Raw genomic sequence first — 461,373 nt, 5'->3', positions numbered from 1 at the left:
ACGAACCGCTCTCCAACCTCGACGCCGCGCTTCGCGTGCAGACTCGTCTGGAGCTGTCGCGCCTGCACAAGGAGCTGCAGGCAACCATGATTTACGTGACCCACGATCAGGTTGAGGCGATGACTCTGGCCGACAAGGTCGTGGTGCTCAACGGCGGCAAGGTCGAACAGGTCGGCTCTCCGCTGGACCTGTATCACCACCCGGCCAACTTGTTCGTGGCAGGCTTTCTCGGCACGCCCAAAATGGGCTTCCTCAAGGGCAGGATCAGCCGGATCGACAGCGGCAGTTGCCAGGTCGAGCTGGACGCGGGCACCACGGTCAGCATGCCGGTCAGCCGCGCAGGTCTGGCGGTTGGCGCTCAGGTGACGCTGGGCATTCGCCCCGAACACCTGGACATCGCCCAGAGCGGCGATTGCCAGTTGCAGGTGATTGCCGATGTCAGCGAACGCCTGGGCAGCGACACGTTCTGCCACGTGCGCACCCGCTCGGGAGAGGCGCTGACCATGCGTATTCGTGGCGATCTGGCCAGCCAGTATGGCGAGACGCTGCACTTGCATCTGGACAGTGCCCACTGCCACCTGTTTGACGCTGATGGTCTGGTGATCCCCAAAGCCCTGCAGACCGCTGCCGCCTGAGTCCTGGAGAGTCCTGTCATGAAATTGAACAAACAGAACCTGTCGCGCCTGGGTGCCGACATCGACGTACCGGCCTATTCCGCGACCGACACCCGCCAGGGCATCGCGCACATCGGGGTCGGCGGTTTCCACCGCGCCCATCAGGCTTTTTACACCGATGCGCTGATGAACACCGGCGAAGGTCTGGACTGGAGCATCTGCGGTGTCGGGCTGCGTCCCGATGACCGCGCAGTGCGCGACGCCCTCGCGCAGCAGGATTACCTGTACACGCTCTATGAACTGGGCGACACGCCGGACACCAAGACACGCGTCATCGCCTCGATCAGCGGCATGCTGCTGGCCGAAGACAGTCCGCAGGCGCTCATCGACAAGATGGCCAGCCCGGACATCCGGATCGTGTCGCTGACGATCACCGAAGGCGGCTACTGCATCGACGACAGCAACGGTCAGTTCATGACCCACCTGCCGCAGATTCAGCATGACCTTGCCAATCCCGCCACGCCGAAAACCGTGTTCGGTTTCCTGTGCGCCGCACTCGCCCGCCGCCGCGCCGAGGGCACGCCTGCGTTCACGCTGATGTCCTGCGATAATCTGCCGCACAACGGCGCGGTCACCCGTAAGGCGCTGCTGGCCTTCGCCGCCCAGCGCGACGCCGATCTGCACGACTGGATTGCTGACAACGTCAGTTTTCCCAACGCGATGGTTGACCGCATCACGCCAATGACCAGCGCCGCGCACCGATTGAAGCTGGCCGACGAGAAGCACATCGACGACGCCTGGCCGGTAGTTTGCGAACCGTTCGTGCAATGGGTGCTGGAAGACAAGTTCGTCAACGGCAGGCCAGCCTGGGAAAAGGTCGGCGTGCAGTTCACCGATGACGTGACGCCTTACGAGGAAATGAAGATCAAGCTGCTCAACGGCAGCCATCTGGCCCTGACCTATCTGGGCTTTCTCAAGGGCTATCGTTTCGTACACGAGACCATGAACGATCCGCTGTTCGTGCGTTACATCCGCGCCTACATGGACCTCGACGTCACGCCGCAGCTGGCGTCAGTGCCCGGCATCGATCTGGAGGGCTACAAGGACACGCTGATCGAGCGTTTCTCCAATCAGGCGATTGCCGACCAGTTGGAGCGGGTCTGTTCGGACGGCTCGTCGAAATTCCCGAAGTTCACGATTCCGACCATCAACCGGCTGATCGTCGATCAGGGCAATCTGGAACGGGCTTCGCTCGTGGTCGCCGCCTGGGCCCTGTACCTCAAGGGCAAGGATGAAAACGGCGCGGTTTACAGCATTCCTGACCCACGCGCCGATTTCTGCAAAGGTCTGGTTGCCGACGATGCATTGATCACCGAACGCCTGCTGCAGGTCGAGGAGATCTTCGGCCTGGCCATTGCGCAGTCTGCACCTTTCGTGGCGGCGTTCGAGCAGAACCTGGCCGATCTGCGCACGCTGGGCGTCAGCGGCACCCTGGAAAAACTACTGGCCAAGAGCCTCTGAGGGACACCCATGTTTCTTGGAATCGATTGCGGCACCCAAGGCACCAAAGCCTTGCTGCTCGATACACAGACAGGCCGCGTGCTGGGCGAAGGCTCGGCACCCCACAGCCTGATCAGCGATCATCACGGACGGCGCGAGCAGGACGTCCAGCAATGGCTCACAGCCCTGCAGCACGCGGTCGGCGAAGCGCTCGCTCAGTCCGGTGTTTCAGGACAGGATGTGAACGGCATCGGCATCTCCGGACAGCAGCACGGCTTAGTCCTGCTCGACGCGCAGGGCCAGGTGCTGCGCCCGGCCAAGCTTTGGTGTGACACTGAAAGCGCTCCGGAAAATCAACGTCTGCTGGACCATCTGGGCGGCGAAAAAGGCTCACTGGAGCGCCTGGGACTGGTCATCGCGCCGGGCTACACGGTGTCAAAGCTGTTGTGGACCAAGGAGCAACACCCGGAACTGTTCGAGCAGATCGACAGGATCCTGCTGCCCCACGACTACCTGAACTACTGGCTGACCGGCCGCTGCTGCACCGACTACGGCGATGCCTCGGGCACCGGCTACTTCAATGTGCGCACGCGCGAATGGGATTTGCCGTTGCTGGCCCATATCGACCCGAGCGGACGCCTTGAAAAGGCACTGCCGCAGTTACTGGACGCTGAACAGGCGGTTGGCACATTGAGGCCAGAGATCGCCCAACTGCTGAATCTGAACCCGCAGGCGCTGGTGTCCAGCGGCGGCGGTGACAACATGATGGGGGCGATCGGCACCGGCAATATCCAGCCGGGGTTGATCACCATGAGCCTGGGTTCATCCGGCACGGTGTACGCGTTCGCCGATCAGCCTGCGGTCAGCGAGCACGGCTCGGTTGCGACCTTCTGCTCGTCGTCCGGCGGCTGGCTGCCGCTGATCTGCACCATGAACCTGACCAACGCCACGACGGCCATCCGCGAGTTGTTTGCGCTGGACATCGCGGCGTTCAATACGGCCGTTGCCAGCGCACCGATCGGCGCTGAAGGCGTGCTGATGCTGCCGTTCCTGAACGGCGAACGCGTCCCCGCCCTGCCCGACGCCACCGGCAGCATTCGCGGTCTGGACAGCACCAATCTGAGCCAGGGAAACCTGTGTCGGGCAGTGGTGGAAGGCACGACGTTCGGCCTGCGCTACGGGCTTGATCTGCTGCGCGCCAGCGGCATCAAAAGCGAGAGCATCCGCCTGATCGGCGGCGGCTCGAAAAGTCCGGTATGGCGGCAGATCGTGGCCGACATCATGGATACGCCAGTGGTCTGCACACGCTTGGCAGAGGCCGCTGCGTTGGGCGCGGCGATTCAGGCAGCGTGGTGCTGGTCGACGGCCAAGGGTCAACCCGACAGCCTGCAGGACCTGTGCGAGCGTTGCGTGAGCCTGGACGCTGCCAGCGAGACACGACCGATTGCGCAGAACGTCGTCGCCTATCAACAGGTCTACCAGCACTACCAAGATCAATTACGAGCAGTTTGAACCTGCCTTTTTCATGGAGCACCTATGTTTCTGGTTTGCGGCGAAGCCCTGTTCGATATTTTCACCCGCGCCGACACTGGCAGCGCGCTCAATAAGCTGGGGTTTGACGCCATCGCCGGCGGCTCACCCTTCAACGTTGCCATAGGCCTGCGCAGACTGGGTGTGGAATCTGCCCTGTTTGCCGGCCTGTCGACGGATTACCTGGGTCGTCGCCTGCGCGCTGTGCTCGATGACGAACAGGTCGGTGCCGAGCATCTGATTGAATTCGACGCGCCCACCACGCTGGCCATGGTCGCGGTCGGCGCCGACGGTTCGCCCACCTACAGTTTCAGAGGCGACGGTTGCGCCGATCGCCAGTTGCGCCTGGAACACTTGCCCAGACTCGACGACAAGGTACGGGGTATCCATGTCGGCTCGTTCTCGCTGGTGGTGCAGCCGATTGCCGATACGCTGCTGGCGCTCGTCGCGAGGGAAAGCGGCAAACGCCTGATTTCGCTGGACCCGAACGTACGCCTCAATCCGGCACCGGACATTGAACGCTGGCGCTCCCAGATCGCGGCATTCGCCGAGCATGCGCACATGATCAAGGTCAGCGATGAAGACCTGCACCTGTTGTATCCCGACCGCGACCCCGAAACCATTGCAAAAGGCTGGCTGAACCGGCACACGCACCTGGTGATCGTGACCCGTGGCACGCAGGGCGCAAGCATCTTCACCCGCGAGCACGGCACCTGGTCGATCCCGGCAAAGAACGTCGTGACGGTGGACACGGTGGGCGCAGGCGATACATTCCAGGCAGCACTCCTGACGTTCCTGACTGAACGCCAGCTGGATACGCCAAAGGCGCTGTCGGAGCTTACGAAGGACATGCTGGACCAGATGCTGGATTTTGCAGCGAGTGCAGCGGCGCTGACCTGCACACGGGTGGGGCCGGACCTGCCCTACCGGGATCAGTTGCGCTGAGTGAGGACGACCAAGGTATCAACCGAAACGTCCAGGTGATCAGACCCAATGGGACGCTCCGCGTCCCTGATTGATGATCGTTCCTACGCTCTGCGTGGGAATGCCTCCCAGGACGCTCCGCGTCCGCTCTCGAATGTGGCGCAGATATGTGCCCAAGCTCCAGCGTTATCCACGTCATGCGCTCGGCTCACTGAATCCTCAGTCTGTGCCATTTGTGACGCGGAGCGTCACGGGAGGCATGCCCACGCGGAGCGATGGGCACGATCAGTTTCAGCCACGCCTCTCAGGACGCTCCGCGTCCCGGTTCCACGCGCAACTGCCTGAACGCCCAAAACCCAGACAAAAAAAATCGCGAGTCACCTTGCTCTCACGCGTACGTGAAAGCGAGCCGGCTCGCGAAATCATGGGTGCAACCTATCGGGATGTCAGGCCAACAAACCGGCCTTGATGCCCCGGATGCGCGTATTGATGTCATCCGCAACATCGTTCTGCTTGTCCTTGAGGGCGTCCTGGACTTTCTGGTCGATCGTCAGTTGATCCTCAGGCTTCATCGCGGTGTATTGCTGCTGGGTGATGCCAGTCAGTTTTTCCCGCACTTTCTCTTCGGCCGTCTGCTTCAGGGTGTCCATGAATTTCTGGACCCCCGTCGCAGCGCCATCGGCAGCGCCGACACTGGCAGCATTCGCGCCGGTGACGCCGTTATCGCGATCAGCGGTCTTCTCGGAAAGCGACGTCTCCGCCCCGCTCTTGAGATTGACCATCATCCGTGCAAACGATTCGTTGTAGCCACTGTTGCCCTGCGCGTCATCCGTGGACGCAGCGTTGGCGGTTTGCGAGGTGACCGGGAACGCCCCGTTGCCAAGACCTGCTGCGGCCATCGCGCCGAACGAATCCTGCGAGACCTCGCCCAGCGTCTTGCGCCCTATGGCTCCTACAGCATGGGAAACCAGCTGTTCGAGCCCACTGTTGCCAATAATCATCTTTCACCTCCTGATGACGTGATGCGCCTGTACACCAGCAAGAGCGGTGCCAACTACCGATATCACCCTAAGCCCATGATTTCTATGGCAATGGCGACTAACGGCAGCGGCAGAAAGATGACGTTTACCAGCCAGCCCTTCCAGATCACGTCAAACGCGGCAACGTGTTGCCGTCAATGGGTCGTCTGGCCCTGAGCGATCTGCAACTGTTCCAGCGGCAGCGGGCCTGCGAGGTAGTAGCCTTGCGCCTGACCCGCCCCCATCTCGCGCAGCAGTTCCAGCGTCTGCCGGTCCTCCACGCCTTCGGCGACGACGGTCAGGTCCAGCGACTCGGCCATCCGTACAATCGCCCGCACGATGGCGCGACTGCGGTCACTGGTGGTCAGTTCGAAGATGAACGACTTGTCGATCTTCAAGCCGCTGAAATGGTACTGGTGCACATAGCTGAGAGAAGAAAACCCGGCACCGAAGTCATCCAACACCACTGACATGCCCTGATCGGCCAGTTGCTTCATGGACAGACGCGCCTGTTCGGGATCTGCCACCAGCGCGCCTTCAGTGAGCTCAAGACACAATCTGGCCGGAGACACACCGTATTCTGCGAGCATGGAAAGCACTTCGCCTGCAAACGCAGGCCGGGTAATGCTGTAGCTGGAGCAGTTCACATGGACTGGCGGCAAGTGCGCGTTGGCTGGATCGGCCAGAATCGCGATGACCTGCCTGAGCATGTACAGGTCGAGACGGCCAATCAGCCGCAGGCCCTCCAGCGCGGGCAGGAAGCACTCGGGCGTCAGCACCTGCCCGTCAGGCTGCCGCCAGCGAATCAACGCCTCCAGCGCCAGCAGCCTGCCGGTTTCCAGGCAGGTGATGGGTTGGAAATAGGGAATGAGCTGATCAGTGCGTTTCAGCGCGTTCCGCAACGCGCCTTCCTGATCCATCTGATCCGAGACCTGACGGCGCAGTGCCTGGTTGAAAACTGCACAGCCATCACGTCCGCCGTTCTTCACCGTGTACATTGCCGTGTCGGCATCGCGCAACAGATCAGCAGGCTCCTTGTGGAACTCACCGTCAGCCCCGACGACGCCGATACTGCAGGAGGTGAAGACCGTGTGTTCATCAATCACAAAGGGCGACTCGAACGCCGTGAGGATCCGTTGAGCGATCCCGACCCCCGTGCTCAATCGCGCGCCAATCCCCAACACGGCGAATTCGTCGCCGCCCAGTCGGGCCAGCAGGTCACCCACGCGCATGCAACTGCGTAGACGCTGCGCCGCCTGAATCAGCAACAGATCGCCACAATGGTGCCCGAGACTGTCGTTGACGATCTTGAAGCGATCCAGGTCGATGAACATCACCACCAGTGCGCGACCCCGGCCGCAGAACTCCTCCCAGGCCACCTGCAATCGTTGCTGCAAATGGCTGCGGTTGGGTAAACCGGTCAGTGAGTCATGAGCGTTTTCGTGCTGAAGCCTTGCATTGAGCTGATCCAGCTCACGGGTCCGGTCGAGCACGCGCGCCTCCAGACGCAGGTTGGCGGTATGAATCGCCTCGGCAGCGCTGCGGCGAGAGAGTGCTGTATCGATGTGCCGGGAAACGAAGGTCAACAGCTCCTGATCGCGCAAGGTGTAGCTGACGTGGCGAGAATAGCTCTGGACGGCCAGGACACCCCGCACTTCCTCCGCCTCGAACAGCGGAATACCCAGCCAGGAGGTCGATCGGTTGGTCTGGTTCTGTACTTCAATCTCGCCCGCAGCTTCGAGCCTGAGCGCGTCTTTGCTGTCGATCAGGCATGGACGGCGCTGGCGAATGACATATTCGGTGAACCCGCGTTGACCACGCCGGGGCGCAGGTGACTGCGTCAAACGCTCGTCAATGTAATAGGGAAAGGTGACCTCGCCCGTGGTTTTGTCATAAAGCGCGATGTAGAAGTTGAGCGCCACCAGCAGTTCACCCACGATCATGTGCAGACTCTGGAACAGCTCGTTCATGTCTCCGGGACGGCTGGACAGCTCGGCAATCTGAAACAGCGCACTTTGCAGGTGCTCGGCACGCTCGCGCTCAGCCACTTCCAGACGTAACGCATCGTTGGCAGCAGACAACTGCTGGGTGCGTAACAGCACGGTCTGCTCAAGATGGGCGCGATGCAGCAGCCGGTCCATTGCCATGGCCACATGCCGCGAGACCACTGAAAACAGCGCCCGGTCCTGAACGCTGTAGACACGGGACACATCGTAGACTTGCATGGCGACCATGCCGAACACTTCATCCGACGCGTTTTTCAGCGGCGCGCCCATCCAGAACTCCGGACGACGTCCTCTACACCTGAAACGGCCAGCCGCTTCTGCCTCTTCGATGCCCGCCGCATCAAGAAACATGGACTGCCCCTGGGTCAGCACATAGCCAGTCATGGAAATATTGGCGGGTTCAAGGTATTCGAAGGTTTCCGGGGCCATCGCCTCATCGTCGAAACGGTCGATGTAATAGGGATAGGTGATTTTGCCGGACTGACTGTCGTACAGCGCCAGGTAGAAATTCTCGGCGTCGATCAGCGTCCCAAGCTGCTGGTGAATCCCTTGCAGCAGCGTGCCTCGCTCGTGGGTCGAGCTGGCCAGCAGGCTGATCTCGTACAGCGCGCGCTGGGTGCTCTGCGCCCTGACCAGTGCAGCGCTCTGCAACAGAGAGCCCAGTCTGACGGCGAGATCCGCCAGTGCCGGATTGTGCTGTTCGGCCAGCGGTGCAAGCAGCCAGCCCAGCGCCTCTTCACCCTGGCCTGTCGCCCACCGATGTACCTGACCTTCGTTACAGAACGACTCAAACCGGCCAACGGGAATGTGCTCTGGCCAATCGTAATGAAGCGCGCCCTGCCCCAGCAGACGCTTCTGCTCACCCGCGATATAGAACGCCCAAGGCACGCCGGGGACCTGTTGGCGTGCAACAGCCATTAACTCATCGATGGCCTGATGACTGGACAGCCGGTCACGACGGTCGCGCAGCGTATCGCCGGGAGCGACGCTATCGTTCGTCTGGCGCAGGCAGGAGGCCAAAGGGGGTACAGTCATGTCAACACCAGATCCAGAAACCGACGGCGAATATAATTGACGCTTCCGGCCAGAGTTGGCAGTGCGCTGTCACATTAAAGCAGCAATTGTGATGCAAGGATTGTACCTGCAAGTCGGCATGTTGGTTTACCTGAACATTGCTGTGATCGTGGCACTATTTCATGGTTTTCCCGGTCAGAGAGTGTTCCCGCAGCAGGCAACATCGTCTTTTGCGCACTATGCTGGCCTGCGCTTTCTTCGCCAAACACATACTGGACAGGTGATCGCAATGATCAAGACTTACAGCTATGCAGCCCAGGCTGCCACCGACAAGCTCGCACCTTATCAATTCGAACGACGCGCTCCTGGCGCCGACGATGTTCAGATCGACATCCTGTACTGCGGCGTCTGCCACTCTGACCTGCACACTGCGCGCAACGAATGGCACAACACGCTTTATCCATCGGTACCAGGCCATGAGATCGTCGGCAAGGTGACTGCCGTCGGGGCCAATGTCACCCAATTCAAGGTGGGCGATCTGGCAGGCGTAGGCTGCATGGTCGACAGTTGCCAGGCATGTCAATCCTGCGAAGAGCATGAAGAGCAGTACTGCGAAAAAGGCTTTACCGGCACTTACAACGGACCCGTCTTCGGCGGTGAGAACACCTTCGGCGGCTACTCGGACAAAATCGTCGTCAAAGAAAAGTTTGTCCTGCGCATCGCGCCCGACCAGAATCTGGCAGCCGTTGCACCGCTGCTGTGTGCGGGCATCACCACCTACTCGCCGCTGAATCACTGGAAAGTCGGTCCAGGCAAGAAGGTCGGAATCGTGGGTCTGGGCGGTCTGGGTCACATGGGCGTAAAGATTGCCCACGCCATGGGTGCTCATGTGGTGCTGTTCACCACCTCACCCAAAAAACGCGAAGACGGCCTGCGTCTGGGTGCAGACGAAGTCGTGGTTTCAAAAGACCCGGATGAGATGGCCGCCCACACCAACAGCCTGGATTTCATCCTCAATACCGTTGCAGCGCCTCATGACCTGGACGCCTTCCTTTCCCTGCTCAAGCGCGACGGCACCATGACACTGGTCGGCGCACCCGCCGAGCCCCATCCTTCGCCTGCGGTATTCAACCTGATCTTCAAACGCCGCAGCCTGGCAGGCTCGTTGATTGGTGGCATTCAGGAAACCCAGGAGATGCTGGACTTCTGTGCCAAACACAACATCGTGTCCGATATCGAAGAAATTGCCATGCAGGATATCAACGAAGCCTACGAGCGGATGCTCAAGGGCGACGTGAAGTATCGTTTTGTGATTGATATGGCAACCCTTAAACAGGAAGCTTCTGCAGCCTGACCTTCACGGGCGGTCTGACTGGCGACATGCCAGCCAGACCACTGCATACCATAAAATGCGGTCTTGTCCGCCCCCGTGACAGGCACTCATCGTTATACATAAGTCCTCTTGGATGAACACGATGATGATCGTTCCTACGCTCTGCGCTCATCGTTATACACAAATCGACCTGAAGGAATGCGGTATCTGAAGTGGGAGCGGACTTGTCCGCGAATACTGCGTTTCAGACGCTGGATCTTCGTCGGATGTACCAGCTTTCGCGGACAAACGGAACGCCGCCCGGTCCGCTCCCACGGCCGAAATAGTGCCCGCTCCAGATGCGCGTTTCGACTTGTGTATAACGATGAGCACTCTGCGTGGTAACGCCTCTCAGGACGCTCCGCGTCCGCTTTTGAATGTGGCGCAGATGCGTGGTTCAAGCCCGAGCGTTATCCACGTCATGCGTTCGGCTCACTGAATCCGCAATCTGTGCCATTTGTGACGCGGAGCGTCACGGGAGGCATGCCCAAGCGGAGCGATGGGCACGATCAGTGTGGAGGCGGACTTGTGCATAACGATGAGTGACAGGCAGCCGCCTGACGGCGCAATTTCGTGCACGCCATTCGTGCACGCCATTCGTGCACGCCATTCGTTCACGCATTCTATTTCCAGCACCGTGGAACGAAGACGAACGCCGTCGAACCTTTCGTCTTTTGATCCCGTGCAGTTCGTCTCCAGAGCGTTGACACGCACTTTTTTGGGGCGCGAAATAGTTGCTCGATTGAAACGCGCCAACTCAATGGACGGAGAATGACACATGGCTAATATCAAGATTTTAGCGGGTGATTTTCTTCAAGGTGATGGGGAATACCGTGCTGGCACCATCACTCTCGTAACTCCCCTCTTCCCGTGGCCGGGTATCAGCTTCAAGCACAACGACATCAAGTCAGTGGAAATGGCCAGCCAGGCATCCAGTAAAAAAATCGACGGCGCTATCGGCTACGGTCTCGCGGGCGCGCTGGTGCTCGGGCCTGTAGGCGCGGCAGCAGGCGTCATGCTGGCCGGCGAGGAAAAGGAAATAACGTTTCTGACGACGTTCAAGGACGGCAGAAAAATACTCGCAGCCGCAGACGACAGGACCTATCAAAAGCTGTCGCAGCATATCGCTACACGAGGTCTCGCCAGGCATCACTGAAGCCCTGGGGCCGAGAACTCAATGACTCGAGCGATCGACCCCTCTTCAACTACGCTTAATTCATGGCACTGATTGTGCTTCATTCACATAAATGAACTTTTTATTACAATTTAGTGACTACCACTGACTGCTTGCCGGTCTCAAGTTCATGAAGTCCTTGCAGATATTGATGGTGAGGGACGCTTAAGGTGAACGGATATGAAAGAACGAGCGACAGTCATCTGCAAGCGAGACGGACAGATCCTCTACGTGCGCAAACCGAAATCCAAATGGGCCTTGCCGGGCGGTAAGGTCGAGCCCGGAGAAACCCCTGCACAGGCAGCGGTGCGTGAGCTGAACGAAGAGACAGGCCTGGAAAATCTGGAACTGCGTTATCTGGCCGAGTATGAAAAAGACCGGGTGACCCATCATGTGTTCATCACTCTGGTGCCGGACTCCAGTGAAGCCAAGCCCCAGAACGAGATAGCCGCCTGCAAATGGCTCGCCCCCAAGAACGTCAGCGACCTGAAAGCGAGCCCGGCCACCAAGTCCATCGTCAAATCATTTGCCCGACAAGGGTGAACGCAGCCTTCAATGCGCCCAGCCGCTGGCGCATTGAAGGCAAGCCCTTGCCCATCTCGGAAAACGCGCACAAAAAAGGGCGACCCTTTCGGATCGCCCTTTTCGTTACCGCCCAGCAGAGCGGATTTTGTTTGGTAGGCGCGATTGGACTCGAACCAACGACCCCCACCATGTCAAGGTGGTGCTCTAACCAACTGAGCTACGTGCCTGCTGTGGGTCGGCATTCTACGGATATTCAGATGGGTGTCAATGGCTTTTTTTGCAGTAACTCTCTGAATATGCGGATTATTTGACTGGGCCAATTGCGCTGGGAAACAAAAAAAGGGCGACCCTCTCGGGTCGCCCTTTTCATTACCGCCCAGCAGAGCGGATTTTGTCTGGTAGGCGCGATTGGACTCGAACCAACGACCCCCACCATGTCAAGGTGGTGCTCTAACCAACTGAGCTACGTGCCTGCTGTGGGTGTGCATCCTACCGGCTTTAATCTTCATGTCAATCTGTTTTTACCGCTAACCCTATGAATTAACGATGTTTTTGCCAGGAAAGAAATGAAAGGTCTTTTCACCTGACGCTGGCAGAGCGTTTCCATCTCGGGTAGGATCGGCGCACTCGTCAAGAATATTAAACGGAGCTTCAGGATGGCCAACACGCCTTATCCGCAGTCCTATTACGCCGCGTCGGCCAATCCGGTGCCTGAACGCCCTGCCCTGCAAGGCGAGGTTGAAACCGATGTGTGCATCATCGGTGCTGGTTACACGGGACTCTCCAGCGCGCTGTTTCTGCTGGAGAACGGTTTCAAAGTGACCGTACTTGAGGCGGCGAAGGTCGGGTTCGGCGCGTCGGGTCGCAACGGCGGACAGATCGTCAACAGCTACAGCCGTGACATCGACGTGATCGAACGCACGGTCGGTCCGCGACAGGCTCAGTTGTTGGGGCAGATGGCGTTCGAAGGCGCGGCGATCATTCGTGATCGCGTCTCACGCTACGGCATAAAGTGCGACCTGAAGGATGGCGGTGTGTTTGCCGCGCTGACAGGCAAGCAGATGGCTCACCTTGAAGCGCAGAAACGGCTGTGGGAACGCTACGGCCATTCACAACTGGAGCTGATGGATCAACGCCGCATCAATGAAGTGGTGAATTGCGAGCAATACATTGGCGGCCTGCTGGACATGAGCGGTGGCCACATTCACCCGCTGAACCTGGCGCTGGGCGAAGCGGCTGCGGTGGAAACGCTGGGCGGAACGATCTATGAGCAATCCGCCGCGATTCGCATCGAGCGTGGCGCCAATCCTGTGGTGCATACTGCCCAGGGAAAGGTCCGCGCCAAATTCATCATCGTTGCGGGCAATGCCTATCTGGGTAATCTGGTCCCGGAGCTGGCAGCCAAATCCATGCCGTGCGGCACTCAGGTGATCACTACTGAACCGCTGGACGAAGAACTCGCCAGGACGTTGCTGCCACAGGACTATTGCGTAGAAGACTGCAATTACCTGCTGGACTACTACCGCCTGAGCGCCGACAAGCGCCTGATCTTCGGCGGCGGCGTGGTGTATGGCGCGAGGGATCCGGCCAACATCGAAGCCATTATCCGCCCGAAGATGCTCAAGGCGTTCCCGCAGCTCAAGGACGTGAAGATCGACTACGCGTGGACCGGTAATTTCCTGCTGACCCTGTCCCGCCTGCCTCAGGTCGGACGCCTGGGCGACAACATCTATTATTCACAGGGTTGCAGCGGTCACGGGGTCACTTACACCCACCTGGCGGGCAAAGTGCTGGCCGAGGCGCTGCGCGGTCAGGCCGAACGTTTCGATGCGTTCGCCGACCTGCCGCACTATCCGTTCCCCGGCGGACAGTTGCTGCGCACGCCCATGACTGCGCTGGGTGCGTGGTACTACAGCCTGCGTGATCGACTGGGCTTCTGACGGTTCATGAAAAACGGCGCCTTACAGGGCGCCGTTTTCATTCAGGCTGTCTATTTCATTTAACGGCGCGATTCAGCGTTCGGGTCGCCTCACCTGCCGCCTGTTCCTGCCCGGCCTGCGACAGGTCGGCGGCCGCCTTCAACCAGCGCTGCGCATCGACTTGCGCAGGCAGCTGGCGTGGCGACTGGATCAATACCGCCCAACTGCCGGCGTTTTTCCAGGCCGAGTCGAAACTGCTGAAACTCATGGTGTAGCGCCGGTCCATGCCCGCGCTGAGCAGGACGGTTTCTTTCACCCGGTTGTAGCCCACCAGAACAGCATAGCGTGGCGCTTTCCAGAATGCCGAGCCCTGGGAAAACCGCAGCATCACCGGATAGCCAGCCGACACCTGAGCGAGCAACGCCTGCAGGTCGTGATCCAGCGGGTACACCATGAAACCGTACTCGCGGGCGACCCGGGGCATGTTCTGCTCCAGACGATCTTCGGCGCCCGGCAGTTGCAGAGGCTTGTCCAACAGACCTGGCGTGGTCTGTACCTGCTGATTGGCAAGCATGCTCGCCAGCGCGCCCGGCCCGCTCTGATACGCGTTGCCACGGAAGAACGGCACCGAGTTAAGCTCCACACGATCAGGCAGGCTCTTGATCTGCGGCGTGACCATCGAGGAGCAGCCTGAAAGGCACAGCACCAGTGCAGCCAGCAGCAATGAACCCCTGGAACGGACAGCGCTTGAAAGAATGCGTAACGGCAACATGTTCACTCACTTCAACTGACATCGAGCAATCACCACTCGATCTGAACGCTGATCATAGAGCCCGTGAGAGACCGGGTATAGCCTTTGCGCGCAGTGATGCGACGGCAATAGATCGAAACGGTCATACCAAAACGCCATTGGTCAATTAATCGCAACATGCCCGGTACTAGACTGTCAGTTATCAGGAATGCAACACAAAAGCAGGAAACGTGGAGGCACTTATGAGCCTGGAATTGACAATCGTGATGCTGGTCGCCTCGTGGCTTGCGGTGGCTACGGCCATGTTGTGGGGTGTGATGCGCGTGTCCCGCCGTCATCATCCACACACTGTCACCCAGCCCTCGCCCAAGCGCTTGAAGCTGGAGAGGTCGCCGAAAACCGGTCATGCCGCTGCGCACTGAACCCGGGTTGCAAGTGATTCTGGCAGCCTGAAACGCAAAACGGTCGACCCGATGACTCGGGCCGACCGTTTTTTCATGCGACGTGCGATCAGGCGTTGGAAGCCAGACGTGCAGCCTTTTTGCGCTTGGCCTTGCGGACCATCATGTTCAGGCCTTCAATCGCAGCCGAGAATGTCATGGCGGCGTAGATGTAGCCCTTCGGAACATGAGCACCGAAGCCCTCGGCGATCAGCGTCATACCGATCATGATCAGGAAGCCCAGCGCCAACATGACCACGGTCGGGTTGTCGTTGATGAACTTCGCCAGCGGGTTGGCGGCAACCAGCATCACGACCACGGCACTCACGACAGCGATGATCATGATCGGCAAGTGCTCGGTCATGCCCACAGCGGTGATGATGCTGTCGATGGAGAACACCAGGTCCAGCATCAGGATCTGAACGATCGCACTACCCATGGTCAGCGCCACGGCATTGCTCAAGGTTTTCTCTTCCTCGGTCTTCACGTCCATGCTGTGATGGATTTCCGTGGTCGCTTTCCAGACCAGGAACAGACCACCGGCAATCAGGATCATGTCCTTCCACGAAAAGGCCTGACCAAACATTTCGAACACAGGCTCGGTCAACTGCACGATGTACGCCACGGTGCTCAGCAGGCCCAGGCGCATGACCAGCGCCATGCCGATGCCCAGCTTTCTCGCCTTTTCGCGCTGATGTTCCGGCAGCTTGTTGGTGATGATCGAAATGAAGATCAGGTTATCGATACCCAGTACGACTTCCATCACGACCAGCGTCGCCAGCGCAATCCACGCAGCCGGACTGGTCGCGAGTTCCAATAGGTATTCCATAGATCACTGCCCTGCCTGAGCCAATAGTTGAACGAATGTTAGATTTCTTTACCGGACTTGCTTTCTGATTCAGCCGGGCTTGGTGCCGGTTCCAGTACCGAAAGTTCCCGCTTGGCCTCTTCTACAGCCTTGCTCGCTGCCTGATGAGTGTCATCGATTGCCTTTTTGGCTGAATCGGCCGCCGTATTCAACATCTGCTTGGAGGACGACTCAATCTGATCGCACCCGGCCATTACCAACAGCGAACCGGTCAAAAGTACAGCGTAAAATGATTTTTTCATGTGTCCCTCGATAGGCAAGGCCGGACGTTGCTTTGGGTCCGGCGTTGGAAAGGCATTCTAGGGAAGCTGAAACATCAGGAAAATTCGATTTTATAAGCGATATACTTCGGTTTTAACGAATCGGGAACAGACATGCTCAATTACCGTCAGCTTCATTACTTCTGGGTCGTGGCCAAGACCGGCAGCATTGTCCGTGCCTGCGAACAATTGAACCTCACACCACAAACCGTCAGCGGCCAGATCAGCCTGCTGGAGTCGTCCCTGGGCGTCGATCTTTTCCAGCGCGTGGGTCGGCAGCTGGAAATGACCGAAGCGGGCCGCATGGCCCTACCCTACGCCGAGCAGATGTTTCAACTGGGCAATGAGCTTGAAGCCTTGCTGAGTTCAAACCCTGACGAACAACAACTGCTGTTTCGGATTGGCGTCGCCGACGTGGTGCCCAAATCCATCGTTTATCACCTGCTTGCGCCCACCATGGACCTCGATGGATCGATACGCATCACCTGTCGCGAGGACAAGCTCGAACGCCTGCTGGCCGACCTTGCGGTTCAGCGTCTGGATCTGGTGATTTCCGACAGCCCTATGCCGCCTCATCTGGACATCAAGGGGCATAGTCAGAAACTGGGCGAGTGCGGTGTCAGTTTTTTCGCAACCCAGGAAGTGGCCGAACGCATCGGGAACGACTTTCCGCACTGCATGCACGGCGCTCCACTGCTGATACCGGGTCAGGAAACCGTGGTGCGTGGGCGACTGATGCGCTGGTTCGCCGAATTGAAAATCCAGCCGCGCATTGTGGGCGAGTTCGATGACAGCGCCTTGATGAAGGCTTTCGGGAAATCAGGCAGCGGCGTGTTCGTGGCGCCCAGCGTGATTGCTGACGAGGTGCAGAGTCAGTATGGCGTGGAGATCATCGGCCAGACCGACGCGGTGACCGAATCGTTCTACGCGATTACGGTAGAACGCAAGGTCAGGCACCCCGGCGTGGTTGCCATTGCCGAGGGTGCCCGTAACCAGTTGTTCACTGACAGTCTTTAAGCCGTGACGGGTGTCGGTTTACTTTTCATCAGAACCCAGGCCAGCACTATCGCGAGAAAGATAATGCCGGCTGCGGCGAAGCCCAGCCTGCCGAGCCCAAGATGATCGATCACTCGCCCGCCGATAACCGCTCCGATCCCGATGCCCAGGTTGGCACCGGCGATGTTCAGTGACGCGGCGAAAGCCGGTGCCTGCGGTGCCGCTTTGATCAGACGCACGTGGCTGACCAGGAACAGCGCAGCTTGAGTGATCCCCCATACCGCCAGCGCAAGCGCCAGAGCGAACCAGGAATGGATACTCGGCACCACCGCCACCATGCCCACCACCATGAACGCGCAGAACACCAGACTGGCGATCAGCGGATGGCGATCCACCATGCGTCCGCCCAACGAGTTGCCGAGCAAGCCGACCGCGCCGAAGCCCATCAGGCACCAGCCGACCAGCGTGCCGTCGAAACCGGCCAGACGCTCGAGCATGTCGGCCAGATAGGTGTAGGCCGTGAACATGCCGCTGAAGACCAGTACGGACAGCAACACGTGGCCCTGCATCAACGGACTGCGCAGGATGCCGAACTGGCCGAGAATCGAGACAGGCTCCTTTTTGACGACGCTGGGGAGGTACACCGTCAGTAGCAACGCCTTGGCAAAGGCCAGCACCGACAGGGCTGCAAATGCCGTGCGCCAGCCGAACGCATCGGAAATCAGCGTACCGACAGGAATGCCGAACACCGTGGCACAGACGATCCCGAAACCGATCCGGGCAATCGCCCTACCCGCGAACTGCGGACCGACGATGTCCACCGCCGTTTCACTGGCCAGTGCCCAGAACACCGGCAGCCCCAGCGCCGGGATCAATCGGGCAACGCCCATCACCGCGATGTTCGGTGCCAGGGCGGCCAGCGCATTCGAAAGCCCGAACAGAATCAGGATGCCCACAAACAGGCGCTTGCGGCTGAAGCGCGAGCAGTACGCCGTCAGGAACGGGCCGAAAGCGGCGACGGTAAAGGCAAACAGGGTCACCAGCAGACCGGCCTGCGGCACCGTGACGTGAAGATCACGCGCCATGGCAGGCAAAAGGCCGACGATGACGAACTCTGTGGTCAGCACGGTAAACCCGGCGGCTGACAACAGCAGAATGGGCAGTAACATCAAAACTCCAGAACAACGATGAAGGCCCATCCGCTGGATGGGCCTTCATTTGAGATCATCAAAAACAGAAACGAGGTTGAAGCGAGCGTGGGGTATTCACCTGCGGCATGCGCATGCAACGACCCCACGAAGATCCGGCTTACATCGACAACGTTAGAACTTGCCCATGAAATCGCGCTTGCCGATCTCGACGCCATTGTGGCGAAGCAGGTCATAAGCGGTGGTCACGTGGAAGAAGAACTGCGGCAAGGCATAGCTCAGCAGGTACGCCTGGCCGTTCAGGCGGCGCTCTTTCTCGGTGCCGGGACGCAGCACGATTTCGATGCCTTCGTTGCCGTCAACCTGCTCGGGCTTGATGCTGCCGATGAATTCGAGTGTCTTGGCCAGCAGGGCCTGCAATTCGGCGAAGCTGGTTTCAGTGTCGTCATACTGCGGAATCTCGACACCTGCCAGACGCGCGGAGGCACCCTTGGCAAAGTCCACTGCGATTTGCACCTGACGGGTAAACGGCAGCATGTCCGGGAACAGACGAGCCTGCAGCAGCGCTGGCGGCTGGATTTTCTTCTCGGTTGCGTGGGCTTCAGCCTTGGTCAGAACGTCGCTCAACGCATTGAGCATTTGCTGGAAGACAGGAATCGAAGCGGCATACAGGGAAATAGACATGACATATCCTGATTGAGAAAGGCGCAATTATAGACCTGCCTGACGCGAAAGGCCGTCAGTCTTTTCGGCGCACGTGCGGATGCGCTGGCAAAATGCTGCAACAGCTCATAGTCTGATCCACCGTCATTACTCAGGGAAGCGTCCATGTCCACCGAACCCTCTTCGACCGAAGTCCCCGACACCGCCGAGACCTTGCAGCTCACCAGTACCGAAGTACGCATTCTGGGCTGTCTGATCGAAAAGCAGGCGACCAATCCCGAGACCTACCCGCTGACCCTCAATGCATTGGTGCTGGCCTGCAACCAGAAGACCAGCCGCGACCCGGTCATGAACCTGACTCAGGGCCAGGTTGGACAGAGCCTGCGCGCACTGGAAGGCCAGGGCTTGACGCGGCTGGTGATGGGCAGCCGCGCCGACCGCTGGGAGCACAAGGTAGACAAGGGTCTGGAACTGGTGCCTGCGCAAGTCATCCTGACCGGACTGCTGTTGTTGCGAGGCCCGCAGACCGTCAATGAGCTGCTCACACGCAGTAATCGCATGCATGATTTCGAAGACGCCGAGCAGGTCGTTCATCAACTCGAGCGGCTGATCGCCAGAGGTCTGGCGACCTTGATACCGCGTCAGGCAGGCCAGCGCGAGGACCGTTACATGCACGCGCTGGGTAATCCCGAAGACCTGCAGGCGCTGCTCGCCCAGCGCCAGAACGCACCGGACCGCAGCACAGCCACTGCTGCGTCGAACGAGCGTATCGAAGAACTCGAAGCCCGCGTGGCCGCTCTCGAAGAACGGCTGGCCAGACTCGAACAGCACTGACAGGTCGGCGGATACACCAGTCCGCCTCAACCCTGATCGTGCCCATCGCTCCGCGTAGGAACGATCAGAGTGGTCTCAAGCACGCCGATCATGCCCATGCACCCAAGTCTTGCCGCAACCACGGACTACTGTGGGAGGCGGCTTGCCGGCGATGCGTTTTCTGAAGCGACCTGTCAGTGACTGAACTGACGCCATCGCCGGCAAGCCGCCTCTTATCAAACAACCTGTAAGCCACTGAAGAAACTGGATTTTGTGGGAGCGGACCGGGCGGCGTTCCGTTTGTCCGCGAATGCTGTAATTCAGCCGATGAATATTCGTCGGATGTACAGGCCTTTTCGCGGACAAGTCCGCTCCCACCTAGTTTGCCGCGCGACAGCGCTACGTCGAAGACGTGGTGGCGCCTCCCACAGGGTATGCATTCACTCGGATACTTACGTTTTGGCTCCGTTTCGCGCGTCTTCCAGACTTGTGTATCACGATGAGGGTTCAGCCTCGGGCGAAGGCCGCTGCCTTTTGGTATTGCTCGTCGGTCGGGCGAACGCCGGTGTACAGCACGAACTGCTCCAACGCCTGAATCGCAGCCACCTCGTCTCCGCTGATGACCTTTTTACCGAGACGTCGGGCGGTCTGAATCAACGGGGTGTCCGCAGGCGTGGCGACCACATCGAAAACTGTCTGCGCAGCACTGATAGCCGCCTCATCGAACGCCAGCTCGTCAGACTGCGGGCCGATCATGCCCAGTGGCGTGACGTTGACCAGCAGTGCAGGACGTTCATCGCCCAACCCGGACTGCCATCGAAAGCCGCAGGCTTGAGCCAGGCGTTTCCCGGCTTGCTCGTTGCGCGCCACAATCAAACCGTCGGTAAAACCTGCATCACGCAGCGCGAAGGCAACCGCCTTTGCCATGCCGCCACTGCCGCGCAGGGCAAACGGTGTATGCGGCACTGCGTGGCTTTGCATCAGTTGCGCGACAGCAATGTAATCGGTGTTGAAGGCTTTCAGATGGCCGTCGGTATTGACGATGGTGTTGATCGACTGGATCGCCGCGGCCGACGCATCCAGCTCGTCCACCAGCGCAATGCAGTCTTCCTTGAACGGCATGGAAACGGCGCTGCCACGGATGCCCAGCGCACGAATGCCTGCTACCGCGGCCTTCAAGTCATTGGGCGCGAAGGTCTTGTAGTAATAATTGAGGCCCAACTGTTCATAAAGATGGTTATGGAAACGCACGCCGAAGTTTCCCGGACGCGCCGCCATGGACATGCACAATAACGTGTCCCGGTTGGCAGTAATGGCCATGTTTTTCTCCCGAACGGTATTGGATTAAATCTGTACGCCAGGCGTACACTGCGCCTGGCTGACCCGAATGAAGTTGCCCGGCATTGCGGATCGGAAAACACCTTACATAAAATTTACTCAACGATTTCGCAGTTTTTTACAAATTCGATGTCTTAGAGTTATCCCGTGGCAGTGCTTGAGCTTAATGCAGGCCCGCGACAACGGGTTGAAAGCGAGGAACACTCATGATTCGTCAAATCCCCAAGATTGCCTTGTTTATAGGTGCGTTGGCCCTTGCAGGTCAGGCGAACGCCGATCATCGTGGCTGGGGTGGCCCAGCCGTGGTAGGTGCGCTGGTGGGCGCGGCCGTGGTGGGCGCAGCGGTATCTTCCAGCCGTGACAGAACGGTCTACGTCGAGCGTCAGCCGGTTTACTACCAGCCGCCCGTGCAGCAGGTCTATTACGCGCCGCCACCTCCGCCGCCAGTGGTCTACTACCAACCGGCGTATGAAGTTGTAGAGCGGTATCCGGCTCCGCCGCCACGTTACTACCGTCGTTATGACGGCCCGCCTCCAGGTTATTACCAAGGCTACGGCCCGCACGGTCGCTGGTAACGGCACAAAAAACCCGCCTTCATTGGCGGGTTTTTCATTTCTTGCGCACAGCCCTGCCCGGCACTGCAACGTGTTCAACCCTCGTTCCCGTCAATGACGACTATTGAGAGCGTCGATTTCTGCCTGCCGGGATCAGAACGTACAGTAGCCTCATGAACAGATGGAGGTCGCTATGAACAACGTTCAAATCATGTCGGTGGTAGGCAGCGCAGTCCCGGCTCCGCTCAGAGAGCGCGGTCTGCTGGCGTGCTGGTACCTGATTCAGGACGGTGAACCGGTCAGCGGCCCCTTCGCTTCCCTGCCCGTCGCCCAGGCTTTTTCCGAGGAACTGAAAGGCCGCGTCCTGCACAGCTGACGCCCTGCCCGGTTGTTCACCGTACTTCGTGCGTTGCTCCGCACTCTCCCTTGACCGCATCGTTTGATGCGGTTTTTTTATTGGGAAATATCAGCAATTATGGGGAACACGACATAGCGCTGTTGCGCAGTAGACACCGGACCCACGAAAACTCGCTATTGAGCACGTCATGCGTTAACCGCATGCTCGAACGTCATAATCACGTCCGCTCGGCCATCGCAGCATTCACCTGGCAGCGATGGGTCAGCTTCTGCAGGCGCTTTTCCAGTGCCATGAACACCACACGATCATTGCGACCGCTGTCCAGCTCGTCGATCAGGTCATTGGCTACCTGACGCAGTTCATAGGCCAGCACCACGCGGTCGTCGTTCAGGTCCTGCTTGTGTGACTCGAACAGGCGATGCAGATAATCCTGCAGCGTGAACTTGAGGCTATGGCGGTCACTGGCGCGCAGATGCGCAAGATTCAGGTTGATGCGCCCGTGCAATTCACTCAATTCGCCGCACAGGTACTGCATGCGCCGGGCATAGCCTGTCTCGCGATCACGCAGCTGCTTGTTGGTCACAACCGCTTCCTGCCTGCGCTGAATGGCCGGGACGGCAATCGCGACCATCATGCCAACGATCAGGGCAATGGCCTGCATCCAGCCTGCCCAGTCCGAAGGACGGGTAAAAAAGCCGGCCAGCAGCAACAGCACGGCAACCAGTGATGCGGCGATTACCAGTACAACGTAATCCTTGCCGATAAACCCCTTGAGCATTACGCGACTCCTTGAACCCATGACGTTCGATGGCTGGGAATGCTAATCGGTGCAGGCTTGCAGCACCACGAATATTCAAGACGCAGAGCGTTTTGAACACTTTTCCTACTTAACCGCAACTTAACGAAGCGCTGTTTTCCGATTTTATTGACGAAACGCCCTACGACTCCCATCGACATAAGTGAAAGCCTACTCATAAAATGCCGGGTTCCAGCCTGTTCCTTTCTTTTACGTACCTTATCGAGTGAGCCTTGTTCTTGAAAATTCGTCTGTCTGTTCTGGGCCTATTATGTGTACTTACGGGTTCGGCATTTTCCACTTCCATCCTGGCAAACGAAACCGCCGCTCTCAATCGTGATCCCTCCAACCTGCACCTGGCCTCCGGCAGCGCCATGGTGATCGACCTGCAAACCGACAAGGTCCTGTATTCCAGTAACCCTGACGTGATCGTGCCCATCGCTTCTGTCACCAAATTGATGACCGCGATGGTAGTGCTGGATGCCAAACAATCAATGGACGAAGTCATCCCGGTCAATATTTCCCAGACACCGGAAATGAAGGGCGTGTTCTCCCGCGTCAAGCTGGGCAGCGAAATGAATCGCCGGGACATGCTGCTGATCACCCTGATGTCTTCGGAGAACCGCGCGGCTGCCAGTCTGGCGCACAGCTATCCGGGTGGCTATCCGGCCTTCATTCTGGCCATGAACGCCAAGGCCAAGGCACTGGGCATGAAGCACACCGCCTATGTCGAACCCACCGGCCTGTCGGTCTACAACGTGTCGACCGCCCGTGACCTGACCAAACTGGTCATGGCAGCGCGCAAATACCCGATGCTGAGCGAACTGAGCACCACCGAAACCAAGACAGTAACCTTCCGCAAACCGGCCTACAGCCTGGTGTTCAACAACACCGATCACCTGGTGCGCAAGGAAAACTGGGACATCAAGCTGACCAAGACCGGCTTCACCAATCAGGCCGGTCACTGCCTGGTGCTTTTGACGACCATGGCCAACCGCCCGGTATCGGTGGTCATTCTCGATGCTTTCGGCAAATACACGCACTTTGCCGACGCCAGCCGCCTGCGCAAGTGGATGGAAACCGGCCAGAGTGGTCCGGCACCGGAAGTGGCGTTGCAGTACAAGAAAGAAAAGAATCTGGTCATGAAACAGACCGGGATTCAGGCTCGGGACTGATCGAACCGGGTTAAAAAAACGGCCGCGATGTGCAGACATCGCGGCCGTTTTGCTTACAACGCGGACAATCAGTTGTACTGAGTCACCAGCTTGGTGTTCAAGTACGCCTCGATGGCCTCGGTGCCGCCTTCAGAGCCATAACCGGAATCCTTGATCCCGCCGAACGGGACTTCCGGCAAACCGATGCCCTGATGGTTGATCGACAGCATGCCCGCTTCGATGTAAGTGCTGAGCGCCTGGGCAGTCTTCATCGACGTGGTGAACGCGTAGGACGCCAGACCGAAAGGCACCCGGTTGGACTCGGCGATCGCCTCTTCCACGGTGTCGAACGGCACCAGCAGCGCGACAGGGCCAAATGGCTCTTCGTTCATGATGCGCATGGCCGGAGTCAGACCACTCAACACCGTCGGCTGAAAGAAGTAGCCCGGCCCTTCCACTGCCTTGCCACCCGTTGACAGGGTTGCACCGCTCTTCACGGCGTCTTCGATCAGGTCCACCAGCGCAGGGATGCGGCGGTCATTGGCAACCGGCCCCATGGTGGTGCCGCTCTCCAGACCGTTGCCGACCTTGATTTCCTGCGTCAGGCCGACAAACTTCTCGGTGAACGCCGCCAGCACCTTGCGCTGCACCAGAATGCGCGTTGGCGAGACACAGACCTGACCGGCGTTACGGAACTTGGCGGTGGCCAGCACCCGAGCGGCAAGATCAATATCAGCGTCATCAAAGACCAGCGCAGGCGCGTGGCCGCCCAGTTCCATGGTCGCACGCTTCATGTGCTTGCCTGCCAATGCCGCAAGCTGTTTGCCGACAGGCGTGGAACCGGTGAAGGTCACTTTGCGGATCACGGGGTGCGGGATCAGGTAGCTGGAGATTTCTGCAGGGTCGCCATACACCAGCCCGATCACACCGGCTGGCACGCCAGCGTCCGCGAAGGCGCGGATCAACTCGGCAGGCGAGCCCGGGGTTTCTTCGGGTGCCTTGACGATGATCGAGCAACCGGCAGCCAGCGCCGACGACAGCTTGCGTACCACCTGGTTGATCGGGAAGTTCCAGGGCGTGAACGCCGCCACCGGACCGACCGGCTCCTTGACGACCTTCTGTTCGATGTTCACGCCACGTGACGGCACAATGCGGCCGTAGCTGCGGCGACCCTCTTCAGCCAGCCAGTCGATCATGTCAGCGGCGGACAGGGTCTCCATGCGCGCTTCAGCCAGCGGCTTGCCCTGCTCCTGCGTCATGATGCGAGCGATAGCGTCGGCACGCTCACGGACCAGATTCGCGGCTTTCTGCATGATCTTGTAACGGTCGTAGGCCGAGGTATTACGCCAAGTGGTGAAGCCTTTCTCGGCGGCAACCAGTGCCTCGTCCAGATCGGTAATGCCTGCATGGGCGACGGTACCGAGTGCATCGCCGGTGGCGGGATTGATCACTGAAATCGTGCGGCCATCACGGCTGGCGCGCCATTGGCCGTCTATATAAAGCTGTACATCAGGATACATGGCAACTCTCCATGGGTCGTTGCGAGGAGCGTGAGGTGCGCGCTCGAAAAATACTGAAACGAATTTAGGGGTGTATACCCCTAATGGTCAAGCGACTTCGCGAGGTCGCCGACCATCGTGTTCATTTTTCAGCCTGCCTGACCCAATGGCAATAAAGTGTGAAAGGCTGAAAAAAACCATAAAAAAAGCCCGCGATTCAGGCAGCGTTCATGATGACGCTGCCCTCGCGGGCGATCTGAAAAGCCGTTAAAGAATCGGCTTGCCGCCGGTCACACCGTAGCGTGTGCCCGAGATGTAGCTCGCTTCGTCCGAAGCCAGCAACACGTAGATCGGCGACACTTCCACTGGCTGACCCGGACGGCCCAGTGGCGTCTGGCCGCCAAAGCTCGAAGCTTCTTCTTCGGGCATGGTCGAGACGATCAACGGCGTCCAGATGGGACCCGGCGCTACGCTGTTCACGCGAATGCCTTTCTCGCCCAGCATTTGCGCAAGACCCGCGGTGAAGTTGGCAATCGCTCCCTTGGTCGTAGCGTAAGGCAGCAGCGTCGCCTTGGGCATGTCCGAGTTCACCGAGCTGGTGTTGATGATCGACCCACCACGCCTCATATGCGGCACTGCGGCCTTGCAGATGCGAAACATCGCCGTGATGTTTACATCGAAGGTCATCAGCCACTCTTCATCGCTGATTTCTTCCAGGGTTTCATGGCTCATCTGGAACGCAGCATTGTTGACCAGCACATCGATGCGACCGAACTCTTCGACGGTCTTGCTCACGATGTATTCGCACTGCTCTTTCTTTGCCAGATCGCCCGGCAATAACAGACACTTCCTGCCAGCTTCTTCGACCCAGCGCGCGGTCTCTTTGGCATCTTCGTGCTCGTCGAGATAGGAAATTGCAACCTGTGCGCCTTCACGGGCAAAGGCAATGGCCACAGCGCGACCGATGCCGCTGTCGGCACCGCTGATCAAGGCAATCTTGTCCTGCAGACGACCATGCCCGGTGTAGCTCTTCTCGCCACAATCGGGATACGGCTCCATCCTGCCCTGCTCACCCGGCACTTTCTGAGCCTGCTTGGGAAACGGTGGTTTTGGATAGCTTTCGAAATCTTTCATATTGGTCTCCTTGATTACGAAGCCCACACCGCCGCAGCGACGTGGGGCATCTGGTCAGGTGATGCAATCAGGCAGCGGGCTTGAGCACCACTTTGGTCCAGCCGTTGTCGCGGGCGTCGAAGTGCTGGTAGGCCTCAGGGCCTTCTTCCAGTTTCAGACGGTGGGAAATGATCTGCGACGGCGTGGCGCGTCCGTGGTGGATGAGTTCGGCAAGGCGACGGTTGTAGGCCTTGACGTTGGCCTGACCGGTGCGGATCTGCTGGCCCTTGAACCAGAACGCGCCGAAGTCGAAGGCCATCTTGCCTTCCTTGGCCAGATCATTCTTGGCACCCGGATCCTGAGGGACGAATACGCCCACGACACCGATTCCGCCGGTAGGCTTGGTCGAAGCCACCAGGTTGTTCATCGTCAGGTGGTTGGCCTCATGCCCGTGGCGGTCACAGCACTGATAGCCGACGCACTCACAACCCCGGTCGGTGCCTTTGCCATTCGTCAGGTTGAGAATCTGCTCGACCGCTTCCTGCTCGACCGAGTTGATCGGCGTGGCGCCCATCTTCGCCGCCAGGGCAAGTCGATCCGGATGGTTGTCCACCACGAATACCTGCGACGCGCCCTTGATCATGGCTGAGTGCGCGGCCATCAGGCCGACCGGGCCTGCGCCGTAAATCGCGACGCTTTCACCCGGCAACAGGCCGGCCAGCTCCGTTGCGTGCCAACCGGTAGGAAAGATGTCGGACAGCATGACGTAGTCGTCTTCCTTCTCGACAGCATCTTCCGGCAGCAAAAGGCAGTTGAAGTCTGCGTAAGGGACGCGCAGCAGTTCGGCCTGGCCGCCTGCGTAGTCACCCATGTCGGCAAAACCATAAGCCCCGCCAGCGCTGCCCGGATTAACGGTCAGACAGAAACCAGTCAGGCCTTTTTCACAGTTTTCGCAGAAGCCGCAGCCGATGTTGAACGGCAGGCAGACCCGGTCGCCGACCTTGATGCGGTCGACACCAGCACCGACGGCGATCACTTCGCCCAGGTTTTCGTGACCGAAGATGCGCCCGGTCTCGAACGAGGTGCGGCCCTCATACATATGCAGATCGGAGCCGCAGATATTGGTGGTTGTCACTCTGACAAGAGCGTCGGTTGGCTTCTCGATCTTCGCGTCCGGCACGTTCTTGACACTGACATCGCGCGGCCCGTTATAGACGATGGCTTTCATGCTTGGCTCTCCTGAAGTGAAAAATAGGATGAGCGATTAATAGCTCACCGAATATCTGTCACGACATGAGGGCGCGTGTTCAAAGCGATGGCGCTGGCACCGGACGAATGGTCATTTTCGGGCAACGCACTTTGCCGATTTGCCCGACCCGCCACCAGAAGAAGAAAAACGCTTGCACGAGCAATCTTATGGTATACCATCATACGAAATACAATAGTGCTCGTTCCGGGAGTCCTTCATGAGCTTTGAAATCCGCAAGATCGTCAATTACACCGAAGAAACCTTCATCGAAGGCGGCAAGGCCACCGACAAACCGGTGACCATGGTCGGGCTGGCGGTCGTGATCAAGAACCCGTGGCTGGGCAATGGTTTTGTCGAAGACCTGAAGCCCGAGATCCGCGCCAATTGCTCGGATCTGGGCGAACTGATGGTCAAGCGTCTGACCGATGCCATCGGCGGCGCCGACAAGATCGAAGCCTATGGCAAAGCTGCCGTGGTCGGTGCAGACGGCGAAATCGAACATGCATCGGCGGTGATCCACACCCTGCGCTTCGGCAATCATTACCGCGAAGCGGTCAAGGCCAAGAGCTATCTGAGCTTCACCAACAAGCGTGGCGGACCAGGTACCTCCATCCAGATTCCGATGATGCACAAGGACGACGAAGGTCTGCGCTCGCACTACATCACCCTGGAAATGCACATCGAAGACTCGCCACGTGCCGACGAAATTGTCGTGGTGCTGGGCGCCGCCAACGGCGGACGTCTGCATCCGCGCATCGGCAACCGCTACATCGACCTGGAAGAACTGGCCGCTGAAAAAGCGCAGTGATCCCCTTCATCCAGTCTGCGCAGGAGCGATCCATGAATCAGCTCACCGCTGAATGCACCCCGGCGGGTACCAGTTATCTGGCCACCGGCCAAGGCCACCCCGTGGTGTTGATTCACGGGGTGGGCCTGAACAAGGAAATGTGGGGCGGCCAGATTGTCGGCCTGGCCCCGCATTACCAGGTCATTGCTTATGACATGCTGGGCCATGGTGCCAGCCCGCGGCCTGACCCGGACACCGGCCTGCCCGGTTATGCCGAACAGTTGCGCGAGCTGCTGGAGCATCTGGGCCTGCCGCAGGCGTCGGTCATCGGGTTCTCGATGGGCGGGCTGGTTGCACGGGCCTTCGCACTGCATTTTCCACAACACCTGTCGGCCATGGTCATCCTCAACAGCGTGTTCAACCGCAGTCCGCAGCAGCGTGCGGGGGTCATCGCTCGCACCAGTCAGGCCGCCGAGCACGGCCCGGACGCCAACGCGGCCGAAGCATTATCACGCTGGTTCAGTCGCGAGTATCAGGCAGCCAATCCGGCGCAGATCGCTGCCATTCGCCAGAATCTGGCGAGCAACGATCCGCAGGGTTACCTCACCACGTACAAGCTGTTTGCCACACAGGATATGTACCGCGCCGACGATCTGGGCGATATTCGCGCACCGACACTCATCGCCACCGGCGAGCTGGACCCAGGCTCCACGCCTGAAATGGCGAGGGAACTGGCCATGCGCATCAAGGGCGCGGAGGTCGCGATACTGCCTGACCAACGCCACATGATGCCGGTGGAATCGCCGCGCCTGGTCAATCAGGTGCTGCTGGACTTTCTCGACAAGTCGGCGCGTGTTCACAACTCGATAAAGGGGATCGTTGCATGAGCCTCACCCGTTTTCAGATGTGCATCGACGGCCTCTGGGTCGACGCACTTTCAGGCAAGACCTTCGACAGCCTCAACCCGGCATTGGCGCAGCCCTGGGCGCAGTTGCCCGACGCTGACGAAGCGGACGTGGAGCGCGCCGTGCAGGCCGCACAGAAAGCTTTCGAGAACCCGGCGTGGCGTGGTCTGACCGCGACCGCACGCGGCAAATTGCTGCGCAGGCTGGGCGATCTGATTGCCGAGAACAAGGAGCAACTGGCGCAACTGGAAAGCCGCGACAACGGCAAACTGATCCGTGAAACCCGTGGTCAAGTCAGCTATTTGCCCGAGTTCTTTCATTACACCGCAGGGCTGGCCGACAAGCTCGAAGGCGGTACCCTGCCCCTCGACAAGCCAGACCTGTTCGCCTACACCGTGCATGAACCGATGGGCGTAGTCGCTGGCATCATCCCGTGGAACAGCCCGCTGTACCTGACCGCCATCAAGCTCGCTCCGGCGCTGGCGGCGGGCAACACCATCGTGCTCAAGCCTTCCGAACACGCCTCCGCCACGGTACTGGAGCTGGCCCGTCTGGCGCTGGAAGCGGGGATTCCGCCGGGCGTCGTCAACGTCATCACCGGTTACGGTCCGACCACGGGCGCGGCCCTCACCCGCCATCCGCTGGTGCGCAAGATTGCTTTTACCGGCGGCGCTGCCACGGCGCGTCATGTGGTCCGAAGCAGTGCGGAAAATTTCGCCAAACTGTCGCTGGAACTGGGCGGCAAGTCTCCCAACATCATTTTTGCCGACGCCGATCTGGACAGCGCCATCAACGGCGCCGTTGCGGGCATCTACGCAGCATCGGGCCAGAGCTGCGTGTCCGGCTCGAGACTGCTGGTGCAGGACGAGATCTACGACGAATTTGTCGAGCGGCTGGTCGAACGCGCCCGCCGTATTCGCATCGGTAACCCGCAGGACGAAACGACCGAAATGGGTCCGATGGCCACCGCTCAACAATTGGCGGTGGTCGAAGGTCTGGTCGCTGATGCACTGGCCGAAGGCGCACGCTTGCGTCTGGGCGGCAAGCGGCCGGAACTGGCCAGCGACGGCTGGTTCTACGAGCCGACCCTGTTCGAATGCGACCGCAATTCGATGAAGATCATGCAGGAAGAAGTATTCGGTCCGGTGGCTTCCGTGATCCGTTTCAAGGACGAGGCCGAGGCGCTGGCGATTGCCAACGACTCACAGTTTGGCCTGGCTGCGGGCATCTGGACCCGCGACCTGGGACGCGCCCATCGTCTGGCGCGCGATATCCGCTCCGGGATCATCTGGGTCAACACGTACCGCGCCGTTTCGGCGATGGCCCCCATCGGAGGTTTCAAAAACAGCGGCTATGGTCGCGAGAGCGGGATAGACTCTGTGCTGGCCTACACCGAACTGAAAACGGTGTGGATCAACCTTTCGCAGGCGCCCATGCCTGATCCATTTGTAATGCGTTAACGAGGCCGCTGCGATGATCGAACCCGGTATTTATAAAGAAGTGATGGCGTCGTTTCCGTCAGGCGTCACCATCGTCACTGCGCTGGACCCGGAAGGCAATCTGGTAGGCATCACTGCCAGTGCGTTCAGTGCGTTGTCCATCGACCCGGCACTGGTGCTGTTCTGCCCCAACTACGCATCGGACACCTATCCTGTGCTGCGCGACGGCAAGAAATTCGCGATTCATCTGCTCTCGGCCGATCAACAGGCCGAAGCCTATGCCTTCGCCAGCAAAGGCAAGGAAAAGACCAAGGGCATCGAGTGGCACCTGAGCGATCTGGGCAACCCGCTGCTCAATAACGCTACTGCGATCATCGAGTGTGAGCTGTGGCGTGAATACGATGGCGGCGACCACGCGATCATCGTCGGCGCAGTGAAAAACCTGATCCTGCCGGCCACCCCTGTCACGCCGATGGTTTACCACCGCGGCAAGATGGGCGCCCTGCCCGCGCTGGTCTGACGCAGTCCTGTCGGTTTTGGTGGATGCGGGCAACAGCGTGATAAACTCGGCCGCGACCCGGTTTACAGCTCCGGGCCATGCAGCAGCCCGCTTGAATCGAGGGCTGCCGACATGAACGCGGCCAGTTCCAAAGGCCGTGTTTTTTATCTGACAGCCCCACTCCGAGCACACCCGATGAAACGCCTGCCACTCGACGACAACTTCAAGGTCAACCGCAACCCCGTTACCCTGCGCGAGATCGTGCTGGACAAATTGCGTAGCGCGATCATGAACTTCCAGCTGCTTCCGGGAGATCGTCTGGTCGAGCGTGACTTGTGTGATCGTCTGGGTGTGAGCCGTACCTCGGTACGCGAGGCGCTGCGTCACCTGGAGTCCGAAGGGCTGGTGGAGTTTGCCGATGCCAAGGGGCCGCGCGTTGCCATCATTACACTGGAAGACGCCTGCGACATCTACGAGCTGCGGTGTGTGCTGGAGGGGCTGATCGTCCAGTTGTTCACCCTGCGTGCCAAGCCCAAGGACATCAAGGCGCTGGAAAAAGCCCTTGAAGTGAACCGTAAGTCGCTCAAGGAAGGCGAGCTGCAACAAGTCATCGATTCGGTGCAGGGCTTCTACGACGTGCTGCTGGAAGGTTCGGGCAACCACGTCGCCGCCACCCAGCTGCGTCAGTTGCAGGCCCGTATCAGCTACTTGCGTGCCACTTCGGTCTCCCAGGAAAACCGTCGCGGCGCCAGCAACAAGGAAATGGAACTGATCGTCGAAGCCATCAAGAGCGGCGATCCGCTGGCCGCACATCAGGCCTCGGTGGATCACGTGCGCAACGCCGCCCGCGTCGCGCTCGAGTACCTCAAATCCAAGCAGGACGACGACGCCAAGGTCCGCGAGATCGTGGCGCCAGTGGCCCTGAAAGAACCCCGCATAGGTCGATGAAATGGCCCAACCGCGCTTCTGTCCCCAATGCGGCAGCGCTGATCTCGATCAGCGCATACCTTCAGGCGACACTCATGCGCGGTTGATATGCGGCAATTGTCAGTACATCCATTACGTTAATCCGAAAATCATCGCTGGCTGCATCATCGAGCAGGAAGGCAAGTACCTGCTGTGCCAGCGTGCGATTGCGCCCCGTCCCGGTACCTGGACCCTGCCAGCAGGCTTCATGGAAAGCGGCGAGACCACCGAACAGGCGGCGCTGCGCGAGGTGTGGGAAGAAAGCGGCGTACGCGGCGAAATCATCTCGCCCTACTCGATCTTCAGCGTGCCGCAGATCAGCGAGGTGTACATCATCTTCCGCGCCATCGCGCTGGAAATCACTGGCCAGTTCGGCCCCGAGACGCTGGATTACAAGTTCTTCGCCCCCGAAGAGATTCCGTGGGACAGCATCTACTACCCCGCCATCCGCCAGATCCTGGAGCGTTATATCGAAGAACGCCAGGCCGGGGTGTATGGCCTCTACATCGGCAATGATGATACCGGGAAGGTGCATTTCATTCGGTAAGGGTGGTGAGTCTGACCCAACATCGCTGGACGCGGAGCGTCCGTAGAGGCATTCCCACTAGAGATGCACCAGATCACTGACCACTGCTTACTTCACCGCAACCGCGCCATGGTCAGCGCATCGACCATCATTCCGTCACGTATCGCGTACTGACGCAGCCGCCCTTCTGTCTCGAAGCTGAACTTCTGATACAGGCCAATGGCAGCCTCGTTGTCGGCATAAACCGTCAGCTCGACCCTGCGCAGGTTCATCCAGTTATCGGCGACGTCCAGCACGGCAGCCAGCAGCTTCGACCCAACCCCCTTGCGGTGCCATTCGGGGGTCACGACCATGCCGATGCTACCAATGTGGGTCTGGCGAATACGTGTGTATTGGTCAAGACCTATATGACCGATCACCTCATTGCCGTGCACGGCCACCAGTTTTATCTGCCGCTCATTGCTCGCAGCCAGACGTTTGCGCCAGACCTCGACCGACTGGTACGGCATCTGCAATACCTGGCGGCAAACAGCCGGATCGTTATAAAGCGCGGCAAGGCTTTCAAGGTGTGTTTCAGCCAGGCACTGGATGACGATACTGGAAGCGGGAGCATGCACTGTGTTTAGTCCACTAATACAGGGGCGCTCAGTCTAGATGCCATGACCCGCCTCTGACCAGCCCTCGCCAGCGCCCTACTCCATCCCTTCAACAATCACGATCTCCGCCTTCGATGCGCCCTTTCGATGGCTCATGGCTTCCTGATACTCGGGTGATCTATAGCAGGCAACTGCCTGTTCGTACGACTCGAATTCAATCACCACAGTGCGTTGCGGCGTCGCTCGTCCTTCAAGCGCTTCGGACCGACCTCCGCGAGCCATGAATTTGCCACCAAATAACGCGAAAGCGGCTGGCGCGCGCTGGGTATATTCGCTGTACTGCTGAGGGTCGGTCACGTCAACGTGTGCAATCCAATAAGCCTTCATCGTGATCTCACTGTTTCAATGATAGGGAATCTGTGAAATATTCTGTCTTATGGTATACCACAATAACTCATCCATAACACCGGGATCCGACCATGGCATTCGATCGCATCGAAGACATCATTGAAGACTATCGTCAGGGAAAGATGGTCCTGTTCGTCGATGACGAGGACCGCGAAAATGAAGGCGACCTGTTGCTGGCTGCAGATTGCTGCTCGCCCGAGGCCATCAGTTTCATGGCCCGTGAGGCACGAGGACTGATTTGCCTGACCCTGACCGATGAGCATTGTCAGCGTCTGGGCCTTGAGCAGATGGTGCCCAGTAACGGCAGCGTGTTCTCCACCGCATTCACGGTTTCCATTGAGGCGGCCACGGGCGTGACGACCGGCATCAGCGCTGCAGATCGAGCACGTACCGTTCAGGCCGCCGTCAATCCGCAGGCGGTTCCGGAAGACCTCGTGCAACCGGGCCACATCTTCCCGCTGCGGGCCCGCGAGGGCGGCGTGCTGACCCGCGCCGGGCATACCGAAGCCGGTTGTGACCTGGCACGGCTCGCCGGTTTCACGCCCGCCTCGGTCATTGTCGAAGTCATGAACGATGACGGCACCATGGCCCGGCGTCCCGATCTGGAGCGCTTCGCCGAGAAGCATGGCATCCGTATCGGCACCATCGCCGACCTGATCCATTACCGGCTGAGTACCGAACACACCATCGTCAGAATCGGCGAACGTGAGCTGCCTACCGTGCACGGCACCTTCCGCCTGTTCACTTATGAAGACCGCATCGAAGGCGGCGTGCACATGGCCATGGTCATGGGTGATGTGCGCCGCGACGAACCCACGCTGGTGCGAGTGCATGTGGTCGATCCATTGCGTGATCTGGTCGGCGCCGAATACACCGGGCCTGCCAACTGGACGCTCTGGGCTGCATTACAGAAGGTTGCCGAAGAAGGTCGCGGGATCGTCGTGGTGCTCGCCAATCATGAGTCATCGCAAGCCTTGCTGGAGCGAATTCCACACCTCACCCAGCCGCCACGTCAGTACACCCGCTCACAGTCGCGCATCTATTCGGAAGTCGGCACCGGCGCGCAGATATTGCAGGACCTGGGCGTCGGCAAACTGCGCCACCTCGGCCCGCCACTGAAGTACGCAGGCCTGACTGGCTACGATCTGGAAGTGGTTGAAAGCATTCCATTTCCAGGCTGAACGCTTGATCTGACAACAGGACAATTGCTGATCGGCACTGCCCGAACGGCCTGCAAACGCTGGGTTTCAAGCAGATAAAACGACAGATCGATAGCCACACAGAGGCAAAATACTTGCACAAAGTTTGGAATACCATAATATGACATTCCACAGCCGCAACGATTTGTCAGGCGCCTCCGGCACGGGGACAGCATCAATAAAAAGCTTCTGACAGTGACTGGTTTCAAAGGCCCATTGGACCTACTGCTCCCGATTATGCGGGCATGAAATGCCCGCTCAAAACACAACAAATGAGGGCGTGAAAATGGTGTTGAACAAACGTGCAACGGCGGCTCTGATGGCCGGTGTGTTGGCTTTCTCGAGCGTTGCTGCCATGGCCGCCGACAGCGTCAACTTCGTCAGTTGGGGTGGCTCGACGCAGGACGCCCAGAAGCAGGCGTGGGCGGTTCCCTTCGCCAAGGCCAACGGCATCACCGTCGTACAGGACGGACCGACCGACTACGGCAAACTCAAGGCCATGGTCGAAAGCGGCAACGTGCAGTGGGATGTGGTCGACGTCGAAGCCGACTTCGCCCTGCGTGCCGCCGCCGAGGGCCTGCTGGAACCTCTGGACTTCAACACCATCAAGCGTGATCGCATCGATCCCCGCTTCGCCTCGGACAGTGGCGTCGGCTCGTTCTTCTTCTCGTTCGTGCTGGGCTATAACGAAGACAAGCTGGGCAGCAAAAAACCCGTCGACTGGACCGCCATGTTCGACACCAAGACCTACCCCGGCAAACGCGCGCTGTACAAATGGCCAAGCCCTGGCGTGCTCGAACTCGCCCTGCTGGCTGACGGTGTAGCCGCCGACAAGCTCTATCCGCTGGACCTGGATCGCGCCTTCAAGAAACTCGACACCATCAAGAAAGACATCGTCTGGTGGGGCGGCGGTGCGCAATCCCAGCAATTGCTGGCGTCCGGCGAGGCTTCGATGGGCCAGATGTGGAACGGCCGCGTGTACGCCCTGCAACAGGACGGCGCTCCGGTCGGCGTGAGCTGGAAGCAGAACCTGGTCATGGCCGACTTTCTGGTCGTCCCAAAAGGTGCCAAAAACAAGGACGCAGCGATGAAGTTCATCGCCGAAGCCACCAGCCCCAGAGGCCAGGCCGACTTCTCCAACCTGAGCGCCTACGCCCCGGTGAACCTGGACAGCGTGCCGCGCCTTGACTCGACCCTGGCGAAGAATCTGCCAACGGCTTACGGCGCAGACCAAATCACTCTCGACTTCGCATATTGGGCCAAGAACGGTCCGGACATTGCGACACGGTGGAACGAATGGCTGGTCAAGTAAAAATGACGGCTGTCGTGTCCGGTCAACCCCATCCGGCCGGGGGTGCTTCGCGCACCACCGGTGCGGTTTCAGGCAAGGCGACGAACATGCAGCCAACCCCTTCTCTGGCACAACGCTGGCGCGGCAGTCGTAACCTGATACCCGCGCTGTTGTTTCTGGGACTGTTCTTCTTTGCACCCTTGATCGGCCTGCTGCTGCGTGGCGTGCTCGAACCCGTTCCGGGGCTGGGCAACTATGAGCAACTGTTTGCCAACTCGGCTTATTCGCGGGTACTGATCAATACCTTCTCGGTCGCAGGCCTGGTGACACTGTTCAGCCTGCTGCTCGGCTTCCCACTGGCCTGGGTGATCACGCTGGTGCCACGCGGCTGGGGGCGCTGGATCTTCAACATCGTGCTGCTGTCGATGTGGACCAGCCTGCTGGCCCGCACCTATTCGTGGCTGGTGCTGTTGCAGGCCTCAGGCGTCATCAACAAGGCACTGATGGCCATGGGTATCATCGATCAGCCGCTGGAGATGGTGCACAACCTGACCGGCGTGGTGATCGGCATGAGCTACATCATGATCCCGTTCATTGTCCTGCCGCTGCAGGCAACCATGCAGGCCATCGACCCGATGGTGTTGCAGGCCGGTTCCATTTGCGGCGCCAGTCCATGGACCAACTTCTTCCGGGTATTTCTGCCGCTGTGCCGTCCGGGTCTGTTTTCCGGCGGTCTGATGGTGTTCGTGATGTCGCTGGGTTACTACGTCACCCCGGCCTTGCTGGGCGGCGCGCAAAACATGATGCTGCCTGAGTTCATCGTCCAGCAGGTGCAGTCGTTCCTTAACTGGGGGCTGGCGAGCGCCGCCGCTGCGTTGCTGATTGTGATCACCCTGGTGCTGTTCTACTTCTATCTCAAGCTCCAGCCGGAATCTCCGGTCGGCGCCAGCAACGGGAGGTAAGCCGCCATGCTCCTGACACCCAATGCCATGAGCCTTCGCCTGCGGTCGGGGCTGTACCTGACCACCGGGCTGATTGCGCTGTTCCTGTTGCTGCCGATCCTGTTCATCGTGCTGCTGTCATTCGGCTCGTCCCAGTGGCTGGTGTTCCCGCCGCCGGGCTGGACGTTCAAGTGGTATCAGCAGTTCTTTTCCAATCCGGAATGGATGGATGCAGCGATGTCGAGCTTCAAGGTCGCCATCCTCACAACCATCAGTGCGGTAGCGCTGGGCCTGCCGACGGCGTTTGCGCTGGTGCGCGGCAGGTTTCCCGGCCGCGACCTGCTGTACGGCGTCTTCACCCTGCCGATGATCGTACCGCTGGTGATCATTGCGGTGGCGGTCTATGCACTGTTCCTGAAGCTCGGCTACACCGGCACGCTGTTCTCGTTCGTGGTCAGCCATGTGATCGTCGCGCTGCCGTTCACCATCATTTCCATCATCAACTCGCTGAAGCTGTTCGATCAGTCGATTGAAGACGCGGCAGTGATCTGTGGCGCGTCACGCCTGCAAGCGATCTACAAGGTCACCTTTCCCGGCATTCGTCCCGGCATGATGGCTGGTGCGCTGTTCGCGTTTCTGGTCTCGTGGGACGAAGTGGTGCTGAGCGTGATGATGGCCAGCCCGACCCTGCAAACCCTTCCCGTCAAAATGTGGACCACGCTGCGTCAGGACCTGACCCCGGTCATCGCCGTCGCCTCGACACTGCTGATTGCCCTGTCGGTGTTGGTCATGTTCATCGCCGCGACCCTGCGTCGCCGCAACGAAGCCAGGAGTACCTCATGAGTGCCGTGATCAAAGACACCGCGCAACACGATCAGAAGACCCTGGTCAGCCTGTGCAACCTCAACAAGCATTACGGCGATTTCGCGGCCGTCGACAATATTTCTCTGGATATCCAGAACGGCGAATTCCTGACCTTCCTGGGCTCCAGCGGCTCGGGCAAGAGCACCACGCTGTCGATGCTGGCCGGTTTTGAAACCCCAAGCTCCGGCGAGATTCTGGTGGAGGGCAAGTCGCTGGTTAACGTGCCGCCGCACAAGCGCGACATCGGTATGGTGTTCCAGCGCTACTCGCTGTTTCCGCACCTGAGTGTGCGCGACAACATTGCCTTCCCGCTGGCCATTCGCAAGCTGCCTGCAGCCGAACGGGAACAGCGTGTCGACGCCATGCTCAAGCTGGTGCAACTCGAAGCCTTCGCCCATCGCCGCCCTTCTCAGCTGTCCGGAGGCCAACAACAGCGCGTTGCGATTGCCAGAGCGCTGGTCTACGAACCACGCATCCTGCTGATGGACGAACCGCTCGGCGCACTGGACAAGAAACTGCGAGAAGACCTGCAGGACGAATTGCGTCAACTGCATCGGCGTCTGGGCATCACCATCGTCTACGTGACCCATGATCAGGAAGAAGCCATGCGCCTGTCTCAGCGCATCGCGATTTTCAGCCACGGCAAGATTGTCGGTCTGGGCAGTGGTTACGACCTGTACCAGAACCCGCCGAACGCCTTTGTCGCCTCGTTTCTGGGCAACTCCAACTTCCTCAGGCTCAAGGCTCAGGGTAATGCCGTTGCAACGTTCGAAGGCAGCCCGCTGGCGATCCGCATCACCAACGGTTTGAAGACCGATCAGGACGTGCTGGCGATGATCCGGCCAGAAAAGGCGCAGGCCCTGAGCCTGCAACAGGCGGCGGCCACTGCGCTTGAGCCGGGCTGGAACGAGGTGAATGCCACGGTGACCGAAGTACTGTTTCTGGGTGAAAGCCAGACCTGTTCGGTGGTGACGGCTGGCGGCACCGCCATGACGGTCAAGGCGCTGTCGGCCACCGGCATGCCGATGCAGGCAGACGATGCCGTGAAAGTGCGCTGGGCGGCGGCGGATGCCTGCATCTACACCGAATGGACCGATGGCGACCTGAACAAGGCGGCCGGGGCGCATTGATCTGTTTTGGACTGACCGGTCTTTCTGGATTACGCATCATCTGTTGAAGAACGTAACACCTGGGGAGGCGCCACCACGTCTTCGACATAGCGCTGTCACGCATCAAACACCGAACCGTGGGAGGCGGCTTGCCGGCGATTCGGTTTCCCGGAAGCCACATCAGCGACCGACCTGACGCTATCGCCGGCAAGCCGCCTCCCACAGCCCGAAATCAACATGACGCTGCCAACTACTGCTCACCCACCCCGACCTGACCCTGTGCCAGAAACTCACGCAGGAACTCCACCGTGACCCGCACCTTGGCCGAGCGCATCAGTGGCGAGGTGTACACCGCCCAGATGTCCGCCTCCTGACGATAATCTGCCAGCACCTGAACCAGCCGCCCCTCGGCCAGATCATCGCGCACGTCCCAGAGTGAGCGCAGTAACACGCCTCGCCCATCAAGGCACCATTGCCGGGCGATCTCGCCGTGGTTGGTCGACAGACTGCCGGTGACCTTGACCGTTTCAGCGCCCTGCGGCCCGTTCAAGTGCCAGATACCGAATGGCCGGTCACGCTCCTTGATGACCAGACAGTCATGGTTGGCCAGTTCTGACAGGCTCATGGGGGCGCCGCGCTGGGCAAGATAGGCCGGGCTGGCACATAACACCCGCCAGTTGCTCGCCAGATGACGGGCACGCAGGTGCGGCGCGATTTCGTTGCCGACCCGAATATCCAGATCGACGCCCTCCTCGATCAGATCGATCAACCGGTCCTGAATGTCCAGACGGATGTCCAGCTTCGGGTAGCGCGCCGCCAGTTCCGACAGCGCCGGAGCCACGAATCGGCGACCGAAACCCTGGCTGCTGACCACGCGCAGCAGGCCACTGGGCTCGTCGTGCAGCGCCGCGACCTCATCGCCCATTTGCTGCACCGACTCCAGAATGCCCTTGGCCCATTCATAGACCCGCTCGCCGTCCTCGGTGATCGACACCTGACGCGTCGAGCGGTGCAGCAGCAAAACGCCCATGCTCTGCTCCAACAGACGAATGCGCTTGCTCACGTAAGCCGCAGACATACTCAGTTCGTTCGCCGCGCCGACAAAGCTGGAGCGTCGCGCAACGTGGATGAACACATTCAGGTCATCGAGGCTGGGGTAATTATTCACGAACCGTGTTCCTTGAATGCATTGAGCCGCTGATTATCTTTGTTTCGTGTGCTTATAGCATAAGCAACCTGAGCAACCCATCCACAGAGAGAGCCTCGCCATGAACAATAAGAAACTGCGCATCGCGGCCATCGCCGGAGACGGTATCGGCCAGGAAGTGCTGCCCGAAGGCGTACGGGTCGTCCAGGCCGCTGCCGCTCGCCATGGCATCGAACTGGAGTTCGAATACTTCGAGTGGGCCAGCTGCGACTATTACCTTGAGCACGGCAAGATGATGCCGGACGACTGGTTCGAACAGCTCAAAGGCTTCGATTCGATTTTCTTCGGTGCCGTGGGCTGGCCCGACAAAGTGCCAGACCACATTTCGCTGTGGGGCTCGCTGCTCAAGTTTCGCCGTGAGTTCGACCAGTACGCCAACATCCGCCCGGTACGTTTGTTTCCCGGCGTGCCCTGCCCGCTGGCCAACCGCAAGCCCGGCGATATCGACTTCATCGTGGTGCGGGAAAACACTGAGGGCGAATACTCGTCCCTGGGCGGCATCATGTTTGAAAACACCGAAAACGAATTCGTCCTGCAGGAATCGGTGTTCACCCGCCGCGGCGTCGACCGCATTCTAAAATACGCCTTCGAACTGGCCAGCAAACGTGAACGCAAACACGTGACATCGGCGACCAAATCCAACGGGATGGCGATCAGCATGCCGTATTGGGACAAACGCACCGAAGCGATGGCCAGCCAATACCCGGCCATCAGTTGGGACCGGCAGCACATCGACATCCTGTGTGCACGCTTCGTGCTGCAACCGGAACGCTTCGACGTGGTCGTGGCGTCCAACCTGTTCGGCGATATTCTCAGCGACCTTGGACCGGCCTGTGCAGGCACCATCGGCATCGCACCGTCGGCCAACCTCAACCCGGAACGCAATTTTCCGTCCCTGTTCGAACCGGTCCACGGTTCGGCTCCCGACATCTTCGGCAAGAACATCGCCAACCCGATTGCCATGATCTGGTCGGGCGCACTGATGCTGGAGTTTCTGGGTCAGGGTGACGAGCGATTCACCGCAGCACACGACGAGATTGTCGGTGCCATCGAGCAGGTCATCGCCAGCGGAAATATCACTCCGGATCTGGGCGGCAAATGCTCGACGCAGGACGTGGGTCAAGCGATCGCCGCCAGGCTTTCGAAGGCGTAAACCGGCGAGTCGCTCAAGCCGTCTTGAGCGACTCGCCCTGCGCCTGAACCAGTTCGATAAAGCGCGTCAGACTGCGTGACTCCGTGCCACGGCGCCAGATCAGCCAGGTCTGCAGGTAACGGAAGGCTTCCGACAGCGGCCAGATACTGACCGTGCTGCAACCGGGCATGCTTTCCAGCATGCTGCGCGGCATCAGCGCCAGGCCCGCGCCAGCGCTGACGCAGGCGAGCATGCCGTGGTAGGACTCCATCTCGTGGATCTTGCCCGGCACGGCAGCGTCATCGGTGAACCAGCGCTCGAAATGATGCCGGTACGAACAGTTGGCGCGAAAGGCATAGATACTTTCCCCGCTCACGTCCCGTCCACGGGTCACCGGCGCGTGCTGCAGCGGTGCGATCACCACCATTTCCTCTTCGAATACGGGTATGCCTTCCAGTGACGGGTGCAATACCGGGCCGTCTACGAACGCCGCAACCAGTCGACCTGCAAGCACCCCGTCGATCATGGTGCCGGAGGGGCCAGTGCTCAGGTCCAGCTCGACCTTGGTGTACTGCTGGTTATAAGCCGCCAGCAACGCCGGAATCCGCACCGCCGCCGTGCTTTCCAGCGAGCCGAGTGCAAACGGACCCTGCGGCTCCTCGCCAGACACTGACAACCGCGCCTCCTGAACCAGATCAAGAATACGCCGCGTGTAGTCGAGAAAATTCCAACCGGCAGGCGACAGCCGCAACCGGAGCTTTTCACGAATAAACAGCTCAACGCCCAGGTCCTGTTCCAGTTGCTTGATGCGCGTGGTCAGGTTGGAAGGCACCCGATGGATATGCTGCGCAGCCGCACTGATGCTGCCGTGCTCGGCAACTGCCTTGAAGATCTCCAGCTGGACCAGATCCACACCATTCTCCAAACGTGAAAGATATGCTCAGTATTATTCAGTTTCGCAGAGCGTGTCACGGGCTTATTCTGGTTTCATTCCCCACCTGAACAGGATGGCGCCATGACTGCTATTTCCAGCAAGACCCATGCAATTTCGACCAATCCCGCCACGGGCGAACAGATCGGTCATTACCCGTTTGCCTCCGATGCGGAGCTTGAAAACAGCCTTGCCCACGCTGCGGCGAGCTTTTCGGTCTGGAAGCGCAAAACCATCGACGAGCGTGCACAGCTGATCATTGCGCTAGGCAAGACCTTGCGTGAAGACGCGAATGCCATCGCGCAGATGATCAGCCAGGAGATGGGCAAGCCCATCAAACAGGCGCTGGGCGAAGTCGAGAAATGTGCCCAATTGTGCGACTGGTACGCAGCGCAAGGCCCCGCAATGCTGGCGGCCGAGCCGACTCTGGTTGAAAACGACAAGGCACGCATCGAGTACCGCCCACTCGGCCCGATTCTCGCGGTCATGCCGTGGAACTTCCCGATCTGGCAAGTCCTGCGCGGCGCGGTGCCGACGTTGCTGGCCGGTAATACCTATGTGCTCAAACACGCCCCCAATGTGATGGGCTGCGCTTACTTGATGCTCGACGCGTTCAAGCGCGCCGGTTTTCCCGACGGTGTGTTCGAGGTGATCAACGCGACTCAGGATGGCGTCTCCAGGGCCATTGCCGATCCGCGGATCGCCGCAGTCACGCTGACCGGCAGCGTGCGTGCAGGCCAGGCCATCGGTGCGCAAGCGGGTGCCGCGCTCAAGAAGAGCGTACTGGAACTCGGCGGCTCCGATCCGTTCATCGTGCTCAATGACGCGGATCTGGATCAGGCCGTGAAAGCTGCGGTCATCGGCCGTTTCCAGAATACCGGGCAGGTATGTGCAGCGGCCAAGCGTCTGATCATCGAAGACGGTGTGGTCGAGGAATTCACCCGCCGGTTCGTTGAGGAAACACGCAAGCTAGTGATCGGCGACCCGTTGTCGGCCGAGACCTATATCGGTCCGATGGCGCGCTTCGACCTGCGTGACGAGCTGGACGCACAGGTTCAGGCCACGTTGGCCGAAGGGGCGACACTGCTGTTGGGCGGCGAACGGATTGCAGGTCAGGGCAATTTCTATGCGCCGACAGTGCTCGGTGATGTCACCGACCAGATGACGTCGTTCAAGCAGGAGCTATTCGGCCCGGTCGCCTCGATCATCACCGCCCGCGACGCCCGGCATGCGCTTGAATTGGCCAACGACAGCGACTTCGGCCTGACCGCCACCGTTTACACCCGCAATCTGGAACTGGCCGAACAACTGGCGGACGAGCTGGACACCGGCGGCGTGTTCATCAACGGCTACAGCGCCTCGGACCCGCGCGTGACCTTTGGCGGCGTCAAGAAAAGCGGTTACGGACGTGAACTCTCGCACTTTGGCGTACGCGAATTCACCAATGCCCAGACCGTATGGCGGGATCGTCATTGAAGGGGTTGTTGAACACGTATCTGCGTCGGCGCATATAGCGGACGCGGAGCGTCCCGAGAGGCATTCCCACGCGGAGCATGGGAACGATCATTCAGTATGAGGTTGATGATCGTGCCCATCGCTCCGCGTGGGCATGCATTCCGTGACGCTCTGCGTCACAAATGGCACAGATTGCGGATTCAGTGAGCCGAGCGCATGACGAGGATAACGCTGGAGCCTGGGCGCGCATCTGCGTCACATTCAAGAGCGGACGCGGAGCGTCCTGGGAGGCGTTACCACGCAGAGCGTGGGAACGATCATCATCGTATTCCTCCAAGCGGACTTGTGTATAACGATGAGTGCTCTGCGTGAGCATGCAGTCCGGGACGCTCAGCGTCCCATTTGCAGCAGCAACGCTCAATCCGCTTCTGTCTCCACCACCGCAGCGTCGCCAATGGTGTAGAAATGCCCGCCGGCGACGTAGTGCAGGCTGCGCCATTTCGGGTCGGCTGTTTCAAATTCCCAGTGCCCGTCACGAAACACCCGGGTATCCGCCCAGGCACCGACGACTTCGGCGATGAACAGGTCGTAGGTCTGCTCGTTATGGGGCTCCGGGATGACCTTGCATATCAGCCAGGCGGAACACCCGGCGACCAAAGGCGTGTCGTGCCCTTCAATTCGGAACAGTTCGGCGCCCGCCTTCTCCAGTTTGTCCGGGGTGAAGATCAGGCTCTGGGTGCCCACTTCAAAGGTCAGGTTCAACTGGTCGCGATTGGGCACCTGCAGGGCAAAGTAACCGCTGTTTTCCACCAGGCTGCGGGTTTTGGTCATCTTGTCGATCACCAGCGTCACCTTGGGCGGCGAGAAGTCCAGCGCACAGGCCCAGGCCGCGGCCATGACGTTATGAACGCCATCGTGAGCGGATGACACCAGCACGGTAGGACCGTGATTGAGCAGGCGGTAGGCCTTTTCCATCTCGACTGGGCGGATATGATTGTCCACGTGAAACCCTCGAAAATGTAAATCTTGTCACTGCAAAAAGGCAGCGGAATCAGGCATTGTGCGTGTCTCACGCGTAGATCATCGTGTGTCTGAGTGGATGACGAACCGGCCCTGTTCCCTTCACCTTTTTTCAAAAGGCTTCGGATTGACCAGCATAGACAGCCCAATTCCCCAAGTGTTCGCCCTGCTCCTTGCCGCAGGTCGCAGCCGCCGTTTCGATGGCGACAAGCGTCGCGCCACTCTGCCCTGCGGTCGCACCTTGCTGCGCGCAAGCATCGACAACGCCGTGGACGCCTTCAGCGAGGTCTGGGTGGTTGTGAGAGAAGAGGATGATGCGGACATGCTGGGGGTTCCGCAGCAAGTGAAGGTAGTGCGCAGTCCGCAGGCCGATCTGGGCATGGGACACAGTCTGGCCAGCGGTATCGAGGCACTCATGCCATCCCGCGCCGACGCGGTCGCTGTGCTGTTGGCCGACATGCCATGGATACAACCCGCCACCCTGCAAGCCCTCGCCCGCATGGCCAATCCAGGACGTATCGCCCTGCCAGGCCATGACGGACAACGCGGGCATCCGGTGATCATCGGGCGCGAGTTCTGGCCTTTATTGCTGAACCTGGAAGGCGATCAAGGTGCAAAATCGATCATCAAAAGCCATCCTGAGCTGTGCGACGTGCTGATGTGTGACGATCCCGGCATACTGCGCGACGCCGATACGCAAGCGGCGCTGGCACTTGCCTGCCAGACGTTCGTCAAAGCTGCTGGCGACTGACGCCGTTGGCTACCCGCAGAATATCTGCCATCACCGCAATGGCGATCTCGGCCGGGGTCTTGCTGCCCAGATTGAGGCCGATGGGCGCATGAATCCGCGCCAGGGCCTCGTCATCCAGTCCGCCGATCCGTGCCAACCGCTCCTTGCGCTTGCTGCTGGTGCGCATCGAACCCATGGCACCGATGTAAAACGCCTCGGTACGCACGGCTTCAAGCATGGTCAGATCATCCAGCTTCGGATCGTGAGTCAGGGCCAGCACAGCCGTTGACGCATGACAGCCGCCTTCGGCAATGAACACCGCAGGCAGCACGTCGCGCACTTCGACACCCGGCATCGAGAAGCCGGCCGTGACTTCGGTACGAGGGTCACAAACAATGACTTCATAGCCCATGGCAACGGCAAAACTGGCGCAGAATTCGGCCACCGGCGACAGCCCGGCCAACAGCACGCGGTAGACCGCGCCCATGCGAATGCTGATGTGCTCGCCCTCGACCTGCACCCGCGACTCGCCCAACGCAGCCGGACCGGTGCTGCGCTGGACACCGCCCAGCACGACCTCGCGGCCGATCACCGTGCGTCCGGCAAGGGCCTGTTCTACTGCGGCCAGATGCCGGTCGGCTTCAGGGCTGGGCGTCATGCATTCGATCAATACATCCAGCACACCACCACACGGCAGCGCCAGAGTCGGTGCCAGACCGCCCTCCCCGTAACGCACGATCTGGTTGAGCGGCTCGAATTGACCGGCCGTCAACCGCTCCAGAAAGTCCTCTTCCACGCAGCCGCCGGACAGCGACCCGCGATGTTCGCCACTGCTCAGCGCGACCAGCATCGCCCCCGGTCCGCGCGGAGCGGAACCGAAGGTCGAGAGGACGGTGCAGAGCCACACGGATTTGCCTGTCGCCAGCCAGTCACGCGCCTGCTGAATGACCTGCAAGTCAAGTTGCTTCATCTCTACAGCCCTGCCATCAGCTTTTCTTTGGTGATAGGCAAATTACGCACCCGTTTGCCCGTGGCGTGGTACACGGCATTGGCCACCGCAGCGGCGAGACCGGTCACGCCGATTTCGCCGATGCCACGCGCGCCAAACTCACCAATATTGTGGTCCGGGTAATCCAGCAGAATCACGTCGATTTCGGGCTGGTCCGCATGCACGGGAACCACGTACTCGGCGTAGTTGTTGTTGACCGGCAAACCGGTGCGCGGGTCGTACTCGGCGGCTTCGAACATGGCCATGCCGATGCCCATCACTATCGCGCCCTCCACCTGATTGCGCGCCGCCAGCGGGTTGACCACTTTGCCGACGTCGATGGCGCTGACCACTCGCGAGACCCGCAGGCTTGAAATGCCCGGATCCCAACGCACCTCGACAAAGTGCACGCCAAACGAGCGGAACGAGAACTTGTCGGAAGATTGCATGCCGCTCTGAAAATTGCCTTCGGCACGAGACAGACGCTGACCTTTCAGGACGTCGACAAAACTGACTCGCTTCTCACCGGACACCAGTTGACCGTTTTCGACCATGATCGAATCAACCGGCTGACCTGCAAAGGCCGCATTCTTGCCCACCGAATACTGACGGAGTTTCTGTAGCGCCTCGCGCGTGGCACCGGCAATCGCCGGCATCACACTGGCAGTAACCCAGGAACCGCCGGACACCGGACCTGCCGGAAACGATGAGCTGCCCAGCTCCACTTCAACGCGATCCATCGGGATGCCGGTGAGTTGGCTGACAGTCTGGGCGATGATGGTGTACGTACCGGTGCCGATGTCCTGCAAACCGCACTGCGCCAGGGCTGTGCCGTCGGAGCGCAGGATCACGCGTGCATCGGTCGGCACCTGAAAGGCCTCCCAGTTGCAGGCACCCATGCCGTAACCGATGATCTCATCGCCATCGCGCATCGAGCCAACCTCGGCCTTGCGCGCCTGCCAGCCGAAACGCTCGGCCGCCTGATCAATGGCTTCCGGCAAGTGATTGCTGGACCACGGCAGGCCCTGACTCTGGTCCATCTCCGACAGATTCAGCTTGCGAAAAGCCAGCGGGTCCATGCCGTTGGCCAGCGCCAGCTCGTCGATAGCCGACTCCAGCGCAAACAGGCCCGGTGCAGCGCCAGGCGCACGCATCGAGGTCGGCGTACCGCGATTGACTGCAGCAATGCGGTGGCTGACCAGCACGTTGTCGCAGCCGTACAGGCTCTTGGTCACACCGCCACAGGTTTCGGTGTAGTCGTCGAGCGTCGAAGTGCTGTTGAAGGACTCGTGACGGATCGAGACCAGCTTGCCGTTCGCATCGCTGGCCAGACGCAGTCGCTGCCGCGTTTCCGGACGATGACCGACCGTGGTGAACATTTGCGCGCGGGGCAATACCAACTGGACCGGGCGTTTGGTCACCTTTGACGCTGCACAGGCGGCGACCGAGTGCGGCCATGGCCAGAGCTTGCCACCAAACCCGGAACCAATGAACGGCGCACGCACCTCGACACGGTCCGGCGGCAGATCGAACACGTTTGCCAGCAGATTGCGATGGTTGACGACACCCTGGGTGCTTTCATAGACGTAGAGCTTGCCGTCCTGCCACCACGCGGTGCTTGCGTGCATCTCCATCGGGTTATGCACTTCGACCGGGGTGGTGTAGGTCTGATCGACCTTTCTGCTCGCGGCGAGGAACGCCCCGTCCGGATTGCCACGTGTATGCCCGGCACCGCCGTCGCGGGCGCCATTGTTGCGCAGCGCTTCCTGCAAATCCTTGACCGGCTTGTTCTCCTGATAGTCGACCTTGACCCGATGAGCCGCAGCCCTGGCCTGCTCGAAACTCTCGGCCACGACCAGCGCCACGAACTGGCCTGGGTAATAGACCCGATCATCTTCGAATGGCAGGCGATGCTCGTCGGCCTTACTCGCCGACAACAGCGTCGCAAAACTGAACGCCGTTTCAGGCGTACGGTGCAACTCGGGGAAATGGCCGTGATGGAAGACCTCGACCACGCCGGGCATCTTGCGCGCGTCCTGATCGTTGACCGCGAGTATCCGGCCACTGCCGATGGTGCTGTAGACGCCGTACGCGTACAGCATGTCTTTCATGGGGTGGTCGGCTGCATAACGCGCCTCGCCACTGACTTTCTTGCCGCCGTCGATACGACGCTGCGGGATACCGATAATCTGTTCGCTCATGGAAAATTCCTACGCCGTTAGGTCACGAAGATTGCGGACGATGACCTGCTCACCCAGCGGGATCTTGAAGGCGTTATGTTCGTAGGCTTTGGAGCCTTTCATGGCCAGGGCAGCCACCCTGGCGAAAGTGTCCATGTCGGCACGCTGACCGATCAGTGCACGCTCGGCCTCGACCGCGCGCCACGGTTTGGTGCCGACGCCGCCCAGCGCGATGCGCGCATCGGTGACACGTTTGCCGTCCGTCACCACGATGATCGCGCTGGAGGCCAGGGCGAACTGATACGAGGTGCGGTCACGCAGCTTCAGATAACCGGAACGACTGCCCGACAGCGGCGCGTCGAGGGTCACGTGGGTGACCAGTTCATGAGGCGCCAGCGCATGCTCGCGTTCAGGTGTGGTGCCCGGCAGCAAATGGAAGTCGGCGAAAGGAATGTCCCGGCTGCCATTCGGCCCCTGCACGGTGACCTGCGCGCCCACTGCCGCCATGCCCACGCACATGTCCGAAGGATGGGTCGCGATGCAGTGATCGCTGGTGCCCAGTACGGCGTGCACGCTGCGGTTCATCCCGCCGATGGCGGCGCAGCCTGAGCCCGGCTCACGCTTGTTGCAGGCCGAGATCCCGTCGCGAAAGTACGGGCAACGCACGCGCTGCATGAGGTTGCCCGCCGTGGTGGCCTTGTTGCGCAGTTGCGTGGAAGCACCTGCCAGCAGGGCTTGCGACAGGACCGGGTAGCGCTCCCGGACCAGAGGATGACTGGCCAGCGCCGTATTGCTGACCAACGCGCCAATGCGCAGACGGCCGTCCGGCAGCGATTCGATCTGTTTGAGTGCCAGGTGATTGATATCCACCAGTTGCCCGGGTTGCATGATGTCGAGCTTGACCAGGTCCAGCAGCGTCGTGCCGCCTGCCAGATAGAAACGCTCACCCTCGCCTGAAGCCGTACTGACGGCCTGTGCAGGTGTGGTGGCCTTGGCATAATCGAAGGTTCTCATCAGACCGTTCCCCCTGCCTTCGGCATCTTCGAGCGCGCCGACTGCACCGCCGACAGAATGTTCTTGTAGGCCCCGCAGCGGCAGATGTTGCCGCTCATGGCTTCGCGGACGCTGGCGTCATCGGAGGGGATATTCGGGTCGTTGAGAATCGCCACGGCGCTCATGATCTGGCCCGAGGTGCAATAACCGCACTGATAGGCATCGTGTTCCCAGAAAGCTTCCTGCACCGGATGCAGCGTGCCGTTCTCGGCGAGCCCTTCGATGGTGGTGATGCTGTCGCCATCGTGCTGAATGGCAATCGACAGGCAGGAGTTGATGGCCACCCCGTTGACCAGCAGCGTGCATGCCCCGCACTGGCCGTGGTCACAACCCTTCTTGGTACCGGTCAGTTGCAGGCGGTCACGCAGAACATCAAGGAGGACGGCATTGGCCGGTACGTTCAGTGCGTGATTCTGGCCATTGACCTTCAATTGAATGCGGTGCTCGCCGACGCCGGGGGCGTCAGTGTCTTCCACCACGACCGGCGCGGGCGCAGGCGCGGCCTGCAGCATCCCGTCGGCAGGTATCCAGGTCGACAGGGTCGCGGCGGCGATTCCGGACGCTCCGAACTTCAGAAAATTGCGTCGTGAAGGCTGCACGGCGTCGGCGACAGTTCCTTTGTGCGTCTTGGTATCACTCATCAGAATCACCTTGTCATAGCCGTCACTGCTGTGAAGTGGCGGGCGTTATTTATTGTGCTGGGCGTGGTGGTGTGGCGAGGGCTGGTTCAGGTCCCTTCAACGCATGCAGTCCCGGCAGAAACGTGCCAGGAGCGTCATGGCATTATGGTTGGCATATGTCTTTAACTGACTGACACGCTAAAAGTTCAACGTTTTGCTCGAGGTCCGGATCAGGCAGCTGTTGCGGGATGTTTACGGATCATCGTCTTTGGCGCACGACATTCAGGACGAGCAGCGCCGGGACATGCATTGGCTGAGTAATGACGTTAGCACCCGACTCAATGGAGTATTAGCTGCCGCGCGTTACTTGAAGTCATGAGGAATGCTCATCAATGCTCGGCATTGGGTACGCACGATGCTGGCCGGGCTTGCAGGCGGGGGGTTTGAGCGGAACGAGGGCAAATGACCATGCCGCATTTCGGCCAAAACACGGTCAAGGCCTCAAGGTAACGGCGGGCGTGACGATAAAATCTGGACACGCCTTGTTTCGTTTGGTCGGGCGTAAGGATGTCGGTGTGTAGATAACACCTCGCGTAGACACCTCACAATATGCGAAAATGCCGCGTCTTGCCGATATGGCACCATGGCGTGCCGTCCCGGACGAGCGCAAAAAATACGCCTAAGAGCGTGTCTCCATGACCCCCATGCGGCGTCCAAGACTCCGTGAACAGGCTGATCAGATGCGCATTGCGCAATACGACGGGATTTGTTTCCCGATGTTGCGTTGCATCAATTGGCACATGTCGCTTCATGACGCTGAATCCAACGACGATAAGAAGCCAGCGCAGTAGGACATAAAGTGAGGTCTTGAGCAGTATTGTATTGGCCTTGTATGTCCACCTCTAGCCCCTGAAGGTGCGGGCGTTTGTCGCATGCTTGCGGTGTACGCAGAATCCGGATCCCCCAGGAGCTGTCGGCGGATGGCATTTATCAAATGGATTACAGCATGTTGAAGAAAGTGAACACGGCCCTTCTGGGTCTGGCGATGTCGCTCGGGATGATGCCCGCGCACTCCGCCGAAGCCAAGAAAGTAGATGTACTGATGGTCGGCGGCGGCATCATGAGTGCCACCCTGGCAGTCTGGCTCAACGAGCTCGAGCCGAGCTGGTCCATGGAAATGGTCGAGCGCCTCGATGGCGTGGCCGAAGAAAGCTCCAACGGCTGGAACAACGCCGGTACCGGTCACTCCGCCCTGGCCGAGCTGAACTACACCCCGGAAGACAAGAACGGCAACGTCGACATCTCCAAGGCCATCGAGATCAACGAAGCGTTCCAGATCTCTCGTCAATTCTGGTCCTGGCAGGTCAAGACCGGCGTTCTGAAGAACCCGCGTTCGTTCATCAACTCCACGCCGCACATGAGCTTCGTGTGGGGCGACGACAACATCAAGTTCCTGCGCAAGCGTTACGCAGCACTGCAATCGAGCCCGCTGTTCAGCGGCATGCAGTACTCCGAAGACCACGAGCAGATCAAGAAGTGGGTTCCATTGATGATGGAAGGTCGTGACCCGGCGCAGAAGCTGGCCGTGACCTGGAGCCCGATTGGCACCGACGTGAACTTCGGCGAGATCACCCGTCAGTTCGTCGCCAACCTGCAGACCAAATCCAACTTCGATCTGAAGCTGTCGAGTGAAGTCCAGGACATCACCCGCAATGACGACGGCAGCTGGCGCGTCAAGTACAAGAACCTGAAAGACGGTACCGAAACCGAGACCGATACCAAGTTCCTGTTCATCGGTGCCGGCGGTGCCGCACTGCACCTGCTGCAAGAGTCGGGTATTCCTGAAGCCAAGGAATACGGCGGCTTCCCGGTCGGCGGTTCGTGGCTGGTAACCGAGAACCCTACCCTGGCCATGCAACACATGGGCAAGGCTTACGGTATCGCGTCCACTGGCGCGCCACCCATGTCGGTTCCGCACCTGGACACCCGTGTTCTGGACGGCAAGCGCGTGATCCTGTTTGGCCCATTCGCGACCTTCTCTACGAAGTTCCTGAAAAACGGTTCCTACCTGGACCTGCTGACCAGCACCACCACGCATAACGTGTGGCCAATGACCCGCGTCGGCATCGCTCAGTACCCACTGATCGAATACCTGGCTGGCCAGGTCATGATGTCCGATGACGACCGTTTTGCTGCCCTGCAGCAGTACTTCCCGAACGCCAAGAAAGAAGACTGGCGCCTGATGCAGGCCGGTCAGCGCGTTCAGATCATCAAGCGTGACGAAGAGAAAGGCGGCGTCCTGAAACTGGGTACCGAAATCGTTGCTTCCAAGGACGGCTCCATTGCCGGTCTGCTGGGCGCTTCGCCAGGTGCTTCGACGGCTGCTCCGATCATGCTCGGCGTGCTTGAGAAAGTGTTCAAGGACAAGGTAGCGACTCCGGCCTGGCAGGAAAAACTGCACCAGATCGTTCCAAGCTACGGCACCAAGCTGAACGAAAACCCGGATCGCGTTGCACAGGAATGGGCCTACACCGCCGAAACCCTGCAACTGACTCCACCGCCACCGGTGAACAAGGCAACGGCCGCTGCTGCGCCTGCTGCCCAGCCTGCAGAGAAGCGTGAAAGCAACCCTGCCAGTGACATGGCGCTGTAAGGCCCTCAAGCCTGAAGCAAGGCCCTGCCGGATCTGATCTGGCAGGGCCAATCAATGTCACCTTGAACACCCTGCAAGAGCGCTGCTTTTGCAGGGTGTTTTTGTTTTATCGTCCGATCAGACACTTCATGGCAACGTCCTGTTGCGCAACGTGAATCCGCCTGAAAGGTGCTGTTTTACCCGCCGCTGACAACGCAAGGAATAATTACCGGCTGACAGCCTGAGTGTCGGCGCATTTCTTGCTGCACTGTTTGCAAAAAGACAGGTCGAATATTTCTGACCTGCGCGCCTGCCCGTCCCCGTGGGGAATCATGGGTGGAAAACCCGTCACGCATGTCCGTATCCATCCCCTGTTTGGCCGAATCATACCCCTTGGTGTAATAAGTAATTGATTCAAATGCTATAAGCTCGGCCGGTCATGACTACGTCAGGGTAGGCAATAAACAACCCGCTCCCAGCGCCGGTGCACAGATCGACACCGTCATGCTCCGCCACGATGCGCAAGCACTGCTGTTACTTCTGATACAGGTCTAACCATGGATTTTGAAGCAAGCGGTACGGCTACACAGATCGATTTCGTAACAGATAAAGCACCCGGTCCCGAGGAAGCCATTCGCTTCGGGGCCTTCGTGCTGCTTCCACGCCAACAGGTCCTGTTCAAACACTCCCAACCTGTGCCCTTGGGCAGTCGCGCCATGTCCTTGCTGGTCGCACTTGCCTCACGTCCCGGCGAGCTGCTGGAGAAAGCTGAACTGCTGGCCGTGGCCTGGCCGAAGGCAGTGGTTGAAGAGTGCAACCTTCGCGCGCAGATCGTCGCCCTGCGCAGAGCATTGGGAGACGATGAAGACTTCAGTTGCATCGTGACCGTACCGGGTCGCGGCTATCGGTTCAGCGCACCCGTGACGATCCAGACCGCGCCACAGGTCGTCGCTCCGCCTCCTGAACCTGTGGCAGCGACACAGGACGCCAAACAGCCTGTACTGGGCCGTGATGATCTGATTCGCCGCCTGACCGATCAGCTTCTGACCCAGCGATTACTGACCCTCACCGGCCCCGGTGGTGTCGGCAAAACCACCGTCGCGCTGGCTCTGGCTGACCGCCTTGCCACCCAATCATCGTTGAGCAGCGCATTTCTCGATCTGACGCCCGTCAGTGGCGCACAGTCGGTAAAAGGGATGATCGCCAGTGCGCTTGGCCTTAACGCAGACGATGAGAACCTTCTGCTGGATATTCCGGGGGAGCTGGCAGAGCGCCCGCAGTTGCTGGTACTCGACAACTGCGAACATGTGCTGGAAGAGACCGCCACAGCGGTCGAAGCCTTGCTGGCCAACACCACGCGATGCTGCGTGGTGGTCACCAGCCGTGAGCCGTTAAGGGCAAACGGAGAATGTGTCCACGACCTGGCGTCCCTGCAGGTGCCTGGCGACCATCCGCCATTGACCGCAGCCGAGGCGCTCACGTTTTCCGGTGTGGAATTGTTCATTACCCGAGTCCGGGAGCAAGACCCGGGCTTTGTCTTCCATGATCGCGATACGCAAAGTGTGGCGGCCATCTGTCGCAAGCTGGACGGCAACCCGCTGGCAATCGAGTTGGCCGCCGCCCGCGTCCGGACGTTTGGCATTCATGAACTGGTCGGCCTGCTCGATGGCAGCTTCCGCCTGCAGATGACTGGGCGCCGCACCGCCCTGCCCCGTCAGCGCTCTTTGAGTGCAGCACTGGACTGGACCTACGGCATGCTCACCGGACACGAGCAGGCGCTGTTGCGACAGCTGTCCATTTTCAATGGCTCGTTCGCACTGGACGGGGTCATGGCGACGGTCAATATCGGTCTGCCCGATGTGCGCATGACCCTGCCGATGCTGGAAAGCCTGCTGGACAAATCATTGCTTGGACGGTTCGATCACAGCCACGGCAAACGCTTTCGGCTGCTGGAAACGACCCGTCTGTACGCCCATGAAAAACTGGTGCAGCTCGATGACCTGGATCGCCTGTCGCGCGCTCATGCCAACTGGGCCCTGAGCCTGCTCGACGAGGCCAGGCTGGACCTGGACCGGTTGTCCCATGACGCCTGGACTCGACGTTACGCGGTGGAGATCGATACCGTGCGCGCCGCCCTCGCCTGGGCCTTTTCCCCCGAGGGCGACCGGCAGATTGGCGTCGAGCTCACGTTACGCAGCGCTCCGTTGTGGATGAGGCTATCGCTGGTCCATGAATACCAGGACTGGGTCAACCATGGCCTGCCTCGCCATGTGGAGATGGCGCAGATGGACCGGCACCAGCGCATGCGACTGCTGACGGTGTCGGGCAGCATCCTGATGCTTACGTACGGCGCCGGACAGAAAATGCGCGAGATCTGGCAACAGGTCGGCGAGGATGCCGATGCGCTGAACGACACGGAATACCGCCTGCGCGCGCTGTGGGGACAATGGAACGACCATACCTGCAGCAATCGTCACGTCCAGGGCCGACAGATCGCCCTGCAGTTTCTGGCGCTTGGCAAGGATCACCGGATCGCCGATTGCCAGCTTCTGGGCAAACGCATGCGGGCCACCAGCGCGTTCTATATGGGCGACATGAAAACCGCCGGTCAGGCTGCTCACGAAGCCCTGGGCGCACCTCTTTCAGCGTCTTCCTATGCCGTGGACATGCATTTCGACCAGCGTATCGCCGCCCAGTCGCTGAGGGCGCAAGTGCAGTTGATGGTGGGCAATATCGGGCAGGCCATGGTGGCACTGGACACCAACATCAGACAGGCTGTTGCGCTGGGACACCCCGCCACCATCTGGTACACGCTGGCGTTCAGCGCCATTCCGGCCACCCTGATCGCAGGCACCCTGCACAAGACCCGACAGTTTCTCGAATTGCTCAAACAGAGCAGCGAGCGGCAGCCGCTGCATGTCTGGCGTCAGTTGACCTGCTGCTATGAAAGCATTCTGACTATTCGCGAAGGTGATGCCGCGACAGGTGCCCCACGGCTGGGCGAAGCACTTCAGCAACTGCGTCGCCATGTGGAAACACCGCTGCACTCGATGCTCAATACCGAGTACGTGCTGGGCCTTGCCGCGCTGGGGCTGCAACCGCTGGCGCTGGAGACGCTCGATGAACTGGTGGTCAATGCCGTGAAACGCAATGATCGCTGGTACCTCCCGGAGATGATGCGCATCAAGGCGCAACTGATGCTCGACCAACCCCAAACGCATGCTCTGGAAGACGTTCGCACGGTGCTGGCCCAGGCACTGGAAATATCGCGACAGGACGGCACGCATTTCTGGGCATGGCGCATCAACGCCGACCTCAATCGACTGAAGGTCGTCAACGGCACGCCAGCCACTCGATATCGCCCTGCCATGCATTGATGAGGGACGCACCGGGTCAGATCAACCGGTGTGCCACCAACGCGTCGGCCACCGCCTGAAAGGTGTTTTCCGGTACCGGATCACCGGCCACGCTGCGTTTGGCGATCTGTTCGGCAAGCCCGGCATCCGCCCACACTGCAATGCCCAGCGGTGCAGCCTGCGCCAGCAACTGGACGGACTCTTCAGGCGAACCTCGGCAGACCACCACCGGCACGGGCGTTTCGCCGCGCACATAACGCACGCCGACCACCCAGTTACCGCCGATGCCGATCATCAGCGACGCCCGTCCCAACCCCAGCTTCGTTGCCAGCGCCTGCATCTCGCGCCGCTGGCGCTGACGCTCGCGCTTGATCAATGGATCGCCGTCGACATCCTTGCGTTCGCGTTTCTGTTCACTGCGACTCATCTTCATGTCACGCCCGAACAGCCAGCGCTGCATCAGGACGTCCACCGCACCCACCAGCAGAAACGCCGCCAGCACGGTGAACACCAGCGGTTTGAGCACCAGGTAAAACGTCGATTCGATGCAGCCGGCACCACAGCGTGAAGACTCCATCAATGCCTGTAGCGCCTGGCGGCCGACGATGTAGAACGCCAGCGCCAGCAGCAACACCTTGACCAGCCCCTTGAGAAACTCGATCAGGTTGCGCATGGCGAAAATCCGTTTGAAGCCTTCGCCGGGATGGATGCGCTTGATGTCCGGCTTGACCGGTTCGACCGAAAACACCACGCCGCGCATGGTCACGATATTGGTCAGGATGACCGCCGCGACGGTCACGGCGACCACCGGCAAGGTGATGCCCAGCACGATTTGCTCGGCATGGTCGAGCAGCCTTGGCCAGACGTCGGCAAACGGTTCTATGTAGATGTTCGCTGTCAGGTCGATCAACGCCTCGACCTGAGCGCGGGCCCTGGGCAACAGCACGGCAATGCACAGCGTACACAGCAGAATAACCACGCCGGACACCAGATCCTGACTCTTGGCGACCTGGCCCTTCTTGCGTGCGTCACGCAGCTTTTTGTCTGTGGCCGGCTGGCTTTTCTCCTCGCTGGTATCGGCCATTACGGTGCCTCGCTCGCCAGCGCCTTGAGCACCTCTACCGTCCCTCGAAACTGCGCCAGCTGGTCAATCATCACCGGGATCAGGAAGCTGATGTACACCACCATCAACACCGCAAAAAACAGGTTCTTGACCGGTAGCGACAAGTCGAAAATATGCAGGCTCGGCGCCATTCGCGACAGGTACGCCAGCATCAGGTCGGTGATCAGCATTGCCACCAGTAGCGGCGCCACCATCAATACGCCGATGCGCATGACCTGATCGAGGAGCGCCAGAATCGACATGAGTGCGGCGCTACTGAACAACGGAGTGAACTCAGTCACCGGCCACAACTGGTAACTGTGGTAATAGCCATCGACCATCAGGATGAAGCCGCCTGACATGAAGAACAGCGCAATCAGCATCACCGTGAACAGCGTGGCCATGACACTGGCCTCGCCCTGCCCCAGAGGATCCACCAGTTGCTCCATGGTCGAGCCACGCTGCAGATCGATCAGTTCACCGGCCACTTCCGCAGCCCAGAATGGAATGCCGAACAACAGACCGATGAGCAGCCCGATCAGCAATTCCTTGACCATCAACCCGGCCAGAAAGAACCCGCTGTGTTCGGGCATCGACGTGAACGCAGTGAATACCGGCAGAATCATTGGCACGGATATCGCCACTGCGACGCAGCCACGAATCATCCCGGTCAGCCCGAGGCGATTGAACGCCGGTGTGATGATCACCACGCCCATCGCCCGTGAGGCCGCCAGCGATGCAGAGCTGATCACCGGATAGGCAATCTCGATGAATGCATTGGTCAGTTCGGCATCCATGGTGCGTCAGCGAGTCCACAACGGAAAATTGTCGAGCACCTGATTGCCCAGTTCGGCCACCTGCCCGGCCAGCAACGGCCCGACAAACACAATCACCAGCAACACCCCGACGAGTTTGACCACTTGAGGCAGGGTCTGGTCCTGGATCTGGGTCAGCGCCTGCAGCAGCCCCACACTCAGGCCGACGACGATGGCAACCGCCAGCGCAGGCGCCGAAAGCAGCAGCACCGTCATCAAGGCCTGGTTCATCAGCGAAAGAAACACATCCTGCCCCATGACGTCAGCCTCCGTAGCTCAGGATCAACCCATGCATCAGCCGCGACCAGCCGCTCAATGCCACGAACAGGAAGATCTTCAGGGGTATCGAAATGAGCGTCGGCGAGACCATCGACATGCCCATCGCCATCAGCACGTTGGAGACCAGCAGGTCGACCACCAGAAACGGGATGTACAACAGAAAGCCGATCTCGAATGCACGGGTCAGCTCGGAACTGACGAACGCGGGGATCAGCACCACCAGATCGTCGTCACGCAGATCGGCTCGCGCTTCGGGTGACCAGATGGTTTCGGTCGCCTGAACGAAAAAACCACGCTCGTTCTCGTTGGCGTATTTCGATAAATGCGCCTGCAAGGGAGGTCGAAGTGCGCTGCCGAGTTCTTCGAGTTGCTGCACATTCTGCAGGCTCAGATCACGCCCCTGAACCTGTCGGTACATGTCGCCGATCAAGGGCGTGGTCACGTAGACCGAGAGAATCAGGGCGATGCCGTACAGCACCAGATTCGGTGGCGTCTGCTGCACGCCCAAGGCGTTGCGAATCAGAAACAGCACCACGGATATCTTCATGAAACCGGTCAGTGTCACCACGGCCAGCGGAATCAGGCCGATGGTCGCAACGACCAGAATGATCTCGATGAGGTTCGGCTGATAGCCGTTCATGGCGCATTGAAACCCAGCAGGCGCACGCCCAGGCCATCACCAATGCGCACCAGTTCGCCACGTCCTATGCGTCGTCCATTCACCATCAGGTCCACCTCGTCCTGACCCGACGAGGCCAGCGGCAGCAGCGTCCCGGGGGCCATTGCGCGCAGTTGCTCAAGCGTCAGTTCGACACTGCCCAACTGGCAGACCAGCGTCAGCGGCAGCGCGTCCAGTGAGACATCCAGGTCCGGCGTTACGGTAGGTTCATTCATTGCGTCATTCCTGTTGAGATGGGTTACCGCGCTCAGGTCGGGGTCGGAACCGCGCCATGGTCCGCACCACTCGAGCGAACGCCCCGAGCGTCGTGCGTAAGCCTGAAGGTGCTGACCGATGCGCAGACGAACCTGATCGTCAGGCAGCGTGTCGAGCATCACCACGTCGCCCGGCGCGAGACTGCGCAGCTCGTCCACGCGCAGCGGCGCATGTCCCGCCTCGGCACTCATCACCAGCCTGAGCGCTTGCAGCGCACCCTGATCAGGCATTGCGTGGCGCTCCAACAGAGCTGCGACGTGATCAGCTGCGGCGCTGTTCATCCGAAGTTCCACGCGCGCTGCCGGGAAGTCTGCGGTGTGCACCTCCAGCGAGACACCGAGGCAACGTGCCGTCGGGTCCGCGTCCCAGGGAACCACCTGCAAGGGTTCACCCAGAATGGCTTCAAGGGGTTCGATCCAGCCCAGCCAGGCCTGCTCCAGCAACAACGCCTCGTTCTGGCGGTCAATGGCCGAGCCGGGTTGCCAGGTCATCCAGGACCGCTCAAACAAGGGCTCCGGCACCCTCAACTCGACCAATGTCTGGCCGATCATCAGGGCAACCGACACGCACGGTTGATCGACATCCCTACCGCAGGCCCACTGCACTCGCATCGGCTGACCGCGCAGCACGCCATGCCAGTCGGCCACGCGGCGATGCAGGCGGTTGTGCAGGCTGAGCACATCGGGGTCGAACGACGGCAGATCCGACAGCGCGGCGCCATTGAAGGAGGTTTCGTAAGCCGTCACCGCTCGCCTCCAGCGCCTGTTGCACTGCCTGCGTCGACGCTCAGGGCGTTATCGCTCGACGAGCCCGACTGCTCGGCTTCGTCGCGCTGCTCACCCAGACGCGTTTCGAGGCTCAGGCGCTGTTCAAGCAGGCTTTGCCATGCCTGGCTCTGTTGTTGACGTTGCCTGTGCTCGATGCGCAGTCGCTCACGGGCCTGCTCCTCGGTTTCAACGTTCAGCACAGCGGCGTTGACCTCGGCCTGCAGCGCCTCACGTTCTTCATCCAGTTGCTTGAGGTGCTCTTGGGCCGCCTGCCAGGCACTCACTGAAATGCCCTCGCTGAACAGACCGTAGGCCTGCTCTGCTTCCTGGGCGCGTCTCTCGCGGTGCAGGCGCAAGGTTTCTCTGGCCTGATCAAGGTGATGTTCGGTTTCACGGCAACGCTCGCGTTGAGTGGCCAGATGAGCAGAGGCACGCTGCTCACGCAGCAGGCGCAGGGCTTGCAGGTTATGCAGATCAGCCGTCTTCATTGGGTGTCTCCGTGACGCAGCCCATTGGGAGTTCCGTGGTTGAGTACGCTCATGCCAGTACCTTGCGCATATGCGCCAGGGTCTGTGCGAGGGTGTCGTTTTCAGCGGCAGGCTGGCGCAGGAATGCTTCTATTGCTGCATGACGGGCAATGGCTTCATCCGCCAGCGGGTCACTGCCCGCGGCGTATTCACCGACCTGAATCAGCAGTTCTATCGCCTGACGGCGAGCGATCAGTTCACGCATTCGCGACGCCAGTTGCCTGTGCGCCGCCGAAGCCACCTGCTCCATCAAACGGCTGCGGCTGTGCAGCACATCAATGGCTGGAAAGTGATCACGCTGGGCCAGTTCGGCGCTGAGTACGATGTGGCCGTCGAGAATCGAGCGGGTTTCCTCGGCGACCGGGTCCATCGCCGCGTCACCTTCGGTAAGCACGGTGTACAAGGCGGTGATGCTGCCGGTCGGGCCTGGACCGGCTCGCTCCAGCAAGCGGGGCAGCGCCGAGAAAAACGAGGGCGGATAGCCGCGCCGGGTCGGGGGCTCGCCGACCGCCAGGCCGATCTCGCGCTGGGCACGGGCGAAGCGGGTCAGGCTGTCCATCAGCAACAGCACATTGCGTCCCTGATCGCGATGATATTCAGCCTGAGCGGTCGCCACGTAGGCCGCCCTGACCCGCTCGGCGGCAGGCCGGTCCGAGGTGGCGACAACGGCAACGGTTCGGGCACGCGCCGCCTCGTCCAGTTGCCCCTCGAGCAGTTCGCGCACTTCGCGCCCACGCTCGCCGATCAGGCCGATGACGATCACATCGGCGTCGCTGTTACGGACAATACTGGCCAGCAACGATGATTTGCCCACACCTGGCTCACCAAAGATGCCCATGCGTTGCCCGCAGGCAACGGTCAGCAGACTGTCGATGGCACGTACACCCAGCGACAGGGGTTCGACAATGCGCTGGCGGCTGAACGGGGCCGGTGGCTCGGCGTGCAGCGGGTAGCGCTGCAGGCCGAGGGTGGCGGTCAGCGCCGGGCCGTCGAGAAACTCACCCATCGGGCTGACCACCCGACCGAGCAAGGCATCACCCACCTGCACACCCATCGCCTGTCCGGTGGCGATGATCCGGGTACGGGTCGACAAGCCCTCCATTGAGCCGATGGGCGAGAGGATCGCATCGTCCTCATCAAAGCCGATCACTTCAGCCGACAGTTCCCGACCGTTGCCCGGATCACGCAGCACGCACAGCTCGCCGATGCGCACCCCGGCGACGCTGGCACGCAGCAACACACCGCGAATGCTGCGCAAGGTGCCGTGCATCGGCCGCGGCTGGGCACGCTGCAGACGCTGGTTCAAGCCACCGATCAATGCGGCCAGGGCTTCACTCATGGCGCTCACCCTCGGCCAGCGGCAACAGCGCGCGTCGCAGGTTGTCCAGTTGCGCATCCAGCCCGAGTTCCACCGAGCCCGCCGGACTGCCCAGCCGTGCCTGACCGGCTTCAAGCTGGTCATCGCCTTCCACATTCAGCGCCTGCAACGACAACGGGCCTTGCGCAATGTGCTGACGCAGACGTTCGACTTCATTGCGGGGCACATACAGCGTCAGCACCTGATCCTGGCGAAACGCCGACAAGGCCTGAGCCGTGCAGCGCACGAGCCGCTCGCGCCCGTCCAGTTCACCCAACACCTGGCGCGCGATATTCAGCGCCAGTTCGGCGAGCGAAGTCTCAAGACCTGCAAGGTAGCGATCCACCTGGGCGCTGGTCTGCGCCAACAGCGCGGCGGCCTCCTCGGCACCCTGTCGGCGAGCGTGTTCGAAACCTTCTGCACGAGCCTGCTCCAGCCATTGCGCGCTGTCCTCACGCACCCGGCGGGCCTCGTCATGCGCGGCCTCCACAAACGCGTAACCGTCGATCCATCGCGCCGCGTCGGCAGCCCGCACGATGCGTGCGCCAGGGCGGGTCGGCAACTCACTCATGGTCGTTTCCTTGTGCACGCTTGAGCAGGTGAGCGGCCACGACCTGCACCACCCGGACCTGTCGTTGATCCTCGGGTTGATCCGGCTCAGAACACGCCAGACGCAGCTGCAGCCAGGCCCGCAGGTTCGCAGGCTGGGCACCCAGCCAGGTGGCCACGCAGAACGCGCCGTCGCGGTCGATGGCCTGAGCCAGCTCGGCCGGGGTCCGAAGCAGGTCAGCCGCACCCGCCAGATACCGATGCGCCAGCGCGAAGGCAAAGGTTTCTTCACCCAGCAATTGACGGTATTCGCTGACCACCTGACCGCGAATTTCCCGGCTCAGTGTTGCCGCGTGCCAGACCGCGCCACACAGGCGCGGCAGACGTGCAAAATCGTTGTCACTCAGCAGCAGGACCGGCAAGTCCTGCTCGGCAGGCAACGCCAATTGCGCCAACGGCTGTAAACCAAAATGATGGTTCAACAAGCTCTCAAGACGCGAAGCAAAGCGTGGCGATTCGCGCAGGCTCGCAAGGTCGGCAGGCGCAAGGTCGTGCACCAGGCAGTCACTGACACAACGCTCGCGGACAAAGGCCAACGGCTGTTCAGTCAGCGTTTGCCACCGCCCCGTCAACCCGGCACTCATGGCGCATCACTCAGGACGTAAGCCCCTTCAGCCTTTTGCCGCTTCCAGAGCTGGCGGCCCAGAATCGCGGCCAGCCCCAGAGCAATCAGCAACAATGTGCCGAACAGCCATCTGGCCCGAGGCACGTCGTCTTCAAGCATCCATAACCCGAGAAAGCTACCGAGTTGCGGACCGGCAGAGGCGTTGGCTGGCAGCACCGCCTTGATCGCAGTCACGGAAACCCCGTCGTAACCCAGTCCGGAAATGCCATTGGCGACCAGGGTCTTGATCTGCGGAATCAACACATTGATGTCGGTTTTCGGATCGAAACGCACCAGCACCGAAGCCGAAGACGGCGAGATCACCCGTTTGAGCAGATCGTTGTCGGGCAGCACCACATGCACTCGCGCAGACAGGATGCCGTCGATCTGCGAAACGGTGTGCGACAGTTCCTCGCTCAGCGCGTAGACCATCTGCGCACGCTCCTGCACCGGTGAGGACACCAGGCCATTGCCCTTGAACACCTCACCCATGTTGGAAAAACTCTGCCCCGGCAGACCGGCGTCATCCAGCACCGCCATGGCCTGTGCGAAGCGCTTCTCGTCCACCATGACCTTCAGCTGGCCGTTGTCCTGAACCTTGCGCGAAGCCGGAATGCCATCGCGCAGCAGCACGGCGAGCATGGCATTGGCCTCGCGCTCGCCCAGATTGGTGTAGAGATCGACATCACAGGCCTGCAACAGGCTGGCAAGCGCGGACACGATCAGCAGGCGCAGGACACGGCGGCATCTGGGCATGGTTCATTGACCTTTGAGAAGGGTGTTGGCGGAACCGGATATCTGCGTAGCCCCGCGCACCACCATCTGGGTTTCGATGGAGTAGTCGAACATCCGGCCCAGCGACTGCACGATGCGATCGACCTGGGGACCGCCTGTCTTGCTCACATCCTGAGCAGCGCTTGCTTCGGATGGTGGCGTATGACCGGCGGACGAAGGCGCACTGCCATGGGTCATCGCATCGGCGCGTTCGGAGAACTGCCGTGAGCGGTCGATGAAGCCGTCCAGACGCTCCATGAGGTTGCTGCCTATCTGGTGCGGGCTCGCGCCCTGCGGCATCCCCTTGGCGCTTTCGGCCATGTGTTCGAAAAGGTTCTGCGAGGCCTGCATGCCCCCGCCTCCTCCCGGCGACGGCAAGGCAGCCGCCGCCGGTGATGCAGCCAGATTGACGGTCATGGTCGATCCTTATTCAGAGTCATCATCGGACTGCGCTTCGTTCAGCATTTCCTGAGCGCGCGGCATGATGATGAATTGCCCGCCGATGGTGACGGCCTGGGTGATCAGCGCATCGTTGAACTCAGCGTCGCTGGACGCCTGTGTGGCATTGTCGACGGCTGCGTTGAAACGCGACTCCTGACTGGAAGGGTTGATATCGGTCGTGCTGTCTACCGGATTCACGGACATGAGTGATGCTCCTTTGGGTTATTGACGGTCAGTGTTGACCTGGGTGACGACACCGCCACGGAATACCCGCACACCGCGCTCACGCACCACAGGTGCAGCCTCGGCGACAGGTTGACGATCAAGGTGTTGCTGGATCTGCGCCAGGTATGCAGGCGGACCGGACACGAACAGGCTGTCGTGATCGGGGCTGGCACGACTGGACATCGGCTGGCCCGAGACCTCCAGTTGCGCCAGGTAGTGCTGCAGTTCATCCAGCTTCGGCCCCGGCAGGTCGAACACCCGGGTGCCGACTTCATCCGACTGTGCGATGTGCAGCACATTGCCGTCGAAATACCAGCTCAGCTGATTGGCGTCGCACAGCCGGGACAGAAACTCTCCCGCACTGGCGCCGCGCACGGTGCCCCGCGCCGAGCCGCGCACCTTGTCGGAGAACACCACGATCAGGTCCAGGTTCTGGCCGAATTCGGTCAGGGCACCGCGGATATCCTGATCCACCAACACGTAGGCGTAAGGTTTGGAAAACCAGTCCGGCTCGTGATCGGGCGCGGCATTCAGCACACAGGAAAACCCGGCCAGCGCCAGCAACATGAGGCTGCGCACCAAGAAGCGTTCAAGCCTGAAGAGCACCATGGCGACCTCCATCCTGCGTCATGTTCGCAGGGAACAAAGCGGGCTGAATCAGGCTCAGAAAACGGTCGCAATTGCGCGCCGAGTCGATAAGATGGCGCTCGCCTGCAACAGCCCTCGGCGGTTGATTCGCCTCGCCCGATCCACTTTCACAAGAGCCTTGTCCATGCCCCCTCGTTCCGTGTCCACGCTGTTGCTGCTCGGCTGTCTGACCCTGACGGCCTGTGCCACTCAACCCCGCAGCGATGCCAGCTACGAGCGGTTCATGCAACTGGCGGCGGACCTGGAAAAGCGCGGCGACCCGACCACGGCGGCATCGTTCTACCAGCGCGCCACGCAGCAGCCCGAGGCCGGTGTCGAGTCGTGGCTCAAGCTCGGTGATGCCCTGCTCGCCAGCAACGACACACGGGGTGCCGAGCGGGCTTTTCAGCGTGCACTGGAACTCAAGGCCAACGACCCTGACGCCTTGCTGGGTCTGGGCACGGCACAGTTGCGTCAAGGCAAGCTGGAGCGCGCCGTCACCGCTTTGACCCAGGCGGCGGACGCGTCGCAACAGCCGACAGCCTGGAATCGGCTGGGCATCGCACACATCCTGCTGGGGCAGGCCAAACCGGCCCAGACTGCGTTCAACACCAGCCTGCGCCTTGCCCCGAACGATCTGGACACCCGCTGCAACCTGGCGCTGGCCTACGCGCTGGGCGACGACAGTCAGAAGGCGTTGCAGACCATCGAAACGGTCAGCCAGTCGCCATTGGCGCAGCCCAGGCATCAGCGCAACGAATTGCTGGTCATGGTCCTGGCCGGGCGAGAGAAGGACCTCAAGGGCATGAGCTTCGAGGACATTCCGAAGGCCGAGCGCAGTAAGTTGATCACCGAGGCGCGCCGCATCAAGGCGATCAAGGATCCTGCAGCGCAGGCCCAGGCACTGGGGCTTGTCGACGGCCGCTGAGTTCATCGAGCCTCCCGGGTGTCGGTACTGGCCTGCTGCTCGGCCTGACGGCGACGCAGCTCTTCACGGTCATAACCGTCGATGTACACCTGCGCGGCACGGCCGACCGGCGCCGCCATGGTCGGCCCGGTGTCACGCCCGCGCAGCACGTCCGCACGCTGCTCGACCATCTGCAACAGAATCAGATTGCTGGCGCAGCCAGGCGGCAGCAACGCCTGAAAGTCTTCACCGACATCGATGGCATCCTGCGCCGCAGGCTGGGCACACGCCTGAGGCACCAGTTCGATACGGCCGTCCGCGCGGGTGATTGCGGTGTAATCCGGCGAATAACTGACCGGATCCAGGTGCGTCTTGCAGCCGCCCAGCAGGCAGAGAAACAGACACAAAAAGGGAACGGGCAACGCTGGATTGAAGTTCATGGCCTGCTCCTTTCAGTTCATGTAGAAGCCGAATGCGCCACCGGTGCGCGGGCTGGCGGATGCCGTGGCGGCCGCGCGCTGCTTGTCCAGCGGCGTGGCCACCACACGGTCCTTGACCGGCTCGACGAGGTATGGCGTGATCAGAATCACCAGCTCGGTTTCATTGCGCTGGAACCGTTTGGAGCGAAACAGATTGCCGAGAATCGGCATGTCGCCGAGCATCGGCACCTTGTCCATGTCCTGACTGCTTTCACGCTGGAACAGCCCGGCAATGGCGAAGGTCTGACCGCTGCCGACTTCCACCCGAGTGTCCGCACGACGTACGCGAAACGACGGCACTTGATAACCGTTGACGTCCAGCGTGGTGGTGCTCATCAGGCTGCTGACCTCCGGGCGCACCTGCAAGGCGATTCGCCCGTTCGGCAGCAGCGTCGGACTGAACAGCAATGACACGCCGTACGGCTTGTATTCGATCCCGACGACCTCGCGATTGACCGGTACCGGTACCGCCACCTCGCCACCGGCGAGAAAACTGGCGGTCTGTCCGGTCATCGCCGTAATGTTCGGTTCGGCCAGCACCTCAAGCACACCATTGCTTTGCAGTGCTTCCAGCATGGCGTCGATGTTGACGTTGCCCGAGGCCAGTCCCGCGCTGATCACATTCGAGGCGCCGCCTGCCGCGCCGCTCGCCAGGCCGCCACCGGTCAGCAGACCGAAGGAGAACGTGCCGTTGTTGAACAGCGCGTTCCAGTTCACGCCGTAGCGCAGCAGTTCGGAGCGCGACACTTCGGCGAAACGTACCCGGATGTTGACCTGAGCAGAGCCCGCGTAGGTAGCGCTGTTGACCGTTGACTGAAAGTTCTGCCCTTCGGTGCTCAACAGCGCATTGAGGTCGGTGGCCTCGCCCACGTCCCGCACCGCACCATCGGCCACCAGACGGTTGCCGGTGGCCTTGATACGCGTCTGGCTCTGCGGATGAAGCGCCTTGAGCGGCCGTGAGACGGCCGAGGTGCCGCTGTTGATCGACAGGCTCAGCGTGGCGGTCTCCTGCCCTTCAGCGTCCAGCGCAATCAGGCTGGTCTCCCCGGCCGCCTTGCCGAACACGTAGATCACGCCGGGCGACACCACCTGCAGATCGGCAATCCCCGGTTCGGCAACCATCACCGAATCCACGGGCGCCGAAAAATGCAGAACCCGGCCTTCGCCGATTCCCAGATCGATCGTGCCTTTGGCACCTTTGCCGATGTTCTCGGCGCTGGCGTGGCTGCTCAGGAGCATCACGCCAAGGCCGAAGAAAAACGTACGCAGTGCAGCTACTGAACAAGTCATGAGGCAGTCGCCAGTGAAGAGACGGACCCGGCACCTGAGGCCGGGCGCGTATTGATATCGGTCAGGCTGAGGGTGCCGACCGCCTGAAGGTTGTATTCGCCCGCCAGCTCTCTGAAGGACAGCACGGCCAGTTGCAGCTCGCCGCGAACGATCATGCGGCGGATACCCCGACGCAGTTCGGGGTGCACCAGCAGCACGGTGGAATCGTTTTCCGGCAACAGGTCACACAAGCGGCGCAACTGCACGAGCAGGGTGCGGGCGATGTCGTCCGGGACCGAATCACGCCCCTTGTCCAGGCGGCTGATGGCGGCACGCAACTGCTCTTCCAGCGCCGGGGCCAGTACGAACGCGCTGATCACCCGGTTACGGTCGGCGTACTGATGACTGATCTGCCGCGCCAGTCCGGCACGCAGGTGCTCGGTGAGCCGTCCGGCGTCGGATTCGCGGCTCCCCCATTCCACCATCGCTTCCAGCAAACCTCGGCGATTGCGGATGGAAACGCCTTCGGCGACCAGCAGACGCAGTGCTTCGGCCACGCGCTGCAACGGCAGGACGCGCAGCACCTCCTTGATCAGCTCACCGTATTTGCCTTCCAATTGCTCCAGCATCACGCGGGTTTCCTGGATCCCCAGAAAATCGGCAGCGTAACGGCGCAACGTGCGATCAAGCACCTCACGCAACACCTCGTCGGCAAACAGAAAGCCGATACCGGCCTCCTGCAATTGACTGGCGTGCTCGCGCTCCACCCAGCGACCGGAACGTTCACTGATCGGTGACGGCGCCTCGCGAGGCTCGACAGCGAGCAACTGGGCGTGCACGGGATCGTCCTGCAGCAGCAGCCATTGCCCGTCAAATTCACCTTCGCAGACGGGCACGCCTTCCAGCTCGACCTGAAAACGGTCTGCGGACATCGAGCGATCCAGGTACACCTCCGGCACCGTTACATCGATGCCAAGGTCGGCGCGAATCTCGTGGCACAGCGCTTCGATCCGCTGCCGCAGCGGCTGCAATGGCGCTACCTGAGCCAGACCGTCTCCGACACTCAGCAGCACTCGACTGTCCAGCGGACGTTCGAACGTTTCCAACACTTCAGGCGCGTCTGGCTCCATGGCCAGTTCATCGTCCGGCAGGTCGATCGCGGGCACGGAAGCGCCGGTTCTGGCGCGACGCCAGAGCACCACCGCACTGCCGCCCAGCACCGCCGCCAGTGTGACGAACACCAGCAACGGGAACCCCGGCAACAGTCCGACACCCAGCAGGATAAGGGCCGTCAGCCCCAGCGCACGGTGACTGGCGCCCAGCTGCCGGACGATTTCCGTTCCCAGGTCGCGCTCCTCGCCATCACTGTTGACTCGCGTGACCACCGTGCCGGCAGCCACCGAAATCAGCAGCGCCGGAATCTGCGCAATCAGGCCGTCACCGACGGTCAGCAACGAATAGGTGTGAGCAGCTTCGGCAAACGGCATTCCGCGCTCGACCATACCGATCATCATCCCGCCCAGCAGGTTGACGAACAGGATCACCAGCCCCGCGATGGCGTCGCCCTTGACGAACTTCATGGCACCGTCCATGGCACCGAACATCTGGCTTTCTCGCTCCAGACGCGAGCGGCGACGGCGCGCCTCGGCCTGATCGATATCGCCGTTGCGCAAATCGTTGTCGATGCTCATCTGCTTGCCGGGCATGGCGTCCAGGGTGAAACGTGCGGCCACTTCGGCCACCCGCTCGGCACCTTTGGTGATGACCACGAACTGCGCCACAGTGATGATCAGAAACACCACCAGCCCGACCACCACTTGACCTGCGATCACGAAATCACCGAAGGCCTTGACGATATGACCGGCGTTGCCGTCCAGCAGAATCAGACGCGTCGTGGTGATCGACAGGGAGAGCCGGAACAACGTGCTGAGCAGAATCAGCGGCGGCAGCGCCGAAAACTCCACGGAATGATTGATGTAGAAGGCAACGATCAGGATCAGCAGGCTCAGGGCGATGTTCACGCCGATCAGCGCATCGACCAGATAGGTCGGCAACGGAATGATCATCATGGCGATGGCCATCAGCATGAACGCGACGATGATCACGTCGGTGCGCTTCGAAGCGATCTGCGCCAGCAGGTTGAGACGATTCATGAACGTCATTGCTCATCCCTCCGCGCGCTCAGGTAGCGTCTGAAGCACTGGCGGGCTTCGTCCTTGCTGCCGGCTTTCCACAAGGCGCGGCTGCGCAACAACAGCAAGGCAGCGCTCTCGCCCTGATAGCTCACCAGACGATCCAGCGCTGCCAACGCCCGGCCGGTATCGCCGCTGTCAGTGAAGGCCAGCACCAGGCTGTGCAGCAGACCGGTGTCGGCCGGGGCCAACTGGATGGCAATCAACAGCATCACCAGCGCCCGTTGCGGCTGACCGCAGCGACGATAAAGATCGCCAAGCCCCTTGAGCAGCTCGACGCAGTCACGATCCTGACTCGCGCTCATGGCTGCACCTGCGCGCGTTGCTGTTCCAATAGCAGACGAATGTCGATCTCCTCACGAATCACGTCTTCGGCCAGCGCCCGGATATCGGGCTCGGCGTCCAGCGCAGGCAAGACTTCGTCCAGCAGGTAACGCAGGGTCTGGAGCGAGCGTACGGTGCCGAACAGCTCGGTGCTGGCAGCAGCGGCCTGATCGGTCTGCTCCAGCTCGCCGCGCAGCGAACGGCGAACCTTTCTTTCGCGCAGGTCGAGCAATGCTTCGAAACGCGGCGCCTGGCGTGGCGACACCGGAGCGACGCGTTCAACGGCCGGCAGCGGCTCGCCAGGGGATGGAAGTACGGGGCGCAGGTCGACTTTCATAACGTAAACACAAACCTTTCCTGGCCGCGCACCAGACGCACCTGATCATCAGCGATGCCTTCCAGGGTCCAGTTGTCCTGCAGCGCTGCGCCGGGATAGACACGCTTGCCGTGTTCATCGATCACGTAAGGGTCCGGACCGAACCAGACCGCCTGAAAACGTACGCGGGGCTTGGCCACCGAAGCTGCGAGCTGCACTTTGGGGGTCAGTACGATGTGTTGGCCGAACTGACTGTCGAATGCGCGCTGGATCTGCAGCCAGCTACCTTTCTGTTCCGGGGAATAGGTGCCTTCCACACCGAGCTGTCCGCCAGGCCCTGTGCCGTTGTGACTGACAAGGTGCAACTGTTGAAGCCCAGCGTCTTTCAACGCCTGTTCAAGCCAGCCTTGCGCCTGAGCGAGCGTCGGCGCCGGAGCGGCTGCGGGCAACTGTTTTTGGCGGGTGCCTGCTGCTCGCATGGCATCTTCGCGCGGAGCATGCAGCGCAAACGCGGTCGCGCATATCAGCAACAGCGTCAACGCAGCGAAGAGCGCCCAGACCCGAGGGGAACGAGCGTTCGGAACATCGGAGACGACTGCTTGCAGTCGATCTGCACGCAGACAAAGCCGGGCCTGACCCAGCTCCAGTTCCACTGGCAGTCGGACTCGCTGACCGGTGCCTGCAGCCAGTACGGCACGCAGGCCGCTGGCGTGAATGAACGCGACATCACCGCCGCTGGCTTCGATGGCCACCTGACCGCGATCCGCAGGGTCACGACCAAGAACCAGACGCACATGCTGTGCGGCGATATCGGTATCGCTCAGGATGAGGTCGGCAGGCGCGGCGCTGCCGATGCTGTAGCTCGGCTTATCCAGGGCCAGCGAAACACCCTTGTGCAAACCTTGAAGAATTTCGAGCACACACGTGCTCTGGCCGGGCGCCACAGTATCGGGCGTCGACTTGAATGAAATCAGGGCTGTCATGATCGAGTCACCACCGTGTGATTTACCGGAAACGGCACGTCAGAGCCGGGTAAAACTGTCGATCGCAAGACTTTTCGTGAAGAGAAGATGCGGGCAGCGGCGAGGCTGCCCGCATGGCAACGTCAGTTCTGCGGACGTTGCTTGGTCGCGTCCAGCTCTGCTTTTTTGGCAGTGGAGATTTCGGTGATCTTGGCCGATTTCTCGATAGCCATATCAAAGGTGGCGGACATTTTTTCGATCGCTGCGTCAGAGTTGCCGGAGCTTACGGGTGGAGTAGAACTCATGTTGTTTCTCCTTGCTTCGAGGGAAGTTGTACCTGCCGACAGGCAAGCCAAAAAAGCGATGACCGGACACTTTTGCGCATTGAACTGCGCGCTTCATAGTTGGCGATTTCGCCACTAAACAAGTTTGCTGTCCGACCTCACAAATACTACGCAGCGACTATTGGACTGTGCTGTGAAACGTTGTGAATTTGCGAAAACAGGTATAAACGAAAGATATCGGACAAGTAATATCAAAATGATATATATCAACAGCAATTATATTTTTCGGAACAGTGAACTTTATATCAGACACCGGCAGCTCAACGCGTGCGGCACGGAGACAGACGTGCCGTGCCCCAGGGCGTTTTCAAGCCGGTTGTGAAATGTTGTGAAAAAGCACTTCGCAACCCTTATATGTCACGCAGCAATGTTAGTGTCATGCAAGTAACACCCTGCACTATCGCAATTGGCCGCGATTAAACCACGGCACAATTCAATGACCCGCTCACGCTCGCAAGTGTATGTCGCCCGAAAGGCCGAGACTGGCCTGTGCCTCTTGGCGAGGCAACGCGCGGTCCGTTTCGAGACGAAGTCCAACCGTTACAACAGGAGTCATATGGTATGTCGACACCCTCGATAGGTCAGACACCCGGCCCTCTTCCCTCGGCAACGCCAGGCTTCAATGCCAAGGCTCGTTTCACACAGTTGCTGCAGACCAGTAACCGCAATGGCGCTCAGTACCGACCGGCTGGCGCCAACGATAAAGCGCCGGCGCTGACTGACTACACCTCCATTGAAAAGCCAGGCACGGTTGCGGCCGACACGGTGCGCTACATCACGCAGGATGGCGACCACGTGCTGGTCAGCAAATCCACGAGCCCGGCGCTTTACCAACAGGTGGTCGAAGACCAGCCGCGCGTGGCCGGTTTCAAGGCCAGCGTCGAGGCTGGCTACGCGCTGGCCAACGCTGACGCGGCGGCACCCGAAACGCTGAGCGGCTATTCACGTATCGGTCCGCCGGACGAAAGCGGGCCGGGCCTCATTCGTTATGAAGCTGCCGATGGCAGCAAGGTCATCGTGTCGCAGCAGCAGAGCCCTGAACTGTTCAAACAGGTAGCGTCTGATTTCAAGGCCCTGTCTGGCGTGGGCAGCAGCCAGCGTGAAGGCTATCGCGTGGCAGGAGCGGATGAGAAACCACCCGAAAAACTGGGTGACTTCGCCGTGGTCGGGCCAGTGGATGAAGTCGGTCCCGGAGTCATGCGCTACGTGGACCGCGAAGGCAACAAGATCGTCGTGGCGGAGCGTGACAACCCTGAACTGTACAAGGCCGCCAAGGACGCATTCACGAGCCTGACCGGTTTGAGCAAGAGCGAAGGCGAAGGCTATCGCAGGGCGGGTGACAACGAAGTGTGGCCGCCCGTGTTCGGCACCACGGTCGGCCCGCTGGACGAAGCGGGTCCAGGCACCATCCGTTACGAACACAATGGCGAAAAGGTCGTGGTAGCGCGGGACGATAACCCGAAACTGTTCGAGTACCTGTCAGCCTTGCGAACCGTCGTGTCCGATCCGGAGAAAAGGAAGGCACTGGAAACGGCCGTCAATGAGGGGCAAATTCTGGCCGACGGTAATACCCCGATCCCGAAACTGGGCGACATCACCGAGTTCAACTGGGTCACCGGCCAGGAAGGCAGCCAGATAAGCTACAAGAATCAGGCGGGTGAGCGAATCGTCGTCTCCGAATCCTTGACGCCCGAGTTGTTCGAAAAGGTCAGCACGCTTAACGATGCCTGGGCGAAGATTCACAGCAGTGAAGCTGAAGGTTACAAACTGGCTGGCCCGAACGACTTCCTGAAAAACAAGGACATTGTGATTGGCTCGCCGGATGAGCTGGGCGATGGCCTGATCCGGTTCGCCAACGGTGATGACAAGTTCATCGTGTCCAAGGATCAAAGTCCTCAGCTGTACGACGATGTCGTGGCGAAATGGAACGAGCTGGGTACGGGCAATATCGGTGAGACGCGCACCCGCCACAACCTGCCTCCTGCCGCCGAACTGGACCTGATGGGCCAGAAAACCGGGGTCAAGGCTGACAAGGACGATGAAAACTCTCCCGAGCTGAATGTCGGCGAACTGGCCACCAAAGAGCTGCTGGATCATTACCGCGAAGGCGTCAAGAAGGGGGAAATCCCCAAGGATGATCCGCGCGCCAAGCTGGTGAGAGCCATCGAAGCACAGGCCGCCTACGACAACGGTCGCGGCCTGACCGGCTATGAAGAAGCCCAGGGTGCCTTTGGTGGTACATGGCGGGAGTTCGACAGCAAGCAGACTCAACTGAGTTCGGCGGACATGCACGACATCATCGATGGCGGCAAGCTGCAGGAACAGCTGACGACGCTGTTCTCTGATCCAACCGTGCAGCAGGACTATCAGACCAAGATGACCGACGCGCTGGGCAAGGTGCCCGACAAGGACGCCATCAAGCAAAAGCTGATCGACCTGACGGCCAATCCCGATTACGTGCTGTACCTCAAGGACCTCAAGGCGCAGGGCCTTGGACAGGAAGCCCAGAAAGACCTGAGCGACACCCTGTCATCGCTGGCACTGGTCGACCCTGAGGCAGCGAGCAAGGCGGCGCAGTCGATCCAGGCCGATGGCCTCACCAGTGATCTCAATGACCTGGTTGCCGACCCGTCGAAGATCAGTGACGAAAACAACGCGTTGGCCACCAAGGACCTGTTCGGCCTGCTCAAGGGCGAGCTGAAGGGCATTCTGGTCGACCTGCCCCGCCACCTGCAGCCCACGTTCGAGAAATTCATCCAGGAAGGCGTCGTCGGCAACGCCAAGACCGAGGACATCGCCAAGGCGCTCAAGGAAGTCGGCAAGGCCTATCAGGAAAAAGGCTCGGTGAGCGAAGCCGACATCAAGACCGCCCTGTCCAAGCCCTACATCCCGGTAGCGGATCGCGGCAAACTGGGTGAAATCTTCAACACCCTCAACAGCAAGGGCGTGATGGGCTCGGTGGCTGCGGGTGTTTCACTGCTTTCGGCCATTTATCAAATGGTGGGTCAAGGTGGAAAACTGGGCGAAACGCCTCTCCAGCGTCTGAGCATTGCCAAGGACTTCATCAGTTTTGCCGGCGGCGCGAGCCATTTCGTCAAACTGGCCGACAAGGTGGGCGACCTGATGGGCAAAGGCGGCCTGGTCGACCTGCTGGGTCTGGACAAGACCGTTCCGGAAATCTGGGGCAAGTCGGACATGAAGCCGCCCAAGGTCGAAGTCAGCCCAAGTGGCCTGAGTGCCGAGCGGCTCGCCGAGATCCGTACTGCGCTGGACATCCCTGACAACCAGCGCATGGACCTCATCGGCGACCTGACCGGCAATGCGCAGGCCGAGCACAAGGCAATGGAGGGTATTTCCCAGCGTCTGGACAGTGAGGTCAAACTCAAGCCCGGCGTCTCGGCCAAGATTGCGGGCTCTGTGGTGAAAGTACTGGGGCCGGCAACTGACCTGGCGGGCGGTTTTGCCGACATCGTACTCGGTGCCTTCACCATCAAGGACGGGGTCAAGTCCGGTGACAAGCTGGCTCAGGCCGCGGGAGGTTTGCAGATCGCGGGCGGTGCATTCGGCGCGTCTGCCGGGGTGCTGGGCACCGCAGCGCTGGTCGGCGCAGGCGGAGCTGCGGCCACTGCGCTGGCCGGGCCGTTCTTTCTGGTCGGGGTGGTCATCGCCGTGGTTGGCGGGATCATCGGTTACTTCGTCGACCACAACAAGAAACAGAAAGCGTCCGAGAAGGAAAACGACTGGTATCGGGATCTGGCCGCCGATGGCCTGCTGCAGGCCGACTGGGGCGACAAGGTGGAATACGCGCATTACTCGATTCACCATTATCGCGAACGCGAAGCGCCTGAAGACGACAGCCTGTTCCGTTTCCAGCGCGCCGAGTGGGAGCACTTCGACGAAACGCCGCAGAAAAAAGGCTCGTCCAGCAACCGACTGGATGAAACGTTGCACGTGGAGTACGGCGAACCGCACAAGTCGCCGGATACCCAGCAACGAGACGACCTGAGGAACGCGCCACGTTGGGGCGGCTCGAAGGTCTGATCAGCCTTTCAGCCATGGTTACAACCAGAAAGCCGCTTCCCTGAAAGCGGCTTTCTGCCCTTCACTTGGCGAACAGCTGACTCATGTCCTTGAACGCCTTGAACTCCAGCGCATTGCCGCACGGATCGAACAGGAACATGGTGGCCTGCTCGCCGACCTGACCTTTGAAGCGGATATAAGGTTCGATCACGAACTGCGTCCCCAGCGACCTCAGGCGCTCGGCCAGCGCTTCCCACTGCTCCCAGTGCAGGATGATGCCGAAATGCGGAACCGGCACATCGTGACCGTCCACCGCATTGCTGTGAACGTGTTCCTGCGAAGACGTCTTCGGGTGTTCGTGGATCACCAATTGGTGCCCGTAGAAATCGAAGTCGACCCACTGCTCGCTGGAACGACCTTCAGCCAGGCCGAACACTTCGCCGTAGAAACTGCGCGCGGCAGCGAGGTCATAAACAGGTATCGCCAGATGAAAAGGTGAAAGGCTCATTGCAGGCTCCGGGCTCAGGTCTGTTGGGCGGGACGTCGATGCGTCCTTCTTGATAACGCCGGGTCAATCATATGCGCGAGGACTCAACACTAAAATCAATATATATTTCTCCAATACACAAAAGAGATTTATCAATGATTCGCGAGCTCAAGACCCTGGTAGCCGTTGCACAGGCCGGAACCTTTGCTGCGGCAGGCAACCGAATCGGGCTGACCCAGGCAGCCGTCAGCGCGCAGATGCAGCGTCTGGAAGCCGAACTGGGCTTTGCGCTGTTTGAGCGTAAGGGTCGTTCGGCGCAGTTGAATCGCATGGGGCATCAGACCCTGCTGCAGGCGCAGGAGCTGATTCGGCTCTACCACAATCTGGGCTCGTCTCCTGCCGGTCAGCCCGCCGTACTGCACCTCACCATCGGTGCCATCGCCTCCATGCAGTGCTCATTACTGCCGGACGCGCTGGCGGCCTTTCATCGCTTATGGCCGCAGTGCCGGACGCGAGTGATTCCGGGTGTTTCCATGAATCTGGTCAATCAGGTTGACGCTGGCGAAATCGATCTGGCGGCGATTATCCGACCGCCCTTCTCGCTGCAAAGCGATCTGCGCTGGACCAGTCTTGCGCAGGAACCCTATCGCCTGATCGTGCCTGCCGAGATACCGGGCGATGACTGGCTGCAATTGCTCTCCTCACAACCCCTGATTCGCTATGACCGCTCTTCGTTTGGCGGCCGGCAGGTGGACCGTTTCCTGCGCCAGATGCCGTTCAGCGTCCGGGAAGTCTGCGAGCTGGATGAACTGGAAGCCATCATCAAACTGGTCGCCCGTGGCCTGGGCGTGGCGCTGATACCGCAGACGGCCAGCCACCATCCCTGGCCTGAGGGCATAAGGGCGCTGGACCTTGGCGAGCAGACCTTTCATCGAGACGTGGGGCTGGTGCACCGCGACCGGCCAAGCCTGAATGAACCGACCCTTACCCTGATCGACCTGCTGCAACGACCTTCTACGGCTCAGTGACTGACGGCTGTCAGGCAGATCACCGTGAAAAAAATCGAACTCGCCGTTTCGTCGTCCTCTCCAAGGAAGACAGCCATCAGCGAGGAACCCACATGAGTAATGACCACGCAAGACCTCAGGACAAGGCGTCAGAAGACAAACCCTACACCCCTACCGTCGACCAGTCCGGCGAACCTGTCGAAGTCGTGCGCAAGGACATCGACAATCAGGACTCACCTGCCGAAGGCGTCGACAAGATCATCACCCCAACCTCCAACCGCGAAAAGGAACAGGACGCCGAGACCCTCAAGGAAAAGAACCGCGAGATTGAAGACAAACTTGCAGGGCGGGAGTGAGGGGCGCAAACGTGACTTGAAACATGTGGCTGGCTCAGTGCCCCGCAGTCTGTGCCATTTGTGACGCGGAGCGTCACGGGCGGCATACCCACGCGGAGCGTAGGCACGATCAGTGTCGAGGCCGGCTTGCGCATAACGAGGAGCGCCGAGCATGGGAACGATCACTGTTTGTCGGCTCCACCATGATCGTTCCCACGCGTGGGAGTGCCGCTCAGGACGCTCTGCGTCCCGACGTACGCAAGAGAAGCACGCTGGCAAATCAGTCCGTGAGCAGCTCTTGCAGCCCCAACGCATCCCCTACCGCAGCACCGCTGGCGGTGTTGTCGAACAGGCACCAGGTCGCTGCGCCCTCCTGCCCGGATCGGCGTAACTGCTCGGCACTCTTGGCCAGACGATCTGCACCATACGGACTGTGGTAGATCTGCGGCGAGCCATGCAACCGCCAATAGCGTACACCTTCCCAGCCCGCTGGAACGTCACCACCTGACACGGGTGACGGGTCAGCGGCAACCTGCCCGATATACTGCTCGACCAGCAACGGCTGTGCCTGCCGCCAGGAATCGTGGCGCGGCTCGAGCACCACATGCCCGGCATAGCACTCACGCAGTAACGCAAAAAAACGTTGCGCGATCTCCGGGTCATAGCGAAACGACGGAGGCAGCTGAATCAACAGGCAACCCAGCTTGTCACCCAGTTGCATGCACTGCTCGAGAAAGCCCCTCAACAGGCTTTCGCAATCATGCAGACGCAATTCATGGCTGATAGCCCTGGGCAGCTTCACGGAAAAGCGAAAGCCTTCAGGCACCGAATCGGCCCAGCGCGCATAGGTCTCTGGACGATGAGGACGATAGAACGAGCTGTTGATCTCCACCGCATTGAAGCGTGCCGCATAACGCTGCAGATGGGTGCCTTCATCAGGAAATACGGACCAGTATTGACGCGCCAGGCTCCAGCCCGCGCAGCCGATAAGGAACGCGCTCAATACAGCACCCTGCCAGCCTCGCGCATGAAGATCTCCACGGTCTTGGGGCCGACTCCCTCGAATGCCAGCAGGCGCTTCTCGAAATCCGCCCTGCCATCACTGGCTTCGTGAACATTGAGAAGCTTGCCGCCATATTCCTCGTTCAGCTTGACGGCCAGTGCCAGCAGCCGTTCGGCAGTGGATTCGTCATAGCGCACGTAATGCGCCTGCCCCAGCAGGCCGACCAGTTCGCGATGCGTGCAGCTCGCCAGCTTGCGGGGCGTGTCACGACCCCTGTGCTCGACGATCACCCGGTAGGCTTCGCAGGCAATTTGGGCCTGAATCCTTTTGCCCATCAGAAAGCTGGCGACCAGCCACTTGAACAGGGACTTCTCCTTGTCCGCGCTCAAGTCGATCTGCAGGTCAGAGGCAGTCACGGACTGGCTCATGGCGATTACTTGCTCTGCTCGGACTTGCCCTGCTGCATCTGTACCGAGGACTTGCTGCCGTCGGTGTTGTTCTTGGTCTCGTTACCTGAATTGTCGAAGCAGCCGTGCAGGGCCAATAGACAGAAAAAACCCAGGCAGATCGCTGGCTTGCTCATGTGAATACTCCTGATCATTGCATTGCATTGAAAGGCTGCGGCGATTGAAACGACGCGCCTTCCCTTGCAGACAATCAGGCCGCACGCAGGGTTTGTTCAGTCTGTGCGACTGCACGACCAACGGTCGTGATGCCAGGCATCAAGGCCCACCGAACAGCATCGTCCAGTAAACGCCATAATCGGTCTGTGAGCCGGTCGCATACGCCACGCCCACCTCGGTGAACATCGGATTCATGAGGTTCGCGCAATGCCCGGGACTTGCCAGCCAACTGGCCATGGCCTTGCCTGGCGTGCTCTGACCTGCCGCGATGTTCTCTCCAATCTGTCGGCCGCTGTAACCTGCCGCGCGGGCCCGGTCAGCAGGCGAGTCGCCATCGAAACCGCGATGCTGAAAATAGTTTTCGCTGGCCATCGACTGGCTGTGGCCCTGAGCGGCCAGTTCCAGCGTCGCATTCCAGACCACAGGCTGCGCCGCTGCAAACGGTCGTTTGCCGCACATACGGGGTTTGGACCGCGCTTCATTGATCTGTGCGAGCAGCAGCTTGCCCGCCGAGCGAGTGTCACTCAGCTTGCTGTCGATCAAAGGACGAGCCAGCACGATGCGCCAATCGTTTCGTTCTCGAGTGATGCCGACATCGGCGTACTGAGCGTCCAGCAACGCGCCGCAGTAACGCGCCTTGAGCATGCCGAACGCTTCGTTGGCGTCATGCGCGCCTGCCAGACGGATGGTGCGCACGGTTACCGCTTGGTAGCCCGCAACCTTGAGCGCATCGCGGGAACTGCCGTTGAAGACGATGGGCAGCGTGACACTATCGTTCAGCACCAATGGGCGAGCCACCTTGGTTGTTCGCGACTCACAGCGCTGCGGCTGCGCACGGTAGGCATTGATGCTCTGGACAATCTGCTGCCCTTCGCTGGCCATGGCAGGCACGGCAAACAAGGACGCGAACGAAATCAGGCAGAGCCGGACACGCCATGGAAAACGGAGGTGCTTGCGCATGATGGGCATGGACTCTGGGGAAGGAAATAGCCGTAAAAGGCAGGGACTGCCCAGCGGACTGCGGCCCTTTTTTCAGGGCCCGAGTAGGACCGTGCAACTGACACATGGTTCATGGCAGCACAGCGCCACCGCTTAGAGTTTTCCGATTTCCCCGGTGGCCTCGCCCAGGCTGGCCAGTGTCTGTTCGATGTCCAGCACAGCGTGATCCAGCTTGACGAACGACTGCTGCAACGCCTCCAGATCATCGACCGTCTGATGTCCGCGCAAATGCGCCACCCGCTCAAGCTCGCTGCGCTCAAGGCTTCGAATGTCGTCGCGCAATCGCTCAAGCGTTACCCAGACAGCATCAAACCGCTCATGACGTTCATGCTTCACTTTCAACTCCCTTCATCGGCAAAGGTTTCAGGTTTGCGGCTCATAGCTCGCAAAAATTCAGAGCGCGGATCCGGGATGCCATCCCAGCTGACGCCTGATAATCCGACGATAGGGCGTGTCGATCTGCTCGGGAACCTGCTCGATGTAGTCGCGCGCATGCTGTAGCGTTTCACCGGTCAGACCCGAGAGATACGCCACAGCATCCTCAACCGACGGGACGCGGCCTTCAATACCGTCGAACCGGGGCGGCAATGCCGTCCAGATAACGGCGTCGATCCGCCGCTCCCACGCCCATTCCATCAACATACCTACCGGCTTGCGTGAAACCAGCAGACTGGCGATAGCGCCTTCCCGCTCTGCTGGGATCTGCTCTCGCTCACGCAACGCCGCGCAGGCCTCCTCGACGCTCGACACTGCAAGCAGCGCCCAGCACACTTTCACGGATGGTGCGTTCAGGCAAATGGCGGTAGACAGCTCTCCTCCATCCGCCACCCGCGAAAATTCGATCGGCAGCGCAGGACCGTCCCTGTACCACTCACCCGCCAACGGAAGCGCGCCCGGCTCCCACATCAATGATCCCCAGCCCAGGCATGCAATATTCAACGTTCAGCCCTCACAGATTCATCCGGATACCGCAACTGTGACAACGCGCCTGACCAATACTCCCTTGCATGACCAACGTTTCACTTCATGAAACCGCCTGTCAGGGCTGAAGATCATCGCTTTGAATTTCCGGTTTGAATCAAGATCATTTTTCAGACACGCACCGGCCAGACCGAAGCGGTGCCGACTTTCAGCCATGGGAGCCCTGAATGAAGGAATTGATCACAGCCGTCATTGAGCGAAAACGGGACACAAAGCCGTCACTGACGAGCGATATCGCCAGCAGGCTGAAACATATTATGAGGGTGATCATCCGCGAGCTTCGCCCGGAAGCCCCGCGCAGGCGCCTACTGGAGCGCTGTCGCAAGCAACGGGACGAAGAGTGAAACGTGGAACATGCCATCGAATTTTCACCAGCGCTCCGCTCCAGAGCTGAAGCAGGCCGAGCCTTGGCCTTCAATCAGGGCACCTGGCCGAAAGACAGAACCAACCTCCACCGCAAAGCTCTGAAACTCATAACGCTGAAACTCATACGCCGCAGCCCCCGAAAGGAATCACTCCCCCATGGCCAGTCACGAAACAGCGTCACTACGACGTGCGATCACCGCTCCGATGCTAATGCTGTTCATCCTCGGCGATGTGCTCGGCGCTGGCGTCTACGCGCTGGCAGGCACCATCGCCGGACGCGTGGGTGGAGCTATCTGGGCGCCCTTGCTGATCGCGCTGTGTTTTGCCCTGCTGACGGCAGCGTCCTATGCCGAACTGGTCACCAAGTACCCGCGTGCGGGCGGCGCTGCGGTGTATGCCGAAAAAGCCTTTGGCAAACCCCTGCTGTCCTTTCTCGTGGGCTTCTCGATGATCGCGGCAGGCGTCACCAGCGCAGCGGGGCTGGCCGTTGCGTTCGCCGGTGACTACCTGCAAGCGCTGATCAGCGTGCCACCGCAATGGGTCTGTGTCGGGTTTCTGGTTATCGTCGGACTGTTGAATGCGCGAGGCATCAAGGAATCGCTGGGGGCCAACCTGCTGATGACCACCATCGAGCTGAGCGGACTGGTCATGGTGATCGCGGCTGCAGCCTGGTTCGTCGGCCAGGGCCAGGGCGTGCCGCAACGGGTGTTCGAACTGGACACGCCCTCCCCTGCGACGGCCATTCTGGCGGCATCGCTGCTGGCGTTCTATTCCTTTGTCGGTTTCGAAACCTCCGCCAATCTGGCCGAGGAAATCAAGGATGTACGCAAGGTCTATCCCCGCGCCCTGTTCGGAGCATTGCTGATCGCCGGTGCTGTGTATGTGCTGGTGGGCGTGGGCGCAGCCATGGTGTTGCCCGTCGATCAGTTGAAGGACTCGCAGGCGCCGCTGCTGGATGTGGTGAAGGCATCGGGTCTGGGGATTCCGTCACCCTGGTTTGCCTTGATCGCACTGATCGCGGTCGCCAATGGCGCGCTGTTGACAATGATCATGGCCAGCCGACTGACGTTCGGCATGGCGCGCGAAGGTCTGCTGCCTGCGATTCTGGGCAGCGTGCTGCCGCGTCGACGCACACCCGGCGTGGCCATTCTGGTCACCACTCTGGTTGCCATCGCGCTGTCGTTCACCAGCACCCTGACCACGCTCGCCGAAACGGTGGTGCTCCTGTTGCTGTTCGTATTCCTCAGCGTCAATGTGGCCGTGCTGGTGCTCAAGCGGGACAAGGTCGAGCCTGCGCACTTTCAGGTTCACTGGGTGATTCCCGTCCTTGGGATACTGTCCTGTCTGTTGCTGTTGACTCAACAAGGGCCGGAAACCTGGCTGCGGGCCGGGATCATGCTGGTGGTCGGTGCGGTGCTGTACGGCCTGAACCGGCTGGGCAGGCCGCAGGCGGTTTCACGCATCAGTGAATAGACTCGCCATGGTGAGCGGCTCCGCGGCTGAACCAGCGGTGCAGCAAGCGCTCCAGCTCATCGATGTAAGTGAATGCGACAGGCACCACCAGCAGACTCAAGGCGGTAGACGTCATCAACCCGCCAATCACCGCAATGGCCATGGGCTGTCGGAAACTCGCGTCAGCCCCCAGCCCCAAGGCAATCGGCATCATCCCCGCGATCATCGCAAGGGTGGTCATGATGATTGGGCGAACGCGCTTGTGGCAGGCATTGATCAGGGCATCTGCCACTGAAAGGCCCTGCTTCCTGATGCCCATCACCGAATACTCGACCAGTAGAATCGAATTTTTGGTGACGATCCCCATCAGCATCACCAGACCGATCAGGGACGGGAGGCTCAACATGCCCCGGGTGAGCAGCAAGGCGACAAAGGCTCCACCTACCGACAGTGGAATGGCGAAAAGAATGGTCAACGGCTGGAAGAAGTCGCTGAACAGCAGCACCAGCACCACGTAGACGCAAACCAGACCAATAATGATGGCCATGCCGAAGCCTTCCATCAATTCGGCCATGATCTCTGCATCGCCTGTTTCAATAAGCCTGACGCTGGACGGCATGGACTGGATCGCTGGCAGGGACCGGGCAATGGTCAGTGCCTGGCCGAGCGGCATGTGCCCCAGATCGGCGCTGACATTGGCATAGCGCCGTCGGTCATACCGGTCGATCTGGGTCGGGCCACTTTCTACGCTCAGTTGCGCAACACTCGATAAGGGGACCAGCCCGTCCCGACCACGCACCCGGAGATCGGCAATGGTTTCCAGGTCCTGCCGCGCGGCTTGTGGAATACGCACCTGTATCGAGATCTGACGGTTATCCAGGTTCAGCTTGGCCATCTGCGAATCGAAGTCACCATTGGTGGCAATGCGCACCGTCTCACCGATGGTCGCTGTGGTCACGCCGCGCTCGGCTGCCTGCCGGGCGTCCGGGCGAACCACGATTTCCGGACGTTCCAGACTCGCGGTCGACGTAATGTTGGCCAGGCCGGGTACATCCCGCAATTCACGTTCCAGCGCCTGGGCGGTCGCTTTGAGCGCTGCGGGGTCGTCACTGGAGAGAATCAACGCCATCTTCTCGCCAAGACCACCGCTGCCCAACGAGAACCGTGCACCCGGGATCCCATGCAAGACCCCGCGTATGCGGTTTTCGATATCGGTCTGACCGGCGCGCGTACCACGGTCAGAAAGCACAAGAGTCATGGTCGCGCGACGCAATTCAGCCGCCTGAGTCTGTCCATGCCCGGCAGACTGAGCCACCCCCACCGTACTGAACACATGCTCGATACCCGGAATGTCCTTGATGACGCGACTCACCGCCTCGACCGTCGATCGGGTAGCCTCCAGACTGCTGCCCGGAGGCAGTTCCACATTGATGTTGCTATATCCCTTGTCGGACGCCGGAATCAAGCCTGTCTCCAGAAGCGGGACCATCGCTATCGAAGCGACGAACACCAGCAGGGTAGCCCCCAGGGTCAGGCCACGATGTTTCAGGCACCAGCGAACCGCGCTCAGGTAGCGTGTCATCAGCGCCCCATCCGCCGGTTCCTGCTTGTCGGGATGTGTCTTGAGCAGATAGGCCGCCATCATCGGCGTGAGTATTCGCGCTACCAGGAGCGAGGACAGCACCGCCACCACCGCAGTCCAGCCGAACTGCTTGAAGAAAAGACCGGGCACGCCGCTCATCATGGCAGTAGGCAGGAACACCACCACCAGGGTCATGGTCGTCGCCATGACAGCCAGGGCAATTTCCGTCACGGCGTCACCTGCGGCCTGCTTGATGGGTTTACCCATGCGACTGTGCCGTTCGATGTTCTCGATCTCGACGATGGCATCGTCCACCAGAATGCCGACGATGACCGCCAGTGCGAGCAGCGTCAGGGTATTGAGCGAGTAACCGAGCCAGTTCATGACCAGAAACGTCGGCAGCACCGACAAGGGCAATGCCGAGGCGGAGATGAGCGTGGCTCGCCAGTCGCGCAGAAACCACCAGACCACCAGAACCGCCAGCAAGGCACCCTCGTACAGCATGTGCATCGAGCCCTCGTACTGCTCGTGCGTGTAGTCGACGGTTCCCGACACCTTGGTAAAGGAAAGCGTCGAGTCAGCGGCGTGCAATTGATCGAGCGCACTGATCACGCCAGCGGCGACGCGGGTCTCATCGAACCCCTTGGCGCGGAACAACCGGAAACCGACCACCGGCTTGCCATCGAGCGTGGCGATCTGGGTACGATCTGCATAGGTATCCTTTACCACAGCCACCTGATCCAGATTGACGCGTCGGCCGTTGCCCAGCACCACTGGCAAGCGGTTCAGTTCAGCGGCTTGCCTGACGGTGGCGATGGTCCTTACCGCCTGCTCGGCGCTGCCCATCTGCCCTCGCCCGCCGGATGATTCCTGTTCGACGTTTTTCAAGGCGCGCGAGACTTCCGCAGCGGTAGCGCCCTGTGCGGCGAGGCTCGATGGATCGACTTCCACCAGTACCTGACGCTGCACGCCCCCGACCCGCTCGAACTTACCGATGCCCGGCACGCCAAGTATCGTCTTGTTGATGGTGTCATCCACAAACCAGGAAAGCGCTTCCTCATCCATCTTTGTCGAGGCTACCGCGTACAACAGGGTCGCGTCGTCACCGCCGACCCGGACCGCGCTGATGGAGGGCTGCTCCAGATCGGTGGGCAGGTCGGACCTGACGCGGTCTACTGCATCCTTGGTCTCGATCAGCGCATCGGAAAGTTGCTTTTCCAGAATGAACTCGACATTGATGGTAACCAGTCCGTCCACAATGGACGTGGTGATGTGCTTGATACCGGACAGCGTAGCCAGCGAGTTCTCCACCTTGCGCGCCACTTCGGTTTCCAGTTGTGCAGGAGCCGCGCCCGGCTGGGTCAGCGTGATGACCACGGTGGGCAGATCGACATCCGGCATGTTGGCGATGGGCAAGGCGCGAAAGCCCATGACGCCAGCCAGGGAAAGCAGAATGAAAAGCAGGATGGAAGGAATAGGGTTGCGGATCGACCAGGTAGCAAAATTCATCATTCACTCCCCCGCTTGCGCAGGTGTTGCGGCAACGTTGACCAGGTCGCCATCGTTCAGAAAACCGGCGCCCTGCACCGCGACCCGGTCTCCTGCGGCGATGCCGGACAGAATCTCGACATGGCTGTCCTGCCGCCGCCCCACCGTCACCGCCTGCAGGCTGATGCGGTTATCGCCGAGCAGTATCGGCACGTAGCTGCGGCCATCGCGAATCACCGCGCTGGCCGCCGGGACGATCACCGCAGGACGTTCGGCCAGACTCACCTTGCCGATGGCGTACATGCCGGCACGCGCTGTGCTGCCGGGATCGATGTCGGCATAGGCCAGGCCAAGCCGGGTCTGGCTGTCCAGGCTGGGGGCCAACTCGCGGATGCTGGCGGACGCGGACGTACCGTCAGGCAATTGGAGGTCGATGCGCTGACCCGACTGCACCTGAGCCATTTGTCCCGCATTCAGCTCGCCGCGCCACTCCAGACGGCCTTGGCGAATCAGACGAAATAACTCCTGTCCATTACCGTAAACAGCGCCTGTTGTGGCGCTGCGTGCGCTGATCACGCCGTCGTCGGGAGCAATGACTCTGGCATAGCGCAATTGCAACTGCGTGCTGGTCAATTGAGCTCGAGTGACATCGGCTTGGGTTTCATACTGAAGCACGTCCTGATCGCTCATGCCGCCCGTGCCTTTCAACAGCAACGCACGCTTGCGGTTGGCATCGGCCTGTAGCCAGTTGGCCTTGAGTCGCTCTTCATCGGCGCTCAACAAGTCGGCATCGAAGGTGGCGAGCAACTGCCCACGCTTCACACGATCCCCCACGTTGGCGCGCAAGTCCGTCAGCCTGAGATTGGCAACCTGAGCGCCGATCACGGCCTCTTCCCAGGGTGCAACCGAGCCACTGGCTTCGATGATCGTGGGCCAACGAGTGTCGACTGCTGCGGCGACGGTCACGGTCAGCGCCGGAGCAGGCTGGTGGGTTGACGGGGTCGCTTCGGTCGGCCGCATATACAGCACACCGCCGGTGATCAGCATCGCGCACGGCACGATCAGGCTCAGTAACCGGCGGCCGAAAAGTGAGGCCAGGATCGATAACTTATTCATGAGAGGTGGTGTCCGGGGTCAAGGTAATAGCAGCGCCCGTGGCTTTGACGAGCGCGATCCAGGCTTGTCCCTGATCGCGCCGGGCGGAGATTTCTGCGTCCTGTGCCGAGGCGAACTGTCGGCGGCTGTCTTCCAGCTCGAACAGGCTGATCGCTCCGGCTTTCCATTGGTCGTTACTGACAGTGAACGTGGTATGGGCGGCATCGACACCCTCCCGGGTCGAGGTCACCCGCGCTGCTGCCGAGACCTGCTCGGCCAGCGCGTTCTCCACGTCCTCGGTCGTGGTGCGAACCGTGGCCTGCAAATTGGCAGTGGCACGCGTGTAGCGAGCCTGGGCACTCCTGACATTTGCCGCCCCCGCCCCGCCATCGAAGAGCGGACCGGTCAGGCTCGGGCCAATGGACCAGGTGTTGAAATCGAGGCTTGAGCCTGCAGCGCGAATCCATTGTCCGCTGAGGGCCGCCGCCAGATCGATACGCGGCAATCGGTCAGCGCGGGCCACTGCGATATCGGCCCAGGCTGCTGCTGCTTCTCTTTCGGCTGAAACAACGTCGGGGTGTGATGCCAGAACCGTGGCAGGCAGCTCGGGCAGCGCACGAGGTGCACGCGGCATGAACACTTGATCTACGCCGGGTCCCGCCTGCGTGATACCGACATGCCGACGAACAACGTCTGAACTCTGGCCAGTCAACGCCACCAGCGCATTGACCTGACGGGCACATTGATCGACCTGGGTCGCCAGGCTGGTGCGCGAACTTGCCAGGCCTGTGAGGATTCGTGCCTCATCAACCGAGCTGGCAAGCCCGGTGTTCAGACGCAGTCGGGTCAGCGACAGTGTTTTCTCCCGCGAGGCGATATCGTCAAGCCATACGCGCCGTGAGTTCTCGCAGGCACGCAGCGACAGCACATCGTTCGCGACATCGGCAGCCAGTGCGAGACGCGTTGAAGCGGCATCTGCTGTTCGGGCGTCCAGGTGATCCCGGGCCGCGTCCACCGACTGACTGATCCGACCGAACAAGTCAAGTTCCCAGCTGAACGCAGGCCCTGCCGAGGCCGAGTTACTCAGCATCGTCACGCCTGACTGAATCGGCGAGGTGTTGCGACTCTTTGCCCGGGTAACGTTGGCGTCCAGGTCAACGGCAGGCATCGTGGCTGCCCCTTTGACGCCCAGGTCAGCTCTGGCTTCTTCAACCCGGCTCAACGCCTGGATGAGGGTCGGATTGTCGGCAAACGCCGCCTTGGTCAGAGCGTCGATGGCATCATCGTGAAGAAGATGCCACCAAGAGGCATCCCCTCCGACAGTCTGTCTTTCAGACAGCTCACGCTGTGCGCTCCAGGCGGTTGGCGTCGCCAGCGGGGGTGTCACATAGGCCGGCTGCAAGGCACACCCGCCTGACACCAGCATCGCCATGCCCAGTGCGTGTATCGACAGTCGCCAGTACCACGGACCAGCGAGCGAGCGCCTTCCGCGCAGGCTCGCGTCACATAAAATTCTGGAATTCATTTGGGTAACCGAACGTAAAGGCACATCAAGCCGTCAGTGGCACGCGCAATGCTCGCCACACCGATCCGGCAACGGTCGGAACGGGTGCGCGATCAATGTGAAATGACGAGTTCCGATATCGGGTTGCGCCACCGCGTCTCGATCCTGGCGTCGTCCGACCGATAGCCGAGTGCGACGACCAGCGGAATCACGGAGCCACGTGGAATGTTCAGCAGCCTGGCAACCTGTGAGGCGGAAAAGCCTTCCATGGGGCAGGTGTCAATGCCTTTTGCGGCGGCAGCCAGCATCAGGGTCTGAGCGGCAAAAATTGCGTTGCGGGCCGCCCATTGACGACCACCCAGATGGCCTATGGGAATCAGGGAAAGCGTCGGACGCAGGAGCGCTGCAAAGGCGACAAAGGGCGACCACAGCGCGCAAGAGCCGATTCCGAGAACCTTCTGGAACATGCCGATTTGCTTGCGGTAATAAGCTTTGGAGTTTTCCTCCAGTCCTGTTGAGCCTTCGACATGCTCAAGCTGTGCATTGGCGGTACGCAGGCCCAGTGCGGGGCTTGCGACCACCACGATGAATTCGGCTGCCGTTGCAGCGGCTTTCTGTCCGTTACAGGCCTCCGCCATGTTGGCCTTCAACACAGGGTCGCGAATCCAGTGCAACTGGTAAGGCTGCATGTTACCGCTGGAAGGTGCAAAAGCCGCTTCCGACAGCAGAGCCTGCACGTCACTTTCGGCAACAGGGGTGGCGTTGAATTTCCGGATGGCTCGACGAAAGCGATTCGCGGCCTGAAAGGCTTCCCACGCAAGTACGGGATCAGGTGTGTTCATGATTCGATTCTCGGTACGTGAAGAACGTTGTGTTTTCACGACTCAAATCGTAAGTTAATACTTAGTTTTTAAAAACTCATGTTCCGGAGCGCCCCATGAGCAAAAGCCGAACATCCGTCAAACCCAGAAAAACACCGGCTCAGGCGCGCTCTCGTGCGACCGTTGACGCGATAATTCAAGCAACGACTTACATTTTGACCAAAGTCGGCTGGGATGGCCTCACCACTAATGCGATTGCCGAACGTGCGGGTGTCAACATCGGCTCGCTGTATCAGTTCTTTCCGAACAAGGAGGCGATTATTGCCGAGTTGCAACGACGACACGTTGCCGCCACGCGCACCGATCTGGTGAACGTATTGCAAGACCTGCCAGAGTCGCCCACGCTTCGAGGTGCCCTGACCATGATCGTCGAGATGCTCGTCGCCGAGCATCGCGTTGCACCTGCCGTGCACAAGGCCATTCATGAGGAATTGCCACTGACGGTGCGACGATTGGATACCGACAGAGATACGCTGCAACGGCGCTTTGCAGAAGTCCTGACGCCGCTCATGAAGAATGTGCCCGACCCGGACCTGTCAATCTATCTGATGGGCGTTGCAGCCCACGCAATCATCCACACCGTCACCGCCGACCGGCCTGCACTCCTCGCACGACCCGACTTCGTTCCAGAAGTGGTTACCCTGATTGAAAACTATCTGCACAGGCCCGCCCCTGAACCAGGCTCCGATGGCTGAAGATCGGGCCAGGTCACGTTGCGCCGCCGCGACACGGAAACGACAGCGTCACCTCCACACTCATCTGCAACTGAAGCTCACCCCTCGAGAACTGATTGTGATGAAAAGACTGTCCGTATCCGCCTTCGCCGCCCTCACCTTTCCCATGTTGCCTTTCGAGGCTGCGTTCGCCGAGCAGTCGAGCCTGAGCCTTGGTCTTGGTGCAGCCATAAACGAGAGCCCTTATGCCGGAGCCGGCACGCAGGTCAATCCGCTGCCGCTGATCAAGTACGACAGCGACAGCTTTTTTCTGCACGGCATAACCGGCGGCTATCATCTGGTGGATACCGGCGTATTTTCCCTGGATGCCATCGTGTCTCTGAACATGGACGGCATTGATCGCGATGACTTCGGTCGCCGTGAGTTGGCCAGAAATGGCATCGACCGCGATCTGCTGGAGGACCGCGACAATGGCTTCGACGCCGGTCTTGCAGCCAGTCTGCGGGGCAGCGGCGGGCAACTCGAGCTGGTCGCGAAATCAGACATCAGCGGTACCAGCGATGGCTACTCGATGAACCTTGAATACGCGTATCCGATCCGTTGGGGCGAAACGCGCTTCAAGCCTCATATCGGCGCCACGCACATGTCCGCCAATCTGGTCGATTACTACTTCGGCACCCTGAACAAGGAAGAGCAGCGCGGCATAACACGCTACCGGCCGGGAAGCGCCAACGTTTCCTACATTGGCCTGGGCTTCTCTCAACCCATCGGCAAACAGTGGGAAGTGTCCGGCAATATCCGCTACACCAGCCTCCCTGACGAACTTGCCGACAGCCCGCTGGTGGAGGATGGAACCAACAGCTCGACATCAATGTTTATCGGTATTTCACGCAAGTTCTGATGCCTGTCAGACTGAATCATCAACGATACAGCAGAGTTCCAGCCCCTCATGATCGAGCGTTCACTGAGCGTGTTAATCGTCGAAGACAATCTGGCCCTGGCGGCCAACATGTTCGACTACCTGGAGGCCTGCGGTCACACGCCCGATGCAGCGCCCGACGGCAAGGCCGCCACACGCCTGCTGCTGGAGAACACCTACGACGTGATCGTGCTGGACTGGATGATGCCGCGCATGGACGGCATCGCACTGCTGCACCACCTTCGTCATGAGATGGGTAGCCCGACTCCGGTGATGCTGCTGACGGCCAAAGATCAGTTGGAAGACAAACTGGAAGGCTTCGAATCCGGGGCGGACGATTACATCGTCAAGCCTCTTGCACTGCCTGAACTTGAAATCCGTCTCCGGGTGCTGGCGGCGCGCAGTCAGCCACGTTCCAATGTGCGACAGACGCTGGAGGTTGGCGATCTGAGGTTCGATCTGGGCACGCAGACCATTACGCGAGCGGGAAAGCAGTTGCCCTTCTCGCCCATAAGACGAACCCTCCTGGAGGTGCTGATGCGCAACTCGCCCGACGTTGTCACGCGGCCCCAGCTTGAGGCGCTGGTGTGGGGAGATCGAGTGCCGGACGGCGATCTGCTGCGCTCGCACATGCATTTGCTCAGAAGGACCATCGACAGCGATTGCGCGGCCGGGAACCGGCTGTTGCACACGGTATCGGGTGTCGGCTTTCGTCTGTGCGTGCTGTCATGACCGACTTCTTCGGCAGCCGCGGCAGCCTGCACCAGCTGATCAGTCTGATTCTGGTCGGTTTCGGTCTGCTGATGACGGCCGGTCTGGCGACTCAAGCCTCCATGAGTCAGCATCTCATCGACCATCCAGTCTGGAAAGAGTTGCTGGAAACCGCGACGCAAAGCGCGCTGAAGTCACCTTCGCAGCCCGCTGCACAGGACATGGGCAGAATCAGGGTCTGGACACTTACGAGCGACAGAAATGCACCTGACATGCCTGCAGAATTCACAGCGCTTAGGCCGGGTTTTTACAGCGAAGGCGATCTGGACAACGGCCTCTGGTTTCCCGGTGATTCGGATTATGCCGTACTGGTCACAGCGCTCGAATCCGGACGCATGATCGCCGCCATCGACATCAGCGATCTGGAGCACCAGCAGAACAGGATTGCGCTGATCGGGGCCCTGTACCTGCTATTGAATCTGGTGCTGATCATTTGTGCGATTGCCTGGCTGTACGTGCGCATGCGTCGCCCGGTTCAGGAACTGGCCCATCGCATGAAACAACTTGATCCGGAACGACCTGCGCAGCGCCTGCCGGTGCACTACGTTCAGCAAGAACTTCAGGAGATCGCCAGCGGCATCAATGCGCATCTGGAGCGGGTCGAGCAATTCATGGCGCGCGAGCGCAGCCTGCTGGATCAGGCCAGCCATGAATTCCGCACGCCGATTGCCGTGATCAGCGGCGCGCTGGATGTGCTGGACCGGCAAACGCTGCCAGCCACTGCCACGCCGCCTTTGCAACGCATGCGCGCCACGGTGGAAAACCTCACGGAGATCATGGTCGCCCTGCTCTTTCTTTCCCGCGAGCCGAAGGTGGCCAAAGCGGACGACCCCATCGAACTGGACCGCCTGTTGCCGGCGCTGATCAAGGATCATGAACACCTGCTGGACGGTAAACCGGTCCGGTTCTCCATCCACATCCATGAAACCCTGACCGTGTCCGCCCCGGAAGCCATGCTGCGCATCGCTATTGGCAACCTGCTGCGCAATGCCGCCGAGAACACCTACGACGGCACCATTGCAGTAAGGCTCAAGGACGGCATTGTCAGCGTGACCGATTCAGGCGAGGGCTTCGACACGGCCGAAGCGTCCCGGCGCTACCTGACCATGGTCAGACAGTCGACCAAAGCGGGGACAGGAAAAGGATTGGGGTTATTCCTGGTGCGACGTATCTGTGATCGTTTTCACTGGCGCCTGACCCTGGAATCGATGCCGACGCTGGGTACCTGCGCCCGCCTGGACTTCAGCCCATTGCCTGAAACCGGCGAAACAACGCACGCTTAATGGTTGCAATCCGGACTCATGCCAAGGCGTCGGTGCCGGACGTATCAAAGGTGGTCGCGAAGCGCACCTGATTACGACCGAGATGTTTGGCTTCGTAGAGTGCATTATCGGCGGACTTGAGCATGGCCTGCGGCGTCATGCCGGCTGCGTTGTCTACCGTCATGGCGCCGATGCTGACAGTAACCGCTCCCGTGGCGTTTCCCGCATGCTCGATGTGAAGCGACTCCAGCTGTGTGCGAATTTCCTGGGCGATGCGCATGGCACCCTCGCGGTCAGTGTTGGGCAGCAGAGCGGTGAACTCTTCCCCGCCATAACGAACCGCCAGATCCTGCGGTCGCCGGACCGCCGCCTGCAGGGCACCCGCAACCTCCTTGATGCAGGCATCACCCGCAGGATGCCCATAAAGATCGTTGTAGGATTTGAAGTGATCGATATCCAGCATGAGCAGGCTGATTCGGGTTCGGGCCTTCTCTGCGCGCTCAAGCTCGAGTGGCAGCAGCTCATCCAGGCTTCTTCGGTTGAGCAGTCCGGTCAGACTGTCTTCAGCCGCCATTTTCTGCAGGATGACTTGAGTGCCTTCCAGCTGCGTTTGCAGCGCGTCACCGATCCTTATCTGTCGCATGAGCGCGTACGCAAAGACCAGAATCCCGAGGGTGACCAGACTGACAAAGGCCAGAGAGGTATACAGCTGATGATGCCAGGGCGTCAGAATTCCATCCTTCGACATGCCGGCCTGAACCACCAGAGGATAGTGATCGATACTCACGTATCCGTTGATTCTTTCCATGTTATCGATCACGGATTTGATGTGCGCAATACCTGATCTGGCATAGGGCAAGTGATCCATGAACACATTCCCCTTCGCGACACTTGCACCGATAAGGTTTTCGAAGAAAGGTCGACGCGTGAGAATTGTGCCGTCATCAAGTGAGATCAGGAAAATACCGTTGTCGTCCAGATGGAAGCCCGCGTAATACTGGTTGAAGTACTCGATGGACATCGTGACCAGAAATACGCCCGCAAAACTGCCGTCGGGATTATCGATTCGCCTGGAAAGAGGCACGACATAATCACCGGTCGAGCGACTCTTGACGACCTTGCTGACATGCATCTCCCGGTCGCCGGGATGAGCCCTGTGGTAGATGAAATAATCCCGGTCCGCATTGTTGGCTGACACAGGAATCGAATCCTTGTCGGTAAGCAGCCAGTTTCCATCCTTGTCGTACACGAAGAAGCCATGAATCTGCGGCATCAGGTCCGAGCGCTTCTTGAAGACAGTGCGCAGCCGCTCCTTGTCCATGGAATCGACCCCATACCACTCGATTCGCTCGAGTACACCGGCGGAAACCGCATCGATTTCCCTGACCGCATCCTCTGCATGCTGGGCGGCGGCTCGCGCCAGGTTGGCGACATTGCCCTCACCTTCACGAATGTGCTGGTCGTAACTTTGCCAACTCACCCAGACGAATACCGAGAGAATTGAAACGATCACAATCACAACGAAACACGCGACCAGTCTTTTGACTGTCGAATGACGTTGCGCAGAAACATCAGGCATCGACATAACGCATCCAGCGATATAGCCAGCACTGTTGATGCAACAGATTGCTGGCGTGCAATGAACATCCAAACGGTGAGACACCTGCCCGCTGAATATCCAAAACGACCAATCTGCCATGAACTGCCGTGACTGAAGAGCAGCACGTGGCATGGATCTTAGTTGTCGCTCGGGAATATAGCGAGATGACGTGCATAACGCCGGAGCTTGGGCAAACATCTGCGCCACATTCGAGAGCGGACGCAGAGCGTCGCGGGCGGCATACCCACGCAGAGCACTCATCGTTATACACAAGTCATCTGGCTATCCGGAGAGGCAGCGGTATTGATGTGCTTTTGTAGCGCGATGGCATGAACACCGCAGATCGCGACGTGGGTGAAGGCTGAGTCCTGGCGCTGATTCGGGGGGCAATCGGCATGGATGCCGATTGAGCTGCACTGGGCCATGGATGGCCCGTTTGCAGCGACCCCCGAATCAGTGTCAGGACGAAGGAACCCCGGCGAAGCCGGGGCCGCAACCGGAGCAAAAGGCTTTGCTTACTTTGGCCTCTCAAAGTAAGTCGCCGAGGGGCGAAAAGGTGGCTTGAGCCATGCGCTCGGCTCACTGAATCCGCAATCTGTGCCATGTGTGACGCGGAGCGTCACGGGAGGCATGCCCACGCGGAGCGATGGGCACGATCAGTGTTTGACAGACTTGTGTATAACGATGAGCGCAGAGCGTGGGAACGATCATCTGTCGACGTGTGACAGTCAGCGACGCTTCATGCGGTCAATGATCACCGCCAGCAGCAGGATGGTGCCGCGAATCACGTACTGGTAGAAGGTGTCGATGTTCTTCAGGTTCATCGCGTTCTCGATGATTGCCAGAATCAGCACACCCGCAATCACGTGGCGGATCATGCCGATGCCGCCGCTGAGCGAGACACCGCCCAGTACGCAGGCCGAGATGACCGTCAGTTCGAAGCCCTGCCCGACCATCGGCTGGCCCGAGGTCATACGTGAGGCCAGCACGACGCCCGCCAGCGCGCCAATCAGGCCGTGTACCGCGAAGATGATGATCTTGGTGCGGTCAACGTGGACACCCGCCAGCAGCGCGGCTTCCTGGTTGCCGCCGATGGCCATGGTGTTGCGCCCGTAGGTGGTGTAGTTGAGCAGCCAGCCGAAGAAGATGAAGCAGACGATGGTGATCAGGATCGGCACCGGCACGCCGTACAGCTGGCCGTTACCAAACACGAAGAAATCTTCGTTGGATACACCGACCGCCTTGCCGTTGGAGAAAATGTACGCCAGACCGCGCACGATCTGCATGGTCGCTAGCGTGGCAATCAAGGCGTTGATCCTGAGTTTGGCGATCACGATGCCGTTGATCAGCCCTACCACCAGGCCCATCGCCAGAGCAGCCGACACGCCCAGAAACACGCTGTCGGTGTCGCGGATCACGATCCCGGCGATGACGCCGGAGCAGGCCAGCACCGAGCCGATCGACAGGTCGAAGTGACCGGACGCCAGGCAATAGAGCATGGTGCAGGCAGCGATGCCCACAGTGGAAATCGCCAGGCCCAGGCCGCGCATGTTCAAAGGTGACATGAAGTTGTCGATGAACACTGCGCACAGCAGGAAGATGCCCACGGCGGCCAGCAGCATGACCCACTCATCGGCAAAACGGCGCAGGTTCAAGCCCTGACGGGGAGCCCGCAGGCTGGATTCGGTAGACATACGCACCTCTTTTTTATTGTTCATGGTCAGGGACCAGTTGTTCAGCCGCGCGTGCGTGGCAGAGCCAGTTGCAGGAGTCGCGACTCTTCAGCCTCGTCGCGGTTCAGTTCACCGGTAATGGCGCCTTCGCTCATCACCAGAATTCGGTCGGAAATACCCATCACTTCCATCAGGTCACTGGACACCACGATCACAGCAATGCCATCGGCCGCGAGGTTGTGAATGATCTGGTAAATCTCGGACTTGGCGCCGATGTCGATGCCGCGGGTCGGCTCGTCCAGCAACAGCACCTTCATCGGCATCGACAGCCAGCGGCCCAGAATGGCTTTCTGCTGGTTGCCGCCGGACAGGTACATGATTTGCTGTTCGGGCGAAGGCGTCTTGACGTTCATGGCCTGAATCTGGCCCTTCGCGTTGTCACGCTCCCAACGGCCCTGGATCAGGCAGCCCAGACTGACGTGTCGTGGACGGGCACCGATGTTGATGTTTTCGGCGACGCTGGACAGCGGCACGATGCCTTCTTTCTTGCGGTCTTCCGGGCAGAGCAGAATGCCTGCAGCGATGGCATCACGCGGCGACTTGAGGGTCAGAGGCTTGCCGTCCAGCTGCAGCGAACCGGCAGTGCTGCGGGTCAACCCGGACAGCAAACGAAACAGCTCGGTACGACCGGCACCGACCAGACCAAAGAAACCCAGTACTTCGCCCTTCTCGACCGCAAAGCTGACCGGTTCCTGAAGACCCGCCCCCATGAGACCGGTGACCCGCAGGCTCGGCCCCTGATGCTGACGTGGACGATAATTGTAGATGTCCTGAATATCGCGCCCGACCATGCAGGTCACCAGACGATCGTGGTCCAGGTCGGCCATTTGTTCGAAGGTGCGCACGAAGCGTCCGTCCTTGAAAACCGTCACGGCATCGCAGACGCGGAAGATTTCTTCCATGCGGTGCGACACGTAAAGAATGACTCGCCCCTCGTCACGCAAGCGGACGATGATTGCCATCAGACGGTCGATCTCGCGTGCCGACAGGCTGCTGGTCGGTTCGTCGAAGGCAATCACATGAGCGTTGCGCGACATGGCCTTGGCGATTTCCACCAACTGCCGCTGACCGAGTGAAAGATCACCAAGGCGCGTGCCCGGATCGATCTCGTCAGCCAGCCCTTTGAGCAATTCTGCAGCACGACGCCGCATGGCGCCGCGATTGATCAAGCCGAAGCGGCTGGGCATATGGCCCAACAGCAGGTTTTCGGCAACCGTCATTTCCGGCACCAGATGCAGTTCCTGGTGAATCACTGCCACACCCGCTGCGATGCTGTCAGCGGTGGATTTGAACTGATGGGTCTGGTCGCCGATCTGCAGGGTGCCGCTGTTCGGCTGGTAAGAGCCGCCCAGAATCTTGAGCAGCGTGGACTTGCCCGCGCCGTTTTCGCCCATCAACGCATGAACGCTGCCGGGGCGCGCTTCGAAGCTGATGTCCGAGAGCGCTTTCACGCCGGGGAACACCTTGCCGATGCCGTTAAAGCGCAGGGCACCTGTTGTGGTATTCGTTTTGATAGCCTGTTGCATCACACCCACCTCCTCGCGCAATTGAGGGGCCTGTTTCAGGCCCCCCGTTCAGCTCACTTCCACAAACCGATCTTGGTCAGTTCTTCCTGGAAGTTGGCGCGGGTGATCAGCGTCACGTCGTCCATGGCGGTGTACTTGGGCGGCTCTTTGCCGTCCTTGATCCACTCATACATGTACTTGGCGGTGTTGTAGCCTTCCTTGTCCGGGCTGGGCAGCATCGAACCGAAGAAGCCGCTTTTCTTTTTCTTCAGCTCATCAATGGCGTCAGTACCGTTGATGCCGATACCGATCACGTTGTCCGCGCTGAAGCCGTTGCTGGCCGTGGCACGTACGCCGCCCAGTACGGTGTTGTCGTTCATGCCGCCGATGATCAGATTCTTGGCATCACCCGGCAGTTTGGGCAACGCGGAGTTGGTGGCGTCCATGCTGCCAGGCACATCGAGGGTTTTCTGTGCAGTGAACAGAATGTTCTTCTCAGGAAGACCCGCTTTTTTCAGCGCGTCGACAGAACCGTCGGTGCGCTTCTTGCCCGTGTCCAGCTCGTTGTACGTGTTGATGATCGCGTAAGTGCCCTTCCACTCGTTGTCATCCCACTTGCGATTCTTGGCTTCGGTGGCCATGGCGGCACCTTGCTTCTGACCGACTTCGAAAGCGGCCATACCAAGATACGGAACGTCTTCCATGAACTTGCCATTGGCATCGACGAAGCGGTCATCGACGGCCATGACTTTCAGGCCCAGCGCCTTGGCCTTGGCCACGATGGCAGGGCCGAGGGAAACGTCCGGTGGGCAGATCACGAAGCCCTTGGCGCCGTTGGCGGCGAGGTTATCGATGGCAGCCAGGGTTTTTTCACCGTCCGGCACGGCGATCTTGAGCACGGTGAAACCGTGTTCCTTGCCTGCTTTTTCGGCAAAGGCCCATTCGGTCTGGAACCAGGGTTCTTCGGCCTGTTTGACGAGGAAACCGATCTTGACTTCGTCGGCAGCAGAGGTAATGCCACTCATGCTCATGATGGCGGTGGTGACAGCGGCACAGCACAGGGAACGAATCCCGTGACGACTCAACATAGCTAACTCCTTATTTTTATTGAATAGCTACAGCGTTCAGCAAGGTGGCGATTCCCGGATGCGGAGGCATCTGAAAACCGGTTCAATAGTCATACCATATTATGATTGACCGCAATGTAACCGAATGTCACTCCATCACTGCCAGACTCGGAAGCGATACGTGACGTAACCGTTCAACGACCTTCATCAACCGGCAAACCGGGTGCATTCGAGCCCCTGGATGCCTACGTCAGCCATCAGCAACGCACCATCACACTCACCCTTTGCATCCGCAGGCGCAGCGCTGGTGACGTAGATGGTTTTGAGTTCAGGCCCACCAAACACACAACTGGTGGGATGGCTGACAGGCAGATCGATCACTCGATCAACGCTGCCGTCAGGTGCGAATCGAATCAGGCAGCTGCCGCCCCAACGGGCATTCCAGACATAGCCTTCGGCGTCCATCGCCGAACCGTCGGGCGAGCCACGGGAGTGCTCGGCCGCCCAGACCTTGCGCGGTCCAAGGCTGCCGTCCGGCAGAATCGGGTATTGATAGATGACTTCATCCAGCGTGTCGGCGCTGTACAGCACGTCAGCCGAGGCGTTCCACAGCAAGGTATTGACGATGCCCTGCCGGTCCAGCAGGCGCGTGACGTTCGCATCGGCATCGATCCGGAACAACCCGCCCGAGCGGCGCACCAACGGCACGTCCCCGCCTTCAGCGTCGATGTTGTTCTGCATGCTGCCCAGCCAGAGGCGGCCCTGCGCATCGCAGCGCGATTCGTTGGCACGGTTGCCGGAAACCGGATCGGCGACGCAGAACAGCGAGAGAGATGTTTTCGTCGAATTCAGGTCCAGTCGGTAGACGCCGCTGGCCAGTGTCACCAGTGCATCGCCCCTTTTGGTGGGGATAAAGGCGGACACCGGCTCGGGCATGCGCCATTGGCGGTATTCGCCATCAAGGAGTCTGCTGGCGAGAAAGCCCGAGATGTCGACCCAGTACAGGGCCTGCTGTTCGACGTCCCAGAAGGAGCCTTCGCCCAGCTTGAATCGGTGCTCGGAGACGGGCAACCAGTTCATGAAAATGTCCTTTGTTATTGTTGTAAAAGGTACTTTTCAGTGTGATGCAGCATTCAATCGTTCAAGCGAATATCCAGTGCTCAAGGTATCGCGTCACAGGCTCCCTTCTGCCGCAGAAAGTAGGTGTCGATCACCTCTGCCGCCTGTTCTATCAGGCTCATGCAGGCCCATACGCCCCGCCCGGAATCACGTGTAGCAATGGCTTCAGCCAGGTCCCTGTGCAGCGGAAGGGTCTTGCCCAACTGGCCCGGCATCCCCGAGGTAACCTCGAACGATACGGCCAGTAAAGCACCCAGCGCAGGCAGCATCTGTTCAATGAAGCGATTGTGACTGGCTGCCAGGACTGCCTCGTGAAAGTGTCGATCAGCGAGGTTGTAATCACCTTTGTCAGTCACCGATGCTTCCAGCAACCGGTACGCTTCGCGAATCTCGTCAATCTGTTGCGCTGTGGCCCGGTCGCACGCCCAGCGTACGGCCATCGGCTCGATGGTTCTGCGCAAGTCCAGCAGGTCCTTCACGAAGGCTTCCGGAAGCCCCTTGCGTGCCAGCCAGCCGACGACCTGAGGGTCGAACAGGTTCCAGGAACGCAACGGCAGTACGCGTGTGCCCACCTTGGGACCGACTTCCAGCAACCCTTTGGCCACCAACGTCTTGATCGCCTCCCGCAATACCGTGCGACTGACGCCCAATTCTTCACACAGCGCCGCTTCCACCTTCAGGGTCTGACCCGGCAGGACGTTGCCTGCAGCAATCCAGGCACCCAGCCAATCCACGGTCGATGCGTGGAAATTACTGCTCATGTCCTGATGCCTCGTGTCGCATTCTGTTCGGCCCGAGGCTAATCATCATACCAATGGCTGTCAAATGAACCCCAGCGGTCCACATGGTCAGCGCAACACCTGCATTACTAAATAGTATTACAATTAATTTTTCAAGCAGCATTTTTTGGGCTATAAATCCTCCCATCGGATAAAAATCCGATCAAATAGTCTTACCAATAAAAATAAAAGCGGGTAGATCAGATGAAAAAGCATGCTCTTCTCAGCACCCTTGGACTGTCTCTCATGATCAGCACGTTGACCGCGCACGCCGCAACGCTGTCCAGCGAACACAGCAGCTTCGGCCAATTGCCCGATGGCACCGCCGTCGAAAAATACACCCTGCGCAACAGCCACGGCATCGAAGCCAGCGTCATCACCTATGGCGCCACCCTTCAATCGCTGATGGTTCCTGACAAAGCCGGCAAAGTGGAAGACATCGTGCTGGGCTTCGACGATGTGCAGGGCTATCAGAACAACGGCACGGTTTACTTTGGTGCCACCATTGGTCGTTTCGGCAATCGCCTCGCAGGCGGCAAATTCACGCTGGACGGCAAAACCTATCAGGTGCCGCTCAACGACAAGACCAATGCGCTGCACGGCGGCAATCAGGGTTTCGACAAGCGACTCTGGAAAGCCGAAGACACGAAGACCGGTGATTCTGTCGGCGTGAAACTGACCTACGTCTCACCTGACGGAGAAATGGGTTTCCCCGGTACGCTGACCACCGTAGTCACTTACAGCCTGAACGAGAAAAACGAGCTGAAGATCGACTACCGCGCGACCACCGACAAGCCCACGGTGCTGAACCTGACCAACCACAGTTACTTCAACCTGGCGGGTGCAGGCAGCGGCGATATTCTCAAGCAGGTCGCCACCCTGCACGCTTCGCACTACACCCCGGTCAACGACAAACTGATCCCGACCGGCGAATTGCCTGCCGTGAAAGGCACCCCGATGGACTTTCTCAAACCCACCGCCTTTGGTCAGCACATCAAGGACGATCATCAGCAGTTGAAATACGCCGAACCCAAGCAGGGTGGCTTCGACTTCAACTGGGTGCTCGACACCAAGGGTGACGTGAAGAAACTGGCGGCTGAAGTCAGCGATCCGCAGTCGGGCCGCACACTTCAACTGTTCACTACCGAGCCCGGCGTGCAGCTCTATACCGGCAACTTCCTGGATGGCAGCATCCACGGCAAGGGCGGCAAGGTGTACCCGCACTGGGGCGCGTTCACGCTGGAAACCCAGCACTACCCCGACGCGCCCAACCAGCCAAAATTCCCGAGCACCCGGCTTGATCCAGGCAAGGCCTACACCCAGACCACCGTCTTCAAATTCCTGAATAACTGACACAGCCTGTCGCGCAGCCCTTGTAGAACGAGGGCTGCGCGTTATGCTCAACACGTCGCGTAATGAAAGGAGTACGACATCCCCCCACCCTCAGAAAATCGAGGATGACACTATGTCTGCTCAGATTGCCCCTTATCGCTTGCCCGCCCTTGCCCACTACCTGTCAGGTCTGGTATTCGCCGACAGGGCAATACCGCAACACCCCCTCCCCCTCCATGCCATTGTCAGCCATTACAACGCAGCGCTGGAATGGCTGTCGCAGGACGACTTCATCGACACGATCAGGACCGAAGGCATTACCGCCGAAGGGTTCAGTGCGTTCTGGGTGATTCCACCGGCAGGCGCCGCTGAGGACACCCGACTGAAGACTGCAGGGCTGGCTGCAGAGAAGATCAATGGACGCGGACTGTTCGCCGACTACCTGACCCTGGCGGAGGTGTACGGCGACTGGATATCGTCGACCCGCTACACCCCGCTGAACATTGATATGGATTACTGATGCTTCTTCATCGCGGCGACCAGCGTGTCGACGTTGTAGCGAAACATCTTCGCGTACGTGGAAGCAGGACCGTCCGGCGGTGACAAGGCTTCGACATACAACTCGCCGCCTGGCTGCGCACCGCTCGCCTCGGCAATTTGCTTGACCAGACGCGGATCACCCGAGTTTTCGAAGAAATAGGCGCTGACGTGCTCGGCCTTGATCTGCCGGATCAGTTTCGAGACGTCCGCTGCCGATGCTTCCGATTCGGTAGACAGGCCAAGCGGCGACAGGAACGTCACGCCATAGGCATCACCAAAATACCCAAAGGCGTCATGCGAGGTGAGGATCTTGCGATTGGCTGTCGGGATGGCCTTGATCTGGTCACGCGCATACAGGTCCAGCTGCTGCAGCTCGACGATGTAACGGTCGCCGTTGGCCTGATACAGCGTTGCGCCTTCGGGGTCAGCCTTCTTCAGCGCAGCCACAATGTTACGCACGTAAATCACGCCATTGGCGGCACTGTTCCAGGCGTGCGGGTCGGTGATGCGCTTGCCGTCCTCGTCCATGCTGCGGGTCTTGATGCCCTCGGACAGCACCACCGGCTGGCCCTTGTAGCCCGACGCCTTGATCAGACGATCCATCCAGCCTTCCAGATGCAGACCACTGACGAAGGTCAGGTCAGCGTTCTTCAGGGCCTGTGCATCGGTCGGGGTCGGCTCGTAGACATGCGGATCGCCATTGGGGCCGATCAGAGAAGTAACGTGCACACGATCGCCACCCACGGTGCTGACCATATCGGCGATCACCGTGAACGATGCAACCGCTTCCAACGGCTTGGCCTGGGCGATGGATGCAAAGGCAGACAGCGCCAGCGCGGCCATTGAACTCAACAACATCAGTCGTTTCATGACATACCTTTTCAGTGAGCCAGGTGAGGTTTGGGAAACAGTCGGCGCAGGATGCCCGTGCGCCCGAAGAGCAGAGAAAACACGTAGAACGCACTGGCGGTCAGGACGATGGCAGGCCCCGACGCGACGCCCAGATGGTAGGAAACAATCAGTCCGATGAGGCCCGCCAGCGTGGCCAGCAGGGTCGAGATCAACATCAGCGCGCTCAATGAGCTGGCCCAGAAACGCGCCGCCGTGGCTGGCAGCATCATCATGCCGACCGCCATCAGCGTGCCCAAGGCCTGAAAGCCCGCCACCAGATTCAGCACCACCAGCAGCAGAAACAGGACGTGATACAGCGAACCGCGCCCGCCGACTGCGCGCAGAAAGCCCGGATCGAAGCATTCAAGCACCAGCGGGCGGTAGATCACGGCGAGCAGAATCAGGGTGAACGAAGCGATGCCGCCGACCATATAGATAGAGGCGCTGTCGATGGCCAGAATGGTGCCGAACAGCACATGGAGCAGATCGACACTGGAGCCATGCAGCGAGACGATCAACACCCCTGCGGCCAGGGAAGTCAGGTAGAAACTGGCAAAGCTGGCGTCTTCGCGCAGCGCCGTCAGGCGGCTGACCAGTCCGGATAACAGCGCAACCGCGAGACCGGCGATCAGCCCGCCGAACCCCATCGCCGGCAACGAAAGCCCTGCAACCATGAAGCCGACTGCGGCGCCCGGCAGCACCGCATGACTCATCGCATCGCCCACCAGGCTCATGCGTCTGAGCATCAGCAACACGCCAACCGGTCCGGAACCGATACCCAACGCCAGACATGCCACCAGCGCACGACGCATGAAACCGAACTCGACGAAAGGCTCGATCACCAGGTTGTAAAGCATCATGACGGCTCATCCTCGACGTCGCACATGGACTCATCGACGGTCCAGTACTCGGCCATGTTGCGGGCTTTGCGAAGGTTGGCGACGCTCAGCACCTCAGCCGTGTCACCCCAGGCAATCGCCTCGCGGGCCATCAGCAAGGTCTGCGGAAAATGCTGGCGGACCTGATCGATGTCATGCAGCACGGCAATCACGGTGCGTCCCTGGCCGTGCCAGACCCGCACCAGTTGCAGCAGATCGCGTGTGGTACGCGCATCGATGGCGGTGAAGGGCTCGTCGAGCAGAATCACCGAGGCATCCTGCAGCAGCAGTCGGGCGAACAGCACCCGCTGGAATTGCCCGGACGACAGCGAGCCGATGCTGCGCGTTTCGAAGCCTTCCAGACCGACCGTCAACAACGCCTGCCGGGTAAGGTCGGCATGGTTGCGGGTCAGGCTGCGGAACGGTCCGATGCTGTGCCAGGCGCCCATCGCCACAGTGTCAGCCACGCTCAGCGGAAAACTGCGGTCGATCTCGGCAGCCTGTGGCAGATAGCCGATGGTGCGGATTGCCAGACGGCCGCGATCCACGCGGCCCTGCGCGGGCTTCATGGTTCCGGCGATGGCTTTGATCAAGGTGGACTTGCCTGCGCCATTGGGGCCGACGATAGCCGTCAGGCTCCCGGCTTCGAAACGGCCACTGATGTGGTGAACGGCAGGCCGACGCTCATAGGCCACCGTGAGGTTTTCCAGCGCGATGGCGGCGCTCACGGAATGGCCACCGACCAGCCGATGGCCAGCCACAGCAGCGCCAGAACGGACAGGGAAAACAGAATGCGCTTCCAGGCTGACTGGGCCAGGACCGAGCTTGCGATAGACGATGGGTGAGGTGTTTTCACTACGAAGCAACCTGAAACTATTCGTTACAGTATTACATAAGCCATCATCTTGCCGTTATAAAATAACATTCATATTCGTCATGTTTTTTCAGCCCCGCCTGACCTTCGGTCTGCTTGATGCCGCCCGGCTTGAGTCTTGCCCTGCAACCCGCTACTGTACATGCAAACAGTAATGGGGTATTCCATGCAGCTCATCGACAAGCTCAGCATTCTGGCGGACGCCGCCAAGTACGACGCGTCATGCGCAAGCAGCGGAGCACCCAAGCGCAGTTCGCAGGATAAATCCGGGCTTGGCTCAACCAATGGCATGGGTATCTGCCACAGCTACACGCCCGACGGGCGTTGCGTATCCCTGCTGAAGATCCTGCTGACCAACTTCTGCCTCTATGACTGCCAGTATTGCGTCAACAGGCGCTCCAGCGACGTGCCCCGCGCCCGGTTCACGCCTGAAGAAGTGGTCACCCTGACGCTGGATTTCTATCGTCGCAATTGTGTGAGTGGCCTGTTTCTCAGCTCCGGCATCATCCGCTCGGCGGACTACACCATGGAGCAACTGGTGGAGGTCGCCCGCCTGTTGCGCGAAGTGCACGAGTTTCGCGGGTACATCCACCTCAAGACCATTCCCGACGCCGACCCCGCGTTGATCGCCCAGGCCGGTCGCTATGCCGATCGCCTGAGCGTTAACATCGAGTTGCCTACTGATGCGAGCCTGCAGACTCTGGCCCCGGAAAAGGACGTCGCCTCGATCAAGCGGTCGATGCAGACGATCTATACCGGCGAGCAGACCGTGCGCAACGAACCACGCTCACCGAAATTCGCACCGGCCGGGCAAAGCACCCAGATGATCGTCGGGGCCGATGCCACTGACGACAGCACAATCCTGCACAGCGCGCAGTCGCTTTACAGCAACTTCAAGCTGCGCCGGGTCTACTACTCGGCGTTCAGCCCGATCCCCAACAGCCCGAACAGCGTACCGCTGGCGGCACCGCCCCTGATGCGCGAGCATCGGCTGTACCAGGCTGACTTTCTGCTGCGTGGCTATGGGTTCACGGCGGGAGAGTTGTTGAACGGCCCGGGAGATCTGGCGCTGGACATCGATCCGAAGCTGGCCTGGGCGCTGGGTAACCGCCAAGTGTTCCCACTGGACCTGAACAACGCCGACCCTGCATTGATCGCGCGCGTGCCCGGCATCGGCATTCGCACCACCCAGCGACTGGTCGAACTGCGTCGGCAGCGGCGCATCCGCTATGAAGACCTGACCCGTATGCGCTGTGTGCTGGCCAAGGCCAAGCCCTTCATCATCACCAGCGACTACCACCCGCCTCAGGCCGAGACGACCAGCGAGTTTCTGCATCATCAGTTACGTGACCGTCCGCAACCTCAACAGATGGGACTGTGGGGATGATCTGTCTTGATTGCGATGACCTGTTCGATACTTGGCGGCAGCAGGCGCGCTGGCTGTTGAGCCACGGGATCGACCCGAGCCAGGTCAGCTGGAAATCCCCGGATGCTGCCGACCTGTTCGGCAGCGATCAGGACTGTCCGAAAGAGCAAGGCCCCTTCCAGGCACGCGTGCCGCTGGAACTGCTGCATTTGCTGGAAAGCGCATCGCGCTACCGTGGAGAGCAACGCTGGAGCCTGTTGTATGAAGTGCTGTGGCGCGTCAGCCATGGCGACCGTACGGCGATGATGGCGGGCGACAAACTGGGCAGCGAGCTGCACCGGCGACTCAAGTCGATTCGCCGCGAGGCGCATCACCTGCACGCCTTTCTGCGCTTTGTGGCACTGCCCGCGCCCGAGCAGGACGATGAGCTGATGCGCCCGGAATACGTAGCCTGGCACGAACCGGCCCATGACATTCTGCACAGCGCCAGCGAGCACTTCATCGGCCGTATGGGCCAGCACCGCTGGATGATCGCCACGCCGCAGGATGGCGTCTATTACGACGGCAAGCAGTTGATCCATGAGCGCCGCTGCCCGGAAGCCTGGAAGACCATGGCACGTCAGGTCGACGATCCGCATGGCGAGCTGTGGCTGACCTATTACAGCCACATCTTCAACCCGGCCCGCCTCAACCCCAAAGTCATGGAAGGCCATTTCCCGTCACGGTTCTGGAAAAACCTGCCGGAAGGCCCGCTTATTCCGGCACTGATTACCCAGGCCCGCACGGGCAAACAACGCGATGGTCAGGCGAACGATATCGCCGCCCGACGCGGCAAGAAGATTGCGCATCGGGATTGAGAGGTTGCGAATCCAGGTATGAGATCAAGCTATTTGTCGATATGTGCTGCAGCCGGGTTTGTCTTCAAGCAGCGCGCAGCCTACTGGAGAAATAACGTTTTATAGGAGGCCTCACCCAGTCTTCGTTTTAGCGCTGTCGCGGGGCAAGCGCCCTCTTATCAAACAACACGTAATCTGCTGAATGAACACGTTTTTGTGGGAGGCACCACCACGTCTTCGACGTAGCGCTGTCGCGCATCAAACACCGGGCGTCGTGGGAGCGGACTTGTCCGCGAATGCAGTGTTTCAGCCACCGCATATGCGTCGGATGTACCGGCCTTTTCGCGGACAAGTCCGCTCCCACAAAACCCAGTTTCTTCAGTAAGTTATAGGTTGTTTGATAAGAGGCGGCTTGCCGGCGATGTCGTCGACGCGGTAGGTCAGGAAAATCACGTCATCGTTCATCGCCGGCAAGCCGCCTCCCACAGTCCGGTGTTTGCCGCGCGACAGCGCTACGTCGAAGACGTGGTGGCGCCTCCCACAGAAAAATGGCTTTTTTCAGTGGCTTATGGGTTTTTCGATAACTCGTGATTGAACTGCAACCTCAAAGCGAAACGCGCCCATCGATACAGGTCACCGTTGCCCCACCGACCCACACGTCATTACCTACACGCTTGACGTGCACCCTGCCCTTGCGGCCCAACGCGGCGCCCTGGCTGGCGACATAGCTGTCCGCGGCCAGACCATCCTCCAGCACCCACAGGGCAATACCGGCATTCAGGCTCCCAGTGACAGGATCCTCGGCCATGCCGTCTCCCGGCACGAACGCGCGCACTTCAAACTGCGCCTCGTCGCCGTCCACTGCGGGACTCCAGGGTGCGAACACGCCAATCTTCAACCCATTGAGCTTCGCGTTATCCGGCTGCAGCGCAAGCACGCTGGCACGATCTGCCAATCTCAGCACCATCCAGCCCGGACCGTTGTCTGCCCAGCGCGCATCCAGAATCGCGCCTTTTTCCAGACCAAAACCATCGCGAACCTGCTCAACCAGATCGGGCTCTACCGGGCCGGAGCGCAGCAAGGGCGGCGCAGTAAATGCCAACTGCTGACCGTCACGACGAATCCTGATCAGACCCACGCCACATTCCTGAACGATTTCCTCACCCTGCGCAACGCCGCCGCTCTCAAGCCATGCGTGACAGCTGCCCAGCGTCGGATGCCCTGCAAACGGCAGTTCGTGGAGCGTGGTAAAAATGCGTACGCGATAGTCGGCGCGCGGATCGGTAGGTTTGAGCAGGAAAGTGGTTTCGCTCAGATTCGTCCAACGGGCGAAAGCCGCCATCTGCTCATCGCTCAGACCGTCAGCACCGAGCACCACAGCCAATGGGTTGCCGAGCAGCGGCTGTTCACTGAAGACATCGACCTGTTTGAAATCGAACGAGCGCATTCATGGCTTCCTTGTTGGGTGTCAGTCGGCAAAGGTCGCACGCAATGGCGTGGCAGGACAACAACCGCATACTGTCAGGCTGATCTACCGGCCCTGCGAACAATACGCTTGATGGTAATGTCACATCCATGATCTGCAGACCACACGAGGTTTGACATGCTGGACAGCCCTGCCCGCGAACAGCTCGACGCCCTTGGCCAGCACATGGCTGAACGGCCGTTTCTGGTGATTACCGGAGCCGGTATCAGCACCGCATCCGGCATCCCCGATTACCGTGACAAGGACGGGGTTCGGCGTGGCAAACAACCGATGATGTATCAGGAATTCGTCAACAACCCGGCGGCCCGCCAACGTTACTGGGCAAGGGCCATGCTGGGCTGGCCGAGAATCCGGGCGGCGCAGCCCAATGCGGCGCACCAAGCGTTGGCACACTTGCAGAACAGTCACGCCATCACAGGATTGATCACCCAGAACGTCGACGCCTTGCACACGCAGGCGGGAAGCCGTGAAGTGATCGAGCTGCACGGCAGCCTGCACCGGGTGCTGTGCCTGGATTGTCATCAGCGTCACGACCGTGCGGCGATTCAGGAGGTGATGCTGGAGCAGAATCCGTATCTGCTCGGCGTGTATGCCGTTCAGGCTCCGGATGGAGACACCGTGCTGGACCCTGCTTTCGAGGCCGGTTTCAAGGTGCCGCCATGCCCGCATTGCCAAGGCAACCGGCTCAAGCCTGACGTGGTGTTCTTTGGCGAGAATGTCGCCCCGCCCACTGCCGCGAAAGCCATGCTCAGCGCGGATCAGGCCGAAGGCTTGCTGGTGGTGGGTACGTCACTGATGGCCTGGTCAGCGTTCCGCCTGTGCAAGGCGATGGCCGAACAGGGCAAACCGATCATCGCCATCAACCACGGCAAGACCCGCGCCGACGAATTGCTGGACATGAAGATCGAAGCACCGTGCGAACAGCTGCTGCCACTGCTTGCCGAAGAACTGACCCGGTCTACGTGAAAGGTCAGTGAACGGCTTCAGCCTGCTCTTCTCCACGGATCAGCGCAGGAATCACACGAATGTAGATCAATTCGCTCACCAACTCGATCAGCGTTTGAGTAATGACGGCCGCCGCCGCGAGCTCCCTGATTCCTTCCGGCAGTGCGAGGGCCAAAGGCAGTACCACCAGCGAGTTGCGCGTTGACGTACTGAAGGCCACCGATCTGGCGCTGACTGCAGGCAGCCTGAAGGCTCTGGCCACCAGCGCACCCGCCAGTGGTGCCAGCACCATGAACGCCAGATACACCGGAATCACAGGCAGCAACTGATCGATGCTGTTCGCCACCGAAGCGATCTGCGAACCGATCACCACGAACAAAACCGCAGCCATCGCCGGTACCGGCATCCACGCCCAGGCATCGTTCCAGCGCGCCGCCATGGATGATCGCCTGACCCCGGCAGCGGTGAGCACCGCAAGCACCAGCGGCAGTACGATCAACACCAGAAACGCCTCGATAAAGGGGCTGATGGAAATCGCCACCGACGACTCGCTTCCCAGCATCAGTGCCAGGTACAGCGGCAACAGCACCAGTTGCAGAAGAAGCAGCAAGGGCGTGGCGGCCAGGACAAGTCGCGAATCACCCTTTCCCAAGTGCGTGAACACCACGACGTAATCGATGCAGGGCGTCAACAGCACCAGCAAGGCCCCCACCAGAATGGCCGTGTGTTCGCTCAGCACGCGGGTCAGTAACCAGACCAGCAGCGGAATCACCACAAAGTTGGCAATCAGCAGCGCGAGCATGAAACGTCTGTTGCTCAGCCCCTGACGCAGGTCCAGAAACGGGATCTGCAGAAACATGGCGTACATGAGCACGGCAATCGCCGGGGTCACCAGCACAGCCAATGCCTGCGACGCGACAGGCACGAAAAGCCCGCCGACGGCCGCGACAACCACGGCAATGAAATAGATCGGAATCTGCTGTTGTTCCAGTTGCTCTCTGCTCACGTTGAATCCTTGCATAGCTCTGAATCATGTTGAATGGACAGGCGTCTGCCTGCCGCGAAACGACAGTAAGTCGCTAGAACAACCCCAATTGCCCGCCGATCAGGGTGGCGAAATCATCGTCCACGAACGGCAGGATGGCATCGGCCAACGGTTGAAGCTGCCGGGTCACATAGTGGTCGTAATCGATTGGCGCCGTGCAGACTTCAAGCGGCTCGGGGCCGACGACGGTCATCACATAGCTGATCCAGCCACCGCTCTGATACTGACGCGGGCGGCCTTGCTGGTCGTTGTACTCGTCAGCGAGGCGCGCCGCACGCACATGTGGCGGCACGTTGCGCTGATAGTCGTCCAGCTTGCGACGCAGGCGCTTGCGGTAAATCAACAGATCATCCAGTTCGCCTGCCAGCGTGCGCCTCACGTAATCGCGCACATAGTCCTGGTACGGCTGACGCTTGAAGATCCGCAGGTACAACTCCTGCTGAAACTGCTGGGCCAGTGGTGACCAGTCGGTGCGAACGGTTTCCAGCCCCTTGTAAACCATCTCTTCGCTGCCGTCGGCACGCGTGACCAGCCCGGCATAACGTTTCTTGCTGCCCTCCTCCGCGCCACGAACGGTCGGCATCAGAAAGCGCTTGAAGTGGGTTTCGTATTGCAGTTCCAGAGCACTGGTCAGCGCGTACGTGTCATGCAAATGTTCGCGCCACCACTCATTGACCTGCTGCACCAGCGCCTTGCCAATCGAGGCGGCTTCTTCCTGACCATGCGGACGGCCAAGCCAGACGAACGTCGAATCGGTGTCGCCGTAGATCACGGTGTAGCCCTGCGCCTGGATAAGTTCGCGGGTCTTGAGCATGATTTCATGGCCGCGCAGGGTAATGGATGATGCCAGCCGTGGATCGAAGAACCGGCAGCCGCTGGAGCCCAATACGCCATAGAACGCGTTCATGATGATTTTCAGGGCCTGGGACAGCGGCGCGTTGTGCTCGCGCTTGGCCGTCTCCCGGCCCTGCCAGACCCGCTCGACAATGGCAGGCAGGCTATGCCGGGTGCGAGAGAAACGTGCGCCGCGAAAACCCGGCACCGATTCACTGTCGTCAGTGTGACGCAGGCCTTCGATCAGCCCGACCGGGTCGATGAGAAAAGTGCGAATGATCGACGGATACAGGCTCTTGTAGTCCAGCACCAGCACCGATTCGTAAAGGCCGGGCTGTGAATCCATGACGAATCCGCCAGGGCTGGCTTCCGGCAGACGCTCGCCCAGATTGGGTGCCACAAACCCCTGACGGTGCATCAGCGGAATGTACAAATGGCAGAAAGCCGCGACCGAACCACCGCTGCGGTCGGCTGGCAGCCCGGTCACCGTGGCGCGTTCCAGCAGGAAGGTCAGCAACTGGGTTTTGGCGAAGATCCGCGTCACCAGCTCGCAGTCCTTGATGTTGTAACGCGCCAGCGCGGGCTTGTCCTCGGCGAACATGCGGTTGATTTCATCCATGCGCTGGTATGGCGTGCTGATGGCCTTGCCTTCGCCCAGCAGCGTCTGCGCGACGTTCTCCAGACTGAAAGACGGGAAGCTCCAGGTCGCCGAGCGCAGCGCCTCGATGCCGTCGATCACCAGCCGTCCGCTGATGTCGGCGAAGAAATGATTGTTGCGGCTGCCATGTTCACGCCAGCCCATGGTTTCCCCGCCACGACCCAGCATGAGCGGCACATTCAGACGTTGTGCATGTTCGTGCAGGACTCGCAGGTCGAACTGCACCACGTTCCAGCCAATGATCGCGTCAGGGTCATGCAATGCCAGCCACTCGTTCAGACGCTCCAGCAGCTGGGCACGGGTCTCGCAATACTCGAGCTGAAAATCCAGCGCTTCGCTGCCACCGTTGGCTGGGCCCAGCATGTAGACCTGACGCTGACCGCAACCCTCCAGCGCAATCGAGTACAGCTCGCCGCGCGCAGTGGTCTCGATGTCCAGCGACACCAGTTTCAATCGGGGGCGGTAATCGGCAAGCGGCTTGATCTGCGCATTGCACAGCACGCCGTCGGCATCCGCCGTGCCGCTGAACTGCACGGGCGCGGTGATGAAGCGCTCCATGAGGTAGCGCTCGGGCGGACGGATGTCGGCTTCATACACATCGACATTGCCCTTGCGCAGCAGCTTTTCGATGTTCATCAGTTGCCGGTGCTGCTGGCAATAAACGCCCAGCACCGGCCTATGGCGAAAGTCGCTTAATTGCAGCGGCCGCAACTCCACACCGCGCTCTGCTCTTAGCAAGGCCCGGGCACGTTCCTGCTGTTCGGCCGGAATGAACGCAACGGAAGGCTGACAAGGCAGACGGAGATGACGCGGACCGTCATCGGTCGCCAGCCAGAAGTCGACTTCCGTCCCTGCGGGCGTGTCCTGCCAGTGCCGACTCAGGATGAAGCCCTGCTGTAAATCCAACGGTGCAACCTCGATCAGACGATTCAGCGCCCGATTCTACGTGGCTATGCGCGCAAAGGCGCGCCTGACGGTCGGTTCAAGAAACATTTGCCGCCGCCGATAGCCAGACATGACTTCTGACCATGGATTGAACATACGAGTGGGCGCACCCGCCACAGGCAAGTGCCGCCAGAATGATCGCGACGTGTCGTGTCGACGCTATTGACCATGGAATAGCAGCAATGAAATCCCTCGACTCGCTCGACCCACTGCCACGAGCCATCCCGGGCAACACGTTTCTGGCACGTCGCACCCTCATGACCATGGCCGGCCTGCTGGGCGCGCTGTCATCGGTGATGATCGTCTCGCTGTTCTATATCACCTACCAGCTCAATCACAGCGCGGCGTTGCAGAGTCAGCGGCTGGTCGAGAATATCTGGCAATCCCGGGAAAAGGCGCTGGTTGCGACCTTCAAGGACAATGCCTACTGGGGGGACGCCTACAAGCACCTGCACATCCAGGTCGACACGGACTGGGCGTACACACGCAACAACCTCGGCGCTTCGCTGTATACGGACTTCGGGTTCGACGGCGTTTTTGTCGTTGATGGCCAGAATCACACCACCTATGCCGTGGACAAGGGCGAACTGGTCACGCTGCAACTGACTGACTGGCTGAACAGCGGTCAGGATCAACTTGTCACTCAGGCCCGTGAACGCGCCAGCGAGGATGAGGTGTTCACCCAGATGCGTCAGGTGGACCATGGTCCGGTGTTGTTGATCGCAGCGCCCTTGACCACCGGCGGCGATGACCAGGTGCAACAGACCGATACCGTCCAGTCGATTCTGGTATTGGCCTACAGACTCACCCCCGAAAAATTGCAGGCCCTGGGCTTGCTCTATGGTCTCGACGGACTGCGCGAAGCGACCGACGCGCAGGATGCGAAACGCTTTCCGTCACTGGAAATTGCCCCGGGACTGCTGTTGCGCTGGGATCCCGAACAGCCGGGCATGAAGCTGGTCGGCGGCCTGCTGCCGATTCTGATCATCTTTCTGATTACCCTGGCGTTCATTGCCAGACGTGTTACCCGAAAGACCATGAGAACCGCCGAACTGATGGACCGGCAGTTTGACCTCCTCACTCAGAGTCGAGCGGCACTGCTCAGCAGTGAAGAACGGTTTCGCAACGTGGCCGAAAGCGCATCGGACTGGGTCTGGGAAACCGACGCCGATCTTCGCATCACCTACCTCTCAGAGCGTTTCACCCGTGTCACCGGGCATGCATCGCACCCTTGGACAGGACGCTACCTGACGCAGTTGCTGTCCTGCGAAAGCCAGTCACTGGCCGACTGGATTCGTCTCGAGCGCCCCAAGGACGAGCGCGCGGTGCTGCGCTGTACGCATCACTCATTACAGGGCGCCGTGCGCACCAGTAACATTGCCGTCAGGCCGATCGTGCTAGATGGGCAGGTCAAGGGCTACCTGGGTATTGCCTCGGACATCACCCATGAGGTGGAAGCCCAGTCGCGACTGTTTCACCTGTCCCAGCATGATGCATTGACCGGCCTGCCCAATCGCACCCAGATGCAGGCCTTCCTGAATCGCACCTTCGAACAGCGCACCGATCCGGGTTCGACGGTGACCATGCTGAACCTCGACCTGGACAGCTTCAAACCCATCAACGATGTGTTTGGGCACAGTGTGGGCGACAGTGTGCTGCGTGAGGTTGCCGAACGGCTGTCGCGATGCCTGCCTCCTTGTGGATTGCTGGCCCGGCAAGGCGGCGATGAGTTCCTGATGGTGGCGACCAGTCTTGCCACCATGGAAAAGGTTGAACAGCTGTGCGAGCGATTGATACGCCACATCCGCCGTCCTTTCACGATCAACAATCAGGAAGTGTTCATCGGTCTGAGCATCGGCATTGCCCTCTGTCCCCTGCACACCCATGAAAGTCAGGATCTGATCCGGTTTTCGGACCTGGCCCTGTACCAGGCAAAAAAGGAAGGTCGCAATACCTGGCGCTTTTATGAACAGATGATGAGCACACGCATCACTGAGTTGCGCGAGATGGAAAAAAGCCTGCGAGTGGCGATAAGGAACGACGAGTTCACGCTGCGCTATCAGCCTCGCCATGACGTCCTCAGTGGCAGAATCTGCGGCGCCGAAGCGCTGATTCGCTGGGAGCATCCAACACTGGGACTGTGCATGCCGGACCAGTTCATCGGACTGGCCGAAGAGAACGGCCTGATCCTGTCATTGAGCGATTGGGTGCTGCATCGGGCCTGCAGCGATGCAGTGGCCTGGGACAGTGACCTGCGCGTATCGGTAAACATTTCTGCTGTTGAGTTTCGCACGCCAGGGCTCGTGGAGCGGGTGCGCCAGGTATTGGCCACGACCGGTCTGCCCAGTCATCGCCTGGAGCTGGAGGTGACCGAGCGGGTAATGATTCACGACGCTCAGGCCGCCCTGAAGCTGATCAATGAACTCAAGACCCTGGGTGTAAGGCTGTCGATGGACGATTTCGGCACGGGTTATTCGTCGCTGAGTTACTTGAAAATGTTTCCCTTCGACACGTTGAAAATCGATCGCAGCTTCATCAGCGAGATCGGCGCCAATACCCAGAGTCTGTCCATCGTTCAGGCCATCATTCAACTAGGCCGTAGCCTGTCGATGACCATCACTGCCGAGGGCGTCGAGACTGCTCGACAACTTGACTGCCTGCAATCACTGGGCTGCGACGAAGCCCAGGGCTATTACCTGAACAGGCCCATGCCGCTGACAGCGTTTCTGGACGCCGTTCAGGCTCAGACCTGTCAGTCGGAAAGCTGACTGTCGGGTTCTCGCCGGTTTGAGGTCGCTTTGCCACTTGCCGGAACGCACTGACTGCACGATTCTGTAGAAGACAGCACTGTGCCTAGACACAGGGTCACACTCACACCGGAGAGCGCCATGAAGACCGTCGCCCAGTTGTTGAAACTGAAAGCCGAACACAACCAGCAAGTGCACACCATCGGGCCGGACCATATGGTGCTCGATGCGCTCAGGCTGATGGCCGAGAAGAACATCGGCGCCTTGCCGGTGGTCGAAAATGGCGTGGTGGTAGGCGTCATGAGCGAGCGTGACTACGCCCGCAAGATGATTCTCAAAGGTCGCTCGTCCGTGGGCACGCCGGTCAGCGCGATCATGAGCAGCAAGGTGATCACCGTCGACTCGCAACAGACCGTCGAGGCGTGCATGGGAATCATGACCGACAGCCACCTGCGCCACCTGCCGGTCGTGGAGAACGGCGAGCTGTTGGGCCTGCTGTCGATCGGTGACCTCGTGAAGGAAGCCATCAATGAACAGGCCAGCCTGATTCAGCAGCTCGAGCAGTACATACGCGGCGAGTAGGTACAGGGGTTGAATGCTGTGAGAGATACAAACGATATCTCCCATCAAACGCCACGTAACCGACCGACTGCCCGCGATAGGTTCTTTCAGACAGAAAATCAGTGACTGACATGACGCAATCGCGGGCAAGCGCGCTCCTACAAAAAATCGCGTTCTTTCAGTGGCTTACAGGTTGTTTGAGCAGAGGGGCTTGGTCTGGGCGGCAATCCGACGATGAGCCATGACGCGATTTTCCTGACATACCGCGTCGACTGCATCGCCGGCAAGCCGCCTCCCACGGCCCGATATTTACTGCGAGGCCGCGCAGCGCCGAAGAGGCTGCGCGGCACTCAATCAGTCGTCCAGCGTTTTACCGGCCGGTGCAGCCTTGCCCGGTTTTCCGGCTTTTTCGGCAGGTGCAAGCTTGGGTTCCGGCTCAGGCGGCGGCGCGCTGGCTTCTCGTTCGCGCATCGGCATCTGGTCGATGGTGGCGAAGATTTCCTTGAGATCGACATTCTCATCCTTTTTGAGCTTTGTCTCCCCGTCCTTACCCTTCAGAATGACTTTGGTTTTGTCGCCAGCGTTCAGTTTGAGCTCGCGAATCAGGGCCATTGTGGACTGCGCGTCCAAGGTCTTGTTGTCGCGTTCGCCAATGGTGTTGACCACCGTGAACAACACCATGTTGCGTTGCGCGAACGCTTCGCGGTTGGCGGGCTCCTCAAGCGCTTTCTTGACGCTGACGAGCGTTGGGTCAGCCTTACTGGAGACAATGATGATCAGTGGGCGTGTCTTGCCACGCTCCTGCGCCAGCGGGCCATCACTGTCGGCGGCCAGGGCGGGACCTGCCAGGACAAGCCCTGCGGCGACGAGCAGAACGGCGGAGGTCAGGGACCGGATTGACATGGTGGGCTCCTTTTGAATCCATGGGGTAGCCATTGCATAGACACACGCAATGCGCCCCTGTTCTACCGCATTTGGGTCGTTGCGGTACAGCCCAGCATAGCTCCTGCACTCAAACCTTCACATCAAGCCAGGCGTTCATGCTGCAAGGAAATGGCACTATCCAGCGTCGCGGCAACCCCTTCCACAATCAGCGCGACCTCCGCAGCATCCAGCACCAGCGGTGGTAAAAGACGAATGACCTTGCCACGGGTCACGTTGATGAGCAGACCATGATCCTGCGCTGCAAGCCGCGTCAGCCCGGGAATGGCCTGTAGCAATTCGATACCTATCATCAGCCCCCTGCCCCGGACCTCCAGCACCTGAGGATGGCCCTTCAACCTGGCCCGCAGCCGCTCCAGCAAAAGCTGCCCCTGCTGCCGGGCGTTTTCCACCAGGCTCTGCTGCTCAATGATATCGATAACGGTACACCCGGCTCGACAGGCCAGCGGATTACCGCCAAACGTACTGCCATGACTGCCCGGCGTGAACAGTTCAGCCGCCTTGCCCCGCGCTAGGCACGCTCCGATGGGAATGCCGTTGCCAAGCCCTTTGGCCAGGGTGATGACGTCCGGCACAAAGCCCTCGTGCTGAAACGCGAACCACTTGCCGGTACGGCCCATGCCGGTCTGGATTTCGTCGAGCATCAGCAGCCAGTTACGCTGCGTGCAGCGTTCATGCAGGGCCTTGAGATAACCTTGAGGCGCGACCCGAGCACCGCCCTCTCCCTGTATTGGCTCGACCAGCACGGCGCTGATCCGATGACCGTACTGATCACAGACCTTGTTGAAGGCTGCCAGATCACCGAATAGCACCTTGACGAAATCCCCTGGCAACACGCCATACCCCGAGCGCACCGCAGGCCCGTCGCTGGCGCACAGCGTGCCCAGGGTACGGCCGTGGAATGCGTTTTCCATGACCACCACCAACGGCTGCTCAATGTATTTATGCCAGCCGTGCAAGCGTGCCAGCTTGAGCGCTGTTTCATTGGCTTCGGCACCGGAATTGTTGAAAAACACCCGATCAAGCCCGGACAGCGCAGTCAACTTCTGTGCCAGACGGAGCTGCCAGTCAATGCTGTATAGGTTGGAGGTGTGCAAAAGCAACCCTGCCTGATCACGGATCGCCTCGACCAGCAGCGGGTGCGAGTGACCGACATTGGTAACGGCCACGCCTGCCACCGCATCCAGATACTCACGACCCGCCTGATCCCACAGGCGAGTGCCGAGGCCATGGCTGAAACTCAGGGCAAGGGGTTGGTATGTGGTCATCAGGCAGGCCGTGGTCATGAGGTGAAGCTCCATAGGTGTAAGAAGTGTTTTTGCAGTATCGTTAACCACCTGCGCTCGATAAACCGCGAATCACTTCAATCATTTTAAAGCTGGAATTGATAATGGACCTGTTTCAGGCGATGACCGTGTACGTAAAAGTGGTCGAAACCGGCAGCCTGACGGGTGCCGCCCAGGCGTGCTCGATTTCCACCACCATGGTCGGCAATCACCTGCGCTCGCTGGAACAGCGTCTGGGCGTCAGTCTGCTGACCCGCACGACGCGCCGTCAGCGCCTGACAGAGTTCGGTACGCAATACTACGAACGCTGTCTGGAAGTGCTGGGGCTGGTGGCTGCCTCCGAACGAATCGCCGAACAGACCCAGGGCGAACCCGCAGGAACCCTGCGCATCACGGCCCCCCTGACCTTCGGCTCGGAGGTGCTGGCTCCGGCAATGGCCGAATTCTCCAGACGCTTTCCAAAGGTCAGGCTCGATCTGGTCCTGAGCGATCAGCGCCTGGACCTGATCGACAATGGCTTCGACATTGCCATTCGGCTCGGCGCCCTTCCCGACGCTTCGCCGCTGATTGCCAGACCCTTGCAGGATTACACCCTGACCATCTGCGCCTCGCCCGATTACCTGGCCCGCCACGGCACGCCGATCCGGCCCGAGGATTTGCGTGCACACAACTGTCTGGCGTTCGCCTATCAGGCAGGTGATGGATGGCGTGACACAGGCAAGCGCTGGCGCATGACCGGCGCAGAAGGTGAAGTGCTGGTAGACGTGCAGGGCTCGATGCTGATCAATACCTCGTCAGGCTTGTGCAACGCTGCCCGCGTGGGGATGGGTGTGGTGATGCTGTCGGACGCGCTGGTGCAACGCGATCTGGATGAAGGCCGACTGGTGGCGCTGTTGCCGGATTATCAGCTACCCAGCCGCCCCATGAATCTGTTGTATGTACAGGACCGCTATCGACTGCCAAAGCTGCGCAGCTTCGTCGACTTCGCGATGGAGATGTGGGGCCGTTGATCCGGCGCGCCTTCTTGCCCGCGCGCCGGAATCGTCAGGCATCGCCTTACGGAGATGCCTTGAAGTCAGACCTTGAAACGACTGACCAGACCTTGCAGGTGCACACCAAGGCGCGCCAGTTCGATGCTTGATGAAGCCGTCTCTTCGCTGGCGGATGCGGTCTGCTCGGAAATATCCCGCACTTTCAGCACGCTGCGATTGATCTCTTCGGCCACAACGCTCTGTTGTTCGGCCGCCGCAGCGATCTGGTGATTCATGGTCTCGATGGTCGAGATCGACGACGTAATGTTGTTGATGGATCGCCCGGCGTCGCGGGTGAGTTCCACGCTGTTTTCGGTCAACGCCCGGCTGCTCTCCAGAATGGTCGCGACCTGTGCCGTTCGGCTGTGCAGACCGCCGATGAGCGAGGCGATTTCCTCTGTAGAGGTCTGGGTGCGTTGCGCAAGGCTGCGCACCTCGTCGGCAACCACCGCGAAGCCTCGACCGGCTTCACCGGCGCGAGCCGCTTCAATAGCCGCATTGAGCGCCAGCAGATTGGTCTGCTCGGCAACCGCCTTGATCACGTCCAGAACGCCGCCAATCTTGTTGCTTTCGCTTTTCAGCTCGTCCATGGCGGACTTGGAGTGTTCAACTTCGCTGGCCAGACTTTCGATCTGAGTGATCGCCCTGGCAACGACGCTGTCGCCTTCACGCGCTTCTTTCGAGGCATTGACTGCGGCATGCGAGGCCTGCTCGGCATTTCTGGCCACGTCCTGCACAGTCGTGGACATCTCATGCATCGCCGTCGCGACCTGATCGGTTTCGGTTTTCTGGCTGTTAACCCCGGCACTGGTCTGCTCGGTAACGGCAGACAACTGCTCCGCCGCGCTGGCGATCTGGGTGACGCCATCGCGCAGTCCGCCAATCAGTTCACGCAGGTTGCCTGTCATGCGTTGCATGGTGCCTTGCAGCAGACCCAGTTCGTCCTTGCGGGTGATGACGCGGCTGTCAGTGAGGTCGCCATCTGCCACACGTTCGGCCAGCTTCAGCGTTTCCATCAACGGGCCGACGATCAGTCGGGTGATGACCCAGGCCGCAAGGATACTGACCACCAGTGCGGACACCAGCCAGAGAATCAGCAGGGATTTGGCCTGATTCATATCCTCCATTCTCAGGGTGACCTGATTTTTGGAAAGCTGGTCAGCGGACGCGAGCAGGATCTCGATGTTTTTGGAAACACCGGCCTGAGCTTCATCGATTCTGGCCTGCGCGCTGACGAATTGACCAATCGCGCTCTGATAAGCAGTCAAGGCATCCTGAAGATGTTTAACGGTATCGGCCTGACCGCTGAATCCGCTCAACGTTTTCATGAAGTCGATGGCTGTTTTGATGGAGGACTCAGCGACCACCTTGCTGTCGGCCTTGAGCGAAAAAGTGTACCCGCGTACATCGAAGCGCATTTTCTGAAAGACCATCAATGCCTGGGCGGATGTTTCCCGCAACTGCGCACTGCCCTCACTGGAGTTTGCAACCCCTTGCAGTTTCTGCAGGTCTTCCGCTGCCGCATCCGCGTGCCGACCGAACACTTGACGGGTGGCTTCCCGCGCTTCGGTGGCTTGCATCAGGTTGTCATAATGAATCCGATAATCTTTCATGGCAGCCTGCGACGCATTGATCAGCGGCACATTGATCTCGGAGGTGAACACCGTCGAGGCATAGCGCACATGGTTATCGAGATTCTCGTACGCTTTGAGCCAGTTGCTGGCGCGCTCGGCATCATAGTTGATCGTGAACGACAGGCGCGCGATGCGCATGTCGCGTGTCAGGGTACTCAGCTTGCCGATATCGGCGGTGCGTTCGCTACGATCGCTCAGAGAGACAATGCCCGACCAGCCTGTGAGTGCGATAAGTACAGTCAGCAAAATAACCAGTGTGAAGCCCAGAACAAGTTTGGACCGGACACTGATATTGCCCAGAAGAGTAGTCAGCATATAAAGCTCTTGATAAGTTTTTGAGTGTGATGTATTTGGCGACTCCCTGCCGGTGCAACCTGCATCAAGTTTTCGGCATCACAACTTCAAACTTTAAACTTAGAGCAAATATTCTTTTTACTTTAAACGTTGGCGACCATCTGTGAAAAATTAAATTCAAATATATTAATCAGCTCAATAGTATTTGATAACAACACTCAACAGAAACCACTCAAAAGCATATGCCCAGATAGAATTAACACGCCTTTGAATACAAAGAATGGATTGCGCATCCGCCGTGAATGCGCAATCCGTCAGTTATAAATAACCAGACAGGCTCTGTTTACGCCGCCACCTCATACAACTTCGGCGCAGCCACTTCTCCGCTTTCAAGACTGCGACGCAGCACATTCGCCTGCAACGCAGCAGCCTTCATTGCACTCTCCTTGACGTAACCATAGCCGCGGATACGCTCAGGCAGGCGTGCCAGACTCAACGCAGTGTGACGATTGCCAGCCTGCAAGTGCTGCAGAATCAGCTCGACATCGCTGACGTAGCGCTCGATCAGCTCGCGCTCCTGACGACGCTCAAGGCTGCGGCCAAACGGGTCGAGCGCGGTGCCACGCAAAAACTTGAATTTCGCCAGCACATCGAATGCCCGCAACATCCAGGGACCGAAGCTGCGTTTGCGCGGCTGCCCGGTGTGCGGGTCACGCTTGGCAAGCCATGACGGCGCCAGATGAAATTCAAGGCGGTAATCCCCTTCGAACTGCGCTTCCAGTTGCCGTGTGAAGTCACCGTTGCTGTAAAGGCGCGCCACTTCATATTCGTCCTTGTAGGCCAGCAGCTTGAAGTAGTTGAACGCCACGGCCTCGGTCAGCGTTGGCTGCTGACCGGGGAACACCCTGGCTTCGGCATCCTGCACACGCTGTACGAGTTTGAGGTAGCGATCGGCATAGGCCTGGTTCTGGTACTCGGACAACGTGGCCAGATTGCTCTGGATACGCTGTTCCAGCGTAAGCTGCGACGGCTCGACGGGCTGCTGTTTCGGATTGACGAATGCTTCCACCGCAACCGGATCGTGAGCGGTACGACGCCCCCACAGGAAAGCCTGTTGATTGAGGCTCACGGACACACCGTTAAGCTCGATGGCCTTCTCGATGGCCTTCGACGTCAGCGGGATCAAGCCCAATTGATAGGCATAACCGAGCATGAACAGGTTGCTGGCGATACTGTCGCCCATCAACCGGGTCGCCAGCGAGGTGGCTTCGACGAAATGGGTCTTGTCTGCGCCCACCGCATCGATGATGGTCTGCTTCATGGCCTCGACCGGGAACACGGCATCCGGGTTGCGGGTGAACTCTGCAGTCGGCGTCTGCTGGCTGTTGACCACCGCATGGGAAATCGCGCTGTCCAGCTTGGCAATCGCATCCGGCCCGGCTGCCACCAATAGGTCGCAACCCAGTAGCAGATGCGCCTCGCCAGCGGCAATCCGTACTGCAAAGAGATCCTGCTGGCGCGCTGCGATGCGGATATGGCTGACCACTGGACCAAATTTCTGCGCCAGTCCGGCCTGATCCAGCACGCTGCAGCCTTTGCCCTCCAGATTGGCGGCGTAACCGAGCATTGCACCTACAGTGGTCACACCGGTGCCACCGACGCCAGGCAGCAAAATATTGAATGGCCGTTCCAGTGAAGGCAGAGTCGGCTCCGGCAAGGTGGCGAACGCTTCGACCTGTTTAGGCAGGACCGGCTTGCGCAATTTGCCGCCATGAACGGTGACGAAACTGGGGCAGAAGCCCTCGACGCAACTGAAGTCCTTGTTGCAGGCGTTCTGGTCGATTTCACGCTTGCGGCCCTGCGCAGTCTCCTTCGGCAGCACAGACAGACAGCCGGATTTCACGCCACAGTCACCGCACCCCTCGCACACCGCCGGGTTGATCAACGCACGTTTTTCCAGATCAGGCATCGTGCCGCGCTTACGGCGACGGCGCTTCTCGGTGGCGCAGGTCTGGTCGTAGATGATCACCGACACGCCTTTGAACTCGCGAAGCTCGCGCTGCACGCTGTCCAGATCGCGTCGGTGATGGAACGTGGTGATCGGCGCGAAGCCTTCCCTGTTCGGGTATTTGTCCGGTTCGTCAGACACCAGGGCGATGCGCTGCACGCCTTCGTTGAACACCTGACGGCTCAGTTGATCGACGCGCAATACGCCATCGATAGGCTGCCCGCCGGTCATGGCCACGGCATCGTTGTAGAGAATCTTGTAGGTAATGTTGACCTTGGACGCGACAGCCGCCCGAAGCGCGAGATGGCCCGAGTGGAAATAGGTGCCATCACCCAGGTTCTGAAACACGTGCGGGGTATCGGTAAACGGTGCCTGACCGATCCAGGTCACGCCCTCGCCGCCCATCTGGGTGAAGGTATCGGTCGCACGGTCCATCCAGATCGTCATGTAATGGCAGCCGATACCCGCCAGTGCACGGCTGCCTTCCGGTACTCGGGTAGAGGTGTTGTGCGGGCAGCCGGAACAGAAGTGCGGTGTGCGCTGGGTAGTGAACAGCGGCGCCTGCAGGGCTTTTTCCTTCTCGCTGAGAAACTGCAGGCGCGCGTCGATCTGCGCGCTGCTGTAGAACGGAGCAAGCCGTTTGGCGATGACCCGGGCGATCATCGCCGGAGTCAGTTCACTCAGGTTCGGCAACAATGAGCGGCCCTGCTCGTCGAACTCGCCAACCACCACCGGGCGACGGTCTACCGGCCAGTTGTACAGCTGGCCGGTCAACTGGTCTTCGATGACGCTGCGCTTTTCTTCGACCACCAGAATCTCGTCCAGACCCTGGGCGAAGTCATGCACCGATACCGGCTCCAGCGGCCAGCTCATTCCGACTTTGAGCACGCGAATGCCGACCTGATCGCAGAGTTGCTCATCAATGCCCAGCTCTTCGAGCGCTTGGCGCACATCCAGATAGGATTTGCCTGTGGTCACGATACCCAGACGCGGCTGGGCAGAATCGATGACCACCTTGTTCAGTTCATTGGCACGAGCAAACGCCCTGGCGGCGTAGATCTTGTAAGTGTTGAGGCGCGCTTCCTGGGCCAGCGGTGGATCCGGCCAGCGAATGTGCAGACCGCCTTCGGGCAGCTCAAAATCTTCGGGAATGCGGGTCTGCATGCGCAACGGATCGACTTCGACGACCGCAGAAGAATCGACGTTTTCTGCGATGGTCTTCATCGCCACCCAGCAACCGCTGTAGCGCGAAAGCTCCCAGCCAATGATGCCGTAGTCGAGGATTTCCTGAACGTTGCTGGGATTGAGCACCGGAATCATCGAGGCGATGAAGGCGTGTTCGCTCTGGTGCGCAATGGTCGACGACTTGCAGCCGTGATCATCGCCCGCGAGGATCAGCACCCCGCCGTTGGCCGCAACGCCGGCCGAGTTGCCGTGCTTGAAGACGTCACCGCAACGATCGACACCCGGTCCCTTGCCGTACCAGAGTGCGAACACCCCGTCGTACTTGCCCTGAGGAAACAGATTGACCTGCTGGCTGCCCCATACGGCAGTGGCTGCGAGTTCTTCGTTGATGCCCGGCTGGAAATGAATGGCGTTCTGCTGGAGATAATCCTTCGCATCCCACAGGCTTTTGTCCAGATTGCCCAGCGGCGAGCCGCGATAGCCGGAAATGAAACCCGCCGTATTGAGCCCGCGCGCTTCGTCACGCTGCTTCTGCAGCATCGGCAGCCGGGTCAGCGCCTGTGTTCCGGTGAGGTACAGGTTGCCGGTGGCGAGCCGGTATTTATCGTCCAGACGAATATCAGCCAGGGTCATGCGATTACCTCTCTTGTTTTTATTCAGGCTTTCTTATGAGTAAGGTCCATCTCGCCGGGAGGGTCCAGCCCGGCGGCCTTGCCATTAGACTGCCTGTAGAAAAGAGGCTTTTTCTTTCTAAATTGACAGATATCTGCTGATATTGAGCATGCCCTTTTCGAAAAAAACAAAAAACAAGGTCAATTCATGCAGCTTAAATTGAGCCCCATCGATCGCAAGATTCTCCGCCTGTTGCAACATGACGCCGATCTGTCGGCGGCAGAGATTGCCGAGCGTGTCGAGCTGTCGCAGTCACCCTGCTGGCGACGCATACACAGACTTCAGGAGGAAGGCGTGATCGAGCGCACCGTTGCTTTGCTCAGCGCGCAAAAGCTGGGGCTGAGCATGACAGTGTTCGTCGAGGTCAAGCTTTCAGGCCACGGCAGGCGGTATCTTGCCGAGTTCGAAGAAGCGATCATCGGCCACCCGGAGGTGCTGGAGTGCTACACCATGGCAGGCGGCATGGACTTCATGCTCAAGGTCGTGGCACAGGACATAGCGAGTTACGAGCGCTTTCTGCGAGACCATCTGCTGCAACTGCCGCATGTGCACGAAGCACACTCCAACATCGCCATGAGCACGGTCAAGCGCACGACAGAACTGCCGCTGGACTGAGGACGAAGAAGAGATAGTGAGAAAAAGGCGCAATCCATCGACGAGCGCCAATGGATTGTTTCTTTCTATGAGGATGCCAAAACATTTGACTGGCAAATGATAATGATTATTATTGCATCAGCTGGTCGCGAGACTGGCTTGATAACCTGGAAGTCTTAGGTCGGCTTGCAGATTATCTCCTCATCAGGCTAATCACGGTTTTTGACCCGGCTTTTTTGCCGGGTCTTTTTTTTGGTTTTTTCGCTGCTTCAGGCTAATGAAGTCTGGGGTGTTGCACGGTGTTTCAGAATGGCGCTGATGATATCAGTGCAACGCCGCATGAGGTCAGTTTTTTACGCCGACAATGACTGAAACGTTCAGATAAATCGCAATTGCAGCGCCTTTTCACTTGAGAACGATTCTCGCATTCACTAGGCTGAATGTGTCATGGATGAAACCTATAGGTTCAAGGAAGAATTTCTATGGAAGATCAGCGAGCGATACATCATGAGTAGTCAGCTCTCGCCCTTGTTGCCCCTGCCCGCCACGTTGCCGGACCTGGCTCCGTCAGCGCGTACAATCGAAACCTGCCATACCCTCGGCAGACTGTCGCGCCGTACCCGGCAGATTTTCCTGCTCAGCCGCCTCGACGGTTTGCCCTACGCAGAGATTGCCCGCTTCCTTGATGCCGATGTCGCCAAGGTAGAGCGTGCCATGGTTCGCGTGCTCAGGCAGGCCCATGGCTGCGCCTCCGATTCCGCCCTCGATGGTCAGACCATTCAGGAACAGGCAAGCCGCTGGTACGTGCATCTGCAAAGCCCAAGCGCAACTGCTAGCGAGCGGATCGAATTTCGGCACTGGCTCGACGCGGATTCCAGGCACCTGGCGGCGTTTCAGAGCTGTGAGCGCATCTGGCGCGAACTTCAGGCCCCGGCTTCATTGCTGGGAATCGGCGGCTGGCACCGGCGCAAACGGCGCGTGTATCTCGCCTGGTGCCTGCTGACCACGTTGCTGTGCAGCCTGATGGTCACGGCCGAGGTACTTTCCTGACGCTGAATGACCGTTTCAGAGAAGTCCGTGACGAGCCGATCGGTGTAAAGTGGCTGCCTTGAACGCACAACATATGCAGGCACGCACCTTGACCCTCATCATCGACGCAGACTTCGACAGCGGCAACATTCAAGTTCTGGATGCCAGCAACCCGGCTCGCATCAAACTGGCCATCCGACCTGACACCCAAAGTGGCCATTTTCAGTGGTTCCACTTCAAGGTCGAAGGCATGGAGGTCGGCGCACCCCATACCTTCAGCCTGACCAACGCCAGCGAATCGACGTTCAACAGCGCGTGGACCGGTTATCACGCGGTCGCGTCCTATGATCACGAAGAATGGTTCCGGGTGCCGTCCGGGTTCGATGGCAAGGCACTCGATTTCAGCCTGTCGCCGAGCCAGCCGCAGGTCTGGTTCGCGTATTTCGAACCCTACAGCCGCGAGCGTCATGAAAGGCTGATCGAGCAGGCTCAGGAACAGGCCGGGATGCAGCTGCTGGAGACCGGAAAGAGCGTCGAGGGCCGCGATATTCAGTTGCTGCGCAAAGGCGACGGTGCGCAAGGCAAACGCAACATCTGGATCATCGCCCAGCAGCATCCCGGTGAGCACATGGCCGAATGGTTCATGGAGGGCGTTATCGAGCGTCTTCAGCAGGACGACGATGCGGCCATGCAGCAGCTACTGGCCAATGCAGACCTGTATCTGGTGCCAAACGTGAACCCCGACGGCGCGTTCCACGGTCATCTGCGCACCAATGCCAAAGGCAAGGACCTGAACCGTGCTTGGCAGGACAGCACCGAGGAACTCAGCCCTGAGGTGTTTTTCGTCAAACAGCAGATGGAACACTACGGCGTCGACCTGTTCCTGGACGTGCATGGTGACGAAGAAATCCCTTACGTTTTCACTGCAGCCTGCGAAGGCAATCCGGGCTACACCGCCAAACAACAGCAATTGGAAGAGCAATTCCGTCGTCGCCTGGGTGAGATCACGGTCGATTTCCAGAGTGTGTACGGCTACCCGCGCAGCGCTCCAGGCCAGGCCAACATGAACCTGGCCTGCAACAGCATTGGCGAACGTTACAAATGCCTGGCCCTGACGCTGGAGATGCCGTTCAAGGACAACGACAACGCGCCTGATCCGATCACCGGCTGGTCAGGCAAACGCTCGGCGCAGTTGGGCAAGGACGTCCTGAGCGTGTTGACGGAAATGGTTCAGGATCTGCGTTGACGGTAACGGGGTTCAGTCAAGACGCCGGGATGTCGTCCGGGAAATCGAATCGCCGGCAAGCCGCCTCCCACACTGGGTGGCGTTTGCCCGGCAGATTCGGGTCAGCAATCACGCAACACGCTCATCCCCCGTCGTGCCTGCGCCCGCAGCACGGCGCACCAGCAATCCGGCCAGCGCCATCAATGCCAACACGATAACGATCCCACCATAGACGTTACTGGTCATTACCAGACCAAACGAACGCGCAGCAAAACCGGCTGCCAGCGCTGGCATGCAGAACGCCAGGTAGCTGAGCACCAGAAAGGCCGACATCAGGCCCGCTCGCTCATGTGCGTGCGCAGTCGGCATGAGCATGCGCAACGCGCCGAGAAAACTCGATCCAAAGCCAATCCCGGCGATCATCGCGCCGCAGAAGAACAGCCAGAGCACGCCTGAGTTGACGGCCAGCAGAATCACCGCCACCCCGACGATCATGAAACTTGCCCCGACCCAGAGCCCCAGCTCTGGAGCACGCTGGCGCAGGATCATAATGGCCAGCGCACCACTCAGCGTCAGTGCCGCAACTGCAAGTCCGCCATCCAGCGGCGAAGTCGAACCTGTGGCAGCGGCCAGCAAGGACGGACTCAGTGACAGAAAAAATCCTCCCAGTGCCCAGGCGGCGATGTCCACCGGAAGCACCAGCCACAGCATGCGTCTGGCCTGCACAGGCACGTGCAGCGAAGGTTTCAGGGACTGCCATGCGCCCGGTTGCGGACTGACCGTCTCGGGCACTCGCTTCAGGTAAAGCGCCTGCGCCAGAAAGGCCGCCAACAGCAGGCAGTAAGCCAGCAACAAGGGATGCGGCGCGAACTGCACCAGCAGCGCTGTACCCAATGCACCGACCGCCATACCCAACATCGGGGAAATGCTGTTGATCAGCGGTCCACGGACCTGATCACTGTCCAGCAACGCTGCGCCCAGCGCACTGGCCGCCAGCCCGGTAGCGAACCCTTGAAGCAGCCGCGCGATCACCAGCCAGGTCACATCCGTGGCGGCGATGAAGCACAGCATGGAGGCTGCCTGGATCAGCAAGGCACCGAGAATGACCGGGCGACGTCCCAGATAATCGGAGAGTGATCCGCCCATTAACAGCGCCGCGAGCAGGCTGAATGCATAGACCGCGAAAATCAGCGTGAGCATCCCGGAAGAAAAACCCCACGACTCCTGATACAAGTGATACAGCGGCGTAGGCGTGCTGGATGCGGCAAAGAAACACAGGGTCGTGAAGGCCAGAAAGACCAGATGGCTTTGCCCCCGGCTATCGGGCTGCGGGTTCTGCAAAGATAGGGACATGGGTACACTCTCCACTGATGCAACCTTTTAAAGCCATTAATTAGCTTTTGCGGAGTGTGCTGTCTGATGCCGTTTAAAGCAAATACTTTGTGTTAAGGTCCGCCATATGGCTATCAAAGAAGCAGTACGCACCGGAGGCCGCAGCGCCCGTGTGCAGGAATCCATTCACCGTGCCGTTCGCGATCTGTTGCTGGAACAGGACCGCTCGACGCTCAGCGTGCCTCTGATCGCGACTCGCGCAGGCGTCACACCGTCGACCATCTACCGGCGCTGGGGCGACCTGACCAATCTGCTGGCCGACGCTGCCATTGCGCGGCTGCGCCCGGATGAGCCCATCGATCACGGCGAACTGCGCCTTGATCTGTTGAGCTGGAGCGAGATGTACCTGGACGAAATGTCCTCGGCGCCAGGGCGCGAGATGATGCGTGACGTGGCGGCCAGTGCCTCGAACTGTGGCGGCAAATGCGCATCAATCGTTCGCGAGCAGTTGCAGACCATCATTGATCGCGCCGCGAGTCGAAACGAGCCGTCGCCATCGGCCGACGAACTGATCGACGCCATCGTCGCCCCCATGATCTACCGGATTCTCTATTCCGAATCCCCGCCGAGCCTCGCCACCGTGCATCAGTGGGTAGAGCGCTGCCTGCCATGAAGGATGATATCTGCGGCGACCTGCAAAAACTGCCGTTATGATGCGCGCTTGTCCGACTGAAGACCGAACCCACCCCTATGCATACCCTCGCAGACCTGCGCGCCGGCAAGCTGGCCGGCATACGGCGTCTTGACCTGTCCTGCGGACTGACCGAATTCCCGCAGGAAATTTTCGACCTGGCGGATACGCTGGAAGTCCTCAACCTAAGTGGCAATTCGCTGAGCGATCTGCCGGACGACCTGCATCGCCTGACTCGGCTGCACGTGCTGTTCGGGTCCGACAACGCCTTTACCCATCTGCCTGAGTGCATCGGGCGGTGCGAGCAGCTGCGCATCGTCGGCTTCAAGGCCAATCGTATTCGGCAGGTCAGCGCGTCGGCACTACCGCCACGTCTGCGCTGGCTGATTCTGACCGATAACTGCATCGAGTCGTTGCCGGACGAACTGGGTCGCCGACCCGATCTGCAAAAGCTGATGCTGGCCGGTAACCGGTTACAGCGCCTGCCGCCGACGCTTGCCGACTGTCACAGGCTGGAACTGATCCGTATTGCCGCAAACCGGCTGACCGAACTGCCAGGATGGCTGCTGCAACTGCCCGCCCTCGCCTGGCTGGCGTTTGCAGACAACCCGTTGTGCCCGGAGCATGAGGCGCTGCCAGTGCGGCAGATTCCATGGCAGCACTTGAGCCTGGGGCAGCGTCTGGGTGAAGGAGCATCAGGCGTCATTCAGCAGGCCGAATGGCAGGACGACGGGCAGGCGCAGACGGTAGCGGTCAAGCTGTACAAGGGTGATGTGACCAGCGATGGCTCCCCGCTCAATGAAATGGCCGCGTGCATTGCCGCAGGCCGACATGCGCACCTGATCGAGGTGCTGGGGCAGATCGCGGAGCACCCCGAACAGCAACGGGGCCTGGTAATGGAGCTGATAGCGCCCGACTTCCGCAACCTCGCTGGCCCACCCAGCCTGGACTCCTGCAGTCGCGATATCTACGACGCCGATACCCGGTTCTCGCTGCAGGAGCTGCTGCGTCTGGCAACGGGCATCGCATCGGTCACCGCTCACCTGCATGTCTGCGGTATCAGCCACGGCGACCTGTACGGCCACAATATCCTTGTGCAGGAAAACGGCAATTGTCTGCTGGGTGACTTCGGGGCGGCCTCTTTTCATCCGTCCGAGTCTGCGGGACAGGCGCTGCAGCGTCTGGAAACGCGGGCATTCGGCATCCTGCTGGGGGAACTGCTGGAGCGCTGCGAGCCGCCAGCCGAAGACGCGCAGATCCGTGAAGGACTCGAGCAGCTTCAGAAAAGCTGCATCCAGCCTGACTGCAAACGCAGGCCGCTGCTTGAGGAAGTGTTGGTGAAGTTGCAGGCATGGAGCGCCTGAGGCGCTCCAGACCGGAGTGGATCAGCCCGCCAGACCCACGTAGACGTTCTGCACATCGTCGTGGTTATCGATGGCTTCCAGGAAAGCTTCGACTTCTGCCATCTGCTCATCGGTCAGGCCGTCCACCGTGCTTTTCGGACGGTAGCCCAACTGCGCAGACTGCACGGTAAAGCCGAATTCAGGCAGTTTCTTGCACACCGCGTCCATGTCTGTGGGGTCAGTCAGAAACAGAGTGGCACCCTCTTCCGCCGGCTCGCAGTCCTGGGCGCCAGCTTCGATTGCCGCTTCGTCAGGATCGGCGTCCGGCGACGCAGGCACCGCTTCGATCATGCCCTGGTAGTTGAAATCCCAGGACACGGAGCCTGCAGCGCCCAGCTGCCCCTTGCGAAACAGGACGCGGATTTCCGACACGGTGCGGTTGATGTTGTCGGTCAGGCATTCGACGATCACTGGCACGCGATGCGGTGCGAAACCTTCATAGGTCAGGTGTTCGAAGTTGACGCTTTCGCCCAGCAGGCCTGCGCCCTTCTTGATCGCGCGCTCGAGGGTTTCACGGGGCATCGAGGCTTTCTTGGCCTGCTCCACCACCAGACGCAGCCGCGAGTTCATGTCAGGGTCGGCGCCTGCGCGGGCCGCGATCATGATTTCCTTGGACAGCTTGCCGAACGTACGTCCCTTGGCGTTGGCTGCCGCTTCTTTATGCTTGACCTTCCACTGTGCGCCCATGTCTGCTCTCTTGATCCAGTGTGCGTCCCGCCCGGTGCGACTGCGAGGCAGCCTGCAAGGGTGGCAGGACGTTGAAAATAGGGGTGGCCGGCAAAGACGTTTCCGGCGCGACGCATTTTATACGCGATCACGCCAGATGAAACCCCTGCCGGGCTGTGATTGCGTCGATGAGCGTGTCACTGCGCTCAATATCTCAGGCCTGCTCGCGCTTCGTCGTGTAGTCCTTTTCTGAAAAACTTTGAAACGATGCTTTTGCACTCACGCATTTCGTAACCTTCGCACCCTGAATTTCATGGTGGGAGCGCCCGACGATGTGCAAAGACCCGCAAATGCCAATGACCTTGGCGATTGCCGACTGCCAGATGGATCTGCATGTCATAAGCTTTACCGGGCTGGATGCCTTGAACGACGTGTACCGTTTCAATATCGACCTGGTCGGCACGCAAGCCTCGCTGGACACGGCCAGCCTGATCGGGCGCAGCGCGTTCCTGAGCTTCGGCCTGGCCGGTCAAGGCGTGCATGGCCTGATCCATCATGCACTCGAAGTGTATGTCGGCAGTCGCCTGACGCATTATCGACTGGTGCTGATGCCTGCCTTGCAAAACCTGGCCGGGCAGCCTCGACGCTGCGCTTACCACGACATGAGCGCCCCACAACTGATCGCCCATCTGCTTGAACGCGATGGGCTGCCGACAGCCGCCTACCGCTTCGATCAGATGACAGGGCTCTATCCACGTCGCCCCTTGTGCATCCAGTACGATGAGACCGATCTGCACCTGTTGCAGCGCCTGTGCGAGGAGGAAGGCATTCACTTCCGTTTCGAACAGGCGCCCGATAGCCATACGCTGGTCTTTTCCGACGATCCGGCCAGCTTCACCGAACATCGGTTACCTACACGGTTCCGTCGCGACCCTCACGACCGCTCGACTGCACTTGTGCATCTGGCCGAACGCCGGTCGATCCATAGCGGCCAGCAGGACCCGTTCTGGCAGGCGACCCACTCGACCCCGTCCAGCGGCTCAAAAGCACGCACGGAACGCGAAGCGCAAGCGCTCAGGGAACCCCTTGAAGCCTCTAGCGGCCAGCGACCGACCGATCAGGCGACGGCCCATCGACAACAGCGCAGCGTGCGCCATCTGGAGCGGCTGCGTTGCGAGCGTCGGGACTTTCAGGGCGTCAGCGATCAGCCAGGCCTGCGCAGCGGCGAAATCATGCACGTACTCGATCATCCCGAACCGCTGCTCAACGATCAGTGGCTGCTGATCGAGGTGCGCCATGCAGGCAGACAGCTGCAGATACTGGAAGGCGTAGACCCCAACGACATTGCGGCCATCATCAGTGCGCTGCCTGAAACAGAAAACGACCCTCTACCTGACGAAAGCGTTTCAGCCGCTGGCTACACGAATCGGTTCAAGGTGTTGCCTTGGGCGATGCCCTTTCGCCCTGCGCTCAGACACCCCAAGCCGAGAATCAACCAGCTTCAAGAGGCGACACTCATGCCTCAGGAGCTGATCGTCGATGCGCAGAACAGCCTGCCAGGCCACAGGCCGATCCGCTTTGACTGGCAGAAAGCATCCGGTCTGGAAAATGAGCCCGAACAGTGGCCGCTGGCACAGGTGATGTGTGCGGCTGCCAACCCGGTCGCCCGGCTACAGGCAGGCACCCGCGTGATCGTCGCTCACCTGAACAGCGATCCGGACCGCCCGGTGATCTGTGGCGTGCCAAGAGCCCTGCCTGCAAACAGACCACGGATAAGACTGGAAGGGATCGACGTCAAGTCGCCGGTCTACGTGCATCTGCGCTCCGGCCAGCACTTGCATATCGAATCGGACAAGGTCATCAACGTGAAAGGCGCGCAGACCGAGCTGCACCTGACGCCGGAGATGATTTCGGTGCGGGGCAATACCACGCTGGATACGTTTGCGCCCGATGCTCCACCCCGAAAGACCCTGACCATCAGCGATCTGCGCCTGACAAAGCTGCCAGGTCTGCGCGGCGCACCACTGGGCGCGAGAATCTGGTACATCGTGCGCATGCGCAAGCCGGGGCTGCATCATCTGGCTCGCTTGGCACCCAGGCACTTCCTGTTCGAAGGCACCACCGACGATCTGGGTTATCTGGGCCTGAGCGAAGCCGATCGCCAGCAACTGATCAGGGAGTATCACAAGACGCCCCAGGAGCTATGGCTGATCCATCCCGGCGAGTGCATGGCGCTGCATACCTATTTCCAGCAGAACTGGACGCAGCAGCAGCGCGATGCCCTGAATATCAGCAGTCCCTGAAGACAGCCGGCCGTTTTTCGATGAACGCCTGCATGCCTTCCTTCTGATCCTGACTGGCGAAGGTGGCGTGAAACACACGGCGTTCGAAACGGATGCCTTCGGCGAGGCTGACTTCGAAGGCGCGGTTGACGCTTTCCTTGACCTGCATCGCGACAGGCAAGGACTTGGCAGCAATACTGGCGGCGGCCTTCAGCGCCTCGTCGAGGAGCTCTTCCAGCGGCAGGACCCGAGACACCATGCCGGCGCGCTCGGCTTCGTGGGCGTCGATCAAGCGCCCGGTCAGGCACATTTCCATGGCCTTGGCCTTGCCGACGGCCCGGGTCAGCCGCTGGGTGCCGCCCATGCCCGGCAGTACGCCCAGATTGATTTCCGGTTGCCCGAAGCGGGCATTGTCAGCCGCAAGGATAAAGTCGCACATCAGCGCCAGCTCACACCCGCCCCCCAACGCAAAACCGGCAACTGCGGCGATCATGGGCTTGCGTCGTGAAGCAACACGATCGCTTTCGCGAAACAGGTCATCGAGGTAGATCTGCGGGTAGGTCAGATCGACCATTTCCTTGATATCAGCGCCAGCAGCAAAGGCTTTTTCAGAGCCCGTGAGCACAATACAGCCGATGGCGCTGTCAGCTTCGAAGGCGTCCAGCGAATGGTTCAGTTCATCGATCAATCGAGCGTTGAGCGCGTTCAGAGCCTTGGGACGGTTGAGCGTCACGAGCCCGACCCCGTCTCTGACCTCACTCAAGATAGTCTCGTAAACCATTGATAAATATCCTTTTTTATATTTTTTGAAAATTAAATCCAAAACCAAACAATCAACATCACATATACCATTCAAGCTGTTGATTTAAATAACTATTCAATTACTTCAAGCGCAACAGCCGTTGCCTCGCCACCGCCGATGCAGATAGCCGCGATTCCACGCTTGAGTTTTCTGCGACGCAGGGCCGCCAGCAAGGTCACGATGATGCGTGCACCCGAGGCACCAATGGGATGACCCAGCGCACAGGCTCCGCCATTGACATTGACCTTGTGGTGCGCAATTTCCAGGTGACTCATGGCGACCAGAGGCACGACGGCGAAGGCCTCGTTAATTTCGTAGAGATCCACATCATCCACCGTCCAGCCTGTCTTGCCGAGAAGCCGCTTGATCGCCCCAATCGGAGCGGTGGGAAACAGGCCAGGCTCGTCGGCGAACGCGGCGTGAGCATGAATAACGGCGAGCGGCTTCAGTCCCCGGCGCGCGGCTTCGGAATGACGCATCAACAGCAACGCAGCGGCACCGTCGGAGATCGAACTCGCGTTGGCCGCCGTCACCGTGCCGCCTTCGCGGAACGCCGGCTTGAGTGTCGGGATCTTGTCCAGTCGCGCCTTGGGCGGCTGCTCGTCATGGGCAATCAGGTGCAGTTCCTTGCCGACAGTGACCTGCACCGGAACGATCTCGGCGTCGAAATGCCCTTCTGAAATGGCCTGCTGGGCGCGGGTCAGGGAAGCGATGGCAAACGCATCCTGCGCCTCGCGACTGAAACCATTGTTCTGCGCGCAATCCTCGGCGTAGGTGCCCATCAGGCGGCCCGGCTCATAGGCGTCTTCCAGACCATCGAGAAACATGTGATCCAGCACACGACCGTGGCCCATGCGATAACCGCCACGGGCGCGGTCCAGCAGATACGGTGCGTTGGACATGCTTTCCATGCCGCCTGCCACGACAACGCTTGCACTGCCCGCCATCAGCAGATCATGAGCCAGAATGGTGGCCTGCATACCCGAGCCGCACATCTTGTTGAGCGTGGTGCACAGCGTGGCCTTGCCCAGACCCGCGCCCAGCGCGGCCTGTCTGGCGGGCGCCTGACCGAGGCCTGCGGGCAGCACGCAACCGAACAGGACTTCTTCAACGTCACGGGGGTCGATACCGGCACGCTCTACGGCGGCGCCGATGGCCAGCGAGCCCAGGCGTGTGGCACTCAGGCTCTGCAGTTCGCCCTGAAAACCGCCCATGGGCGTGCGGACAGCACTAACGATGACGACAGGATCTTGAGCAGGGTTTTGGGCAGGGTTTTGATGAGGGGTTGTCCTTTCGATGGACATGGCTATCTCCAGTCTTGTTGTTATTGGATCGCTGAAATCATCAACCTGCGCGCAGCACGACGCAATGGTTGAAACAGGCAGATTAGCGGGTAACGGCGCGGACGTTGAATCTTCGGGGTCATCCGACGGGCCTTTCACTTGCCCGCGAATCTCTTGACAGCCATGCGGTCTGAAGGTGACTGACGCCACGCCGAGGAACCGGACAATGTCGCTACACCCAATGCGCCTCGTGCTTTCGGGCCTTCTGATGCTGGCGCTGAGTGCATGTACCCTGCTGCCCAATCGCGATCCGTTGACCATCAGTGTGGTGGGCATCGACCCCTTGCCGGGTCAGGGACTGGAGTTGCGCATGGCGGTGAAGCTGCGCTTGCAGAACCCAAACGAGACCGCCATCGATTACAGCGGCGTGGCGCTGGATCTGGATGTGAACGGTCGGTTGCTGGCGTCTGGCGTCAGCAACCAGCGCGGTTCCATCGGCTCGTTCTCCGAAGCAGTTCTGGTGGTGCCGGTCAGCGTCTCGGCCTTTGCGGCCCTGCGCCAGGCGCTCGGCCTGAGCCAGACCCAGCGACTGGACAACCTGCCCTATACGCTACGCGGCAAGCTGGCCGGCGGCCTGTTCGGTACCATGCGTTTCAAAGACAGCGGCACGCTGGACCTTCGGCAGGCGGAAGGCGATCCCTGGTGATCGAAGGCCAGGGATAACGCTGTCTGCCTGATTGTGTGACGGCTTACTTGGCCGCCGCCATCAGGCGATTGACTTCACTGCGTACCATGTTGGCGTATTCCGGCGGGCTCATGGTGTCCAGCTCGGAGCGAACCCACTCCGACCATTTACCCTTGCGCTTGGCACGTTCGCCCATCAACCGCGCTGCCTCGCCCTTGGCCTTGCCGAGATTGCTCTGCCACAGGTCGAACAGGCGGGATTTTTCATCTTCGATAGCGGCGCGTTCAGGAAGGGGCCGATTGGCCAGATTGAAACTCATAACGTTCACCTACGACTAAAAACGGCTGCATCTTACACCCGTAATGGTGTTTCTTTGCAGAGCCCTGCGTCAGGTCATTCAAGCCGGTGCAACTTTTCGCGAGGACCGATACTCCATTGATCACTATTGCCATCACTTGAAAAGGAAAATGCCATGGCTCGCAAGACCTCTGCCCAAACTGCTGCCGATCAGATCAAGGATCAGGCGTTCAGCGACCTGCAGGCACTGATCGAGGAATCCGACAAGCTACTCAAGGACAGCGCAGCGCTGGTAGGCGAGGACGCAGAGACCCTGCGCGCGCAACTGAGCCTGAAGCTCAAGCAGGCACTGGATTCGGTGGCGAGCGTGCGTGATCGCGCCAAGCCGGCGGTGGATGCGACCGAGACTTACATCGGTGGCCATCCATGGCAGACCGTGGCCATTTCTGCCGGCTTCGGACTGGTCGTGGGCTTGCTGCTGGGCCGTCGTTGATCGACACACCGCACCAGGCGTAAAAAAGGGCGTGATCGCTGCACAGCGATCACGCCCTTTTGCTGTCTGGTGCCTCAGCGGGTGTACTGCACCACCGAAGGCGTGGCAAAACGGTGTGATTTGCTGACCTTGGCCTGCAGGGCGACACGCTGCTCTTCGGCTTCGGCCTCGCTCGGGTAAGGACCGAGCAACATTTGCTGCTTGCCGTCGATCGTGACGATGACGGGCACATAGCTGCGCTCGAGCAGCCAGGCACTGGTATCGCTGACCGCCTCTCTGGAGTTCATCTGGATAAACCACTGCGGGCCGGTAACCGGCGCCGTCTGAACCGTGTCCTGGGACTTCTCCCGGGCAGGAGTTCTGGAACCGCCTGCATCGCATCCGGCCAGTGCCAGCACCGCCATGATCATTACCGTCTTGCGCACGTGAGTCTGCTCCTCGTCTGAAGTGGCGCGAGTCTAGCATTCCCGGCGCGTGGATCGAGTGGCTGTGTCGAGGTGACGCAGGTCGACCGCCCTTCCCGCAAACGCCCGGCCAGACTGAATATTGGCGAACGCGCCAATCATTTGCCTACCGGTCATCATGTAATGAAATATTTCTTTGGCATAAAACCCGTCTTTCACCTGTCAAACCTCTCGCGACCATGTTGACCGGTGGCTTGCTGCTATCGGTGCATTACTACAGGAGTTTCACATGTGCGATAGACATCCCCTGCATTGCTTCATTCCGCCTTACATGCTCGAGCATATGGCGCAGTCCTCACAGCCCGGTATCAGCGCACGGGCCATCGCCAACCTGACCGGCAGCTCCGCATTCCTGGCTTCGCGCCTGACCGCCCGGACGATGCCGTCGATGCATGCCATAAAATCACCGAGCGGCACCAAACACCGGGTGATCCACGATGCCAAAGGCACCGATCAGTTGCCGGGTAAAGTGGTGCGTTCCGAAGGCCAGAAGGCCACCGGCGACAAGGCCACCGATGAAGCCTATGACGGTTCGGGTGATGTCTACGATTTTTATCAGCAACTGTTCGAACGCAACTCACTGGACGATGCAGGCATGGCGCTGGTCTCGACCGTGCATGTGGCCGAAGTCGATTTTCAAGGCGATTACGTGCCCCTCAGCAACGCGTACTGGAACGGCAGCCAGATGGCCTATGGCGATGGCGACGACCTGGTCTTCAAACGTTTCACGGGCAGTCTGGAAGTCATTGGCCACGAACTGACGCATGGCGTGCAGAGTTTCACGTCCAATCTGGAATACCGTGGCCAGTCGGGTGCCTTGAACGAACATTTCGCCGATGTCTTCGGCATGCTGGTTCGCCAGTGGAAAGAAGGCACCAGCGCCGAAGAATCGGACTGGGTTGTTGGCAAGGAACTGCTGGTCCCTGCCCCGACCCGCCGCGGGATTCGTGACATGGAGAAACCCGGAACCGCTTACGCCAACGACCCGGATCTGGGCGACGACCCGCAGCCCGCCACCATGGCTGACCTGTACACCGGTGCCAAGGACCGGGGCGGCGTGCATATCAACTCGGGCATTCCCAATCGCGCTTTCGTACTGGTCGCCAAGGCGCTCGGCGGAAATGCCTGGGAAGTGGCAGGCAGAATCTGGTATGAAACAATGCTGGAGCTGGCATCGGACAGCCAGTTCGCCGATTGCGCCAGAATCAGCATAAAGGTCGCCAGCGACCCCCGTTTCGGTGCAGACGCCAAAAAAGCCGTTCAGGCCGCCTGGAAGAAGGTCGGGGTCAAGGTCTGAACATTGAGGAGGTGTAGCGATGAAGGTGTGTCTGGTCCAATCGGGCGGTTTTGCCGGCGCGATAAAACGGTGTGAGGTGGACACCTCCACCCTCGAACAACCCGAGGCCGAACAGCTTGAACGGCTGGTGAGTGACAGCGGACTGAACAAGTCGGGGGAAGCCTTCAATGAAGACGGACGCGACCTGAATCAGTACGAAATCACCATCGAGGACGATACCCGAGCCATCTGCATGACCTTCGACGAGCACAGCGTCCCTCAGGCTGCGCGGCAGCTGTTGGGCTATCTCAAACAACGCGCCAGACCAGGCAAGCCTTGACGGTGGCCCGTCAGCACTGCCCTGTTCAGAAGCATGGACAGTGCTGACAACGGTGCCATTGGCTACATGGGGCAATCCATAGATAATGGCCCGATGACATGAACCACCGCCAGCCTCCGCGGTCAATCATGCAGCCCTGCAGGGTTGTGACGGGACGCACAGAAAAAAACACTGCACAGCCAATAAAGAGGTATCTTTCCGAACCTCCGATCTTCCACCCAGAACTCTGCATCAACGGCGTCGATGAGCACTGTGCATTCCACGAGACACCCACCGGACCTGATCATCTGCGAACACTGCGATTCGTTGTATGAAGCCCAACCGTTGAAACCCGGCGATGCCGCGTTCTGCCTGCGTTGCCGCGCAGTGCTCGGCCGGGGACGGCGCATGAGCATCGAGCAACTGCTGGCCCTGACCATTGCTGCCGCGATCTTCTTCGTCTTCGCCAACATCTTTCCGGTAATCAGCATCAGCATGAAAGGCCTGACCAACGAGGTCACGCTCTGGCAGTCGGTCGAGGCGCTGGCCCAGGGACGCATCACCATCATTGCTCTGGTAGCAGGCGTCGCGATCATCTTCGCCCCGCTGCTACAGATCGCCCTGCTGTTCTGGGTGCTGCTGCATGCCAACAGGGGCGTCATCGCGCCGGGCTTCAAGACCTGCATGCGCGCACTGGAACACCTGCGCCCCTGGAGCATGCTGGAAGTGTGCATGCTGGGCATTCTGGTGGCGATCATCAAGCTGGCAGGCATGCTCGATGTGCACCCCGGCGTAGGGCTCTGGGCCATGGCGATGCTGATGGTGCTGATCCTGCTGATCGCCAACAAGGGGATTCGTGACCTATGGGACGAACTGGGAGTCAAGGCTGAATGAACGGCATCCCTTTCGCCCATGAACACAAACTGTGCCTGTGCCACACCTGCGGTTACGCCTGTCAGGAAGACGCCAGCCGCTGCCCGCGCTGCGATTCGCCGGTGCACCGACGCAAGCCCAACAGTGTCGTTCGCACCTGGGCCTACCTGATCGCCGCGCTGATTTTCTACATTCCGGCCAATACATTGCCGGTGATGTACACCTCACTGCTGGGCAACAGCAGCCAGAACACCATCATGAGCGGCGTCATCGAGTTCTTCGAAAGCGGCTCGTGGGACATCGCCATATTGATCTTCGTGGCCAGCGTAGTCGTGCCGTGCATCAAATTTCTGGTGCTGGGCATGCTGCTGATCACCTGCCAGCGCCGCAGCCGCTGGGCCATGCGCGAACGCGCCCGTCTTTACCGGTTCATCGAACTGATCGGCTACTGGTCAATGCTCGATGTACTGGTCGTCGCCCTGGTGGCATCCCTTGTGCAGTTTCGTGAGCTGAGCACCATCGAGCCGCGGATCGGCATTCTGTTTTTTGGTTTGGTTGTGGTGATGACGATGTTCGCCGCCATGAGTTTCGATCCCCGGCTTATCTGGGACGCAGAGGTTGAAGATGTCTGACAATACCCTCCCCCCTTCTGCTTCGATGCCCCGCCCCGAGGTTAAGCGGCGCCGCGTGCGCATTTCGCTGATCTGGCTGGTGCCTATCGTCGCAGGGCTGATCGGCCTGTCCATGGCCTTTCATGACTGGATGAACATCGGCCCGAGGATCACCGTGAGTTTTCTCACGGCAGAAGGTCTTGAAGCCAACAAGACTCAGGTCAAGTACAAGAACGTGGTCATTGGCATGGTGACCGACATCACCCTCAGCGATGACCGCACCCATGTGCTGGCCACCATTGAGCTCAATAACACTGCGCACCCGTTTACCCGCATCGACAGCCAATTCTGGGTCGTACGGCCGCGCATCGGTGCACATGGCGTATCGGGCGTCGACACCCTGCTGTCCGGTGCTTTCATCGGCGCGGATGCGGGCAGCGCGCAGGACACCAAGAATGAGTTCACCGGTCTGGAAACGCCGCCCCCGGTGACGTTCGGCGAAAAAGGCAAGCGCTTCATTCTGCATACCGACGACCTTGGGTCGCTGGACATTGGCTCGCCGATCTATTTCCGCCGGATTCAGGTGGGTCAGGTGGTCGGCTATGAACTGTCCAAGGATGGCCGTGGCGTCGATATCCAGATTTTCATCAGCTCACCCAATGACCAGTACATCACCACCGATACCCGTTTCTGGAACGCCAGCGGCGTGGACGTCACCGTGGGCGCATCGGGCCTCAAGATCAATACTCAGTCGCTGACCTCGATCATCTCCGGCGGCGTGGCATTTCGTGAACCCAACTGGAGCCCGGACTCCAAGCCGGCCGACGAATATGCCGAATTCAAGATATTCGACGATCAGGCCACCGCGCTGGCCCCGCCAGACGGCGAGCCCCGCTACATCCGTATGCGCTTCAATCAGTCGCTGCGCGGCCTGACCGTCAACTCCCCGGTCGACTTCCTGGGGGTCAATATCGGCAAAGTGGTCTCGGTGGATCTGGACTACGACCCGGCCACCAAGACGTTCCCAGGCATCGTCGGCGCAGTGATCTACCCCAAGCGCCTCGGTGCAGCGGAATCCAAGCTCCAGGAACTGGGCGGCAAGGGCGACGAAGATGAACAGTCGGCCAGGGTTCTGGGCGCATTCGTCGCCAACGGACTGCGTGCGCAGGTTCGCAACGGCAACCTGCTGACCGGCCAGCTGTACATCGCCATGGAGTTCGATCCGAAGGCACAGAAGGTGACGTTCAACCCCAAAGCCCGTCCGCTGGAGATACCGACCGTGCCGGGCAGCTTCGACAAACTGCAGGAACAATTGCAGGCGTTCGTCGAGAAACTCAGCAAACTGCCGATCGATCAGTTGGCCGCCAACCTCAATGGCAGCCTGAGCGAGCTTCAGAAGACCCTCAAACAGGTCAACAGCAGCATCCTGCCGCAAATGCGTGGCACCTTGCAGCAGGCGGAAAAAACCCTCGGGACCGCCAACGACTCGCTGGCCGAAGACTCACCTGCGCGTCAGCAACTGGGCCAGGCAATGGATGAAGTACAGCGCACAGCCCGCTCGGTTCGCGTGCTGACCGACTTCCTCAGCCGCCATCCCGAATCGCTGATCCGCGGTCGTACCGGCGATGCTGCCCCGCGTTCATTCAATGCACCCTCTTCATCCCGAGCCATTGCGGAGCCGAACCAATGACCCTGCGCCTTAAACTGGCAGCCCTGACCGCTGCGCTGGGCATCAGTGCCTGCACCTCGACCCAGACTCATTACTACACGCTCATCGCTCCGATGGCGTCGAACACCGCTGCGGCCAGCCAGGCCGCGCCGTTCCAGTTCGAAATGCTGCCGGTGATCATGCCGGTACAGGTCGACCAGCCGCCGCTGGTGGTACGTCAGGGTGATGGCAGTCTGGCGATACTCGATACCGAGCGCTGGGGCTCGCCGCTGGGCGACGAATTTCATGACGCGCTGACGCCTCAGCTTGAGCGCCGCTTCGGCAGTCGCGACATGGCAGGGCTTCCCAAGAATACCGAGCAGCCCCTCTTGTCCATCCGCACGGACGTGCGGCGCTTCGAATCGGTGCCCGGCAATTACGCGCTAATCGATGTGGTCTGGACCCTCACCCAGCGCAGCGCAGGCGCAACAGCAGGCAGCAAACGCACCAACCTGACCTGCAGCAGCGTGATCCGTGAACAGGCGGGAGCAGGCATGGAAGGCCTGATCATTGCGCACCAGAAAGCCGTTGGCCGTCTGGCGGAGAAGATTGCCGGCACCGCTGAACGTTGGGCCCAGCAGCCCACTGCACGCTGCCTCTGACTGCACAGATAATCGAGGCCTTGAACGGCCTCGATCAGTTCTTTGAAACGCTAGACTGAAGCCTGCTGAAACAGTTCAACTAAGTACAAAACGATATCATTTCGTTCAAACCCTCTATTACAATGTGCCAGCATTATCAGGCGCTTGCCTGAAGTTGCGCACGCGCTCTACGGCGTAATGGAACCGGAACGAGCTCCGGTCGTTGTCATACACGCTGGTCGGCAAACCTTAATTATTGCGGTACTGCCGAGACAATGTCGGTGGACGGTGTCTTGAGGACAGATATATGACAGGAATTGGTCCACGACTTAAACGGGAACGGCTGCGGTTGAAGCTCTCCCAGAGTGCACTCGGTGCCATTGGGGGCGTCGAAACCAACGCCCAGGGCAACTACGAAAATGGTATACGCTCTCCCAGGGCCGACTACCTGTCACGCATCTCGGATGCTGGCATTGATGTCACTTACGTTGTTACCGGGTTCAGCCTTGAACGTTCTACCCCGCAGATAGAAACCCACGGAAACACGCACTCGGAACGGCTGAATCGCGTACTTGGTCGTCTGCACGGCAGCCTGCACGAAGTGACCCAGAACCTTTATCACGTCACCCGACTGGTCGAAGCCCGCTCCGATGACGAGAATCTGGACAGATCACATCTGGAAACCATCAAGGGCGATGCCGAAGCGATCACCCTTGCCGCTGTACGCCTCATCTACATGACCTCCAGAATAAAGTAGCCTCGTAGAATCCGGTTACAAAGCCGGGCCGCAACAAACGACCATTCACCCCTTCGCTTACAGGCATAGCCGACACCACCGCTATGCTTGATCACTCAGGCAAGTGCACCTCGGGCACTGACTGGGCGTCCTTGAGCCGCCCGGTCGATCTCCTCACATGCCATACCGTTGCCGATCTTCGCAGTCAGGGTGCCTGCCTCTCCAATCTGTCAGGAAAGGACACCTATCATGCACACCCCAACCGATCTGCAAGTCATCAAGGCCAGGCAGAGAGAAGCCTGGAGCTGCGGCGACTACACCGTCATCGGCACCACGCTATCCATCACCGGCGAGCTGTTGGCTGAATCCTGCGATTTGAACCACGACGAATACGTGCTCGACGTCGCTGCCGGAAACGGCAACGCGACACTTGCAGCCGCACGACGAGGCTGCATCGTGACGTCTACCGATTACGTAGGCGCACTTCTGGAGCGAGGCCGGGAACGGGCACGCGCCGAGCATTTCGACGTAGCGTTCCAGGAAGCCGATGCAGAAGCGCTGCCGTTCGAGGACGCAACATTCGACGCCGTGCTATCGACCTTTGGCGTGATGTTCACGCCGGATCAGGAACAGGCTGCGACAGAACTGACGCGGGTCTGTCGGCCAAACGGTCGCATCGGATTGACCTGCTGGACGCCAGAAGGCTTCGTCGGTCAGATGTTTTCAACGCTGGCCCGCCATGTCCCGCCTCCCGAGGGTGCGGCAAAGCCGTCGAACTGGGGCGTAAAGGGCCATATTCACCAGATGTTCGCACGCGAGGCTGCTGAAATCCGCAGCAACCTCAGACTGTTCAACTTTCGTTACCGGTCAGCAGAACACTTCGTAGAGATATTCAGCCGCTGGTACGGCCCGGTGCACAAGGCATTCAAGGCGCTTTCCAAGGTTGAGGCAGATAATCTGAAGACTGATCTAACCGAACTGCTCACCCGGATGAACCGCTCTTGCGGAAAGTCGCTGGTCGTTCCAGCGGAGTATCTGGAGATCGTGATCACTCGCAATTGACGCGCCAGGGATGCCTGCGCCACTTGTCCTGAAAGAAATCGATGAAGGTTCGGATTCTGGGACTGAGGTGTTTTCGGTCCGAATACAACAGGTATATCGGCTCGACGACCTCTGGACTGAAAGCATCCAGCACTGTCACGAGCGTACCGGCCTGCAGGTCCTGGCTGACATGGAAGTCAGCCAGCCTGACGATGCCGGCGCCCGAGAGCGCCATGTCACGCAGCAGGTCGCCCTGGGTGAAGGATGCACGTGCGGTGACCGGGACCGAAACGCCTTCGCCGTCCTGTAGAAACGACCAGGTGTTCCAGGGGCTGACAAAGCTGAAATTGAAGCAGCGGTGGTTCAGCAGATCGGTCGGGACCGTCGGGACACCGTGTCTGGTCAGATAATCCGGCGAGGCACAGATCAACCACTGACACTCCCCGATACGTCTGGCAATGCGCGACGAACTGGGCAGAACGCCGCTGTGAATCGCGATATCCAGGCCGTGCTCGAAGTGATCGACGAATTGCGCACCCAGTTGAATCTCCACGTCCAGCGCGGGATAGCAATCCAGAAACTCCGGAAGCCATGGCACGATCTGGTGCCTGGCGAATGAAGTCATGGTATGGATACGCAACGTACCACTGACCCGGGACGGCAATGCCTCGGCCAGCGAGTCGGCCTCGTTCATGGCATCAACCACCGCTCTGGCACTGAGCAGATAAGCGGCACCTTCTTCAGTCAGGGTGAGCATTCGCGAACCGCGCTGGAAAAGCCTGACCTGAAGCCGGTTTTCCAGGCGCGAGATCAGTTTGCTGACAGCAGACGGTGTCATCTGGTGCTGACGGGCCGCGGCCGAAAAACTGCCAGATTCGGTGGACCAGATGAACGCCAGCATCTGGGAATAATGATCCATGCACGCTCCTGCCGATTGAAAGACTGTTTGAATGGTTCCAAAGGACAAAACGCGCCGAAGCGCGTTCAGCCACTGCATCCACATCTAGCGGATGAACTGCTCGATGTAATCCGCCGGCAAGCCCAGCGAAGCGTAGTGGGCCCGAGCCGCCTCAAGTTTGGTGAACACGTCCTCATAGGCTACGGCGACACCCTGAGGATCGACATAGGTGTAACCGCCCTGCACGTGAAACCAGGTGATCATCTCTTCGACGTCTTCGGGAACGAACAGGGTGTGGGTTTCGCCGGGTGGCTCATAGGCAAAGGAGCCTTCTTCAGCCACCCAGTCGTGCTCCAGATAATACCAGCGACCCTTGAGAACGATTGCGTGCACGCCCCCGCTGTGACGATGGCGCGACAACACGCCGGCCTGCCGCACGCGCAACAGATTGATGTAATAACCACCGGCAGTATTGAGCAGCAGCGGCTTGAACGATACGGTCCGGGTCACCGGCACCCAGAGTTCGTTATCCTCCAGCCACTGGGTCATCACACCTGGGTGGACCATGTCCGGCGTCATGAACGGAACTTGAGGCAGTTGATAGGGAACGGCGAGTTCATCAGGCTTGATCGGGGTATTCACGGTGCATCCTCTCTGTTGATATTCCGCAGATCACGATCAGCGTCAAACGCTGTGACCTCGGCTGACAAAAAGGTTAGAGCAGCACCTGTGCACTGAAAACAGCTGGCGGGGCACAGCTGCTGTGACGTCAGTTCACAGCTGGGCGGCCTGTTTCACACCTCACTCTCACTTACGGACATCGCCTCGAATAGCCCAGACGACCGCATGCGATTTTCAATTGCCGGGCATTGCCGGTAATGTGCCGATACCGAAACATACCGAAAGCACCCAGAAATGCCGACCAGCACCCGATTTGCAGTCTCTGTCCATACCCTCTCCGTGCTTGCCGTTCGCGGCGGGCGTCCTGTGCGGTCGGAGGATCTGGCTTACAGCGTCAATACCAGCGCGGTGGTTGTGCGGGGGATTCTGTCGCGCCTGACTGCAGCCGGACTGACCACTTCGCAGCTCGGCGCAGGAGGCGGCGCACTGCTTGCGAAGCCTGCCGAAAGCATCAGATTGCTCGATGTGTACAGAGCCGTGGAGGACTCGGAAATATTTTCCCTGCACCGCACGCCACCGTGTGAAAACTGCGCCGTCGGCGGCAACATTCTTGAGGCCCTGCGGCCCGCATTGACACGCGCACGTGAAGCGCTGGAATCCGAGCTGGCCGCCGTCAGCATTGCGGACATTGCCAGTGAAGTCGCAAGACTGGGCAAGTTCGAGATACCGTTCGAACTGTAAAAACAGTCGCCCGCCCGCTCCTTCTAAAAATTGAAGACAAACCCCAAAGCGCAGATAACTCAAAAATAAGTGTTGATGTGTCGGTTACACATATATACGATGAGGTCTCACTTGATCGAGCCAACGTTCGATCATCAGGGCGTCCGGATTCAACCTGAGCCCCTTCTCGAAAAGACAGGAATTAGCATGACGACGATAGGCATTCTCGGTTCTGGCGCCCTAGGCTCCAACGTGGCACGCGCGCTGGCCAATGCAGGCGTTTCGGCAATGATCGCGAACAGCCGCGGTCCGCAGTCGTTACAGGCGCTCATAGACGAAACCGGCCCGCTGATCAAAGCCGTCACGGCTGAAGAAGCGGCCAGTGCCGATGTCGTGCTGATCGCCCTGCGCTGGAGCGCTCTGCCTCAGGTACTGGGCACACTGCCTGCCTGGAACAATCGCATCGTGATTGACGGCACCAACGCGGTCGAGTTCCTCGATCCTCAATCCCCGGATGCAACCGACCCGAGCAACCCGCTTGCCGCCTACGGCATCAAGGCCATTGACCTTGGCGACAGGCATTCGAGTGAAATCGTCCGTGATCTGGTGCCTGGCGCACGGCTTGTCAAAGCCCTGAATCACCTGGACGTACAAGTGCTCACACAACCGGAAGTCGCGGGCGGGCAACGTGTGCAGTTCTATTCTGGCGACGACGCTGACGCCAAGGGCGTGGTACGCGGGATCCTAGAAAGCGCGGGTTACTTCCCGGTTGACTTGGGAGCGCTGGACGTCGGCGGAAGGCTGGCCACCCTGCCCTTCGGCCCGCTGGCCGCCATCAACTTCGTCAGAATCCCTTGAGACCCGTCTGTTTATCCATTAATTGACTGCGCAGGAAACTCGTTCATTCGCAGCTTCTCCATGACCAGCTCTATGAACGCAGAAACCGCCAGTGGCAAATGCTGGCGGCTCGGGTATAAAACGTGGAGACCATGGCTGGTGCGCTGATACCTGGGCAGTATCGGCACCAGTCGACCGGCTTTGAGGTCGGAAGCGATCAGCGCCATTGGCAGCAGTGCAATCCCCAGCCCCGCCAGCGTCGCCCGGCGCAGTGCCTGAGCTGTGTTGGCATTGAACCGACTGGCGAGCTGCACGGCATGCTCGGTGCCTTGCGGCCCGACCAGCCGCCAGGTCGTCAGCCCGCTGGGATGGCCAGTACTGACGCAGTAATGATCAATGAGATCCTCCAGCCCTTCGGGCATGCCATGTGCCTGAACGTAACCTGGGCTGGCAACCATCCCTTCCGTACCTGCCGGAATCAATTGACGGCCGACATAACCCGAGTCCAGCAATGGCCCGCCCCTGAACGCAATGTCCAGACGCTCGGCGATCAGATCGGAGCGTGCATCGGCAAGGACGAATTCCAGCTGCACTTTCGGGTATCGGGCAAGAAAATCGGCAACCCACTGCATCGAAAAAAAGTCGAAGAAATCAGCCATCGCGGCAACCCGCACCTTGCCGCTGGGGATTTCGCCGCTTGAAACGATTCGCTCCCCTGCATCGATCAGACCATCCACCGCCTCTTTGCAGCGCTCGAAAAAATCCTGCCCCGTCTGTGTCACGACCAACTTGCGCGTGGATCGCTGCAACAGTCGCGCGCCCAGCTGTTCCTCGAGTTGCTGAACGCGGCGGCTCACCGTATTGGAAGGCACGCCAAGCTGCCTCGCGGCCTGCGCGAAGCTTCCGTTGCGTACCACTTGGACGAACAGTGCGACGTCATTGAGGTCAAGCATCTGCCGATCGATTCCCTTTAAATATGGATGGGTCCATCCCGACTATACCAACTAATCAACCAATCAATAGGCGCATATGCTTGGCTCAAGGCGATAAAGCCTCCTTCATGAGGATTCCACCATGCCACGTCATTCCGCAGCTTCCGTTGCCGTGAACACCCTTCCACGTCGGGTCATTCATCGCACCAAGGGCACCCGCCAGGGGCCGATCACCCGCCTGATGAGCCCTGGCGATCTGGGTCAGCACCTCAAGCCGTTCGTCTTTCTCGATCATTTCGGTTTCAAGCCCGAACCTGGCCAGAAAGGCTTTGGCATGCACCCACACTCCGGCATCGCCACCTTCACCTACATGATCGAAGGCGAAGTGGCATATGAAGACACCACGGGGAAATCCGGCGTGCTGCCCGAAGGCGGCGTGGAATGGATGAGCGCAGGCAACGGCGTATGGCATGACGCCAAACCCGTCAACAGTTCGCCGATGACAGGGTTCCAGCTCTGGGTTGCGCTGCCGGCTGCTCAGGAAAACGGGCCGGCCCTGAGCGTTTACCTGGACGCGTCAAAAATCCCCCAGCAAGGCCCTGCACGTGTGCTGCTGGGCGAATACGGAACTGCCAAAAGCCCCGTTCCCGCACCCGAGGGTATGAACTACCTGGCGGTCACCCTCAAGGACGGCGAGCACTGGCGCTACACGCCCCCTGCTGGCCACACCGTGGGCTGGCTTGCGGTCAATACGGGGCAGCTGAACGCCAACGGTCTGATTGAGACGGGCGAACTCGCCGTGTTCGAAGAGTCGGACCGGGCGATTGATCTGGTTGCTCATGGCGATACGTCGTTCGTGCTCGGTTCAGCCATCAAGCATCCGCACGATCTGGTGATGGGCTACTACTCGGTGCACACCAGCAAGGCGGCGCTTGATCAGGGCGAGAAAGAGATCAAACGCATTGGCGCCTTGCTGCGCCAGGAAGGTCGATTGGGGTAAGCGCCTGGCCAGCGAGCTCGTCAGGCAATTCTGTCCAGCTCGGCCAATAGCTCAGGGGGAATCACCAGGCCACTCGCACTGAGGTTCTCCCTGAGATGCGCCACCGAGGACGTCCCCGGAATCAGCAGGATATTGTCGGCACGCCGCATCAACCAGGCCAGCGCCACGCATAGCGGTGAAGCGCCCATTGCCGCGGCTACGCGTGAGAGCGTTTCAGACTGCAACGGCGTGAAACCTCCCAGCGGGAAGAACGGTACATAAGCAATCTTCTGCCTGCCCAGTTCCGCAATCAGTGGCTCGTCGACCCGATGGGCCAGGTTGTAGTGGTTTTGCACGCAGACAATATCCGCGATGCCTTGAGCTTCCCTTACCTGTGCCCCTGTCACGTTGCTGAGGCCCAGATGACGGATGAGTCCCTGACGCTGCAGTTCTGCAAGTGCGGTAAACGATGCTTCTATGGAGCCTTCGGAAGGTGCCTGATGAGCACCCCATGCCCGAAAGTTGACCACATCCAGAACCTCCAGCCCGAGATTGCGCAGGTTGTCATGAACGGCGCGAACCAGTTCTTCAGGGCTTTGCGCCGGATTCCAGGACGCATCGGCCCCGCGCACAGCGCCGACCTTGGTGACGATGACGAGGTCCTCTGCATACGGGTGCAGCGCCTCACGGATCAACTGGTTGGTGACGTGTGGGCCGTAAAAATCGGCTGTGTCGATGTGGTTGACACCGGCCGCAACGGCTTCGCGAAGGACCGCGACCGCTGCCGCCGGATCTTTTGCCGGGCCGAACACCTGCGGACCTGCCAACTGCATGGCCCCGTAACCCATTCGGTTGACCCGTAGGTCGCCCAGCAGAAAGTTGCCTGTATTGTTCGGAATGCTCATCTGATGCGTCTCGCTTGAAGGTGTGAATCGCACTATAAGCGCCGAGCACTGCTACGATAATCGGGTGCAATCTGCACGGGTTGTACGGTATGGAGAACAATGAAAACCGACATTCAGGATTTGCTCGCCTTTGTGGCGGTCGTCAACGCCAAGGGCTTTCGTGAAGCGGCGCGCTTGAGCGGACAATCCGCCTCAAGCCTCAGCGACGCCATTCGCCGCCTGGAAACCCGGTTGGGCGTTCGGCTGCTCAACCGCACTACGCGCAGCGTATTGCCCACCGAAGCGGGCGCTAAACTGATGGAGCGCATCGTTCCTGCACTGGGCGAAGTCGAATCGGCTTTGGACGTGGTCAACGACTTCCGTGACCGTCCCTCGGGTTCGCTGAAACTGAACGTGCCGCTCAGCGTCGCCCGACTGGTGCTGCCGTCGATCATCACGCCCTTTCTGCAGACTTACCCCGACATCCGCCTCGAAGTCATCGTCGAAGAAAGCTTCGTCGACATACTCGCAGCCGGGTGTGATGCGGGCATTCGTTATGACGAGCGACTGGAGCAGGACATGATCGCCGTGCCCATCGGACCGCGCACTCAGCGCTTCGCCACCGCTGCTTCGCCGAAATACCTCGACGCGAGGGGACGCCCCGAGCACCCTCGGGATCTGCTCGACCACGCCTGCCTGCGAGGCAAGTTCCCCAGCGGCTCGATCCTGCTCTGGGAGTACGAAAACCGGCACGAGATCGTCCGGGTCGATCCGACCGGCCCGATGATTTTCGGCATCGGCGGTGGTGTGGAGCTGGCCGTGCAGTCCGCCATTGACGGGCTGGGCGTCATCAACCTGTTCGATGAGTGGCTCAAGCCGTACTTCGCCACGGGTGAACTCGAGCCCGTACTTGAGTCATGGTGGCCGAGCTTTCCCGGGCCGTATCTTTACTACCCCGGACGTCGATACCTGCCTTCGCCCTTGCGGGCTTTTGTGGATTTCGTGCAGTCTCATCAGACTGCAGTACACCCATCCGATGCCTCTCAACAGTGACAACACAATGACTGAACGCCATTCACGCTTGCTCTACAGGAAACCCACGCACGCTGACTTGCCAGCGCTTTTCGACATTTACGGCGATCCACAAACCCACCTGTTCAATCCGGCAGGCCCGTTGCGCACCCTTGCTCATGCCGAAAAAGTCCTGGAGCGCTGGCTTGAGCATTGGTCCCTGCGGGGTTATGGCTGGTGGGCCGTTACTACTGAGTATTCGCCAGATCAGGTGATTGGGTTCGGCGGCATCGCACACCACGACTATCTGGGCGAGATGCGCGTCAATCTGGGTTATCGCTTCGCGGTTAGCGCATGGGGCAAAGGATTCGCTACGCAACTGGGTAAAGCGGGACTGGTCCACGCCTTCGAAACGCTGCAGTTGCCTGATGTCTACGGGCTGGTACGGCCTGATCATGCGGCTTCTATCAAGGTACTTGAGAAAATTGGCATGCAGCGCATTGGCATCCAGGATGACGTGCCAGGCAAAGCGCCAAGCCTGGTGTTCAAGGCAAGCGCCGACGCCTTCAAAGCCAGTCATGACCCTGTTGTCCATACCTAAAACCTTAACAAGCTGAATCGATTTTTCTTTCTTACGGAACTCACACCGCCGACACCGCCCTAAGCCTCACATCTGTACTGGCACGACGCTGGTCCCACGTGAAGGACTTTATATTCATGTCTTCAAGCATCACCTCGACAGCGGCAGGCCAGCCGGGTCGAAAGCAGGCTTCACCCGGCCGATTGATCTTCATTTCAGTACTCGTTGCAACCATGGGCGCACTCGCATTCGGCTATGACACCGGCATCATCGCCGGTGCATTGCCGTTCATGACGTTGCCCATGGACCAGGGCGGACTGGGGCTCAACGCCTATAGCGAAGGTCTGGTCACCGCCTCACTGATTGTCGGCGCCGCTTTCGGCTCGCTTGCCAGCGGTTATATCTCGGACCGTTATGGACGCCGCGTAACACTGCGTCTGTTGTCGATCCTGTTCATTTTCGGTGCCTTGGGCACGGCAATGGCCCCGTCGATTCCATTCATGATCGCCGCACGCTTTGTGCTCGGCATCGCGGTGGGCGGTGGCTCGGCGACTGTACCGGTGTTCATCGCCGAGATCGCTGGCCCGTCACGTCGCGCCCGGCTGGTCAGCCGTAATGAACTGATGATCGTCAGCGGTCAGTTGCTGGCCTACGTGCTGAGCGCCTTCATGGCAGCAGTGCTGCATACGCCGGGCATCTGGCGCTACATGCTGGCCATCGCGATGATTCCGGGCGTGCTGTTGCTGGTCGGCACCTTCTTCGTACCGCCCTCGCCACGCTGGCTGGCGTCCAAGGGCCGCTTTGACGACGCGCAGGATGTGCTGGAACAGTTGCGCGACACCAAGGAAGACGCCCAGCGCGAAGTCGATGAGATGAAGGCTCAGGACAAACAGGCTCGCAACCGTCCCGCAGTGAAGGACCTGTTGCGTCAGAGCTGGGTCATCAAACTGCTGCTGATCGGCGTTGGCCTGGGCTTCACGGCCCAGTTCACCGGCGTCAACGCGTTCATGTACTACACGCCGATCATTCTCAAGACCACTGGCATGGGCACCAACGCTGCGCTGACCGCCACCATCGGCAATGGCGTGGTTTCGGTGATTGCAACGCTACTGGGCATCTGGGCGATTGGCCGTTACGGTCGTCGGCATTTGCTGATGACCGGCCTGGTCATCGTGATCCTGATGCAGGCCGCGCTCGGCTGTGTGTTGCAGTTCATGCCGCAGAACCTGACCCAGAGCTATGCCGCCCTCGCCTGCATTCTGGTGTTTCTGCTGTTCATGCAGATGTGCATCTCGCCGGTCTACTGGCTGCTCATGTCGGAACTGTTCCCGATGCAGGTCAGAGGTCTGCTGACAGGCGTTGCCGTGTCGATGCAATGGCTGTTCAACGCGTCGGTGGCGTTCGCCTTCCCCATCGCGGTCGATGTCATCGGTAACCCGACCTTCTTCGTGTTTGCAGCGATCAACGTCGGCTCGCTGATCTTCGTCTTCCTCTGCCTGCCGGAAACCAAGGGCAAGTCGCTTGAGCAGATCGAAAAGCATTTGAAGAAAGAGCTGTGATTTTCCGCAGATGACTGCAGGGCATCAGCGCAGAAAGGTCTGCGCAGATGCCCTGCACGATCCCGGACGGGTGCTGCAACTTCCCGAGGCTACTTGCGCAGCTGATACGTGGCCCGATAACTGCCAGGTGCTGCCTCGAAGAAATCACGAAAGCGCTTTTGAAAATGCGGCAGGCTGACAAACCCGGTGGCCATGGCAATGTCGGTGATGGAACGATTGGTCTGCAGCACCAACTGCCGGGCTCGTGTCAGCCTCAGCTCGAGGTAGTAACGACCGGGCGCTGCACCGATGAAGCGATAGAAACGCCGCTCCAGCTGACGCTTCGACACGCCCGCGCACGCGGCAAGATCATCCAGACTCAGTGGCTCCTCAATGTTGTTCTGCATCAGTTCCAGCGCCACCTTCAAGGCCTGGGGCAGGGTCGGATCGGAGTCGACAGAGACCGCGCAGACACCACGGGCGTTCTCATGCTCGTCACACCCCAGAATCTCTTCCACTGCACGGGTCAGCGCGCTGCCCTGGGTGGTGCGCATGTACGCCAGCATCATCCGCAGCGAGCTGCTGGCGCCCGCACAGGTCAGACGATCACGATCAATCACATGGCTTCGGTCGCAGATACGGACGCCGGGATAGGCTTCGGTCATGATCGCCCGTCCATCCGGATGAAACGCACATTGGTAACCGTTCATGACCTGAGCCTCAGCCAGGAACCACGCGCCGTTCCACAGCCCGCCGATGCACGCCCCCATGGAGGCTGCGGCCTGAAGCTTGCGCCTCAGGCAAGCGTTGGTTTTCAACTCGACTCGCAGGCCGCCGACCACAATCAGCAGATCGAAACGGTCACGTAAACGCTCCACGTCCAGATCGGTAGGAATCGTGATGCCAAGATCGCTTCGCGCCACCCCGCCGTCCATTCCTGCCCTGACAATGTCGAACGTCGGACGGCTGCTCATCAGGTTTGCCGTCACCAATGCATCCATGGCTCCGGTGAAAGCCATCATGGAAAAATGATCCATGAGAATGAAGGCAACGCGTACCGCCGTTTTCGGGGTCGACTCATTTTTACCGAACGACGAATAGCGCAGATTCTGATCCTTCAGAACACTTTCAAACACGTAGGCCATGGCATTCAACCCTCCGAAATGCTGCTGAACTCAGGTTGAGCCGGGTTGTGTGACAGGTGACAGGAGAAGGTTCAGGAGCCCTTCGCAGTCCTGCTTGTCCACCAGGCTCGCCACGGCCTGCTCCAGCAACCGGCTGCGCGAAAGTCCCAGGCCAGGCTCCGAGAATGCGCGGAATTTATCAATGAATTCCTGGGCCGACATCGGGTTGGCCGGGTCGCCCTTCGCAGGCGTTGTCGGACTGCGCAGGACGGTGCCGTCCTTGAGCAGCACCGTGACCCGCGACAGGATCTCGTGGGGGAAGCGTTGCGACAGGTCGTCCGCCTCGCAGATGGTTATTTTCTGGCTGATACTCAGAATATCGGCGGCATGAATCGAAGCGCCGGTGACTTCGTCTGCACCGACTTGACCACGCGCGACCAGTGCCGCCACCGGGAATGCCAGCGCGTACTGTGCTTCATCGGCATTGTTCGGGCGATGTCCCTGCAATCTCACCGATTCATGAAACGTCTGAATCTCGATGGACTCGATGTTGTGCGGTGCAATCTGCGCGTGAACACTCATCAGCTGAGTCATTGCAGTCAGAGCAGGCTGCGCCCAGCGGCACACTGGCCACGGTTTGAAATATTGCTCATCGATCTCCCACGTCTCACCCAACCCTTCCCAGAAACCGGCAACAGACGCCGACTCGACCGTTGCCGCTGGCGCACCGGTCACGCCCGCCTGAGCCATCAGCAGCGCATTTATTCCAGCGTGCGCGCCAGCGCCGTGTGCGTCTCTGAGCATCGAAGGATGATCGACCAGCCGCATCATCGGGCATCTGGGCCCGAAGTACTCGGCGATCCCGAGCGCGTGATTGAACGTGTTTTCATCCAGTTTCAACAGCCGGGCGCCTGCACAGACGACGCCTACGCCGGAGAACGCACCCGATGCATGATATTCCGGTGCAGTCGCCATCAGCGCCCGACCGGCCCGTAGCGCAGTTTCATAACCCAGCGTCAGCAGGCACAGTAGCTCCTCGCCACTGATCGTCCTGCCGCGCTCGCAATACGCATCCACCAACGCGATGATGGCGGGAATGACTGTCGCACCGGCATGGCCCTTGGACGTGAAATGCCCTTCGTGCGCATCCAGACTGTCGACGCTGAAACCACCTGCCCAGGCAGCGCCCAGAGGATGCACCGAACGGCCATCGAACCACAGACGGCTGGCCAGCGAAACGGCAGGATAATGCGTTGCGGCATATTCCTTGAGCACTCTGCTGGTCTGATTGTCGCGAGCGGCAGCAGCGACACCGATGATATCCAGCAGACAGGTTTCAATCAGCCGCCGCGTGCCAGCAGGTGCATCGTTCAGCGTGAACTGCTGGACGAATGAATACAGGGACATGGGACGTCCTCTATGAACAGGCTATAAAAAAGGCCGCCCGCAAGGGCAGCCCATGAGTCGTCTCAACACTTATTTGGCGGCAGCGCGGGCGTCTGCCAGCCAGCCATCGTAGGCTGAACGGTGCGCTGCAATCCATTCAGCAGCGTGACGCCTGATATCAGCGGCGGACTTTTCACCGTTGTGCATTTTCAGATTCTGAGCACTCTCATCGTCCGTGGTGATCTGCATTTCAGACAGGAACTTCACCGCAGCCGGGTTCTTTTCGGCGAAGTCCTTATTCAATACCGCGCGAATCGTATCCACTGCGAAGCCAAGGTTTTTACCTTTGTACTGCGTGTTGACATCGTTCTTCCCGCCAGGCAGGTCAGTGCGCGGCACCGACAGCCAGACCACATCCCGTCCCTCGATCAACACACTGGAAATCCATTGAGGAACCCAGGTGAAGTAAAGAATCGGCTTGCCCTCGTTGAAGCGGGCAATAGTGTCGGCCATCAGCGCGAAGTAAGAGCCACGATTGTCAGTGACGGTTTTTTCAAGGTCATAGGCTTTCATATGGTGCTCGACGACGACCTCGCAGCCCCAGCCTGGGTTGCAGCCGGTCATGTCGGCCTTGCCGTCGCCATTGCTGTCGAACAATTTGGCGATTTCAGGCTTCTTCAGGTCTTCGACGGAGGTGATGTGGTACTGGTCCGCTGTTTTCTTGTCGATCATGTAGCCTTGCAGCACGCCCGGCATGATGGTGCCGACCTTTACCAGTGTGTCATCCCCTCCCGCTTTGGCGTAGAACGAGGCGTGCAGTTGCTCCCAGGCATGCACGGTAAAATCCGCATCGCCGTAAGACAGGGCGAGCATCATGGCCGGGTAGTCGGCTTCCTTGGGCGGCTTGACGTCATAACCCAGTTCCTTCAGACCGGCCATAGCGATTTCACCACGAAAACGCTCTTCGGAAATGGTCGGAAAAATAGGCGTGACCGACACCCCTTTCCCCGGTTGCTGACTTGCAGCACTGGCGAAGATCGGTGTAATCGCAATCGCCAGAGCTGCTACGCAATGAACCACTCTGGATTTGATACCGGGGCTTATGGAATTCATCAGTCATCTACCTTGCTGGATTGTGTGAGGGCAGGTATGCAGCGAATCAAACTGTTCCAACGTCCTTTGCCTGGCACTTAATGCTCTTTTAATGGCTCGGAAGGTTGTTTTGCGTCGGACGTCTTTCTGTGCCTGAACAGCAGGCCGACAGGACCTGTGTGGTACCAGCGTTCACCTTTCCTGATCGCATTGTTGCTGCGCTCCCCCATCGCCTGAGTCAGGCGATCCAGGAAGATGGCCAACAGCACCAGACCAACACCGCCCACGGTCGCCAGCCCCATGTCGAGGCGGCCGATGCCGCGAAGAACCATCAGGCCAAGACCGCCGACGGAGATCATTGAAGCGATCACCACCATGGACAGCGAGAGCATCAAGGCCTGATTCAAACCGGCCATGATGGTCGGCGCGGCCAGTGGCAGCTGGATCTTGACCAGCATCTGTCGCCGCGTGCAGCCAAATGCACGTGCCGCCTCGATCTTGTCTTCCGGCACCTGGCGAATCCCCAGGTTGGTGAGGCGGACCAGCGGGGCGACGGAAAAGATGATGGTGACCAGAACGCCCGGTACGTTACCGATCCCGAACAACATGACCACCGGCACCAGATAGACGAATGCCGGCAGCGTCTGCATGGCGTCCAGAACCGGACGCAGGATGCGTTCAAGCCGGTCACTGCGGGCGCACAGTACGCCGAGCGGAACGCCGACGATCACGCAGAACACCAATGAAGTGAGCACCAGTGACAGCGTGGTCATGGCATCACTCCACACGCCGATCAGTCCCAGTAGCGTAAGCGTCACGAAGCACAGCGCGCCGACGCGCTTCCCGCCTACCTGCCATCCCAGCAGCGTGGCCACAATGATGAAAATCGTGGGTGGAATGGACAGCAGGCCGTACTGAATGCCATTGAGGATCTGATCGACCGGCCAGCGAATCGAGCGGAACACTTCCCGAAAGTTATGCACCAGATAGTTGAGAATCAACTCGACCCATTGGCCAAGCGGAATGGTGAATGTTTGAAACGGATCGAGAAAACTGAAATCGGACATGGAAGTTACCTGATGGGCTGAGCCTTTGAATCGCTCAGTCGACGTTGTCAGTGACGGCTCATGGTCTGCAGCAGCAGACTTTTGGAAATGGTGCCCTTGAACAGGCCATCTCCATCCAGAACGGCCACCGGGTGCTCGGCGCTGGCCACGATGTGCAGAATGTCCTGCAGCGCGGCATCCGCCTGCAGCGTAGGCCTGCTCGAGTCAGCGTTGTAGGGATGCTCCGGGCTCAGTGTCGCCACGTCCCCTGCACGGAGAATCTTGGAGGCGTCAAAGCCTTTGAAGAATGCCCTGACATAGTCGTTGACTGGATTGCACAGCAGTTCCTGAGGCGTCCCGATCTGCACGATGCGCCCACCTTCCATGATCGCGATTCGATGACCGATGCGGATGGCTTCTTCGATATCGTGGGAGATGAAAATGATGGTGCGATGCTGCTCGGCCTGCAGGCGTATGAGTTCCCCCTGCATTTCGTGGCGGATGAGCGGGTCAAGTGCCGAAAACGCCTCGTCCATCAGCAGAATGGCAGGATCGTTGGCAAGCGCCCGCGCCAGGCCGACCCGCTGCTGCATCCCGCCCGACAACTGATGCGGATAACTGTATTCGTGGCCTTTCAAGCCGACTTGCCGAAGCGCTTCACGGGCACGTTCATGCCGCTCGCCTTCCGCAACGCCAGACACTTCCAGGCCGAAAGCGGCGTTGTCGATGACATTCATGTGCGGCATCAATGCGAACGACTGAAACACCATGCTCATGTCCTTGCGACGCACGTTCAACAGTGCTTCATCGGACAGACCGGTGATTTCCTTGCCGTTCAGGTGGATGGTGCCGCTGGTGGGTTCGATCAGTCTGTTGAACAGACGAACCATGGTGGACTTCCCGGAACCGGACAGGCCCATGATGACGAAAATCTCACCGCGTTTGACCGAAAAACTTGCGTCGAATACACCGACGACCTGACCGGTCCTGTTAAAGATTTCGTTTTTATCTGCGCCGCGTTTCAGCATATCCATTGCGACGTTCGGCTGTGGGCCAAAGACTTTGTAGATGTTGTTGACCGAGAGTATTTCGTCACCAAGACTCATAGTCCCTTCCTTTCTGCGAGCATTGTGAGAGACAGGAAAATAGCCGGGCTATATCCAGCCAGAATGAACATCTGGTATCGCGGCAGACAAACGTGATGAAGGGAAAAAACAGAGCATTGGGCGGACCTCTTATTATTATGTGCTGGCGGTCGGCTTTTCCTGGTTGAAAGCCGTGATGACAAAGTTATTACCTTGGTCCGGGTTCGTCTAACAACATTTCGTCCAGTCAATCAATAACGTCAGGTTATCGAGCAGCCCGGCTGCCTTTCGTCGTCATTACACAGCGTCAGAGGACGGCCAAAGCAGTTCATGTCTGTTTGAAGGCCAGCCCATCGGCTATTCTGCGCCGTGCATGGACCTGCACAGACACTGATGAGAGGCCTGATAGGCGGTTCGACACTCGTACGTTTTCGGCAAGACTGGATACCCCACGTTATGGTTAAGCACATCGATCCTGATAACACCCTGCTGAAAATGCCGTCGCTGAAAGCCGTGAAATCCTTCGTGGCTGCAGCCAAATATCAAAGTTTTACCCGTGCCGCCGAAGCCCTGTGCGTTACTCAGGCTGCCATCAGCCGCCAGATCAGAGAGCTCGAAACTTACCTGGGCGTCGAGTTGTTTCGGCGTGTCGGGCGAGCGGTCGAACTGACCGAAGCTGGCTCGGCGTTCTTCGATGCTGCGCAGTTGTCCTTCGTGAATATCTCTCAGGCCGCCAGACGCGTCGGCGCGCATCGGTCCGGCAAATCGGAGCTGACGCTGTGTTGCTCGCCCGCATTCGCATCCCTTTGGCTTTCACCCAAGCTGCCCGCGTTCTTCAGCGAGCATCAGGACATCAACCTGAATATCATCAGCACGCAAAACTTCCTGTCGATGGAGCCCGGCGTCACTCCGGATATCTTCATCACCAAGTTTTCCAGTTTTCAGGGTGGCTATCGAAGCTATCCGCTGTTTCATGACGTGATTTATCCGGTCTGCACCCCACAGTACCGTGATCAGCACCCTGAGCTTTCCACTCTGGAAGGCTTGAGAGACAGCGCGCTGCTCAACCTGAGCCCCTATGGGAGGTCACAAGTGGCCGAACATATCGACTGGGGCGTATGGCTCGCCTTTCATGACACCAATATCGAGAAGCGCCCCAATGACCGGCCTCACGTGTTCAGCGCCAATGATTACAATGTCGTCCTCAATATGACGCTGGCCCATCAGGGGGTCGCGCTGGGCTGGAGCCATCTGGTCGCCGAATCGATCCAGAGCGGCGCGCTGGTTCGTCCGATCAATAATGAAGTGGTGCACAAGGACTCTCAGCATTACCTCGCTTTCAAGGAAGATAGAGCCAGCGACCCGGCCTGCTGCAAGCTGCGCGACTGGGTGCTCGCCTACTTCCAGACGCCGCGAGCCAACGCCCAAGGTGGCGCGTGACCCTCGAATAAATCGCGGCATGACCTGCCCGATCGATAACATTTGCTTATGCATTGCCGTACATAAATGTTTCTTGTTGCACGTCGATTTCTACACGTAATCTTCACAAAAGCCGTCGGGGCCCAGTGAAGGTCAGCGGCGAACGCGCATCGCTTCATACTCAAGGAGTGCAGGAAACGTGGATACTCGCTCAACGGTTTCGAAACTTATCGCTCAGCGCAAACCTCGCCATGCACTTCCGCAGGCGCTGTACAGCCATCCGGATGTCTACCAACAGGACCTGGATCAGCTGTGGCACAAAGACTGGATATTTGCCGGGCACACCTTCGAAATCGAAAAGCAGGGGCAATACATTTCATTGCAGATTGGCGAGTATCCCGTTGCCGTTGTGCGCGGCGCCGATGGCCAGATTCGGGCCCTTCACAATTCCTGCAGGCACAGAGGCTCCAAAGTTTGCCCGGAAGCGAAAGGCAAGGTCGCCAAGTTGGTATGCCCTTATCACAAATGGACGTTCGAGCTGGACGGCAGGCTGTTGTTTGCGGGCAACATGGGCGATGACTTCGACAAGTCCGAATACGGACTGAAGCCCGTTCACTGCGAAATCGTCGAGAGTTATATCTATGTCTGCGTGGCGACTATCGCGCCGGACTTTTCGGTCTTCAAGAACGCAGTAACGCCGTTCCTCGCACCGCATATTCTGGATGACTGCAAAGTTGCCTTTGAATCAAACCTGATCGAAAAAGGCAACTGGAAGCTGGTCTTCGAAAACAACCGCGAATGCTACCACTGCGACGGCACGCACCCGGAGTTGATGAACTCATTCGTCGAAAACCTTTCGGTAGCGGGTGTCGGCGGTGCGGATGATCCTGAGCTGGCCGCACACTGGGACCGTTGTGAAGCCGCCGGCATGCCGAGTCGACTGGTCATGGGCAAGGATGGACGCTTCCGTATCACACGAATCCCGTTGTCCTCGGGTGCCGTGAGTTACACCATGGATGGCAAGCCTGCGGTGAACGGCCGACTGGACAACAGTGGCGAAGCCGACATCGGCGCCCTGCTCTACTTCAATTATCCGTCTACCTGGAACCACTTTCTGGGTGATCACGCGCTGAGCTTCCGTGTGCTGCCGCTCGGCCCGAACGAGACGCTCGTCACCACCAAATGGATTGTCAAAAAGACTGCACAGGAAGGCGTCGATTACGATCTGGCCAGGCTGACCAAGGTGTGGCTGGCGACCAATGACCAGGACCGCACGCTGGTTGAAGGCGCACAGGTTGGCGTCAATTCGCCCGCCTACGAACCCGGCCCGTTCTCGTCCAAGGCTGAAAACGGTGTCTGTCAGTTTGATGACTGGTATTGCGACATTATGCAGACCCGACTCAACGATACGATCAAACTTAAATCGGTAGGCTGACGATCACGACAAGACGGTGTTTTGATAATACGCCGTCTTGTTTGTCACTGCAGTGCCGCGCACGTTTCGAATCAGACAAACACACGGTTTGTTTGCAGGCACTCTGCGCCCGATCGGCACGATGAAGCGTTAATAAACTGATCATCGATAGACACTCGCGATAACGAACAACTTGCTTATAAAGCCCAGGACCTCAAGGTCGTGTGCACTCTGACGTTCGGCCCTTACTATTCGGAGAACTCTCTCTTGAGATTCGAAGGCATCTACACACCCGCGGTAACACCGCACACGCCCGATGGCGACATTGACTGGAACGTATTTCCGCACGTTCTTGAGTCTCTGATCGAGGCGAACGTGCACGGCATCATCATCGGTGGCTCGACCGGCGAATATTACGCACAGACCGCCGAGGAACGCCTCAAGCTGGCGGCTCGTGCCAAGGACGTCATAGGCTCACGCGTCCAGTTGATCATCGGTACAGGCGCCATACGCACTGAAGATGCCGTGCTGTTTGCCAGGGACGCGAAGGCCCTCAAGGCCGACGCCATTCTGGTGACAACGCCGCCCTATGCCCTGCCGTCCGATCAGGAAAATGCCATTCATGCCCTGACCATCGACCGCGCCGCCAACATGCCGATCATGTTGTACAACTATCCCGGCCGCATGTGCGTACAGATGAACGAAGACTATCTCGCTCGTGTCGGCAAGTCCAAGAACGTTGTGGCGATCAAGGAAAGTTCGGGCGACATGGGGCGTGTACACCTGTTGGCCCGGGAGTTTCCTCATATCGCCCTGTCGTGCGGCTGGGACGATCAGGCGCTGGAATTCTTTGCCTGGGGCGCCAGAAGCTGGGTCTGCGCCGGTTCTAACTTCCTGCCCAGGGAACATGTTGCGCTGTATGAAGCCTGCGTCATCGAGAAGAACTTCGACAAGGGTCGCCAGATCATGTCGGCCATGATGCCGCTGATGAATGCGCTGGACGGCGGCAAGTTCGTGCAATGCATCAAATTCGGCTGTGAGTTGAACGGCCTGAAAGTCGGGGACGTCCGCGCCCCCCTTCGCCCGCTCAATGCGCAGGACAAGCGCGGCCTTCAGACCGTCATCGCCAATGTGAAGCGCACTGTCGCTCACATCACTTCGGGAGCCAGCCATGCGTGATCTTCTTACTGCGGATGAATATGCCGCCATCGCCAGCTCACTGGCGTTTCCTTCCAACGCCTTCATCAACGGCGCGTTCAAGCCAGCCTTGTCCGGCAGCACGCTGGCCACGACCAATCCTGCAACCGGTGCATTCCTCACCGACCTGGCCGCCTGCGGCCCCGAGGATGTGGACTTCGCCGTCAGCAAGGCGCGGGAAGCCTTCGAAGACGGACGCTGGAGCCTGCTGGCGCCCGGCGAGCGCAAGGACATTCTGCTCAAGTTCGCCAGACTGCTGGAGAACAATCGTCACGAACTGGCGGTGCTGGAAAGCCTGGACAGCGGCAAGCCGGTGCGTGAGTGTCAGTTGGTCGATGTACCGGACACCATCCACACACTTCGCTGGCACGCCGAACTGATCGACAAGCTCTACGACAACACGGCTCCGGTCGGTAACGATGCGTTGACCATGGTGGTTCGCGAGCCGATCGGGGTCGTGGGCTGTGTGCTGCCGTGGAACTTCCCGTTGCTGATGCTGGCCTGGAAGATTGGTCCGGCGCTTGCGGCAGGCTGCTCGGTCATCGTAAAGCCTGCCGAACAGACCAGTCTGACCACCTTGCGCGTCGCAGAACTGGCGTTCGAAGCAGGGGTTCCGGCAGGCGTTCTCAATATCGTGACGGGCACTGGCAAGGAGGTCGGCGAGCCCATCGGGTTGCACAAGGATGTCGACATGGTCAGCTTCACCGGCTCGACCGCCACCGGCCGCCGTTTTCTTCATTACGCGGCAGATTCAAACCTCAAGCGCGTGGTCCTCGAATGCGGCGGCAAGAACCCGGCCGTGGTCATGGACGACGCCGAAGACCTCGATCTGGTCGCCGAACAGGTGGTCAACGGCGCGTTCTGGAACATGGGCGAAAACTGCTCGGCGACCTCGCGACTGCTGGTCCATGAATCGATCAAGGACCCATTGCTGGAGCGCATGGGCGCCTACATCCGCGAATGGAAAATGGGCGATCCGCTGGATCCTCAAAACCGGGTCGGCGCGCTGGTCAGCCCCGATCACTTCGCCAAAGTGAAGTCCTACCTCGACTACGCCCATACCGGTGGCCTGGATATTGTTTACGGCGGCGACACCCAGGAGGGCGCGTTCGTACAACTGACCGTCGTCGATGGCGTTGACCGTGACAGTCGGCTGTTCCAGGAAGAGATCTTTGGTCCGGTGCTGTCGGTCACCACCTTCAGCACGATCAACGAAGCGATCAGCCTTGCCAATGACACTGTGTACGGTCTGGCCGCTTCGGTCTATACCGGCAATCTGCGCAAGGCCATCAAGCTGTCACGCGAGATCCGCGCCGGCATCGTCACGGTGAACTGCTTTGGCGAGGGCGATGCCTCGACCCCGTTCGGCGGCTACAAGGAGTCGGGCTTCGGCGGTCGAGACAAATCGGTATTTGCCCACGACCAGTACACCGAAATCAAAACCATCTGGATCGATGTGTCTGATCGATCAGTCGATGAGACCGTAAAATGACCACTCATTCCATCAAGCGTCTCCCGGTAGACACCGGTGTTTCAGGCTGGGAAGCGATTTCGACTCGTTCAACTCCTGTGCGCACGCTTGATGGAAGCGTGACGGCGGACTGGCTCATCATAGGTGCCGGTTTTGCCGGGCTGTCCGCAGCGCGCAGACTGTCTCAACTGCGCCCCGACGACAGCATTGTCGTCGTCGATGCGCACGAGATCGCCAAAGGGCCCGCGGGCCGTAACTCGGGCTTCATGATCGATGTGCCGCACAGCCTTTCCTCCGGCGAATATTCGGTCGCCGGGGAGTCGGCCACATCACGGGAAATCGCCCAAAACCGCTTTGCCATTGATTTTGCTTCAAAGGCCGCCCAGGAATACGGAATGTCTGCGACCACGTTCGATCCGTCCGGCAAGATCAATGCCTGCGCAAGTGCGCGCGGCGCCAGGCTGAACATCAATTACGCCAAGTCGTTGAAGAGCATCGGCGAGCGCTACGAATTGCTCGACACGGCGCAGATGCGTGAAATCACCGGTTCAGACTATTACAGCGGCGGACTGTTCACGCCCGGCGCGGTGGTGATCCAGCCGGCGCAATACATCCGCGACCTGGCTGACGGTCTGAGCACAAAAATCAGTCTGTACGAACACTCGCCCATTATCGAGCTGTCGCGATCAGGGGCGGACTGGACCGCACGCTCCACAAAGGGCGCCATCACTGCGCCAAAAGTGATTCTTGCGGTCAATGGCCACATTGAAGATTTCGGACACTTTCAGGGACGGCTGCTGCATGTATTTACCTATGCCTCCATGACGGCAGGCTTCAGGGACGATGTTGCCAAAGGACGCGGGACGGGCCGGGACAGCTGGGCTCTCTTGCCCGCCGACCCAATGGGCGCGACCGTGCGCAAGATCTCCGCACAGGGCCAGTCACGGATCGTCATTCGTACCCGGTTCACCTATGACCCCAGCATTCAGGTCACTGCAGCGCGCGTGGCGGAGGTTGCGCGCGAGCAGCGAGATTCACTGGATGCGCGCTTTCCCGAATTGAAAGCCGTTGCACTGGAGTTCAGTTGGGCCGGCCGTCTCTGCCTTAGCCGCAACAGCGCAGCGGCTTTCGGCGAGGTGGAGGAAAATCTTTACTCGGCCTGCTGCGAAAACGGCCTGGGAACCGTCAAAAGTACACTGGCGGGCGTCCTTGCAGCCGAGCTGGCAACGGGCACGCACTCGCGTTTCCTCGATGACTTCAGCAGCTCTCCCGGCCCCAGTAAGCTGCCGCCGAAGATATTGACAAGACTTGGCGTGCGTTCAGTCATAAGCTGGCAGGCACTGCGAGCAGGTCGAGAAGGCTGACAGCCCGCTACCGCAGAGCGACATTCATGATTCCAGCAGCCTGAGGTGAGCCGAGCGGTGATTGCACGACGACAATTCAGCAGCGCCATGCGCGGCAAGAACCTCCGGTATCTGGGTGAAGCAAACACTGAAAAAAAGCCGATAACCCGTGTCGCCTTTCTGCTGCTCGAATATTTCTCGCTGCCCGCCTTCACTCAGGCGCTGGACGCCATTGTCACCGCCAACCTGCTGCGCCCCAGACTTTTCACCTCGACCACACTCGGTCTGCGGCCGGAAGAAGTCGTCAGTGATCTGGGGCTGGTGATTCGGCCGGACCAGGGCCTGGATGCAGACATCGTTCAGAACGTTGATCTGCTGGTGATTTGCGGCGGCTACCGGACGGAACTCAAGGCGGAGCCGGAGCTTATATATCTGCTCCAGATGGCGACTGAACACGGCGTAACGCTGGGCGGTCTGTGGAACGGCGCATGGTTTCTCGGCGCAGCGGGGCTGCTTGAGGGCTATCGCTGCGCAATTCATCCGGAGCATCGCCCTGCCCTGGCCGAAATCGCCAAGGTCACGCACGTGACCAGCGAAGCCTACGTGATCGACCGCGACCGGCTCACCGCTTCAAGCCCCACCGGCGCCTTTCATCTGGTGCTGGAATGGATCAAGGGATTGCATGACAAGGCGCTGGTGGAAGGCATCGAAGACATTCTGTGCTTTGAAGAATCACGCTATCGACGGGTCAAGCCCAGTGTGAATCTTTCAGTGAGCGCTCCGCTGCGCGAAGTCGTCAAGCTCATGGAAGCCAACCTGGAAGAACCGCTTGAGCTTGAGCAACTGGCGGTCTATTCGGGCAGGTCACGCCGCCAGGTTGAACGGCTGTTCAGAGAGCAACTGGGCACGACACCACAACGCTATTACCTCGAATTGCGAATCACCGAAGCCCGCAGGCTGCTGCAACACACTGAGATGTCACAACTGGAGGTGCTGGTCGCCTGCGGTTTCGTCTCCCCGAGCCATTTCAGCAAGTGCTACAGCTCGTTCTTCGGTTACCGACCGTCCAAGGAAAAGCGGCTGGTCAAATAGCGTCGACGGTTCTCAGAGACCCAGCTCCGACAACCCCGGATGATCATCCGGACGACGCCCCTGCGGCCAGTGGAATTTACGCTCCGATTCCTGGATCGGCAGGTCGTTGATGCAGGCATAACGTTTGGCCATCAGCCCGTCATCGTTGAATTCCCAGTTTTCATTGCCGTAGGAGCGAAACCAGTTCCCCGAATCGTCATGCCATTCGTAGGCGTAGCGAACGGCGATGCGGTTGCCGTCGAACGCCCAAAGCTCCTTGATCAAGCGGTAGTCCAGTTCCTTCTTCCATTTACGTTTCAGGAACTGCTGCGCCTGCTCGCGGTTGGTGATGAATTCGGCACGATTGCGCCAGTGGGTATCTGGCGTATAGGCCAGCGCGACTTTCTCGGGGTTGCGGCTGTTCCAGCCGTCTTCGGCCAGACGAACCTTTTCAATGGCCGATTCGCGGGTAAACGGTGGCAGGGGTGGACGGGTTGCGGCGTTGGATGACATGCAGAAGTCTCCGGGCAGATTGACTGTTGAGGTAACCAGACCTTGTCACAGGCCGCAAGCCCCAAACCAGACACTCGGAAGTATCTTGCTGTGGTCTCTGCACTACAGGCATCATACGGCCACATTCTGCCCTCCCCGCGATGCTTTCCCATGACCCACCGTCCTGCGCCCTTCCCCGCCAACGAGGCAGACAGAATTCTGTCGCTGGAGCATCTCGGCATTCTGGACAGCGAGCCTGAACAGGGCTTCGACGATGTGGTACTGCTGGCCACTACGCTGTGCGATGTGCCGATAGCACTGGTATCGCTGGTGGACCGTGAGCGGCAGTGGTTCAAGGCTTGCATTGGTCTGGACGTGCGCGAGACGCACCGCGACCTCGCGTTCTGCGCCCATGCGATTCTGGCACCGACCGACGTGCTGGTCGTGGAAGACGCTACACAGGACCCACGCTTCGAGCACAGTGCGCTGGTTCTGGGACCGCCCCACATCCGTTTTTACGCCGGAGCCCCCATCTGCAGCGATGCGGGTCTGCCGATGGGCACCGTCTGCGTGATCGACACCAAACCCCGCACCCTCAGCGATGCCCAGCGTCTGGCGCTCCAGGCGCTGGCACGCCAGACCGCCGCCTTGTTGCAATTGCGCATGTTGAGCGGACAGCATGAACAGCGGGCCACTGCGCTGACGCACGAACTCGAAAAAGCTCAGGACCATAATCGGACCACAGAGCGGAACCTGCGCCATTCGCAACGGGTTTCATCGCTGGGCATGCTGACGGCAAGCATCGCCCATGACTTCAATAATCTTCTCCAGGCGCTGAGCGCCAGCCTGCAATTGGTGCGCATGCGGGCGCGGCGTCCGACCGACGTGGAAAGCCTGAGTGATACCGGCCTGCAGGCGGTTGAACATGGCCGCCAACTGGTCGCTCGGCTGCTGTCCAGCGTGCGTCAGGACGGGCCGGAACTGATCTGCATCGACGTCAGCGAGCGGCTTGATGCCGCGCGTGATCTGTTGCTGCGCTCGGTCGGTGAAGAGATGGAACTGTCCTTCGATCTTCAGGCCACGGGCTGGGGCGTACTGTGCGTTGAAGCCCAGTTGCACGCGGCCATCCTGAACCTGCTGGCCAACGCCCGGGACGCCATGTCCGGTCCTGGCAAGGCGTGCATTGCGACCCGCATGGAGGCTGTCGAGGATGACCTTCGACTGCCCGAAGGCGACTATCTGGTGATCAGCGTGACCGACAACGGTCCGGGCATGCCGGGCGAACTGGCATCGCGGATTTTCGAGCCGTTTTTCACCACCAAGAAGACGGGGCTGGGAACCGGTCTGGGTCTGGCCCAAGTGCAGGAATTTGCAGTAAATGCCGGAGGCGGCGTGCGTGTCGAAACCGCACCCGGTGACGGGACCTGCATGAAACTGTATCTGCGAATCCTTGGACGTATCGAGACGGCCCTGCTCCCGCCTCAATAACGCACTTTCCCGCGCTGTACATCGGCAAACACCCTCGCCTTACACCCCATGTTTTGCACTGGGCAGCACAGCATGGCCGTCATTCGGCGCATTTATATCAGTCCATTCATCGTTTGCCAGAGCGCGCTTCCAGGCAACTACCGGACGGGTATTAACCTCATGATCAAGTGCTTGTTGGAAAGTTGGCGCTTCCAAATAGCTGATCGATCAAACCCACACAACCCCGCGTTATTACACATGTTTTAAACGGCAATCGATACCTCAATCTAACCTGACGTCATACATCGACACGCCGATAGCCCGGAACCTCGCCTAATACAAAGCCTTGCTGTAACAAAACCAATGTTCTGATTTATAAGCCAATAATCCCGGCAACGGTCAGAATCACGGCCCTTCTCCGCTGACAACCCCGTCATCCGCCCAACACTTCCAGGCATGTGAATAGCAAATATTCTCTTTTACTCAGATTGTCGTCATACAACCTTCATAAACGGTTTTCTTATCCCGTATATTCAAGTCGCAGCAAACGGATTGTTTGCGCAGTGGTAATAGCAAATGGACGTTTGCTGGTGAGACACGCAGTTGTCTGCTGCGGGTTGTACCTCAAATTAATCAAGGATCAGATTAAATGGTTAAGTCTCGAAACAATCTGCCAATCAAACTTGCCAGCGGTCTCTTCGGTTCGCTGATGCTCGTCAGTCTTTCTGCTCATGCCGATATCGCAACCGATGTAGCCACCACCGGCTGGGCCACCCAGAACGGCGGCACCAAAGGCGGCTCACGGGCTGCTGCGAAGGACATCTTCACCGTCAAGAACGCTGCTGAACTGAAAAGCGCGCTGGCCGCCTCGGTGGGCAGCAACGGCCGCATCATCAAGATCACCGGCCTGATCGATGTCAGCGAAGGCAAGGCGTACACCAAGACCTCGGACATGAAAGTCCGGGGCCGCCTGGACATCCCCGGCAAGACCACCATCGTGGGTACCAGCAGCAGTGCAGAAATCCGTGAGGGTTTCTTCTACGCCAAGGAAAACGATGTGATCATCCGCAACCTGACCATCGAGAACCCGTGGGATCCGGAGCCGATCTGGGACGCCGATGACGGCAGCGCGGGCAACTGGAACTCCGAGTACGACAGCCTGACCGTCGAAGGTGCCAACAACGTGTGGGTCGACCACGTAACCTTTACCGACGGCCGCCGCACCGATGATCAGAACGGCACTGCCAACGGTCGCCCCAAGCAGCATCACGACGGTGCCATGGACGTGAAGAACGGCGCCAACTACGTGACCATCTCGTATTCGATCTTCAAGAACCACGAGAAGAACAACCTGATCGGTTCGAGCGACAGCAAGACCACCGACGATGGCAAGCTCAAGGTCACGATCCACAACACGCTGTTCGAAAACATCTCCGCTCGCGCACCGCGTGTGCGCTTCGGCCAAGTGCACCTGTACAACAACTACCACGTGGGCAGCACCAGCCACAAAATCTACCCCTTCACCTACGCGCATGGCATGGGCAAGAGTTCGAAGATTTTCTCTGAGCAGAACGCCTTCGAAATCAGCGGCATCAGCGGCTGCGACAAGATTGCCGCCGACTACGGCGGAAGCACCTACCGTGACAGCGGCTCGCGCCTGAATGGCACAGCCCTGAGCTGCCCGTGGAGCACCAGCATCGGCTGGACCCCGCCTTACAGCTATAGCCCGCTGAGCGCCGACAAGGTGGCTGCGGACGTCAAGGCCAAGGCTGGCGCAGGCAAAATCTGACGCTGACCTTTGACCTGTCGAACAGAAGGCCCTCTTGATCGAGGGCCTTTTGCATGGCGAATCAACCGACCAGTTGATTGATCTCGATGATCGGCAGCAGCACGGCCAGCACGATCACCAGCACCACACCGCCCATCACCACGATCATCAGCGGCTCGAGCAATGCCGTCATGCCCATGGCGCGACGCTCGATGTCACGCGACAGGGTCTGCGCGGCACGCTCCAGCATCGGCGGCAACGCGCCTGTTTTCTCGCCGCTGGCAATGAGGTGGATGAGCAACGGCGGAAAGACCTTCTCGACACGCAAGGCTGCGGCCAGATTCACGCCTTCGCGCACCTTGGCGGTGGCTTCGGTAACGCTCTCGCTGAGACGGTCATTGGACAGGGTCTGACGCGCCGCATCCAGCGCGCGCAGCAAGGGCACACCAGCGCCGCCGAGAATCGCCAGGGTCGAGGCGAAGCGCGCGGTATTGAGACCCAGCACGAAGCGACCGATCAATGGCAAACGCAGCACACGTGCGTGCCAGCTCAGGCGCGCTGCGGGATTGCGCAGGTAAATCCGCCAGCTCCAGACGCTGATCGTCAGCCCCAGCAGACACAACCAACCCCAGCCACGAATGAAATCACTGGCGTTGAGCATGGCCAGCGTGAGGCCCGGCAAATCCTGCCGCGCCTGTGAAAAGGCACTGACCACCTGTGGCACCACGTAACTGAGCAGGAAGATCACGATGGCAACCGACACCAGCCCTACGACACCGGGATAGATGAACGCCGTCAGGATCTTGCTGCGCAGGCCGTTGCGGTCTTCGATGTAATCCGCCAGACGCTCCATGACATGCGCCAGATCGCCGGACTCTTCACCGGCTGCAATCAACGCCCGGTAAATGTCCGGAAAATCACCGGGGCGAGCAGCCAGGGCTTCGGCCAGACGCATGCCGCTGCGCACATCGCTGCGCACCGCGCCAAGGGTCTGGATGATGTGCTTGCGCTCGGCCTGCTCCAGCGTGGCAGTCAACGCTTCATCCAGCGGCAGTCCCGCACCCAGCAGGCTTGCCAGTTGGCGCGTTACCGACGCCAGGTCCGTGTCCGAAAGCCTGGCGCTGAAAAGCCCGCGCCCTCCACTCCCAGCCCGGACCGTTTCCGGCTCGACCTGCAACGCCGTCAGCCCACGGCTGCGCAGAACGCCGAAGGCGGCGTTGCGGCTGTCGGCCTCCAGATGCCCGGATTCGATTCTGCCCTGTGCATTGGCGGCTTCGTAGCGATAGCGATTCATCAGACGTCCCGTGTGACGCGCAGAATTTCTTCAGGCGCCGTGGTGCCACTGCGCACCCAGCGACTGCCATCCTCGCGCATGCTCAACATCCCGGCATGGCGTGCAGCCACGCGCAAAGCCTGTTCGTCGGCACCGCTGTGAATCAGGCTGCGAACAGCGTCATCGACACAGAACAGTTCGTGAATGCCGGTACGACCGCTGTAGCCGATCTGATTACAGACCGCACAGCCCACCGGACGCCAGGTGCCAGGCACGGCCGGGTCTTCCTGCTTGCAGTGCGGGCACAGACGGCGCACGAGACGCTGGGCAAGCACGCCCAGCAGCGACGAAGCGAGCAGGAACGGCTCGACCCCCATGTCGATAAGCCGATTGACCGCCGACACCGAATCGTTGGTGTGTAGCGTCGCCAGCACGAGGTGGCCGGTCAGCGATGCCTGCACGGCGATCTGTGCGGTTTCCAGATCGCGAATCTCACCGATCATGATGATGTCCGGGTCCTGACGCAGGATGGCGCGTAGAGCAAGAGCAAAGGTCATGTCGATGCGGGTGTTGACCTGAATCTGGCTGATGCCCGGCAGGTCGTACTCCACCGGATCCTCGACGGTCAGAATGTTGCTGGTGCTGGCGTCCAGTCGTGCCAGCGCGGCATAGAGACTGGTGGTCTTGCCGCTGCCGGTGGGCCCCGTAACCAGCACGATCCCATGGGGCTGACGAATCAGGTGATCGAGTCTGGCGAGCAGGTCCGGGTCCATGCCCAGGGTTTCCAGTTGCAGGCGTCCGGCCTGCTTGTCCAGCAAACGCATTACCACGCGCTCGCCGTGGCCGGTGGGCACCGTGGAGACACGAATATCGATCGGTCGTCCGGCCACCCGCAACGCGATTCGTCCATCCTGTGGCAGACGTTTCTCGGCGATGTCCAGTTGCGCCATGATCTTGATCCGCGACACCAGCGAGCCATGCAGCGCCTTGCGTGGCGACACCACGTCACGCAGCGTGCCGTCGACGCGGTAGCGGACCACGGAATGGCTTTCGTAGGGTTCGATGTGAATGTCGCTGGCTTCGTCCCGCGCCGCCTGAGTGAACAGCGCGTTGATCATGCGGATCACCGGCGCACCGTCCTGAGCATCCAGCAGGTCGGTGATTTCCGGGATGTCCTGCATCAGGCGGTCCAGATCTGCCTCGCTCTCGGCCGCACCGACCACCGCAGCAGCGCTGCCCGTGTCGGCGTAAGCGGCTGCGAGCAGTCCGTCCATCTGTGCATCGTCAACACGTTCCAGAGTGGCCGGCCCGAACTGTCGGCGAGCCTCGTTGATGGCCCAGCCGGGCGTCGACTGGCACATGACCAGCACCGCCCCCTGCTCACTGAGCCGCAACAGAATGCGCTGCGCCTTGGCCCACGCGTAAGGCAGCCCGGTCATGGTGCGGGGACTGGCACGGCGCGAATCGTCGCGCGTGGCATCTGTCCTGGCGCGGCCACCGATTCGGGAATCGCCTTCGCCGCTGGCGGCAGTTGCGGCCCTTGCATGTCCGGCAACGCCCAGTTGCGTTCCGGCTGCAGGCTGCCCTGAGCCCGGCGCATGTATTCGTAGCGATTGAGCGTGATGCTACGCCCCGCGCCGCTGTCACGAATGATGTAAGGCCGCAGGAACACCATCAGGTTGGTCTTGGTCATCTGACGCCGGTCATTGCGAAACAGCACGCCCAGTACCGGAATGTTCGACAGCCAGGGCACAGCGTCATTGCTCTGGTTGTAGCCATCCTGAAGCAGACCGCCCAGGACCATGATCTGCCCGTCATCGAGCAGGATGCTGGTGTCGATGGCGCGCTTGTTGGTCACGGTTCCGGCGTCGACCGATGCACGCTGATCGACGCTGCTGACTTCCTGATAGATGTCCAGCTTGACAGTACCGCCTTCGGAAATCTGCGGCCGTACATTAAGCTTCAGACCCACTTCCTCGCGCTCCACGGTCTGGAACGGGTTGTTGCTGGTGCCGCCTCCGCCGGTCACGTAGCTGCCAGTGACGAAGGGAATGGTCTGGCCGACGAAAATGCTCGCGGCTTCGTTGTCGAGTGTCAGCAGGTTCGGCGTGGACAGCACGTTGCTGCCGCCTTTGCTCTTCAGCGCCCGCGCCAGTACTTTGAGGTCCAGCACCTCGCCGATGCCCGGAATGGTCACTGTGCCTTTCACCACGCCAACGTTCAACCCCGGTGGCAGCACATCGATGGTCGTGCCGCCAGCCGGGTTACTGACCAATCCACTGCCGCCCAGATTGGCACCCCCGAACACACCGCTGCCGCTCAGGTTGCCGGTCTGCCACTGCACGCCGAATTCGTTGGCATCGTCCTCACTGACTTCGACGATCAGGCTTTCAATCACCACCTGGGCACGCCGCTGATCCAGCTGGTCGATCACCTCACGCAGATTGCGGTACAAGGGTTCCGGCGCCGAGATCAGCAGGGTGTTGGTGGTCGCATCCGCCTGAATGGTCACCCCGCTTGCGGTGAACGCCGTGCTCTGATCGCCCTGCTGACCGCTGACTCCCGCATTCGCTGTCGTGCCGCCAGCCTGACCGTAACCGTTGCTGCCTGTACCACTTGCCGAGCCACTGCCACTGGACGTGCTGGTAGTGCCCTGCCCTTCATTCTTGTTGCTCATCCCGCCCATGCCGCTGAGCATTGCCCGCGCAGTATCGGTCGCGCCGCTGTCGCTCTCGCCCGTCAACAGACCGCGCAACGCCTGGGCCAGTTTGCCCGCCTGGGCATTGCGCAGATAGACCACATGCAGGTTGCTGGGATTGCTCTGGGCGTTATCCAGTTTGTAGATCAGATTGCGCGCCAGCTCGGTACGCTCGGGGCTGCCAGCACGGATGATGATGGCGTTGGAGCGCGGATCACCGATCACACTGATCTTCTGGGTCGGGTCGCCGCCTTGGGTGTCCAGCAGTTCACTGACCATCCCGGCGATGTCCACGGCAATGCCGTTGCGAACCGACACCACGTCGGTATCGATAGCGCTGGGCGTGTCGATGCCGTCGATGATCTGCGCGACGCGGGTCAGGTTTTCCGCGTAATCGGTCACCACAATGGTGTTGTTGCCGGGATAGGCATTGATCGGGTTGTTCGGCGACACGATGGGCCGCAGGACCGGAATCAGGTTGACCGCGTTCTCGTACTGCAGCCGAAAGGTGCGGGTCAGCATCCCATTGCCGGCCGGTTTGTCAGGGCTGTAGATCGGCCCGCCCAGCAGCTTGGCATCCGCCTCGGGCACCACATGCGCGACACCGCCCACATCGACAACGCTGAAACCCTGCATGCGCAAGGCGGACAGGAGCATGTCGTAGGCCTGAACGGCAGGCACCTGACCTTCGCTGACCAGGGTCAGGGTGCCGGTGACGCGTGGATCGACCAGAAACTGCTGGCCGGTCGAGCGAGACAGCGCACGCACGACGGCCTGAATATCAGCGTCGACAAAATTGAGTTGCACCGGTTGATTGCCCAGCATGCTGCGCGCTGCGGCAGGACTACGGCCGCCGTTCTGCTTGCGGGGCGTGCTGATCGGATGCTGCACCCTGGGCTGACTTGGCACACTGGTCTGCGCACGCTGGCGATCAAGCAAGGCGTCACCACTGCGCTGCGTGTTGGCCAAGGGCTGGCCCAGTTCGCTGTCCATTGGCGGGGGTGGTGTCGAGTGGGTGCATGCACTCAGCGCCAGCAGCACGAAAGGCAACGCCTTGCGACACGGGCGCACATCATTGAAGCCTGACCACTTCATAAAGCTTCCTTGCTGGCGCCGGGCGCCTGATCCATGCGAACGATCCCCGACAAGTGACCTGCCGAGGCTTGTGCGGAAGCCCCGTCTGCGCGTTGCAGTCGGGCTTCGGTAACGTAAAGCGAAAACTGTTGCGGCTGCTCCAGCAACCACTGCATGACGCCATCGGCCGGAGCCTGATTGAACGTCAGTTGCCAGGTCGAATCACCTGTTTCGGTATCAGCCTGCAACCGATAGACCTGCTCCAGCCCGGCGGTTTCCAGACTGGCGCGCAACGCCTGCTCCAGGCCCTGCCCTGACACTTGCGCGGACGTAGCCGGCAGTTGCTGCAGCAACGTTTCGAGGGTTTGTTTCTGAGTACGCAGTTTGGGCGTCTCGGCCTGCCAGTAAGCGATTTTCTGCAACGGCGGCTGAATCAACAGCAGCCACACCACCAGACCCGACAGCACCCACGCAGCGCCGGTCACCAGTTGCCTTTCCCGCCGCGTCAGGCCAGACCAGCCTGTCGCTGCACGGGTACGCCAGAATCGCCAGCGCGCTTTCGCAAGGTTCAGCGTGGCTCTACTCATGATCGTCGCCCTGAGCTTCGTCGCTCTCGGCCGAAGTGGACTCAGCCAACGGGCTCAGCGTCCATAAGCGCTCCTGGCGACTGACACTCAACCCGACCTGTTTCAGTGAATCCTGCCAGGTACTGTCAAGGGGCACCTGAGGTGTCTCATCCAGCATCTGCAACTGTAATTTATCCCCGGAGAACATCAGGCTTTGCACGCTGCCAGCCATGAAGGGCATGCCCTCGGCGGCTTGTTGCATCAGCTGAGTGAAACGCTGACCGGGATCACTTCCGGCACCGCCCTGGCGTGCGGCCAACTGCTGACGGGCTTGCTGCAAGGGGTTGAGAATCACCGGCAGTTCTGGAAATGCCTGCTTGACCCGCTGACTCATACCGGCCTTGAGCGCCTGCCCTTGGGCAGCCTCGCGAGCGGCATAGAGGTTCAGCCCCAACGTCCATACGGCGACCGCCAGCACGCAGCAGAACAGCGCGGGTGTCCAACTGGAAACCTGGTTGCCATTGCGGCCAAACCCCGCATGCAGACTCCAGCCCGGCGCGACGCCGCTCAATGCCTGATCTGCCGACAACGTCTGCGTGTCTGCAGCTCCGTCATCGCCAATCCAGCAAAGCTCGGCACCCGAAGCCAGCCGCTCATCGAGCCGGTCTTCAATGCAAGGCTGCACCACGGCGTGATCCAGACCGTGACGCAGCAGCCAGTGCTCTTCCAGCAGACCTGCGCTGATCTGCCCTGCTACAGGAGTCGGCAGACCGAACGGCGCCGGATACAGCCCACGCAATGGCAGGCGCATCTGACTCAACAACCCGGTCAGCCGCTCCAGTGATTCTTTTGGCAGCCAGGCGACCTGCACATGACCTTGCGCGTCCCGGGCGCTGTGGGCGATGTGCATCTGATCGCTGTTTCCGAGCATCAATCCTTGCGCTGCGCAGATGACGGCAGCCTTGAGACGCGATCCACTCAACGGCGGAAGATCGATACCGGTCAGGACGCTGTCCAGCGGGTGCAGGTAGCACTCAACGCCCGAGGTCTTCGGCCCTGCGGCCAAGGCTGACAAGGTGCTGTGTCCGCTTTCGGTGACACGGCCTGCACGGTCCAGACGAGCGAAAGCCACCGTCGTCTCCCGGGCCAACTCAGGCAGAGGCGGCAAGGCGATGCGCAAGCGGCTCATATGCCCACCCGCGACCATATGACCCGTGGCAGCGTGTCGCCAACGCGATGCAGCAAGGCCTGGATTCTGACCTGACGCTGCTGGGGACGCGCCTGCCCACGCAGTATGAACCACTCACTGGTGACGCCGACGTTGAGGTTGTCGACCGTCAATTTGGGTACCCGCAGCCGGTTGATCAGGTCGCCCCGGTTGACGAACCACACACCCCTGTCGCGCTCGGACACCACCGCCTGCGCTCTGGACAACGACAGGCCGGGAATGACCGCCGCCAGCACCTCGGCGCTGGCCGTGTTGCCGTTCACCCAGGTGTTGCTCGGTAGCACACTCACGTAGTAGTCGAGACGCGTTAGCGAGGCCTCGGTCAGGCCTGCCATACCACGCAGGTCTTCGAGGCTGCGCAGCATCGGCTGGGTGGCTGGCAGAAGCGTTTGCGCGGTGCCGGGCGAAGTCACTCGACCGCTGTCGAAACTGCTCGCCGAGCCCGTCGACATTGACGTGGAAAGCAGCCTTGGATAGGACGCGATGACCCGCTGACTGATGCGCTGGGCCAGTGCGGCATCGATGCCGATCAGTTCGCACAAGCGCTCGAAGCTGCGCTGCTGCCCGATGTCCGCCTGTTGGTTGGTCAGCAGGTTGCGCAAATTGAACTTGCCCTGCTGATCCTGCAATTGCCCTTCGAACTCACCCGGCTCGGCATTCGACGCGTCGATGATGATCGGTCTGGCCCACGGCTGATCAAGGCGCGTCGAAGCGTCCTGCTGACGCGAGTCCCACAGCAGTTGGCGACTGATCTCAAGCCCGCCCAACAACTGCTGACTGCCCTGCACACGTGATTGCTCGGCTTCAAGGCTGCGGGTCAGCACGCCCTGACGAGTGAGCATGCCTGCCGCAATCACCGCCACGATTGCCGCGATCAGCAACGCGCTGATGATCGCCGAGCCACGCTGTCGGGACATAGTGAAGAAGACGTTTTTCATGGCAGCGCTTAAAGCTGCCAGGAGCCGATATCGGCATTCACGCCGTCACCGTCCGGCTGGCCATCGGCACCGAGGGAGAAAATGTCCACCTCGCCGTTGACGCCAGGATTCAGGTAATTGTAGGGGCGGCCCCACGGGTCGTTGGGCAGTCGTTCAAGGTAGGAGCGCCAGTTGCTTTTACTGACATTGGCCGGGCGCTCGACGAGCACCTTGAGGCCCTGATTCTGAGTGGGATAACTGCCGTGATCGAGGCGGTAAAGCTTGAGCGCCTGCATCAAACCGCCGATATCCTGCCTGGCTGCCGTAGCGCGGGCCTGATCGGGGCGGTCAAGCACTTTGGGGACCACGATGGCCGCCAGAATACCCAGAATAACGACCACAACCATGATTTCGATCAGGGTAAAACCAGCCTGGGCGCGATGGCCTGCAGGCCGCTGCGTGACGCGCGCGACTTCCATATCTACTTCCCTTGATAATCCTTATCAGCGCCGCAGTGTAACAAAACTATAAAACGGGACGAGGGAAATATTCAGTGATTTGCGTTCGCATCAGAACGGTGGACCAGTGCTATTCTGCGCCCCTGTAGTCCGCCAGGAGGCACCATGGGACAGACACACAAGGAACGTGGTTTCACCCTGGTCGAGGTGCTCGTCGCGCTGGCAATTATCGCTGTGTCCATGTCGGCAGCGGTGCGTGTTGCAGGTGGGATGACGCAAAGCAATGGCCTGCTGCGTGACCGATCAATCGCCCTGCTGGCCGCGCAGAACCGACTCGCGGAATTACGTCTCGAAGGTCAGCTCAAGGCTGGTGTTAAAACCCTCGATTGTGATCAGGGACGTCTGCTGCTGCGCTGCGATCAGACCCTGAGCGCCATGGCCGGTGGCACGCTGATGCGCGTAAACGTAAGGGTGTCGGAACGTGAGCGACAAGGGCCGCCGCTGGCGCGCCTGGAAACAATACTGGGCCGCCCCTGGGTCAGGCCGCAGTGAGCCATTCAGCGGCGTATCAGGTCCGGCAGCCCGGAGACCTCGGAGAGCGTGCTGACCTTGATTCGGGTCTGCTCCGATCCTCGCTCGATCACCACGCCGTCAGCTTCTATCGCGACCAGACGTACATCCCTCGCCAGTCGCTCGCCCGCCATCACGCTGCGCGCCGGACCATCATTGAGCCGGACAACCGCCACCGCACCTCGCGCGCCCGCCATGACACCGGACACACTGATCTGCACTTGCGAAGGCTGATTGGCAAACCATTGCCTTGCCGGGCTGGCGGAACCGCCTTCCTGGGTTACGCTCGTCTGCACAGGCGCGGACGATTGAGCCGATGTCATCAATAACGAAGACCAGACCACCACGCCTGCCAACGCCGCAAGCAAGGCCGCTGACTGCAACAATCGCGGAGCCGATACACCAAAAGCAACTGCCATGACTGAACCTCCTGTTCGTCTGGAACCAGAGTCTACATCAGACTGCGCGTCGGTATAGCGGCTCAACCAAGGACCCCGGCTTCATGACCATGGACAGGCAACAGGGCTTCACCTTGATCGAACTGATGGTCGTGCTGGTCATCATCGGCATTGCCAGTGCCGCCGTCAGCCTGAGCATCAAACCCGATGCCGACGCACTGCTGCGCAAGGACAGCCAACGACTGGCGCAACTGCTGCAGATCGCCCAGGCCGAGGCCCGCGCCGACGGCCGCCCGATCACCTGGCTGGCCGATGGCAAAGGCTTCGTTTTCCAGCGCCGCGACGAACAAGGCACCGGTTTTGATCACTTCACAGACGACCCGCACCTGCATCCGCGCACCTGGGAAACCCCGTCCATGCGCGTGCAGATCCAGCCTCGCCAATCCGTCGTCCTGAACGCCGAATGGATCACGCCGGTGCTGCACATCCGCCTCTCCGATGGCGAACACACGCTGGGCGTAGAGCGTTCGGCCTTGGGTCAGTTGAACGTGTTCAGTACGCCATGAACAAACATCAGCGTGGCTTTACCCTGCTCGAAGTGATGGTCGCGATTCTGCTGATGTCCATCGTCAGCCTGATCGCTTGGCGCGGCCTGGACAGCGTGACCCGCACCGACGCCCGACTGCGTGAAAACACCGAACAGACCGAGTCCTTATTGCGAGCCTTCAATCAGCTGGAGCGCGACATGGCCCTGCGCGCCAGCATCGAAATGCAGGAACCGGACCTGGACGGCGATCAGAACGACCGATCTCAGGCCCCGGCAGCAGTCAGTGTGCGTGCCGCTGACACGGGTGAGTTCCGTCTGGACGTGATTCGCAGTGCCGCCGTATCGGGCGAAGGCCTGCAACGCGTGCGCTGGTGGCTGAAAGACGGAACGCTCTATCGGGCCATGGGCCTGCCGAGTGATCGATATCCACTGCCTGCGCCCAAGGAAGGGGTTGCGGTGCTTGGGAGTATCGTGGATATGCAGACACGGATCTGGAAGACGGACAATGACTGGCACACGCTTGATGGTAATCGGGAGAATAATCCTAAAGGGATCGAGATTCGATTGACTCGGGAGACGGGTCGGGGGCGGGAGGAGTATAGGAAGGTGGTTGGGAATTTGGATTGATGGGGGTTTAGGGACGCTCCGATCTACTACAGTAACCGCTCCATGAACACCAATCAAAACGCTAAGCTAATGCCGGAAGCTGGATTCCCGATTTTTTCAGAAGCCCATCTACCATGATGCGACTCAACGCTCAAGTCGAGAAAGTGTACCTCTACCCCAAGACCGTCGACTTTAGAAAATCCATTGACGGCATGGCTGCGCTGGTCGAACCGGATATCAGGATTGACGTGTTCGACCCGGTACTTTTCGTTTTCCTCAACAAGCGACAACAACGCTATTCCCCCAACAAAAACGAGAGCTTTAATATTTTTCTCCAATCATAAGCGCCTGACCGCCAGACCAAAACCTCCAATCAGTACTTATAATCCTCAGGAATTTCAATATTCTTATCCCTGTAGATCACAAGCATTTTTTCTAAGTCCTCATGAATATTTAAAAAGTAATCTGAAAGCGTTAAAAATCTAATGCGAGCCATAGTGAGCGCCCCTAAACTCAAAACATCATCATTGTTTTCTACCCCAGCAATCAATTTTTCAACATCATCAAAAGCAAGGCGCAAATCCTTTGAAAGTTCCTCATCCCAGTCCTGCCTATAGTTAGCACTCCAGCCGTCGTGGCAAAAATCTATCTTATTTTTTGAAATAAGAGCAGAGATTATTTTCTTCACATCATTCATGCGCGTCATTTATAGTCCTTCCGAGTGGAGCTTTTGTCTTTTCAGGGTTAAGAGTACCATCCAAATTAAGGACATAAGTAGCCTTACTTCAAAGTTTCCCTAGGGTTTCTTCAACCGTTGCATAGACCGTTCTACAACAACAATACTTGCTTCATACGGTAAACGGCTCTCACCAATTTTTGTCCCAGCCTTTTATTGAGACTAGTCGATTGCAATGTAAAGAAATCATCCACACCTCCCAAACATGGAACCTTCTGAATGCCATTTGCCCCGATCTAACAATCTAAAAATCAAAGCGCACGACCTAAAATCTCTTTAACATCATCGGCCAAGTCAGCTAATTCTATCTTAGGGTTAAGTACCATTAGCTGATCAGCGGTAACGTCTAGCGATGTAAACACTTCCTCAAGCACGATTGCATCGATGCTTTTTTCATAGTAGTCCTCAGCTAAAATTTTATAAGCCGCAATACTTCCCGCTAAAAAACCCAGCAGCGGATACTTTTTCAACCCTTCCGGCAACGCACACCACGATGGCTGTTTGAGATCACGCCAAAAAAACAGACTTGCAAAACTCGTAGAGAACGCTGGTTCAACTTTAAATCGCTGAAACGCCTCGGGCATGGCATTCAAACATTTAGACACATTAGATAGTGGAGAACCAAACATAACTTTTCCCGCAACACCTGCATCGGTAAAGTGCAAAAAATACTCAGCCCCGAACCGTCCCTCATCGAGCCCATCATTTCTTGCCCCGCTCCATCCCAATTACAGTTGAATGAGAAACATCTGCACTCCCACTCGGGCATGATTATAGCATCCAACAGCGCAAGGCCTTGGGCCACATATTTAACACGCTCAACTGAAGGTAGCTCGTTTATGTATAGAATTGAACTATCCATCTAGGACCGCCTATTTGTCAGATTTAGCCCTAGTCTCTTGTGGAGATATGATTGGGAGATATGAACTGAAATTTTACCATTACAATTTTTTGGTTTTATGTGGTCAAACGGCCACTCGCTAGGATCTGGAGTTACACCGCGCTGACTTTTTTGTAGTTTGATTAAGACAGCACCACCGGCATCGGATTTAACTACGCCGTCGTTGGCTGCTTTATTCAATCCCAACGCCTCTTGTTTTTGCCGCAAAGCAAATTCTTTACCGGGGCCGATATTTGGCGGATTTTCAACATTTGAATAATCGACTTTCGCAGGAGCGCCAATCTCTTTTGCACCATCAGCCTTTTATGCGTTCTAAGAACTCGACCATTGCTAGTGGATCACGCCCCACAAGTTTTTCAATTAAATCTTCCGCTGCCCAATGCAGAATCATGTCCCCTCCCCCACCATCCTTGCAGAGGATGAGATCACTTGACAAAGAAGAGTCAACAACATTGACTTCTCTATCGCTGAGTGCCATCAGGCCACCGTAGCCATCATAAGGAATGACCCAGTAAAAACGCTCGTTCTCTATCCAGTAAATCCCAAACACCTGTACAGGCTCTTCTCGCCCAATTTCTCGAATAATCATTCCACATCACTCAATAGCTCTACCGGGCTGCAGCACAGGGGGGCAGCTGTTGCGGCGTAGTAATTTTCATATCGTATGATTTACCGGTTACGGAGTTGTACTGGTAGTGGATGGGTATATTTTCTCCGTTAGGTAGACGGTGACTTACTTCCGCTTTTCTCCATCCCTCACTCCGCGGGAATCTTTATCGCCCGCTAGTTTTGTATCACGACCAGCAGAAGAATTTTGTATCACTCTGTTCCACAAAGTCTGCTCGTTCAGATCTCTTGGCGCCGTTAACTGATTCAACGTTTAAGCAAGCTTTTAAAAGCCTCATTTTGATAGTTTATTGATCGAACCATGTTTGGGAGCGCATTTTTGGTGTCCGACCATTGTCAGCATCTGCATCTGTCCCCGCAGACTTAAATTGGGGTAAACACTCTATCAGAAACCCATATAAACACCTGCCGATAGAAAGTCTTCACGCCCCCTTGACAAATACAGCCATAAAAACAAAAAACAAAAAACAAAAAACATTGAACCTCAACCAATATCAGAAACCAGCATCATACAGACCATTATTAAACTGAAAGCAAAGCCATACCTACACTTGCCGGACCGATATGCCATGAGCATTTTTCATATACTGACAATACTCCTCTCCACCATATATCAAAACCCCTGTATCCCACCACCCTTCACCGCGACTAAGACTAACGCCAGGCTGCAACAGGGATTTAAACTCATCATCAAGACGGAGAACCTCTTCAAATATCCACTTAACCTCACCCGCCTTACAAATTTCCGGATGATCCAACAAACACTGCAGCAACCCCCTCACCCTAATTTCGTTTTTGTATTCAGAGTAATCCCAAGCATAACCACTTCTACATTCATCGACAAATTCTTGCCATCTTTCAACCAAAGAACTGACACTTTCATCCCCAAAACCGAGATCTTTCAAAACCCCCAAACACAAATCAGCAATATTTTCAGTACTCATAACTGATCCTTAAAGTATTTTAGTTGAGCTGCAGCATCGCCATCGGGTCTAAAGAAAGTATTTATTTTACCATTTCGCATCACACCAAAATAACCTGTAGAAGGTTCAAACCTAAGGGTAGAGCCGTCTGCTCTTACCCCCTGCTGAATACCACTTCTAGCAGAGGGTGACCAAAAGGATCTTGCAGCGCTTACATAAGAATCCAAAGAAGTAAACTCGGGCATATCAGCACCATCCTGCTTAGCCACCGCTTTTCCTTTCGCACCCAATACTACGCCTTGAGAATGTTTAGCGTAATGCTCGAAGGCTTTCCTTCCATTTGAGAATTCAGGCAATAGCTGAAGAGCATTACCTCCCTCACTTTGGAAACCATCATAGCTCGAGTCATTGGCGGCAGCTTTTCCGGTACCTACAACACTTGTTTCTCCAGTAACCAAACCGGATGCAGGGCCTTTGGTACCTGCGTCAGCATCAACAAAAGAGGTTGTAAGGTTTTTATCGTTGGCTGCAACCGTTACCCATCTGCCTCCAATCCACTTGGTGACAATACCTCCGCTGACGGAGGTAATCAACCCAGTGGCTACATCGAAGATCAGTGCGCCTGCCTGCTGGTCAGACTGTGCCAGTAGCTGATCACCCAAGCGCTCAAGCCCCTGCGCAGGGATCGGACTGGTTGCCCATTCCACCCCCGAATTTGCCGCTGACCATATGTCTTGGGCCGCGCCGACAACTGTATTAATGGGTTGAGCAAGGCCTGCTAAAGAATCAACAATCTTGCCTGGCCATTGTATCGCTTCGTTAATACTGCCGATGCCGCGCTCGGAAAGCATGTAACCCAATGTTTTTGCGGGAGCATATCCGTTAAATGTTACCTGGTTGGGATCTACGCCCTTGAGGGCAAAATAGTCATCAAAAAGTGCCTTGTTGTATTCACCTAGGCTCCACCCGCCGTCTTTAAAAGACTGGAGTTGAATAAGGCGTTTGCGCTCTTCCAGCTCATAGTCTCTTGCTTTGTCAAGCTCATCCATCCCACGAGTGATATTAGCCTGACAGGCTTCAACGTTCCCACCCATTTTTCCACATGCAGCCCGAGCCTCATCAGCCGCCCGGATCTCAGAGTGTAATAGCCAGTTGTATTGGGTGGCGTTTGCCGCTACAGCAGCAGCGACTTGAGCATCCGAATTACCGGCCGTAGCGCCCAGGACCGCGACAATTTGCGATAGCGCTAAAAGATTCGCTTGGGCCTGCTCGTACTCTCGTGTTCCCTTGAGGAGGTTTGAAGGGAGTAGCTTATCCCCGAGGAGCCCTACCAAAACTTCATTCGCACCGCCTACAAAAGCCCCCGCACGAAAGTCTCCTCCCATGGCTTCGGCTAGCAGACCACCCAAACCAGCATGCAGAAGGATCTTGACAAGGCCGCCGTCGGCAAAACCTGAGTTACCGATCTGACCTGCACCTACAGCCCCTCCTATGCTGGCCGCTGTGCCTACAAACGAGCTAGCCAGATTGTCCGCAAAACTACCGCCGTACACTGCGGTTTTTATCACTGCATCTGCAGTTATTTTTAACGCGACAGCTTTGGCACTGGGGATATCAAAATCCACGCTATCTGGCGTGTATCCGAGGCCATCAGCAACGCCAGCCGTCGCGACTGCCACCGCATACCCCTTGATGCTGTCCTTGGATGTAACATCTTTCAGAACTCTTCCAAGATTACCCCGATTGTCAATCGTGCTGACTGTGGCTTTGGTAGCAACACTGACAGCGCCAGCCTGCACCATAGCGTTCAGGCTGGCCATCATCGGTCCCATGACAGCAGCCAGAGCAATCGCAATAATCAGTTGAGATGCAGGGCCTAACCCAGAGTTCTGATACTTAAATGACTCATGAACCTCTTTCACCAATCGCCAATCCACATCCCCCCTTGCTTCAGCTTGTTTTAACCAAGCAAGTTGTGGATCGGCTTTAACCATCGCATCGATAGATTGGCTTACGGTCTGTTGATCTATCTGTTTGACATCGATTGCCAGCCCATTAACAGCGTTGATCGCGATGCTGCCTTTCGCAGACATTTGCGTCTGACGAAGTGTCTCGTCGGTATTGCCCTTGCCCTTCGAGGAAGTCCAGAACGCGTCATTTTTACTTTTAGTATGGCTTTCGTCGTGAAGATCCTTCACCCCCTCAAACGTCACCGCCCCGCCACTCTCAATCGTCAGGTCTTTCCCGCTCTCCAGCTTCGCCACCTGATACTTCTGATCGCCACCACTCGCCAGAACCAGATCACCGCCAGTCGTGATTTCACTTCCGATGTTCTTCACATCGGTCACTTCATCGCGCTTGAAGTTCTTGGAACCAAACGAGCCCTTTTTCTTCTTGTCGTACAGCGAGTAGTCACTGTCTTGCGCCGCGAGGATGTCGAGGTTTTCGCCCGCCACCAGGTACGCTTGCTGACCTGCTGTAATCCGACTGGAGATCACGGCGAGGTTCTGACCGGCTTGCAGGGCCACGCTGCCACCAGCGTTGAGGTCGGTAGCGATCTGGCTGACGTGATCTTCCTGACGGGTCAGTTTCTTGCTTTTGGACAGGGAGTGCTCTTCGTCCGCCGCAGAGCTGATGGTCATGTTTTCCGTGGCAGCCATTGCGATGTCGCGCTTGGCATCGATGTCGCTGGCAATCAGGGAGATATCGCGGCCAGCCTTGGCGCCCAGATCACGTCCAGCAGTGACAGTAGAGCCCAGCTGGGTGATGTCGCTACTATTGTGGTTTTTGTCGAAGAACAGGCTGTTATTGACTTCCGTAGTCCCGATCGTCAAATCACGTCCGGCAACAATATTCAGATCACGCCCGCTTTCCAGAACGCTGCCACGGTTGATGAAGTCACGACCAGCCGAAATGCTCATGTCGTTGGCAGCTTCGATGCGCGCCGCGCTGTCGGCGAACTCGCTGTGTCGCTGTCCACGGACATCGTTGTCCATCGACGTGATGCTGCGCTCGTTGATCACGTCACCATTGAGCGAGGTCAAGGACACATCACGGCCTTTGATGATGCCGCCTGCCGTGTTGATCAGATCGTTGCCTGCCAGCAAGTCCAGGCGATTGCCCGCCTCTATCAAACCGGCATTGACAAGGTTGTTGCCCGCGACGGCGGAGAGATTGTTGCTGGCGAGTAATGTGCCGACGTTATCGAGGTTCTGGCCAGCAATCAGCGAGACGTCGTTACCGGCGATCAATGCACCGGTTGGTCCCAAACGGTTATCCGCCTGCGCCAGGTACAACACCGGAACCAGGACCTTTTCGCCATTCACTTCATGTTCTTCGAGCCAGACGATGTCGTGGGTCAGCGCGGCAACCTGCTGCGAACTCAGCGATACGCCGACAGCGAGGTTCAGTTGTTGCTTACTCGCGATAGCGTTGTTCATCAGGTACTTGAACTGCGCTTCGTTGGAGGTCTGTCCCTGAATGAACGCCTGACCGGTACGAGCGACCACCGCTTGTTGCACAAGCCGCTGCTCGTAAAGACCGTCGCCCAGACGTTTGGCACTGACTTCCGGGTCGTAGCCGAGACCTGCAAGCAGGTAATCCGAACTCATGAACTGCTTGAGTTCAGTCAGTACCGGGTTGGTTTCGATCAGGTATTTCTGAGGCTTGGAGACGAATGTGCTGTTTGGCAGCCCCTGAACCTTCGCGACCGTTTGCGAGGCGGCACCTGCGACAGGGCTGATAGCGTTGCTCTGAGAGACAACAACCGGCTGCGCTGCGCTGGTCACCTGATTGGCTTGAGCGATCACTGACGGTCTGGCGGAAGTCGGGATCTGACTGGCTACTGACGTACCGATGACCTGTGTAACCGAGGTGATCGCGCCGCCCTGCACCGCCCCAGGATTCTGGATCGTGCCACCACTGGATGAGGCTGCGGTAATCAACGGCACTGCGGTCGACGAGCCGTTACTTTGAACAGGCAATAGAGCGCCGTTGCCCTGATTGCTCGCTGTCACTCCGGCAACTGTATCGACCAGAGTTACGCCAGCGGCGTCTGAGCTGTGACCCGGCAAGATGAATCCACCAGCGTTCGAAAAACCCGGAGCACTGGTGTCGAAGGTTGATGCATTCGCACTCACACCGGCAGCCTGCCGTGTGGTTAGCGCAAGCTGGCGAGTGGCGCTGTCGATCTGTCCGACGGCATCGAGTTGAATGATGCCAGGCTGCGCATCAGGAACAGATTGCTCACGCTGAGCCAGCGAAATGCTCGCGCCGCCTATTGTCCAGCTCTGCGGGGTGCCGGTGGCCTGGGAAATAGAACTCGTGTTGCCTGATTGACCACTAAGACGGAACAGGCCATTCTGGCCTGTCGGCAGGCTGAAACCTGGCAGGGCAAGTGGGTTGACTTGTTGTTGAGCAAGGTCAGGGGGGAGTTGGGCGTTTATTCTAATAACTGTTGTACCTGCACCTGAAGTTCTCGTATCTTGGACTTTACTGACGCCACCACCTGCCAGATAATCCTGACGAATAACACTATTCTGTAACTGCTGCGTTGCGCTTATAGAAACGTTGCCCCCTGCCTGAATTACAGCACTTCGTCCTCCTACGTTACCGTCACGAGCCCTCTCCACATCACTTACTAAATTGTGCCTCGCGATTTCGTCCGGTATCGTTTGGAATAGGTTATGCGGGTCATACATAGACACTGGCAAAGTTCTATTAAACCCACCTTCAGTGTAGTATTCAGAATAAGGTACATTTTCAACATACTGCAAAGTCACGGGATCTTTTATCATGTACACGGTCCAATCTACTGGAGTATCGGACCCAACCGAAGTTATTTCAGGCACCACCACACCCAACCGGAGCTCCCCATCAACACCGACATAATAAATATTAGGAAACTCAGGATTATTACGCTGATTATAAGCTTTTAGCAGATCTAGCTCACTATAAACACTATTATCTGAGACCCCATCGGCCTTGTAGATACGTGTACGCTCAATATCACCTCCAATCGCACCAATATTTCTGAAATCAACAGCGTTGACGCTAATATTGCGACCAGCATTAATATTGCTTTTACTATTTAAAAAATCCCCACCAGAAAAATAAAAATCACGCCCAGCAGCAATCAAAGAAGATGCAGATTCGTCGCTATCTGATACGCCTTCAAAAAACTCTCTCAATACGTAATTAACTGAATAGGTGTCGCCTTTACAGTCAAGACATTGTAAAGCCAATATGGCTTTAGTAAGCGTACGGCCTGCAGACCCTTTCTTACCATCAATTCCCTCTGTTCGATTTTCAAAAACTTTGGCGCCTATGGAAAAGTCACCTCCGCTTTCCATGCTTCCTGAGATATTTGCAACTCGACCAGCTTGCTCCACCCCATTACCAACAATAAAAGTATTACCTAAGCTGTAAATATCTCCTTTCTGGTTTGAAAAATCACTAGCGCCTAGTTTTATATTCGCACCACTATAAATCAATCCACCGTGATTGAGCACCGAAGATGCATTTACAGCAACATCCAAAGCCCCTCCTAAAGACCCATAATTATTAATTACACTTGCAGTCACCACAAGATCCGCAGCCGAAGATATACGACCGTAATTATCGAGCTGCCCAGACGCCTTAAGCTCGCTGTGAGCACCGCCCGCGACACTTGACGTACCATTCAAAGAAAGTTTGCTAGCCGCCAACTTTAGGCTACCGAGACTAGCTACTCGCCCCCCTCCCGAATAAGCCCCCTCGTTTTCTAGACTCAAGCTCCCATCACTAGCTATCAACCCATCATTGATCCAGTTCCCCCCCGTCCCGACAAATGCATCCGACGCCAGCAACTGCCCGCTCGCCGTCTGATTGAATGTCCCGACATTGACCGTCAATCTCCCTGCCTGAATCACGCTACTGTTTGTCCAGCTGTCAGCCGCGAGCGTCAGTCCGCCGCGCGTTACGACACTGCCGCCAGCATTGGTCAGATTGGGCGTGGAGATCGCGAAGGTGCCTTCTCCGGTATGCAGCAGAGAACCATTGGCATTGAGGAAGCTGGCCGCGTTAAGCGTCAGGTCGCTGCTTGCCACTTCCAGTCGGCCGCTGCGGTTGTCGAACTGGCTGCCGATCTGGAAGAGTGTCGAACCACCTGCCCCCAGCGCGCGAAGCTGGCCGGTCTGGTTGTCCAGATTCGCGGCGCGGATGTTCAGCGTGCTGTCACTCTCGATGATGCCCAGGCGATTGTTCAGCAGCCCGCCGAGATCGAGTTCGATCTGGCCGCCCGCAATCTGGCCGTCGTTATCACCGCTGTTATCGAAGTTGACGCCCTTGACGCGCACCAACCCTTTCGCGTACAGACCGCCATTACGGTTATCGAAATCCGACGTGGTTATCAGCGCTTCGCCGGTCCGGGCAGAAACACGACCGCCGTAGTTATTGAAGCCGCCCAACGCGGTCAGGTTGAGACGCTGAGCCTGGATCACACCTCCTTGCCGCTTGCCGTCATAACCGTTGTTCAACACGCCGGTAATGGTCGAAGTGAATGCACCCTGCAAACTGGAAAGCACACCACCCTGGCTGTTGAGATTTGCTGCGGTAACGCCCAGATCGCCCCCTTGGGCGATAATGCGGCCATTCAGGTTATCGACGTCTTTGTTAACAGATACGCGAAGCGCTCCCTGGCTTTGCAACGTGCCAAGTTTGTTGTCGAGACCTGCCGCGTCCACCTCTACATCGCCGCCCTGACTGTAGATCAGGCCGTCTGTAGCGTTGACCACATTACCGGTGGCGATGAGATGCAGCTTACCGTCAGATGCGAGTGTGCCGCGGTTACTGTTATCCAGTTGCCCGGCTGTATTGAGCGTCAACAGGCTCTTGCTGACCAGTTGGCCGCCCTGGTTATTGATCTGGGTACTGCGACGCAGCAATAACGCGCCGCCGCTGGCCAGCTTCCCGTTGGTGTTGGTCAGGGCAGCCAGCAGGTCGAGGGTCATCGCGCCTCTGCTGCTGAGGTTTCCCGCGCTGTTGTCGAGAGTTCCGCCCTCGAAACTCAGGTCCTGCGCGGCCGTCAGGTTGCCAGCGGTGTTATCAAGCGTAGCGGCTTTGATCGTCAGTCCGGCTCCGCTGTCAATCAAGCCTTTCTGACTGTTGTCCAACCGACCGGTAACGGTCAGACTCTGGCCAGCACCGCTGGACAGGATGCCTCCACTGTTGCTGAGGCTGTCAGACGTGACAGTCAGTGCCGTCTGGCTGACCAGTGCCCCGCCACCGCTGTTGAGCAACGCACCGCTCAGGTCAACGCCAACCGAGCCGTTGCGACTGGACAGCGTCCCGTTGTTGCGGTTGTCGAGACTTTTGCCGTGAACGTCCAGACGTTGCCAACCGGAAAGCAGGCCGTTCTGGTTATTGACGCTGTCGGTTGCGACCGTCAGTACGTCGCTGCTGATGACCTTGCCGTTTGTGTTATCGAGCGCACGGCCGTTCAGCTCAAAGCTCTGTGAGCTGGAGATTTCGCCTGACTGGTTGATGAAGTCGCGTACGCGCTTGAACGTCAGAGAGCCTTTGGCAGAAACCAGTCCGCCACGGTTATCCAGATCAGCGTTTTTCAGATCAATGGACAGACTGGTGTTGCCCATCAAACGTCCAGAGTCGAATGACAGCGCATCAAGGGTGACGCTCATCGCGCCCAATGCCGAAACTTCACCACCGTTGCCCGAATTCAGACTGTTGGCTGTCAGAACCAGCGTACTGCCGCTATTGATCAAGCCGTTGACGGTGTTATTGATCGTTGTTGCGTCTAGCGTCAGACCCGTTTTAGCCAGTAACTGGCCTGTCTGGTTATCAAGGACGCCCGAACCCAATTCAAGAAACTGGTTCGCGTTGATGAGGCCTTTTTCGCGATTGGTCAGCGTCCCGGTAACCGTCAGTTCCAGATCGTTGCGACTGGTCAGGGTCCCACCGGTGTTGTCCAGCGTGCCTGCCTTGGCATCCACACCTGCTGCGGCGATCATGCCTTTGACGTTATTCAGTGCATTGGCAATACGCAGAGTGAGGAATTGATTGCTGAGTACCTTGCCGCCGTTGTTTTCAAGGCTGTTTGCAGACAGCGTGAACGCCTGCCCACTGGAAATTTCGCCACCCTGGTTCAACACCACACCCAGATTTTTCAGCAGCAGCGTGCCTGGGGCATTGATAAGTCCGCTCTGGTTGTCCAGTTGGCCATTGTTCAGATCAAGGCTGAGTGAGGTGTTGCTGAACAGAGTGCCTTTCTGCTGATCCAGACGGCTGACGCTTGCGGTCATTGCCTGACTGCTGCCGATGCTGCCGCCACTGCTGTTGGTGAGTTTCGCGGCGGTCAGCTCCAGTCGGTCACCGGTGCTGACACGCCCATTCTGACTGTTATCGAAATCGCCCGTAGTGAGCTTCAGCAAGCCCTTGCTGCTGATGGTGCCGCGCTGGCTGTTATCGAGGACCCCGCTCCCCAGATCGAGTGCACCATCGGTCACCAGCTTGCCGCCCTGATTGCCGAATGCTCCGACGCTACGCAGATACAGGGTGTCAGCACTGGAAACATTGCCAGCGGTGTTGGTCAGGCTGCCAGCCTTCAGGGTCAGCGTACCTTCGCTGCTGACCAGGCCCTTTGTGTTATCGAGCAGCCCGGACAAATCGATATTGATGTCCTGCAGCCCACTTAACGTTCCGCCGGTGTTGTCCAGTGCCGTGCCGACGACCGTCAGGCCGGTCGTGCTGGATAGCAGGCCATCGTTCTGATTGGTAGTCCGGGCGACGTTCAGTTTCAGGGCTTTCTGCGCAAGAACCTGGCCGCTGTCGCTGTTATTCAGCCTGGCTCCGGTCAGTGTGATCGTGTCCTGACCCGAGATCTCGCCACCACGGTTGTCAATATCAGCAACATTGATACTCAGCGCCTGGGTTGCACCAATCAGGCCCTTGTTGCTGTTGGTCAGTGCATCACCGGTCAGCGTCAGAGAGCCCTGCGCGATCAATTGGCCGCCTTTCTGCTGCAGATTGCCTATGTGCGCGACAAGGTTTTTCTTGCTGGCAAGCTGACCTTCAAGGTTGTCGACGGAAGCCGCATACAGTTCTACGTCTGCATCGGCAATGACCACGCCTTTCGTATTGTTCAGAGCGGTGTCGACAGTCAGGTCCAACGCGCCACGGCTGCTGATCAAGCCTGTGGTGTTGTCCAGCACCGCGCTATGCATATCCAACGCAGCAGCGGAAATAGAGCCTTTGACGTTGGCCAGCGCCTCGTCGATGACCAGCGTCAACTTCTGGCCGCTCAGCAACTTGCCGCCACTGTTATCAAGGCTACCGGCCTTCACTGTGAAGGCCTGATTGCTGGATATTTCGCCGCTCTGGTTTGCAACGCCTTTGAGGTTTTTCAGCAGCAGTAGGCCGGAGGCATTGATGAGGCCGCCCTGGTTGTTCAACTGCCCGTTGTTGAGGTCCAGACTCAACGAGGTGTTGCTGAACATTTCGCCCGCCTGCTGATCAAGACGGGTGACCGTGGCGGTCAATGCCAGTGCGCTGGCGATACGCCCGGCACTCTGGTTGATGACCTTGCCTGCTGTCAGTTCAAGCGTATCGCTGCTGGTCAGGCGGCCTTTCTGACTGTTGTCGAATGTGCCGACAGTAACAGTGACCTTGGTCGCACCTTTGCCAGACAACGCTCCGCCCTGGCTGTTGTCGAGGCTGGCACTGGAGATCGTGAGCGTTGAATCTGTGGTAACAGAACCGGACTGGTTAAACAGCGCGCCTGTTGTATCAATCTGCAATGCATCAGCGCTGGACAGACTGCCCTTGGCGTTTTGCAGCGAATCGGCTGTCACACTTAGTGCGGCTTCGCTGCTGAGCAGGCCGCCCGTGTTGTCCAGTGCGCCGGTCAGCAGGACGGTCAGGTTGTTCTGAGAGGCCAGCGTGCCGCCCGCGTTGTCCAGCCGAGCGCCGTCCAGATGCAAGGTGTTGCCGAAAAGCAGCCCCTTGTTAAGGTTGATGATGCGCGCCACTTCCAATTCCAGCGCAGTACCGGCTAGAACCTTGCCGCCGTCACTGTTCTCAAGCGTTTTGGCAGTGATGTCTACGCCGATCTGGCTGGATATCTCACCGTTGCGGTTGTCGATATCGTCCACATTGAGTTTCAGCGCTTTTGTTGCGCCTACCAGACCACCCGACCGGTTATCCAGCGTCTTGCCGATCAAGGTCAGATCACCTTGCGCAACCAGCTCACCGCCTTTCTGGGTCAGGCTGTCGATTTCAGTAACAAGATCAGCCTGACTGGCGATACGTCCCGAGTCGTTGAGCGCTGTTGTCACCTGTAATTTCATCAGGTCAGCAGCATTGAGCAGGCCGCTCCGGTTATCCAGAAACGTGCCTTTCAACTCAAGGCCAGCGTTACTCTGAATACCGCCTTTCTGTTTTGCCGCCAGATCTGCCTGATTGTTGTCGAGTTCATCGACGAACAGCTGCATGCCTTTTTCAGCACGGATGGCTCCGCCGCGGTTGGCGACGCTGTCGCTGTGTACGATCAGCAGATCCCTGGCGATGATGCTGCCGCCACGGTTGTCCACTGAGAAGCTGGATAGATCCATCAGCCCCTTGGCCTGCAGGCTGCCCCCGGTTTGATTGTCCAGTGCCCCCGTCAGAACGAGAGAAAGCTTGCCGTCGGTCACTACCGATCCAGACTGACTGTTGTCCAGGCTCACCGCGTGAATATCAACGCCCTGCCCTGACCCCAAGGTGCCTACCTGATTGTTGATCGCCTTGCCAACGACCATGTTCAGAAACTTGTCGGCCATGACCTGACCCTGGGTATTGTCCAGGCTCAGGGAAGCCAAATCGGTTTTGCCGGCGCTGGTCAGTTCACCCAGTTGGTTTGACAGAGCGTCCTTCACATCAATGATCAGATCATCATCACTGCTGACGCTGCCGCCATTGTTGTTCAGTTCATTTGCACCAAGATCGATCCCCATGCCGGAAACCAGACCGCGCACGTTGGTAAGCAACTTATCGACGCGCACGATCAGTGCCTGCTCGCTGATAACCGAACCGTCAGTGTTGTCCAGCGAAGTGGCCGACAGCTTGAAACCATTGGCGCTGGAGATTTCGCCATTCCGGTTATCGACTGTGGTCAGGTTTCTCAAGAGCAGTTGGCCAGGGGCCGTGATCAAACCGCCCAGGTTCTTCAGCACACCGTTGTTCAAATCGAGGCTGACGTCGCTATTACTGTAGAGCCGGCCGTCCTTGCTCTGATCTAGGCCGGTGACGAACGCCGTCAGCGCTTTCGCACTGGCGATACGGCCTGCCTCACTGTTGTTGACCTGAGCCGCGGTCAGACTCAGCACATCCGTGCTGGTCAGGCGACCGCCCTGCTGGTTGTCGAACGCTCCCGTATCGACCGTTACCCCTTTGCCTGCGATACGGCCATTCTTGCTGTTATCCAGACTTGCGCTGTCAAGCCTCAGGTCGGCGCTGCTCAATATCTCACCGCCCTGGCTGACGACGTTTCCGGTAACAGTCAGCAAGGACGTATCAGCGCTGGTGATGCTGCCGCCTGTATTGTTCAGCGATGCAGCCTTCAGCTCCAACGTTCCATCGCTGCGAACAACGCCCTGACTATTGTTCAGCGCATCGGTAACGTTAAAGCCCAGACTGTTTTTGCCGTAAATCCGACCGCTGTCCGTGTTGGTCAACTGGCCCAGATTAAGTTGTACAGACTGCTGGCCTGAGACCACGCCTGCGGTCTGGTTATCGAGACTGTCGGCCGTCAGCAAAAGAGCCCCGTTGGCCAGCAAGCGGCCTTTGCGGCTGTTATCGAATTGACCCACTGTTGCCGTCAGCGTACCCAGGCTTGAGACTTCTGCATTCTGGTTGTTCAGCGTCGCGGCATTCAGTTCAAGACCTGTGGCAGAAATCAGCCCGCGCAGGTTGTTCAGCAACTTATCAACGCGCACGATCAGTGCCTTGTCGCTGATTAATGAACCGGCGGTGTTATCCATCGAGTTGGCCGTCAGCGTGAAGCCGTTGGCGCTGGAAATTTCACCGCTCCGATTATTGACGGTGGTCAGGTTTTTCAGAATCAACTGGCCCGGAGCGGTGATCAGCCCTCCCTGGTTATTCAATACACCGTGACTCAAATCGAGGCTGACATCGCTGTTGCCATACAACCGACCATCATTGGTCTGGTCGAGGGCAGTCACCACGGCAGTCAATGCCATCGCGCTGGCGATGCGACCCGCCTCACTGTTATTGACCTGGCCGGCAGTCAGGCTCATGACTCCGCTGCTGATGAGGCTTCCGCTGTTCTGGTTTTCGAACGTTCCGGTGGTCAACTCAATGCCGTTACCGGCAATTCGCCCTTTGCGAGCGTTATCGAGACGACCTGTCGTGAGCTTAAGACTGGCGTCGCTCAGCACCTCACCGCCGTTATTGACCGCAGCTCCGGTGGCAGTAATCGTAGCGGTTTGCGCACTGGAAATACTGCCGCTGGTGTTGTTCAGCGATGCGGCCGTCAGGGACAACGTGCCATCGCTGCGGATGACGCCCTGTTCATTGTTCAATGCACTGGCAATGTTGAAACCCAGGCTGTTTTTGCCGTAAATCCGACCGCTGCCGGTATTGGTCAATTCACCGAGATTCAACTGGACGGATTGCTGCCCGGAGACCACGCCGTTGGCCTGGTTGTCGAAACTGTCTGCCGTCAGCAACAACGCGCCGTTGGCCATCAAACGGCCTTTCTGGCTGTTATCGAACTGGCCGACCGTTGCTGTGAGCGCCCCGAGGCTGGAGATTTCCGCGTTCTGGTTGTTCAGGGCTGCCGCGTGCAGCGCGAGGCCATTGGCAGATACCATCCCGCGCAGGTTGGTCAGCAGCTGGTTTACGCGAAGGATAAGCGCCTTGTCGCTCAGCACCGAACCTTCGGTATTGTCCAACGAAGTGGCCGCCAGCGAGAAACCATTCGCACTGGAAATCTCGCCGCTCCGGTTACTCACCACATTCAGGTTTTTCAGCAGCAACTGACCGGGTGCGTTGATCAAACCATCCTGGTTGTTCAGCACACCGTTATTCAGATCGAGGCTGACATCACTGTTGCTATAAAGCCGACCATCACTGGTCTGATCAAGACCGGTGACCACCGCCGTCAGGGCCATGGCGCTGGCGATGCGACCTGCCTCGGTGTTGTTGACCTGAGCAGCAGTCAGCCCAAGGGTGCCGGTGCTGGTCAGGCGGCCGTCCTTGTGGTTGTCGAATGCGCCCGTGGTGACGGTCACGCCGTTCGCTGCAATGCGACCGCTCTGACTGTTGTCCAGCGAGCCGCTGGTCAACGTCAGGCTGGCGTCACTGAGCATCTGTCCGCCCTGGTTGACGACGGCTGCAGTGGTGGTAATCGAGGCCGTTCCGGCGCTGGTGACGCTGCCGCCGCTGCTGGCAAGGCTCGCCGCGCTCAGGTTCAGGGTGCCATCACTGCGCAGCACGCCCTGATCGTTATTGACGGCTCTGGTGGCAGTCACGCCCAGGCTGTTTCTGGCGTAAACGCTGCCCTTGCCGGTGTTGGTCAGTTGCCCCAGCGTCAGTTGAACGTTCTGCTGGCCGGATACCGAACCGGCGTTCTGGTTGTCCAGATTGTCGGCCGTCAGTTGTAGGGTGCCGTTGGCCATCAAACGGCCTTTCTGACTGTTATCGAACTGGCCGACCGTTGCTGTGAGCGCCCCGAGGCTGGAAATTTCCGCGTTCTGGTTGTTCAGGGTTGCCGCGTGCAGCTCGAGGCCATTGGCAGATACCATCCCGCGCAGGTTGGTCAGCAGCTGGTTGACGCGAAGGATCAGCGCCTTGTCGCTCAGTATCGAACCTTCGGTATTGTCCAACGAAGTGGCCGCCAGCGAGAAACCATTCGCACTGGAAATCTCGCCGCTCCGGTTACTCACCACATTCAGATTTTTCAGCACCAACTGGCCGGGTGCGTTGATCAAACCATCCTGGTTGTTCAGCACACCGTTATTCAGATCCAGGCTGACATCACTGTTGCTATAAAGACGACCATCATTGGTCTGATCAAGGCCGGTGACCACCGCTGTCAGGGCCATGGCGCTGGCGATCCGGCCCGCCTCGGTGTTGTTGACCTGAGCGGCAGTCAGCCCAAGGGTGCCGGTGCTGGTCAGGCGGCCGTCCTTGTGGTTGTCGAATGCGCCCGTGGTGACGGTCACGCCGTTCGCTGCAATGCGACCGCTCTGACTGTTGTCCAGCGAACCGCTGGTCAACGTCAGGCTGGCATCACTGAGCATCTGTCCGCCCTGGTTGACGACGGCTGCAGTGGTGGTAATCGAGGCCGTTCCGGCGCTGGTGACGCTGCCGCCGCTGCTGGCAAGGCTCGCCGCGCTCAGGTTCAGGGTGCCATCACTGCGCAGCACGCCCTGATCGTTATTCACGGCTCTGGTGGCGGTCACGCCCAGGTTGTTTCTGGCGTAAACGCTGCCTTTGCCGGTGTTGGTCAGTTGCCCCAGCGTCAGTTGCACGTTCTGCTGGCCGGACACTGATCCGGCGTTCTGGTTGTTCAGCGTGTCAGCTGTGAGCTGCAAGGTACCGTTGGCCAACAGGCGACCGTTGCTGCTGTTGTCGAACTGAACGAGCGTGGCGGTCAGGTTGCCCAGGCTGGAGATTTCACCGGTGCGGTTGTCCACGGTGCCGGTGTTCAGCAGCAGGCCACCTGCGGCGTTGATGATGCCCAACTGGTTGAGCACCTGGCCGGAGATGCGCGCGGTCAATACGGCGCCGCTGGACAGTTTGCCTTGCTGGCTGTTGTCCAGCGTTTGGGCGGTGATGTTCAGATTGCCGCTGCTGCTGATCAGCCCGCTCTGTGCGTTCAGTATTTGAGAGGCATTGATATCAGCGTTACCACCCTGGCTGAGAATACGCCCGGACTGGCGGTTGTCGATCACGCCCGCAGCAACCCATACGCGGGCCTGTCCGTTCAGTGTGGCGCCCTGGTTGTTGAGCGTCTGGGTAACGGTCGCCTGCAAGGCGCGGCTGGCGGTGATGCTGCCGCTGTTGGTCAAGCTGTTGGCCGACAGGGTCACATCGCCCGAAGCGTTGCGGCTGTTGTCTGCGTTGACGCCCGCTTCGATCACGGCCGAGTTACGCAATTGACCGCCAGCGGACAGGGTCAGTGCATCGCGGGCAGCGACGTTCTGCCGGGTGGTGAGATCACCGCCGGTGGTCATCGCCAGTGAGGACCCGGCGTAGACCGGCCCGTTGACCTCTGCGGTGTTGGCCCGCACGTTAACCGCGCCGCTCGCCGCCACCTGCATGACGTTGAGGTGGCCGTTGGCATCGATCTGGATATCGCCGCCACTGGCCGCCAGGTCTCCGGCGAGCCTGACGCCGACGCCCGCTTCGGTACCGACCAGCCGGATGGCACCGGCGTACATGCCGCCCAGGGCCGAGCTGTCGATCGCCAGTTCCGGTTTGCTGCTGCCGTCGTCTGCCAGTGCCGTCGGGTTCAGGGTCTGTGCATCGACGTCGTTGCGACCGGTGATGATCTTGAGGCGCTTGGCGTGCAGTTCGGCGTTGATCTTCGCGCTGCGGGTGATGATGTCGAACTGATCGACGTTGTCGGCATTCAGCCCCACGCCGTCAATCGAGATGCTGCCACCCTGGACGTTGAAGCGCTGCAGTTGACCGTTGGCGTCCAGAATCGGTTTGCCGGTGGTCAGCGTGACCTGCGGCGTGTTGATGAACCCGCAGCCGTTGCAACTGATGCCATACGGGTTGGCGACAATGACGCGGGCCGCCTGCCCCGCCACTTCTGTGTAACCCCTGAGCTGGCTGGCATTGGCGCCGACCACTTCGTTGAGAATCGTGTTGGCCGCTGTGCCACGCAGGTTGGAGTTGCCGACGATGATGCCGCCCAGCTGGGTGCTCTGGGTCTGGTTGGTCGAGTTGTTGAGGATCACGCCCTGACTGTCGACGTTGTACTGCTCGAACTGGTTGTGCGACAGGCCGCTGGCATTGGGCGTGGCAATGTTGATGATGGGCACGCCATTGCCGGCCTGGCCCAGCGTGGTCCCCGTGCCACTGACCGCGATGCCTTCGGCCTGAACCAGCAGCGGCTGCCAGAACAGGGCATTGGCCAGAATCAGCGCAAGGCCACGCTTGGGCATTCCCCAGAAATGCTGACGCTCGGTCAACGCCGCAGAAGGCTGACGGGCGAGCAGAGCAAACTGGTGAACGTCCATGTAAGTGACCTCGAAACGGAAAAGATGAAAGGCTGGGTTACAGGAAGAAATCCACGCGGAAATAGATCGGCGATTCACGCTCGATAACGTCGGGACGTTCCAGGGAGCGGGCAAAGGTCACCGACGCGGCGACATGCTGGCCACGGGTAAACAGTTCGAATGAATTGCTGGACAGGCGGCCATGCTGATCGCCGTTGTAACGGTCGCCTTGGATCACGCCCTGATCGTAACCGGCCGCGGCGCCATACTCGGCAAAGACCGGCCGCATCCAGTCGAGGGTGACCGGACGAGTCAGTCGTATTTCGTTTCGCCAGTAGCCGCCACTGTCACCCGACAGAAACTGATCCTTGTAACCGCGCACCGACGACGAGCCGCCCAGGCTCTGGCGCTGCGGGCTGAACAGCACATCTTCACTGCGCTGCCCGGTGGCGAGGCTGGTGAACGTCAGCTTCTCGCCCCATAACTGAAACGGTTGCAGGTAGCTGAGGGTGCCGGTGTATTTGCGATAGCGCGCATCGGCCTGGCCTGGACCCGGGTCATGGTTGCCCTGGGCATCCAGCGCGCCAATGCCCTGTTGCATGCCCAGGTCGATGTTGAGAAACGCAGAGCCTATCCGGCGGCCGTGGTTGATGCCGAATTGCGCCTCAGTGATGCGGTTGCTGCTGAGTGCCAGCTTGCTGTCTTCTACATAGTTGTTGGTCCGCAGGTACGCCAGACCGGCATTGAGCGAGGTCTTGCTCAGCGCGTCACGGTGCACGACCCGCTCAGCCCTGAACTGATGGTTCTGGCTGTCGCCGTCCTGCTTGAAGTCGATATTGGACGCCTGGGCCACCGAGCGATATTCGCTGGTGCTGTACAGGTAACTGAACGTCCACCAGCCCCACGGCATGCTGTACGACAGCGAGGCATTGCGAGAGGCTTTCTGGCGATCACTGATCGCATCGTGTCCGCCGCGCAGGCTGAACTGATCAGCCAGGCCCAGCGGGTTATCCCACTCGATCCCTGCATTCCATTGCTGCTCACCGGTACTGCGCTGACCTTCGTTGGTACGCGACAGATTGGCTCGCCAAGGCTTTTGCGGCGTGTTCTTGACCACCACATCACTGCCACCCACCGCCTTGCCGGGCGTCAGTTCCATCTGCGTCTGATTGGACGGCAGGCGGTTGAGCTGATCGACCATCTGCTCGATCTCGCGCAGGTTGACCATCGTGCCTTCCTGACCTGGAAAGGTCATCGCCAGCTCACGCGCCGACAGGCCGCTGTCGGCAGCGCCACGCAGGTTCTCGAGCTTGCCTTCAATCACCAGCACCTGCAGGTCGCCTTTGGACAGATCCTGCTGCGGCAGATAAGCGCGCGTGGTCACCAGACCTTTTTCGATGTAGTGATCGGTGATGACCTTGAGCAGCTCGTTGAGCTGAGGAACGCCCAGGCATTGACCGATATAAGGCTTGATCAGGTCGTCGCGCTCAGCGGCTGAAAGCGAATCCGCGCCCTTGAGCTCGATGCGATCGATCGTGAAACAGCGTGTGTCGGCAGGCGCGACCGGAGCAGCAGGCTCGGTTTGCTTGCCCGGCAGATCCTTGAGGTCTTCAAGCCGGCGTCGCTGCTCTTCAAGCAGGCGGTCCTGGCGATCACGGATAAGGTCCTGCTCGCCAGGCGTGGTGGCGGCGAAAGCGGACAGTGGCGCCACGGCAAGCAGCGCCAGCACGGCCAATCTTGAAGCGAACAGATGCACGACGCGTCCCTGCGATATCATATTGATATTAAATTCGGGCGCGATATTAGTTCGCCATTACACTGGCGTCAAATATTTGTACTACTTTGTACAAAATTTATTACCGAGGCCAGAGGAGCCCCGAGGCACTGAAACGAACAGGATTTAGCTACGCAAAAATCGCAACCGTCTGCCGCCCCCTCAGCACCAGCTCACCGCTCTCACTCCAGATTTCCATGTCTTGAAACGAATAACCGTCAGCCGCCAAATGGCTTGAGGTTTTGAGCAAGAACCACTGGTCCGGCGCAGGCGCGTTGACGATATCCAGTGTCCAGGTGATCGTGCTGAGCGGCACGTGGGCTGTCAGGGTGGTGATGGATGCCGGGGGCAACGCGTCTGCCAGTGCGATAAGCGCCACCATTGGATCGATGCCTTGCGCATCCTCGTGCCTGACCCACATCAACAGTTCGGGATCAACTACTCCGGAGAACGGCAAGGCCCCACCGGCGGGCTTTTTCTGGAAGTTGTGAACACAAATGGGTGCCTGTGGCCCTGCATCCCACAATGAATAATCGTCGGGGTGGCCGACGGCGGGCCGCTGTGAATAATCGTGAAGAATCCGGCTGTCACGCGAAGCGGCAAACACCATCGTCATGTGCAGCGCCAGTTGCGCTGACGAAAAACAGTCGGCGGTCATGACGGTGACTGACTTCCCCTGACGCAACACGGTTGGTTTGAAGGTCTGCTCGTGCATCGCAGGGCCGACGAAGGTGATCTGGGCAGACTTCAATGGCGGCAGCTCGGAACCGCCCGCCTGAATCGCAGCATGCAACGCAAGCGCGGCGGTCAGCCCGCCATAAACCGTTCGGCCTTGCAGCCAGTTTTCGGGGGCGTTGAAGGGACTGGAGGGGTCGAAGCTCTGGAATATCCGTGCAAGTGAAGTCATCGTCTTTTCCTGAATAACATCAATCGGGATCAACACAGCACCAGCGCCCTATGAGGGCGGCGTCAAGCTTACCTGACCAGACTGAACGAACGCTGAACAGGCACTCATCAGTTCAACATGAGCGCTCACGGCCAGTGGCGCTGAACCACCGCATTTACAACAGGATGAGCATCGATCTGCAACAGCGAAGCATGAAATGTCGGTCGCGAACCACGCAGGTCATCACGCGCCCCGCTCCAGCGGCTTGCGATGCTGGCCAGGATCTCGACCGCGCCGGGTGCTTCGGGATGCCAATGTCCCGGCTTGGCGAACAGATCGCTGAACATCTGCCAGTGCCAGTAAAGGCGTAACCGCGCGCCCGACTCCAGCTTGCGGTGAGTCGCCTCATCACCATCAACCAGCCAGCGTTCCGGGAAGTCGATGATGGCGCTGGGTATGTAGCAGTTAGTGGCTATATAGATCAGCGCCCGGAGCGCTTGCGACCGCTGGGGCGCTGCACGCGGCAGAAGGCCTGCTTCCGGAAACTCAAGCCCCAGGTGAATCAGGATTGCCGCGCTCTCGGTCACGACGGTGCCGTCGGGCAGCACCAGAACAGGCACCTGCATCAGGGGATTGACCTGTTTCAACGCTTCCTTGCCGGGTCCCTCTTCCGAGGCGCAGGCGTCGATCAATGTGTAGGGTGTAGCGCAAAGCTCAAGCGCGACCTCGATGGCTGCCGAACCGCAGCCCTTGGCACCGTAGAGCGTGTACATGGCTGATATCCCTCGCAAAGAAGATCAAGCCTAGCTGACATCAAAAGACCATGCAGACCGCTCGGCGACTATGAAAGGCATCGGAGCGTTGTCGCAACAGCCCTCCTTCACGCATCATGCAACCGCCCTCTTCTCGATGCCTTCCATGAAACGCTACGAAAAATTCGCCGCCGACATCGCTGAAATGATCCGCAGCGGGATTCTGCCACCCGGCGAAAAAGTCCCCTCAGTGCGTGTGGCGAGCCGTACGTATTCGGTCAGTCCGACAACGGTTTTCAAGGCTTACTATTTGCTGGAAGACAAAGGACTCATTCAGGCGCGTGCCCGTTCGGGTTATTACGTGCGCGAGTACGGCCCGCAGACCATGACCGAGCCCGAGCTGGTCAGGCATGTGAGCGAAGGGACGGAGGTCAGTGTCAGCGACCTGATCTTTTCGGTGCTGGCGTCGCTCAAGGATCCAGACACCGTTCCGTTCGGCTCGGCGTTTCCCAGCCCTCATCTTTATCCGTTGCCACGCCTGGCGAAATCCATGGGCATCGCCGCAAGAGCGCTCACCCCATCAACCATCATCAATGACATGACCACGGGAAACGCCGAGTTGCGTCGGCAAATCGCACTGCGCTACATGATCAGCGGTGTGCGGCTGCCAGCACACGAACTGGTGATTACCAATGGCGCCATGGAAGCGCTGAACCTGTGCCTGCAATGCGTCACCGAGCCCGGCGATCTGGTTGCCATCGAGGCGCCTGCCTTTTATGCGTGCCTGCAGGTGCTGGAACGCTTGAAACTGAAAGCCGTGGAAATTCCGGTGCATCCCCGTGACGGTGTGGACCTGGATTCGCTGCAGGACAGTCTCGGTCGATTGCCGATCAAGGCCTGCTGGTTCATGAGCAGTTTTCAGAACCCGCTGGGCGCGAGCCTGACGCCGGAAAAGAAGACCCGGCTGTACGAACTGCTGGAAACCCACGACGTCCCGTTGATCGAAGACGATGTGTACGCCGAGCTGTATTACGGCAGCACCGCGCCGCAGCCGGTGAAGAGCCTGGACCGCAGTGGCCGGGTCATGCATTGCGGCTCGTTTGCCAAGACCCTTGCGCCGGGCTACCGGGTTGGCTGGGTGGCGGGCGGACGTTACGCCGAGCAGATCAATCGTCTCAAGCTCATGACCACTATTTCGCCCTCGGTGCCTGCGCAGGCGGCGATTGCCGATTACCTCAATCATGGCGGTTATGACCGGCATCTGCGCAAGCTGCGCGACACGCTGGAAATTCAACAAGGTGCCATGCTCGCCGCAGCGGCTCGCTACTTCCCGGCGGGCACTCGCGTGACGAAACCGGTCGGCGGCTACTTTCTGTGGTTCGAGTTTCCCGAACACGTGGATTCGCTTCGACTGTTTCAGGAGGCCCTGGCGCAAGGCATAAGCCTGGCGCCGGGACCAATCTTTTCGCCCTCGCAGCGCTTTCGCAACTGCGCACGCCTGAATCACGGCAGCCCCTGGGACGATCGGTGCGAACAGGCCATGGCAACTCTGGGCCGTATCCTCGCTTCATTCCGGGATACACGCCACAACTGATCCCTGTTTTTTTGCGCTTTCTGAATCTGTACCAGTTTTCACCTGCGTCCGATAATTGCCCTGCGATCCACACCGATCAATCAAGGGGTTCTCATGGGCAAGATGGCATTGGGTTTACTGGCGTTTCTGGCATTCACGATTGCGGTGGGCCTGCTGGGGACGATACCGCCTTCCTGAGGCTGGACCTGTCGAACCTGTCGAACAGCAGCAAGTAAAGAATGGGAATCAGGCCCAGGGTCACCAGTGTCCCCAGGGCCAATCCACCGATGATCGTGATTGCCATGCCTTCCCACAGCGGGCCGGCAAACAGCATCAACGGCACCAGCCCGATGATGCAGGTCAGTTTGGTCATCACGATAGGCCGCAGGCGTTTGACGGCGGCGTTGACCACCGCTTCGTGCACATTCAGGCCGTGCTCGCGCTCTACATCGATCCGCTCAAGCAGCAACACCGCGTTATTGACAATGATGCCCGCCAGCGACAGCAGGCCGAAGGTGGCCATGAAGCCAAACGGATAACCGGTGATGAGCAAGGCGCACGCCGCCCCGATCAGCACGAACGGCACACTGGTGATCACGATCAGCAACTTGCGAAACGAATTGAACTGCCAGACGAACAGCAGCAGCATGCCGACCAGCGCATGCGGCATGTACTGCAGCAACGCCTGATTGGCATCGGCAGAGTCCTGAATCTCCCCGCCCAGTTCGATGCGGTAGCCCACCGGCAGCTTGATTGCTGCAACTTGCGGAGCCAGGCGCTGGACAATGGTCGTCGCCGTCAGCGAGGGATTGTGTCCGGTCACGGTGATGGCGCGCTCCATGTTCCTGCGCAACAACGTAGACGCTTCGGACTGTGGCTCCAGAGTAGCGACTGTCGACAGTGGGACAGGACCTGAACCCGAGGCCGGGTAGATAAACGTCGTGTCCAGATCATTGCCGGAGGCTCCGGCATCCTCAACCGCTCGGGCCACCAGCGCTACCGTGGTCTCGCCATCCTGCATCGACGACACGGACAGACCACCATTACGCAAGCGCAGTGCCTGAGCGATGTCCTCGCTGCTGACCCCTGCCAAGCGCGCCTTGTATGGATCGACCACCACCTCATACCGCAGCAGGCGACTGCGCCAGTCGTCCTGCACGTCAACGGTGCCGGGCAACGCCAACAGGGCCTTTTCAAGCTGACCGGCCGCCTGGCGCAATACCTCTTCGTCCGGGCCGATGATCCGATAGATCGCCACGCCTGCCTCGGTGGTGCCCATGGAAAAACGCTTCGGCTGTGCCTGGACTTCCGGATGTTGCTGCAGCAGGAACCGGCGTGTTCTGGCAATCACCGCATCCAGATCGACGCCCTTGCGCACGCTGACCGTGAAGTAGGCAATGTCAGGGGCTGGCAACGGCGGGTTGAGACCCAGCACGATTCTCGGCCCGCCGTCGGCGACATACCCGATGCTGTCGACCACATCCCGGTCATTGCTCAGCCACTGGCTGATGTCACGCACGGTCTGCAACGTCGCTGTCGAGCTGCTGCCGGGCTCCATCGTCAGCGGAATCTGGAACTGCAAACGGTCGGACTTGGGCAGAAAGTCATAGGGCACGTGGGTCAGTACCACGACCGCACCAGCCAGCAAGCCGAGCATGCAGCCCAGAAAGATGAAGGGGTAATGCAGCAGTTGCTCGATGACCGTGCGATAGCCGCGGTAGAAACCTGAAGCGTACTCGTCGGGTGCCGGTGCGTCTTGATCAACGGTCGGCGCCTTGGCGAAGTAAAAGCACAACAGCGGCGTCACGGTGATGCTCAGCAGCCAGGAACTGATCAGCGTGGTCGCCAGAACGATCGCCAGCGAACGTAAGTATTCATTGGTGCTGGTCTGTCCGAGAAAAAACGGCGAGAACGCCAGCACGATCACCAATGAAGAGGTCAGCAACGGAATCGCCAGCGTACGTCCTGCGTCCTCGCACGCCTGCCATCTCGCCTCACCGGCATGCAGCCGTCGCTCGATGTCCTCGGCAATCACGATACCGTTATCGACCAGTAACCCGAGGGCCAGGATGATTGCCGCGATCGACACGGTTTGCAGCTCGATGCCCAGCGAGCGCATCACAATGAGCGTCGTCAGGATCGTCAGCGGAACGATGGCCCCTACGACCAGCCCGGTGCGCCAGCCCAGAAACAGCATGACCACGCACATGACGATCACCACGGTTTCGCCCATGACGTGGTACATCTTGCTCATCTCGTTCTGCACCACATCGGCCTGGAACGTCACGATGTGCAGAGCAAAACCGGCAGGCAGTTGCTGCTCAAGTTCGCCCAGACGTGCGCGAAGCGACGTGCCGAAGGCCTGAACATTGAGTCCCGATTGCATCGAGACGGCCAGCACGACCGCTGACTGTCCCTGATAGATGGCCGCCGTTTCCGGCGGGTCGACAGGGGCTACTGACACCTTCGCCAGAGATTGCAGTGGTACGCGCTCACCGCTCGCCAGTTGCACGGGAAACCGCCGCAGTTGCTCCAGAGAAAGGATTTCGCCACTCACCGACAGCGTGGTGCTCTGCTCCCCCACAACCGGATTGCCGCCCAGCGCAATCGCATTCTGACCCTGCAACTGTTGCAGCACCTGCTGCGGCGCTAGCCCGGAAGCACCCAGCGTCTGGTGGTCGAAATCAAGGTAGATGCGTTCATCCTGCAGGCCGTACAACTCGACCTGATCAACCCCGCTCAGACCGTACAACTGATCACGGAGACGTTTGATGGGGCCGCGCATCTCACTCATGCTGAAGCCCGGCGCCGTGACGGCGACCGAGGCGACGGCGACACGGCCGAAGTCATCGTCCACCAGCGGCCCCTGAGTGCCGGGCGGAAAGCTGCCGCTCAGTTCGCCCACCTTGGCCCTGAGCCGTTGCCACAGCGCGGGGAGATCCTTGACGCTGTCATAAGCTGTGACCTGTACGATCACTCGGCCCGGCTTGATGGTCGTGACGATGTCCTTGATCTGCGCCAACTCCCGGATCCTGTCTTCCAGTGGCCTTGCCAGCAACTCCTCCGCGCGCTCGACGGGCAGACCCGGCAACGCCACGCTGACCAGCGCATCGCGCACGGTCACGGACGGTTCTTCCTGAGAAGGAAAACCCAGAAAAGCCAGGACACCGGCGATCAGGATCAGGCCAGCGGCAAACAGCGTGAGGCGACTCGCCCCCATGGCGTTACGGGTAATGTTCATGGGGCGCTCTCAGTCAAACGGGTCGTGGGTTGGAACAGGCTGACGGTCTGTCCGTCCTGCAAAAAAGCAGTGCCGGCTGTTACCACCTGCTCGTTTGCGAACAGTCCCTCGGTGACAACCGCGCGCCCTTCCCTGACGGCGCCCAGCGTGATGTTTCTGATGGCAACCGTGCCAGGTGGCTGATAGACAAACACCTGCGCAGCTCCCTTGCTCGTCCCCATCCACAACGCTTGAACCGGTATTGATAAGGGTTGTACGCCCTGCTCAGGCGTCATGTGCACCAGCAGCGTCACGCCACTGGCCACTGATTCGGAAGGATCGAGCAGACGAAACAGGCAGTTGCGCACCAGCCCGTCCTCGGAACGCGGCGAGATGCCTTCAAGCACCAGATCAAACCCGGCAGACGATCCTGAGCTAAAGGAAGCGTGCGCCCGATCGCCGACTTTGAAATGGCTGGCCTGCTCGACGGGAACCGCTGCCATCACTTGCGGCCGATTGCGCGATTCCACCTGCAGAACCACCTGCCCGGCCGCCAACATGGCGAAACGGTCGGCACGGCGCGCCACGACACGCCCGGAAAAGGGAGCGATCAACTGACTGCGCTCGGCCTCCCGACGTGCCAGAGCAAGCTCGGACTTCGCCCGCGTCTGCTCTGCCACAGCCTGAGTCTGCGCAGCACGGGCTGCCTCCACAACGCTTTCGGCGACGCTGCCAGCGGCCAGCAGATTTTTCTGGCGTTGATAGTTGAGCCCACGCTCCGCAGCCTGAGCCGTCGCAGCGCTCAGGCTGGCCTGGGCCTGCTGGAGCCGCAGCGCGGCGGGCTGACGATCCAGCGCCGCGAGCACTTGGCCCTTTTCGAATGCATCTCCAATGTCGACCCGCAGGTCGGCCAGCGTACCTGCCGATTCAAACGCCAGGCTGGCGCTGTCAGGCTGGCGAACGACGCCGGAAAAACGCAGGCCTTCGCCCGCTCCGCTTCTGACAGTTTCGACTTTTACCGCCCGAATGACAGGCGCCACGGCGGCAGGCTTGTCGTCGCAACCGCTCACCAGCACCGCAAGAAGAACAGCGCCACAACCAACGCCCAGCCGCTTCATCAAGCCGGGCAATGTCATGAAATGGAATCGCATGGCAGGCCTCTGGCGGTCAAAAGGCGTAGTTCAAGGCAAGCAGACCGCTCGCTTCGGCGTCCGTCTCGACCAGCGGGCTGCCGCGGGTCTGATCGGTGTAATGCGTGACACCGACGCTGGTAACCGTCGACCAGTGATCGTCGAAGCTGTGCTGCCAGCTGAGCGCTGCGGAATACGCATAAATGCCGCTGTCGGCCGTGAAACGGGAAAAGCCGGTGCGCTGGCTCTGGATCGGGCTGACCCCGAAATAAATCTGGTTATAGCGACCGTCTCCGGCGTGCGCGTCGATATCGATAGCCACGGTGTCTGACTGGCTGTGGTAGGCAATGCCTTCAAAGCCCAGACGGTAGCGATTGCCGCGCTTCTCGCCTGCCAGGCGCAGTTCGGCTTCGCCGCTGACGGTCAGCCAAGGCAAAAGCTGCTGGGAAAGCATGAGGTCAGCGACCGTCGCACCACCGACCGTCCCCATGCCCTTGAGCTCGTTGGAGCCCGGACGGTTTGTGCTGTTTTTCTCGGTACGGCCGAAGTCATAGTTGAGCGCAGCACTGGCACCGAAGCCCGACTGCGACTGATACTGCAGCCCCAGCCCTCTGAGGCTGTCAGCGAACAGCATGCCGCTCTGTACGGTGAACATCGGCAGCACCTGGCTGCGGTATTCGTCCGCGCCCATGTAACGCGGCCCGACGCCCATGCCCAGTCCCAGATTGACATTGACCTTGTCGCCCAGCAGCGATGAGCCGGAAGCGGCATCGTCGGCGCGTGCCTGACCGGCCAGCACCACAGCAGCAGTGGCAATCAAAACCTTGAACAGCAAGGGACGTGACGGGGTGCAGATGTTCATGATAGTCATGGGGTAACTCCAGGTTGAGTCAGGGGGGAAGAAGTGACAGGTTCTGCGCCGTTCAGGACGCGATAGAGGTCCAGGCGGTTACGCTGCAGATCGTGCAAAGACTTGCGAAAGGTGGCGTCGGCCTGGGCGACACGAATGGCCGATGCCAGCGGCGCGCTGCGGTCTGTGTTGCCCGCCTCCAGTTCGAAGGCCATGCGCCGGACCTTTTCCTGGACCAGCGCGACACGCTTGACCTCATCACGCACGTGATCCAGCGCCTGCTGACGGCGGGTCAATACATCGGCCATTTCGCGGAAAGCGATCTGAATGGTTTTCTCGTAGTCGGCGACGGCGATCTGTTTGCGCACCTGTGCCAGGTCCAGGTTGGCGCGATTGCGTCCACCGTCGAACAGCGGCAGGTTCAACTGCGGACTGAACAGCCAGGCACCGCTGCCGTGACTGAACAGGCTGCGCAGGCTGTCGCTCTGCACACCGACTCCTGTGCTGAGCGTGATGGACGGGAAAAAGGCCGCACGGGCTGCGCCAATGTTCGCGTTGCTGGCCTTCAACGCCTCTTCGCGCTGGCGAACGTCGAAGCGTTCCAGCAGACGTTGAGACGGCAAGTTCATCAGCAATGCAGGCGTGTCGATCGCAGCGGCGGTCAGGTGTGCAGGTTCGAGCGTCATCGACGGCAACGGCGCCGAGTAGCCGGTCAGGAGCAACAATGCCTGAGAGGCGCTGGAATGATCACCGATGGCATCCTGCAGTTGCTGCTGCGCGCTCAGCACCTCCAGGCGCTGCATGGCAACGTCGTCGAGGGAAATGGCGCCCGCGCGCTGCTGTCCCTCGGCCATGCCGAGCAGCATCGAGCGCGTGTCACTGATCGTCTGCGCATCGACCTGCAAGGCTGCCGCCATGCGCTCGGCGAGCCAGGCCTGCGTCACTTCGGCCACCAGAGCGCTGCGGGCGGCCTGCTGGCCATGAAGCGTGGCCAGATAGTCATGACGCGCTGCGTCGGACAGGCTGCGCAAGCGACCGAAGAAATCCAGCTCGTAATTGGAAATGCCCACGGAGGCGACGGTGATGTCCTGGCCGTAACGCTCGTCAGCGGCCTTGTTGTCGAAGTGCTGGCGATCACGCTCGAGCCCTGCGGCCACCGTCGGAAAGCGATCCGCGACGCTCAGGCCGCGCATCGCCCGGGCTTCCTCGACGCGCAGGCCGGCGATGCGAAAGTCACGATTGAAGTCCAGCGCCGACAGCACCAGCGTGCGCAGTTCACCGGTTGGAGACAGCTCGGTAATCAGCGTCTCTTCGTCGGACGTCAGCACCGCTTGCGAAGGCGGTGCAGCGGCTGACACAACGCCGGATGACACCGTGGCAGGGACAGGTAATGGCGGCTGCTGATACTCGGGTGCCAGGGAGCAACCTGAAACAGTCAGCACCATCAGCCACGCCGCGCACCACCGCAGGGTGCGATGCCGGGAAACACGGATAGGCTTGGACAGCAGCGTGAGAGTGGGCATAGGATCTGTTCGCGACAGTGGGGTCTGAACGCAATCCTGAACGTCGACTATCAATAAACCGTTCGTGAATTATCAAGATTTGATCAAGAGGCGGCCCTGTGTCAGGAAAACGTATTCTGGTGGTCGAAGACGACGCCGACAGTGCAAGCATTCTGGAGGCCTACCTGCTTCGGGACGGCTTCATCGTCGGCCTCGCGGAAAACGGCCAGCGCGGCATCGACATGCACCGGCAATGGAGGCCCGATCTGGTGCTGCTCGACGTGATGTTGCCGCTGGTCAGCGGCACCGATGTGCTGTCGGCAATCAGGCGCTGCAGCGATACGCCGGTGATCATGGTCACCGCCATGGGTGACGAGCCGGAAAAACTCGGTGCACTGCGTTATGGCGCGGACGACTACGTGGTCAAGCCATACAACCCCAAGGAAGTGGTGGCGCGGGTGCACGCCGTTCTGCGCCGTGCCCAACCGGGTGGCAGCGCCGAAAGACAGCTGCGCTACCAGGATCTGGTGGTCGATCTCGACGCCGTCACGGCGCGTATCGAAGGGCTGGAACAGGAACAGACGCTGCTGGACCTCACGCCCACCGAGTTCAAGATTCTCTGCACTTTGCTGAAGACCCCATCCAAGGCGTTTACCCGCGAGGAGCTACTCGAGATCTGTCTGCCGGAAAGCGAAGCGCTGGCGCGGGTGGTGGATGCTCACGTGCATAACCTGCGCCGCAAGCTGGAACTGCACGGCATCGATAACGTGCTGGTCACCGTGCGCGCCGTCGGCTACCGGTTCAGGTGACTGTCATGCCACCAAGTCAACCGGATTCCAAGGCTAGGCCGTTATGGCACTGGGTCGGGATGCGCATGAGCATGCTCGCAATCGGCGCCATCATCGTGATTGCGTTCTGCATGTGGCTGTACGTAACCGCAACGGACTGGATCACCCTGCACTCCATCCCCGAGAGCGTGCGCATCGAACTTGAGCAGTTGCAGGCCCAGCCGGACCTGAACGTTCCCAGGCTTCGTGAACTGTTCGTGCAGTACTATCCGACCGAATACATGCTGCCTGGCATTGCCAATCAATTGTGGTGGTTGCTGGCTGGGCTGATCGGAGTGGCGACACCCGTCATCATCTTTTTCGGGTTCCTGTTCTCGCGCCCGCTGTCGAGCCAGTTTTCCTCCGTGGCCAAAGGTGCGCGCCAAGTAGCGCAAGGTGATTTCAAGACGCGCCTGCCTGCCATCGATCACGGTCCGGACGAACTGCAATCATTGGTGCGCGACTTCAACACCATGACCACTCAACTCGAACGCTACGAGCTGGAAGTCAGCGAATCCAGTGCCATGATCGCCCATGAGCTGCGCACCCCACTCAACGCAGCGATGGGCCGTGTGCAGGGCATGATCGATGAGGTTTTCCCAAGCGATCTCGCACAACTGGAAATGGTCAGCCGACAGCTCAACCAACTCAACAAACTGGTCAATGACCTGCACTTGCTGTCATTGGCCAGCGCCGGTCAACTGGTCTTGAACAAGACCGCCTTTTCGCTGGGAAAACTTGTCACCGAACGTCTGGACTGGTTTGCCACGCAGCTTCAGCAGGCAGGCGTCAAGGTGGCGCTGGACATCCCGTCCGCGCTGAAGCTGACCGCGGATCGGGACCGAATCGGTCAGGTCGTGAACATTCTGGTCGACAACGTGTTGCGCTACTCGGCACAGGGCGGCGAACTGCACATCACGGCGAGCGCCATCGGCACCCAGGTGGAACTGGCGTTTGCAGACAGAGGGCCGGGTTTTGGCGAGGACAACCTTGAACAGGTGTTCGACCGATTCTGGCGGGCCGAGCGTTCCAGAGCGCGCTACTCGGGTGGCAGCGGGCTGGGTTTATCAATCGCCCGGGCCATCTGTCTTGAGCATGATGCAGTCATCAGCGCACAGAACAGACCGGGCGGCGGATCGGTGATCCGCCTGATGATCCCGGTCTGAGCCAGAGCATTACTGCGCCCCGGCGACCTTCATGATCATCCGCGACAGCAGATAGATACGCGGCGCGACGCTTGCGACTTCTGCGTATTCCTCAGGCGTATGAATATTGCCGCCGACGATGCCGAAACCGTCCAGCGTTGGCGTCCCCACGCTGGCTGACAAACTCGAGTCCGCCGCCCCGCCGCTGCCTTCGATGGTCAGCGTGCGCCCCAGCTCGCCATAGATGCCCTGCGCCATGGCCACCAATGCATCGGACTGCGGCGTCTGCGGCATCGGCGGCAGGCCGCGTACCAGACTGGTCTTGACCTCGGTGTCGGGAATCAGTTTGTTGGCGGACACCTTGGCCATGTCCTGTTCGATGCGATCAAACTCCTCCGGCAACACCGCACGCACATCAGCCTTGGCGCTGGCCTGATCGGGGATCACGTTGGTGCGGTCGCCAGCCTTGAGCACCGTGAAGTTGATGGTGGTCTTTTTCTCCTCGTCACCGAGCTTGCCCAGTTGCAGAATCTGGTGGGCGACCTCGCTGGCCGCATTGCGTCCCAGCTCCGGCGCAACGCCTGCGTGGGACGCCTTGCCCTTGACCTCGACCAATGCCGTGGCGACGCCCTTGCGCCAGACCACCAGACCATCGGCCGGACGACCCGGCTCCAGGTTGAGGGTGACGTCATGCGCCTTGGCAGTCTTTTTGATCAGCTCGGTGCCAACCGTCGAACCGATTTCCTCGCTGGCGTCGAGCAGTACCGTGATCTGCGCGTAATCCTTGAAGTTGAGGTTCTGCAGCACTTTCAGCGCGTAGATCGCCGCCACGATTCCGCCCTTGTCATCCATCACACCGGGACCGTAGGCACGGCCATCCTTGATGTGAAACGGTCGCTCGGCAGCGGTGCCTTCCTTGAATACGGTGTCCATGTGCGCCATCAACAGAATCTTCGCCTTGCCAGTGCCCTTGATTGTGGCCAGCACATGATTGCTGGCCTCAGGCGTATTGGGGACCAACTCGATGGTGGCACCGAGCTTTTTCAGTTCTTCGATGGCGATGTCACTGACCTGACCCAGGCCTTGGGTGTAGCCAGAGCCTGAATCGATGTTCACCAGACGTTCGAGCAGCTTCAAGGCTTCGTCCTGATACTGCTCGGCGTCGGCCTGAATCTTCTGATGAGGCTCGGCCATGGCAAGCGGAGTGAGGGCTGTCAGAACGAAAACCAGGCCCAGCCGAGCGGCCAGTGGCGAGCGGGAAAACAGGCGCATGCGCAATCCATCCTTGAGTGTGATTGAAAGGTTTTCAAGAACCTACCTCAAGCCAGCGCATCGGAACAGGCATTCATGAAACCGGATCAGGCAATCGTCGGCAGAAACGGGGCTGTAATCTGCCGAAAGGTCAGCAAGCGATGCCCGCCGAGAGGAACTGGACAGCGTTTCGCCATGACGTTAACGTAAGCGGCAACCTTCACTCGCAGTCATCACATCTCAACAATAAAAAGATCGAGGATGCGACATGCTGAGCTATTCCGCTGGAATGCAACATCCACCCTTGCTTGAACTCACAATCGGCAGCGCCCTGTCCGAAGCCGTAAAACGTTGGCCGGAGCAGGACGCATTGATCGTGCCATTCCAGCAGGTGCGCTATAGCTGGCGCGACCTTGGACGTGAGGTCGATACCGTGGCTAGCGCCCTGCTCGCTCTGGGTATCGACAAGGGCCAGCGGATCGGCATCTGGGCACCCAATTGCGCCCAGTGGTGCATCACGCAACTGGCAAGCGCGAAGATTGGCGCAGTGCTGGTCAACATCAATCCGGCCTATCGCACTTCGGAGTTGACCTACGCATTGCAGCGTTCAGGCTGTTCGTGGTTGGTGACTGCAGACTGCTTCAAGGACTCGAATTATCACGCCATGCTGGGTCAGGTCGTTCCACAGTTGCTGACCCGGACGCCTGGAGCCTGGCACAGCGAAGCACTGCCCGAACTGCGCGGCGTGATCAGCCTGTCCGACAGCCCGCCGCCCGGCATGCTGGCTTGGCGCACGCTTCATTCGCTTGCCGAATCGACGCCTGCGGATGCCCTCGAACTGCGCGCTGCCAGCCTGGAGGTGAACGACCCGATCAACATCCAGTACACCTCGGGCACCACCGGTTTTCCGAAAGGCGCCACGCTGAGCCATCGCAACATCCTCAACAACGGTTACATGGTCGGCTACAACCTTGGCCTGGGATCCGAGGACCGGCTGGTCATTCCGGTGCCGCTTTATCACTGCTTCGGCATGGTGATGGGCAACCTCGCCTGCCTGACCCATGGCGCGACGATGATCTATCCGGCGCCGTCGTTCGAACCCCTGGCAACACTCGAAGCGGTCGCCAGCGAGCGGGCGACTTACCTGTATGGCGTGCCAACCATGTTCATCAAGGAACTCGATCTTCCTGAGCGACAGGCACTGGATCTTTCCAGCCTCAAGGGCGGAATCATGGCAGGCAGCATCTGCCCCATCGAAGTGATGCGTCAGGTCATTGACCAGATGCACATGAGCGGTGTGCAGATCGCCTATGGCATGACCGAGACCAGCCCGGTTTCCCTGCAGACGTCCAATGACGACCCTCTGGACTTGCGCGTGACCAGCGTTGGCCGCACTCAGCCGCATCTGGAACACAAGGTGATCGACCCCCACGGAAACACAGTGGAGCGTGGTCAGGTCGGTGAACTCTGCACCCGAGGTTACAGCGTCATGTTGGGTTACTGGCAGGACGCCGAAGCCACGGCCAGAGACATCGATGCCGAGGGCTGGATGCACACCGGCGATCTGGTGCAGATGGACGCTGATGGCTACGTGACGATCGTGGGCCGCAGCAAGGACATGATCATTCGCGGTGGCGAGAACATCTACCCGCGTGAAATCGAAGAACTGCTTTTACAGCACAGCGACATAGCTGAAGCCTATGTCGTCGGCATTCCGTGTGATCGCTACGGCGAAGACCTGGTGGCCTGGGTCAGGCTGCATCCCGGTCACGTGTGCGAAGAACCGTTGCTGCGCGATTTCTTTCGTTCCCGTGTAGCGCACTTCAAGGTGCCAAGGCACTTTTTCTTCGTCGACGAATTCCCGATGACGGTCACCGGCAAGGTGCAGAAATTTCGCATGCGCGAGATCAGCATTGAGCGACTGAGCACAGCCGGTGATTGACATGCAAAGACTTTGATTCGCGATTGGGGTAACGTCCGGACTCGTCACCCAATCGTTGTAATGGCTGGAGACAGCCATTCGGGCAAGCAACCACAACGCCAATAACGCCTACCTCGTCACGAAAGGGACTGCCAGATCATCAGCCATTGATTCCAGGGATGTGCGAATCATGATCTTGAGAAAAGCCCTTCAAACACGCCATGCACTGATCGCCTTCGCACTGCTGCTGAGTGTGCTTTCCGAGTCCGCCTGGACAGCCACCAAAAGCGTAAAGCGCGGCGTCGCGTATGACGTGGCCTCGCCTGCGGACCTGAGTGCTTTATCGACTGGCATGAGCTGGTGGTACAACTGGAGCCCGAAGCCCCATGATCGTCTGGCCGCCTATGACTATGCGGGCCAGTACAACGTCGATTTCGTGCCGATGGTCTGGAACGCCAATCTCGATGACGGTCAGTTGAAGCTCTATCTGCTGGCGCACCCCGGCATTCGTTATCTGCTGGTCATCAACGAGCCCAATCTGGTCGATCAGGCCAACATGACACCCCAGGCCGCTGCACAGTTGTGGCCTCGTCTGGAACAGATTTCGGCGCAGACCGGGGTCAAACTGGTCGGCCCTGCGATGAACTGGGGAACCATGACCGGCTACGGCGACCCGGTGGCCTGGCTTGACGCGTTCTACGCAGCCTATGCGTCAGCCCATCAGGGACGGGACCCGCAGATCGATTACCTGGCCTTTCATTGGTATGACTACGGCCTGTCGAGCATGCTCGACAGACTGTCCCGATACGGCAAACCCTTCTGGGTAACCGAGTTCGCCAACTGGCACACGCTTGATGACGGACTGCAGATCGATTCACTGGAAAAACAGAAGCAGCAGATGGCAGAGATGGTCACGATGCTGGAGCGGCGGTCGGACGTGTTCAGGTACGCCTGGTTCACCGGGCGAATGACACCGGATCCGCACTTTTCAAGCCTGCTGGATGCCGAAGGAAGACTGACGGAACTGGGTCAGTACTACCTCTCGTTGCCGTACAGCGAATGAAAGATGGGTTCTGTTCAGCCGAAGCAGCGGCTTCTGGCTGACGGTGCTTCGCGCTCATCCAGAGAGGCGGCGCCTACATCGGTCAGGCCACTGATGATGTGCTGCGTGTACGGAAAGGACGGATCGACTTCCAACAGTCGTTCCGAGATCAGCAACCCTTCCCTTGCCAGCACATCGACCGCCAGCACGCAGTCGACGATGGGGCAGACACGCGCAGAGCGCTTGAGCAGTTCCATGTAGATCTGGCCGAAGGTGAGCTTTCGGGTGCGATCCGGGCTCAGGCGCCTGACGGCGCTCAATATGGCCACATCGATTCGACCAGGCTTGTCGCTCACATTATCTGATGTCATGGGCGGGCACACTTCGACGTGACAAATCAAGTTGCCACGTTTCGTCAAAATATAAACAAACAGCGAAAGATCTGGCGATAACGTCGATAAAATCTGATGAAACCAAAACAGCCAAACAGCCTTTTTTCATCAGAGTCGATATCACTATAAAGACCGATAAGCCCGATCACTGTCTATCAACTCAAGGCGTGTATGCATCAATAATGATCGCCCTTTAAAGACTGTAAAAAATGCGGCTGTTTCAGCAGAGCGGCCATGATAGCAGAGCACTAAACCTAATCACAGTTAGGTTTAGCAGATTAGAGAATAATACCTTTATATGTGTTTTTTTAGCGATTAATCATCAAATATTACGAAAAAAATGGTTTATATATCTATAAAGTCGCGAAAATCACTCTACCCCAAGCGCTACCCTGTTCAAAAAAAGCGCGCCAGCAGCAGGCAGGCCATATGCCAGCATTTCATAAATTCCGCTGCGGTAATATTTTATAAACAGCTGAACTTCTTTCGCGCTTTCCGGACTTAACACTCGGCTGACAGGTATGTCGCGCTAAACGCCTATTTGATTATCCTTGCCACCGTCAATCGAGATTGCCATTGATGACCCGATCCATGTTGCCTGTTTTCGGCGCTGTACTTCTGTGCGCGCAAAGTTTGTCTGCCTTCGCAGCGGACTCAACTTCCACTGCCACCAAGGGAACTTCCGACGCACAAGTCAGAGTTCAGGTCGAGGCCAAACGTGACCGGATTTCCGGTGCCGACAAAGTCACCACACCTGCACAGAAAGGCGCTTCCACCCTGCTCGACGAGCCTGTGAACACCGACGACGCACCTCGACAGGAGCAACACTGATGACACCGTCAGACCTTAATCCGCCCCTGTGCGCCAAGCGAGCATTTGCCTTGTCAGCTTTCAAACAAACGCTGGGCCTGAGCCTGCTGACCTTCAGTGTCATGCAGGCCAATCTGGCGCTGGCGGCCGTCGTCACCCCCGCCACCGGCAATGAAGTCGAGGCGCGCGTCAGCTCGATTCTCGACAACATGAACACGTCGGAAAAGATCAACTTCACCCGCGTCAACGACGGGCACATGATCCCTTCCCTGCTCAAGTGGGGCATCAAGGGCACGGTTGCCTACGACTCGTCTATGGGTGTGCACGTCAACAACGCCACCTTCGGCGCGCAGTACCCATCGCAGTCCGCACTGGCCGCGACCTGGAGCATCAACCGTGCCAAGGAATTCGGACAGGCGATTGCCTACGAGACCCGTATTTCCGGCGGGCAGCAGATGCTGTCGCCCGGCGCGAATCTTTACCGCACGCCATTCAATGGACGGTCGGCCGAGTACGTGAGCGGTGAAGATCCGTTCCTTGGCGCAGTATTGGCTCCGGCTATCGTCAACGGCATTCAGGTGCAGGGGATTCAGGCGAGCGGCAAGCACTACCTGGCCAATGAGCAGGAAGCCAACCGCCAGGCACTCAACGTGACAGTCAACGAACGCACCCTGCGCGAGCTGTACCTGCCGGGCTTCGAATCGATGGTCAAGAACGCCAACGTCGCGTCGATCATGTGTGGCTTCAACAAGATCAACGGCGACTACGCCTGTGAAAACCATCACCTGATCACCGAAGTGCTCAAGGGCGAATGGGGTTATCAGGGCACGGTCATCAGCGACTTCAATGCCATTCATGACGCGTTCAAAGGCGCATGGGCCGGCACCGATATCGACATGCCGTCCGGCCTGCAATTCACCGAAGCCAACCTGCTGCCGTACCTGTGGAGCGGCCAACTGACCCAGAACGTCATTGATGACAAGGTCAAGCGCAACCTGCGCGCCATCGTCAGCTACGACTTCCAGGAAAACCTCAACACGGCCAAGACCCTGGACCATCCCGAGTACGGCATGCGTGCAGCACTGAACACGGCGCGTGAATCCATCGTCCTGTTGCGCAACGAAAACACCACTGCGGGCAAACCGCTGCTGCCCTTGGCGCGCACTGCGAAGATCGCCGTGATCGGCAACTGGGCACACGACGCACCCGCCTCGCCTTTCGGCACCGCCAACTCGCCACCCAACAGCTACGTGACGGAGCTGAGCGGCTTGCAGCAACTGGCATCCAGCAGCGCCAACGTGACCTACCTGTCGGAGTTGAGCCTGAACCCGGCCAGCTCGGCCTGGTATCAGCCTGCAACCGGTAACAACGGCATCAATAATTCGGGCGTCAAAGCCGAATATTTCTCCAACACCAGTTTCTCCGGTGACCCGGCGCTGACCCGCGTCGAGCCCGGCGTGAACCTGAACTGGACCACCGGCACCAACGTCACCGACGCAGGTACCACCGCCGTTTCCGGCTTCAGCCCTGCACCCGGCTCGTTCTCGGCACGCTTCACATCGGTGATCAAGCCGACGGTCTCCGGCCCGCAAGTCTTCAAGGTGCGTGCGGATGGCCCTTACAAGCTCTGGGTCAACGACGAACTGGTCGTGGAAAGCGACGGCGTTCCGTACTCGTCCGACGTGGTCAATGCACTGACCACCTCCGGCAAGACCGCCGCTTTGACCGCGGGCAAGTCGTACACCGTCAAGCTTGAATACAAGCGCGTGCAGGGCAACTTCATTCCGGCACTCGGTGGCGTGACTGGCGTACAGATGAGCTGGGCTTCGCTGCGTCCGCCGAAGGATCTGTCGAAATACGATGCGGTGGTCGTCGCCACTGGCACCAACTACGAGAACGAAGGCGAAGGCTCGGACCACGGTTTCGACCTGCCGGACCAACAGGCCGAACTGGTCAGCTACGTGACCAAGGCCAACCCCAACACCATCGTCGTGATGCACGGTGGTGGCGTGGCCAACATGCAGCCGTGGGCCAACAAGGTCGGCGCAACACTGCAAGCCTGGTTCCCCGGCCAGCAAGGCGGTCAGGCACTTGCGGAGATTCTGTTCGGCAAGGTCAACCCGTCGGGCAAACTGCCGATCACCATCGACAAGAAGATCGAGGACAACCCGAGCTACGCGTCGTATCCGGATCCGGCCGCATACCGTGGCGACAAGGCCCTGACTGAAATGAACTACAGCGAAGGCCTGTACATGGGTTATCGCGGTTACGACAAGAAGCACGCCAAGCCGCTCTACCCGTTCGGTTACGGCCTGTCCTACACCACATTCGGCTACAGCAACCTCAAGCTGTCGACCAATGTGCTGACGCCAGGCTCTACCATTGACGTGAAGTTCACCCTGACCAACACCGGTGACAAGGCCGGTTTCGAAGTGGCGCAGCTCTACGTGCAGCCGGTAAAACCTGCCGTTGATCGTCCGGAAAAAGAACTCAAGGGCTTCACCAAGGTGTACCTGCAGCCGGGCGAGAGCAAAACCGTCAGCATCCCGATCGACTCGCGTTCGCTGGCCTACTACGTCGACAAGACTGCAAGCTGGGATGTGGACGCAGGCAAGTACAAGATTCTGGTCGGTGCGGACTCGGAAAACCTGACGCTCAACCGGACCCTGATCACCCTGTACCCGGAAAAACTGACGACCCGCGACAGCAACCCGCTGCCGTTGCCACTGCGCAAGGCGGTGCAGGTGTCAGCTTCACTGAAATACTGATGTCAGCATCAAGGCTCATGGAAGAGCCTTGATGTCCCTTCCCAATCGCTGCGCGTAAACGTCGAAGACCGCCATCACATCCACTTCTTCAGGGCACCTTAGCCACTGAATCTGCAAGCCATCCATGACCGAGAAGATCTCCTGGGCCAAGGCTTGTACGTCGACATCCGCACGTATCTCCCCCGCCTCTTTCAAGGCATTCAAGTGGCCTCGCGCATGCTGGTGGGTCAGATGAAAGCGCTCCTTGTGCCAGGCCCACGCCGGATGCTCAGGCGACAGGCTTTCGGTGTTCATCAGCAAGGCCGCCTGACACTCGGCTGCGTCCTCGATGCTGAAACCCATGCTCAATTTGATGAACTTGATAAAACCTTCAAGCGTCGGCTCGGTGACCAGATCCTGAAATCTGGACACTACTCGTTGATCGCGACGTTCCAGCAGCGCGCTCAGCAAGGCTTCCTTGTTCGGGAAATGGTGCAGCAAACCGACCGTAGTAATACCTGCCAGCGTCGCCACGTCACGCATCGAGGCGCTCGAATAGCCATTGCGGGCGAAGACGATCGTCGCCGCATCCAGCAAGGCCTTTCTGCGCATGTCACCCTTGGGTGCGCGGCGGCGTTTGGGCTGCACGGCCTCTTCGGATTCATTCCCTGAGTCTTCAACTGACATAAAACCTGATAACACCTTGAGCCGATGTGTCTTCAATATTTCCCAGTGCCTGCAGCCTGGGCCCTGCTCGCGAAAAACCGTTTTGCGGTCAGCGATGCGACGAATATGGAGATCGACGCGATCACGGCGTTACCGGCAAACATGCCTGGTACCGCGCCGCTGCCGCCAAACCAGTGAGCCCCGACATATACGAACGGCACAGTGCCGAGCGTCGCACGCAGCCAGGCGAAAACCGCCACCAGCCATGACCGGTTCATGGTCATGAATACCGCGATGGCGACGAAATCCAGGCCGATGATCACCCAGAGCCCGCCACCCAACCGGCAGTAATTCAAAAAGACCGTGCGAACCTCGCCTTCCAGCTGATAGATATCGGCGATGGTACTGCTGAACACTACCAGCACCAGCCAGACCGCCAACCCGTAACCGACCACCAGTCTGCGGGTGAAGACGATGGCCTGGCGAACACGGTCGTCCCGTTGCGCCCCGATATTCTGCCCCAGTATCGGCGCCAGCGCGCCGGGCAGTGCGAAAAAGGCGCAGTAGGAAAATTGCAGCACGCGATCCATCACGCTCATGGCGGCCAGCGCCGAGGTGCCGAACGCTGACAGCGAGGCGACCAGATAGGCCAGCCCGACCGGCGTCGCCAGGTTGGCAGCCATGGCTGGCAGCGCCAGCTTGAAGGTCCGGCCTGCGTGATTGCGCAGCAGTTTAAGGTTGCGGGAGAACGTCAGGCCGATCCGCTTACGCACCCAGTAAACGCCCAGGCAGGCCGACACACACCCGGACAGCGCGAATGCCAGCCCCGCCCCTTCCAGCCCCAGACCGAGCCCGAAGATAAAGAACGGATCCGCTACCGCAAGCGTCGCGGCTCCTGACAGCACCACACCCAGCGCACGGTGGTTATCGCCCGCCGTCCTGAGCATCTGCGCGGCCATCTGCATCACGGCCTGCAAAACAGTCGCGGGCAGCGCCAGCCAGATAAACCCGCGCGCTGCCTCGTAAACCGTTGCCTCAGCACCCAGCCAGTGGGTAATCGGCACCATCAGGAACAGTTGCAGCACCGCTGCAACACCGGACACCACAAGAATCATCAGCATCAGGCTGGCGCAGAGCCGCGCCACCGATTTCGTCACCCGGTGACCGATGCGCGCCGACAATACCGCCGTGGCAGCGATGATGAAACCGCTGGCCAGCGACATGTTGATGAACATCATCACCTTGGCAATGCCAACCGCTGCCAGCAGCACCGGGTCGTGCAGCATGGAGACGTAGACCAGCGTGAGGATGTCGACCAGAAAAACGGCGAACAGACTCAAGGCGCTGGTGCTGGCGGTGACCATGACGTGTCGTGATACGGGACCTTCGGTAAATATCGCGCTGGCTGCAGCCATTACGCTCCCCTGAACGGACTGGGGCTGAGCGCTTCAGGTGAAGCGCTCAGCGAGGCGGCGATTCTAGTCGGGTTGGACAGTCGGGGGTATCGGTTTGAGGGAGGAGCGAGTGTTCACGACGTGAGCCCGCTCATTTGACATCCTTTTGCCATTAGCTACAGTTCTGCCACCAAAGGAGTACGGGTATGTGTATGGACGCACATTGGCGCTTTTCGTTGTGTCTGCCGGACCAGGGACTGTTAGTACCGGCACGGCCATTTCCCTATTCCGCTTCGCGGATGAAGACTGCCGCTTATCGCGAAGGTCACTCCAGTATTTTCCTGAATCTGCAACCCGCAGCCACTGCTGAACGGACTCGGCCGCGCGTGAGCAAATCGCATTGCAATGATGTGCAAGTCAACTCCAACGCCTGAATCCCGGCTGCGGAAACTTCGAAGGCAAGACAAGGAGCGTGGTCATGAAGTACGTAATCGGTCCCAGTGTTGGTATTGCCCGGGTGGGCAACAGTCCGACAGAGTTTTACCTGGCCCCTGAGAAACTGGGCGGCAGGCCGCTGGAATGCAGTCAGGCCGGCGATCAGTCGCTGGATAATGGACACCCCATCTACGTCAGCCATTACAAGGATGATCAGGGTCGTGTGAAACGACAGGCTGCCCGTTTTTGCCTGTTCGCTGTTGACGAGGATGGCGACAGCCGAGAAGTCACGCTGGATGATCCGGCGATCGCCGGGATTGAATGGACCGTTCACCTGGCCAACAAGAAAGCCGCCTGGTACAGCTTCAGCGAGCTTCAGGGCAACCTCTTGCTTGGTCCTGACAATAGCTACGAAGCCTGCAACGTCCCCAAACGTAACAGCACCGTGCATGGCGAGGCTCGACAAAGCGAGTTACTGATCGATCCGGGGCCGCGCAGAGTCTCCGGACCTCACCATCCGCAGCAGGAGTTTTCGCGCCACACCATACCGGCCAATTACCCTTACGGCTCCTTTCCGATCTATGCCAATGGCTCGGGACCGCAGCAAGGGCTGCCTATCAATACGCTGGGCGGCGTGCTGACCGACAACAAGGGTCGCTTGCTGGTTCTCGGTGGATACGGGCATGCTGGTGGGGATCAATCGATCACCAGCTTCGCCGGGGCAGACACCTGGCATGACGATACGTCCGATGGGCCGGTAACCTGCACACTGACCTTCAGTGATGGCAGTCCCCCGCAAGAGCTCCGCGCCTGGTGCGTGGTGGGCTCGCCCAAGTTCGCACCGGAACTGGAGAACATCGTCACGCTGGATGACGTGATGTTCGATGTTGGCGTGCGCGAGCATCAACTGGTCCCGGCGCTGTACAGCCAGGGCGAATACAACCCTGACTTCATCGTCAACTACAAACGGGACATCGAACCGATCCTGTTACGTCCTGCGGGCTACCGCTGGGTGGCAGCGATTCCGGCTCTCAACAGCTTTTCGCCTCCGCCGTTCGATGCGACCGATGCCAGCGATACCACTCTTGAATATCGCCGCGCCTATTTCAGTCTGTTTCGCCGCCCGGGTGAGAACGGCTTTACAGGCGGGCAGACCAACCAGCTGTTCGATGACAACAGCGGCATTCCGCTGATGCCACTGAACTCGGGGTCCAACTCGGTCAGCAACGACGTGCTGGACAAATTCCTGACGCTGACCCGCACTCAGTACTTCATGCTTGGCCAATGGGCGGCGGGTAAATTTGACGTGAGCCCTGCGGCGCCTCTACCGAACGTTACCGATCTGGATCGTGCCAGCGTCGGCAACTGCGTCGGCGGTCCGTTTTGCCCAGGTATTGAGGTGACCTGGAGCCTTTACAGCAAAGCGCTTTACGAGGCGCCTTACCGCATCAGGCATCGTCATGATGAGGATTATTACCGCCAGAATGGACTGTGCCCGGACGAAAACGAAACCGATCCGTCGGGCAACGTCCAGGGATGCGAACCGGGGGATCTGACCAAGCGCATGGCTACGCCCTGGCAGTCGGACTTCTTCCAGTGCACGGTTCAGTACATCAATTTCAGCGACAACGACGCCAATAAGGCAGACGGCATTCCCAAGCCGCCTACCTACTATGCGTACTGGTGGCCGCCGCAAAGTCCGTGGAACGTCATTCCTGGCGACCTGTCGGCGCAAGCGCAGGAACAGTCCGGTATTCCTGCCGGTCTGCAGTCGATCTACAACCGCGGCATCAACAGCTTCTCGGAGATGATCAATGCCTGGCACTACCTGGGTTTTATCACCAACGAAGCCAAAGGCCCTTATCGCGACCTGTTCCCCAACTTCATGGAAACAGAGCGCAATAACGAGCGCTTCCTGGCAGCCAGCGTAGCTGTCGCCAGCGGTGCCAACGTGGTCAGCGGCGCCGACGCCAACTTTTTCAATACCTGGTACTTGGCACCGGACAAAACCCTGCCGAAAGTTGATACCCGTCGCGCTGTCGCAACGCGGGGGCATCTTGTCCGCTAGCGGACCGAGGATCGTAGATGTGGTTATCGCAGGGGGAGGTCCCGCCGGTTGCGCGGCGGCCCTCACCCTGTGTCGCCATACCGATCTCTCGGTGATGTTGGTGGAACAGACCGGATACGGAAAGGACAAGGTCGGAGAAACCTTGTCGCCTGCGGTCCTGCCATTGCTGGACTATCTCGGTGTGGGGGAACATTTCCGCCAAGGCAACTTCGCGCCGTCCCACGCCTTTACGGCAGCCTGGGGAGACGAGCACGTCAGCACGCGGGACTTCCTGTTCACCGGGCGCGGCCATGGGTGGCATCTGGATCGAGCGCGTTTCGATGCGGGTCTGGCCAACGCCGCCCGCAGCTTTGGTACGCAATTGGTGCTCGGCAAACGCCTGAAACAGGTGCAAAAGCAGGATGACGGCTGGCGGGTCGATCTGAGCGATGACGTACAGGTGCAGTGTCGCTACCTGATCGACGCCAGCGGGCGTAGCGCCTGGCTGGGTCGTGCGGTAGGCGCCAGGACGGTGCAGGACGACCGGTTGGTGGGCATCTCAGCGTACTTCTCGTCGAGTGATCTACCCGTCGAATCCAGCTCGCTGGTCGAAGCGATTCCTGCGGGCTGGTGGTACAGCGCGCCGTTACCGGACGGCAGAATGGTTGCGGTATTGATGACCGACGCAGACCTGCTGCAGGCCTCAAATGCCGACCGTTCCGCATTCTGGAACGAGGCAATGGCCCAGGCACCCAATACCCGCGAGCGTCTCGGACTACGCACGGTCAGTGGCGATCTACAGGTATGGCCAGCACATTCACAACAACTGGAGCCCAGTTGCGGTAATGGATGGGTGGCTGCCGGAGATGCAGCAGCCGCATTCGATCCGTTGTCCTCAATGGGCATCGGCTACGCCCTGACCACCGGGATTCACGCTGCCCGGCTTGCCGCCAGCAGCATTACCCAGAAGCAGGACGACAGCGAGCAACGTCAGGCGTATGCCGATGATGTTCGTCGGCACGTAAACGAGTACCAGAACCTCAAACGCAGCTATTACAGTGTGGAAACACGTTACCGCGACCAGCCTTTCTGGGCACGTCGCCAGACCGCCACTGCGGCCTGAAACGCTTGAAACGCTTGAAACGAAGCCTCGTCAGTCAATGACGAGGCTTTGTCGTTTGCGATACGCCTGTGGCAATGGATCTGACTGGCGAAACAGAACTTGAAAAGGAATCAGAAAGGATAATGAACAGCACAAGACTGAAATGTTTGTGTAGCTGCCTGAAAGGGGATTTTGCTGAGCGAAGTTTCAAGGTGTCGGGTAACTGCGAGTGAGGCTCTGAACCTCAGCATCTGCATTAACTCGTTACGGGCAACACCTTGAACTATATGAAAAGTGGCTCCACGACCTGGACTCGAACCAGGGACCCAGTGATTAACAGTCACTTGCTCTACCAACTGAGCTATCGCGGAATGAGCGCTATGTTACTGATTCGCAAAACGAAGTCAAGCGAGCGGCTGAAATTTTTTCACTGAAAGTCCGATGAAAGAACGCTCGCTCGTCGTGAGACGGGTTCATTAGCGCGTCACAGGTGGCGTAGTGTATTTGCCCTTGACCTGACGCAACCATTTTCGAGGTAAAGCCGATGCCCCTGAATAGCCATCTTGAAACGCTATTCCCCACTGTCGATGACATTCCCGAGCAGTATCGCCCAGGCCCGCCCATCGAGCAGCGCGATTATCTGGTCGATGGCAAGCTGCAGACCTGGAACGGCCCATTGGCGCCGGTACGCAGTCCGGTGTGCATCAGAAGCAGCACCGGCCTTGAACCGATGATTCTGGGCAGCACGCCTTTGCTGGATGCGGCAACCGCGATGACGGCACTCGACGCAGCGGTCAGCGCCTGGGACAGAGGCCAGGGTCGCTGGCCGACGATGCGCGTTGCCGAGCGTATCCAGCATGTGGAGGCGTTTCTCAAGCGCATGCGTGAGCAGCGTACGGCAGTGGTCAATCTGCTGATGTGGGAGATCGGCAAGAACCTGAAGGACTCGGAGAAGGAGTTCGATCGCACCTGCGATTACATCGTCGATACCATCAATGCGCTCAAGGAACTCGACCGGCGCTCCAGTCGCTTCGAGCTTGAGCAGGACACGCTCGGCCAGATACGCCGCGTGCCGCTGGGCGTGACGCTGTGCATGGGGCCTTACAACTATCCGTTGAACGAGACATTCACCACGCTCATCCCTGCGCTGATCATGGGCAACACCGTGGTGTTCAAGCCCGCCAAGTTCGGTGTGTTGCTGATCCGTCCGCTGCTTGAGGCGTTTAGAGACAGCTTCCCGGCCGGGGTCATCAATGTGATCTATGGCAGCGGTCGCGACACGGTGAGTGCGTTGATGGCCAGCGGCATGATCGACGTGTTCGCGTTCATCGGCACCAACAAGGCTGCCAGCGACCTGAAAAAACTCCATCCGCGCCCTCACCGCCTCCGCGCGGCGCTGGGTCTGGACGCGAAGAACCCCGGCATCGTCCTGCCCGACGTGGATCTGAACAACGCGGTCAGCGAAGCGGTCACCGGCTCGCTGTCCTTCAACGGCCAGCGCTGCACGGCGCTGAAAATCTTCTTCGTGCATGAAGACGTGGTCGAAAGCTTTCTGGAAAAATTTCATGAGAAGCTGGCCCAGCTCAAACCCGGCATGCCCTGGGAACCAGGTGTCTCGCTGACGCCGCTGCCCGAGCCCGGCAAGACGGATTATCTGCAAGGGCTGGTGGCCGACGCACTCGGCAAAGGTGCAAAGATTATCAATAACAACGGTGCACTGGTCAGCGAGTCGTTCTTCCACCCTGCTCTGCTGTATCCGGTTACACCTGAAATGCGCGTCTATCACGAAGAACAATTCGGTCCGGTTGTCCCCGTCGTGCCTTACCGCGACCTGAACAGCGTGATCGATTACGTACTGGATTCCGACTTCGGCCAGCAGCTGAGCATCTTCGGCAATGACTCGGCGCAGGTCGGACGGCTGGTTGACGCGTTCGCCAATCAGGTCGGCCGGATCAACCTCAACGCCCAGTGCCAGCGCGGTCCGGACAAATACCCGTTCAACGGACGGAAGAATTCGGCAGAAGGCACCCTGTCGGTTCACGATGCGTTAAGGGTGTTCTCGATCCGCACGCTGGTGGCGACGAAATTTCAGGAGAGCAACAAGCAGCTGGTCAGCGACATCATTCGCAACCGCGAGTCGAGCTTTCTGACCACTGACTATATTTTCTGAAGCCTTGAAACCCGCGGGCGCAGCACATGCCGCGCCCGCGAGCCCAGGTTAACGACTACAGATCGCATTTGATAACGATTATCGAAAACGGGTAGCATGCGTTCTTCCGGGCAGGACATATCGCTTCTTCCCCACGAAACGAGCATCAATGCCCTGTGGATTCGTCCGCCAGCAAACTCGACCTCTATCTCGCGCACCGTTCGGCACTGGTGGACTACGCCACACCGATCGTGGGTTGCCGTGCGCGTGCCGAGGATGTCGTTCAGGAAGCCTGGCTGCGATTCAACGGACGTGAGGACCAGACTCTTTCGATCAACAATCCGGTTGGCTACCTGTATCGCATCGTGCGCAATCTGTCGCTGGACCTCACGCGCAGCATGTCCACCGAAAAGCGACAGCCCGACAGCGACGCCCTTCTGGCCGAACTGCCAGCTGTTACGGCATCGCCCGAGCAGGAAGTGGTCGGTCAGGACGAGCTGCAACAGGTGGCTGACGCGCTGGCCCGGTTGCCGGAACGCACGCGCATGGCCTTCGAGATGCATCGCCTGGGCGGCTACACGTTGCAACAGGTGGCCAGTGCGCTGGGTATTTCGGTAGGGTTGACACATCATCTGGTGCATGAAGCCTTGAGTCATTGCGCTGCATGGCTGGACCGTGGCAATGACTGACCCGCGCGACGAAAACATTCAAAAGAATCTGAAAAAAACCGGCAGCCATCCGTCTTTTGCTGAAGGGCGCGATCCTGTGCGACCCTTGCCCCCCTTTTCCGCCGCTGGAGCCTTGCCGGACATGCCGCAAGCCGAACCTCGCCAGGCCCTTCAGAACATTGCTCTGGAATGGTTGATGCGTGCCCGACAGGCACCTGACGATGCGCGGCTGCACGATGAGATGCGCCAGTGGGAAGAGGCCGACCCGCAGAACGCCGAGGCGCTGCGCAGGGCTGAGCGTATCTGGCAGTTGACCGGCCAGCTCACACCTACCACGGCGCACAAATGGCCGCCGATTCCGTCCGTGCATGACGCTGCGACTGCGCAACGCCCGGTCAAAAAGCGCCCCGTGAGACGCCGAACCCTGAGCTGGGCGGTTGGCGGCGCGCTTGCCGCCTGCCTGGTGCTGGCCCTCAACCCAACCTTCACAACCTTGCTGCAGGCCGACTTCGCCACCGCCAGCAATGAGCGCCGTGACGTCCGGCTGCCCGACGGCAGTCTTGCTGCGCTGGACCGCAACAGCGCCATTGCCGTGGACTTTTCCGGCACACGCCGGGAAGTCCGCCTACTGCGTGGTCAAGCCTTCTTCGACGTCACACCCGATCGCAGCAAGCCGTTCAATGTTCAAGTCCAGAGCCTCGACGTCACGGTAACCGGCACCGCGTTCAATGTGGACCTGGAATCGAACACCATTGAAGTGGTCGTCCAGCACGGTTCGGTCAAGGTCAGTGAGCGTGACAGTCAGCGCCTGCTCAACCCCGGCCTGATCGCAGGGCAGCGTCTGGATGTCGACCGTTACAGTGGACAGGCCCGATTGCTGGCCCAGCCCGCGAGTCGTGTCGCCACTTGGCGCAATAACCAGCTGATCGCCGACAACGCCCGCCTCGGCGACATGGTAGACGAATTGCAGCGCTATCTGCCCGGCAAGGTCTGGCTCAAGGACCCGCAGCTCGCCGAACTGCGCATCACTGGCGTCTATGACACCCGCAATCCGCAGGCCGCCTTGCAGGCCATGGCGCAACCCCACGGCGCACATGTCGAAAGCTGGACGCCGTGGCTGCAAGTGCTGACACGATAAACCTGCACCCGTCTGCAGACTGCTAAAGATAGCCAGACCGATCATCGCCAGACCGGAATGTGGCGCTTTTACCCTCTCAAGAACTGCCGCGCGATGCCGACACCTCGGCAACACAGCCCCCTTCTCACGCGCAGGTATAACAATAATGGCCACGCTCAAGACCGTTCAGGCACGCTACACCGCTACATTCGTGGGATTCATGGCGCTGGTCATTATCCTGACTGTTTATGGGATCAATCAGTTTGTCACGCCCAGGCTCACGGCCAACGACGAGAACATGCTGACCGTCAAGGCAGCCGACATCAGTAACGAGATCAAGACCGAGCTGGCCCGGGTTCAGGCACAGGCTCGCGTTATCACCGAGATCGTGCCGCAGCTGTCCAGCGACGACATCGACCGGTTGCTGCCCTTCATGGTCAACCAGTATGGCGAGGCCAAGGTCTTCGGCGGCGGCATCTGGCCGTTGCCTGAAGTGCGCACACCGGGGCGCGCCAAGCACAGCACTTTTTATCACCGCGATGCCTCCGGCAAGCTGATCGTCAACACCCACTGGAACTCTCCGGAATCGCTCAACTATTTCGAGCAGGGCTGGCACAAGGGCGGCCTGAGTTCGCCTGCCGGTCAATGCGCCTGGGCTCCGGCCTATCAGGACGCAGCGAGCCCCGAGCCGCGCACCAACTGCGCGATGGCAATTACCAAGGATGGCAAGCCATGGGGCGTATCGACCATCGACGTGACCCTGGGCTTTTTCAACCAGTTGGTCGAAGCCAAGGAGCGTGAGGTCAACGGCCGGATCATGATCATCGAAGCCGATGGCAAGATCCTCTCCAACGTGCCGGGCAGCAACGACAAGATCGTGCTGCGCAACATTTCCGAACTGGCAGGGCAGTCGCCGTTCATCAACGGCATCAAATCGGCCCTCGCCCTCAAGAGCAGCGGCACCACCCGCCTGACCTACGACAACAGTGACGGCGAAGAATCGACCCTGTTCCTGATGCCGGTCGCCGGCACGCCCTGGCTGCTGGCCGTGTCGCAGAACACCGCACTGCTGAAGACCCAGAGCGAGACGGTCCTCAAGACCCTGGCCTGGCTGCAGATTCCGATGGTGCTGGTCCTGCTCGTGCTGATGATCGTTGCCCTCGGCACGCTGATGAAACGCCTCACCGTGCTCAAGACCAATATCGATACGCTGTCGGCCGGTGACGCTGACCTGACCCGCCGCATTGCGGTAAAAGGTCAGGATGAGGTTGATCAGGTGGGTGAATCGGTCAACCGCTTCATTGCCTATCTGCAGCGCATGATGGTCGAAGTCAGTTCCTCGACCAGCGACATCGCCATGGGCATCGAGCAACTGCGCAGTCAGGCCGGCACAACCAACGCGATTCTGGTGCGCCATGCCAACGAGACTGATCAGGCGGTGACGGCAATCACCGAGATGTCCTCCACGGCCGATGAAGTGGCGCGCAGTGCTGCCCAGACCGCCAGCTTCACGCAATCGGCCAACGAGAATGCGCAGGTCTCCAAGACTGTGGTATCCGACGCATCGGACAGCGTGAACGCGCTGATCAGCGAAGTGGATTCGGCCACCAGCAAGGTGCAGTCGATGGAGCAGGACGCCAAGCGCATCAACGCCGTGCTGGCAGTGATCGGTGAAATCGCCGGGCAGACCAACCTGCTGGCGCTCAACGCCGCCATCGAGGCCGCACGCGCCGGTGAACAGGGCCGTGGCTTCGCAGTCGTCGCCGACGAAGTCCGCGCCCTCGCCGCCCGTACGCAGGCCAGCACCTCGGAAATCAACGAGATGCTCAACAGCCTGCAGCAAGGCGTCAGTGCTGCCGTCGCGGCCATGGAAAAAACCCGTCAGAGTTGTCAGGCCACTGCGGGCAAGACCACGGCCGTGACCGCCGGGCTCGACGACATGACCAGTTCGGTCCTGCGCATCAACGACCTGAGCACCCAGATCGCCACCGCCGCCGAAGAGCAGAGCGCGGTGTCCGAAGAGATCAGCCGCAACATCATCGCGGTGAAACACATCGTCGAAGAACTGGTGGAAGGCGGCTCCAGCAACGAACGCAGCACGGCGGCACTGGCCGAGTCCAATACCCGGTTGATTGCGTTGGTAAGGCGCTTCAAGGTGAGTTGATCCAGAGTCAGTCCAGAGTGTTTCGTGAATAGGCGAAACACTCTGGGCTCATGCTGACAAATGATCTGCAACCTGCGCTGTGCCGCTGCGGATGCGATTGTCCAGCCCCACCGCGTGACCCTCATCGCGGGCAAGCCCTTTCTTATCAAACACTCTGTGTTTACTGAACAGTACGCGTACCTGATTCTGCCCGAAGGGCGTAGGAGCTCTCGGAGGTTACGACGGCAGCGATGGGCTGCGCAGCGGCCCCAGATTTCATCTGACACACCGCATACGCAGGTTTTGCTGCCGGTTCCCGGCAGATCGCGGGCAAGCGCGCTCCTACAAAAATCGCGTTTCTTCAGTGAATTATGTGTTGTTTGATAAGAGGCGGCTTACCGGCGATGAACGATGACGCGGTGTCAACGGTATCGCCGCATTTCAGCCTTTCTCTTACTTGATCCGATAATGAAACGTGTTCTTCACCCCGGACACCGTCACCGGCTTGCCGTCGACGATGCGTGGCTGATAGCGAAACGTTTCGGCAGCGGCGACTGACGGGCGCATGAACAGTGGATGGCAGGTGCCCTGCACTTGTGGGTTGACGACGCGGCCCTGGGGCGAGACGTCGTAGACCACGGTGCAGTCGCCTTCGATGCCTTTGTCCAGCGCACGTTCGGGGTAGTCCGGCGCTTCCTTGCTCAGGGGCTGATACTGACTGTTGTCGGCAGCAGCCGCCTGTTGTGACTGGCGAGCGCGGTCAGCGGACTGCCGGGCCTGTTCGGCTTGCAGACGTTGCTGCTCGGCGAGGCGCTGCTGGTCCTGCAGCCTTTGCTGTTCGGCCTGTTTCTGCTGATCGAGCACCCTCTTCTGCTCTTCGCTGCGGCGCTGATCAAGTTCGCGCTTCTGCTCCTCGACCCGCTTGCGCGCCAGGGCTGCCTGTTCGATCTGCCGCGCCTGACGCTGAGTGTCCGGCTGCGGCGCAGGAGCTTCGACTGGCTTCGCGACCGGCGCAGGCTCGGGCGCAGGCGCCGCCGCCTGAACAGGCTCGACAACCGGCTCCGGTGATGGCGCGACAGGTGCAGGCGCAGGCGGCAGAATCAGTAACTGAGTGGTCAGGGTTCTCACCGGCTCAGGCAGTTTTTGCTCGGCAACCCAACCCTGCATCAGTGCGGCCAGCACGACAACATGCAAGGCCACTGCAAACGCCGCAGCCAGTCCGTGGCTGCGCAGCCGTGGCCGGTTCAGGGCCTCGGGGCGCGCCTGCGTGTAAGGGAGGGTCATGGCAGTCATTGCGGCGCCTCGGTCACCAACCCCAACTGCGTGACACCACTGTGCTGCAAGGCCGCCATGGCAGCCACCACACGCCCGTAATCGGCCTTGTCATCGGCGCGAATGAATACCTGGGTGTCCGGACGCTCGGCCACCAGTTGCGCGACACGTCCCTGCATGTCTTCAAGGCTGGCGGCAGTGTCGGTCTGCGCATGGGTGTCGACGGTGTCGCCCAGATTCCAGTAGTAGCCACCTTCCGCCTTGACCGACAAGGTCACGATGCGCTGTTTGGTATCGCTGGCAAGTGCCTCGCTCGCGACCTTGGGCAACTCGATCTTCACGCCCTGGGTGAGCATCGGCGCCGTGACCATGAAGATCACCAGCAGCACCAGCATCACGTCGATGTAGGGCACCACGTTCATTTCGGCTTTCGGGCCGTGTTTGCGTTGCGGTTTGACCAGCATGGCAAGTCCTCAGGCCGCAGCGGCCATGGTGCGTGGTGTGGCCTGCAGAATGCGGTTCAGACGCACCTGCAATTCGTTGCCGAAGCTGTAGTAACGAGCTGCCAGCGTATGGCCACGCGCGGCAAAGCGGTTGTAGGCGATGACGGCAGGAATCGCCGCGAACAGGCCGATGGCGGTCGCGATCAGGGCTTCAGCGATGCCGGGCGCGACGGTGGACAGCGTGGCCTGCTGCACCTGCGACAGGCCGATGAAGGCGTTCATGATCCCCCAGACGGTGCCGAACAGGCCGATGTAAGGGCTGACCGACCCGACCGTGGCGAGAAATTGCAGGCCTTTTTCCAGCTGCAATTCCTGCTCGCTGATTGCCACCTGCAATGAACGCTCGACACCGGACAACACCGCTTCCGGCTCGGCTCCAGGGCGCTGTTTGAGCTGTACGTATTCAGCGTAACCGGCGCGAAACACCTGCCCGACGCCATCGTCCTGATCCTGCTCGGCATACAGCGGCGCCAGGTCGGTCTCGCTGCGGAAACGCGCTTGAAAATGGTCCAGCGTGCGTTCGTAGTGGCGCAACGCAAGGCTGCGCTGAACGATCAGGTACCAGCTGAGCAATGAAGCCAGCAGCAGGGTCAGCATCACCGCCTTGACCAGCAGGCTGGCGTCGCTGATCAGACTCCACAGGGTCATGTGTTCCAGGGTTGCGTGCATCGGTCTTTCCTCGTCTTGCAGTGCCGTCCGGTTGCGGTCGGCACGCGGGATGAATCGACTGTCTATCACCGTTCGATGACAAACGACTTACGGCAGCGACAGGGTTTTCACCACATCGGCCCAAGGGACGAATTTGAAGTTCTGCGCCTGCTCGGGCATGCGCTTGCGACCGTCCTGCACCACCAGCATGCCGCGGCTCCAGGCACCGCCCAGGTTGGTCGACGTCACTTCGATGCCGTCGGTTTCGGAACTGCCATCGATCCCGGCCTGTGCATTGAGCCCGACCCGGAACGCACCGCGCAGCGCATACGGCGGCTCGGCATCGACCACCACGTAGCTGTCATTGCCCTGGCTGGACATCACCAGATAGTCGTGCTGTTCGCTTTGGTAGAACGCCAGCCCCTCGACATCGGCGTGCAGCACATCACCCACTTTGATTACGCTGGACAGGGCTGCCGGCTGATCGGCGCGGGCATCCACTTCCCAGACGCCGACATCTTCCTCACCGAGAAACAGGCGTTGACGCTGGTCGTCGGCCACGCAGCCTTCCGGCTGGGTCTCGACCTTGAAGCGACGCACCAACTCGCCCTGCGCCTTGCCGTTCCGCGCAGTCAGGCGGTACTGCAGAAAGCTGCCGTCCTTGCCGTTGGCGAAGGCGTACAGCTCGCCACTGGCAGGCTTGAACAGGCAGACGCCGTAGATTTCCGCCAGCGGGGTCGGAATCTCGCCCGCTTCACGCAGTTCGCCGGTCGCGCGGTCGATGCTGAACAGGCTCAGGCTGTTGCGATCACGGTTGCTGGCCACTGCCAGATCGACATTGCGCTTGCCGAGCATGAAGCCGGGACGCACATCGACGTTGTTCAAGCGGCCCACCGGCAGTGACTGCAGTTGTTTGCCGTTGAGGTCATACACCAGCAGGCCCTGTTTCTTGTTGGTGCCCAACACACGGCTCAGCGCCGGTTTCTGTGGGTGCACCCAGATCGCCGGGTCATCGGCGGCATCGCCTTGGCGGGCCACGGGCTGGGTCTGCGCCAATGGCAACACGCTCGGCAAGGCTGCCTCAACGGGAACCGGGGTCGGCGTCCAGCCCAGAGTGCCCTGATGCAAGCGCTCGCCATCGTTGTCGTTGACCAGCAGTTGCAGGCCTTCCTTGCCCTGATTCACCGACAGCCCTTCGGGCTTTTTCAGGTTCATCAGCGACAGATCACCCGCCGACGTCCAGCCCTGCGCCTGCTGTTGATAGAGGTGCAACGCCTTGCCTTTGGGGTCCAGCGCCAGCAGGCCGCCAGGCACAATCGCCATCGCGCCTGCGGCCTGTTTCACATCGCCGAACGGCTCACGCAACGCCACAGGCTGGCGCGCGACGTGGGCTTCAGGATGCGCCGGATAAGCCCACCAGCCGATATTCTGCTCATTGACGTACAACTGATGCGCAGCGTCGTCGACCTGACAGAACTCGGCATTGGGCGGCAGCGGCAGATGGCGCACCAGACGCGGCGTATCACTGAGCTGATCGCCCGCCCCAACCAACCACTGTTCACCCTTGCCCTCCTCGCCGACCAGAAACACGAACAGGTTGCTGGCATCGTCGCGGTACAGGCACAGACCGGCGATCGAATAGTCTCGGACCGGCACATACACAGGCTTCGACCAACTGTGCCTGCCAGCATCGAGCCGGGTGAGCATGGCTTGCTGCCGAGCATTGTCCAGCGTCGCCACCAGCACTTGCGAGCCCGAGGCGCGGCTGTCCAGCCCCTGGAAGGAACCCGGCAATTGTGCGAGTTGCTTTCCCTGCGCGTCGAGCATCAACAGACCACTTTTTACACTCGCTGCCAGACGCTGCGTGCCGTCACTGCCGGGCAGAAAGGTCAGCGACTGCGCCTTGAAGGGTTCGTTTTCGGCCCAGCGCGTCAGGTTCAGGTCCAGCGGTGGCGAGGCCTGCGCAACGGCGGCCATCAGGCCCGAGAGCAACGTCAGGCAAAGGGTTTTGGGTAACACCGAAATCATCATCAACGGTCGAATCCTTGAATGAGCCCGCATGGCTACGCCGCCGCAACGGCGCGGCCGAATGGATCAGAAGTGGGTAAAGGTCAGGCCGACCTTGTACGTCGGGCCGTATTCTTCGTACTGGCCGTTGTAGGCGCGGTGGCCGCTGTAGACGAAGTACGGCTGATCGGTGAGGTTCTGCGCCTCGAAACTGACCTTGAGGTTCTTGGTCAGCGAATAGCGGGCGCTGAAATCGACGAAGGTCTGCGCATCGACGTACTGGTCGTGATCCTTGTCGCCAATGGCGGCCAGTTCGTAGAGATAGGCTGATTTGTAGTTGGCCGACAGACGCAGACTGAGCTTGTCGTTCTCCCAGCCGAGCATCACGTTACCAACGGTTTTCGACTGGCTCGGCAGGTCGATATCGCGCTTGCGGTTGGTGCCGGTGCTCTGGTCAAAACCGTTGATGCTCGCATCGGAACGGCTCAGGGTCGCGTTTGCGCCGAGCAGCAAACCGTTCCAGGGTGCAGGCAGCCAGTCGAGCTTCTGTGAGTACGCCAACTCCAGCCCGTACAGCTTGGCCTTGTCACCGTTGGCGAAAGTGTTGGCTTGGGAGAAGTTCGCCCACTGGCCGGTACCGGCAAGGTCCGTGTTGTAGACGAAGTTCTGGATGTCCTTGTAGAACACGAACGCCGACACCGTTCCGGCACGACCCATGAAGTGCTCGATACCCAGGTCCAGGTTGCTGGACTCCAGCGGCTTGAGTTGCGGATTGCCAAACGACGCCTCGTCGTCATCGATCACGAAACCCGGCGCCAGTTGCCCGAAGGTCGGGCGCACCACGGTCTTGGTCCAGGCCGCTCGCACCTGGGTGTTCTTGTCCACCTGATAACGGGCATGCAGGCCGGGCAACCAGTGGTGATAACGGCGCTCGGTGTCGCTGGTTTCGAACTGCCCGTCGCGCACGCCGGTGCCTTTGGCGTTCATCTCGGTGCCTTCGTAGCGCAGCCCGGCGATGAAGCGCCACTTGTCGACATCCAGCGTGTTCATGAAGTACCCGGCGTTGATGTCTTCGCTGATATCGAAGTCGTTGGCGCGGGATTCAGCCGGGTCGAAAGCAGTCGCTGCATCCAGGCCGCCAATCAGCCCCTTGACCGCGTCGGGGCTGATGCCGCTGCCGAAGTTGCCCAGCCGGTAGTCGATGTTGCCCTTCTGAAATTGCGTCAGGTTCAGTTGATTGTCACTGATGCCCTGATCGTCGAAGTCCTGATATTTCCAGACTTCCAGGTCATTGGTCTTGTCGCGTCGACTGACCTTGCCACCGAACTTGAATTGTGAGGCGTAGCCGCTGAAGTCGTAGTCGCGGGCCAGGTCCAGACGCAGGTTCTTTTCCGTGTCCTTGGTGTACTGCTTTTCCCAATCGACCTTGTCCAGGGTGAAGTTGGAGTTGTCGTAGAACGCCGGGCTGACAATGGGCCGCGGCTTGTCGCGGTCATAGAACCCGCTGTCCGAAAAATCATCGTTGCCGGTAAAGGTCGCCCCGGCGATGTGGCCCGGGCTGTCTTCACTGGACTCGCTGTAACCGGCCTGACCGCTGAGGGTCCACAGCCCGAGCATGCGTTCGCCGCCGAACACGTAGGATTTGATTTCCTGGGTTTCGGTACGCGCCTTCAGCTTGCGCGTGCCTTCGGCATCGCCGGTCTGGCCTGCGGCCTGGGCATCGGAGAATTCGAAACCATTGGTGGTGCGCACCTCATCGTCCTTGAAGCGGCTGTACAGCGTGCGCAGGTAATACTTGCTGACGTCGTCGGGCTTGTAATCGAAGTTCAGGCCGCCACCGGCACGCTCGCGGCTGATGTCGTAATCGCGCTGCTCGAACTCCTGCAAACGCGCACCGTCCCACGCACCGCCGGTCTCGACGTTGTCTGAGCCGAAATCGCGCTTCTGCCAGCTCAGCGCAGCCGCTACGCCAAAGTTATCGATGCCGTCACCCAGGCTGAAACGGTTGCTCGCTGCGCCGGAAAACTTCGGGCTGGTCTGGCGGGTGTTCTTGTCGTAACTGGCTTCACTGCTACCGGTATAGAACAGCCCCTTGTGATCGAAAGCCGACAGGCTTTCGACATCCACCGTGCCGCCCAGCGAGTTGGCGTCCATGTCAGGTGTCAGGGTCTTGATCACCGACAGCGACTGCACCAACTCGGCGGGCAGCACGTCCAGCGCCACGGCACGACGACCGCTTTCCGGTGCAGGCACCAGTGTGCCGTTGATGGTCACGCTGTTGAGGTCCGGTGCCAGACCGCGCACGGTCACGAAACGTCCTTCGCCCTGATCGCGCTCGACACTGATGCCCGGCAGGCGCTGCACCGCTTCGGCGACGTTCTGATCAGGCAACTGCGCCACGCCGTCGGCATGCACCACGCTCTTGATGCTGTCGGAACTGCGCTGCTCCTTGAGCGCGTTGTCGATACTTGCCGCCTGACCCACCACCTGTACGTGCTCGGTGGCGTCCGCTTCGGCGGCCTGCAACCGTTCACCGGCAATGGCCAGTGCCAGCCCGCTGAAGGTAAAGCCAACCAGTTGAGCCCTGCTGCGGCGCATGTACATGTGAGTCCTCCCCAGAATTCCCGACGGGCCAGGCAAATTGGCCCGGCAACTGGAGGCGCAAGCTAGAGTCGTGCAATGACGGTTCTGTGACAGGTTCGGCGCAGTGCTGGCTTAAAGACCGCTTTGGAGGGGTGATTCATCAGGAAATGAGCTGATATGACTTCCCTGCGAGGCCCGGCCACCGCTCCGCGCGCCAATCGCGAGGCGCGTGACAAGGCCTGCAGGCCTTGAAACAACGACGTTTCGAGCTGACGGCGTACAGATTTTCGCGATAAAAGATGGAAACGGACGTGAGCTGATTCGACCTTGCCCGGCGCCTGTCGCGCGTCACGCAAGTGTCATGCGCATCTGTTCTGCTGGCCGACTATCAGTACCTCAGGAGCGCCACTGGCCATGTTCAGGATTATCCAACCCCACCGCTGGAAACTCGCTGTCCTGCTGATTGCCTCCAATCTCGGCCTGCTGGCGTTCCTGGCCTTCGGCGACATCAAGTATTTCAGCGAATGGAAGTGGCTGGACATCATCGGCGAAGGCGGTTCGGCGCTGTTGTCGCTGGTCTGGCTGTTTCTGGTGTTCAAGAGCCGCCCCGCAGGACGGGTCACGAACTACCTGTCGATCGGACTGAGCTGCGTGTTCTTCTCGTGGTGGATCGACGCACTGGATGAATTCATCCGCCTGCCCAGCGAGATCGAATGGGATCACTGGCTGGAATCGGGTCCAATGCCGGTGGGCCTGATCCTGCTGACCATCGGTATCTATCACTGGCATCGCGAGCAACTGGCGATCAGCGCGCAGATGGAAAAACGTGAGCGCGGGTTTCGTGAACACCGGCTGTACGACAAGCTCACGCCATTGGGCAGCGCGGATTACTTGAAGCGCCAATTGGTATTGAGCCTTGAGCAGAGCGTGACCGAACAGCAGCCCTTGTCGCTGATGGCCGTGGACATCGACAGCTTCAGCGCCATCAACAATGCCTATGGTCATGCCGAGGGCGACGAAGTGCTGTCGGCGCTCAGCCATCTGTTGGTGCTGAATCTGCGGCGTCAGGATCTGCTGTGTCGTCTGGCAGGCGACCGGTTTGTGGTGCTGCTGCCCAACACTGGCGAGAGCCAGGCGAAACTGCTGGCCCTGGAGCTGCAACAGGCGGTCGCCAGCCTGGCGCACAAGACGCGGCAACAGGGCGAGCGGGTTCATCTGTCGGCCAGCGTCGCGGTGGTCATGGCCATCAACGAAACACCGGACAACCTGCTGCGGCGCCTGAACCTGTCGCTGGCCCGCGCCAGACGTCCGCTGTCGCGAACTGCCTGAGGCCCGCCGTGACCATCAAGAGTGATTGGTACGAAGCCGACAGCCGCTTCATCCCCGGCCATTATCAGCCCGCCACGCTGATCGATCTGGCATTGTCGCGCGGGCTGGACAGTCATCGGCTGCTCAGGGGCACCGGACTTTTCTACGAAGACATTCTGGCGGGCAATACGCGCTTGAGCCCGCAACAGTGCTTTGTCCTGATTAGCAACGCACAGCGGCAGATGGAGGCTGACGACACCAGCTTTCTATTCGGCCAGCGACTGTTTCCCGGCCATTACGGCGCCGCCAGCCACGCTCTCCGCCACGCCCAGAACCTGCATCAGGCGCTGGAGATCGTGATTCATCAGCGCGCCCTGCTCAGCCCGTTGCTGACCCCTCGGCTGGAGCTGGACGAGCAGTTCGCCTACCTGTACTGGCTGGACAACTGCGGTGCGGGCGAACAGCAGGTGTTTCTGCTGGAGGCAGCCATGACGTCGATGGTTGCCATGAGTCAGCAATTGAGTGGCGAGCGCCTGCCGTGGGAATGCAGCTTCAGTTATCCGGAGCCGCGTTATGTGGAGCAGTACTGGGTACATCTGGGCGAAAACACCGCGTTCGAACGGCCTCTGGACATGATGCGCCTGCCCCGGCATTTTCTGACGCGGCCATGGCCCGGCGCTTCTCCCATCGCGGCGCAGGTCGCCCAGCGGGAAGCCGCGGCGCAGCTCGCCGCGCTTGGCATGTGCGCCAGTCTGCTGGACCGGCTGCACCAACACCTTACGGACACCGTGCGCGACGCCACCAGTCTGGAACAGGTGGCGCAGACCTTTGCCATGAGCCCGGCAACCCTCAAGCGCAAGCTGCACAAGCACGGCACCTGCTTTCAGGCCCGGCACGACCTGGCGCGCAAGCACGTCGCGCTGTACCTGTATCAGATCAAGGGCATGAGCAACGAGGCAGTGGCCGAATACCTGAACTTCAACGACCCGGCGAATTTTCGCCGTGCGTTCAAACGCTGGACCGGCAGTACACCTACGCTGATCCAGCGCCTGTTCAGCTTCGACTGAAGGGGCGCTTGCAGGGCACATCGCCAAGCACCCTTTGCTCGCACAATTTGTAACCCAGCCCGTGGGCGGTGTGCAGCAGCGGCGTGTCGAAATCCTTGTCCAGTACACGTCTGAGCGTGTGGATGTTGCTGCGCAGGCTGTCGCTTTTCGGCGCATCGCGGCCCCACAGCACCTCCTCCAGCTCGGCCCGCTTGACGATGTGCGGACTCTTGCGCATCAACAATTCCAGCAGCTTCATGTTGGTCGGGTTGAGCTTCAAAGGCAGGCCACGTCGCGAAACTTCCAGCGTATCGAGATCGAACACCAGATCCGCCACCACCATCTGCCGGTTGTCCTTACGCTGCCGACGTCCGACGACCGCCTCGACACGGGCCAGCACCTCGGACATGGCGAAGGGTTTGGTGATGTAGTCGTCGGCGCCGACCTTGAAGCCGATCAGGCGGTCTTCCAGCTCGTCGCGGGCGCTGAGCATGACAATGGCGACCTCTGACTGTGAGTACTGACGCAGACTGCGGCAGATCTGGTTGCCGTCGATGCCGGGCAGCATGATGTCGAGAATGATCGCGTCGAAACGTTTCGACGCCGCCAGGTGCAGTCCGCTCAGACCGTCCAGCGCGCCCTCGACCGCGTGCCCTCTCAGCTCGAAAAACTCCAGCAGGTTGTCGTGAATATCACGGTGATCCTCGATGACCAGAATGTTCATGGCAGCGTTCCTGTCTTTACCTGACCAACCCGGAGCCAGCCATGACAAGCTGGCGATCAGGCGCATCCGACAAGGGTTGCTGCAACCGCGAGCGGCCATAGAAACACAGCGCAACCAGCAGCGTGCTAAGCCACACGACCAGCCCGGCCCAGAACGTGTGCGACATGAAGTGCCAGCCCTGCAGCACCCGTGTGGTGCCATAAATCATGCCCAGCAGCAGAATCCCGATCAGCAGGCGGTTCGAATGCTGCCAGCGATAGCGACGGGCAACGAAGTACAGAGCCAACAGGCTGAAGCCGCTCGATGCATGACCACCCGGCCAGCAACGCCCTGCCCCCGCTTCATGCCACAGATTGAAATTGCGGAACCATTCCACCTGAGCCTGCACCCCGCCGTACAGCGTGGTTTCAACCGGGCAATAGATGCTGGTGTGGCTCTTGAGGAAATGGATCATCCCGGTGCTCAACGCAAACGCGACGACCACGAAGAAAAAATCCAGCCGGTGCCGACTGAAAAACTGCAACGCGGTTGCGCCACGACTGCGACCGACCCAGCGCGTCAGACGGGCGTTCGGGCGGTATTGCAGCGCGGGCCAGATGAACGACAGCAAGGCGCCAATGATCGCAAACTCACCCGTCCAGTTCGGAATGATCCGGGCCCAGTTGTGGGTGATCTTTTCGAACAGATGGCTTTCGCCAATCGGGAAATGGCCCGCAACCGGATCGAAAAGCAGGTTGCTGATCAGGATATCGAGTCGGGTCAGGTCGAAGACGGCGAACACCACCAGACCGAACAGTAAAGGAAACACCAGATTGTTGCGGTAGAAGGTGTAACGGGCGCTGGACGGTGTCTTCAATTCAGTTGCTCGCTGTCGATATCTGCCCATTGCCTGGCATTCAGGGATCCAAGGATTTTCGGGGTGTGCGTGCCGTCCACCTGAACGAACACTGCTTCGGCGTAGGCGCTGGAGCGTTCATTGAAGGGCACACCCAGCTTGCGCTCAAACTGATCGATGCAGCCGCTGTGGGTGATCAGAATCATGTTTTCACCCTTGACCTTGTGCGCCTGTACGGCGTTCTTGAAATTACCGTTGCAGTCGTTGGGCCACGCTTCGTTCGCGACGGCGTGCCCGGAGATCAGGTCGGCGGTCTGCTGGGTACGCATTCTGGGGCTGGTGATCATCCGGGCATCCACGAACCCGAGACGTTTGAGACCTGCGCCTACCGCCAACGCCTCCTCACTGCCCTTGAGCGTAATGCCTTGCGCGTCCGCCATGCAGGGATTGGTGGAGCGATCACAGCGTTCCGCATGCCGAATCATGACCACCACATCGCCCTGCTTCCAGTGCGCGTAGAGGCCCGATTTCTTCAACATGCCGTTGGTGCCCAGGTTGACGACGTGGGCTGCCTTGAAGACGCTCACACCCCAGACGCCAATGGCAGCGGTAGCCACCACGGCGAGCATCAAGGCGATCTGTCGATTGGTCAGCAACGGTTTCCCGGTAGCCGACCTGAAGAACCAGGGTCTGGTCATGGCCCCGTCTCTGCTGGTTGAACTGCGCGCCACGTGGCCGCTCCTGTACTGGACATCTGCGTTATTTCAGCTGCGGCCAAGATAGGGTCGGCTTCGTGCGGAAGCGGTGAAGAAGATGTGAAAAAGACGTTGCAAGGTGCGAATGACTTGCATCGCCCTGACTACGCCGTTTAGCGTACAGGCCACGTGCCATAAGGGCTGCAAGAACCCCAGGCTTGACTATGGCGTTTCTGCGCCATGCCGGATGAAAATTATTTAACGTTTTTCCTGAAAATTCCTGCGGCTGTCCCGTCCTTTGACTCGCACATACATTGAGATCAATTCTCATTCAAAGTTTGCGGGCCAAAGCTCGTATAGGGACACGGGATGACACCGAACATTCAGCCGTCGCAAAACCTGACCACGGCGATCCGCAGGCATTTGAACCATGCCGCACAGCTGAGCGCCCTGAGCCTTTGCTGGGCCATCAACAGCCAGAACGTCATGGCCAGTACCACGCTGAACGAACGTGAGCCGATCCTACAAACCCTGCACAGCTTCGATATCTCGGTGCAGACACTCGACGCAGCGCTGATCAGCTTCGGTCAGCAGAGCGGCTTGCAGGTGTCGGTGGATCCCGGCTTGTTGGCCAACCGCTACTCGCAAGCGGTCAAAGGTCAGATGAGCAGTGAGCAAGCGCTGAAAAAACTGTTGTCCGGCAGTGGCGTGGAATGGCGCTACGAACAAGGCAGTCTGGTCTTTCATCTGGGCGGCGGCCTGACTTTCGACAAACCCATGGAATTGCAGAGCACCGTGGTGCTCGGCCAGCCTGAAGAGAACAGCTTTCAGGGCGAAACGGTCATCGGTCGCAAGGCGATTCAGGCGTTTCCAGGTGCCAACGGCGATATCACCACCCTGCTGCGCATGCACCCCAGCGTGCAGTTCGACAGCAACCAGCAAAGCTCCAACTCACCGGGCGAGATCGACCCCGCCGACATCAGCATCAACGGCGCCAAGTACTATCAGAACAACTTCATGATCGACGGCATCTCGATCAACAACGATCTGGACCCCGGCGAACACGACTACAACTCGGTGCGCCAGTTCGACTCCGCACCCAGTCGCTCCCATGGCATCGCCCTGGACGCCGATCTGTTGCAGGAAGTACGCGTCTACGACAGCAACGTTCCGGCGGAGTACGGCGGCTTCAATGGCGGCGTGGTCGATGCCGTGACCCGCAAGCCGACCCGGGAGCTGCACGGCAAGCTCTCGGCGTCCATGACCCGTTCTGCCTGGACCAAATACCACATCAGCAAGGACGATCAGGAAAACTTCGACAACGCGTCCGACGAGCAATATCAGCCGGATTTCGACAAGACCACCGTACGCGGCACGCTGGAAGGTCATCTGACTGAAGATTTCGGCGCGATTCTCAACTTCTCGCAGAAGCGCTCGACCATCGCCCTCAATGCCTTCGAAAACGGCTACAGCAGCCCCAACGCAGACAACAGCAAGGACCAGACCCGGCGCATCGACAATTATCTGGTCAAGACCTACTGGAACGTCAACGACCGGCTGACTCTCGACACCTCGCTGACCTATGCGCCGCAAGAGAGCTATTACTTCCAGGCCAACCGCATCAACTCCGGCTTCACCACCGAAGGCGGCGGTTATCAGGGCTCGCTCAAAGCCACCTGGCTTGCCGACAACGCCACCTGGACCCACAAACTGGCGCTGACCAACCTCACCAGTTCACGCGATGCCGAGTCCGACAGTTACACCAACTGGTACTACTCGCAGACCAAGAACTGGGGCAACCCGAGCAGCACTACCGCACGCAGTGCCGACGGCGCATTCGGCTCCCTGGATCAGACCCAGCGCGGCGTCACCTACACCACCAAGGCTGACTGGCTGCCCGTGGAACTGGCAGGCACCGAACACACTTTCACCACCGGCATGGAGCTGTCGCATCAGACCGCAACCTGGGAGCGCCCCGACACCGTCGTCGCCGCCACCGGTTTCACCCGCGACAACGGCACCACCTGTGGCGCAGATGAACTGTGCTCGGTCAGCCCGCTGCTAAATGGCAACCGCCGTCAATACGCCAACCGCAGAACCGAATACGCCGCCGGCAAACTCGAGGAAACCGAAAACAAGTACGCCTTCTTCATGCAGGACAAGATTCAACTGGGCCAGTTGACCCTGCGCCCCGGCCTGCGTTTCGAAGGCGATGACTACATGGAAAAGAAAACCGTCGCCCCGCGCTTTTCCGGTGACTACGACGTGTTCGGTGATCGCAGCACGGTGGTGGTGTTCGGTGCCAACCGCTATTACGGCCGCAACCTGTTCAAGTACCGCCTTGCCGATGGCCGCAACTCGCTGCTGACCAGCTATACACGCACCAGCCAGACCGGCGCCTGGAGCGGCACGCGCCAGAGCAGCCTCAGCAAATTCTCGACGCTGGACATTCCCTACGACGACGAACTGACCCTGGGCCTGGACCAGCGCTGGCTGGATACTGACTTTCGCCTGAAATACGTCAACCGCAAGGGCAAGGACAAGATCAACCGCTCGCTGGGCCGCGTGCAGGGTTTGCCGAGCGAGCCCGGTTACGCCACCGAGTACTACACCTACACCAACGAAGGCTCCAGCGAGAGCGACAACGTTACCCTGAGCATCACGCCGTTGCAGGAACTGAAACTTCAAGGCACCCGCACCAGCGTGCAGATGGCCTTCGACTGGTCGCGCACCCGCGACGCCTACGGCAACTACGACGACGCCATCAACTCCGAACTGCTGCTCAACGATGACGTGCTCTACGACGGCAGCCTGATCAAGTACAGCGACCTGCCGGCCGGCAACTTCAACCGGCCGTGGACAGCGCGCATGACCACCATCACCGAAATCCCGCAACTGCACCTGACCTGGAGCAACTTCTTCCGTTACCGCGGCCCCTACGACCAGATCGTCAACACCAACGACGACGTGATCATCGATGGCAGAAGCGTCTCGGTCTTCGAAACCGAAAGCGTTAGCGCGGCCCCTACCTGGGACATGCGCGTCGACTGGGAGCTGCCGACCGGCAAGGACGAAGCGGTGTTCGTCGCCGTGGACGTCACCAACGTTGCCGACCGGGTGAACTCCATCGTCAGCCGGGGCGGCAACACGACCTATGAAGTCGGCCGTCAGTACTGGCTGGAAGTCGGCTACCGCTTCTGACCGCACGCTCTTCGCCCACACCTCTAAAAACGTTTCAACCGGGATACCTGATGAACAAAATAATCATGAGCCTGATCGGCTTGCTGATGCTGGGCGGCTGCGCCCGCATGCTTGACAGCCAAGAGGCTCAGGTCTGGGATGACCAGGTCACGCGTGGCCAGTTGAGCAACGGCCTGGAATACCGTCTGGTGCGCGAAACCGGCCAGCCGGGACGCATCGACATGCGCCTGACCGTCAAGGCCGGTTCAGTGGATGAAGAAGAGGATCAAGTGGGCGTCGCGCACATGGTCGAACATTTGAATTTCTACAGCCGTGGCCAGCAATCGCAGGATATCCGCAGCCTCATGAACCAGTGGGGCTGGATCCAGGGTCGCAGTTACAACGCCATGACCAGCTATGACCGTACCCAGTACCTGCTGAGCCCGCCGGGCGGCACGGTGCAGACCGAACAGGCGTTGCAAGCGCTGGCAACCCTGACGCTGACGCAGGATTACACCGCCGAAAACCTCGAACGCGAACGGCCGATCGTCATTGAGGAATGGCGCGGCGGCCTGGGCGTGGCGCAGCGCATGAACGACCAGCGCACCGCGTCGCAACGCGTCGGATCTCGCTATCCCGCGCACCGCACCATCGGTAACGAAGCGGCGATCCGCTTGGCCCGGATTTCCGATCTGAAGGATTTCCAACAGCGCTGGTACGTGCCCAACAACATGCTGCTGACCGTGGTCGGCGATATCGACCCCGCCACGCTTCCCGCCCGTATCGAGCACTGGTTCGGTCAGGCAAAACCGAAGGCACTGCCCGACAAGGGCTATCGCGAGTTGCCACTGCAGCCGGCGCTGAAGATTGTTCGTTTGCAGGACAGTCAGAGCGGCAGCAATCAGGTCACCCTGTTGTTCCGTCTGCATGAGCCGGCCAGCCGCACTTCGACGCTGAACGGTGTTCGGGAACGCCTGATCGACCGTCTGACCCTGAACGCTTTGCAGACCCAGTTGCGCCGTCAGCCGCGCGAGCCGGGCGTGCGCAGCCTGACCGTGCAGAAAAGCCTGATCGGCGATCACTCAAGCGTGCTGGGGATTGCCGCTGGTGTCGAAGGTCAGAACCACGCTGTGGCCTTGCAGCAGTTGTTGAAAGAGATAGAACGTCTGCGCCGTCATGGGTTGCAGGCGACAGACATGAACAAGGAACGCGAGGCCATACGTGACATCGCCAGGCGGATGCTGAGCGAGAACAGGCAACGCACCTTCGAACAATGGGTCACCGGCCTGAACGATGCGGCGACCCAGAACAAAGTGGTGTCCAGCAAGCACGACATTGCCTCGCACTACCTGGCAGTGCTGGACACGGTCACGCTTGATGACCTCAATGCGCGCCTGGTGCGCTGGACCGACAATCAGGATCAGGTGCTGCAAATGATGGCGCCCGGCCTGACCCCGCTTGAGCTGCCGGGCGTGAGCGACGTCCAGGCGCTCATGGCTCAGGTGCGCCGCAGCACGCTTGCTCCGCCTGAGCCTGTGAACGTTGCCGCAGAGGTCGCGGTTCCGGACCTGCCCGACGTCCCCGCTGCGGTCAGCACTGGCAAGGTCATCGGACGAAAACTGTTCGCCGAACAGAACGTCGAGCACTGGCAACTGAGCAACAGCGACAAACTGGTCTGGCTCAAGCGCAACGGCGACAAGGGTCGCTTCGTGATGCAGGCCGACTCGAGCGCAGGCTTCATGACGCCGGATCTGCCTTACTGGCGCAACCAGATGGCCGCGCAACTGGCTGGGCAGAGCGCGCCAGAAGGCTGGAGCGAGGAACAGATCCGTCGCTGGCGCAGCGAGTCCGGCACGTCGTTGTCGTTAAACCAGCAGACGGACCGGTTGCAAATCGACGTCACAACGCTAGACGCCAAAAGCGATCGTCCTGCCCCGCAGCGTTTGCAGGCCTTGCTGCAAACCTATCGTCTCGGCCAAGCGGTACGCATCGACGCCAGGGCCGTCGAGCAGGCGCGGGACGAACTGGCCGACGAACTTTCGCGCAAGACCGTCAATGTTCGCGAACGACAGGACGAAGCGTTGCGCGAGCTACAGTACGGTCCGGAAACCTGGGTCATACCGACCGCGCAAGACGTTGCGCAGGTGAAGGCCTCGCAGCTCAACAATGACTGGCAGCGCTTGAGTCGGGCGCCGGTGACCTTTTACCTGATGGCCGATGTCGAGCCGCAGGTGCTGCAACCACTGATCGAGAGCGAGCTGGCAAGCATTCAGCGCGGCGCAGCCTTGAAGCCCCACGTCCGGGTACAGCGCGACGGTCGGCATCAGCAGTCGTTGGCCATCGGGATCGAGCCGCGGGCCTTGCTGCAAGTCATCACCTTCAAACCCCATCCGTGGACACCCGAGGATGCCGCCCGGATTTCGGCGCTTCAGGAAATCGCCAGTGCCGCGCTGAAACGGCAACTACGGGGCGAGGCCTCGGGCGTTTATCGGTTGTCCTTCGACAGCACCCTGAATCAGCAAAGCCAGCGCATCGAAAGTCGTCTCAGTTTCAGCAGCGATCCGGCGCGGGTCGAAGAGTTGTGGCAACTGGCGAACAAGACCCTGTCGTCACTGCCGGTTACGCTCAACGAGAAAGACGCGGCGACAGCGCGCAGTCGTCTCAAACAACAGGAGCGCCTGCGGCAGGATGATCCGCAAACGCAGCTGCGCCGCCTGATCCTCAGCGAGCGCCATTGGGGTGATCCGCGCTACCTCACCGAACAGGCACGACTGCCTGACGCGCTGACCGTCACGGCGCTCAAGCGAATGGCCGGCAAGTTGTTCAATGGCCGAAATCAGGTGCAACTGCGCCTGTTGTCTGCGCCAGAGGCGACGGCAGGACAATGAATACCCTCAGAACCTTCTACCGACTGGCCGCTCCTTACTGGCTGGACCGCAGGCAGTGGCTGTCCTGGGTGCTACTGGCCAGCGTCATCGGCCTGGGTCTTCTGGTGGTGCAGGTCAACGTACTGATCAACACCTGGAGCAAGACCTTTTTCGACGCGCTGGGCGGGTTCAATACCGAGGCGTTGTATGCGCTGATGGGCGAATACGTGATCTATATCGCCGCCTATGTGGTGATCATGGTGTACCTGGAGTGGCTGCGCAAAGCACTGGTGCTGCGCTGGCGGAGGGCGATGACCGCCAGCACGCTGGAAAACTGGATGCAGGGTCAGGCGTACTATCGGCTGGGCCTGACCGGCGAGCCGGACAACCCGGACCAGCGCATTGCCGAGGACATCGCCGTGCTGGTCGACCGAAGTGTGGAACTGCTGGCTTCACTGATCATCAACCTCGCGCAAGTCGGCGCGTTCTCCGTGGTGCTGTGGAACCTGTCCGGCGTGCTGAATTTCCAGGTGCTGGGCCAGACGATCACGATTCATGGCTACCTGCTGTGGATCGCGGTCGTCTATACCCTGCTCGGCACCGCCTTCACGCACTTCATCGGTCGCCCGTTGCAGCCGTTGAATTACCAGCAGCAGCGCTATGAAGCGGACTTTCGTGCCAGCCTGCTGCGCAAGCGTGACAATGCCGAACAGATCGCACTGTATCGCGGTGAAGCGGTCGAGCAACGGCAACTGGGCGAACGCTTCGAACACATCGCGGGCAACTGGTGGCAACTGATGAACCGCATGCGCAAGCTGCAGTTCTTCACGGTCAGCTACGACCGGGTCAGCCGGATCATTCCGATGTTCGCCGCACTCCCCGCCTTTCTCGCCAAGACCATTACGCTGGGCGGCCTAATGCAGATCCGCAACGCCTTTCAGTTGGTGCAAGGCTCGCTGAGCTGGTTCATCGACGTGTACCCGCGCCTGGCTGCATGGAGCGCCACCGTCGAACGTCTTGGTCAATTTCAGCAGGCTATCGAAGCGACACGCGGGCAGGTCAGCAGGCCTGAACAGGGTGCGGTGCTGCGCGTTGAAAACCTGGAGATTCATCGCGCCGATGGCAGCCAGATGCTGGGCAAACTGAACTTCATCGCCGGGCCTGGCCAGTGGCTACGCATTGCGGGCCGCAGTGGTATTGGCAAATCGACCCTGCTGCGCACGCTGCAAGGGTTGTGGCCTTACTACCGGGGCAGTTGGCAATTGCCGGGCGGAAGCAGCCTGCTGATACCTCAGCAACCGTACTTGCCCAGCCTGCCGCTGCGGCAATTGCTGTCGTACCCGGTCACTGATTGTCCGGCGGACGAAGTGCTTGTGTCGGTGCTGCATCAGATAGGCCTCGCGCAATTGGCTGACAGCCTGACGCACGAGCGCGAATGGAGCCGCGAACTGTCCGGCGGTGAACAACAACGCATCGGTCTTGCCCGTGCCCTGCTGTGTGCGCCACAAACGCTGTATCTGGATGAAGCGACCAATCAACTGGACGAACCGAGCGCCTGTCAGTTGCTTGAAACAGTCCGACGGGCACTGCCAAACACGTTGGTCATCGGCATTAGCCATCAACCCGCTGTGGCCAGACTGTTCTCGCGCACGCTGAAACTTGAGGCAGAAGAGCGGGCGCTGGCGCTTTCCGACGACCTATAACGTCTTGGTGATCCTCCTTCGTGGGAGGCGGCCTGCCGGAGATGCAGTCGACGCGGCAGGTCAGGAAAATCGCGTCATCGTTCATCGCCGGCAAGCCGCCTCCCACAGTCCGGTGTTTGCAGCGCGACAGCGCTACGAAGACATGGTGGCGCCTCTCACAGACCGATGAACGATCTAAAGGTATGATGACTTTACAGCCGTCATATCACCTCCCAAGCCAAGCCTCATAAACACCCCAACCCACATTACGCTCTATAATCAGCGTTTATATCGTATAAAGTCGTCATACGACTCTTGACATCGTCCTACAAAAGCACAAATACTCGGCCCAACGTTGTATGACGACATACTAGAAATTTTCGAATAACTACAATAACTCTGAAGGCCCTCATGAACATCACTTCGGTCAGTGTCGACGTCTTTACCTTCCCCTCGCGACGCGCTGTAGACAGCGCAGGCCACGCCCATCCCGGCGAAGAAAAACCGGTCAGAATGGCCATGCTGCGTATCGCCTGTGACGACGGCAGCGAAGGCTTTTCCTTCGGCCCTCCCGAGCTGATCCGTCCCCACATCATCGAATCGTTCGTCAAGAAAGTGCTGGTCGGCCAGAACCCGATGAACCGGGAAAAGATCTGGCAGGAACTGGCGCACTGGCAACGCGGCAGCGCCAGTCAGTTCACCGACCGTGCACTGGCGCTGGTGGAGCAGGCACTGTGGGATCTGGCAGGACGTGTGCTGAAGCAACCGGTACACAAGCTGCTGGGCGGTTATCGCGACAAGGTGCTGGCGTACGGATCGACCATGTGCGGCGACGACCTGACAGGTGGCCTTTCCACTCCGGACGAATACGGCCAGTTCGCCGAGAAGCTGGTCCAGCGTGGCTATAAAGGCATCAAGCTGCACACCTGGATGCCTCCGATCTCCTTCGCGCCCGATCCGCGCATGGACGTTCAGGCATGTGCCGCCGTGCGCGAAGCGGTCGGCCCGGACATCGCCCTGATGCTTGATGGTTATCACTGGTACAGCCGCACCGACGCGCTGTACATCGGACGCGAACTGCAGAAGCTCGACTTCGCCTGGTTCGAAGAACCAATGATGGAAGATTCCGCCGAATCCTACGCGTGGCTGGCGGCCAACCTGGACATTCCGGTGCTCGGCCCGGAAAGCATTTCCGGCAAATACCACAGCCGCGCCAGCTGGGTGGCCAACAAATCCTGCGACATCCTGCGCGCAGGCGTGGCCGGTGTCGGCGGTATCGGGCCGTGCCTGAAAGTCGCGCATCTGGCCGAATCCTTCGGCATGGATTGCGAAGTGCACGGCAACGGTGCCGCCAACCTGGCCGTGGTCGGCGCGATCAGCAACTGTCGCTGGTACGAACGCGGCCTGCTGCATCCGTTTCTCGATTACGATGACGTACCGGCGTACCTCAACACGTTGGTCGACCCAATGGACAAGGACGGCTTCGTACACCTTAGCGAGAAACCCGGGCTGGGTGAGGACATCAACTTCAGCTACATCGAGACCCATACCGTACAACGCTACTGAGAGGCGGCGTAACGAGGGGGGCTCGAGGCGTCCCTCGCTAAAAGTGTTTCGACAAACAAGCGTCTGAATAACTATAAAAAAGGACCGCACCCATGAAGCTCTGGCCCAAGCGCCTGCCCTGGCTGCTTTGCTTCGCCATGACGGCGACACTCATGCAATCCCCGCCCGCCCTGGCGCGCGGTGAAACACCAGTGGATCAACTGGTGGTCGGCATGAGCATGATCAACCTGCTGTCACTCGATCCTGCCGGTGCCACCGGACTGGAAGTGGCCGAGGTCAATTCCAATGTCTACGACATGCTGCTGGAGCAGGACGCCGCCAGACCGGACCAGTTGATCCCTGCCCTGGCCGAGCGCTGGGAAATCAGTCCCGACCGCATGCGTCTGACCTTTCACCTGCGTACGGGCGTCACCTTTCATTCCGGCAACCCGCTCACCGCCCAGGATGTCGCCTGGTCGCTGCAACGAGTGGTGACGCTGAACAAGGCGCTGGCTTCCACCTGGAAAGCCTACGGCTACACCGCCAGCAACGTCAGCGAGCTGATGCGCGCCGAAGGCCCTTCCACCTTCGTCCTCGATCTGCCCAAAGCCACCGACCCTATGCTGGTGCTCAATACGCTGGCGACCTCGCCGAGTGCCTTCATCATCGACCGCGTCACTGCCCTGCAGCACGCCAAAGGCGATGACCTGGGCGCAGGCTGGCTGACGACCAACACAGCGGGTTCCGGCGCCTTCAAGCTGGACATCTGGCGCGCCAACGACGTGATTCTGATGAGCCGCTTCGACCATTACTGGCGCGGTCCGGCCAAGATGCGCCGGGTGATCATGCGCAACATGACCGAGTCCCAGGCCCTGCGTCTGATGGTCGAGCGTGGTGATCTGGACGTGGCACGCGGCATGGCCGCCACCGACATCAAGGCACTGACCCGCTCGGACGAGGTCACGGTGCAGACCATTCCGCGCGGCACGATCTATTACGTCGCCCTGAGCATGGAGCAGCCCCTGTTCAAGGACATCCGCGTGCGTCAGGCCATTCGCTCGCTGATCGACTATCAGGGCATCAACAATGTGGTCATGCCGCACTATGGCGTGATCAACCAGCGCCCGCTGCAACTGGGTCTGCCTGCCCGCCTCGACGATCCGGGCTACGCGCTGAATGTCGCGAAAGCCAAACGCCTGCTGGCCGAGGCCGGTTACCCGGATGGCTTCAGGATCACTATTCGTTCGCTGACCGACTCGCCCTTCATCAACATCGCCACCAGCCTGCAATCGACCCTCGCTCAGGCCGGCATTCACGCCAACATCATCACCGGCACCGGCAACCAGATCTACGGTGCGATGCGCGACCGGCGCTTCGACATTCTCGTCGGTCGTGGCGGCGGCGGTGCCGAACGTCATCCTCACTCGAGCCTGCGCGCACTGATCTACAACCCGGACAACCGTGAGGAAGCCAGGCTGAGCAACTTCCAGGGCTGGCGCACCTCGTTCTATGACGCCGAGATCAATCAACTGATCGAGCAGGCCGAGCGCGAGCGCGATGCCGCGCAGCAACTGGCGGATTACCAGCGCATCCAGACCCTCTACGACCAGAAAGCCGGGCCGATCATGCCGGTGTCGCAGATGACGGACGAGGTGGTGATTCACGCCGACGTGCGCGAATACCTGGGGCACAGCGCCGCCACCACGCGCCTGCGTGACGTCTACAAGCAACGCTGAACACACGCGTTCAATCGCTCAAGCCAAGGCAGGAATACACCATGTCGAGTGCATCGATTTCATTTTGGAGCAGTCGGGTCGCCAATGGCACCCGTCGCAGCGGATCAGTGGCGGCGACCCTGTTCGGCCTGCTGTTGCTCACTTTCTTCATCGGCCGGGTCATGCCGCTGGACCCGGTACTGGCCATCGTCGGACCGGATGCAGACGCGGCCGCCTATGCCCAGGCCTATCAGGAGCTGGGCCTGGACAAGCCACTGACCACCCAGTTCGTCATGTACCTCAAGGACCTGTTGCACGGTGATCTGGGCAAGGCCCTGCTGACCGGCCATCCGGTGATCGAAGACATCGCCAGGGTGTTCCCGGCCACGCTGGAACTGGCCACCCTGGCCATCCTGTTCGGCGTGCTGATCGGCCTGCCACTGGGTGTTTACGCCGCGACGCATCAGGGCCGCGCCGGTGATCACGTCGCGCGGGTCATTACCCTGTTCGGTTACTCAACACCGATCTTCTGGCTCGGCATGATGGCCTTTCTGGTGTTCTACGCCTGGTTGGGATGGGCAGGCGGCGTGGGACGCATCGGCCTGGCCTACGACGGCCTGATCGAAACCCGCACCGGCCTGCTGCTGATCGATACCGCCCTGTCCGGCGATTGGGAGGCGTTTCGCAGTGCGCTGCGCCACATCCTGCTGCCCGCAGTGATTCTGAGCTTCAACTCGGTGGCCTACATCAGTCGCATGACCCGCAGCTTCATGCTGGAACAGCTGTCGCAGGAATACATCATCACCGCCCGGGTAAAAGGCCTGTCGCAACGACGCATTGTCTGGGGCCACGCGTTCCGCAACATTCGTGTGCAGTTGCTGACCATCGTCGCCCTCGCCTACGGCGGCCTGCTGGAAGGCGCGGTGCTGATCGAAACCGTCTTCGCCTGGCCCGGCTTCGGCCAGTACCTGACCAGCAGCCTGTTGCTGGGCGACATGAATGCAGTGATGGCCTGCGTGTTGTTGATCGGCCTGATCTTCGTGGTCCTGAACCAGATCAGTGACGCCCTCTACAAAGTCTTCGACCCGAGAACCCGCTGATGACGACTTCCATGACAAGCAGCGCCAAATCGACGTTTCAGGCCCCGACTTCAAGCCTTGCGGCCTTCGCCACCAGCAGCGCAAAACTGATGCGTTTCCTGCTGCGCAATCCGATGACTCTGGCGGGACTGATCGTGATCAGCACGCTGATGATCGTCGCCCTGTTCGCCCCCTGGATCGCGACGCACGATCCGCTCGCTCAGGACCTGTCCGCCGCCTTGCGCAGCCCTGGCGCGCAGAACTGGTTCGGTACCGATGAGTACGGCCGCGATGTGTTCAGCCGTCTGGTGTACGGCTCGCGCATCACGCTGTACATCGTGATGCTGGTCACCGTGATCGTCGGCCCCATCGGCCTGCTGATCGGCACGGTGTCGGGTTATTTCGGCGGCTGGGTCGACAGCCTGTTCATGCGCATCACCGACATCTTCATCTCGTTCCCGAGCCTGGTGCTGGCGCTGGCCTTCATCGCGGCACTGGGTCCAGGTCTGGAACATGCGGTGATTGCCATCGCCCTCACCGCCTGGCCGCCCATCGCTCGTCTGGCGCGGGCCGAAACCCTGTCGCTGCGCAACGCCGATTTCGTGGTCGCCGTGAAGCTGCAAGGCGCCTCGTCGGTACGGGTCATCGGCCGTCACATCATTCCGATGTGTCTGTCCTCGGTGATCATCCGCCTGACCATGAACATGGCCAGCATCATCCTTACCGCAGCAGCACTGGGTTTTCTCGGGCTGGGCGCCCAGGCGCCGCTACCGGAATGGGGCGCAATGATCTCCAGCGGCCGCCGCTACATGCTGGAAAGCTGGTGGCTGGTGGCAGCGCCCGGCGCGACCATCATGCTGGTCAGCCTGGCGTTCAACCTGCTCGGCGACGGCCTGCGCGACGTACTCGATCCACGCAGCGAATGACAATAACAAGGACGATAACCATGTCTCAGATAAAGCTTGCGGTAGAAGATTTGCGGGTCGAGTTCCACAACGCCGGCAAGACCACGGCGGCGGTTCGCGACGTGTCGTTCACGCTGGGCCGTGAAAAGCTGGCGATTGTCGGCGAGTCCGGCTCGGGCAAGTCCACGGTCGGGCGCAGCCTGTTGCGCCTGCACCCGGCCAGCGCACGAATCACGGCCAAAACCCTGCGCTTCGGTGACGTCAATCTGCTCGAATGCAGTGAAAAACAGATCCAGGGCATTCGCGGACGACGCATGTCGATGATCATGCAGGACCCGAAATACTCGCTCAATCCGGTGATCAAGGTCGGCGAGCAGATTGCCGAGGCCTATCTGGCGCACCACAGGGTATCGCGCAAGGAAGCCCGCGAACGCACGCTGGACATGCTCGCCAAGGTGCACATCCGCGAACCGGCGCGGGTCTACGAGTTGTATCCGCACGAGGTGTCAGGCGGTATGGGACAACGGATCATGATCGCGATGATGGTCATCACCGATCCACAGGTGATCATCGCCGACGAACCGACCTCGGCGCTGGACGTTTCGGTACGCCGCCAGGTCCTCAATGTGCTCGAAGAGCTGGTCAGCGAGCGGGATCTGGGGCTGATCTTCATCAGCCACGACCTGAACATGGTGCGACATTTCTGTGACCGCGTGCTGGTGATGTATGCCGGACGCGTCGTGGAATCACTCAAGGCCGATGAGCTGGATCAGGCCTGCCATCCCTACACACAGGGCCTGCTGGCCGCACTGCCCAGTCTTGATCGCCCCCGCGCCAGCCTGCCGGTATTGCAGCGCGATCCCCTCTGGCTCACTCACTGAGAACGCTCCCATGGCAATGATTGAAGTCAATTCACTGAACCTGAGCTTCGGCACGGGCACTGCTTTGAATCAGGTGCTGCGCGACGTCAACCTGCAGGTCGAGCAGGGTCAGTCGTTCGGACTGGTCGGCGAGTCGGGGTCGGGCAAGACCACTGTGCTGCGCTGTCTGGCCGGGCAGTATCACCACTGGACAGGTGCCTTGAGCGTCGCGGGTCAGCAGGTCGGTCGCAAGCTCGACGCCAGCCACTACCGCACCGTGCAGATGGTGTTCCAGGACCCCTACGCCTCGTTACACCCGCGTCACACCATTGACGCGGCCCTCAAGGAACCGCTGAGCATCCACAAGATCGACCAGCGTGACCGACGCGTCTGCGACGTGCTGAACCGCGTCGGCCTCAACGAGAGTTTCCGCTTTCGTTATCCGCATCAACTGTCCGGTGGCCAGCGTCAGCGAGTCGCGATTGCCAGAGCGCTGATTCTGGAGCCGCGCGTATTGTTGCTGGATGAACCCACTTCGGCGCTCGACGTCTCGGTGCAGGCTGAAATCCTCAACCTGCTGGCGGACCTTCGTCAGCAGCAGGGCCTGACCTACCTGATGGTGACGCACGACCTGGGCGTGGTCGCGCACCTGTGCGACCGGGTTGCCGTCATGCAACTGGGTCAGGTCGTGGAGACGCTCGACAGCAGCCAGTTGAGCAACGATCAGGCGCAGCACGACTACTCACGACTGCTGATCCAGGCCAGTCGCGACATGGACGTACGCCCGAGCGGATGACCGCTGCAGGTCTCCTGCACACCACCGAACCCTGCTGACAGCGTGATCCCTGGCCGAATCGGCCATCGGGTCCGGCTGCCTGCGATTTGCCTCAAACACCTTTTTTCTCACTCGAACAAGAATAAAAAAATGAAAAAATCATTCGCTTTGCTCTCCCTGGCCGCCCTGTTCCCAAGCGCATGGACCCATGCCGACAGCGCCTACATCAACTATCGCCACCAATACGCAGAAAGCACCCGCATGCACGCCGACCGGGTCAAGTTCGGCACGCGGCTGGACAGCGGCTGGGGCTTTGAAGGTGAACTGAAGTACAAAACGGCGGGTGATCGCCAGGACGTCGCGTTCGACAACACCGTCGGCAACGGCCACGAACTGACGGTGAGTTATCAGCACAAGCTCAATGACAAATGGCTGCTGACCCCTTCCCTCGCACTGGAGAGCATCGAGCGCTCCACGGCCTACAAGATGGGGCTGAAGGTCGGCTACAAGGTCACCGATCAACTCACGCTTTCCGGTCGCTACCGGTATGACTCGATCAAGCTGGACCGCGACAGGGTCAACCGCGACATGCCGGACAATGAAATGAACGATCAGTCCGTCAACCGCTACGACGTCTGGGTCAACTACGCGACCAAAGGCCCCTGGTCATACGAGTACCAGTTCACCTACTTCGACGCCGACTACATCCGCTACGACAACGACAAGACCGACTACGAACAGAATGCGGCCTTCAAGTACAAATGGGACAAGAACTGGGTGCCGTTTTTCGAAGTCGGCGACATCAAGGTCAACTCCGAGGACGACAAGCGCCAGCTGAGATTGCGGGTGGGCGTGCAGTACAACTTTCTTTGAGGGCTGGCCGAGCACTGCCGCAGGTCGCCAGGACGCGGAGCGTCCCAAGAGGCATTCCCACGCTGGAGCGTGAGGAACGATCAGCGTAAGGCTGACAAAGTTGATCGTGCCGATGCTCCGCGTCGGCATGCACACCGGGACGCTCTGCGTCCCTTCGATGTCAGTCGCTGTACAGGGCCTGTGTCCTGCGCAGGCGCATGCGGCTGCCGTTGAGGTGCAGGTACATGGCCGAACGTGCGGCGTCGACGTTGCCTTCGGCGATGGCGTTGTAGATCTGCCGGTGTTCGGCATTGATGCCAGCCAGATAGGCATTTCGGTCGCTCTGGCCGGTGTAGGCCGAGTTCATGCGGGTGCGGGGAATCAGCTTGGTGCCGAGGTGTTTCATGATATCGATCAGGTAGGCATTGCCCGACGCCTTGGCAATCTTGAGGTGAAACTGAAAGTCGGCGTTGATGGTCGTTCCGGACTTCTGCGGCCCTTCCAGCAGCGCGTCGAAGGCCCGCTTGAGCTCCAGCAATGCTTCAGGACTGCGTCGTTGCGCCGCCAGACCTGCCGCTTCGACTTCAAGACTCAGACGAAACTCAAGCAGGTTCAGTACATCCGCCACCGTGACAATGGTGGCAGGCCCGACGGAAAACCCTTCCGGCGGTGGCATATCGAGCACGAAGGTCCCGACCCCATGACGCGTTTCCACCAGCCCCGCCGCCTGCATCCGCGACAACGCATCGCGCACCACCGTGCGGCTGACGCCCTCGGCCTCCATGATATTGAGTTCGGAAGGCAGCTTCTCGCCACGCTGAAGCACACCGTCACGCATGCGCTGGGCAAAGCGGTCAACCAGGGTTTCAGCCAGGCGGCGATGATTCTTTTGCGAGGAAAGCGCGTTGTCCGACATTGCAGCCTCATGTCTATCGAATACCCGAGTATAGGCTGCGATCCCCGCACAAAACACGCCCTGAGTGAGGTTATACTCAGCGCCCCGACACGGACCTGATCACCCGCCATGGAACCTACCGCATCCCCGAAAGGCCGCCGTTCCAGCCTGACCCAGCAATTGGTCGCCGAATTCGCCCGCAAAATTCGCGAAGGCGAGATCCAGAGCGGCGAAAAGCTGCCCACCGAACAGGTGATCATTCGTGAAACCGGGGTCAGTCGTACCGTTGTCCGTGAAGCCATGTCGCGCCTGCAGGCCGAAGGACTGGTCGAGACCCGGCATGGCATCGGCACCTTCGTGGTCGACGCCTCCGAGGCCAGGGCCGATCAATCGGACGAGTTGTCCATCGGCACACCTGGCGACGCCGTGGCGATCATTGAACTGCGATTGAGTCTGGAGCCCGAAGCCGCTGCGCTGGCTGCACAACGTCGCACGCCCGAGCAATTGAGCGCCATTCGTCAGGCGCTCGACGAACTGCACCGCTGCGTACGGACCGGCCAGGACACCCTGCAGGCCGATTACGAATTCCATCGCCGCATTTCCCTGTGCACCGCCAACAGTTTCTTCACCGATGTAATGAACCAGCTGGGCAGCAGCATTCTGCCGCGCACACGCGGCGGTTTCGGCAACGTCACGTCGTTGCAGATGGAAGACGATCCTCATATTCAGCAGCGCGAGCAGGAACAGATCTTCGACGCTCTGGCCCATCAGGATCGCGACGCCGCCCGCGCAGCCATGCGTCTGCACCTGATCAACAGCCTGCAACGCCTGCGTGCAAAGCCATAGCGAGCCCATCCCTTATCGTTTACCATGCCGCCCGTCGGTTTCCGAGAGGAACTAACAGGGAATTCGCCCGCCTCGCGCCACGAGCCGAAACGAAACTGCCCCCGCAACTGTAGGCATCGAGCCAGCTCCACCACTGCCACTGGGTGATCCCCGGGAAGGCCGGAGTCAGGCGATGACGTGCCAGTCAGGAGACCTGCCGACCTGAATCAATCACTAACCGGCGGGGTGTCCGGGAAGGACATCCTTGCGCCTGGCCTTAGTGCGCCGAGTGCTGCCGTTTCCGGCAGGCAGGGATGTGTTTTCCTGTTGTGCGTGCGCCCTGACACACGTTCGAATCGAGGTCGCATTCCATGTCACTGCCCCGCCTTGCCGCACTCGCTGCCAGCCTGACCCTTTCAAGCCTTGCGTTCGCCGCACCGACCCACTATCCGCTGACCCTTGAAAACTGCGGTTACTCGCTGACGTTCGAGCATGCACCGACCAAAGCAGTGACCATCGGCCAGTCGGGCACGGAGATGCTTTACGAGCTTGGCCTGGGGGACAGACTGGTCGGCACCTCCCTGTGGTTCAACGATGTATTGCCGCGCTTCAAAGAGCAGAACGACAACGTCGAGCGCCTGGCCAACAACGAACCCAGTTTTGAGGCAGTGATCGGCAAACGTCCCGAACTGGTTGCCGTGCAGCTGGAATGGATGGTCGGCAAGCAAGGCGCAGTCGGCACGCGGGAGCAGTTCCATGAACTGAAAATCCCGACCTACCTCATGCCGTCCGACTGCGAAGGCAAGGACAATCTGGTTGGCGCCGACGGCACGCGCCTCGAGGCATTTCGCATCGAGACCATCTACAAGAGCATCGAGCAACTGGCGCGAATCTTTGACGTGCAGGATCGCGGCGACAAACTGGTCGCCGATCTCAAGGCCCGTCTGAGCGCCGCAGTGGCCAACGTCAAACAGAACCACGACAAAGACGTATCAGCTGTGTTCTGGTTCTCAAGCTCCGACCTGAAAGCCGACCCTTTCGTCGCGGGTCGCAAGGGTATTCCGGACTTCATGCTCAATAATCTGGGGATGCGCAACATCGTCCAGTCCGACGAAGAGTGGCCCACTGTTGGCTGGGAAACCATCGCCAAGGCCAACCCGAGCATCCTGGTGATCGCCCGCATGGACCGTCGTCGCTTCCCGGCCGACGATTACCGCAAGAAAATCGAATTCCTCAAATCTGACCCGGTGACCCGCAACATGGACGCTGTGAAGCATGACCGCATCGTGATCATCGACGCCGAAGGCATGCAGGCCAGCCTGCGCCTGTTCACGGGCATCGAAGAGCTGTCTGCCGCCGCCAACCACTTCAACGCCACTCCATGAGATTGCCCGTCGCGCTCGGCCATGTGATCTGGGTCTCGGCAGTGCTGGTGCTGGCGATCATCGTCGGCGCTGCCATTGGCGAAACCTCGATCAGCCTGCAGGTGGTGTTTCAGGTGCTGGCCAATAAACTGTGGGCGGCGGGCTACGCGCTGGACCCCATCGATGAAGGCATCGTCTGGAACTACCGGCTGACCCGCGCCATCGTCGCCGCTGCCTGCGGTTCCGGGCTGGCCATTTGCGGCGTGGTGCTGCAGTCGCTGTTGCGCAACCCGCTGGCCGATCCTTATCTGCTGGGCATCTCAGCAGGCGCCTCGACCGGCGCAGTCATGGTCGCGATTCTGGGTTTCGGTGCCGGGGTCATTTCCATGTCGGCAGGCGCTTTTGTCGGTGCGCTGGTGGCGTTCTCTCTGGTCGCCCTGCTCGCCCACTCATCGCGAGGCAACACGGCCGCCGGGCAGATCATTCTGGCGGGCATTGCCGGCTCGCAACTGTTCAACGCGCTGACCTCGTTCCTGATCACCAAGTCGGCCAGCTCCGAACAGGCGCGCGGCATCATGTTCTGGCTACTGGGAAATCTGAGTGGCGTACGCTGGCCTTCGGTGTGGATGGCTGTTCCGGCAGCGTTGTTCGGCCTGTTGGTGTGCCTCTGGCATCGGCGCGCACTGGATGCCTTCACCTTCGGCAGTGACTCCGCCGCGTCTCTGGGAATCGCCGTACGGCGGGTGCAGATCGTGTTGATCGCCACTGCGGCACTGGTCACGGCAGTGATGGTCTCGATTGTGGGGTCCATCGGTTTTGTCGGTCTGGTAATCCCCCACGCTGTACGGATGCTCACCGGCGTGCGCCATGCCCGACTGGTGCCGCTGAGCGCCCTGAGCGGCGCGCTGTTCCTGATCGCTGCGGACATTCTTTCCCGCACGCTGATCAAGGGTCAGGCGCTGCCCATCGGGGTGATCACCGCCCTGATCGGCGCACCGGTGTTTGCGCTGATCCTCATTCAAGGGAACAGGACACGATGAACGCCTTCACTCCCGATATCGGCACCCCAGCGCTCGGTTGCAAGGGGCTTGGCTATTCGGTCCGTGGCGCAACACTGCTGCGCGAGGTGGATCTGAGCATCGCGCAAGGCGAGACGCTGGGCATCGTGGGGCCGAATGGCTCGGGCAAATCGACCCTGCTCAAGCTGTTGTCCGGCATCCACAAGCCGTCCAGCGGTCAGGTAACGATCGGCGAACGGCCTCTGTCGAGCCTGAACCGGCGCGACATTGCCCGCGCGCTGGCGGTGGTCGAGCAACAGGCAGAAACCAGCGACGCGATCACGGTACTGGATGCCGTTGAACTGGGCCGCACGCCATGGTTGTCGGCGCTGGCGCCCTGGAGCGACAACGACGACCGTATCGTTCGGCAGGCGCTGGTGGACGTGGACATGCTGCCTTTCATCAAGCGCGCCTGGCATACCCTGTCGGGCGGGGAGCGGCAACGGGTGCATATCGCACGGGCGCTGGCACAGAGGCCAGGCATCCTGTTGCTGGACGAGCCGACCAATCACCTGGATATCCAGCATCAGTTGACCATTCTCGGTCTGGTCAAGGCGTTGCCGGTGACCACGGTCATCGCCCTGCATGACCTGAATCAGGCGCTGGACTGCGACCGGGTGGCGGTCATGGAAAAGGGCCGCATGGTCGCGCTGGGCGCACCCGCCGAGGTGCTGACTCCCGAGCGGCTGCTGGAGACCTTCGGGGTGGTGGGCCGCTGGCTGACCGACCCGTTCGATGGCTCGCGGATTCTGCGTCTGCGATCGCCCTGAAACAGCCGCCTCCCCCCGCCGACAGTCAGTAAATGCCGCAGCAGCGATCAGCGCAGGTGCGCAGCGCGGCCCATGGCACTACAATGCGCGCTTTGCCCGCCGTCGGATGCCGTAGCCATGTCCCTACCCAAACACCACCTGGAATTGCTCAGCCCCGCACGGGACACGAGCATCGCCCGTGAAGCCATTCTGCATGGCGCCGACGCGGTGTACATTGGCGGGCCAAGCTTCGGCGCACGACACAACGCCTGCAACGAGGTCAGCGATATCGCCGAACTGGTCAAGTTCGCCCATCGCTACCACGCGCGCATCTTCACCACGATCAACACCATCCTGCATGACGATGAGCTGGAACCGGCCCGCAAGCTGATTCACCAGCTCTACGACGCGGGCGTGGACGCATTGATCGTGCAGGACCTCGGCGTCCTGGACATGGACATTCCGCCCATCGAGCTGCATGCCAGCACCCAGACCGACATCCGCACGCTGGGCCGGGCGAAGTTTCTCGATCAGGCCGGTTTCTCTCAGCTGGTACTGGCACGTGAGCTGAACCTGCAGGAAATCCGCGAGATCGCCGACGAAACCGACGCAGCCATCGAGTTTTTCATTCACGGCGCACTGTGTGTGGCGTTCTCCGGGCAGTGCAACATCTCCCACGCGCAGAACGGCCGCAGCGCCAACCGTGGCGACTGCTCCCAGGCCTGCCGCCTGCCGTACACCCTGAAGGATGATCAGGGTCGCGTCGTGGCCTTCGAAAAACACCTGCTGTCGATGAAAGACAACAATCAGAGCGCCAACCTGCGTGCCTTGGTCGAAGCAGGCGTGCGCTCGTTCAAGATCGAAGGACGCTACAAGGATGCGGGCTACGTCAAGAACATCACCGCGTATTACCGCCAGCGTCTGGACGATATTCTGGAAGACCGCCCAGATCTGGCGCGCGCCTCCAGCGGCCGTACTGCACACTTCTTCGTGCCGGACCCGGAAAAGACCTTCAACCGTGGCAGCACCGATTATTTCGTCAGCGACCGCAAGATCGACATCGGCGCGTTCGACACGCCGACCTTCACCGGCCTGCTGGTCGGCAACGTGGAGAAACTGGGCAAGCGCGACCTGATCGCCGTCACCCACGAGCCGCTGTCCAACGGCGACGGGCTGAACGTGCTGATCAAACGTGAAGTGGTGGGTTTCCGCGCCAACGTCGCGGAGCTCAAAGGCGAATTCGAGGAAGACGGTGAAAAACGCTGGCGCTATCGCGTCGAGCCTAACGAGATGCCGGCTGCCCTCTCCCGCCTGCGTCCGAATCACCCTCTGAGCCGTAACCTGGACCACAACTGGCAGCAGGCCTTGTTAAAGACCTCGGCCGAACGCCGGATCGGCATTCAATGGCAGGTTGAACTGCGTGAAGAGCGCCTGAACCTGACCGCGATCAGCGAAGAAGGCGTCAGCGTCACGACGCATCTGGACGGCCCGTTTGGCGCGGCGAACAAGCCGGAACAGGCGCTGGACCAGTTGCGCGATCTGCTGTCCCAACTGGGCACCACGATTTACTACGCTCAAAACATCAAGCTGGACGCACCCCAAGCGTTCTTCGTGCCCAACTCCCAGCTCAAGACCCTGCGCCGCGACACCATCGAAGCGCTGACCGAAGCCCGCATCAAGGCGCATCCTCAGGGCGGCCGCAAGGCTGAAACCACGCCGCCTCCGGTTTATCCTGAGTCACACCTGTCGTTCCTGGCCAACGTGTACAACCAGAAAGCGCGTGATTTCTACCACCGTCATGGTGTGCAACTGATCGATGCGGCTTATGAAGCGCACGAAGAGACCGGCGAAGTGCCGGTCATGATCACCAAGCACTGCCTGCGTTTCTCGTTCAACCTGTGCCCGAAACAGGCCAAGGGCGTGACCGGCGTGCGCACCAAGGTCGCACCGATGCAGCTGATTCATGGGGACGAAGTGCTGACCCTGAAGTTCGACTGCAAACCCTGTGAGATGCACGTGGTGGGCAAGATGAAAGGCCACATTCTGGACCTGCCACTGCCGGGCAGCGCCGCGGCCAAGGCAGTCGTCGGCCATATCACGCCTGAAGACCTGATGAAGACCGCACGCCAGCGCGCTCCGCGCTGATATGAGTCAGTCCTGAGGGCAGGCGTTTACTCGCCCTCGGGATTCCGTTGCCGCTCGCCAGGCACGCACTCCATATGCGTGGTGTTCCACACCGGATCGGTTTCAACGTCGGTCACCGAAAATCCCTGCTTTTCCCAGAAGCGGATCGCGCCGGGCAGAAACGGATGGGTGTGCAGGTACAGCACCTCTATCCCGCCAGCTTCGGCGTGCGCCCACAGCGCTTCACACAGGCGACTGGCCAGACCATCACCCCGGAACTGAGGCATGACGTAAAGGCGCACGATCTCCACGGTATCGCGACCGACGTAGTCCAGTTGTGGAAAGCGATGATCGAACGGCAAATAGCCGACAGCCGCGATGATCTTCCCGTCATGACGTGCAGTCAGAAATTTTCCTCTGTCGCCGTTCAGGTACACCTGTTCGAAGGCTGCCAGATCGGCAGGGAGCACGGCGGCATCGAGCATGGGGAAAACCTCGGCTCGGGCACGCATGGCGAACTCGATGGTTTCAGAAATTTCGGCGCGGGTGACTTCCTGGATAGTAAGGGTCATGGCAACGGATCTTGTGAATGAAGACGCAGGGTAATACAAATGCTGCGCCAGCTTCATACGGGTAATGATCGTGCCCATCGCACTGCGCTCATCGGTGTACACAAGTCCTCATGCGGGAATACGATGATGATCGTTCCCACGCTCCAGCGTGGTAACGCCTCCCAGGACGCTCCGCGTCCGCTCTTGAATGCGGTGCAGATGTATGCCCAAGCTCCAGCGTTATCCACGTCATGCGCCCGGCTCACTGAGTCCGCAATCTGTGCCATTTGTGACGCGGAGCGTCACGGGAGGCGTGCCCACGCAGAGCGATGGGCACGATCAGTGGTGAGGCGGATTTTTGTATAACAATGAGCGCGGAGCATAGGCACGCATCCAGTGACGCTCCACATCTGCCACCCATCCTCTTTCATGCACACCTTTACAGCGCAACTCGTCCGTTGCGCACCATTGCAATGCAGCCTGCCCGGCCATCCCGATACCTGCTCCAGGACACTGATGTCGCTTAAGACGCCCGGAAACACGAGGCGTGCGGTCACTCATCAATGATCGACACCAAGCTGGCACAACCCCTGCATTATTCCAGACAACCCCACCTTCAATAGGGTCGGGCCGCCCCGGTTGATCGACGCAGATCGCCAGTCTCATGGAGACCTCAGGGCCATCAGGTGCATCCGGCAACGAGGCTCGATCCGCACCCTTTACAGCATAAGAGAACAGGCAAAGGCGCCTGGAACCGAAAGGTTCCGGGCGCTTTTTTTTGCTTCAAAAAACCTGATTGGCCTCGGCCGGGATTAGCCATGAACACCACAGTCTTCCCCCACAACGATGTAAAAACCCTGATCGTCGTCGGCAATGGCATGGTCGGTCATCATTGCGTCGAGCAGTTGATCGCAGGCGGCGCGCTTGAGCGTTATCGCATTCATGTGTTCGGCGAAGAGGCCCAGCGTGCCTATGACCGCGTTCACCTGTCCGAGTACTTCACCGGGCGCGACGCCGAGTCGCTGGCCATGAGCGAAATGGCGCTTTACGAACAGGCGGGTCTGACCCTGCACCTGGGCGTGCCGGTGCTGGAGATCGACCGTGATCGACACGAGATCATCACCGCTGAAGGCTGCTTCAGTTATGACAAGCTGATTCTGGCCACGGGCTCGTACCCGTTCGTGCCGCCCATCGAAGGCGCGCAGGGCAATTCAAAACTGGTCTATCGCACGCTCGAAGACCTGGACAGCATTCGTTACGCCGCCTCGAAAGCCCGTCGCGGCGTAGTGGTCGGTGGCGGCCTGCTGGGACTGGAAGCGGCCAACGCCCTGAAATCTCTGGGTCTTGAGGCCCACGTCGTGGAGTTCGCGCCGCGCCTGATGCCGGTCCAACTCGACGAACTGGGCGGCGCTGCCTTGAAGGCTCGCATCGAAGCGCTCGGCGTGGGCGTGCACCTTTCACGCGCCACTCAGTCGATCACTGACGGCAAGCAGTACCGCTATCGCATGAACTTCGCCAACGACGAATTCCTCGAAACCGACCTGATCGTGTTCTCCGCCGGTATTCGTCCGCAGGATGCCCTTGCCCGCCAGTGCGAGCTCGAACTCGGCCCTCGTGGCGGTATCGTGATTGACGAACACTGCCGCACCAGCGATGAAGACATTTATGCCATCGGCGAATGCGCGGCCTGGAACGGTAGCGTGTTCGGCCTGGTTGCGCCGGGCTATCAGATGGCCCGTGGCGTAGCGGCGCAATTGTGCGACAAGGACACCGACCCCTTCTTCGGTGCGGACATGTCCACCAAGCTCAAGTTGCTGGGCGTGGACGTCGGCTCCATTGGCGATGCCCACGGCGCGCTGGCCGGGGCGGTCAGCTATCGCTTCATCGACGAAGCCACCGCCAGCTATCGCCGACTGGTGGTGTCGGCTGACGGCAAACAGGTGTTGGGTGCCGTGCTGGTCGGCGACAACAGCTACTACGACACGCTGCTGCAATACGCGCAGAACGGCATCACCCTGCCTGCCGATCCGTCGAGCCTGATCCTGCCGCACAGCGAAGGCGCGCCGACACTGGGTGCCGACGCGCTGCCCGCCACCGCGACGATCTGCTCATGCCACAACGTCAGCAAGGGCTCAATCTGCTCGGCCATCGACAATGGCTGCACCGACCTTGCAGGAATCAAGGCCTGCACCAAGGCGGCGACTGGCTGTGGCGGCTGTACCGCGCTGCTCAAGCAGGTTTTCGAACATGAACTGATCGCCCGCGGCGTGGCGGTGGACAAGAGCCTGTGCGAACACTTCGCCTACACCCGTCAGGAGCTGTATTCGATGGTCCGCGTCGAAGGGATCGAAACCTTCGAGGAACTGTTTGCCCGGCACGGCAAGGGTGCTCACGGCTGCGACATCTGCAAGCCTGCGGTCGGCTCGATCCTGGCTTCGTGCTGGAACCGGCCAATCACCGAGCCTTCGCTGGTGCCACTGCAGGACACCAACGACACCTTCATGGCCAACATGCAGAAGAACGGCACCTACTCGGTGGTGCCGCGCATTCCAGGCGGTGAAATCACGCCCGACGGCCTGATCGCCATCGGTGCGGTGGCCAAGAAGTATGATCTTTACACCAAGATTACCGGCGGTCAGCGTATCGACCTGTTCGGCGCGCAACTGCACGAGTTGCCGGACATCTGGAGCGAACTGATCGAAGCCGGATTCGAAACCGGTCACGCCTACGGCAAATCGACCCGGACCGTGAAGTCCTGTGTCGGCAGTACCTGGTGCCGCTACGGCGTTCAGGACAGCGTCGCCATGGCGCTGCGCATCGAGGACCGCTACAAGGGCCTGCGCTCGCCGCACAAACTCAAGTTCGCGGTGTCAGGCTGCACCCGTGAATGCGCTGAAGCGCAGAGCAAGGACGTGGGTGTGATTGCCACCGAGAACGGCTGGAACCTGTACCTCTGCGGCAACGGCGGTATGCGTCCGCGTCACGCCGAGCTGTTCGCGACCGACCTGGATGACGAAACCCTGATCCGCTACATCGACCGATTCCTGATGCTCTACATCCGCACTGCGGACAAGCTGCAGCGCACGTCCGTATGGCGCGAGTCGCTGGAAGGCGGGCTGGATTACCTGAAGGCCGTGATCCTCGACGACAGTCTGGGGCTTGCGGCGGAACTCGAATCGCAGATGCAACTGGTGGTCCATCGCTATGAATGCGAGTGGGCCAACGCACTGAAGGATCCGGAAAAGCTCAAACGCTTCCGCACCTTCGTCAACGACGGCCGTGGCGACCCGGACGTGCATTTCGTCAAGGAGCGCGCCCAGCGTCGTCCGGCAAGACCTGAAGAACTCAAGCTGATCCCATCGTTCAAGGAGGTGGTCTGATGAACTCATCCGATACGGCTTTTGCAGAAAACACTCAGTCCGCACTGCATCTGCACTGGCATGCCCTGTGCGGACGCCAGGATCTGGTCGCCAACTCAGGCGTGGTGGCATGGCTCGACGGTACGCAGGTTGCGTTGTTTTATGTGCCTGATACGGCAGAAGGCGAGAAGCTTTACGCCATCGACAACCGCGACCCCAAGTCCGGAGCCAACGTGATCGGACGCGGGCTGATTGGCCAGATCGCCGGAGACCTGGTCATCGCCTCGCCACTGTACAAACAACACTTCCGCCTGCATGACGGCTCCTGTCTGGAATATCCGGAACAGCGACTGGAGGTCTGGCCGGTGCGGTTGAACGGTGATCAGGTGGAGATTGCGGTTTAGCGGCAGGGATGTTTGGCCGGCATGATCGCGCGTTACTCCAGATGCGTCGCCGGGACGCGGAGCGTCCTGAGCGGCATTCCCACGCGGAGCACTCATCGTTATACACAAATCGACCTGAAGGAACGCGGTGCCCGAAAGTGGGAGCGGACTTGTCCGCGAATACTGCGATTCAGACGCTGGATCTTTGTCGGATGTGCCAGCTTTCGCGGACAAACGGAACGCCGCCCGGTCCGCTCCTACGACCGAAATAGTGCTCGCTCCAGATGCGCGTAGCGACTTGTGTATAACGATGAGCGCAGAGCATGGGAACGATCGTTGATCATCCGGACACTGATCATGCCCATCGCCGCGTGGGCATGCCTCCCGTGACGCTCCGGGTCACACATGGCACAGATTGGGGATTCAGTGAGCCGAGCGCATGGCTCCAGTCACCTTTTGATTTCCCACGGGTTTTGATCAGTCAAATATGGCCTCCAGAGCATTTATCTGTATATCCATACAGATAAAACTTGCCCATCGCCGCTTCAAAGTTCATCCTTGCAGCCTTCACCACCGGTAATCGAAGACGGTAGTCATGCGGCTGTTCCTTTGCGAAAAACCCTCTCAGGCCAAAGACATCGCGGCTGTGCTCGGCGCAACGCGGCGTGGGGACGGCTGCTGGGTGGGTGCCAATGCCACCGTGACCTGGTGCATCGGCCATTTGCTGGAAACCGCACCGCCGGATGCCTACGACGCCCGTTACAAGCGCTGGGTGCTGGAAGACCTGCCCATCGTTCCGCAGCAATGGAAGATGCTGGTCAAGCCCAGAACCGCCAGCCAGTTCAAGGCGGTAAAGCGTCTGCTGGGAGAGGCAAAAGAGCTGGTGATTGCCACGGACGCCGACCGCGAGGGTGAAATGATTGCCCGGGAGCTGGTCGAACATTGCCGCTATCGCGGGCCGATCCAGCGCCTGTGGCTGTCCGCCCTGGACGACGCTTCGATCCGCAAGGCGCTGGCCACGCTCAAGCCCGGTGCGGATACTTTCAGCCTGTATCACTCGGCACTGGGCCGTTCCCGCGCCGACTGGCTGATCGGCATGAACATGAGCCGACTGTTCACCCTGCTGGGCCGACAATCGGGCTATCAGGGCGTGCTGCCGGTCGGACGCGTGCAGACCCCGACACTTCGACTGGTCGTGGACCGCGACCGCAGCATTGCCAATTTTGTCCCTGTGCCTTACTGGGCCATCGATGTGAAGCTGCTGCATGACCAACAGGCGTTCATCGCCCAATGGCGAGCGCCGTCGGACGTTTGTGATGATCAGGACCGCTGCCTGAATCAGCCGCTGGCGCAGCAGGCAGCAGAAGACATTCGCAGGGCAGGCAGCGCTCGGCTGGTCAAACTGCGCACCGAGCGAATTCGTGAAGCGGCGCCCCTGCCCTTCGATCTCGGCACGCTGCAAGAAATCTGCTCGAAGAAGCTCGGCCTCGGCGCTCAGGAAACACTCGACATTGCCCAGTCCCTGTACGAAACCCACAAGGTGATCACCTACCCGCGCAGCGATTGCGGCTACCTGCCCAACAGCCAGCACAGCGAAGCCGCGAGCATCATTGCGGCGCTGGGCAAGGCCGATCCGGCGCTGGGCGAGTTGATGCCGCACCTTGATGCACAACGCCGCTCTCGAGCATGGAACGATGCCAAGGTCAGCGCGCACCACGGCATCATCCCCACTGCAGCAGCCCGAGGCATCGAGCGCCTGACCGGCAAACCGAGAGCGGTCTACACGCTGATCAGAGCCCGCTATCTGGCGCAGTTTCTGCCCAATCATGAGTACGACCGCACCCAGGCCGACTTCGACTGCGCAGGTCACGCCTTGCGCGCCGTCGGCAAACAGATCGTCGAACCGGGCTGGAAGCGTGCCATGCCCGAGGCGCTGGCCCCGGCAAAAGGTCGCGAAGCCCCCGCGCCCCAGCCGCTACCCAGATTGATCCAGGGCTGCGACTGCGCTGTTGCCGATGTCATCCTCAAGGACCTCTGGACCCAGCCGCCCAAGCCGTTCACCGAAGGTGATCTGATCAAGGCGATGAAGAATGTCGCAAAACTGGTGGAAGATCCGCTGCTCAAGCAGAAGCTCAAGGACACTACCGGCATCGGCACCGAGGCGACGCGCGCGGGCATCATTCAGGGGCTGCTGGATCGTGGCTATCTCACCAAGCAGGGCAAGGCGCTGTGTGCCACGCCAGCGGCTTTCAGTTTGATCGATGCCGTGCCGCGCGCCATCGCCGACCCAGGCACCACTGCCATCTGGGAACAGGCGCTGGACATGGTGCAGAGCGGCGAAATGAGCCTTGAAGAGTTCGTTACCCGGCAGGCCGCCTGGATGAGCAAGCACGTTAGCCGCTGCGTCGGCATGCGCATGTCCATCAGCGGTCCGGCGAGCCCGGCAGGTGTGAAGCCGCCCTGGAAGAAAAAGCGCAAGGCAAGCCCGCGCAAGGTCGCAGGCACCGAGAAAGCAACCGGCACGGCGGTGAAAAAACCGCGCCGCGCCGTGAAACCTGCCAGCAAGGCTTAGGCCCGCCGGGCAGGTATTCGCTGCAAGGAATCAATTCAAAACTGCATAACCAGGTGTAGCCACATGTCAGACCGCGAAATCATTGTCCCTCCCACCATGGAACTGATCATGGACCGTGCTGGCTACGCGCCTGCGGTCAGGGTCGGCCATACGCTCTACTGCTCCGGGCAGGTCGGACGCACACGGGATATGGACGTGATCCTGAACCCTGAAGCGCAGTTCATTGCCTGCTGGGAGAACCTGCGCACGGTATTGGCCGAAGCTGGCTGCACGTTCGAGGACATCGTCGACATGACGACGTATCACGTGTCGATGAGCGAGCACATGCCGGTCTTTCGCGACGTGAAGAACCGGCTGTTTCCACGCGGTCAGTGCGCCTGGACCTGCATCGGCGTTGCCGAACTGGCGCATCCAGGCCTGTTGCTGGAGATCAAGTGCGTGGCTGTGATCCGTCAAGCCTGACTGGACGCTTCAGTTCTGGGAACGCGCCTTTAGCTGGTCCAGCATCGTCGTGTCGGTGCGCTCGAAACGCAGCGGCGTGACGGAAACACCGCCATTCATGACCACATGGGTTTCGCTGCCGGGCGCGTCTGCCAGATCATGGCGATGAATGCTCAACCAGAAGTAGTCCCGCTCACGCATGTCGGTGCGTGAAGTGACTTCCAGGGAGTCGATACGACCGGCCCCCTGGGTGGTGAACTGCATCGGGCCTGCTTCCGCTGCCGGGACATCAGGGAAATTGATGTTCAGACAAGCGCCCTGCTCCCAACCCAGTCCCCAGACCTTGCGAATCACATCAGGCGCCAGTTGCCGTGCCGTCTCCCAGCGCACCGAGTCACGGCGCGTCAGGGCCTGGCTCAGGGCAATCGAAGGGACGCCCAGCAACAGCCCGGCCATGGCCGCACCGACCGTACCGGAAAACACCGTTTCAACGCCCAGGTTCGCGCCTTTATTGATGCCGGACAGGATCAAGGTGGGTGGTTGACTCATCAATTGCTGCAAAGCCATGGCGACACAGTCGGCGGGCGTGCCCGACACCGAAAACCTGCGCTCGCCACGCTTGGTCACGCGCAGTGGGTGATGAATGCTCAAGGCATGCGATATGCCGCTCTGGTCGTGATCAGGGGCAACGATCCAGACGTCGTCGGCCAACTCGCCGGCCACTTCTTCAAGTGCCAGCAGACCTGGGGCATCGATGCCATCGTCGTTGGTGATCAGGATTCGGGGTAGTTTCTGGAAAGACATGACTGCTCCTGAATAGCGGACTGCTGCCATTGAGTCGATCAGCAGTACCAACTGACCGCTCTGGTGGGCAGAGCGGTGTTCCGTTCATTCGGACAGGTGAAAGCGATGTATCAGAGGCTGGAGCGCAACGGAATCTCATGCCGGGAAGATTCGACCTGCACGTCGTCCAGGCCGACCATCTCGTCGTGCGCCACGCCCTGGCTCAGAAAAAGTTGCACATCCGGCACCGACGACAGCACCTTGCGCGCTTCCTCGACCGAAGCCAGATGCAAAGGCTTGCCGTGCGAGTCCTGAACCGGCACTGACTTGCCGTCCACAAGCGCATGGAGCACGTACGAACCGCCTTCCATCGACACCAGATTGAGCTCACTGATCTTGCCAGCCTTGATATCGCTGGACAGGTTTTGAATGTTCAAAATCACACCTCCGTGGGCGTTCCGGGAATCAGAGCGTCACAGAAATTGAGCCTGAATCGACGTTAACGTTCCCTTGCTGTCATGTCAGACATGAACAATGCCCCTCGCCAGACGAGCGACTAAAAGAAGTGGCCAGCTGCTACTCTGCTTGCGCAGTGCTCGGTACAGACGCGCTCCGCTTCCTTAAGTAATGGTTCAAGGACAGAAAATGATCGATTTCAACAACAAAGGCTTTTTCAAGCTCAAGCAGAATGACGAGTACTCAGAACGCGTGAAGGACCTGCTGCTGGACGGCGAAACAGTCATCGACGCCTACAAGTCCATGCGCGACGGCGTGGTGTTCACCACCAAACGCATCATCTCGGTCAACGTTCAGGGGCTGACAGGCAGCAAGAAAGACTTCACCTCGCTGCCCTACAAGAACATCGTGGCCTGGTCGGTGGAAACCTCGGGGACCTTCGACCTGGATTCGGAACTGGAGATCTATTACTCGGCGATTGGCAAGGTGAAGTTCGAATTCACAGGCAAGACGTCAATGGTTGAAATCTCAAGGTACATCGCCCAACACCTGCTCGGCTGACTCACCGGACGCCCGCCTGTCTGTGCGCAGACGGGCGGGCGTCACACCCGACGACTCAGTGGCCCAGCAACTGCGCCGCGTCGAAGCCCATCCGCAGATTGCCCCAATGACGGCCTTCGAAGAAGAACGGCACGTCGATCTCGGTCATGATTTCACCGGTATCGCGCAGGTAGGTCTGCAGCAGGAAACGCTGCTTGTTACCTGCCGCTCGCAGGCCGACCGGGTCAGAGAACATCCGCTTGTTGCGGCACACCGGCAGGTCGACGGCGCGATTGCCGGTCGGTTTCTGCGATACCCAGCTGTTGTTGACCGGGCAATAGCCTTTGTTATCGACAATGAACGTGACCTTGCCGCCCCGGGTGCCCTTGGTCAGCTTGTCGCACTCTTCCTGGCAGATCTGCGCGAAACGCTCGGTGTAGCTGGTCATGTATTGCTTGGGGTCGGTGCCGGGAATCAGTTTGTAACTCTGATCGAACAGATTGACGCCCCCCTTGTGCAGCGCCGCAAGCCGCGCCTGCAGAATATCCCGACACTCACTGGCCCGCGTGATTGCAGCGTCCAGCTCACCGTGCCCGAGCACGAAACGTCCCAGCAGCGCCTGCACCCTCTCGGCAACACCGGACAGGTCACGGGTGGCTGTCGCCGAATGCTGCATGCGCTGGTCGATGGCCTGGCTGTCGGCGTAGATGCGCGTCACCCGGTCGTTGATGCCGGTATTGGTCGTGGCGAACTGCTGGATGTGGGAGGCAATGTCGGCGAGCTTGCCATTGGTGGATTCGAAGTCGACGATCATGCTCTCGAAATGCCCCGAGGCCCGCTCCACGACCAATTGCGTTTCACGTGCGCTCTGGCTGATCTGGGTGGTCTGCTCGTAGGTCGAGCTGACTTCCAGCAGCATCGCATCGATGTTCTGTGAAATGTCGTCGGTGGCTTTGCTGACGTTTTGCGCCAGGGTGCGCACCTCGTCGGCCACCACAGCAAAGCCGCGACCGCTTTCACCGGCACGTGCCGCTTCGATGGCAGCGTTTAGGGCCAACAGGTTGGTCTGCGAAGAAATCTGCTGGATCAGGCCGACGATGGACTTGATGCTTGACGAACGCTGGTTCAGGGCAGACACCAACACGCCGAATTCATTGAGGCTGCTGGATATCTGGCTGATGTTGCCCGTCACTTCGAGCAGTTCGGAGTAGGAACCGCGCGCCATGCTCAGGTTCTGGGCAGTGGTGCTGGAAATACCCTGAGTCTGCTGCGACACGTCCTCAATGCTGCCGACCGCCATATTGCTCTGGTCCATGACCTCCTTTGCAAAGCGTGCCTGATCGGTCGCGCTGTCGCTGGAATCACTGATGTTCTTGAGCGAACGCGCGGATTCGACCGCGATCTGCACGGTCAGCGCCTGAATGCTGCTGATCACTTCGCGCTGCTTGGCGAGGAACCGGTTGCAGGTGCTGGCCAGCACGCGGATTTCATCATGGGTCAGCAGCGGCAGATCCTTGGACAGATCACCCTCGCCATTGGCGATTTCTTCCAGCGCACCGGTCATGAACATCACAGGCCGCACGATGAGATGACGCAGGTACCAGACCATGAAACTGACCATGCCCAGCGTGAACAGGGTGCTGATCAGAATCGCGTTGCTCAGCGCATCCAGCCTGCCCTCGATACGCGCCAGTACACCGGTTTCCAGCTGCGCACTGCGCAGCAACATCACGATGTCGGCACGAACAGACAGCGCCACCCAGTACAGCAGTGCACTGACGACGACCAACAGAAAAAGGCTTGAGAGCTTTTTGGTCAGGGTGTTGAAGAACTGCTTTTCGACCGACTCGTACAAGGCCTTTAACGTTTGCATGCAGCTGCTCCTGGGCGCGGAAGATGATCGGTTTCGATGGTTAACGTCTGTTAGTGCAAAAGCTTTAATGAACCGGAGCGATCAGTTTCGAAAAACACCTGATCGGGCGACAACCGCCTGCGAACAGGCGGTGGGCGAGCGGGTAGCGGAATGAGGCCGGATGAGGATCTGTAGACGTCAAAGCCGGAACCGATCCACCGAACGCGAGAGCTGCACTGCCAGGGCGGACAACTCATCTGTGGTGGTCGCGGTCTGGCCGATGACCCGACTGTTGTCCTCGGACATGCTGGCGATCATTTCCACCTGGTGGGCGATTTCATTACTCGCCAGGCTCTGTTCGCCAATCGTGCGAGTGATGTCGTTGACAAGGTGCGTGGTGCTCAGCGTGGCGTCGAGGATATCCCGGATGGCCTGCTGGACCTCGGCGGTCACCGCCATGCCTTTATCGACCTGGACCACCCCGGCTTCCATGCTGGTCACCGCCTCGCGGGTGCTTTGTTGAATGCGGGCGACCATGCCGGTGATTTCCTGAGTCGATGCGCTAGTGCGACCTGCCAGGCTGCGCACCTCATCGGCGACCACGGCAAAACCACGGCCCTGTTCACCGGCACGCGCCGCCTCGATGGCCGCGTTGAGCGCCAGCAGGTTGGTCTGATCGGCAATGCTCTTGATGACCTGAATGATGTTGAAAATAGCTTCCGATTCCTTGTCCAGCGTGCGGATCACCTGCGCCGACTGTTGCGCCGAACGGGCAATGCCGTCCATGTCGCTGACCACCTGATGGATCACCCGTCCGCCGTTCTTGGCCAGCGTCTCGGCCTGATTGGCCATTTCCCGTGCCTGTTCGGCGTGACGCGTGATTTCTTCGATGCTGGCGGTCATTTCGCTGGTGGCCGCCGACATGGTCGCCGCCGCCGAGCTTTGCTGCTGGCTGCTGCCCGCCACTTCGTGACAGCCGCTGCTCAATTGCCCGCTCATGCCACTGACGCCATGGGCGTTGCTGCGCACCACTTCGATCATGCCGCGCAGATCGCGCTGCATGACCGCAAGGCTGCGAATCAGCGCGCTGGCCTCATCACGACTGGTCGGCTCGGTAATTGGCTCGCTAAGGTCGCCATGCGCGATGCTGTCAGCGATGCGACTGGCCGACTGCAGGGGAATCATGATGCTGCGGGTCACCCAATGCCCCTGCGCGACCAGCAGCAACAGGCTGATGACCAGAACCACGCCAAGCGTGGTATTGGCGGTGCTGATGGCGTCGCGGGTGATTTCGCCGCTGGCTTTCGAGTTGTCTTCGATCAGGTCGCTCAACGTGGACATCTGGCCTTCAAGCTGGGTGAAGGCGGCAGAGAATGTACCCAGATCCTGTTGGGCGCGGTCAGGACTGTCCAGCGCGAGGCCGACAATTCGCTCGCCCGCGCTGATGTAGGCGTCGAGGCTGGGCTTGACCTTGTTCAGTTCGGCCTTGAGGGTGTCATTGATCGGCAGCGCCAGGTTGTCACTCAGCACTTTGCGGAACTGCGCGGCGTGCTCATTGAGGGAGGCCAGGACCTCGTCACGGGTGGTTTCGCTCTTGCCCAGCCCGACCAGCATCGCCGAGAGCACATCGGCGCGCAGGGCGTCGTGCATCATGTCGGCCTGCAGATGATTGCTCAGCGCGGTCATGCTGACCTCGTTGTCGGCCATCGCCGCCTCCATCCGGTTATTGCCCAGATAGCTGACCAGACTGATGATCAGCACAGCCAGTACCCCGGTGCCTATCAACAGAAACAAACGAAGTTTGATCGACATCCTGAAGCTCCCCTGCGGTCAATGAAATAACGCGAGCTGCGGATTGCTCTTATGCAAAGCTTATCGACGCCTGTTCACGGATATTTAAGACTATTTTCGGGGGGTTACCGGTTTAAATCGGATTGGATGTATCGAGCGTGCAGCGTCAGGCCCGCCGGACGGGCTCTGACGCGACAAGGGCTTTACTGTGTTGCGCGTGCCTTGGCGATTTCGTCGTACATCATCTTCACCAGACCGGCATCCAGTTGCTGGGAAAACTCGTCGATGACAGGTTTTACGCGCTCACGAAAACGGTCTTTCTCGGCAGGAGAAATGTCGTTGACCGCAATCTGCTTCTCCAGATTGGCCCGGGCATTGTCCATGCTGGCGGCCGTCACTTCACGCTGGAAGACCTGAGCCTTGGCGGCGGCATCGCGAATCAGTGCCTTTTCATCGTCGTTCAGACGATTCCAGGTTTTCTGACTCATGATCAGCGACTGCGGGTTGAAGATGTGCCCGGTCGCGGACAGGTATTTCTGCACTTCGAAGAACTTGCTGCCTTCGATTACTGTGTACGGATTTTCCTGACCATCGATGGTGTGCTGCTCAAGGCCGGTGTAGACCTCGGGAAACGCCATTGGCACCGGGTTGGCGCCAAGGGCCGAGAAGGTCTTCAGGTAGATGGGCGACTGAATGACGCGGATCTTCAGGCCCTGCATGTCCTCCAGGCGGGTGATCGGGTTCTTGCTGTTCGTCACGTTGCGAAACCCGAGGTCCCAATAGCCCAGGGCGACCAGCCCCTTGCTGTCGAGCTGCGCTGCGAGCTTCTGGCCGACCGGGCCGTCGATGACCGCATGGGCTTCTTTCACGTCGTTGAACAGAAACGGGAAATCGAGCATCGCGAAGTCAGGCGCCTGAGCGGCGAGAATCCCGGAATTGAGGACCGTAATGTCGAGCGTGCCGCCCTGCAAGGCTGACACGGTCTGCACATCGCCGCCCAGCGTGCCGCCGGGAAACAGCCGCACCTTGATCTTGCCGCCACTGCTTTCGCTCAGCAGGTCAGCGAATTTCTGTGCGCCCTGCCCTTGCGGATGCTCCTTGACGTTCTGAAACGCAAAACGCAGGGTGCGTTCGCGAATCTCTGCCGCATGGCTGGCCACACTCGCCAGCAACAGGCTGGTGGCGCAAGCGCCGGCCAACAGGGTCTTCATCAGTTTCTGCATGTCATTCTCCGGTCTTGTTATTGGAAATGGAGTGATTGAAAGCCAGCGGCTCCTGCCTCTTTGTCATCGGGTCAAAAAGCTCAGCGGAACCAGCACCAGTTGCGGGAACAGCACCAGCAACAACAGCACGACAAACTGCGCCAGCATGAAAGGCCAGACGCCTCGAATGATCTCGTCCATGCTGATCTTCGAGACGCCGCACACCACGTTGAGCACCGTGCCCACGGGTGGCGTGATCAGGCCGATGGCGGTGTTGATCAGAAACAGCACACCGAAATACACCGGGTCGATACCCGCCATGGTCACGGCAGGCATGAGAACCGGCGTCAGAATCAGAATGGTCGGGGTCATGTCCATCACCGTGCCAACCATGATCACCAGCAGCATGATGACCATCAGCAGCAGGGTCGGGTTGTCCATGAACGGCTCAAGCAACGCCGCCAGTTGGTCAGGCAGCTCCGCGATCGTCACCAGCCACGACGAGACCATGGCCGCAGCGACCAGCAACATCACCACCGAGGTGGTCTTGGCGGACGACAGCACCAGTTCGTACAGTTGATTGATCTTCAGTTCGCGGTAGATCACCAGCGACACGAACAAGGCGTAAACCGCCGCAACCACGGCGGCCTCGGTCGGCGTGAAGATGCCGAACTTCAGGCCGAACACGATGATCAGCGGCAAGCCCAGCGCCCATGAGCCATCCACCAGCGTGCGCAGGATTTCCTTGCCGCTGCGCTTGGGCGGCGGTTCGACGTTCTCACTGCGCGAGACGAACCACCAGGCGATGGCCAGTGCGGCACCCAGCATCAACCCCGGCACGATTCCGGCCAGAAACAGTTTCGAGATCGAGACCCCGGACGCGACACCGAACACGATGAAGCCGATGCTTGGTGGAATGATCGGCGCAATGATGCCGCCCGCCGCGATCAGGCCCGCCGAATGCGAGCGATTGTGCCCGGCATGAACCATCATCGGCACCAGCAATGCAGCCAGCGCGGCAGCATCAGCGACTGCAGAACCGGACAACGAGGCCAGCAGACAGGACGCGATGATCGCCACATAGCCAAGCCCGCCGCGCTTGTGCCCGACCAGCGCCATGGCGATGTTGACGATCCGTTTGGACAAGCCTCCGGCGTTCATCACCTCGCCAGCCAGCATGAAGAACGGCACGGCCATCAGCGGAAAGCTGTCGGCGCCGTTGAGCAGGTTCTGGGCGATGATCTGAGCATCGAACAGGTCCAGGTGCAGCATCAACGCGACACTGACCAGCAGCAGCGCGAACGCAATCGGAATCCCCAGCGCCATGCTGCCTAGCAGCGATCCGAGAAAGATCATCAGGGTCATGGTCGGTCACTCCGCGTAGCAGCAGGCGCATCGGATTTGATGGTGGTGTCGGCTTCGGCTTCGTTTTCCCTGACCATGACCAGCGCACCCTCATCCAGCCTGCCGCTCAGCGCCAGATACAACTGATACAGCAGGATCGCCGCAGCGCTGACGCCGAATACCAGCCCGGCTGCATAGAACACCGCCATCGAAAATCCGGACGCGGGCGCCACGACATGCAGGTTGATCACAGCCTGCTGCCAACTGCCGCTGGAAATCAGCCAGCAGATGTAGAGCATCAGCAGTTGTCCGGTAATCAGGCAGATGCGCCTGCCCATCGGCGGCAAGCGTTTGACCAGGCTGTCCAGGCCCAGATGTCCCCGCTCTTTCATCGCCACTAGCGCGCCAAGAAAGATCATCCACACAAAGAACCAGCGTGAGAGCTCTTCCGACACGCTGATGCCGGAGTTGAACGCATAACGCAGCACGACGTTGCCAAACACCAGCACGACCATGGCCACCATGCACAACACGATCAACAGTTTGAGCAGCTTGAAATACAGATCGACGATTTTCGTCATTGGCAGACCTCGCAGATGCACAAGAGCCAGCGCAGCGGCCAGACATCATGAGAGCCATCTCGGGATGGGCGTCATGGGGCGCAACTGCGCTGAAACGGATGGGCGAATCGAAAAACTACTGCGAGCGAATCCAGCCAATGCCTGCATATCGGGCATTGACGAACGGCGAAGGTGAAACGGAAAGGATCAATCCCTGGAGCATGACGGTGTGCCTCGATTGTTCTTATTGTGTTCCTGCCTGGAACGGCACAGGCGGATGTGCGTTAAAAATGTACCAGCCGGTTAATAACGTCAATGGGTTTTTGATTGTCGTAGGGTGGACCGAATCCTGAATTCATTGATCAACATTGCCTAACAGCAGCCAAAAGCTACGATCCGCGCCGAATAAATATTTTTTTGGAATCATTACCTCGCCTGGGCACGCACAATACTGGGCGATTATCGGATAAGGATTTACAAGGATGAATGCGATATAGAGGCTCCACACCACGTCTTCGACGCAGCGCTGTCATGCGTCTATGGTGAACTGGACGCAATCCACGCTAACCGCAGGAGCAAGCGCAGTGCCTGACAAGACTTTGAAAGCCGACCTGACCTATCGCCCTCGCCTCGCCGACCTCAGCCCACTCAACCCACCTGCCGGGCTGCTGGCACCGCAAGCCGAGCCGCTGGTGGCGCCACGCACCACGCCTGCCAGCGACCTGAAGTCGCGCAAAGGCTACGCGGAAGATTTCCTCGGCGACTTCGTTGTGCCTTGGCCAGCACCGGACACTGAGCTGGCTGCCGATGTCTATCCGTTGAAGAACGCCGGGGATCGCCTGGACTACATGCACTTTTCCATCACCATGTCGCGCAGCCGGCGTCTGGCGCTCTACGTGGGCGTGAACATCGATGGCGATAGCAGCGTGGAGGTCAAGCGCAGCAACGATTCGTGGTCGTTCGACGGCAGGCTGCCTGCCGAGGCGCAGATTGGTGAAAGTCTGTATGCCAGCAACCTGCTGGACCGCGGGCATCTGGTGCGGCGACAGGATCCGAACTGGGGCAAGGATGCACAAACCGCCAATGCGGACACCTTCCATTTCACCAACTGTTCACCACAGATGAGCGCGTTCAACCAGAAGACCTGGCTTGAGCTGGAAGACTACATTCTGGATAACACTCGCCGCTGGAAATCGCGGGTGACGGTGTTCAGTGGGCCAATTCTGCGCGATGACGACCGCAGCTACCGCAACGTGAAAATCCCTTCGGCGTTCTGGAAAGTCGTTGCGTTTCTTGGCGACGATGGCAAGCCTTCTGCAAGCGCTTACATGATTGATCAGAGCCGCGAACTGGGCGAGCTGAGCATCGTGTTCGGCCAGCTCAAGACCTGGCAACGCAGCGTGGCGCAGATCGAACAGCTCACCGGTATCCATTTCGGCAAGCTGGCGGACTATGACGGATTTTCCAACGAAGAGCGCCTGACCGGTACCCGCATCGAGGCGCAGATTCGCGGACCGCAGGACATCCGGCTGTAACTAACAGCCGAACGCCCTGTCCGTGCATTACTCGAACTGCTGGCGGTTTTCCGGCGTGATCAGCTTGAACGGCACCCAGATCACCGGAGACGCCAGCGTTTCGCCGCGCGCCATGCTCAACGCCGCATCCACCGCACCGTTGGCCTGACCGACCGCGTCCTGAAACACACTCACGGCCAGCTTGCCCTCGGCCATCAGTTTCAGTCCGTCGGGCGTGCCGTCGATGCCGCCCACCAGATAGTCGCGGGCATTCTTGCCGGCTTTTTCAAGGCCCATGATCGCACCGATGGCCATTTCATCGTTGTTGGCAGCGATGATCGAGAAGTCCACGCCTTGCTTGACCCAGTCGATGACGATCGTGGCGGCCTGACTGCGCTCCCAGTTGCCGATTTTCTTCTGCACGACTTTCATGTTCGGGTATTTGGCGACCACCTTTTCCACGTCTTCGGTGCGCATGACCGACGACTTGTTGCTCGGATCGCCCACCAGAATCACCACGTTGCCCTTGTAGCTGGCACGCCGCGCCAGCTCTTCCGCCTGCAAGGTGCCGGACTCCAGCTCGTCGGAACCGACGAATGCCGTCTGCGGCGGCCACTTGGCGGGTTCCGGATTGCGGTTGACGAACACCAGCGGAATTTTCGCCTCGTTGGCCAGACGCATCATCTCCGGCGCGCTTTTGCCGTTGACCATCGCGACAACAATCGCGTCGACTCTGGAGCTCACCAGGTTGTGGAACTGGCGCATCTGCAGCTCCACATTGTCCTGGCCGTTCTCCATGAAGATATCGGCGTCGAGCACTGCAACCTGCTTCTCCACACCGTGACGCAGGATGGTCTGAAAGTTGTCGTTGTACTTGGCCATGCCGACGCCGACCAAAGGCGTGCTGGCGTGAGCCAGACTGGCGGCCAGCAGGCTGGCACCCAGGGAAATCGCTAACCATTGCTTCATGTTCTGACTCCCGGGCATCAAACGCTGAAATGATGGAGCAGCTCGCGCTGATCCCTGGCCATTTTCGACAAGTCCTGGCTGCTGCTGGCCGATTGCTCGGCACCGTCTGCGGCCTGCTGGGCTGAGTCGTTGATGTGCGTGACCATGCGGCTGGTTTCCTGCACCGTCGCGCTCTGCTCTTCGGTGGCGGCGGCAATCTGGATGTTCATGTCGCGAATGGTGCCCACCGCCTCGCTCATCTCCTGCAACAGCTCATCCGCGCCGGACGCCAGCGTGACGCAATGATTGGACTGGATCTGGCTTTCGTTCATGACCTGCACCGCAGAATGAATCTTGCTCTGCATCTGGCCGATCATTTCCTGGATTTCGCTGGTGGACGTCTGGGTGCGGCTTGCAAGCGACCTGACTTCATCGGCGACCACCGCAAACCCGCGACCCTGCTCACCCGCCCGCGCAGCCTCAATGGCGGCGTTGAGCGCCAGCAGGTTGGTCTGTTCGGCGATGGTGCGAATCGCATCGACAATGCCGTCGATGTTCTGGCCGTATTTCTGCAACTCATCGGTCACTGCCGACGCCTTGTTGACCTGCTCGGCCTGCTGGCGAATGTTGACGATGGTTTCAGCCACTCGCTGCTGAACCTTTTCGGTCAGTTCGCTGGTGCTGTCCACCGCACTGCGGGTGTCCTGGGCACGCCGGGCGACTTCCTCGACTGTGCTTTCCATTTCGTTCATGGCCGAAGCAGCCGAGTGCAGACGATCCTTCTGCTCATCGACCACCCGCGTGGTCTGCTCGCTGATCTGCGCGTTGTTGCTGGCGGTCAACGCCAGGGTATCGGCGGAGCCGATCAGCTCGCGGAAGGTCTGTTGCAGGGACTGGGTGAACTCGTTCAGGTAGCCACCCAGCTCGCCGAACTCGTCCTTGCGGCTGACATCGAACCGCACGCGCATGTCGCCTGTGCTCAGGGTTTTCAGTACCTCGCGGAATGCCGCCAGCGGGCGACGCAGGCTGAAGGCCACCCAGGTGCCGATCACGACCGCCGCCAGCACCGCCAGAATGCAGGCAACCAGCAGCAGGCTCAGGCTGGTGGCGATCGTCGAGTCAGCACCCTCCTTGGCCTCGTTGGCAACCGCCAGCGACTGGTTGCCGAATTCGCCGATCTTGTCCAGTGTGGCCTGAAGACGTGCTTCGGCGGCCTGGCGCTGCTTGCCGACCTGATCGGCCAGCGCCGCTTCCTGACGATAGGCCTGATAGACGCCATCAGCGCCGGTCAGGTCATTGAGCAGACGGTTGACCATCACCCCGGCAATGCGGCCTGCGCGAGGATCGACTGCGGTCAGCTCACGGGCTCGGGTGCTGATCACTTCGTCCTGAAGATTGAGCAGGCGCTGCAGGGTTTGCATGTCGGGCGTCGCAGCGTGCGCGGCCAGACCTTCGTAGGACTTGCCCACTTCCAGCAGCAACTTCTCGGCTGCGGCGACGTTGTCGGCCGAGCCGGTCGTGCGCTCGCGGGCAATGTAGTCACGCAGGTAACTGGTCAACTGGACGCTCTGGCTGCTGCTGTAGCCCTGCAGGACACGGGTCTGCAGCATCTGGATGACGTGTTGACGATGACTGGCGATCAGGGTCTGCGCCTGCTCGGCATAGGCCGCGCTGAGCTGCTTCTCCTGTGCCAGATTGTCGCGCAGCCCGGCGCGGTCGCCGATGTAGGCTGGCGTGCTGTCGAGCAACTGATTGAAACGCGCCATGCTGTCGTTGAACGGCTGCTTGCCGTCATCGATCTGCTTGGGGTCGTTGCTGACCAGCACGCCCAGCAGCGCCTGGTTGGCGCGCAGAACGTGAACATACAGCTCGCTCGCTGCACGGCTCAACGGTGCCGATTGACCTGTGATCACGGTCAGCCGCTCGCTTATCGAATGGGTGCTCTGATAACTGATACTCACCATGGCGAGCAACAGCACAACCAGCACGGCAAACCCACCAATCACTCGCTGAAGAATGGTCATGGCTGTCCTCTTTTGTTTTTATGGTGCACCGGATGCCTTGCGCGGGAACGCCGGGGACGTCGACACGCAAATGGGTCGGAGCTCAAAAGAGGGTGTCGGCTGGGGAATAGGCGACTTGAGGAAGGGTTCACACTATTTCATGTTGCTCAGGGAGCGCCCGATGTCGCCTCAGGCGCTGCCCTGATCTGCCCTGATAACGCTCAGCGAAAGTGTCGCGCAACCGCTTCAGGTGCATCGGGAACATCCATGTTGATGCGACGCCACGCCGCCTGGGCAAAGCTGTACACCGAAAAGGCAATCAGCCCGAGCGCCACGATCAGCAGCACCAGTCCGCCGGCTGGCAGGTCCTGCAGACCGTTGAGCGCATCTTTCATGCCCGGAGGATGCATTGCCTGATAGCTGGAACCGCTCACGGCAAGCAATACCGCGATCTCGATGAAGGCCACGCCCCTGGCAATCAGACCGAAGCGCGAGACAGGACGAACGTAGCGCATGACGTCTTCGTCGGCCTCGAAATACTTTTCGAACGACGCCTTGTAGCCCTTGATGATGTGCACGATGCCCAGTGCCAGCGGCACCAGCGCCACCACGTAAACGAGCAGATTGGAGTGATCCCAGGACAGGATCGATTGCAGCAGATCCTGCGTCTGGCCGCCACCCGAACCACCGGAGCTTTTCAGACCGCTGATCAACAGGCCTGCGGCGAAGAACGCCAGCGCGCCATAGGTGAAACCGCCGACCAAGAGACCACCACGAATCACCAGTCCCTTGAGTTCGCGCCCATGATGATCGACATCGCGGGTCGCTTGCAGCACACGCCAGGCGGCGAATGCGAGCAGGCCGACCACGACAATCCCGACCAGCACGTTACCGAACGGCTGACTCAACAAGGCTTCAAGGCTGCTATGGCTGTCTGCGGGTTGCGAGGAACCCTGCGCCGCCAGTACGGCGAACAGACCGATGATCAGATAGACAACACCACGAGCGGCGTAACCGCCTCGTGCAAGCATGACAAGGCTGCGTTGCGCAGACATAAGGACCTTCCCTGAAAAGAGTGATACACGAACAGACCCGTGACCACTCCAGGGGTTCGAAGCAATTTCGAAGCAATTGAGGTGCAGAGCGAAATGAATCGCTCTGCCACTTTAAGGCTGCCTCAGGCGAAGGTCGCGCCCCGAGCGTTCACAAACAGTGAATACAGCGAATGGCTGCTCGCCATGAACAACCGGTTGCCTTCCCGCCCGCCGAAACAGACGTTGGCGCAACGTTCCGGAAGCGTGATGTGACCGATGGCCTTGCCCTGCGGATTGAACACCCGCACTCCGTCGAGCTTTTCAAGATCGGCCTGGGGATTGCCATTACCACCCCAGCCGCACCACAGGTTCCCGTTCTCGTCGCACTTGATGCCGTCGATGGCGGCGTAATCCGCACCCTCGACGTGCTTGCGGCGCGCGCCGAGCGTGCCGTCATCGTTCACGGCAATGGCCCAGATGATGCCGTTCGGCTTGGCGCGACCTTCGACGACATAGAGGGTTTTCTCGTCCGGCGCAAAACACAGCCCGTTCGGCCCGGCCAGATCATCGATCACCCGGCTGACCTTGCCGTCGGCGGGATCGATGCGATACACACCGAAAGGCTGGGACTGAGGCACCTTGTGGCCTTCATAGTCGCTGTTGGCCTGGAACATCGGGTCAGTGAACCAGATCGAGCCGTCGCGCTTGCAGACGATGTCGTTCGGCGAATTGAAAGGCTTGCCTTCGAAACTGTCGGCCAGCACGGTGATGCGTCCGTTGTATTCGGTGCGTGTGACACGCCGCCCTTCGCGGGTGGTGAATGACCCTTCGCACACCAGCAGACGCCCTTGACGATCACGGCACATGCCGTTGGAAAAATTCGAGTGCTCGCGATACACCGAGAAACTCCCGGAAACCTCATCCCAGCGCATGATTCGGTTATTGGCAATGTCGCTGACCAGCAGGTAGCGACCATCGCCAATCCATACCGGACCTTCGGCCCAGCGCATGCCGGTCGCGAGCTTTTCGACGCTGGCATTGAAGATGCGCAGGTCCATGAAGCTGTCATCCAATATGCCGACCAAAGGATCGGGGTAGCGCTGGGTGAGTGGCTCGGCGAGAGAAAATCGCGGCAATGCGCCAATGGCTGCAACGGTCGCCGAGACCGCCAGCGACTTTTTCAGAAATCCCCTGCGGCCCTGATCGGTAGCGGTACCTGCTTGAGAAAAATCCATGGGTGCGTCCTTATTTATTGTTAGAAGAGTGACATCGCGCTTTGTTGACGATGCCCAGACAGTAGGACAGCGTTAAGATCGCTCAAGTGCGATGTGCATTCGACAATGAACAGGCTGGGGCTTGAAACCACAATCAGGTATCGTGCTGCGCCTTTATTCATCTCATTTCTTTGAGGGCTTCAGTCATGCCGTCGAGCAAACGTGAACAGGCGCAGACAGAGCGCAGTTTGATTGCCGCACTGACGCGGTCCTGCGAAACGGCAAAATCGGAGATTCCGGGCTTTTGTTGGCTGACCCACGAAGTTGATTATGCGAACTTCCCGGCCAGTCTTCAGGTGATCTGGGCATTCGACACCATGGCAGCGAAAGATCAGGCATTGAGCCAGGGGTTGGATCAACGCATGATCCAGTTGACCGCCGAGGCGCTGGACGAAGTCGATATCACGCTGAAGACACTGGCTAGGCACGTACACTTCGACAGCGAAGAACAGTGCCTGCGCGAAAACGGCGGCAATTGGGAGCTTCGACTTTCACGTAAGTACGCCAGACGAGGTTGACCCATGGCCAAGGACATCGAAAACCCCCGCATTTCCGTGTGCCAGCTCAGCGGTGATCTGTGCGTCAGCTGCGGCCGGACCAAGGATGACATTCGCAAATGGAAGCGCATGAAGCGTCCGGAGAAAATGGCTGCCGTACAACGCGCCACTCAGCGCATGAAGAGCCTGCAGAAAAAGACTGTCTGACACCGCTAATTCATGAAACATGCTGAAACTTCTTTAAAACGGCTCAGGTCTGTATTTCTCGTGGCTCGGTGGGTTGGAGTCTGACGAATTACGAGAATGCTCGCCTTGGCCAGTCATGCAGATCGCCGCAATACCCTCTCCCTGGACAGCCTGAACTTTTTCCTCGCCGACGTGCGCGACGGACTGGGTCCCTACCTCGCCATTTACCTGTTGGCGGTACACAAATGGGACCCGGCCAGCATCGGCGTGGTGATGACCATTGCCGGTATTGCCGGGCTCGTGACCCAGACACCCGCCGGAGCCCTGATCGACCGAACGAAGTACAAGCGCGCGATCATTGCTGCTGCCGCGTTACTCGTAACCTTGAGTTGCCTTGTTTTGCCGTTCACCTCGTCCTTCACGCTGGTGGCGCTGACCCAGGCGCTGAGCAGCGTCGCTGCGTCCGTTTTCGCGCCGGCCATCGCCGCCATTTCGCTGGGCATTACCGGACCGCGCGCCTTCACCCGACGCACCGGGCGCAATGAAACCTTCAACCACGCCGGCAATGCCTGCGCGGCGCTGCTGGCGGGTGGTTTCGCTTACCTGTTCGGTCCTGTGGCGGTGTTCTATCTGATGGCGGCCATGGCGCTGGCCAGTATCCTTGCCGTCAGCTTCGTTTCCGCCGATGCGATCGACCATGATGTGGCTCGAGGTTTCGACGCCAGTCATAAGGTGCATGACGGTGCGCCGTCGGGCCTGAAGGCTTTGCTGAGCAACAAGCCGCTGCTGTTGTTCGGCATCTGCTGCGCCCTTTTCCACTTGGCCAACGCCGCGATGCTGCCGCTGGTGAGCCAGAAGCTTTCGCAGATCAACATGCAGATGGCAACGCCGCTGACCTCGGCCTGCATCGTTGCCGCTCAATTGGTCATGGTCCCCGCGGCTTTGCTGGTGGGCATGAAAGCAGATGTATGGGGTCGTAAGCCCTTGTTGATGGCAGGCTTTCTGATTCTGCCGATTCGCGGCGTGCTCTACACGTTGTCTGATGACCCCTACTGGCTGGTCGCAGTACAGATGCTCGACGGCATCGGTGCGGGCCTGTTCGGCGCGCTGTTCCCATTGATGGTCAAAGACCTGACCCAAGGCACCGGACGCTTCAACGTCAGCCTGGGCGCGCTGTCGACGATGTTTGGTCTCGGGGCTGCGCTGAGCAACAGCCTGGCAGGTTTCGTGGTGCACTCGGCGGGTTACAGTGCCGCGTTCCTGACCCTCGCCGGGGTGGCGGCGGCGGCGTTCTGCCTGCTGTGGTTCGCCGTGCCGGAAACCCTCGCTCAGGCTGAGCAAGGGTCCGATGGAAAAGGCCCGACCGATTCCGACCCTGACGCGATGACCTCTGTCACGCCAGCCTGATCACTTGCACCTGCCAGCCTTGCGGCTGGCAGGTCGCGATCACCAGTCCATTTCCGGTGCCTTCCAGACCGCCGATCCAGACGCCCTCTTCATCCCACAAACCGCTGCGACCGGCCGATTCCCAACCGCCAGTAGGTCCGCCGTGGTTAGCCATCAGGACAGGCAGTCCATGGCGCCGGGCGTGCCCCTGCAGCAGCGCAGCATCCTTCTCGTAACCGCCGGGTGAGATCAGCACGCTCGCTGCGTACACCCACGCCTTGCCGTCAGCCATGCGCTGAACATGCTCGGGATGACTGAAATCGGCGCAGACGCACAGGCCTATCCGTTGTTGCCCCAATGGCAGAAAACAGTCTTTCGATCCGGCACTGAACACCGCGTCCTCGCCGGGGTGCAGGTATTGCTTGGCGTACGCAATGACCTCGCCCTCCGCGGTGAAGGTCAGCGCGCCGATGTGGACAGTGCCGTTGGGCTCCTTCAACGGGATGCCAACGGTGGTTGCCAGATTCAGTTGCATTGCCAGTGAGCGGATGGGCTCCAGACGGTCGTCTTCAGGGGCGACCGCCAGTTCACGGGCGATGTCCGGCTCGTAGCCGGTCAGGGACAGTTCGGGGAACAGCAGGTACTCGGCACCTTGGTCTGCGGCGCGGCGCATGAAGGTCAGATGCCCCTCGAGATTGCGCGCAACCTGGCCACGTTCAGAATGGAATTGCGCGGCGGCGAAGATCGGGGGCATGACGGCTCTCTGTTGGTTGATCGTGCAGGTCGGGGTTCTGTCTGCGGCATTGTGCGCGAACTATAGACCGGACGCAGAGCGTCCTGAGAGGCATTACCACGCGGAGCGTGGTAACGATCAGAGTCTGTCAAACACTGATGATCGTGCCCATCGCTCCGCGTGGGCATGCCGCCCGTGACGCTCCGCGTCACATTTGTGCTGCGCTATGCATTTCAGATGGGACGCAGAACGCAGGAGCGACCTGCATTCACAACAAGTTACATTTGAATCCCCACGCATGTTGTACGACGTCTTATCTTATCTGCGACTGTCTTTCATCTCACTACAATAACAATGGAGATTCGACACATGCCTGGCACCCCTTCGATTGAAGAAAAGGCAACGTCCGTCGCAGAACCCCGCTTGAAAAAGCTCGCCAAGCTGTTGGGACCCGGCATCATCGCCGTATTGTCCTGGCTCGGCGCGGGCGATCTAATTACCTCTTCGGTTGCCGGTGCGAGTTACGGGTACGCGATGATGTGGGTGCTGGCGATTTCGCTGCTGCTCAGGTTTCTGATCGTCAACATCATTGCCCGCTTCCAGCTCTGCAATAACCAAGGCATGACCATCCTGCAGGGCTACGCGCAACTGCATCCGTTCTTCGCCTGGTTCATGCTCGCGTACGCGTTGTTGATGGGCCATTTGATCAACGCCTACATGATCAAGGGTGCCGGTGAGGCGCTGGCGATGTTGCTGCACATCAACCAGCCGCTGCTCTGTTCGGTCGCGGTGGTGATTGCAGTGTGGTTGCTGGTGGGACGCAACATCTACGCGATGATCGAAGGCGTGATGAAAGTGCTGCTGGCGATCATGACGCTGGCCTTTCTGACCCTGGCGATCATGTCCGGTCCGGATGTCACCGGCATCATCAAAGGCACTATCGGTTTCAGCATTCCGCCCGATGAAGGCGTGCATGGCGCGCTGCTGGTCGCGGTGTCGGTCATCGGTGCAGTCGCCGGTTCCATTGCCAACTTCGTTCACCCTTACGTGATGCGTGAAAAGGGCTGGATCGGTCCGCAACACAAACGCATTCAGCGCAACGACCTGCTGTTCGCGGTCATCGTCGGCATCGTCATCAACCTGGCGATCTGGGTGGTGGGCGTCGAGATTCTGCGTCCCAACGGCATTCAGGTGAACACGCTGGGCGATCTGGGCAAGGCGCTGGAACTGTTCTTCGGTCCGCTGGGCTGGTACATCTTCTTCATCGGCGTGTTCGCCACGCTGTTCGCCAGTATTTCCGGCAAGACCACGGCGTTCCCGATGCTCATCACCGACGCGTTCCAGCACATCCGTCCCGAACGCCGCACACGCTACGGCAAAGAGTTTCACCGTGATCCGATGCACAAGTGGTTCATGCTGTTCATTCTGGTGACCCCACTGATCTGGTCGCTGCCAGGCATGCCGGATTTCGTGACCCTGACCCTGGGCGTCAACGCGCTGAACATTGTCGGCCTGCCGATCATCTCGCTGGGCCTGCTGATCATGTCCAACCAGAAATCCCTGCTGGCCAAGGAATACCGCAACAACCTGTTCGAGAACATTGCGCTGACCTTCGCCACGGGTCTGGCGTTGTGGGTAGCGTTCCAGCTGGGAACCGAGCTGCTGGCGTAATCTGATCATGATCAGGCGCGGTGAGCTGCCCGGCTCACTGCGCCTGAATCTGCGTTGCGTTCCTTCCGTTACCAGTTGTACGCCACCTTCCCGTAATAGAACGCCCCGCTGTAGCCATAAGGCGAATAGGTGCTGTACGCCAGGTTGCCGCCACTCGACGCAAAGTCGTTGAGCTTTTCAGGGTATTTGTCTGTCACGTTATCCCCTCCCAGGGTGAACACCCAATTCTTGTGCGTGTAATCCACGGCGAGATCCAGAAGCCAGGCTGCACTGAAGGTCTGATCGTTGACCTTGTCTGCCTGATAGCTGGTGAATTCCCCGTAACGGACCAGATTGGAGTGCAGCGCCCACGGCCCGAACGTGAAGTCGTTACCCAGACTGAGCTTGTGCTGCGGCGTGGTATCGCCCAGCAGACCGATACGTTCGCGACGATCAACCCGCACCAGGTTCACGCCCAGTTGATCGAGTATCGCCGGATTGGCTTTTACATCGGTGACTTTGGTGTGGTTGTAGTTGTAGCCGACCGTGCTGTTCCAGCGCACGCCGTTATCGAACTGATAGCGATAGTTAGCCACAAGATCGATGCCGTCGGTGCTGGTGTCGGTGGCGTTGGTGAAGTAGCGGGCACTGGTGTAATTGATGTCGCCCACGCCATTGTTGCGCAGGTAGTTGATCGCGGTGTTGTTGAGCACAAGATTGGACGACAGCGAGATCCGGTCGCGAATGTCGATGCGGTACACGTCGGCCGTAACGGTCAGGTTGTCCAGCGGCTCCAGCACCAGCCCCAGGCTGTAGTTGCGGGACTTCTCTGCTTTCAAGTCTTCGGCGCCGAGCAGTTGCGCAACGTTGCTGCCGGCCGGAAACGTACCGGCTTCCTGAATGGTGTTGCCGATCAGTTGCGACGAGGTGAAGGTGAAATTCTGCTGGGCCAGTGACGGCGCGCGGAAACCGGTGGATACACTGCCACGCAGGGCGACTTGCGGGGTGAAATCGTAGCGTGCCGATACCGAGCCACTGATGTTGGAACCGAAGTCGCTGTAATCCTCGTGGCGCACTGCCGCCGACACGCCGAGCTTCTCGGTCAGGTTGGTTTCAACATCCAGATACTGCGCAAAATTGTGGCGTGAAGCGCTGCCCGCATCGGCCGCCCGGAATCCGCCCAGCCCGGAACTGCCTGTCTGAAAATAAGACTCGGCCTGCCCTGCTTCGATTTGATAACCCTGCCGCAGATACTCGGCGCCGAATGCTACCGACACCGGATACGGCAGCCATGCCGCATTGAATTCCCGCGACAGGTCCAGGCTCAGTTGTTTCTGATCGTTGGTCAGCGTGCCGTTGTCGAACGAGCGTGGCGTGGTCAGACCCAGCGACGTATTGATGGTCCGGGTACGAATCTCGTAGCTGTTCTTGCCGTAGTTGGCCGACAGGTCGTAATGCCAGTCATCCGCCAGCTCACCGCGCAAACCCGCGACCAGCGACGTGTCTTCCAGCGTGCCGTGGATCAGCGGCAGGTAACCATTGGGAAAAATGGCCGGGTTGTTGTTCGACGCATTGCTGGGTCGATAAAACGCAGCGGTTTCACCCCGCCGCTTGCTGTAGCCACCGAAGCTGTAGAACTCCAGCGCGTCACTGAAACTGTATTCGGTGTTGAACTGGACCTTGCCCTCTTCGGTTTCCGGCTCGCCCTGACGAAAAACGCGCTGACCGTAAGTCGTCGATCCGATGCTGGACGCACGCAGGTCGTCGCCGGCCCGGTTGGTGTAATCGTCGTTGGCACCCTCGCCGGACAGATTGAAAAAACCGTTGCTGCCCAGCGCAAAACCGGTATTGCCCGCAACTTGCCGCTGAATGCCATCGCCCTTCTTGTACTGACCATAACGGGTCGAGACCGCACCGCCGTGGTCGGCATTCTTGAGGATGATGTTGATCACTCCGGCAATGGCATCCGAGCCATAACGGGCCGAAGCTCCGTCACGCAGCACTTCGATGTGATCGATAGCGGACAGCGCAATGGCGTTCAGGTCCGCAGGCGCCGAGCCTCGCCCCACCGCGCCACCCAGATTGACGAAGGCCGATGTGTGACGACGCTTGCCGTTGACCAGTACCAGTACCTGATCAGGCGAAAGACCGCGCAACTGGGCTGGCCGGGCCAGCTCGGCACCGTCCACCAGACTGGGCCGTGGAAAATTGATAGAAGGAATCAGGCGTGCCAGCACCGTGCCTAGTTCGCTTGAACCGGAACTGCGCAAGCTGTCGCCGGAAATCACGTCGATAGGCGATAGTGATCCGCTGGCGGTACGTTCCTGTGCTCGAGTACCGGTGACGATGACGGTGCCCAGAGTCGAGGTTTGCGCCTGCGCGTTGTCCTCAACAGTTTCTTCAGCCTTCGCGACCGTGCTGACACCTGCAGCGCCCAGCAGATTTGCCGAGAAAATCGCCGTGGCCAGCACTTTTCGTTTGAAACTCCCCATACCGCAACCCCTTGAATTCCCTTATCCAGAACATCGTGTTCTGGTGACAACGAGCGATCCGTGCGGTGGACGGTGGCGATCATGACGGTTTTATTTGATGTTCCGGTGGACCGATGCGTTATAGCTTAGCGCCATTAAATATCAGGTTTTAAATACCAATAACGCATAAGCTGCTGCCTTTTTGTCTAATTGAAAGGTGCCCGATGACGCATAAAAAAGAGGCCGCATCTGCCTGAGAATGCGGCCCCAAAAGGTGACTGTTCCGAGCCTGACTGCGCCTATCTGGCGGTGATCACCGACAGTTTGGTAATCCCGGCGCGCTCGATGGACGCCATGGCACGCGCCACCTCGCCGTAGTTCACACCGTCGTCGGCCTGCAGTTGCACGCGCACATCCGGCGCTTTTTCCCTGGCGGCCTTGAGGTTGGTTTCCAGCAGGTCCGGCTGGATTTCATCCTTGTTGATGAACAGCTTGCCCTGCCCGTCGATGCTCACCACCAACGGGTCTTTTTGCTCCACCGGAGCAACGGATTCGGTCTTGGGCAGGTTGATCGGAATCGAGTTGGTGAGCAGCGGCGCGGTGACGATGAACACCACCAGCAGTACCAGCATCACGTCCACCAACGGCGTGACATTGATCTCGCTCAGCACTTCATCGCTGTCCTGAGTGGAAAAGGCCATGTCAGGAAGCCTCCTTCACTTTTTGCCCAGTGCCGTTTGCACTTGACTTGAGCACCGGATGCAGCAGCACCCGGAAGGCACTCTTCTGCGCCAGGCTGTAGAAGTCGTGGGCAAAGTCATCGAGATCGGCAACCGTCAGCTTCAGACGGCGCAGGTAGTAGTTGTAAACGAGCACCGCAGGCACGGCGACCGCAATACCGACGCCCGTTGCCACCAGTGCAGCACCGATAGGGCCTGCCACGGTTTCAAGGCTTGCGGAGCCTGCGGCACTGATCCCCTTGAGCGCCGACATGATGCCCCAGACCGTACCGAACAGGCCGATGAAGGGCGACGTGCTGCCGATACTGGCGACAATCGCCAGACCGTTTTCCAGCGATCGACGCTCGCGCATAATCTGCTGACGCAACGAGCGTTCCAGTCGGTCCTGATGATTGATGGACTGGCTCAGGTCGTGGGGCTGCACAGCCTCGTTGACCTGGATGGCGGCGTAACCGGCGAGCGCTACGCGGGCGGCAGCGCCCGGCTTTTCATTGGCCAGCTGCGCGGCGGAATCCAGGCTCGACGCGGCCCAGAACTGCTTGTGAAATGCGCGATCCTGAGCCTTGAGGCGTGAGAACTGCACGCCTTTAAGCAGGGCCAGGCCCCAGGTAGCGACCGAAAAGATCACCAGCAGCCAGATGACGGCGTGTTCGATGGATTCAAACGGCGAAGCAAGTAGGTTCATGGCGCAGCTCTCTCTGAACAAGGCATGGGGTGTCGCGATGCGCCTTTTGTCAGGTAGCCCGCACGGTCAATCGAATACGTGGATTTAGTTGATCTTGAAGTCGATGGGCACGCTGACCCAGCCATCCTGGGCGACATCACCCTGCTTGGCCGGAACGAAGCTCCAGCGTTTCACGGCAGCCAGTGCGGCGTCGTCGAGCGACTCGCGGCCGCTGCTTTTCTGAATCTGGATTTCACCGGGTTTGCCGCTGGCCAGCACGTGTACCCGCAACATCACGGTCCCTTCCCACCCGCGACGCATGGCCAGCGAGGGGTATTCCGGTGCAGGATTGCGTAGATAACCGGCACTGGCCGAAGCTGGCGTGACGGGTTTTGGCGCGGGCGGCGCTGGAGGTGCAGGTGCTGCGACTGGCGGCGCGGGCACAGGCGGCGCAGGCGTGGACTCCACGGGTTTCGCGACCGGCTTCACGACCGGTTTGGGCGGTTGCGGCTTTGGCTTGGGTATCGGCTTGGGCGGTGGCGGCTTGACGGCCAGCTCATCCTCGACCGGAGGCGGCGGCTCGGTTACAGGCTGTACGACAGGCTCGGGTGGCGGCGGCGGTGCCTGCACCGGCGGTGCAGACCTTGAAAATTCGATGGTCATCGGCGGAATTTCCGGCGGCACCACCGGTAACGCGGGCGTCGGCTTTTGACTCAGCCAGTAGATCACCGCGCCGTGCAACACGAGCGCAAACACGCCCAGCAGGATGGCTTCCCGGCGCCCGAGAACAGGTTTGGGATTGCTGTGCAGTCGCGCCGATGACAAGGGGCCACGAAAGGGACGCCCCAGATCAACCAGGTCGCCATTCGGCGTCTGGCGCCATGGCACATCAAGTGCGCTGGCGGCGGTCTGGACATTGCCCATTGATACGCTCCTGTATTTTTTTATAAAAAATCCAGGTTCTGTTGGTATCAGTCACCTTTCCAAAGTTGGTGTGGCAAGGCAATCATGGCTTAAAGGTGCTTGCTCCTTAAAAGAATATTTGGTTCGCTGGTTATTCTTTTAAGAGATATAAACTGGATAGGCGGAATCGGTACAAAGACCGTGGGAGGCGGCTTGCCAGCGATGGCGTCAAGTCAGTCAATGCTGGGCTGCCTGAAAAAACGCATCGCCGGCAAGCCGCCTCCCACAGTTGGCGTCCGCTCAGAAGCTTGCAGAACGAGGGCTTTCCACATCAAGCCGGACGCGACTTGCCCCAGTCACGAACTGGCAGGGAAGCCGCGTACGCCATGGCTTCCTGTCGGGTGTTGAATGAGGCAAGTCGGTCTTTAGGGGTACACACGGTCCAGGGACCGCGGTTGACGCTGATCAGTTGATAGCCGTTGATCTGGGTTTTGGAAAGCATGGGAGCACTCATATTCACCTCCAGTAGCAAGAGAAATATCGTGATGCCCCGCCTACCTTACTCCTGAGCGACCCGTCTGTGCGGGCCGCTCGGCCGACAGATCAATGCCCGCTGTGATCGCCATGACCGCTGTGTGCGTCAGCGGTCAAGGACCTGGCCACCGCTGTCACCTTGATCGACTCCTTCACACCCTTGGCGTTTTCCACGGTCAGGGTCAACGGCACCTGATCGCCCTCTTTGACCTGCGCCAGCAGCCCCATGAACATCACGTGATAACCGTCGGCATCGAGCGCCACGGTCTTGCCCGCCGGCAGGTCCACGGAGGCCACCTGCCCCATGTTCATCACATCGTTTTTCATGCTCATCTGATGGATCTGAACGGTCTTGGCCACGGGCGAAGCGACGTCCACCAGCTTGCTGTCCTCGCTTGCGGTGATGTGCATGAATGCACCGGTTGCAGGCTGACCCGGCACAGTGGCGCGTACCCAGGCATCATCAACCCGTGTCTCGGCAAACGCATGAGCACTCAGCCCCAGCAGCGAGACAGCCAGCAGCATCGGTTTTACGGCGTTACGAATCAGCGTATTCATCAACATACTTCCATCAAAGTGAGCAGATCTTCGGCGCATTGCTGGGCAGACAACTTGTGCGACAGGCCCAGACGCAGCACACCACGGGTGTCATAGACATAGCTGGTGGCGGTGTGTGAGATCGTATAGGTATCGCCAAGCGGGACCTTTTCGAAGAACACACCGAACTCTTTCGCCGTGGCAGCAGTTTCTTCAAGTGTTCCGGACAGGGCGACGAAGGTCGGATCGAACGCCTTCACGTAGGCATCGATCACTTCGGGCGTGTCGCGCTCCGGGTCAAGGGTGATGAACACCACCTGAAAGGTCTTGCCGTCCTCGCCCATCAGCTTTCTGATCTGCGCAGCGCGGGCAAGCGCTGTGGGGCAGATGGCTGGACACTGGGTGAAACCGAAGAAGACCATCGGCATCAGGCCACGAAAGCTCGACAGCGTCTTGACCTCGCCTTTCGGGTCCTTGAGCCGGAAGTTGCGACCGACGATTTCATTGCTCATGTCCTTGCCGTGCTTGAACGGCAAGGCATTGGAATTGCCGCAACCGGCCAGCAGGCCAAGGCTGAGCAGCGAGAGGCCGGAGACGACCTCGCGGCGGGTGAAATTCTGCGTCATGTATTACGTCCCTTGAAGGATAAGGCGCGACCACTGGTATTGAAGCCAGCTGTCGTTCCCGTAAACCGGCAGGCTCAACAGCGTTGATGCCTGACCACAAACGATGAGCATAGGCTTACAGGCTCAAGGCGCTTGCGGCAGGCAACCTGGGGACGCCTGGCGAGGGGCTTGATGTAGCAGGCCTTGAGGCAGACGCAGCCTGACATTCAGGGTACGCGCCAGCCATCCCAGGCCAATGAAGAACAGCAGCGCGAGGGTCAGCTTGCCGGCAAAGGCGCAATCGAACGTGGCCAGTTGCATGACAAGGGCATGGCTGCCCTTGTCCATCGAAGGAAAAGAAGCGCCGACATCACCGCAGATATCGTCCGCTGAAACCGACGAAATGGCCGACAGCATCTGCCCATGACCGAAACCGCACGCAACGCCATTGAACAGGACGAAGCCGTACAGCATCCAGGCGATGAGCGAGCGGTGGGTTCGGACGAAATTCATGGCGGCGAATTTAACACTCAAGGGTGCTGGCGAACACCGCGAATGCTGTTACAAAAAACGTGCTGGAGCGCGAGCCGTGCTGCTGCGGGCTGCAGTGAGGGTGCGACAAAACGGCACAGGCACGCTTACCACTGCTCCATTCTGGAGTCGCTCTTATCAAACAACCTGTAAACCACTGAAGAAATGAGATTTTGTGGGAGCGGACCGGGCGGCGTTCCGTTTGTCCGCGAAAAGGCGGTACATCCGACAAATATGCAGTGGCTGAAATACTGCATTCGCGGACAAGTCCGCTCCCACGACGCCCGGTGTTTGCTGCGCGACAGCGCTACGTCGAAGACGTGGTGGCGCCTCCCACAATCCATCAGCCGACGCGGGCACCGTGCATGAACAGTTGAATCAACATCGCCCCCATCCCGGCGCGCGCCACCCGCCCGCGCCGTTCGGCATCGACCAGACCGAACAACAACGAAGCGAAGGTTTCAGTAAGCACCGCAGCGCTCATATCGATTCTGAACAGCCCTTCCCGCTGGCCACGTAGAAAGAAGGCATCCAGCGCATCGGAATACGGTAACCAACGACGTCCGCCACAGCTTTCGTCCATGGTGTCCGGACGCCATTGAAAGACCAGAAACACCAGCATTTCACGATGAATGAGGTGGTTGTCGACCAGACGTTGCAGCGCTTCGACATGAGGCGCGTGCTCCAGATCAGCCTCGGCGATCATCTGATTCATCAGGTCCGAGGCATGATTGAGCAGCATTTCAATCAGGTTGGCGCGGGTGCCGCAGAACCGGTTGAGCGTTGCCTTGCTCACACCGGCCGCCTGGGCAATGTCCTTGAGCGTGCCGGCAGGATGGTCTACCAGCGCAACGGCAAGGGCTTTCAAAAGCTTTTCATCAGCAGCGGTCAAGTCCATTGGTTGCTTTTTTACCTCTTCGGGTGGAATGCGGCGCGCATTGTGCAGAAGACAGCCTGTTTTCACAAAAGCCATTAACATTTGGTCACGAAAGTATCACGTGAGTCAATATTGACTCATCTGATTACAGCGTAGATCATTCGCGGCTTTAGCGTCTGATGGGCCATGCCCGGGTGAGATATGAGTACATTGCGCGACTGGCGTAGGTTGTCGATGGTTACGCTGCTGTCTGCGGCGGTTCTCGCCGGTTGCGAGCAGAAGCCCCAGCAGGACCAGAGCGCCGCAACTGCTCCCCGACAGGTCGAGTCGGTGGCGGTGAAAACCGAATCCCTCACGGTCATCAACGAGCTGCCCGGACGCGTCGAACCGGTCCGCGTCGCTCAGGTGCGTGCCCGCGTTGCCGGCATCGTGCTGACCCGCAATTTCGAGGAAGGCGCCGATGTAAAGGCCGGCGCCGTACTGTTCCAGATCGACCCGGCGCCATTCAAGGCCGCCCTGTCAAAGGCGCAAGGCGATCTGGCCAGAACCGAAGCCACGCTGTTCGAAGCCCGGGCCACGGTCAAACGCTATGAATCGCTGGTGGAAATCGAGGCGGTCAGCCGCCAGACCTACGACACCGCCCGCGCCACGCTGCAAAACGCTGTCGCTGCCAAACGCTCGGCTCAGGCTGACGTGGAAACAGCACAGCTGAACCTGGGTTTTGCGACGGTCAGGGCACCGATTTCGGGCCGCATCGGCCGGGCTCTGGTCACCGAGGGTGCATTGGTGGGCCAGGCGGAAACCACGCTGATGGCGACCATCCAGCAACTGGAACCGGTGTTTGTCGACTTCACCCAGCCCGTCGCCGATGCACTGCACATGCGCGCCGCCATTCAGGAAGGTCGCCTGCCCAAGGGCGGTGAAGATGCATTGTCCCTGAGCATCGACGGTACCGATTACACCAGCACCGGCACGCTGCTGTTTACCGACGTCGAAGTGGATCGCACCACCGGGCAAGTGCTGTTGCGCGCACGCTTCGCCAACCCTCAAGGCGTGCTGCTTCCCGGCATGTATGTGCGGGTACGCACGCCACAAAGCGTCAATGCCAACGCCATTCTCGTGCCGCAGCGCGCTGTACAGCGTTCCGGCGACGGCACGGCTCGCGTGCTGGTGATCGGCCAGGACGGCGCGGTCGAGGCCCGCCCCGTCAAGACAGGCGCAATGCAGGACTCGCGCTGGCAGATCACCGAAGGCCTGAAGGCCGATGAGCAGGTCATTGTCGGCAACATGACCGGCATCAACCCGGGTGACAAGGTCGTCCCCAAATCGCAACCCGCCCAACAGCAGGCCAAGGCTCAGTAAAGCCGCCTTCAGCGCGATCGAGGATCACCTTCCATGTCCCTGTTCTTTATCCGGCGGCCCAATTTTGCCTGGGTGCTTGCCCTGTTCATCCTGCTGGCGGGGCTGATGGCCCTGCCCGCCTTGCCTGTAGCGCAATACCCCGTGGTCGCGCCGCCGCAGATCACCATCACCGCCACCTACCCTGGCGCTTCGGCGAAGGTGCTGGTCGATTCGGTCACCAGCGTAATCGAAGACGAGCTCAACGGCGCCAAGGGCATGCTGTACTACGAGTCGACCAGCAACTCGACTGGCTCCGCCGAGATCAACGTCACCTTCAATCCGGGCACCAATCCGGACATGGCTCAGGTTGAAGTCCAGAACCGGATCAAGAAAGCCGAAGCCCGTCTGCCGCAGCCTGTGCTGAGTCAGGGCTTGCAGGTCGAGCAAGCCAGTTCCGGGTTCCTGATGATCTTTGCCCTGAGCTATACCGGTGACACGGCCAACAAGGACACGGTGGCGCTGGCCGACTACGCGGCGCGCAACGTCAACAACGAGATCAGTCGGGTGAACGGTGTCGGCAGGCTGCAGTTCTTCGCCGCCGAAGCGGCCATGCGCGTCTGGATCGATCCACAGAAACTGGTGGGCTACGGCCTGTCGATCGATGACGTCAACGCCGCGATCCGCGCCCAGAACGTTCAGGTGCCCGCCGGCAGTTTCGGCAGCACACCGGGTTCATCCCTGCAGGAGCTGACCGCGACCCTCGCGGTGAAAGGCACGCTGGATAATCCGGAAGAATTCGGACGCATTGTGCTGCGCGCCAATCAGGACGGCTCCACCGTCCATCTGGAAGACGTCGCCCGGCTGGCCGTCGGCAGTCAGGATTACAACTTCGAATCGAGACTGGATGGCAAACGCGCCGTGGCCGGTGCTATTCAGCTGTCGCCCGGCGCCAATGCCATCCAGACCGTGAAGGCCGTCAAGCAGCGCCTCGACGAGCTGTCGGTCAACTTCCCGGAAGGCGTCGAGTACTCGATTCCTTACGACACCTCGCGTTTCGTGGACGTGGCCATCGACAAGGTGATCTACACCCTGATCGAAGCCATGGTGCTGGTGTTCATGGTGATGTTCCTGTTCCTGCAGAACATCCGTTACACGTTGATTCCGACCATCGTGGTACCGGTCTGTCTGGCCGGTACGCTGGCGATCATGTACGTGCTGGGTTTCTCGGTGAACATGATGACCATGTTCGGCATGGTGCTGGCCATCGGCATTCTGGTGGACGACGCCATTGTGGTGGTCGAAAACGTCGAACGGATCATGGCCGAAGAAGGCCTCTCCCCGCCCGCCGCCACCGTCAAGGCCATGGGACAGGTGTCTGGCGCGATTCTGGGCATCACTCTGGTACTGGCAGCGGTGTTCCTGCCACTGGCGTTCATGGGCGGCTCGGTCGGGGTTATCTACCAGCAGTTCTCGCTGTCGCTGGCCGTGTCGATTCTGTTTTCGGGGTTCCTCGCCCTGACCTTTACGCCAGCCCTGTGCGCCACGCTGCTCAAACCGATCCCCAAGGGTCATACCGAGAAGCGCGGTTTCTTCGGCGGCTTCAACCGTCTGTTCGGCAAACTCACCGACCGTTACGATCGGGTCAACTCCAGCCTGATCAAACGTGCTGGCCGCTACATGCTGCTGTACGTCGGCATCGTCGGGCTGCTGGGTTTCTTTTACCTGCGTCTGCCCGAGTCGTTCGTGCCCGTGGAAGATCAGGGTTACCTGATCATCGATGTGCAGTTGCCGCCAGGCGCGACCCGTCTGCGGACCGATGCCACGGCGAAGCTGCTGGAAGATTACATGCTGTCCCGGGAAACGACAGACGCGGTCACCATGCTGCTGGGCTTCAGTTTCTCCGGCATGGGCGAAAACGCCGGTCTGGCCTTCCCTACCCTCAAGGACTGGTCGGAGCGCGGCGACGGACAATCGGCAGCGGACGAAGCGGCGGCGTTCAACCAGCATTTCGCCGGTCTCAGCGATGGTACGGTCATGGCGGTCACGCCACCGCCCATTGAAGGCCTCGGCACCTCAGGCGGTTTCGCCCTGCGCCTTCAGGATCGCGCCGGACTGGGCCGTGAAGCCCTGCTGGCAGCGCGCAACGAACTGTTGGGCAAGGCCAACGGCAACCCGAAAATTCTTTACGCCATGATGGAAGGTCTTGCAGAAGCACCGCAATTGCGCCTGAACATTGACCGCGAGAAGGCCCGCACCATGGGGGTCAGTTTCGAATCGATCAGCAGTGCGCTGGCGACTGCATTCGGCTCTTCGGTGATCAGCGATTTCGCCAACGCCGGCCGCCAGCAACGCGTGGTGGTGCAGGCCGAGCAAGGCGCACGGATGACGCCTGAGAGCGTGCTTCAGCTGTATGTGCCTAATAGCAGCGGCACGCTGGTTCCCCTCGGCGCATTCGTGTCGACACATTGGGAAGAAGGCCCGGTGCAGATTGCCCGTTACAACGGCTACCCGGCGTTCAAGATCTCGGGCGACGCTCCGCCGGGTGTCAGTACTGGCGAGGCAATGGCTGAAATCGAGCGCATCGTCTCGCAACTGCCGCCGGGCATCGGTTATGAGTGGACCGGCCTGTCCTATCAGGAAAAGGTTGCCAGCGGTCAGGCAACCGGGCTGTTCGCCCTGGCGCTGCTGGTGGTGTTTCTGTTGCTGGTCGCACTGTACGAGAGCTGGGCCATCCCGCTGGTGGTGATGCTGATCGTGCCTGTAGGTGCGCTGGGTGCAGTGCTGGCCGTCACGGCGGTGGGCCTGCCGAACGACGTGTATTTCAAGGTCGGCCTGATCACCATCATTGGTCTGGCGGCGAAGAACGCCATTCTGATCGTCGAGTTCGCCAAGGAGTTGTGGGAACAGGGCCACTCTCTGCGTGATGCTGCGATGGAAGCCGCGCGTCTGCGCTTCCGGCCCATTGTCATGACCTCGCTGGCGTTCATTCTGGGTGTCGTGCCGCTGACGCTCGCGACCGGTGCAGGCGCTGCGAGTCAGCGGGCCATCGGCACCGGGGTGATCGGCGGCATGCTCAGTGCGACGCTGCTGGGCGTGGTGCTGGTGCCGATCTTCTTCGTCTGGGTGCTGTCGGTACTGCGCCGCAAGCCTCATCAGCAAGTCGTCGACGACAATCCGGGTCAGGACAAGGTATCGGGGGACTGAGCCACAAGCGCGCCATCATCTGTTGGATGATGGCCCTGGGTCCAGGCGGGAACCGTATCGGTGACGATCTCGGAGGCCACGCTGACCCGGTTGCGTCCCTGGGATTTGGCGGCATACAGCGCCCGGTCGGCCAACTGGATCAGCCCGCGCTGATCCATATGCCGATCAGTACCGACGAATGTGGCAACGCCCAGGCTGACGGTGACGATTTCAAACGGGCTTTGCGGGTGTTCGATGCGCTGTTCCTGAAGCTTTCGCAGGATCGCCTCGGCCACCTTGCAGGCGTTCGCCTCATCGGTACTTGGCAGCACCACGGCAATTTCCTCTCCGCCATAACGCGCGGCAATATCCCCAGGTCGGCGAATGCACTGCTCGACCAGCCGGCTGATGGCAACCAGGCATTCATCGCCTGCCAGATGGCCGAAATGGTCGTTGTAGCGCTTGAAATGGTCGGCGTCGATCAGGATCAGTGACAACACGCCGCGCTCGCGGCGGGCGCGCTTGAATTCGATGTCTATGAACTGATCGAAACGACGACGATTGGCCAGCCCGGTCAATTTGTCTTCGGAGGCGATCAGTTCGAGATTCTGGTTGAGTTCGATCAGGGCGGCCTGGGACAGTCGCAGTTGCTCCTCGACCCGGATGCGGCTGTGAATGTGCACGATCAGACGCACGCCGAGACCGACTACCAGTACCAGCAGCACCATAACCAGCAGCAATGACTGTTTGGCCTGTACCAGCCAGGCATGCATGGCTTCCTGTTGGCCCAGCGCAACCACCGTCACCAGAGGATATACGTTGCTGCGCTGGAAGGCGTAGAAACGAGGAACGCCGTCGAGCCTTGAAACGAAATCGACATAGCCAGACTTTTTATCGGAAAAGAGGCTGAAGATGGGTGTGGAGGACAGGTCACGACCAATGTCCCCTTCTCGATAGGGAAACCTGACGTGCAATCGCCCTTCCGAAGTCGTCAGGCTGATGACACCTGAATTCCCGACCTGAATGTCTGAATAGAACTTAAGCAGGTGGTCGATACCAATGGTTACCACCATCAGGCCCGCGAAACCGCCGTCAGGATGATTGATCCGCCGACTCACAGAAATCACCCACTGGCCGTTTGCGCGACTGCGGATGGTCGGCCCTATGAAAGACGCACGTCCGGGGTTCTCGACATGGTGCCTGTAGAACTCGCGGTTTGTGCTGTTGATGCCGACGGCGTTGCCATTGGTGGAGAAGGTGCAGATCCCTTCGGCGTTGTACAGCGACACGCTGCTGATCTGCGGCAATGCGCCCATCTGCCGGGCGATGATCGAGCGCAGGCGCTCGATCTGGTCAGGCCCGGCACCTTCTTTTTCAACGCGTTCGGTCAGGCCGAGAAGCATCACCTCGCTCTGCTTGAAAATGCCGTCGGTATAAGTACTCAGCGCGCTGGCCAGGTTTGCGCTGTTGGTCTGGATGTTTTCGAAGGTCTTCTGGCGTGCCGTCCAGGTCTGCCAGGCCATGAGCAATACGACACAAACACATGTCGTACAGATCAGCCAGGAGGCAAGTCTGAGATCGCGTTTCAAAACCTGCCTCCGCGGCAAATGAGAGCTCGCGCAACCGACCTGCACGAAATCCGAGTATCAGTGTCCGGACACACCGATAGTTACTTATCGGCACACATGGGCCTGAGCTTCAGCGCCCGCTGTCAATTTTTGCGATTGGATGACGTGTAATCGCAGATCAAACAGGGCTCAACATACGCGAGGACCTGGAGATTGGATCACTGTCGAGGATTTATTTTTGAAGGGCCGTGAGCGCTTCGGCTCACGGCGATAAGGCGGGATTGTTGCGAGACAGTTCGGGGCGATCAGGCGATGGCGGCAGTCTGCGCGGGCGCACGCACGGCTTCGGCTTCCAGCTCACGCACCAGCGGCAGGACGTGTTCGCCGAAATAGGCGACTTCTTCCTGGAAATGTAGGAATGCGGACAGCACCAGATCCACACCGACCGCCTTGAGCGCCACGATACGCTCGGCAATCTGCCGGGGCGTACCGATCAGGTTGGTCTTGAAACCGTCGTTGTACTGGACAAGGTCCTGGAAAGTGGACTTCGCCCAGTTACCCTCGCCCTCCGGACTTGCCTTGCCCGCCTGTTTCGCGGCATCACCAAAGGCATTGACCGCTTCCGGGTCTGCCTTGTCGACGATTTCGGACAGCACGGCACGGGCTTCTTCTTCGGTGTCACGGGCAATGATGAACGCGTTGACACCGATTTTCACGGAGTGCCCGTTGGCAGCCGCCTTGGCACGAATATCGTCGACCTGCGCCTTGATGCCCTCCAGAGTGTTGCCGTTGGTGAAATACCAGTCCGACACACGGGCAGCCATGTCACGTGCCGCTCTGGAGCTGCCGCCCTGAAAGATTTCCGGGTGCGGACGCTGGATGGGCTTGGGCTTGAGGGTGTAATCGTGGAAGCGATAGAAATCGCCCTTGAAGGTGAAATTATCGGTGGTCCAGATGCCCTTGAGTGCACGGATGAACTCTTCCGAACGGCGATAACGCTCGTCATGCTCCAGCCAGGGCTCGCCAATGGCAGTGAACTCGCCCTTGAACCAGCCGCTGACAATGTTGACTGCCACGCGGCCTGCCGTGAGCTGGTCGATGGTCGCCAGCTGCTTGGCAACCACGGAAGGCGTCCAGGGGCCGGGCAGAATCGCGGCGATGACCTTGAGCTTGTCTGTGGCCGCCAGCAGTGCATGACTGAACGCGACCGACTCGTGCTGGTATTCGGCGCCGTAACCGGCCGTGAAGCGAATCTGGGTCAGGGCGTATTCAAAACCGGACTTCTCGGCGATCTGCGCCAGCTTACGGTTGTAGTCGATGGTCCAGCTGGTGCGCTGTTCGATCTTGCTCACCACCAGGCCGCCGCTGACGTTCGGCACCCAGTACGCAAATTTGATAGGGGTCTGACTCATATCGTTACTCCTCTGGCTTCAGGGTCCCGGACACACGAATCGAGCGGGCTTGATGAACAGCAACAGAGCAGCAACCGTGCCACTGCAACATATCGAACCGAATCAACAAGTTGGACAGCCTGATGGAACACGCCAGCTGTCGGCAGCCCTGCAAGGTGTTGAGTGGGTGTTGCCCAGGCAACAGTCTGTGCCTTGTCTAAGGCCGTGGCCTGCAACACAATGCGCCCGCTCCATCTGCGACGATTCCCGCACGCAAGGCTGCAAGTGATGTTCGAACTCTCAAGCTACTTCGGTCTGTTCATGGCAGCACTGGGTGCGGCGACGCTGCTGCCCATGCAGTCGGAAACCGTGCTGGCCGGCATGCTGCTCAGCCAGGCCTATCCGGCCGTGGTGCTGCTCTGGGTAGCCACGCTGGGCAACGTACTGGGCTCGATCCTGAACTGGCTGCTGGGCCGTTCCATCATCCGACTGCGCCACAAGCGCTGGTTTCCGGCCAGTGAAGCGCAACTGGAAAAAGCCCAGCGCTTCTACCTGAAATACGGCTACTGGTCACTGCTTCTGAGCTGGGTGCCTCTCATCGGCGATCCACTGACGCTGATCGCGGGCGTTCTGCGCGAGCCGCTGTGGCGCTTTGTGCTGATCGTCACAGTGGCCAAGGGCGCGCGTTACCTGGTGGTGGCGGCACTGGTCACTCACGCGATTGGCTGAACCCGGCCTCAAAGGGTGACAGACGGTACTGAAACACACCGCTCATCGGCAACCGGATCCAAACCCGACGGAAGGCATGGCCACTGGCTATCCAGCACGCTTCGGTCAGCGTACTTTTGGATCCAATGAAGTCGTATTCGTCCGCAGGAGCACCGATGAAATTTCATGCCTGGTTTTTGATCCTCATGATCCCCGCCGTTTCCGCACATGCAGAAGCAAAACCCATCGCGGTTCCGATTGATCCTGCAGCGCAGCACGCGCTGGTGGACAAAAGCGGGACGATGACGCATCGCGTCGTGGTGACCAAACGCGAAAGCCTGCTCGGCGTGATCTATTCCAAACGCGTCTACAACTGCGACAACCATACGGTCAACCTGGTCGGCACAGGCGAGACGCTTGAAATCATGGAAAGCGCTCATGCTGTCAGCGGCATGGGACCTGTGATTCGCGACTCGACTGCGCAGTACATTCAGACCGAAGCCTGTAGCTGAGACGCTCCGCCACACCCCTCTCTGAAACCAGAGAACACCCCTTGCTGACCAGACACCGCAGCGCTTTGAACAAGTGCTGCGCGATCGCCTGCGCGCGCAATACACAAAAAATACTTGCACCTGAAGTATTACGGTATACCATCAGACAGACAACAATATGAAACTGTCGGCACACCGTGCAGAGGTAGCAAATGATCGACGCAACTGACTACAAGAACGTCATGGGCTCCTTTCCGTCGGGCGTTACCGTCATTACCACGCTCAATGAAGACGGCGAAGTCGTCGGCCTGACCGCCAGCGCATTCAGCTCCTTGTCGATGGACCCGCCGCTGGTCCTGTTCTGCCCCAACTACAGCTCCGACTCCTACGCGACGCTGATCAAAAGCAAACGCTTCGCCATCCACCTGCTTTCCGGCGGCCAGCAGGAAGAAGCCTACGCGTTCGCCCGCAAAGGCAAGCTGAAAGCCGAAGGCATCGAGTGGACACTGAGCGAACTGGGTAATCCACTGTTGAACAACGCCACGGCGATCATCGAGTGCGAACTGTGGCGCGAGTACGAAGGTGGCGATCACGCGATCATGGTCGGCGCGATCAAGAACCTGATTCAGCCGCAACAGCCTGTCGACCCGATGGTGTACTGCCGCGGCAAGATGAGCACGTTGCCTGCTCTGGCCTGAGTGACTTCACTCTTCCCACCCATTTGATAATACGGGTGCCGACCTAGCAGGCGCCCCGCTCTGATCGAGGTAAGTGTCATGAAATTTTCGCTGTTCGTGCACATGGAACGCTGGGACGAATCCGTCAGCCACCGCCAGCTCTTCGAAGACCTGACCGAACTGACGCTGATGGCCGAAAAAGGCGGTTTCAGCACGGTCTGGATCGGCGAACACCACGCGATGGAATACACCATTTCCCCAAGCCCCATGCCCTTGCTGGCGTATCTGGCGGCCAGAACCGAGACCATTCACCTGGGCGCAGGCACCATCATCGCGCCGTTCTGGCACCCGTTGCGGGTCGCGGGCGAATGTGCATTGCTTGACGTGATCAGTAACGGACGCATGGAAGTCGGCCTGGCGCGTGGCGCGTATCAGGTCGAGTTCGACCGCATGGCAGGCGGCATGCCCGCTTCCGAAGGCGGCAAGGCGTTGCGCGAGATGGTTCCGGTGGTACGTGCGCTGTGGCAAGGCGACTACGCTCACGACGGCGACATCTGGAAATTCCCGACCTCGACCTGCGTGCCAAAGCCCATCAATACACCGCCGATGTGGATCGCCGCGCGCGATCCGGACTCGCACAATTTTGCGGTAGCGAACGGCTGCAACGTCATGGTCACGCCGTTGATGAAAGGCGATGAGGAAGTCGTCGACCTGAAGAACAAGTTCGAGGCCGCGCTGGCCAACAACCCAGGCGTGCCGCGTCCGCAGCTGATGGTGCTGCGTCACACCCATGTGCATGCGACGGACGATCCTGAAGGCTGGAAAGTCGGCGCGAAAGCGATCTCGAAATTCTATCGCACCTTCGACGCCTGGTTCGGCAACAAGCAGACGCCGGTCAATGGTTTCCTGGCACCGAGTCCTGAAGAAAAGTTCGCGGAGCGCCCCGAATTCACCCTCGAAAGCCTGCACAGGACGGCAATGATCGGCACGCCGGAAGAGATCATTCCGCGCATCAAGTACTACCAGGAACTGGGTGTCGACGAGTTCAGCTTCTGGTGCGACAACAGCCTGCCGCATGCCGAGAAGAAGAAGTCGCTTGAGCTGTTCATCAAGCACGTGGTGACAGCGTTTCGGTAAAGTTTCGCCGACACGGCGCTGCCTCGCAGCAAACACAGGGCTGTTGAGGAAGCGCCGAACCTGCTTCTGCCCGAAGGGCGTGGGAGCTCTCGGAGGTTACGATGGCAGCGATGGGCTGCGCAGCAGCCCCTGAGTGCACCTGATACACCGCGTGCGCAGGTTTTGCTGCCGGTTCCCGGCAGATCGCCGGCAAGCCGCCTCCCACGGTCAACTGTTTGCGGCGCCACAGCGCTACGTCGAAAACGTAGTGGCGCACCCACAACATCGCGCCTGACCTCAATGGTTATAGGCGCGTTCGTTGTGCTCGGACAGGTCCAGGCCCAGCTCTTCGACAGTCTCGTGAGCTCGCAGTCCAATGAGCGCCTTGACCACCTTGAGAATCACCCAGCTCACCGCAAAGCAATAAACCGTGGTGAACAGTACGCCCTTGATCTGCGCAACGACCTGCGCGCCCATGGTCACGTCCGGTACCAGACCGCCCATGGATGGCACGCAGAACACGCCGGTCAGCACAGCGCCGATCATGCCGCCGATCCCATGCAGGCCGAATACGTCGAGGCTGTCGTCGTAGCCCAGGCGTTTCTTCAATACGGTCACACTCAGGTAGCAGAACACCCCGCACAACACGCCGATCGCCAACGCGCCACCCACGCCGACATACGCACACGCGGGTGTAATACCTACCAGACCGGCCAAGGCACCGCTGGCCAGACCCAATGCACTGGGTTTGCCGACCTTGAACCACTCGGTGAACATCCAGCCGAGAATCCCTGCGCAAGCGCCGACCTGAGTGTTGAGCATGACGATTCCGGACGTGCCGCTCAGACCGCCGCCTGAGCCGATATTGAAACCGAACCAGCCGACCCAGAGCATTGCTGCACCGGCCATGGTCAGGCTCAGGTTATGGGCAGGCATCGGTGTGTTCTGATAACCCTTGCGTTTGCCGAGCACCAGACAGGCCGCCAGTGCCGCGACACCTGCGTTGATGTGCACGGCAGTGCCACCGGCAAAATCCAGTACGCCCCAGTTATGCATCAGCGCACCCGCTCCGCCCCAGACCATGTGCGCCACCGGGGCGTAGACAAAAGTGAACCACAGCGCCATGAACAGCAGCGCGGCCGAGAATTTCATGCGCTCGGCGAAGGCACCGGCAATCAGCGCCGGGGTGATGATGGCGAAGGTCATCTGGAAGGTCACGAACACGCCTTCTGGAATATCACCGACCAGACTGTCGGGCGTCATGCCCGCAAGAAACGCGCGACTCAGCCCGCCGACAAAACTGTTGAAGGTCACCTGCCCTTCGACCATGTTGCTGGTGTCGACGACCATGCTGTAGCCATAGATCACCCAGAGCACGCCCACCACACCGGCGATGCCGAAACACTGGGTGAACAGCGATAGCATGTTCTTGGCGCGCACCAGCCCGCCGTAAAACAACGCCAGCCCCGGAAGGCACATGAACAGCACCAGCACCGCAGCCGTGATCATCCAGGCGGTACTGCCGGTGTTGAGTGTGGGGGTTTCTGCGGCCTGCACCAGCGGGGCGAAAATGCCGAGTGCCAGTGATGCCAGAAGGGGTTTGCCGAGTAGACGATTGACCATGTTCAAAGCTCCCGCAAATGAATGGAAAAGTGCCGGGCAGAAAACCAAGGTATTTAGCTGAAGCAGTGGGCCTTCAAGGCCTCTTAGGGGTGACTTGCCGCCATGACTTCGCGGCACGGTTGTGACTCAGACTTTGGATTCAGTGAGCCGAGCGCATGGCTCAAGTCACCTTTTCGCCCCTCGGCGACTTACTTTGAGAGGCCAAAGTAAGCAAAGCCTTTTGCTCCGGTTCCGGCCCCGGCTTCGCCGGGGTTCCTTCGTCCTGACACTGATTCGGGGGTCGCTGCAAATGGGCCATCCATGGCCCAGTGCAGCTCAATCGGCATCCATGCCGATTGCCCCCCGAATCAGCGCCAGGACTCAGCCTTCACCCACGTCGCGTTCTGCAGTGTTCTCACTATCGCGCTACAAAAGGACATCAGTACCGCTGCCTCTCCAGATAGCCAGATGCCTTGTGTATAACGATGAGCGCGGAGCATGGGCACGATCGATGTCCTGAAGATCAATACCCGCTGCCACCTCCAGGAATCCACGACGTTCCGGCCAGCGGCACGCGGGCCATGGCGGCCGACTCGACGGTCAGGGCCACGAGGTCTTCGGGGTCCAGGTTGTGCAGGTGCGACTTGCCGCAGGCGCGGGCCATGGTCTGGGCTTCCAGCACCAGCACGCGCAGGTAGTTGGCCAAGCGGCGGCCGCCTTCCACCGGGTCGAGGCGCTTGGACAGTTCCGGATCCTGCGTGGTGATGCCTGCCGGATCACGACCGTTCTGCCAGTCATCGTAGAAACCCGCCGCCGAGCCGATCTTCTTCAACTCTTCGTCCAGACGCGGGTGGTTGTCACCCAACGCAATCAGCGCGGCGGTACCAATAGCTACGGCATCGGCACCCAGCGCCATGGCCTTGGCCACGTCCGCGCCGTTGCGAATACCGCCGGAGACGATCAACTGCACCTTGCGATGCATGCCCATTTCCTGCAACGCCTGAACCGCTTGCGGAATGGCGGGCAGAATCGGGATGCCGACGTGTTCGATGAACACCTCCTGAGTCGCCGCCGTGCCGCCCTGCATGCCGTCCAGCACGATCACGTCAGCGCCCGCCTTCACCGCCAGCTTGACGTCGTAATAAGGACGACTGGCCCCGATCTTCACGTAGATGGGTTTTTCCCAGTCAGTGATCTCACGGATCTCGGCAATCTTGATCGCCAGGTCATCCGGCCCGGTCCAGTCGGGGTGACGACAGGCCGAACGCTGATCGACGCCCACCGGCAAGGTGCGCATGCCCGCAACACGTTCGGTGACCTTCATGCCCAGCAGCATGCCTCCGCCGCCCGGCTTGGCACCCTGCCCCAGCACGATTTCGATGGCATCGGCCTTGCGCAGATCGTCCGGGTTCATGCCGTAACGTGACGGCAGGTATTGATAGACCAGATGCTGCGACTGGCCGCGCTCTTCAGGCGTCATGCCGCCGTCACCCGTCGTGGTGCTGGTGCCGGCGATAGTTGCACCGCGGCCCAGTGCCTCCTTGGCGTTGGCCGACAACGCACCGAAGCTCATGCCTGCGATGGTCACCGGAATTTTCAGGTACAGCGGCTTCTTGGCGAAACGGTTGCCAAGCACCACGTCGGTACCGCATTTTTCGCGATAGCCTTCCAATGGATAACGGGAGACGCTGGCGCCAAGCAGCAGCAGGTCGTCGAAGTGCGGCAGCTTGCGCTTGGTGCCGCCGCCGCGAATGTCGTAGATGCCGGTTTCGGCTGCGCGCTGAATTTCCTGGATGGTCAGGCGATCAAACGTCGCCGACTCGCGCAGGACCGGGGCTTTGGGAGTTGAGGAATCGCTCATGGTCTTGCTCCTGAATCAGTACGCGGAGGCGTTATCGACTTTGAAGTTGTACAACTGACGGGCCGAACCGTAGCGTTTGAAATCTGCGGCCTTCTCGTTGAAACCTGCGCGATTGAGCAACTCCTGCAATTCCTGCAGATGCTCTTCGCGCATCTCCTTGGCGATGCAGTCCGAGCCCAGAGACTCGACCTTGCCTTTGACGTAGATCCGGGTTTCATAGAGCGAGTCGCCCAGCGCATCGCCCGCGTCGCCGCAGACCACAAGCCTTCCGGCCTGGCCCATGAAGCAGCTCATGTGGCCGATGCTGCCGCCGACCACAATGTCGATGCCCTTCATGGAGATCCCGCAACGGGCACCGGCGTCGCCTTCGATCACCAGCAGTCCGCCGTGGGCCGTGGCACCGGCAGCCTGCGAGGCGCTGCCCTTGACCCGGACCGCGCCGGACATCATGTTTTCCGCGCAGCCGACGCCGACATTGCCGTGCACGGTGATCGAGGCTTTCTGATTCATGCCGGCGCAGTAATAACCCGCATGGCCCTGAATATCGATGGAGATGGCTTCGTTGACTCCGACCGCCAGGTTGTGAGCGCCGTCGGGGTGAGTGACCACCCATTCGCGGTCTTCCAGTTGCCTGACCTGATCGTGCAGGGCCTGATTGAGGTCACGCACGGTGGCGTTGGACAGATCGATGGTTTTCATGTGCGTGCTCCTTAGGCCGACTCGCGTTCCCAGATGTACATGGTGGCCGGGACAGGTTCCCAGACCCTGGCGTGCTCGATGCCCGGCAGGCTGGACAGCGCCTGATACTCCGAGGCCATGGCGACATAGTCATCGGTTTCGGCGAGGATGGCCGGCTTGCAGGCAATCGGGTCGCGAATCACCGCAAAACCATTGCGCGTGCCAATGGCAAAGGTGAAGAAGCCGTCGAGGTCTTCGAGGGATTTGTCGAGGGCCTGCTTGAGGGTATCGCCCTGCTGCAGACGCCAGGCCAGATAACCGGCGGCGACTTCGGTGTCGTTGTCGGTTTCGAAATGAATGCCTTCACGACGCAGGTTCTGGCGCAGGCGGAAGTGATTGGACAGCGAGCCGTTGTGCACCAGACACAGGTCGGCGCCGGTGGAAAATGGATGACTGCCTTCCATGGTTACAGCGCTTTCGGTGGCCATACGGGTGTGGCCGATGATGTGGCTGCCTTTCATCGAGCCCAGCCCGAAGCGTTGGGAAATCGCCCTCGGCAGGCCCATGCCCTTGAGGATCTCGATGCTTTGTCCGGCGCTCATGATGCGCACGGTCGGCGCCAGTTGCGACAGCAAGGCGCGCACCGGCGCTTCTTCGGCCTGGACTTTAAGGACCACGGCGCTGGCGTTCTGAAACCAGTCCAGCGGTACGGCCAGTCTGTCTTCGATCCCGGCAATCAGCGCCTTGAAGTCATAGTCCTCAGTGGTCGCCTGCAAGGTCAGCTTGATCCAGCCATCGGCCACTTCATCACCGTAAATGGCGAAGCCGGCGCTGTCGGGACCGCGATCGGTCATGGCTTCGAGCATCGGCTCGAACAACTGGCCGAGCTGCGACTCCAGCGCCGGATTTTTCAGGTAAAGCCCTACGATTCCACACATGACTCAACTCCTGGGCAGAGACGCCCCGCCCACCGGCAAGACGTCGAAAACGGTTGCTTGACGATCCGGCAGATCAGAAGAATTCGATGTAACGCTTCACTTCCCAATCGCTGACATGGCGGCTGTATTCCACCCACTCCATGCGTTTGAGGCGCACGAATTCGCCGACGATCTCGTTGCCCAGCACTTCGGCGAACAACGGGTCGGCTTCCAGCGCATCGCAGGCTTCCTTGAGCGACTGCGGCAAGGTCTTGATGCCACGTGCCGCAATCTCTTCAAGGCTCAGCTTGTAGAGGTTCTCGTTGCAGACATGATCGATTTCCAGTTGGCGGTCGATACCGTCCAGGCCTGCGGCGATGATCGCGGCGCTGACCAGATAGGGATTGCAACCGGCGTCCGGCAGGCGAAATTCCAGGCGGCCATAAGGCACCCGCACCATGGCTGAACGGTTGTTGGCACCAAAGGCGATGAACGCGGGCGCCCACGTCGCGCCTGACAGCGAGTTGCCCACCACCAGACGCTTGTAAGAGTTGACGGTGGGTGCAGCGAACGCACACAGCGCCGGTCCATGCGCCAGCAGGCCAGCGGCAAAGTGGTAGGCCATCTTCGACAATCCCATGCCGCTGGGGTCGCTGGCGTCGTGGAACAGGTTCTTGTTGCTGGCGCTGCCGATCGACAGGTGAAAGTGCATGCCGTTGCCCGCGCGCTTGGGGTCGGGCTTGGGCATGAACGAGCAGATCATGCCCATGTCGTTGGCGATTTCGCCTGCGGCCATGCGGAAGAAGGTGAAGCGATCGGCGGACTCCATCGCGTCGCTGTAGGTGTAATTGATCTCGAACTGGCCGTTGGCGTCTTCATGGTCGATCTGATAGATGTCGAAGCCGACGGGCTGTAACGCCTCGGTCAGGCGCTCAAGAAACTCCCGGGAACGCGACAGGCCTTTGTAGTCGTAGCAAGGCTTGTCGAGGTTGTCGCTGGCGTCGACCATTTGCAGGCTGCCCGCAGCATCGCGCTTGAACAGGCTGAACTCGGGCTCGAGGCCGGTATTGAGGGTCCAGCCACGCTGGGTCAGACGCTCGACCTGTTGCTGCAGCACGAAACGGCTGTCGTAGGGCCAGGGTTTGCCGTCCACATGCCCGATGCACACCACCCGCCCATACCCCGGCTGCCACGGCACCGGCGTCAGCGACGACAAATCGCCCTTGGCCATGAAATCAGGCCCGTGCGGCTCCATGCCCATGCCGCAGATGGCAAATCCGGCGAAACCGGCGCCGTCTTCGGCGACCATTTCCAACCCTGAGACAGGCACCGATTTGGTCTTCGACGAGCCATGAATGTCCACGAACTGAGCCAGCACGTATTTGATGCCGTGTTGTTCGATCAGACGCTGTGTTTCGGGTGGCAACATGAGACTTGTCTCCTGGCATGAGCAAAACGTTTCAGGTAAGAACCGCAGTTTCACCCTCCGCCGGATTATATTCCGATCAGGAAAGTTAATTTCCCAATAGGAATGCAAAGCGCTTGCCAGTTTGGTATGCCAGAAGTCGGATGCGTCAGAGAGGAGAAATTCAGCTGTTTATATGGGAAACTCGTTTTCTCTCCGGGAATAAATCGCTCAACAGGCGGACGCGCTGCACATTCCCAGTGCGAAATAAAAATTAACGAGCGGAAACCGTGCACAGCCGATGACAGACCAGATGAACACGCCGAACGAAACGCCGCCCAAGCTCAAACTTGAGCAATACCTGGGCATCCAGATCAAGCGCCAGCGTCAGGCTCAAGAACTGAAACTGGCCGATGTGGCCCGCATTGCCGGAATCAGCCAGGGCATGCTGAGCAAGATCGAGAACGCCCAGGTCTCTACCAGCCTCGATAACCTCAGCCGTCTGTGCGATGTGCTGGGCATGCCGATGTCCAAGCTGTTCAGCCAGTACGATCAACAAGGCAGCAGCGCCTTGCTGGTCAAGGCCGATGAAGGTCTGGAAGTGGTCAGGCGCGGCACGGAGAAAGGCCATACCTATCACCTGCTCAATCACACGCGAGGTCCGAAGAAGAGTTTCGAGGCGTACATGGTGACCATGGACGACGCGAGCGAAGAGTTCCCGACCTTCTCCCACCCAGGCACCGAGTTTCTGCACCTGCTGGAGGGCGAACTGATCTACCGCCACGGCAATCAGCTTTACCCGATGCAGGCGGGCGACAGCCTGACGTTCGACGGCGACATTCCCCATGGGCCGGAACAACTGGTGCAGGTGCCGATCAGGTTGTTGTCGATCATGAATTACGGCGCACAGGGAGAGTAGATCGCGCCACCTGAGCCATTCTGCTCGCTTCTGCGCTGCCCTTGAAGAACGCTGCGCCAACTCGATAAGCCTTGCATAGCCTTACCCACCTGGGACGCGGAGCGTCCCGGGAGGCATTACCACGCAGAGCGTGGTAACGATCACTGATCTCCAGCACACCGATCGTGCCCATCGCTCCGCGCTCATCGTTATACACAAATCGGCCTCGACACTGATCGTGCCCATCGCTCCGCGTGGGCATGCATCCCGTGACGCTCCGCGTCACAAATGGCACAGATTGCGGATTCAGTGAGCCGAGCGCATGACGTGGATAACGCTGGAGCTTGTCCACGCATCTGCGCCACATTCGAGAGCGGACGCGGAGCGTCCTGAGCGGCATTCCCACGCGAAGCGATGGGAACGATCACTGATCTCCAGCACACCGATCGTGCCCATCGCTCCGCGTGGGCATGCAGCCCGGGACGCTCCGCGTCCCAAATGCGTCTGACGACGCAGATTCCTCGTCCGTACGCTGAAACGCGAAGCGTCCTGGGCGGGACGCACCTAAAATATTCCCTTCACTCAATAAAGTTTCCAGAAACCTCTGGACGCTGCATTTCCTTTCGCCTATAAAACAGTCTTAGTGAATATTTAATTCCTGATAGGAATTTTTATTCATTCATCAAAACAGTTTTTACCCCTGAACATTTTTGCCTCACCGAGCTGCCGCCACCTTTCAGAGGACTGACCATGCAACACGAGAAGAACCATTTCATCCTGAAGATCAGTTGTCCGGCGACGTCCGGGATCGTGGCGGCAGTCACGTCGTATCTGGCAGGCAATCAGTGCTACATCGGTGAAATGGCCCAGTTCGACGATGAGTTCAGCGGTACGTTTTTCATGCGTGCGGTGTTTCGTTTCAATGACGGGCATGCGGGCGATATCGAGCAGCTAAAGGCCGGCTTCGATGCGGTAGCCAGTGATTTTTCGATGCAGTGGGAGCTGCACGATACGCGTCGGCCGATGCGCGTGCTGTTGATGGTCAGCAAGTTCGACCACTGCCTGACCGACCTGCTCTACCGCTATCACAAGGGCGAGATGGACATGACCATCACCGCCATCGTGTCCAACCACCTGGACCTGCGGCCGATGGCCGAGCGTGAGGGGATTCGATTTATCTATCTGCCGGTGACCAAAGACACCAAGGCCGAGCAGGAAGCGGCGTTGATGCGAGTGGTCGATGAGACCGGAACCGAGCTGGTGGTGCTCGCACGCTACATGCAGATTCTCTCCGACGAGCTGTGCCGCCAGCTCTCGGGCCGGGCGATCAATATCCACCACTCCTTCCTGCCCGGGTTCAAGGGCGCCAAGCCTTATCACCAGGCCTACGAGCGGGGCGTAAAGCTGATTGGTGCAACCGCGCATTACGTGACCAGCGATCTGGACGAAGGCCCGATCATCGAGCAGGAAGTGCAGCGCGTAGATCACGTGTACCTGCCGGACGATCTGGTCGCAGCAGGCCGTAACACCGAAACCATCGCACTGTCCCGTGCCGTGAAATATCACTTGGAACATCGGGTGTTTCTCAACACTGACCGAACGGTGATTTTCCGATGAACCAGGCCCGACTCATTGATGGCAAGGCCTCAGCCGCAAAAGTGCTGCAGCAGGTACGCGACGAGGTGCAGAGCCTCAAGGCCGAGGGTATTTCACCGGCGCTGGCGGTCATTCTGGTGGGCGACGATCCGGCCAGCGAAGTCTACGTGCGCAACAAGATCCTGCGCGCCGAGGAAGCCGGAATCCGCTCATTGGAGTACCGCCTGCCCGCCGACAGCTCACAGGCCCGCGTGCTGGCGGTGATTGCCGGGCTCAATGCCGACCCGAGCGTGAATGGCATTCTGCTGCAACTGCCGCTGCCTGCACACATAGAAGAAGCCTGCGCGCTGCAGGCCATCGACCCGGCCAAGGACGTCGATGGTTTTCACAGTGAAAACGTCGGCGGTCTGAGTCAGGGCCGCGAGGTGCTGACGCCCTGCACACCCAGTGGCTGCATGCACCTGTTACAGGAAACCTGCGGCAACCTGACGGGCAGGCACGCGGTGGTGATCGGTCGCTCCAACATCGTCGGAAAACCCATGGCCGCCCTGCTCCTTCAGGCGCATTGCTCGGTAACCGTCGTGCATTCGCGCAGCACGGACGCCAAGGCCCTGTGCCAACTGGCCGACATCGTGGTCGCCGCCGTCGGCCGTCCTCGCATGATCGACGCCAGCTGGCTCAAGCCCGGCGCGGTGGTGATCGATGTAGGCATCAACCGCATTCAGGATCAGGGCCGAAGCCGACTGGTCGGCGACGTGGATTTCGACAATGTCTTGAACGTGGCATCGGCCATCACCCCGGTGCCCGGTGGCGTCGGCCCGATGACCATCGCCTTTCTCATGAAAAACACCGTGACCGCTGCCCGCCAGCAGTCCCGTGCGCAACGCAGCCAATCGGAGGCCGTATGCCTTTCAATCTATTGAAATACGGGCTCAGCCCGGAGTACCCGGTCGATGTTGACCTGCCTGCGCCCAAGGAGCTGAAAAAGGCTTATGACGTGGTGATCATCGGCGGCGGAGGTCATGGCCTCGCTACGGCTTACTACCTGTCCAAATACCATGGCATCACCAACATCGCGGTGCTGGAAAAAGGCTATCTGGGCGGCGGTAATACAGCGCGCAACACAGCAGTGATCCGTTCCAATTACCTGACCAGCGAAGGCGTCCGGTTCTACGCCGAGTCGGTAAAAATGTTTCAGGGCCTGTCCAACGAATTCGATTTCAACATCATGTATTCCGAGCGCGGCCAACTGACCCTGGCGCATACCGACGCCACGGTGCGTTCGTTCCGCCAGCGTGCCGAGGTCAACAAGCATTTTGGCGGGCGCACCGAGATGATCGACCGTCAGCAGATTCGCGAACTGGTGCCCAGCCTCAACCTTGATCCCGGACATCTTCCCGTGCTTGCCGGGCTGTGGCACATCGACGGCGGCACTGCACGGCACGACGCCGTCGCCTGGGGCTACGCCAAGCAAGCGGCCAAGCGGGGGGTGGAGATCCATCAGCTCACCGAGGTGCAGGAACTGGTGATCGAGAACGGCGCCATCACGGCGGTCAAGACCAACCGAGGCACCATCCACTGTGGCTGCGCCGTGCAGGCGGTCGCGGGCATGAGTTCGCAGATGATGAAAAAGGCCGGTATTAGCTCGCCGATCCAGACGTTCCCGTTGCAGGCCATGGTCACCCAGCCGTTCAAGCCGTTCCTCGACCCGCTGGTGAGCTCTTCAGCGCTGCATTGCTACGTACAGCAGACCAGCCGTGGCGAAGTGGTGTTTGGCGGCGGATCGGACCCCTACCCGCTGTTCAACACCCGCTCCACGCTCGACCTGAAGGAAAGCCTGCTGGCCCATGCCATCGAGATGTTTCCTTTTCTGGCCAACGCCAAGCTGATGCGCCAGTGGGCCGGGATCACCGACATGACCCCGGACTACAGCCCGATCATGGGCCTTTCGCCGGTGAAGAATTATTACCTGGACGCAGGCTGGGGCACCTGGGGGTTCAAGGCGACGCCCATCTGCGGCAAGACCATGGCCGAGTTGGTCGCCAGCGGCGGCAAAGTCCCGGAGCTGATCAAGCCCTTCGCCCTGGAGCGGTTCTCCACCTTCCAGCAAGTCAACGAAATGGGCGCAACCGCGGCCAGCCACTGACCCGTTATCGAGTAAGGAGCGATACATGAAAATCATGACCTGCCCGCTCAACGGGCCACGCAATATCAGTGAATTCACCTACGGCGGCGAGTTCAAGCACATGCCAGACCCGCAGACGTGCAGCGATGCCGAGTGGGCCGATTACGTATTCAACAGCGAAGACACGCTGGGCGTGGTGCGCGAATGGTGGATGCACAACCCGTCCAGCTATTGGTTTCTGGCCGAGCGCCACACTGCAAGCGACCAGATCATCCGCACGTTCGACCCACGGGAAGTGTTCACCGCCCGTATCGACTTCACACCGATGCCCTCCAAGGAGATCGCAGGATGAACACCCCCGCCCGCCTGCCCGCGCCCATGGGTCTGCTGATCGACCGCAACCAGCCGCTCACTTTCAGTTTCGACGGCAAGACGTATCAGGGCCTGCAAGGCGACAGCATCGCCAGCGCCCTGTTGGCCAACGGTCGCTTTCTGCTCTCGCGCTCGTTCAAGTACCACCGCCCGCGCGGCCCGCTGACCATGGCCGGGCAGGACGCCAACAGCCTGATCCAGTTGCCCCACGAGCCCAACGTGATGGCCGACACGTTCGCGCTGCAGCAAGGCCTGCACGCCAGCGGACAGAACTTCAACGGCTCGCTGGATAACGACAAGGACGCGGTGCTGGGCAAGTTCTCGAAGTTCATGCCGGTCGGTTTCTACTATCGCTCGTTCTACAAGCCAAAAGGCATGTGGAAAATCTGGGAGCCGATCATTCGCAAAAAGGCCGGCCTGGGTGTGCTGGACCTGAAATTCCAGCCGGAGTATTACGACAAGGCCTACCTGTTCACTGATCTGGCAATCATTGGCGCCGGGCCAGCAGGCTTGCAGGCTGCTCTGACCGCCGCCAATGCCGGTGCTCAGGTGCTCCTGATCGAACAGCAGGCGATTCTCGGCGGTTCGTTGACCTACGCTCGTTTCGACCTCGATGGTCAGCGCGCCGGTCAGGTACTCAGTGAGCTGGTCGAGACAGTGGAAAGTCACGCCAACATCCGCGTGCTCAAACAGGCGACCTGCAATGCCTGGTTCACCGACAATTACCTGCCGGTGATTCAAGGCAAGCGCCTGTACAAGGTCCGCGCCACGCAGTGTCTGGTGTGCAGCGGATCGTTCGATCAGCCGGTGATCTTCCGCAACAACGACCTGCCCGGCGTGATGCTGACCAGCGCCGTCCAGCGCCTGATGAAACTGTACGCGGTCAAACCCGGCAAACGCGCGGTAGTGCTGACCGGTAACGATGACGGTTATCTCGCGGCGCTGGACCTCAACGATCAGGGCGTGGACGTCGTCGCGGTTGTCGACATGCGCCCCCATGCATCCGACCGGGCACTGCAGAACGCCGTCGAACAACGCGGCATCACCTGCCACATGAACACCACGGTGTTCGAAGCGCTGCACGAAAAAGGCATGCGCCACGTCAGCGGCGCGGACCTGCGCAAGATCACCGGCCAGGGACAGGTGGCGAACAGCGGCCTGACCGTCGAGTGCGATCTGCTGTGCATGTCGGGTGGTTACATGCCCGCCTACCAGTTGCTGTGTCAGGCGGGCGGCAGGCTCGACTATGACGACACCCAGGCCGAGTTCGCCATCAGCGGATTGCCGCAGAACCTGGGCATCGCCGGTTCCGTCAACGGCTGTCACGCGCTGGATAACGTGCTGGCCGACGCGACGCGCGCAGCAGCCGATGTGCTCAAGGCTCTGGGCCTCACCTTTGACGGTAACCCGCCTGCACTGCGCAACGAAGCGCGGGTCAATTTTGCCTGGCCGATCTTCCCGCACCCCAAAGGCAAGGATTTCGTCGACTTCGATGAAGACCTACAGGTGCGCGACATCGTCAACGCTACCCGGATCGGCTATCGCGACATTCAACTGGTGAAGCGCTACTCCACGGTCGGCATGGGCCCTTCGCAGGGTCGTCACTCGGCGCTGCCGACGGCACGCCTGGTCGCGGCTTCGACCCAGCGCAGTATCAGCGAAACCGGTGTTACCACAGCACGCCCGCCGTTCGAGGCTGAAAAACTGGCGCATGTGGCAGGCCGCGCCTTCGATCCATACCGGCAAACGCCCATGCATCGCCGCCACGTTGAAGCAGGCGCGAAGATGATGCCAGCGGGCATCTGGCAGCGCCCGGCGTTCTACGGCAAGCCGCCGCAACGCGATGCGTGCATGCAGGAAGAAGCTGCGCACGTACGCAACAAGGTCGGGATCATTGATGTGTCGACCCTCGGCGGGCTGGATATCCGTGGGCCGGACGCCGCTGAACTGCTCCAGCGCATGTACACCTTCGCGTTTCTCAAGCAGCCAGTCGGCCGGTCGCGCTACGCCCTGATGACCAATGAACAGGGCGTGGTGATCGACGACGGCGTGTGCGCGCGCTTTGCCGAGCAGCATTTCTACGTGACCGCGACCACCAGCGGCGTGGATCGCATCTATCAGCAGATGCTCAAGTGGAACGCACAATGGCGTCTGAATGTGGACATCACCAACGTCACGGCAGCGATCTGTGCGGTCAATGTGGCAGGTCCCGACTCGCGCAAGGTACTCGAGCAGGTGTGCAACGATCTGGATCTGTCTTCGGAAGGTTTCCCCTATCTGGGCGTGCGTCAGGGCACCGTGGCTGGCATCAAGGCGCGCCTGCTGCGGGTCGGTTTCGTCGGTGAGCTGGGTTACGAGATCCACGTAGCGGCGCGTCACGGGCTCAAGCTCTGGGACGCCCTCATCGAAGCGGGTCGTGCCTTTGATATGCGCCCGTTCGGCGTTGAAACCCAGCGTCTGCTGCGCCTGGAAAAAGGTCATGTGATCATCAGCCAGGACACCGACGGCATGACCCACCCGGCCGAGATCGACATGGGATGGGCGGTGAGCCGGACCAAACCTTTCTTCGTCGGCCGTCGTTCGGTGGACATCCTCGAAGCCCAGCCACAGAAACGCAAACTGGTGGGCTTCACCCTGCCCAAGGCCAGTCCGCAACCGCTCGAAGGCCATCTGGTGCTCAAGGGGCCGGACATCAGCGGCAACGTTACCTCCTGCGAATACTCGCAGACACTGGGCAGGATCATCGGGCTGGCCTACGCCGCGTTCGACCAGAGCACGCCCGGCCAGCAGATTCCGATTCGCGTCGAGGACGGCGTGGTGGTCCAGGCCACCGTGGTGAAACTGCCTTTCTTCGATCCCGACAATCAGCGCCAGGAGCTTTGAACCATGACCAGCCTTACTGCAGAACGCTCTGTTGGACTTGACCCGATGCCGCTGTGCACGCTGGAGGACCTGACCGACCTGCCACGCGTCGGCTTTCGCGGCACGGACAGCGCCGCCTACCTGACTGCACGCGGCTTCAGCCTACCCGACGTGCCCAACCGCGCAGTGACCCAGACAGATGGCAGCCACGTGGCCCGCCTGTCCCAGACCGAATACCTGCTGTTGGGCAGCGCGCAGGATCAAGGCCAACGCATCGCCGATGAAGAAGCCAGCTGGGAGATGGATCACAACGCCAACTATCTGCTGCCACGGGAAGACAGCCACGCGTGGCTGCAACTGAGCGGGGTGTGTATCAGTGAGGTGATGGCCAAGCTGTGCGGCGTCGACCTGCGCGCGCAGGCGTTCCCGCCCAGCGCCGTGGCCCAGACCTCGGCGGCGCGTATCAACGTGATCGTGGTGAATGTCGGGGCGCGATCGGTGCCGTGTTTCCAGATCCTGTTCGACCGCGCATCGCTGACCTACTTCAAGGATGCGCTGCTGGATGCGATGACAGAGTTTGATGGCGTGAGTGTCTGAGCGCGCTGTGGGCTGCATGGCCACGCGGAGCGATGGGCACGATCAGTGTTGAGGCTGATGTGTGTTTAACGACGAGCGCAGAGCGTGTGCCGTATCAACTGCGGAGCTAGCCATGACTGACACGACTGAAAAGGACACCGATTACATCGTCCCCGCCCTCGCCCGCGGGTTGAGTGTGCTGGGTATGTTTTCAGCGCAGACCCGCTCGCTCGGCATGCACGATATCGCCGAGCGGCTGGGGGTCAGCACGTCGGCGGTGTACCGGATTCTGTTCACCCTGACCGACATGGGCTATCTCGACAAAAACGGCACGCAGTACGAACTGGGTGCGCGGGTGATCAGTGATGGTTTCAGTTATCTGGCCAGCCGCGACATTGTCGACGTCGCGATGCCACACCTGAACCGGCTGCGCGATCAGTCTTCGCTGTCCTGCCACCTGAGCATTCGTGAGCAGACCGACAGTCTGTACCTCTACCGGGCGTTCGCTGCGCAGCGTCTTTCGGTGAATGTTCCGGTCGGGACTCGCATCGCCTGCCACTGCACGGCCATGGGTCGCATGCTGCTGACGGCACTGGACGACGCTGAGCTGAGCAGGCTTTATCAGCACATTCGTCTGGACGACTACCCTGCCCCGGCACCGCGCACGCTGCCTGAACTTCAGGCAATGACGAGGCAGGACCGCGAGCGCGGCTGGGTTCTCCATCGCTCGGACTATTCAACTGCAATCGCCACGTCAATCAAGGACCACGCGGGCAAGATCACGGCGGCCATCAACCTGTCGGGCCCGGACGCCATCATGGACCCGGATGGCGCGCGGGAGCGATTTCAAGACCTTCTACTGGCGTGCAGCGAACGCATCAGCAGTGAGCTGGGTTACCGCCCCTGATCCAGAAACGACACAAATGCCTGATAACGTCATCCTGTTTAAAGATTCCAGGTAGAACGCCGACCTGCTAGTGGTAGACCATAAGACAGCGCTCCCGAGTGATGACATGGTTCGACAGACTGCACACAGATGCAGCGCCCAACACACGGTAGTAATGGACACTCCGGAGCTCACATGAACATCAAACAGAAGCTGACCTGGGCATTCGCAGTGATTGCGTGCCTTCCGATCATTGTGGTGGCAACGATTGTCGTCGTGAATCTGCGCGACGAGGCGACCAAGGATTTTGTAGACGGCAGCGGGCGAGAGATTCGTCAGGTCGATAACGCCATGCAGCTGTTCTTCGATGGCATCACCCAGAACGTCAACTACATCGCCGCGCACCCACTGATCGCCGGTGCCAGCGACGATTTCAGAAACTACATGGGCGCAGCCGCAACAGCGCAGTCGGAAAATGACAGGCAAGCCACCGAGCTGTTCGCCAGCATCGCCAAGGCACACCCGGCTTACTCCTACGTGTCCTACGGCCTGATCAACGGCAGCTACATCATGACGCCGGAAGACCCGAGGATGAGCAACTACGACCCTCGCGTCCGCCCCTGGTACAAGACCGCGATGGCCAACGTCGGCAAGACCGTGCGCAGCGATGCCTATTACTGGGCCGCCGACGACGCGGTGCTGGTCAGCACCATCCGCGCGATTCCCAACAAGCTCGGCAACCCCGGCGGCGTGGTCAACATCGACGTGTCGCTCAAACAGCTGACTAACATCGTCAAACAGATCAAGCTGGGCGAAAGCGGCTATCTGATGCTGATGGAAAAGAACGGCACCGTGCTGGTCGATCCCAAACAGCCGGAGCACAACTTCAAGAAGCTGGGTGAACTGGGTGACGGCTTTGCCGAACTGGCCAAGACCAGCAGCGGCCTGGTCGAACTCACCCTCAACGGCGAGCGTTATATGGCCAACGTCTACCCGTCCGATCAGTTGGGCTGGAACTTCATCGGCCTGATCAGACAGGACGAAGTCATGGCCTCGGCCACGCGTCTGACCTGGCTGATCGGCGTCATCGCTGCCGTGCTGGCACTCGTGTTCGCCATTGTCGGAGCCAGCTTCGCCAGAGTCATCGTGCGTCCGATCCATAGCGTTTCGACCGGTCTGGAAGGCATCGCTGAAGGTGAAGGCGACCTTACCCATAACCTGACCGTACGCGGCAACGACGAGACCGCGCAACTGGCGGGCTGGTTCAACAAATTCCTGACTGCGATTCGCAGCCTGATCCAGCACATCGGTCAGGCAGCGCACAAGATTCTCGAGGCGTCGCACAGCTCCACTCGCGTGTCCAACGACATGGCCGAAGCGGCAGGCCGTCAGCGTGAAGCGGTAGACATGGTGTCTACGGCGTTCCATGAGATGGTCGCGACCTCCAACGAAGTCGCCCGCTCCTGCAGCCAGGCGGCTGACTCTGCCGACAGCGGTCAACAGCAAGCCCGTGAAGGTCAGCGCCAGATCGACGATGCGGTGCGCAGCGTCGATCAACTGAGCGAGGAAATCGCCCGCTCGGCCAAGGACGTGACGCAACTGGAAAAGGACAGCATCGACATCCAGTCGATTCTGGCCACCATTCGCTCGATTGCCGAACAGACCAACCTGCTCGCGCTCAACGCAGCCATCGAAGCCGCGCGTGCCGGTGAACAAGGCCGCGGATTCGCCGTGGTAGCTGACGAGGTTCGCGCGCTGGCCAAGCGCACTGCCGACTCGACGGCCGAGATCGACACGCTGCTGGGCAACCTCGCCAAGCGCACCAAGTCCGTGGCGCAGCAGATGAATGCGAGCCTGGATGTGTCGCAGCAGTCGGTGACCAAGATCGGCCAGGCGCGCAGCAGCTTCGGCCAGATCCGCGAGTCGGTGGACGTGATCCGCGACATGAACACCCAGATCGCGACCGCCGCCGAAGAGCAGCATCAGGTGGCCGAGGACATCAACCGTCACATCAGCCAGATCCATGGCGATGCGCAACTCATCGCCACCCTGTCCGACTCGGCCCGCGCCGACTCCAGCAGCCTGGCGTCGCTGTCCAACGAGCTGGATGCACTGGTGCGCAAGTTCAAGACGTGATGGCAAGGGCATCTGGAAAACGCCAGCGCCCACGAACACCGCGTGATTGATTGAGGGCGAACGCTTTTTGTGGGAGGCGGCTTGCCGGCGATAGCTTCAGTTCTGTCACAGGCATGTCGCCTGAGAAAACGAATCGTCGGCAAGCCGCCTCTTGTCAAACTCTCTGTAATTTACTGATGCGCACGCGCGCGTGCTTCTGCCCGAAGGGCGTAGGAGCTCTCGGAGGTTACGACGGCAGCGATGGGCTGCGCAGCGGCCCTGAGCTTACATCTGGCATACCGCGTGTGCAGGTTTTGCTGCCGGTTCCCGGCAGATCGCGGGCAAGCGCGCTCCTACGGTCTGTGTTTGCCACGCGACAGCTTATGCGTCGAAGACATGGTGAGACGTCTGCTACAACGCAGCGGATTAAATACTCGGGTATCAAGCAATGGATGCCTCCACCCACCTACCCCCGCAACAAAACTTCCTCCCCGAACCATCCCGCCAGAAAATCCAGCATGGTGCGCAAGGTCGCCGACTGGTGCTGGCGCGAGGTGTAGATGCCGTGCATGCCCAGCGTGCGGGGTTGGTAGTCAGGCATCAGTGCGACTAGCTTCCCACTGGCCAGCAATGGCGCTGCCGAGTGAACCGGCTGCAGGGTGATCCCCGCACCTGCCACTGCCGCTTCCAGCAGTACCACCGAGTCATTGGCGCTGAGATTGCCGCCCACCGGCACACTCAGTGGCTGTCCTGCCTGAATGAACTCCCAAAGACTCTTGCCGAAGTAGGAATAGGTCAGGCAATTGTGACTGCTCAACTCCTGCGGCCGGACCGGAGTGCCACGGGCCGTCAGATAAGCGGGCGAGGCACACATGACCGAATCGCAGGTTCCTAGCGGTCGGGCAATAAGGTTGGGGTCCAGTTGATTGGTGATTCGAATCGCCAGATCAATCCGTTCGCCCACCAGATCAACCGCCTGATTGCCGATCAGCAAATCCACAGACGTGCCGGGATAGCGCAGCAGATAAGCCGTCACCGCCGGTGCCAGCACCGCCTGTGCCAGCGATTGGGAACAGGCAATGCGCAACATGCCGCGAGGCTCGTCCACCTGTGTATCGGCCGCCAGCGGCATGGCATCGGCCAATTCCAGGAGCTGCTGACAGCGTACCAGCGTTACCTGACCGGATGCGGTCAGACCGAGCTTGCGCGTGGTGCGGTGCAGCAGGCGTGCGCCCGCCCAGGTTTCCATTTGCGCCAGATAGCGCGTAACCATGGCCCGGGACATGTCCAGCGAGTCGGCGGCAGCGATCAGGCTGCCCCGCTCGTTGATGGCGATGAACACCCGAGCCGCCATGATGCGATCCATGATTCGTCCGATCCAGGCAACCGATAGTTGCCAATAGTAGGGCTTTTGTTTCACTTCAAGCAACCTAAGATATGGCCACTCCCGTTCTGCCACTTGAAAAGGTCGTTCCCATGTTGCGCAGTGCCCTGTTTGCCCTCTCCTTTGCCACACTTTTTCCGCTGGCCGCCCAGGCCGCCGATCCGCTGAAGATCGACGTCTACAACCCGGCCGAAAAAGCCATCTTTCCGGTCTCCTCCGAACTGATCACCGGCCAGCATGACGCGGTGCTGATCGACGCCCAATTCCAGCGCAACGACGCCGAAGCGCTGGTGCAGAAGATCAAGGCCAGCGGCAAAAAACTCACCACCGTCTACATCAGCCATAGCGATCCGGATTACTACTTCGGTCTGGACGTGATTCAGGCAGCGTTCCCGGAGGCGAAGATTGTTGCCAGCGAACCGACCGTGAAAGCCATCAAGGCATCGATGCAAGGCAAGCTGGCCTATTGGGGTCCGATCCTCAAGGACAACGCGCCGGCCAAACTGGTCCTGCCTGAAGTGCTCAAGGGCGATCATCTGACTCTGGAAGGCCAGCCACTGGAAATCAAGGGTCTGCAAGGCCCAACACCGCAACGCAGTTACGTGTGGATTCCGTCGCTCAAGGCCGTTGTCGGTGGCGTCGTGGTGTCCAGCGGCATTCACGTCTGGGTCGCCGATACCCAGACGCCGAAATCCCGTCAGGACTGGCTCGCCACGCTCAAGGGCATCGAAGCCTTGAAGCCGACCACCGTCATTCCGGGCCACTATCTGGGCGAGGTGCCTGAAGGGACCAAGGCTGTCACGTTCACCGCCGACTACCTCAAGTCTTTCGAGAAGCACGCTACCAAGGCCAAGGATTCCGCCGCGCTGATCGACGCCATGAAAAAGGCCTGGCCGCAACTGGCAGAACCGAGTTCCCTGGAGCTGAGCGCCAAGGTGATCAAGGGCGAGATGAAGTGGCCGAACTGATCTGATCAGTCGCTGGCGCGCTTCATGCTGGCAGGCCGCTGTTATCGCAGCCTGCCAGCGCGACTACACCGCAAACAGCCAGCGAAATGCGTAGAAACAGCCCATGCCCAGCACCACACTGGTCAGCACGCGTTTGGTCCAGAGCATCAAGACGATGGTGCACAGTGCACCCAGCAAGTACGGATTGGTCAGACTCAGCTCCAGCCGGTGTTCAGGCAGAAAGATGATCGGTCCACAAATGGCGGTCAGCATGCCGGGCACGGCGAAGCCGAGAAAATCCCGTGCATTGCGCCCCAGCGTGAACGGCAGGCGCGGCTCCAGAAACACATAGCGATTGAAAAACACCGCCAGCCCCATTCCCATGATCACGGCAAAGATCATGGTGCCTCCTGCCCCAGCGCGCGTTTGACGACGAAGCCTGCGGCCATGCCTGCAATTCCGGCCAGCACCAGCGCCGCACTCCAGTGCCAGTAGCTGAACAACACCGAGCAGAACAGCGAAACGGCCACGCATACCACCACCGGCAGATTACGCACCAGCGGCGTGACCAGGGCGATGAAGGTGGCGATGATCGAGAACTCCAGCCCAAGATGTTCCAGCCCCGGAAAGCTGTTGCCCAGCACGATGCCCAGAAAGGTGAACAGGTTCCAGATCAGGTAGAACGTCAGCCCGACGCCGAGGGCGAACCAGCGATTGAACGACGCGCCACCGTGCTGGCTGTTGAGGGCGAAGAATTCGTCGGTCAGCAGAAAGCCCAGGCTCATTCGCCAGCGCAACGGCAGCCGTGAGAGCGTCGGGCGCATGTGCAGACCATAGAGCAGATGCTGGGAGGTCAACAGCAGCGTCGTCAGCAGAATCGAGCCGATCCCTGCCCCGCTTTTCAGCATGCCGATGGCGACGAGTTGCGCAGCGCCGGCAAAGACGATGACTGACAGGCCCTGGCTTTCCAGCGGCGTGAGATTGGCTTCCAGCGCCAGAGACCCGGCCAGCAGGCCCCATGGCGCACAGGCCAACGACAGCGGCATGACCGCAATCGCGCCCTGGCTGAACGCCTGATAAGCAGATGAAGAACGAAACATGAACAACCGCATGACCGATTATGGGGCAGCAACTTTCGCAGAATCCCGGGCGCGCGTCTTGAACATTCTTGCGGGTTGCGATGGTTGGGGGGGGCGTGCAGATCGGCATTCCCATGCGGAGCACTCAGCGTTATATACAAGTCATCTGGCTGTCCGGAGAGAAAGCGGCAGTGATGCGCTTTTTTAGCGCGATCGCATGAACACCGCAGAACGCGACGTGGGTGAAGGCTGAGTCCTGGCGCTGATTCGGGGGGCAATCGGCATGGATGCCGATTGAGCTGCACTGGGCCATGGATGGCCCATTTGCAGCGACCCCCGAATCAGTGTCAGGACGAAGGAACCCCGGCGAAGCCGGGGCCGGAACCGGAGCAAAAGGCTTTGCTTACTTTGGCCTCTCAAAGTAAGTCGCCGAGGGGCGAAAAGGTGACTGGAGCCATGCGCTCGGCTCACTGAGTCCGCAGTCCGTGCCATTTGTGACGCGGAGCGTCACGGGAGGCATGCCCACGCGGAGCGATGGGCACGATCAGTGTTGAGGCAGACTTGTGTATAACGATGCTCTGCGTCCCATCGGGTCTGTTCACTTAACTGTTTCAGGAGCCCGCGCCACGATAAAAGGCCTGATGCACCTATGGTCAGACGCCTCGCACAATGGCTATGCTGCGCCCCATGAATGCATCGCTTCCCACCCGAAACCCTTGCCCACCCGGCGTCTGCGATTGCGAACGGGATCGGCTCGATGCGCCTGACGCCGACCGGCGGATTCTGCTGCTGACCCGCGATCAGGAGAAGCGCCTGCTTGAGCGTCTCGAGGCCATCACCAGCCTGGGCGATCTGGAACACGTGCTGCGCAAGATCGAAACGCAACTGGGCGTCCGTGTAGAGGTCATGCCGGGCTTCAACGAGGTGCGCACGATGCGCGGCATCACTATAGTCGTGGAACAGAAAATCGGTGTCTGCCGCAAGACTCGCCAATCCATCCCCGCCGCCATCAGACGGGCGCTGGAAGCCAACCCGCACATCGCCTGGCAATTGCTCAACGCCAACGACCTGCTGCGCGACGCCTGACTACCGGACTGTCGAACGATGCGGCTATCATGCCGCGCCATCATCCTGCAGCCTGCCAAGGAGTCTCTGTGTCCCTCACCATCCGCCCCGCCACTGCCGCCGACGCCAGCCAGATTCTGGCGTTCATCACCGAACTTGCGATCTACGAACGTGCCGGGCATGAGGTCAAGGCCAGCGAAGAGGACATTCAGCGCTCCCTGTTCGCAGACAATGCACCCGCCAGGGCGCTGATGTGCCTGTGCGACGACAAGCCCATCGGGTACGCCGTGTATTTTTACAGCTACTCCACCTGGCTGGGTCGCAACGGCGTGTACCTGGAAGACCTGTACATCACACCGGAACAACGCAGTGTCGGTGCTGGACGCAAATTGTTGCGACACATTGCCCGCGAAGCGGTAGCCAACGACTGTGGCCGTCTGGAATGGAGTGTGCTGGACTGGAACGAACCCGCCATCAAATTCTACGAAGCCATCGGCGCCGCGCCGCAGGATGAGTGGGTGCGCTATCGGATGGAAGGCAGCGTTCTGCGCGATTTCGCAGCAGGCGAATGATCGTTAGACGCCAGTAAACGAAAACGCCCGGTCTGTGAAGGCCGGGCGTTTTTATAAAGACAGGTGTCAACAAACACCAGGCGGAATGCCATCCTTATTGAAGTCCTTGAGGCGTTCCTTTTCCTCGGGCGTCGAGTGCGCAGGCACGTCGTCGCGAGGTTCCGGTTTCTTTTCATCTTTCTTGTCAGTCATCGTCAGATGCTCCACTCGTGGCTGTCAACGTAAGGCCACATGCGCAGCGTTCGGTTCAGATTGATTCACCCTCACATCACGCGACCGCGCGTTGCTGCACGCTCTGCTCCAGTTGTCTGGCCACGCCTTGCAAGTCCAGCAGCGTCAAACGGGAACTGCGTTCAGGACTGCCGACACTGACCAGTGAGCGCGCCCGGTCGTTGACCGAAATATCCTTGCCCAGATTGGTCTGCCAGCCCTGCTCCAGCATTGCCGGATCAAACTGATTGAACGCATCGATCGAGTCGACCCGACTCACTGTAAATCCGAAACAGAGACGTTCACCCCGCACAATCAGCACGCGGGACGCTTCGGTCTGCGCTGGCGCTGTCTCGCCAAGCAGGCTGCTCAGACAGATCAACGGCACCTGCTCACCGCGCAGATTGAACTGCCCCAGCAAATGCGTAGAGGGTTGGGCCAAGCCGATCAGTTGCCGGGGCACGGCAAGAATCTCGACGATCTGGCTCAACGGGGCGACGAAGCGGCTCGGTGCATCGAACAACAGACAGGCATGCCGCAGCATCGCCTTCGTGACGTCATGCGAGGCTTGCGCAGGCTGTACGTCGTTCTGATAGACCTTGGTGTAACTGGTGACCTCGGGCCGTTGCAGCAGCGCCGGATGATCGAGCAACAAGGCTTGCTTACCTTCCTGCAGATTCATCACCCCGGCGAACAGCTCGGGATGAGGCAAACCATACGCGGGCGCCGCCAGGAGACTGTCCGGGTCCTGCCGATGAATCGCGACCATACGGTCGTAACCAAACCCGCAAACACGCCCGTCCGGCGCGGTCAGCAGCAGGAGTTGAGGCTTGGAAACCTGCCGCGTGTGATCCAGCCCCAGGACCTCGGAAAGGTTGAGCGCCGGCACCTTTGTACCGCGCACCGAGGTAACGCCAAAGCAGCAATCGCTGCCGAAATCCGATGCGCTGATTTCAGGCCCGTCCACCAGTTCGGTAACGACGCTGGCATCGATGCAGAAGTGCCGACCGTCGCACTCGAAGACCAGATAGTGCAACAAGCGACGCTTGGCCGCCTGGGCTTCCTCCTTGAGCAACTGTGCGTGCTGATCGGCCGCAAACATGACGCCCGGCAGACTGGCCAGTACCTGCAGATCCAGCTTGTAGATCATGCGCGACTCTTCGCTGCCCAACAGCAGCTCCGGCAGCAATCCGGTGCTGGTGCCGCCAGGTCCTATCGAACAGAACTGCGCGTCACGTGCCTTGAGAATATCGCACACGGTATCGATCGCCAGCCCCAGATAACCGCCGCCGAATTTCAGGATGGCAACCAGCGGTGTGGGTGCCGAATTGTCGGCCCCTTCGGCAAGCTGACCACGCAGATCCACCAGTGGCACCGGTTTGCCACGCAGTGTGAACACGCCCAGCAGTGCACCGCGTGTCAGCGGATGCGACTGCAGATCGGTCGGCCAGTGCACCGCCTCCATCAACGCATCGGCGATGACCGCCAGGTAGGTGCCGTTTATCTGCACCACGCCATAGGCATGCACGCCGTTCATGCAGGCTGCCCGAGCGACATCCTGTCCAGCGCCTCAGTGCTGCTGCCATTGGCATTGGCCTTGTGCAGCTCGACGATCAACGACTCGACTTCCTGCGCAGAAACACGCTGTTTCTCGGTGGCCGCATTGATCCCGTCAATGGCCTGAGTGGTCTGCATCACACCTTCGACGATGTGCTCGAAGGCTTCGCCCGCGCTGAGGGAAATCTCGTTGCCCGACTCGATCCGGCCGACCGTTTCGAGAATCAGTTTGTTGATCTCCTTGGTCGCCCGCGAAGACTTCTCGGCCAGCTTGCGCACCTCGTCCGCCACGACCGAGAAACCAAGACCATGCTCACCGGCGCGCGCCGCTTCGATGGCGGCGTTGAACGCCAGCATGTTGGTCTGGCTGGCAATTTCGCTGATGACCTGAACGATATCCTGAATGCCCTCAGCCGATTTGGCGATCATGCCCATCGCTTCGGACGCCTTGTTAAGCGTCTGCGAACCACGGCTGGCCTGTTCACGCGTCTGTCTGGCCAGTTCGGTGGCGGTGTCGGTGCTTTGCGCGACGTAGGCTATCGCGCCCATCAGCGCCTTGACCGAATTGTCCATGGCCAGAGTCTTGGCCTCGATGGCCTGCTCGATCTCGACCTGACGGGTGATGTCGGTGGCGAACTTGACGACTTTGAACGGCTTGCCTTCGTGGTCGAAGATCGGGTTGTAGGTCGCCTGAATCCAGATGTGCTGGCCGTATTTGCTCAGGCGCATGAATCGTCCCGAGAAGAATTCGCCCTGCCCCAGGCTGTGCCAGAACTCGCGATAAGGCGTGCTGCGCACGTATTCCTCTTCGCAGAAGATCCGGTGATGCTGGCCCTTGAGCTCCTGCATACCGTAACCCATCGCTTTCAGGAAGTTGGGGTTGGCCGTGAGGATGTTGCCGGCCATGTCGAATTCGATCACCGCCTGGGCACGGTCGATTGCCGTGACCTTACCCTTGTCCTCGACACTGCTTTCCTTGGCATCGGTCACGTCCAGCGCGAACTTGACGATCTTGTAGGCCTTGCCCTGAGCATCGAAGATCGGGTTGTAGGTAGCCTGAATCCAGATCTCTCTGCCGTCCTTGCGCTTGCGCTTGTATTCGTTGGCGTCGTATTCGCCACGGCCCAGCTTGTCCCACAGTTCGCGATAGGCAAGGCTGCTGATGAAATCCTCGGAACAGAACATGCGGTGATGCTCACCGACAATCTCGTTCAGGTCATAGCCGAATACGTTGAGGAAATTGCGGTTGGCGGTCAGCACCTTGCCGGTCAGATCGAACTCGATCACGGCCTGGGAACGCTCGATGGCGGTCACCTTGCCGGCCTGCTCGGCCTGGCGGGCGCGGCTTTCCGTCACGTCGTTGGCGAACTTGACGACCTTGTACGGGCGGCCGTCCGGATCGAGGATAGGGTTGTAAGTGGCGCTGATCCACAGCTCGCGACCGTTCTTGCCGACGCGTTTGTATTCGCCCGAGTCATACTCGCCACGCTCAAGCTTCGCCCAGAAGGCACGGTAGGCCGGGCTGTTGAGGTATTCGTCATCGCAAAACATGCGGTGGTGCTGACCCTGAACCTCGTCCAGACGGTAGCCCAGAATCGACAGAAAATTTTCGTTGGCGCTGAGCACACGACCGTTCAGGTCAAACTCGATCACCGCCTGCGAACGCTCGATGGCAGACACCTTGCCTTCGTATTCGGCATTGGTCTTGCGTTGATGGGTCACGTCGGTTGCGAACTTCACGACCTTGAACGGATTGCCGTGCTCGTCGAGCACCGGGTTATAGGTCGCCTGCAGCCAGATTTCCTTGCCGCCCTTGCCCAGCCGTTTGTATTGACCTTCATCGAATGCGCCCTCGCTCAGCTTCTTCCAGAAAGTTGCATATTCCAGGCTGGAAGCGTGGTCGGGGGTGCAGAAAATGCGGTGATGACGGCCCTGAATTTCGTCGAGGCGATAGCCGACGCAGTCCAGAAAATTGGTGTTGGCCCGCAGGATGTTGCCTTCAAGATCGAATTCAATCATCGCTTGCGACCGATCAATGGCCGTCATGAGCGAGTGGAGGTCCAACTGCACCCCGGTTATGTCCTTAGGGGTACTTACAGTTGTTGTCGACATGAACAGTGCTCTGAGAATTAAAGCAATTAGGAAAAAAGGTGATGCACATCAGTGTTCGCGGGCGAGGCAAACGCTTCACAGCACATGCCACGTTGCTGCCTGCCGGGCAAAACAGGTAATCGTATTTCTCGATGACCCCGATAGCGCTGCAGCCCATACGGACTAACGGTTGGCGTCGAGCTCTCGGCTCATGAAGACCTGACAGCTACAACAGATTGCGCCATGAGCCATTAGTTCGCCACTACCGGTAATCCGATGTTTCGGAGTGTCACGCCATCAGGAAAAAAACCAGATCACCAGGACGACTGCCCCGGTCCATGTGAGAGTGAGCAGGAACGAAAGCCCTGCCAGACGCGGATCCATGTGCCTCCCGGATGTGACAGGAAAAGTGCCTGAAAAAAATCAGCCTCTGCATACGGGTGGCGAGGTCCAGTGGATCACCGCTTCGATGATTATTTTTTGCCGGTCTGGCAACCTGAGACGGCGCTGCTCCACCTACGTTTGAAACAACGCACGCTGACGTCAGTGATCGAGAAAACGATAGATCGCAAAAAAGCGTAACGGCTGTCAGACCGATATCGAAACTGTACAAACTCACCCGCTTACTTCGTTACCTGTACAAAGCCTTTACAACTGCTGCCACTTATCAGCCGGAAAACAAATAGTAAAAGCATTCTGCGCCTGACGCTTATCGGAGTAAGTGTCCGTTCTGGAAACTGGACGCCAACTTCGAGAATCGTAAATGATACTGGAGAGCCATCATGACTACAGGCAATAAAAACCCGGGAAACTTCGCCAATGATCGCGAGAAAGCATCGGAAGCCGGTAAGAAAGGAGGACAAGCCTCGGGCGGCAACTTTGCCAACGACCGGGAAAAAGCCTCCGAGGCAGGTAAAAAGGGCGGACAAAACAGCCATGGTGGCGGCCGCAAATCCTGATTGATCCGTGTCAACCATGTTCCGGCTTGTTTACGTAAAAAGGGGCTATTCCGAACAGGCCCTGCAGCGTCTGATCAACACTGCACAAGGCGTAGACGAGCCCGGAACCCGACACTTTCTGCCAGGTATTTATAATGCCTGCAGCGAAGATTCATACAATCGATCCCGATTGTTGACTTGTACAGTACTGCAACTTCAATGAGGTATCAGAAAATGGCACAAGATAAACAAGGCGGCATGAGTGTAAACGAAGCGGGCAAAAAAGGCGGCGAAGCAACCTCAGCCAGCCACGACAAAGAGTTCTATCAGGAAATTGGCAGCAAGGGCGGTCAGAACAGCGGCGGTAACTTCAAGAATGACCCCGAGCGCGCTGCGGAAGCTGGCAGCAAAGGCGGCCAGAACAGCGGCGGCAATTTCAAGAACGACCCTGAGCGCGCTGCAGAAGCCGGCAGCAAGGGAGGACAGAACAGCGGCGGCAACTTTGCCAATGATCGCGAAAAGGCATCTGAGGCCGGGCGCAAAGGTGGACAAAACAGCCATGGAGGCGGACGCAACAGCTAGTCCACAGGCGTTGGCGTGACGAAGGTATTCGTCTCTGCTCACAACGATCACCCGACCGGTTACGGCGTCTTCGGACACCACGACCGGCCGGGTGTTCGACTGTCCGTTATTTACCACGAAGGTGCGTCATGACCTTGCATATCATCAACTTCACCGGCCCCATCAATGCGTCTACCTGCGGCCAGACCATTGAGAAGGCGGCACTGGCGGTTCAGAGCAAAGCCACGGACCTTACGATCAACATTGCGACGCTGGGCGGCGAGTGCAGTTATGGATTCACTCTCTACAACTTTCTGATGGCGCTGCCGATTCCGGTGCACACGCACAATCTCGGCACCGTGGAATCCATGGGCAACATCGTCTTTCTGGCGGGCGAGCGCAGAACGGCGTGCCGACACAGCAAGTTCCTGTTTCACCCGTTTCACTGGTACCTGAATGGTTCTGTCGACCACTCACGCATGTCTGAATACGCCATGAGCCTGGATTACGACCTGCAGCTCTATGCCCGCATTGTGGGTGAGCGCACCAAAAATGCTGAAGAGAAGCTGGAGATCGAAAAGTACCTGACCGCCGCACCGCGCATTCTGGATCCCGCGCAAGCGCTGACGGCCGGGATGATTCACGCGGTGACGACTCCATCCCTGGAAGGCGAGTTTGTCGTTCACACCGTCCATTCATGAGCCGCCGTCCTGCCGATCAATCGTCGTCATCGTCTTCTTCACGATCAGCGCGATCGGCACAGGGCAGCCGGCCCGACTCCCCTCCGGCAATCCGCTCGGCCTGATCCCGACCCCGTTTCATGGCATCCGGAACCGTCCACTCGGCGCCCGGCAATCTGGTGGTTCGCTTCGCCACGGAGCGTCCCTCCTTGTCACACACGCTGACGACCAATTCGATATCGCCGTCCGGCAATTCATGAGCACACACATTGGCCTTGCAACCATTTTCCAGGTCACGCTCATAACTCTTTTCAATAACGGGACTGTCAGACTGTGCGGGAGACGTGGATGACTTGTTGAACATGCTGCCCTCCGGGAAACTATTACATGCGAGACACACTTGATCAGCATATAAAACTTACAGCCAACTGCCATGGCACCCGACAAGAGGCACCCTGCCGCTTCGTTAGTTGTGCCGTTCGTCGCCTCTTGAGCATTTTTTCAAAACCAAGCCACACTTGCTGCATTCAAACCGGTTGGTAGCCAGAACGAAGTCGGCGCAAACACTATCGCAACAGGCCAAGTGCAATGCATATGGCCAGGAGTCGCCGAATGTCGCCTATATCGGATAGAGACCGGAGCAACTGCTCCGAGTATGCCAATACCCCTTCCAATCATGCCGTCTATGAGCGCCGCATGGAAAACCTTGCTAATCAGACAAGTAAAAACAGGCAATCAAAAGGCCAGCACTCACCGCAGCATGACATTCAACCGAATAACACTTATGAGCATCTTGAACGGCGCAACCTTTATTGACTGCCAACAGGTTCAATAACGTTTTCGTTTGAGCTCGTATTGGTTTTATAGCCAGTCGGTACTTAGAGTGATGGCAACTTAGTTGCACTTTGGTTTTTCTGAAACGCGAGGTAGAAGGTCAATGCGAACGGTCAAATCCTGTCTGGTGGCGCTCTGTTTCGCTCTGATGTCAGGGTGCAACTGGGTGATTTTCAATCCCAAGGGTCAGATCGCACTCGAGCAGCGCAACCTGATCATCCTCGCCACCGCCCTGATGCTGATCGTCGTAATTCCGGTCATCGTGATGACGTTTCTGTTCGCCTGGCAGTACCGGTCGACCAACAAGAAAGCCAGGTACTCCCCGCGCTGGGCAAGCTCCCACAAGATCGAAGCCGTGGTGTGGGGTGTTCCTCTGGTCATCATTATCATTCTGGGCTGGGTGACCTGGGTCACGACGCACGAGCTCGACCCTTACCGCCCGATCGAATCCGACAACCTGCCGATCAATGTCCAAGTGATCGCCATGGATTGGAAGTGGTTGTTCATCTACCCGGACCTGGGCATTGCCACGGTAAACGAGCTGGCCATGCCGGTGCATACGCCAGTCAGTTTCACGGTCACCTCTGACGCTGCCATGAATTCGTTTTTCATCCCGGCCCTGGGCGGCCAGATCTATGCCATGGCCGGCATGCAGACCCGCTTGCACCTGATTGCCAACGAGGTCGGCCAGTACCGAGGCATCTCCGCCAACTACAGCGGTCCCGGTTTTTCCGACATGCACTTCAGCACCCTGGCCACGACGCCCGCCGACTTCGAGGCCTGGGTCACAAAGGTCAGGAACACTTCCCGAACACTCGATCCAGCGACTTACAAGACGCTGGCGACGCCGACTCACGGCTATGACATCACCTACTACTCAGCTGTCGATCAGCAGCTCTTCAAGACCATCGTCGACAAGTACGAAGGGATGAACAAATCCAGAAGGACGATACCGGAGCCAGTGGCCTCCGAAGATGCCGATGACCGTAATTCGACGCAGAAGGAGCGCTGACATGTTCGGAAAACTGTCCTGGGACGCCATCCCGCTTCATGAACCCATCATCATGTATACCCTTGCGATAGTGGGTCTCATCGCAGTGGGGATGGTCGGTTCGATTACCTGGAAAGGGGCCTGGGGTTACCTGTGGCGCGAGTGGTTCACCTCGGTGGACCACAAGAAGATCGGCTGCATGTACATCATCGTTGCGCTGGTCATGCTGCTGCGCGGGTTTTCAGACGCAATCATGATGCGCACGCAACAGGCAATGGCCGCCGAAGGAGGCCCTGGCTATCTGCCGCCCGAGCATTACGACCAGATCTTTACCGCACACGGCGTGATCATGATTTTCTTCATGGCGATGCCGTTCATGGTCGGCCTGCTGAATATCGTGGTGCCGCTACAGATCGGTGCTCGCGACGTCGCCTACCCTTTCCTCAACGCGCTGAGCTTCTGGCTGTTCGTGGTCGGTGCCGCGCTGGTGAATATTTCGCTGGGCGTCGGCGAATTCGCCCGGACCGGATGGGTCGCCTATCCCCCGCTCTCGGAACTGGGATACAGCCCGGGCGTCGGCGTGGATTACTACATCTGGTCGTTACAGATATCAGGGATAGGCACGCTGCTGACGGGACTTAATTTCTTCGTGACCATCCTGAAGATGCGCACCACCGGCATGACGCTATTCAAGATGCCGGTCTTCACCTGGACGGCGCTGTGCACCTCGGTACTTATCCTCGCGGCGTTCCCGATCCTGACCGCCACGCTGTTTATGCTCACCCTGGATCGCTACCTGGGCATGCACTTCTTCACCAGCGAAGCCGGCGGCAACCCGATGATGTACGTGAACCTGATCTGGGCGTGGGGGCATCCGGAGGTGTACATCCTTATCCTGCCCGCGTTCGGCATCTTCTCGGAGATCGCGGCAACCTTCAGCAGCAAACGCCTGTTCGGCTACAAGTCGCTGGTGTGGGCCACCATCGTGATCACCGTGCTGTCGTTCATCGTCTGGCTGCACCACTTCTTCACCATGGGCGCGGGTGCCAACGTCAACGCGTTCTTTGGCATCATGACCATGATCATTGCCGTACCGACAGGCGTGAAGATCTTCACCTGGCTGTTCACCATGTACCACGGCCGGGTGCGTTTCGAGACGCCGATGCTCTGGACCATCGGCTTCATCGTGACCTTCAGCATCGGCGGCATGACGGGCGTATTGCTGGCCGTGCCCGGTGCCGATTTCCTGCTGCACAACAGCCTGTTCCTCGTCGCCCACTTCCATAACGTGATCATCGGGGGCGCGGTATTCGGTTATATGGCCGGGCTCACGTACTGGTTCCCCAAGGCGTTCGGGTTCAAGCTCAACGACCGGCTGGGAAGACTCTCGTTCTGGTGCTGGATTGTCGGTTTCTACTTCGCGTTCATGCCCTCCTACGTGCTGGGTTTCATGGGCATGACCCGGCGTCTCAATCACTTCGACAACCCCGAATGGCGTCCATGGCTGATGCTGGAGCTGATCGGCGTGGCAATCATTCTGGTGGGCGTGGCCGGACAGGCCCTGCAACTGTTCGTCAGCATCCGCAATCGCCACAAGACCCGCGACACCACCGGCGACCCCTGGGATGCCCGGACACTGGAGTGGGCGACCGCCTCCCCGCCTCCCGTCTACAACTTTGCCGAGCAGCCAAAAGTGGATGATCTGGATGCCTACTGGGGCATGAAAGAACGTGGTGTCAGCACCCTCAGTCATACCGACTACCGCGCCATCCATATGCCTCGCAACACCGCTGCCGGTCTGATCATCAGCCTGTTTGCACTGATCGCAAGCTTCGCGCTGGTCTGGCATATCTGGTGGCTGGCTACCTTCGGCCTGGTCGCGTCTGTGGTGACGATGGTCATTCGCAGTAACGACGACGACATCGACTACTTCATACCGGCGCAGGAAGTGGCTGAAATCGAACAGGCGCGACTCAAAGAATTGGCGGAGGCATGAGCATGTCTAACATTGTGATCGACAAGGACATTGCCCATAACCATGAGCAAGGTCACGAAGACTCGGGCTCGATGTCGGTCTTCGGGTTCTGGATCTACCTGATGACCGACTGCATCCTGTTCGCGACGCTGTTCGCAGGCTATGCGGTACTGCGCGACAGCGTCGCAGGCGGACCGTCCACGGTGGACATTTTCGAACTGCCCTACGTGCTCACCGAAACCATGCTGCTGCTGTTCAGCAGTATCACTTACGGCTACGCCATGCTGGCCATGAACCGCGATGACCGCACTGGCGTATTGCGTTGGTTGGGGGTGACGTTCCTGCTGGGCACCGCCTTCATTGCCATGGAGATCAATGAATTCCATCATCTGATCGAGCAGGGCTACGGCCCGGATCGCAGTGGATTTCTTACCGCTTTCTTCACGCTGGTCGGCACGCATGGCGCTCACGTATTGACGGGGCTGGTGTGGATGGCCGTGCTGATGTGGCAGGTGCGCAGCCGTGGACTGACGACCGTGCACGCAACCCGGCTCAGTTGCCTGAGCCTGTTCTGGCACTTTCTCGATGTGGTCTGGATCTGCGTGTTCACTGTCGTCTACATTTTGGGGGTTCTCTGATATGTACACTCAAAGCCCTGTGCGCAGCAGCGCCGGAACCAGCCACGGCAGCAGCCGTTCCTACATGGTCGGTTTCATCCTGTCGGTTGTCCTGACCCTGATTCCCTTTCTTCTGGCCATGTACCCCGCACTGCCGCGAATGACGACGTTGTGGCTGGTGGTGTTGACCGGGCTGATTCAGATCGTCGTGCACCTGAAATTCTTTCTGCACCTCGATACCGCAGCCGAGCAACGCTGGAACATGCGCGCGCTGATATTTTCCCTTGTGATCATTGTCCTGCTGGTGGGGCTGACGTTGTGGATCATGTTCAGTATTCATCACAACATGCTTGCACACTGACACTGCCGCTGTTCGGAACTTGCTTGAGAAGAACGTTTTACTGCTTGATCCATGACACTTCATGGATCAGGCAAGCTCATACCTGCACCCCAACCAGAATATTTTCGCAGCTCCGCTCATCTGTTTTATTCCTGAAACACCCCCCGACGATTTAGATCAACTAATCTTTATCTCAGGGCGTTATGCACCCCTTGTTTTTATATAGAAGGAGAACGTAATGAACGAAGAAACCCTCAAACAGATCGCTTACCGTCTGTGGGAAGAACAGGGAAAGCCCGACGGCATGGATTTTGAACACTGGCTGGAGGCCAGACGGGAACTGGATGGCCAGAACAGCGACGGCCTGACAGGTTCCATCACCAGCAGCGTTGCGCCTCCCGCCCCGAAAAACAAGGCAAACCCGGCGAAAAGGAAGGTTGGAAAGACGAAATCCGATACATCATCAAGCACCGTCTGACTTTAATCAGTCCCTCGCAGCTGCCGTTTCTGATGCGGCAGCTACTGCCTGATTTCGCCTCCAAATAACGATATTTTATTCTTGTATAATTTTACAAAAACACTCATTTGAATATATTACCCACTCAATAAGATATCGACTTTATTGCTGAATCAATGCACTTTATTCCTCTCTGAAAACATCCTTTACAGGTGCCATAAATGCTCAAAAAAACAGACACTTTTTTATCGAGTGGCTGTTTTTCGCTATTCCACTCCAGACTGAAACAGATGTTTTACTGCCATAGCGCAAACACGCCCCACTGTTCGACCTTGTAGTTTCAAGATTTTTACGGAATATGGATATGCCAGCATCAGGAGCAAAAGAGCCATGCGCCTGCGGGATGAATTACATGAACAGGTTTGAACGGGAGCAGGCACTGCTGCGCCAGCGCAAGGTGCTGGCAGAGTTTGGAGAATTGGCGCTGATCAGCCCGGATCTGGATATTGTGATCAACTCGGCCTGTGCCAGGGCTGGCGAAGCACTGGGAACCCATCTGGCAAAGTTCGTACAGATCACGCAGGACAGACGACAGATGTGGGTCCGCAATGGCGTCGGCTGGACACCGGGGATCGTTGGTCAGCTCAGACTGCCTTTGAAAAAGGGCGGTCCAGAGTGGCACTCGCTGGACATCAACCAGCCCGTTATCTCGACCGATGCGATCCAGGACACTCGCTTCAACCTGCATCCTTTTCAAACCGACAATCAGGTAAAGGCCTTCGTGAACGTTATCGTTTACGCACCCCATGACCAGTCCCCCATCGGTATCTTTCAGGTCGACAGCCGCGTCTCGCGTGCCTTCAGCGACCGCGACGTGGATTTCCTGCGCAGTTACGCCAACCTGATCGCAGGCTGTTTCGAACGTTTCCGGATTACCGACGCGCTCAAGGCAACCGAGGCGCGGCTGCGTGAAAGCGAAAGGCAATACCGTATTGCCGTGCAACTGAATCCGCAGATTCCCTGGACGGCAGACGCTCAAGGCACCATCACCTCTCTGGATCATCGCTGGTCGGATTTCTCCGGTGTGCTGCGCGAGAAGACGCTGGGCCAGGGCTGGAGACAATCCACGCACCCGGATGACATGTCCATGATCATCCAGCAGTGGCGCCAATCGGTCGCGACGTTGCAACCGTTCGATATTCAGGTGCGTCTGCGAAAGGCGATGGGCGAGTATCACTGGTACCGCGTCCAGGCCTTTCCCGATCTGGATGACGAAGGCTTATGCAGGCAGTGGTATGGCACCGTCGAAGACATCAACGAGCGCGTTCAACTGGAGTCTGTGCTGCGCCAGTGGAATGATCAACTTGAAGAGCGCATTGCCGAACGAACCCGACAGTTGCAGGAGGAACAGCGTGAGCGCGAAGCCGCCGAAGCCAAGCTGCGGCAAAGTCAGAAGATGGAAGCCGTGGGCCAGTTGACCGGGGGCATTGCCCATGATTTCAACAATCTTCTGGGCAGCATCTCCGCCAGCCTGGAACTGATGCGATTGCGCCTGGACAGCCAGCGTTATTCCGAAGTAGACAAGTATCAGGCGCTGGCGATGACGGCGGTGAAACGAGCGGCGGCCCTGACCGCGCGACTGCTGGCATTCTCACGCCTGCAACCGCTGGAGCCGCAAGTGCTTGACCCCAGCGCCGTGGTTGCCAGCATGGAGGACATGATACGTCGCACCATGGGTCCGACGATTCAGGTGACATGCCAGTTGAGCAGCGTGGGCAATATCAATTGCGACCTCAATCAGCTGGAAAACGCGCTGCTCAATCTGTCGATCAATGCGCGGGACGCCATGCCCAAAGGCGGCACGCTGACCCTTTGCACCCAGCGCCTGGAGCCCGACGAGGCGATGGCTATGGCAGAGGATCTGCAGCCACTGCCTTACGTATTAATCTCGGTCATTGATGACGGCTGCGGGATGGACGAAGAAGTCTTGCGACGGGCGTTCGACCCTTTCTTCACGACAAAAAAACTCGGTCAGGGCACCGGTCTCGGGTTATCGATGATCTACGGATTCACCCGACAGTCCGGTGGACAGGTGCGTATCCAGAGCGAATCGGGAGTCGGCACAACCGTGACCATGTACTTCCCCGTCGATCAGAGAACCGTCGAACAGATGGCCGACACCACGTATGCCGCCATTCCGGAAAAAACCGGAAACGGCGAAGTGATTCTGATTGTGGACGATGAAACCGGTGTTCGTGAAATCGCCGCCGACCTGCTGTCCGACCAGGGCTACGACGTGTTCGAGGCAGCCGACTGCATATCGGCTCTCGAACAAGCCAGGACGCTCGACAGGCTGGACCTGCTGATCACCGACATCGGCCTGCCAGGCCCCATGAACGGCATCATGCTGGCGCAGGAACTGACGGCGTCGCGCCCTACCCTCAAGGTGCTGTTCATCACCGGCTACACCAAGGCAGAAGGCATCACAGAAGGACAGTCGCTGGGAAAAATGCTGTTCAAACCGTTCAGCCTGATCGAATTTTCCGACAGCGTAAAAAGCATTCTGAGCAAGAACGAGGACTCCAGAACCGACCTCGCCTAGTGCCGTGCGCTGGTCATTCGAAGACCCGTTTTCTCCATTCGTCAGCCACACCGTTTGTTCGACGGCCACCGGTCAGACGCTGGAAATCCTGGTGAGCCATGGCCGGTCACTCAAAGGAATGCACAGGTTTATTCCAGACCTGACGACCGGAGAAAGCGCATGACAACACTTTCCAACCTGCTCGACAACAAGGGTACACCGCTCGATAAACAGCACTTCACCTGGAAGGAAATGGCAGGCAAGCCCATCTCCAAACTGGATGACGATGCCTTCACCCGGGTACGGGTGATCCTCATGAACGGCGTGGAGTCCGACGCCTTGCGTCTCAAGCATTTCGGCTCCCGTTTTCACAAGGCGTTGCGCGATCCTCTGGCGCAGGTACGCCGTGCGGAGCAGCACCAGATGACCATGGTCAACTGGCTGCTGTCAGCGGACCACTCGCCGCTGGAAACCACGGTGGCCTACGAGCAGACGGCCATCGAAATCACCGCCGCCGTGGCGCAGACCGAGCCGGACCCTTATCAGGCGCAGACCTACCGCTTCGGACTGCTCGAGGTTTTCGATCACCTGTACCGTTATTCGGCGATGCTTGATCGCCTCTAAGGCAAGGATGCGAACAACATTCTTCAGGGCTACACCGACCTGGTGCCGGGGCGTCCGACCAGCGAGCATCATCGTGCGCCGCAGGATGACTTGCGTGAGAACTACCAGAAGGATCAGGCCGAGCTCATCACCAAGATCCATGCCGCGCTGATCACAGCAGCCGAATACCAGACCCATGACTATTACATGAACATCGGCCCGACCTTTGCCGACCCGGTGGCACGTGCGTTGTACGCTGAAATCGCCTCGGTGGAAGAAAAGCATGTCACCCAGTACGGCTCGCTTCAGGACCCGAGCGAGACCTTCATCGAGAAATGGCTGATCCATGAAGCCATGGAAGTCTACGCCTACGCCAGTTGTGCCGAGCAGGAAGACAATCCGCGCATCAAGGCGATGTGGGAACGCTTCGTCGATTATGAACTGGGGCATCTGAATCTGGCATGCGAGCTGTTCAAGAACCTTGAGCGCCGCGATCCGGCCGAAATCCTCGGCGGACAGCTACCCGAGATGATTGCGTTCAAAAGTCAGCGGGATTTCGTGCGCACCACACTGGCCGCAGAAGTCGATCTGCGGGCCCATGGGATCAATTACGTCAACAAGCAGGATGAAAATCAGGCATCGCTGGATTACCGCGCCCGCCTGAACGCACAAGGTGTTCCGGCGAGTGTGGCGTCCGCCGGATACAACTGGCAGCCCGGCACCGAACTGAACCACCCACTATAAGCACGCGGGGGAAACCGTCATGACGAGTCCTGAACTGAAACTTGGCCTCAACCGTACGCCTGTCCAGTTGTCGCCCGATGACACACAACGACAGATCGAAGCCACACAACGCTTCCCGGCCGATGTGCCCGGCAGCATCGAACAACTGACCGAAGAGCGCCAGCAAGCCATTCTCGACGCGGACACAGTGGGGTCCGTCCCGATTCCAGGCTCGCTGAAGGGCATGGTCAAAAGCGCCCTGGATAAACTGCGCGGCAAGAACCCGGAAGTGCTCATCGACAAACTGGGCGAGCGGCTGGCGTTCGAGCGCACCGGGGTGCGCATGTACGAAGCCATGATTGCCAAGGCCTTGTCGGCAAAGGGTGCGGACAGCGTGCTGGTCGATACCTTGCGACAGATCCAGAGCGAAGAGCATCAGCATATGGCGGTGCTGCGCAAGGCCATCGAAACCCTGGGTGGCGACCCTACTGCCATGACGCCCTGCGCAGACGTGGCCGCCGTCAAGTCGCAAGGCGTGATGCAGGTGCTGACCGACCCACGCACCACGACCTCGCAGTGCCTGAGCGCAATCCTGACCCTGGAGCTGGAAGACAACGACGCCTGGGCCATGTTGATTGAACTCACTCGCAAGGCCGGGCATCCGATGATTGCCGGCGACTTCGAACAGGCATTGCGCGAGGAAGAAGAGCATCTGAGTGCCATCCGCACGATCCTGAAAGAAAACCTGCTGGCTCAGGTCGACTGAACATGACCGGTGAAGGGCAATCCATGACTGCCCTTCATCGGCATAACAAGAGAAACAGCCTCATGAACATCCCTGCCCGTTTCGAATTCCATTACGTCCAGAATGGCGTAAAACAAAGCGTGACCATTCTCACAGACACGCTTTTCAAGAAGCCTGCGCCTGTCCTGTCTTTGCGGGCACAGCCGTCACCCGCTCTGAAGAAATCCGGCAAACGTTAGTCTGCAGGCCGCTCACCGCTGGACTCGATCTGCTCGGATGAATCAAGCAGTGCGGCGTCCGCTGGCGGCTGGTCGGCCTCCAGCGTCTTTTGTGCCTTGTCCCAGAACTTGAGGCGTTCACGTTCGCCCTCCGGACTGCCCGCCTGTTGCCACAGTTCATAGGCTTTCTGACGGACTTTTTCTTCGTCGACCATCTTTATTTCCTCCTTGCCTGACGTACGGTCGAGCCTTGAAGCAGGCCCTGTCAGGATGACCGAACGCTGATCTGGAAGTTGTGCATTCATGGCATCAGACCGACCACTGGATACACCGATTATCTTCCTCGGCCCACAGTCCATGACGCTCGTCAGGAGCGTGCATTCCATCCCATTGCCGCTCATACCTTTCGTCTTTCAATTAAACGAACTTGTACTTTTTTTGACAGCCCTATACAAAGGTGGACCGCAATATCACAGGGCCACTAGACACACCCATGACCAACTGAATCGATCCGAAATACATTCATCAATGCGGCACCCATGAGCAAGGACCAAGCCCGCTGGCAAACAAAAACAATGGTGCAGATCAAGGAGGATGATCGAGCAGTGCTACCCGGAGTTATCATGAACGAAAGATGTCAAATCGTGCCCTCCACCCTTCTGCAAAGACTGGCGAAGATAGACAGACTGCCCTGCCCTGCCCCGATCAGTCGGCAGCGGTGCAGGAACTTCGTGAACTGATCATCAGCCCCACACCCTTGCCACTCGACGACGACCTTCGTTACATCCTCGGCAGAGCCAACTTCAGCTGCATGTGCATTGCGCAGGGCCTGAGGCTGCTGGGTTATCAGATCCCGGAAAAATCCGAAGACGAACAGGCGGCGGCCATCCACTGGATGCTTTCCCACTACCTGCGCGATCCGGTGAACTGGCGACGCAACGCGTCGGATGAATTCCAGTGCGGTGCCAACCTTGAAGCACCGATACGACCCGGCTCACATCAGCCGGGTGTCTGATAAAGCGTGAAACCGCCCATCAGAAACGACAGGCATTGACCAGCGGTACACGACCGCGCCAAGGCTGGGCGCGTTCCAGTTGCGCGGCGAGTGCCAGCAGCGTGCTTTCCTCGCCGAACCGTCCGGCAAAGTGTGCGCCCATGGGCAAGCCCGCAGCGCTCCAGGACAGTGGCACTGACATCGCGGGTTGACCGCTGGCATTGAACAGCGCGGCAAAGGGCGAGTAGCGGTGAGAGCGCTCGATCATGTCGTCCAGGCTCAGGCTGATATCCGGGACGACCAGCTCACCGATGCGTGCTGGCTCACGCGTCAGGACCGGCGACAGAATCACATCGTAGTCCTGCATGAACGTTGCCAGTTGACGACCCAGTGCATGAACCCACTCAACAGCAGCAGCGTACCGAGCGCCGCTGACATTGCCCTTGTCGCGCAGAATGATCCGGGTGCGTGCTTCCAGTTCGGCGTCCTGCACATCGAAACCGCGCATGCGCCCCAGCAGGTCGACGTGATTGCGGGTGTTGGCACCGATGATGGTAAACACGTGATCCAGAAATTCCGGCAACACCACGGGCAGGCTGACCGGCTCGATTCGATGCCCGAGGGACTCGCACAATTGCGCCGCTTCGCGCACCGCTGCAAGGCTCTCGACCGAGGTGGGCCAGGTGCCCGACTCCTCGATCAAGGCAATGCGCAAGGGTTCGGGATCACGTTGCACGGCGCTGACGTAAGGTGTGGTCTGAACAGGCGCCGCGTACGGCGCGCCAAGGTCCATGCCAGCCGTGGCGTCCAGCAAGGCGGCACTGTCACGCACCGACAAGGTGAGCGCATGTGCAGTGCTCATCCCGGCCCAGCCCTCGCCCACCATCGGACCGGAAGGCATCAGCCCGCGACTCGGCTTGAAGCCGAACACACCGCAGCACGATGCGGGCACCCTTAATGAACCACCTCCGTCGTTGCCGTGAGCAAAAGGCACCACCCGCGCCGCCACCAGTGCCGCAGCTCCGCCACTGGAACCGCCAGCACTGTGCTCAAGGTTCCACGGGTTACGGGTCGCGCCAAAGCGGGTGGATTCGGTGGAATAGGACGTACCGAATTCAGGTGCTGTCGTGGTTCCGACAAACACGCACGCGGCACGCCTCAGGCGACTGACCCCTTCGGCATCAAACGTGGCGCGAAACTCGCCCATGGACAATGAGCCGTTGCTCATGACAGCGCCGTTGACCGGCGAAAACAGATCCTTGATAAGCGTCGGCACGCCCGCAAAAACGCCCTGGCCATTTGCAGCGCTCAGCGCAGTGTCACGGGCCGAGTCGTACAGTCGCTCGGCGACGGCATTGAGCTGCGGCTCGACCTGCTCGATACGCTGGATAACGCCCTCCAGCAGATCGATCGGCTGGACCTCGCCACGCCTGACCCACTCGGCCAGCGCCGTACCGTCCTCCTCGTTCAACAACGTCTGAATGTCTTTCATGCGAAGCCCCTGATGGTTTGAGATCGAGCTGAAATGGAAGATGGCCGCTGACGCAACCGCATCAAAAACTGTGGCCGATCCGTAACGCCACGGTGTAGCCCTCGGAGCGGTTGCGCGCGCCGAACTCCTTGTAAAGGTGAAACCACGCCGCAGGCATGCCGGGCGTGAAGTAACTGATCGCAGGTCCTGCGGCGACAACCCGGGCGCGATTACCCGTTTCCAGACCAGGCGCATCGTCATCGGAGAACTGGCGGTAATAGAACCCGCCCAGCCCGAGTGTGAACGGACCCGCATGCTGACCCACTGCAAACTCGTGGCGGTATTCGACACCGCTCCTGTAGTCGGTCGCAGGGTTGCGGGTGTTGAAGTCAGTCTGAAAGCTGCTGGACACCTCGAAACCGCTGTCGGTTATGTACGTTGCGTTGACAGTGGGAGAAAAGGTCCAGTGGTTCAACCCCGGCGAGATCAGACGATTTCTGTCGTAGTCGCCGGTCGGTGCCTGAATCTGCAAGCGCGCGTTCACGAACAGGTTGGAGGATAGATCCCACTGCAGAATGAGCGGCGACACTGAGATATCGGCCATTCGGAACGGATCCGCCTTGAGGTCAAGTGGACCGCCAGGTGTCTGCACGCGAAACGAGGCATCCATCTGAAAGAACGGCACCGCCACGCTATAGCCGAAGCGCGCACCCAGCATTCGGTAATCGGTCATGCGAAAGTACGCTACGCCGATGGACAGAACGTCCAGGGAGAAGTTGTTATCCAGCGAACGGCCGTTGCGATCTTTCTGCACGTTGGCCGAATAGAACGCCACGCGCATGCCCAGCGTGCCCACCGGCGTCGCCGGAGGCAGTATGCCTGCGCCAAAATCGTAGACGCCGAAGGAGGTGGTAGGCGCGCCATTTTCTGTGGCCTGAACCGTGGCGCTCAGGCTCATCAGGCTGAGTGTCAGGCAGGTGAAGCGTCTGATCGTGAAATTATTGTTATGAGTCATTGCATGCCCCTGACCACGAAGGTGGTGGAGCCATGCTATTCAGCCAGGCTTTTTGCCGTTATCCGTTTTCAGCAAAGATGCGTGCGCTGTAATGTCTGCGACGGTGTTTCCCCAAAGAGCGTCCGGTAGTCACTGGAAAAACGGCTCAAGTGCCAGAATCCCCAGCGCGCTGCGACGGTCTGTACTCGTTCGATCCGGCTGCTTTCACGCAACTCGCGCCTGACTGCGTTAAGACGCAACGTGCGCAGATAGGCAACAGGATTGATGCCCAGCGTTTCCTGAAAGCAGTACTGAAGTTTGCGGCGGCTGGTGCCAATGTGGTTGCACACATCCAGAATCGACAATGGCTCGTCCAGATGCGCCAGAACATAATCCCGCGCCCGGTCGACCATTCTCTTTCGCGCCGTGGTATTGAGAGGCGGCGCCTGATCGGGTGCCACCAGTTCCAGCACCTGCAACATGACAGCATCCCTCAGGCCACGACGGATCGAATCGTGCTCAAGCTTCTCCAGACACGCCTGCTCACCGTTCAACAGGTTATCGAACAGCGCAGCGAACCTCGTCCGGACCGTTGGATCGGTCAAACGGTAACACTTGGGAAGATCGGTAATCTCAAAACGACTGCCCTGACGCTCCAACGCGTGCGCCAAGGCCCCCTCTTCGATCGCCACGCCCAGTGCATCCAGTTGCAGCGGCGTGCTCAACTCGGGAAGATTCTCGCCATGCGCGACGATCAGACTGGGTTCCTGAAGCGTATGCCCGGCGCAGAATGCCGGACCGCTGGCGCTCAAGGGCAACGCAAAAACAATCGCGCCCTTCCAGGCCATGCCACTCTTGGCCAGCGCCTGATTGGAGCGGTCGCGGACCAGTTGCAGCCAGTCCGACCGAAACTCCGTCAGCTCGCCTTCAAAGCCACCGGGCGTCACTTGATCGTAACGAACCTGCCACCCACCGAGGTTGCGACCGTGCTCGTCGATGTCGCAGGTCTGGAAATGCTGCAGGTGAGGCGCGGTCTGTATCGCTACATTATTGTTATTCATCGGCCCTGCCCTTAATGCGTTTCAAGGTCACTAGGTTGAAAGGAGGCAAATTTTGTTCCGGTGCGGTAGCGGCTGGGTGATTTGTGCCGAATACGGCTAGGGCTCGTGGGGTAAATCAGCGGGACGTTGTGCTGGAACGCTCACTCTCTTTGCCCTTTTTACCCTCACCCCTGTGCCGAAAAAACATCCGCCGATAATCCGAAGGCGACGTGCCCAACTGCACGCTGAACTGTTGCCGCAAAGACAGCGGTGTGCCAAACCCTGCCTCCCCCGCGATGCATTCGATAGGCAGATCAGTCGTTTCCAGTAACTGCTGTGCCTTGGAAACGCGCTCTGCATTCAGCCAGTGGGAGACCGTACTTCCGGTCGCATCCTTGAAGCGGCGTGTGAAAGTACGTCGGCTCATCCGCGCCTTTTCAGCCAGAACGTCCAGCGACAGGTCATTGCCCAGATTGAGCCGCGCCCACGCGAGCACTTCTGACAGATGAGTTTGGGACGCCAGTTGCGGGACAGGGTTTTCCACGTACTGCGCCTGCCCGCCCTGCCTGTGTGGAGGTGTCACCAGCAGCCTGGCGGTGCGATTCGCCGCATCGGCACCGTGACGTTCACGTATCAGGTGCAGGCAGCAGTCGATGGCAGCCATGGTTCCGGCGGACGTCATGATGTTGTCTGCACTGACGTACAGCACATCGGGCCGAAAACGCGCTGCGGGGAAACGCTGTGCAAAGACGTCGCGAGCAATCCAATGCGTCGTCGCTTCCTTGCCGTCGAGCAAACCGGCATCACCAAGCACGAACGAGCCCAGGCACAACCCTACGATCAGCTTGCCCTGGGCATTGGCATCCTGAAGCGCCTTGATGAGCGATGCAGAAGCAGGCTCAAGGTCATCGCCCCAGGCCGGAATGATGATGACGTCGGAACTGTCCATCAACTCAAGCCCTTGCTCCACAGCGATGTCCAGGCCCTGGTCACTGCGGACCATGCCCGGCACCTGCGCACAGTAGTTGATCTCGTACCGGGGCTCATCGGGGGCGACTTCGACAGCACCCAGCACAATCCCCGGGACGGACAGGTGAAACAGGCTTACGCCTTCAAAAGCCAGAACGGCAACGCGTATGGGTGACATGGCGCAATCTCTGGCTGAATTCGAGTTGGCCCAATTTTATCTAATTATGTCATTAAGGCCACTGTTGAATTCTCGAGCATTTGCCAACAATGCAGTTCGTTGCAATTCCATACCCCGCCATTCACTCGATTGGAGTCCGCTCATGAAACCAGGCCTTATTGTTGTAGATCTTCAGAACGAGTACCTGCCCACCGGCAAGCTGCCGTTGACCGGCATTGAAGCGGCGGTTGCCAATGCCGTCCGAGTGATCGCGCATGCCAGAAGCGCCGGCGTTCCGGTGTTTCACATTCGCCATGAGTCCGAGGGTGAAGGTGCCGGGATCTTCGTCAAAGGCTCGAACGGTGCAGAAATTCAGCACGCCGTTGCGCCGCAAGGCGAAGAAACGGTGACGGTCAAGAAACACATCAACGCTTTTCGGGAAACCGATCTCAAGCATCAACTGAAGACGTTCGGTGTTCAGGAAGTCGTGGTGATCGGCGCGATGAGCCATATGTGCATCGACGCCGTGGTGCGTGCAGCAGCAGACATGGGTTATCCCGTGACCGTACTCCACGACGCCTGCGCGACGCTGGACCTGAGCTACAACGGCGTGAATGTACCTTCGGCTCAGGTGCATGCTGCGATGATGGCGGCGTTCGAATTCGGCTATGCCACGGTCAAATCCGTCGACGATTACCTTTCTGCCTGAAACCCGCAGTGTGAAGCGCCCGGAGATGTCCGGGCGTTTCGCTTTCACGGACGAATTCAACCACGCGGCGGCTCTTGTCGTTATACGCGCGTCCTCATGAAGAAATACGATGATGATCGTTCCTACGCTCTGCGCTCATCGTTATACACAAGTCCGCAAGACGCGAAAAACGGGGAGTAAAACGAAAGTGACTGACTGAATGCATACCCCGTGGGAGGCGGCTTGCCGGCGATGCTTTTTCTGACGCGACCTATCAGTGACTGAACGGACGCCATCGCCGGCAAGCCGCCTCCCACAGTCCGTGGTCGCAGTAAGACTCAGGTATAACGCTGAGCACAAGCATGGGCATGATCGGCGTGCTTGAGATCACGCTGATCGTTCCTACGCTCCGCGTGGGAATGCCGCTCAGGACGCTCCGCGTCCGCTCTTGAATGTGGCGCAGATGCGTGGCCAAGCTCCGCCGTTATCCACGCCATGCGCTCGGCTCACTGAATCCTCAGTCCGTGCCATTTGTGACGCGGAGCGTCACGGGAGGCATACCCACGCGGAGCATGGGCACGATCAGTGTTGAGGCGGACTTAGGTATTACGACGAGCGCGGCGGCTTGGGGAACTCACCCCGGACCTGTTCGTAAGCCTGCGCCACCCGCAACGCCAGTGCGTCCTGAAAGCGTGGTGCGACGATCATCATGGCTACCGGCAAACCGTCGGCCAATCCGGCGGGAATCGACGTTGCCGGGTGGCCGGTGATGTCGAACGGTGCGGTATTGGCAAGCATGTTCAGTGCGCTGTGTACGTATTCCTCGATGGGTGCGTCCGGTGCGGTCAAGGGCGTCGCCACGAACGGCATGGTCGGCATCACCAGCACGTCGAATGACTTGAACGCTTCGTCATACTGACGCGTGAGTTCCGGCACCAGCATGCGCGCCTTGGCGTAGCTGGCGCCATGCAGGTTCTTCAGGCTGTAGTGACCGGTCAACGCCACGGCGCGCACACTGTGCGACAGCGAGTTGGCGTGTTCGCGGCGTTTGGCGCCGTAATAACTCATGATGTCCGGATCGTAGTAACCATCGACGTTCATGCCATAGCCGTTGCCTTGCAGCATCTGGTACGCAGCGCCGTCGGTGGCGATCACGTTCCACATGTCCAGCGCGACACCCGAATGCCATGGCGCACTGGCTTCGCCGACAATCGCGCCGAGGCTTTCAAGCTGCGCGACGGCAGCTTTGACCAATGTGTCCACCTGCGGCTCGGACATGCCGGGAATCGCGAAACCTTCACGCAGCAGACCGATTTTCAAGCCGGCAACGCCTTGATCCAGGGTCGCGAGGCAATTGACTGCGGGCGGATTTTTCTGCCGCGAATCCAGCCCGTCGGCGCCTGCGATCACATCCAGCATCAAGGCGCAGTCGCGCACGGTGTTGGCCATCGGGCCGACGTGGTCGATGGTCCGCTCGATGGGAAACGCGCCAGTGTAAGGCACCAGGCTGTAGGTCGGTTTGTGGCCGACGATGCCACTCCAGGCCGACGGCATGCGGATCGATCCGCCCTGATCGCCACCAATGGCCATGTCGACTTCGCCAAGAGAAACCAGTACCGCGCTGCCGCTGGACGAGCCGCCCGCGTTGCGGGTCATGTCCCACGGATTCTTCACCGCACCACTGGCGGAGGTGAAGCTGGCACCGGAAAAGCACAGGTCTTCGCACACCGATTTGCCAACCACTGTGGCGCCCGCTGCCAGCAGGCGTTTGACCACGGTGGCGTCTTCGGACGGCACGTAGCCTTCCAGGCTCAACGAGCCATTGGCCATGGGCACGCCTGCGACCGAGACGTTGTCCTTGATGACCACGGTCCGGCCCTTCAACGGACCTTCGGCGGCCCCCGTGATGTGGGTTTTCACGTACCAGGCGGCGTGCAGGTTTTCGGCGGGCAGCGGCTTGCTGTGTTCGCGCAGCGGTGTCGGCTGAGCGACATGGGCAGCGTACAGCGCATCAATGGCTTCGTAGGAATTCAGGCTCTTGTCAGCGAGGTTCAGGTACGCCTGCATCTGGCTGTCGGACAGGTCGTAGCCATGGTCCTGGGCGGCAAGAAGAAAGTCGGCATTTTCAGGGCGTTTGATGGACATGATGTTCTCCAGATGACGGTAGGAGCCGCCGGTGCCGAGTGCACGGGCTCAAGCTCGTTCCGGAGGACGCCGTTGTCCATGCCGGTCGCCACGCGGTGCTCCATACCTGCCGGTTCAGGGCGTATGGCAAACGTCCACGCAGAAGAGGATCAGGCGTTATGGCCTGACGCTCAACAAATGATCAGGAGCAGGCCTGTTGAAACAACTCGTGGGCTTTCACCAGCGCCTCGGCAATTTTCTCTACCGGTTCGCGCTTGCTCATGGCCTGATCACGCAGTGCGTTGTAGGCGTCGATTTCCGACAGCCCCTTGGTTTCCATCAGGATGATTTTCGCCTGCTGCACAGTCCGCATGACCGCCATACGTCCTTCCAGACGCTTGACGTGCTTCTCCCGTTCGCGGGTCTTGCGCGCATGGCTCAGGGTGAGGGTCAGCGCGGTGAGCAGTCCGAAGGATCTGACGGGTGACGGAATCACCGAGCAGGCGTTCAACTGGACCAGCGCCTCGACGATAATCGGGTTCTCGTAAGCGATCACCGGAATGATCGGCGGGGTCGCGCTGTGCAGCAGCCAGGGCGTATTGGTCGACAGGCTTTCCGGCGATATCGCCAGCACGATCACATCCGCCTCACTGTGCAGGCGTTCAGGGATCGGCCATTGCACACGCACCTGACAGCCGATGCGCTGCAATTGCGCGATCAGGTTGCGCCCGTCTTCGTCATCCGGGTGCATCACCAGCACGCTGATGTCACGCAGGTCCTTGATGCCGCCTGCGCTGTCGTTGCGCAGGCGTTTCTTGGCAGCACGCAGGGTCATGGACGCCTCCCGGCCAGACCGGACCAGCCACTGAAATCGGGCGCAATGGCATAGGGGTCGGGTTTGAGCGCCTTCTGGCTCTCGTAAAGAATGTCGAACTGACCGTCGGCGTTGGCGCGTCCGATCCGTGAGTACAGGTAGGTGTGGTGGTTGTTTTCATCGATTCTCACTCGTCCTTGAGGCGCGTCGAATTCCAGACCGCGCATGGTCTGCAGCACCGCTTCCACCTCAGTGCTGCCGGCACGGCTGATGGCCTTGGCCAGCAGGTGCACTTGAAAATACGCCGCTTCCCAGCAGCGGTCGGTCACTTGGTGCTGGCCGAACAGCTCGCGGTATTCGGCGATGCACTGGCGATTGAGCGGTGTGTCGATGGACTGGAAATAACTCGCCGCCGAGATATGGCCGGTGCCCAAATGCACGCCCATCTGTTGAATGTCGGTTTCGCTGGTGGTGACGCTGGCAATCGGCATGGCAGCCGGATCGAAGCCTGCATCGGCGTAGGCCTGATACAGATGGGCCATGGTCTCGCCAACCACTGTGGAGAAGATGAACGAGGGTTTGAGTTCCCGCGCCTTGATCATCAGTCTGGCGAAATCTTCAGGACGGGCGTTCTTGAGCGGCAGGTAATACTCGCCCAGTTTCTGCCCGCCGCGCTCGTACAGCAGGTCGCTCATCAGGCGGTTGGTTTCGTACGGATAGACGTATTCGGAGCCGATCATCAGCACGCGGTTGCCAAAGTGCTCGAACATGTAATTGCCCAACGGCACGGCATTGTGATTGGGCGTGGCACCGGTGTAGATAATGTTGCGTGAGTATTCAAAGCCCTCGTAGTACACGGGGTATAGCAGCAAGGCATCGTAACGCTCGACGACCGGCAATACCGCCTTGCGCGCGGCCGAGGTGTAGCAGCCGAAAAAGAACTTCAGCTTCTCTTCGCGAATCAGCGACTCGACATGCATGGCAAACAGCGCAGGCGTGGAATCGGGGTTGCGGGTAATCATTTCCAATGGCCGGCCATCCACACCACCGGCTGCGTTGATCTGCTCAATGGCGAACTGCGCGCCGCGCATCGTCGAGCATTCGCCTGCGGCCGTGACCCCGGTGTTTGAAAACAGACCGCCTATGCGGATCGACTGGTCAACCATGCCAATAAACCTTGTTCAGCGTGAGATGAGACGCCCGCCTTTGGCCGGGGTCCTGGGGTTCATGCATAAAAGGGCTGAGCGAAAACCGCGAGGTTCAGCGGTGGCTCTCAGGCGGTTGTGCCTGGGCTGGCGTGACAACAGTGTCAGGGCCAGCGCATGCGAGGGGCCTTCCACACCTGCCGGGGATGGGCGTGTGACAAGGGACCCTGCGAGGGTGTCGTTCAAGCCCATGCAGGGAGCGGGCCAGCGTGCACACGATCAATAATCGACAGCAAATGCACGGACTGGCATACGTGTCCGGTCACGTTTTTGGTGCGTGCCGCCCTGCTCTCGCGCCAAAGCGGCGCAGGCCCTTGCGCGCGTGCAATTAATGAAGGGGCGCTCTGGCAACGCGCTGCAAAGCAAGCCATCGCCGGTATTTGGCACTTGGCACCGGCCTTGCTATGACCTTTCAGAGACATCGCGCCAGCTGCCTGCCCTACGCCCTCATGGCAAGTAAGGAGACACCTCGCGTACGACTGGATCGGACATCGTCTGTCCCGCCAGATTCGGCACAAAAGCCTGACCTTCCGCCTGTTCGCAGGACGGAATGTCGGGCTTTTTTTATTCCTGGGAGAGAAGTGAATGCACAACGACAAACGCCGTTTGATCAAGCATGCGCTGTTGCTGAGCGCCATGAGCCTGCTGCCGTTTTCCCTGATCGGTCAGGCGCACGCAGCCGAGACCGTGAAAGTGGGGATCATCCACTCGCTCACCGGCACCATGGCCATCAGTGAAGCCTCGGTGGTGGACGCCGAAAAACTGGCCATCGACGAAATCAACGCCAGCGGTGGCGTACTGGGCAAGACCATCGAACCGATCGTCGAAGACGGTGCCAGTGACTGGCCTACCTTCGCCGAAAAGGCGCGCAAGCTGCTGGAAAACGACAAGGTCGCGGTGACCTTCGGCGCGTTCACCTCTGCTTCACGCAAGGCTGTGCTGCCGGTCTTCGAACGCAACAAGGGCCTGCTCTACTACCCGACCTTCTACGAGGGTCTGGAAAAATCCCCGGCGATTATCTACACCGGCGCCGAGGCCTCGCAGCAGACCTTGGCAGCCGTCACCTGGCTGATGGCCAACAAGGGCAAAAGCGTCTATCTGGTCGGCTCGGACTACATCTGGCCACGCACCACCAACAAGCTGGCGCGCGTGTCGGTGACCAAGCAAGGCGGCTCGATTGTCGGCGAGGATTACCTGCCACTGGGCGCCATCGAGTTCTCCTCGGTGATCAACAAGATCAAGGTCGCCAAGCCTGACATCGTGATTTCCACCATCGTCGGCGGCTCCAACGTGGCGTTCTACAAACAGCTCAAGGCCGCCGGGATCGACAGCAGCAACCAGACCCTGATGGCGCTCGCCGTGACGGAAGAAGAAGTCACCGGTATCGGCGCCGAAAACCTCACCGGTTTCCTGACCTGCATGAGCTACTTTCAGAGTCTGAAAAACCCGGTCAACGAAAAATTCGTTCAGGCGTTCAAGACCCGTTATGGCCAGCAACGCGTGATCGGCGACCCGATGGCAGCCGCCTACACCGCTGTGTACCTGTGGAAAAAAGCCGTCGAGAAAGCGGGCAGTTTCGACGTGCCGAACGTCATTGCAGCGTCCTCGGAGATGGAACTGGATGCGCCTGAAGGCGAGATCAAGGTGCACAAGGACAACCATCACCTGTGGAAACGCGCACGCATCGGCACCCTCAACGCGCAGGGTCAGGTCGACGTGATCTACGAGTCCGCGCCCATCGAGCCCAACCCGTTCCCGAAACTCTGACACCTGCGCGGGCGTGAGCCAATCCACGCCCGCCTCTTTCAACCTTCAGCGACAGGTGGCGACGCCATGACTTTCGATACGCTGGTAATGCAAGTCTTCAGCGGGTTCTCGCTGTTCTCGGTGCTGGTGCTCATGGCACTGGGGCTGACCATCGTGTTCGGCCTGATGGGCGTGATCAACATGGCCCACGGCGAACTGATGGCAATGGGCGCGTACATGACCTACGTCACGTCGGTGGTGTTTCAGCGCTACCTGCCCGAACTCATGGGCTGGTACTTCATCGTCGCGATCGGCGTCGCCTTCCTGGTGACCTTCGCCTTTGGCTTTCTGCTTGAACGCTGTTTTATCCGTTTCATGTACAACCGCCCGCTGGACACCCTGCTGGCAACCTGGGGGCTGTCGCTGGTGTTGCAACAGGTCTTTCGTCAGGTCTTCGGCCCCAAGGAAGTCAGCGTGCCGACCGTGCAATGGCTGCAGGGCGCGTGGAAAGTCAGCGAAGGCCTGGAGCTGCCGATCAACCGGATTTTCATCATCGGTCTGACGTTCGTCATTGCCGCTGCCGTTTTCCTGTTTCTCTACCGCAGCCGCTGGGGCCTGCGCATCCGCGCTGTGACCCAGAACCGCGCCATGGCCGGTGCTGCGGGGATCAATACCGCACGGGTGGATTCGGTGACCTTCGCGCTGGGTTGCGGGCTGGCCGGCATCGCCGGGAGTTCGTTCACCATGCTCGCCTCCACCGGCCCGGTCAGCGGCCAGCAATACCTGGTCGACACCTTCATCGTGGTCGTGTTCGGCGGCGTCGAAAGCCTGCTGGGCACCTTCCTGTCGGCCTTCGCCATCGGCCAGACGCAGATATCGCTGGAATACCTCACCACCGGTTCCATGGCCAAGGCCATGACCCTGCTGGTGGTGATCGTGCTGCTGTTCTTCCGCCCCAACGGCCTGTTCGCCACGAAAGTGAGACGTTGAGATGAATGACATGACTGAAAAGCCGCCAGCCCTGCCCCGCACAACGAGCTCCCGCCCCGCCTGGCTCAGTGGCGGCTGGCTGGCACTGCTGGAGCGCTACAGCCTCATCTGGCTCTCGGTTCTGCTACTGGTGGTGTTGCCGTTGTGCCTGGGCGACTTCCGTCTGGGGCTCGCAGGCAAATACCTGAGCCTGGGATTCTGCGCAGTCGGCATGGTGATGATCTGGGGCTACGGCGGCATCCTCAGTCTCGGCCAGGGGATCTTCTTCGGCCTGGGCAGTTACATGATGGCGATGTACCTGAAACTCGAAGCCACCGCCACGGACGAGGCCGCCAGCGCCCTCGCCGCCTTCTACGGCTCGGCGCTGCCCGACTTCATGATCTGGAACAGCGTCGAGTCGCTGCCGTGGTGGTGGAAACCATTCGAGTCGGCAACCTTCACGCTGGTGGCGATCCTGATTCTTCCGGCGTTGCTGGCGTTCCTGTTCAGCTACGCCTACTTCAAGAAACGCGTAGGCGGCGTGTACTTCTCGATCATCACCCTGTCGCTGGCTTCGATCATGTCGATCATGATCATCGGTCAACAAGGCTACACCGGCGGGGTCAACGGCCTGACCGATTTCAAGACAGTGTTCGGCCTGAGCCTGCAAACGCCGCAGACGCCCTGGATCCTGTACCTGATCACCACCCTGCTGTTGCTGGCCTGCGTCGCGATGTGCGGCTTCATTCTGCGCAGCCGTCTGGGCAAGGTGATCGTGGCGATCCGCGACCGCGAAGACCGGGTGCGTTTCTCCGGCTACAACACCGCCCTGTTCAAGGCCTTTATCTTTGCCGTCGCCGCGCTGATCTCGGCGCTGGGCGGGGTGATGTTCACCCTGCAGGTCGGTCTGGCATCGCCCTCGCTGGTGGGCATCATTCCCTCGACTGAAATCGTCATCTACGCAGCGCTGGGCGGACGCTTATCGCTGGTCGGTGCGGTGTACGGCACGCTGTTGATCGGCACGGCGAAAACCTACCTCTCGGAGAACTTCGTCAGCTTCTGGCAGTACTTCATCGGCTTTCTGTTCATGGGCGTGGTGCTGTTCCTGCCCGCAGGCCTGGCCGGTCTGCTGCAACGACTGAACAACAAGGAGGCGAACTGATGGGCGCGCTGCTACTGAGTGTCGAAGACCTGACGGTGTCGTTTGACGGTTTCAAGGCCGTGGACAACCTCAATTTCTATGTCGAAGAAAACCAGGTGCATGTGGTGATCGGCCCGAACGGCGCAGGCAAGACCACGCTGCTGGACATGATCTGCGGCAAGACCCGACCGAGCGCCGGGAGCATTCGCTTCAAGGACCTGCAACTGGCGAACATGATCGAGTACCAGATCACCCGAGCGGGCGTCGGTCGCAAGTTCCAGAACCCGTCGGTGTACGAAGACCTGACCGTGCGCGAGAACCTGGACATTTCCTCGCCGGACAAACGCGGCATTTTCAACTGCCTGTTTGCGGGGAAGAACACCGCTTTGCAGGCCGAAATCGAGCAGACCGCCGAGATGATCTTTCTCAAGGACCAGTTGGGCCGCAAGGCCGGGCTGCTGTCCCACGGCCAGAAGCAGTGGCTGGAGATCGGCATGCTGCTGATGCAACGTCCGGAACTGCTGTTGCTGGACGAACCGGTGGCGGGCATGAGTGCAGGCGAGCGGGAGAAAACCGCAGGCCTGCTCAAGCTGATCGCCAAGGGCCGCGCAATGGTGATCATCGAGCACGACATGGAGTTCGTGAAGTCGGTGGCCGACAAGGTCACCGTGCTGCATCAGGGCAAAACCCTGGCCTACGGCTCGATGGATCAGGTGCAGAACGATCCTCGCGTCATCGACGTCTATCTGGGGCACTGAACATGCTGAATGTCACTGAACTGAACGTCTATTACGGCGACAGCCACGTGCTGCGCAACCTCAGCCTTGACCTTGCGCCGGGCGAATCGCTGGCGATCATGGGCCGCAACGGCATGGGCAAGACCACGCTACTGCGCAGTCTGGTAGGCATGCTGCCGACCCGCAGCGGCAGCATCAAGCTGGCCGGGCAGGAACTCACCGGCAGCAAGAGTTATGAGCGCGTTGCTGCAGGCGTCGGCTTCGTGCCACAGGGCCGAATGATTTTTCCGTACCTGAGCGTCGAGGAAAACATCCTCACCGGCATGCAGGGCGCGCCCGCTGCAGCGATTCCCGACTACATCTTCGAGTACTTCCCGGTGCTGTTCGAGATGCGCAGGCGCAAGGGCGGCAACCTCTCCGGCGGCCAGCAGCAACAACTCGCCATCGCTCGCGCACTGGTGTCCAACCCCAAGGTATTGATCCTCGACGAACCCACCGAAGGCATCCAGCCGTCGATCATCAAGGACATCGCCAAGGCCCTGAATCTGCTCAAGAAGGAACGTGGCTTTTCACTGATTGTGTCCGAGCAGGTGCTGTCGTTCGCCATGGCGGTGGCCGACCGTTACCTGATTATCGAAAAGGGCGAGTTCGTGCACAGCGAAGTCCGCGAAACCGTCGACCGCGAGCGCATCCTGCGTTACCTCACCATCTGAACCGGCACGGGAGACACGCCATGCTGATACTCGACCGCATCCTCGGCCAGGCCAGCGACCCGGCCCTCGCCGAGCAGCTTCATGAACTGAGCCACAACGGGCAGGTGGAGACCCTGAGCCTGTCCGGCAGTGACATCCAGCGCCATCGTCTGCGGCTGGCCAGCGACCGGGGCACCGACTGCGCGATTCGTCTGGAGCGGCATCAGCAACTGCGCAACGGCTCGGTGCTGATGCTCGACGGCCAGCGCGCCATCGTCGTGCAGATGCAGGATCAGCAGTACCTGAGCCTGCGGCCACGCGATGCAGCCGCAGCGCTGGAACTGGGTTACTTCGCAGGCAACATGCACTGGGCCGTGCGCTTTGCCGAGGACACCTTGCAGATCCCGCTCAGCGGGCCTGAAGCCGATTACCTGGAACGCCTGGCCCCCATGATCGCCGACGGCCGGGTGTCGCGCGCATGAACGACCTTCTCGACGACTTGGGCAGCGTCCTGCTGGCCCTGCAGCAGGCCGACAGTTTCTTCCCCACCGGCGCCGTGGCCTGGTCGTGGGGGCTGGAAACCCTCAAGGCGGACGGTCATCTGGGACCGATCGAACGAGTCCCGCCGCGACGCCGCCAGCGGGAAACACGTCCGGATCGCAGCGCTGAGGTGTGCGGTTTTGTCGAAGGTCAACTGCGTCACCGCTGGAACAGTTTTGACCGGGCGTTTCTGGTCGCCGCCTGGCAGTCGGCCGACGATCTGGAATATCTGATGACACTGGATGCGCAGGTCGAAGCGCTGACGATGGCCGAAGAGCTGCGCCAGGGTTCACGGCGTGTCGGCCAGGCGCTGCTGGGCGTTCATGTCGCGCTCGGCACACCCGGCGCGGCGCGCTATCAGCAGCAGGTGCTGGCCGGCGAAACGCCGGGGCATCTGCCGGTGTTGCAGGGGCTGATATGGAAACAGCTGGGCATGCAGCTTGAACATTGCCAGCTGGCGGCGGCCCACGGCCTGGGCACCGGACTGGTCAGCGCTGCCGTACGCCTTGGCGTCATGGGCCACATTGATGCTCAGCGGGTGCTGACCGCCATTCAACCTTTGATCACGCAACTGCTGGCGGACGCAGCGCCCGAGCCGGACAACGCCAGCGGCTTCACGCCGATGGCCGAGATCGCCGTGATGCGTCACGAAACGCAGGAATTACGCCTGTTTGCCAATTGATCACCTGCCCGCAGGAGCCATGCCATGCTGCTGACCCCCACCGAGCTTGAACGCCTCACGCTCTACACCGCTGCCGAACTGTCACGCAAACGTCGGGGCAAGGGCCTGCGCCTGAACTTTCCGGAAGCCTCGGCGCTGATCGCCGACGAAATTCTGGAAGGCGCCCGCGAGGGACGCAGCGTGGCCGAACTGATCGGCTTCGGTTCGACGATTCTCAACACTGATGACGTGATGCCCGGCGTTGCCGAGTTGCTGCCGGTGCTACAGGTCGAAGGTACGTTTCCGGACGGCACCAAACTGGTGACGGTTCATCAACCGATTCGCCCCGGCCGACTGCCGCTGGCGGAGATGCCTACGCCCGGCGAGATTATTGCGCCTGAAGGCGACATCCAGCTCAACGGCGGCCGACCCACTGCAACGCTGCGCGCCCTGAATACCGGCGACCGCCCCGTGCAGATCGGCAGCCACTACCACTTTTTCGAAGTCAACAAGGCGCTGGATTTCCCCCGCGACATCGCCTTCGGCATGCACCTGGACATTCCGGCCGGCACCGCTGTGCGTTTTGAACCCGGCGAACTGCGTGAGGTGCAACTGGTGCAGTTCGGCGGCACCGGCGACATTCACGGCTTCAGCGGCCTGACCAATGGCAACCTGCACGACCCGGCCTGCAAGCGCATGGCGCTGGACCGTGCGCGCGCCCAGCACTTCAAGGGAGCCTGACCCATGGCCACGATGACCCGCAAGGAATACGCCGCGATGTACGGCCCCACCAAGGGCGACGCGGTCCGGCTGGGTGATACCTCGCTGCTTGCCGAGGTCGAGTTCGACCACGCGGTACCCGGCGACGAATGCCTGCACGGCGGCGGCAAGACCCTGCGCGATGGCATGGGCCTGATGCCGGGCCACGACAGCGACGACGGCGCCCTCGACATGTTGATCTGCAACGCGCTGATCATCGATCCGGTGATCGGCATCGTCAAAGGCGACATCGGTATCAAGGACGGCAAGATCGTTGCCATCGGCAAGGCGGGCAACCCGCAGATCATGGACGGCGTGCACCCGAAACTCATCTGCGGCGTCGCCACCACCGTGCGCGATGCCGAAGGCCTGATCGTCACCCCCGGCGGCATCGATGTGCACGTGCATTTCGACTCGGCGCAGCTCTGCGACCACGCGCTGGCGGCCGGACTGACCACCTTGATCGGCGGCTCGCTGGGCCCGATCACCGTGGGCATCGACTGCGGCGGCGAGTGGAACGTGGGCAAGATGCTGCAGGCGTCCGAGCACTGGCCGATCAACTTCGGCTTTCTCGGACGCGGCAATTCGAGCAAGCCCGAATCACTGCTCGGGCAACTGCGCGGCGGCTGCCTGGGGCTGAAAATCCATGAGGACTGGGGCGCGATGCCTGCGGTGATCGACACCTGCCTGAAGGTCGCCGACGAATATGACTTTCAGGTGCAACTGCACACTGACACGCTTAACGAATCGGGTTTTCTGGAAGACACCCTGGCCGCCATCGGCGATCGCACCATCCACATGTACCACACCGAAGGCGCGGGCGGCGGGCATGCGCCGGACATCATCAGCGTGGCGGGCAAGCCGAACTGCATCCCCTCCTCCACCAACCCGACCAACCCTTACACGATCAACACCTTCGACGAACACCTGGACATGATCATGGTCTGCCACCACCTCAATCCGGACGTGCCGGAAGACGTAGCGTTCGCCGAATCCCGCGTGAGGCCGCAGACCATCGCTGCCGAAGACATCCTCCACGACACTGGCGCGATCTCGATTCTGGGCTCGGACAGCCAAGGCATGGGGCGCATCAACGAAGTCATCTGCCGCACCTGGCAACTGGCGTCGAAGATGAAGGATCAGCGCGGTCGCCTGCCGGAAGAAGCCACAGCGCTGGGCGACAATGAGCGCATCAAACGCTACATCGCCAAGTACACCATCAACGCTGCGCGCGTGTTCGGCATCGACAGCTACATCGGCTCGCTGGAGCCGGGCAAGCTGGCCGATCTGGTGATATGGCGGCCGGCCTTTTTCGGTATCAAGCCGGAACTGGTGATCAAAGGCGGTTTCATCGTGCACGGCGTGATGGGTGACTCGGCCGCCTCGCTCTACACCTGCGAACCGCTGGTGATGCGTCCGCAATGGGGCGCGTTCGGTGAAGCGAGCAAGGCGCTGTCGGTCAACTTCGTCAACCGGCTGGCCGTCGAAGCCGACACGGCCAGCAAACTGGGCCTCAAGAAAGCGCTGCTGCCCGCGTTCGGCACCCGCACCCTGCGCAAGTCCGACATGCTGCATAACGATGCCTGCCCGGACATTCGCGTCGACCCACAAACGTTCGACGTGTACGCCGACGGCGAGCGGCTGTTCTGTGATCCGGTCAGCGAAGTCCCGCTCGCTCAACGCTACATGCTGCGCTGAACCCATTTGCGAAGGAGCCTGATCATGAATCTGCCATTGAATGCGCCAACCCTGTCCACTTCACAGCCTCACCCCGGCGCTGCACGTGTCGGCATCGGTGGCCCGGTTGGCTCGGGCAAGACCCGTCTGCTGGAACAGTTGATTCCACGCTTCATCGCCCGCGGAATCGAACTGGCCGTCATCACCAATGACCTCGCAACCCGTGAGGACGCCGAACGCGTGCAGCGCAGCGGTCTGATCGACCCGATGCGAGTGCGCGCGGTGGAAACGGGTGCATGCCCGCATACAGCGATTCGGGAAGACCCGACACTCAATCTGCAAATGGCCGATGAGCTGGAAGCGCACTTCAAGAACCTCGATCTGGTGCTGATCGAATCTGGCGGCGACAACCTGGCTTCGACCTTCTCACTGGATCTGGTGGATTACTGGATCTTCGTCATCGACGTTGCCGGCGGTGATGATATTCCGCGCAAACGAGGGCCTGGCGTGCTGAGCTGCGATCTGCTGGTGGTCAACAAATACGATCTGGCGCCTTATGTCGGCGTCGATTTATCACGCATGCGGCGTGAATCTGCCGACGCACGCAACGGCCGCCCCGTGCTGTTCACCAACTGCAGCACCGGGGATGGCGTCGATGCAGTGGTCGAGGCGATCAGCCGTGCCGTGCTGTTCGACCGAGTATGAACGCCCGTCAACCCATCGAGCCCGTGCAGACGCGCCCTGCCGCACAGATCAGCTTCAGCAGAGCACCGTCGGGGATCAGCTACGTCTCGCGTCAGGAAGTGGGCTATCCCTTCCACTTGGGCCGGACCTTGAAACTGCCACAGGATCCACCCGGCATGGCCGCGGTCTATCTGCAATCCTGCTCGGGAGGACTGTTCGCCGGAGAGCACTTGCATCTGCGTCTGCACGCCGAGGCCGACACGCAAGTGCATGTCAGCACAGGCGCGGCAACCATCGTCCACAGCATGCTCGAACAACCCGCACGCCAGACCGTCGCGCTGGTAGCCGAATCCGGCGCGTTGCTCGAATACCTGCCGATGGCAACCATCCTGTTCCCCCAGGCACGCCTGCACAGCCAGGTGCTGGTGACCTTGCACCCTGACGCTCACGTCCTGCTCTGCGATGCATTCTGCGTGCACACCCCCCACGGCACAGACGGACTGCCAAGCTATTACCGCGCCGATCTTGAAGTACGTTGCCCAGCTGGGCGGCTCTTGGCCGGAGACAGGCTGGCCCTGACCGGCGAAGACCTGCAACGTCGCCTGCCGGGTGTCAGCGGCCCATTTGAAGCCGTCGCCACTTTCATGCTGCTCAGCCACGGGCTGCCATTAGAAGAGATAAAGACGGGGTTGCGAGAGGCGTTACGCGGGCTAACTGACAGCTACGTGGGGGTCAGTGCCTTGCCGAGTGATTGCGGGGTATCGGTGAGAATAACGGGCACTAATGCGATGGTGTTGCGCCAGGCCCTGCACCTCGCCTGGGCGACTGCCCGCCTGCATCTGACAGGCGTTGCGCCACAGGTGCGGCGCAAGTGAGGCCTGGTTTGTGAAACCTCGGAAAGCTATCTTGTTACATTCCGACACTCACTCCATAATCGCGCACCCTCTATTCACGGGCGCTGTGCAAGCGACCTGTATGAATTGCCCTCTCATCAGGCGAAACGTCGGTCGGCTGACAAGCGACTGACTGGCAAAATTTCACCATGCCGCTCTCAGGAAACCTCATGTACAGAAAACTTACCGCATTTGTTGCAATGGCTATCGGCCTGGCTTCGCTTGCAGGATGCGGCGACACGCAAGAAAGCAAAGCTGCCAACCGGTCTGCGACAGACAAATGCTTTGTCGACGCCATCGGCGGAAAAGGCGACGCGACCGTCTACGTCAAGCGAGGTACGGTCATGGTCTCTGGCTGGGCCGTTGACACGCAGAAACAGGCGTCACCGACTGAGTTGAGGCTTCGTCTCACAGGTGCGCAAGGCGCCCCTCATACCTTCGAGAAGCCCGCTCAGGTAGATCGGCCGGATATCGTCAAAGTCTTTAATAACGAAAAACTGCTCAAGACGGGCTTCAATTTCACTGTCGATCTGTCTGGCCTGGACACAGGGGCCTACGGCATCATTCTGGAAATGCCGGATGGCAGTTCATTGCTGATGTGTCAGCCTAAAAAAATCATTGTTGTTCAGTAGCCGGTAAAAGCGTTGCCGCAGAACGTGTGAAACTCGCTGGACATGAAAAAGCCCATCTCAGGATGGGCTTTTTCGTTTGATGCACGTTTTATGAGGCGAGTGGTGGTGAGGTCTTTCACGTTTGACCCGGTGACTCGTGTTTACTTTGGAAACACACAGTCCTTGAACATCGGCGTCTTGGCCAAGTCGCCAGTCCCCGTACAGACAACAGAAACCTCTGCCCCCTTCTTCAGCGCCGCAATCGATGACAAGTGAGACTTGCCGAACTTGAACTGCGGCGCCAGCATCCTGTTGTGTCCAGCCAATATCAGGTACGGATACCCCATGAAGTCGGTATTTATGTCCAGGATGCGACCGGTCACTTGCACGCGCTTGTCTTTGTACAGCATGTCCGCCGCTACGGTATTTTCATCGTACCCGGTCGATACTTGTAGGGCCGTGTAGGCTTTTACAGGTTCTGCAACGGGTTCGGCAGTTGCCTGAGCGACAGGTTTGGCCGCTGGAGCCGGGGCTGGAGCTGGGGCTGTCGCAAGAACAGGAGCAACTTCAGCAGGGGTTGCGGGCGACGCTGCGGGGGCTACGGCAACGGCCGGAGCAACGGAAGCTGATGAATCACGATTGGCAGGCTTGTGTAAGACCAGGGAAATAATCATCCAGAGCGCCATCCACCCGAAGCCAATCAGCCTGGCTTTTTTTGTATGCCCTTTACGCAGCAGCAGCCAGGCGAAGAACTGAGGCATCAGCGCAATCAGGATTCCCAGAATGATTCCGACCTTGCGGGGTGAAGACGGGACTTTCATTTCGTTCATTTCGCTTTCCATGACGATCAAATAACGCGGCATCCTGAACAGATCTGTACCAAATTGCCACTGACTAACGGTGCGTAGGGTATCGACTGTAATCGCTTGAACTTGATAGGTTTTTTCGAATTCCAGGTTTGCGCGCGCATTGACAAGGGGAAAATCTGGTGTGATGCATCTGATCATCTGACGCGATCCTGACCGCTGCGAGATACTCAGGCCACATCAGGTTCAAGCGTCAGGTTCTGTGGCCGAGTGGCATCCACCAGCCATTCGAGCGCCGTTTTGCGGCGGTACTTCTTCATCTCGAAATCATGACTGCGATACGCCAGTTACATGCATTCCTTGCACAAGTGGAGCAGGCCGGTATACCCAACCGTACCGATCTGCCACGGCGACTTCTGTGTGGTTCAAGCCGCCGGGAGCCGGCAGACGGACCTGCATCGGCTGGCTTCACTTCGGACATGACTGAGGCTCCGGCAGTTGCAACGGGGTCTTGATCGGGTATTCGGGGCTGCCGTAGGCGTAGCAGGACGTCGTGACCTGAAGTTCATCACAGGGCAGGAAATGCACGGTGAGGCCGCAGACGTTCTGGTTGGTGTAGTCGGGGACGGGGACTGTTTTGGTGTGTTGGCGTTTTTGGGCATTGATTTTTTCAACCCAAGTTAAGTATCTGGGCCAGTCGGCGTAGCCAGGAGAGTCGGATGCATAAGCGACACCAGTCTCCCAATCAACCCGCACCGTCATCCCCGGCTCCCAGCGCGACGGCGCGACATAGCAGCAACCGCCCCCGCCCCCCTGATACGGACCGATGATGTCGATACCCGAACGGCCATCGACGCTGAATCGGTTGATCGCCCAGTGGGTGTGGTTGATGGCTTCAAGGGTACTGGCCTGCGCGCCCTGTGCGAGCGCGACTCCGGCCACGCCGCACAGTGCCGTCATGAGCATCTGGCAGGAAACGCCCCCGGCAAGGAGCGAACGGCTTTGCCGCAGACATGGCCGAGACAACCGGAGGCTGATCTGTCTTATTTTGGACATGACTGAGGCTCCGGCAGGTGCAACGGGGTCTTGATCGGGTATTCGGGGCTGCCGTAGGCGTAGCAGGACGTCGTGACCTGAAGTTCATCGCAAGGCAGGAAATGCACGGTGAGGCCACAGACGTTCTGCCCGGTGTAGTCGGGGACGGGGACTGTTTTGGTGTGTTGGCGTTTTTGGGAATCAATTTTATCTAGCCATGCATCGTACTTAGCCTCATCAGACAGACCAGGATTATCGTAGGAGTAGGCCATACCGCTCTCCCAATCAACACGCACAGTCGTCCCCGGCTGCCAATGAGTTGGCGCGACATAACAACAACCGCCCCCACCGCCCTGATACGGACCGATGATGTCGATACCCGAACGGCCATCGACGCTGAACCGGTTGATGGCCCAGTGGGTGTGGTTGATGGCTTCAAGGGTGCTGGCCATAGCATTTTGCACAAGCAAGGCCCCGATCAGGCCACAAAGTGCCGTGATCGGCCCACGGCAGGAATTGAGCCTCGACAGAGTCTTCATTCCTGGAGCAGATGTCTTAAAAACGGGCTCAGGAAGGCGCATTGTTCACCTCGCCAAGCTTCGCGTAATAGGCGTCCCAGCTCGCATTGATGGCTTCGTGAACCTCGGCGAGGCGTTGCGCATCCATGGCTGGCGGTCGAGGGGCAACGGCAGGTGTCGAAACAGGAAAAGGCGTACCGGCGGCGAGCAACGCTTTCCGCGTCTCGTGATTCAGCGCCAGCTCCCGTCTACTCGCTTCACCGAAGAACACCATGCGCTCGCGGAAATAGCTGCCCATCGGCTCTCGCCCGAAGGAATAGAGGAACCACGCCCGGGAGTCGTGCACCTGTTCGTCGAGCAGCGCCCGCAACAGCCCCGTCGGCTGGGTGGCATTGACGGTTTCGTTGACGGAGCCCCGGTTGTTTTCGTCGGCATGGTTGTGCCAAGGCCCCGGTGCCGGAAACAGTTCGCTTACCCTGGCGCGCCCGGCCGCTTTCATCTGTCGGCACTCGACCCGAGCGTCAGCGGTGATGATGCGCAGAACCACCTCGGGCGGAGCGTTTGCCGGCAGCAGTCGGCTCAGGCTTGAAGCCAGGTGATCGGGGTCACGACAGGCCACCCCGAACTCCTCGGCGGCTTCGCGCAGCTGGGTCTGGCCCATGTCGGCATCGAAGTCCTTGACGCCGGGTTCCAGCGGCCTCGGCGGCACTCGACCGGTACGCTCAAGGGCCAGTTGCTCCTTGCGCCGTGTTTTGACGGCGGCCTGTTTCCGGTTCCGCTCAGCCTCGGCGCGCTTGCGTGCGGCGGGGTCGGCTTCGGTATCGGTCGCCTGCAGGTAGAACGTTTGCTGCTTCAGGCTGGCGAAGGCATACCGATCGATACGCCAGGCAGTGATCCAGCCCAGTTGAGAGCGTGCCGCTTGTTCCAGGGTGGTGGTGGATGACAGAGGTTGATAGTGTTCGATCTGCTCAACAGGCAGTGGTTGGGTGACAGGGGGCAGACCCAGGGTTACTTGACGCCAAGCGTTGAAGCGATTCACTAAAGTTGGTGCAACAATGAGCTCTAAAACAACTTCAGGCGCCATTGCCCGCCAAAGTTCATGGCGTAATTCGACTGGTAAAATATTTTTTGGAACTTTGAACGGTGCGCCATGTGCGAAGGCGTCAGCATATAAGTCATTTAACGGAATTTGCGACAACAGCAGTTGATCGTTTTCGCCGTTCGCCTTCCCCTGATCCCCGGGCGGATACCCTCCACCCAAATCCGAATGCACGCCCGGATAGATCACTTCCTCACTGTTCACCGGGTAACTGCCACTCTCGCGGCGTATCGACTCCAGCGGAAAACACAGACGCTGCTCGAAACCCGCCGTCAGGTGCAGGCAACGCTTGACCAGCCCGCCCCCCGGCAGCTCCTGATTGCCATCGGCCCAGGCCATGTGCCCGTCCGCGCCCGGCAGAATGTCGGTGATGCCGACCGAAGCCACGGTGTCCAGCAGCCCCAGGTACTGCACGCTTAACGGGAGTTCCAGATCGTCCAGCTTCAGAAACGGCTGATACCGCATCAGTTCGTTCAACCAGCTGACGAACGCCCGCGCAGCGGAGGCCCCCCGGGAAAACCCATAGACATACAGCCTGAGGCCCAGCAGCTTTGACGCACCGGGGTTGGGTTGAGCCAGCGCAAGGCGCAAGGGCTTTTCAATGGCCTTGAGCTGTTTGCGGAAGACCGCTGCACGGTTGGCCTGGCCCTTGATGAAGCCCATCCCTGGCAACGTGCCCATCGCCTGCACCGCCGCTTTCAGGCTGGCATTGTCCTGCCGAGGCAGGCCCAGTGAACGGCGCAGCGCATCGATGAGCATCAGCAAGCCCCAGTTGACCCGCTCCTCACCGAACCAGGCACCGGCCAGCCCGGCCGTGGAGTAATCCAGATCGCCCACCTCCGCAAATGACGTGCCGACGCCGGGCATGTAGTACTTGAAGTACTGGCCATACCCGACACCCGCCGCGTCCGTCAGGTGCCGGGCCTTGTCGCTGTGCCCGGTGCCCCCGGCGTACCCGTCCCCGATGGTGGCGCGAAACAGCCGGGCGATATTGGTCGGGTGCGGCGTGGCGGACTCGTACAGGTCGTTGTTCAGGTTATTGCCGGTGCCATCGAAGAACAGGCTGATGTGCAGGGTCTTGCAGCACGGTCGGGTGACCCGAGCCCCGGCCGCGAGGCACAGCGCATCGTGATAGTCCCGTTCCTGTTCGCACTGGCGCAGGAGGTTTCTCTGCACCTGCAGGCATTACGCGGCAGACGGCCTTCCAACGGAAACGGCGGTGGCAGACAGACGCTGGCATGGTTCACTTCGGACATGACTGAGGCTCCGGCAAGTGCAGCGCGGTCTTGATCGGGTATTCGGGGCTGCCGTAGGCGTAACAGGACGTCGTGACCTGAAGTTCATCGCAGGGCAGGAAATGCACGGTGAGGCCACAGACGTTCTGGCCGGTGTAGTCGGGGACGGGGACTGTTTTGGTGTGTCGGCGTTTTTGGGCTTTTATTGCTTTTTCCCATGCTAAAAACTTTGGCCAATCACCAGTGCCCGGAAAATCCTCGGTGCTACCAACTCCAGTCTCCCAATCAACCCGCACCGTCATCCCCGGCTCCCAGCGCGACGGCGCGACATAACAGCAACCGCCCCCACCGCCCTGATACGGACCGATGATGTCGATACCCGAACGGCCATCGACGCTGAAGCGGTTGATCGCCCAGTGGGTGTGGTTGATGGCTTCAAGGGTGCTGGCCTGCGCGCCCTGTGCGAGCAATACGCCCACACATACGCCGAGCCGGGCGACGCTATAGCGGCCGCTCCTGGTTAGGGTCATAACATTCACTTCCTGTGTTCGTCGCAATGGGCGCGAGGTAATGGCGCAACCGTTCAAGGGTGTGGGCTTCGCGCTGGGGCGTGAAGATCAGTCCGGCCCGGGTGGCATAGAGCATTGCCCTGTAGCACGCCTAAAAGTGCTGCTCGGCATTGCATTGCGGTGGCGGTGCATGGGCTAGACTGACCACTGGTGGTTCATCAACGTTTCTTACACACCGTCCGCCGACTGTTGTCGGAAAAGCCTTTCAAACTGCTGAGCACGCTTACACCTCCGAAAAACGACGTGGCCGTATCTGGACTTTGATTGAATGAAGACAACTATTACTTATAAATTGATCTTTTTTTGAGCACCAAATCAGCGCCATTCGGCGCAGACATCTTTAATGAAGCGACATCCTTCGGGATGCCCCCGTTCACTTGCGGGAGTACAGATTGGACCTGGGATCAAACAGCAAGCGCGGCATGGCCAAGCCGCGTGTAACTCTTTTAAAGACCATCAGGCACATGGCAACATGTAAATCTCTGTGTTTCCTGGCTACAGTGAACCACTTTAAATAATTTTTACCAGCCCAAAATAAAGACAGGGAAATTTCTTAAGCGATTTTAAGAAGCCTCCTACAAACCGCTTTATGAGAACACGAACCGCCACTGAGTCTCTACACACTTGAACTATTTATATAACAGAGAAATTTCTGACCAACAGTTTGATCATGGTATATACAGCACTGATAAATGGCACTACTTCGCGTAACAATGGACCGGGCCGTAAAACCTCAGTCGTTGCGTACTGACAGCATTAACCACTTATGGCAAATTCACTGACAGCCCGCCCTTCATTACATCTGATAGCTTTTAGACAGGAAAAGGTATAGCAACTCGCCACGACTCGGAAAATGAATAACGAAGGGCCACTGAAGCATCTGCTCGATCTTTTCAAAACCTATGCCACCACGCTAATACACGTGACCGTCGGAATATCATCAAGGCTGCTGTGGATGAATGACTTGCCGTTCGAGAGCTCCGCATCCATTCCGACGTAAAGGACGCTGTTAAAGCCTTTGCGGAAAAAACAAAGGACTATTTCAAAGATTCCAAACGACAAGTCAGCGCAGTCACCGCCACAGGGCATAGCGGTCGGAGCCAGTACTTGCTTCTGACGATAGCAATCAGATGTTGTCACGCTGCCGAGCTGAAAGTGTCATCGAAGCGCTCGAAGTTTTCGGCCCCGAAGTACATTCAATATCAAAACAGCAGGCATGAAAAAGCGAGTAAGCCCGTCCCATCTTTTTTGCCGGGCTAAACGCCAAGACGACGCGCAACACTTGTCATACATGATTCCGATCAGTACCTGACCATCATCGACATGACCAAGTCGTCACAGCAGACAGAAGACCTGAAGCAATGTGTCTAGCGGTGGGAGCACGAAAATCTCTCTATATTCTGCCAATACTCAAAGTGCTGTGATCGCTTTGAATCACATGAAGACTGCAATGACTCGGCTGGCGATAGAGTTGTGGAGAACCTTTACTAAAGCACACTTCCGCGCGGCAGAATGCCAAAAAGGCACGTGGGATTTAAAGGTGTAAAGGGATGCTGGCCAATAAATGAAAAACTCATTAAGAAGGCACCATCAGCGCCGATAGACTTGTACTGCATTCCGCAGTGCAAGGAGGCATCATGAAAAAAAAGATAGCTGTAGCCGGACTTATCGCTCTACTTTCAATCGTTTCAGTCTCTGCGTCAGCCTGCCCCAAGGGCACACATCCGACTGGGGGAACAGGTTCGCACCACAAGGGCGGCACCTGTAAGTAAGACGAGCCCGGCACGGCGCCGGGCTTTTCCGCTCTGCCCTAAGCCAAGCGCTTCATCGACAACTCCATCTGCCCCATCAGGTCTCTCTGCTCTTTCAGTGAGAGCACCAGTTTTGCGATGGACCGGCTGGTGGCCAGGTCGGACAGCGGCATCCCCGTGACATACAACTGAAGCTCACCTGTTTCGGGATGGAGAAGCTTGACCGAAAAGGTTTCGTTCGCCCCCATGACGCATTCACACTTGGAGGGCAAAAAAGCGGTCTCAAGGACTCGTTGGAGATCGGACTTTGAAAACATCTTGTATTCCACCTGACAAAATCGTTTCACCGAGAATAGACGATTGCCAGACTCATTGGTTGCCGGTCATCGGCAGATTCGAAACCAGGGATTATATTGCTTGCCTTACTCGCGCTTATTGATGCGCAAAGAGGCTGAATCACCACAGGCCTATCCCCTGCAAAAGTCCCGCACATGAAAAAGCCCAACCTGAAAAGGCTGGGCTCAATCATTGAAAAATATGGTCGGGACGGAGTGATTCGAACACTCGACCCCTAGCACCCCATGCTAGTGCGCTACCGGACTGCGCTACGCCCCGACTAGGCGTGAAACTGTTTCGCGTGTTGCGAAAACTTCGAGGAATATACCCTAAGCTTTTGAATTATGGAAGTATCTGGTGGGCTCGGTTACGACTTGAGCATGACCAGCACGTCTTCCAGCTCGGCAATCATCTGCCGGATCATCTGCTTGTACTGCTGGGTATCGTCCTTGACTTCACCGTTGGTAAGGCGCAGACGCGCTCCTCCGATGGTAAAGCCCTGGTCGTATAGCAAGCCGCGGATCTGGCGGATCATCAGCACATCCTGGCGCTGATAATACCGACGGTTTCCGCGGCGTTTTACGGGGTTGAGCTGAGGAAATTCCTGTTCCCAATAGCGCAAAACGTGCGGTTTCACCGCGCAGAGCTCGCTCACCTCACCGATGGTGAAGTAGCGTTTGCCAGGAATCGGCGGCAGCTCGTCGTTATGACTTGGTTCCAGCATATGCCTCAACTCGGGCCTTCAACTTCTGCCCTGGACGAAAGGTGACCACACGGCGTGCCGTGATCGGAATTTCTTCGCCGGTCTTGGGATTTCTCCCAGGCCGCTGGCGTTTGTCTCGCAGGTCGAAATTGCCGAAACCGGACAGTTTTACCTGCTCGTTGTCTTCCAGAGCGTGCCTGATTTCCTCGAAGAACAGCTCCACCAATTCCTTGGCTTCTCGTTTATTCAGGCCCAGCTCTTCGTACAGACGTTCGGCCATTTCAGCTTTCGTCAGAGCCCCCATACGCTACTTCCTTAATGTGGCGTTTAACCTCTCCTCAAGTGAGGTGAGGATGGCAAGTGTCGTTGCGTTGACCTCATCGTCATTAAGAGTGCGCGATGGATGCTGCCAGGTCAAGCCGACCGCAAGGCTTTTTCTATGCGGATCAATGCCTTTACCCTGATAAACATCAAATAGCCTGAGGTCTGTGAGCCATTCGCCTGCATTTTCACGAATAACGTCCATTACCGCACTGGAAGAGACATCCCGATCGGCCAGAAGTGCCAGGTCACGACGCACTTCAGGGAAGCGCGACAGCTCGTGGAATTTTGGCAGACGGCCTTTGGCGACCTCACCCAGAACCAGCTCGAAAACGAACACCGGACGATCCAGACCCAAGTTCTTCGACAGCTCAGGGTGAATTGCGCCCAGGAAACCGACTTCACGACCATCGCGCAGGATACGCGCGGTCTGGCCCGGATGAAGCGCAGGATGCTCGCCCGGCGTGAAGCTGAAATCGCCCAGTGCGCCAGCGAAGCCCAATACGGCTTCCACATCGGCTTTCACGTCGAAGAAATCGACAGCGTCACGGCCTTGCGCCCAGCCTTCCGGAAGGCGGCTGCCACATACCACGCCAGCCAGCATCGGCTCTTGCTTCAGACCTTCCAGTTGCCCGACGAAACGCAGGCCACTTTCGAACATCCGCACACGATCCTGCTGACGGTTGAGGTTGTGCTGCAACGCCTTGACCAGACCCGGCCAGAGCGAGGCGCGCATGGCGGCCATGTCATTGGAGATCGGATTAGCGAGCAACAGCGGCTTGACGCCTGGCGTGAACAGTTCGAACCACTTGGGATCGATGAAGCTGTAGGTGATCGCCTCCTGATAGCCACGTGCAACCAGCAGACGGCGCAGCTCAGGCAGATCGCCCTGGGCTTCGGCCTTGGCCTGCGGTGCCAGACGGGCCTGCGGGTAACGAACCGGCAGACGGTTGTAGCCATAGAGACGCGCCAGCTCTTCGATCAGGTCGACTTCGAGGCTGATGTCGAAACGATGACTTGGCACGGTGACATGCCACTGACCATTCGCTTCGGCCGAGACACCCAGACCCAGCGCCTTGAGCAGGCGTTCGATTTCGGCATTCTCGATCACCAGACCGAGCATTTGCTCGACGCGGCTCGCGCGCAATGTCACTGGAGCCACGGACGGCAAGTGCTGTTCGCTGACCACTTCGGTCACAGGACCGGCTTCGCCACCCGTGATTTCCAGCAGCAGACCGGTTGCCCGCTCCATCGCTTCGCGAGCCAGTTGCCAGTCAACACCGCGCTCGTAACGATGGGATGCGTCGGTGTGCAGACCATAGGAGCGCGCCTTGCCAGCCACCGAGATGGTGTCGAAGAAGGCACTTTCCAGGAAAATGTCGCGCGTGCCAGCGGTCACGCCGCTGTGTTCGCCACCCATGACACCGGCAATAGCCAGCGCGCGCTGGTGGTCGGCAATGACCAGGGTGTCGGCACGCAGGCTGACTTCCTGACCATCGAGCAGAACGAGCTTCTCGCCCTCCTCGGCCATGCGTACGCGAATCCCGCCGTTGATTTCGGCCAGATCGAATGCATGCAGCGGCTGACCCAGTTCCAGCATCACGTAGTTGGTGATGTCGACCGCAGCGTCGATGCTGCGCACGTCGGAACGACGCAGGCGCTCTACCATCCACAATGGGGTCGGACGAGACAGGTCGACGTTGCGGATGACGCGGCCCAGATAGCGTGGGCAAGCCGCAGGTGCCAGCACTTCCACAGGGCGAACTTCATCATGCACGGCAGCAACGGTTGCCACCTGTGGACGCGTGACTTCAGCGGCATAGAGCGCGCCGACTTCACGGGCCAGACCGGCAACCGACAGGCAGTCGCCACGGTTCGGGGTCAGATCGACCTCGATACTTGCATCGTCCAGCCCCAGATAGACACGAATGTCCTGACCCACCGGCGCATCAGCAGCCAGTTCCATCAAGCCATCATTGCCCTCGCCGGCCTGCAATTCGGCGGCGGAGCACAGCATGCCGTTGGACTCGACGCCACGCAGCTTGGCTTTCTTGATCTTGAAATCGCCCGGCAGCTCGGCACCGATCATGGCGAACGGGATCTTCAGGCCCGGGCGCACATTGGGCGCGCCGCAGACGACCTGGAAAGTCTCCGTGCCATTGCTGACCTGGCAAACACGCAGTTTGTCGGCATCAGGGTGTTGCTCGGTGCTCAGCACCTCGCCGACCACGACACCGGTGAAGACGCCGGCGGCCAGCGTGACGCTGTCAACCTCAAGACCGGCCATCGACAGACGAGCAACCAGCTCGTCGCGGGAAACCTGCGGGCTTACCCAGCCGCGCAGCCATTGTTCACTGAATTTCATCCTGCTCTCCTGAAAGATTCGTTACGTGCGACCTAGCGAAATTGCGCGAGGAACCGCAAGTCGTTGTCGAAGAACAGGCGCAAATCATTGACGCCGTAACGCAGCATGGCCAGACGTTCAACGCCCATGCCGAATGCAAAGCCCTGAAACTCTTCAGGATCGATACCGGACATGCGCAGCACGTTCGGGTGGACCATGCCGCAGCCCATGACTTCCAGCCAGCCGGTCTGCTTGCAGACACGGCAGCCTTTGCCGCTGCACATCACGCATTCCATGTCGACTTCCGCCGATGGTTCGGTGAACGGGAAGAACGAAGGACGGAAGCGAACGGCCAGCTCTTTCTCGAAGAACACGCGCAGGAATTCTTCGATGGTGCCTTTCAGGTCCGCGAAATTGATATCACGGTCAACCAGCAAACCTTCGATCTGGTGGAACATCGGCGAGTGGGTGATATCCGAGTCGCAGCGATAGACACGGCCCGGACAAACGATCCGGATCGGCGGCTGCTTCGATTCCATGGTCCGCACCTGCACCGGGGAGGTGTGGGTACGCAACAGCATGTTCGCATTGAAATAGAAGGTGTCATGCATCGCCCGCGCCGGGTGGTGGCCAGGGATGTTGAGCGCCTCGAAGTTGTGGTAATCGTCTTCGACCTCAGGGCCTTCGGCGATGCCGTAGCCAATGTGAGTGAAGAATTGTTCGATCCGCTCCAGAGTGCGGGTGATCGGGTGCAGACCACCAGAGGTCTGACCGCGGCCCGGCAGGGTCACGTCGATGCATTCGGCCGCGAGTCTGGCAGTCAGTTCTGCCTGCTCAAACGATGCCTTGCGTGCATTGAGGACCTCTGTGACACGTTCCTTGGCAACGTTGATCAGCGCACCGACTTGCGGACGCTCTTCAGCAGGCAGGTTCCCCAGGGTCTTCATCACCTGAGTCAACTCGCCTTTCTTGCCGAGGTAGTGAACCCGGATTTGCTCCAGGGCATTGATATCTTCGGCGCTTTGCACAGCCTCAAGAGCTTGAGAGACCAGCGCGTCCAGGTTTTCCATGTACAGACTCCAGATACGAAATAGGGGAAGAGCTGAAGGCTCTTCCCCTATTTATGACGTTCAACACCGACCCCGGAAAACCGGGGCCAGTGATTGTCGGGGACTTAGGCCAAAGTGGCTTTAGCTTTCTCGACAATCGCAGCAAACGCCGCTTTTTCGTTCACTGCCAGATCAGCCAGAACCTTACGGTCGATCTCGATGGACGCTTTTTTCAGGCCGGCAATGAAACGGCTGTAGGACAGACCGTTAACACGAGCACCAGCGTTGATACGAGCGATCCACAGAGCGCGGAACTGACGTTTTTTCTGACGACGGTCACGGTAGGCGTATTGGCCTGCCTTGATTACCGCTTGCTTGGCAACACGGAATACGCGTGAACGCGCGCCGTAGTAGCCTTTTGCAAGTTTCAGAATTTTCTTGTGACGCTTACGGGCAATGACGCCACGCTTAACACGAGCCATGAGTTACTTCCTCTATATCTTGATCAAAATTAACGAAGGCGCAGCATGCGCTCGACTTTTGCCACGTCGGACGGATGCAGCAGGCTGCTTCCGCGCAGTTGACGCTTACGCTTTGTCGACATTTTGGTCAGGATGTGGCTCTTGAAAGCGTGTTTGTGCTTGATGCCGTTAGCAGTTTTCAGAAACCGCTTAGCTGCACCACTTTTAGTCTTCATCTTTGGCATGTTCGGATACTCCGCATTCAGTTGATAAACATAACCGCAAGGCCTGCCGTGCCCTGGTGGTTACTTCTTCTTTTTCGGGGCGATGACCATGATCAGCTGGCGTCCTTCCATCTTAGGATGCTGTTCGACGGAACCGTATTCGAGAAGGTCACCTTCAACCCGCTTCAACAATTCCATACCCAGCTCCTGGTGGGCCATCTCACGACCGCGGAATCTCAACGATACCTTGGCCCTGTCCCCGTCACTCAGGAAACGTACCAGGTTGCGCAGTTTTACCTGGTAATCCCCTTCCTCCGTCCCTGGACGAAACTTGATTTCTTTAACCTGGATCTGCTTCTGGTTTTTCTTCGCTGCAGCGACCTGCTTCTTCTTCTCGAAGATCGACTTGCCGTAATCCATCACACGGCAGACAGGAGGTACTGCGTCGGCAGAAATCTCTACCAGATCCAGCTTCGACTCTTCCGCTATACGAAGCGCTTCATCAATCGAGACGATGCCAATCTGCTCGCCGTCAGCGCCAATTAACCGAACCTCGCGGGCCGAGATATTCTCATTGATCGGGGCCTTGGGTGCAGCTCGTTTATCTTGTCTCATTTCACGCTTAATAATAATTACTCCGAATCTTGGCGACCACGCCGGGAAACCGCTTGTGCGAGGAATTCAGCGAATTGGGCGACCGGCATCGAGCCGAGGTCAGCGCCTTCGCGTGTCCGCACAGCGACAGTTTGCATTTCAACCTCCCGATCTCCTATCACAAGGAGATAAGGAACCTTGAGCAAAGTATGCTCACGGATTTTAAAGCCGATCTTTTCATTTCTCAAGTCGGACTTGGCACGAAACCCGCTTTGGGCCAAGGTTTTTTCGACTTCGAGGGCAAAATCGGCCTGTTTGTCAGTGATATTCATGATCACTGCCTGAGTCGGCGCCAGCCAAGCCGGGAACGCACCTTCGTAGTGTTCGATCAGAATACCGATGAAACGCTCGAACGAACCAAGGATTGCACGGTGCAGCATGACCGGACTCTTGCGGCTGTTGTCTTCCGAAACGTACTCGGCACTGAGACGGATCGGCAGGTTGAAGTCCAGCTGCAAGGTGCCGCACTGCCAGACACGGCCGAGACAGTCTTTCAGAGAGAACTCGATCTTCGGACCGTAGAACGCACCCTCGCCCGGCTGCAGGTCATAAGGCAGACCTGCGCTGTCGAGTGCTGCGGCCAAAGCCGATTCTGCACGATCCCACAACTCATCGGAGCCGACGCGCTTTTCAGGGCGAGTGGACAGCTTGAGCTCGATGTCCTTGAAGCCGAAATCGGCATAGACATCCAGGGTCAGCTTGATGAAGGCTGCGGACTCGGACTGCATCTGCTCTTCGGTGCAGAAGATGTGCGCGTCGTCCTGAGTGAAGCCACGTACACGCATGATGCCATGCAAGGCACCTGACGGCTCATTTCGGTGGCAGGCACCGAACTCGGCCAGACGCATCGGCAGCTCGCGGTAGCTCTTCAGACCCTGATTGAACACCTGCACGTGGCAAGGGCAGTTCATGGGCTTGATGGCGTAGTCGCGGCTCTCGGACTCTGTGGTGAACATGTTGTCGGCGTAGTTGGCCCAGTGGCCGGACTTTTCCCACAGCGAGCGATCAACCACTTGCGGCGTCTTGATTTCAAGATAGCCGTTTTCGTGCTGAACCTTGCGCATGTACTGCTCGAGCACCTGATACAGGGTCCAGCCCTGGGGGTGCCAGAACACCATGCCCGGCGCTTCTTCCTGGGTATGGAACAGGCCCAGACGCTTGCCGATCTTGCGATGGTCGCGTTTTTCGGCCTCTTCGATACGCTGGATGTAGGCCGCCAGTTGCTTCTTGTCAGCCCATGCGGTGCCGTAGACGCGCTGTAACTGCTCGTTCTTGGCATCGCCGCGCCAGTAGGCACCGGACAGCTTGGTCAGCTTGAAGGACTTCAGGAAGCGGGTGTTCGGCACGTGCGGACCGCGGCACATGTCGACATATTCTTCGTGATAATACAGGCCCATGGCCTGCTCGTTCGGCATGTCTTCGACCAGACGCAGCTTGTAGTCTTCGTGACGAGCGGTGAACACCTCGATCACTTCGGCGCGCGGGGTCACTTTCTTGATGACGTCGTAGTCTTTTTCGATCAGCTGCTGCATGCGCTGCTCGATCGCCGCCATGTCATCTGGCGTGAACGGGCGCTCGTAGGCGATATCGTAATAGAAGCCGTCGTCGATCACCGGGCCGATGACCATCTTTGCAGTCGGGTACAACTGCTTGACGGCATGGCCTACCAGGTGAGCACAAGAGTGACGGATGATTTCCAGTCCTTCCTGATCCTTCGGGGTGATGATCTGCAGGCTGGCATCGTTTTCGATCAGGTCGCAGGCGTCGACAAGCTTGCCGTCGACTTTGCCGGCCACGGTGGCCTTGGCCAGACCCGCACCAATTGAAAGCGCGACATCGGCTACGGAAACCGCATGATCGAAAGAACGTTGACTGCCGTCGGGAAGAGTAATAGTTGGCATGGCGCCTCCTCTCCTAGTGGTGACCCCTACCAAAGGTCACGTGGGTTGGGATGAGCCAGTACGTGATCCGGTGGTACGCCTGCCTCACAGTGGCAGGAGCCTTGCGGCCAACCTTGAAACGGACCAGATGACTGGAGTGTACAAAACCTGCTGCACCTGACTGAAAACAAAGCCAATAGAGGGTGCTGGAAATTTACAGGACGCGCATCCTATCACAGTGCAGCCGTCGAGTCGCACCTCATGACAAATGAAGATGAAATCGCCACAGCACCTGAACTGGTACGTCCGCAGACCGTCAGAACTAGTCGTCAACCTGCAAGAATTTCCCCAGCAAAGGAGAACACCATGAAGCTTCCACGCCTGTCCGCACTCCTCGCTTGCGCTGCAATTCTGGCCCCATTGGGCGCCCAGGCCGCGATGGACGGAGCGACTCGCAGCACGTTCACTCAAGAGTGCATCAGTGCCGCGAAGGCACAGAACCTGGATGACAAGACCGCCAAGGCGCATTGCGACTGCGGCGCCAAACAGGTGGACAGCCATTTCTCCGACAAGGAAATCGCGTCACTGAACAATACTGGCACTGCGCCAAGCCCGGAATTGACCTCGAAACTGCAGAAACTGGTCACCGAAAACTGCACTAAAGCAAAAAATTAATATCCGGCCGGGCGTGTAAAAACGCCCTGTCGTTGCGCGCCATCCTGTCAGTGCCAATACCATTCAAGGCCCCGTAAAACGGGGCTTTGAGCGCCCTCCTCGTACGCATGGATCAATGCCAGCCAGCAAGCCGATTCGGCCATTCCTGAATATGACGGTCTGCATACCTACGCGCGACGCTCAAAGTTCCCACCTAAATAGCTGTCTTTTCGTACATTTCGACTATGATAGGCCGGTGTGCCCAGTTGGCCTGAGCAGCACGCTATTGAAAATTATGTTCTTGGAGATACACCATGTCTAATCGCCAAACCGGCACCGTAAAATGGTTCAACGATGAAAAAGGCTTCGGCTTTATCACTCCACAAGGTGGCGGTGACGACCTGTTCGTACACTTCAAAGCAATCCAGAGCGACGGTTTCAAAAGCCTGAAAGAAGGCCAGACCGTTTCTTTCGTTGCTGCTAAAGGCCAGAAAGGCATGCAGGCAGAAGAAGTCAAAGTGGACTGATCCACTTGATTTGAAAAAACCCCGTCATTGACGGGGTTTTTTTATGCCTGCGCAATGAGCAAGGTTCAGCCGCAGTTGATGCGGATCACCTTGCCGGAGGCGTCGGTATTGACGTTGACGCGCTCGGAGCGGTACTCAAGCGTGACCATATCGTTGGGACCCAGAATGCGTGCATCCATGGAACCGGAACGGCTGCGTACCTGGGTCAGCAAATCGATGGATGCCTGCTTGCCAATGGCAAATTGTGCAGGCTCTGCATCACAGCGGCCCGGCACGGTATTACTGGCGGCGGGCGCCTCGGTCTTGCTGGTGGCCTCGGGCACCGAATCAGGCGTGCTGCTGCACCCTGCCAGAACCGACGTCACGACCACAAAACCCAATGTTGCGAATTTCCAGGGCATACACCCTCCTTTGCCAATAAACATTTTCCAGACCTTGTGCGACCGCACCTTGCCGCATTGGTTGCACTGCAGTCATCGCCACCACTCGTAAGCGAGGATGTCTGCAAGGCGCGCGCAGTCTGCCTCGCCCCGCTTTTCCATGCGCCCGCAAATCGTCACAACATGTTTTCAATGGACGTCAGATCGCGCTCATGATGCGTAAGTAGAAGTGTCAAACGGCTCGCACAATGGTTTACTGCAACCGACCATAGGGATAAAGGGCGATGCACGGCGGCCTGAGCAATGCGGTGCTTTCTTGAAGGCGAGACGGACATGACAGTGATTTCAATCGATGCGGACATCAAGGCCAAATGGCCCCAAGGCCACTGCTCGCACAGCCCGGGCACACCGGAGGAGCTGGTGATCATCGCTGTCGATCTGTTGATCAAGGAACTGGGCACCGAGGGTGCCCGAGCCTTCATCACTCAAGTGTGGAGCCGGTACGCGACGACAGAGCTGCCTGCCTGACAGCGTTCGACTCCAGACAGCGTTACTTCAATCGAGCCAGACGCTCGGTCAGCAGATCGAAGAAGCCCTGGGCGTCGCCATCCTCGACCCAGAAGACGTTTTGCGGTTGCTTGAGCGTGCCGTTCCAGTCCGCGACGGTCTGGCCGAAACCAATGCCTTCACGGCTGTCGATCGCCATATTGATCTGCCTGCCCGAAAACAGCTCGGGTTTGAGCATCCAGGCGATGACGCTGGCATCGTGAATCGGGCCGCCCGGCAGACCGTAGTGCTCCATATCCAGCTTGACGTATTCATTGAGAATACCTTCCACCAGCTTGCCAGCCTGATTGTTCAGCGCGGCAATCTGCTGGAGACGCTTCTCGCTGGTCAGGATCTTGTGAGTCACGTCCAGCGGCACGTAGGTCAGCTTCACACCGCTGGCCAGAACGATCTGCGCCGCATGAGGATCGGCAAAGATGTTGAACTCGGCAACCGGAGTGATGTTGCCGCCGTTGAAGTGCGCGCCCCCCATGACGATCACTTCCTTGATGCCCTGGGTGATCTCCGGTGCCTGCACCAATGCGAGCGCAAGGTTGGTCTGTGGGCCAAGCATTGCAACGGTAATGCTGTGAGGCTTGGCCTTGCTGAGCGTCTGAATCAGATAATCAACGGCGTTGCCTTGGGCCAACCCTTTGGCCGGCTCGTGTACCGGTACGCCGGGCAAGCCTTCCTTGCCATGCACGTTTTCAGCGTAGATAGGCGTACGCACCAGAGGTTTGGGCGCACCGGCATACACTGGCACTTCCTCACGGCCTGCCCACTCGCGAGCGAGCCTGGCGTTACGTGATGTCTTGTCCAGACGCACATTGCCGGCAACGGTGGTGATCGCCATGACATTGAGTTCTTCAGGCGATGCCAACGCCAGCAGCAAGGCGACCACATCGTCGGCACCCGGGTCGGTGTCGATGATCACGTCACGCTTTTCGACGGCCTGAACGGCTGTCGCACCGAGAATGGACAAGAGCAGCGCTCCCCGAATGAGTTGTCTGGAAAACTGTGTCAACGTCATGTGTAACTCCCTGTCATGAATACGTGTTCAGGCTGAATACCTAGAACACAACCCCGGATACCAGCGCCACATTGCTGTAGGGCTGGCACTCGCCAGTGCGGATGATGGCCTTGGCCTTGCGGCTCAGAATTTTCAGATCGTCATGGCTGATCCAGCGCTGATGCCCCAATTGATCATCAAGGTTCAGGCTCTCGATGACCTGCAACGCAGGTGGCTTGATTTCAGCCATCTCATTTGCCAGCACGTGGCTTTCGACCTGCATTTCGCTCAACACCACATCCAGCACGCTGACGAAATCCGGTACGCCACGGGTCAGGGCCAGGTCGATCAGTTCGACGCCGGGCGGCACGGGCATGCCAGCGTCAACAATCATCAGGATATCGCCGTGACCCAGCGATGCGATCACGCGCGACAGGGCGATATTGAGTAGCGGTGTTTTTTTCATCTCGGGTTGAATCCTTGTACTTCCTCGAACGTCGGGATGGACGGCTGCGCGCCTGCGCGGGTGACCGACAGCGCTGCGGCAGCCTGACCAAAGCGGATGGCCTGCGATTCGCTCTGCCCTCTGGCGAGCGCCGCTGCAAAACCACCGACAAAGGTATCACCTGCAGCGGTGGTGTCCACGGCCTGAACGCGACGCGTTGGAATATGTTCGACGCCAGCGGCACTGGCGAACAACGTCCCCTGCTCACCAAGCGTGATGATCACGTTACGTGCACCGGCTGCCAGCAGCGCCAGAGCCGCCTGTTGCGCAGAGGCTGGCGAGTCGACACTGATCCCGGACAATGCCTGGGCTTCGCTTTCGTTGGGAATCAGGTAATCGATCAGGCTGTACCAGTGAGCGGGCAGCGGCTCACTGGCTGGCGCCGGGTTCAGAATGACGGTCTTGCCCAACTCACGGGCACGCGACAAGGTGTGGAAGACCGTCTCGGTCGGGACTTCGAGCTGACAGATGACAATGTCCGAACCTGCGAGCAGTGGGTCGAAGCGCTCGATCAGCGCAGGCGTCAGTTGACCATTGCCGCCCGCGACGATGACGATTGCATTCTGGCTGTTGGCGTCGACCACGATCGAGGCAATGCCGGTGGGTACGCCATCGACCACTGTCACCGCCTGGCAATCAATCCGTTCGGCCAGCAGCGCAGCACGCAACTGCTCTCCGTAAGCATCGGCGCCCACACAGCCGATCATTGCCACCTCAGCACCCAGACGTGCAGCGGCGACCGCCTGGTTGGCGCCCTTGCCACCGGGAACTGTAGCGAAACTGTCTCCGATCAGTGTTTCGCCAGGGCGCGGCAGACGCTGGGCACGGATCACCAGATCCATATTGAGACTGCCCACTATCACTATTTTTGCTTGCATGGCTCATTCACTCGTTACTGTGCGTGCTCGTCATTGATCAGGAGCGTTGTAGGGTGCGGCCGTGGATTCACGCACCACGACGACAGGCGTCACCAGACGCTTTTCGACGGGCGAGGCATGAGGCGCCGCGATTCTGCACAAGAGCATTTGCGCCGCGGTTTCGCCCAGTTGCATGATCGACTGCCCCACGGTGGTGAGTGCGGGATAGACATAGCGGCTGATTTCGATGTCATCGAAACCGATGACCGACAGATTTTGCGGGACAGCAATATTGCGTTCGGCGGCAGCCCTCAGCACACCAATGGCAATGACGTCGTTACCGGCGAAGATCGCGGTGGGCTGATGCCTGGCCAACAGCTCGCCTGCGGCCTCGTATCCGGCCGAACTGGTGAAATCACTGTGTACGGCCCACTGCGGATCAATTTCGACAGACGCCTCCTGCATCGCACGCCGATACCCTGCCAGACGCATTTCGGCAACAGTGCTGTTGCGAGGCCCACCGATACAGGCAATGCGTTTATGCCCCAGATCGAGCAGATGACGCGTCGCCAGATAGGCACCCTGCTCGTGATCGATACGCACCGTGTCGGCTTCGATACTTTCCAGCTCGCGGTCGACGATGACCAGCGGCGTGCGAACGTCCGCAAGACCTCCTGCAACACTCGCGTCTGCGCCCACCGATGAGACGATCAGGCCGTCTACCCGCTTCTCCAGCAGAACCCGCAGGTAACTGCGCTGCTTCTCGGGATTGTCATCGGAGTTGCACAGAATCACGCAGAAACCGTTGCGCTCGCAGTAGTCCTCGATGCCTCTGGCCAGCTCGGCGAAATACGGGTTCATGCCATTGGGAATCAACAGGCCGATGGTCGACGTACTTTTGGCTTTGAGCGAACGGGCCACCGCACTGGGCACGTAGTCCAGTTGTGCGATGGCCGCCTCGACCTTGAGCCGGACCGGCTCGCTCACCGGCCGGGTCTTGTTCAGCACATGGGAAACCGTTGTGTAGGAAATCCCGGCCAGTGCTGCTACGTCCTTGATGGTTGCCATGTCAGCCCTGTCGCCGCGCCCGGTTGCTGCGGTAGGTGTCCAGCACCACGGCAATCACGATCACAGCGCCGGTGATGATGCGTTTGGTGGGTTCGGTGGCGCCGATCTGCGCCAGGCCTGCGGCCAGTACCGAAATGATCAGCACGCCGAAGAATGTGCTGATGATCGAACCGCGTCCACCCATCAGGCTGGTACCGCCAATGACCACAGCGGCGATCACCTGCAATTCCAGCCCGGCACCGGCATTTGGATCAGCCGCTTCCAGTCGCGAGATCTGGAACAGCGCCGCGACGCCCGCCAGCAGCCCCATCAACGAGAACACCAGGATCTTGTAGGGCTTGGGATTGATGCCTGCCAGACGCACTGCTTCTTCATTGGTGCCGATACCGATCAGGTAGCGACCGAAGACGGTGCGGGTCAGCACAGCCTGAGCGACGATGATCACCAGCAGCGCAATAATGAAAGACGGGGAAATACCGAATGCCACCGGATCGGACAGCCAGGCGAACGAATCACCGATGTAGGCCGTGCGCGAGTCAGTCATCTGGTAAGCCACGCCCCGGGCCATTTCCAGCACGCCCAGCGAGACGATGAATGACGGGATGCGCCATGCGACGGTGATCGAACCGGTGATGGTGCCCGCCAGTGTTGCGCAGGCAATGCCCAGCAACGCGGCCGGAAACACACTCCAGCCCCAGCCCAGAACAGCCACGCTGACCGCGGCTGCAGCCAATGCCAGTACCGAACCCACGGACAGGTCGATGCCGCCGATGATCAGGATCAGGGTCATGCCGACAGACAGCACCATCAGATCAGGAATCTGGTTGGCCAGGGTGCTGAAGGTCTGGTACGACAGGAAATGGTCACTGAGTAGCGAGAACAGGACGATCATCGCCAGCAAGGCGCCCGCCAGTCCCAGGTAAGTGCCCAGGCCGAAATAAGTGCCGCCGCGACGGGCCGGCAGTGTCAGCGTCGGGGATGTGTCGTTTTTCATGGCTCGTTCCTGGGCGCTGCATCGTTGAGCAGCGCATCACGTTTCTGATAACCGGCAAAGGCTGCGGCCAGCAATTGGTCCTGACTCCAGCTGTCGCGTTCGAACGTATCGATCAGGCGACCGGCCGACAGCACGCCGATGCGGTCACAGATCAGCATCAGTTCGCGCAGATCACTGGAAACCACCACCAGCGCCCTGCCCTGACGAGTGAGTTCGCCGAGCAGCGCATAGATGTCGAATTTGGCGCCGACATCGATGCCCCGCGTTGGCTCGTCGAACAACATGACGGGGCAGTCGCGCTCCAGCCAGCGACCGATCACCACTTTCTGCTGATTGCCGCCGGACAGTTCCGACACCAATTGGGTCGGGCTGGAGCTGCGAATACGCATGGCGTCCACCTGACGCTGTGCGAGCTTGAGCTCGTCAGCGGCATTGACGATGCCTGCGCTGGAAATGGCTTTCATGTTGCCCAGCGCGATGTTGGCGCTGATCGATTGCGACATCAGCAAGCCTTCGCTCTTGCGGTCTTCCGTGATCAAGGCAATGCCATGCTCGACCGCATCGGCGGGCGAACGAATGGTGACGGCCTGCAATGGCTGGCCCACTTCAATCGTGCCACTGTCGGCGATGTCGGCGCCGTAGATCAGGCGCAGCAGCTCGGTCCGCCCCGCCCCGATCAGCCCGGAGATACCGAAGATTTCACCGCGGCGGACATCGAACGAGACGTCCTGGACCTTGCCCTTGCGGTTGAGCGATTTGACCGACAGTGCGACTTCGCCGATCTGCCGGGCGCCCATATCCATGTGTTCGCCCAGTTCGCGCCCCACCATCAGGGTGACCAGTTGCTCGCTGTTGTAACGGGAAATCGGCTCGACGCAAACCAGCTTGCCGTCACGCAACACGGCGATGCGCTGCGACACTCTGGCCAGTTCTTCGAGGCGATGGGAAATGTAGATGATCGAGACGCCACGAGCCTGCAACCGCGTGATCTGCTCGAACAGCATTTCGACTTCACGCGAGGTCAGCATCGCCGTCGGCTCGTCGAGAATCAGCACGTGGCAGTCGCCAGCGAGGTTACGGGCAATTTCCACCATCTGCTGATGCCCGATGCCCAGATCGCCAACCAGCGTGTCCGGGTCAATCGCATCCAGGCCAACCTGGGCCATGGCCTTGATGGCGTTTTCACGCAGGCGCTTACGATCGATCCAGCCCGCGCGGCGTGGCAGATCGTCCAGAAACAGGTTTTCGGCAACGGTCAGGGTTGGCAGCAGGTTCAGCTCCTGCATGACCATACGCACCCCGAGCTTTTCGGCCTGGGTGCGATTGGCTGGCTGGTAGGGCTGCCCCTGAAATTGCATGCTGCCGGTGGTGGGCGTGACCAGCCCGCCGATGATCTTTGACAAGGTGCTTTTTCCGGCACCGTTTTCCCCGGTCAGGGCCAGCACTTCACCGCGCATCAACGTCAGGTCGACATCGCCAAGCACGGGTTGAGCGTAGGTTTTACCAATGCCACTGACCGAAAGAACAGCCGTCTGAGCAGACGCTGACATACATTTCTCCCAGCGCCTGCCCTGTTCGGGCAGACGCCTTTCACTCGGTGTGGATCAAGGTTGGGTAACGAGTTCGACCGGCGTTTCGATAACGCCCTTCTCGTTGGTGTCGACCTTCTCGCCCTTGACGGCCTTGAGTGCCGCTTCGATCCCGAACACGGCCTGCCTGGCAGCGTACTGATCGGCGGTGGCGAGGATTCGACCATCCTTGAGCATCGGCTTGATGGCGTTGATGTTGTCGTAACCCACCACCATCACCTTGCCAGTCTTGCCTGCAGCACGTACGGCAGAAACGGCGCCCAGTGCCATGCTGTCATTGCCGGCCAGCAATGCCTTGAGGTTCGGGTATTCGTTCAGCATGGCGGACGCGACGGCGTTGCCCTTGTCGATTTCCCAGTTGCCGGACTGTACCGACACGACTTTCATCTGCGCCTTGTCCATGGCGTCCTTGAAACCGGCCGTACGCTGCTGGGCATTGGTGGTTGTCGGCACGCCTTCGATGATGCCGACTTCATCGCCTGCCTTCAGCTTGGTCGCCAGATAATCACCGACCTGGGCAGCGCCCTTGCGGTTATCTGGGCCTACGAACGGAATCTGCAGGTTCTTGCTTTTGAGTACGTCGGCGTCGAGCTGGTTATCGATGTTGACGACTTTGATCCCGGCATCGGAGGCTTTCTTCAAGACCGACACCAGCGCTTTCGAGTCGGCAGGCGCAATGACCAGTGCATCGACCTTGGAAACGATCATCTGCTCGACAATGCGAATCTGGCTGGCGGTATCGGACTCATCCTTGATGCCGTTGGAGACGAGATCAAACTCGCTGGCGTGTTCTTTCTGGTAAGCCTTGGCACCGTCTTCCATGGTCCGAAAGAACTCGTTGGCCAGGGATTTCATGACCAGCGCGACTTTAGGCTTTTCAGGGGTCTGGGCGTGTACGGCTGAGAGGGGAACGATTGCCGCAAGGGCAGAAAACATGGCGACAGCGAGCAGGCGTCCAGCGAATGGCAGCTTCATGAGTTCATCTCCGATCTTGTGATTATTGTTCGGGCGAACGACGCAGAATCAATCCGCAGGATCGATGCGCAAACGTTTGCGAGAAGCGAACTATGAAAAATGTCGCAGGGTTTGTCAATCGGGGAAATGAAGTCTGCCCGAAGGATTGCTCCGGGCAGCGCTGTCTCACTCTTCGGGGCGGACAGTGGCCACTTCGTCGGCCTTGATCCGGATGGTTTTGCCCGAAATATCTTCGAACTCATAGAAACCGTCACGGCTCTTGGTCTTTGGCGCATCCTTGGTGATGTATTGCGTTCCGTCCTGCAACGTGACGACCGACGGGGTGGAGCATCCAGACAACATGAGAGAAGCCGCAACCACGGCAGGCAGCACCAGCAATTTGAATTTCATGTTCACTCCTTGGGCCTATACGAATGTGCAGGTGAAACGATACAGGCATCATCAAAGGGCGGAAACATTATCCTGCGTAAGTGTTGCGAAAGATCCGACACTCAAATACTGTACGCACGTACAGCTTATTCAGGGACTTTTTCCGTGGCAAATCAATCCTCAGCAACCTCAGCCCCCGACTCCTATCAGCGCATGGGCATTCGGGTACAGAAGATCATCAACTCGCCGACCGCGCAGAAATCCAGAGCAGCCCTGCTCTTTCGTCTGCAGGACGAATCGGAAGATGACTGGGCTCAACTGCTTGAAGAAATAGCCGAAAACGACAACGTTACCCTTGCCTGGCGTGATGATGGTGGTGTGCAGCTGTTCTGGACGGTGCCGAAGGAAGATTGAGGTCACAAATTGGTGACCGGTCAGGTGTGTTTGCTCAAACGCGACTGTCATTTACCAAGTCACCCGAACTTAAAATCCCAGATGCTACCGGGCTGTCCCCCTTGGTATAAGGGAGTTCTGCTCCAGTCAGATAACATTGCCCTTCGGCTGGCTTGCCCCCCGCCAAACCAGCCGAGCAGTGTGCTGACTCATGAAAATCCAGTGCCTTCCAGACGCGCACGTTCATCTTTACTATTCACCCTTGAATATCTGAAACGGACGTCCCCATGAGCGGCAAACCTGCGGCGCGTATCACTGACCCCACTGCGTGCCCGATCTCGGGTCACGCTACCAATTCGCTCGCTACCGGCTCGTCCGATGTGATCTTCGAAGGCCTGGGTGCTGCGCGCCTTGGCGACACGTCCGCGTGCGGTAGTCCGATTAACAGTGGAGTCTCTTCTTCAGTGTTCATAAATGGGCTAAATGCTGCCACCGTGGATAGCGTTGGTGCCCATGGCAATATCGTAACGGCTGGCTCGAGCACTATTATAATCGGCGACACTTTCGTGCCTGCGCCTTTCAGTGGGTTGGCGCCAATGCCAGTGCACTTCGACGATAAAATAAGACTCGTCGATGAAACGTCGGGCGAACCTGTTCCACACCATGCCTACGGTATTCAGCGCGCTGATGGCAGTATTGAACACGGGATCAGCGATGCGCAGGGTTACACACATAGAGTGAGCTCGCACCTGGCTGAAAGTATCAAACTATTTTTGGAAGATTGAGAGCATGGAAGCAGAGAAAATAATTTTGCCCAATGGCAACACCGCAAGCTTGGCGACAACGCACACCTTGACAGCAGTGAGCAATTCACAAATCAAGGTCGTACCTGTACCCGCCGCCAAGCCTGTTATATTTTACATCGGCGGCGCCGGAGACCAGCAAAGCTACTATTTTCAAGGCGCATTTCGTAACATCGATGATGTGGACTTGCTGATGTCGAAGAGAATGACAAATGCGCAGCTTTCTGAGAAATATACAAAGTATGTTTGGGGATATGAGAAGGCTCGCGGGGAAAGTGATATCGAAGATCATTTCATCAAGCTTATCCCTGGCAAATCCTCCCCCGTCTATATAGTTGGACACAGTCTCGGTGGATGGAATGGAGCTCACCTCTCCAGGATCCTGTCTGACAAAGGCTATAAAATCGCGCTTCTGATAACCTTGGACCCTGTCGGCAAAGGCTCTCTGGTCTGGCTGGGTTCTGATATCTATTACTCTGAACCAACGCCCGTTGCCGAAATGTGGATCAATATTCGTGCTCACCCAGACAAACCAGATGCGTCAGACCACGTCGCGAACTTCGGAGAGCGATGGAGTGTGGGTCAAGGCCCTAATATCAATGCAACAGTCAATCTGAACCATGCGTTCGCGGGCCATATGATGGTTGCACTGATTGAAGAAAATAAATGTGCTTTGGACTTTCTGTTTGATGCCTACGTGAAAAGTTTAAAATGACCACGCCCCTGAAACTAATGACACTCGTCACCGTGCTCACGTGCAGCGCATGCGCACGCACACCCAACATTCCGACCGCATCATTGACTTTTGCGGGATTCTCCCAACCCGGCGACTCCGTACTTTATGTAAAACTTGAATCGGATCAAAATCTTAGCGAAGTCTTCAATATCTATGAGCAGCAGAATCAAAATACGCCTAAATTCGTGTGCGCCTTGGACCATGATAAGAATTTCGATGTGAATCACACGATTAAAGCGCGGGGAATCGGTCTTCTTGAAGCTGACACCAAGCCCGGCAAAAGCGGGACGTTTTACTTCCGTTCTTCGCTGTCATTCAACACAACCGAAGAAAAAGAGGTACCTGTCCCGATGCCAATCACCTCGGGGGCAGCCTTGGAAAATCTTTTGGCCGGACAAGAAAGCATTCCGTGCCAAGTGTCCGTCACCGCCTACGGATTCAAAGCCTATTACACCGACACGGTGTACATCCCTACCGCAAACCTTGTTACGCACCTGAAAGAAATGAATCACGCTGCCGAGCAGCGCTAGCCAGGCCAAACGTTTATCTCGACCTGCTCCCGCTCTTCGGAAGGCGAGGCGATGACACCTCTGTATTCACACATATAAAGGACCTGCATGGCACATACCATAGGTGGTTGCGCGTGCTACTGCCCCCGACAGCGACACCTTCGTTCGGACAGTCATACACAGCTTTTACACGCGAACAGATATGGCTTTGCGCCACTTGTCGGACAACTGTTCACTTGCAATCGAAACGGTGTAATTTTCGCGCTACCCTTCTGAGACAGCAGTCCGATCAAGGCGACGCGTAGCAGTACACGCCTGTATCGATCTCGAAATGATGTTGCAGCGTCGAAGCAGCCCCGGCTTCGAACTGCCCAGTACCCCACGTACTCATTTTAGGATGGCGTAGTGTCTACGCCTTGCAGGCAGGTAATGATGAATCAAACGGAATTTGAAATTCACTATCGGTTCAAGGGTGAAACCCGGTCCTTTCTTCACCAGACTCTTCAACTTTGCCAGAGCGATGCGCTGCATTGCGCAACGCTGCATGCAGGTGTCGGTACGGTCAGCGATCATGTCGCCGCCGGGCCTGTGAGGCTGGCGACCTTGCAGGCTCAAGGCTTTGGTGTGACAGAGGTGCACTGGAAGCGGCGTACGCAGCCTGAGCAGACCTGAGTCGGCACTGTCGAGACTCACAATAAAAAACGACCTCACCTGGAGGTCGTTTTTTTGGGCTGCAATGCGACTCAGATCGCAGGATAAGAACCTGTGCCCTCGGGCCAGGGCGTCAGCAGCTCGAAACCCGTCGAGGTGACTGCCACCATGTGCTCCCACTGCGCTGAAAGTGACATGTCACTGGTCAATACGGTCCAGCCATCCGGCAATGTGCGGGTGCCCGCCTTGCCTGCGTTGATCATCGGCTCGATGGTGAAGACCATGCCTTCCTTGAGTTTCAGGCCTTTGCCCTGCGTACCGTAATGCAGCACCTGAGGCTCTTCATGGTATTTGCGTCCAATGCCGTGCCCGCAGTACTCGCGCACCACGCTGAAACCTTCGCGATGGGCAACGCTCTGGATCGCATATCCAATGTCGCCCAACGTCGCACCCGGACGCACCGCGTGAATGCCTGCACGGGTTGCTTCGTAGGTGGTTTCGACCAGACGCCGGGCCAGCGGACTGACCTCGCCGACCAGATACATGCGACTGGTATCGCCGTACCAGCCATCCTTGATGACGGCCACATCAATGTTGACGATGTCGCCTTCCTTGAGGATGTCCGATGCCGACGGAATGCCATGGCAGACCACCGCATTCGGGGAAATGCAGGTTGTCTTGGTAAAGCCGTGATACCCGACGTTGGCCGGAATCACCTTGAGTTCCTTGACGATGTACTCGTTGCAGATGTCGTCCAGCGCTTCGGTGCTCACGCCTGCCTTGACGTAAGGCGTGATCATCGCAAGCACGTCAGCCGCGAGCCTGCCGGCGATGCGCAACTGAACCAGATCCTGCTCGGTCTTGAGACTGATACCGCCGCTCATGAGGCCGCCTTCGACAGTTCGGTCAGCTTGAAGGATTGAGTCGACAGCACAGTACCGTCAGCGTCTTCGAGACGAATCAGCATCTGACAGATTTCGCTGTAGTCCAACGTTGGATGCAGCTCTGCGAGCATGCCGATGCGCATCCAGTGCTCCGCCTGAGCATTGATGGAACGACTCAGTGCAACACTGGCGCAACGCAGGTCTGCGTGCATGTGTTCGGAAATTTTGACCAGGCCCATGTTTCACCTCACTTTGAATATACGAAGCATATACGTTTCGTATATTCACAAGCAACAGAACAGGTGTATCGAGTGATCAGTCGAGACGCTTGCACAAGGACAACGCCAGCTGGCTGATCGCGCTCTGGTCGACGCAGCTCAGTGATCTGAAGCGCAGGATGATGTCTTTTTCGGCAGCCGAGAGTGAGTCGATGCAGACCGGTAATCTTTTACCGCACAGCACATACAGCACGTCGACTCCTTTCTCGCTCAGCGCCACCAGATAAGTGGAACGCGGCATGCGCTTACCGTTTTCGTATTTGCCCTGGGCATTGGCCTCGACACCACCAATGGCGGCAAATCTGTGTTGCGATAGCCCCAATGCCTGGCGCTCTTCTTTCAGTCGCGCGCCGAAATCTTTCATATGGATGCACCTGAGGCGGAATTGCATCCATCACGATACGCTGCATCCATTAATCATGTTGAGTTATCGGGCTTTATTCACTCGCGCGGTTTTCACGATAGTCACCACCTGCCTGAGCAGCCGCGACGACCATGGAAACCTGCGCCTCGTACGCATTGAACTGGCGCAGTGCTGCGGCCAGAGCCAGAAAATCTTCACGCTGCATTTCGTTGACCGACGTACCGGTGCGAAGCTGATGGGCAACCGGGCTATGCGCTGACTTCAGGGACATGGAACACCTCTTTTTCTTTACTGGTTATGCATACAGTATTTAGATCCAGAGGCTAATACAAGCCCGGTTACGACGAATGGTCATTCTCTGCCAGTGCCTGCAGGCGCATCACATCGCTGGCGTTCATTTCGATGCCATTCGCCATCGATCTGGCTCGCTCGGCGTAACGACGATCACCCGGCATACGCGCCTGACCGACACCATGAAGCTGCTGCACAAGCACCTCGCTACGTTGCGCAAAGGACTGGCCACTGCCCTTGTCGGGATCGATGACAATCATCAACTGGCCGGTCCATGGCGTTTGCGCACCGGGATGCTTCGACCAGTCGAACTCGAACGAAAAGTTTCCGCCGGTCAAACCCGCCGCCAGCAGTTCAACCATCATCGCCAATGCCGAACCCTTGTGCCCGCCAAACGGCAGCAGCGCCCCGCCATCCAGAATCGCCTTGGGGTCACAGGTCGCCTGTCCCTCCCGATCCACCCCCATCCCTTCGGGTAACAGACGGCCTTCACGCGCAGCGATCTGCACATCGCCATGGGCCATGGCACTGGTCGCCAGATCGAAAACCAGTGGCGTTGAATCATGACGAGGTGCTGCGAACGCGATGGGGTTGGTTCCGAACAACGGCTTCTGCGCACCGTGCGGCACAACGCAGGTCATGCTGTTGACCATGCTCAGGGCCACCAGCCCCTGCTCGGCGAACGGCTCGACGTCCGGCCACAGCGCCGCAAAATGATGAGAGTTTCGGATGGCCAGAATCGCAATACCTGCGCTGCGCGCCTTGTCGATCAGCAACGGCCGCGCCGCCGCGAGCGCGGGCTGGGCGAAACCGTTGGCCGCGTCGACCCTCACGAACGCAGGTGCGACATCCTCCACAACCGGCACCGCCTTGCCGTCCACCCAACCGCTGGCCAGCGAAGAAAGATACCCCGGAATGCGAAAGATGCCGTGACTGTGCGAACCGTCCCGCTGGGCGCTGGCGCAGTTTTCAGAAAGAACAGTCGCCACATCCAGCGACGTGCCATGGGCCAGAAAGATTCGTTGCAACAGCTCGGTCAGTTGCGCAAGGGAAAGGGTTCGGGTCGAGTCATCAGGGTGAGCGGCGTGCATCTGGAACTCCGGATCATGACGGTCAGGGCAGGCATTGGGTTGCGATCAAGAGTAGCGCCAAGCGCATTCCAGAAACACTCCCGCAGCCCGATACATCAATGAGAGCAGATCACATTCACGAAGAATTAAGCCGGGATTGATACATCGTAACGGTCCAATGTTCTCTCCCTCTCCTGTCCGGGGGTAGAATGCGCCAGCGGTCAGTAACGGAGAGCCCATGAACGAACCCAGCCTCAGCGAAGCAGAATACGAGCAGATCACCGATGCCGCCGCGCACTGGTGTATGCGACTGCACGCTGACGACTGCTCGCCTGCCGAGCGGAAACTGTTCGATCAGTGGCTCAAGGCTCATCCGCTGCACGCGACCGAGTTCGAGGCAATGCGCGATATCTGGGAGATGTCGGGACAGCTGGATCCGGTCAATCCGCCACCCTCGCCCGTCGTATCGAACACTGCACCAGAGTCCAATGTCTTGCCACGACGCAGGCGCAACTGGCGTCCTCTCGCCGTGGCTGCAACCGTTGCGGCACTGGCTGTACCGGTGGCTGGCTACATCGGCTGGAACCAGGGACTGATTCCCAACGCGTACGAAACCTACACCACGACCAATGCTACTCGTCTCATCACCATGGACGACGGCAGCCGCGTGGAAATGGACCTGGGCACAGAACTGACCTACGCCAATTACAAGGACCGCCGCAGCGTTACCTTGAAAAAAGGCGAAGCATTTTTCGAAGTCAGCCACGACCTCACCCACCCTTTCGTCGTGGACGCCGGCGCAGGAAGCATCAAGGTGACCGGCACGCGCTTCAATGTGTGGACCTATCAGGATCAGGTTCGGGTAACGCTGGTCGAGGGGTCGGTACAGGTCAGCAGCGATCGCTCGCAACCGGACTTCAGCGATCACCTGGACCCCGGTATGCAAGCCACTTACAAAACCGGTGATAACCGCCCCGGCATCAGTCATGTCGCCGCCGACGACACCAGTCTGGCGTGGCGCAACGGCAAGCTGATCTTCAATGATCTGCCGTTGAGCCAGGCATTGCCGATGATCAACCGTTACCTGCAGACGCCGATCCTGCTGGCGGACAATGCCACCGGTGCGATTCGTCTTGGCGGCACTTACAACACCCGAGACATCTCGGGCCTGCTCACGTCACTGCCCAAGGTATTGCCGGTTTATGTGACGCAGAACCAGAACGGAAATCCGGTCCTGAACACACGTGGCACCAACTCACCCAAAGGCTGACTCATGTCCAGAGACGGCGCTGATCTTACATCCTGAAACATCCCTTGCGCCTGAAGTCATCCGTGCTCGACGCCGCTGTTTTCGCGACTTGGTACGCGGTAATCCGGCTCGTCGTGCAACTCTCTGCTATTTTTTTGCGTTCGCACCTGAGGTTTTGCGCCGCTCGTTCGTCTTATAGATGAGATTTTGTTTAAAAGCCTGAAAAGGAATTTGCGCATGTTCAATCGCCAAGGAACAACGACCCGTACGATGCTCAGGCAGACCGCCATTTCTGCGCAGGCGCAGACCCAGGCCCAATCGCCTGCGGCAGAGATCGAGCGTCCGGGCAATGATCACATCCGGCTGCTGCTCAAGAGCTTCGGTCTGCGCACCAGCCTGGTCAGACTCAAGGTGCTGGATGCACTGCTGGTGTCGAACGAAAGCGGTCAGTCGCTCGGCGTGCGAGGCGTGCACAGTCAACTGCTCAGGCTGGACGTGCCGTTGTCATTCCTCAGCGTACGCGAGGTGCTCAAGCGTCTTTGCGATGAAGGCGTCATCCATCTCAACGAGGACAAGACCTACAGTCTGCATCCTCGTGCCATGGAATGGCTGGGCGAATCGAGCAGGTAATCCGGCGGCCCGTGAAGCTCAGCGCCTGACCTTGCGGCGCATGATCCCGTTGAGCACCACCACCAGCACAGCAACGCCGATGGCGATGTACTGGAAGGCCTTCTCGCTGATCACACCGCTGTTCTGCAGGTGCGAGAGGCCCAGCATGATCGCCAGCACACTCAGAGCGATCAGAATCGAGTAAATCAAACGCTGCTTGTTGGTCATTTCGGTTTTCCTGATTACGTCATGAACGGCATCGGCTCTGCGCAAATGCGCGGACATCTTACGCTGATGCATGACCGATGGCATGGACGGAATACGTCCCGGCGACTCACCGCCTCCCCTTTCTATGATCCTGCGTGCAAACATCAATGCGATTGATGTTCGTCATGCCGGATTCGGCGTTGCTGTGAAAAACTCACGTGGTTTAATGCGGGCCTGTTTCAAATCGTTTCCTGTCATTGCCAAGGAGTTTCACATGCCCCATGAAGGCAGCCTGCTGCAGGCCGCAGTGGTATTTCTGTTCGCCGCCGTCATCGCCGTGCCATTGGCCAAGCGCCTGAAGCTGGGTGCCGTGATCGGTTATCTGGCCGCTGGCGTCGTGATCGGCCCATCGGTGCTGGGGTTGATAGGAGATACGGAGAGTGTCAGTCACATTTCGGAACTTGGGGTGGTATTACTGCTGTTCATTATTGGTCTTGAGTTGTCGCCAAAGCGTTTATGGGTGATGCGCAAGGCAGTGTTCGGCGTGGGCACGGCGCAGGTGTTGCTGACCGGCCTGGTCATCGGCGCAGTTGCCCTGGTTGCGTTCGGACAATCGATGAACACCGCGATTGTGCTGGGCCTTGGTCTGGCACTGTCCTCCACGGCTTTCGGCCTGCAGAGTCTGGCCGAGCGTAAGGAACTGAACAGCCCGCATGGGCGTACGGCGTTCGCCATTCTGCTGTTTCAGGACATTGCAGCCATTCCGCTGATCGCGCTGGTGCCATTTCTGGCCGGTGGGGACCATGCGACCAGCACTCAGGAAAGTATCAACCATGGTCTGCGCGTACTGGGCAGCATCGCCATCGTGGTCGTGGGCGGACGTTATCTGCTGCGCCCGGTGTTTCGCATCGTGGCCAAGACCCGCATTCAGGAAGTGTCGACCGCTACTGCGCTGCTGGTGGTAATCGGCACAGCGTGGTTGATGGAACTGGTCGGTGTGTCCATGGCGCTGGGCGCTTTTCTGGCAGGCCTGCTGCTCGCCGACTCCGAATACCGGCACGAGCTGGAAGCCCAGATCGAACCGTTCAAGGGATTGCTGCTGGGGCTGTTCTTCATCAGTGTCGGCATGGGCGCCAACATCGGCCTGCTGTTCAGTGCGCCACTGGTGGTGCTTGGCCTCACGGTGCTGCTGGTCGCAATCAAGCTGCCGTTGTTGTTCATTATTGGCCGCACCGCAGGTGGCCTGAGCAAGCGCAGCGCATTGCGCCTGGGCCTGGTCCTGGCAGCGGGCGGTGAATTTGCCTTCGTGGTGTTCAAGATCGGCAGCGCTCAGGGGCTGTTCGAAGCAGGCCTCTATGACATGCTGGTACTGACCATCACCCTGTCGATGGCGATCACCCCGCTGCTGTTCATCGCACTGGCGCGCTGGATCAAGCCCAAGGCCAAAGTGGTGGAAGTACCGGAAGAGTACCGCGACATCCAGACCGACAAGCCGCGCGTGGTCATCGCCGGCATGGGCCGGATGGGCCAGATCGTTGCGCGTATCCTGCGTGCGCAGAAAATCCCGTTCATTGCCCTGGACACTGCAGTGGAGTCCATCGAATTCTCTCGCAGCTTCGGCAACGTGCCAGTGTTCTACGGCGACCCGTTGCGTCCGGAAATCCTCAGAGCAGCCAAGGTGCAGGACGCCGAGTTTTTCATCATTGCCACCGATGACCCGGACATCAACATCAAGACGGCCGAACTGATCAACAAGCTGTATCCGCACATGAAGATCATCGCTCGTGCCCGCAACCGTCAGCACGTTCACAAGCTGATGGATGCCGGTGCACATGCAGTGCGTGAGACCTTCTACTCAAGCCTTGAAATGTCGCGACAGACCCTGCTGGGGCTGGGCTTGAGCGAAGCGCAGGCCGATGCGCGCATCAGTCGTTTCAAGCGTCACGATGAACAGGTGCTCGCCGCGCAGCACGAGATCTACGACGACGAAGCAAAAGTGCTGCAAACAGCCCGCGAGGCCAGGGTCGAGCTGGCCCAGTTGTTCGAGGCCGACCGGCTCGACGAAGAAGAGGCCGCAAAAGCCTGAGCTACCAGCCACCGCCCAGCGCGCTGTACAGCCCGACCAGCGCCTGGGCTTGAGTGGTTGAACTCTGGACCCACTGTTCCTCGATATCCAACAGGGTGCGCTGCACCGTGAGGACGTTGAGGAAGTCCACCACACCTTCTGTGTATTGCCGCTTGGCGGTATCCAGCGCGATACGGTTCTGGCGCACCGCCTCGTCCAGTTTGCGCTGCTGAAGCTGGCTGGCGTTGTAGAGACTCATGCTGTCGTCGATTTCCTGCCACGCACGCAACACGGTCTGCTGATACGCCAGGGCTGTTTCCTGCTCCTGGGCTTCGCGCAAACGCAACATGCCGCGCAGCCGACCGCCTTCGAAGATCGGCAGGCTCAGTTGTGGGCCGATGCCGAACTGGCGTGAGCCCCAACTGCCGAGGTCAGACAGCTGCAGGGCCTGAAATCCGACATTGCCTGACAGCACGATGCGTGGATAGAAATCGCCTTGTGCGACACCAATGCTCGCGGTTGCCGCATGCAGCCGCGCTTCGGCACGGCGAATGTCCGGGCGGCGCTGCGCCAGCTCGGAAGGCAGGCCGACGGGTACAGTGGCGGGCACGGCACCCATTTCCACGGATTTCTCCAGCTCGCTCTGCAAGGCTCTGGGCGATTGCGCCAGCAACAGGCTCAATGCATTGATCAGCCTGGCCTGTCGCTGCTCAAGTACTGGAAGACGGGACTCGACCGCCGATACCTGCGCAGCGGCTTCAGCCACATCCAGATTGGTCGCCACCCCACTGCCCTGCCTGACCTTCGAAAGCTCCAGGCTGTTGCGGGACAATTGCAGGTTTTGCCGGGTCACGGCGAGGACCGACTGGGTGCCCCGCAGCTGCAGATAGTCCCTGGCTACTTCCGCCTGAAGCGACAGCAAGGCTGCGCGCCGGTCATTGTCTGCAACGTCTACGTTGGCGTCTGCAGCCTCGACTTCGCGCTTGACCCGCCCCCACAGATCCACTTCCCAGCTGGCATTGATGCCGCCGTCCCACTGGCTGAACGCCGCCCTGCCCTCGTTGCCTGATGGGTCGTTCAACCCTTCGGCGCTGTTGCGTTTGCGCTGGTAACCCAGCTTGCCATCCACACTGGGCACTTGCTCGCCGGCGATCACCTGACGCGCCGCCCGGCTTTGCGCCAGTCGCGCCTCCGCCATTTTCAGATCAAGGTTGGAAGCCGCCGCCCGATCAACCAATGATGACAACTGGGGATCACGGAATATCTCCCACCATCGAGCGCTATAAGGGGTGGTATTAATTTGACTGACGGCCTGTTCTCCCTGAATGGGCAACCATTGCACGTCGCTGGTTTGCGGGCGCTGGAAATCCTGTCCGACCTGGCAGCCCGACAGACTCGCCAACAGCACCAGGCTGCTCGCAGCAGCGAGACGGTTCACAAGGCACCCACTGGCTGTTCAGCGGATGGGGATTGCGTGTCGATACTGGCGTCCACCGACATCCCGACCCTCAACCTTGCCGCAAGCGGTTGTCCCGGATCGAGGACGATCTTCACTGGAATGCGCTGCACGACCTTGGTGAAATTACCGGTGGCGTTGTCGGGCCGCACGGCAGCGAAAGTCACGCCGGTGGCAGGGGCAATACTCTGTACGTGAGCCTTGAGGACTTCATCGGGATAGGTGTCAACACGCACCTCGACTGATTGCCCTACGCTCACATGGGTCAGTTGGGTTTCCTGAAAGTTGCCCACCACGTAGGCGTCGGCGAGCGGCACCACTGACAGCAACTTGCTGCCGGGATTGACGTAGTTACCGACGCGCACCGCCCGCTCACCCACGACACCGTCAATGGGCGCAACGATGTGCGTGTAGGACACCTGCAACTGCGCCTGATCACGCGCGGCCCGTGCATGCTTGAGGCCCGCTTCGGCGCTGTGCTGGCGAGCCGTCAGGATGTCGACCTGCTTGCGCTCGGCCACCAGTGACGCACTGGCACTGGCGTGGTTGGCATTGGCTGTGTCGATCCGGTTGCGCGCCTGCTGCGCGTTCTGCACGGTGCCGGCACCTGCACCTGCCAGATGCTCGTAACGGTCGCGTTCCTGCTCGGCAAAGCGCACCGCTGCCGTACTGGCGGTCAACGCGGCCCTGGCCTGATCGATCACCGCAGTCTGACGCTGCAGTAACGCGGTGACCTGCTCCAGCTCCGCCGCTGCGGTCGCTACACCCGCCTCTGCCGAAGCCAGCGCCGTCTGCACATCGCGATCATCAATTACCGCCAGTAATTGCCCTGCCTTGACCGGCTGGTTGTCTTCCACCAGCACCTGGCTGATGAAACCCGACACTTTGGGCGCGACCACCGAATAATCGGCGGTGATGAATGCGTCATTGGTGGCCTGGCGCGTGCTGTCACCGGTCAGTGTGTAGATGCCCAGACCGGCGAGCACGATGGCCGCGCCACACAGGGCCAGGGTCTGTTTTGAAGTCATGCTCATGAAAAAGGTCTCGACAGAAAATCAGTTCGGCGCACGAGGCGGATAGACCCGCGTCGGCATCAGAGGAATCAGCAGAATCAGTCCGGCGGCAAGCCAGCCCATGCAGAAATACAGATCGACACTGGTCAGCACCACGGCCTGCTCGTGCAGACGATGGGTCAGGGAGGCCACCGAATCGTCAGCAGCCAGCCAGGGTGAGTTGCCAAGACGATCAACCAGCACGTTGGAGTGAAAATGCTGGCGCGAGGTGGTCAGGGCTTCCAGCACGCCGGTGGCGATAACCGCCGACAAACCGCGCACGGTGTTGAACCATGAAGACGCAAACGGGCCATCGGGCGGAGCGATCCCGCCAGTCGCCTGCATCAGCAACGGCAGGACCGCCATCGGCTGGGCAATGATCTGCAGCAGTTGCAGGCTGTAGAAGTTGTCGCGAATCCATTCCGAAGTCATTTGCGTCGCCAACCCGCAATACAGCGCGAGCAGGCCAAGTCCGGTCGCCAATACCCAGCGGCAATCGATCCAGCGCACGTTGCACAGCGCCGCCACCAGAGGCAGTGCAAGCAGCTGTGGCAAAGCAACGATCAGCATCAGCGGTGCAGTCTGCAACGGGCGGTAACCGTGCACCTGGGCCAGATAGGACGACGGAATCGAGGCGACCGCAGTCAGGACGATCAGCACACCGCCCAGGGTCAGCAAGGCATGCGACAGGTTTCGACCCGCCAGCAGCTGCAGTTTGAAAAACGGCACCGGGGTGAACCATTCGTTGACCATGAACGCCACCAGCAGCACCAGTCCGCCGCCCAGCAGCCAGCAGATCAGGGTGGACTCGAACCAGTCCAGGCGATTGCCTTGCAGGATGCCGATCACCAGCGCTGCAATGGCAGGCAAACCGAGCAGCACGCCACGCCAGTTGAACGTTCTGAAGCGCTCCAGACGCAACGGGTCCTGAGGAATGCCGTGGGCAATGGCGATCATTGCGACGAGACACGGAGGGATGACCTGCCAGAACGTCCATTGCCAGTTGAAATGCTCGGTCCACAACGCTGCCAGCGGCGTACCCAGACTGGGACCGAAGGTTGCGGTCAGGGCGTACCCGGCCAGCCCGTACAACTTGATGTGCGGCGGTAGAAAGCGCAGCGCGACGGTCATCAGCATGGGTGGCAGACAGCCCGCCGCCAGACCTTGCAGGATCCGCAGGACCAGCAGGCTGGGATAGTTCGGCGCGAACGGGCACAACAGGCCAAGCACGATGAAGGCCGTGATAGCGCCAAGGGTGAACCGTCGCAGCGACAGGCTGACCGCGAACCATGGCGCGAAGGCCATCGCCGCAACCGAGGTCGCCGAATAGGCCGCCACCAGCCAGGTCGCTTCATCGGCACCGATGAACATCGCACCCCGAATGTCGGCCATGGCAATGCGCGTCACGCCCTCGTTGATCCCGGCGACCAGCACCGCCAGCAGCACGCCCAGAAGCCCGATGATCGTCTGCAGGCCGAATACCGCAGGCGCAGGTTTGATGGGCTGGGCAGCCGGGATGACAGGGTCGATGGCGACAAGCGAAGACATGGGCGACGGAATCCAGAGCGAGGGAAGCGCTGGCATTTTAGAAAACGGGGCCACTCAGGAAAATTTACATTTGCACAGCGTATAAGTGCACCGGACGCACGAATGCAGATGCATCCGTGATCTCTGCGTTCATGGATGGCTGGCCGCTGATCAAGCGCCGTTCAGAAAAAGAGAGGCGCTTTCGGGAATGTGACGCGGAGCGTCACGGGCGGCATGCCCACGCGGAGCGATGGGCACGATCAGTGTCGAGGCAGACCTGTTTATAACGATGAGCGCAGAGCGATGGGCACGATCGGGTACAGATGCCAGCCCTCACACTGATCGTTCCTCACGCTCCGCGTGGGAATGCCGCCCAGGACGCTCCGCGTCCGCTCTCGAATGTGGCGCAGATGTGTGCCCAAGCTCCAGCGTTATCCACGTCATGCGCTCGGCTCACTGAATCCTCAGTCTGTGCCGTTTGTGACGCGGAGCGTCACGGGAGGCATGCCAACGCAGAGCGATGGGCACGATCAGTGAGAGTTCGGGAACGTGACGCGACGGCAGGCTCACGCATACGGGCTGTCCCAATACCGTTTGTACATCCCGAGCCTTTTCTTCACGCCTCGGGGCAGGCGCTTTTCCTGCTTGCTGAGTTTGTAGGCCAGCAGCTTGACGGCGTTGCGAACGAAGGACATCGGCCACCAGAGAAAACGTCTGGGGCCAAGGAACGCGAGTTCGGATTTCACGTAGCGCATGCCTTCGCCCGCGATGCCGCCGAAGGTTTCGTAGATCCACGCTTCACGCGACTGGAACACACCAATGTCGAAGTAGCGCCGAAACTCCTCACGCAGGCTGTAGTTGTGCGAATGCCGACAGACCGCCGAGCCTTCGTAGGCCACTTTCCAGCCATCGATCAGCATCTTGGCCGTGACGTACATGTCCTCGGACAGGATCACATGCCGGGGAAATCCGCCGATGGCCAGCAAGGCTTCGCCGCGATAGGCCGCAAACGAATTGGACATGAACGGCGTCTTGATGCCCAGCACGGGCGCGTCTGCAAGGGTCTTGATCTGCGAGGTCGGCGGGTAGTTGAACAGCCGCGCGTGCTGGGCCAGCAGGTTGGCGTTCTTGTGGGGCAATTGCCGCCCGCACACGGCACCGACTTTCGGGTCGGCAAATGGCAGCAGGAGGTTGGCAATTGCATCAACGTCTTCGACGTAGGCGTCCTGAGTCATATAGACGTAAACGTCATACTCGGGGTGCAGATCGACCATCATCTGCCGGGTGCCGCCGTGGTTGAAGTCCTTGCTGTCGATGCACAGCACGTTTGCGCAACGCGCGCGCGCCAGCTCAAGCGTGCCGTCCGACGAACTGGAGTCGACGATCAGCGTGTCGAACGACGCCGTCTGCGTGGCCAGAGAGTCCAGCAGGCGCTCCAGGTCCTTATGTCCGTTGTAGGTCGGGATGACACAAGCCACTCTCAATGACGCCATAACAATACTCCGGGGCGAAAACAGGATGCCCTACTTGTCAGCGTTGTTGAGGGTAGCTCATGCCCGGTCAGCCAGCCACGACGTCAACCCATCACCTCGCTTAGAGGAATGAAGTTGACCCAGTCACCTTCCGCAACCGTGGCGCCTTCACGCACTTCGATCAGCCCGTCAGCCCAGGCCGCGCTACGCAGCACGCCGGAGCTCTGGTTGCGATAGGGAACCGCCCTGCCCTGTTCAAGACGCCCGCGCAGGTACTCGCGACGATTGCCGGGACGCGTCCAGACAAATCCCGCAGGTACTGCAAACTTCAATGGCGTGACATCGAGTACGCCCTGGCGGCGCAACAGATAGGCGCGGGCCAGCAAGGCAAAGGTCACCAGCGTAGAAGCGGGATTGCCCGGCAGGCCGATCACCGGCACACCCCGAAAATGCCCGAACGTCAGCGGCTTGCCTGGCTTGATGGCAAGCTTCCAGAGCGACAGCTCGCCTTCTTCGCGCAGGGCGTGCCCCAGAAAATCCGCCTCGCCCACCGACACACCGCCGGTAGACAGAATCAGGTCGACCTCATACAGGCTCGCCAATGCAGCGCGGGTCTTTGCGAGATCGTCCGGCAGAATTCCGGCATCAACAACATCGCACTGCAGACGCTTCAGCCAACTGCACAACAGCACACGATTGCTGTTATAGATCTGCCCCGGCCCCAGCGGCTGCCCCGGCTCGATCAGTTCGTCGCCAGTGGACAGCACCGCCACGCGCACCTGCCGGACCACGTTCACTTCGGCCAGACCGAGCGACGCAACCAGCCCCAGTTCGATCGGCCCCAGCCGTGTACCGGCCGCCAGCACCGTGTCGCCAATCCGGGTTTCCTGGCCCTGAGGACGAATGTTCTGTTCAGGTTTCAGTGATTCGGTGAAACGCACACGTTGATCATCCAGGACCTCGGCGTTTTCCTGCATCTCGACGCAATCAGCACCCTCAGGCACCGGCGCGCCGGTGAAGATGCGTGCGCAGGTTCCGGGCGCCAGAGGCTCGGGAGCCTGGCCCGCGAAAATACGCTGGCTGACGGGCAAGGGCTCTCCGCGCCAGTCGGCCACGCGCAAGGCGTAGCCATCCATGGCGCTGTTGGACCACGGCGGCAGGTCCAGCGTCGACACCAGATCGGTCGCCAGCACGCGACCTTCGGCATCAGCCAGCCGCACACGCTCATGCTGCGTGATCGGCGCAGCTTCGGCCATCTCCAGCAAACGCGCGATGGCGTCTTCGACAGGCATCAAGGCCTTGGGCTCAACGCTCATGACCGTTCAACCACGGGTCGCGCAGGGCTCGGCCTGCTTGAGGTGCGGAACGAAATTGCACGGACGGAAACGTGAATCCAGCTGTTCAGCCAGAATGCCGTCCCAGGCGGTACGCACGGCGTTGGTGGAGCCTGGCAGGCAGCAGACCAGTGTGCCGTTGGACAGCCCGGCCAGCGCACGCGACTGAATGGTCGAGGTGCCGATGTCCGGCACCGATATCTGCCGAAACAGCTCGCCGAATCCGTCGACCTGCTTGTCCAGCAGACAGGCCACGGCTTCCGGCGTGCTGTCGCGTCCGGTGAAGCCGGTGCCGCCAGTGATCAGTACGACCTGAACCTGCTCATCGGCGATCCAGGTCGCTACCTGAGCGCGGATCTTGTAGAGGTCATCCTTGAGCAGGACGCGCTCGATCAGGCCGTGACCGGCTTCGGTCAAGCGATCGACGAACATCTGGCCCGAGGTATCGGTTTCGCGGGTGCGGGTGTCGCTGACGGTCAGTACAGCGATGTTCAGGGGTACAAAAGGTGTGTCAGCCTTTGCTTTCATGGCCTCGATCCGGTTGTTAAGGAAACAGGCCGGTGTTATATCACAGCACTCCTTTTCACTGCCTGCCGAGTCTCTGATGAACGCCTCTGCCCCATTGCCGCCCTGCTCGATTCTGCTGCTCGCAGGAGGTCGCGGCCAGCGCATGGGCGGGCGCGACAAAGGGCTGATCGAGTGGCAGGGCGAACCGATGATCCAGCACCTGCATCGCCTGACCCGCCCACTGACCGACGACCTGATCATTTCCTGCAATCGCAACCTCGAACGTTACGCCGCTTACGCTGACCGACTGGTTCAGGACAGTGACACTGACTTCAACGGTCCGCTGGCCGGAATACTCGCCGCGCTGCCGCAGGCACAGCATGACGCGCTGCTGGTGCTGCCCTGCGACGTGCCGCTGATCGATAAATCGCTGCTGGACGCGTTGCGCCAATTAGCCGACAGGCACCCGGACAACCCGGTCATGGTGCGTGAAGGTGAACATTGGCAGCCGCTTTTATGTATCATCCCGACCGCCCACGCTGCGACGCTGGAAGCCGCATGGCAGACAGGCGAGCGCAGCCCACGGCGGGCGTTGGCACCCCTGCATCCAGTGGCCCTGCAACTGGACGCCGGAGACCCGAGACTGGCCAACCTGAACACACCCTGTCTGCTGACCGGATCAGATGACAACCGACGCAAGTGACTGTTCATTGAACTTGCGGCGGGTGTATACGTCTTACGGTCAGTTAATCAAGAATCCATCTGGAGACACAGTAATGAAACAACGGACCCTTCCCGCTGCCTTTCTGCTTGCATTGGGCATCGCCTCTTTGGCTGGCTGCGCTTCGCCCACTGTGATCACTCTGAATGATGGTCGTGAAATCCAGTCTGTCGACACTCCGAAGTATGATGAGGACTCGGGCTTCTACGAGTTCAAGCAGCTTGATGGCAAAGAAACCCGCATCAACAAGGATCAGGTACGTACCGTCAAGGATCTGTGATCCTCGCGTGACGTTACTGATATGAAAAAACCCGCCGAGTGCGGGTTTTTTTTCGTCTGCTCGCCTCGCGGCTACCAGTCGAGTTTCAGCTGGCTTTGAAACTTACGCGGCTCGCCAGTGAGCGGATCGTCGAACCGCAGCGCCTTTGCCAGCAGCTTGAGCGGCTGCTGATAGTCATCGACTGCGTCCCTGATCACCTCCGGGTAGAAAGGGTCGTTGCAGATGGCAGCGCCCAGCGCGGCCATGTGTACGCGCAACTGATGTTTCTTGCCCGTCACCGGGTACAGCCCATAGCGCCACAGCGAGTCATTGCGTTCGAGCACCTCGATTCGAGTCTGTGTATTCGCAGGCCCCGATGCTTCCTGCATGCGGAAGAATGGCTCGCCATCGACCAGACGGCTCTCGTGCAGCCGCGGAAAGTCCATCGTAGGCAGCGCAGGCGCAATCGCCTCGTAGAACTTGTCGATACGACGTGTTGGGAACAATGCCTGATACGCCGAACGGGTCTGCCTGTTTGCCGAGAACAGCACCAGCCCGGCGGTATGGCGGTCGATGCGGTGCAGGGGCACCAGATCCGGATTATCCAGACGGTGGATCAGACGACGCAGCAGGGTCTGCTCGACGTATTCGCCCGCAGGCGTGACCGGCAGAAAGTGTGGCTTGTCAGCGACCACCAGATGTTCATCGGCATACAGAATGGTCTCGACGACTGGAATCGGCGTCTCGTTCGGCACTTCGCGAAAATAGTGAATCTTCAGGCCTTCGCGGTAAGCCAGGTCAGCGGTGATGGCCTGGCCGTTGGCATCCAGCACCCGCGACCGGGCGATACGGTCCAGCCACTCTTCGCGGCTGATGGCGGAGAACTTCGCGCACAGGCAGTCCAGCACCGTCGTCCATGGGCCTGCTGGCAGGTACAGCGTGCTGGCTTGCTGGTGAGCGGCGCGAAAAACGGATTCGGACATGCGTGGACTCGTCATCTCTTGAAAGGCTTGAACGGCTATGGCCGCGCATTATCCCTGATCGGGGCGATCACCGCACAGAATCAACACATGGCAATTGATCAGCCACTGCGTCACTATTAACCATCTGGTACATTTTTTGAAACCCTCCCGCCATCGGGCGGCACGACAAAAACAAGAGACATATCGTCATGAGCCACGCTGAATCAACCTCCGTACTCGCCGGCCTGATCGGCTCAGGCATCCAGGCATCACGCACCCCGGCGCTGCACGAACACGAAGGTGACGCGCAGGGCATGCGCTATCTGTATCGCCTGATCGACATCGATGCGCTCAAACTGGACATCAGCGCCCTGCCCCGTCTGATTGAAGGTGCACGTGACTGCGGCTTCACCGGCCTGAACATCACCTTCCCCTGCAAGCAGGCGGTCATTCCGCTTTTGAACGAACTGTCCGAAGAAGCGCGCGGCATCGGCGCAGTCAATACCGTGGTGTTCAAGGACGGTAAGAGCACCGGCCACAACACCGATTGTCTGGGGTTCGCGGAAGGCTTCAAGCGTGGTCTGGACAAGGCGCCACGCCAGCACGTCGTGCAAATGGGTGCAGGCGGCGCGGGCGCTGCGGTGGCTTATGCGTTGTTGAGTGCAGGCGTCGAGCGCTTGAGCGTGTTCGAGGTCGAACCGCAGCGTGCCCAGGGTCTGGTGGACAACCTCACCGCTCATTTCGGCGCGGGCCGTGCGCAGGTTGGTCTGAATCTGCCTGCGGCAATGGCCGAAGCCGACGGCGTGGTCAACACCACACCGGTCGGCATGGCCAAGTTGCCCGGTACACCGCTGCCGGTGGAACTGCTGCGTGCTGCGCAATGGGTCGCGGAAATCATCTACTTTCCACTGGAAACCGAACTGCTCAGGCATGCTCGCGCGCTGGGCTGCCGCACGCTGGACGGCACGACCATGGCCGTGTTTCAGGCCGTCAAAGCCTTCGAGCTGTTCAGCGGCCGGTCAGCGGATGCCGAGCGCATGATGCAGCACTTCCACAGCCTTTAGCGTTCAGGCCTTGAGGTAACGCAACACAGCGTCGCAGATCATGGCCTTGTGACGCTGTTTGACCTCATCGCTCCACAGCTCGATCTGGAATATCTCGCTGAACGTGTGGCGGTTGGAAATGCGATAAAAGCAGAACGAGCTGATCATCAGATGCAGGTCGATCGGGTGCACGCCCGCGCGGAACTCTCCGCTTTCCTCACCGCGACGCAGGATACCTTCCAGCGCCCGAATGATATTCTGGCTCTTGGCCTGAATGGTATCGGACTGCTTGACGTTTTCGCCGTTGTGAATGTTTTCGATGCAGACGATGCGCACGAAATCGACGTTGTTGTCGTGGTGATCGAAGGTGAACTCCACCACTCGATGGATTGCCTCGACAGGCTCCAGCTCGCCCAGATTCAGCTCGCTTTCGGTATTGCGGATATCGCCGTAAAGCTTTTCCAGAACCTCGACGTAGAGCTGTTCCTTGCTGCCGAAGTAGTAATAGATCATCCGCTTGGACGTCTTCGTGCGCTCGGCTATCGCATCGACGCGCGCGCCTGAAAGGCCGTGGGCGACGAATTCGGCAACGGCAGCCTGAAGGATGTCTTCGCGGGTCTTTTCAGGATTGTTCTTGCGTCCCGAGGGCCGCAACGTGACAGGTTCGAGGGCAACGGAGTCGTCGGTTGTTTTCATTGTTGGCTCATGACCACGGGTTGTACGTGGAGTATGCCGCCGAGCGTCGAGGCAGGGAAGCTGCGAGGCACCCGAGTGCCTGCAGCGACCGGTTCGATCAGATCAAACGCTCACAACCGCGCCTGACGTATTGCCACACTGCGCGCCTTGGCCATTGCGGCCAGACGCACTGCAACGTTGGCTGCGCCATACCCGACGTAGCGGTTCTTGCGCTGCAGGATCTCGAAGAAGAATCGCCCGTCGAACGCATCGGTGTAGACGTGAAACAGCTCGCCGCCGTCAGCATCGCGGTCGTACAACACGTTGTAGTAAGCCAGTTCGCTGAGGAACTCGTCATCGAAATCGAAGCGGGCCGCCAGGTCATCGTAATAGTTGAGCGGGATGTCCAGCAGCGGCACACCGGCTTCCTTGGCGCGGCTGACTTCGGCAAAGATGTCTTCGCAGGAAAACGCGATGTGGTGCACGCCCGAACCACGATAACTGGACAGCGCGTGGGAGATCGCCGTATTTCGGTTCTCTGAAATATTCAACGGCAGGCGCACGGTGCTGCAGCGGCTGCGCAAGGCGCGACTCTTGACCAGCCCGTAAGGGTCCGGGAGCACGACTTCGTCGTCGGCTTCGAAGTCCAGAATGCTCTTGTAGAACAGCACCCAGCTGTCGAGGCTGTCGGCTGGCAACGCCATGGCCATGTGATCAATGCGCTGCAGCCCGCCCTTGCCGGCTACCTGCGGGTTGATGACAAAGTCGCTGTCGTAGATCGAATCGCCCGGTGCGGCGTTGTCGACCAGATAGATCAGGCTGCCATCCGGGGCGCGCACCGATGGAATCTCGCGCTCGTTGGGGCCGACCAGACCGCGATAAGGCTGGCCTTTGAAGGCCCGCGCACGCTCCAGCGCCTGATGCCCGTCATCGACGCGTAATGCGGTCGCGCACAGCGACGGACCGTGGGCTTCGAAGAAGCTGTGAGCAAATGAATACGGTTCGGCATTAAGGACGATCTTGATATCGCCCTGCCCCAACAGGCTGACGGCCTTGGAGCGGTGCTGGCCCAGCTTGGCGAAGCCCAGTCGCTCCAGCCAGCCCGACAGGCGTGCGCCGTGGCTTTCATCGACGGCAAATTCAAGAAACTCGACGCCGTTGTAGGTGCTGGCCGGTGGCGGGCTGAACAGGATGTCGGGGATTTTTGCCTCGGCCTCGCGGGCCAGCAACTGGCGAGTCTTTTCTTCCAGATACAGCAGCGAGCGCAGACCGTCAGCCGCATTGGCGCGGGTCGGTGCCGCGCGAAAACCGTCGTTGAACACTTCCAGCGACAACGGGCCGGTGTAGCCACTGCGCAGGATCGGCGCGAGAAAGCCTGCCAGATCGAACTCACCCTGGCCGGGGAAGCAGCGGAAATGACGGCTCCATTCCAGCACGTCCATGGCCAGAATCGGCGCATCTGCCATTTGCACGAAGAAAATCTTGTCGCCCGGAATCTGCGCAATCGCGCTCGGATCACCTTTGAGCGACAAGGTGTGGAAGCTGTCGAGCAGGACACCCAGCGCCGGGTGATCCACCTGACGCACCAGATTCCAGACCTGCTGCCAGGTGTTCACATGACGCCCCCAGGCGAGCGCTTCGTAACCGACCCGCAGACCCCGCGCACCGGCGTGCTCGGCCAGCAGACTCAGGTCGTCGAGCAGGATGTTTTCGTCGCCCACCGAATCGGCGGATGCGTTACTGCAGACCAGCACCAGATCGGTGCCCAGCTCCTGCATCAAATCGAATTTGCGCTCGGCACGGTCCACGTTGCGCTGCAGGCGGTCACGGCGGCAGCCTTCGAAGTCGCGAAACGGCTGGAACAGGGTAATGGCGATGCCCAGATCGGCACACATCTGCCGCACGTTGCGAGGGCTGCCATCGTAGTAAAGAAGGTCGTTTTCGAAAATCTCGACGCCATCAAAGCCGGCTGCGGCGATGGCCTCGAGCTTTTCGGGCAGAGTACCGCTCAAGGATACGGTGGCAATTGAACGCTGCATGCTTCTAGCTCCTGAATGAACACGACCCTGACGAATCGTGACTGGACAGCACCGCATTCCTGGCCTTTCCCGGCCTTATTCAGAGGTGCCATTCAAGTATTTGCCTGTCAAAATACTACAGCAACATAAAGTGTACGAACCGGTTAGTTTTACGTTCGATTATCGAACAGAAGCCGAGTTACTTGATTGACGATGCGTGGCGCAATGCTCACCATCAGCCTCACCTTGCAGCGCAGCAGAACGTTTCGAACACCCGTTACCCGTAGCAAACCATAACAATTCAAACAACAGGAACATTGCTCATGTGCACCTCAACCGCCCCGCTCGTCAGTTCCGTTCGCCGTCCACGGTTGCAGGATCGAAGAGCCCATCCGGTCACACAATCGATCCGGCACTTCGTTTCCTGAAACAATCCAGCGCACTCGTCAGCAACAGCCTGTAAATTGTCGGCCCTGAAAACGTTTCGCAAGACCATGCCCCATGGCTTTCGAATCGCAGCGGCTTCACTGCACACGCATAACGCCTGAATCGAGTGGACTTCTCAGTCCGACTGTCGCCAGCAGCGCAGTCTTGGAACGGATGGTTAGAACATCATGCTCAATACCCAGACCAACCCTGTCGCCCAGGCCGCCCATGCGGGCATGGGCGAAAAGATTCGCGGCGCACTCGCCGTGGGCAAGACTCGCTGGGGCATGCTCGCTCTGGTGTTCTTCGCCACCACGCTGAACTACATCGACCGCGCAGCCCTCGGGGTCATGCAGCCGATTCTTGCCAAGGAAATGAGCTGGACGGCGATGGACTACGCCAACATCAACTTCTGGTTCCAGGTGGGTTACGCAGTAGGCTTCGTGCTGCAGGGCCGGTTCATCGACCGGGTCGGCGTCAAGCGTGCGTTCTTCCTGGCCGTGCTGCTGTGGAGCCTGGCGACCGGCGCACACGGTCTGGCCACTTCGGCGGCCGGCTTCATGGTCTGCCGCTTCATTCTGGGCCTGACCGAGGCCGCCAACTATCCGGCCTGCGTCAAGACCACACGCCTGTGGTTCCCGGCGGGCGAACGTGCGGTGGCCACCGGCATCTTCAACGCCGGAACCAACGTCGGCGCCATGCTGACCCCCGCCCTGCTGCCGCTGATTCTCACTGTATGGGGCTGGCAGGCCGCGTTCGTGGCAATGGGTTCGCTCGGCCTGATCTGGGTCATCATGTGGCGCCTCAAGTACTACAACCCTGAAGAACACCCCACCGTCAGCAAGAGCGAACTGGACTACATCAATCAGGAAGTCGAACCCGAGCCAGTCAAAATGCCGTTCTCGGCCATTCTAAAAATGCGCGGCACCTGGGCCTTCGCCCTGGCGTATGCGATCACTGCGCCAGTGTTCTGGTTCTACCTCTACTGGCTGCCGCCGTTCCTCAATCAGCAATACAACCTGGGCATCAGCGTCACCCAGATGGGTATCCCGCTGATCCTGATCTGGCTGACCGCAGACTTCGGCAGCATCGGCGGCGGCATCCTGTCCTCCTGGCTGATCGGCCGGGGCGTGAGGGCCACCACGGCGCGTCTGGTGTCGATGCTGATCTTCGCCATCACCATCTGCAGCGTGGTCTTCGCCGCCAACGCCAGCGGCCTGTGGGTAGCGGTTCTGGCCATTTCGCTGGCCGTCGGTGCGCACCAGGCCTGGACTGCCAACATCTGGAGCCTGGTGATGGACTACACCCCCAAGCACATGATGAGCACAGTGTTCGGCTTCGGCGGCATGTGTGCAGCAATCGGCGGCATGTTCATGACCCAGATCGTCGGCGCGGTCCTGACCGCCACCAATAACAACTACAACGTGCTGTTCACCATGATCCCGGCGATGTACTTCATCGCACTGATCTGGATGTACTTCATGGCTCCGCGCAAGGTGCCTGACCTCAAAGAATGATGGGGTGATGCACATGAGAAAGGCCCGTTCACGTGAGTGAGCGGGCCTTTTTTATCGGGTCGCATTCCTCATCAGGTCGCACTCAACTTACTGGCTCGCTGGTGTTTATGTGAGGGGCAAGACCGCGACAACTACCCGCCTTTACGCCGCTGCTGCCACGCAGCCGCCAGCCCGCTCAGGCAGATGATTGCGATACCGGCCTGCGCTGTCGGCGAGGGCATGTGGTCGAACACGATGAAACCCAGTAGACCGGCAAACACGATCTGGCAGTAACTGAACGGCGCCAGCATCGCAGGTGCGGCGAAGCGGAAGGCCTGGGTCAGCAGCAGGTGCGCGGCCATGCCGCAGGCGCCCAGCGCGAGCAGGAACGGCAGGTGTTTGAGTTCAGGCACCTCCCAGAAGAAGGGCACCAGCACGCTCATCAACAGGGTGTTGAACAACCCGGCAAAGAAGTTGCTGGTAGTCGGGCTGTCGAACGGGCTGACCAGCCGGGTCAGCAACTGATACAGCGCAAAACAGAACGCCGAAGACAGCGGCAACAGAATCGCGGGCGTGAACAACTCGCCGCCCGGATGAATGATGATCATCACCCCCATGAAACCGACGATCACGGCAATCCATTGCCCGCGCGTCACCCGCTCATGCAACAGCGGCACCGACAGCGCAGTGACCAGCAGCGGCGCGAGAAAGTTGACCGCCGTGGCCTCGGCCTGCGGAATGAACATCAGGCTGCTGGTGAACAGCAGACTGGTGCCCAGCAAAGCCAGTGCACGCAGCGCCTGCAGGCCGGGCCGCTTGGTACGCAGCACCCGCAGACCGGACGACGGCATGAAGATGCAGGCCATCAGCAGCGTGTGCACCAGATAGCGCGCCCACACCACCAGAATGATCGGATAGAAGCCGGACAGGTATTTGGAGAGTGTGTCGTGGCTGGCAAACAGAAAGGTGGCCAGCAGAATGAAACCGATCCCCTTGAGGGGTTGATTGACGCCGGACAGTGGCGTACTGGCAGTGCTCATCGGGCTTCCTTACTCAATAGTGTCGGGACTAAATACGCTGAAAACGTTCATGGCAGTGAGCATCGCAGCCTGTCTTCGCATCGTCCCGGATAAAATGTTCGAACCGGTTCATTAACGTTCGGTAATCGCCCAAAACCATGGTTTCACAATTGCAGAGCTGACCCCGGCCTTTCACTATCAGACCCAGCTTCACTGACTGAATAATTACAAAAAAGGTCTTCCATGCGCTCATCTCGTCCCTGCAAAGTCGTTTGCGGCCTCTCTGCGGCCATCGCAACCAGCCTGATACCCGCCGTCTCTCAGGCTGCCGGTTTCGTTGAAGATGCCAAGGTGAATCTGAACCTACGCAACTTCTACATCAACCGCAACTTCGTCGACCCGGCCAACGCCCAGAACTACGCCGAAGAATGGACCCAGAACTTCATCCTCGACGCCCGCTCGGGCTTCACCCAAGGCACCGTGGGTTTCGGCGTCGACGTACTGGGCCTCTATTCGCTCAAACTGGACGGCGGCAAAGGCACCGGCGGCACACAACTGCTGCCGATTCACAGCGATGGCCGTCCGGCCGACGATTTCGGGCGTCTGGCAGTCGCGGGCAAGGCACGCTTCTCCAAGACCGAACTGAAGGTCGGCGAATGGATGCCAGTGCTGCCAATCCTGCGCTCCGATGACGGACGATCCCTGCCGCAGACTTTCCAGGGCGGTCAGATCACCTCCAAGGAAATCGACGGTCTGACGCTGTACGGTGGCCAATTCCGTGGCAACAGCCCGCGCAACGACGCCAGCATGGAAGACATGTCCATGAACGGCCGCGCCGCCTTTACCTCGGATCGTTTCAACTTCGGTGGCGGCGAGTACGTCTTCAATGAGAAACGCACCCAGGTCGGCCTGTGGTACGCCGAGCTTGAAGACATCTATCACCAGCAATACGTCAACCTGCTGCACAGCCAGCCATTGGGCAGCTGGACGCTGGGTGCAAACCTCGGTTATTTCCAGGGCAAGGACGACGGTCAGTCGCTGGCAGGCGATCTGGACAACAAGACCTGGTCGGCCCTGCTCTCTGCCCGTCACGGCAGCAATACGTTCTATGTCGGTTTGCAGAAGGTCAGCGGCGACAGCGCATGGATGCGAGTCAACGGCACCAGCGGCGGCACTCTGGCCAACGACAGCTACAACTCGAGCTTCGACAACGCCCGGGAAAAATCCTGGCAACTGCGCCACGACTACGATTTCGCGGGTCTGGGCGTGCCCGGTCTGACCCTGATGAATCGCTACATCAGCGGCGAAAACGTGCACACCGGCACAATCACCGACGGCGAGGAATGGGCCCGGGAAACCGAGCTGGCCTACGTGTTCCAGAGCGGCGCGTTCAAGAGTCTGTCAGTCAAGTGGCGCAACTCGACAATGCGGCGCGACTACAGCACCAACCAGTTCGACGAAAACCGTGTGATCGTCAGCTACCCGCTCTCGCTGCTCTGACAGCGCTGGCATCACGAAAAACGCCGCCGCAGTTCAGCACTGCGGCGGCGTTTTCAATTCAAGCAATCAGTCCTTGTTCAGCGACTCCACACCCATTTCATCCCACACTTCCTCGGCCAGATGGAAGGTGGCGTTGGCCGCTGGAATGCCGCAATAGATCGCGCTCTGCATCAGCACTTCCTTGATCTCTTCGCGGGTCACGCCATTGTTTTTGGCGGCCTTGAGGTGCAGGCGCAGCTCACCTTCGCGGTTCATGCCGATCAGCATGGCGATGGTGATCAGGCTCCGGGTATGACGCGGCAGACCCGGACGTGTCCAGATGTCACCCCAGGCATGCCGGGTGATCATTTCCTGAAATTCCTCGTTGAACGGCGTCAACTTTTTCAGGCTGTTATCGACATGCGTATCGCCGAGTACGGCGCGGCGCACCTGCATGCCCGCCTGATAACGTTCGTCTTCGGTCATTGCGTGATCCTTGTGTGTTCGGCCACGGCGCGCTCGACCCAACGTCGGGCCTGGCCAAGGTAATGGGCCGGATCGAGCAAGCGATCCAGCTCGTCGGAAGAAAGTTGTGCGGTGACCTCAGGGTTTTCCCCCAGCACCTGACGCAGGTGCACGCTCTGCTCCACCGCCTGACGACAGCTCTGCTCGATCAGGTGGTGCGCGGCATCGCGGCCGATGCGCTGCGCCAGGGCAATGCTGACCGCTTCGGCCAGCACCAGCCCCCGAGTGGATTCCAGATTGACCAGCATGCGCCCGGCATCGACCTGCAGGCCTGGCACCACCTGCAATGCCTGCTGCAACGAACCGGACACCAGGCAGCAGAGTTCAGGCAAGGTTTCCCACTCGGCATGCCACAGGCCCAGACTGCGCTCGTGCTCCTGAGGCATCGCGGAGAACATCGTTGCGACCAGACCCGGCGCACGTGTCGCCGCGCCGATCATGACCGCAGCGCCCACCGGATTGCGCTTGTGCGGCATGGTCGAGGACCCGCCCTTGCCCGGCGCAGACGGCTCGAAGACTTCGCCCACTTCGGTCTGCATCAGCAGACTGACATCCCGGCCCAGCTTGCCAAGGCTGCCCGCGATCAGACCGAGCAGCGAAGCAAACTCCACCAGCCGATCCCTTTGCGTGTGCCACGGCTGCTCGGGCAAGTGCAGTTGCAGTTCCTCCGCTAGCGCTTCGGCCACTTTGAACGCCTGATCGCCGAGCGCCGCCAGACTGCCCGACGCGCCGCCGAACTGCAGGCACAGCACGCGAGGCTTGATTTCGTTCAGGCGCTGGCGGTGGCGCGTAATCGCCCCCAGCCAGCCTGCGATCTTCATGCCCAGCGTGACGGGCGTGGCCTGTTGCAGCCAGGTACGGCCGGCCAGCGGCGTCGCCTCGTGAACCTGCGCCTGTTGCGTCAAGGCGTCGCCCAATTGTCCGAGGTCGCGTTCCAGCACATCGATAGCGTCCCGGATCTGCAGAATCAGACCGCTGTCCATGACGTCCTGACTGGTCGCCCCCATGTGCACATAGCGTTCGGCCTCGGGGCTGTGCGCAGCGATGCGCTTGCCCAGCGCCTTGACCAGAGGGATCGCCGAGTTGCCTGCGTTGCCGATGGCAATCGCCAGCGCGTCGAAATCGAACAGCTCGGCGCGGCAGCTTTGCGTGATGTCTGACACCACATTTTGCGGAATCAGACCAACCCTGGCCTCGGCCCGCGCCAGCGCAGCCTCGAAATCGAGCATGCCCTGCACCCGCCCCTCGTCCGAAAAAATCCGGCGCATGTCGGGTTGTGTGAAGTACGTGTCGAAAAGTTGATTGCCCGGTCTGCTCACATCAGCGCTCCAGAGTAAAAGGTTTCAAGTGGCGTCCGAGTGGCTGACCCAGCCCTTGATCAGGACAGCCAGCGCGGCCAGTGCAGCAGGCACCACCAGCGCCGTCAGCACCTGCTCGAACGACCAGCCCAGTCCCAACAGGGTCGCACCGGCCCATGCGCCAAGAATCGCACCGAACCGGCCGATACCCAGCATCCATGACACGCCCGTGGCGCGGCCCTGAGTCGGATAAAAGCGCGCCGCCAGCGAAGGCATCGCCGACTGTGCGCCGTTGATGCACATGCCCGCGACCAGCACCAGTGTCGCCAGGACTGCGACGTTGCCGAGGCTCTGCCCGACCAGCCAGGCAAACACGCCGGCCAGTGCGTAGGCCACGCCTATCACCTTATGCGGGTTGTAACGGTCCATGGCCCAGCCGACGCCCACGGCACTGAGCACGCCACCGAACTGGAACAGCGCGCCGATGAACGCCGACTGCTCCATGCTCGCGCCGCTGTCACGCATCAACGTCGGCAGCCAGCTGGTCAGCAAGTACACGATCACCAGCCCCATGAAGTAGGTCAGCCACAGCAACAGGGTGCCCGCACTGTAAGTGCCGGAGAAAATCACTTTCAAGACATTGCGGCTGCTGACGGTCTTCTGTTCAGGAACGCTGAACGCCGTTACACCCGCGACTTCCTTCGGCGCAATCGGCGCCAGCACCTTGCGAATCCGCTCGACACCCCGGTTGCGCACCACCAGAAACCGCGCAGACTCCGGCAGCCAGACCATCAGCACCACGGCCAGGATCAGCGGCAGGATGCCGCCGAGCATCAACAGGCTGTGCCAACCCATGCTGGGAATGAGCTTGGCGGACACAAAACCGCCGCAGGCCATCCCCAGGTTGAAACCGCAGAACATGCTGGTAACCAGCAACGACTTCAGACGCTCAGGCGTGTATTCGGACAGCAGCGTGGTGGCGTTGGGCATCGCCGCACCCAGCCCCAGACCGGTGAGCAGACGCAGCACCAGCAACTGGTCGATGTTGGTGCTGTAGGCCGACGCCAGGCTGAACAGCCCGAACAGAAACACCGCCACCACCAGCACCACCTTGCGTCCGAAGCGGTCGGCCAGCGGGCCGGAACCCAGCGCGCCGAACACCATGCCGATCAGCGCGGCGCTCATCACCGGCCCCAGACTGGCGCGATCAATGCCCCAGTCCTGGCTCAGGGCCGGCGCGATGAAGCCCATCGCCGCCGTGTCCAGGCCGTCGAGAAAGACGATCAGAAAGCACAGCGCAACCACGCGCCACTGGTAACCCGACAACGGCTGGGCATTGATGAAAGCCTGAACGTCGAGCGTGCCAGTAGCAGGCCCGCGAGCGGATAGTGTCATGAACATTTCCTTTTATTTTTATAAGGTCACCTGCGCCTGCAGATGCCGTGTAGCGCACGCACATTGCTCAGAAATCGAAAAACACCGTCTCGCCTTCGCCCTGCACCCGGATATCAAAACGATAGGCCGTTTTTCCATCCACCTCGCAGCGCCGTGCAATCAGCGTTTCACGGCGTTGTGGCTGTTCGATCAGGTTGAGCACCGGGTCGACGAGATTGGCCTGTGCTTCATCGTCGAAATACAGCCGGGTCTGCAAGTGAATATTGATGCCGCGGGCGAACAGCGAAACGTTGATGTGCGAGGCCATCGGCACACCGGCAGCGTTACGCATCGAACCGGGCTTGATGGTCTTGAGAACCCACTGGCCATCGTCGGATGTGGCAGTGCGACCGAAGCCGTTGAACGGGTTCGCCGGGTTGTATTCGCTGTGATACGCGCCTTCGTGATCGGCCTGCCAGAACTCCAGATAGGCGTCGCGAATCAGGTGGCCGTTGCCATCGAAGACGTTGCCCAGCAACACGATGTGCTCACCTGGCGCGCCGGGCCTGGCCATTTCGTTCCAGATTTCCAGCTCGCGAGTCGGGTTGCCGGCCACTTGCGGTGCCAGGCCGATGTGCACATAGGGACCTGCGGTCTGCGAAGGGGTTTCCTGCAGCAATTGAACGGGCATGTCGGGCCTCCTCAGCAGTTTTCGAAGTGAGTCTTGCGCTGACCGCGCAGAACGATGTCAAAGCGATACGCAAGGCAATCCATCGGGTTGCCCATGGCCAGATCAAGCCGGGCGATCAGGCTTTGCACCGCATCGGGATTGGCGATGGATTTAACGATCGGGCAGATCGGAATCAGCGGATCGCCCTCGAAATACAGCTGGGTGATCAAACGCGTGGCAATCGACGGGCCACTGATCGACACGTGAATGTGCGCCGGACGCCAGTCGTTGGGACCGTTGCGCCAAGGGTACGGCCCGGGCTTGACGGTGCGGAAGCTGTAGTTGCCTTCGCTGTCGGTCAGTGCCCGGCCCACGCCACCGAAATTGGGGTCCATGGGCGCAAGGTACGCGTCACGCTTGTGGCGATAACGACCGCCTGCGTTGGCCTGCCAGATTTCCACCAGCGTATGGGGAATCGGCTTGCCGTACTGATCACAGACCCGACCGGCGAGCAGAATGCGCTCACCGATCGGCAGCCCGCCGTTGTTGAAATTGAGCAACAGGTCGTTGTCGTGCTGACCGAACTTCAGGTGCGAGAAATCCGGCCCGGAGGCTTCTGAGATGGATTGAGGGATGCTGACCAGTGCCTGGCGCGGTGAGCGCAGGATCGAGGTCTTGTAATCAGGCGTCAGGGCTTTGGGATGCCAGTTGCGATCACGAATGACGAAGCGGCTGTTGTCCGCGACAGACATGGCGTTCTCCTTATTGTTGGCTTTCTTATGGGCGCGCGAGCGTCGAACACGTGCGCGACAGGCTGCGGCGAAGTGTCGCGCGCTTCATGCATCCACCAACACTGAATAATTGCCTGCCATCCATAACCAAATGGTTATGTATAGGACATCTGTCGGTAGGTCTCGCCAACGACCCGAAACTCATCCACACACCACTGGGCAGCGCGTGTCAGGGGAACAGCCGGGTTGCTGCACAGCCCCACCGAACCGCCCGGCTCACGGATGCCCATGTCCAGCTCGACCAGCGTGCCGTTGTGCAACTCCTGCAGAACGGCATCCAGCGGCGCGATCCAAATGGCATCGCTGCGCTCGACGTAGCGTCGGCTCAGCGTCAGCGATAGCGTTTCAAGGCGCTGGCGCGGCGGCTGTATGCCGCATTGCACGAACAGGCTGTCGGCGAACTTGCGGATAGTGGTGCCCGCCAGCGGCAATACCAGCGGGAAATTCGCCAGGCTTTCAGGTTTGAGGGGTGCCGCCAGCAACGGATGGCCGGTACGCACCACCAGGGTCATCGACTCGTTGTACAGGTGCTCGAAGGTTAGCCCCAGTATCTGTGGACTGTCAGTCATTCGCCCGATCACCAGATCCAGTTCTCCGACACGCAGTTGCGACAACAGATAAGCGCTGGGGCCGGTCATGACGCTGATGATCAATGCCGGGTGCTGCTCGTGCAGACGCCCGACGACTTCGGGAACCAGCAGGCTCTCGGCCGTCGACAACACACCCAGACGCGCCGTGACCGTTTCGTGCTCGCCGGAGCGCAGGCTGTTCACGCCTTCGCGCAAAGCCTGAACGCTCGGCCCCGCATAGCGCATGAACGCCACACCGGCTTCGGTCAGCGCCGCGCCGGTCTTGCTGCGCACGAATAGCGTCGTTGCCAGCAGGGTTTCCAGTTCCTTGAGCGTCTTGGAAAGCGCTGGCTGGCTGATCGACAACACATCGCAGGCCCGCGCCAGACTGCCCTGGCGCGCCACTTCGAGAAAGCACACCAGATGGCGAAACTTGATTCTGGTATCGATATTCAATGCGTGTCTTGCCCTAGGGAGAAAGATGATCCGTTACGTGCTCAGAAAGGACGCCACCTGCGGCGCATCGAAAGGCCAGTCCAGCTCTTCGCCGGTGTCCACGCGACGCAGCACCGGTATCCTCAGCTCATAACGTTCGAACAGCCACTCATCCTCGCAGATGTCGCGTCGCTCAACCAGCAAACCGCACTCATCCACGAACGGCAGCAACACGGCTTGCGCGATATCGCACAAATGACAACCCAGGGTGCCGAACAGTTGGCATTCAGGAAGCATCGAACCCTCCTCGTAAAGAGCGTGACCTGCCGAAACATTCTAGGCCCGGTCCTGGATCGCGTCGAGGCGACCGACAGCCGTATCGGTGCTACAGCGGTTCAGCGGGAGCCCGCCAGTCCGGCTGTTTGAACGCGCGCTCGGAGCCGGAAATCTTGACCGATATACGGTCCAGCAGTCGTTCGGCGTTGTACTTTGTGGTCGTGCTGCTGATGGCGATGAACAACAGACCGACAAGAACGGCGGACGAAGGAATCCGCCTGGTCGCATGCTGCTCGAGGCCAAGGAGAAACAGGCAGGCCGCCGTTGAACCCAGCAGCGCCCCCGCCACCGCCTCGGCGAGCGGATGAATGAAAGGCGCGACACAAAAGACGCTGTACAGCCAGCCCAGCAGCAGTCCGGTCAGGGCACCGGGCCAGCGAAGACGCTGATCGTACTGTCGCGCCAGAAGACTCAGGCCGACGGTCAGAATCAGGCAGGTATTCATGGCATGCCCGCTGAGTACATAGATCCCCAGACTCTCGATCGCCACCCCCCAGCCCTTGAACAGTACTTTGCTGATCACCACCATCGAGTAGGCTACAAAGAGCGTCGCCATCCACAACAAGGCCGAACGCTTCGAGCGGGCGGTCCATAGCCAGGCAGCGATCACCAGTGCTGCGGGCAGCATGACCGTAATCCCGCCATAAGGGGTAAACAGCTGTGGGCCCATCCGCAAGTCTCCTCGATCCGGCCGTCCGTTCAACGACGTATCTCAGCAGAACCCTGCCTCTGGGCGCCATGTAAAAATTTCTATGCACCCACCTTCGCCGCGCCAGTTCTAAAGCGCCGTTTACCAAACGCATTGGCGCGGTCCAGCACCGGCTTCTCGAAACAGCGATAACCAACCCAGCCGTAGCACAGGGTGGCCGCCACCATCAGGCCCGCGAAGAACAGGTTGTCCAGATAGCTCTCGGGCCATGCGCCCACCCCATTCCAGATGCGCCCGATCACTCCCAGCACCAGCAGATGAGACAGGTAGATGGTGTAGGACATGTCGCCCACGACCACCAGCGGCGTCGGCACGAAGATCTTTTGTCGTCTCTCCAGCAGCGCCAGGGTCAGCACCAGCAGACCGAACGTGCCGCCCACCATCAGCATGCGCAGCAAACCCTGACTGTCGTAGAGCCGATAGGTCGCAATCAACGGAACACCTGCCAGCAAGGCAACAGCCAGCAACCCCCAGACAGCAGCCGTCGGCAGGCGCGCGCTGTGACGGCTGTAGAAGAACAGCGCCAGCGCCACGCCGATGATGAACTCCAGCGAATAGGGATGCAGGATGATCTTCAATGCCGACGACTGATTCTGCCAGTCCTGCAAGAGGTTGAACGCCACGATGATCAACGCCCAGCCCGCCATCAGCCAAGGCAGATGACGTTCCTTGAACAGCAGCAGACCGGTAAATACCAGGTAGAACCAAAGCTCGAACAGCAGCGACCAGGCGACCATCACCAGCAGCACCTTGTCGTTGGGCAACAACAGGAACGACATCAGCAGGTTCGACGAGCCATGACCGCTGTTGACCAGACCCGGCTGCACCAGAAAGACCCCGAGCGTGATGAAGAAATACAGCCAGTAGGTCGGATAGATCCGCGACACCCGGTTGAACAGAAAGCGCTGAGCCTCAACGCCACTCTGGAACCGGCCACGACTGACGATCACCATCACGAAGCCGCTGATGACGAAAAACAGGTCGACACCGAGCTGAAAGAAATCCAGCGAAGGTGGCAGCAAGGTATCGCCACCGGAAAACCGCGCCTCGATCGGCATCATGTGAAACAGCACCACACCCAGAACGGCCAGGCCCCTCAATCCTTGCAGCGAGTACAACCGCTCCATGCCCCTCTCCAATCACTGACCGACGCTGCGCCGGTACTTCCAGAACGACCCCGAACGAGTCGGGTCTTGTCAAACGCTGCACGGGCAAGCGGATACGCACGTTTTTCCTGTAGGTCCGGTGTTTGCTGCGCGACAGCGCTGTGTCAAAGACATAGAGGCATCTACCACAGTTCGTTGCGTCCTGCACAACGAGCATAGCCAAACGCAGCCATTATGAAACACCTGCGCGAGCCTCCCGTTTTTTTCTCGCGGCTTGCGCTTATGGAGTAAGGTTGTCCACCGGTAATCTGCCGATGCGCCGATCTGGCGCAAATGCCTGTACGCCACGCACCAGCACAAGGCGAAAGCCGCGTCGCCACGCGATGTGCGTCGACGCAGCAATTGAAGTGAACCTTCGCCAATTCCCTGTACTCGAAACATCCATACGCCACCAAACGGAGAAAACCATGCCTCGCCAAACCGCACAGAATGCTCAGGAAATCTTGATGGCAGACTTTCAGGTCCTGGTCGCCGACACCGAGAAGCTGCTGGCACATACGGCAACCCTCGCGGGTGATCAGGCAGATGAACTGCGTGCCCAGATTCAGGAAAGCCTGCTGCGTGCCAAAGAGACGCTCAAGCAGACTGAAGAATCCCTGCGCGAGCGTGGCGAAGCAGCAATCGTCGCAACCGAAGAATACGTACAGAACAATCCATGGCAATCGGTCGGCCTGGCCGCCGGTGCCGGTTTCCTGATCGGCCTGCTGGCCACAAGGCGCTAATACCATGACTTCGGGAACGGAATCAGGTCCGCCCCACGCGGACCACGGCTCTTCACCGCGGCGCCTGGGTGCCGCTTTTCTGGGCTTGCTGCACAGCCATGTCGAGCTGTTCGGCATCGAATTGCAGGAGCAGAAGGCGCGTACTGTCAGTCTTTTGCTGTTCGCGGGTCTGGCACTGGTGTTCGGTCTGCTGCTGCTCACCGGGCTGTCGGCACTGCTGCTGATTGTGTTGTGGGACAGTTACAGGCTGGCCGGCATCATCGGCCTGTGCACGTTCTACTTCCTGGCTGCGGTGTTCTGTGGACTTCGCTTGAAGGCTGCCATCTTCGACGAATCCTCGCCGTTCCATGCGACTCTCGAAGAACTGGCCAACGACCGTGAGCGACTGATGCCATGAGCGAACCCAAATCCCATCAGGGCAACACCCGTCGCGAACTGCGCAAGGCGCTGATCCGTCTGCGCATGGAAATGCATCGCCAGGAAATACGCCACGAATCCACCACGCTGCTGCAGCCCCTGCAACGCTTCAGGGGCCTGCGTCACGACTGGAAAAGTGCGCTGGGCATTCGCCATGCGCCACTGTGGGGAGTGGGTTCGGTCGCGCTGCTGGGCTTTCTCAGCGGCAAGCGGGCCAAGACCGGGCGCACCAGCTTCCTTGGCAAGCTGCTCAAGCTGGGCATCACGCTCACACCGCTGATCAAGGTCGCTCTGCAGAGTCGCGCGCGCAAACGCTGAGACACCTGTTGGCTGCATTCTTGCTAACTCCTGCCAAGTAACATTTCGCCCGCTGTGAACACTCACAGCGGGCGGCTTGCGTTTACCTCCCTCCCTAACGCTCATTCCAACTTCACTAAGGAAGGCCACGTGATTTCAGGGCAACCCCTTGCCTGCTTCCAGCCGTTCATTGACACCGCCACTGGCCGCATAGCAGGCGTCGAGGCGCTTGGCCGACTGCGCGACAGCGAAGGACGGCTGCATTCGGTCGGACCGCTGTTCAACGACCCGCAGGTGCCGGCCGCCGAACTGCGGCGACTTGACCGCCTGATTCGTGACCACGCCTTGAGTCGTCTGCATGAAGCTCCCGAGGACTGGTTTCTCAGCCTGAATATTTCCCCCCGCTGGATCAGCCGACTGCGGCCCGGCCAGGCTCTGCCGAGCCTCGCGCAACTGGTGCAGCATCATGTTCCTGCTGAACGTGTGGTGTTTGAAATCACCGAGCTGGGCGGCGACATTCAGCGTCTGAGCGAGGTTGTAGAGCGTTATCGCGAGGCGGGCGCGCGCATCGCGATCGATGACTTCGGCGCAGGTTATTCGCAACTGGACCGGGTTCTGGCGTTGCAACCGGATATCCTCAAACTCGACATGCGCCTGTTTCAGGCTGCTGCAAAGGGCGGCCCGAGCAGCGATGTGGTCAAGGCGCTCGCGCTGATGGCGGAAAAGACCGGCTGCTGGATCATTGCCGAAGGTGTCGAGACCGAAGCCCAATTGCACTTCGCTCTGGAGTGCGGAGCACGTTACGTTCAGGGCTACCTGTTCGCGAAAGGCGAGCTGGAATTCTTCGCGGCCGACGCCTTCGTGGCCCGATTCGCCGAGCTGCGCGATCGCTATGTGTTGCGCAAGGTGGCCGAACGGGCACGCCTGATGGACCTGCGCCAGCGTCTCGCCATTCTGATGGACAGCCTGCAGCGCTGGGCGCAGACACAGGCGCCGATCAGCGCACTGCCGCAATTGCACGATTATCCCTGGCTGCTGCGGTTCTATCAGTGCGACCGCCACGGCACGCAGTTGACGCCCAACCTGGAATGGCGAGACGGTGCCTGGCATGCCGATGCGCGCTACCTGGGGCACAACTGGTCGTGGCGTCCGTACTTCTACCATCTTCTGGCCGAGGGCTGGCACGAACGCCGTCTGACCCTGTCGAACACCTACCGCGACGCCACCACTAACCAGTATTGCCTGACGGCAGGCCAGTTCTTCGACAACGGCACGCGTCTGCTTCTCATCGATATCGACGCCGCCGGCATGTGAAGGCCTTGCGGCCAGCGCGCCGAACCGGGAAGCTAGGCCAATACGACTGACGGAGTGACCGCCTTGGATTGGCAAACCCTGCTTAACCGCGAACGACTCGGCAAGACCCTGCACAGCCCCGAGGAACTGGGGCGCAGCCCATTCCACAAGGACCATGACCGCATCATCTTCTCAGGTGCCTTCCGGCGTCTGGGACGCAAGACCCAGGTCCATCCGGTCTCCAGCAATGACCATATCCACACCCGCCTGACCCATTCGCTGGAAGTCAGTTGCGTGGGTCGCTCGCTGGGCATGCGGGTCGGTGAAACCCTGCGCAGCGCCCTGCCCGACTGGTGCGACCCCAGCGATCTGGGCATGGTAATCCAGTCAGCGTGCCTGGCCCATGACATCGGCAATCCTCCCTTCGGGCATTCGGGTGAAGACGCGATCCGCAACTGGTTCAACCAGGCAGCGGGCCGTGGCTGGCTCGATGCGATGAGCGAAACCGAGCGCAACGACTTCCTCAACTTCGAAGGCAATGCGCAGGGCTTTCGCGTACTCACGCAGCTGGAGTATCACCAGTTCGACGGAGGCACCCGGCTGACCTACGCCACGCTGGGTACCTACCTGAAGTACCCGTGGACCGCGCGGCATGCCGACTCGCTGGGCTACAAGAAGCACAAGTTCGGCTGCTACCAGAGCGAACTGCCGATTCTCGAGCAGATTGCCAACAAGCTCGGCCTGCCGCAGTTGGAAGAGCAGCGCTGGGCACGTCATCCGCTGGTTTACCTGATGGAAGCCGCCGATGACATCTGCTACGCCCTGATCGACCTTGAGGACGGTCTGGAAATGGACCTGCTCGATTACGCCGAAGTGGAAGCCCTGCTGCTGGGGCTGGTGGGCGATGACCTGCCGGAAACCTACCGTCAACTGGGCCCGTCGGACTCGCGGCGACGCAAGCTGGCGATCCTGCGCGGCAAGGCCATCGAGCACCTGACCAATGCCGCGGCCCGCGCGTTTGTCGAGCAGCAGGATGCCCTGCTGGCCGGCACGCTTCAGGGCGATCTGGTGGAGCACATGCATGGTCCGGCCAAGCGCTGCGTGTTGAGCGCCAAGGACATGGCCCGCAAGAAGATCTTTCAGGACAAGCGCAAGACCCTGCACGAGATTGGCGCCTATACCACGCTGGAAATTCTCCTTAACGCTTTTTGCGGCGCTGCGGTGGAGCAGTTCGGTGGCCGTACGCCCTCGTTCAAGCACCGGCGCATTCTCGATCTGCTGGGCAACAGCGCGCCCGATCCGAAGGCGCCGCTGCATGCTTCGTTTCTGCGCATGATCGACTTCATTGCCGGCATGACCGACAGCTACGCAACCGAGATGGCCCGAGAAATGACGGGCCGATCCGCGCAGTTCTGAGGGCGGGTACCGGGCGAGCAGAGCCACCCGAAACCGGTGCTCGCTCGCTCGGCCGTGGACTTCACCGCACCTCAACTTCAGAAACGTCCTACACACCTGCCAGACGCGTCTTATCGCAGCGTTTTCGACACACCCCAATAATCCCGGCACTTCATGGCCGAACCGGTAAGCCATCCAGCTGCCTGCGGCACCTTCGGGAACCGCACGATACCTGTCGACCCGGCTCGAACCGCCCCTGCCTCGTCCCAGCCGGTAACCTCATGTTCAAGCACAACCTGCGAATCCTGCTGGTGGAGGATCATCCCTTTCAGTTGATCGCCACCCAGATACTGCTCAACAACCAGGGATATTTTCTGCTGACCCCCGTTCTGACGGCCAGCGAGGCCATGGCTGCCATGGAACGCAGTCCAGAACCCTACGACCTCATTCTGTGTGACCAGAGGCTCCCCGACCTCGATGGTCTGGATCTGATCGAAAAGGCCTGGAAGCGCGGGCTGATCCGGCATGCCGTGCTGCTCAGCGGGCTTGCGGCACAGCAACTGCTTGACCTCGAACAGCTTGCCATCCAGCTGGGTCTGCCAATGCTTGGCTGCCTGAGCAAGCCACTGAACGGCCCGGTTCTTGTCCACCTGCTGAACGGCGTTTCAGGTTCGCAATGACACTGTGCAACAGGTCGTCGCACCGACCTTTGGATGAACGCTCAGACGTTATGACTTACTGCACATCCGTATTGTAGGAATAATACTATAGACGCGACGGCTAATTCCCAAACGCAATAAACACGCCCTGAAAACCTAACTAACCCCCAGAATAAAGCGCGAAATCTTTTTAAACATGGAGCGTTCAAAGTAGGCTTTTACGTACTCCGAGACTCTAATTACTGTAGGAACTTTCCTATATATACGTGCCGACCACGTCTCTTCATGGGCCTGCCCGAACATCTGAGCTAAGGTGCGCGCTTTCTTCGCTGCTTGTATGGATTTAAATATGAACTCAGTTTTTATCATCGACGACCACCCTGTTGTTCGACTGGCCGTGAGAATGCTGCTGGAGAACGAAAACTACGAGGTCGTCGGTGAAACCGATAATGGCGTTGACGCCATGCAGATGGTCCGTGAATGCATGCCCGACCTGATCATTCTGGACATCAGCATTCCCAAGCTCGACGGCCTGGAGGTACTGGCCCGCTTCAACACCATGGGCCTGCCGTCGAAAATCCTGGTCCTCACTTCACAGACCCCGAAACTGTTCGCGATACGCTGCATGCAATCCGGCGCAGCGGGCTATGTCTGCAAACAGGAGGACCTCAGTGAATTGCTCAGTTCGGTGAAAGCGGTATTATCCGGCTACAATTACTTCCCCAGCCAGGCATTGACGCCTGCCGTTCGCGAAGATGGTCAACCGAGCGAAATCGAGTTGTTCAAGTTGGTCAATGATCGCGAACTGATGGTCTTGCAACTCTTTGCCCAGGGCCGCTCCAACAAGGAAATCGCCAAGGGCATGTTTCTCAGCAACAAGACTGTCAGCACCTACAAGACACGGCTGATGCAAAAACTGAAAACAAGAACCTTGGTAGAACTTATCGAGATGGCGAAACGCAACGCGCTAGTGTGAGAGACCGGATGTCCACGCGCTTCAAACAATTTCTGATACTGGCCACAAGCCTTTGCCTGAGCTGGGGTCTGCTCGCCCGCCTTGAGGCCGCCGACCACTACACCCTGCTCGGCCGCTCGAGCCCGGCGCACATGGATGTGAAGCTGGACAGCAAACAATGGCAGTGGGTCCGCAGCAAACGCGAGTTGATCCTCGGCACTTCTGCACCCGACTACCCGCCCTTCGACATCACCATTTCCGGCAACGACTACGAAGGTATAACCGCCGATTACGCCGGCATCATTTCCCGAACGCTGGACCTGCCTGTCAGGGTTCAGCGTTTTGAAAGCCGCGACCACGCCATGAAGGCGCTTGTCAGCGGGCAAATCGATCTGCTGGGAACCGCCAACGGGTTCGAAGCCAAGGAACGCGACATCATGCTGACCCACCCCTACTCGGTGGATCAGCCGGTACTGGTCACGCGCATTGGCGAAACCCGCCCGCTGACCGAGGGCCTCAAGGGCCTGCGTCTGAGCATGGTCTATCACTACCTGCCGCTGGACGAGGTCAAGACGACCTATCCCGACGCGACCATCGACACCTACCCGTCCTTTCAGAACGCGATCAACGCCGTGGCCTTCAACCAGGCCGACGTCTTTCTCGGCGATACCATTTCAACCCAATACATCATCAACAGGGGTTACCTGAACAATGTGCAAATGGCCAACTTCGGCAAGCATGAAGCCAACGGATTCAGCTTCGCCATCAGCAACGATAACCCGCAACTGCTGGACGTCATCAACCAGACGCTCAAGGCCATTCCGGTTGACGAGCGCATCGATATTTCAAAACGCTGGAGCGCCGGCAGCGATCTGCTGCTGACCGACCAGAAGCTGCAACTGACCCAACGGGAGGAGCGCTGGATCGCCCAGCACCCTACCGTGCGGGTACTGGTCAACGAAGCCTACGCACCTCTGACCTTCTTCGATGCCAACGGTACGTTTCGCGGCATCACGGCGGAGCTGCTGGAACTGGTGCGCCTGCGCACCGGAATCAACTTCGAAGTCACCCGTTCGGCAAGCCTTGCCGACATGATCAACCAGGTCAGCCAGGGTCAGGCGGACATGATCGGTGCTCTGGACGCCAGCGACGAGCGTGAGGACCGGCTGAGTTTCAGCCGTCCTTACATCGACAATTCGTTCGTGCTGGTGACACGCAAGGAAGCCGGCTCGCCGTCCCACCTTGAAAACCTCGGCAAGAAACGCCTCGCGGTCACCCAGGGCAGCGCATTGCTGAGCTGGATGCACCGCGAACATCCGGACATCGTGACAGTCGAGGTCGATAACCCTTTCCAGGCGCTGGACATGCTGGCAATCGGCAGAACCGAGGCTGCCGCGACATCGCTGCTCAGCGCCAATTATTTTCTGTCCTCAGGCATATTCGGCGAGCGCCTGCAGATCACCGCCACCACCGGGGAAGACCCGGCACTGATCTCCATGGCCACCTCACGCAACGCCACCGAACTGAGCTCGATTCTGGACAAGGCGCTGGCCAGCATCGCCCCCCAGGAGTTGGCCGTGATCAACAACCGATGGCGCTCCTACACACCCGCAGGTGCCAACTGGCACGACTACCAGCGCCTGATCTACCAGATCATTACCGGTGCCGGCCTGCTGCTGATCGGTCTGCTGGTCTGGAATGCCTACATGCGGCGCCAGATCAAACAGCGTGAAGCTGCCGAGCGGGCGCTGGGCGACCAGTTCGAGTTCATGAGGGCACTGGTCGACGGCACCCCCCACCCGATCTATGTGCGTGACCGTGAAGGCCTGCTGCGCATGTGCAACGACAGCTACCTCACCTCGTTTTCAGCACAGCGCGAAGACATCATCGACAAGAGCGCCACCGACGGTGTGCTGAGCAACGAGTTCGAAGCACACGAATATGCGGCCGATTATCAGCGGGTAATGGCCACCAATACCGCGCTGGTCCAGGATCGCACACTGCATATCGGCGAGCGAAGGCTGACCATCTACCACTGGATCCTGCCCTTCCGGGATTCGCTGGGTGAGGTACAGGGCATCATCGGCGGCTGGATCGATATCAGCGAGCGACGTCAGCTCATCGAAGACCTGCAGACCGCCAAGGAACAGGCCGACGCGGCCAACCGGGCCAAGAGCACCTTTCTGGCCACCATGAGTCACGAAATCAGGACCCCGATGAATGCCGTGATCGGCATGCTCGAACTGGCACTCAAACGCGCCGATCAGGGTGAGCTGGATCGATCGGCCATCGAAGTCGCCTACGGTTCGGCGAAGGAGCTGCTGGACCTGATCGGCGATATCCTCGACATCGCCCGCATCGAGTCCGGCCGACTGACCCTCAACCCCGAGCGAGCCAACCTGCGTCAGCTGGTGGAGTCGGTGGTCAGGGTATTCGACGGACTGGCCCGGCAGAAGAACCTGACCCTGGCGCTGGAACTGGACAGCCGCATCAACACCGACGTACTGGTGGACCCGCTGCGTTTCAAGCAGATCCTGTCCAATCTGGTCAGCAACGCCATCAAGTTCACGCAACAGGGACAGGTCAGAATCAGCCTGCAAACCGGGGATCTGACCGACTCACAGCGCCTGCAACTGCATCTGACCGTGCAGGACAGCGGCATCGGTATCAGCCAGCCCGATCAGGAGCGCCTGTTCGAACCGTTCGCCCAAGTGGACAGCAACGGCCAGATGGCGCGCACCGGTGCAGGCCTGGGATTGGTGATCTGCCGCAGCCTGTGCGAGATGATGGGCGGCACCCTGACACTGGACAGCGAGCCGGGCCAAGGCACGCAGATCAACATGCATCTGGTGCTCACTTCACTCGACCCGGCAGCCCATGTGCCGGTTCAACAGGATGCTGCACCGACGCCCAACCACATCCTGCACATTCTGATCGTCGATGATCATCCGGCCAACCGGCTGCTGCTCTGTGAGCAGCTCGGGTTTCTGGGGCATCACTGCGAAGTCGCCGAAAACGGTGCGCTGGGGCTCGAGTGCTGGTTGCAGAATCGCTTTGATCTGGTGGTTGCCGACTGCAACATGCCGGTCATGAACGGTTACGACCTGACGCGGGCCATCAGGGCCCAGGAGCAGTCTCGCGATAGCCAGCCCTGCACGGTCTGGGGATTCACGGCCAACGCCCAGCAGGAAGAAGTACAGCGCTGCCGGGACGCGGGCATGGATGACTGCCTGTTCAAACCCATCAGCCTAAGCCTGCTCAGCGACAGGCTGGCCCTGCTTTCACCGCTGACGCGTTCGACACCTGCGTTCAATCCGGGCAGCGTCAGCCGACTTACCGGTGATCGTCCTGAAATGGTCAAGCGCCTGCTGAGCGAATTGCTGCGCAGCAACCAGGAGGATCGGCAGTTGCTCGCCACCCATATGCGCGAAGGACACCCGGACGAGATTCGTGACATGGCCCACCGGATCAAGGGCGCCGCACGCATCATCAGCGCTTCACACGTGGTGGACGCCTGCAATGCACTTGAACAGGCATGCGAGCCCGGGACGAGTGAAGCCCGGCTTCGCGCCTGTCATCAGGCGGTAGACAGCGCCATGCTCGAACTTGAAAGGGCATTGTCCGCGCAGCAGGAGAAACCCGGCACGACAGGAAAAACAGACAGTTGACGGCAAGCAGAATGGACGGAGAAGCGCGGCACAGAAAGGGGGATGAAGCGATTGAAGGGGGGGGATGAAACAAGGAAGCAGGCCTGAGCCTGCTTCCTGATACATCAGGCGACCGGGTTGATTTCGTTTTCCGGGTACCAGACGTCGATCAGCGGGCTGACAGTCACTTCTGTCAGTTCGCTGCGGCCCTTGAGCCAGGCTTCAACGGCAGCGCGCTGCTCTTCGCTGACCGAGCCACGCTTGCTCAGGCAAACCAGACCAAAGTCATCGCCGCCGACATAGCCAAGACCGTTGGCTTCCATTGCTTCTTTCAGGAAAGCGTCGAGGAAGGCGTCGATTGCCTGGTCATCCAGCTCTTGCTTGAAGTCCAGGTTCAGCTCAAAACCCAGCTCCTGAAATTCATCAACGCAGAGTTTTTTGCGCAGACGGCGGGAACGGTTCGTAGCCATGGGACAATCCTCATCAGTAAATATCGGGCGGCACTTTACCAGTTCGGGCAGGTAAAAGCCCGACAAATGAAGGCTGGGAGCAATGTTCGATGCGTTGACTGACAGATGGGGCGTGCTGGAAAAAAAATAGCGGTTCAGGGTCACGGCCCCATCACATGCGCCCCCTGCTTGGGGCATAATGCCGCCGGTTGCAGGCGTTGACCTTTCGCATTACGAAAACCCTGCACATTCAAGCGTCAATCTTCACCTGTTCGCTATAGTTGTTCGCAGTTAGCTGCTGTTATTCAAATATTCAGAATGACCGAGGGAATTCATCCATGCCCTCTTTTTTGTTTCCCCTCCTGCAGTAGGGTTTATTCATGATCAAGTCGTTTCGCCCTCTTCTGATCGCTTCATTGCTCTTGCCACTGGCCCTCTCCGCAAATGCGGCCGTCATCAACACCACACTTTCCCCCAAGGTCCAACAGGCACTCAAGGCCAGCAAACTTGGCGATGACGCATTATCGCTTGTCATGTTGCCGCTCAACGGCCCAGGCACACCGACTGTATTCAATGCCGATGTATCGGTGAACCCGGCCTCGACCATGAAGCTGATCACGACCTATGCAGCACTTGAAATTCTCGGCCCTACCCACCAATGGAAAACCGAGTTCTTCACCGACGGCACCCTGAGCAATGGCGTGCTGCGCGGCAACCTGTACCTCAAGGGCGGCGGCGACCCCAAGCTGAACATGGAAAAGCTCTGGCTGCTGATGCGCGACCTGCGCGCCAATGGCGTCCAGCAGGTCACCGGTGATCTGGTGCTGGACCGCAGCCACTTCGTGCAGCCGCAATTGCCGGTTTTCAACGACGATGGCAACGACGACAACAAGCCCTTTCTGGTCAAGCCTGATTCGCTGATGGTCAACCTGAAGGCCCTGCGCTTTGTCACCCGCAACGATGATGGCCGCATCCTGGTCTCGGTAGAGCCGCCCATCGCCACCATACGTATCGACAATCAGGTCAAGGCGGTCGCCTCGAAACAATGCACGGGCGATGTCCGCTACAACCCGGTAACCCAGCCTGATGGCAGCGTCAACGTGACGGTGACGGGACAACTGGGCAATGGCTGCAACTCCCAGACCTACCTGTCGCTGCTCGACCACCCGACCTACGCTGCCGGTGCCGTGCGCGCCATCTGGCAGGAACTGGGCGGCACCATTCTGGGCAAGAACCGCGTCGACGTCGTGCCGTCCAGCGCCAAGCTGCTGGCCAAGGCGTTTTCCCCGGACCTGGTCGAAGTGATTCGCGACATCAACAAATACAGCAACAACACCATGGCTCAGCAGCTGTTTCTCAGCCTTGGCGAAGAGTTCCGCAGCGACGCCGACGGCGACGACGCCAAGGCCGCGCAACGGGTGATTCGCGGCTGGCTGGCCAAAAAAGGCATCACCGCACCGCATCTGGTGATGGAAAACGGTTCAGGCCTGTCGCGCGCCGAACGAGTCAGCGCCCGTGAAATGGCGGTGATCCTTCAGGCCGCCTGGCGCAGCCCGTATGCCGCCGAATTCATGAGCTCCATGCCACTTGCGGGTATGGATGGCACCATGCGCAAGCGTCTGAAACGCACACCTCTGTTGGGCGAAGCGCACATCAAGACCGGCACCCTAAACACCGTACGTGCCATCGCAGGCTTCAGCCGCGACAGCAACGGCAACACTTGGGCGGTCGTGGCGATCCTGAATGACCCGCGTCCGTTCGGCGCCTCGTCGGTACTCGACGAAGTGCTGGTCGATCTTTACCGTCAGCCCAAGCTGAGCAATACCACGGTATCGATCCAGCAGCCCTGATCCCGCGCCAGACCACAAAGAGCAGGCCTGAGCCCGATCAGGCCTGCTCCGGTTCCACCTTGTCCCGCCCCGCCTGCTTGGCGGCATAAACCCCCGAGTCGGCGCGCAGCAGCATCGCGTCGACGCCCTCGCCTTCCCGCCAACTGGCGATTCCGAAACTGGCCGTTACCCGGCCCACGCCGTCGATGCCCGCCCTGTTCAGCTCTTCGCGAAGACCAAGCGCCAACTGATAAGCCTGGGCGCCCTGAGTACCGGGGCACAGCACCATGAACTCTTCGCCCCCCAACCGACAGAACACGTCATCCGTGCGCAGCCGATGCGTGATGCGTTGCGAGATGGCTTTTAGCACCTGATCCCCGACACCGTGCCCGAACCGGTCGTTAATGCGCTTGAAGTGATCGATGTCGAGCATGATGATCGACAGATGGCCGCCATGCCGGTCGATACGCTTGAGCTCGGCCTGCAGCCGATCCTGAAAGTATCGACGGTTGAAAGCACCGGTCAGCACATCGGTGACCGACAGTTCACGCAGCTCCTGCTCGACCCGTTTCAGATCGGAGATGTCCGAAACGAATCCATGCCACAGCACGGCACCATCAGCCAGTTGCTCGGGCGTCGAGGCCGCGCGCAACCAGCGCAGCCCCTTGTTCGGTAATTGAACCCGGTACTCTTCACGCCACGGCGTCAGTTGCTGCGCACTGGGAATGATCGAGTTTCTGATTCGGGCCAGGTCCATGGGATGAATACGTTGCAGCAGCACCTCCGCATCGATCAGCACGTGCACTTCATCGAGCTCGAACAACTCGCACATGCCAACGCTGACATACCTGAACCGTGAGCTGCCATCAGCATCCAGCTGGTACTGATAGATCCCTCCCGGTACCTGCGAGCCGAGCTTTTCGAGCAATTGCCCCTGAGCCTCCAGCGCATCATGCACGCGTCGATGTTCGGTCATGTCGGTGCACACCGCCAGACAGCCGATCCACTGCCCCTGATCGTCGCGCACGGCCGTGACGAGCATGTTGACGACCAGCGTGCTGCCGTCGCGTCGCTGAAAGGTCAACTCGCGGGCCGGATGACTGCCTTCCTGAATGGCAGCGCCAAGCATGTCCTGCAACATGCGGACTTCGCTGACGTCACTGGGATCTGATGGCTCAGAGTGCTGGAAATCCTTGAGCCCGAACCGCCCCAGGACTTCCTCATCGGAATAACCAAGCATGCGCTGCGCACCGACGTTGAACGTGTTGATCACACCATTGAGGTCGGTCGCAATAATTGCGACTTCGGTCGCCGCATTCAGAATGTTGCGCAACTGACCGTTGGCCACGTTCAATTGCTTCTCGCGCACGCGCAACTCTCGGGTGCGCTGCTCGACACGTACAAGCGCACGCTGGCGCTGGCTGATGAGGCTGTAAAGCAAGGCACTGAGCATCAGACTCAACAGCCCGCCGAACCAAAGAACATTGCTGGACGTTTCCCGATTATTTGACTGAAACAGCTCGGTGGGACGAACCTCAAGCAGATAATCGCGATCCCCCAGTCCCAGCAGTGTGCTCTGGTACAGCTCATTCGTGGCCGCTTTGGCTGGAGACAGATACACGGGATCAGGTTCGGGCTGCGCGTTCAGGTCAGTGAGTGTGACCGCCAGGGTGTCGCGTTCTGCCGCCCCCACACTCATCAGTTGCGAGAGACCGATGACTGCCGTGAGCACACCTCTCAACTCGGGCGTTTCACCCGGCGCACTGACGCTTGAGAACACGGGCGCCATCAGCAACACGCCGCGTGTGTTGGCAGGGTCCAGGCCCAACAGCTGTATCCGGGGCGTCGCCGTGATGCGGTCCAGCAGCCGCGCCTTGTCCAGGGCCAAATGACGGATCGGTTCAGAGTAGATATCGAAGCCCAAAGGCACCGGCAACGCACTGATCGAATTCAGATAGAGGACAGGAAAATATTCGTCGCGCACGCCCGCCACGCTCAGTTTGCCGTGCTCATCGAGTTGGCGGATCGCAAAATCCTTGAGCCCACCCTTGCGCACCTCCGCCTCGAATGCGGCCCGCCCGGCCCGGGTCACTCTCGGGTTCCAGCCATAAGCCTGGGTGCCGATCAGCAACGGACCTACGAAGCCTTCGTATTCTTCGCGGGTAATGTCATGGGAAAAAAGAAAGAAGCGGCGAACCGTATCCAGCCTGCTGACCTGACGATCCAGACGTTCCTGAATGCGACTGAAACGCTCGCTGGCCAGAATATCGAAACGCTGGCGCAACTGATATTGATAGGCATCATGGTCAGCCAGCGCCAGCATGACCGTCAGCGCCGCACCGACCAGCATCGTCAGAACCGCTACCAGCCACGCTGAAACCTGTTCACTGATGAAGCCCAGTACTCTGAGCCTGTACCGTTTCGCCGCCATAGACACAACTCATGACGCCAACAGGGTGTTGCGCCACGCTGGCTGTGCATTGGTTATAGCTATTCGCCAGTAATTTGCCTAGTGGATGATGAACGAACCTGCGCAAGTCGCGCACAGATTCGTTCATCAGACCCGGCATCAGGCCCGTGCGGTGATCTTCCAGGCCCGGTGAATCTTGCTGTTGCGGGCAAAATCCTGGTCGATGGTCTGCTGGGTAATCTCCTCAACGGCATAGCGCTGGCCGAGGTTTTCATCGAGCACGAACTTGCGGAAGTTGTTGGAGAAATACAGCACGCCGCCCGGTGCCAGACGCGCCATGGCCAGATCGATCAGCTCGACCTGATCGCGCTGTACGTCGAACACCCCTTCCATGCGCTTTGAGTTGGAGAAGGTCGGCGGATCGATGAAGATCAGGTCGTACTCTTCGCGGCAAGCCTGCAGCCAGACCGTGACATCGCTCTGCTCCAGACGGTTCTTGTCCGAGAAACCGTTCAGCGACAGGTTGCGGCGTGCCCAGTCCAGATAGGTACGCGACAGGTCGACGCTGGTGGTGCTGCGCGCACCGCCCTTGGCCGCATGAACGCTGGCGGTCGCGGTGTAGGCAAACAGGTTGAGGAAGCGCTTGCCGGCCGCCTCACGCTGGATACGCATGCGCATCGGGCGATGGTCGAGGAACAGACCGGTGTCCAGGTAATCGGTCAGGTTGACCAGCAGCTTGACGCCACCTTCCTTCACCTCCAGGAACTGACCCTGCGCACTCTGACGCTCGTACTGGCGGGTGCCGCTCTGACGCTCGCGACGCTTGATCACCACGCGGCTCTTGTCAATGTTCAGCGCCTGCGGAATGGCCGCCAGCGCATCGAACAGACGTGCCGAAGCCTTCTCCGGGTCGATGGATTTGGGCGCGGCGTATTCCTGCACATGGACCCAGTCGTGGTACAGGTCGATGGCCATCGAATACTCGGGCATGTCGGCGTCGTACACGCGATAGCAATCGATGCCTTCACGGCGTACCCACTTGCCCATCAGCTTGAGGTTCTTTTGCAGGCGGTTGGCGAACATTTGCCCGCCTTCGCTCAAGCGTGGCTGTTCGACCACCACAGGAGCGGGCTTGATCGGATTGCCGTTCTTGTTGAATTTTCTTTCAACTTCGACTTCGGTCTCGACGGGCGTTTCGCGCTCGATCTGACGTTGTTCGGGGGTACGACGCTCGCCGGTGACGAACTGATCCGGCAACACCTTGATCAGCAACAGCTTGCAGGGCAGCGCGCCGTTCCAGAACGAATACTGTTTGTGACTGCGAATGCCCATGCGCTTGCCCAGATCAGGCGCGCCAGTGAATACCGCCGCTTCCCAGTTCAGGCACGACTGGCGCAGGCGCTCACCCAGGTTCTGGTAGAGATACAGCAGGCTGGCTTCGTCACCCAGACGCTCGCCGTATGGCGGGTTGCAGATGACAAGACCTTTCTGGTTCTGATCCGGACGCGGCTCGAACGTGGCGACTTCACCCTGGTAGACCTTGATCCAGTCGCTCAGTCCTGCGCGCTCGATGTTGTTGCGCGCGGGCTGAATCAGACGTGGGTCGGCTTCATAGCCGCGGATCCACAGCGGCGGTTTGGCAAGGCCTGCCTTGGCACGTGCCAACGCCTCGTCGTGCAGCTTGCGCCACAGGGCCGGAACGTGACCCAGCCAGGCGGAGAAGCCCCAGCGCTCACGCTTGATGTTCGGCGCAATGTCGGCGGCAATCAGGCCGGCTTCGACCAGGAAGGTACCCACACCACACATCGGGTCAGCCAGCGCACCACCTTCGGCAGCGATACGCGGCCAGCCGGCACGCACCAGAATGGCGGCGGCGAGGTTTTCCTTCAGGGGCGCAGCGCCCTGCTGCAGGCGATAGCCACGCTGGTGCAGACTGTGACCGGACAGGTCCAGGGACAGAATCGCCTCGCCACGGTCCAGACGCAGATGCACGCGCAGGTCGGGGTTGATCTTGTCTACCGAAGGACGCTCGCCGTCCGGCGTGCGCAATTTGTCGACGATTGCATCCTTGACCTTAAGCGCGCCGAAGTGGGTGTTGTCGATGCCTGACCCGTGACCGCTGAATTCAACGGCGATGGTGCCATCCGATTCGAGATGGTCGTGCCATTCAACGTCGAGCACGCCGTGATACAGGTCTTCGGCGTCCTTCATCGGGAAGCGCTTGAGCACCAGCAGCACGCGGTTGGCGAGGCGGGACCACAGGCACAGCCGGTAGGCGGTTTCCATGTCGGCCGAACCGCGAATGGCCGAGGTGTGTTCGCGGGTATCCTCGAGACCGAGGGCCGTGGCCTCTTCGGCCAGCAGTCCTTCGAGGCCTTTTGGGCAAGTGAGGAAAAGTTCGTAGCGATCCGACATGTGTATTCCAGGGCCTGAGCCGTCAGCGGCGGGCAACGCATTGCCCGACCAGATTTTAAACAGGCGCCTTTCTTGGAGAACGCCTGCGTGGCACGTTGAATGTGCCGATCCGCCGCATGAAACCTGCCTTGAGACCAGGGCAGCGTAAATGCGGCAGTTTTCAATCCATCACGCTCTCAACATAGCTTTGCTATATGAAGAGCGGCTATTCAACCCGACGAAGTGGGCAACAAAAAGTCACATCTCGACCCTTCGTCGAATAGACGCTTAAAGCATTCAGCCATCATCCGCGTCTGAGACGCGCTCTCAATCCGGTCTGAAACGCCCGCGTCAAAAGGCTTGCGCCAAAAAACGGTGTTGAAACCCGACCTTCCTTATCGCCCGACAGACCTAAATGTGACGTGCTTATGACAAAACGATCATTCACAGGGTCCGAAGCTTTGGTTAGAAATCACCTCAGGTCATTACCGCAACGGTTCTGACACCAAGGCCCGCGACGCCGGCAGCGGGCACCAACGGCAGACCTTTCTGCCCGACCTCACCATGAGGTCTCAGGGATATAACAGTCAACAGACGAGGGCAATACCCTATGAGAAGACTTAAGCGTGATCCGTTGGAAAGAGCATTTTTACGCGGATATCAGTACGGCGTTCATGGTAAATCCCGTGAGCTTTGCCCTTTTACTCTACCGTCAGTACGCCAGGCATGGATCAATGGATGGCGAGAAGGACGCGGCGACAATTGGGACGGTATGACCGGCACTGCGGGAATCCACAGACTCAACGAACTTCACGCGGTCGGATAACGCGCCTATGGAGACACAGGCCCCGACCAGTCCATCAAAGCTTTATTGACTGATCATCTACACCCATACCATGCACGTCCTATCCGGGCGGCGGGCCAAAAGCCCAGGGGCTCTTCAAGAGCCCCTTTTTTTGCCTGCGATTCAGACCTGCTGACGCGGCATTGCCGCGATCGCATCCACCGATTCGCGAATCAGTGCCGGCCCCTTGTAGATGAAGCCCGAGTAGATCTGCACCAGACTCGCACCCGCCGCCATTTTTTCGGCCGCGTGACGCCCTTCGGTGATACCACCCGCAGCGATGATCGGCATGCACCCTGCCAACTCGCCCGCCAGTATCTTCACCGTGTGAGTGCTCTTCTCGCGAACCGGTGCGCCCGACAGTCCACCCGCCTCGTCCGCATGTGGCAGACCTTCGACGCCTTCGCGGCTGAGGGTGGTGTTGGTGGCGATAACCGCGTCCATGCCGGATTCGATCAGCGCGGCGGCGACCAGTACGGTTTCTTCATCGGTCATGTCCGGGGCGATCTTGATGGCCAGTGGCACACGCTTGCCATGACGCTGCGTGAGTTCCTGCTGACGCAGACTCAGGGCCTCGAGCAGTTGCTTGAGCGAATCACCGAATTGCAGGCTGCGCAGGCCCGGTGTATTGGGCGAGCTGACGTTGACGGTCACATAGCTGGCGTGGGCGTAGACCTTGTCCAGACAGATCAGGTAGTCGTCCACGGCACGCTCGACCGGCGTGTCGAAATTCTTGCCGATGTTGATGCCCAGAATGCCTTTGTACTTCGCGGCCTGCACACGGCTGACCAGATTGTCGACACCCAGGTTGTTGAAGCCCATGCGGTTGATGATGGCTTCGGCGTGGGGCAGACGGAAAATCCGTGGCTTGGGGTTGCCCGGCTGCGGACGCGGCGTGACGGTACCGATCTCGACGAAGCCAAAGCCCAGTTGCGCGAAGCCGTCGATGGCCGAGCCGTTCTTGTCCAGACCGGCCGCCAGACCCACAGGATTGGGAAACTCCAGCCCCATGACGGTGACCGGCACTCTGGCCGGGGCCTTGCTCAACAGGCCGTTGAGGCCCAGACGCCCACCGGCACCGATCAGGTCCAGCGACAGGTCATGGGAGGTTTCCGGGGAAAGCTTGAACAGTAACTGGCGGGCCAGGTTATACATGGGCGGGCGAGGCTCGTGAGAAGCTGAATTCAGGGGCGCGATTATAGCCGCGTGAAGGCCCTGCACGCGAGGCATGCAAAAAACTTGTTACCCTGAACCGCCGAGCGCTGGCATATGCCTTGCTTGAAACCGTTATCGGCACGCGCTCCAACGACGGAGCGCTGCCCGGACAACGGCGTCGTTCCGGCACTTGCACCTTGCAGGGGCTGGACGACGCCTTTTTTCTGGATGTCCTTTATGAAGCAAGTGCCATGAACGTACGAACAAGCAATGCGCTGGACTGGGTCAACGGCAGCGATGCGCCCGAGATGAACAGCCTGGATGTGGGTTTCATGGCCCTGACCGACTGCGCCTCGCTGGTGGTTGCAGCGACCCAGGGCTTTGCCCAGCCTTACGGCCTGACCCTCAACCTCAAGCGCCAGACCTCCTGGGCCGGCCTGCGAGACAAGCTGGTCAGTGGCCAGTTGCAGGCGGCACACAGTCTCTACGGGATGATCTACGCCGTCGAACTGGGCATCAGCGGCGGTCCGGCCAGGGACATGGCAATTCTGATGGGGCTGAACCAGAACGGCCAATGCATCAACCTGTCGCGCGGCCTACAGGAGAGTGGCGTGATCACTCCTGAGGCACTGGACAAACGCGTGCACCAAAGCGGTCCGAAACTGACGTTTGCCCAGACCTTTCCCACCGGCAACCATGCCATGTGGCTTTATTACTGGCTCGCCAGCCAGGGCATTCATCCGCTGGACGACGTGAACAGTGTGGTCGTGCCGCCGCCGCAGATGGTTCAGCATCTGCAGGCCGGCCGTATCGACGGTTTCTGCGTCGGAGAGCCCTGGGCCGCCAGTGCAGTCAGTCAACAACTGGGCTTCAGCATGGCCACCAGCCAGACCATCTGGCCCGACCATCCGGGCAAGGTCCTGGGTTGCACCCGCGAATTCGTCGAGCAGAACCCCAATACCGCCAGAGCGCTGGTCATGGCCGTGCTGGAAGCGAGTCGTTTCATCGAGGAGAGCGAGCATAATCGACGCAGCACCGCACAACTGCTCAGCGGTGCCGAGTATCTGGACACACCGCTGGACTGCATCGAGCCGCGCCTGCTGGGCCGGTACAGCGACGGCCTCGGCAATCACTGGGAAGACCACCACGCCGTCAGTTTTCATGGTCAGGGACAAGTCAATTACCCATGGCTGTCGGACGGGATGTGGTTCATGACCCAGTTCCGCCGCTGGGGGCTGTTGCGTGAAGACCCGGATTATCTGGCCGTTGCCGAGCGTGTCCAGCAGCTGGAACTGTATCGACAGGCCGCCGAGGCACTGGGCATCAAGGTACCGAGCGCTACGTTGCGCAGCAGTCAGTTGATCGATGGCAGGGTTTGGGACGGCAGTGATCCGGCGGCCTATGCGCGCAGTTTCAAGATCAACGCCTGGGCCGATAACGTGCCCGTCGCCGCCCGTCGTTGAAGGAGAACGTGACCATGCTGCGTATCCTGCTGATCAATGACACGCCAAAGAAAGTCGGTCGCCTGAGAACCGCCCTGATCGAGGCAGGCTTCGAGGTAATCGACGAATCCGGTTTCATCATCGACCTGCCCGCACGCGTAGACGCGGTGCGCCCCGACGTGATCCTCATCGACACCGAATCGCCCGGTCGTGACGTCATGGAGCAAGTGGTCCTGGTCAGCCGCGACCAGCCCCGCCCGATCGTGATGTTCACCGATGAGCACGACCCTGGCGTGATGCGTCAGGCGATCAAGTCCGGCGTCAGCGCCTATATCGTCGAAGGCATTCAGGCCCAACGCCTGCAGCCCATCCTCGACGTGGCCATGGCCCGTTTCGAGAGCGACCAGGCCCTGCGCGCGCAACTCCACGCCCGCGACCAGCAACTGGCAGAACGCAAACGCATCGAACTGGCGAAAGGACTGTTGATGAAAATGAAGGACTGTAACGAGGAAGAGGCCTATACCCTGATGCGGCGCCAGGCAATGAGCCGCCAGCAGAAGCTGATTCAGGTGGCCGAGCAGATCATCTCGATGAGTGAAATGCTGGGTTGAACAGGTAGATCGGGAGAGTTACTGACGAAACACCACGTGTGGGAGGCGCCACCAGGTCTTCGATGTAACACTGCCGCGCGGCAAACACCGGACGTCGTGGGAGCGGACTTGTCCGCGAAAAGGCCGGTACATCCCACGCATATGCGGTGGCTGAAACACTGCATTCGCGGACAAGTCCGCTCCCACCAAGTTTGCTGCGCGACAGCGCTACGTCGAAGACGTGGTGGCGCCTCCCACAGTCCTGTTTACGACCGGGACTGTGGCAGGCCGCCCAAAGCCGCTGTGAGTCTGACTATTGAGTCAGCACCACATTCTTCATCGGCGGTATGTAGCCATAGTCATACGATTCCTGCACGAACGAGCGGTCGCCCTGCAGCAGGATCTTCACGGTAGGCGCCTCGGTGCCACCGATGCGGAAATCCTGTCCGGTGGTCGGCACGCTGTCGATGAACGACGTCACCAGGCCGTTGGGCATCACGCAGTGCGAATAGGTCTGGAAAGGCTGCGAAGGCGGATTCCCGAGCACCAGGCCTGACGCATTCATGGGCTGGTATGGGCCGAACAGCTGTTCACTGACAAACCCGTAAACGCCATCAGGGCCGGTTATACCATCGGCATACGTAAACTTGTGACTGATAGTGAACAAGTAATACTTATTGTCCTGAAATACATAGTGCGGACGTTCGGTCTGATCATTTACACCCACCGCAGTAACAAGCGGCGGAAGGATTTCCCACTCGTCGCCATTGAGATCCTTTGCAACCGCCAGGCCAATACAGCCCACCTGAAATCTGGCACCGCCCACATCCTCGTGACCCGGCGGTACATGCCCCAGTTCTGTCGGCCCTACTGTATGTGAACCGCGCTCGCCGGCCACATTACCTTCGAACACCATGTACAACTTGCCATCACGGGGATCAATAAACGGACTGGGATCACGAAAGTTCCACGTAGAGTTCTGGGCTTCGGTTTGATAATAAGTGCCGTCGGCTTCGAACAATGTTTTGACTTCAGTAAAGTCGGTCAATATTACACCGCTGTCAGACGTCACGACACGGCCACGTACTTTGGCAATGGCAGCGCCCGGCGTCACACAGGTGTAATAAAGATCGATGTCGCCCTTGTCGTTGAGCAGGATCGGCGTACCGGCCCATTCGCGAGTCGTCGGCGATACGCCTTCGGCCATGACGCGCCCACCGAAGATCCAGTCCTTGCCGGTTCGGGAATACCAGTAGCACATGCGGGCACGACCATGACGATCTTCCCAGTCACGCTTGATGTCATAGCGGCCGTTGGGTCCCAGATACTGGGGATCGTTCGGATGCCGGTCAGCCGTGAGTGTCAGGATCACTGACCAGCCGTTGACGGACACCACCGTGCCATCGAGCTCGCGCAGTGGCATGGTGTCCCAGATGAAAACCGTATCACTCATCACCGGAAAGTCGGGACTGACCAGCGGCTGGGTGGTGGTAGGGTCGTTTTCGTTGACCTTGAGCGCATCGGCCCGGGTCCACACGGTAGGCTTGTAAGTGACGTTACTCATGTTGATGTCCTTTATTGACGCCAGACACGTCCGGCGCATAGATGAAGACAAGGCAGCATGCAAACTTATTACATCGCTGAAGTGCGTTCTGAAACTCTGCAATCACGGCATTCATCCATTAACGAAAGGCCGAAACAACAGAAAAATGATGGGAGGCACTTGGGCACTCATCAGTTGATTTCAATAAGCCACTTTATTGCAAGCTGGCCTATTGCACATGAATCGCCCTCTCGAGAGGCGTCGTGTTCTGCACGACGAAAAGGATCCTCTCAGAGACAGATGCGAAAGTAAATTAAATATTCCCTACCGTTAAGCAACTGCCTGTTTTTTTTCAAAATACACATGAACCAATATTAATATTCGGTTTCGTTCAGTATTGACCTCGTCATACAAAGGCATCAAAACAATGTCATTCTGCTTTAATCAAAGTGTATTGATAGTGGCGTTTGTTATTGGATCAACGCTTATATTTCACAACGCTATTACTGCAAAAGCTGCGCGCTGCGCTCATCGTTACACACAAGTCCTTATGGAGAAATGATCGTGCCCATCGCTCTGCGTGGGCATGCCTCCCGTGACGCTCCGCGTCACAGATGGCACAGATTGCGGATTCAGTGAGCCGAGCGCTTGGCTCAGGTCACCTTTGCGCCCTTACGGCGCGCTACTTTGAGGGACCAAAGTAGCCAAAGTCCTTCGCTCCGGTTCCGGCCCCGGCTTCGCCGGGGTTCCTTCGTCCTGACACTGATTCGGGGGTCGCTGCAAATGGGCCATCCATGGCCCAGTGCAGCTCAATCGGCATCCATGCCGATTGCCCCCCCGAATCAGCGCCAGGACTCAGCCTTCACCCACGTCGCGTTCTGCAGTGTTCATGCCATCGCGCTACAAAAGCGCGTCAGTGCCGTTGTATCTCTGAATAGCCAGATGACTTGTGTAGAACGATGAGCGCAGAGCGATGGGCACGATCAGTGTTGAGGCGGACTTGTGTCGGGAGAAGCCGCTCGCACTTTTTTGCGGCGGCCGATGCCATCGGTGCCCGGTTCAAGGTCATCGGGACTCGGCTGCCATCACACCTGCTCACCCGGCGTTTCAGGTCACAGCATGCTGCCATGCGGCCTCTGCCAATCGCCCAGGAAGAAAACTGCATATGGCCCGCCTCTTGCTTTAGCACCCTCAGGTAGCCAACGGCGGTTGCCACCACTCACGACAAAGACGTCGCTCATCTCTTTCGCTCACGCGGACAGAGAGGCGACGTTTTTTGCGTTTGGCCCCGGCGATGGGGCCGGTGGAGTCGCCGGTATTCGGAACACTCCGCCACAGCGTCTGAAATTTTCCACGTCGAGGGCACAAACCCCGACTGACCCGCTAGCAGATGATGAGGTGTGCCAATGGATACAAGCTTCTGGAAGGCCGGTCACAGACCGACCCTGTTCGCTGCCTTTCTCTACTTCGACCTGAGTTTCATGGTCTGGTACCTGCTGGGCCCGATGGCGGTACAGATCGCCACCGACCTGCACCTGACCACCCAACAACGCGGCCTGATGGTCGCCACACCGATTCTGGCCGGGGCGATACTGCGCTTCTTCATGGGCCTGCTGGCCGATCAGCTGTCGCCCAAGACCGCTGGCATCATCGGTCAGGTGATTGTGATCGGTGCCCTGCTGACCGCTTGGCAACTGGGCATCCGTAGCTATGAACAGGTGCTGCTGCTGGGCGTGTTCCTGGGGATGGCGGGCGCGTCGTTCGCCGTCGCGCTGCCGCTGGCGTCGCAATGGTATCCGCCTCAGCACCAAGGCAAAGCCATGGGCATCGCCGGTGCCGGCAACTCGGGCACCGTACTCGCCGCGCTGATCGCGCCAGTTCTTGCCGCCAGTTTCGGTTGGGGCAATGTGTTCGGTCTGGCGCTGATCCCGCTGGTGCTGACCCTGATCGCCTTCACGCTGATGGCGCGCAATGCACCCGAGCGCAGCAAGCCCAAGTCCACTGCCGACTACCTCAAGGCCCTCGGCGACCGGGACAGCTGGTGGTTCATGTTTTTCTACAGCGTGACCTTCGGCGGCTTCATCGGCCTGGCCAGCGCCCTGCCCGGCTACTTCAACGACCAGTACGGCCTGAGCCCGATCACGGCCGGTTACTACACCGCAGCCTGCGTGTTCGGCGGCAGTCTGATGCGTCCGCTGGGTGGCGCGCTGGCCGACCGCTTCGGTGGCATCCGCACGCTGACCGCCATGTACGCAGTGGCAGCCATCGGCATCGCTGCAGTGGGTTTCAACCTGCCAAGCTCGTGGGCTGCACTGGCGCTGTTTGTCGCCGCCATGCTGGGCCTGGGCGCTGGCAACGGCGCGGTGTTCCAACTAGTGCCACAGCGCTTCCGCAAGGAAATCGGCGTCATGACGGGCCTGATCGGCATGGCGGGCGGCATCGGTGGTTTCCTGCTGGCCGCAGGCCTTGGCAGCATCAAGCAGAACACCGGTGACTATCAGCTGGGCCTGTGGCTGTTCGCAAGCCTGGCCGTGCTCGCCTGGTTCGGCCTGATGAACGTCAAGCGCCGCTGGAGAACCACCTGGGGTTCGGCGGCAGTGACCGCAGCACGGGTCTGACCGGTCCATGACGCTGCAACTGCGCTTTGCCGAGTTCAGCGCCAGCGGCCCGCGACCTGAGAATCAGGACGCCCTGCGTCTGGTGACCCCGGTCGCAGCATTGGCGGCCAGCAAGGGTTATCTGTTTG

The 461,373-nt window shown here is 59.6% G+C and carries 409 protein-coding genes, 4 tRNA genes, 7 pseudogenes and 1 riboswitch (2 of these 421 only partly in view); of the genes and pseudogenes, 197 read left to right on the top strand and 223 right to left on the bottom strand.

The features are described 5' to 3' along the window. The 4 genes in view from CFBP1590_RS12650 to CFBP1590_RS12635 are tightly spaced (at most 24 nt apart) and all read left to right on the top strand, a layout consistent with a single transcriptional unit that may run on beyond the window. Positions 1-635 carry the 3' portion of an ABC transporter ATP-binding protein gene (locus CFBP1590_RS12650; RefSeq protein ID WP_043306063.1) on the top strand. It extends 472 nt beyond the left edge of the window, so the window shows 635 of its 1,107 coding nt (coding positions 473-1,107); its start codon lies off the left edge, out of view; its stop codon occupies positions 633-635. Between the two features lie 18 nt (positions 636-653). Beyond that, positions 654-2,135 (top strand): mannitol dehydrogenase family protein, encoded by a 1,482-nt coding sequence (locus tag CFBP1590_RS12645; RefSeq protein WP_029242359.1) that lies wholly within the window; start codon positions 654-656, stop codon positions 2,133-2,135. A gap of 9 nt (positions 2,136-2,144) precedes the next feature. After that, positions 2,145-3,626: a xylulokinase gene (gene xylB / locus CFBP1590_RS12640; protein WP_088235157.1), complete on the top strand. Its 1,482-nt coding sequence runs from the start codon at positions 2,145-2,147 to the stop codon at positions 3,624-3,626. Positions 3,627-3,650: 24 nt separating this feature from the next. Continuing rightward, a complete protein-coding gene (locus CFBP1590_RS12635; RefSeq protein WP_088235156.1) occupies positions 3,651-4,589 on the top strand; it encodes a carbohydrate kinase family protein in 939 nt (312 codons plus the stop codon). Between the two features lie 425 nt (positions 4,590-5,014). Here the strand turns inward: CFBP1590_RS12635 and CFBP1590_RS12630 are convergent, their stop codons facing one another. Beyond that, complete coding sequence (locus CFBP1590_RS12630; RefSeq protein ID WP_029242362.1) at positions 5,015-5,569, bottom strand: hypothetical protein; 555 nt, start codon at positions 5,567-5,569, stop codon at positions 5,015-5,017. 173 nt (positions 5,570-5,742) lie between these two features. Continuing rightward, a complete protein-coding gene (locus CFBP1590_RS12625) occupies positions 5,743-8,628 on the bottom strand; it encodes a bifunctional diguanylate cyclase/phosphodiesterase (protein ID WP_122500482.1) in 2,886 nt (961 codons plus the stop codon). 268 nt (positions 8,629-8,896) lie between these two features. Between CFBP1590_RS12625 and CFBP1590_RS12620 the strand changes: the two genes are divergently transcribed. From CFBP1590_RS12620 to CFBP1590_RS12610, 3 genes are all read left to right on the top strand, one after another. Further along, on the top strand, positions 8,897-9,961 hold the full coding sequence (locus CFBP1590_RS12620) for an NAD(P)-dependent alcohol dehydrogenase (protein WP_088236405.1): 1,065 nt from the start codon (positions 8,897-8,899) through the stop codon (positions 9,959-9,961). A 796-nt stretch (positions 9,962-10,757) separates the two neighbouring features. Next, a complete protein-coding gene (locus CFBP1590_RS12615; protein WP_004884873.1) occupies positions 10,758-11,135 on the top strand; it encodes a hypothetical protein in 378 nt (125 codons plus the stop codon). 198 nt (positions 11,136-11,333) lie between these two features. Further along, on the top strand, positions 11,334-11,696 hold the full coding sequence (locus tag CFBP1590_RS12610; protein WP_004884871.1) for an NUDIX hydrolase: 363 nt from the start codon (positions 11,334-11,336) through the stop codon (positions 11,694-11,696). A gap of 132 nt (positions 11,697-11,828) precedes the next feature. Here the strand turns inward: CFBP1590_RS12610 and CFBP1590_RS12605 are convergent. Next, positions 11,829-11,905, bottom strand: a tRNA-Val gene (locus CFBP1590_RS12605). A gap of 169 nt (positions 11,906-12,074) precedes the next feature. Continuing rightward, positions 12,075-12,151 (bottom strand) — tRNA-Val (locus CFBP1590_RS12600). A 183-nt stretch (positions 12,152-12,334) separates the two neighbouring features. On the opposite strand from CFBP1590_RS12600, the gene CFBP1590_RS12595 reads away from it, so the two are divergent. Further along, on the top strand, positions 12,335-13,618 hold the full coding sequence (locus CFBP1590_RS12595; RefSeq protein WP_025993955.1) for an NAD(P)/FAD-dependent oxidoreductase: 1,284 nt from the start codon (positions 12,335-12,337) through the stop codon (positions 13,616-13,618). A gap of 55 nt (positions 13,619-13,673) precedes the next feature. On the opposite strand, the gene CFBP1590_RS12590 is transcribed toward CFBP1590_RS12595, so the two are convergent. Next, positions 13,674-14,276: a peptidase C39 family protein gene (locus CFBP1590_RS12590; protein WP_231991867.1), complete on the bottom strand. Its 603-nt coding sequence runs from the start codon at positions 14,274-14,276 to the stop codon at positions 13,674-13,676. A gap of 314 nt (positions 14,277-14,590) precedes the next feature. On the opposite strand from CFBP1590_RS12590, the gene CFBP1590_RS12585 reads away from it, so the two are divergent. Further along, positions 14,591-14,770, top strand: a complete 180-nt coding sequence (locus tag CFBP1590_RS12585; protein ID WP_029241104.1) for a hypothetical protein — start codon at positions 14,591-14,593, stop codon at positions 14,768-14,770. An 88-nt stretch (positions 14,771-14,858) separates the two neighbouring features. On the opposite strand, the gene CFBP1590_RS12580 is transcribed toward CFBP1590_RS12585, so the two are convergent. Both CFBP1590_RS12580 and CFBP1590_RS12575 read right to left on the bottom strand, forming a co-directional pair. Then, on the bottom strand, positions 14,859-15,617 hold the full coding sequence (locus tag CFBP1590_RS12580) for a TerC family protein (protein ID WP_004884858.1): 759 nt from the start codon (positions 15,615-15,617) through the stop codon (positions 14,859-14,861). 38 nt (positions 15,618-15,655) lie between these two features. Beyond that, positions 15,656-15,898 carry a hypothetical protein gene (locus tag CFBP1590_RS12575; RefSeq protein WP_058431313.1) on the bottom strand — a complete coding sequence of 81 codons (243 nt, stop codon included), beginning with the start codon at positions 15,896-15,898 and terminating at the stop codon, positions 15,656-15,658. Between the two features lie 132 nt (positions 15,899-16,030). On the opposite strand from CFBP1590_RS12575, the gene nhaR reads away from it, so the two are divergent. Next, positions 16,031-16,933 carry a transcriptional activator NhaR gene (nhaR, locus tag CFBP1590_RS12570; protein ID WP_058431312.1) on the top strand — a complete coding sequence of 301 codons (903 nt, stop codon included), beginning with the start codon at positions 16,031-16,033 and terminating at the stop codon, positions 16,931-16,933. Here the strand turns inward: nhaR and CFBP1590_RS12565 are convergent. Together CFBP1590_RS12565 and CFBP1590_RS12560 are read right to left on the bottom strand one after the other, a co-directional pair. After that, positions 16,930-18,081 (bottom strand): MFS transporter, encoded by a 1,152-nt coding sequence (locus tag CFBP1590_RS12565; RefSeq protein WP_029241100.1) that lies wholly within the window; start codon positions 18,079-18,081, stop codon positions 16,930-16,932. The genes nhaR and CFBP1590_RS12565 overlap by 4 nt on opposite strands. 153 nt (positions 18,082-18,234) lie before the next feature. Next, positions 18,235-18,744 (bottom strand): DUF1993 domain-containing protein, encoded by a 510-nt coding sequence (locus tag CFBP1590_RS12560; RefSeq protein ID WP_004884851.1) that lies wholly within the window; start codon positions 18,742-18,744, stop codon positions 18,235-18,237. Positions 18,745-18,888: 144 nt separating this feature from the next. On the opposite strand from CFBP1590_RS12560, the gene CFBP1590_RS12555 reads away from it, so the two are divergent. Next, positions 18,889-19,557, top strand: coding sequence for a YceH family protein (locus CFBP1590_RS12555; protein ID WP_088235154.1), 669 nt, complete (start codon positions 18,889-18,891; stop codon positions 19,555-19,557). Positions 19,558-20,043: 486 nt separating this feature from the next. Here the strand turns inward: CFBP1590_RS12555 and CFBP1590_RS12550 are convergent, their stop codons facing one another. Then, positions 20,044-20,856, bottom strand: a complete 813-nt coding sequence (locus CFBP1590_RS12550) for a shikimate 5-dehydrogenase (RefSeq protein WP_025993961.1) — start codon at positions 20,854-20,856, stop codon at positions 20,044-20,046. A 224-nt stretch (positions 20,857-21,080) separates the two neighbouring features. On the opposite strand from CFBP1590_RS12550, the gene CFBP1590_RS12545 reads away from it, so the two are divergent. Then, positions 21,081-21,449: a hypothetical protein gene (locus tag CFBP1590_RS12545; protein WP_004884836.1), complete on the top strand. Its 369-nt coding sequence runs from the start codon at positions 21,081-21,083 to the stop codon at positions 21,447-21,449. Between the two features lie 172 nt (positions 21,450-21,621). Next, positions 21,622-21,804 (top strand): hypothetical protein, encoded by a 183-nt coding sequence (locus CFBP1590_RS12540; RefSeq protein ID WP_025993962.1) that lies wholly within the window; start codon positions 21,622-21,624, stop codon positions 21,802-21,804. A gap of 199 nt (positions 21,805-22,003) precedes the next feature. Here CFBP1590_RS12540 and CFBP1590_RS12535 read toward each other — a convergent pair whose 3' ends face one another. Further along, positions 22,004-22,564 carry a hypothetical protein gene (locus tag CFBP1590_RS12535; protein WP_058431309.1) on the bottom strand — a complete coding sequence of 187 codons (561 nt, stop codon included), beginning with the start codon at positions 22,562-22,564 and terminating at the stop codon, positions 22,004-22,006. Between the two features lie 251 nt (positions 22,565-22,815). Between CFBP1590_RS12535 and pbpG the strand changes: the two genes are divergently transcribed. Next, on the top strand, positions 22,816-23,757 hold the full coding sequence (gene pbpG / locus CFBP1590_RS12530) for a D-alanyl-D-alanine endopeptidase (protein ID WP_004884830.1): 942 nt from the start codon (positions 22,816-22,818) through the stop codon (positions 23,755-23,757). A gap of 68 nt (positions 23,758-23,825) precedes the next feature. Here the strand turns inward: pbpG and CFBP1590_RS12525 are convergent, their stop codons facing one another. The 3 genes from CFBP1590_RS12525 to CFBP1590_RS12515 form a co-directional block, all read right to left on the bottom strand. Next, positions 23,826-25,256: an NAD-dependent succinate-semialdehyde dehydrogenase gene (locus tag CFBP1590_RS12525; RefSeq protein ID WP_004884828.1), complete on the bottom strand. Its 1,431-nt coding sequence runs from the start codon at positions 25,254-25,256 to the stop codon at positions 23,826-23,828. 246 nt (positions 25,257-25,502) lie between these two features. Further along, positions 25,503-26,369 (bottom strand): SDR family oxidoreductase, encoded by an 867-nt coding sequence (locus tag CFBP1590_RS12520; protein WP_088235153.1) that lies wholly within the window; start codon positions 26,367-26,369, stop codon positions 25,503-25,505. 67 nt (positions 26,370-26,436) lie between these two features. After that, a complete protein-coding gene (locus CFBP1590_RS12515; RefSeq protein WP_004884825.1) occupies positions 26,437-27,576 on the bottom strand; it encodes a glutathione-independent formaldehyde dehydrogenase in 1,140 nt (379 codons plus the stop codon). A 238-nt stretch (positions 27,577-27,814) separates the two neighbouring features. Between CFBP1590_RS12515 and CFBP1590_RS12510 the strand changes: the two genes are divergently transcribed. From CFBP1590_RS12510 to CFBP1590_RS12485, 6 genes are all read left to right on the top strand, one after another. Further along, entirely contained in the window at positions 27,815-28,405 is a 591-nt protein-coding gene (locus tag CFBP1590_RS12510) for an amino acid synthesis family protein (RefSeq protein ID WP_043306037.1), read from the top strand. A 32-nt stretch (positions 28,406-28,437) separates the two neighbouring features. Further along, a complete protein-coding gene (locus CFBP1590_RS12505) occupies positions 28,438-29,271 on the top strand; it encodes an alpha/beta fold hydrolase (RefSeq protein ID WP_004884821.1) in 834 nt (277 codons plus the stop codon). Beyond that, positions 29,268-30,749 (top strand): aldehyde dehydrogenase, encoded by a 1,482-nt coding sequence (locus CFBP1590_RS12500; protein ID WP_088235152.1) that lies wholly within the window; start codon positions 29,268-29,270, stop codon positions 30,747-30,749. Before CFBP1590_RS12505 ends, CFBP1590_RS12500 begins: the two co-directional genes overlap by 4 nt. A gap of 13 nt (positions 30,750-30,762) precedes the next feature. Further along, complete coding sequence (locus CFBP1590_RS12495; RefSeq protein ID WP_004884818.1) at positions 30,763-31,248, top strand: flavin reductase family protein; 486 nt, start codon at positions 30,763-30,765, stop codon at positions 31,246-31,248. A 174-nt stretch (positions 31,249-31,422) separates the two neighbouring features. Beyond that, positions 31,423-32,175 (top strand): GntR family transcriptional regulator, encoded by a 753-nt coding sequence (locus tag CFBP1590_RS12490; protein WP_004884817.1) that lies wholly within the window; start codon positions 31,423-31,425, stop codon positions 32,173-32,175. A 1-nt stretch (position 32,176) separates the two neighbouring features. Continuing rightward, positions 32,177-32,740 (top strand): NUDIX hydrolase, encoded by a 564-nt coding sequence (locus CFBP1590_RS12485; protein ID WP_088235151.1) that lies wholly within the window; start codon positions 32,177-32,179, stop codon positions 32,738-32,740. Positions 32,741-32,832: 92 nt separating this feature from the next. Here the strand turns inward: CFBP1590_RS12485 and CFBP1590_RS12480 are convergent, their stop codons facing one another. Then, positions 32,833-33,336 (bottom strand): GNAT family N-acetyltransferase, encoded by a 504-nt coding sequence (locus CFBP1590_RS12480; protein ID WP_088235150.1) that lies wholly within the window; start codon positions 33,334-33,336, stop codon positions 32,833-32,835. A gap of 75 nt (positions 33,337-33,411) precedes the next feature. Further along, positions 33,412-33,702: a DUF1330 domain-containing protein gene (locus CFBP1590_RS12475; protein ID WP_004884812.1), complete on the bottom strand. Its 291-nt coding sequence runs from the start codon at positions 33,700-33,702 to the stop codon at positions 33,412-33,414. A gap of 92 nt (positions 33,703-33,794) precedes the next feature. Here CFBP1590_RS12475 and ribBA point away from each other — a divergent pair, with 92 nt between their 5' ends. From ribBA to CFBP1590_RS12450, 5 genes are all read left to right on the top strand, one after another. Further along, on the top strand, positions 33,795-34,904 hold the full coding sequence (gene ribBA, locus CFBP1590_RS12470; RefSeq protein WP_088235149.1) for a bifunctional 3,4-dihydroxy-2-butanone-4-phosphate synthase/GTP cyclohydrolase II: 1,110 nt from the start codon (positions 33,795-33,797) through the stop codon (positions 34,902-34,904). 304 nt (positions 34,905-35,208) lie between these two features. Beyond that, positions 35,209-36,234 (top strand): ABC transporter substrate-binding protein, encoded by a 1,026-nt coding sequence (locus CFBP1590_RS12465; RefSeq protein WP_088235148.1) that lies wholly within the window; start codon positions 35,209-35,211, stop codon positions 36,232-36,234. Next, positions 36,219-37,175 carry an ABC transporter permease gene (locus tag CFBP1590_RS12460; protein WP_029242142.1) on the top strand — a complete coding sequence of 319 codons (957 nt, stop codon included), beginning with the start codon at positions 36,219-36,221 and terminating at the stop codon, positions 37,173-37,175. Before CFBP1590_RS12465 ends, CFBP1590_RS12460 begins: the two co-directional genes overlap by 16 nt. A 6-nt stretch (positions 37,176-37,181) precedes the next feature. Continuing rightward, positions 37,182-37,997 carry an ABC transporter permease gene (locus tag CFBP1590_RS12455; protein WP_029242141.1) on the top strand — a complete coding sequence of 272 codons (816 nt, stop codon included), beginning with the start codon at positions 37,182-37,184 and terminating at the stop codon, positions 37,995-37,997. Next, positions 37,994-39,148 (top strand): ABC transporter ATP-binding protein, encoded by a 1,155-nt coding sequence (locus tag CFBP1590_RS12450; RefSeq protein ID WP_088235147.1) that lies wholly within the window; start codon positions 37,994-37,996, stop codon positions 39,146-39,148. The genes CFBP1590_RS12455 and CFBP1590_RS12450 overlap by 4 nt, the downstream gene beginning before the upstream one ends. Before the next feature lie 229 nt (positions 39,149-39,377). Here the strand turns inward: CFBP1590_RS12450 and CFBP1590_RS12445 are convergent, their stop codons facing one another. Then, positions 39,378-40,295 (bottom strand): LysR substrate-binding domain-containing protein, encoded by a 918-nt coding sequence (locus tag CFBP1590_RS12445; RefSeq protein WP_088235146.1) that lies wholly within the window; start codon positions 40,293-40,295, stop codon positions 39,378-39,380. Positions 40,296-40,395: 100 nt separating this feature from the next. On the opposite strand from CFBP1590_RS12445, the gene CFBP1590_RS12440 reads away from it, so the two are divergent. Further along, entirely contained in the window at positions 40,396-41,487 is a 1,092-nt protein-coding gene (locus tag CFBP1590_RS12440) for a tartrate dehydrogenase (RefSeq protein ID WP_088235145.1), read from the top strand. 13 nt (positions 41,488-41,500) lie between these two features. Here the strand turns inward: CFBP1590_RS12440 and ptrR are convergent, their stop codons facing one another. Then, the gene (gene ptrR, locus CFBP1590_RS12435; RefSeq protein ID WP_029241571.1) at positions 41,501-42,379 is read right to left on the bottom strand and encodes a putrescine utilization regulator PtrR; all 879 of its coding nucleotides are present in this window, start codon (positions 42,377-42,379) and stop codon (positions 41,501-41,503) included. Between the two features lie 102 nt (positions 42,380-42,481). Between ptrR and CFBP1590_RS12430 the strand changes: the two genes are divergently transcribed. Further along, complete coding sequence (locus CFBP1590_RS12430; protein ID WP_088235144.1) at positions 42,482-43,873, top strand: aldehyde dehydrogenase family protein; 1,392 nt, start codon at positions 42,482-42,484, stop codon at positions 43,871-43,873. 396 nt (positions 43,874-44,269) lie between these two features. On the opposite strand, the gene CFBP1590_RS12425 is transcribed toward CFBP1590_RS12430, so the two are convergent. Continuing rightward, entirely contained in the window at positions 44,270-44,854 is a 585-nt protein-coding gene (locus CFBP1590_RS12425) for a flavin reductase family protein (RefSeq protein WP_025994055.1), read from the bottom strand. A 145-nt stretch (positions 44,855-44,999) separates the two neighbouring features. Between CFBP1590_RS12425 and CFBP1590_RS12420 the strand changes: the two genes are divergently transcribed. Then, positions 45,000-45,623 carry a nucleotidyltransferase family protein gene (locus CFBP1590_RS12420; protein WP_088235143.1) on the top strand — a complete coding sequence of 208 codons (624 nt, stop codon included), beginning with the start codon at positions 45,000-45,002 and terminating at the stop codon, positions 45,621-45,623. Here the strand turns inward: CFBP1590_RS12420 and CFBP1590_RS12415 are convergent. From CFBP1590_RS12415 to CFBP1590_RS12400, 4 genes are read right to left on the bottom strand one after another with little or no spacing between them, the layout of a single operon-like run. Continuing rightward, on the bottom strand, positions 45,604-46,572 hold the full coding sequence (locus tag CFBP1590_RS12415; protein ID WP_088235142.1) for an XdhC family protein: 969 nt from the start codon (positions 46,570-46,572) through the stop codon (positions 45,604-45,606). The two genes, CFBP1590_RS12420 and CFBP1590_RS12415, sit on opposite strands and share 20 nt — an antisense overlap. A gap of 2 nt (positions 46,573-46,574) precedes the next feature. Then, complete coding sequence (locus CFBP1590_RS12410; RefSeq protein ID WP_088235141.1) at positions 46,575-48,791, bottom strand: xanthine dehydrogenase family protein molybdopterin-binding subunit; 2,217 nt, start codon at positions 48,789-48,791, stop codon at positions 46,575-46,577. Positions 48,792-48,800: 9 nt separating this feature from the next. Beyond that, positions 48,801-49,784, bottom strand: coding sequence for an FAD binding domain-containing protein (locus CFBP1590_RS12405; protein WP_029244523.1), 984 nt, complete (start codon positions 49,782-49,784; stop codon positions 48,801-48,803). Continuing rightward, positions 49,784-50,464, bottom strand: coding sequence for a (2Fe-2S)-binding protein (locus CFBP1590_RS12400; protein WP_058431295.1), 681 nt, complete (start codon positions 50,462-50,464; stop codon positions 49,784-49,786). Before CFBP1590_RS12400 ends, CFBP1590_RS12405 begins: the two co-directional genes overlap by 1 nt. A gap of 985 nt (positions 50,465-51,449) precedes the next feature. Between CFBP1590_RS12400 and mqo the strand changes: the two genes are divergently transcribed. Both mqo and CFBP1590_RS12390 read left to right on the top strand, forming a co-directional pair. Then, a complete protein-coding gene (gene mqo / locus CFBP1590_RS12395; protein WP_029244521.1) occupies positions 51,450-53,096 on the top strand; it encodes a malate dehydrogenase (quinone) in 1,647 nt (548 codons plus the stop codon). A gap of 536 nt (positions 53,097-53,632) precedes the next feature. After that, positions 53,633-56,452, top strand: a complete 2,820-nt coding sequence (locus tag CFBP1590_RS12390; protein ID WP_088235140.1) for an ATP-binding protein — start codon at positions 53,633-53,635, stop codon at positions 56,450-56,452. Between the two features lie 16 nt (positions 56,453-56,468). Here CFBP1590_RS12390 and CFBP1590_RS12385 read toward each other — a convergent pair whose 3' ends face one another. Genes CFBP1590_RS12385 through CFBP1590_RS12325 form a run of 13 tightly spaced genes read right to left on the bottom strand, consistent with a single transcriptional unit; the run spans position 56,469 to position 65,432 of the window. Next, positions 56,469-57,515, bottom strand: a complete 1,047-nt coding sequence (locus tag CFBP1590_RS12385; RefSeq protein ID WP_058431293.1) for an EscU/YscU/HrcU family type III secretion system export apparatus switch protein — start codon at positions 57,513-57,515, stop codon at positions 56,469-56,471. Continuing rightward, positions 57,515-58,330, bottom strand: coding sequence for a type III secretion system export apparatus subunit SctT (sctT, locus tag CFBP1590_RS12380; RefSeq protein WP_088235139.1), 816 nt, complete (start codon positions 58,328-58,330; stop codon positions 57,515-57,517). Before sctT ends, CFBP1590_RS12385 begins: the two co-directional genes overlap by 1 nt. Before the next feature lie 6 nt (positions 58,331-58,336). Then, positions 58,337-58,606, bottom strand: coding sequence for an EscS/YscS/HrcS family type III secretion system export apparatus protein (locus CFBP1590_RS12375; protein ID WP_004886396.1), 270 nt, complete (start codon positions 58,604-58,606; stop codon positions 58,337-58,339). 4 nt (positions 58,607-58,610) lie between these two features. After that, positions 58,611-59,267, bottom strand: coding sequence for a type III secretion system export apparatus subunit SctR (gene sctR, locus CFBP1590_RS12370; protein ID WP_004886393.1), 657 nt, complete (start codon positions 59,265-59,267; stop codon positions 58,611-58,613). Continuing rightward, positions 59,264-60,307: a type III secretion system cytoplasmic ring protein SctQ gene (sctQ, locus tag CFBP1590_RS12365; protein WP_088235138.1), complete on the bottom strand. Its 1,044-nt coding sequence runs from the start codon at positions 60,305-60,307 to the stop codon at positions 59,264-59,266. The genes sctR and sctQ overlap by 4 nt, the downstream gene beginning before the upstream one ends. After that, entirely contained in the window at positions 60,304-60,816 is a 513-nt protein-coding gene (locus CFBP1590_RS12360; RefSeq protein WP_088235137.1) for a hypothetical protein, read from the bottom strand. Before CFBP1590_RS12360 ends, sctQ begins: the two co-directional genes overlap by 4 nt. Before the next feature lie 49 nt (positions 60,817-60,865). Next, complete coding sequence (locus tag CFBP1590_RS12355) at positions 60,866-62,194, bottom strand: FliI/YscN family ATPase (RefSeq protein ID WP_088235136.1); 1,329 nt, start codon at positions 62,192-62,194, stop codon at positions 60,866-60,868. Beyond that, positions 62,187-62,783, bottom strand: a complete 597-nt coding sequence (locus CFBP1590_RS12350; protein ID WP_088235135.1) for a FliH/SctL family protein — start codon at positions 62,781-62,783, stop codon at positions 62,187-62,189. The genes CFBP1590_RS12355 and CFBP1590_RS12350 overlap by 8 nt, the downstream gene beginning before the upstream one ends. Next, the gene (locus tag CFBP1590_RS12345) at positions 62,776-63,405 is read right to left on the bottom strand and encodes a type III secretion protein (RefSeq protein WP_088235134.1); all 630 of its coding nucleotides are present in this window, start codon (positions 63,403-63,405) and stop codon (positions 62,776-62,778) included. The genes CFBP1590_RS12350 and CFBP1590_RS12345 overlap by 8 nt, the downstream gene beginning before the upstream one ends. After that, positions 63,402-64,181: a type III secretion system inner membrane ring lipoprotein SctJ gene (gene sctJ, locus CFBP1590_RS12340; RefSeq protein ID WP_025994041.1), complete on the bottom strand. Its 780-nt coding sequence runs from the start codon at positions 64,179-64,181 to the stop codon at positions 63,402-63,404. The genes CFBP1590_RS12345 and sctJ overlap by 4 nt, the downstream gene beginning before the upstream one ends. Before the next feature lie 3 nt (positions 64,182-64,184). After that, the gene (locus tag CFBP1590_RS12335; protein ID WP_029244512.1) at positions 64,185-64,616 is read right to left on the bottom strand and encodes a hypothetical protein; all 432 of its coding nucleotides are present in this window, start codon (positions 64,614-64,616) and stop codon (positions 64,185-64,187) included. A gap of 9 nt (positions 64,617-64,625) precedes the next feature. Then, positions 64,626-64,844: a hypothetical protein gene (locus CFBP1590_RS12330; protein WP_004886379.1), complete on the bottom strand. Its 219-nt coding sequence runs from the start codon at positions 64,842-64,844 to the stop codon at positions 64,626-64,628. An 18-nt stretch (positions 64,845-64,862) separates the two neighbouring features. Continuing rightward, a complete protein-coding gene (locus tag CFBP1590_RS12325; protein ID WP_231991866.1) occupies positions 64,863-65,432 on the bottom strand; it encodes a type III secretion protein in 570 nt (189 codons plus the stop codon). A gap of 205 nt (positions 65,433-65,637) precedes the next feature. Here CFBP1590_RS12325 and CFBP1590_RS12320 point away from each other — a divergent pair, with 205 nt between their 5' ends. Further along, positions 65,638-66,420 carry a tetratricopeptide repeat protein gene (locus CFBP1590_RS12320; RefSeq protein WP_029244510.1) on the top strand — a complete coding sequence of 261 codons (783 nt, stop codon included), beginning with the start codon at positions 65,638-65,640 and terminating at the stop codon, positions 66,418-66,420. Between the two features lie 2 nt (positions 66,421-66,422). On the opposite strand, the gene CFBP1590_RS12315 is transcribed toward CFBP1590_RS12320, so the two are convergent. The 7 genes from CFBP1590_RS12315 to CFBP1590_RS27870 all read right to left on the bottom strand — a co-directional run bounded on the left by CFBP1590_RS12315 (position 66,423) and on the right by CFBP1590_RS27870 (position 72,246). Beyond that, entirely contained in the window at positions 66,423-66,839 is a 417-nt protein-coding gene (locus CFBP1590_RS12315; protein WP_088235133.1) for a hypothetical protein, read from the bottom strand. Between the two features lie 12 nt (positions 66,840-66,851). Then, positions 66,852-68,168 (bottom strand): type II and III secretion system protein family protein, encoded by a 1,317-nt coding sequence (locus CFBP1590_RS12310; protein ID WP_088235132.1) that lies wholly within the window; start codon positions 68,166-68,168, stop codon positions 66,852-66,854. Beyond that, the gene (sctV, locus tag CFBP1590_RS12305) at positions 68,165-70,309 is read right to left on the bottom strand and encodes a type III secretion system export apparatus subunit SctV (RefSeq protein ID WP_088235131.1); all 2,145 of its coding nucleotides are present in this window, start codon (positions 70,307-70,309) and stop codon (positions 68,165-68,167) included. Before sctV ends, CFBP1590_RS12310 begins: the two co-directional genes overlap by 4 nt. After that, positions 70,306-70,644: a type III secretion apparatus assembly chaperone SctY gene (sctY, locus tag CFBP1590_RS12300; RefSeq protein ID WP_004886369.1), complete on the bottom strand. Its 339-nt coding sequence runs from the start codon at positions 70,642-70,644 to the stop codon at positions 70,306-70,308. The genes sctV and sctY overlap by 4 nt, the downstream gene beginning before the upstream one ends. After that, positions 70,641-71,000, bottom strand: a complete 360-nt coding sequence (locus CFBP1590_RS12295; protein WP_088235130.1) for a hypothetical protein — start codon at positions 70,998-71,000, stop codon at positions 70,641-70,643. The genes sctY and CFBP1590_RS12295 overlap by 4 nt, the downstream gene beginning before the upstream one ends. Further along, positions 70,997-71,962: a SctD/MshK family protein gene (locus CFBP1590_RS12290; protein WP_088235129.1), complete on the bottom strand. Its 966-nt coding sequence runs from the start codon at positions 71,960-71,962 to the stop codon at positions 70,997-70,999. The genes CFBP1590_RS12295 and CFBP1590_RS12290 overlap by 4 nt, the downstream gene beginning before the upstream one ends. A gap of 122 nt (positions 71,963-72,084) precedes the next feature. After that, a complete protein-coding gene (locus tag CFBP1590_RS27870; protein WP_003377029.1) occupies positions 72,085-72,246 on the bottom strand; it encodes a hypothetical protein in 162 nt (53 codons plus the stop codon). A gap of 600 nt (positions 72,247-72,846) precedes the next feature. Between CFBP1590_RS27870 and CFBP1590_RS12285 the strand changes: the two genes are divergently transcribed. Further along, a complete protein-coding gene (locus CFBP1590_RS12285; protein WP_088235128.1) occupies positions 72,847-76,326 on the top strand; it encodes a hypothetical protein in 3,480 nt (1,159 codons plus the stop codon). 61 nt (positions 76,327-76,387) lie between these two features. On the opposite strand, the gene CFBP1590_RS12280 is transcribed toward CFBP1590_RS12285, so the two are convergent. Then, entirely contained in the window at positions 76,388-76,813 is a 426-nt protein-coding gene (locus CFBP1590_RS12280; protein WP_025994032.1) for a VOC family protein, read from the bottom strand. 134 nt (positions 76,814-76,947) lie between these two features. Between CFBP1590_RS12280 and CFBP1590_RS12275 the strand changes: the two genes are divergently transcribed. Continuing rightward, positions 76,948-77,820 (top strand): LysR family transcriptional regulator, encoded by an 873-nt coding sequence (locus tag CFBP1590_RS12275; protein WP_088235127.1) that lies wholly within the window; start codon positions 76,948-76,950, stop codon positions 77,818-77,820. A 92-nt stretch (positions 77,821-77,912) separates the two neighbouring features. After that, complete coding sequence (locus tag CFBP1590_RS12270) at positions 77,913-78,155, top strand: hypothetical protein (protein WP_088235126.1); 243 nt, start codon at positions 77,913-77,915, stop codon at positions 78,153-78,155. Positions 78,156-78,414: 259 nt separating this feature from the next. Here CFBP1590_RS12270 and CFBP1590_RS12265 read toward each other — a convergent pair whose 3' ends face one another. From CFBP1590_RS12265 to CFBP1590_RS12245, 6 genes are all read right to left on the bottom strand, one after another. After that, positions 78,415-79,137, bottom strand: coding sequence for a DUF72 domain-containing protein (locus tag CFBP1590_RS12265; protein ID WP_088235125.1), 723 nt, complete (start codon positions 79,135-79,137; stop codon positions 78,415-78,417). Further along, positions 79,134-79,565, bottom strand: coding sequence for an HhH-GDP family DNA glycosylase (locus tag CFBP1590_RS12260; RefSeq protein WP_088235124.1), 432 nt, complete (start codon positions 79,563-79,565; stop codon positions 79,134-79,136). Before CFBP1590_RS12260 ends, CFBP1590_RS12265 begins: the two co-directional genes overlap by 4 nt. A gap of 5 nt (positions 79,566-79,570) precedes the next feature. Next, positions 79,571-79,720: a hypothetical protein gene (locus CFBP1590_RS27865; RefSeq protein WP_004886349.1), complete on the bottom strand. Its 150-nt coding sequence runs from the start codon at positions 79,718-79,720 to the stop codon at positions 79,571-79,573. A 139-nt stretch (positions 79,721-79,859) separates the two neighbouring features. Then, positions 79,860-80,729 (bottom strand): CAP domain-containing protein, encoded by an 870-nt coding sequence (locus CFBP1590_RS12255; protein ID WP_088235123.1) that lies wholly within the window; start codon positions 80,727-80,729, stop codon positions 79,860-79,862. A gap of 123 nt (positions 80,730-80,852) precedes the next feature. Further along, positions 80,853-81,095 (bottom strand): hypothetical protein, encoded by a 243-nt coding sequence (locus CFBP1590_RS12250; RefSeq protein ID WP_058431280.1) that lies wholly within the window; start codon positions 81,093-81,095, stop codon positions 80,853-80,855. Between the two features lie 57 nt (positions 81,096-81,152). Beyond that, complete coding sequence (locus tag CFBP1590_RS12245; RefSeq protein WP_088235122.1) at positions 81,153-81,665, bottom strand: hypothetical protein; 513 nt, start codon at positions 81,663-81,665, stop codon at positions 81,153-81,155. A 597-nt stretch (positions 81,666-82,262) separates the two neighbouring features. On the opposite strand from CFBP1590_RS12245, the gene CFBP1590_RS12240 reads away from it, so the two are divergent. After that, complete coding sequence (locus CFBP1590_RS12240) at positions 82,263-83,579, top strand: APC family permease (protein ID WP_088235121.1); 1,317 nt, start codon at positions 82,263-82,265, stop codon at positions 83,577-83,579. On the opposite strand, the gene CFBP1590_RS12235 is transcribed toward CFBP1590_RS12240, so the two are convergent. The 4 genes from CFBP1590_RS12235 to CFBP1590_RS12220 form a co-directional block, all read right to left on the bottom strand. Next, the gene (locus tag CFBP1590_RS12235; protein WP_088236403.1) at positions 83,569-86,649 is read right to left on the bottom strand and encodes an efflux RND transporter permease subunit; all 3,081 of its coding nucleotides are present in this window, start codon (positions 86,647-86,649) and stop codon (positions 83,569-83,571) included. The two genes, CFBP1590_RS12240 and CFBP1590_RS12235, sit on opposite strands and share 11 nt — an antisense overlap. 3 nt (positions 86,650-86,652) lie before the next feature. Further along, complete coding sequence (locus CFBP1590_RS12230; protein WP_025994021.1) at positions 86,653-87,744, bottom strand: efflux RND transporter periplasmic adaptor subunit; 1,092 nt, start codon at positions 87,742-87,744, stop codon at positions 86,653-86,655. Further along, positions 87,737-89,248 (bottom strand): efflux transporter outer membrane subunit, encoded by a 1,512-nt coding sequence (locus CFBP1590_RS12225; protein ID WP_231500911.1) that lies wholly within the window; start codon positions 89,246-89,248, stop codon positions 87,737-87,739. The genes CFBP1590_RS12230 and CFBP1590_RS12225 overlap by 8 nt, the downstream gene beginning before the upstream one ends. 92 nt (positions 89,249-89,340) lie before the next feature. Continuing rightward, on the bottom strand, positions 89,341-90,069 hold the full coding sequence (locus tag CFBP1590_RS12220; protein ID WP_029244495.1) for a nitroreductase family protein: 729 nt from the start codon (positions 90,067-90,069) through the stop codon (positions 89,341-89,343). A gap of 95 nt (positions 90,070-90,164) precedes the next feature. Here CFBP1590_RS12220 and CFBP1590_RS12215 point away from each other — a divergent pair, with 95 nt between their 5' ends. From CFBP1590_RS12215 to CFBP1590_RS12200, 4 genes are all read left to right on the top strand, one after another. Then, entirely contained in the window at positions 90,165-90,803 is a 639-nt protein-coding gene (locus tag CFBP1590_RS12215; protein ID WP_025994018.1) for a TetR/AcrR family transcriptional regulator, read from the top strand. Between the two features lie 100 nt (positions 90,804-90,903). After that, positions 90,904-91,683, top strand: a complete 780-nt coding sequence (locus CFBP1590_RS12210; protein ID WP_032632683.1) for a MipA/OmpV family protein — start codon at positions 90,904-90,906, stop codon at positions 91,681-91,683. A gap of 48 nt (positions 91,684-91,731) precedes the next feature. Next, positions 91,732-92,433 (top strand): response regulator transcription factor, encoded by a 702-nt coding sequence (locus CFBP1590_RS12205; protein ID WP_025994016.1) that lies wholly within the window; start codon positions 91,732-91,734, stop codon positions 92,431-92,433. Continuing rightward, a complete protein-coding gene (locus CFBP1590_RS12200; protein WP_029244493.1) occupies positions 92,430-93,755 on the top strand; it encodes a sensor histidine kinase in 1,326 nt (441 codons plus the stop codon). The genes CFBP1590_RS12205 and CFBP1590_RS12200 overlap by 4 nt, the downstream gene beginning before the upstream one ends. A gap of 16 nt (positions 93,756-93,771) precedes the next feature. On the opposite strand, the gene CFBP1590_RS12195 is transcribed toward CFBP1590_RS12200, so the two are convergent. The 6 genes from CFBP1590_RS12195 to CFBP1590_RS12170 form a co-directional block, all read right to left on the bottom strand. After that, positions 93,772-95,532, bottom strand: a complete 1,761-nt coding sequence (locus CFBP1590_RS12195; protein WP_231991865.1) for a sensor domain-containing diguanylate cyclase — start codon at positions 95,530-95,532, stop codon at positions 93,772-93,774. A 530-nt stretch (positions 95,533-96,062) separates the two neighbouring features. Continuing rightward, positions 96,063-97,028 (bottom strand): L-arabinose ABC transporter permease AraH, encoded by a 966-nt coding sequence (gene araH / locus CFBP1590_RS12190; RefSeq protein ID WP_004882171.1) that lies wholly within the window; start codon positions 97,026-97,028, stop codon positions 96,063-96,065. Between the two features lie 41 nt (positions 97,029-97,069). Next, positions 97,070-98,593, bottom strand: a complete 1,524-nt coding sequence (araG, locus tag CFBP1590_RS12185; protein ID WP_088235120.1) for an L-arabinose ABC transporter ATP-binding protein AraG — start codon at positions 98,591-98,593, stop codon at positions 97,070-97,072. A gap of 53 nt (positions 98,594-98,646) precedes the next feature. Continuing rightward, positions 98,647-99,660, bottom strand: coding sequence for a substrate-binding domain-containing protein (locus tag CFBP1590_RS12180; RefSeq protein WP_088235119.1), 1,014 nt, complete (start codon positions 99,658-99,660; stop codon positions 98,647-98,649). A gap of 186 nt (positions 99,661-99,846) precedes the next feature. Continuing rightward, positions 99,847-100,719, bottom strand: a complete 873-nt coding sequence (locus tag CFBP1590_RS12175) for an SMP-30/gluconolactonase/LRE family protein (protein ID WP_088235118.1) — start codon at positions 100,717-100,719, stop codon at positions 99,847-99,849. An 80-nt stretch (positions 100,720-100,799) separates the two neighbouring features. After that, positions 100,800-101,519, bottom strand: coding sequence for a FadR/GntR family transcriptional regulator (locus CFBP1590_RS12170; RefSeq protein WP_088235117.1), 720 nt, complete (start codon positions 101,517-101,519; stop codon positions 100,800-100,802). 222 nt (positions 101,520-101,741) lie between these two features. Between CFBP1590_RS12170 and CFBP1590_RS12165 the strand changes: the two genes are divergently transcribed. Next, on the top strand, positions 101,742-102,890 hold the full coding sequence (locus CFBP1590_RS12165; protein WP_043305999.1) for an aldose epimerase family protein: 1,149 nt from the start codon (positions 101,742-101,744) through the stop codon (positions 102,888-102,890). Positions 102,891-103,002: 112 nt separating this feature from the next. Then, the gene (locus CFBP1590_RS12160; protein ID WP_088235116.1) at positions 103,003-103,389 is read left to right on the top strand and encodes a hypothetical protein; all 387 of its coding nucleotides are present in this window, start codon (positions 103,003-103,005) and stop codon (positions 103,387-103,389) included. Here the strand turns inward: CFBP1590_RS12160 and CFBP1590_RS12155 are convergent. Genes CFBP1590_RS12155 through CFBP1590_RS28270 form a run of 4 tightly spaced genes read right to left on the bottom strand, consistent with a single transcriptional unit; the run spans position 103,383 to position 106,034 of the window. Then, positions 103,383-104,279 (bottom strand): metal ABC transporter substrate-binding protein, encoded by an 897-nt coding sequence (locus tag CFBP1590_RS12155; protein WP_029241594.1) that lies wholly within the window; start codon positions 104,277-104,279, stop codon positions 103,383-103,385. The genes CFBP1590_RS12160 and CFBP1590_RS12155 overlap by 7 nt on opposite strands. Positions 104,280-104,290: 11 nt before the next feature. Further along, the gene (locus CFBP1590_RS12150; RefSeq protein ID WP_025994007.1) at positions 104,291-105,160 is read right to left on the bottom strand and encodes a metal ABC transporter permease; all 870 of its coding nucleotides are present in this window, start codon (positions 105,158-105,160) and stop codon (positions 104,291-104,293) included. Next, entirely contained in the window at positions 105,157-105,906 is a 750-nt protein-coding gene (locus CFBP1590_RS12145) for a metal ABC transporter ATP-binding protein (RefSeq protein ID WP_032632687.1), read from the bottom strand. The genes CFBP1590_RS12150 and CFBP1590_RS12145 overlap by 4 nt, the downstream gene beginning before the upstream one ends. Continuing rightward, entirely contained in the window at positions 105,903-106,034 is a 132-nt protein-coding gene (locus tag CFBP1590_RS28270; protein WP_257013868.1) for a hypothetical protein, read from the bottom strand. Before CFBP1590_RS28270 ends, CFBP1590_RS12145 begins: the two co-directional genes overlap by 4 nt. A gap of 184 nt (positions 106,035-106,218) precedes the next feature. Between CFBP1590_RS28270 and CFBP1590_RS12140 the strand changes: the two genes are divergently transcribed. Both CFBP1590_RS12140 and CFBP1590_RS12135 read left to right on the top strand, forming a co-directional pair. After that, a complete protein-coding gene (locus tag CFBP1590_RS12140) occupies positions 106,219-107,439 on the top strand; it encodes a putative DNA modification/repair radical SAM protein (protein WP_025994005.1) in 1,221 nt (406 codons plus the stop codon). Then, positions 107,436-108,275 (top strand): TIGR03915 family putative DNA repair protein, encoded by an 840-nt coding sequence (locus CFBP1590_RS12135; protein WP_004882141.1) that lies wholly within the window; start codon positions 107,436-107,438, stop codon positions 108,273-108,275. Before CFBP1590_RS12140 ends, CFBP1590_RS12135 begins: the two co-directional genes overlap by 4 nt. Positions 108,276-108,858: 583 nt before the next feature. Here the strand turns inward: CFBP1590_RS12135 and CFBP1590_RS12130 are convergent. After that, the gene (locus CFBP1590_RS12130; protein ID WP_088235115.1) at positions 108,859-109,701 is read right to left on the bottom strand and encodes a PhzF family protein; all 843 of its coding nucleotides are present in this window, start codon (positions 109,699-109,701) and stop codon (positions 108,859-108,861) included. Between the two features lie 156 nt (positions 109,702-109,857). Between CFBP1590_RS12130 and CFBP1590_RS12125 the strand changes: the two genes are divergently transcribed. After that, positions 109,858-110,706, top strand: coding sequence for an NAD-dependent protein deacetylase (locus CFBP1590_RS12125; protein ID WP_088235114.1), 849 nt, complete (start codon positions 109,858-109,860; stop codon positions 110,704-110,706). 4 nt (positions 110,707-110,710) lie between these two features. Here CFBP1590_RS12125 and CFBP1590_RS12120 read toward each other — a convergent pair whose 3' ends face one another. After that, the gene (locus tag CFBP1590_RS12120) at positions 110,711-111,691 is read right to left on the bottom strand and encodes an arsenic resistance protein (RefSeq protein WP_088236402.1); all 981 of its coding nucleotides are present in this window, start codon (positions 111,689-111,691) and stop codon (positions 110,711-110,713) included. A 73-nt stretch (positions 111,692-111,764) separates the two neighbouring features. Further along, positions 111,765-114,128 (bottom strand): DNA polymerase II, encoded by a 2,364-nt coding sequence (locus tag CFBP1590_RS12115; protein ID WP_088235113.1) that lies wholly within the window; start codon positions 114,126-114,128, stop codon positions 111,765-111,767. 221 nt (positions 114,129-114,349) lie between these two features. Here CFBP1590_RS12115 and CFBP1590_RS12110 point away from each other — a divergent pair, with 221 nt between their 5' ends. Both CFBP1590_RS12110 and CFBP1590_RS12105 read left to right on the top strand, forming a co-directional pair. After that, complete coding sequence (locus CFBP1590_RS12110; protein ID WP_088235112.1) at positions 114,350-116,935, top strand: bifunctional diguanylate cyclase/phosphodiesterase; 2,586 nt, start codon at positions 114,350-114,352, stop codon at positions 116,933-116,935. A 120-nt stretch (positions 116,936-117,055) separates the two neighbouring features. After that, a complete protein-coding gene (locus CFBP1590_RS12105) occupies positions 117,056-117,496 on the top strand; it encodes a CBS domain-containing protein (RefSeq protein ID WP_004882122.1) in 441 nt (146 codons plus the stop codon). Between the two features lie 333 nt (positions 117,497-117,829). Here the strand turns inward: CFBP1590_RS12105 and CFBP1590_RS12100 are convergent, their stop codons facing one another. Both CFBP1590_RS12100 and CFBP1590_RS12095 read right to left on the bottom strand, forming a co-directional pair. Continuing rightward, positions 117,830-118,378, bottom strand: coding sequence for a DUF4174 domain-containing protein (locus CFBP1590_RS12100; RefSeq protein ID WP_088235111.1), 549 nt, complete (start codon positions 118,376-118,378; stop codon positions 117,830-117,832). A gap of 122 nt (positions 118,379-118,500) precedes the next feature. Further along, the gene (locus tag CFBP1590_RS12095) at positions 118,501-119,703 is read right to left on the bottom strand and encodes an aspartate aminotransferase family protein (RefSeq protein ID WP_088235110.1); all 1,203 of its coding nucleotides are present in this window, start codon (positions 119,701-119,703) and stop codon (positions 118,501-118,503) included. Between the two features lie 104 nt (positions 119,704-119,807). On the opposite strand from CFBP1590_RS12095, the gene CFBP1590_RS12090 reads away from it, so the two are divergent. Continuing rightward, entirely contained in the window at positions 119,808-120,713 is a 906-nt protein-coding gene (locus tag CFBP1590_RS12090; protein ID WP_058431665.1) for a LysR family transcriptional regulator, read from the top strand. A gap of 65 nt (positions 120,714-120,778) precedes the next feature. On the opposite strand, the gene CFBP1590_RS28465 is transcribed toward CFBP1590_RS12090, so the two are convergent. The 3 genes and pseudogenes from CFBP1590_RS28465 to CFBP1590_RS12080 all read right to left on the bottom strand — a co-directional run bounded on the left by CFBP1590_RS28465 (position 120,779) and on the right by CFBP1590_RS12080 (position 126,488). Then, complete coding sequence (locus tag CFBP1590_RS28465) at positions 120,779-121,483, bottom strand: methyl-accepting chemotaxis protein (RefSeq protein ID WP_374729063.1); 705 nt, start codon at positions 121,481-121,483, stop codon at positions 120,779-120,781. Between the two features lie 198 nt (positions 121,484-121,681). Next, positions 121,682-122,683 (bottom strand): annotated as a pseudogene (locus CFBP1590_RS28460) (methyl-accepting chemotaxis protein); the annotation flags it as partial. A gap of 322 nt (positions 122,684-123,005) precedes the next feature. Next, positions 123,006-126,488 carry an indolepyruvate ferredoxin oxidoreductase family protein gene (locus CFBP1590_RS12080; RefSeq protein WP_088235108.1) on the bottom strand — a complete coding sequence of 1,161 codons (3,483 nt, stop codon included), beginning with the start codon at positions 126,486-126,488 and terminating at the stop codon, positions 123,006-123,008. Between the two features lie 186 nt (positions 126,489-126,674). On the opposite strand from CFBP1590_RS12080, the gene CFBP1590_RS12075 reads away from it, so the two are divergent. The 3 genes from CFBP1590_RS12075 to CFBP1590_RS12065 all read left to right on the top strand — a co-directional run bounded on the left by CFBP1590_RS12075 (position 126,675) and on the right by CFBP1590_RS12065 (position 129,396). After that, positions 126,675-127,142: an Lrp/AsnC family transcriptional regulator gene (locus CFBP1590_RS12075; RefSeq protein WP_004882112.1), complete on the top strand. Its 468-nt coding sequence runs from the start codon at positions 126,675-126,677 to the stop codon at positions 127,140-127,142. A gap of 486 nt (positions 127,143-127,628) precedes the next feature. Further along, positions 127,629-128,171: a DUF4880 domain-containing protein gene (locus CFBP1590_RS12070; protein ID WP_043306111.1), complete on the top strand. Its 543-nt coding sequence runs from the start codon at positions 127,629-127,631 to the stop codon at positions 128,169-128,171. 88 nt (positions 128,172-128,259) lie between these two features. Next, positions 128,260-129,396, top strand: coding sequence for a M14 family metallopeptidase (locus CFBP1590_RS12065; RefSeq protein WP_088236401.1), 1,137 nt, complete (start codon positions 128,260-128,262; stop codon positions 129,394-129,396). 108 nt (positions 129,397-129,504) lie between these two features. On the opposite strand, the gene CFBP1590_RS12060 is transcribed toward CFBP1590_RS12065, so the two are convergent. Continuing rightward, entirely contained in the window at positions 129,505-130,728 is a 1,224-nt protein-coding gene (locus CFBP1590_RS12060) for an MFS transporter (RefSeq protein WP_088235107.1), read from the bottom strand. Between the two features lie 106 nt (positions 130,729-130,834). On the opposite strand from CFBP1590_RS12060, the gene CFBP1590_RS12055 reads away from it, so the two are divergent. Beyond that, positions 130,835-131,380 carry a TetR/AcrR family transcriptional regulator gene (locus CFBP1590_RS12055; protein WP_004882102.1) on the top strand — a complete coding sequence of 182 codons (546 nt, stop codon included), beginning with the start codon at positions 130,835-130,837 and terminating at the stop codon, positions 131,378-131,380. A gap of 77 nt (positions 131,381-131,457) precedes the next feature. Then, the gene (locus CFBP1590_RS12050) at positions 131,458-132,762 is read left to right on the top strand and encodes a leucine-rich repeat-containing protein kinase family protein (RefSeq protein WP_088235106.1); all 1,305 of its coding nucleotides are present in this window, start codon (positions 131,458-131,460) and stop codon (positions 132,760-132,762) included. A gap of 21 nt (positions 132,763-132,783) precedes the next feature. Here the strand turns inward: CFBP1590_RS12050 and CFBP1590_RS12045 are convergent, their stop codons facing one another. Continuing rightward, on the bottom strand, positions 132,784-133,488 hold the full coding sequence (locus CFBP1590_RS12045) for a YebC/PmpR family DNA-binding transcriptional regulator (RefSeq protein ID WP_088235105.1): 705 nt from the start codon (positions 133,486-133,488) through the stop codon (positions 132,784-132,786). A 329-nt stretch (positions 133,489-133,817) separates the two neighbouring features. On the opposite strand from CFBP1590_RS12045, the gene CFBP1590_RS12040 reads away from it, so the two are divergent. Next, positions 133,818-135,770, top strand: coding sequence for a type VI secretion system Vgr family protein (locus CFBP1590_RS12040; protein ID WP_167383089.1), 1,953 nt, complete (start codon positions 133,818-133,820; stop codon positions 135,768-135,770). Here CFBP1590_RS12040 and CFBP1590_RS12035 read toward each other — a convergent pair. Together CFBP1590_RS12035 and CFBP1590_RS12030 are read right to left on the bottom strand one after the other, a co-directional pair. Then, positions 135,757-136,530 carry an enoyl-CoA hydratase gene (locus tag CFBP1590_RS12035; RefSeq protein ID WP_088235103.1) on the bottom strand — a complete coding sequence of 258 codons (774 nt, stop codon included), beginning with the start codon at positions 136,528-136,530 and terminating at the stop codon, positions 135,757-135,759. The genes CFBP1590_RS12040 and CFBP1590_RS12035 overlap by 14 nt on opposite strands. A gap of 92 nt (positions 136,531-136,622) precedes the next feature. Then, the gene (locus CFBP1590_RS12030; RefSeq protein WP_088235102.1) at positions 136,623-137,855 is read right to left on the bottom strand and encodes an acetyl-CoA C-acyltransferase; all 1,233 of its coding nucleotides are present in this window, start codon (positions 137,853-137,855) and stop codon (positions 136,623-136,625) included. Between the two features lie 205 nt (positions 137,856-138,060). Here CFBP1590_RS12030 and CFBP1590_RS12025 point away from each other — a divergent pair, with 205 nt between their 5' ends. Beyond that, a complete protein-coding gene (locus CFBP1590_RS12025) occupies positions 138,061-138,540 on the top strand; it encodes an LEA/WHy family protein (protein WP_088235101.1) in 480 nt (159 codons plus the stop codon). A gap of 43 nt (positions 138,541-138,583) precedes the next feature. Here CFBP1590_RS12025 and CFBP1590_RS12020 read toward each other — a convergent pair whose 3' ends face one another. Beyond that, on the bottom strand, positions 138,584-138,838 hold the full coding sequence (locus CFBP1590_RS12020; RefSeq protein WP_004882073.1) for a hypothetical protein: 255 nt from the start codon (positions 138,836-138,838) through the stop codon (positions 138,584-138,586). A 153-nt stretch (positions 138,839-138,991) separates the two neighbouring features. Between CFBP1590_RS12020 and CFBP1590_RS12015 the strand changes: the two genes are divergently transcribed. Then, the gene (locus CFBP1590_RS12015) at positions 138,992-139,309 is read left to right on the top strand and encodes an ElaB/YgaM/YqjD family protein (protein ID WP_004882072.1); all 318 of its coding nucleotides are present in this window, start codon (positions 138,992-138,994) and stop codon (positions 139,307-139,309) included. Between the two features lie 74 nt (positions 139,310-139,383). Here CFBP1590_RS12015 and CFBP1590_RS12010 read toward each other — a convergent pair whose 3' ends face one another. Next, complete coding sequence (locus CFBP1590_RS12010) at positions 139,384-139,734, bottom strand: hypothetical protein (RefSeq protein WP_029243424.1); 351 nt, start codon at positions 139,732-139,734, stop codon at positions 139,384-139,386. A gap of 268 nt (positions 139,735-140,002) precedes the next feature. On the opposite strand from CFBP1590_RS12010, the gene CFBP1590_RS12005 reads away from it, so the two are divergent. The 8 genes from CFBP1590_RS12005 to CFBP1590_RS11970 all read left to right on the top strand — a co-directional run bounded on the left by CFBP1590_RS12005 (position 140,003) and on the right by CFBP1590_RS11970 (position 146,939). After that, complete coding sequence (locus CFBP1590_RS12005; RefSeq protein ID WP_004882067.1) at positions 140,003-141,070, top strand: M4 family metallopeptidase; 1,068 nt, start codon at positions 140,003-140,005, stop codon at positions 141,068-141,070. A gap of 19 nt (positions 141,071-141,089) precedes the next feature. Further along, on the top strand, positions 141,090-141,389 hold the full coding sequence (locus CFBP1590_RS12000) for a protealysin inhibitor emfourin (RefSeq protein WP_088235100.1): 300 nt from the start codon (positions 141,090-141,092) through the stop codon (positions 141,387-141,389). Between the two features lie 243 nt (positions 141,390-141,632). Then, entirely contained in the window at positions 141,633-142,262 is a 630-nt protein-coding gene (locus CFBP1590_RS11995) for a paraquat-inducible protein A (RefSeq protein WP_025994587.1), read from the top strand. Further along, positions 142,259-142,873: a paraquat-inducible protein A gene (locus CFBP1590_RS11990; RefSeq protein WP_088235099.1), complete on the top strand. Its 615-nt coding sequence runs from the start codon at positions 142,259-142,261 to the stop codon at positions 142,871-142,873. Before CFBP1590_RS11995 ends, CFBP1590_RS11990 begins: the two co-directional genes overlap by 4 nt. Then, positions 142,866-144,542, top strand: a complete 1,677-nt coding sequence (locus CFBP1590_RS11985; protein WP_088235098.1) for a PqiB family protein — start codon at positions 142,866-142,868, stop codon at positions 144,540-144,542. Before CFBP1590_RS11990 ends, CFBP1590_RS11985 begins: the two co-directional genes overlap by 8 nt. Continuing rightward, entirely contained in the window at positions 144,539-145,162 is a 624-nt protein-coding gene (locus CFBP1590_RS11980) for a PqiC family protein (protein ID WP_058431655.1), read from the top strand. The genes CFBP1590_RS11985 and CFBP1590_RS11980 overlap by 4 nt, the downstream gene beginning before the upstream one ends. A gap of 286 nt (positions 145,163-145,448) precedes the next feature. Then, positions 145,449-145,898, top strand: coding sequence for a helix-turn-helix domain-containing protein (locus tag CFBP1590_RS11975; protein WP_029243428.1), 450 nt, complete (start codon positions 145,449-145,451; stop codon positions 145,896-145,898). 228 nt (positions 145,899-146,126) lie between these two features. Beyond that, positions 146,127-146,939, top strand: a complete 813-nt coding sequence (locus CFBP1590_RS11970) for a class I SAM-dependent methyltransferase (RefSeq protein WP_088235097.1) — start codon at positions 146,127-146,129, stop codon at positions 146,937-146,939. Here CFBP1590_RS11970 and CFBP1590_RS11965 read toward each other — a convergent pair. Next, positions 146,926-147,837 (bottom strand): LysR family transcriptional regulator, encoded by a 912-nt coding sequence (locus CFBP1590_RS11965; RefSeq protein ID WP_088235096.1) that lies wholly within the window; start codon positions 147,835-147,837, stop codon positions 146,926-146,928. The two genes, CFBP1590_RS11970 and CFBP1590_RS11965, sit on opposite strands and share 14 nt — an antisense overlap. Before the next feature lie 84 nt (positions 147,838-147,921). After that, positions 147,922-148,458: a 2,4'-dihydroxyacetophenone dioxygenase family protein gene (locus CFBP1590_RS11960; protein ID WP_088235095.1), complete on the bottom strand. Its 537-nt coding sequence runs from the start codon at positions 148,456-148,458 to the stop codon at positions 147,922-147,924. A gap of 273 nt (positions 148,459-148,731) precedes the next feature. Between CFBP1590_RS11960 and CFBP1590_RS11955 the strand changes: the two genes are divergently transcribed. Both CFBP1590_RS11955 and CFBP1590_RS11950 read left to right on the top strand, forming a co-directional pair. Further along, the gene (locus CFBP1590_RS11955; protein ID WP_004882045.1) at positions 148,732-149,178 is read left to right on the top strand and encodes an Rrf2 family transcriptional regulator; all 447 of its coding nucleotides are present in this window, start codon (positions 148,732-148,734) and stop codon (positions 149,176-149,178) included. Between the two features lie 186 nt (positions 149,179-149,364). Further along, positions 149,365-150,015 (top strand): NADPH-dependent F420 reductase, encoded by a 651-nt coding sequence (locus CFBP1590_RS11950; RefSeq protein ID WP_029243432.1) that lies wholly within the window; start codon positions 149,365-149,367, stop codon positions 150,013-150,015. An 11-nt stretch (positions 150,016-150,026) separates the two neighbouring features. On the opposite strand, the gene CFBP1590_RS11945 is transcribed toward CFBP1590_RS11950, so the two are convergent. Further along, positions 150,027-150,947 carry a LysR family transcriptional regulator gene (locus tag CFBP1590_RS11945; protein WP_032664096.1) on the bottom strand — a complete coding sequence of 307 codons (921 nt, stop codon included), beginning with the start codon at positions 150,945-150,947 and terminating at the stop codon, positions 150,027-150,029. Positions 150,948-151,068: 121 nt separating this feature from the next. On the opposite strand from CFBP1590_RS11945, the gene CFBP1590_RS11940 reads away from it, so the two are divergent. Beyond that, the gene (locus CFBP1590_RS11940) at positions 151,069-151,926 is read left to right on the top strand and encodes a pirin family protein (RefSeq protein ID WP_058431649.1); all 858 of its coding nucleotides are present in this window, start codon (positions 151,069-151,071) and stop codon (positions 151,924-151,926) included. A 20-nt stretch (positions 151,927-151,946) separates the two neighbouring features. On the opposite strand, the gene CFBP1590_RS11935 is transcribed toward CFBP1590_RS11940, so the two are convergent. After that, the gene (locus CFBP1590_RS11935; RefSeq protein ID WP_088235094.1) at positions 151,947-152,810 is read right to left on the bottom strand and encodes an aldo/keto reductase family oxidoreductase; all 864 of its coding nucleotides are present in this window, start codon (positions 152,808-152,810) and stop codon (positions 151,947-151,949) included. A 99-nt stretch (positions 152,811-152,909) separates the two neighbouring features. Here CFBP1590_RS11935 and CFBP1590_RS11930 point away from each other — a divergent pair, with 99 nt between their 5' ends. The 3 genes from CFBP1590_RS11930 to CFBP1590_RS11920 all read left to right on the top strand — a co-directional run bounded on the left by CFBP1590_RS11930 (position 152,910) and on the right by CFBP1590_RS11920 (position 155,939). Then, positions 152,910-153,842 (top strand): LysR family transcriptional regulator, encoded by a 933-nt coding sequence (locus CFBP1590_RS11930; protein ID WP_088235093.1) that lies wholly within the window; start codon positions 152,910-152,912, stop codon positions 153,840-153,842. 7 nt (positions 153,843-153,849) lie between these two features. Further along, complete coding sequence (locus tag CFBP1590_RS11925) at positions 153,850-154,401, top strand: GNAT family N-acetyltransferase (protein ID WP_088235092.1); 552 nt, start codon at positions 153,850-153,852, stop codon at positions 154,399-154,401. A 116-nt stretch (positions 154,402-154,517) separates the two neighbouring features. Beyond that, positions 154,518-155,939 carry a sugar porter family MFS transporter gene (locus tag CFBP1590_RS11920; RefSeq protein WP_025994598.1) on the top strand — a complete coding sequence of 474 codons (1,422 nt, stop codon included), beginning with the start codon at positions 154,518-154,520 and terminating at the stop codon, positions 155,937-155,939. An 89-nt stretch (positions 155,940-156,028) separates the two neighbouring features. On the opposite strand, the gene CFBP1590_RS11915 is transcribed toward CFBP1590_RS11920, so the two are convergent. The 5 genes from CFBP1590_RS11915 to CFBP1590_RS11895 all read right to left on the bottom strand — a co-directional run bounded on the left by CFBP1590_RS11915 (position 156,029) and on the right by CFBP1590_RS11895 (position 161,672). After that, the gene (locus CFBP1590_RS11915) at positions 156,029-157,063 is read right to left on the bottom strand and encodes a GlxA family transcriptional regulator (protein WP_088235091.1); all 1,035 of its coding nucleotides are present in this window, start codon (positions 157,061-157,063) and stop codon (positions 156,029-156,031) included. A 30-nt stretch (positions 157,064-157,093) separates the two neighbouring features. Beyond that, positions 157,094-158,449, bottom strand: a complete 1,356-nt coding sequence (locus CFBP1590_RS11910) for an MmgE/PrpD family protein (protein WP_088235090.1) — start codon at positions 158,447-158,449, stop codon at positions 157,094-157,096. Between the two features lie 69 nt (positions 158,450-158,518). Beyond that, positions 158,519-159,541, bottom strand: coding sequence for a glycine betaine/L-proline ABC transporter substrate-binding protein ProX (proX, locus tag CFBP1590_RS11905; RefSeq protein WP_088235089.1), 1,023 nt, complete (start codon positions 159,539-159,541; stop codon positions 158,519-158,521). Between the two features lie 77 nt (positions 159,542-159,618). Further along, positions 159,619-160,638, bottom strand: coding sequence for a glycine betaine/L-proline ABC transporter permease ProW (gene proW / locus CFBP1590_RS11900; RefSeq protein WP_269457933.1), 1,020 nt, complete (start codon positions 160,636-160,638; stop codon positions 159,619-159,621). Continuing rightward, positions 160,635-161,672 carry a quaternary amine ABC transporter ATP-binding protein gene (locus CFBP1590_RS11895; RefSeq protein ID WP_088235087.1) on the bottom strand — a complete coding sequence of 346 codons (1,038 nt, stop codon included), beginning with the start codon at positions 161,670-161,672 and terminating at the stop codon, positions 160,635-160,637. The genes proW and CFBP1590_RS11895 overlap by 4 nt, the downstream gene beginning before the upstream one ends. A 435-nt stretch (positions 161,673-162,107) precedes the next feature. Between CFBP1590_RS11895 and CFBP1590_RS11890 the strand changes: the two genes are divergently transcribed. From CFBP1590_RS11890 to souR, 6 genes are all read left to right on the top strand, one after another. After that, positions 162,108-163,091: a LysR family transcriptional regulator gene (locus tag CFBP1590_RS11890; protein ID WP_167383088.1), complete on the top strand. Its 984-nt coding sequence runs from the start codon at positions 162,108-162,110 to the stop codon at positions 163,089-163,091. 178 nt (positions 163,092-163,269) lie between these two features. Further along, positions 163,270-164,505, top strand: coding sequence for an aromatic ring-hydroxylating oxygenase subunit alpha (locus CFBP1590_RS11885; RefSeq protein ID WP_088235086.1), 1,236 nt, complete (start codon positions 163,270-163,272; stop codon positions 164,503-164,505). Between the two features lie 246 nt (positions 164,506-164,751). Further along, a complete protein-coding gene (locus tag CFBP1590_RS11880; protein ID WP_088236399.1) occupies positions 164,752-165,663 on the top strand; it encodes a dihydrodipicolinate synthase family protein in 912 nt (303 codons plus the stop codon). Further along, positions 165,656-167,173, top strand: coding sequence for an aldehyde dehydrogenase (locus CFBP1590_RS11875; protein WP_088235085.1), 1,518 nt, complete (start codon positions 165,656-165,658; stop codon positions 167,171-167,173). The genes CFBP1590_RS11880 and CFBP1590_RS11875 overlap by 8 nt, the downstream gene beginning before the upstream one ends. Next, positions 167,170-168,516 (top strand): NAD(P)/FAD-dependent oxidoreductase, encoded by a 1,347-nt coding sequence (locus CFBP1590_RS11870; RefSeq protein ID WP_088235084.1) that lies wholly within the window; start codon positions 167,170-167,172, stop codon positions 168,514-168,516. Before CFBP1590_RS11875 ends, CFBP1590_RS11870 begins: the two co-directional genes overlap by 4 nt. A 57-nt stretch (positions 168,517-168,573) precedes the next feature. After that, a complete protein-coding gene (gene souR, locus CFBP1590_RS11865; protein ID WP_231991844.1) occupies positions 168,574-169,587 on the top strand; it encodes a transcriptional regulator SouR in 1,014 nt (337 codons plus the stop codon). 12 nt (positions 169,588-169,599) lie between these two features. Here souR and CFBP1590_RS11860 read toward each other — a convergent pair whose 3' ends face one another. After that, on the bottom strand, positions 169,600-170,079 hold the full coding sequence (locus tag CFBP1590_RS11860; protein WP_088235082.1) for a nuclear transport factor 2 family protein: 480 nt from the start codon (positions 170,077-170,079) through the stop codon (positions 169,600-169,602). A 150-nt stretch (positions 170,080-170,229) separates the two neighbouring features. Here CFBP1590_RS11860 and CFBP1590_RS11855 point away from each other — a divergent pair, with 150 nt between their 5' ends. Continuing rightward, on the top strand, positions 170,230-171,546 hold the full coding sequence (locus tag CFBP1590_RS11855; protein WP_088235081.1) for a sensor histidine kinase: 1,317 nt from the start codon (positions 170,230-170,232) through the stop codon (positions 171,544-171,546). 628 nt (positions 171,547-172,174) lie between these two features. After that, positions 172,175-173,314, top strand: coding sequence for a pectate lyase family protein (locus CFBP1590_RS11850; RefSeq protein WP_029243442.1), 1,140 nt, complete (start codon positions 172,175-172,177; stop codon positions 173,312-173,314). Positions 173,315-173,375: 61 nt separating this feature from the next. On the opposite strand, the gene gspF is transcribed toward CFBP1590_RS11850, so the two are convergent. From gspF to gspG, 7 genes are read right to left on the bottom strand one after another with little or no spacing between them, the layout of a single operon-like run. Next, entirely contained in the window at positions 173,376-174,587 is a 1,212-nt protein-coding gene (gene gspF / locus CFBP1590_RS11845; RefSeq protein WP_088235080.1) for a type II secretion system inner membrane protein GspF, read from the bottom strand. Continuing rightward, positions 174,587-176,005: a type II secretion system ATPase GspE gene (gene gspE, locus CFBP1590_RS11840; RefSeq protein WP_029243444.1), complete on the bottom strand. Its 1,419-nt coding sequence runs from the start codon at positions 176,003-176,005 to the stop codon at positions 174,587-174,589. The genes gspF and gspE overlap by 1 nt, the downstream gene beginning before the upstream one ends. After that, positions 176,002-178,359, bottom strand: coding sequence for a type II secretion system secretin GspD (gspD, locus tag CFBP1590_RS11835; protein ID WP_088235079.1), 2,358 nt, complete (start codon positions 178,357-178,359; stop codon positions 176,002-176,004). The genes gspE and gspD overlap by 4 nt, the downstream gene beginning before the upstream one ends. Then, a complete protein-coding gene (locus CFBP1590_RS11830; protein WP_088235078.1) occupies positions 178,356-178,925 on the bottom strand; it encodes a type II secretion system protein M in 570 nt (189 codons plus the stop codon). Before CFBP1590_RS11830 ends, gspD begins: the two co-directional genes overlap by 4 nt. Then, the gene (gspL, locus tag CFBP1590_RS11825; RefSeq protein WP_088235077.1) at positions 178,918-180,093 is read right to left on the bottom strand and encodes a type II secretion system protein GspL; all 1,176 of its coding nucleotides are present in this window, start codon (positions 180,091-180,093) and stop codon (positions 178,918-178,920) included. The genes CFBP1590_RS11830 and gspL overlap by 8 nt, the downstream gene beginning before the upstream one ends. Then, entirely contained in the window at positions 180,090-181,070 is a 981-nt protein-coding gene (gene gspK / locus CFBP1590_RS11820; RefSeq protein ID WP_163005733.1) for a type II secretion system minor pseudopilin GspK, read from the bottom strand. The genes gspL and gspK overlap by 4 nt, the downstream gene beginning before the upstream one ends. An 8-nt stretch (positions 181,071-181,078) precedes the next feature. Next, positions 181,079-181,528, bottom strand: a complete 450-nt coding sequence (gene gspG, locus CFBP1590_RS11815) for a type II secretion system major pseudopilin GspG (protein WP_043305962.1) — start codon at positions 181,526-181,528, stop codon at positions 181,079-181,081. A 144-nt stretch (positions 181,529-181,672) separates the two neighbouring features. Between gspG and gspI the strand changes: the two genes are divergently transcribed. After that, positions 181,673-182,059 carry a type II secretion system minor pseudopilin GspI gene (gspI, locus tag CFBP1590_RS11810; RefSeq protein WP_058431640.1) on the top strand — a complete coding sequence of 129 codons (387 nt, stop codon included), beginning with the start codon at positions 181,673-181,675 and terminating at the stop codon, positions 182,057-182,059. A gap of 5 nt (positions 182,060-182,064) precedes the next feature. On the opposite strand, the gene CFBP1590_RS11805 is transcribed toward gspI, so the two are convergent. Then, positions 182,065-182,496, bottom strand: a complete 432-nt coding sequence (locus tag CFBP1590_RS11805) for a type II secretion system protein N (RefSeq protein ID WP_058431639.1) — start codon at positions 182,494-182,496, stop codon at positions 182,065-182,067. A gap of 83 nt (positions 182,497-182,579) precedes the next feature. On the opposite strand from CFBP1590_RS11805, the gene CFBP1590_RS11800 reads away from it, so the two are divergent. The 3 genes from CFBP1590_RS11800 to tnpB all read left to right on the top strand — a co-directional run bounded on the left by CFBP1590_RS11800 (position 182,580) and on the right by tnpB (position 183,972). Further along, entirely contained in the window at positions 182,580-183,041 is a 462-nt protein-coding gene (locus tag CFBP1590_RS11800; protein ID WP_058431638.1) for a GspH/FimT family pseudopilin, read from the top strand. Continuing rightward, positions 183,038-183,649, top strand: coding sequence for a type II secretion system protein GspJ (locus CFBP1590_RS11795; RefSeq protein ID WP_088235075.1), 612 nt, complete (start codon positions 183,038-183,040; stop codon positions 183,647-183,649). The genes CFBP1590_RS11800 and CFBP1590_RS11795 overlap by 4 nt, the downstream gene beginning before the upstream one ends. 113 nt (positions 183,650-183,762) lie before the next feature. After that, complete coding sequence (tnpB, locus tag CFBP1590_RS28345) at positions 183,763-183,972, top strand: IS66 family insertion sequence element accessory protein TnpB (RefSeq protein ID WP_004882000.1); 210 nt, start codon at positions 183,763-183,765, stop codon at positions 183,970-183,972. Between the two features lie 29 nt (positions 183,973-184,001). Here tnpB and CFBP1590_RS11785 read toward each other — a convergent pair whose 3' ends face one another. From CFBP1590_RS11785 to CFBP1590_RS11740, 8 genes are all read right to left on the bottom strand, one after another. Next, complete coding sequence (locus tag CFBP1590_RS11785) at positions 184,002-184,334, bottom strand: hypothetical protein (RefSeq protein ID WP_088235074.1); 333 nt, start codon at positions 184,332-184,334, stop codon at positions 184,002-184,004. Positions 184,335-184,615: 281 nt separating this feature from the next. Further along, positions 184,616-185,029 carry a hypothetical protein gene (locus CFBP1590_RS11780; protein ID WP_145958177.1) on the bottom strand — a complete coding sequence of 138 codons (414 nt, stop codon included), beginning with the start codon at positions 185,027-185,029 and terminating at the stop codon, positions 184,616-184,618. A gap of 531 nt (positions 185,030-185,560) precedes the next feature. Next, entirely contained in the window at positions 185,561-185,854 is a 294-nt protein-coding gene (locus CFBP1590_RS11770) for a hypothetical protein (RefSeq protein WP_088235071.1), read from the bottom strand. A 583-nt stretch (positions 185,855-186,437) separates the two neighbouring features. Continuing rightward, positions 186,438-186,836: a hypothetical protein gene (locus CFBP1590_RS11765; RefSeq protein WP_088235070.1), complete on the bottom strand. Its 399-nt coding sequence runs from the start codon at positions 186,834-186,836 to the stop codon at positions 186,438-186,440. After that, a complete protein-coding gene (locus CFBP1590_RS28700; RefSeq protein ID WP_231991843.1) occupies positions 186,833-203,059 on the bottom strand; it encodes a two-partner secretion domain-containing protein in 16,227 nt (5,408 codons plus the stop codon). The genes CFBP1590_RS11765 and CFBP1590_RS28700 overlap by 4 nt, the downstream gene beginning before the upstream one ends. Positions 203,060-203,096: 37 nt before the next feature. Next, positions 203,097-204,794 (bottom strand): ShlB/FhaC/HecB family hemolysin secretion/activation protein, encoded by a 1,698-nt coding sequence (locus CFBP1590_RS11750; protein ID WP_088236398.1) that lies wholly within the window; start codon positions 204,792-204,794, stop codon positions 203,097-203,099. 148 nt (positions 204,795-204,942) lie between these two features. After that, on the bottom strand, positions 204,943-205,719 hold the full coding sequence (locus CFBP1590_RS11745) for a thioesterase family protein (RefSeq protein WP_058431636.1): 777 nt from the start codon (positions 205,717-205,719) through the stop codon (positions 204,943-204,945). A 125-nt stretch (positions 205,720-205,844) separates the two neighbouring features. Then, entirely contained in the window at positions 205,845-206,471 is a 627-nt protein-coding gene (locus CFBP1590_RS11740; protein ID WP_088235069.1) for a glutathione S-transferase N-terminal domain-containing protein, read from the bottom strand. A gap of 145 nt (positions 206,472-206,616) precedes the next feature. Here CFBP1590_RS11740 and mapR point away from each other — a divergent pair, with 145 nt between their 5' ends. Further along, the gene (gene mapR / locus CFBP1590_RS11735) at positions 206,617-208,044 is read left to right on the top strand and encodes a GntR family transcriptional regulator MpaR (protein WP_029243458.1); all 1,428 of its coding nucleotides are present in this window, start codon (positions 206,617-206,619) and stop codon (positions 208,042-208,044) included. Between the two features lie 133 nt (positions 208,045-208,177). On the opposite strand, the gene CFBP1590_RS11730 is transcribed toward mapR, so the two are convergent. The 4 genes from CFBP1590_RS11730 to CFBP1590_RS11715 are packed head-to-tail and all read right to left on the bottom strand — an operon-like array spanning position 208,178 to position 214,746. After that, positions 208,178-211,264, bottom strand: coding sequence for an efflux RND transporter permease subunit (locus tag CFBP1590_RS11730; protein WP_088235068.1), 3,087 nt, complete (start codon positions 211,262-211,264; stop codon positions 208,178-208,180). Then, complete coding sequence (locus CFBP1590_RS11725) at positions 211,261-212,394, bottom strand: efflux RND transporter periplasmic adaptor subunit (protein ID WP_088235067.1); 1,134 nt, start codon at positions 212,392-212,394, stop codon at positions 211,261-211,263. Before CFBP1590_RS11725 ends, CFBP1590_RS11730 begins: the two co-directional genes overlap by 4 nt. Positions 212,395-212,410: 16 nt before the next feature. Next, on the bottom strand, positions 212,411-213,235 hold the full coding sequence (locus CFBP1590_RS11720; RefSeq protein WP_163003452.1) for a MipA/OmpV family protein: 825 nt from the start codon (positions 213,233-213,235) through the stop codon (positions 212,411-212,413). A gap of 5 nt (positions 213,236-213,240) precedes the next feature. After that, on the bottom strand, positions 213,241-214,746 hold the full coding sequence (locus CFBP1590_RS11715) for an efflux transporter outer membrane subunit (RefSeq protein WP_058431632.1): 1,506 nt from the start codon (positions 214,744-214,746) through the stop codon (positions 213,241-213,243). A 98-nt stretch (positions 214,747-214,844) separates the two neighbouring features. Between CFBP1590_RS11715 and CFBP1590_RS11710 the strand changes: the two genes are divergently transcribed. Continuing rightward, positions 214,845-215,534, top strand: coding sequence for a response regulator (locus CFBP1590_RS11710; protein ID WP_088235066.1), 690 nt, complete (start codon positions 214,845-214,847; stop codon positions 215,532-215,534). A gap of 5 nt (positions 215,535-215,539) precedes the next feature. After that, on the top strand, positions 215,540-216,718 hold the full coding sequence (locus tag CFBP1590_RS11705; protein WP_080922438.1) for a sensor histidine kinase: 1,179 nt from the start codon (positions 215,540-215,542) through the stop codon (positions 216,716-216,718). A gap of 9 nt (positions 216,719-216,727) precedes the next feature. On the opposite strand, the gene CFBP1590_RS11700 is transcribed toward CFBP1590_RS11705, so the two are convergent. Further along, a complete protein-coding gene (locus tag CFBP1590_RS11700) occupies positions 216,728-217,969 on the bottom strand; it encodes a M20/M25/M40 family metallo-hydrolase (RefSeq protein ID WP_029243465.1) in 1,242 nt (413 codons plus the stop codon). A gap of 247 nt (positions 217,970-218,216) precedes the next feature. Here CFBP1590_RS11700 and CFBP1590_RS11695 point away from each other — a divergent pair, with 247 nt between their 5' ends. Further along, on the top strand, positions 218,217-219,890 hold the full coding sequence (locus tag CFBP1590_RS11695; RefSeq protein ID WP_088235065.1) for an AMP-binding protein: 1,674 nt from the start codon (positions 218,217-218,219) through the stop codon (positions 219,888-219,890). A 169-nt stretch (positions 219,891-220,059) separates the two neighbouring features. Next, positions 220,060-220,932, top strand: a complete 873-nt coding sequence (locus CFBP1590_RS11690; protein WP_088235064.1) for a glycoside hydrolase family protein — start codon at positions 220,060-220,062, stop codon at positions 220,930-220,932. A 14-nt stretch (positions 220,933-220,946) separates the two neighbouring features. On the opposite strand, the gene CFBP1590_RS11685 is transcribed toward CFBP1590_RS11690, so the two are convergent. After that, on the bottom strand, positions 220,947-221,282 hold the full coding sequence (locus CFBP1590_RS11685; RefSeq protein WP_050575439.1) for a hypothetical protein: 336 nt from the start codon (positions 221,280-221,282) through the stop codon (positions 220,947-220,949). A gap of 612 nt (positions 221,283-221,894) precedes the next feature. On the opposite strand from CFBP1590_RS11685, the gene CFBP1590_RS11680 reads away from it, so the two are divergent. Then, positions 221,895-222,134 carry a hypothetical protein gene (locus tag CFBP1590_RS11680; RefSeq protein WP_058431627.1) on the top strand — a complete coding sequence of 80 codons (240 nt, stop codon included), beginning with the start codon at positions 221,895-221,897 and terminating at the stop codon, positions 222,132-222,134. Then, positions 222,134-224,881 carry a beta-glucosidase gene (locus CFBP1590_RS11675; protein WP_167383086.1) on the top strand — a complete coding sequence of 916 codons (2,748 nt, stop codon included), beginning with the start codon at positions 222,134-222,136 and terminating at the stop codon, positions 224,879-224,881. The genes CFBP1590_RS11680 and CFBP1590_RS11675 overlap by 1 nt, the downstream gene beginning before the upstream one ends. Before the next feature lie 15 nt (positions 224,882-224,896). On the opposite strand, the gene CFBP1590_RS11670 is transcribed toward CFBP1590_RS11675, so the two are convergent. Then, entirely contained in the window at positions 224,897-225,547 is a 651-nt protein-coding gene (locus CFBP1590_RS11670; RefSeq protein WP_088235063.1) for a TetR/AcrR family transcriptional regulator, read from the bottom strand. A 32-nt stretch (positions 225,548-225,579) separates the two neighbouring features. Beyond that, a complete protein-coding gene (locus tag CFBP1590_RS11665) occupies positions 225,580-226,941 on the bottom strand; it encodes an MATE family efflux transporter (RefSeq protein WP_088235062.1) in 1,362 nt (453 codons plus the stop codon). 457 nt (positions 226,942-227,398) lie between these two features. On the opposite strand from CFBP1590_RS11665, the gene lodA reads away from it, so the two are divergent. Both lodA and CFBP1590_RS11655 read left to right on the top strand, forming a co-directional pair. Then, on the top strand, positions 227,399-229,423 hold the full coding sequence (lodA, locus tag CFBP1590_RS11660; protein WP_058431624.1) for a CTQ-dependent lysine 6-oxidase LodA: 2,025 nt from the start codon (positions 227,399-227,401) through the stop codon (positions 229,421-229,423). A 19-nt stretch (positions 229,424-229,442) separates the two neighbouring features. Next, complete coding sequence (locus tag CFBP1590_RS11655) at positions 229,443-230,525, top strand: tryptophan 7-halogenase (RefSeq protein WP_167383085.1); 1,083 nt, start codon at positions 229,443-229,445, stop codon at positions 230,523-230,525. A gap of 274 nt (positions 230,526-230,799) precedes the next feature. Here CFBP1590_RS11655 and CFBP1590_RS11650 read toward each other — a convergent pair. Continuing rightward, positions 230,800-230,875 (bottom strand) — tRNA-Asn (locus tag CFBP1590_RS11650). Positions 230,876-231,048: 173 nt separating this feature from the next. On the opposite strand from CFBP1590_RS11650, the gene CFBP1590_RS11645 reads away from it, so the two are divergent. The 5 genes and pseudogenes from CFBP1590_RS11645 (at position 231,049) to CFBP1590_RS28440 (ending at position 236,602) form a co-directional block, all read left to right on the top strand. Further along, positions 231,049-232,674 carry an NADP-dependent glyceraldehyde-3-phosphate dehydrogenase gene (locus tag CFBP1590_RS11645; RefSeq protein WP_088235059.1) on the top strand — a complete coding sequence of 542 codons (1,626 nt, stop codon included), beginning with the start codon at positions 231,049-231,051 and terminating at the stop codon, positions 232,672-232,674. 155 nt (positions 232,675-232,829) lie between these two features. Further along, positions 232,830-233,342 (top strand): sigma-70 family RNA polymerase sigma factor, encoded by a 513-nt coding sequence (locus tag CFBP1590_RS11640; RefSeq protein ID WP_004881942.1) that lies wholly within the window; start codon positions 232,830-232,832, stop codon positions 233,340-233,342. Next, positions 233,335-234,459, top strand: coding sequence for a FecR family protein (locus CFBP1590_RS11635; RefSeq protein ID WP_231991842.1), 1,125 nt, complete (start codon positions 233,335-233,337; stop codon positions 234,457-234,459). The genes CFBP1590_RS11640 and CFBP1590_RS11635 overlap by 8 nt, the downstream gene beginning before the upstream one ends. A gap of 145 nt (positions 234,460-234,604) precedes the next feature. After that, a pseudogene (locus tag CFBP1590_RS28445) lies at positions 234,605-235,741 on the top strand (HAMP domain-containing protein); the annotation flags it as partial. Positions 235,742-235,756: 15 nt separating this feature from the next. Continuing rightward, positions 235,757-236,602, top strand: a complete 846-nt coding sequence (locus CFBP1590_RS28440; RefSeq protein ID WP_374729062.1) for a methyl-accepting chemotaxis protein — start codon at positions 235,757-235,759, stop codon at positions 236,600-236,602. Positions 236,603-237,034: 432 nt separating this feature from the next. Here the strand turns inward: CFBP1590_RS28440 and CFBP1590_RS11620 are convergent, their stop codons facing one another. The 5 genes from CFBP1590_RS11620 to CFBP1590_RS11600 form a co-directional block, all read right to left on the bottom strand. Continuing rightward, complete coding sequence (locus CFBP1590_RS11620; protein WP_088235058.1) at positions 237,035-237,874, bottom strand: energy transducer TonB; 840 nt, start codon at positions 237,872-237,874, stop codon at positions 237,035-237,037. Further along, the gene (gene tolR, locus CFBP1590_RS11615) at positions 237,871-238,317 is read right to left on the bottom strand and encodes a protein TolR (RefSeq protein ID WP_004881938.1); all 447 of its coding nucleotides are present in this window, start codon (positions 238,315-238,317) and stop codon (positions 237,871-237,873) included. The genes CFBP1590_RS11620 and tolR overlap by 4 nt, the downstream gene beginning before the upstream one ends. A gap of 9 nt (positions 238,318-238,326) precedes the next feature. After that, positions 238,327-239,025, bottom strand: a complete 699-nt coding sequence (gene tolQ, locus CFBP1590_RS11610; protein WP_029243478.1) for a protein TolQ — start codon at positions 239,023-239,025, stop codon at positions 238,327-238,329. Positions 239,026-239,112: 87 nt separating this feature from the next. After that, positions 239,113-241,035 (bottom strand): phytase, encoded by a 1,923-nt coding sequence (locus CFBP1590_RS11605; protein ID WP_029243479.1) that lies wholly within the window; start codon positions 241,033-241,035, stop codon positions 239,113-239,115. A 63-nt stretch (positions 241,036-241,098) separates the two neighbouring features. After that, the gene (locus tag CFBP1590_RS11600) at positions 241,099-243,615 is read right to left on the bottom strand and encodes a TonB-dependent receptor (protein ID WP_088235057.1); all 2,517 of its coding nucleotides are present in this window, start codon (positions 243,613-243,615) and stop codon (positions 241,099-241,101) included. Between the two features lie 393 nt (positions 243,616-244,008). Here CFBP1590_RS11600 and CFBP1590_RS11595 point away from each other — a divergent pair, with 393 nt between their 5' ends. Together CFBP1590_RS11595 and CFBP1590_RS11590 are read left to right on the top strand one after the other, a co-directional pair. Continuing rightward, the gene (locus CFBP1590_RS11595; RefSeq protein WP_004881934.1) at positions 244,009-244,923 is read left to right on the top strand and encodes a GGDEF domain-containing protein; all 915 of its coding nucleotides are present in this window, start codon (positions 244,009-244,011) and stop codon (positions 244,921-244,923) included. Between the two features lie 8 nt (positions 244,924-244,931). Continuing rightward, positions 244,932-245,969: an AraC family transcriptional regulator gene (locus tag CFBP1590_RS11590; protein ID WP_088235056.1), complete on the top strand. Its 1,038-nt coding sequence runs from the start codon at positions 244,932-244,934 to the stop codon at positions 245,967-245,969. Here the strand turns inward: CFBP1590_RS11590 and CFBP1590_RS11585 are convergent. From CFBP1590_RS11585 to pmrG, 3 genes are read right to left on the bottom strand one after another with little or no spacing between them, the layout of a single operon-like run. Further along, positions 245,956-246,672 (bottom strand): response regulator transcription factor, encoded by a 717-nt coding sequence (locus CFBP1590_RS11585; protein WP_088235055.1) that lies wholly within the window; start codon positions 246,670-246,672, stop codon positions 245,956-245,958. The two genes, CFBP1590_RS11590 and CFBP1590_RS11585, sit on opposite strands and share 14 nt — an antisense overlap. A 16-nt stretch (positions 246,673-246,688) precedes the next feature. Next, entirely contained in the window at positions 246,689-247,558 is an 870-nt protein-coding gene (locus tag CFBP1590_RS11580; protein ID WP_088235054.1) for a phosphatase PAP2 family protein, read from the bottom strand. Continuing rightward, the gene (gene pmrG / locus CFBP1590_RS11575) at positions 247,525-248,205 is read right to left on the bottom strand and encodes a lipopolysaccharide core heptose(II)-phosphate phosphatase PmrG (RefSeq protein WP_371306706.1); all 681 of its coding nucleotides are present in this window, start codon (positions 248,203-248,205) and stop codon (positions 247,525-247,527) included. Before pmrG ends, CFBP1590_RS11580 begins: the two co-directional genes overlap by 34 nt. A gap of 366 nt (positions 248,206-248,571) precedes the next feature. On the opposite strand from pmrG, the gene CFBP1590_RS11570 reads away from it, so the two are divergent. The 10 genes from CFBP1590_RS11570 to CFBP1590_RS11525 all read left to right on the top strand — a co-directional run bounded on the left by CFBP1590_RS11570 (position 248,572) and on the right by CFBP1590_RS11525 (position 263,683). Further along, the gene (locus CFBP1590_RS11570) at positions 248,572-251,403 is read left to right on the top strand and encodes a TonB-dependent receptor (protein ID WP_058431614.1); all 2,832 of its coding nucleotides are present in this window, start codon (positions 248,572-248,574) and stop codon (positions 251,401-251,403) included. Between the two features lie 50 nt (positions 251,404-251,453). Beyond that, on the top strand, positions 251,454-254,270 hold the full coding sequence (locus CFBP1590_RS11565; RefSeq protein WP_088235053.1) for a M16 family metallopeptidase: 2,817 nt from the start codon (positions 251,454-251,456) through the stop codon (positions 254,268-254,270). Beyond that, complete coding sequence (locus CFBP1590_RS11560; protein ID WP_088235052.1) at positions 254,267-255,952, top strand: ABC transporter ATP-binding protein/permease; 1,686 nt, start codon at positions 254,267-254,269, stop codon at positions 255,950-255,952. Before CFBP1590_RS11565 ends, CFBP1590_RS11560 begins: the two co-directional genes overlap by 4 nt. Before the next feature lie 390 nt (positions 255,953-256,342). Beyond that, a complete protein-coding gene (locus tag CFBP1590_RS11555; protein WP_058431611.1) occupies positions 256,343-257,497 on the top strand; it encodes a mandelate racemase family protein in 1,155 nt (384 codons plus the stop codon). A gap of 92 nt (positions 257,498-257,589) precedes the next feature. Next, the gene (locus tag CFBP1590_RS11550) at positions 257,590-259,212 is read left to right on the top strand and encodes an ABC transporter substrate-binding protein (protein WP_088235051.1); all 1,623 of its coding nucleotides are present in this window, start codon (positions 257,590-257,592) and stop codon (positions 259,210-259,212) included. Between the two features lie 41 nt (positions 259,213-259,253). Next, positions 259,254-260,291 carry an ABC transporter permease gene (locus CFBP1590_RS11545; protein ID WP_025993531.1) on the top strand — a complete coding sequence of 346 codons (1,038 nt, stop codon included), beginning with the start codon at positions 259,254-259,256 and terminating at the stop codon, positions 260,289-260,291. Then, positions 260,291-261,196: an ABC transporter permease gene (locus CFBP1590_RS11540; protein ID WP_004881923.1), complete on the top strand. Its 906-nt coding sequence runs from the start codon at positions 260,291-260,293 to the stop codon at positions 261,194-261,196. Before CFBP1590_RS11545 ends, CFBP1590_RS11540 begins: the two co-directional genes overlap by 1 nt. A gap of 20 nt (positions 261,197-261,216) precedes the next feature. Next, positions 261,217-262,056 (top strand): ABC transporter ATP-binding protein, encoded by an 840-nt coding sequence (locus tag CFBP1590_RS11535; RefSeq protein ID WP_004881922.1) that lies wholly within the window; start codon positions 261,217-261,219, stop codon positions 262,054-262,056. 10 nt (positions 262,057-262,066) lie between these two features. Beyond that, positions 262,067-262,831, top strand: a complete 765-nt coding sequence (locus tag CFBP1590_RS11530; protein ID WP_004881921.1) for an ABC transporter ATP-binding protein — start codon at positions 262,067-262,069, stop codon at positions 262,829-262,831. 129 nt (positions 262,832-262,960) lie between these two features. Beyond that, a complete protein-coding gene (locus CFBP1590_RS11525; RefSeq protein ID WP_088235050.1) occupies positions 262,961-263,683 on the top strand; it encodes an oligogalacturonate-specific porin KdgM family protein in 723 nt (240 codons plus the stop codon). A gap of 160 nt (positions 263,684-263,843) precedes the next feature. On the opposite strand, the gene CFBP1590_RS11520 is transcribed toward CFBP1590_RS11525, so the two are convergent. After that, positions 263,844-264,578 carry a FadR/GntR family transcriptional regulator gene (locus CFBP1590_RS11520; RefSeq protein ID WP_004885098.1) on the bottom strand — a complete coding sequence of 245 codons (735 nt, stop codon included), beginning with the start codon at positions 264,576-264,578 and terminating at the stop codon, positions 263,844-263,846. Positions 264,579-264,686: 108 nt separating this feature from the next. Between CFBP1590_RS11520 and CFBP1590_RS11515 the strand changes: the two genes are divergently transcribed. The 5 genes from CFBP1590_RS11515 (at position 264,687) to CFBP1590_RS11495 (ending at position 270,698) form a co-directional block, all read left to right on the top strand. Beyond that, a complete protein-coding gene (locus tag CFBP1590_RS11515) occupies positions 264,687-265,403 on the top strand; it encodes a FadR/GntR family transcriptional regulator (RefSeq protein WP_088235049.1) in 717 nt (238 codons plus the stop codon). A gap of 18 nt (positions 265,404-265,421) precedes the next feature. Beyond that, a riboswitch (cobalamin riboswitch) is annotated at positions 265,422-265,618 on the top strand. A gap of 135 nt (positions 265,619-265,753) precedes the next feature. After that, positions 265,754-266,767, top strand: a complete 1,014-nt coding sequence (locus CFBP1590_RS11510; RefSeq protein ID WP_088235048.1) for an ABC transporter substrate-binding protein — start codon at positions 265,754-265,756, stop codon at positions 266,765-266,767. After that, positions 266,764-267,786: a FecCD family ABC transporter permease gene (locus CFBP1590_RS11505; protein ID WP_025993538.1), complete on the top strand. Its 1,023-nt coding sequence runs from the start codon at positions 266,764-266,766 to the stop codon at positions 267,784-267,786. Before CFBP1590_RS11510 ends, CFBP1590_RS11505 begins: the two co-directional genes overlap by 4 nt. Next, positions 267,783-268,574 carry an ABC transporter ATP-binding protein gene (locus CFBP1590_RS11500; RefSeq protein WP_088235047.1) on the top strand — a complete coding sequence of 264 codons (792 nt, stop codon included), beginning with the start codon at positions 267,783-267,785 and terminating at the stop codon, positions 268,572-268,574. The genes CFBP1590_RS11505 and CFBP1590_RS11500 overlap by 4 nt, the downstream gene beginning before the upstream one ends. Positions 268,575-268,691: 117 nt before the next feature. After that, positions 268,692-270,698, top strand: coding sequence for a peptidase U32 family protein (locus tag CFBP1590_RS11495; protein WP_088235046.1), 2,007 nt, complete (start codon positions 268,692-268,694; stop codon positions 270,696-270,698). Positions 270,699-270,724: 26 nt separating this feature from the next. Here CFBP1590_RS11495 and CFBP1590_RS11490 read toward each other — a convergent pair whose 3' ends face one another. Beyond that, positions 270,725-271,249 carry a GNAT family N-acetyltransferase gene (locus tag CFBP1590_RS11490; protein ID WP_043305684.1) on the bottom strand — a complete coding sequence of 175 codons (525 nt, stop codon included), beginning with the start codon at positions 271,247-271,249 and terminating at the stop codon, positions 270,725-270,727. Positions 271,250-272,046: 797 nt separating this feature from the next. Here CFBP1590_RS11490 and nirB point away from each other — a divergent pair. The 4 genes from nirB to CFBP1590_RS11465 all read left to right on the top strand — a co-directional run bounded on the left by nirB (position 272,047) and on the right by CFBP1590_RS11465 (position 278,004). Further along, on the top strand, positions 272,047-274,608 hold the full coding sequence (gene nirB, locus CFBP1590_RS11480) for a nitrite reductase large subunit NirB (RefSeq protein ID WP_088235045.1): 2,562 nt from the start codon (positions 272,047-272,049) through the stop codon (positions 274,606-274,608). Beyond that, positions 274,608-274,991 (top strand): nitrite reductase small subunit NirD, encoded by a 384-nt coding sequence (gene nirD / locus CFBP1590_RS11475; RefSeq protein WP_088235044.1) that lies wholly within the window; start codon positions 274,608-274,610, stop codon positions 274,989-274,991. The genes nirB and nirD overlap by 1 nt, the downstream gene beginning before the upstream one ends. 574 nt (positions 274,992-275,565) lie before the next feature. Beyond that, positions 275,566-277,542, top strand: a complete 1,977-nt coding sequence (locus CFBP1590_RS11470) for a DNA topoisomerase III (RefSeq protein ID WP_088235043.1) — start codon at positions 275,566-275,568, stop codon at positions 277,540-277,542. 63 nt (positions 277,543-277,605) lie between these two features. Then, the gene (locus CFBP1590_RS11465; RefSeq protein ID WP_025993494.1) at positions 277,606-278,004 is read left to right on the top strand and encodes a RidA family protein; all 399 of its coding nucleotides are present in this window, start codon (positions 277,606-277,608) and stop codon (positions 278,002-278,004) included. A gap of 9 nt (positions 278,005-278,013) precedes the next feature. Here the strand turns inward: CFBP1590_RS11465 and surE are convergent, their stop codons facing one another. Together surE and CFBP1590_RS11455 are read right to left on the bottom strand one after the other, a co-directional pair. Further along, complete coding sequence (gene surE, locus CFBP1590_RS11460; protein ID WP_088235042.1) at positions 278,014-278,787, bottom strand: 5'/3'-nucleotidase SurE; 774 nt, start codon at positions 278,785-278,787, stop codon at positions 278,014-278,016. Between the two features lie 110 nt (positions 278,788-278,897). Continuing rightward, entirely contained in the window at positions 278,898-279,209 is a 312-nt protein-coding gene (locus CFBP1590_RS11455) for a DUF6482 family protein (protein ID WP_057411056.1), read from the bottom strand. 202 nt (positions 279,210-279,411) lie between these two features. On the opposite strand from CFBP1590_RS11455, the gene CFBP1590_RS11450 reads away from it, so the two are divergent. Further along, complete coding sequence (locus CFBP1590_RS11450; protein ID WP_088235041.1) at positions 279,412-279,783, top strand: PH domain-containing protein; 372 nt, start codon at positions 279,412-279,414, stop codon at positions 279,781-279,783. 55 nt (positions 279,784-279,838) lie between these two features. On the opposite strand, the gene CFBP1590_RS11445 is transcribed toward CFBP1590_RS11450, so the two are convergent. The 6 genes and pseudogenes from CFBP1590_RS11445 to CFBP1590_RS11425 form a co-directional block, all read right to left on the bottom strand. Further along, on the bottom strand, positions 279,839-281,635 hold the full coding sequence (locus CFBP1590_RS11445; RefSeq protein WP_088235040.1) for a methyl-accepting chemotaxis protein: 1,797 nt from the start codon (positions 281,633-281,635) through the stop codon (positions 279,839-279,841). Positions 281,636-281,812: 177 nt separating this feature from the next. Further along, positions 281,813-282,538 carry a methyl-accepting chemotaxis protein gene (locus tag CFBP1590_RS28435; protein WP_374729061.1) on the bottom strand — a complete coding sequence of 242 codons (726 nt, stop codon included), beginning with the start codon at positions 282,536-282,538 and terminating at the stop codon, positions 281,813-281,815. A gap of 132 nt (positions 282,539-282,670) precedes the next feature. Next, positions 282,671-283,426 (bottom strand): annotated as a pseudogene (locus CFBP1590_RS28430) (MCP four helix bundle domain-containing protein); the annotation flags it as partial. Positions 283,427-283,608: 182 nt separating this feature from the next. Further along, positions 283,609-284,628, bottom strand: a complete 1,020-nt coding sequence (locus tag CFBP1590_RS11435; RefSeq protein WP_088235038.1) for a TRAP transporter substrate-binding protein — start codon at positions 284,626-284,628, stop codon at positions 283,609-283,611. Between the two features lie 63 nt (positions 284,629-284,691). Further along, positions 284,692-285,972, bottom strand: a complete 1,281-nt coding sequence (locus tag CFBP1590_RS11430; protein ID WP_004886515.1) for a TRAP transporter large permease subunit — start codon at positions 285,970-285,972, stop codon at positions 284,692-284,694. Next, entirely contained in the window at positions 285,969-286,532 is a 564-nt protein-coding gene (locus tag CFBP1590_RS11425; protein WP_088235037.1) for a TRAP transporter small permease, read from the bottom strand. The genes CFBP1590_RS11430 and CFBP1590_RS11425 overlap by 4 nt, the downstream gene beginning before the upstream one ends. 563 nt (positions 286,533-287,095) lie before the next feature. On the opposite strand from CFBP1590_RS11425, the gene CFBP1590_RS11420 reads away from it, so the two are divergent. Next, the gene (locus CFBP1590_RS11420; protein WP_088235036.1) at positions 287,096-288,046 is read left to right on the top strand and encodes a DNA/RNA non-specific endonuclease; all 951 of its coding nucleotides are present in this window, start codon (positions 287,096-287,098) and stop codon (positions 288,044-288,046) included. Between the two features lie 27 nt (positions 288,047-288,073). On the opposite strand, the gene CFBP1590_RS11415 is transcribed toward CFBP1590_RS11420, so the two are convergent. The 4 genes from CFBP1590_RS11415 to CFBP1590_RS11395 form a co-directional block, all read right to left on the bottom strand. Beyond that, positions 288,074-288,994 (bottom strand): substrate-binding domain-containing protein, encoded by a 921-nt coding sequence (locus tag CFBP1590_RS11415; RefSeq protein WP_088235035.1) that lies wholly within the window; start codon positions 288,992-288,994, stop codon positions 288,074-288,076. 17 nt (positions 288,995-289,011) lie between these two features. Beyond that, a complete protein-coding gene (locus tag CFBP1590_RS28695) occupies positions 289,012-290,997 on the bottom strand; it encodes a methyl-accepting chemotaxis protein (RefSeq protein WP_088235034.1) in 1,986 nt (661 codons plus the stop codon). 200 nt (positions 290,998-291,197) lie between these two features. Continuing rightward, positions 291,198-292,031, bottom strand: a complete 834-nt coding sequence (locus CFBP1590_RS11400) for a DUF1206 domain-containing protein (protein WP_004886498.1) — start codon at positions 292,029-292,031, stop codon at positions 291,198-291,200. A 122-nt stretch (positions 292,032-292,153) separates the two neighbouring features. Then, entirely contained in the window at positions 292,154-293,245 is a 1,092-nt protein-coding gene (locus tag CFBP1590_RS11395; protein WP_004886495.1) for an SMP-30/gluconolactonase/LRE family protein, read from the bottom strand. A 185-nt stretch (positions 293,246-293,430) separates the two neighbouring features. On the opposite strand from CFBP1590_RS11395, the gene CFBP1590_RS11390 reads away from it, so the two are divergent. The 3 genes from CFBP1590_RS11390 to CFBP1590_RS11380 all read left to right on the top strand — a co-directional run bounded on the left by CFBP1590_RS11390 (position 293,431) and on the right by CFBP1590_RS11380 (position 295,374). Beyond that, the gene (locus tag CFBP1590_RS11390) at positions 293,431-293,802 is read left to right on the top strand and encodes a hypothetical protein (protein ID WP_088235033.1); all 372 of its coding nucleotides are present in this window, start codon (positions 293,431-293,433) and stop codon (positions 293,800-293,802) included. Positions 293,803-293,805: 3 nt separating this feature from the next. Continuing rightward, the gene (locus CFBP1590_RS11385; protein WP_088235032.1) at positions 293,806-293,988 is read left to right on the top strand and encodes a DUF1289 domain-containing protein; all 183 of its coding nucleotides are present in this window, start codon (positions 293,806-293,808) and stop codon (positions 293,986-293,988) included. A gap of 105 nt (positions 293,989-294,093) precedes the next feature. Continuing rightward, complete coding sequence (locus CFBP1590_RS11380) at positions 294,094-295,374, top strand: MFS transporter (RefSeq protein ID WP_231991861.1); 1,281 nt, start codon at positions 294,094-294,096, stop codon at positions 295,372-295,374. Here CFBP1590_RS11380 and CFBP1590_RS11375 read toward each other — a convergent pair. Further along, complete coding sequence (locus tag CFBP1590_RS11375; protein WP_088235030.1) at positions 295,361-296,107, bottom strand: carbon-nitrogen hydrolase family protein; 747 nt, start codon at positions 296,105-296,107, stop codon at positions 295,361-295,363. The genes CFBP1590_RS11380 and CFBP1590_RS11375 overlap by 14 nt on opposite strands. A gap of 348 nt (positions 296,108-296,455) precedes the next feature. Between CFBP1590_RS11375 and CFBP1590_RS11370 the strand changes: the two genes are divergently transcribed. After that, on the top strand, positions 296,456-297,757 hold the full coding sequence (locus CFBP1590_RS11370; RefSeq protein ID WP_004886481.1) for an Nramp family divalent metal transporter: 1,302 nt from the start codon (positions 296,456-296,458) through the stop codon (positions 297,755-297,757). Positions 297,758-297,825: 68 nt separating this feature from the next. Here CFBP1590_RS11370 and CFBP1590_RS11365 read toward each other — a convergent pair whose 3' ends face one another. The 9 genes from CFBP1590_RS11365 to CFBP1590_RS11325 form a co-directional block, all read right to left on the bottom strand. After that, on the bottom strand, positions 297,826-300,228 hold the full coding sequence (locus CFBP1590_RS11365; protein ID WP_088235029.1) for a TonB-dependent receptor plug domain-containing protein: 2,403 nt from the start codon (positions 300,226-300,228) through the stop codon (positions 297,826-297,828). A 278-nt stretch (positions 300,229-300,506) separates the two neighbouring features. Further along, positions 300,507-300,908, bottom strand: a complete 402-nt coding sequence (locus CFBP1590_RS11360; protein ID WP_029243516.1) for an ExbD/TolR family protein — start codon at positions 300,906-300,908, stop codon at positions 300,507-300,509. Position 300,909: 1 nt separating this feature from the next. After that, positions 300,910-301,632, bottom strand: a complete 723-nt coding sequence (locus CFBP1590_RS11355) for a MotA/TolQ/ExbB proton channel family protein (protein WP_088235028.1) — start codon at positions 301,630-301,632, stop codon at positions 300,910-300,912. Between the two features lie 84 nt (positions 301,633-301,716). Next, positions 301,717-302,535, bottom strand: a complete 819-nt coding sequence (locus CFBP1590_RS11350; RefSeq protein WP_088235027.1) for an energy transducer TonB — start codon at positions 302,533-302,535, stop codon at positions 301,717-301,719. Between the two features lie 310 nt (positions 302,536-302,845). Next, entirely contained in the window at positions 302,846-303,028 is a 183-nt protein-coding gene (locus CFBP1590_RS11345; protein ID WP_058431586.1) for a hypothetical protein, read from the bottom strand. Positions 303,029-303,117: 89 nt separating this feature from the next. Beyond that, positions 303,118-303,612 carry a copper chaperone PCu(A)C gene (locus CFBP1590_RS11340; protein ID WP_179302826.1) on the bottom strand — a complete coding sequence of 165 codons (495 nt, stop codon included), beginning with the start codon at positions 303,610-303,612 and terminating at the stop codon, positions 303,118-303,120. After that, entirely contained in the window at positions 303,606-304,211 is a 606-nt protein-coding gene (locus tag CFBP1590_RS11335; RefSeq protein WP_004886461.1) for an SCO family protein, read from the bottom strand. Before CFBP1590_RS11335 ends, CFBP1590_RS11340 begins: the two co-directional genes overlap by 7 nt. Positions 304,212-304,334: 123 nt before the next feature. Then, entirely contained in the window at positions 304,335-304,703 is a 369-nt protein-coding gene (locus CFBP1590_RS11330; protein WP_088235025.1) for a hypothetical protein, read from the bottom strand. A 361-nt stretch (positions 304,704-305,064) separates the two neighbouring features. After that, on the bottom strand, positions 305,065-305,619 hold the full coding sequence (locus tag CFBP1590_RS11325; protein WP_088235024.1) for a TetR/AcrR family transcriptional regulator: 555 nt from the start codon (positions 305,617-305,619) through the stop codon (positions 305,065-305,067). A gap of 180 nt (positions 305,620-305,799) precedes the next feature. Here CFBP1590_RS11325 and CFBP1590_RS11320 point away from each other — a divergent pair, with 180 nt between their 5' ends. Further along, positions 305,800-306,960, top strand: coding sequence for an efflux RND transporter periplasmic adaptor subunit (locus tag CFBP1590_RS11320; protein WP_032652123.1), 1,161 nt, complete (start codon positions 305,800-305,802; stop codon positions 306,958-306,960). A 33-nt stretch (positions 306,961-306,993) separates the two neighbouring features. Next, positions 306,994-310,143, top strand: a complete 3,150-nt coding sequence (locus tag CFBP1590_RS11315; protein ID WP_088235023.1) for a multidrug efflux RND transporter permease subunit — start codon at positions 306,994-306,996, stop codon at positions 310,141-310,143. Here CFBP1590_RS11315 and CFBP1590_RS11310 read toward each other — a convergent pair. Both CFBP1590_RS11310 and sfnG read right to left on the bottom strand, forming a co-directional pair. After that, positions 310,119-311,711, bottom strand: coding sequence for a sensor domain-containing diguanylate cyclase (locus CFBP1590_RS11310; RefSeq protein WP_029243523.1), 1,593 nt, complete (start codon positions 311,709-311,711; stop codon positions 310,119-310,121). The two genes, CFBP1590_RS11315 and CFBP1590_RS11310, sit on opposite strands and share 25 nt — an antisense overlap. Before the next feature lie 284 nt (positions 311,712-311,995). After that, positions 311,996-313,102 carry a dimethylsulfone monooxygenase SfnG gene (gene sfnG / locus CFBP1590_RS11305; protein WP_029243524.1) on the bottom strand — a complete coding sequence of 369 codons (1,107 nt, stop codon included), beginning with the start codon at positions 313,100-313,102 and terminating at the stop codon, positions 311,996-311,998. 267 nt (positions 313,103-313,369) lie between these two features. On the opposite strand from sfnG, the gene CFBP1590_RS11300 reads away from it, so the two are divergent. The 4 genes from CFBP1590_RS11300 to CFBP1590_RS11285 all read left to right on the top strand — a co-directional run bounded on the left by CFBP1590_RS11300 (position 313,370) and on the right by CFBP1590_RS11285 (position 316,094). After that, entirely contained in the window at positions 313,370-313,810 is a 441-nt protein-coding gene (locus tag CFBP1590_RS11300; RefSeq protein ID WP_058431582.1) for a YqaA family protein, read from the top strand. Between the two features lie 155 nt (positions 313,811-313,965). Next, positions 313,966-314,301: a hypothetical protein gene (locus tag CFBP1590_RS11295; RefSeq protein WP_058431581.1), complete on the top strand. Its 336-nt coding sequence runs from the start codon at positions 313,966-313,968 to the stop codon at positions 314,299-314,301. A gap of 191 nt (positions 314,302-314,492) precedes the next feature. Then, entirely contained in the window at positions 314,493-314,978 is a 486-nt protein-coding gene (locus tag CFBP1590_RS11290) for a flavin reductase family protein (RefSeq protein ID WP_004886439.1), read from the top strand. Between the two features lie 78 nt (positions 314,979-315,056). Continuing rightward, positions 315,057-316,094 (top strand): LLM class flavin-dependent oxidoreductase, encoded by a 1,038-nt coding sequence (locus tag CFBP1590_RS11285; protein ID WP_088235022.1) that lies wholly within the window; start codon positions 315,057-315,059, stop codon positions 316,092-316,094. A gap of 276 nt (positions 316,095-316,370) precedes the next feature. On the opposite strand, the gene CFBP1590_RS11280 is transcribed toward CFBP1590_RS11285, so the two are convergent. From CFBP1590_RS11280 to glnT, 5 genes are all read right to left on the bottom strand, one after another. Then, positions 316,371-317,696, bottom strand: a complete 1,326-nt coding sequence (locus CFBP1590_RS11280) for an ammonium transporter (RefSeq protein WP_025994685.1) — start codon at positions 317,694-317,696, stop codon at positions 316,371-316,373. A gap of 502 nt (positions 317,697-318,198) precedes the next feature. Next, positions 318,199-319,536 (bottom strand): FMN-binding glutamate synthase family protein, encoded by a 1,338-nt coding sequence (locus tag CFBP1590_RS11275; RefSeq protein ID WP_029241146.1) that lies wholly within the window; start codon positions 319,534-319,536, stop codon positions 318,199-318,201. A gap of 15 nt (positions 319,537-319,551) precedes the next feature. Beyond that, positions 319,552-320,235 carry a GltB/FmdC/FwdC-like GXGXG domain-containing protein gene (locus tag CFBP1590_RS11270; protein ID WP_088235021.1) on the bottom strand — a complete coding sequence of 228 codons (684 nt, stop codon included), beginning with the start codon at positions 320,233-320,235 and terminating at the stop codon, positions 319,552-319,554. Positions 320,236-320,246: 11 nt separating this feature from the next. Next, positions 320,247-321,152, bottom strand: a complete 906-nt coding sequence (locus tag CFBP1590_RS11265; RefSeq protein ID WP_088235020.1) for a class II glutamine amidotransferase — start codon at positions 321,150-321,152, stop codon at positions 320,247-320,249. A gap of 73 nt (positions 321,153-321,225) precedes the next feature. After that, positions 321,226-322,560 (bottom strand): type III glutamate--ammonia ligase, encoded by a 1,335-nt coding sequence (gene glnT, locus CFBP1590_RS11260; RefSeq protein ID WP_004886420.1) that lies wholly within the window; start codon positions 322,558-322,560, stop codon positions 321,226-321,228. A 289-nt stretch (positions 322,561-322,849) separates the two neighbouring features. Here glnT and CFBP1590_RS11255 point away from each other — a divergent pair, with 289 nt between their 5' ends. The 10 genes and pseudogenes from CFBP1590_RS11255 (at position 322,850) to CFBP1590_RS28410 (ending at position 333,987) form a co-directional block, all read left to right on the top strand. Next, positions 322,850-323,455, top strand: coding sequence for a helix-turn-helix domain-containing protein (locus tag CFBP1590_RS11255; protein WP_025994689.1), 606 nt, complete (start codon positions 322,850-322,852; stop codon positions 323,453-323,455). A 729-nt stretch (positions 323,456-324,184) separates the two neighbouring features. Beyond that, positions 324,185-325,051 carry a formyltetrahydrofolate deformylase gene (purU, locus tag CFBP1590_RS11250; protein WP_088235019.1) on the top strand — a complete coding sequence of 289 codons (867 nt, stop codon included), beginning with the start codon at positions 324,185-324,187 and terminating at the stop codon, positions 325,049-325,051. Beyond that, positions 325,048-325,953: a bifunctional methylenetetrahydrofolate dehydrogenase/methenyltetrahydrofolate cyclohydrolase FolD gene (gene folD / locus CFBP1590_RS11245; protein ID WP_088235018.1), complete on the top strand. Its 906-nt coding sequence runs from the start codon at positions 325,048-325,050 to the stop codon at positions 325,951-325,953. Before purU ends, folD begins: the two co-directional genes overlap by 4 nt. Then, on the top strand, positions 325,935-327,176 hold the full coding sequence (locus tag CFBP1590_RS11240) for an FAD-dependent oxidoreductase (protein WP_088235017.1): 1,242 nt from the start codon (positions 325,935-325,937) through the stop codon (positions 327,174-327,176). Before folD ends, CFBP1590_RS11240 begins: the two co-directional genes overlap by 19 nt. Positions 327,177-327,201: 25 nt before the next feature. Then, on the top strand, positions 327,202-327,507 hold the full coding sequence (locus tag CFBP1590_RS11235) for a sarcosine oxidase subunit delta (RefSeq protein ID WP_004888307.1): 306 nt from the start codon (positions 327,202-327,204) through the stop codon (positions 327,505-327,507). After that, the gene (locus CFBP1590_RS11230; RefSeq protein WP_088235016.1) at positions 327,504-330,410 is read left to right on the top strand and encodes a 2Fe-2S iron-sulfur cluster-binding protein; all 2,907 of its coding nucleotides are present in this window, start codon (positions 327,504-327,506) and stop codon (positions 330,408-330,410) included. Before CFBP1590_RS11235 ends, CFBP1590_RS11230 begins: the two co-directional genes overlap by 4 nt. Before the next feature lie 3 nt (positions 330,411-330,413). Further along, positions 330,414-330,986 (top strand): sarcosine oxidase subunit gamma, encoded by a 573-nt coding sequence (locus CFBP1590_RS11225; protein WP_088235015.1) that lies wholly within the window; start codon positions 330,414-330,416, stop codon positions 330,984-330,986. Between the two features lie 112 nt (positions 330,987-331,098). Further along, positions 331,099-331,872, top strand: coding sequence for an IclR family transcriptional regulator (locus CFBP1590_RS11220; protein WP_004888303.1), 774 nt, complete (start codon positions 331,099-331,101; stop codon positions 331,870-331,872). Between the two features lie 129 nt (positions 331,873-332,001). Next, positions 332,002-333,129 (top strand): annotated as a pseudogene (locus CFBP1590_RS28415) (cache domain-containing protein); the annotation flags it as partial. A gap of 90 nt (positions 333,130-333,219) precedes the next feature. Then, on the top strand, positions 333,220-333,987 hold the full coding sequence (locus CFBP1590_RS28410; RefSeq protein WP_374729059.1) for a methyl-accepting chemotaxis protein: 768 nt from the start codon (positions 333,220-333,222) through the stop codon (positions 333,985-333,987). A 445-nt stretch (positions 333,988-334,432) separates the two neighbouring features. On the opposite strand, the gene CFBP1590_RS11210 is transcribed toward CFBP1590_RS28410, so the two are convergent. Continuing rightward, positions 334,433-335,332 (bottom strand): LysR family transcriptional regulator, encoded by a 900-nt coding sequence (locus tag CFBP1590_RS11210; protein WP_088235013.1) that lies wholly within the window; start codon positions 335,330-335,332, stop codon positions 334,433-334,435. A gap of 110 nt (positions 335,333-335,442) precedes the next feature. On the opposite strand from CFBP1590_RS11210, the gene CFBP1590_RS11205 reads away from it, so the two are divergent. Next, entirely contained in the window at positions 335,443-336,318 is an 876-nt protein-coding gene (locus CFBP1590_RS11205; RefSeq protein WP_058431572.1) for an MBL fold metallo-hydrolase, read from the top strand. A gap of 63 nt (positions 336,319-336,381) precedes the next feature. Here the strand turns inward: CFBP1590_RS11205 and CFBP1590_RS11200 are convergent, their stop codons facing one another. After that, positions 336,382-336,699, bottom strand: coding sequence for a branched-chain amino acid transport AzlD family protein (locus CFBP1590_RS11200; RefSeq protein ID WP_058431571.1), 318 nt, complete (start codon positions 336,697-336,699; stop codon positions 336,382-336,384). Then, positions 336,696-337,397 (bottom strand): AzlC family ABC transporter permease, encoded by a 702-nt coding sequence (locus CFBP1590_RS11195; protein ID WP_058431570.1) that lies wholly within the window; start codon positions 337,395-337,397, stop codon positions 336,696-336,698. Before CFBP1590_RS11195 ends, CFBP1590_RS11200 begins: the two co-directional genes overlap by 4 nt. Positions 337,398-338,063: 666 nt before the next feature. Between CFBP1590_RS11195 and CFBP1590_RS11190 the strand changes: the two genes are divergently transcribed. Then, positions 338,064-338,462, top strand: a complete 399-nt coding sequence (locus CFBP1590_RS11190; RefSeq protein WP_088236395.1) for a hypothetical protein — start codon at positions 338,064-338,066, stop codon at positions 338,460-338,462. Positions 338,463-338,530: 68 nt separating this feature from the next. Then, positions 338,531-339,013, top strand: coding sequence for a GNAT family N-acetyltransferase (locus CFBP1590_RS11185; protein ID WP_029241503.1), 483 nt, complete (start codon positions 338,531-338,533; stop codon positions 339,011-339,013). Positions 339,014-339,079: 66 nt separating this feature from the next. Here the strand turns inward: CFBP1590_RS11185 and CFBP1590_RS28265 are convergent, their stop codons facing one another. The 4 genes and pseudogenes from CFBP1590_RS28265 to CFBP1590_RS11170 all read right to left on the bottom strand — a co-directional run. Then, complete coding sequence (locus CFBP1590_RS28265) at positions 339,080-339,205, bottom strand: hypothetical protein (RefSeq protein WP_004887921.1); 126 nt, start codon at positions 339,203-339,205, stop codon at positions 339,080-339,082. Positions 339,206-339,281: 76 nt separating this feature from the next. After that, positions 339,282-340,760, bottom strand: a complete 1,479-nt coding sequence (locus tag CFBP1590_RS11175) for a chemotaxis protein CheW (protein WP_088235012.1) — start codon at positions 340,758-340,760, stop codon at positions 339,282-339,284. After that, positions 340,757-341,227, bottom strand: a pseudogene (locus tag CFBP1590_RS28405) (methyl-accepting chemotaxis protein); the annotation flags it as partial. The gene CFBP1590_RS11175 and the pseudogene CFBP1590_RS28405, both read right to left, overlap by 4 nt. A 159-nt stretch (positions 341,228-341,386) precedes the next feature. After that, positions 341,387-342,826, bottom strand: a pseudogene (locus tag CFBP1590_RS11170) (PAS domain-containing protein); the annotation flags it as partial. Positions 342,827-343,653: 827 nt separating this feature from the next. Here CFBP1590_RS11170 and CFBP1590_RS11165 point away from each other — a divergent pair. The 3 genes from CFBP1590_RS11165 to CFBP1590_RS11155 all read left to right on the top strand — a co-directional run bounded on the left by CFBP1590_RS11165 (position 343,654) and on the right by CFBP1590_RS11155 (position 345,071). Beyond that, positions 343,654-343,830 (top strand): con-10 family general stress protein, encoded by a 177-nt coding sequence (locus CFBP1590_RS11165; protein WP_004887928.1) that lies wholly within the window; start codon positions 343,654-343,656, stop codon positions 343,828-343,830. A gap of 213 nt (positions 343,831-344,043) precedes the next feature. Beyond that, a complete protein-coding gene (locus CFBP1590_RS11160; protein WP_029241506.1) occupies positions 344,044-344,391 on the top strand; it encodes a con-10 family general stress protein in 348 nt (115 codons plus the stop codon). Positions 344,392-344,519: 128 nt separating this feature from the next. Continuing rightward, entirely contained in the window at positions 344,520-345,071 is a 552-nt protein-coding gene (locus tag CFBP1590_RS11155) for an ATP-dependent Clp protease proteolytic subunit (RefSeq protein WP_088235010.1), read from the top strand. Positions 345,072-345,087: 16 nt separating this feature from the next. Here CFBP1590_RS11155 and CFBP1590_RS11150 read toward each other — a convergent pair whose 3' ends face one another. Further along, positions 345,088-345,414, bottom strand: a complete 327-nt coding sequence (locus CFBP1590_RS11150) for a hypothetical protein (RefSeq protein ID WP_025992875.1) — start codon at positions 345,412-345,414, stop codon at positions 345,088-345,090. Between the two features lie 248 nt (positions 345,415-345,662). On the opposite strand from CFBP1590_RS11150, the gene CFBP1590_RS27590 reads away from it, so the two are divergent. From CFBP1590_RS27590 to CFBP1590_RS11110, 9 genes and pseudogenes are all read left to right on the top strand, one after another. Then, on the top strand, positions 345,663-345,866 hold the full coding sequence (locus CFBP1590_RS27590) for a hypothetical protein (RefSeq protein WP_127051604.1): 204 nt from the start codon (positions 345,663-345,665) through the stop codon (positions 345,864-345,866). A 121-nt stretch (positions 345,867-345,987) separates the two neighbouring features. Beyond that, positions 345,988-346,896 carry a ubiquinol oxidase subunit II gene (cyoA, locus tag CFBP1590_RS11145; RefSeq protein ID WP_088235009.1) on the top strand — a complete coding sequence of 303 codons (909 nt, stop codon included), beginning with the start codon at positions 345,988-345,990 and terminating at the stop codon, positions 346,894-346,896. Position 346,897: 1 nt separating this feature from the next. Continuing rightward, positions 346,898-348,871: a cytochrome o ubiquinol oxidase subunit I gene (gene cyoB / locus CFBP1590_RS11140; RefSeq protein WP_088235008.1), complete on the top strand. Its 1,974-nt coding sequence runs from the start codon at positions 346,898-346,900 to the stop codon at positions 348,869-348,871. Positions 348,872-348,873: 2 nt separating this feature from the next. Beyond that, entirely contained in the window at positions 348,874-349,488 is a 615-nt protein-coding gene (gene cyoC, locus CFBP1590_RS11135; protein ID WP_088236394.1) for a cytochrome o ubiquinol oxidase subunit III, read from the top strand. A gap of 1 nt (position 349,489) precedes the next feature. Beyond that, on the top strand, positions 349,490-349,828 hold the full coding sequence (cyoD, locus tag CFBP1590_RS11130; protein WP_004887942.1) for a cytochrome o ubiquinol oxidase subunit IV: 339 nt from the start codon (positions 349,490-349,492) through the stop codon (positions 349,826-349,828). Between the two features lie 217 nt (positions 349,829-350,045). Beyond that, positions 350,046-350,285 carry a DUF2934 domain-containing protein gene (locus CFBP1590_RS11125; protein ID WP_043306458.1) on the top strand — a complete coding sequence of 80 codons (240 nt, stop codon included), beginning with the start codon at positions 350,046-350,048 and terminating at the stop codon, positions 350,283-350,285. A gap of 391 nt (positions 350,286-350,676) precedes the next feature. Next, positions 350,677-352,866 (top strand): ATP-binding protein, encoded by a 2,190-nt coding sequence (locus CFBP1590_RS11120; protein WP_231991841.1) that lies wholly within the window; start codon positions 350,677-350,679, stop codon positions 352,864-352,866. A 159-nt stretch (positions 352,867-353,025) separates the two neighbouring features. Beyond that, positions 353,026-354,192 (top strand): annotated as a pseudogene (locus tag CFBP1590_RS11115) (hypothetical protein). A gap of 19 nt (positions 354,193-354,211) precedes the next feature. After that, positions 354,212-354,937: a DUF892 family protein gene (locus CFBP1590_RS11110; protein ID WP_029241510.1), complete on the top strand. Its 726-nt coding sequence runs from the start codon at positions 354,212-354,214 to the stop codon at positions 354,935-354,937. Between the two features lie 214 nt (positions 354,938-355,151). Here CFBP1590_RS11110 and CFBP1590_RS27585 read toward each other — a convergent pair whose 3' ends face one another. Then, positions 355,152-355,439, bottom strand: a complete 288-nt coding sequence (locus CFBP1590_RS27585) for a DUF2934 domain-containing protein (RefSeq protein ID WP_197697510.1) — start codon at positions 355,437-355,439, stop codon at positions 355,152-355,154. Between the two features lie 329 nt (positions 355,440-355,768). Between CFBP1590_RS27585 and CFBP1590_RS11095 the strand changes: the two genes are divergently transcribed. Further along, positions 355,769-356,149 carry a hypothetical protein gene (locus tag CFBP1590_RS11095; protein WP_050575348.1) on the top strand — a complete coding sequence of 127 codons (381 nt, stop codon included), beginning with the start codon at positions 355,769-355,771 and terminating at the stop codon, positions 356,147-356,149. 19 nt (positions 356,150-356,168) lie between these two features. On the opposite strand, the gene CFBP1590_RS11090 is transcribed toward CFBP1590_RS11095, so the two are convergent. The 4 genes from CFBP1590_RS11090 to CFBP1590_RS11075 all read right to left on the bottom strand — a co-directional run bounded on the left by CFBP1590_RS11090 (position 356,169) and on the right by CFBP1590_RS11075 (position 360,780). Continuing rightward, positions 356,169-357,620, bottom strand: a complete 1,452-nt coding sequence (locus tag CFBP1590_RS11090) for an amidase (protein ID WP_058432621.1) — start codon at positions 357,618-357,620, stop codon at positions 356,169-356,171. Positions 357,621-357,681: 61 nt separating this feature from the next. Beyond that, a complete protein-coding gene (locus CFBP1590_RS11085) occupies positions 357,682-358,614 on the bottom strand; it encodes a SphA family protein (protein ID WP_058432622.1) in 933 nt (310 codons plus the stop codon). Positions 358,615-358,682: 68 nt separating this feature from the next. After that, positions 358,683-359,654 carry a helix-turn-helix domain-containing protein gene (locus tag CFBP1590_RS11080; RefSeq protein WP_043306451.1) on the bottom strand — a complete coding sequence of 324 codons (972 nt, stop codon included), beginning with the start codon at positions 359,652-359,654 and terminating at the stop codon, positions 358,683-358,685. A gap of 115 nt (positions 359,655-359,769) precedes the next feature. Then, a complete protein-coding gene (locus tag CFBP1590_RS11075; RefSeq protein ID WP_029241514.1) occupies positions 359,770-360,780 on the bottom strand; it encodes a GlxA family transcriptional regulator in 1,011 nt (336 codons plus the stop codon). Between the two features lie 142 nt (positions 360,781-360,922). On the opposite strand from CFBP1590_RS11075, the gene CFBP1590_RS11070 reads away from it, so the two are divergent. Continuing rightward, a complete protein-coding gene (locus tag CFBP1590_RS11070; protein ID WP_058432623.1) occupies positions 360,923-361,468 on the top strand; it encodes a cysteine hydrolase family protein in 546 nt (181 codons plus the stop codon). 585 nt (positions 361,469-362,053) lie between these two features. Here the strand turns inward: CFBP1590_RS11070 and CFBP1590_RS11065 are convergent. From CFBP1590_RS11065 to CFBP1590_RS11055, 3 genes are all read right to left on the bottom strand, one after another. Then, positions 362,054-363,592, bottom strand: a complete 1,539-nt coding sequence (locus CFBP1590_RS11065; RefSeq protein ID WP_088235006.1) for an amidase — start codon at positions 363,590-363,592, stop codon at positions 362,054-362,056. Between the two features lie 181 nt (positions 363,593-363,773). After that, positions 363,774-364,406, bottom strand: a complete 633-nt coding sequence (locus CFBP1590_RS11060) for an ANTAR domain-containing response regulator (protein ID WP_058432800.1) — start codon at positions 364,404-364,406, stop codon at positions 363,774-363,776. Beyond that, positions 364,403-365,551, bottom strand: a complete 1,149-nt coding sequence (locus CFBP1590_RS11055; RefSeq protein WP_088235005.1) for a transporter substrate-binding domain-containing protein — start codon at positions 365,549-365,551, stop codon at positions 364,403-364,405. Before CFBP1590_RS11055 ends, CFBP1590_RS11060 begins: the two co-directional genes overlap by 4 nt. A 624-nt stretch (positions 365,552-366,175) precedes the next feature. Between CFBP1590_RS11055 and urtA the strand changes: the two genes are divergently transcribed. From urtA to CFBP1590_RS10990, 12 genes are all read left to right on the top strand, one after another. Then, on the top strand, positions 366,176-367,357 hold the full coding sequence (gene urtA, locus CFBP1590_RS11045) for an urea ABC transporter substrate-binding protein (RefSeq protein WP_043306446.1): 1,182 nt from the start codon (positions 366,176-366,178) through the stop codon (positions 367,355-367,357). 66 nt (positions 367,358-367,423) lie between these two features. Continuing rightward, on the top strand, positions 367,424-368,326 hold the full coding sequence (gene urtB / locus CFBP1590_RS11040; protein ID WP_004886981.1) for an urea ABC transporter permease subunit UrtB: 903 nt from the start codon (positions 367,424-367,426) through the stop codon (positions 368,324-368,326). A 1-nt stretch (position 368,327) separates the two neighbouring features. Further along, positions 368,328-369,467, top strand: a complete 1,140-nt coding sequence (gene urtC / locus CFBP1590_RS11035) for an urea ABC transporter permease subunit UrtC (protein WP_029243710.1) — start codon at positions 368,328-368,330, stop codon at positions 369,465-369,467. Next, positions 369,467-370,204, top strand: coding sequence for an urea ABC transporter ATP-binding protein UrtD (urtD, locus tag CFBP1590_RS11030; protein ID WP_004886977.1), 738 nt, complete (start codon positions 369,467-369,469; stop codon positions 370,202-370,204). The genes urtC and urtD overlap by 1 nt, the downstream gene beginning before the upstream one ends. Positions 370,205-370,206: 2 nt before the next feature. Beyond that, entirely contained in the window at positions 370,207-370,896 is a 690-nt protein-coding gene (gene urtE / locus CFBP1590_RS11025) for an urea ABC transporter ATP-binding subunit UrtE (RefSeq protein ID WP_004886976.1), read from the top strand. A 20-nt stretch (positions 370,897-370,916) separates the two neighbouring features. Further along, the gene (gene ureE / locus CFBP1590_RS11020; RefSeq protein WP_088235004.1) at positions 370,917-371,357 is read left to right on the top strand and encodes an urease accessory protein UreE; all 441 of its coding nucleotides are present in this window, start codon (positions 370,917-370,919) and stop codon (positions 371,355-371,357) included. Then, complete coding sequence (locus CFBP1590_RS11015) at positions 371,354-372,097, top strand: urease accessory protein UreF (protein WP_088235003.1); 744 nt, start codon at positions 371,354-371,356, stop codon at positions 372,095-372,097. The genes ureE and CFBP1590_RS11015 overlap by 4 nt, the downstream gene beginning before the upstream one ends. Positions 372,098-372,121: 24 nt before the next feature. Further along, complete coding sequence (locus CFBP1590_RS11010) at positions 372,122-372,817, top strand: urease subunit beta (protein WP_069143650.1); 696 nt, start codon at positions 372,122-372,124, stop codon at positions 372,815-372,817. A gap of 3 nt (positions 372,818-372,820) precedes the next feature. Then, positions 372,821-374,533: an urease subunit alpha gene (gene ureC, locus CFBP1590_RS11005; protein ID WP_029243705.1), complete on the top strand. Its 1,713-nt coding sequence runs from the start codon at positions 372,821-372,823 to the stop codon at positions 374,531-374,533. Between the two features lie 24 nt (positions 374,534-374,557). Then, positions 374,558-375,217 carry an urease accessory protein UreG gene (gene ureG / locus CFBP1590_RS11000; RefSeq protein ID WP_029243704.1) on the top strand — a complete coding sequence of 220 codons (660 nt, stop codon included), beginning with the start codon at positions 374,558-374,560 and terminating at the stop codon, positions 375,215-375,217. Then, complete coding sequence (locus tag CFBP1590_RS10995; protein ID WP_088235002.1) at positions 375,214-376,071, top strand: urease accessory protein UreD; 858 nt, start codon at positions 375,214-375,216, stop codon at positions 376,069-376,071. The genes ureG and CFBP1590_RS10995 overlap by 4 nt, the downstream gene beginning before the upstream one ends. A 188-nt stretch (positions 376,072-376,259) precedes the next feature. Then, a complete protein-coding gene (locus CFBP1590_RS10990) occupies positions 376,260-376,721 on the top strand; it encodes a hypothetical protein (RefSeq protein ID WP_088235001.1) in 462 nt (153 codons plus the stop codon). Positions 376,722-376,861: 140 nt separating this feature from the next. On the opposite strand, the gene CFBP1590_RS10985 is transcribed toward CFBP1590_RS10990, so the two are convergent. The 15 genes from CFBP1590_RS10985 to thrS form a co-directional block, all read right to left on the bottom strand. After that, the gene (locus tag CFBP1590_RS10985; protein WP_050575449.1) at positions 376,862-377,707 is read right to left on the bottom strand and encodes an OB-fold protein; all 846 of its coding nucleotides are present in this window, start codon (positions 377,705-377,707) and stop codon (positions 376,862-376,864) included. 267 nt (positions 377,708-377,974) lie between these two features. Then, a complete protein-coding gene (gene tli1a / locus CFBP1590_RS10980) occupies positions 377,975-378,472 on the bottom strand; it encodes a Tli1a family immunity protein (protein ID WP_088235000.1) in 498 nt (165 codons plus the stop codon). Positions 378,473-378,549: 77 nt separating this feature from the next. Next, entirely contained in the window at positions 378,550-379,080 is a 531-nt protein-coding gene (tli1a, locus tag CFBP1590_RS10975) for a Tli1a family immunity protein (protein ID WP_088234999.1), read from the bottom strand. Between the two features lie 28 nt (positions 379,081-379,108). Continuing rightward, complete coding sequence (locus CFBP1590_RS10970) at positions 379,109-381,334, bottom strand: Tle1 family T6SS lipase effector (protein WP_231991840.1); 2,226 nt, start codon at positions 381,332-381,334, stop codon at positions 379,109-379,111. A 67-nt stretch (positions 381,335-381,401) separates the two neighbouring features. Beyond that, positions 381,402-381,923: a Tli1a family immunity protein gene (gene tli1a, locus CFBP1590_RS10965; RefSeq protein ID WP_058431218.1), complete on the bottom strand. Its 522-nt coding sequence runs from the start codon at positions 381,921-381,923 to the stop codon at positions 381,402-381,404. Between the two features lie 1,849 nt (positions 381,924-383,772). Further along, a complete protein-coding gene (locus CFBP1590_RS10960; RefSeq protein WP_088234998.1) occupies positions 383,773-384,030 on the bottom strand; it encodes a DUF1652 domain-containing protein in 258 nt (85 codons plus the stop codon). Between the two features lie 221 nt (positions 384,031-384,251). After that, positions 384,252-384,328: transfer RNA gene (locus CFBP1590_RS10955), tRNA-Pro, on the bottom strand. Between the two features lie 88 nt (positions 384,329-384,416). Beyond that, on the bottom strand, positions 384,417-384,773 hold the full coding sequence (locus tag CFBP1590_RS10950; protein WP_029243700.1) for a MerR family transcriptional regulator: 357 nt from the start codon (positions 384,771-384,773) through the stop codon (positions 384,417-384,419). Next, positions 384,754-385,056 (bottom strand): integration host factor subunit alpha, encoded by a 303-nt coding sequence (gene ihfA / locus CFBP1590_RS10945; protein ID WP_002553164.1) that lies wholly within the window; start codon positions 385,054-385,056, stop codon positions 384,754-384,756. Before ihfA ends, CFBP1590_RS10950 begins: the two co-directional genes overlap by 20 nt. Positions 385,057-385,059: 3 nt before the next feature. Then, the gene (pheT, locus tag CFBP1590_RS10940) at positions 385,060-387,438 is read right to left on the bottom strand and encodes a phenylalanine--tRNA ligase subunit beta (protein ID WP_069143656.1); all 2,379 of its coding nucleotides are present in this window, start codon (positions 387,436-387,438) and stop codon (positions 385,060-385,062) included. Between the two features lie 32 nt (positions 387,439-387,470). Beyond that, on the bottom strand, positions 387,471-388,487 hold the full coding sequence (gene pheS / locus CFBP1590_RS10935; protein WP_004886956.1) for a phenylalanine--tRNA ligase subunit alpha: 1,017 nt from the start codon (positions 388,485-388,487) through the stop codon (positions 387,471-387,473). A 104-nt stretch (positions 388,488-388,591) separates the two neighbouring features. Further along, the gene (gene rplT, locus CFBP1590_RS10930; protein ID WP_002553161.1) at positions 388,592-388,948 is read right to left on the bottom strand and encodes a 50S ribosomal protein L20; all 357 of its coding nucleotides are present in this window, start codon (positions 388,946-388,948) and stop codon (positions 388,592-388,594) included. A 29-nt stretch (positions 388,949-388,977) separates the two neighbouring features. Continuing rightward, positions 388,978-389,172 (bottom strand): 50S ribosomal protein L35, encoded by a 195-nt coding sequence (rpmI, locus tag CFBP1590_RS10925; protein WP_002553160.1) that lies wholly within the window; start codon positions 389,170-389,172, stop codon positions 388,978-388,980. A 60-nt stretch (positions 389,173-389,232) separates the two neighbouring features. Beyond that, the gene (gene infC, locus CFBP1590_RS10920) at positions 389,233-389,784 is read right to left on the bottom strand and encodes a translation initiation factor IF-3 (protein WP_170969009.1); all 552 of its coding nucleotides are present in this window, start codon (positions 389,782-389,784) and stop codon (positions 389,233-389,235) included. Beyond that, complete coding sequence (gene thrS, locus CFBP1590_RS10915) at positions 389,784-391,706, bottom strand: threonine--tRNA ligase (RefSeq protein WP_025994994.1); 1,923 nt, start codon at positions 391,704-391,706, stop codon at positions 389,784-389,786. Before thrS ends, infC begins: the two co-directional genes overlap by 1 nt. A 345-nt stretch (positions 391,707-392,051) precedes the next feature. Between thrS and CFBP1590_RS10910 the strand changes: the two genes are divergently transcribed. Both CFBP1590_RS10910 and CFBP1590_RS10905 read left to right on the top strand, forming a co-directional pair. Next, positions 392,052-392,360: a hypothetical protein gene (locus CFBP1590_RS10910; protein ID WP_004886950.1), complete on the top strand. Its 309-nt coding sequence runs from the start codon at positions 392,052-392,054 to the stop codon at positions 392,358-392,360. A 293-nt stretch (positions 392,361-392,653) separates the two neighbouring features. After that, complete coding sequence (locus tag CFBP1590_RS10905; protein ID WP_004886948.1) at positions 392,654-392,866, top strand: cold-shock protein; 213 nt, start codon at positions 392,654-392,656, stop codon at positions 392,864-392,866. 65 nt (positions 392,867-392,931) lie between these two features. On the opposite strand, the gene CFBP1590_RS10900 is transcribed toward CFBP1590_RS10905, so the two are convergent. After that, entirely contained in the window at positions 392,932-393,267 is a 336-nt protein-coding gene (locus tag CFBP1590_RS10900; RefSeq protein WP_029243698.1) for an I78 family peptidase inhibitor, read from the bottom strand. A gap of 312 nt (positions 393,268-393,579) precedes the next feature. Here CFBP1590_RS10900 and CFBP1590_RS10895 point away from each other — a divergent pair, with 312 nt between their 5' ends. Then, positions 393,580-393,774 (top strand): hypothetical protein, encoded by a 195-nt coding sequence (locus CFBP1590_RS10895; protein WP_004886943.1) that lies wholly within the window; start codon positions 393,580-393,582, stop codon positions 393,772-393,774. 22 nt (positions 393,775-393,796) lie between these two features. Here CFBP1590_RS10895 and CFBP1590_RS10890 read toward each other — a convergent pair whose 3' ends face one another. The 8 genes from CFBP1590_RS10890 to CFBP1590_RS10855 form a co-directional block, all read right to left on the bottom strand. Further along, positions 393,797-394,822, bottom strand: coding sequence for a nucleoside hydrolase (locus CFBP1590_RS10890; protein ID WP_088234997.1), 1,026 nt, complete (start codon positions 394,820-394,822; stop codon positions 393,797-393,799). A gap of 40 nt (positions 394,823-394,862) precedes the next feature. Beyond that, positions 394,863-395,267: a D-ribose pyranase gene (gene rbsD, locus CFBP1590_RS10885; RefSeq protein ID WP_004886940.1), complete on the bottom strand. Its 405-nt coding sequence runs from the start codon at positions 395,265-395,267 to the stop codon at positions 394,863-394,865. Beyond that, the gene (rbsK, locus tag CFBP1590_RS10880; protein ID WP_029243696.1) at positions 395,264-396,184 is read right to left on the bottom strand and encodes a ribokinase; all 921 of its coding nucleotides are present in this window, start codon (positions 396,182-396,184) and stop codon (positions 395,264-395,266) included. The genes rbsD and rbsK overlap by 4 nt, the downstream gene beginning before the upstream one ends. Before the next feature lie 30 nt (positions 396,185-396,214). Further along, positions 396,215-397,231 carry a LacI family DNA-binding transcriptional regulator gene (locus tag CFBP1590_RS10875; protein ID WP_029243695.1) on the bottom strand — a complete coding sequence of 339 codons (1,017 nt, stop codon included), beginning with the start codon at positions 397,229-397,231 and terminating at the stop codon, positions 396,215-396,217. A 1-nt stretch (position 397,232) separates the two neighbouring features. Next, entirely contained in the window at positions 397,233-398,225 is a 993-nt protein-coding gene (locus tag CFBP1590_RS10870) for an ABC transporter permease (protein WP_025994989.1), read from the bottom strand. Beyond that, positions 398,222-399,775, bottom strand: a complete 1,554-nt coding sequence (locus CFBP1590_RS10865) for a sugar ABC transporter ATP-binding protein (RefSeq protein ID WP_025994988.1) — start codon at positions 399,773-399,775, stop codon at positions 398,222-398,224. Before CFBP1590_RS10865 ends, CFBP1590_RS10870 begins: the two co-directional genes overlap by 4 nt. A 54-nt stretch (positions 399,776-399,829) precedes the next feature. Then, positions 399,830-400,789, bottom strand: a complete 960-nt coding sequence (locus CFBP1590_RS10860; RefSeq protein WP_058431197.1) for a sugar ABC transporter substrate-binding protein — start codon at positions 400,787-400,789, stop codon at positions 399,830-399,832. Between the two features lie 165 nt (positions 400,790-400,954). Beyond that, positions 400,955-401,179: a YgdI/YgdR family lipoprotein gene (locus CFBP1590_RS10855; RefSeq protein WP_004886930.1), complete on the bottom strand. Its 225-nt coding sequence runs from the start codon at positions 401,177-401,179 to the stop codon at positions 400,955-400,957. 192 nt (positions 401,180-401,371) lie between these two features. Here CFBP1590_RS10855 and CFBP1590_RS10850 point away from each other — a divergent pair, with 192 nt between their 5' ends. The 5 genes from CFBP1590_RS10850 to CFBP1590_RS10830 all read left to right on the top strand — a co-directional run bounded on the left by CFBP1590_RS10850 (position 401,372) and on the right by CFBP1590_RS10830 (position 404,271). After that, a complete protein-coding gene (locus CFBP1590_RS10850) occupies positions 401,372-401,572 on the top strand; it encodes a DUF1654 domain-containing protein (RefSeq protein ID WP_043306431.1) in 201 nt (66 codons plus the stop codon). Positions 401,573-401,838: 266 nt separating this feature from the next. Next, positions 401,839-402,336, top strand: coding sequence for a PAAR domain-containing protein (locus CFBP1590_RS10845; protein ID WP_029243691.1), 498 nt, complete (start codon positions 401,839-401,841; stop codon positions 402,334-402,336). Between the two features lie 4 nt (positions 402,337-402,340). Next, complete coding sequence (locus CFBP1590_RS10840) at positions 402,341-403,069, top strand: hypothetical protein (protein ID WP_043306430.1); 729 nt, start codon at positions 402,341-402,343, stop codon at positions 403,067-403,069. Continuing rightward, positions 403,066-403,620, top strand: a complete 555-nt coding sequence (locus tag CFBP1590_RS10835) for a hypothetical protein (RefSeq protein ID WP_088234996.1) — start codon at positions 403,066-403,068, stop codon at positions 403,618-403,620. Before CFBP1590_RS10840 ends, CFBP1590_RS10835 begins: the two co-directional genes overlap by 4 nt. Before the next feature lie 408 nt (positions 403,621-404,028). Next, on the top strand, positions 404,029-404,271 hold the full coding sequence (locus CFBP1590_RS10830; protein ID WP_029243688.1) for a DUF6555 family protein: 243 nt from the start codon (positions 404,029-404,031) through the stop codon (positions 404,269-404,271). A gap of 71 nt (positions 404,272-404,342) precedes the next feature. On the opposite strand, the gene map is transcribed toward CFBP1590_RS10830, so the two are convergent. From map to CFBP1590_RS10805, 5 genes are all read right to left on the bottom strand, one after another. Next, positions 404,343-405,134, bottom strand: a complete 792-nt coding sequence (gene map, locus CFBP1590_RS10825; protein ID WP_004886925.1) for a type I methionyl aminopeptidase — start codon at positions 405,132-405,134, stop codon at positions 404,343-404,345. Continuing rightward, entirely contained in the window at positions 405,131-405,373 is a 243-nt protein-coding gene (locus CFBP1590_RS10820) for a ParD-like family protein (protein WP_004886923.1), read from the bottom strand. Before CFBP1590_RS10820 ends, map begins: the two co-directional genes overlap by 4 nt. Before the next feature lie 76 nt (positions 405,374-405,449). Further along, complete coding sequence (locus CFBP1590_RS10815; protein WP_004886922.1) at positions 405,450-405,776, bottom strand: helix-turn-helix domain-containing protein; 327 nt, start codon at positions 405,774-405,776, stop codon at positions 405,450-405,452. A gap of 73 nt (positions 405,777-405,849) precedes the next feature. After that, the gene (locus CFBP1590_RS10810) at positions 405,850-406,047 is read right to left on the bottom strand and encodes a hypothetical protein (RefSeq protein WP_029243685.1); all 198 of its coding nucleotides are present in this window, start codon (positions 406,045-406,047) and stop codon (positions 405,850-405,852) included. Between the two features lie 67 nt (positions 406,048-406,114). Then, complete coding sequence (locus tag CFBP1590_RS10805; RefSeq protein WP_088234995.1) at positions 406,115-407,158, bottom strand: Ldh family oxidoreductase; 1,044 nt, start codon at positions 407,156-407,158, stop codon at positions 406,115-406,117. Between the two features lie 217 nt (positions 407,159-407,375). Here CFBP1590_RS10805 and CFBP1590_RS10800 point away from each other — a divergent pair, with 217 nt between their 5' ends. Continuing rightward, positions 407,376-408,407 (top strand): FecR family protein, encoded by a 1,032-nt coding sequence (locus CFBP1590_RS10800; protein WP_029243683.1) that lies wholly within the window; start codon positions 407,376-407,378, stop codon positions 408,405-408,407. Positions 408,408-408,623: 216 nt separating this feature from the next. Continuing rightward, positions 408,624-409,016 (top strand): Fe2+/Zn2+ uptake regulation protein, encoded by a 393-nt coding sequence (locus CFBP1590_RS10795; RefSeq protein WP_029243682.1) that lies wholly within the window; start codon positions 408,624-408,626, stop codon positions 409,014-409,016. A gap of 18 nt (positions 409,017-409,034) precedes the next feature. Here the strand turns inward: CFBP1590_RS10795 and CFBP1590_RS10790 are convergent, their stop codons facing one another. Then, positions 409,035-409,223: a hypothetical protein gene (locus tag CFBP1590_RS10790; RefSeq protein WP_029243681.1), complete on the bottom strand. Its 189-nt coding sequence runs from the start codon at positions 409,221-409,223 to the stop codon at positions 409,035-409,037. A 253-nt stretch (positions 409,224-409,476) separates the two neighbouring features. On the opposite strand from CFBP1590_RS10790, the gene CFBP1590_RS10785 reads away from it, so the two are divergent. Beyond that, a complete protein-coding gene (locus CFBP1590_RS10785) occupies positions 409,477-411,288 on the top strand; it encodes a monovalent cation:proton antiporter-2 (CPA2) family protein (protein ID WP_004886912.1) in 1,812 nt (603 codons plus the stop codon). 1 nt (position 411,289) lies between these two features. Here the strand turns inward: CFBP1590_RS10785 and CFBP1590_RS10780 are convergent, their stop codons facing one another. The 6 genes from CFBP1590_RS10780 to moaB all read right to left on the bottom strand — a co-directional run bounded on the left by CFBP1590_RS10780 (position 411,290) and on the right by moaB (position 418,636). Then, a complete protein-coding gene (locus CFBP1590_RS10780; RefSeq protein ID WP_088234994.1) occupies positions 411,290-412,705 on the bottom strand; it encodes an efflux transporter outer membrane subunit in 1,416 nt (471 codons plus the stop codon). After that, positions 412,702-413,757: an HlyD family secretion protein gene (locus CFBP1590_RS10775; protein ID WP_088234993.1), complete on the bottom strand. Its 1,056-nt coding sequence runs from the start codon at positions 413,755-413,757 to the stop codon at positions 412,702-412,704. Before CFBP1590_RS10775 ends, CFBP1590_RS10780 begins: the two co-directional genes overlap by 4 nt. 21 nt (positions 413,758-413,778) lie before the next feature. Continuing rightward, positions 413,779-415,323, bottom strand: a complete 1,545-nt coding sequence (locus tag CFBP1590_RS10770) for an MFS transporter (RefSeq protein WP_029243679.1) — start codon at positions 415,321-415,323, stop codon at positions 413,779-413,781. Between the two features lie 545 nt (positions 415,324-415,868). Then, a complete protein-coding gene (locus tag CFBP1590_RS10765) occupies positions 415,869-416,795 on the bottom strand; it encodes a glycosyltransferase family 2 protein (protein ID WP_029243678.1) in 927 nt (308 codons plus the stop codon). Between the two features lie 83 nt (positions 416,796-416,878). After that, complete coding sequence (locus CFBP1590_RS10760) at positions 416,879-418,090, bottom strand: molybdopterin molybdotransferase MoeA (RefSeq protein ID WP_088234992.1); 1,212 nt, start codon at positions 418,088-418,090, stop codon at positions 416,879-416,881. A gap of 6 nt (positions 418,091-418,096) precedes the next feature. Then, positions 418,097-418,636, bottom strand: a complete 540-nt coding sequence (gene moaB, locus CFBP1590_RS10755) for a molybdenum cofactor biosynthesis protein B (protein WP_004885577.1) — start codon at positions 418,634-418,636, stop codon at positions 418,097-418,099. A 76-nt stretch (positions 418,637-418,712) separates the two neighbouring features. Between moaB and mobA the strand changes: the two genes are divergently transcribed. Together mobA and CFBP1590_RS10745 are read left to right on the top strand one after the other, a co-directional pair. Then, positions 418,713-419,318 (top strand): molybdenum cofactor guanylyltransferase MobA, encoded by a 606-nt coding sequence (gene mobA / locus CFBP1590_RS10750; RefSeq protein WP_029243676.1) that lies wholly within the window; start codon positions 418,713-418,715, stop codon positions 419,316-419,318. Between the two features lie 73 nt (positions 419,319-419,391). Continuing rightward, positions 419,392-419,616, top strand: coding sequence for a YgdI/YgdR family lipoprotein (locus CFBP1590_RS10745; protein ID WP_004885580.1), 225 nt, complete (start codon positions 419,392-419,394; stop codon positions 419,614-419,616). 71 nt (positions 419,617-419,687) lie between these two features. Here the strand turns inward: CFBP1590_RS10745 and CFBP1590_RS10740 are convergent, their stop codons facing one another. Beyond that, a complete protein-coding gene (locus CFBP1590_RS10740) occupies positions 419,688-420,578 on the bottom strand; it encodes a pseudouridine synthase (protein WP_029243675.1) in 891 nt (296 codons plus the stop codon). A 188-nt stretch (positions 420,579-420,766) separates the two neighbouring features. On the opposite strand from CFBP1590_RS10740, the gene CFBP1590_RS10735 reads away from it, so the two are divergent. Then, positions 420,767-421,621, top strand: a complete 855-nt coding sequence (locus CFBP1590_RS10735; protein WP_029243674.1) for a shikimate dehydrogenase — start codon at positions 420,767-420,769, stop codon at positions 421,619-421,621. A 3-nt stretch (positions 421,622-421,624) separates the two neighbouring features. Here the strand turns inward: CFBP1590_RS10735 and CFBP1590_RS10730 are convergent, their stop codons facing one another. Both CFBP1590_RS10730 and quiC read right to left on the bottom strand, forming a co-directional pair. Next, positions 421,625-422,296, bottom strand: coding sequence for a TetR/AcrR family transcriptional regulator (locus CFBP1590_RS10730; protein ID WP_004885584.1), 672 nt, complete (start codon positions 422,294-422,296; stop codon positions 421,625-421,627). A 110-nt stretch (positions 422,297-422,406) separates the two neighbouring features. Continuing rightward, the gene (gene quiC, locus CFBP1590_RS10725; RefSeq protein WP_088234991.1) at positions 422,407-424,314 is read right to left on the bottom strand and encodes a 3-dehydroshikimate dehydratase QuiC; all 1,908 of its coding nucleotides are present in this window, start codon (positions 424,312-424,314) and stop codon (positions 422,407-422,409) included. 593 nt (positions 424,315-424,907) lie between these two features. Between quiC and CFBP1590_RS10720 the strand changes: the two genes are divergently transcribed. Beyond that, positions 424,908-426,236 (top strand): MFS transporter, encoded by a 1,329-nt coding sequence (locus CFBP1590_RS10720; protein ID WP_004885587.1) that lies wholly within the window; start codon positions 424,908-424,910, stop codon positions 426,234-426,236. 131 nt (positions 426,237-426,367) lie between these two features. On the opposite strand, the gene CFBP1590_RS10715 is transcribed toward CFBP1590_RS10720, so the two are convergent. Next, positions 426,368-427,255 carry a DMT family transporter gene (locus tag CFBP1590_RS10715; protein ID WP_029243673.1) on the bottom strand — a complete coding sequence of 296 codons (888 nt, stop codon included), beginning with the start codon at positions 427,253-427,255 and terminating at the stop codon, positions 426,368-426,370. A gap of 222 nt (positions 427,256-427,477) precedes the next feature. Here CFBP1590_RS10715 and CFBP1590_RS10710 point away from each other — a divergent pair, with 222 nt between their 5' ends. Then, on the top strand, positions 427,478-428,734 hold the full coding sequence (locus tag CFBP1590_RS10710; protein ID WP_029243672.1) for an OprD family porin: 1,257 nt from the start codon (positions 427,478-427,480) through the stop codon (positions 428,732-428,734). Between the two features lie 66 nt (positions 428,735-428,800). On the opposite strand, the gene pcaC is transcribed toward CFBP1590_RS10710, so the two are convergent. The 9 genes from pcaC to CFBP1590_RS10665 all read right to left on the bottom strand — a co-directional run bounded on the left by pcaC (position 428,801) and on the right by CFBP1590_RS10665 (position 436,547). Then, positions 428,801-429,199: a 4-carboxymuconolactone decarboxylase gene (pcaC, locus tag CFBP1590_RS10705; RefSeq protein ID WP_029243671.1), complete on the bottom strand. Its 399-nt coding sequence runs from the start codon at positions 429,197-429,199 to the stop codon at positions 428,801-428,803. Continuing rightward, entirely contained in the window at positions 429,196-430,557 is a 1,362-nt protein-coding gene (locus CFBP1590_RS10700; RefSeq protein WP_088234990.1) for a 3-carboxy-cis,cis-muconate cycloisomerase, read from the bottom strand. The genes pcaC and CFBP1590_RS10700 overlap by 4 nt, the downstream gene beginning before the upstream one ends. A 24-nt stretch (positions 430,558-430,581) precedes the next feature. Next, entirely contained in the window at positions 430,582-431,931 is a 1,350-nt protein-coding gene (pcaK, locus tag CFBP1590_RS10695; RefSeq protein WP_088234989.1) for a 4-hydroxybenzoate transporter PcaK, read from the bottom strand. A 67-nt stretch (positions 431,932-431,998) separates the two neighbouring features. Further along, the gene (gene pcaG, locus CFBP1590_RS10690) at positions 431,999-432,601 is read right to left on the bottom strand and encodes a protocatechuate 3,4-dioxygenase subunit alpha (RefSeq protein WP_029243668.1); all 603 of its coding nucleotides are present in this window, start codon (positions 432,599-432,601) and stop codon (positions 431,999-432,001) included. A gap of 11 nt (positions 432,602-432,612) precedes the next feature. After that, positions 432,613-433,332: a protocatechuate 3,4-dioxygenase subunit beta gene (gene pcaH / locus CFBP1590_RS10685; protein WP_029243667.1), complete on the bottom strand. Its 720-nt coding sequence runs from the start codon at positions 433,330-433,332 to the stop codon at positions 432,613-432,615. Positions 433,333-433,466: 134 nt separating this feature from the next. Next, positions 433,467-434,396 carry a pca operon transcription factor PcaQ gene (gene pcaQ, locus CFBP1590_RS10680; RefSeq protein ID WP_029243666.1) on the bottom strand — a complete coding sequence of 310 codons (930 nt, stop codon included), beginning with the start codon at positions 434,394-434,396 and terminating at the stop codon, positions 433,467-433,469. A 33-nt stretch (positions 434,397-434,429) separates the two neighbouring features. Further along, positions 434,430-434,672, bottom strand: a complete 243-nt coding sequence (locus CFBP1590_RS10675; RefSeq protein WP_004885604.1) for a glutaredoxin family protein — start codon at positions 434,670-434,672, stop codon at positions 434,430-434,432. 88 nt (positions 434,673-434,760) lie between these two features. Further along, complete coding sequence (locus CFBP1590_RS10670) at positions 434,761-435,381, bottom strand: hypothetical protein (RefSeq protein WP_058431184.1); 621 nt, start codon at positions 435,379-435,381, stop codon at positions 434,761-434,763. 80 nt (positions 435,382-435,461) lie between these two features. After that, on the bottom strand, positions 435,462-436,547 hold the full coding sequence (locus CFBP1590_RS10665) for an acyltransferase family protein (RefSeq protein ID WP_088234988.1): 1,086 nt from the start codon (positions 436,545-436,547) through the stop codon (positions 435,462-435,464). Positions 436,548-436,993: 446 nt separating this feature from the next. Between CFBP1590_RS10665 and CFBP1590_RS10660 the strand changes: the two genes are divergently transcribed. From CFBP1590_RS10660 to CFBP1590_RS10625, 8 genes are all read left to right on the top strand, one after another. After that, the gene (locus tag CFBP1590_RS10660) at positions 436,994-437,308 is read left to right on the top strand and encodes an ElaB/YgaM/YqjD family protein (RefSeq protein ID WP_025994956.1); all 315 of its coding nucleotides are present in this window, start codon (positions 436,994-436,996) and stop codon (positions 437,306-437,308) included. A gap of 4 nt (positions 437,309-437,312) precedes the next feature. Continuing rightward, positions 437,313-437,705: a phage holin family protein gene (locus tag CFBP1590_RS10655; protein ID WP_088234987.1), complete on the top strand. Its 393-nt coding sequence runs from the start codon at positions 437,313-437,315 to the stop codon at positions 437,703-437,705. Then, the gene (locus tag CFBP1590_RS10650; RefSeq protein WP_004885622.1) at positions 437,702-438,043 is read left to right on the top strand and encodes a hypothetical protein; all 342 of its coding nucleotides are present in this window, start codon (positions 437,702-437,704) and stop codon (positions 438,041-438,043) included. Before CFBP1590_RS10655 ends, CFBP1590_RS10650 begins: the two co-directional genes overlap by 4 nt. Before the next feature lie 129 nt (positions 438,044-438,172). Further along, positions 438,173-439,336: an EAL domain-containing protein gene (locus tag CFBP1590_RS10645; RefSeq protein ID WP_088234986.1), complete on the top strand. Its 1,164-nt coding sequence runs from the start codon at positions 438,173-438,175 to the stop codon at positions 439,334-439,336. Positions 439,337-439,399: 63 nt separating this feature from the next. Next, complete coding sequence (locus CFBP1590_RS10640) at positions 439,400-440,731, top strand: deoxyguanosinetriphosphate triphosphohydrolase (protein ID WP_025994954.1); 1,332 nt, start codon at positions 439,400-439,402, stop codon at positions 440,729-440,731. 260 nt (positions 440,732-440,991) lie between these two features. Beyond that, positions 440,992-441,390 carry a response regulator gene (locus CFBP1590_RS10635; protein WP_029243662.1) on the top strand — a complete coding sequence of 133 codons (399 nt, stop codon included), beginning with the start codon at positions 440,992-440,994 and terminating at the stop codon, positions 441,388-441,390. A 328-nt stretch (positions 441,391-441,718) separates the two neighbouring features. Next, positions 441,719-442,345 carry a response regulator transcription factor gene (locus tag CFBP1590_RS10630; RefSeq protein WP_004885634.1) on the top strand — a complete coding sequence of 209 codons (627 nt, stop codon included), beginning with the start codon at positions 441,719-441,721 and terminating at the stop codon, positions 442,343-442,345. Positions 442,346-442,353: 8 nt separating this feature from the next. Next, positions 442,354-445,992: a transporter substrate-binding domain-containing protein gene (locus CFBP1590_RS10625; protein WP_088234985.1), complete on the top strand. Its 3,639-nt coding sequence runs from the start codon at positions 442,354-442,356 to the stop codon at positions 445,990-445,992. A 104-nt stretch (positions 445,993-446,096) separates the two neighbouring features. Here the strand turns inward: CFBP1590_RS10625 and CFBP1590_RS10620 are convergent, their stop codons facing one another. Continuing rightward, a complete protein-coding gene (locus CFBP1590_RS10620) occupies positions 446,097-446,441 on the bottom strand; it encodes a YggL family protein (RefSeq protein ID WP_004885641.1) in 345 nt (114 codons plus the stop codon). A gap of 359 nt (positions 446,442-446,800) precedes the next feature. Here CFBP1590_RS10620 and dacB point away from each other — a divergent pair, with 359 nt between their 5' ends. Further along, on the top strand, positions 446,801-448,270 hold the full coding sequence (gene dacB / locus CFBP1590_RS10615; RefSeq protein WP_025994951.1) for a D-alanyl-D-alanine carboxypeptidase/D-alanyl-D-alanine endopeptidase: 1,470 nt from the start codon (positions 446,801-446,803) through the stop codon (positions 448,268-448,270). Positions 448,271-448,307: 37 nt separating this feature from the next. On the opposite strand, the gene CFBP1590_RS10610 is transcribed toward dacB, so the two are convergent. The 3 genes from CFBP1590_RS10610 to rlmKL all read right to left on the bottom strand — a co-directional run bounded on the left by CFBP1590_RS10610 (position 448,308) and on the right by rlmKL (position 453,074). Then, positions 448,308-450,599, bottom strand: coding sequence for a sensor domain-containing diguanylate cyclase (locus CFBP1590_RS10610; protein WP_374729035.1), 2,292 nt, complete (start codon positions 450,597-450,599; stop codon positions 448,308-448,310). Positions 450,600-450,610: 11 nt separating this feature from the next. Beyond that, complete coding sequence (locus tag CFBP1590_RS28400) at positions 450,611-450,730, bottom strand: peptidase inhibitor family I36 protein (RefSeq protein ID WP_350310290.1); 120 nt, start codon at positions 450,728-450,730, stop codon at positions 450,611-450,613. 88 nt (positions 450,731-450,818) lie between these two features. Then, positions 450,819-453,074: a bifunctional 23S rRNA (guanine(2069)-N(7))-methyltransferase RlmK/23S rRNA (guanine(2445)-N(2))-methyltransferase RlmL gene (gene rlmKL / locus CFBP1590_RS10605; protein WP_088234983.1), complete on the bottom strand. Its 2,256-nt coding sequence runs from the start codon at positions 453,072-453,074 to the stop codon at positions 450,819-450,821. A 589-nt stretch (positions 453,075-453,663) separates the two neighbouring features. On the opposite strand from rlmKL, the gene rmf reads away from it, so the two are divergent. Beyond that, positions 453,664-453,879: a BatR family protein gene (gene rmf, locus CFBP1590_RS10600; RefSeq protein ID WP_002553055.1), complete on the top strand. Its 216-nt coding sequence runs from the start codon at positions 453,664-453,666 to the stop codon at positions 453,877-453,879. Positions 453,880-454,020: 141 nt separating this feature from the next. Here the strand turns inward: rmf and CFBP1590_RS10595 are convergent, their stop codons facing one another. Beyond that, on the bottom strand, positions 454,021-455,052 hold the full coding sequence (locus CFBP1590_RS10595) for a quinone-dependent dihydroorotate dehydrogenase (protein WP_088234982.1): 1,032 nt from the start codon (positions 455,050-455,052) through the stop codon (positions 454,021-454,023). 251 nt (positions 455,053-455,303) lie between these two features. Between CFBP1590_RS10595 and CFBP1590_RS10590 the strand changes: the two genes are divergently transcribed. After that, positions 455,304-456,515, top strand: a complete 1,212-nt coding sequence (locus CFBP1590_RS10590; RefSeq protein WP_058431220.1) for a CmpA/NrtA family ABC transporter substrate-binding protein — start codon at positions 455,304-455,306, stop codon at positions 456,513-456,515. Positions 456,516-456,529: 14 nt separating this feature from the next. Further along, positions 456,530-457,105 (top strand): ANTAR domain-containing response regulator, encoded by a 576-nt coding sequence (locus CFBP1590_RS10585; RefSeq protein ID WP_004885658.1) that lies wholly within the window; start codon positions 456,530-456,532, stop codon positions 457,103-457,105. Positions 457,106-457,397: 292 nt separating this feature from the next. Here the strand turns inward: CFBP1590_RS10585 and CFBP1590_RS10580 are convergent, their stop codons facing one another. After that, positions 457,398-458,648 (bottom strand): glycoside hydrolase family 68 protein, encoded by a 1,251-nt coding sequence (locus tag CFBP1590_RS10580; protein ID WP_088234981.1) that lies wholly within the window; start codon positions 458,646-458,648, stop codon positions 457,398-457,400. 1,385 nt (positions 458,649-460,033) lie between these two features. Between CFBP1590_RS10580 and CFBP1590_RS10575 the strand changes: the two genes are divergently transcribed. After that, positions 460,034-461,245, top strand: coding sequence for a nitrate/nitrite transporter (locus CFBP1590_RS10575; protein WP_029244459.1), 1,212 nt, complete (start codon positions 460,034-460,036; stop codon positions 461,243-461,245). Positions 461,246-461,252: 7 nt separating this feature from the next. Beyond that, positions 461,253-461,373, top strand: partial view of a bifunctional protein-serine/threonine kinase/phosphatase gene (locus CFBP1590_RS10570; RefSeq protein ID WP_088234980.1) — the start only. It continues 1,541 nt past the right edge of the window; 121 of the gene's 1,662 nt are visible here — the first part of the coding sequence; the start codon lies at positions 461,253-461,255; its stop codon lies off the right edge, out of view.

Source organism: Pseudomonas viridiflava (assembly GCF_900184295.1).
GTDB classification, from domain to species: domain Bacteria; phylum Pseudomonadota; class Gammaproteobacteria; order Pseudomonadales; family Pseudomonadaceae; genus Aquipseudomonas; species Aquipseudomonas viridiflava.
The sequence above is the reverse complement of the archived record's forward strand: the minus strand, read 5'-3'. Positions and strand labels throughout refer to the sequence as shown.

What these genes read in the sequence shown, in the direction of transcription:
- CFBP1590_RS12645 (WP_029242359.1), top strand. Translation starts at nt 654, where the DNA reads ATGAAATTGAACAAACAGAACCTGTCGCGCCTGGGTGCCGACATCGAC.
- xylB (WP_088235157.1), top strand. Translation starts at nt 2,145, where the DNA reads ATGTTTCTTGGAATCGATTGCGGCACCCAAGGCACCAAAGCCTTGCTG.
- CFBP1590_RS12635 (WP_088235156.1), top strand. Translation starts at nt 3,651, where the DNA reads ATGTTTCTGGTTTGCGGCGAAGCCCTGTTCGATATTTTCACCCGCGCC.
- CFBP1590_RS12630 (WP_029242362.1), bottom strand. Translation starts at nt 5,569, where the DNA reads ATGATTATTGGCAACAGTGGGCTCGAACAGCTGGTTTCCCATGCTGTA.
- CFBP1590_RS12625 (WP_122500482.1), bottom strand. Translation starts at nt 8,628, where the DNA reads ATGACTGTACCCCCTTTGGCCTCCTGCCTGCGCCAGACGAACGATAGC.
- CFBP1590_RS12620 (WP_088236405.1), top strand. Translation starts at nt 8,897, where the DNA reads ATGATCAAGACTTACAGCTATGCAGCCCAGGCTGCCACCGACAAGCTC.
- CFBP1590_RS12615 (WP_004884873.1), top strand. Translation starts at nt 10,758, where the DNA reads ATGGCTAATATCAAGATTTTAGCGGGTGATTTTCTTCAAGGTGATGGG.
- CFBP1590_RS12610 (WP_004884871.1), top strand. Translation starts at nt 11,334, where the DNA reads ATGAAAGAACGAGCGACAGTCATCTGCAAGCGAGACGGACAGATCCTC.
- CFBP1590_RS12595 (WP_025993955.1), top strand. Translation starts at nt 12,335, where the DNA reads ATGGCCAACACGCCTTATCCGCAGTCCTATTACGCCGCGTCGGCCAAT.
- CFBP1590_RS12590 (WP_231991867.1), bottom strand. Translation starts at nt 14,276, where the DNA reads ATGGTCACGCCGCAGATCAAGAGCCTGCCTGATCGTGTGGAGCTTAAC.
- CFBP1590_RS12585 (WP_029241104.1), top strand. Translation starts at nt 14,591, where the DNA reads ATGAGCCTGGAATTGACAATCGTGATGCTGGTCGCCTCGTGGCTTGCG.
- CFBP1590_RS12580 (WP_004884858.1), bottom strand. Translation starts at nt 15,617, where the DNA reads ATGGAATACCTATTGGAACTCGCGACCAGTCCGGCTGCGTGGATTGCG.
- CFBP1590_RS12575 (WP_058431313.1), bottom strand. Translation starts at nt 15,898, where the DNA reads ATGAAAAAATCATTTTACGCTGTACTTTTGACCGGTTCGCTGTTGGTA.
- nhaR (WP_058431312.1), top strand. Translation starts at nt 16,031, where the DNA reads ATGCTCAATTACCGTCAGCTTCATTACTTCTGGGTCGTGGCCAAGACC.
- CFBP1590_RS12565 (WP_029241100.1), bottom strand. Translation starts at nt 18,081, where the DNA reads ATGTTACTGCCCATTCTGCTGTTGTCAGCCGCCGGGTTTACCGTGCTG.
- CFBP1590_RS12560 (WP_004884851.1), bottom strand. Translation starts at nt 18,744, where the DNA reads ATGTCTATTTCCCTGTATGCCGCTTCGATTCCTGTCTTCCAGCAAATG.
- CFBP1590_RS12555 (WP_088235154.1), top strand. Translation starts at nt 18,889, where the DNA reads ATGTCCACCGAACCCTCTTCGACCGAAGTCCCCGACACCGCCGAGACC.
- CFBP1590_RS12550 (WP_025993961.1), bottom strand. Translation starts at nt 20,856, where the DNA reads ATGGCCATTACTGCCAACCGGGACACGTTATTGTGCATGTCCATGGCG.
- CFBP1590_RS12545 (WP_004884836.1), top strand. Translation starts at nt 21,081, where the DNA reads ATGATTCGTCAAATCCCCAAGATTGCCTTGTTTATAGGTGCGTTGGCC.
- CFBP1590_RS12540 (WP_025993962.1), top strand. Translation starts at nt 21,622, where the DNA reads ATGAACAACGTTCAAATCATGTCGGTGGTAGGCAGCGCAGTCCCGGCT.
- CFBP1590_RS12535 (WP_058431309.1), bottom strand. Translation starts at nt 22,564, where the DNA reads ATGCTCAAGGGGTTTATCGGCAAGGATTACGTTGTACTGGTAATCGCC.
- CFBP1590_RS12525 (WP_004884828.1), bottom strand. Translation starts at nt 25,256, where the DNA reads ATGTATCCTGATGTACAGCTTTATATAGACGGCCAATGGCGCGCCAGC.
- CFBP1590_RS12520 (WP_088235153.1), bottom strand. Translation starts at nt 26,369, where the DNA reads ATGAAAGATTTCGAAAGCTATCCAAAACCACCGTTTCCCAAGCAGGCT.
- CFBP1590_RS12515 (WP_004884825.1), bottom strand. Translation starts at nt 27,576, where the DNA reads ATGAAAGCCATCGTCTATAACGGGCCGCGCGATGTCAGTGTCAAGAAC.
- CFBP1590_RS12510 (WP_043306037.1), top strand. Translation starts at nt 27,815, where the DNA reads ATGAGCTTTGAAATCCGCAAGATCGTCAATTACACCGAAGAAACCTTC.
- CFBP1590_RS12505 (WP_004884821.1), top strand. Translation starts at nt 28,438, where the DNA reads ATGAATCAGCTCACCGCTGAATGCACCCCGGCGGGTACCAGTTATCTG.
- CFBP1590_RS12500 (WP_088235152.1), top strand. Translation starts at nt 29,268, where the DNA reads ATGAGCCTCACCCGTTTTCAGATGTGCATCGACGGCCTCTGGGTCGAC.
- CFBP1590_RS12495 (WP_004884818.1), top strand. Translation starts at nt 30,763, where the DNA reads ATGATCGAACCCGGTATTTATAAAGAAGTGATGGCGTCGTTTCCGTCA.
- CFBP1590_RS12490 (WP_004884817.1), top strand. Translation starts at nt 31,423, where the DNA reads ATGAAACGCCTGCCACTCGACGACAACTTCAAGGTCAACCGCAACCCC.
- CFBP1590_RS12485 (WP_088235151.1), top strand. Translation starts at nt 32,177, where the DNA reads ATGGCCCAACCGCGCTTCTGTCCCCAATGCGGCAGCGCTGATCTCGAT.
- CFBP1590_RS12475 (WP_004884812.1), bottom strand. Translation starts at nt 33,702, where the DNA reads ATGAAGGCTTATTGGATTGCACACGTTGACGTGACCGACCCTCAGCAG.
- ribBA (WP_088235149.1), top strand. Translation starts at nt 33,795, where the DNA reads ATGGCATTCGATCGCATCGAAGACATCATTGAAGACTATCGTCAGGGA.
- CFBP1590_RS12465 (WP_088235148.1), top strand. Translation starts at nt 35,209, where the DNA reads ATGGTGTTGAACAAACGTGCAACGGCGGCTCTGATGGCCGGTGTGTTG.
- CFBP1590_RS12460 (WP_029242142.1), top strand. Translation starts at nt 36,219, where the DNA reads ATGGCTGGTCAAGTAAAAATGACGGCTGTCGTGTCCGGTCAACCCCAT.
- CFBP1590_RS12455 (WP_029242141.1), top strand. Translation starts at nt 37,182, where the DNA reads ATGCTCCTGACACCCAATGCCATGAGCCTTCGCCTGCGGTCGGGGCTG.
- CFBP1590_RS12450 (WP_088235147.1), top strand. Translation starts at nt 37,994, where the DNA reads ATGAGTGCCGTGATCAAAGACACCGCGCAACACGATCAGAAGACCCTG.
- CFBP1590_RS12440 (WP_088235145.1), top strand. Translation starts at nt 40,396, where the DNA reads ATGAACAATAAGAAACTGCGCATCGCGGCCATCGCCGGAGACGGTATC.
- CFBP1590_RS12430 (WP_088235144.1), top strand. Translation starts at nt 42,482, where the DNA reads ATGACTGCTATTTCCAGCAAGACCCATGCAATTTCGACCAATCCCGCC.
- CFBP1590_RS12415 (WP_088235142.1), bottom strand. Translation starts at nt 46,572, where the DNA reads ATGAAGCAACTTGACTTGCAGGTCATTCAGCAGGCGCGTGACTGGCTG.
- CFBP1590_RS12410 (WP_088235141.1), bottom strand. Translation starts at nt 48,791, where the DNA reads ATGAGCGAACAGATTATCGGTATCCCGCAGCGTCGTATCGACGGCGGC.
- CFBP1590_RS12405 (WP_029244523.1), bottom strand. Translation starts at nt 49,784, where the DNA reads ATGAGAACCTTCGATTATGCCAAGGCCACCACACCTGCACAGGCCGTC.
- CFBP1590_RS12400 (WP_058431295.1), bottom strand. Translation starts at nt 50,464, where the DNA reads ATGAGTGATACCAAGACGCACAAAGGAACTGTCGCCGACGCCGTGCAG.
- mqo (WP_029244521.1), top strand. Translation starts at nt 51,450, where the DNA reads ATGTTGAAGAAAGTGAACACGGCCCTTCTGGGTCTGGCGATGTCGCTC.
- CFBP1590_RS12390 (WP_088235140.1), top strand. Translation starts at nt 53,633, where the DNA reads ATGGATTTTGAAGCAAGCGGTACGGCTACACAGATCGATTTCGTAACA.
- CFBP1590_RS12385 (WP_058431293.1), bottom strand. Translation starts at nt 57,515, where the DNA reads ATGGCCGATACCAGCGAGGAGAAAAGCCAGCCGGCCACAGACAAAAAG.
- sctT (WP_088235139.1), bottom strand. Translation starts at nt 58,330, where the DNA reads ATGGATGCCGAACTGACCAATGCATTCATCGAGATTGCCTATCCGGTG.
- CFBP1590_RS12375 (WP_004886396.1), bottom strand. Translation starts at nt 58,606, where the DNA reads ATGGGGCAGGATGTGTTTCTTTCGCTGATGAACCAGGCCTTGATGACG.
- sctR (WP_004886393.1), bottom strand. Translation starts at nt 59,267, where the DNA reads ATGAACGGCTATCAGCCGAACCTCATCGAGATCATTCTGGTCGTTGCG.
- CFBP1590_RS12360 (WP_088235137.1), bottom strand. Translation starts at nt 60,816, where the DNA reads ATGAAGACGGCTGATCTGCATAACCTGCAAGCCCTGCGCCTGCTGCGT.
- CFBP1590_RS12355 (WP_088235136.1), bottom strand. Translation starts at nt 62,194, where the DNA reads ATGAGTGAAGCCCTGGCCGCATTGATCGGTGGCTTGAACCAGCGTCTG.
- CFBP1590_RS12350 (WP_088235135.1), bottom strand. Translation starts at nt 62,783, where the DNA reads ATGAGTGAGTTGCCGACCCGCCCTGGCGCACGCATCGTGCGGGCTGCC.
- CFBP1590_RS12345 (WP_088235134.1), bottom strand. Translation starts at nt 63,405, where the DNA reads ATGAGTGCCGGGTTGACGGGGCGGTGGCAAACGCTGACTGAACAGCCG.
- sctJ (WP_025994041.1), bottom strand. Translation starts at nt 64,181, where the DNA reads ATGCCCAGATGCCGCCGTGTCCTGCGCCTGCTGATCGTGTCCGCGCTT.
- CFBP1590_RS12335 (WP_029244512.1), bottom strand. Translation starts at nt 64,616, where the DNA reads ATGACCGTCAATCTGGCTGCATCACCGGCGGCGGCTGCCTTGCCGTCG.
- CFBP1590_RS12330 (WP_004886379.1), bottom strand. Translation starts at nt 64,844, where the DNA reads ATGTCCGTGAATCCGGTAGACAGCACGACCGATATCAACCCTTCCAGT.
- CFBP1590_RS12325 (WP_231991866.1), bottom strand. Translation starts at nt 65,432, where the DNA reads ATGTTGCTGGCGCTGGCCGGGTTTTCCTGTGTGCTGAATGCCGCGCCC.
- CFBP1590_RS12320 (WP_029244510.1), top strand. Translation starts at nt 65,638, where the DNA reads ATGCCCCCTCGTTCCGTGTCCACGCTGTTGCTGCTCGGCTGTCTGACC.
- CFBP1590_RS12315 (WP_088235133.1), bottom strand. Translation starts at nt 66,839, where the DNA reads ATGAACTTCAATCCAGCGTTGCCCGTTCCCTTTTTGTGTCTGTTTCTC.
- CFBP1590_RS12310 (WP_088235132.1), bottom strand. Translation starts at nt 68,168, where the DNA reads ATGACTTGTTCAGTAGCTGCACTGCGTACGTTTTTCTTCGGCCTTGGC.
- sctV (WP_088235131.1), bottom strand. Translation starts at nt 70,309, where the DNA reads ATGACGTTCATGAATCGTCTCAACCTGCTGGCGCAGATCGCTTCGAAG.
- sctY (WP_004886369.1), bottom strand. Translation starts at nt 70,644, where the DNA reads ATGAGCGCGAGTCAGGATCGTGACTGCGTCGAGCTGCTCAAGGGGCTT.
- CFBP1590_RS12295 (WP_088235130.1), bottom strand. Translation starts at nt 71,000, where the DNA reads ATGAAAGTCGACCTGCGCCCCGTACTTCCATCCCCTGGCGAGCCGCTG.
- CFBP1590_RS12290 (WP_088235129.1), bottom strand. Translation starts at nt 71,962, where the DNA reads ATGACAGCCCTGATTTCATTCAAGTCGACGCCCGATACTGTGGCGCCC.
- CFBP1590_RS27870 (WP_003377029.1), bottom strand. Translation starts at nt 72,246, where the DNA reads ATGAGTTCTACTCCACCCGTAAGCTCCGGCAACTCTGACGCAGCGATC.
- CFBP1590_RS12285 (WP_088235128.1), top strand. Translation starts at nt 72,847, where the DNA reads ATGTCGACACCCTCGATAGGTCAGACACCCGGCCCTCTTCCCTCGGCA.
- CFBP1590_RS12280 (WP_025994032.1), bottom strand. Translation starts at nt 76,813, where the DNA reads ATGAGCCTTTCACCTTTTCATCTGGCGATACCTGTTTATGACCTCGCT.
- CFBP1590_RS12275 (WP_088235127.1), top strand. Translation starts at nt 76,948, where the DNA reads ATGATTCGCGAGCTCAAGACCCTGGTAGCCGTTGCACAGGCCGGAACC.
- CFBP1590_RS12270 (WP_088235126.1), top strand. Translation starts at nt 77,913, where the DNA reads ATGAGTAATGACCACGCAAGACCTCAGGACAAGGCGTCAGAAGACAAA.
- CFBP1590_RS12260 (WP_088235124.1), bottom strand. Translation starts at nt 79,565, where the DNA reads ATGAGCCAGTCCGTGACTGCCTCTGACCTGCAGATCGACTTGAGCGCG.
- CFBP1590_RS27865 (WP_004886349.1), bottom strand. Translation starts at nt 79,720, where the DNA reads ATGAGCAAGCCAGCGATCTGCCTGGGTTTTTTCTGTCTATTGGCCCTG.
- CFBP1590_RS12255 (WP_088235123.1), bottom strand. Translation starts at nt 80,729, where the DNA reads ATGCCCATCATGCGCAAGCACCTCCGTTTTCCATGGCGTGTCCGGCTC.
- CFBP1590_RS12245 (WP_088235122.1), bottom strand. Translation starts at nt 81,665, where the DNA reads ATGTGGGAGCCGGGCGCGCTTCCGTTGGCGGGTGAGTGGTACAGGGAC.
- CFBP1590_RS12240 (WP_088235121.1), top strand. Translation starts at nt 82,263, where the DNA reads ATGGCCAGTCACGAAACAGCGTCACTACGACGTGCGATCACCGCTCCG.
- CFBP1590_RS12235 (WP_088236403.1), bottom strand. Translation starts at nt 86,649, where the DNA reads ATGAATTTTGCTACCTGGTCGATCCGCAACCCTATTCCTTCCATCCTG.
- CFBP1590_RS12230 (WP_025994021.1), bottom strand. Translation starts at nt 87,744, where the DNA reads ATGAATAAGTTATCGATCCTGGCCTCACTTTTCGGCCGCCGGTTACTG.
- CFBP1590_RS12225 (WP_231500911.1), bottom strand. Translation starts at nt 89,248, where the DNA reads ATGAATTCCAGAATTTTATGTGACGCGAGCCTGCGCGGAAGGCGCTCG.
- CFBP1590_RS12220 (WP_029244495.1), bottom strand. Translation starts at nt 90,069, where the DNA reads ATGAACACACCTGATCCCGTACTTGCGTGGGAAGCCTTTCAGGCCGCG.
- CFBP1590_RS12215 (WP_025994018.1), top strand. Translation starts at nt 90,165, where the DNA reads ATGAGCAAAAGCCGAACATCCGTCAAACCCAGAAAAACACCGGCTCAG.
- CFBP1590_RS12210 (WP_032632683.1), top strand. Translation starts at nt 90,904, where the DNA reads ATGAAAAGACTGTCCGTATCCGCCTTCGCCGCCCTCACCTTTCCCATG.
- CFBP1590_RS12205 (WP_025994016.1), top strand. Translation starts at nt 91,732, where the DNA reads ATGATCGAGCGTTCACTGAGCGTGTTAATCGTCGAAGACAATCTGGCC.
- CFBP1590_RS12200 (WP_029244493.1), top strand. Translation starts at nt 92,430, where the DNA reads ATGACCGACTTCTTCGGCAGCCGCGGCAGCCTGCACCAGCTGATCAGT.
- CFBP1590_RS12195 (WP_231991865.1), bottom strand. Translation starts at nt 95,532, where the DNA reads ATGTTTGCCCAAGCTCCGGCGTTATGCACGTCATCTCGCTATATTCCC.
- araH (WP_004882171.1), bottom strand. Translation starts at nt 97,028, where the DNA reads ATGTCTACCGAATCCAGCCTGCGGGCTCCCCGTCAGGGCTTGAACCTG.
- araG (WP_088235120.1), bottom strand. Translation starts at nt 98,593, where the DNA reads ATGCAACAGGCTATCAAAACGAATACCACAACAGGTGCCCTGCGCTTT.
- CFBP1590_RS12180 (WP_088235119.1), bottom strand. Translation starts at nt 99,660, where the DNA reads ATGTTGAGTCGTCACGGGATTCGTTCCCTGTGCTGTGCCGCTGTCACC.
- CFBP1590_RS12175 (WP_088235118.1), bottom strand. Translation starts at nt 100,719, where the DNA reads ATGAACTGGTTGCCCGTCTCCGAGCACCGATTCAAGCTGGGCGAAGGC.
- CFBP1590_RS12170 (WP_088235117.1), bottom strand. Translation starts at nt 101,519, where the DNA reads ATGAGCAGTAATTTCCACGCATCGACCGTGGATTGGCTGGGTGCCTGG.
- CFBP1590_RS12165 (WP_043305999.1), top strand. Translation starts at nt 101,742, where the DNA reads ATGAAAAAGCATGCTCTTCTCAGCACCCTTGGACTGTCTCTCATGATC.
- CFBP1590_RS12160 (WP_088235116.1), top strand. Translation starts at nt 103,003, where the DNA reads ATGTCTGCTCAGATTGCCCCTTATCGCTTGCCCGCCCTTGCCCACTAC.
- CFBP1590_RS12155 (WP_029241594.1), bottom strand. Translation starts at nt 104,279, where the DNA reads ATGAAACGACTGATGTTGTTGAGTTCAATGGCCGCGCTGGCGCTGTCT.
- CFBP1590_RS12150 (WP_025994007.1), bottom strand. Translation starts at nt 105,160, where the DNA reads ATGATGCTTTACAACCTGGTGATCGAGCCTTTCGTCGAGTTCGGTTTC.
- CFBP1590_RS12140 (WP_025994005.1), top strand. Translation starts at nt 106,219, where the DNA reads ATGCAGCTCATCGACAAGCTCAGCATTCTGGCGGACGCCGCCAAGTAC.
- CFBP1590_RS12135 (WP_004882141.1), top strand. Translation starts at nt 107,436, where the DNA reads ATGATCTGTCTTGATTGCGATGACCTGTTCGATACTTGGCGGCAGCAG.
- CFBP1590_RS12130 (WP_088235115.1), bottom strand. Translation starts at nt 109,701, where the DNA reads ATGCGCTCGTTCGATTTCAAACAGGTCGATGTCTTCAGTGAACAGCCG.
- CFBP1590_RS12125 (WP_088235114.1), top strand. Translation starts at nt 109,858, where the DNA reads ATGCTGGACAGCCCTGCCCGCGAACAGCTCGACGCCCTTGGCCAGCAC.
- CFBP1590_RS12110 (WP_088235112.1), top strand. Translation starts at nt 114,350, where the DNA reads ATGAAATCCCTCGACTCGCTCGACCCACTGCCACGAGCCATCCCGGGC.
- CFBP1590_RS12105 (WP_004882122.1), top strand. Translation starts at nt 117,056, where the DNA reads ATGAAGACCGTCGCCCAGTTGTTGAAACTGAAAGCCGAACACAACCAG.
- CFBP1590_RS12100 (WP_088235111.1), bottom strand. Translation starts at nt 118,378, where the DNA reads ATGTCAATCCGGTCCCTGACCTCCGCCGTTCTGCTCGTCGCCGCAGGG.
- CFBP1590_RS12095 (WP_088235110.1), bottom strand. Translation starts at nt 119,703, where the DNA reads ATGACCACGGCCTGCCTGATGACCACATACCAACCCCTTGCCCTGAGT.
- CFBP1590_RS12090 (WP_058431665.1), top strand. Translation starts at nt 119,808, where the DNA reads ATGGACCTGTTTCAGGCGATGACCGTGTACGTAAAAGTGGTCGAAACC.
- CFBP1590_RS28465 (WP_374729063.1), bottom strand. Translation starts at nt 121,483, where the DNA reads ATGTCCACGACTGTGCAGGACGTGGCCAGAAATGCCGAGCAGGCCTCG.
- CFBP1590_RS12080 (WP_088235108.1), bottom strand. Translation starts at nt 126,488, where the DNA reads ATGACCCTGGCTGATATTCGTCTGGACGATAAATACCGGCTCGCCACC.
- CFBP1590_RS12075 (WP_004882112.1), top strand. Translation starts at nt 126,675, where the DNA reads ATGCAGCTTAAATTGAGCCCCATCGATCGCAAGATTCTCCGCCTGTTG.
- CFBP1590_RS12070 (WP_043306111.1), top strand. Translation starts at nt 127,629, where the DNA reads ATGAGTAGTCAGCTCTCGCCCTTGTTGCCCCTGCCCGCCACGTTGCCG.
- CFBP1590_RS12060 (WP_088235107.1), bottom strand. Translation starts at nt 130,728, where the DNA reads ATGTCCCTATCTTTGCAGAACCCGCAGCCCGATAGCCGGGGGCAAAGC.
- CFBP1590_RS12055 (WP_004882102.1), top strand. Translation starts at nt 130,835, where the DNA reads ATGGCTATCAAAGAAGCAGTACGCACCGGAGGCCGCAGCGCCCGTGTG.
- CFBP1590_RS12050 (WP_088235106.1), top strand. Translation starts at nt 131,458, where the DNA reads ATGCATACCCTCGCAGACCTGCGCGCCGGCAAGCTGGCCGGCATACGG.
- CFBP1590_RS12045 (WP_088235105.1), bottom strand. Translation starts at nt 133,488, where the DNA reads ATGGGCGCACAGTGGAAGGTCAAGCATAAAGAAGCGGCAGCCAACGCC.
- CFBP1590_RS12040 (WP_167383089.1), top strand. Translation starts at nt 133,818, where the DNA reads ATGCCAATGACCTTGGCGATTGCCGACTGCCAGATGGATCTGCATGTC.
- CFBP1590_RS12035 (WP_088235103.1), bottom strand. Translation starts at nt 136,530, where the DNA reads ATGGTTTACGAGACTATCTTGAGTGAGGTCAGAGACGGGGTCGGGCTC.
- CFBP1590_RS12030 (WP_088235102.1), bottom strand. Translation starts at nt 137,855, where the DNA reads ATGTCCATCGAAAGGACAACCCCTCATCAAAACCCTGCCCAAAACCCT.
- CFBP1590_RS12025 (WP_088235101.1), top strand. Translation starts at nt 138,061, where the DNA reads ATGTCGCTACACCCAATGCGCCTCGTGCTTTCGGGCCTTCTGATGCTG.
- CFBP1590_RS12020 (WP_004882073.1), bottom strand. Translation starts at nt 138,838, where the DNA reads ATGAGTTTCAATCTGGCCAATCGGCCCCTTCCTGAACGCGCCGCTATC.
- CFBP1590_RS12015 (WP_004882072.1), top strand. Translation starts at nt 138,992, where the DNA reads ATGGCTCGCAAGACCTCTGCCCAAACTGCTGCCGATCAGATCAAGGAT.
- CFBP1590_RS12005 (WP_004882067.1), top strand. Translation starts at nt 140,003, where the DNA reads ATGTGCGATAGACATCCCCTGCATTGCTTCATTCCGCCTTACATGCTC.
- CFBP1590_RS12000 (WP_088235100.1), top strand. Translation starts at nt 141,090, where the DNA reads ATGAAGGTGTGTCTGGTCCAATCGGGCGGTTTTGCCGGCGCGATAAAA.
- CFBP1590_RS11995 (WP_025994587.1), top strand. Translation starts at nt 141,633, where the DNA reads ATGAGCACTGTGCATTCCACGAGACACCCACCGGACCTGATCATCTGC.
- CFBP1590_RS11990 (WP_088235099.1), top strand. Translation starts at nt 142,259, where the DNA reads ATGAACGGCATCCCTTTCGCCCATGAACACAAACTGTGCCTGTGCCAC.
- CFBP1590_RS11985 (WP_088235098.1), top strand. Translation starts at nt 142,866, where the DNA reads ATGTCTGACAATACCCTCCCCCCTTCTGCTTCGATGCCCCGCCCCGAG.
- CFBP1590_RS11980 (WP_058431655.1), top strand. Translation starts at nt 144,539, where the DNA reads ATGACCCTGCGCCTTAAACTGGCAGCCCTGACCGCTGCGCTGGGCATC.
- CFBP1590_RS11975 (WP_029243428.1), top strand. Translation starts at nt 145,449, where the DNA reads ATGACAGGAATTGGTCCACGACTTAAACGGGAACGGCTGCGGTTGAAG.
- CFBP1590_RS11970 (WP_088235097.1), top strand. Translation starts at nt 146,127, where the DNA reads ATGCACACCCCAACCGATCTGCAAGTCATCAAGGCCAGGCAGAGAGAA.
- CFBP1590_RS11965 (WP_088235096.1), bottom strand. Translation starts at nt 147,837, where the DNA reads ATGGATCATTATTCCCAGATGCTGGCGTTCATCTGGTCCACCGAATCT.
- CFBP1590_RS11955 (WP_004882045.1), top strand. Translation starts at nt 148,732, where the DNA reads ATGCCGACCAGCACCCGATTTGCAGTCTCTGTCCATACCCTCTCCGTG.
- CFBP1590_RS11950 (WP_029243432.1), top strand. Translation starts at nt 149,365, where the DNA reads ATGACGACGATAGGCATTCTCGGTTCTGGCGCCCTAGGCTCCAACGTG.
- CFBP1590_RS11945 (WP_032664096.1), bottom strand. Translation starts at nt 150,947, where the DNA reads ATGCTTGACCTCAATGACGTCGCACTGTTCGTCCAAGTGGTACGCAAC.
- CFBP1590_RS11940 (WP_058431649.1), top strand. Translation starts at nt 151,069, where the DNA reads ATGCCACGTCATTCCGCAGCTTCCGTTGCCGTGAACACCCTTCCACGT.
- CFBP1590_RS11935 (WP_088235094.1), bottom strand. Translation starts at nt 152,810, where the DNA reads ATGAGCATTCCGAACAATACAGGCAACTTTCTGCTGGGCGACCTACGG.
- CFBP1590_RS11930 (WP_088235093.1), top strand. Translation starts at nt 152,910, where the DNA reads ATGAAAACCGACATTCAGGATTTGCTCGCCTTTGTGGCGGTCGTCAAC.
- CFBP1590_RS11925 (WP_088235092.1), top strand. Translation starts at nt 153,850, where the DNA reads ATGACTGAACGCCATTCACGCTTGCTCTACAGGAAACCCACGCACGCT.
- CFBP1590_RS11920 (WP_025994598.1), top strand. Translation starts at nt 154,518, where the DNA reads ATGTCTTCAAGCATCACCTCGACAGCGGCAGGCCAGCCGGGTCGAAAG.
- CFBP1590_RS11915 (WP_088235091.1), bottom strand. Translation starts at nt 157,063, where the DNA reads ATGGCCTACGTGTTTGAAAGTGTTCTGAAGGATCAGAATCTGCGCTAT.
- CFBP1590_RS11910 (WP_088235090.1), bottom strand. Translation starts at nt 158,449, where the DNA reads ATGTCCCTGTATTCATTCGTCCAGCAGTTCACGCTGAACGATGCACCT.
- proX (WP_088235089.1), bottom strand. Translation starts at nt 159,541, where the DNA reads ATGAATTCCATAAGCCCCGGTATCAAATCCAGAGTGGTTCATTGCGTA.
- CFBP1590_RS11895 (WP_088235087.1), bottom strand. Translation starts at nt 161,672, where the DNA reads ATGAGTCTTGGTGACGAAATACTCTCGGTCAACAACATCTACAAAGTC.
- CFBP1590_RS11890 (WP_167383088.1), top strand. Translation starts at nt 162,108, where the DNA reads ATGGTTAAGCACATCGATCCTGATAACACCCTGCTGAAAATGCCGTCG.
- CFBP1590_RS11875 (WP_088235085.1), top strand. Translation starts at nt 165,656, where the DNA reads ATGCGTGATCTTCTTACTGCGGATGAATATGCCGCCATCGCCAGCTCA.
- CFBP1590_RS11870 (WP_088235084.1), top strand. Translation starts at nt 167,170, where the DNA reads ATGACCACTCATTCCATCAAGCGTCTCCCGGTAGACACCGGTGTTTCA.
- CFBP1590_RS11860 (WP_088235082.1), bottom strand. Translation starts at nt 170,079, where the DNA reads ATGTCATCCAACGCCGCAACCCGTCCACCCCTGCCACCGTTTACCCGC.
- CFBP1590_RS11855 (WP_088235081.1), top strand. Translation starts at nt 170,230, where the DNA reads ATGACCCACCGTCCTGCGCCCTTCCCCGCCAACGAGGCAGACAGAATT.
- CFBP1590_RS11850 (WP_029243442.1), top strand. Translation starts at nt 172,175, where the DNA reads ATGGTTAAGTCTCGAAACAATCTGCCAATCAAACTTGCCAGCGGTCTC.
- gspF (WP_088235080.1), bottom strand. Translation starts at nt 174,587, where the DNA reads ATGAATCGCTATCGCTACGAAGCCGCCAATGCACAGGGCAGAATCGAA.
- gspE (WP_029243444.1), bottom strand. Translation starts at nt 176,005, where the DNA reads ATGACCGGGCTGCCTTACGCGTGGGCCAAGGCGCAGCGCATTCTGTTG.
- gspD (WP_088235079.1), bottom strand. Translation starts at nt 178,359, where the DNA reads ATGAAGTGGTCAGGCTTCAATGATGTGCGCCCGTGTCGCAAGGCGTTG.
- CFBP1590_RS11830 (WP_088235078.1), bottom strand. Translation starts at nt 178,925, where the DNA reads ATGAGTAGAGCCACGCTGAACCTTGCGAAAGCGCGCTGGCGATTCTGG.
- gspL (WP_088235077.1), bottom strand. Translation starts at nt 180,093, where the DNA reads ATGAGCCGCTTGCGCATCGCCTTGCCGCCTCTGCCTGAGTTGGCCCGG.
- gspK (WP_163005733.1), bottom strand. Translation starts at nt 181,070, where the DNA reads ATGAAAAACGTCTTCTTCACTATGTCCCGACAGCGTGGCTCGGCGATC.
- gspG (WP_043305962.1), bottom strand. Translation starts at nt 181,528, where the DNA reads ATGGAAGTCGCGCGCGTCACGCAGCGGCCTGCAGGCCATCGCGCCCAG.
- gspI (WP_058431640.1), top strand. Translation starts at nt 181,673, where the DNA reads ATGGGACAGACACACAAGGAACGTGGTTTCACCCTGGTCGAGGTGCTC.
- CFBP1590_RS11805 (WP_058431639.1), bottom strand. Translation starts at nt 182,496, where the DNA reads ATGGCAGTTGCTTTTGGTGTATCGGCTCCGCGATTGTTGCAGTCAGCG.
- CFBP1590_RS11800 (WP_058431638.1), top strand. Translation starts at nt 182,580, where the DNA reads ATGACCATGGACAGGCAACAGGGCTTCACCTTGATCGAACTGATGGTC.
- CFBP1590_RS11795 (WP_088235075.1), top strand. Translation starts at nt 183,038, where the DNA reads ATGAACAAACATCAGCGTGGCTTTACCCTGCTCGAAGTGATGGTCGCG.
- tnpB (WP_004882000.1), top strand. Translation starts at nt 183,763, where the DNA reads ATGATGCGACTCAACGCTCAAGTCGAGAAAGTGTACCTCTACCCCAAG.
- CFBP1590_RS11785 (WP_088235074.1), bottom strand. Translation starts at nt 184,334, where the DNA reads ATGACGCGCATGAATGATGTGAAGAAAATAATCTCTGCTCTTATTTCA.
- CFBP1590_RS11770 (WP_088235071.1), bottom strand. Translation starts at nt 185,854, where the DNA reads ATGATTATTCGAGAAATTGGGCGAGAAGAGCCTGTACAGGTGTTTGGG.
- CFBP1590_RS11765 (WP_088235070.1), bottom strand. Translation starts at nt 186,836, where the DNA reads ATGAGTACTGAAAATATTGCTGATTTGTGTTTGGGGGTTTTGAAAGAT.
- CFBP1590_RS28700 (WP_231991843.1), bottom strand. Translation starts at nt 203,059, where the DNA reads ATGGACGTTCACCAGTTTGCTCTGCTCGCCCGTCAGCCTTCTGCGGCG.
- CFBP1590_RS11745 (WP_058431636.1), bottom strand. Translation starts at nt 205,719, where the DNA reads ATGACTTCACTTGCACGGATATTCCAGAGCTTCGACCCCTCCAGTCCC.
- CFBP1590_RS11740 (WP_088235069.1), bottom strand. Translation starts at nt 206,471, where the DNA reads ATGTACACGCTCTACGGTGCCAAGGGCTGCGGTTCGGCAGCCATCGAG.
- mapR (WP_029243458.1), top strand. Translation starts at nt 206,617, where the DNA reads ATGAAACGCTACGAAAAATTCGCCGCCGACATCGCTGAAATGATCCGC.
- CFBP1590_RS11730 (WP_088235068.1), bottom strand. Translation starts at nt 211,264, where the DNA reads ATGAACATTACCCGTAACGCCATGGGGGCGAGTCGCCTCACGCTGTTT.
- CFBP1590_RS11725 (WP_088235067.1), bottom strand. Translation starts at nt 212,394, where the DNA reads ATGCGATTCCATTTCATGACATTGCCCGGCTTGATGAAGCGGCTGGGC.
- CFBP1590_RS11720 (WP_163003452.1), bottom strand. Translation starts at nt 213,235, where the DNA reads ATGAACATCTGCACCCCGTCACGTCCCTTGCTGTTCAAGGTTTTGATT.
- CFBP1590_RS11715 (WP_058431632.1), bottom strand. Translation starts at nt 214,746, where the DNA reads ATGCCCACTCTCACGCTGCTGTCCAAGCCTATCCGTGTTTCCCGGCAT.
- CFBP1590_RS11705 (WP_080922438.1), top strand. Translation starts at nt 215,540, where the DNA reads ATGCCACCAAGTCAACCGGATTCCAAGGCTAGGCCGTTATGGCACTGG.
- CFBP1590_RS11700 (WP_029243465.1), bottom strand. Translation starts at nt 217,969, where the DNA reads ATGCGCCTGTTTTCCCGCTCGCCACTGGCCGCTCGGCTGGGCCTGGTT.
- CFBP1590_RS11695 (WP_088235065.1), top strand. Translation starts at nt 218,217, where the DNA reads ATGCTGAGCTATTCCGCTGGAATGCAACATCCACCCTTGCTTGAACTC.
- CFBP1590_RS11690 (WP_088235064.1), top strand. Translation starts at nt 220,060, where the DNA reads ATGATCTTGAGAAAAGCCCTTCAAACACGCCATGCACTGATCGCCTTC.
- CFBP1590_RS11685 (WP_050575439.1), bottom strand. Translation starts at nt 221,282, where the DNA reads ATGACATCAGATAATGTGAGCGACAAGCCTGGTCGAATCGATGTGGCC.
- CFBP1590_RS11680 (WP_058431627.1), top strand. Translation starts at nt 221,895, where the DNA reads ATGTTGCCTGTTTTCGGCGCTGTACTTCTGTGCGCGCAAAGTTTGTCT.
- CFBP1590_RS11675 (WP_167383086.1), top strand. Translation starts at nt 222,134, where the DNA reads ATGACACCGTCAGACCTTAATCCGCCCCTGTGCGCCAAGCGAGCATTT.
- CFBP1590_RS11670 (WP_088235063.1), bottom strand. Translation starts at nt 225,547, where the DNA reads ATGTCAGTTGAAGACTCAGGGAATGAATCCGAAGAGGCCGTGCAGCCC.
- CFBP1590_RS11665 (WP_088235062.1), bottom strand. Translation starts at nt 226,941, where the DNA reads ATGGCTGCAGCCAGCGCGATATTTACCGAAGGTCCCGTATCACGACAC.
- lodA (WP_058431624.1), top strand. Translation starts at nt 227,399, where the DNA reads ATGAAGTACGTAATCGGTCCCAGTGTTGGTATTGCCCGGGTGGGCAAC.
- CFBP1590_RS11645 (WP_088235059.1), top strand. Translation starts at nt 231,049, where the DNA reads ATGCCCCTGAATAGCCATCTTGAAACGCTATTCCCCACTGTCGATGAC.
- CFBP1590_RS11635 (WP_231991842.1), top strand. Translation starts at nt 233,335, where the DNA reads ATGACTGACCCGCGCGACGAAAACATTCAAAAGAATCTGAAAAAAACC.
- CFBP1590_RS28440 (WP_374729062.1), top strand. Translation starts at nt 235,757, where the DNA reads ATGATGGTCGAAGTCAGTTCCTCGACCAGCGACATCGCCATGGGCATC.
- CFBP1590_RS11620 (WP_088235058.1), bottom strand. Translation starts at nt 237,874, where the DNA reads ATGACTGCCATGACCCTCCCTTACACGCAGGCGCGCCCCGAGGCCCTG.
- tolR (WP_004881938.1), bottom strand. Translation starts at nt 238,317, where the DNA reads ATGCTGGTCAAACCGCAACGCAAACACGGCCCGAAAGCCGAAATGAAC.
- tolQ (WP_029243478.1), bottom strand. Translation starts at nt 239,025, where the DNA reads ATGCACGCAACCCTGGAACACATGACCCTGTGGAGTCTGATCAGCGAC.
- CFBP1590_RS11605 (WP_029243479.1), bottom strand. Translation starts at nt 241,035, where the DNA reads ATGATGATTTCGGTGTTACCCAAAACCCTTTGCCTGACGTTGCTCTCG.
- CFBP1590_RS11600 (WP_088235057.1), bottom strand. Translation starts at nt 243,615, where the DNA reads ATGTACATGCGCCGCAGCAGGGCTCAACTGGTTGGCTTTACCTTCAGC.
- CFBP1590_RS11595 (WP_004881934.1), top strand. Translation starts at nt 244,009, where the DNA reads ATGTTCAGGATTATCCAACCCCACCGCTGGAAACTCGCTGTCCTGCTG.
- CFBP1590_RS11585 (WP_088235055.1), bottom strand. Translation starts at nt 246,672, where the DNA reads ATGAACATTCTGGTCATCGAGGATCACCGTGATATTCACGACAACCTG.
- CFBP1590_RS11580 (WP_088235054.1), bottom strand. Translation starts at nt 247,558, where the DNA reads ATGGGCAGATATCGACAGCGAGCAACTGAATTGAAGACACCGTCCAGC.
- pmrG (WP_371306706.1), bottom strand. Translation starts at nt 248,205, where the DNA reads ATGACCAGACCCTGGTTCTTCAGGTCGGCTACCGGGAAACCGTTGCTG.
- CFBP1590_RS11570 (WP_058431614.1), top strand. Translation starts at nt 248,572, where the DNA reads ATGACACCGAACATTCAGCCGTCGCAAAACCTGACCACGGCGATCCGC.
- CFBP1590_RS11565 (WP_088235053.1), top strand. Translation starts at nt 251,454, where the DNA reads ATGAACAAAATAATCATGAGCCTGATCGGCTTGCTGATGCTGGGCGGC.
- CFBP1590_RS11560 (WP_088235052.1), top strand. Translation starts at nt 254,267, where the DNA reads ATGAATACCCTCAGAACCTTCTACCGACTGGCCGCTCCTTACTGGCTG.
- CFBP1590_RS11555 (WP_058431611.1), top strand. Translation starts at nt 256,343, where the DNA reads ATGAACATCACTTCGGTCAGTGTCGACGTCTTTACCTTCCCCTCGCGA.
- CFBP1590_RS11550 (WP_088235051.1), top strand. Translation starts at nt 257,590, where the DNA reads ATGAAGCTCTGGCCCAAGCGCCTGCCCTGGCTGCTTTGCTTCGCCATG.
- CFBP1590_RS11545 (WP_025993531.1), top strand. Translation starts at nt 259,254, where the DNA reads ATGTCGAGTGCATCGATTTCATTTTGGAGCAGTCGGGTCGCCAATGGC.
- CFBP1590_RS11540 (WP_004881923.1), top strand. Translation starts at nt 260,291, where the DNA reads ATGACGACTTCCATGACAAGCAGCGCCAAATCGACGTTTCAGGCCCCG.
- CFBP1590_RS11535 (WP_004881922.1), top strand. Translation starts at nt 261,217, where the DNA reads ATGTCTCAGATAAAGCTTGCGGTAGAAGATTTGCGGGTCGAGTTCCAC.
- CFBP1590_RS11530 (WP_004881921.1), top strand. Translation starts at nt 262,067, where the DNA reads ATGGCAATGATTGAAGTCAATTCACTGAACCTGAGCTTCGGCACGGGC.
- CFBP1590_RS11525 (WP_088235050.1), top strand. Translation starts at nt 262,961, where the DNA reads ATGAAAAAATCATTCGCTTTGCTCTCCCTGGCCGCCCTGTTCCCAAGC.
- CFBP1590_RS11520 (WP_004885098.1), bottom strand. Translation starts at nt 264,578, where the DNA reads ATGTCGGACAACGCGCTTTCCTCGCAAAAGAATCATCGCCGCCTGGCT.
- CFBP1590_RS11515 (WP_088235049.1), top strand. Translation starts at nt 264,687, where the DNA reads ATGGAACCTACCGCATCCCCGAAAGGCCGCCGTTCCAGCCTGACCCAG.
- CFBP1590_RS11510 (WP_088235048.1), top strand. Translation starts at nt 265,754, where the DNA reads ATGTCACTGCCCCGCCTTGCCGCACTCGCTGCCAGCCTGACCCTTTCA.
- CFBP1590_RS11505 (WP_025993538.1), top strand. Translation starts at nt 266,764, where the DNA reads ATGAGATTGCCCGTCGCGCTCGGCCATGTGATCTGGGTCTCGGCAGTG.
- CFBP1590_RS11500 (WP_088235047.1), top strand. Translation starts at nt 267,783, where the DNA reads ATGAACGCCTTCACTCCCGATATCGGCACCCCAGCGCTCGGTTGCAAG.
- CFBP1590_RS11495 (WP_088235046.1), top strand. Translation starts at nt 268,692, where the DNA reads ATGTCCCTACCCAAACACCACCTGGAATTGCTCAGCCCCGCACGGGAC.
- CFBP1590_RS11490 (WP_043305684.1), bottom strand. Translation starts at nt 271,249, where the DNA reads ATGACCCTTACTATCCAGGAAGTCACCCGCGCCGAAATTTCTGAAACC.
- nirB (WP_088235045.1), top strand. Translation starts at nt 272,047, where the DNA reads ATGAACACCACAGTCTTCCCCCACAACGATGTAAAAACCCTGATCGTC.
- nirD (WP_088235044.1), top strand. Translation starts at nt 274,608, where the DNA reads ATGAACTCATCCGATACGGCTTTTGCAGAAAACACTCAGTCCGCACTG.
- CFBP1590_RS11470 (WP_088235043.1), top strand. Translation starts at nt 275,566, where the DNA reads ATGCGGCTGTTCCTTTGCGAAAAACCCTCTCAGGCCAAAGACATCGCG.
- CFBP1590_RS11465 (WP_025993494.1), top strand. Translation starts at nt 277,606, where the DNA reads ATGTCAGACCGCGAAATCATTGTCCCTCCCACCATGGAACTGATCATG.
- surE (WP_088235042.1), bottom strand. Translation starts at nt 278,787, where the DNA reads ATGTCTTTCCAGAAACTACCCCGAATCCTGATCACCAACGACGATGGC.
- CFBP1590_RS11450 (WP_088235041.1), top strand. Translation starts at nt 279,412, where the DNA reads ATGATCGATTTCAACAACAAAGGCTTTTTCAAGCTCAAGCAGAATGAC.
- CFBP1590_RS11445 (WP_088235040.1), bottom strand. Translation starts at nt 281,635, where the DNA reads ATGCAAACGTTAAAGGCCTTGTACGAGTCGGTCGAAAAGCAGTTCTTC.
- CFBP1590_RS28435 (WP_374729061.1), bottom strand. Translation starts at nt 282,538, where the DNA reads ATGTCGGCGGCCACCAGCGAAATGACCGCCAGCATCGAAGAAATCACG.
- CFBP1590_RS11435 (WP_088235038.1), bottom strand. Translation starts at nt 284,628, where the DNA reads ATGCAGAAACTGATGAAGACCCTGTTGGCCGGCGCTTGCGCCACCAGC.
- CFBP1590_RS11430 (WP_004886515.1), bottom strand. Translation starts at nt 285,972, where the DNA reads ATGACCCTGATGATCTTTCTCGGATCGCTGCTAGGCAGCATGGCGCTG.
- CFBP1590_RS11425 (WP_088235037.1), bottom strand. Translation starts at nt 286,532, where the DNA reads ATGACGAAAATCGTCGATCTGTATTTCAAGCTGCTCAAACTGTTGATC.
- CFBP1590_RS11415 (WP_088235035.1), bottom strand. Translation starts at nt 288,994, where the DNA reads ATGAAGCAATGGTTAGCGATTTCCCTGGGTGCCAGCCTGCTGGCCGCC.
- CFBP1590_RS28695 (WP_088235034.1), bottom strand. Translation starts at nt 290,997, where the DNA reads ATGACCATTCTTCAGCGAGTGATTGGTGGGTTTGCCGTGCTGGTTGTG.
- CFBP1590_RS11400 (WP_004886498.1), bottom strand. Translation starts at nt 292,031, where the DNA reads ATGTCTGCGCAACGCAGCCTTGTCATGCTTGCACGAGGCGGTTACGCC.
- CFBP1590_RS11395 (WP_004886495.1), bottom strand. Translation starts at nt 293,245, where the DNA reads ATGGATTTTTCTCAAGCAGGTACCGCTACCGATCAGGGCCGCAGGGGA.
- CFBP1590_RS11390 (WP_088235033.1), top strand. Translation starts at nt 293,431, where the DNA reads ATGCCGTCGAGCAAACGTGAACAGGCGCAGACAGAGCGCAGTTTGATT.
- CFBP1590_RS11385 (WP_088235032.1), top strand. Translation starts at nt 293,806, where the DNA reads ATGGCCAAGGACATCGAAAACCCCCGCATTTCCGTGTGCCAGCTCAGC.
- CFBP1590_RS11375 (WP_088235030.1), bottom strand. Translation starts at nt 296,107, where the DNA reads ATGCCCCCGATCTTCGCCGCCGCGCAATTCCATTCTGAACGTGGCCAG.
- CFBP1590_RS11370 (WP_004886481.1), top strand. Translation starts at nt 296,456, where the DNA reads ATGCCTGGCACCCCTTCGATTGAAGAAAAGGCAACGTCCGTCGCAGAA.
- CFBP1590_RS11365 (WP_088235029.1), bottom strand. Translation starts at nt 300,228, where the DNA reads ATGGGGAGTTTCAAACGAAAAGTGCTGGCCACGGCGATTTTCTCGGCA.
- CFBP1590_RS11360 (WP_029243516.1), bottom strand. Translation starts at nt 300,908, where the DNA reads ATGGCCTTTTCCACTCAGGACAGCGATGAAGTGCTGAGCGAGATCAAT.
- CFBP1590_RS11355 (WP_088235028.1), bottom strand. Translation starts at nt 301,632, where the DNA reads ATGAACCTACTTGCTTCGCCGTTTGAATCCATCGAACACGCCGTCATC.
- CFBP1590_RS11350 (WP_088235027.1), bottom strand. Translation starts at nt 302,535, where the DNA reads ATGGGCAATGTCCAGACCGCCGCCAGCGCACTTGATGTGCCATGGCGC.
- CFBP1590_RS11345 (WP_058431586.1), bottom strand. Translation starts at nt 303,028, where the DNA reads ATGAGTGCTCCCATGCTTTCCAAAACCCAGATCAACGGCTATCAACTG.
- CFBP1590_RS11340 (WP_179302826.1), bottom strand. Translation starts at nt 303,612, where the DNA reads ATGTTGATGAATACGCTGATTCGTAACGCCGTAAAACCGATGCTGCTG.
- CFBP1590_RS11335 (WP_004886461.1), bottom strand. Translation starts at nt 304,211, where the DNA reads ATGACGCAGAATTTCACCCGCCGCGAGGTCGTCTCCGGCCTCTCGCTG.
- CFBP1590_RS11330 (WP_088235025.1), bottom strand. Translation starts at nt 304,703, where the DNA reads ATGAATTTCGTCCGAACCCACCGCTCGCTCATCGCCTGGATGCTGTAC.
- CFBP1590_RS11325 (WP_088235024.1), bottom strand. Translation starts at nt 305,619, where the DNA reads ATGGACTTGACCGCTGCTGATGAAAAGCTTTTGAAAGCCCTTGCCGTT.
- CFBP1590_RS11320 (WP_032652123.1), top strand. Translation starts at nt 305,800, where the DNA reads ATGAGTACATTGCGCGACTGGCGTAGGTTGTCGATGGTTACGCTGCTG.
- CFBP1590_RS11315 (WP_088235023.1), top strand. Translation starts at nt 306,994, where the DNA reads ATGTCCCTGTTCTTTATCCGGCGGCCCAATTTTGCCTGGGTGCTTGCC.
- sfnG (WP_029243524.1), bottom strand. Translation starts at nt 313,102, where the DNA reads ATGAGTCAGACCCCTATCAAATTTGCGTACTGGGTGCCGAACGTCAGC.
- CFBP1590_RS11300 (WP_058431582.1), top strand. Translation starts at nt 313,370, where the DNA reads ATGTTCGAACTCTCAAGCTACTTCGGTCTGTTCATGGCAGCACTGGGT.
- CFBP1590_RS11295 (WP_058431581.1), top strand. Translation starts at nt 313,966, where the DNA reads ATGAAATTTCATGCCTGGTTTTTGATCCTCATGATCCCCGCCGTTTCC.
- CFBP1590_RS11290 (WP_004886439.1), top strand. Translation starts at nt 314,493, where the DNA reads ATGATCGACGCAACTGACTACAAGAACGTCATGGGCTCCTTTCCGTCG.
- CFBP1590_RS11285 (WP_088235022.1), top strand. Translation starts at nt 315,057, where the DNA reads ATGAAATTTTCGCTGTTCGTGCACATGGAACGCTGGGACGAATCCGTC.
- CFBP1590_RS11280 (WP_025994685.1), bottom strand. Translation starts at nt 317,696, where the DNA reads ATGGTCAATCGTCTACTCGGCAAACCCCTTCTGGCATCACTGGCACTC.
- CFBP1590_RS11275 (WP_029241146.1), bottom strand. Translation starts at nt 319,536, where the DNA reads ATGAGCGATTCCTCAACTCCCAAAGCCCCGGTCCTGCGCGAGTCGGCG.
- CFBP1590_RS11270 (WP_088235021.1), bottom strand. Translation starts at nt 320,235, where the DNA reads ATGAAAACCATCGATCTGTCCAACGCCACCGTGCGTGACCTCAATCAG.
- CFBP1590_RS11265 (WP_088235020.1), bottom strand. Translation starts at nt 321,152, where the DNA reads ATGTGTGGAATCGTAGGGCTTTACCTGAAAAATCCGGCGCTGGAGTCG.
- glnT (WP_004886420.1), bottom strand. Translation starts at nt 322,560, where the DNA reads ATGTTGCCACCCGAAACACAGCGTCTGATCGAACAACACGGCATCAAA.
- CFBP1590_RS11255 (WP_025994689.1), top strand. Translation starts at nt 322,850, where the DNA reads ATGAACACGCCGAACGAAACGCCGCCCAAGCTCAAACTTGAGCAATAC.
- purU (WP_088235019.1), top strand. Translation starts at nt 324,185, where the DNA reads ATGCAACACGAGAAGAACCATTTCATCCTGAAGATCAGTTGTCCGGCG.
- folD (WP_088235018.1), top strand. Translation starts at nt 325,048, where the DNA reads ATGAACCAGGCCCGACTCATTGATGGCAAGGCCTCAGCCGCAAAAGTG.
- CFBP1590_RS11240 (WP_088235017.1), top strand. Translation starts at nt 325,935, where the DNA reads ATGCCTTTCAATCTATTGAAATACGGGCTCAGCCCGGAGTACCCGGTC.
- CFBP1590_RS11235 (WP_004888307.1), top strand. Translation starts at nt 327,202, where the DNA reads ATGAAAATCATGACCTGCCCGCTCAACGGGCCACGCAATATCAGTGAA.
- CFBP1590_RS11230 (WP_088235016.1), top strand. Translation starts at nt 327,504, where the DNA reads ATGAACACCCCCGCCCGCCTGCCCGCGCCCATGGGTCTGCTGATCGAC.
- CFBP1590_RS11225 (WP_088235015.1), top strand. Translation starts at nt 330,414, where the DNA reads ATGACCAGCCTTACTGCAGAACGCTCTGTTGGACTTGACCCGATGCCG.
- CFBP1590_RS11220 (WP_004888303.1), top strand. Translation starts at nt 331,099, where the DNA reads ATGACTGACACGACTGAAAAGGACACCGATTACATCGTCCCCGCCCTC.
- CFBP1590_RS28410 (WP_374729059.1), top strand. Translation starts at nt 333,220, where the DNA reads ATGGCCGAAGCGGCAGGCCGTCAGCGTGAAGCGGTAGACATGGTGTCT.
- CFBP1590_RS11210 (WP_088235013.1), bottom strand. Translation starts at nt 335,332, where the DNA reads ATGGATCGCATCATGGCGGCTCGGGTGTTCATCGCCATCAACGAGCGG.
- CFBP1590_RS11205 (WP_058431572.1), top strand. Translation starts at nt 335,443, where the DNA reads ATGTTGCGCAGTGCCCTGTTTGCCCTCTCCTTTGCCACACTTTTTCCG.
- CFBP1590_RS11200 (WP_058431571.1), bottom strand. Translation starts at nt 336,699, where the DNA reads ATGATCTTTGCCGTGATCATGGGAATGGGGCTGGCGGTGTTTTTCAAT.
- CFBP1590_RS11195 (WP_058431570.1), bottom strand. Translation starts at nt 337,397, where the DNA reads ATGTTTCGTTCTTCATCTGCTTATCAGGCGTTCAGCCAGGGCGCGATT.
- CFBP1590_RS11190 (WP_088236395.1), top strand. Translation starts at nt 338,064, where the DNA reads ATGAATGCATCGCTTCCCACCCGAAACCCTTGCCCACCCGGCGTCTGC.
- CFBP1590_RS28265 (WP_004887921.1), bottom strand. Translation starts at nt 339,205, where the DNA reads ATGACTGACAAGAAAGATGAAAAGAAACCGGAACCTCGCGACGACGTG.
- CFBP1590_RS11175 (WP_088235012.1), bottom strand. Translation starts at nt 340,760, where the DNA reads ATGAACGGCGTGCATGCCTATGGCGTGGTGCAGATAAACGGCACCTAC.
- CFBP1590_RS11165 (WP_004887928.1), top strand. Translation starts at nt 343,654, where the DNA reads ATGACTACAGGCAATAAAAACCCGGGAAACTTCGCCAATGATCGCGAG.
- CFBP1590_RS11160 (WP_029241506.1), top strand. Translation starts at nt 344,044, where the DNA reads ATGGCACAAGATAAACAAGGCGGCATGAGTGTAAACGAAGCGGGCAAA.
- CFBP1590_RS11155 (WP_088235010.1), top strand. Translation starts at nt 344,520, where the DNA reads ATGACCTTGCATATCATCAACTTCACCGGCCCCATCAATGCGTCTACC.
- CFBP1590_RS11150 (WP_025992875.1), bottom strand. Translation starts at nt 345,414, where the DNA reads ATGTTCAACAAGTCATCCACGTCTCCCGCACAGTCTGACAGTCCCGTT.
- CFBP1590_RS27590 (WP_127051604.1), top strand. Translation starts at nt 345,663, where the DNA reads ATGTCGCCTATATCGGATAGAGACCGGAGCAACTGCTCCGAGTATGCC.
- cyoA (WP_088235009.1), top strand. Translation starts at nt 345,988, where the DNA reads ATGCGAACGGTCAAATCCTGTCTGGTGGCGCTCTGTTTCGCTCTGATG.
- cyoB (WP_088235008.1), top strand. Translation starts at nt 346,898, where the DNA reads ATGTTCGGAAAACTGTCCTGGGACGCCATCCCGCTTCATGAACCCATC.
- cyoC (WP_088236394.1), top strand. Translation starts at nt 348,874, where the DNA reads ATGTCTAACATTGTGATCGACAAGGACATTGCCCATAACCATGAGCAA.
- cyoD (WP_004887942.1), top strand. Translation starts at nt 349,490, where the DNA reads ATGTACACTCAAAGCCCTGTGCGCAGCAGCGCCGGAACCAGCCACGGC.
- CFBP1590_RS11125 (WP_043306458.1), top strand. Translation starts at nt 350,046, where the DNA reads ATGAACGAAGAAACCCTCAAACAGATCGCTTACCGTCTGTGGGAAGAA.
- CFBP1590_RS11120 (WP_231991841.1), top strand. Translation starts at nt 350,677, where the DNA reads ATGAACAGGTTTGAACGGGAGCAGGCACTGCTGCGCCAGCGCAAGGTG.
- CFBP1590_RS11110 (WP_029241510.1), top strand. Translation starts at nt 354,212, where the DNA reads ATGACGAGTCCTGAACTGAAACTTGGCCTCAACCGTACGCCTGTCCAG.
- CFBP1590_RS27585 (WP_197697510.1), bottom strand. Translation starts at nt 355,439, where the DNA reads ATGAATGCACAACTTCCAGATCAGCGTTCGGTCATCCTGACAGGGCCT.
- CFBP1590_RS11095 (WP_050575348.1), top strand. Translation starts at nt 355,769, where the DNA reads ATGTCAAATCGTGCCCTCCACCCTTCTGCAAAGACTGGCGAAGATAGA.
- CFBP1590_RS11090 (WP_058432621.1), bottom strand. Translation starts at nt 357,620, where the DNA reads ATGAAAGACATTCAGACGTTGTTGAACGAGGAGGACGGTACGGCGCTG.
- CFBP1590_RS11085 (WP_058432622.1), bottom strand. Translation starts at nt 358,614, where the DNA reads ATGACTCATAACAATAATTTCACGATCAGACGCTTCACCTGCCTGACA.
- CFBP1590_RS11080 (WP_043306451.1), bottom strand. Translation starts at nt 359,654, where the DNA reads ATGAATAACAATAATGTAGCGATACAGACCGCGCCTCACCTGCAGCAT.
- CFBP1590_RS11075 (WP_029241514.1), bottom strand. Translation starts at nt 360,780, where the DNA reads ATGTCACCCATACGCGTTGCCGTTCTGGCTTTTGAAGGCGTAAGCCTG.
- CFBP1590_RS11070 (WP_058432623.1), top strand. Translation starts at nt 360,923, where the DNA reads ATGAAACCAGGCCTTATTGTTGTAGATCTTCAGAACGAGTACCTGCCC.
- CFBP1590_RS11065 (WP_088235006.1), bottom strand. Translation starts at nt 363,592, where the DNA reads ATGTCCATCAAACGCCCTGAAAATGCCGACTTTCTTCTTGCCGCCCAG.
- CFBP1590_RS11060 (WP_058432800.1), bottom strand. Translation starts at nt 364,406, where the DNA reads ATGACCCTGCGTGCTGCCAAGAAACGCCTGCGCAACGACAGCGCAGGC.
- CFBP1590_RS11055 (WP_088235005.1), bottom strand. Translation starts at nt 365,551, where the DNA reads ATGGTTGACCAGTCGATCCGCATAGGCGGTCTGTTTTCAAACACCGGG.
- urtA (WP_043306446.1), top strand. Translation starts at nt 366,176, where the DNA reads ATGCACAACGACAAACGCCGTTTGATCAAGCATGCGCTGTTGCTGAGC.
- urtB (WP_004886981.1), top strand. Translation starts at nt 367,424, where the DNA reads ATGACTTTCGATACGCTGGTAATGCAAGTCTTCAGCGGGTTCTCGCTG.
- urtC (WP_029243710.1), top strand. Translation starts at nt 368,328, where the DNA reads ATGAATGACATGACTGAAAAGCCGCCAGCCCTGCCCCGCACAACGAGC.
- urtD (WP_004886977.1), top strand. Translation starts at nt 369,467, where the DNA reads ATGGGCGCGCTGCTACTGAGTGTCGAAGACCTGACGGTGTCGTTTGAC.
- urtE (WP_004886976.1), top strand. Translation starts at nt 370,207, where the DNA reads ATGCTGAATGTCACTGAACTGAACGTCTATTACGGCGACAGCCACGTG.
- ureE (WP_088235004.1), top strand. Translation starts at nt 370,917, where the DNA reads ATGCTGATACTCGACCGCATCCTCGGCCAGGCCAGCGACCCGGCCCTC.
- CFBP1590_RS11015 (WP_088235003.1), top strand. Translation starts at nt 371,354, where the DNA reads ATGAACGACCTTCTCGACGACTTGGGCAGCGTCCTGCTGGCCCTGCAG.
- CFBP1590_RS11010 (WP_069143650.1), top strand. Translation starts at nt 372,122, where the DNA reads ATGCTGCTGACCCCCACCGAGCTTGAACGCCTCACGCTCTACACCGCT.
- ureC (WP_029243705.1), top strand. Translation starts at nt 372,821, where the DNA reads ATGGCCACGATGACCCGCAAGGAATACGCCGCGATGTACGGCCCCACC.
- ureG (WP_029243704.1), top strand. Translation starts at nt 374,558, where the DNA reads ATGAATCTGCCATTGAATGCGCCAACCCTGTCCACTTCACAGCCTCAC.
- CFBP1590_RS10995 (WP_088235002.1), top strand. Translation starts at nt 375,214, where the DNA reads ATGAACGCCCGTCAACCCATCGAGCCCGTGCAGACGCGCCCTGCCGCA.
- CFBP1590_RS10990 (WP_088235001.1), top strand. Translation starts at nt 376,260, where the DNA reads ATGTACAGAAAACTTACCGCATTTGTTGCAATGGCTATCGGCCTGGCT.
- CFBP1590_RS10985 (WP_050575449.1), bottom strand. Translation starts at nt 377,707, where the DNA reads ATGATCAGATGCATCACACCAGATTTTCCCCTTGTCAATGCGCGCGCA.
- tli1a (WP_088235000.1), bottom strand. Translation starts at nt 378,472, where the DNA reads ATGCTCATGACGGCACTGTGCGGCGTGGCCGGAGTCGCGCTCGCACAG.
- tli1a (WP_088234999.1), bottom strand. Translation starts at nt 379,080, where the DNA reads ATGAAGACTCTGTCGAGGCTCAATTCCTGCCGTGGGCCGATCACGGCA.
- tli1a (WP_058431218.1), bottom strand. Translation starts at nt 381,923, where the DNA reads ATGACCCTAACCAGGAGCGGCCGCTATAGCGTCGCCCGGCTCGGCGTA.
- CFBP1590_RS10960 (WP_088234998.1), bottom strand. Translation starts at nt 384,030, where the DNA reads ATGTTTTCAAAGTCCGATCTCCAACGAGTCCTTGAGACCGCTTTTTTG.
- CFBP1590_RS10950 (WP_029243700.1), bottom strand. Translation starts at nt 384,773, where the DNA reads ATGCTGGAACCAAGTCATAACGACGAGCTGCCGCCGATTCCTGGCAAA.
- ihfA (WP_002553164.1), bottom strand. Translation starts at nt 385,056, where the DNA reads ATGGGGGCTCTGACGAAAGCTGAAATGGCCGAACGTCTGTACGAAGAG.
- pheT (WP_069143656.1), bottom strand. Translation starts at nt 387,438, where the DNA reads ATGAAATTCAGTGAACAATGGCTGCGCGGCTGGGTAAGCCCGCAGGTT.
- pheS (WP_004886956.1), bottom strand. Translation starts at nt 388,487, where the DNA reads ATGGAAAACCTGGACGCGCTGGTCTCTCAAGCTCTTGAGGCTGTGCAA.
- rplT (WP_002553161.1), bottom strand. Translation starts at nt 388,948, where the DNA reads ATGGCTCGTGTTAAGCGTGGCGTCATTGCCCGTAAGCGTCACAAGAAA.
- rpmI (WP_002553160.1), bottom strand. Translation starts at nt 389,172, where the DNA reads ATGCCAAAGATGAAGACTAAAAGTGGTGCAGCTAAGCGGTTTCTGAAA.
- thrS (WP_025994994.1), bottom strand. Translation starts at nt 391,706, where the DNA reads ATGCCAACTATTACTCTTCCCGACGGCAGTCAACGTTCTTTCGATCAT.
- CFBP1590_RS10910 (WP_004886950.1), top strand. Translation starts at nt 392,052, where the DNA reads ATGAAGCTTCCACGCCTGTCCGCACTCCTCGCTTGCGCTGCAATTCTG.
- CFBP1590_RS10905 (WP_004886948.1), top strand. Translation starts at nt 392,654, where the DNA reads ATGTCTAATCGCCAAACCGGCACCGTAAAATGGTTCAACGATGAAAAA.
- CFBP1590_RS10900 (WP_029243698.1), bottom strand. Translation starts at nt 393,267, where the DNA reads ATGCCCTGGAAATTCGCAACATTGGGTTTTGTGGTCGTGACGTCGGTT.
- CFBP1590_RS10895 (WP_004886943.1), top strand. Translation starts at nt 393,580, where the DNA reads ATGACAGTGATTTCAATCGATGCGGACATCAAGGCCAAATGGCCCCAA.
- CFBP1590_RS10890 (WP_088234997.1), bottom strand. Translation starts at nt 394,822, where the DNA reads ATGACGTTGACACAGTTTTCCAGACAACTCATTCGGGGAGCGCTGCTC.
- rbsD (WP_004886940.1), bottom strand. Translation starts at nt 395,267, where the DNA reads ATGAAAAAAACACCGCTACTCAATATCGCCCTGTCGCGCGTGATCGCA.
- rbsK (WP_029243696.1), bottom strand. Translation starts at nt 396,184, where the DNA reads ATGCAAGCAAAAATAGTGATAGTGGGCAGTCTCAATATGGATCTGGTG.
- CFBP1590_RS10875 (WP_029243695.1), bottom strand. Translation starts at nt 397,231, where the DNA reads ATGGCAACCATCAAGGACGTAGCAGCACTGGCCGGGATTTCCTACACA.
- CFBP1590_RS10870 (WP_025994989.1), bottom strand. Translation starts at nt 398,225, where the DNA reads ATGAAAAACGACACATCCCCGACGCTGACACTGCCGGCCCGTCGCGGC.
- CFBP1590_RS10865 (WP_025994988.1), bottom strand. Translation starts at nt 399,775, where the DNA reads ATGTCAGCGTCTGCTCAGACGGCTGTTCTTTCGGTCAGTGGCATTGGT.
- CFBP1590_RS10860 (WP_058431197.1), bottom strand. Translation starts at nt 400,789, where the DNA reads ATGAAGCTGCCATTCGCTGGACGCCTGCTCGCTGTCGCCATGTTTTCT.
- CFBP1590_RS10855 (WP_004886930.1), bottom strand. Translation starts at nt 401,179, where the DNA reads ATGAAATTCAAATTGCTGGTGCTGCCTGCCGTGGTTGCGGCTTCTCTC.
- CFBP1590_RS10850 (WP_043306431.1), top strand. Translation starts at nt 401,372, where the DNA reads ATGGGCATTCGGGTACAGAAGATCATCAACTCGCCGACCGCGCAGAAA.
- CFBP1590_RS10845 (WP_029243691.1), top strand. Translation starts at nt 401,839, where the DNA reads ATGAGCGGCAAACCTGCGGCGCGTATCACTGACCCCACTGCGTGCCCG.
- CFBP1590_RS10840 (WP_043306430.1), top strand. Translation starts at nt 402,341, where the DNA reads ATGGAAGCAGAGAAAATAATTTTGCCCAATGGCAACACCGCAAGCTTG.
- CFBP1590_RS10835 (WP_088234996.1), top strand. Translation starts at nt 403,066, where the DNA reads ATGACCACGCCCCTGAAACTAATGACACTCGTCACCGTGCTCACGTGC.
- CFBP1590_RS10830 (WP_029243688.1), top strand. Translation starts at nt 404,029, where the DNA reads ATGATGAATCAAACGGAATTTGAAATTCACTATCGGTTCAAGGGTGAA.
- map (WP_004886925.1), bottom strand. Translation starts at nt 405,134, where the DNA reads ATGAGCGGCGGTATCAGTCTCAAGACCGAGCAGGATCTGGTTCAGTTG.
- CFBP1590_RS10820 (WP_004886923.1), bottom strand. Translation starts at nt 405,373, where the DNA reads ATGGGCCTGGTCAAAATTTCCGAACACATGCACGCAGACCTGCGTTGC.
- CFBP1590_RS10815 (WP_004886922.1), bottom strand. Translation starts at nt 405,776, where the DNA reads ATGAAAGATTTCGGCGCGCGACTGAAAGAAGAGCGCCAGGCATTGGGG.
- CFBP1590_RS10810 (WP_029243685.1), bottom strand. Translation starts at nt 406,047, where the DNA reads ATGTCCCTGAAGTCAGCGCATAGCCCGGTTGCCCATCAGCTTCGCACC.
- CFBP1590_RS10805 (WP_088234995.1), bottom strand. Translation starts at nt 407,158, where the DNA reads ATGCACGCCGCTCACCCTGATGACTCGACCCGAACCCTTTCCCTTGCG.
- CFBP1590_RS10800 (WP_029243683.1), top strand. Translation starts at nt 407,376, where the DNA reads ATGAACGAACCCAGCCTCAGCGAAGCAGAATACGAGCAGATCACCGAT.
- CFBP1590_RS10795 (WP_029243682.1), top strand. Translation starts at nt 408,624, where the DNA reads ATGTTCAATCGCCAAGGAACAACGACCCGTACGATGCTCAGGCAGACC.
- CFBP1590_RS10790 (WP_029243681.1), bottom strand. Translation starts at nt 409,223, where the DNA reads ATGACCAACAAGCAGCGTTTGATTTACTCGATTCTGATCGCTCTGAGT.
- CFBP1590_RS10785 (WP_004886912.1), top strand. Translation starts at nt 409,477, where the DNA reads ATGCCCCATGAAGGCAGCCTGCTGCAGGCCGCAGTGGTATTTCTGTTC.
- CFBP1590_RS10775 (WP_088234993.1), bottom strand. Translation starts at nt 413,757, where the DNA reads ATGAGCATGACTTCAAAACAGACCCTGGCCCTGTGTGGCGCGGCCATC.
- CFBP1590_RS10770 (WP_029243679.1), bottom strand. Translation starts at nt 415,323, where the DNA reads ATGTCTTCGCTTGTCGCCATCGACCCTGTCATCCCGGCTGCCCAGCCC.
- CFBP1590_RS10765 (WP_029243678.1), bottom strand. Translation starts at nt 416,795, where the DNA reads ATGGCGTCATTGAGAGTGGCTTGTGTCATCCCGACCTACAACGGACAT.
- CFBP1590_RS10760 (WP_088234992.1), bottom strand. Translation starts at nt 418,090, where the DNA reads ATGAGCGTTGAGCCCAAGGCCTTGATGCCTGTCGAAGACGCCATCGCG.
- moaB (WP_004885577.1), bottom strand. Translation starts at nt 418,636, where the DNA reads ATGAAAGCAAAGGCTGACACACCTTTTGTACCCCTGAACATCGCTGTA.
- mobA (WP_029243676.1), top strand. Translation starts at nt 418,713, where the DNA reads ATGAACGCCTCTGCCCCATTGCCGCCCTGCTCGATTCTGCTGCTCGCA.
- CFBP1590_RS10745 (WP_004885580.1), top strand. Translation starts at nt 419,392, where the DNA reads ATGAAACAACGGACCCTTCCCGCTGCCTTTCTGCTTGCATTGGGCATC.
- CFBP1590_RS10740 (WP_029243675.1), bottom strand. Translation starts at nt 420,578, where the DNA reads ATGTCCGAATCCGTTTTTCGCGCCGCTCACCAGCAAGCCAGCACGCTG.
- CFBP1590_RS10735 (WP_029243674.1), top strand. Translation starts at nt 420,767, where the DNA reads ATGAGCCACGCTGAATCAACCTCCGTACTCGCCGGCCTGATCGGCTCA.
- CFBP1590_RS10730 (WP_004885584.1), bottom strand. Translation starts at nt 422,296, where the DNA reads ATGAAAACAACCGACGACTCCGTTGCCCTCGAACCTGTCACGTTGCGG.
- quiC (WP_088234991.1), bottom strand. Translation starts at nt 424,314, where the DNA reads ATGCAGCGTTCAATTGCCACCGTATCCTTGAGCGGTACTCTGCCCGAA.
- CFBP1590_RS10720 (WP_004885587.1), top strand. Translation starts at nt 424,908, where the DNA reads ATGCTCAATACCCAGACCAACCCTGTCGCCCAGGCCGCCCATGCGGGC.
- CFBP1590_RS10715 (WP_029243673.1), bottom strand. Translation starts at nt 427,255, where the DNA reads ATGAGCACTGCCAGTACGCCACTGTCCGGCGTCAATCAACCCCTCAAG.
- CFBP1590_RS10710 (WP_029243672.1), top strand. Translation starts at nt 427,478, where the DNA reads ATGCGCTCATCTCGTCCCTGCAAAGTCGTTTGCGGCCTCTCTGCGGCC.
- pcaC (WP_029243671.1), bottom strand. Translation starts at nt 429,199, where the DNA reads ATGACCGAAGACGAACGTTATCAGGCGGGCATGCAGGTGCGCCGCGCC.
- pcaK (WP_088234989.1), bottom strand. Translation starts at nt 431,931, where the DNA reads ATGACACTATCCGCTCGCGGGCCTGCTACTGGCACGCTCGACGTTCAG.
- pcaG (WP_029243668.1), bottom strand. Translation starts at nt 432,601, where the DNA reads ATGCCCGTTCAATTGCTGCAGGAAACCCCTTCGCAGACCGCAGGTCCC.
- pcaH (WP_029243667.1), bottom strand. Translation starts at nt 433,332, where the DNA reads ATGTCTGTCGCGGACAACAGCCGCTTCGTCATTCGTGATCGCAACTGG.
- CFBP1590_RS10675 (WP_004885604.1), bottom strand. Translation starts at nt 434,672, where the DNA reads ATGCTTCCTGAATGCCAACTGTTCGGCACCCTGGGTTGTCATTTGTGC.
- CFBP1590_RS10670 (WP_058431184.1), bottom strand. Translation starts at nt 435,381, where the DNA reads ATGGGCCCACAGCTGTTTACCCCTTATGGCGGGATTACGGTCATGCTG.
- CFBP1590_RS10665 (WP_088234988.1), bottom strand. Translation starts at nt 436,547, where the DNA reads ATGGAGCGGTTGTACTCGCTGCAAGGATTGAGGGGCCTGGCCGTTCTG.
- CFBP1590_RS10660 (WP_025994956.1), top strand. Translation starts at nt 436,994, where the DNA reads ATGCCTCGCCAAACCGCACAGAATGCTCAGGAAATCTTGATGGCAGAC.
- CFBP1590_RS10655 (WP_088234987.1), top strand. Translation starts at nt 437,313, where the DNA reads ATGACTTCGGGAACGGAATCAGGTCCGCCCCACGCGGACCACGGCTCT.
- CFBP1590_RS10650 (WP_004885622.1), top strand. Translation starts at nt 437,702, where the DNA reads ATGAGCGAACCCAAATCCCATCAGGGCAACACCCGTCGCGAACTGCGC.
- CFBP1590_RS10635 (WP_029243662.1), top strand. Translation starts at nt 440,992, where the DNA reads ATGTTCAAGCACAACCTGCGAATCCTGCTGGTGGAGGATCATCCCTTT.
- CFBP1590_RS10630 (WP_004885634.1), top strand. Translation starts at nt 441,719, where the DNA reads ATGAACTCAGTTTTTATCATCGACGACCACCCTGTTGTTCGACTGGCC.
- CFBP1590_RS10625 (WP_088234985.1), top strand. Translation starts at nt 442,354, where the DNA reads ATGTCCACGCGCTTCAAACAATTTCTGATACTGGCCACAAGCCTTTGC.
- CFBP1590_RS10620 (WP_004885641.1), bottom strand. Translation starts at nt 446,441, where the DNA reads ATGGCTACGAACCGTTCCCGCCGTCTGCGCAAAAAACTCTGCGTTGAT.
- dacB (WP_025994951.1), top strand. Translation starts at nt 446,801, where the DNA reads ATGATCAAGTCGTTTCGCCCTCTTCTGATCGCTTCATTGCTCTTGCCA.
- CFBP1590_RS10610 (WP_374729035.1), bottom strand. Translation starts at nt 450,599, where the DNA reads ATGCTGGTCGGTGCGGCGCTGACGGTCATGCTGGCGCTGGCTGACCAT.
- CFBP1590_RS28400 (WP_350310290.1), bottom strand. Translation starts at nt 450,730, where the DNA reads ATGCACAGCCAGCGTGGCGCAACACCCTGTTGGCGTCATGAGTTGTGT.
- rlmKL (WP_088234983.1), bottom strand. Translation starts at nt 453,074, where the DNA reads ATGTCGGATCGCTACGAACTTTTCCTCACTTGCCCAAAAGGCCTCGAA.
- rmf (WP_002553055.1), top strand. Translation starts at nt 453,664, where the DNA reads ATGAGAAGACTTAAGCGTGATCCGTTGGAAAGAGCATTTTTACGCGGA.
- CFBP1590_RS10595 (WP_088234982.1), bottom strand. Translation starts at nt 455,052, where the DNA reads ATGTATAACCTGGCCCGCCAGTTACTGTTCAAGCTTTCCCCGGAAACC.
- CFBP1590_RS10590 (WP_058431220.1), top strand. Translation starts at nt 455,304, where the DNA reads ATGAACGTACGAACAAGCAATGCGCTGGACTGGGTCAACGGCAGCGAT.
- CFBP1590_RS10585 (WP_004885658.1), top strand. Translation starts at nt 456,530, where the DNA reads ATGCTGCGTATCCTGCTGATCAATGACACGCCAAAGAAAGTCGGTCGC.
- CFBP1590_RS10580 (WP_088234981.1), bottom strand. Translation starts at nt 458,648, where the DNA reads ATGAGTAACGTCACTTACAAGCCTACCGTGTGGACCCGGGCCGATGCG.
- CFBP1590_RS10575 (WP_029244459.1), top strand. Translation starts at nt 460,034, where the DNA reads ATGGATACAAGCTTCTGGAAGGCCGGTCACAGACCGACCCTGTTCGCT.